General features: G+C 53.2%; 445 protein-coding genes, 5 tRNA genes, 1 other RNA gene and 6 pseudogenes (1 of these 457 running past the window's edge). 215 read left to right on the forward strand and 242 right to left on the reverse strand.

Annotated features, from left to right (window positions below):
• Positions 1–8: 8 nt before the first annotated feature.
• The 4 genes from murA to cobQ all read right to left on the reverse strand — a co-directional run bounded on the left by murA (position 9) and on the right by cobQ (position 6568).
• Positions 9–1301, reverse strand: coding sequence for a UDP-N-acetylglucosamine 1-carboxyvinyltransferase (murA, locus tag MLD66_RS03130; RefSeq protein ID WP_247215478.1), 1293 nt, complete (start codon positions 1299–1301; stop codon positions 9–11).
• 81 nt (positions 1302–1382) lie between these two features.
• The gene (locus MLD66_RS03135; RefSeq protein ID WP_247215479.1) at positions 1383–2945 is read right to left on the reverse strand and encodes an NAD(P)H-quinone oxidoreductase subunit 4; all 1563 of its coding nucleotides are present in this window, start codon (positions 2943–2945) and stop codon (positions 1383–1385) included.
• A gap of 23 nt (positions 2946–2968) precedes the next feature.
• A complete protein-coding gene (locus MLD66_RS03140) occupies positions 2969–4969 on the reverse strand; it encodes an NAD(P)H-quinone oxidoreductase subunit 5 (RefSeq protein WP_247215480.1) in 2001 nt (666 codons plus the stop codon).
• 138 nt (positions 4970–5107) lie between these two features.
• Positions 5108–6568, reverse strand: a complete 1461-nt coding sequence (cobQ, locus tag MLD66_RS03145; RefSeq protein ID WP_247215481.1) for a cobyric acid synthase CobQ — start codon at positions 6566–6568, stop codon at positions 5108–5110.
• 63 nt (positions 6569–6631) lie between these two features.
• Between cobQ and MLD66_RS03150 the strand changes: the two genes are divergently transcribed.
• The 3 genes from MLD66_RS03150 (at position 6632) to MLD66_RS03160 (ending at position 9680) form a co-directional block, all read left to right on the forward strand.
• Positions 6632–8074 carry a DUF2779 domain-containing protein gene (locus MLD66_RS03150; RefSeq protein WP_247215482.1) on the forward strand — a complete coding sequence of 481 codons (1443 nt, stop codon included), beginning with the start codon at positions 6632–6634 and terminating at the stop codon, positions 8072–8074.
• Positions 8075–8130: 56 nt separating this feature from the next.
• Complete coding sequence (locus MLD66_RS03155) at positions 8131–8871, forward strand: HAD family hydrolase (protein ID WP_247215483.1); 741 nt, start codon at positions 8131–8133, stop codon at positions 8869–8871.
• Between the two features lie 113 nt (positions 8872–8984).
• Entirely contained in the window at positions 8985–9680 is a 696-nt protein-coding gene (locus MLD66_RS03160; protein ID WP_247215484.1) for an HAD family hydrolase, read from the forward strand.
• Here MLD66_RS03160 and MLD66_RS03165 read toward each other — a convergent pair.
• Positions 9677–10540: an undecaprenyl-diphosphate phosphatase gene (locus tag MLD66_RS03165; protein WP_247215485.1), complete on the reverse strand. Its 864-nt coding sequence runs from the start codon at positions 10538–10540 to the stop codon at positions 9677–9679. The two genes, MLD66_RS03160 and MLD66_RS03165, sit on opposite strands and share 4 nt — an antisense overlap.
• Before the next feature lie 151 nt (positions 10541–10691).
• On the opposite strand from MLD66_RS03165, the gene MLD66_RS03170 reads away from it, so the two are divergent.
• The gene (locus MLD66_RS03170) at positions 10692–11729 is read left to right on the forward strand and encodes an adenylate/guanylate cyclase domain-containing protein (protein ID WP_247215486.1); all 1038 of its coding nucleotides are present in this window, start codon (positions 10692–10694) and stop codon (positions 11727–11729) included.
• Positions 11726–12619 (forward strand): TIGR04168 family protein, encoded by an 894-nt coding sequence (locus MLD66_RS03175; RefSeq protein ID WP_247215487.1) that lies wholly within the window; start codon positions 11726–11728, stop codon positions 12617–12619. The genes MLD66_RS03170 and MLD66_RS03175 overlap by 4 nt, the downstream gene beginning before the upstream one ends.
• Here MLD66_RS03175 and arsC read toward each other — a convergent pair.
• Both arsC and arsB read right to left on the reverse strand, forming a co-directional pair.
• The gene (arsC, locus tag MLD66_RS03180) at positions 12616–13017 is read right to left on the reverse strand and encodes an arsenate reductase, glutathione/glutaredoxin type (protein WP_339396886.1); all 402 of its coding nucleotides are present in this window, start codon (positions 13015–13017) and stop codon (positions 12616–12618) included. The genes MLD66_RS03175 and arsC overlap by 4 nt on opposite strands.
• A 15-nt stretch (positions 13018–13032) precedes the next feature.
• Positions 13033–14076: an ACR3 family arsenite efflux transporter gene (gene arsB, locus MLD66_RS03185; protein WP_247215488.1), complete on the reverse strand. Its 1044-nt coding sequence runs from the start codon at positions 14074–14076 to the stop codon at positions 13033–13035.
• Positions 14077–14255: 179 nt separating this feature from the next.
• Here arsB and MLD66_RS03190 point away from each other — a divergent pair, with 179 nt between their 5' ends.
• Both MLD66_RS03190 and MLD66_RS03195 read left to right on the forward strand, forming a co-directional pair.
• Positions 14256–14603, forward strand: coding sequence for a metalloregulator ArsR/SmtB family transcription factor (locus tag MLD66_RS03190; RefSeq protein ID WP_247215489.1), 348 nt, complete (start codon positions 14256–14258; stop codon positions 14601–14603).
• Positions 14604–14767: 164 nt separating this feature from the next.
• A complete protein-coding gene (locus tag MLD66_RS03195; RefSeq protein WP_247215490.1) occupies positions 14768–16492 on the forward strand; it encodes an iron uptake porin in 1725 nt (574 codons plus the stop codon).
• Between the two features lie 58 nt (positions 16493–16550).
• Here MLD66_RS03195 and MLD66_RS03200 read toward each other — a convergent pair whose 3' ends face one another.
• Both MLD66_RS03200 and MLD66_RS03205 read right to left on the reverse strand, forming a co-directional pair.
• A complete protein-coding gene (locus MLD66_RS03200; protein WP_247215491.1) occupies positions 16551–17732 on the reverse strand; it encodes an O-antigen ligase family protein in 1182 nt (393 codons plus the stop codon).
• Positions 17717–18454, reverse strand: a complete 738-nt coding sequence (locus MLD66_RS03205) for a hypothetical protein (protein ID WP_247215492.1) — start codon at positions 18452–18454, stop codon at positions 17717–17719. Before MLD66_RS03205 ends, MLD66_RS03200 begins: the two co-directional genes overlap by 16 nt.
• Before the next feature lie 198 nt (positions 18455–18652).
• Between MLD66_RS03205 and MLD66_RS03210 the strand changes: the two genes are divergently transcribed.
• Positions 18653–20479, forward strand: a complete 1827-nt coding sequence (locus tag MLD66_RS03210) for an NAD(P)H-quinone oxidoreductase subunit F (RefSeq protein WP_247215493.1) — start codon at positions 18653–18655, stop codon at positions 20477–20479.
• A gap of 82 nt (positions 20480–20561) precedes the next feature.
• A complete protein-coding gene (locus tag MLD66_RS03215; protein WP_247215494.1) occupies positions 20562–21020 on the forward strand; it encodes a phosphate-starvation-inducible PsiE family protein in 459 nt (152 codons plus the stop codon).
• On the opposite strand, the gene clpB is transcribed toward MLD66_RS03215, so the two are convergent.
• The 4 genes from clpB to MLD66_RS03235 all read right to left on the reverse strand — a co-directional run bounded on the left by clpB (position 20997) and on the right by MLD66_RS03235 (position 26543).
• Positions 20997–23618, reverse strand: coding sequence for an ATP-dependent chaperone ClpB (clpB, locus tag MLD66_RS03220; RefSeq protein ID WP_247215495.1), 2622 nt, complete (start codon positions 23616–23618; stop codon positions 20997–20999). The two genes, MLD66_RS03215 and clpB, sit on opposite strands and share 24 nt — an antisense overlap.
• Positions 23619–23708: 90 nt before the next feature.
• Positions 23709–24632, reverse strand: a complete 924-nt coding sequence (locus MLD66_RS03225; RefSeq protein WP_247215496.1) for an AEC family transporter — start codon at positions 24630–24632, stop codon at positions 23709–23711.
• 51 nt (positions 24633–24683) lie between these two features.
• Entirely contained in the window at positions 24684–25754 is a 1071-nt protein-coding gene (locus tag MLD66_RS03230) for a hypothetical protein (RefSeq protein WP_247215497.1), read from the reverse strand.
• 342 nt (positions 25755–26096) lie between these two features.
• Positions 26097–26543 carry an anti-sigma regulatory factor gene (locus MLD66_RS03235; protein WP_247215498.1) on the reverse strand — a complete coding sequence of 149 codons (447 nt, stop codon included), beginning with the start codon at positions 26541–26543 and terminating at the stop codon, positions 26097–26099.
• 56 nt (positions 26544–26599) lie between these two features.
• On the opposite strand from MLD66_RS03235, the gene MLD66_RS03240 reads away from it, so the two are divergent.
• The 4 genes from MLD66_RS03240 (at position 26600) to MLD66_RS03255 (ending at position 30050) form a co-directional block, all read left to right on the forward strand.
• Positions 26600–27130 carry a response regulator gene (locus MLD66_RS03240; protein ID WP_247215499.1) on the forward strand — a complete coding sequence of 177 codons (531 nt, stop codon included), beginning with the start codon at positions 26600–26602 and terminating at the stop codon, positions 27128–27130.
• Positions 27093–27701, forward strand: coding sequence for a PP2C family protein-serine/threonine phosphatase (locus MLD66_RS03245; protein ID WP_247215500.1), 609 nt, complete (start codon positions 27093–27095; stop codon positions 27699–27701). The genes MLD66_RS03240 and MLD66_RS03245 overlap by 38 nt, the downstream gene beginning before the upstream one ends.
• 250 nt (positions 27702–27951) lie before the next feature.
• On the forward strand, positions 27952–28989 hold the full coding sequence (gene dusB, locus MLD66_RS03250) for a tRNA dihydrouridine synthase DusB (protein WP_247215501.1): 1038 nt from the start codon (positions 27952–27954) through the stop codon (positions 28987–28989).
• The gene (locus MLD66_RS03255) at positions 28980–30050 is read left to right on the forward strand and encodes an AI-2E family transporter (protein ID WP_247215502.1); all 1071 of its coding nucleotides are present in this window, start codon (positions 28980–28982) and stop codon (positions 30048–30050) included. The genes dusB and MLD66_RS03255 overlap by 10 nt, the downstream gene beginning before the upstream one ends.
• On the opposite strand, the gene MLD66_RS03260 is transcribed toward MLD66_RS03255, so the two are convergent.
• Complete coding sequence (locus MLD66_RS03260) at positions 30047–31081, reverse strand: Gfo/Idh/MocA family oxidoreductase (protein ID WP_247215503.1); 1035 nt, start codon at positions 31079–31081, stop codon at positions 30047–30049. The two genes, MLD66_RS03255 and MLD66_RS03260, sit on opposite strands and share 4 nt — an antisense overlap.
• A 587-nt stretch (positions 31082–31668) precedes the next feature.
• On the opposite strand from MLD66_RS03260, the gene MLD66_RS03265 reads away from it, so the two are divergent.
• The gene (locus MLD66_RS03265; RefSeq protein ID WP_247215504.1) at positions 31669–32187 is read left to right on the forward strand and encodes a DUF4330 domain-containing protein; all 519 of its coding nucleotides are present in this window, start codon (positions 31669–31671) and stop codon (positions 32185–32187) included.
• Positions 32184–33233, forward strand: coding sequence for an LOG family protein (locus tag MLD66_RS03270; protein WP_247215505.1), 1050 nt, complete (start codon positions 32184–32186; stop codon positions 33231–33233). The genes MLD66_RS03265 and MLD66_RS03270 overlap by 4 nt, the downstream gene beginning before the upstream one ends.
• A 129-nt stretch (positions 33234–33362) precedes the next feature.
• Here the strand turns inward: MLD66_RS03270 and MLD66_RS03275 are convergent, their stop codons facing one another.
• The 7 genes from MLD66_RS03275 to MLD66_RS03305 all read right to left on the reverse strand — a co-directional run bounded on the left by MLD66_RS03275 (position 33363) and on the right by MLD66_RS03305 (position 41498).
• On the reverse strand, positions 33363–34415 hold the full coding sequence (locus tag MLD66_RS03275) for a hypothetical protein (RefSeq protein WP_247215506.1): 1053 nt from the start codon (positions 34413–34415) through the stop codon (positions 33363–33365).
• 10 nt (positions 34416–34425) lie between these two features.
• Positions 34426–36090: a hypothetical protein gene (locus MLD66_RS03280; RefSeq protein ID WP_247215507.1), complete on the reverse strand. Its 1665-nt coding sequence runs from the start codon at positions 36088–36090 to the stop codon at positions 34426–34428.
• A complete protein-coding gene (locus MLD66_RS03285) occupies positions 36045–37670 on the reverse strand; it encodes an ATP-binding protein (RefSeq protein ID WP_247215508.1) in 1626 nt (541 codons plus the stop codon). The genes MLD66_RS03280 and MLD66_RS03285 overlap by 46 nt, the downstream gene beginning before the upstream one ends.
• A gap of 22 nt (positions 37671–37692) precedes the next feature.
• Entirely contained in the window at positions 37693–38445 is a 753-nt protein-coding gene (locus MLD66_RS03290) for a YaaA family protein (RefSeq protein WP_247215509.1), read from the reverse strand.
• Between the two features lie 293 nt (positions 38446–38738).
• A complete protein-coding gene (locus MLD66_RS03295; protein ID WP_247215510.1) occupies positions 38739–39293 on the reverse strand; it encodes a hypothetical protein in 555 nt (184 codons plus the stop codon).
• Between the two features lie 193 nt (positions 39294–39486).
• Complete coding sequence (locus MLD66_RS03300) at positions 39487–39738, reverse strand: hypothetical protein (RefSeq protein ID WP_247215511.1); 252 nt, start codon at positions 39736–39738, stop codon at positions 39487–39489.
• 59 nt (positions 39739–39797) lie between these two features.
• Complete coding sequence (locus MLD66_RS03305) at positions 39798–41498, reverse strand: protein kinase (RefSeq protein ID WP_247215512.1); 1701 nt, start codon at positions 41496–41498, stop codon at positions 39798–39800.
• Between the two features lie 99 nt (positions 41499–41597).
• Between MLD66_RS03305 and MLD66_RS03310 the strand changes: the two genes are divergently transcribed.
• Entirely contained in the window at positions 41598–41885 is a 288-nt protein-coding gene (locus MLD66_RS03310) for a phycobilisome linker polypeptide (RefSeq protein WP_247215513.1), read from the forward strand.
• Positions 41882–42649 (forward strand): HEAT repeat domain-containing protein, encoded by a 768-nt coding sequence (locus MLD66_RS03315; protein ID WP_247215514.1) that lies wholly within the window; start codon positions 41882–41884, stop codon positions 42647–42649. The genes MLD66_RS03310 and MLD66_RS03315 overlap by 4 nt, the downstream gene beginning before the upstream one ends.
• On the opposite strand, the gene MLD66_RS03320 is transcribed toward MLD66_RS03315, so the two are convergent.
• Together MLD66_RS03320 and glyQ are read right to left on the reverse strand one after the other, a co-directional pair.
• On the reverse strand, positions 42646–43239 hold the full coding sequence (locus MLD66_RS03320; protein ID WP_247215515.1) for a thioredoxin family protein: 594 nt from the start codon (positions 43237–43239) through the stop codon (positions 42646–42648). The two genes, MLD66_RS03315 and MLD66_RS03320, sit on opposite strands and share 4 nt — an antisense overlap.
• A 41-nt stretch (positions 43240–43280) precedes the next feature.
• Positions 43281–44174: a glycine--tRNA ligase subunit alpha gene (glyQ, locus tag MLD66_RS03325; protein WP_247215516.1), complete on the reverse strand. Its 894-nt coding sequence runs from the start codon at positions 44172–44174 to the stop codon at positions 43281–43283.
• A 59-nt stretch (positions 44175–44233) separates the two neighbouring features.
• On the opposite strand from glyQ, the gene MLD66_RS03330 reads away from it, so the two are divergent.
• The gene (locus MLD66_RS03330; protein ID WP_247215517.1) at positions 44234–45553 is read left to right on the forward strand and encodes a four-carbon acid sugar kinase family protein; all 1320 of its coding nucleotides are present in this window, start codon (positions 44234–44236) and stop codon (positions 45551–45553) included.
• On the opposite strand, the gene MLD66_RS03335 is transcribed toward MLD66_RS03330, so the two are convergent.
• Positions 45533–45877, reverse strand: a complete 345-nt coding sequence (locus MLD66_RS03335) for a YbaB/EbfC family nucleoid-associated protein (RefSeq protein ID WP_247215518.1) — start codon at positions 45875–45877, stop codon at positions 45533–45535. The two genes, MLD66_RS03330 and MLD66_RS03335, sit on opposite strands and share 21 nt — an antisense overlap.
• 121 nt (positions 45878–45998) lie before the next feature.
• On the opposite strand from MLD66_RS03335, the gene secA reads away from it, so the two are divergent.
• Positions 45999–48779, forward strand: coding sequence for a preprotein translocase subunit SecA (gene secA / locus MLD66_RS03340; protein WP_247215519.1), 2781 nt, complete (start codon positions 45999–46001; stop codon positions 48777–48779).
• Between the two features lie 266 nt (positions 48780–49045).
• Here secA and MLD66_RS03345 read toward each other — a convergent pair whose 3' ends face one another.
• Positions 49046–49744, reverse strand: a complete 699-nt coding sequence (locus tag MLD66_RS03345; protein WP_339396888.1) for an SDR family oxidoreductase — start codon at positions 49742–49744, stop codon at positions 49046–49048.
• Between the two features lie 82 nt (positions 49745–49826).
• Here MLD66_RS03345 and MLD66_RS03355 point away from each other — a divergent pair, with 82 nt between their 5' ends.
• The gene (locus MLD66_RS03355; RefSeq protein WP_339396890.1) at positions 49827–51023 is read left to right on the forward strand and encodes an anion transporter; all 1197 of its coding nucleotides are present in this window, start codon (positions 49827–49829) and stop codon (positions 51021–51023) included.
• Position 51024: 1 nt separating this feature from the next.
• Here the strand turns inward: MLD66_RS03355 and MLD66_RS03360 are convergent, their stop codons facing one another.
• The 3 genes from MLD66_RS03360 to msrB all read right to left on the reverse strand — a co-directional run bounded on the left by MLD66_RS03360 (position 51025) and on the right by msrB (position 54143).
• Positions 51025–53016: a ribonuclease R family protein gene (locus MLD66_RS03360; RefSeq protein WP_247218946.1), complete on the reverse strand. Its 1992-nt coding sequence runs from the start codon at positions 53014–53016 to the stop codon at positions 51025–51027.
• 62 nt (positions 53017–53078) lie between these two features.
• Positions 53079–53678 (reverse strand): recombination mediator RecR, encoded by a 600-nt coding sequence (gene recR / locus MLD66_RS03365; RefSeq protein WP_247215520.1) that lies wholly within the window; start codon positions 53676–53678, stop codon positions 53079–53081.
• Between the two features lie 39 nt (positions 53679–53717).
• A complete protein-coding gene (gene msrB, locus MLD66_RS03370; RefSeq protein ID WP_247215521.1) occupies positions 53718–54143 on the reverse strand; it encodes a peptide-methionine (R)-S-oxide reductase MsrB in 426 nt (141 codons plus the stop codon).
• Between the two features lie 188 nt (positions 54144–54331).
• Between msrB and guaA the strand changes: the two genes are divergently transcribed.
• Genes guaA through ribD form a run of 7 tightly spaced genes read left to right on the forward strand, consistent with a single transcriptional unit; the run spans position 54332 to position 60706 of the window.
• Positions 54332–55879: a glutamine-hydrolyzing GMP synthase gene (gene guaA / locus MLD66_RS03375; RefSeq protein ID WP_247218949.1), complete on the forward strand. Its 1548-nt coding sequence runs from the start codon at positions 54332–54334 to the stop codon at positions 55877–55879.
• An 18-nt stretch (positions 55880–55897) separates the two neighbouring features.
• Positions 55898–56044 carry a hypothetical protein gene (locus tag MLD66_RS03380; protein ID WP_247215522.1) on the forward strand — a complete coding sequence of 49 codons (147 nt, stop codon included), beginning with the start codon at positions 55898–55900 and terminating at the stop codon, positions 56042–56044.
• Positions 56045–56071: 27 nt separating this feature from the next.
• Positions 56072–56890, forward strand: a complete 819-nt coding sequence (folE, locus tag MLD66_RS03385; protein WP_247215523.1) for a GTP cyclohydrolase I FolE — start codon at positions 56072–56074, stop codon at positions 56888–56890.
• Positions 56891–56929: 39 nt separating this feature from the next.
• Positions 56930–57373 carry a YbjN domain-containing protein gene (locus MLD66_RS03390; protein ID WP_247215524.1) on the forward strand — a complete coding sequence of 148 codons (444 nt, stop codon included), beginning with the start codon at positions 56930–56932 and terminating at the stop codon, positions 57371–57373.
• On the forward strand, positions 57370–59211 hold the full coding sequence (locus MLD66_RS03395; protein WP_247215525.1) for an ABC transporter ATP-binding protein: 1842 nt from the start codon (positions 57370–57372) through the stop codon (positions 59209–59211). Before MLD66_RS03390 ends, MLD66_RS03395 begins: the two co-directional genes overlap by 4 nt.
• Positions 59212–59249: 38 nt before the next feature.
• Positions 59250–59600, forward strand: a complete 351-nt coding sequence (locus MLD66_RS03400; protein WP_247215526.1) for a single-stranded DNA-binding protein — start codon at positions 59250–59252, stop codon at positions 59598–59600.
• Entirely contained in the window at positions 59597–60706 is a 1110-nt protein-coding gene (ribD, locus tag MLD66_RS03405; protein ID WP_247215527.1) for a bifunctional diaminohydroxyphosphoribosylaminopyrimidine deaminase/5-amino-6-(5-phosphoribosylamino)uracil reductase RibD, read from the forward strand. Before MLD66_RS03400 ends, ribD begins: the two co-directional genes overlap by 4 nt.
• A 21-nt stretch (positions 60707–60727) precedes the next feature.
• Here the strand turns inward: ribD and MLD66_RS03410 are convergent, their stop codons facing one another.
• A complete protein-coding gene (locus MLD66_RS03410) occupies positions 60728–64603 on the reverse strand; it encodes a CHAT domain-containing protein (protein WP_247215528.1) in 3876 nt (1291 codons plus the stop codon).
• Between the two features lie 562 nt (positions 64604–65165).
• On the opposite strand from MLD66_RS03410, the gene MLD66_RS03415 reads away from it, so the two are divergent.
• Positions 65166–66317: an aminotransferase class V-fold PLP-dependent enzyme gene (locus MLD66_RS03415; protein WP_247215529.1), complete on the forward strand. Its 1152-nt coding sequence runs from the start codon at positions 65166–65168 to the stop codon at positions 66315–66317.
• Here MLD66_RS03415 and MLD66_RS03420 read toward each other — a convergent pair.
• The 6 genes from MLD66_RS03420 to MLD66_RS03445 all read right to left on the reverse strand — a co-directional run bounded on the left by MLD66_RS03420 (position 66306) and on the right by MLD66_RS03445 (position 69651).
• A complete protein-coding gene (locus MLD66_RS03420) occupies positions 66306–66428 on the reverse strand; it encodes a photosystem II reaction center protein J (protein WP_339396892.1) in 123 nt (40 codons plus the stop codon). The two genes, MLD66_RS03415 and MLD66_RS03420, sit on opposite strands and share 12 nt — an antisense overlap.
• 42 nt (positions 66429–66470) lie before the next feature.
• Complete coding sequence (locus MLD66_RS03425) at positions 66471–66587, reverse strand: photosystem II reaction center protein L (protein ID WP_071453283.1); 117 nt, start codon at positions 66585–66587, stop codon at positions 66471–66473.
• Positions 66588–66600: 13 nt separating this feature from the next.
• Positions 66601–66735: a cytochrome b559 subunit beta gene (gene psbF / locus MLD66_RS03430; RefSeq protein WP_247215530.1), complete on the reverse strand. Its 135-nt coding sequence runs from the start codon at positions 66733–66735 to the stop codon at positions 66601–66603.
• Positions 66732–66998, reverse strand: coding sequence for a cytochrome b559 subunit alpha (psbE, locus tag MLD66_RS03435; RefSeq protein WP_247215531.1), 267 nt, complete (start codon positions 66996–66998; stop codon positions 66732–66734). Before psbE ends, psbF begins: the two co-directional genes overlap by 4 nt.
• Before the next feature lie 65 nt (positions 66999–67063).
• Entirely contained in the window at positions 67064–68065 is a 1002-nt protein-coding gene (holA, locus tag MLD66_RS03440; protein ID WP_247215532.1) for a DNA polymerase III subunit delta, read from the reverse strand.
• 5 nt (positions 68066–68070) lie between these two features.
• A complete protein-coding gene (locus MLD66_RS03445; RefSeq protein ID WP_247215533.1) occupies positions 68071–69651 on the reverse strand; it encodes an FAD-binding oxidoreductase in 1581 nt (526 codons plus the stop codon).
• Between the two features lie 100 nt (positions 69652–69751).
• Here MLD66_RS03445 and MLD66_RS03450 point away from each other — a divergent pair, with 100 nt between their 5' ends.
• Together MLD66_RS03450 and nth are read left to right on the forward strand one after the other, a co-directional pair.
• On the forward strand, positions 69752–69898 hold the full coding sequence (locus MLD66_RS03450; RefSeq protein ID WP_247215534.1) for a hypothetical protein: 147 nt from the start codon (positions 69752–69754) through the stop codon (positions 69896–69898).
• A gap of 72 nt (positions 69899–69970) precedes the next feature.
• Positions 69971–70675 (forward strand): endonuclease III, encoded by a 705-nt coding sequence (nth, locus tag MLD66_RS03455; RefSeq protein ID WP_247215535.1) that lies wholly within the window; start codon positions 69971–69973, stop codon positions 70673–70675.
• 224 nt (positions 70676–70899) lie between these two features.
• Here nth and MLD66_RS03460 read toward each other — a convergent pair whose 3' ends face one another.
• Entirely contained in the window at positions 70900–71571 is a 672-nt protein-coding gene (locus MLD66_RS03460) for a hypothetical protein (RefSeq protein ID WP_247215536.1), read from the reverse strand.
• A gap of 205 nt (positions 71572–71776) precedes the next feature.
• On the reverse strand, positions 71777–72760 hold the full coding sequence (gene hemB, locus MLD66_RS03465; protein WP_247215537.1) for a porphobilinogen synthase: 984 nt from the start codon (positions 72758–72760) through the stop codon (positions 71777–71779).
• Between the two features lie 104 nt (positions 72761–72864).
• On the opposite strand from hemB, the gene MLD66_RS03470 reads away from it, so the two are divergent.
• The 3 genes from MLD66_RS03470 to MLD66_RS03480 all read left to right on the forward strand — a co-directional run bounded on the left by MLD66_RS03470 (position 72865) and on the right by MLD66_RS03480 (position 74674).
• Positions 72865–73512 carry an LON peptidase substrate-binding domain-containing protein gene (locus tag MLD66_RS03470; RefSeq protein WP_247215538.1) on the forward strand — a complete coding sequence of 216 codons (648 nt, stop codon included), beginning with the start codon at positions 72865–72867 and terminating at the stop codon, positions 73510–73512.
• Between the two features lie 248 nt (positions 73513–73760).
• Positions 73761–74363 (forward strand): M15 family metallopeptidase, encoded by a 603-nt coding sequence (locus MLD66_RS03475; RefSeq protein ID WP_247215539.1) that lies wholly within the window; start codon positions 73761–73763, stop codon positions 74361–74363.
• Positions 74364–74485: 122 nt separating this feature from the next.
• A complete protein-coding gene (locus MLD66_RS03480; RefSeq protein WP_247215540.1) occupies positions 74486–74674 on the forward strand; it encodes a 50S ribosomal protein L32 in 189 nt (62 codons plus the stop codon).
• Here MLD66_RS03480 and coaBC read toward each other — a convergent pair.
• Entirely contained in the window at positions 74626–75861 is a 1236-nt protein-coding gene (gene coaBC, locus MLD66_RS03485; RefSeq protein ID WP_247215541.1) for a bifunctional phosphopantothenoylcysteine decarboxylase/phosphopantothenate--cysteine ligase CoaBC, read from the reverse strand. The two genes, MLD66_RS03480 and coaBC, sit on opposite strands and share 49 nt — an antisense overlap.
• Positions 75861–76247: a DCC1-like thiol-disulfide oxidoreductase family protein gene (locus MLD66_RS03490; RefSeq protein ID WP_247215542.1), complete on the reverse strand. Its 387-nt coding sequence runs from the start codon at positions 76245–76247 to the stop codon at positions 75861–75863. Before MLD66_RS03490 ends, coaBC begins: the two co-directional genes overlap by 1 nt.
• A 48-nt stretch (positions 76248–76295) precedes the next feature.
• Here MLD66_RS03490 and aat point away from each other — a divergent pair, with 48 nt between their 5' ends.
• The 6 genes from aat (at position 76296) to MLD66_RS03520 (ending at position 81254) form a co-directional block, all read left to right on the forward strand.
• Positions 76296–76916 carry a leucyl/phenylalanyl-tRNA--protein transferase gene (aat, locus tag MLD66_RS03495; RefSeq protein ID WP_247215543.1) on the forward strand — a complete coding sequence of 207 codons (621 nt, stop codon included), beginning with the start codon at positions 76296–76298 and terminating at the stop codon, positions 76914–76916.
• Between the two features lie 31 nt (positions 76917–76947).
• Positions 76948–77058: a photosystem I reaction center subunit VIII gene (gene psaI, locus MLD66_RS03500; RefSeq protein WP_247215544.1), complete on the forward strand. Its 111-nt coding sequence runs from the start codon at positions 76948–76950 to the stop codon at positions 77056–77058.
• A 42-nt stretch (positions 77059–77100) separates the two neighbouring features.
• Positions 77101–77670, forward strand: a complete 570-nt coding sequence (locus tag MLD66_RS03505; protein WP_247215545.1) for a phycobiliprotein lyase — start codon at positions 77101–77103, stop codon at positions 77668–77670.
• Positions 77671–77793: 123 nt separating this feature from the next.
• The gene (locus tag MLD66_RS03510; RefSeq protein WP_247215546.1) at positions 77794–78732 is read left to right on the forward strand and encodes an NAD(P)-dependent alcohol dehydrogenase; all 939 of its coding nucleotides are present in this window, start codon (positions 77794–77796) and stop codon (positions 78730–78732) included.
• 592 nt (positions 78733–79324) lie between these two features.
• Positions 79325–80581 carry an NAD(P)/FAD-dependent oxidoreductase gene (locus MLD66_RS03515; protein ID WP_247215547.1) on the forward strand — a complete coding sequence of 419 codons (1257 nt, stop codon included), beginning with the start codon at positions 79325–79327 and terminating at the stop codon, positions 80579–80581.
• On the forward strand, positions 80574–81254 hold the full coding sequence (locus tag MLD66_RS03520) for a lysophospholipid acyltransferase family protein (RefSeq protein ID WP_247215548.1): 681 nt from the start codon (positions 80574–80576) through the stop codon (positions 81252–81254). Before MLD66_RS03515 ends, MLD66_RS03520 begins: the two co-directional genes overlap by 8 nt.
• Here the strand turns inward: MLD66_RS03520 and murF are convergent.
• Positions 81210–82535 carry a UDP-N-acetylmuramoyl-tripeptide--D-alanyl-D-alanine ligase gene (murF, locus tag MLD66_RS03525; protein WP_247215549.1) on the reverse strand — a complete coding sequence of 442 codons (1326 nt, stop codon included), beginning with the start codon at positions 82533–82535 and terminating at the stop codon, positions 81210–81212. The two genes, MLD66_RS03520 and murF, sit on opposite strands and share 45 nt — an antisense overlap.
• A gap of 30 nt (positions 82536–82565) precedes the next feature.
• On the reverse strand, positions 82566–82754 hold the full coding sequence (locus tag MLD66_RS03530) for a hypothetical protein (RefSeq protein ID WP_247215550.1): 189 nt from the start codon (positions 82752–82754) through the stop codon (positions 82566–82568).
• A gap of 439 nt (positions 82755–83193) precedes the next feature.
• Here MLD66_RS03530 and MLD66_RS03535 point away from each other — a divergent pair, with 439 nt between their 5' ends.
• Entirely contained in the window at positions 83194–83397 is a 204-nt protein-coding gene (locus MLD66_RS03535) for a DUF2949 domain-containing protein (protein WP_247215551.1), read from the forward strand.
• A gap of 959 nt (positions 83398–84356) precedes the next feature.
• Here the strand turns inward: MLD66_RS03535 and MLD66_RS03540 are convergent.
• The gene (locus MLD66_RS03540; RefSeq protein ID WP_247215552.1) at positions 84357–85646 is read right to left on the reverse strand and encodes a DNA-processing protein DprA; all 1290 of its coding nucleotides are present in this window, start codon (positions 85644–85646) and stop codon (positions 84357–84359) included.
• Positions 85647–87740 carry a RecQ family ATP-dependent DNA helicase gene (locus MLD66_RS03545; RefSeq protein ID WP_247215553.1) on the reverse strand — a complete coding sequence of 698 codons (2094 nt, stop codon included), beginning with the start codon at positions 87738–87740 and terminating at the stop codon, positions 85647–85649. It lies immediately after the preceding gene.
• Positions 87741–87913: 173 nt separating this feature from the next.
• Here MLD66_RS03545 and MLD66_RS03550 point away from each other — a divergent pair, with 173 nt between their 5' ends.
• A complete protein-coding gene (locus tag MLD66_RS03550; RefSeq protein ID WP_247215554.1) occupies positions 87914–88846 on the forward strand; it encodes a class I fructose-bisphosphate aldolase in 933 nt (310 codons plus the stop codon).
• Between the two features lie 20 nt (positions 88847–88866).
• Here MLD66_RS03550 and MLD66_RS03555 read toward each other — a convergent pair whose 3' ends face one another.
• A complete protein-coding gene (locus tag MLD66_RS03555) occupies positions 88867–89214 on the reverse strand; it encodes a hypothetical protein (RefSeq protein ID WP_247215555.1) in 348 nt (115 codons plus the stop codon).
• A 367-nt stretch (positions 89215–89581) separates the two neighbouring features.
• Between MLD66_RS03555 and MLD66_RS03560 the strand changes: the two genes are divergently transcribed.
• Positions 89582–90034, forward strand: coding sequence for a DUF3531 family protein (locus tag MLD66_RS03560; RefSeq protein ID WP_247215556.1), 453 nt, complete (start codon positions 89582–89584; stop codon positions 90032–90034).
• 19 nt (positions 90035–90053) lie between these two features.
• Here MLD66_RS03560 and MLD66_RS03565 read toward each other — a convergent pair whose 3' ends face one another.
• Entirely contained in the window at positions 90054–91133 is a 1080-nt protein-coding gene (locus MLD66_RS03565) for a pentapeptide repeat-containing protein (protein WP_247215557.1), read from the reverse strand.
• 164 nt (positions 91134–91297) lie between these two features.
• Positions 91298–91498 (reverse strand): NAD(P)H dehydrogenase subunit NdhS, encoded by a 201-nt coding sequence (locus MLD66_RS03570; RefSeq protein WP_247215558.1) that lies wholly within the window; start codon positions 91496–91498, stop codon positions 91298–91300.
• A 122-nt stretch (positions 91499–91620) separates the two neighbouring features.
• Here MLD66_RS03570 and cysE point away from each other — a divergent pair, with 122 nt between their 5' ends.
• Complete coding sequence (gene cysE, locus MLD66_RS03575) at positions 91621–92340, forward strand: serine O-acetyltransferase (RefSeq protein ID WP_247215559.1); 720 nt, start codon at positions 91621–91623, stop codon at positions 92338–92340.
• Here the strand turns inward: cysE and MLD66_RS03580 are convergent.
• From MLD66_RS03580 to murJ, 4 genes are all read right to left on the reverse strand, one after another.
• The gene (locus MLD66_RS03580; RefSeq protein WP_247215560.1) at positions 92282–93595 is read right to left on the reverse strand and encodes a cation:dicarboxylase symporter family transporter; all 1314 of its coding nucleotides are present in this window, start codon (positions 93593–93595) and stop codon (positions 92282–92284) included. The genes cysE and MLD66_RS03580 overlap by 59 nt on opposite strands.
• A gap of 38 nt (positions 93596–93633) precedes the next feature.
• Positions 93634–95328 carry a protein kinase gene (locus MLD66_RS03585; protein ID WP_247215561.1) on the reverse strand — a complete coding sequence of 565 codons (1695 nt, stop codon included), beginning with the start codon at positions 95326–95328 and terminating at the stop codon, positions 93634–93636.
• Positions 95329–95581: 253 nt separating this feature from the next.
• Positions 95582–97690: an FkbM family methyltransferase gene (locus MLD66_RS03590; RefSeq protein WP_247215562.1), complete on the reverse strand. Its 2109-nt coding sequence runs from the start codon at positions 97688–97690 to the stop codon at positions 95582–95584.
• A 564-nt stretch (positions 97691–98254) separates the two neighbouring features.
• Positions 98255–99838, reverse strand: coding sequence for a murein biosynthesis integral membrane protein MurJ (murJ, locus tag MLD66_RS03595; protein WP_247215563.1), 1584 nt, complete (start codon positions 99836–99838; stop codon positions 98255–98257).
• A 361-nt stretch (positions 99839–100199) separates the two neighbouring features.
• Here murJ and MLD66_RS03600 point away from each other — a divergent pair, with 361 nt between their 5' ends.
• Positions 100200–100403: a hypothetical protein gene (locus MLD66_RS03600; protein WP_247215564.1), complete on the forward strand. Its 204-nt coding sequence runs from the start codon at positions 100200–100202 to the stop codon at positions 100401–100403.
• A gap of 32 nt (positions 100404–100435) precedes the next feature.
• Here the strand turns inward: MLD66_RS03600 and MLD66_RS03605 are convergent, their stop codons facing one another.
• Both MLD66_RS03605 and MLD66_RS03610 read right to left on the reverse strand, forming a co-directional pair.
• Positions 100436–100780, reverse strand: a complete 345-nt coding sequence (locus tag MLD66_RS03605) for an NAD(P)H-quinone oxidoreductase subunit M (protein ID WP_247215565.1) — start codon at positions 100778–100780, stop codon at positions 100436–100438.
• A gap of 52 nt (positions 100781–100832) precedes the next feature.
• On the reverse strand, positions 100833–101312 hold the full coding sequence (locus MLD66_RS03610) for a hypothetical protein (protein WP_247215566.1): 480 nt from the start codon (positions 101310–101312) through the stop codon (positions 100833–100835).
• Between the two features lie 213 nt (positions 101313–101525).
• Here MLD66_RS03610 and MLD66_RS03615 point away from each other — a divergent pair, with 213 nt between their 5' ends.
• The 3 genes from MLD66_RS03615 to mutL all read left to right on the forward strand — a co-directional run bounded on the left by MLD66_RS03615 (position 101526) and on the right by mutL (position 103784).
• Entirely contained in the window at positions 101526–101741 is a 216-nt protein-coding gene (locus MLD66_RS03615) for a DUF2281 domain-containing protein (protein ID WP_247215567.1), read from the forward strand.
• On the forward strand, positions 101738–102124 hold the full coding sequence (locus MLD66_RS03620) for a type II toxin-antitoxin system VapC family toxin (protein ID WP_247215568.1): 387 nt from the start codon (positions 101738–101740) through the stop codon (positions 102122–102124). Before MLD66_RS03615 ends, MLD66_RS03620 begins: the two co-directional genes overlap by 4 nt.
• Positions 102125–102200: 76 nt before the next feature.
• A complete protein-coding gene (gene mutL, locus MLD66_RS03625; protein WP_247215569.1) occupies positions 102201–103784 on the forward strand; it encodes a DNA mismatch repair endonuclease MutL in 1584 nt (527 codons plus the stop codon).
• On the opposite strand, the gene MLD66_RS03630 is transcribed toward mutL, so the two are convergent.
• The 3 genes from MLD66_RS03630 to MLD66_RS03640 are packed head-to-tail and all read right to left on the reverse strand — an operon-like array spanning position 103781 to position 104760.
• Positions 103781–104146, reverse strand: coding sequence for an STAS domain-containing protein (locus MLD66_RS03630; protein WP_247215570.1), 366 nt, complete (start codon positions 104144–104146; stop codon positions 103781–103783). The genes mutL and MLD66_RS03630 overlap by 4 nt on opposite strands.
• 21 nt (positions 104147–104167) lie before the next feature.
• Positions 104168–104422 carry a hypothetical protein gene (locus MLD66_RS03635; RefSeq protein ID WP_247215571.1) on the reverse strand — a complete coding sequence of 85 codons (255 nt, stop codon included), beginning with the start codon at positions 104420–104422 and terminating at the stop codon, positions 104168–104170.
• A complete protein-coding gene (locus MLD66_RS03640) occupies positions 104419–104760 on the reverse strand; it encodes a DUF4258 domain-containing protein (protein ID WP_247215572.1) in 342 nt (113 codons plus the stop codon). Before MLD66_RS03640 ends, MLD66_RS03635 begins: the two co-directional genes overlap by 4 nt.
• Positions 104761–104828: 68 nt before the next feature.
• Between MLD66_RS03640 and MLD66_RS03645 the strand changes: the two genes are divergently transcribed.
• The 3 genes from MLD66_RS03645 (at position 104829) to MLD66_RS03655 (ending at position 106435) form a co-directional block, all read left to right on the forward strand.
• Positions 104829–105230 (forward strand): NIL domain-containing protein, encoded by a 402-nt coding sequence (locus tag MLD66_RS03645; protein WP_247215573.1) that lies wholly within the window; start codon positions 104829–104831, stop codon positions 105228–105230.
• 190 nt (positions 105231–105420) lie between these two features.
• Positions 105421–105570: a ribbon-helix-helix protein, CopG family gene (locus tag MLD66_RS03650; RefSeq protein ID WP_247215574.1), complete on the forward strand. Its 150-nt coding sequence runs from the start codon at positions 105421–105423 to the stop codon at positions 105568–105570.
• A gap of 55 nt (positions 105571–105625) precedes the next feature.
• The gene (locus MLD66_RS03655; RefSeq protein WP_247218953.1) at positions 105626–106435 is read left to right on the forward strand and encodes a carbon-nitrogen hydrolase family protein; all 810 of its coding nucleotides are present in this window, start codon (positions 105626–105628) and stop codon (positions 106433–106435) included.
• Here MLD66_RS03655 and MLD66_RS03660 read toward each other — a convergent pair.
• From MLD66_RS03660 to MLD66_RS03675, 4 genes are read right to left on the reverse strand one after another with little or no spacing between them, the layout of a single operon-like run.
• Positions 106371–107369, reverse strand: coding sequence for an LdpA C-terminal domain-containing domain (locus tag MLD66_RS03660; protein WP_247215575.1), 999 nt, complete (start codon positions 107367–107369; stop codon positions 106371–106373). The two genes, MLD66_RS03655 and MLD66_RS03660, sit on opposite strands and share 65 nt — an antisense overlap.
• A complete protein-coding gene (locus MLD66_RS03665; RefSeq protein WP_247215576.1) occupies positions 107351–107620 on the reverse strand; it encodes a YciI family protein in 270 nt (89 codons plus the stop codon). Before MLD66_RS03665 ends, MLD66_RS03660 begins: the two co-directional genes overlap by 19 nt.
• Before the next feature lie 7 nt (positions 107621–107627).
• Positions 107628–108143, reverse strand: a complete 516-nt coding sequence (locus MLD66_RS03670; protein ID WP_247215577.1) for a dCTP deaminase — start codon at positions 108141–108143, stop codon at positions 107628–107630.
• Complete coding sequence (locus tag MLD66_RS03675) at positions 108140–109117, reverse strand: hypothetical protein (protein ID WP_247215578.1); 978 nt, start codon at positions 109115–109117, stop codon at positions 108140–108142. Before MLD66_RS03675 ends, MLD66_RS03670 begins: the two co-directional genes overlap by 4 nt.
• A 391-nt stretch (positions 109118–109508) precedes the next feature.
• On the opposite strand from MLD66_RS03675, the gene MLD66_RS03680 reads away from it, so the two are divergent.
• Entirely contained in the window at positions 109509–110651 is a 1143-nt protein-coding gene (locus MLD66_RS03680) for a sulfite exporter TauE/SafE family protein (protein ID WP_247215579.1), read from the forward strand.
• Complete coding sequence (locus MLD66_RS03685; RefSeq protein WP_247215580.1) at positions 110626–111036, forward strand: hypothetical protein; 411 nt, start codon at positions 110626–110628, stop codon at positions 111034–111036. The genes MLD66_RS03680 and MLD66_RS03685 overlap by 26 nt, the downstream gene beginning before the upstream one ends.
• 152 nt (positions 111037–111188) lie before the next feature.
• Here the strand turns inward: MLD66_RS03685 and dnaA are convergent, their stop codons facing one another.
• Positions 111189–112553 carry a chromosomal replication initiator protein DnaA gene (dnaA, locus tag MLD66_RS03690; protein ID WP_247215581.1) on the reverse strand — a complete coding sequence of 455 codons (1365 nt, stop codon included), beginning with the start codon at positions 112551–112553 and terminating at the stop codon, positions 111189–111191.
• Between the two features lie 144 nt (positions 112554–112697).
• Here dnaA and rpmH point away from each other — a divergent pair, with 144 nt between their 5' ends.
• The 7 genes from rpmH (at position 112698) to gmk (ending at position 118093) form a co-directional block, all read left to right on the forward strand.
• Positions 112698–112838 (forward strand): 50S ribosomal protein L34, encoded by a 141-nt coding sequence (gene rpmH, locus MLD66_RS03695; RefSeq protein WP_247215582.1) that lies wholly within the window; start codon positions 112698–112700, stop codon positions 112836–112838.
• Positions 112839–112845: 7 nt separating this feature from the next.
• Positions 112846–113211 (forward strand): ribonuclease P protein component, encoded by a 366-nt coding sequence (rnpA, locus tag MLD66_RS03700; protein WP_247215583.1) that lies wholly within the window; start codon positions 112846–112848, stop codon positions 113209–113211.
• Entirely contained in the window at positions 113183–113581 is a 399-nt protein-coding gene (locus tag MLD66_RS03705) for a PH domain-containing protein (protein WP_247215584.1), read from the forward strand. Before rnpA ends, MLD66_RS03705 begins: the two co-directional genes overlap by 29 nt.
• Positions 113578–116139, forward strand: coding sequence for a leucine--tRNA ligase (leuS, locus tag MLD66_RS03710; protein ID WP_247215585.1), 2562 nt, complete (start codon positions 113578–113580; stop codon positions 116137–116139). The genes MLD66_RS03705 and leuS overlap by 4 nt, the downstream gene beginning before the upstream one ends.
• Positions 116140–116525: 386 nt before the next feature.
• Positions 116526–116915 carry a hypothetical protein gene (locus MLD66_RS03715; RefSeq protein WP_247215586.1) on the forward strand — a complete coding sequence of 130 codons (390 nt, stop codon included), beginning with the start codon at positions 116526–116528 and terminating at the stop codon, positions 116913–116915.
• Positions 116912–117397, forward strand: coding sequence for a CDP-diacylglycerol--glycerol-3-phosphate 3-phosphatidyltransferase (gene pgsA / locus MLD66_RS03720; protein WP_247215587.1), 486 nt, complete (start codon positions 116912–116914; stop codon positions 117395–117397). The genes MLD66_RS03715 and pgsA overlap by 4 nt, the downstream gene beginning before the upstream one ends.
• Positions 117398–117508: 111 nt before the next feature.
• A complete protein-coding gene (gene gmk / locus MLD66_RS03725) occupies positions 117509–118093 on the forward strand; it encodes a guanylate kinase (protein ID WP_247215588.1) in 585 nt (194 codons plus the stop codon).
• 92 nt (positions 118094–118185) lie between these two features.
• On the opposite strand, the gene MLD66_RS03730 is transcribed toward gmk, so the two are convergent.
• Together MLD66_RS03730 and MLD66_RS03735 are read right to left on the reverse strand one after the other, a co-directional pair.
• Complete coding sequence (locus tag MLD66_RS03730) at positions 118186–118593, reverse strand: ParB/Srx family N-terminal domain-containing protein (protein ID WP_247215589.1); 408 nt, start codon at positions 118591–118593, stop codon at positions 118186–118188.
• Between the two features lie 3 nt (positions 118594–118596).
• A complete protein-coding gene (locus MLD66_RS03735) occupies positions 118597–119994 on the reverse strand; it encodes a ParA family protein (RefSeq protein ID WP_247215590.1) in 1398 nt (465 codons plus the stop codon).
• Between the two features lie 164 nt (positions 119995–120158).
• On the opposite strand from MLD66_RS03735, the gene MLD66_RS03740 reads away from it, so the two are divergent.
• Positions 120159–121103, forward strand: coding sequence for an ABC transporter ATP-binding protein (locus tag MLD66_RS03740; protein WP_247215591.1), 945 nt, complete (start codon positions 120159–120161; stop codon positions 121101–121103).
• Positions 121104–121193: 90 nt separating this feature from the next.
• Here the strand turns inward: MLD66_RS03740 and MLD66_RS03745 are convergent, their stop codons facing one another.
• Complete coding sequence (locus tag MLD66_RS03745) at positions 121194–121484, reverse strand: transposase (protein WP_339396898.1); 291 nt, start codon at positions 121482–121484, stop codon at positions 121194–121196.
• A gap of 199 nt (positions 121485–121683) precedes the next feature.
• Here MLD66_RS03745 and hisA point away from each other — a divergent pair, with 199 nt between their 5' ends.
• The 3 genes from hisA to crtR all read left to right on the forward strand — a co-directional run bounded on the left by hisA (position 121684) and on the right by crtR (position 124540).
• Positions 121684–122460, forward strand: coding sequence for a 1-(5-phosphoribosyl)-5-[(5-phosphoribosylamino)methylideneamino]imidazole-4-carboxamide isomerase (gene hisA / locus MLD66_RS03750; RefSeq protein WP_247215593.1), 777 nt, complete (start codon positions 121684–121686; stop codon positions 122458–122460).
• Positions 122453–123466 carry an anthranilate phosphoribosyltransferase gene (gene trpD / locus MLD66_RS03755; protein WP_247215594.1) on the forward strand — a complete coding sequence of 338 codons (1014 nt, stop codon included), beginning with the start codon at positions 122453–122455 and terminating at the stop codon, positions 123464–123466. The genes hisA and trpD overlap by 8 nt, the downstream gene beginning before the upstream one ends.
• A 102-nt stretch (positions 123467–123568) precedes the next feature.
• On the forward strand, positions 123569–124540 hold the full coding sequence (gene crtR / locus MLD66_RS03760; protein ID WP_247215595.1) for a beta-carotene hydroxylase: 972 nt from the start codon (positions 123569–123571) through the stop codon (positions 124538–124540).
• Here the strand turns inward: crtR and tmk are convergent.
• A pseudogene (gene tmk, locus MLD66_RS03765) lies at positions 124527–125075 on the reverse strand (dTMP kinase); the annotation flags it as partial. The gene crtR and the pseudogene tmk overlap by 14 nt on opposite strands.
• 20 nt (positions 125076–125095) lie before the next feature.
• Between tmk and MLD66_RS03770 the strand changes: the two are divergent.
• Positions 125096–125167 (forward strand) — tRNA-Cys (locus MLD66_RS03770).
• 223 nt (positions 125168–125390) lie between these two features.
• Here MLD66_RS03770 and rplS read toward each other — a convergent pair.
• The 3 genes from rplS to MLD66_RS03785 are packed head-to-tail and all read right to left on the reverse strand — an operon-like array spanning position 125391 to position 127306.
• Positions 125391–125744 carry a 50S ribosomal protein L19 gene (rplS, locus tag MLD66_RS03775; protein ID WP_247215596.1) on the reverse strand — a complete coding sequence of 118 codons (354 nt, stop codon included), beginning with the start codon at positions 125742–125744 and terminating at the stop codon, positions 125391–125393.
• Positions 125745–125781: 37 nt separating this feature from the next.
• Positions 125782–126567, reverse strand: a complete 786-nt coding sequence (locus tag MLD66_RS03780; protein WP_247215597.1) for an RNA methyltransferase — start codon at positions 126565–126567, stop codon at positions 125782–125784.
• Between the two features lie 7 nt (positions 126568–126574).
• A complete protein-coding gene (locus MLD66_RS03785; protein WP_247215598.1) occupies positions 126575–127306 on the reverse strand; it encodes a succinate dehydrogenase/fumarate reductase iron-sulfur subunit in 732 nt (243 codons plus the stop codon).
• A gap of 630 nt (positions 127307–127936) precedes the next feature.
• On the opposite strand from MLD66_RS03785, the gene MLD66_RS03790 reads away from it, so the two are divergent.
• From MLD66_RS03790 to MLD66_RS03800, 3 genes and pseudogenes are all read left to right on the forward strand, one after another.
• Entirely contained in the window at positions 127937–128248 is a 312-nt protein-coding gene (locus MLD66_RS03790) for a hypothetical protein (RefSeq protein ID WP_247215599.1), read from the forward strand.
• A 45-nt stretch (positions 128249–128293) separates the two neighbouring features.
• The gene (locus MLD66_RS03795) at positions 128294–129244 is read left to right on the forward strand and encodes a transposase (RefSeq protein WP_247214935.1); all 951 of its coding nucleotides are present in this window, start codon (positions 128294–128296) and stop codon (positions 129242–129244) included.
• Positions 129245–129287: 43 nt separating this feature from the next.
• Positions 129288–129899 (forward strand): annotated as a pseudogene (locus MLD66_RS03800) (aldose epimerase); the annotation flags it as partial.
• Here MLD66_RS03800 and gyrA read toward each other — a convergent pair.
• Complete coding sequence (gyrA, locus tag MLD66_RS03805; RefSeq protein WP_247215601.1) at positions 129896–132376, reverse strand: DNA gyrase subunit A; 2481 nt, start codon at positions 132374–132376, stop codon at positions 129896–129898. The pseudogene MLD66_RS03800 and the gene gyrA overlap by 4 nt on opposite strands.
• Before the next feature lie 376 nt (positions 132377–132752).
• On the opposite strand from gyrA, the gene queG reads away from it, so the two are divergent.
• Positions 132753–133670, forward strand: a complete 918-nt coding sequence (gene queG / locus MLD66_RS03810) for a tRNA epoxyqueuosine(34) reductase QueG (protein ID WP_339396900.1) — start codon at positions 132753–132755, stop codon at positions 133668–133670.
• A gap of 36 nt (positions 133671–133706) precedes the next feature.
• On the opposite strand, the gene MLD66_RS03815 is transcribed toward queG, so the two are convergent.
• Positions 133707–135101 carry a TldD/PmbA family protein gene (locus tag MLD66_RS03815; protein ID WP_247215602.1) on the reverse strand — a complete coding sequence of 465 codons (1395 nt, stop codon included), beginning with the start codon at positions 135099–135101 and terminating at the stop codon, positions 133707–133709.
• A gap of 53 nt (positions 135102–135154) precedes the next feature.
• Here MLD66_RS03815 and MLD66_RS03820 point away from each other — a divergent pair, with 53 nt between their 5' ends.
• Together MLD66_RS03820 and MLD66_RS03825 are read left to right on the forward strand one after the other, a co-directional pair.
• The gene (locus tag MLD66_RS03820) at positions 135155–135592 is read left to right on the forward strand and encodes an Rrf2 family transcriptional regulator (RefSeq protein WP_247215603.1); all 438 of its coding nucleotides are present in this window, start codon (positions 135155–135157) and stop codon (positions 135590–135592) included.
• Positions 135593–135648: 56 nt separating this feature from the next.
• On the forward strand, positions 135649–135837 hold the full coding sequence (locus MLD66_RS03825; protein ID WP_247215604.1) for a hypothetical protein: 189 nt from the start codon (positions 135649–135651) through the stop codon (positions 135835–135837).
• Positions 135838–135996: 159 nt separating this feature from the next.
• Here MLD66_RS03825 and MLD66_RS14470 read toward each other — a convergent pair whose 3' ends face one another.
• The gene (locus MLD66_RS14470) at positions 135997–136128 is read right to left on the reverse strand and encodes a hypothetical protein (RefSeq protein WP_281438403.1); all 132 of its coding nucleotides are present in this window, start codon (positions 136126–136128) and stop codon (positions 135997–135999) included.
• A 64-nt stretch (positions 136129–136192) separates the two neighbouring features.
• Positions 136193–137188, reverse strand: a complete 996-nt coding sequence (locus MLD66_RS03830; protein WP_247215605.1) for a glycosyltransferase — start codon at positions 137186–137188, stop codon at positions 136193–136195.
• A 71-nt stretch (positions 137189–137259) separates the two neighbouring features.
• Here MLD66_RS03830 and MLD66_RS03835 point away from each other — a divergent pair, with 71 nt between their 5' ends.
• Together MLD66_RS03835 and purD are read left to right on the forward strand one after the other, a co-directional pair.
• Positions 137260–137928 carry a class I SAM-dependent methyltransferase gene (locus MLD66_RS03835; protein WP_247215606.1) on the forward strand — a complete coding sequence of 223 codons (669 nt, stop codon included), beginning with the start codon at positions 137260–137262 and terminating at the stop codon, positions 137926–137928.
• Between the two features lie 51 nt (positions 137929–137979).
• On the forward strand, positions 137980–139263 hold the full coding sequence (gene purD, locus MLD66_RS03840) for a phosphoribosylamine--glycine ligase (protein ID WP_247215607.1): 1284 nt from the start codon (positions 137980–137982) through the stop codon (positions 139261–139263).
• 202 nt (positions 139264–139465) lie between these two features.
• On the opposite strand, the pseudogene MLD66_RS03845 reads toward purD, so the two are convergent.
• A pseudogene (locus MLD66_RS03845) lies at positions 139466–139627 on the reverse strand (universal stress protein); the annotation flags it as partial.
• Between the two features lie 94 nt (positions 139628–139721).
• Between MLD66_RS03845 and MLD66_RS03850 the strand changes: the two are divergent.
• Positions 139722–140672: a transposase gene (locus MLD66_RS03850; protein ID WP_247214935.1), complete on the forward strand. Its 951-nt coding sequence runs from the start codon at positions 139722–139724 to the stop codon at positions 140670–140672.
• 15 nt (positions 140673–140687) lie between these two features.
• Here the strand turns inward: MLD66_RS03850 and MLD66_RS03855 are convergent, their stop codons facing one another.
• Positions 140688–140930, reverse strand: a complete 243-nt coding sequence (locus MLD66_RS03855) for a hypothetical protein (protein ID WP_247215608.1) — start codon at positions 140928–140930, stop codon at positions 140688–140690.
• An 86-nt stretch (positions 140931–141016) separates the two neighbouring features.
• On the opposite strand from MLD66_RS03855, the gene MLD66_RS03860 reads away from it, so the two are divergent.
• Both MLD66_RS03860 and MLD66_RS03865 read left to right on the forward strand, forming a co-directional pair.
• Positions 141017–142249, forward strand: a complete 1233-nt coding sequence (locus tag MLD66_RS03860; protein WP_247215609.1) for a phosphoglycerate kinase — start codon at positions 141017–141019, stop codon at positions 142247–142249.
• A gap of 66 nt (positions 142250–142315) precedes the next feature.
• Positions 142316–145147, forward strand: coding sequence for a protein phosphatase 2C domain-containing protein (locus MLD66_RS03865; protein WP_247215610.1), 2832 nt, complete (start codon positions 142316–142318; stop codon positions 145145–145147).
• A 183-nt stretch (positions 145148–145330) separates the two neighbouring features.
• On the opposite strand, the gene murD is transcribed toward MLD66_RS03865, so the two are convergent.
• The 10 genes from murD to gatB all read right to left on the reverse strand — a co-directional run bounded on the left by murD (position 145331) and on the right by gatB (position 157264).
• Complete coding sequence (murD, locus tag MLD66_RS03870; RefSeq protein WP_247215611.1) at positions 145331–146680, reverse strand: UDP-N-acetylmuramoyl-L-alanine--D-glutamate ligase; 1350 nt, start codon at positions 146678–146680, stop codon at positions 145331–145333.
• Positions 146680–148806 carry a glycine--tRNA ligase subunit beta gene (gene glyS / locus MLD66_RS03875; RefSeq protein WP_247215612.1) on the reverse strand — a complete coding sequence of 709 codons (2127 nt, stop codon included), beginning with the start codon at positions 148804–148806 and terminating at the stop codon, positions 146680–146682. Before glyS ends, murD begins: the two co-directional genes overlap by 1 nt.
• Positions 148807–148850: 44 nt before the next feature.
• Positions 148851–149408 carry a hypothetical protein gene (locus MLD66_RS03880; protein WP_247215613.1) on the reverse strand — a complete coding sequence of 186 codons (558 nt, stop codon included), beginning with the start codon at positions 149406–149408 and terminating at the stop codon, positions 148851–148853.
• A gap of 7 nt (positions 149409–149415) precedes the next feature.
• Positions 149416–149730 (reverse strand): hypothetical protein, encoded by a 315-nt coding sequence (locus MLD66_RS03885; RefSeq protein WP_247215614.1) that lies wholly within the window; start codon positions 149728–149730, stop codon positions 149416–149418.
• Between the two features lie 154 nt (positions 149731–149884).
• Positions 149885–151270, reverse strand: coding sequence for a photosystem II reaction center protein CP43 (psbC, locus tag MLD66_RS03890; protein ID WP_247215615.1), 1386 nt, complete (start codon positions 151268–151270; stop codon positions 149885–149887).
• Entirely contained in the window at positions 151254–152309 is a 1056-nt protein-coding gene (gene psbD, locus MLD66_RS03895; RefSeq protein WP_247215616.1) for a photosystem II D2 protein (photosystem q(a) protein), read from the reverse strand. Before psbD ends, psbC begins: the two co-directional genes overlap by 17 nt.
• A gap of 268 nt (positions 152310–152577) precedes the next feature.
• Entirely contained in the window at positions 152578–154140 is a 1563-nt protein-coding gene (locus MLD66_RS03900; RefSeq protein WP_339396902.1) for an ammonium transporter, read from the reverse strand.
• 203 nt (positions 154141–154343) lie between these two features.
• Positions 154344–154793 carry an SsrA-binding protein SmpB gene (smpB, locus tag MLD66_RS03905; protein WP_247215617.1) on the reverse strand — a complete coding sequence of 150 codons (450 nt, stop codon included), beginning with the start codon at positions 154791–154793 and terminating at the stop codon, positions 154344–154346.
• A gap of 477 nt (positions 154794–155270) precedes the next feature.
• Positions 155271–155705 (reverse strand): FHA domain-containing protein, encoded by a 435-nt coding sequence (locus tag MLD66_RS03910; protein WP_247215618.1) that lies wholly within the window; start codon positions 155703–155705, stop codon positions 155271–155273.
• A gap of 80 nt (positions 155706–155785) precedes the next feature.
• Positions 155786–157264 carry an Asp-tRNA(Asn)/Glu-tRNA(Gln) amidotransferase subunit GatB gene (gatB, locus tag MLD66_RS03915; RefSeq protein WP_247215619.1) on the reverse strand — a complete coding sequence of 493 codons (1479 nt, stop codon included), beginning with the start codon at positions 157262–157264 and terminating at the stop codon, positions 155786–155788.
• Positions 157265–157321: 57 nt separating this feature from the next.
• Between gatB and MLD66_RS03920 the strand changes: the two genes are divergently transcribed.
• Positions 157322–157498 (forward strand): hypothetical protein, encoded by a 177-nt coding sequence (locus MLD66_RS03920; protein WP_247215620.1) that lies wholly within the window; start codon positions 157322–157324, stop codon positions 157496–157498.
• A 93-nt stretch (positions 157499–157591) separates the two neighbouring features.
• Positions 157592–158908, forward strand: a pseudogene (locus MLD66_RS03925) (SLC13 family permease); the annotation flags it as partial.
• Positions 158909–158928: 20 nt separating this feature from the next.
• Here the strand turns inward: MLD66_RS03925 and MLD66_RS03930 are convergent.
• From MLD66_RS03930 to MLD66_RS03945, 4 genes are all read right to left on the reverse strand, one after another.
• Positions 158929–159474 (reverse strand): hypothetical protein, encoded by a 546-nt coding sequence (locus MLD66_RS03930; RefSeq protein WP_247215621.1) that lies wholly within the window; start codon positions 159472–159474, stop codon positions 158929–158931.
• Positions 159475–159476: 2 nt separating this feature from the next.
• Positions 159477–160376, reverse strand: coding sequence for a phytoene synthase (locus MLD66_RS03935; RefSeq protein ID WP_247215622.1), 900 nt, complete (start codon positions 160374–160376; stop codon positions 159477–159479).
• Between the two features lie 3 nt (positions 160377–160379).
• Positions 160380–161786, reverse strand: coding sequence for a 15-cis-phytoene desaturase (gene pds / locus MLD66_RS03940; RefSeq protein ID WP_247215623.1), 1407 nt, complete (start codon positions 161784–161786; stop codon positions 160380–160382).
• Between the two features lie 87 nt (positions 161787–161873).
• The gene (locus MLD66_RS03945) at positions 161874–162185 is read right to left on the reverse strand and encodes a hypothetical protein (protein ID WP_247215624.1); all 312 of its coding nucleotides are present in this window, start codon (positions 162183–162185) and stop codon (positions 161874–161876) included.
• A 422-nt stretch (positions 162186–162607) separates the two neighbouring features.
• Here MLD66_RS03945 and thrC point away from each other — a divergent pair, with 422 nt between their 5' ends.
• Positions 162608–163897 (forward strand): threonine synthase, encoded by a 1290-nt coding sequence (thrC, locus tag MLD66_RS03950; protein WP_247215625.1) that lies wholly within the window; start codon positions 162608–162610, stop codon positions 163895–163897.
• 2 nt (positions 163898–163899) lie between these two features.
• Here thrC and MLD66_RS03955 read toward each other — a convergent pair whose 3' ends face one another.
• Genes MLD66_RS03955 through MLD66_RS03965 form a run of 3 tightly spaced genes read right to left on the reverse strand, consistent with a single transcriptional unit; the run spans position 163900 to position 165753 of the window.
• Entirely contained in the window at positions 163900–164337 is a 438-nt protein-coding gene (locus MLD66_RS03955; protein ID WP_247215626.1) for a BLUF domain-containing protein, read from the reverse strand.
• A 49-nt stretch (positions 164338–164386) separates the two neighbouring features.
• Complete coding sequence (locus MLD66_RS03960; RefSeq protein ID WP_247215627.1) at positions 164387–165442, reverse strand: serine/threonine-protein kinase; 1056 nt, start codon at positions 165440–165442, stop codon at positions 164387–164389.
• On the reverse strand, positions 165391–165753 hold the full coding sequence (locus tag MLD66_RS03965; protein WP_247215629.1) for a 4-Cys prefix domain-containing protein: 363 nt from the start codon (positions 165751–165753) through the stop codon (positions 165391–165393). Before MLD66_RS03965 ends, MLD66_RS03960 begins: the two co-directional genes overlap by 52 nt.
• A 154-nt stretch (positions 165754–165907) precedes the next feature.
• On the opposite strand from MLD66_RS03965, the gene MLD66_RS03970 reads away from it, so the two are divergent.
• Positions 165908–166324 (forward strand): hypothetical protein, encoded by a 417-nt coding sequence (locus MLD66_RS03970; protein ID WP_247215631.1) that lies wholly within the window; start codon positions 165908–165910, stop codon positions 166322–166324.
• Here MLD66_RS03970 and fabG read toward each other — a convergent pair.
• From fabG to MLD66_RS04030, 12 genes are all read right to left on the reverse strand, one after another.
• Positions 166321–167058, reverse strand: coding sequence for a 3-oxoacyl-[acyl-carrier-protein] reductase (gene fabG / locus MLD66_RS03975; protein ID WP_247215632.1), 738 nt, complete (start codon positions 167056–167058; stop codon positions 166321–166323). The two genes, MLD66_RS03970 and fabG, sit on opposite strands and share 4 nt — an antisense overlap.
• A 279-nt stretch (positions 167059–167337) precedes the next feature.
• Positions 167338–170739, reverse strand: coding sequence for a DEAD/DEAH box helicase family protein (locus MLD66_RS03980; protein WP_247215633.1), 3402 nt, complete (start codon positions 170737–170739; stop codon positions 167338–167340).
• 64 nt (positions 170740–170803) lie between these two features.
• The gene (locus MLD66_RS03985; protein ID WP_247215634.1) at positions 170804–171445 is read right to left on the reverse strand and encodes a Uma2 family endonuclease; all 642 of its coding nucleotides are present in this window, start codon (positions 171443–171445) and stop codon (positions 170804–170806) included.
• An 8-nt stretch (positions 171446–171453) separates the two neighbouring features.
• The gene (locus tag MLD66_RS03990) at positions 171454–172035 is read right to left on the reverse strand and encodes a Uma2 family endonuclease (RefSeq protein ID WP_247215635.1); all 582 of its coding nucleotides are present in this window, start codon (positions 172033–172035) and stop codon (positions 171454–171456) included.
• A gap of 33 nt (positions 172036–172068) precedes the next feature.
• Positions 172069–172293 (reverse strand): DUF2283 domain-containing protein, encoded by a 225-nt coding sequence (locus MLD66_RS03995; RefSeq protein ID WP_247215636.1) that lies wholly within the window; start codon positions 172291–172293, stop codon positions 172069–172071.
• A complete protein-coding gene (locus MLD66_RS04000) occupies positions 172278–172589 on the reverse strand; it encodes a DUF4258 domain-containing protein (RefSeq protein ID WP_247215637.1) in 312 nt (103 codons plus the stop codon). Before MLD66_RS04000 ends, MLD66_RS03995 begins: the two co-directional genes overlap by 16 nt.
• A gap of 4 nt (positions 172590–172593) precedes the next feature.
• Positions 172594–174645 carry a DNA methyltransferase gene (locus tag MLD66_RS04005; protein WP_247215638.1) on the reverse strand — a complete coding sequence of 684 codons (2052 nt, stop codon included), beginning with the start codon at positions 174643–174645 and terminating at the stop codon, positions 172594–172596.
• A gap of 54 nt (positions 174646–174699) precedes the next feature.
• The gene (locus MLD66_RS04010) at positions 174700–174957 is read right to left on the reverse strand and encodes a DUF4926 domain-containing protein (RefSeq protein ID WP_247215640.1); all 258 of its coding nucleotides are present in this window, start codon (positions 174955–174957) and stop codon (positions 174700–174702) included.
• Between the two features lie 5 nt (positions 174958–174962).
• Positions 174963–175292 (reverse strand): DUF6883 domain-containing protein, encoded by a 330-nt coding sequence (locus MLD66_RS04015; RefSeq protein WP_247215641.1) that lies wholly within the window; start codon positions 175290–175292, stop codon positions 174963–174965.
• Positions 175289–175447 carry a hypothetical protein gene (locus MLD66_RS04020; protein ID WP_247215642.1) on the reverse strand — a complete coding sequence of 53 codons (159 nt, stop codon included), beginning with the start codon at positions 175445–175447 and terminating at the stop codon, positions 175289–175291. The genes MLD66_RS04015 and MLD66_RS04020 overlap by 4 nt, the downstream gene beginning before the upstream one ends.
• An 8-nt stretch (positions 175448–175455) precedes the next feature.
• Positions 175456–176460, reverse strand: a complete 1005-nt coding sequence (locus tag MLD66_RS04025; RefSeq protein ID WP_247215643.1) for a response regulator — start codon at positions 176458–176460, stop codon at positions 175456–175458.
• Positions 176461–176547: 87 nt separating this feature from the next.
• A complete protein-coding gene (locus MLD66_RS04030; RefSeq protein WP_247215644.1) occupies positions 176548–179349 on the reverse strand; it encodes a cation-transporting P-type ATPase in 2802 nt (933 codons plus the stop codon).
• A gap of 71 nt (positions 179350–179420) precedes the next feature.
• On the opposite strand from MLD66_RS04030, the gene MLD66_RS04035 reads away from it, so the two are divergent.
• The 3 genes from MLD66_RS04035 to MLD66_RS04045 all read left to right on the forward strand — a co-directional run bounded on the left by MLD66_RS04035 (position 179421) and on the right by MLD66_RS04045 (position 182292).
• Positions 179421–180668, forward strand: a complete 1248-nt coding sequence (locus MLD66_RS04035; protein WP_247215645.1) for an FGGY-family carbohydrate kinase — start codon at positions 179421–179423, stop codon at positions 180666–180668.
• A 510-nt stretch (positions 180669–181178) separates the two neighbouring features.
• On the forward strand, positions 181179–181796 hold the full coding sequence (locus MLD66_RS04040) for a response regulator transcription factor (RefSeq protein WP_247215646.1): 618 nt from the start codon (positions 181179–181181) through the stop codon (positions 181794–181796).
• Between the two features lie 172 nt (positions 181797–181968).
• Positions 181969–182292: a YggT family protein gene (locus tag MLD66_RS04045; RefSeq protein WP_247215647.1), complete on the forward strand. Its 324-nt coding sequence runs from the start codon at positions 181969–181971 to the stop codon at positions 182290–182292.
• Between the two features lie 14 nt (positions 182293–182306).
• On the opposite strand, the gene MLD66_RS04050 is transcribed toward MLD66_RS04045, so the two are convergent.
• The 5 genes from MLD66_RS04050 to MLD66_RS04070 form a co-directional block, all read right to left on the reverse strand.
• Complete coding sequence (locus tag MLD66_RS04050; protein WP_247215648.1) at positions 182307–182741, reverse strand: nucleoside deaminase; 435 nt, start codon at positions 182739–182741, stop codon at positions 182307–182309.
• A 151-nt stretch (positions 182742–182892) separates the two neighbouring features.
• Entirely contained in the window at positions 182893–183849 is a 957-nt protein-coding gene (locus MLD66_RS04055; RefSeq protein WP_247215650.1) for an FkbM family methyltransferase, read from the reverse strand.
• A gap of 208 nt (positions 183850–184057) precedes the next feature.
• A complete protein-coding gene (gene coaE, locus MLD66_RS04060) occupies positions 184058–184645 on the reverse strand; it encodes a dephospho-CoA kinase (RefSeq protein ID WP_247215651.1) in 588 nt (195 codons plus the stop codon).
• Positions 184646–184873: 228 nt separating this feature from the next.
• Positions 184874–187426, reverse strand: a complete 2553-nt coding sequence (locus MLD66_RS04065) for a response regulator (RefSeq protein ID WP_247215652.1) — start codon at positions 187424–187426, stop codon at positions 184874–184876.
• Positions 187423–189159, reverse strand: a complete 1737-nt coding sequence (locus MLD66_RS04070) for a methyl-accepting chemotaxis protein (protein ID WP_247215653.1) — start codon at positions 189157–189159, stop codon at positions 187423–187425. Before MLD66_RS04070 ends, MLD66_RS04065 begins: the two co-directional genes overlap by 4 nt.
• A gap of 383 nt (positions 189160–189542) precedes the next feature.
• On the opposite strand from MLD66_RS04070, the gene prfB reads away from it, so the two are divergent.
• Positions 189543–190653 (forward strand): peptide chain release factor 2 gene (gene prfB / locus MLD66_RS04075; RefSeq protein WP_247215654.1). Its coding sequence is split into 2 segments (ribosomal slippage): positions 189543–189614 and positions 189616–190653, totalling 1110 coding nucleotides; the frame shifts between segments, so codons are not numbered across the junction.
• Positions 190654–190810: 157 nt separating this feature from the next.
• Here prfB and MLD66_RS04080 read toward each other — a convergent pair.
• On the reverse strand, positions 190811–191593 hold the full coding sequence (locus MLD66_RS04080) for an RDD family protein (protein WP_247215655.1): 783 nt from the start codon (positions 191591–191593) through the stop codon (positions 190811–190813).
• Positions 191590–192486, reverse strand: a complete 897-nt coding sequence (locus MLD66_RS14475; RefSeq protein ID WP_281438405.1) for a hypothetical protein — start codon at positions 192484–192486, stop codon at positions 191590–191592. Before MLD66_RS14475 ends, MLD66_RS04080 begins: the two co-directional genes overlap by 4 nt.
• Positions 192487–192599: 113 nt before the next feature.
• Between MLD66_RS14475 and MLD66_RS04090 the strand changes: the two genes are divergently transcribed.
• Genes MLD66_RS04090 through MLD66_RS04100 form a run of 3 tightly spaced genes read left to right on the forward strand, consistent with a single transcriptional unit; the run spans position 192600 to position 194136 of the window.
• Complete coding sequence (locus tag MLD66_RS04090; RefSeq protein WP_247215656.1) at positions 192600–192953, forward strand: DUF4189 domain-containing protein; 354 nt, start codon at positions 192600–192602, stop codon at positions 192951–192953.
• Positions 192950–193645, forward strand: a complete 696-nt coding sequence (pyrF, locus tag MLD66_RS04095; RefSeq protein ID WP_247215657.1) for an orotidine-5'-phosphate decarboxylase — start codon at positions 192950–192952, stop codon at positions 193643–193645. The genes MLD66_RS04090 and pyrF overlap by 4 nt, the downstream gene beginning before the upstream one ends.
• Positions 193642–194136 carry a cupin domain-containing protein gene (locus MLD66_RS04100; RefSeq protein WP_247215658.1) on the forward strand — a complete coding sequence of 165 codons (495 nt, stop codon included), beginning with the start codon at positions 193642–193644 and terminating at the stop codon, positions 194134–194136. The genes pyrF and MLD66_RS04100 overlap by 4 nt, the downstream gene beginning before the upstream one ends.
• 105 nt (positions 194137–194241) lie before the next feature.
• On the opposite strand, the gene psbA is transcribed toward MLD66_RS04100, so the two are convergent.
• Together psbA and MLD66_RS04110 are read right to left on the reverse strand one after the other, a co-directional pair.
• A complete protein-coding gene (psbA, locus tag MLD66_RS04105; RefSeq protein ID WP_247215659.1) occupies positions 194242–195312 on the reverse strand; it encodes a photosystem II q(b) protein in 1071 nt (356 codons plus the stop codon).
• Positions 195313–195424: 112 nt separating this feature from the next.
• Positions 195425–195769: a histidine triad nucleotide-binding protein gene (locus MLD66_RS04110; RefSeq protein WP_247215660.1), complete on the reverse strand. Its 345-nt coding sequence runs from the start codon at positions 195767–195769 to the stop codon at positions 195425–195427.
• Positions 195770–195888: 119 nt separating this feature from the next.
• On the opposite strand from MLD66_RS04110, the gene argB reads away from it, so the two are divergent.
• Entirely contained in the window at positions 195889–196758 is an 870-nt protein-coding gene (gene argB, locus MLD66_RS04115) for an acetylglutamate kinase (RefSeq protein WP_247215661.1), read from the forward strand.
• Between the two features lie 217 nt (positions 196759–196975).
• On the opposite strand, the gene MLD66_RS04120 is transcribed toward argB, so the two are convergent.
• Positions 196976–197362 carry a DUF4168 domain-containing protein gene (locus MLD66_RS04120; protein ID WP_247215662.1) on the reverse strand — a complete coding sequence of 129 codons (387 nt, stop codon included), beginning with the start codon at positions 197360–197362 and terminating at the stop codon, positions 196976–196978.
• A gap of 143 nt (positions 197363–197505) precedes the next feature.
• Between MLD66_RS04120 and MLD66_RS04125 the strand changes: the two genes are divergently transcribed.
• From MLD66_RS04125 to MLD66_RS04135, 3 genes are all read left to right on the forward strand, one after another.
• A complete protein-coding gene (locus MLD66_RS04125; protein ID WP_247215663.1) occupies positions 197506–197754 on the forward strand; it encodes a hypothetical protein in 249 nt (82 codons plus the stop codon).
• A gap of 32 nt (positions 197755–197786) precedes the next feature.
• The gene (locus tag MLD66_RS04130; RefSeq protein ID WP_247215664.1) at positions 197787–199607 is read left to right on the forward strand and encodes a sodium:proton antiporter; all 1821 of its coding nucleotides are present in this window, start codon (positions 197787–197789) and stop codon (positions 199605–199607) included.
• Positions 199608–199684: 77 nt separating this feature from the next.
• Entirely contained in the window at positions 199685–200056 is a 372-nt protein-coding gene (locus MLD66_RS04135; RefSeq protein WP_247215665.1) for an STAS domain-containing protein, read from the forward strand.
• A gap of 361 nt (positions 200057–200417) precedes the next feature.
• Here the strand turns inward: MLD66_RS04135 and MLD66_RS04140 are convergent, their stop codons facing one another.
• Positions 200418–201185, reverse strand: coding sequence for an ABC transporter permease (locus tag MLD66_RS04140; RefSeq protein ID WP_247215666.1), 768 nt, complete (start codon positions 201183–201185; stop codon positions 200418–200420).
• 2 nt (positions 201186–201187) lie between these two features.
• Positions 201188–202162 carry a 30S ribosomal protein S1 gene (locus MLD66_RS04145; RefSeq protein ID WP_247215667.1) on the reverse strand — a complete coding sequence of 325 codons (975 nt, stop codon included), beginning with the start codon at positions 202160–202162 and terminating at the stop codon, positions 201188–201190.
• Between the two features lie 117 nt (positions 202163–202279).
• Between MLD66_RS04145 and rnpB the strand changes: the two genes are divergently transcribed.
• An RNA gene (rnpB, locus tag MLD66_RS04150) (RNase P RNA component class A) lies at positions 202280–202634 on the forward strand.
• Positions 202635–203046: 412 nt separating this feature from the next.
• Here the strand turns inward: rnpB and ispE are convergent.
• Positions 203047–203952 carry a 4-(cytidine 5'-diphospho)-2-C-methyl-D-erythritol kinase gene (gene ispE / locus MLD66_RS04155; protein ID WP_247215668.1) on the reverse strand — a complete coding sequence of 302 codons (906 nt, stop codon included), beginning with the start codon at positions 203950–203952 and terminating at the stop codon, positions 203047–203049.
• 82 nt (positions 203953–204034) lie between these two features.
• Between ispE and pruA the strand changes: the two genes are divergently transcribed.
• The 6 genes from pruA (at position 204035) to MLD66_RS04185 (ending at position 211728) form a co-directional block, all read left to right on the forward strand.
• On the forward strand, positions 204035–206941 hold the full coding sequence (gene pruA / locus MLD66_RS04160) for an L-glutamate gamma-semialdehyde dehydrogenase (protein WP_247215670.1): 2907 nt from the start codon (positions 204035–204037) through the stop codon (positions 206939–206941).
• The gene (locus MLD66_RS04165; RefSeq protein WP_247215671.1) at positions 206941–207615 is read left to right on the forward strand and encodes an alpha/beta hydrolase; all 675 of its coding nucleotides are present in this window, start codon (positions 206941–206943) and stop codon (positions 207613–207615) included. The genes pruA and MLD66_RS04165 overlap by 1 nt, the downstream gene beginning before the upstream one ends.
• Before the next feature lie 67 nt (positions 207616–207682).
• The gene (locus MLD66_RS04170) at positions 207683–208144 is read left to right on the forward strand and encodes a DUF29 domain-containing protein (RefSeq protein WP_247215672.1); all 462 of its coding nucleotides are present in this window, start codon (positions 207683–207685) and stop codon (positions 208142–208144) included.
• Positions 208145–208333: 189 nt separating this feature from the next.
• Positions 208334–208639 (forward strand): helix-turn-helix domain-containing protein, encoded by a 306-nt coding sequence (locus tag MLD66_RS04175; protein ID WP_247215673.1) that lies wholly within the window; start codon positions 208334–208336, stop codon positions 208637–208639.
• Complete coding sequence (locus tag MLD66_RS04180) at positions 208624–209220, forward strand: IS630 family transposase (RefSeq protein ID WP_247215674.1); 597 nt, start codon at positions 208624–208626, stop codon at positions 209218–209220. Before MLD66_RS04175 ends, MLD66_RS04180 begins: the two co-directional genes overlap by 16 nt.
• 162 nt (positions 209221–209382) lie before the next feature.
• Positions 209383–211728, forward strand: a complete 2346-nt coding sequence (locus MLD66_RS04185; RefSeq protein WP_247215675.1) for an ATP-binding protein — start codon at positions 209383–209385, stop codon at positions 211726–211728.
• A 219-nt stretch (positions 211729–211947) separates the two neighbouring features.
• On the opposite strand, the gene purL is transcribed toward MLD66_RS04185, so the two are convergent.
• A complete protein-coding gene (gene purL / locus MLD66_RS04190; protein ID WP_247215676.1) occupies positions 211948–214215 on the reverse strand; it encodes a phosphoribosylformylglycinamidine synthase subunit PurL in 2268 nt (755 codons plus the stop codon).
• Entirely contained in the window at positions 214212–215816 is a 1605-nt protein-coding gene (locus MLD66_RS04195; RefSeq protein ID WP_247215677.1) for a protein kinase, read from the reverse strand. The genes purL and MLD66_RS04195 overlap by 4 nt, the downstream gene beginning before the upstream one ends.
• 27 nt (positions 215817–215843) lie before the next feature.
• Here MLD66_RS04195 and purC point away from each other — a divergent pair, with 27 nt between their 5' ends.
• The 5 genes from purC to lepB are packed head-to-tail and all read left to right on the forward strand — an operon-like array spanning position 215844 to position 220380.
• Positions 215844–216578 carry a phosphoribosylaminoimidazolesuccinocarboxamide synthase gene (gene purC / locus MLD66_RS04200; RefSeq protein WP_247215678.1) on the forward strand — a complete coding sequence of 245 codons (735 nt, stop codon included), beginning with the start codon at positions 215844–215846 and terminating at the stop codon, positions 216576–216578.
• 42 nt (positions 216579–216620) lie between these two features.
• Positions 216621–218603 carry a BamA/TamA family outer membrane protein gene (locus MLD66_RS04205; RefSeq protein ID WP_281438406.1) on the forward strand — a complete coding sequence of 661 codons (1983 nt, stop codon included), beginning with the start codon at positions 216621–216623 and terminating at the stop codon, positions 218601–218603.
• The gene (gene lpxC / locus MLD66_RS04210; RefSeq protein WP_247215679.1) at positions 218603–219409 is read left to right on the forward strand and encodes a UDP-3-O-acyl-N-acetylglucosamine deacetylase; all 807 of its coding nucleotides are present in this window, start codon (positions 218603–218605) and stop codon (positions 219407–219409) included. Before MLD66_RS04205 ends, lpxC begins: the two co-directional genes overlap by 1 nt.
• Positions 219410–219445: 36 nt before the next feature.
• Positions 219446–219790: a DUF2470 domain-containing protein gene (locus MLD66_RS04215; protein WP_247215680.1), complete on the forward strand. Its 345-nt coding sequence runs from the start codon at positions 219446–219448 to the stop codon at positions 219788–219790.
• The gene (gene lepB, locus MLD66_RS04220) at positions 219790–220380 is read left to right on the forward strand and encodes a signal peptidase I (RefSeq protein ID WP_247215681.1); all 591 of its coding nucleotides are present in this window, start codon (positions 219790–219792) and stop codon (positions 220378–220380) included. Before MLD66_RS04215 ends, lepB begins: the two co-directional genes overlap by 1 nt.
• A gap of 152 nt (positions 220381–220532) precedes the next feature.
• On the opposite strand, the gene MLD66_RS04225 is transcribed toward lepB, so the two are convergent.
• The gene (locus MLD66_RS04225) at positions 220533–220994 is read right to left on the reverse strand and encodes an EVE domain-containing protein (RefSeq protein WP_247215682.1); all 462 of its coding nucleotides are present in this window, start codon (positions 220992–220994) and stop codon (positions 220533–220535) included.
• A 55-nt stretch (positions 220995–221049) separates the two neighbouring features.
• The gene (locus MLD66_RS04230; RefSeq protein WP_247215683.1) at positions 221050–221196 is read right to left on the reverse strand and encodes a hypothetical protein; all 147 of its coding nucleotides are present in this window, start codon (positions 221194–221196) and stop codon (positions 221050–221052) included.
• Here MLD66_RS04230 and lipA point away from each other — a divergent pair.
• From lipA to MLD66_RS04275, 9 genes are all read left to right on the forward strand, one after another.
• Positions 221195–222106: a lipoyl synthase gene (gene lipA / locus MLD66_RS04235; RefSeq protein WP_247215684.1), complete on the forward strand. Its 912-nt coding sequence runs from the start codon at positions 221195–221197 to the stop codon at positions 222104–222106. The two genes, MLD66_RS04230 and lipA, sit on opposite strands and share 2 nt — an antisense overlap.
• A 17-nt stretch (positions 222107–222123) precedes the next feature.
• A complete protein-coding gene (locus MLD66_RS04240) occupies positions 222124–222339 on the forward strand; it encodes a type II toxin-antitoxin system HicB family antitoxin (RefSeq protein WP_247215685.1) in 216 nt (71 codons plus the stop codon).
• 468 nt (positions 222340–222807) lie between these two features.
• Positions 222808–223116: a carbon dioxide-concentrating mechanism protein CcmK gene (locus MLD66_RS04245; protein WP_247215686.1), complete on the forward strand. Its 309-nt coding sequence runs from the start codon at positions 222808–222810 to the stop codon at positions 223114–223116.
• 30 nt (positions 223117–223146) lie between these two features.
• Positions 223147–223488, forward strand: coding sequence for a carbon dioxide-concentrating mechanism protein CcmK (locus MLD66_RS04250; protein ID WP_247215687.1), 342 nt, complete (start codon positions 223147–223149; stop codon positions 223486–223488).
• Positions 223488–223793 carry a EutN/CcmL family microcompartment protein gene (locus MLD66_RS04255; RefSeq protein WP_247215688.1) on the forward strand — a complete coding sequence of 102 codons (306 nt, stop codon included), beginning with the start codon at positions 223488–223490 and terminating at the stop codon, positions 223791–223793. Before MLD66_RS04250 ends, MLD66_RS04255 begins: the two co-directional genes overlap by 1 nt.
• A 41-nt stretch (positions 223794–223834) precedes the next feature.
• Positions 223835–225787 (forward strand): ribulose bisphosphate carboxylase small subunit, encoded by a 1953-nt coding sequence (locus MLD66_RS04260; protein WP_247215689.1) that lies wholly within the window; start codon positions 223835–223837, stop codon positions 225785–225787.
• 1 nt (position 225788) lies between these two features.
• Positions 225789–226310, forward strand: coding sequence for a hypothetical protein (locus MLD66_RS04265; RefSeq protein ID WP_247215690.1), 522 nt, complete (start codon positions 225789–225791; stop codon positions 226308–226310).
• 112 nt (positions 226311–226422) lie between these two features.
• On the forward strand, positions 226423–226734 hold the full coding sequence (locus MLD66_RS04270; RefSeq protein WP_247215692.1) for a hypothetical protein: 312 nt from the start codon (positions 226423–226425) through the stop codon (positions 226732–226734).
• A gap of 2 nt (positions 226735–226736) precedes the next feature.
• Entirely contained in the window at positions 226737–227699 is a 963-nt protein-coding gene (locus MLD66_RS04275) for an L-lactate dehydrogenase (RefSeq protein ID WP_247215693.1), read from the forward strand.
• 17 nt (positions 227700–227716) lie between these two features.
• Here MLD66_RS04275 and MLD66_RS04280 read toward each other — a convergent pair whose 3' ends face one another.
• The 3 genes from MLD66_RS04280 to MLD66_RS04290 all read right to left on the reverse strand — a co-directional run bounded on the left by MLD66_RS04280 (position 227717) and on the right by MLD66_RS04290 (position 230524).
• Positions 227717–228580: a fructosamine kinase family protein gene (locus MLD66_RS04280; RefSeq protein WP_247215694.1), complete on the reverse strand. Its 864-nt coding sequence runs from the start codon at positions 228578–228580 to the stop codon at positions 227717–227719.
• Positions 228577–229599: a thiamine phosphate synthase gene (locus MLD66_RS04285; RefSeq protein WP_247215695.1), complete on the reverse strand. Its 1023-nt coding sequence runs from the start codon at positions 229597–229599 to the stop codon at positions 228577–228579. Before MLD66_RS04285 ends, MLD66_RS04280 begins: the two co-directional genes overlap by 4 nt.
• A gap of 151 nt (positions 229600–229750) precedes the next feature.
• Positions 229751–230524 carry an SAM-dependent chlorinase/fluorinase gene (locus MLD66_RS04290; RefSeq protein ID WP_247215696.1) on the reverse strand — a complete coding sequence of 258 codons (774 nt, stop codon included), beginning with the start codon at positions 230522–230524 and terminating at the stop codon, positions 229751–229753.
• A 111-nt stretch (positions 230525–230635) separates the two neighbouring features.
• On the opposite strand from MLD66_RS04290, the gene MLD66_RS04295 reads away from it, so the two are divergent.
• Complete coding sequence (locus MLD66_RS04295) at positions 230636–230752, forward strand: photosystem II reaction center protein I (protein ID WP_247215697.1); 117 nt, start codon at positions 230636–230638, stop codon at positions 230750–230752.
• A gap of 55 nt (positions 230753–230807) precedes the next feature.
• Positions 230808–232697 carry a DUF3769 domain-containing protein gene (locus tag MLD66_RS04300; RefSeq protein ID WP_247215698.1) on the forward strand — a complete coding sequence of 630 codons (1890 nt, stop codon included), beginning with the start codon at positions 230808–230810 and terminating at the stop codon, positions 232695–232697.
• 8 nt (positions 232698–232705) lie between these two features.
• Here the strand turns inward: MLD66_RS04300 and pyk are convergent, their stop codons facing one another.
• From pyk to MLD66_RS04315, 3 genes are all read right to left on the reverse strand, one after another.
• Positions 232706–234493: a pyruvate kinase gene (gene pyk, locus MLD66_RS04305; RefSeq protein WP_247215699.1), complete on the reverse strand. Its 1788-nt coding sequence runs from the start codon at positions 234491–234493 to the stop codon at positions 232706–232708.
• Positions 234494–234604: 111 nt separating this feature from the next.
• Positions 234605–235489: a carbon-nitrogen hydrolase gene (locus MLD66_RS04310; protein ID WP_247215700.1), complete on the reverse strand. Its 885-nt coding sequence runs from the start codon at positions 235487–235489 to the stop codon at positions 234605–234607.
• A 640-nt stretch (positions 235490–236129) separates the two neighbouring features.
• Entirely contained in the window at positions 236130–236654 is a 525-nt protein-coding gene (locus MLD66_RS04315) for a hypothetical protein (protein WP_247215701.1), read from the reverse strand.
• Positions 236655–236775: 121 nt separating this feature from the next.
• Between MLD66_RS04315 and MLD66_RS04320 the strand changes: the two genes are divergently transcribed.
• A complete protein-coding gene (locus MLD66_RS04320) occupies positions 236776–238038 on the forward strand; it encodes a sugar transferase (RefSeq protein WP_247215702.1) in 1263 nt (420 codons plus the stop codon).
• On the opposite strand, the gene MLD66_RS04325 is transcribed toward MLD66_RS04320, so the two are convergent.
• Positions 238013–239062, reverse strand: coding sequence for a zinc ABC transporter substrate-binding protein (locus tag MLD66_RS04325; RefSeq protein WP_247215703.1), 1050 nt, complete (start codon positions 239060–239062; stop codon positions 238013–238015). The two genes, MLD66_RS04320 and MLD66_RS04325, sit on opposite strands and share 26 nt — an antisense overlap.
• A 34-nt stretch (positions 239063–239096) precedes the next feature.
• Between MLD66_RS04325 and MLD66_RS04330 the strand changes: the two genes are divergently transcribed.
• Complete coding sequence (locus tag MLD66_RS04330) at positions 239097–239891, forward strand: metal ABC transporter ATP-binding protein (RefSeq protein ID WP_281438407.1); 795 nt, start codon at positions 239097–239099, stop codon at positions 239889–239891.
• Positions 239892–240256: 365 nt separating this feature from the next.
• Here MLD66_RS04330 and MLD66_RS04335 read toward each other — a convergent pair whose 3' ends face one another.
• The 3 genes from MLD66_RS04335 to MLD66_RS04345 form a co-directional block, all read right to left on the reverse strand.
• Complete coding sequence (locus tag MLD66_RS04335; RefSeq protein ID WP_247218963.1) at positions 240257–241768, reverse strand: chloride channel protein; 1512 nt, start codon at positions 241766–241768, stop codon at positions 240257–240259.
• Complete coding sequence (locus MLD66_RS04340; protein WP_247215704.1) at positions 241705–241977, reverse strand: hypothetical protein; 273 nt, start codon at positions 241975–241977, stop codon at positions 241705–241707. Before MLD66_RS04340 ends, MLD66_RS04335 begins: the two co-directional genes overlap by 64 nt.
• 62 nt (positions 241978–242039) lie before the next feature.
• Positions 242040–243677: an AarF/UbiB family protein gene (locus MLD66_RS04345; protein WP_247215706.1), complete on the reverse strand. Its 1638-nt coding sequence runs from the start codon at positions 243675–243677 to the stop codon at positions 242040–242042.
• A 159-nt stretch (positions 243678–243836) separates the two neighbouring features.
• Between MLD66_RS04345 and MLD66_RS04350 the strand changes: the two genes are divergently transcribed.
• On the forward strand, positions 243837–244478 hold the full coding sequence (locus tag MLD66_RS04350; RefSeq protein ID WP_247215707.1) for an exopolysaccharide biosynthesis protein: 642 nt from the start codon (positions 243837–243839) through the stop codon (positions 244476–244478).
• Positions 244479–244715: 237 nt separating this feature from the next.
• Here MLD66_RS04350 and MLD66_RS04355 read toward each other — a convergent pair whose 3' ends face one another.
• From MLD66_RS04355 to MLD66_RS04365, 3 genes are all read right to left on the reverse strand, one after another.
• Positions 244716–245813 (reverse strand): serine hydrolase, encoded by a 1098-nt coding sequence (locus MLD66_RS04355; protein WP_247215708.1) that lies wholly within the window; start codon positions 245811–245813, stop codon positions 244716–244718.
• Between the two features lie 271 nt (positions 245814–246084).
• A complete protein-coding gene (locus tag MLD66_RS04360; RefSeq protein WP_247215709.1) occupies positions 246085–246861 on the reverse strand; it encodes an MBL fold metallo-hydrolase in 777 nt (258 codons plus the stop codon).
• 562 nt (positions 246862–247423) lie between these two features.
• On the reverse strand, positions 247424–247867 hold the full coding sequence (locus MLD66_RS04365) for a hypothetical protein (protein WP_247215710.1): 444 nt from the start codon (positions 247865–247867) through the stop codon (positions 247424–247426).
• A 159-nt stretch (positions 247868–248026) separates the two neighbouring features.
• Here MLD66_RS04365 and dxr point away from each other — a divergent pair, with 159 nt between their 5' ends.
• A complete protein-coding gene (dxr, locus tag MLD66_RS04370; RefSeq protein ID WP_247215711.1) occupies positions 248027–249208 on the forward strand; it encodes a 1-deoxy-D-xylulose-5-phosphate reductoisomerase in 1182 nt (393 codons plus the stop codon).
• A 126-nt stretch (positions 249209–249334) separates the two neighbouring features.
• Here dxr and hemW read toward each other — a convergent pair whose 3' ends face one another.
• Both hemW and htpG read right to left on the reverse strand, forming a co-directional pair.
• The gene (gene hemW, locus MLD66_RS04375; protein WP_247215713.1) at positions 249335–250564 is read right to left on the reverse strand and encodes a radical SAM family heme chaperone HemW; all 1230 of its coding nucleotides are present in this window, start codon (positions 250562–250564) and stop codon (positions 249335–249337) included.
• Positions 250565–250591: 27 nt separating this feature from the next.
• Entirely contained in the window at positions 250592–252487 is a 1896-nt protein-coding gene (gene htpG, locus MLD66_RS04380; RefSeq protein ID WP_247215714.1) for a molecular chaperone HtpG, read from the reverse strand.
• A gap of 57 nt (positions 252488–252544) precedes the next feature.
• Here htpG and MLD66_RS04385 point away from each other — a divergent pair, with 57 nt between their 5' ends.
• From MLD66_RS04385 to MLD66_RS04420, 8 genes are all read left to right on the forward strand, one after another.
• Positions 252545–252826 (forward strand): acylphosphatase, encoded by a 282-nt coding sequence (locus MLD66_RS04385; protein ID WP_247215715.1) that lies wholly within the window; start codon positions 252545–252547, stop codon positions 252824–252826.
• 68 nt (positions 252827–252894) lie between these two features.
• Positions 252895–254157 carry a methionine adenosyltransferase gene (gene metK, locus MLD66_RS04390; protein ID WP_247215716.1) on the forward strand — a complete coding sequence of 421 codons (1263 nt, stop codon included), beginning with the start codon at positions 252895–252897 and terminating at the stop codon, positions 254155–254157.
• Between the two features lie 40 nt (positions 254158–254197).
• Positions 254198–254365, forward strand: a complete 168-nt coding sequence (locus tag MLD66_RS04395) for a Uma2 family endonuclease (RefSeq protein ID WP_247215718.1) — start codon at positions 254198–254200, stop codon at positions 254363–254365.
• Positions 254358–254510: a hypothetical protein gene (locus MLD66_RS04400; RefSeq protein WP_247215719.1), complete on the forward strand. Its 153-nt coding sequence runs from the start codon at positions 254358–254360 to the stop codon at positions 254508–254510. Before MLD66_RS04395 ends, MLD66_RS04400 begins: the two co-directional genes overlap by 8 nt.
• A gap of 305 nt (positions 254511–254815) precedes the next feature.
• On the forward strand, positions 254816–255286 hold the full coding sequence (locus MLD66_RS04405) for a cyclic nucleotide-binding domain-containing protein (protein ID WP_247215720.1): 471 nt from the start codon (positions 254816–254818) through the stop codon (positions 255284–255286).
• Complete coding sequence (locus MLD66_RS04410; RefSeq protein ID WP_247215722.1) at positions 255276–256199, forward strand: cation diffusion facilitator family transporter; 924 nt, start codon at positions 255276–255278, stop codon at positions 256197–256199. The genes MLD66_RS04405 and MLD66_RS04410 overlap by 11 nt, the downstream gene beginning before the upstream one ends.
• Positions 256192–256554, forward strand: coding sequence for a hypothetical protein (locus MLD66_RS04415; protein WP_247215723.1), 363 nt, complete (start codon positions 256192–256194; stop codon positions 256552–256554). The genes MLD66_RS04410 and MLD66_RS04415 overlap by 8 nt, the downstream gene beginning before the upstream one ends.
• A gap of 44 nt (positions 256555–256598) precedes the next feature.
• Positions 256599–258794 carry a glycoside hydrolase gene (locus tag MLD66_RS04420; RefSeq protein WP_247215725.1) on the forward strand — a complete coding sequence of 732 codons (2196 nt, stop codon included), beginning with the start codon at positions 256599–256601 and terminating at the stop codon, positions 258792–258794.
• On the opposite strand, the gene MLD66_RS04425 is transcribed toward MLD66_RS04420, so the two are convergent.
• Together MLD66_RS04425 and MLD66_RS04430 are read right to left on the reverse strand one after the other, a co-directional pair.
• Positions 258697–259065: a chlorophyll a/b-binding protein gene (locus MLD66_RS04425; RefSeq protein ID WP_247215727.1), complete on the reverse strand. Its 369-nt coding sequence runs from the start codon at positions 259063–259065 to the stop codon at positions 258697–258699. The genes MLD66_RS04420 and MLD66_RS04425 overlap by 98 nt on opposite strands.
• 440 nt (positions 259066–259505) lie before the next feature.
• A tRNA-Ser gene (locus tag MLD66_RS04430) sits at positions 259506–259590 on the reverse strand.
• 326 nt (positions 259591–259916) lie between these two features.
• Here MLD66_RS04430 and MLD66_RS04435 point away from each other — a divergent pair.
• From MLD66_RS04435 to MLD66_RS04445, 3 genes are all read left to right on the forward strand, one after another.
• Positions 259917–260339, forward strand: a complete 423-nt coding sequence (locus MLD66_RS04435) for an MAPEG family protein (protein ID WP_247215729.1) — start codon at positions 259917–259919, stop codon at positions 260337–260339.
• Between the two features lie 438 nt (positions 260340–260777).
• Positions 260778–261773, forward strand: a complete 996-nt coding sequence (gene hemF / locus MLD66_RS04440; protein WP_247215731.1) for an oxygen-dependent coproporphyrinogen oxidase — start codon at positions 260778–260780, stop codon at positions 261771–261773.
• Positions 261774–261962: 189 nt separating this feature from the next.
• Positions 261963–263093: a DUF1565 domain-containing protein gene (locus MLD66_RS04445; protein ID WP_247215733.1), complete on the forward strand. Its 1131-nt coding sequence runs from the start codon at positions 261963–261965 to the stop codon at positions 263091–263093.
• 12 nt (positions 263094–263105) lie between these two features.
• On the opposite strand, the gene MLD66_RS04450 is transcribed toward MLD66_RS04445, so the two are convergent.
• From MLD66_RS04450 to MLD66_RS04505, 13 genes are all read right to left on the reverse strand, one after another.
• Entirely contained in the window at positions 263106–263825 is a 720-nt protein-coding gene (locus MLD66_RS04450; RefSeq protein WP_247215735.1) for a M15 family metallopeptidase, read from the reverse strand.
• 329 nt (positions 263826–264154) lie between these two features.
• Entirely contained in the window at positions 264155–266182 is a 2028-nt protein-coding gene (gene brxL, locus MLD66_RS04455) for a protease Lon-related BREX system protein BrxL (RefSeq protein WP_247215737.1), read from the reverse strand.
• Positions 266183–266192: 10 nt separating this feature from the next.
• On the reverse strand, positions 266193–268790 hold the full coding sequence (locus tag MLD66_RS04460) for a PglZ domain-containing protein (RefSeq protein ID WP_247215738.1): 2598 nt from the start codon (positions 268788–268790) through the stop codon (positions 266193–266195).
• 2 nt (positions 268791–268792) lie between these two features.
• Entirely contained in the window at positions 268793–269179 is a 387-nt protein-coding gene (locus MLD66_RS04465) for a type II toxin-antitoxin system VapC family toxin (protein WP_247215740.1), read from the reverse strand.
• Positions 269176–269412, reverse strand: a complete 237-nt coding sequence (locus MLD66_RS04470; protein WP_247215741.1) for a type II toxin-antitoxin system prevent-host-death family antitoxin — start codon at positions 269410–269412, stop codon at positions 269176–269178. Before MLD66_RS04470 ends, MLD66_RS04465 begins: the two co-directional genes overlap by 4 nt.
• Before the next feature lie 23 nt (positions 269413–269435).
• Positions 269436–269567: a hypothetical protein gene (locus MLD66_RS14480; protein WP_281438409.1), complete on the reverse strand. Its 132-nt coding sequence runs from the start codon at positions 269565–269567 to the stop codon at positions 269436–269438.
• A gap of 60 nt (positions 269568–269627) precedes the next feature.
• Complete coding sequence (locus MLD66_RS04475) at positions 269628–270017, reverse strand: type II toxin-antitoxin system VapC family toxin (RefSeq protein ID WP_247215742.1); 390 nt, start codon at positions 270015–270017, stop codon at positions 269628–269630.
• Complete coding sequence (locus MLD66_RS04480; protein ID WP_247215743.1) at positions 270017–270250, reverse strand: type II toxin-antitoxin system prevent-host-death family antitoxin; 234 nt, start codon at positions 270248–270250, stop codon at positions 270017–270019. The genes MLD66_RS04475 and MLD66_RS04480 overlap by 1 nt, the downstream gene beginning before the upstream one ends.
• A 21-nt stretch (positions 270251–270271) precedes the next feature.
• The gene (gene pglX / locus MLD66_RS04485) at positions 270272–273970 is read right to left on the reverse strand and encodes a BREX-1 system adenine-specific DNA-methyltransferase PglX (RefSeq protein ID WP_247215744.1); all 3699 of its coding nucleotides are present in this window, start codon (positions 273968–273970) and stop codon (positions 270272–270274) included.
• 156 nt (positions 273971–274126) lie between these two features.
• A complete protein-coding gene (locus MLD66_RS04490) occupies positions 274127–274411 on the reverse strand; it encodes a hypothetical protein (protein WP_247215745.1) in 285 nt (94 codons plus the stop codon).
• A gap of 24 nt (positions 274412–274435) precedes the next feature.
• Positions 274436–278101: a BREX system P-loop protein BrxC gene (brxC, locus tag MLD66_RS04495; RefSeq protein WP_247215746.1), complete on the reverse strand. Its 3666-nt coding sequence runs from the start codon at positions 278099–278101 to the stop codon at positions 274436–274438.
• Between the two features lie 179 nt (positions 278102–278280).
• Positions 278281–278880, reverse strand: a complete 600-nt coding sequence (locus MLD66_RS04500; protein WP_247215747.1) for a BREX protein BrxB domain-containing protein — start codon at positions 278878–278880, stop codon at positions 278281–278283.
• Complete coding sequence (locus MLD66_RS04505; protein WP_247215748.1) at positions 278861–279862, reverse strand: BrxA family protein; 1002 nt, start codon at positions 279860–279862, stop codon at positions 278861–278863. The genes MLD66_RS04500 and MLD66_RS04505 overlap by 20 nt, the downstream gene beginning before the upstream one ends.
• A gap of 186 nt (positions 279863–280048) precedes the next feature.
• On the opposite strand from MLD66_RS04505, the gene MLD66_RS04510 reads away from it, so the two are divergent.
• On the forward strand, positions 280049–280861 hold the full coding sequence (locus tag MLD66_RS04510) for an SDR family oxidoreductase (protein WP_247215749.1): 813 nt from the start codon (positions 280049–280051) through the stop codon (positions 280859–280861).
• Here the strand turns inward: MLD66_RS04510 and obgE are convergent.
• The gene (gene obgE / locus MLD66_RS04515) at positions 280820–281854 is read right to left on the reverse strand and encodes a GTPase ObgE (protein WP_247215750.1); all 1035 of its coding nucleotides are present in this window, start codon (positions 281852–281854) and stop codon (positions 280820–280822) included. The genes MLD66_RS04510 and obgE overlap by 42 nt on opposite strands.
• Positions 281855–281922: 68 nt before the next feature.
• On the opposite strand from obgE, the gene rpsP reads away from it, so the two are divergent.
• Genes rpsP through MLD66_RS04530 form a run of 3 tightly spaced genes read left to right on the forward strand, consistent with a single transcriptional unit; the run spans position 281923 to position 283437 of the window.
• Positions 281923–282183 (forward strand): 30S ribosomal protein S16, encoded by a 261-nt coding sequence (gene rpsP / locus MLD66_RS04520; protein WP_247215751.1) that lies wholly within the window; start codon positions 281923–281925, stop codon positions 282181–282183.
• Positions 282176–282481, forward strand: a complete 306-nt coding sequence (locus MLD66_RS04525) for a KH domain-containing protein (protein ID WP_247215752.1) — start codon at positions 282176–282178, stop codon at positions 282479–282481. Before rpsP ends, MLD66_RS04525 begins: the two co-directional genes overlap by 8 nt.
• 17 nt (positions 282482–282498) lie before the next feature.
• On the forward strand, positions 282499–283437 hold the full coding sequence (locus tag MLD66_RS04530; protein ID WP_247215753.1) for a PhoH family protein: 939 nt from the start codon (positions 282499–282501) through the stop codon (positions 283435–283437).
• 151 nt (positions 283438–283588) lie between these two features.
• On the opposite strand, the pseudogene MLD66_RS14620 reads toward MLD66_RS04530, so the two are convergent.
• The 4 genes and pseudogenes from MLD66_RS14620 to MLD66_RS04550 all read right to left on the reverse strand — a co-directional run.
• Positions 283589–284656: pseudogene (locus MLD66_RS14620) on the reverse strand (OFA family MFS transporter); the annotation flags it as partial.
• 382 nt (positions 284657–285038) lie between these two features.
• Entirely contained in the window at positions 285039–286118 is a 1080-nt protein-coding gene (gene fba / locus MLD66_RS04540; RefSeq protein WP_247215755.1) for a class II fructose-bisphosphate aldolase, read from the reverse strand.
• Between the two features lie 84 nt (positions 286119–286202).
• Positions 286203–286694 (reverse strand): thioredoxin-dependent thiol peroxidase, encoded by a 492-nt coding sequence (bcp, locus tag MLD66_RS04545; protein ID WP_247215756.1) that lies wholly within the window; start codon positions 286692–286694, stop codon positions 286203–286205.
• The gene (locus MLD66_RS04550) at positions 286691–288559 is read right to left on the reverse strand and encodes a family 10 glycosylhydrolase (RefSeq protein ID WP_247215757.1); all 1869 of its coding nucleotides are present in this window, start codon (positions 288557–288559) and stop codon (positions 286691–286693) included. The genes bcp and MLD66_RS04550 overlap by 4 nt, the downstream gene beginning before the upstream one ends.
• A 175-nt stretch (positions 288560–288734) precedes the next feature.
• Here MLD66_RS04550 and MLD66_RS04555 point away from each other — a divergent pair, with 175 nt between their 5' ends.
• The 3 genes from MLD66_RS04555 (at position 288735) to ribBA (ending at position 292330) form a co-directional block, all read left to right on the forward strand.
• On the forward strand, positions 288735–289970 hold the full coding sequence (locus tag MLD66_RS04555; RefSeq protein WP_247215758.1) for an acetate kinase: 1236 nt from the start codon (positions 288735–288737) through the stop codon (positions 289968–289970).
• A 423-nt stretch (positions 289971–290393) separates the two neighbouring features.
• Positions 290394–290582: an NblA/ycf18 family protein gene (locus tag MLD66_RS04560; RefSeq protein WP_247215759.1), complete on the forward strand. Its 189-nt coding sequence runs from the start codon at positions 290394–290396 to the stop codon at positions 290580–290582.
• 113 nt (positions 290583–290695) lie between these two features.
• Positions 290696–292330 carry a bifunctional 3,4-dihydroxy-2-butanone-4-phosphate synthase/GTP cyclohydrolase II gene (gene ribBA, locus MLD66_RS04565; protein ID WP_247215760.1) on the forward strand — a complete coding sequence of 545 codons (1635 nt, stop codon included), beginning with the start codon at positions 290696–290698 and terminating at the stop codon, positions 292328–292330.
• Here ribBA and mnmA read toward each other — a convergent pair.
• Complete coding sequence (mnmA, locus tag MLD66_RS04570) at positions 292305–293372, reverse strand: tRNA 2-thiouridine(34) synthase MnmA (RefSeq protein WP_247215761.1); 1068 nt, start codon at positions 293370–293372, stop codon at positions 292305–292307. The two genes, ribBA and mnmA, sit on opposite strands and share 26 nt — an antisense overlap.
• A 481-nt stretch (positions 293373–293853) precedes the next feature.
• On the opposite strand from mnmA, the gene MLD66_RS04575 reads away from it, so the two are divergent.
• Together MLD66_RS04575 and glgA are read left to right on the forward strand one after the other, a co-directional pair.
• A complete protein-coding gene (locus MLD66_RS04575; RefSeq protein ID WP_247215762.1) occupies positions 293854–295287 on the forward strand; it encodes a DUF4189 domain-containing protein in 1434 nt (477 codons plus the stop codon).
• A 270-nt stretch (positions 295288–295557) separates the two neighbouring features.
• Positions 295558–296991, forward strand: a complete 1434-nt coding sequence (gene glgA / locus MLD66_RS04580) for a glycogen synthase GlgA (protein ID WP_247215763.1) — start codon at positions 295558–295560, stop codon at positions 296989–296991.
• 358 nt (positions 296992–297349) lie between these two features.
• On the opposite strand, the gene petG is transcribed toward glgA, so the two are convergent.
• Positions 297350–297448 (reverse strand): cytochrome b6-f complex subunit V, encoded by a 99-nt coding sequence (gene petG, locus MLD66_RS04585; RefSeq protein ID WP_247215764.1) that lies wholly within the window; start codon positions 297446–297448, stop codon positions 297350–297352.
• A 46-nt stretch (positions 297449–297494) separates the two neighbouring features.
• Between petG and cobS the strand changes: the two genes are divergently transcribed.
• From cobS to MLD66_RS04600, 3 genes are all read left to right on the forward strand, one after another.
• The gene (cobS, locus tag MLD66_RS04590) at positions 297495–298253 is read left to right on the forward strand and encodes an adenosylcobinamide-GDP ribazoletransferase (RefSeq protein WP_247215765.1); all 759 of its coding nucleotides are present in this window, start codon (positions 297495–297497) and stop codon (positions 298251–298253) included.
• Between the two features lie 40 nt (positions 298254–298293).
• Entirely contained in the window at positions 298294–299844 is a 1551-nt protein-coding gene (locus tag MLD66_RS04595; protein WP_247215766.1) for an Hsp70 family protein, read from the forward strand.
• Between the two features lie 75 nt (positions 299845–299919).
• Positions 299920–300189: a hypothetical protein gene (locus MLD66_RS04600; protein WP_247215767.1), complete on the forward strand. Its 270-nt coding sequence runs from the start codon at positions 299920–299922 to the stop codon at positions 300187–300189.
• Here MLD66_RS04600 and MLD66_RS04605 read toward each other — a convergent pair.
• The 6 genes from MLD66_RS04605 to chlG form a co-directional block, all read right to left on the reverse strand.
• Positions 300186–300542, reverse strand: coding sequence for a Nif11-like leader peptide family natural product precursor (locus tag MLD66_RS04605; RefSeq protein WP_247215768.1), 357 nt, complete (start codon positions 300540–300542; stop codon positions 300186–300188). The genes MLD66_RS04600 and MLD66_RS04605 overlap by 4 nt on opposite strands.
• On the reverse strand, positions 300539–300730 hold the full coding sequence (locus MLD66_RS04610; RefSeq protein ID WP_247215769.1) for a hypothetical protein: 192 nt from the start codon (positions 300728–300730) through the stop codon (positions 300539–300541). Before MLD66_RS04610 ends, MLD66_RS04605 begins: the two co-directional genes overlap by 4 nt.
• A gap of 2 nt (positions 300731–300732) precedes the next feature.
• A complete protein-coding gene (gene hrcA / locus MLD66_RS04615) occupies positions 300733–301782 on the reverse strand; it encodes a heat-inducible transcriptional repressor HrcA (RefSeq protein WP_247215770.1) in 1050 nt (349 codons plus the stop codon).
• Positions 301783–302038: 256 nt separating this feature from the next.
• Positions 302039–302407 carry a NirD/YgiW/YdeI family stress tolerance protein gene (locus MLD66_RS04620; protein WP_247215771.1) on the reverse strand — a complete coding sequence of 123 codons (369 nt, stop codon included), beginning with the start codon at positions 302405–302407 and terminating at the stop codon, positions 302039–302041.
• 53 nt (positions 302408–302460) lie between these two features.
• Entirely contained in the window at positions 302461–303066 is a 606-nt protein-coding gene (locus tag MLD66_RS04625) for a pentapeptide repeat-containing protein (protein WP_247215772.1), read from the reverse strand.
• Positions 303067–303104: 38 nt separating this feature from the next.
• Positions 303105–304061, reverse strand: a complete 957-nt coding sequence (gene chlG / locus MLD66_RS04630) for a chlorophyll synthase ChlG (RefSeq protein ID WP_247215773.1) — start codon at positions 304059–304061, stop codon at positions 303105–303107.
• Between the two features lie 499 nt (positions 304062–304560).
• Here chlG and MLD66_RS04635 point away from each other — a divergent pair, with 499 nt between their 5' ends.
• The 3 genes from MLD66_RS04635 (at position 304561) to MLD66_RS04645 (ending at position 307237) form a co-directional block, all read left to right on the forward strand.
• On the forward strand, positions 304561–305325 hold the full coding sequence (locus MLD66_RS04635) for a Uma2 family endonuclease (protein WP_247215774.1): 765 nt from the start codon (positions 304561–304563) through the stop codon (positions 305323–305325).
• A gap of 147 nt (positions 305326–305472) precedes the next feature.
• A complete protein-coding gene (locus MLD66_RS04640; protein ID WP_247215775.1) occupies positions 305473–306258 on the forward strand; it encodes a Uma2 family endonuclease in 786 nt (261 codons plus the stop codon).
• Between the two features lie 151 nt (positions 306259–306409).
• Positions 306410–307237: a Uma2 family endonuclease gene (locus MLD66_RS04645; protein ID WP_247215776.1), complete on the forward strand. Its 828-nt coding sequence runs from the start codon at positions 306410–306412 to the stop codon at positions 307235–307237.
• Between the two features lie 205 nt (positions 307238–307442).
• Here MLD66_RS04645 and MLD66_RS04650 read toward each other — a convergent pair whose 3' ends face one another.
• The 5 genes from MLD66_RS04650 to MLD66_RS04670 all read right to left on the reverse strand — a co-directional run bounded on the left by MLD66_RS04650 (position 307443) and on the right by MLD66_RS04670 (position 311394).
• Positions 307443–308573, reverse strand: coding sequence for an EAL domain-containing protein (locus tag MLD66_RS04650; RefSeq protein WP_247215777.1), 1131 nt, complete (start codon positions 308571–308573; stop codon positions 307443–307445).
• Positions 308574–308893: 320 nt separating this feature from the next.
• Positions 308894–309679, reverse strand: a complete 786-nt coding sequence (gene xth, locus MLD66_RS04655; protein WP_247218965.1) for an exodeoxyribonuclease III — start codon at positions 309677–309679, stop codon at positions 308894–308896.
• Between the two features lie 489 nt (positions 309680–310168).
• Entirely contained in the window at positions 310169–310636 is a 468-nt protein-coding gene (locus MLD66_RS04660; RefSeq protein ID WP_247215778.1) for a photosystem I reaction center subunit XI, read from the reverse strand.
• Between the two features lie 66 nt (positions 310637–310702).
• On the reverse strand, positions 310703–310828 hold the full coding sequence (locus MLD66_RS04665) for a Photosystem I reaction center subunit IX (protein WP_247215779.1): 126 nt from the start codon (positions 310826–310828) through the stop codon (positions 310703–310705).
• A gap of 11 nt (positions 310829–310839) precedes the next feature.
• Positions 310840–311394: a Photosystem I reaction center subunit III gene (locus tag MLD66_RS04670; protein WP_247215780.1), complete on the reverse strand. Its 555-nt coding sequence runs from the start codon at positions 311392–311394 to the stop codon at positions 310840–310842.
• A gap of 143 nt (positions 311395–311537) precedes the next feature.
• On the opposite strand from MLD66_RS04670, the gene MLD66_RS04675 reads away from it, so the two are divergent.
• From MLD66_RS04675 to MLD66_RS04685, 3 genes are all read left to right on the forward strand, one after another.
• On the forward strand, positions 311538–312320 hold the full coding sequence (locus MLD66_RS04675; protein WP_247215781.1) for a tetratricopeptide repeat protein: 783 nt from the start codon (positions 311538–311540) through the stop codon (positions 312318–312320).
• Positions 312317–313246: an NAD(P)H-dependent glycerol-3-phosphate dehydrogenase gene (locus MLD66_RS04680; RefSeq protein WP_247215782.1), complete on the forward strand. Its 930-nt coding sequence runs from the start codon at positions 312317–312319 to the stop codon at positions 313244–313246. The genes MLD66_RS04675 and MLD66_RS04680 overlap by 4 nt, the downstream gene beginning before the upstream one ends.
• A 16-nt stretch (positions 313247–313262) precedes the next feature.
• Positions 313263–313335: transfer RNA gene (locus MLD66_RS04685), tRNA-Ala, on the forward strand.
• A 182-nt stretch (positions 313336–313517) separates the two neighbouring features.
• Here the strand turns inward: MLD66_RS04685 and MLD66_RS04690 are convergent.
• Complete coding sequence (locus tag MLD66_RS04690) at positions 313518–314063, reverse strand: transposase (protein ID WP_281438412.1); 546 nt, start codon at positions 314061–314063, stop codon at positions 313518–313520.
• A 1179-nt stretch (positions 314064–315242) separates the two neighbouring features.
• Here MLD66_RS04690 and MLD66_RS04695 point away from each other — a divergent pair.
• Positions 315243–316862 carry a B12-binding domain-containing radical SAM protein gene (locus tag MLD66_RS04695; protein WP_247215784.1) on the forward strand — a complete coding sequence of 540 codons (1620 nt, stop codon included), beginning with the start codon at positions 315243–315245 and terminating at the stop codon, positions 316860–316862.
• Positions 316863–317038: 176 nt separating this feature from the next.
• Here MLD66_RS04695 and MLD66_RS04700 read toward each other — a convergent pair whose 3' ends face one another.
• Positions 317039–317911, reverse strand: a complete 873-nt coding sequence (locus MLD66_RS04700) for a hypothetical protein (RefSeq protein WP_247215785.1) — start codon at positions 317909–317911, stop codon at positions 317039–317041.
• Between the two features lie 149 nt (positions 317912–318060).
• Here MLD66_RS04700 and fbp point away from each other — a divergent pair, with 149 nt between their 5' ends.
• Positions 318061–319089: a class 1 fructose-bisphosphatase gene (fbp, locus tag MLD66_RS04705; protein ID WP_247218967.1), complete on the forward strand. Its 1029-nt coding sequence runs from the start codon at positions 318061–318063 to the stop codon at positions 319087–319089.
• Positions 319086–319457, forward strand: a complete 372-nt coding sequence (locus MLD66_RS04710) for a metalloregulator ArsR/SmtB family transcription factor (protein ID WP_247215786.1) — start codon at positions 319086–319088, stop codon at positions 319455–319457. Before fbp ends, MLD66_RS04710 begins: the two co-directional genes overlap by 4 nt.
• Before the next feature lie 26 nt (positions 319458–319483).
• Here MLD66_RS04710 and MLD66_RS04715 read toward each other — a convergent pair whose 3' ends face one another.
• The 5 genes from MLD66_RS04715 to MLD66_RS04735 form a co-directional block, all read right to left on the reverse strand.
• A complete protein-coding gene (locus tag MLD66_RS04715; RefSeq protein WP_247215787.1) occupies positions 319484–319810 on the reverse strand; it encodes a type II toxin-antitoxin system PemK/MazF family toxin in 327 nt (108 codons plus the stop codon).
• Between the two features lie 4 nt (positions 319811–319814).
• Positions 319815–320057, reverse strand: coding sequence for an AbrB/MazE/SpoVT family DNA-binding domain-containing protein (locus MLD66_RS04720; protein ID WP_247215788.1), 243 nt, complete (start codon positions 320055–320057; stop codon positions 319815–319817).
• Between the two features lie 112 nt (positions 320058–320169).
• Positions 320170–321669, reverse strand: a complete 1500-nt coding sequence (locus MLD66_RS04725; RefSeq protein WP_247215789.1) for a Gldg family protein — start codon at positions 321667–321669, stop codon at positions 320170–320172.
• 3 nt (positions 321670–321672) lie between these two features.
• The gene (locus MLD66_RS04730) at positions 321673–322473 is read right to left on the reverse strand and encodes an ABC transporter permease (RefSeq protein WP_247215790.1); all 801 of its coding nucleotides are present in this window, start codon (positions 322471–322473) and stop codon (positions 321673–321675) included.
• Between the two features lie 39 nt (positions 322474–322512).
• Positions 322513–323490, reverse strand: coding sequence for an ABC transporter ATP-binding protein (locus tag MLD66_RS04735; protein WP_247215791.1), 978 nt, complete (start codon positions 323488–323490; stop codon positions 322513–322515).
• A gap of 125 nt (positions 323491–323615) precedes the next feature.
• On the opposite strand from MLD66_RS04735, the gene MLD66_RS04740 reads away from it, so the two are divergent.
• On the forward strand, positions 323616–323813 hold the full coding sequence (locus MLD66_RS04740; RefSeq protein ID WP_247215792.1) for a type II toxin-antitoxin system HicB family antitoxin: 198 nt from the start codon (positions 323616–323618) through the stop codon (positions 323811–323813).
• A gap of 38 nt (positions 323814–323851) precedes the next feature.
• On the opposite strand, the gene MLD66_RS04745 is transcribed toward MLD66_RS04740, so the two are convergent.
• Positions 323852–324079: a DUF2283 domain-containing protein gene (locus MLD66_RS04745; RefSeq protein WP_247215793.1), complete on the reverse strand. Its 228-nt coding sequence runs from the start codon at positions 324077–324079 to the stop codon at positions 323852–323854.
• A gap of 601 nt (positions 324080–324680) precedes the next feature.
• Between MLD66_RS04745 and MLD66_RS04750 the strand changes: the two genes are divergently transcribed.
• The 7 genes from MLD66_RS04750 (at position 324681) to MLD66_RS04780 (ending at position 332874) form a co-directional block, all read left to right on the forward strand.
• The gene (locus MLD66_RS04750) at positions 324681–326912 is read left to right on the forward strand and encodes a GAF domain-containing protein (RefSeq protein WP_247215794.1); all 2232 of its coding nucleotides are present in this window, start codon (positions 324681–324683) and stop codon (positions 326910–326912) included.
• A gap of 69 nt (positions 326913–326981) precedes the next feature.
• Positions 326982–327353 carry an FHA domain-containing protein gene (locus tag MLD66_RS04755; protein WP_247215795.1) on the forward strand — a complete coding sequence of 124 codons (372 nt, stop codon included), beginning with the start codon at positions 326982–326984 and terminating at the stop codon, positions 327351–327353.
• 8 nt (positions 327354–327361) lie between these two features.
• The gene (locus MLD66_RS04760; protein ID WP_247215796.1) at positions 327362–328240 is read left to right on the forward strand and encodes a serine/threonine phosphatase; all 879 of its coding nucleotides are present in this window, start codon (positions 327362–327364) and stop codon (positions 328238–328240) included.
• Between the two features lie 57 nt (positions 328241–328297).
• Complete coding sequence (locus tag MLD66_RS04765; protein ID WP_247215797.1) at positions 328298–329596, forward strand: alpha/beta hydrolase; 1299 nt, start codon at positions 328298–328300, stop codon at positions 329594–329596.
• Between the two features lie 41 nt (positions 329597–329637).
• Positions 329638–329985: a DUF3110 domain-containing protein gene (locus MLD66_RS04770; RefSeq protein WP_247215798.1), complete on the forward strand. Its 348-nt coding sequence runs from the start codon at positions 329638–329640 to the stop codon at positions 329983–329985.
• A gap of 11 nt (positions 329986–329996) precedes the next feature.
• Entirely contained in the window at positions 329997–331508 is a 1512-nt protein-coding gene (lysS, locus tag MLD66_RS04775; protein ID WP_247215799.1) for a lysine--tRNA ligase, read from the forward strand.
• Positions 331509–331716: 208 nt separating this feature from the next.
• Positions 331717–332874: a phospholipid carrier-dependent glycosyltransferase gene (locus MLD66_RS04780; protein WP_247215800.1), complete on the forward strand. Its 1158-nt coding sequence runs from the start codon at positions 331717–331719 to the stop codon at positions 332872–332874.
• 134 nt (positions 332875–333008) lie between these two features.
• Here MLD66_RS04780 and MLD66_RS04785 read toward each other — a convergent pair whose 3' ends face one another.
• Together MLD66_RS04785 and MLD66_RS04790 are read right to left on the reverse strand one after the other, a co-directional pair.
• On the reverse strand, positions 333009–334775 hold the full coding sequence (locus MLD66_RS04785) for an aspartate kinase (protein ID WP_247215801.1): 1767 nt from the start codon (positions 334773–334775) through the stop codon (positions 333009–333011).
• Between the two features lie 19 nt (positions 334776–334794).
• A complete protein-coding gene (locus MLD66_RS04790; protein ID WP_247215802.1) occupies positions 334795–335946 on the reverse strand; it encodes a PQQ-dependent sugar dehydrogenase in 1152 nt (383 codons plus the stop codon).
• 553 nt (positions 335947–336499) lie between these two features.
• Here MLD66_RS04790 and MLD66_RS04795 point away from each other — a divergent pair.
• Positions 336500–338866, forward strand: coding sequence for a S8 family serine peptidase (locus tag MLD66_RS04795; RefSeq protein ID WP_247215803.1), 2367 nt, complete (start codon positions 336500–336502; stop codon positions 338864–338866).
• A 524-nt stretch (positions 338867–339390) separates the two neighbouring features.
• Positions 339391–339576, forward strand: coding sequence for a hypothetical protein (locus MLD66_RS04800; protein WP_247215804.1), 186 nt, complete (start codon positions 339391–339393; stop codon positions 339574–339576).
• Between the two features lie 216 nt (positions 339577–339792).
• On the opposite strand, the gene MLD66_RS04805 is transcribed toward MLD66_RS04800, so the two are convergent.
• The 3 genes from MLD66_RS04805 to MLD66_RS04815 are packed head-to-tail and all read right to left on the reverse strand — an operon-like array spanning position 339793 to position 343019.
• Positions 339793–340410 (reverse strand): heme-copper oxidase subunit III, encoded by a 618-nt coding sequence (locus MLD66_RS04805; RefSeq protein WP_247215805.1) that lies wholly within the window; start codon positions 340408–340410, stop codon positions 339793–339795.
• A 20-nt stretch (positions 340411–340430) separates the two neighbouring features.
• Positions 340431–342089 carry a cytochrome c oxidase subunit I gene (ctaD, locus tag MLD66_RS04810; protein WP_247215806.1) on the reverse strand — a complete coding sequence of 553 codons (1659 nt, stop codon included), beginning with the start codon at positions 342087–342089 and terminating at the stop codon, positions 340431–340433.
• Positions 342090–342119: 30 nt separating this feature from the next.
• Positions 342120–343019 carry a cytochrome c oxidase subunit II gene (locus MLD66_RS04815; RefSeq protein ID WP_247215807.1) on the reverse strand — a complete coding sequence of 300 codons (900 nt, stop codon included), beginning with the start codon at positions 343017–343019 and terminating at the stop codon, positions 342120–342122.
• A gap of 274 nt (positions 343020–343293) precedes the next feature.
• On the opposite strand from MLD66_RS04815, the gene patD reads away from it, so the two are divergent.
• Genes patD through fmt form a run of 3 tightly spaced genes read left to right on the forward strand, consistent with a single transcriptional unit; the run spans position 343294 to position 344958 of the window.
• Positions 343294–343623, forward strand: coding sequence for a heterocyst frequency control protein PatD (gene patD / locus MLD66_RS04820; protein ID WP_281438414.1), 330 nt, complete (start codon positions 343294–343296; stop codon positions 343621–343623).
• Positions 343624–343633: 10 nt separating this feature from the next.
• Complete coding sequence (locus tag MLD66_RS04825) at positions 343634–343960, forward strand: hypothetical protein (RefSeq protein ID WP_247215809.1); 327 nt, start codon at positions 343634–343636, stop codon at positions 343958–343960.
• Positions 343957–344958, forward strand: a complete 1002-nt coding sequence (gene fmt, locus MLD66_RS04830; RefSeq protein ID WP_247215810.1) for a methionyl-tRNA formyltransferase — start codon at positions 343957–343959, stop codon at positions 344956–344958. Before MLD66_RS04825 ends, fmt begins: the two co-directional genes overlap by 4 nt.
• Here fmt and MLD66_RS04835 read toward each other — a convergent pair.
• A complete protein-coding gene (locus MLD66_RS04835; protein WP_247215811.1) occupies positions 344955–345257 on the reverse strand; it encodes a ferredoxin in 303 nt (100 codons plus the stop codon). The genes fmt and MLD66_RS04835 overlap by 4 nt on opposite strands.
• Positions 345258–345537: 280 nt before the next feature.
• Positions 345538–346416, reverse strand: coding sequence for an S-methyl-5'-thioadenosine phosphorylase (locus tag MLD66_RS04840; protein WP_247215812.1), 879 nt, complete (start codon positions 346414–346416; stop codon positions 345538–345540).
• A 131-nt stretch (positions 346417–346547) separates the two neighbouring features.
• Between MLD66_RS04840 and MLD66_RS04845 the strand changes: the two genes are divergently transcribed.
• The gene (locus MLD66_RS04845; RefSeq protein ID WP_247215813.1) at positions 346548–346898 is read left to right on the forward strand and encodes a hypothetical protein; all 351 of its coding nucleotides are present in this window, start codon (positions 346548–346550) and stop codon (positions 346896–346898) included.
• Here the strand turns inward: MLD66_RS04845 and MLD66_RS04850 are convergent.
• Both MLD66_RS04850 and MLD66_RS04855 read right to left on the reverse strand, forming a co-directional pair.
• The gene (locus tag MLD66_RS04850) at positions 346895–347527 is read right to left on the reverse strand and encodes a DUF2834 domain-containing protein (RefSeq protein ID WP_247215814.1); all 633 of its coding nucleotides are present in this window, start codon (positions 347525–347527) and stop codon (positions 346895–346897) included. The two genes, MLD66_RS04845 and MLD66_RS04850, sit on opposite strands and share 4 nt — an antisense overlap.
• A 640-nt stretch (positions 347528–348167) precedes the next feature.
• Entirely contained in the window at positions 348168–349151 is a 984-nt protein-coding gene (locus MLD66_RS04855; protein WP_247215815.1) for a methyltransferase domain-containing protein, read from the reverse strand.
• Between the two features lie 97 nt (positions 349152–349248).
• Here MLD66_RS04855 and MLD66_RS04860 point away from each other — a divergent pair, with 97 nt between their 5' ends.
• Positions 349249–350193 (forward strand): aldo/keto reductase, encoded by a 945-nt coding sequence (locus MLD66_RS04860; RefSeq protein ID WP_247215816.1) that lies wholly within the window; start codon positions 349249–349251, stop codon positions 350191–350193.
• 10 nt (positions 350194–350203) lie between these two features.
• Here the strand turns inward: MLD66_RS04860 and MLD66_RS04865 are convergent, their stop codons facing one another.
• Positions 350204–351079, reverse strand: coding sequence for a universal stress protein (locus MLD66_RS04865; RefSeq protein ID WP_339396914.1), 876 nt, complete (start codon positions 351077–351079; stop codon positions 350204–350206).
• A 265-nt stretch (positions 351080–351344) separates the two neighbouring features.
• Complete coding sequence (locus MLD66_RS04875) at positions 351345–352298, reverse strand: MoxR family ATPase (RefSeq protein ID WP_339396916.1); 954 nt, start codon at positions 352296–352298, stop codon at positions 351345–351347.
• Positions 352299–352526: 228 nt separating this feature from the next.
• On the opposite strand from MLD66_RS04875, the gene MLD66_RS04880 reads away from it, so the two are divergent.
• From MLD66_RS04880 to MLD66_RS04895, 4 genes are all read left to right on the forward strand, one after another.
• Positions 352527–353240: a DUF4079 domain-containing protein gene (locus tag MLD66_RS04880; RefSeq protein WP_247215817.1), complete on the forward strand. Its 714-nt coding sequence runs from the start codon at positions 352527–352529 to the stop codon at positions 353238–353240.
• 652 nt (positions 353241–353892) lie between these two features.
• Positions 353893–354528: a Mo-dependent nitrogenase C-terminal domain-containing protein gene (locus MLD66_RS04885; RefSeq protein WP_247215818.1), complete on the forward strand. Its 636-nt coding sequence runs from the start codon at positions 353893–353895 to the stop codon at positions 354526–354528.
• Positions 354529–355383: 855 nt separating this feature from the next.
• On the forward strand, positions 355384–356373 hold the full coding sequence (locus MLD66_RS04890) for a CsgG/HfaB family protein (protein ID WP_247215819.1): 990 nt from the start codon (positions 355384–355386) through the stop codon (positions 356371–356373).
• Positions 356374–356645: 272 nt separating this feature from the next.
• Positions 356646–357935 carry a glucose-1-phosphate adenylyltransferase gene (locus MLD66_RS04895; protein ID WP_247215820.1) on the forward strand — a complete coding sequence of 430 codons (1290 nt, stop codon included), beginning with the start codon at positions 356646–356648 and terminating at the stop codon, positions 357933–357935.
• 181 nt (positions 357936–358116) lie between these two features.
• Here the strand turns inward: MLD66_RS04895 and MLD66_RS04900 are convergent, their stop codons facing one another.
• The 7 genes from MLD66_RS04900 to psaM all read right to left on the reverse strand — a co-directional run bounded on the left by MLD66_RS04900 (position 358117) and on the right by psaM (position 363066).
• Entirely contained in the window at positions 358117–358782 is a 666-nt protein-coding gene (locus MLD66_RS04900; protein ID WP_247215821.1) for a hypothetical protein, read from the reverse strand.
• A 5-nt stretch (positions 358783–358787) separates the two neighbouring features.
• Positions 358788–359795 carry a DNA methyltransferase gene (locus MLD66_RS04905; RefSeq protein WP_247215822.1) on the reverse strand — a complete coding sequence of 336 codons (1008 nt, stop codon included), beginning with the start codon at positions 359793–359795 and terminating at the stop codon, positions 358788–358790.
• 25 nt (positions 359796–359820) lie between these two features.
• Positions 359821–361389: a cyclic nucleotide-binding domain-containing protein gene (locus MLD66_RS04910; RefSeq protein WP_247215823.1), complete on the reverse strand. Its 1569-nt coding sequence runs from the start codon at positions 361387–361389 to the stop codon at positions 359821–359823.
• Entirely contained in the window at positions 361389–361712 is a 324-nt protein-coding gene (locus MLD66_RS04915) for a LapA family protein (protein WP_247215824.1), read from the reverse strand. The genes MLD66_RS04910 and MLD66_RS04915 overlap by 1 nt, the downstream gene beginning before the upstream one ends.
• Before the next feature lie 62 nt (positions 361713–361774).
• Positions 361775–362338, reverse strand: a complete 564-nt coding sequence (locus MLD66_RS04920; RefSeq protein ID WP_247215825.1) for an NUDIX hydrolase — start codon at positions 362336–362338, stop codon at positions 361775–361777.
• A 60-nt stretch (positions 362339–362398) separates the two neighbouring features.
• Complete coding sequence (locus tag MLD66_RS04925; protein ID WP_247215826.1) at positions 362399–362950, reverse strand: glutathione S-transferase family protein; 552 nt, start codon at positions 362948–362950, stop codon at positions 362399–362401.
• A 20-nt stretch (positions 362951–362970) separates the two neighbouring features.
• Entirely contained in the window at positions 362971–363066 is a 96-nt protein-coding gene (gene psaM / locus MLD66_RS04930; RefSeq protein WP_247215827.1) for a photosystem I reaction center subunit XII, read from the reverse strand.
• 101 nt (positions 363067–363167) lie between these two features.
• Between psaM and MLD66_RS04935 the strand changes: the two genes are divergently transcribed.
• From MLD66_RS04935 to dnaB, 4 genes are all read left to right on the forward strand, one after another.
• A complete protein-coding gene (locus MLD66_RS04935; RefSeq protein ID WP_247215828.1) occupies positions 363168–363869 on the forward strand; it encodes a DUF475 domain-containing protein in 702 nt (233 codons plus the stop codon).
• A gap of 143 nt (positions 363870–364012) precedes the next feature.
• A complete protein-coding gene (locus MLD66_RS04940; RefSeq protein ID WP_247215829.1) occupies positions 364013–364975 on the forward strand; it encodes an RsmB/NOP family class I SAM-dependent RNA methyltransferase in 963 nt (320 codons plus the stop codon).
• A gap of 104 nt (positions 364976–365079) precedes the next feature.
• Entirely contained in the window at positions 365080–365556 is a 477-nt protein-coding gene (locus tag MLD66_RS04945) for a TerB family tellurite resistance protein (RefSeq protein ID WP_247215830.1), read from the forward strand.
• 62 nt (positions 365557–365618) lie between these two features.
• Positions 365619–366983 carry a replicative DNA helicase gene (gene dnaB / locus MLD66_RS04950; RefSeq protein WP_247215831.1) on the forward strand — a complete coding sequence of 455 codons (1365 nt, stop codon included), beginning with the start codon at positions 365619–365621 and terminating at the stop codon, positions 366981–366983.
• A 154-nt stretch (positions 366984–367137) separates the two neighbouring features.
• On the opposite strand, the gene MLD66_RS04955 is transcribed toward dnaB, so the two are convergent.
• From MLD66_RS04955 to MLD66_RS04965, 3 genes are read right to left on the reverse strand one after another with little or no spacing between them, the layout of a single operon-like run.
• Positions 367138–370224: an ATP-binding protein gene (locus tag MLD66_RS04955; protein ID WP_247215832.1), complete on the reverse strand. Its 3087-nt coding sequence runs from the start codon at positions 370222–370224 to the stop codon at positions 367138–367140.
• A gap of 3 nt (positions 370225–370227) precedes the next feature.
• The gene (locus MLD66_RS04960; protein WP_247215833.1) at positions 370228–370752 is read right to left on the reverse strand and encodes a response regulator; all 525 of its coding nucleotides are present in this window, start codon (positions 370750–370752) and stop codon (positions 370228–370230) included.
• A 26-nt stretch (positions 370753–370778) separates the two neighbouring features.
• Positions 370779–371045, reverse strand: coding sequence for an RNA-binding protein (locus MLD66_RS04965; protein WP_247215834.1), 267 nt, complete (start codon positions 371043–371045; stop codon positions 370779–370781).
• A 227-nt stretch (positions 371046–371272) separates the two neighbouring features.
• On the opposite strand from MLD66_RS04965, the gene MLD66_RS04970 reads away from it, so the two are divergent.
• Positions 371273–371686, forward strand: coding sequence for a hypothetical protein (locus MLD66_RS04970; RefSeq protein ID WP_247215835.1), 414 nt, complete (start codon positions 371273–371275; stop codon positions 371684–371686).
• Positions 371687–371920: 234 nt separating this feature from the next.
• Here the strand turns inward: MLD66_RS04970 and purF are convergent, their stop codons facing one another.
• The 4 genes from purF to carA form a co-directional block, all read right to left on the reverse strand.
• Entirely contained in the window at positions 371921–373342 is a 1422-nt protein-coding gene (gene purF / locus MLD66_RS04975; protein ID WP_247215836.1) for an amidophosphoribosyltransferase, read from the reverse strand.
• 156 nt (positions 373343–373498) lie between these two features.
• The gene (locus MLD66_RS04980) at positions 373499–374737 is read right to left on the reverse strand and encodes a DUF4912 domain-containing protein (protein ID WP_247215837.1); all 1239 of its coding nucleotides are present in this window, start codon (positions 374735–374737) and stop codon (positions 373499–373501) included.
• Between the two features lie 119 nt (positions 374738–374856).
• A complete protein-coding gene (locus MLD66_RS04985; protein ID WP_247215838.1) occupies positions 374857–376299 on the reverse strand; it encodes an NADP-dependent isocitrate dehydrogenase in 1443 nt (480 codons plus the stop codon).
• A 799-nt stretch (positions 376300–377098) separates the two neighbouring features.
• Positions 377099–378247 carry a glutamine-hydrolyzing carbamoyl-phosphate synthase small subunit gene (carA, locus tag MLD66_RS04990; RefSeq protein WP_247215839.1) on the reverse strand — a complete coding sequence of 383 codons (1149 nt, stop codon included), beginning with the start codon at positions 378245–378247 and terminating at the stop codon, positions 377099–377101.
• Positions 378248–378419: 172 nt separating this feature from the next.
• Between carA and MLD66_RS04995 the strand changes: the two genes are divergently transcribed.
• From MLD66_RS04995 to MLD66_RS05010, 4 genes are all read left to right on the forward strand, one after another.
• Complete coding sequence (locus MLD66_RS04995; RefSeq protein ID WP_247215840.1) at positions 378420–379124, forward strand: cytochrome c biogenesis protein CcdA; 705 nt, start codon at positions 378420–378422, stop codon at positions 379122–379124.
• Positions 379125–379283: 159 nt separating this feature from the next.
• Positions 379284–381089 (forward strand): aspartate--tRNA ligase, encoded by a 1806-nt coding sequence (gene aspS, locus MLD66_RS05000; protein WP_247215841.1) that lies wholly within the window; start codon positions 379284–379286, stop codon positions 381087–381089.
• Entirely contained in the window at positions 381090–381437 is a 348-nt protein-coding gene (locus MLD66_RS05005) for a DUF309 domain-containing protein (protein WP_247215842.1), read from the forward strand.
• A gap of 12 nt (positions 381438–381449) precedes the next feature.
• Positions 381450–381529 (forward strand) — tRNA-Leu (locus MLD66_RS05010).
• 13 nt (positions 381530–381542) lie between these two features.
• Here MLD66_RS05010 and MLD66_RS05015 read toward each other — a convergent pair.
• Both MLD66_RS05015 and MLD66_RS05020 read right to left on the reverse strand, forming a co-directional pair.
• Positions 381543–382367: a hypothetical protein gene (locus MLD66_RS05015; protein WP_247215843.1), complete on the reverse strand. Its 825-nt coding sequence runs from the start codon at positions 382365–382367 to the stop codon at positions 381543–381545.
• Positions 382368–382639: 272 nt separating this feature from the next.
• Complete coding sequence (locus MLD66_RS05020; protein ID WP_247215844.1) at positions 382640–382930, reverse strand: glutaredoxin family protein; 291 nt, start codon at positions 382928–382930, stop codon at positions 382640–382642.
• Here MLD66_RS05020 and MLD66_RS05025 point away from each other — a divergent pair.
• The 3 genes from MLD66_RS05025 (at position 382929) to MLD66_RS05035 (ending at position 385295) form a co-directional block, all read left to right on the forward strand.
• On the forward strand, positions 382929–383306 hold the full coding sequence (locus tag MLD66_RS05025; protein WP_247215845.1) for a DUF1823 family protein: 378 nt from the start codon (positions 382929–382931) through the stop codon (positions 383304–383306). The two genes, MLD66_RS05020 and MLD66_RS05025, sit on opposite strands and share 2 nt — an antisense overlap.
• Positions 383303–384283 carry an aspartate carbamoyltransferase catalytic subunit gene (locus tag MLD66_RS05030; RefSeq protein WP_247215846.1) on the forward strand — a complete coding sequence of 327 codons (981 nt, stop codon included), beginning with the start codon at positions 383303–383305 and terminating at the stop codon, positions 384281–384283. The genes MLD66_RS05025 and MLD66_RS05030 overlap by 4 nt, the downstream gene beginning before the upstream one ends.
• Before the next feature lie 70 nt (positions 384284–384353).
• Complete coding sequence (locus tag MLD66_RS05035) at positions 384354–385295, forward strand: tyrosine-type recombinase/integrase (RefSeq protein ID WP_247215847.1); 942 nt, start codon at positions 384354–384356, stop codon at positions 385293–385295.
• 147 nt (positions 385296–385442) lie between these two features.
• On the opposite strand, the gene lptC is transcribed toward MLD66_RS05035, so the two are convergent.
• From lptC to metG, 3 genes are all read right to left on the reverse strand, one after another.
• Positions 385443–386405, reverse strand: a complete 963-nt coding sequence (lptC, locus tag MLD66_RS05040; RefSeq protein WP_247215848.1) for an LPS export ABC transporter periplasmic protein LptC — start codon at positions 386403–386405, stop codon at positions 385443–385445.
• Positions 386335–386922 (reverse strand): NYN domain-containing protein, encoded by a 588-nt coding sequence (locus MLD66_RS05045; RefSeq protein WP_247215849.1) that lies wholly within the window; start codon positions 386920–386922, stop codon positions 386335–386337. The genes lptC and MLD66_RS05045 overlap by 71 nt, the downstream gene beginning before the upstream one ends.
• Positions 386923–387038: 116 nt before the next feature.
• Positions 387039–388604, reverse strand: a complete 1566-nt coding sequence (metG, locus tag MLD66_RS05050; RefSeq protein WP_247215850.1) for a methionine--tRNA ligase — start codon at positions 388602–388604, stop codon at positions 387039–387041.
• A gap of 122 nt (positions 388605–388726) precedes the next feature.
• Here metG and MLD66_RS05055 point away from each other — a divergent pair, with 122 nt between their 5' ends.
• The 3 genes from MLD66_RS05055 (at position 388727) to MLD66_RS05065 (ending at position 391130) form a co-directional block, all read left to right on the forward strand.
• On the forward strand, positions 388727–389785 hold the full coding sequence (locus MLD66_RS05055; RefSeq protein WP_247215851.1) for a histidine kinase: 1059 nt from the start codon (positions 388727–388729) through the stop codon (positions 389783–389785).
• 65 nt (positions 389786–389850) lie between these two features.
• Positions 389851–389923: transfer RNA gene (locus tag MLD66_RS05060), tRNA-Glu, on the forward strand.
• Positions 389924–390269: 346 nt separating this feature from the next.
• Positions 390270–391130 (forward strand): FTR1 family protein, encoded by an 861-nt coding sequence (locus MLD66_RS05065; RefSeq protein WP_247215852.1) that lies wholly within the window; start codon positions 390270–390272, stop codon positions 391128–391130.
• On the opposite strand, the gene MLD66_RS05070 is transcribed toward MLD66_RS05065, so the two are convergent.
• From MLD66_RS05070 to MLD66_RS05080, 3 genes are read right to left on the reverse strand one after another with little or no spacing between them, the layout of a single operon-like run.
• Complete coding sequence (locus tag MLD66_RS05070; protein WP_247215853.1) at positions 391067–392218, reverse strand: ATP-binding protein; 1152 nt, start codon at positions 392216–392218, stop codon at positions 391067–391069. The genes MLD66_RS05065 and MLD66_RS05070 overlap by 64 nt on opposite strands.
• Positions 392218–392970, reverse strand: a complete 753-nt coding sequence (locus MLD66_RS05075) for a response regulator transcription factor (RefSeq protein WP_247215854.1) — start codon at positions 392968–392970, stop codon at positions 392218–392220. The genes MLD66_RS05070 and MLD66_RS05075 overlap by 1 nt, the downstream gene beginning before the upstream one ends.
• A gap of 53 nt (positions 392971–393023) precedes the next feature.
• Positions 393024–393692: a rhomboid family intramembrane serine protease gene (locus MLD66_RS05080; protein WP_339396918.1), complete on the reverse strand. Its 669-nt coding sequence runs from the start codon at positions 393690–393692 to the stop codon at positions 393024–393026.
• On the opposite strand from MLD66_RS05080, the gene MLD66_RS05085 reads away from it, so the two are divergent.
• Genes MLD66_RS05085 through MLD66_RS05095 form a run of 3 tightly spaced genes read left to right on the forward strand, consistent with a single transcriptional unit; the run spans position 393682 to position 396701 of the window.
• Entirely contained in the window at positions 393682–394377 is a 696-nt protein-coding gene (locus MLD66_RS05085; protein WP_247215855.1) for a class I SAM-dependent methyltransferase, read from the forward strand. The two genes, MLD66_RS05080 and MLD66_RS05085, sit on opposite strands and share 11 nt — an antisense overlap.
• A complete protein-coding gene (larB, locus tag MLD66_RS05090) occupies positions 394322–395065 on the forward strand; it encodes a nickel pincer cofactor biosynthesis protein LarB (protein WP_247215856.1) in 744 nt (247 codons plus the stop codon). The genes MLD66_RS05085 and larB overlap by 56 nt, the downstream gene beginning before the upstream one ends.
• A gap of 46 nt (positions 395066–395111) precedes the next feature.
• A complete protein-coding gene (locus MLD66_RS05095) occupies positions 395112–396701 on the forward strand; it encodes a glucose-6-phosphate isomerase (RefSeq protein ID WP_247215857.1) in 1590 nt (529 codons plus the stop codon).
• Positions 396702–397008: 307 nt separating this feature from the next.
• Here MLD66_RS05095 and MLD66_RS05100 read toward each other — a convergent pair whose 3' ends face one another.
• Positions 397009–397560, reverse strand: a complete 552-nt coding sequence (locus tag MLD66_RS05100; RefSeq protein WP_247215858.1) for a (2Fe-2S) ferredoxin domain-containing protein — start codon at positions 397558–397560, stop codon at positions 397009–397011.
• Positions 397561–397677: 117 nt separating this feature from the next.
• Between MLD66_RS05100 and lipB the strand changes: the two genes are divergently transcribed.
• From lipB to MLD66_RS05120, 4 genes are read left to right on the forward strand one after another with little or no spacing between them, the layout of a single operon-like run.
• Positions 397678–398340: a lipoyl(octanoyl) transferase LipB gene (gene lipB / locus MLD66_RS05105; protein ID WP_247215859.1), complete on the forward strand. Its 663-nt coding sequence runs from the start codon at positions 397678–397680 to the stop codon at positions 398338–398340.
• Between the two features lie 22 nt (positions 398341–398362).
• A complete protein-coding gene (locus MLD66_RS05110; RefSeq protein WP_247215860.1) occupies positions 398363–398611 on the forward strand; it encodes an acyl carrier protein in 249 nt (82 codons plus the stop codon).
• 4 nt (positions 398612–398615) lie between these two features.
• Entirely contained in the window at positions 398616–399863 is a 1248-nt protein-coding gene (gene fabF / locus MLD66_RS05115; RefSeq protein ID WP_247215861.1) for a beta-ketoacyl-ACP synthase II, read from the forward strand.
• Between the two features lies 1 nt (position 399864).
• The gene (locus MLD66_RS05120; RefSeq protein ID WP_247215862.1) at positions 399865–400299 is read left to right on the forward strand and encodes an NUDIX hydrolase; all 435 of its coding nucleotides are present in this window, start codon (positions 399865–399867) and stop codon (positions 400297–400299) included.
• A 396-nt stretch (positions 400300–400695) separates the two neighbouring features.
• Here MLD66_RS05120 and MLD66_RS05125 read toward each other — a convergent pair whose 3' ends face one another.
• Both MLD66_RS05125 and MLD66_RS05130 read right to left on the reverse strand, forming a co-directional pair.
• Complete coding sequence (locus MLD66_RS05125; RefSeq protein WP_247215863.1) at positions 400696–402012, reverse strand: adenylosuccinate synthase; 1317 nt, start codon at positions 402010–402012, stop codon at positions 400696–400698.
• Positions 402013–402070: 58 nt separating this feature from the next.
• Positions 402071–402910 (reverse strand): prohibitin family protein, encoded by an 840-nt coding sequence (locus tag MLD66_RS05130; RefSeq protein ID WP_247215864.1) that lies wholly within the window; start codon positions 402908–402910, stop codon positions 402071–402073.
• Between the two features lie 332 nt (positions 402911–403242).
• On the opposite strand from MLD66_RS05130, the gene pcrA reads away from it, so the two are divergent.
• Positions 403243–405585 carry a DNA helicase PcrA gene (gene pcrA, locus MLD66_RS05135; RefSeq protein ID WP_247215865.1) on the forward strand — a complete coding sequence of 781 codons (2343 nt, stop codon included), beginning with the start codon at positions 403243–403245 and terminating at the stop codon, positions 405583–405585.
• On the opposite strand, the gene MLD66_RS05140 is transcribed toward pcrA, so the two are convergent.
• Positions 405582–406589, reverse strand: coding sequence for a phosphoribulokinase (locus tag MLD66_RS05140; protein WP_247215866.1), 1008 nt, complete (start codon positions 406587–406589; stop codon positions 405582–405584). The two genes, pcrA and MLD66_RS05140, sit on opposite strands and share 4 nt — an antisense overlap.
• Before the next feature lie 387 nt (positions 406590–406976).
• Here MLD66_RS05140 and MLD66_RS05145 point away from each other — a divergent pair, with 387 nt between their 5' ends.
• Entirely contained in the window at positions 406977–408011 is a 1035-nt protein-coding gene (locus MLD66_RS05145; RefSeq protein WP_247215867.1) for a deoxyhypusine synthase, read from the forward strand.
• Here the strand turns inward: MLD66_RS05145 and MLD66_RS05150 are convergent.
• The 6 genes from MLD66_RS05150 to MLD66_RS05175 all read right to left on the reverse strand — a co-directional run bounded on the left by MLD66_RS05150 (position 408008) and on the right by MLD66_RS05175 (position 411747).
• Positions 408008–408724, reverse strand: a complete 717-nt coding sequence (locus MLD66_RS05150; RefSeq protein WP_247215868.1) for a M15 family metallopeptidase — start codon at positions 408722–408724, stop codon at positions 408008–408010. The two genes, MLD66_RS05145 and MLD66_RS05150, sit on opposite strands and share 4 nt — an antisense overlap.
• Before the next feature lie 4 nt (positions 408725–408728).
• Positions 408729–409373 (reverse strand): YqiA/YcfP family alpha/beta fold hydrolase, encoded by a 645-nt coding sequence (locus tag MLD66_RS05155; RefSeq protein WP_247215869.1) that lies wholly within the window; start codon positions 409371–409373, stop codon positions 408729–408731.
• Complete coding sequence (locus MLD66_RS05160; RefSeq protein ID WP_247215870.1) at positions 409373–409849, reverse strand: GNAT family N-acetyltransferase; 477 nt, start codon at positions 409847–409849, stop codon at positions 409373–409375. The genes MLD66_RS05155 and MLD66_RS05160 overlap by 1 nt, the downstream gene beginning before the upstream one ends.
• Positions 409850–409966: 117 nt before the next feature.
• The gene (locus MLD66_RS05165) at positions 409967–410908 is read right to left on the reverse strand and encodes an apocytochrome f (protein WP_247215871.1); all 942 of its coding nucleotides are present in this window, start codon (positions 410906–410908) and stop codon (positions 409967–409969) included.
• A gap of 25 nt (positions 410909–410933) precedes the next feature.
• The gene (gene petC / locus MLD66_RS05170) at positions 410934–411479 is read right to left on the reverse strand and encodes a cytochrome b6-f complex iron-sulfur subunit (protein WP_247215872.1); all 546 of its coding nucleotides are present in this window, start codon (positions 411477–411479) and stop codon (positions 410934–410936) included.
• Between the two features lie 52 nt (positions 411480–411531).
• A complete protein-coding gene (locus MLD66_RS05175) occupies positions 411532–411747 on the reverse strand; it encodes a DUF1049 domain-containing protein (protein ID WP_247215873.1) in 216 nt (71 codons plus the stop codon).
• Between the two features lie 134 nt (positions 411748–411881).
• Between MLD66_RS05175 and MLD66_RS05180 the strand changes: the two genes are divergently transcribed.
• Complete coding sequence (locus MLD66_RS05180; protein WP_247215874.1) at positions 411882–413477, forward strand: DUF3370 domain-containing protein; 1596 nt, start codon at positions 411882–411884, stop codon at positions 413475–413477.
• Between the two features lie 76 nt (positions 413478–413553).
• On the opposite strand, the gene MLD66_RS05185 is transcribed toward MLD66_RS05180, so the two are convergent.
• Positions 413554–414153: a GIY-YIG nuclease family protein gene (locus tag MLD66_RS05185; RefSeq protein WP_247215875.1), complete on the reverse strand. Its 600-nt coding sequence runs from the start codon at positions 414151–414153 to the stop codon at positions 413554–413556.
• Between the two features lie 67 nt (positions 414154–414220).
• Between MLD66_RS05185 and MLD66_RS05190 the strand changes: the two genes are divergently transcribed.
• The 4 genes from MLD66_RS05190 to MLD66_RS05205 are packed head-to-tail and all read left to right on the forward strand — an operon-like array spanning position 414221 to position 418080.
• Complete coding sequence (locus MLD66_RS05190; protein WP_247215876.1) at positions 414221–415315, forward strand: SPFH domain-containing protein; 1095 nt, start codon at positions 414221–414223, stop codon at positions 415313–415315.
• A gap of 22 nt (positions 415316–415337) precedes the next feature.
• Positions 415338–416513: a hypothetical protein gene (locus MLD66_RS05195; protein ID WP_247215877.1), complete on the forward strand. Its 1176-nt coding sequence runs from the start codon at positions 415338–415340 to the stop codon at positions 416511–416513.
• Positions 416514–416531: 18 nt separating this feature from the next.
• Positions 416532–417158 (forward strand): ThaI family type II restriction endonuclease, encoded by a 627-nt coding sequence (locus MLD66_RS05200; RefSeq protein ID WP_247215878.1) that lies wholly within the window; start codon positions 416532–416534, stop codon positions 417156–417158.
• A gap of 4 nt (positions 417159–417162) precedes the next feature.
• Complete coding sequence (locus tag MLD66_RS05205; RefSeq protein WP_247215879.1) at positions 417163–418080, forward strand: site-specific DNA-methyltransferase; 918 nt, start codon at positions 417163–417165, stop codon at positions 418078–418080.
• On the opposite strand, the pseudogene MLD66_RS05210 reads toward MLD66_RS05205, so the two are convergent.
• Positions 418077–418205 (reverse strand): annotated as a pseudogene (locus tag MLD66_RS05210) (ATP-binding protein); the annotation flags it as partial. The gene MLD66_RS05205 and the pseudogene MLD66_RS05210 overlap by 4 nt on opposite strands.
• Positions 418206–418679: 474 nt before the next feature.
• Between MLD66_RS05210 and MLD66_RS05215 the strand changes: the two are divergent.
• From MLD66_RS05215 to tsaD, 4 genes are all read left to right on the forward strand, one after another.
• Positions 418680–418961, forward strand: coding sequence for a Calvin cycle protein CP12 (locus MLD66_RS05215; protein ID WP_247215881.1), 282 nt, complete (start codon positions 418680–418682; stop codon positions 418959–418961).
• A 150-nt stretch (positions 418962–419111) separates the two neighbouring features.
• Positions 419112–420218, forward strand: coding sequence for a sodium-dependent bicarbonate transport family permease (locus MLD66_RS05220; protein WP_247215882.1), 1107 nt, complete (start codon positions 419112–419114; stop codon positions 420216–420218).
• A gap of 52 nt (positions 420219–420270) precedes the next feature.
• Positions 420271–420603, forward strand: a complete 333-nt coding sequence (locus MLD66_RS05225) for a hypothetical protein (RefSeq protein ID WP_247215883.1) — start codon at positions 420271–420273, stop codon at positions 420601–420603.
• A gap of 470 nt (positions 420604–421073) precedes the next feature.
• Positions 421074–422111 (forward strand): tRNA (adenosine(37)-N6)-threonylcarbamoyltransferase complex transferase subunit TsaD, encoded by a 1038-nt coding sequence (gene tsaD, locus MLD66_RS05230; RefSeq protein WP_247215884.1) that lies wholly within the window; start codon positions 421074–421076, stop codon positions 422109–422111.
• On the opposite strand, the gene speA is transcribed toward tsaD, so the two are convergent.
• The gene (gene speA, locus MLD66_RS05235) at positions 422108–424066 is read right to left on the reverse strand and encodes a biosynthetic arginine decarboxylase (protein ID WP_247218981.1); all 1959 of its coding nucleotides are present in this window, start codon (positions 424064–424066) and stop codon (positions 422108–422110) included. The genes tsaD and speA overlap by 4 nt on opposite strands.
• A gap of 91 nt (positions 424067–424157) precedes the next feature.
• Here speA and MLD66_RS05240 point away from each other — a divergent pair, with 91 nt between their 5' ends.
• Genes MLD66_RS05240 through MLD66_RS05260 form a run of 5 tightly spaced genes read left to right on the forward strand, consistent with a single transcriptional unit; the run spans position 424158 to position 427703 of the window.
• The gene (locus MLD66_RS05240) at positions 424158–424931 is read left to right on the forward strand and encodes a nuclear transport factor 2 family protein (RefSeq protein ID WP_247215885.1); all 774 of its coding nucleotides are present in this window, start codon (positions 424158–424160) and stop codon (positions 424929–424931) included.
• Positions 424928–425605 (forward strand): septum site-determining protein MinC, encoded by a 678-nt coding sequence (locus MLD66_RS05245; protein WP_247215886.1) that lies wholly within the window; start codon positions 424928–424930, stop codon positions 425603–425605. The genes MLD66_RS05240 and MLD66_RS05245 overlap by 4 nt, the downstream gene beginning before the upstream one ends.
• 23 nt (positions 425606–425628) lie before the next feature.
• A complete protein-coding gene (gene minD, locus MLD66_RS05250; RefSeq protein ID WP_247215887.1) occupies positions 425629–426426 on the forward strand; it encodes a septum site-determining protein MinD in 798 nt (265 codons plus the stop codon).
• Between the two features lie 26 nt (positions 426427–426452).
• On the forward strand, positions 426453–426722 hold the full coding sequence (gene minE, locus MLD66_RS05255; RefSeq protein WP_247218983.1) for a cell division topological specificity factor MinE: 270 nt from the start codon (positions 426453–426455) through the stop codon (positions 426720–426722).
• A 9-nt stretch (positions 426723–426731) separates the two neighbouring features.
• Positions 426732–427703, forward strand: a complete 972-nt coding sequence (locus MLD66_RS05260; protein WP_247215888.1) for a glycosyltransferase family 2 protein — start codon at positions 426732–426734, stop codon at positions 427701–427703.
• Positions 427704–427761: 58 nt separating this feature from the next.
• Here the strand turns inward: MLD66_RS05260 and modB are convergent, their stop codons facing one another.
• From modB to fdxB, 4 genes are all read right to left on the reverse strand, one after another.
• Complete coding sequence (modB, locus tag MLD66_RS05265; RefSeq protein ID WP_247215889.1) at positions 427762–429564, reverse strand: molybdate ABC transporter permease subunit; 1803 nt, start codon at positions 429562–429564, stop codon at positions 427762–427764.
• On the reverse strand, positions 429564–430355 hold the full coding sequence (gene modA / locus MLD66_RS05270) for a molybdate ABC transporter substrate-binding protein (RefSeq protein WP_247215890.1): 792 nt from the start codon (positions 430353–430355) through the stop codon (positions 429564–429566). Before modA ends, modB begins: the two co-directional genes overlap by 1 nt.
• A gap of 273 nt (positions 430356–430628) precedes the next feature.
• The gene (locus MLD66_RS05275) at positions 430629–431267 is read right to left on the reverse strand and encodes a CBS domain-containing protein (protein ID WP_247215891.1); all 639 of its coding nucleotides are present in this window, start codon (positions 431265–431267) and stop codon (positions 430629–430631) included.
• A 37-nt stretch (positions 431268–431304) separates the two neighbouring features.
• Positions 431305–431598 (reverse strand): ferredoxin III, nif-specific, encoded by a 294-nt coding sequence (fdxB, locus tag MLD66_RS05280; RefSeq protein ID WP_247215892.1) that lies wholly within the window; start codon positions 431596–431598, stop codon positions 431305–431307.
• Between the two features lie 63 nt (positions 431599–431661).
• Here fdxB and MLD66_RS05285 point away from each other — a divergent pair, with 63 nt between their 5' ends.
• Positions 431662–431871: a molybdopterin-binding protein gene (locus MLD66_RS05285; RefSeq protein ID WP_247215893.1), complete on the forward strand. Its 210-nt coding sequence runs from the start codon at positions 431662–431664 to the stop codon at positions 431869–431871.
• A 66-nt stretch (positions 431872–431937) separates the two neighbouring features.
• Here MLD66_RS05285 and MLD66_RS05290 read toward each other — a convergent pair whose 3' ends face one another.
• The 17 genes from MLD66_RS05290 to nifB form a co-directional block, all read right to left on the reverse strand.
• On the reverse strand, positions 431938–432237 hold the full coding sequence (locus MLD66_RS05290) for a 2Fe-2S iron-sulfur cluster-binding protein (RefSeq protein ID WP_247215894.1): 300 nt from the start codon (positions 432235–432237) through the stop codon (positions 431938–431940).
• 11 nt (positions 432238–432248) lie between these two features.
• A complete protein-coding gene (locus MLD66_RS05295) occupies positions 432249–432569 on the reverse strand; it encodes an iron-sulfur cluster assembly accessory protein (protein WP_247215895.1) in 321 nt (106 codons plus the stop codon).
• Between the two features lie 5 nt (positions 432570–432574).
• Complete coding sequence (locus MLD66_RS05300) at positions 432575–433327, reverse strand: HesA/MoeB/ThiF family protein (protein ID WP_247215896.1); 753 nt, start codon at positions 433325–433327, stop codon at positions 432575–432577.
• A gap of 9 nt (positions 433328–433336) precedes the next feature.
• Positions 433337–433648 (reverse strand): nitrogenase-stabilizing/protective protein NifW, encoded by a 312-nt coding sequence (gene nifW, locus MLD66_RS05305; RefSeq protein ID WP_247215897.1) that lies wholly within the window; start codon positions 433646–433648, stop codon positions 433337–433339.
• Complete coding sequence (locus MLD66_RS05310) at positions 433645–433866, reverse strand: CCE_0567 family metalloprotein (RefSeq protein ID WP_247215898.1); 222 nt, start codon at positions 433864–433866, stop codon at positions 433645–433647. Before MLD66_RS05310 ends, nifW begins: the two co-directional genes overlap by 4 nt.
• Before the next feature lie 18 nt (positions 433867–433884).
• A complete protein-coding gene (locus MLD66_RS05315) occupies positions 433885–434331 on the reverse strand; it encodes a NifX-associated nitrogen fixation protein (protein WP_247215899.1) in 447 nt (148 codons plus the stop codon).
• The gene (gene nifX / locus MLD66_RS05320; protein WP_247215900.1) at positions 434328–434729 is read right to left on the reverse strand and encodes a nitrogen fixation protein NifX; all 402 of its coding nucleotides are present in this window, start codon (positions 434727–434729) and stop codon (positions 434328–434330) included. The genes MLD66_RS05315 and nifX overlap by 4 nt, the downstream gene beginning before the upstream one ends.
• 34 nt (positions 434730–434763) lie before the next feature.
• Positions 434764–436041, reverse strand: coding sequence for a nitrogenase iron-molybdenum cofactor biosynthesis protein NifN (gene nifN / locus MLD66_RS05325; RefSeq protein ID WP_247215901.1), 1278 nt, complete (start codon positions 436039–436041; stop codon positions 434764–434766).
• Positions 436031–437401: a nitrogenase iron-molybdenum cofactor biosynthesis protein NifE gene (gene nifE / locus MLD66_RS05330; RefSeq protein ID WP_247215902.1), complete on the reverse strand. Its 1371-nt coding sequence runs from the start codon at positions 437399–437401 to the stop codon at positions 436031–436033. Before nifE ends, nifN begins: the two co-directional genes overlap by 11 nt.
• 13 nt (positions 437402–437414) lie before the next feature.
• Entirely contained in the window at positions 437415–437699 is a 285-nt protein-coding gene (locus MLD66_RS05335; protein WP_247215903.1) for a Mo-dependent nitrogenase C-terminal domain-containing protein, read from the reverse strand.
• A 73-nt stretch (positions 437700–437772) separates the two neighbouring features.
• On the reverse strand, positions 437773–439302 hold the full coding sequence (gene nifK, locus MLD66_RS05340) for a nitrogenase molybdenum-iron protein subunit beta (protein ID WP_247215904.1): 1530 nt from the start codon (positions 439300–439302) through the stop codon (positions 437773–437775).
• Between the two features lie 26 nt (positions 439303–439328).
• On the reverse strand, positions 439329–440780 hold the full coding sequence (nifD, locus tag MLD66_RS05345; RefSeq protein ID WP_247215905.1) for a nitrogenase molybdenum-iron protein alpha chain: 1452 nt from the start codon (positions 440778–440780) through the stop codon (positions 439329–439331).
• A 69-nt stretch (positions 440781–440849) separates the two neighbouring features.
• Positions 440850–441731 carry a nitrogenase iron protein gene (gene nifH / locus MLD66_RS05350; protein ID WP_247218985.1) on the reverse strand — a complete coding sequence of 294 codons (882 nt, stop codon included), beginning with the start codon at positions 441729–441731 and terminating at the stop codon, positions 440850–440852.
• 171 nt (positions 441732–441902) lie between these two features.
• Entirely contained in the window at positions 441903–442730 is an 828-nt protein-coding gene (gene nifU / locus MLD66_RS05355) for a Fe-S cluster assembly protein NifU (protein ID WP_247215906.1), read from the reverse strand.
• A gap of 14 nt (positions 442731–442744) precedes the next feature.
• The gene (gene nifS / locus MLD66_RS05360) at positions 442745–443941 is read right to left on the reverse strand and encodes a cysteine desulfurase NifS (protein WP_247215907.1); all 1197 of its coding nucleotides are present in this window, start codon (positions 443939–443941) and stop codon (positions 442745–442747) included.
• Positions 443938–444207, reverse strand: a complete 270-nt coding sequence (locus tag MLD66_RS05365; protein WP_247215908.1) for a hypothetical protein — start codon at positions 444205–444207, stop codon at positions 443938–443940. The genes nifS and MLD66_RS05365 overlap by 4 nt, the downstream gene beginning before the upstream one ends.
• A complete protein-coding gene (gene nifB, locus MLD66_RS05370) occupies positions 444188–445621 on the reverse strand; it encodes a nitrogenase cofactor biosynthesis protein NifB (RefSeq protein WP_247215909.1) in 1434 nt (477 codons plus the stop codon). Before nifB ends, MLD66_RS05365 begins: the two co-directional genes overlap by 20 nt.
• Positions 445622–446351: 730 nt before the next feature.
• On the opposite strand from nifB, the gene MLD66_RS05375 reads away from it, so the two are divergent.
• The 8 genes from MLD66_RS05375 to MLD66_RS05410 form a co-directional block, all read left to right on the forward strand.
• The gene (locus MLD66_RS05375) at positions 446352–446603 is read left to right on the forward strand and encodes an Asr1405/Asl0597 family protein (RefSeq protein WP_247215910.1); all 252 of its coding nucleotides are present in this window, start codon (positions 446352–446354) and stop codon (positions 446601–446603) included.
• A gap of 145 nt (positions 446604–446748) precedes the next feature.
• On the forward strand, positions 446749–447885 hold the full coding sequence (gene nifV, locus MLD66_RS05380; RefSeq protein WP_247215911.1) for a homocitrate synthase: 1137 nt from the start codon (positions 446749–446751) through the stop codon (positions 447883–447885).
• 1 nt (position 447886) lies between these two features.
• Entirely contained in the window at positions 447887–448186 is a 300-nt protein-coding gene (locus MLD66_RS05385) for a nitrogen fixation protein NifZ (protein WP_247215912.1), read from the forward strand.
• An 83-nt stretch (positions 448187–448269) separates the two neighbouring features.
• Positions 448270–449766, forward strand: a complete 1497-nt coding sequence (locus MLD66_RS05390; protein WP_247215913.1) for a helix-turn-helix transcriptional regulator — start codon at positions 448270–448272, stop codon at positions 449764–449766.
• Positions 449767–450162: 396 nt separating this feature from the next.
• Entirely contained in the window at positions 450163–452391 is a 2229-nt protein-coding gene (pflB, locus tag MLD66_RS05395) for a formate C-acetyltransferase (protein WP_348644349.1), read from the forward strand.
• Complete coding sequence (pflA, locus tag MLD66_RS05400; RefSeq protein WP_247215915.1) at positions 452357–453106, forward strand: pyruvate formate-lyase-activating protein; 750 nt, start codon at positions 452357–452359, stop codon at positions 453104–453106. Before pflB ends, pflA begins: the two co-directional genes overlap by 35 nt.
• Before the next feature lie 78 nt (positions 453107–453184).
• Complete coding sequence (gene adhE / locus MLD66_RS05405) at positions 453185–455839, forward strand: bifunctional acetaldehyde-CoA/alcohol dehydrogenase (RefSeq protein WP_247215916.1); 2655 nt, start codon at positions 453185–453187, stop codon at positions 455837–455839.
• Positions 455840–455863: 24 nt separating this feature from the next.
• Positions 455864–456704, forward strand: partial view of a bifunctional acetate--CoA ligase family protein/GNAT family N-acetyltransferase gene (locus tag MLD66_RS05410; protein WP_247215917.1) — the 5' end (the start) only. The gene runs 1904 nt beyond the window's last position; the window shows 841 of its 2745 coding nt (coding positions 1–841); it begins with the start codon at positions 455864–455866; the stop codon falls past the right edge of the window.

A 456704-nucleotide genomic window follows, 5' to 3' on the forward strand; every position in this document is an offset into this window, starting at 1 on the left:
ATAGAATTTCAAGCCGCCACCCGTACCAAATCCGCCCCCAACCCCCGCAATTTTTCCTCCAACCGTTCATAACCCCGATCCAGATGGTGCAATCCGCTGATCACCGTTTCCCCCTGCGCCGCCAACCCCGCCAACACCAACGCCGCCGAAGCCCGTAAATCCGTCGCCGTCACCGGTGCCCCGGAGAGAAATGGCACCCCCTGGATCACCGCATGGTTGCCCTTCACCCGGATATTCGCCCCCAACCGTTGCAATTCCGCCACATGGCGCAGGCGATTCTCAAACACGGTTTCCGTCACCACACTGCTCCCCTCACTCAGGGTCAATAGAGCCATAAACTGCGCCTGCATATCCGTCGGAAAGCCGGGAAAAGGCAGAGTTTCAATATCCGTGCCCACATACACCCCCGCCCCTGGTTGCACCCGCACCGCATTGGGAGCTTCCACCGTCACCTGAAAACCAATCTCGTTCAATTTGGCAATCACCGGGGTCACATGCTCAGGAATCACCGGCGTAATCCACACCTCCGAACGGGTAATCGCCGCCGCCACCATAAACGTCCCCGCCTCGATCCGGTCAGGAATAATGCTGTACTCGGTACTGTGCAAACGGGGTACCCCCACCACCGTAATCGTTTTGGTGCCCGCCCCCCGGATTTTCGCCCCCATAGTGCGGCAGAAATTCGCCAAATCCACCACCTCCGGCTCCTGGGCGGCATTTTCGATCACCGTTTCCCCCTCCGCCAACGTCGCCGCCATCATCAGGGTTTCCGTCGCCCCCACACTGGGGTAATCCAGATAGATACTTGCCCCTTTCAACTTGCGGGCATAGGCGTGCACCATCCCATGTTCAATCTGCACCACCGCCCCCAGCGCCTGCAACCCCCGCACGTGCAGTTCCACCGGGCGCGCCCCAATCGCACAGCCCCCCGGCATCGGCACCCGCGCCACCCCCAACCGGGCGAGCAGGGGACCAATCACAAAAAAACTCGCCCGCAATTGGCTGACAACCTCGTAGGGCGCCAGCGAACGGTGTAAATGGGTCACATCCAAATCCAACGCCCCCCGGTCATAACGCACCTTCACCCCCAGGGCGGTCAACACCTGCCCCATGCGATGCACATCCACCAAGTTGGGCACATTGCGAATCCGGCATTCCTGGGAACACAGCAACGCCCCCGCCATAATCGCCAGGGCAGAATTTTTCGCCCCATTCACCGCCACTTCCCCCCGCAGAGGCACACCCCCCCGGATACGCAGAACCGCATCCGCCTTGAGCAATTCCCCAACCTGGCTGGTCATATTTTTTACTCCTCAACACCCAATCACAACGGTTTTGCTTCCACCCACCCTGGTCTCATCTTACCCCAAACCGCCATAAAATCAAGGGGTAGGGGGGGATGCGGGTATGGTCAACATACCAACAGGTGGCTGGAGACGGGGCACGGATTGTCGCACCAAGGCAGTGAGCGCAGTGGTCTTGGCATCATAAATACTGGTCACCAAGCGGGGATACAGCCCAATGCCAATGATCGGCACCAGCAGACAGGCGATGATAAACACCTCCCGGGGTTCCGCATCAACCAGTTTTTCATGGCTGACCAGTTCCTCGTTCTCTGGTCCGAAGAAAATTTGCCGCAACATGGACAGCAGATAAATGGGCGTGAGAATCACCCCCACCGCCGCCAACAACAGCACCAACGCCTTAAACGGCAACGTATAGGCATCGCTAGTGGCAAACCCAATAAACACCATCAATTCCGCCACAAACCCACTCATCCCCGGCAGTGCCAAGGAAGCCAGCGAGCAAGCCGTAAACATGGCGAAAATTTTGGGCATTTTTTGCCCCACCCCGCCCATCTCCTCCAGGATCAGGGTGTGGGTACGGTCGTAGGTTGCCCCCACCAGGAAAAACAAACTCGCCCCGATTAACCCATGCGAGACCATTTGCAGTACCGCCCCGCTCAAACCCGTGGTGGTAAAAGAAGCAATCCCCAGCAGGACAAACCCCATGTGGGAAATGGACGAATAGGCAATTTTGCGCTTCAGATTCCGCTGGGCAAAGGAAGTCAGCGCCGCATAGATGATATTCACCACCCCCAAAATCGCCAACACCGGCGCAAACAACGCATGGGCATCCGGGAGCATCCCCATATTCATCCGCACCAGGGCATAGCCCCCCATCTTCAACAAAATCCCCGCCAGCAACATATGCACCGGCGCCGTGGCTTCCCCATGCGCATCCGGCAACCAGGTATGCAGGGGGAAAATGGGCAGTTTCACCGCATAGGCAATCAAAAACGCCGCATAACACCACAACTGCAACGCCAGGGGATAGGACTTGAGTGCCAAATCCCGCATATCAAAACTGATATTTTCCCCATAAAACGCCATCGCCAGTGCCGCCACCAGGATAAACAAAGACCCCACCGCCGTATAGACAATGAACTTATTGGCTACATACTGCCGTTTTTTCCCACCCCAAATCGCCAGCAGGAGATACACCGGGATCAATTCCAACTCCCACACCAGGAAAAACAGCAGAATATCCTGCACCGCAAACACGGCAATCTGCCCGCCGTACATCGCCAGCATCAGAAAATAAAACAGGCGGGGTTTCAAGGTCACCGGCCAAGCCGCCAAAATCGCCAGGGTCGTAATAAACCCGGTCAGCAGTACCAGCGGCATGGACAACCCATCCACCCCCACCGACCAATTCAGACCAATTTGGGGCAACCAGGCATACCGTTCCACCAACTGCAATTCCGCCGAATCCAGGTCATACCCCTGCCAAAACGCATAGGTAATCAGGGCAAAATCCACCAACCCCACGGTCAGGGCATACCACCGCACCGTCCGCCCGTCCTTATCCGGCAGTACCGGGATCAGCAAGGATGCCACCACCGGCAGGAGAATCACCGTCGTCAACCAGGGAAAATCCGCCACGCCCTACCTCCACCAAAGGGTTATCAACTCAAGCCGGACACCAACACCAAACCCAGCACCGCCAACAAAATCACCAGGGCATAGGTCTGCACCCGCCCATTATTCACGTATTTCAACCCCTCCCCCGTCACCAAGGTCACCAAACCGGTCAAATTCACCAGCCCATCAATGATCCGGTAGTCCGTTTCCAGGGCTTGCCGAGCCAACCGGCGCAAAGGCAGGGCAAACCACCGTTCGTACAACTCGTCCAGATACCACTTGTGCAGGGAAAATTCGTACAAAGCTAGGAACCGCTCCGCCAGGGGTTCCACCCCCGTAAACTTGCCCCCATAGCTAACAAACGCCAGGGTGATGCCAATCAACCCAATCCCCACCGACGACCCCGCCATCAGCAGAAACTCGCCCCAATCAAACCCCGCCAACTCCGGCACCACCTGCAACGCCGACCCCGGCTTCTCCAGAAAATGCTCAAAGTAATTGGCAAAGGGCACACCCACCAACCCCACCAGCACCGACGGCACCGCCAGAATGACCAACGGCAAGGTCATAGTCAAGGGGGACTCATGGGGTTCGGAAGCGTGACCGTGGGTATCCGTATGGGCTAACTCCTCCACCTGCATGGCTCCCGGTCCAAAGGCTAAGCCCCGAAATTCCCCACCAAAGGTGAGCAGGTACATCCGAAACATATAAAACGCCGTCATCCCCGCCGTCAGCCAACCCACCAGCCACAAGCCCCAATTCGCCTCAAACGCCACGTGGAGAATTTCATCCTTCGACCAAAATCCCGCAAACGGGGGTATCCCACAAATCGCCAGCGTACCAATTAAAAACGTCGCCGCCGTAATCGGCATATATTTCCGCAGTCCGCCCATATTCCGCATATCCTGCGCCTTAATCGGGTCATGCCCCACCACCGCTTCCATCCCGTGAATCACCGACCCAGAGCCAAGAAACAGCATCGCCTTGAAGTACGCATGGGTCATCAGGTGGAACATCCCCGCCGCCGGAACCGCCACCCCCATCGCCATCACCATGTAGCCCAACTGGGAAATGGTGGAATAGGCTAACCCCTTTTTAATATCATTTTGGGTCAGGGCAATCGTCGCCCCCAAAAACGCCGTAAACGCCCCCGTCCACGCCACCACCTGCAGGGTCACCGGCAAATGTTCGTACACCGGCATCATCCGTGCCAGCAAAAACACCCCCGCCGCCACCATCGTCGCCGCATGGATCAACGCCGAAATCGGGGTCGGACCTTCCATCGCATCCGGCAACCACACGTGCAGAGGCACTTGCGCTGACTTGGCTACTGGTCCCAAAAACACCAAAATCCCAAACCCCGTCGCCACCCACACCGGCAAGGCACCCGTTGCCAGCAATTCCGCCACCCGGTCGGCAATCCCGGTAAATTCCAACTGCCCCGTCGCCCAATAGAACCCCAAAATCCCCAGCAACAAGCCAAAATCCCCTACCCGGTTGACCACAAACGCCTTTTGCGCCGCCTCCCGTGCCGCCACCCGGTCATACCAAAACCCAATCAACAGGTAGGAACACATCCCCACCAATTCCCAAAACACATACACCTGCACCAAATTGGGACTCAGCACCAGCCCCAACATCGAGGCACTGAACAAACTCAAATAGGCAAAAAAGCGGGAATAGCCTCGGTCATGCGCCATGTAACCATCGCTGTAAATCATCACCAGCAACGCCACCGTGGTCACAATCACCAGCATCAAACTGCTCAAGCGGTCCACCACCAACCCCATCTCCAGGTGAAACGGTCCCGCCACCGCCCAGGTGAAATTCCACGTATAGGGGTCATGCCCCAAAACTTGACTCCAGAACAACGCCACCGACAGGGTCAAGGACACCCCCATCAACAGCAAAATCAACACCGCATTCCCCCGCCGCAGGCGACTAGTCCATTCCCCGAAGGTAATCAGCCCGGTGCCCACCAGGGTTGCCCCCAATAAGGGAAGGACGGGAACCAACCAGGCACATTGGTAAAGCACTTGCTCCATAGGTATCCTGCACGCTGGGACAAAACCGTTAACATTGTGCCATAAGTCTAGGGTAGCCTCTGTGCCCAAAGAAACCGTTAGGGCGGCTCACCCAGGGATGCTACAGGGATTTTCTTGAGAATTTTACCCCTGACTCCATTAGGAATCCCTTAAGAATTGCCCCCAGGGAATGCACTCCGCCACCGTTTGGGTGAGTTGTTGCAACATCTGCCGCCGCTGGTGGGGAAAATCCGGCACGTTGAGGGATAAAGGGGCTAATCCCCGCTGGGAACGGAGTTGATTTAACCAAGCTCTACGCCATGCCCCATTTTCCCATATCCCATGCAAATAAGTGCCCCAAATGCGCCCAGTACCATCTACATAGCCCAGATGGGGATCAGTCAATAAGGGGTTAATTTCACCAATAACTTGGGTAAAACCCTGATGAATTTCATAACCCCTAACCATTAAATTGGGTATGGGAGCAACTGATAAAACCTCCCGTTGTTGTGTGATTTTAGCCCCAGTAATCGTGGTTTTGATGGGTAATAGTCCCAGACCTTGCCCCTGGGTCAAATCACTTTCTAAACGATCCGGGTCACACACATCCATTCCTAACATCTGCATCCCGCCACAAATTCCTAAGACCCATCCCCCCTTTTGGTAATAGGTTTTGAGCCGCTCTGCCAAACCTATTTTGTGCAACCAATCTAAATCTAAAAGGGTAGTTTTACTCCCAGGAATCATCACCGCATCCGGGGTACCAAAATCTTGCTCTGAGTGAATGTAATGTACCTGCACGGTCGGCTCGAAAATTAAGGGGTCAAAATCGGTAGAGTTACTCATTTTAGGTAAATGGATAATCCCAATCTGTACATCCGTGTTAGTTTTCTGCCGATTGAGTAAACTCAAGGAATCTTCCGCCGGTAATGCCGATTCCAGCCAAGGGATCACACCCAACACAGAAATTCCGGTGGTATTTTCCAACCAATCTAATCCCGATTGCAGAATAGACAATTGTCCCCGAAATTTATTGATAATCAAACCTTTAATTAATGCCCGTTCCTCTGGTTCCAACAACGCCAACGTGCCAAGGATATGGGCAAACACACCCCCTGGATTTATATCCCCTACCAAAATCGTTTTTGCCTGGAGATATTTAGCGACCCGCATATTGGTTAAATCCCGATGCTTGAGGTTAATTTCCGCTGGCGAACCCGCCCCTTCACACACGATGTAATCGTATTCCCGTTGCAATGCCGCCAATGCCTCAGTGATTGCCTGCCACCCCCGCTCAAAGTAATTTTGGTAATAATCCGCCGCCCGGGTTACGCCCACCGCCCGCCCCCGGATGATGACCTGGGAAGTCATATCTCCTTGGGGTTTCAGCAGGATCGGATTCATCGCAGTCGTCGGAACAATGTCTGCCGCCCATGCCTGCACCGCCTGAGCGTAACCCATTTCGCCCCCATCCGCCGTGACATAGGCATTCAGCGCCATATTTTGCCCCTTGAACGGAGCGACCCGATAGCCCTGTTGCGCCAACCAACCGCACAATGCTGTAACTAACAGGGATTTCCCCGCATTCGACGTACAACCAACCACCATCAAAGCAGGCATAATGGGAACGTATCTTGCGAATTTTCCCCTACCATCATGGAGCATTTAACCAAATCCCGTTACATGAAAGGCGTACAATGCCCCAAATCCCTATGGCTAGATTTTCATGACCCCAGCAAAGCCAGCCCTCCCTCGGATACCCAAAAAAGCCAATTTCAACAGGGAACTGAGGTCGGTATCTTGGGACGCACCTATTTTCCTGGGGGAGTATTAGTCACTGGATTTGGCAACCAAAAATGCCAAGAAAAAACCGCACATTTACTTGCCCAACGGGTGGAATGTTTATTTGAGGCAACCTTCAAATGGGAAGAAATTATCGTTAAATGCGATGTACTCCGTAAAATTAATGCCCAGGACTGGGAAATCATTGAAATTAAATCCAGTACCAAGCCCAAAGATGAGCATATTGAAGATTTAGCGATTCAATGGTATGTGGTTTCCATGAATGGCATTCATTTAACTAAAGCCCAGGTCATGCACATCAATAGTCAAGATTGTTTTTATCCCGATTTGAGCAATTTATTTACCCAGACAGATGTTACCGAACAAGTACAAAAAATTGTTGCCCAAATGCCCCAACGATTACAAACATTTCAGGAATTATTGCGCCAACCTACGGAATTAGAATATCCCATTGGGGATCATTGCACCCAACCCTACACCTGCAATTTTAAGGACTACTGCTGGCGAGAAGTTCCCGAAGTATCTATCTTTCAAATTTCCCGATTAGATAAGAAGAAAAAAGAGGCGTTAATTGCCGAAAAAAACTTTCATATTGAACGGTTATCACCGGATTTTATTAGTACTTTATCCGTACCCCAGCAGACATTCATCCATCGGTATCTTCAGCGGGAAATTTATATCAACCATAACGAGATTAAAAAACTACTCAGTGAGTTGGTTTATCCCCTGTATTTCTTTGATTTTGAAGCGACTAATCCTGCTATTCCTAGATTTAACGCAACCCGTCCTTACCAACGTATTCCCTTCCAATTTAGCTGTCACATTTTAACGGAAACAGGGGAATTGAGCCACTGTGAATACCTGCACACGGATCGGGAAGACCCCCGCCCACCGCTCACCCAAGCCCTCGTGCGTGCCATTGGGGAGCAGGGTTCCATCATTGTTTACAATCAACCCTATGAAAAGTCGGTTTTACGGGAATTAGCGGAATTTATCCCAGAATGTGCACCCCAACTTCACAACATGGTCAACCGCCTGTGGGATCAAATGGTGATTTTTCAACATCATTATCAACACCCGGATTTTTTGGGTTCCATATCCTTGAAAAAAGTTCTACCCGTTCTCATTCCCCATTTGAGCTACAAAGACCTAGCGATTAATCAAGGGGATATGGCAAAAAATCGTTGGGAAGCTGCTATAAACTCTGGGGATTTAATAATTCAGGCGCAAACCTGGCAAGAACTCAGGGAATACTGCTATCAAGACACCTTAGCAATGGTGGAAATTCATCGTCATTTAACCCATCTGATCCAGAACTATTAGGTGCATCCGTGCCATTTCTGGGCTACCCTAAAAGAGAACAAATTTCCCCCCAATTTATGCCAACCATCCTATTCAATGGTATCCCATTTCCCCATATTTCAGCCGTCATCTGGGATAAAGATGGCACCCTGGCGGACACGGTGGAATACTGGCGGGTGGTCGGACATCAGCGGGTACGGCGGTTGGATGCCCAAATTCCGGGGATAGGGGCACCTTTGCAAGCCGCCTTTGGATTGAGCGATGGCACCCTGGCACCAGGGGGACTGCTAGCGGTGGGCAGTCGCTACGAAAATGAAATTGCCGCCGCCGCCTACATCGCTGAACAAGGGTGGGACTGGCGTAGTGCCTTGAAAATGGCGCAGGACGTATTTCGCCAGGTGGAGCAGGAATGCCCGCAGATCAAAACTATCCCCATTCATTTAGGTGCGCGAAAGATTTTAGGGCAAATCGCCCAAGCGGGGTACAAACAGGCAATTCTCTCGGCGGATTTAACCGTCAATGTTCAGGCTTTTGTACAGCACAACGAATTACACGACCTATTGGATTACCACACAGGTATTGATACAGGACCAACGAAACCTGACCCGGAACCTCTGTACAAAGTCTGTACTGCCCTGGGTTTAGAACCTGCTGAGGTGGTGATGGTGGGGGACTCGCCGGTGGATTTGGAAATGGCACGACGGGCAGGTTGTGCTGGAGCCATCGGGGTGAGTTGGGGGTTCCATCCCAGCCAGGGTTTAGCCCCCCTTTCGGACACGGTGATCACCGATTGGAGCCAAATTCAGGTTTTGCCTTAAATGCCTGTGTAGTTATATAGTAACCCCATACGAGGGTGGTGACCCTGCGACCCATTTTTAGAAGTGGTCTTAAGTCCGTGTGTCACGGTTTTCACCCCTAGGGAGGGCAAGCCATGGGAAGGATCACGCTATGCACCGATTTTGATGGCCCGGTGGTGGATGTATCCGAACGTTATTACCAGGTGTACCGTTTTTGCCTACACAAAGTCCAGCAAAATGACCCCGATATAGTTCTAAGAGTGTTAAGCAAGGCAGAATTTTGGGCGATGAAACGAGCCAAGGTATCGGAGGTTGAAATTGGCAGGCAGTCTGGGTTGAACCCCGCCCAAGCCCAGGAATTTAGCCAATGCCGTCGGGCAACGGTGCATACTTTTCCCTATTTTGAGTTTGACCAAATCCTGCCTGGAGTCCGGGAAACCCTCATGGACCTGCGCTCCCAGGGGATAGCACCCCATATCATCACCATGCGCCGCCAGCGGGAACTCACCTTTGCCCTGGCACAATTCCAGTTGAGCGACCTGTTTGCCCCGGATCACCGCCACTGCATTGGGGATGATTTTGTCAAAACCCAAGACCATCTGGACAAACCGGTGTTGATGGCACAAGCCCTGGCGCAGATCGCCCCGGCTGACCCCGTGTGGATGGTGGGGGATACGGAGGCGGATATTATCGCTGCCCAGACCCACGGTATCCCGGTGGTGGCAGTGTTGAGTGGGATTCGGGATGAGGAGCGGTTGCGGGACTACCAGCCGGACGTGATCCAACCGGACTTGGCTGGGGCGGTAGCCTGGATTTTGCGCCATTCCTAACGCCAATAGCCCCAGGCCCAACCGATGATAATGATGACCCCCAAAACGATGCGGTAAATAATAAAAATCCGGGTACTGTGGTGTTGCAGAAATTTCAGCAAAAAATCAATGGCGAGGTAGGAGAAAATAAACGCCGATAGCGTGCCCCAAACCACGCTCACTAAGCTCTCGGTAGTGAATTGAATTTCCGTCACAAATTCCACAATTCCTGCTAAAAATAGGGCGGGGATGCCCAATAAAAAAGAAAACCGAGCCGCCGCCGGTCGGTCGAACCCCAACAGCAACCCCCCGGTCAAGGTCGCCCCCGAACGGGATACCCCCGGAATCAAGGCCACCGCCTGGGCACACCCCACCCAAAACCCATCCTTGACCCGAATGTCCGCCATCCCCCGCGTGCGACTGCCCACCCGTTCCGCCCAGCCCAGCACAATCCCCAGACCAATCAATGCCGCCGCAATCACCAGCAGACTCCGGGGCGGCGAACCCACCGTGTATTTAATCACCCCCCCCGCCAGGAGAAGCGGCAGGGTACCCACCCCAATCCCAAGCAACACCCGGGCTGGGAGCGACTGCCATTGCCGTTTGCGTACTGCCTGGACAAACCCCAACCCCACCTGCTGTAAATCCCGGCGGAAGTACCACAACAACGCCACCAAACTGCCCAACTGAATCACCGCACTAAAGGACACCCCAAAGTCCGGCCAGCCCAAAAAAGCGGGAATAATTCGCAAATGGGCGATGCTACTGATGGGCAAAAACTCCGTGACCCCCTGGATAAAGCCCAGGATGACCGCCTGCCACCAGGAGGGAATGGCTGGGGTACTCGTCAGGAATAGGGGCAAAACTAATTCTGGTTGCATCGGTTATCCCATCTATAACACTGGTGATCGCATCGGTTCCGTTGGGTAGGTAAACGCACCAATTTCCCTTTTTGACCACAATTCAGTAAGATACACTTAAAAATGACCGCCTTTGGAGCGGTATCAATGATCCAATCATTCCCCAGGTGATGTGACGACTTCCGCCGCCTATCTATTGGTAACGACCCCCACCGGCGAGCAGTATATCCCCCTGGTAGGTGGAAATACCTGGAACATTGGTCGGGCAGACCGCAATGGCATTGTACTGGCGGATCGCTGGGTGTCCCGCAACCATGCCATGATCCAGCGGTTGGACACAGGGGAATACTATTTTATTGACTTTGGGAGTCGCAATGGCTCTTTTCTGCGGGGGCGACGGGTGAGCATTCCCATGCCCTTACGGGACGGGGACCAACTGGTGATTGGGGAAACCAAAATGGTCTTCCATGTCCGCAACTCGATCCAGCCCACGACGGTGCCCCCCCAGTCCCCGGAGGTGAAGGAAAGTGCCACAGAGGTGTTGCACGTCCGCTGTCTGATTTCAGTGCTGGTGGTGGATATTCGGGAATTTAGTGTGCTGGCTCGGCAGGTGGATGAAGCCCTGTTGTCCCAGGCGATTGGTTCCTGGTTTCGCCAGGTGGGGGAAATTATCCAACGGTTTGGCTCCCGGGTGGATAAGTACATCGGGGATGCGGTGATGGCGGTCTGGATTCACAACACCCAAGGTCCCTCCCAAAATGATATGTTGCGCCTGCTCCGCACGGTTTGGGCGATTGATAAAACCACGGCGAATTTGCATTACCAACATCCCCTGCCGGGACCCTTGCGGATTGGGGTGGGATTGAATACGGGCTATGCGATGGTGGGCAACAGTGGCAGCGGTGAACGCCCGGAATATACGGCTTTGGGGGATACGGTCAATACCGCCTTTCGCTTGGAATCCGCCACCCGTACCTTGGGTTTGGATGTGGCGTTAGGACAAAGTACATTTCGTTACATCGAGGGGATGGATCAGGTGAAGGACTTTTTTACCCCCCACACCGCCATCCTCAAGGGCTACGAGGAACCCGTGCCCCTGTGGGGAACTTCGTTTAACCATCTGCGCCTGTTTTTGCAACTCCATAACCCGGAAGGGGGCACCCGCAGCGGCACCTTTACCTTCCCCAGCGGTTCCCCTGATGGGTCGTGATCCGGATCGCTGTGGTGGGGGATGTCCACGACCAGTGGCACGCCGGGGATGCCCTCGCCCTGGAGCATTTGGGGGTAGATTTGGTTTTGTTTGTGGGGGATTTTGGCAACGAGTCCCTGGGGGTGGTGCAACAGGTCGCCGCATTGGCATTGCCGAAGGCGGTGGTGCTGGGCAACCACGATGCCTGGTACACGGCTACGGATTGGGGTCGCCGCCAATGTCCCTACGACCGCCAGACCGAAGACCGCTTTCAAGCCCAGTTAGCGGTTTTAGCGGACCTGCACGTGGGCTATGGGGGGCGGGAATTTCCTGATTTGGGCGTAACCGTCGTGGGGGGGCGACCCTGTAGCTGGGGCGGTGGTGAGTGGAAATTGGGGGAATTTTACCAACGGTACTTTGGGGTGGGTAGCTGGGCGGAGTCCCAAGCTCGGATTACCCAAGCCATCCGGCAGTCCCGGTCTCGGCGGGTGATTCTGCTCAATCACAATGGTCCCACAGGGTTGGGCGAGGCACCCCAAGCTCCCTGCGGTCGGGATTGGACACCCGTGGGGGGGGACTACGGCGACCCGGATTTGCGGGGGGCGATCCAGGAGGCGCAACAGGCAGGCATCCCCATTCCCCTGGTGGTCTTTGGGCATATGCACCGCCAACTCCGGGGCAATTTGGGTCAGCGGCAAATGTGCCAAAGGGATGAGACGGGGACAGTGTATTTCAACGCCGCCGTGGTGCCCCGCATCCGTACCGTTGGGGGCGAATCCTGGCACCATTTTGGGCTGGTGGAATTGGGGGCGCAGGGGGTGCTCAGCGTTGCCCAGGTGTGGGTGCATCCCGCGACAGGCAGGGTGGAACCCGAATGGCTCCTGCAACCGACGATGTTAGGGCGCAATTAAGCCGCCAACGTATCAAGCAACTGCACCACCCGTTCTTTCACCTGCTCCCGCACCCGCCGAAACGTGTCCAATTCCCCACCTTCCGGGTCTTCCAACTGCCAATCGGCGAAATAATCCCGGGTCAGCCACTCCGGCGGCAAATTCACCCCACAGCCACACAGGGAAATCACCGCATCAAAATCTTCGGGCTGAAAATCGCTCAGGGGCTTGGACTGCTGCTGGCTAATGTCAATCCCAACTTCCTGCATCACCTGCACCGTCAACGGGTCAACAAAACTCGACTCCAAACCCGCACTCGCCACCTGCACCCGATCTCCTCCCAACGCCCGAGCGAATCCCTCCGCCATCTGGGAACGGCGGGAATTTTTCTTGCACACAAACATGACCCGCTTCATCATCACCCTCCATTGTGTTTACGATGTACTCGGAAAAAACTTGCGGGTGCGATTGGCAAACGCCACCAGGGACAACATCACCGGCACTTCCACCAACACCCCCACCACCGTCGCCAACGCCGCCCCCGAATTGAGACCAAATAAACTGATCGCCACCGCCACCGCCAGTTCAAAGAAATTCGACGTACCGATTAAAGCCGCTGGAGCCGCCACCGCAAAGGGCACCCGCCAGAAATACCCCCAGGCGTAGGCAATGGCAAAAATCCCGTAGCTTTGGATCAGCAAAGGAATCGCAATCAAAACAATCACCAAGGGTTGTGCCACAATCGTCTGCGCCTGAAACCCAAACAACAGCACCACCGTCGCCAATAGCCCCACGATGGAGTATGGCTTGATCTGGGCACAAAATTCCGCAATCGCCACCTCATGCCCCCGGGCATCCAACCGCTTCCGGGTCCCATACCCCGCCGCCAAGGGAATCACCACATAGAGAATTACCGACAGCAAGAGCGTTGTCCAGGGCACCTGCACGTCAGTTACCCCCAGCAACCAGGACACAATCGGCGCAAACGCCACCACCATAATCAGGTCATTAATCGAAACCTGCACCAGGGTATAGTTCGCATCCCCCCGCACCAACTGGCTCCACACAAACACCATTGCCGTACAGGGAGCCGCCCCCAGCAAAATCATCCCGGCAATATATTCTTTTGCCACCTCCGGCGTGACCAACCCGGCAAAAATGTAATTAAAAAATAAAACACCCAGTAATGCCATTGTAAACGGCTTAACCAGCCAATTTACCACCAAAGTAATACACAAACCCTTGGGTTTGCGCCCCACCTCCCGAATCGAAGCAAAATCCACGCTCACCATCATCGGGTAAATCATCACCCAAATCAGCACCGCCACCACAAAATTCACATTGGCGTACTCCAACCGGGCGATCAATTGAAATAAACCCGGCAACGCCAGCCCCAATTTCACCCCGATAATGATGCCCAAAGCCACCCACAGGGATAAATATCGCTCAAACACCCCCAACGGCGAAGCGGATTTCATAGCAAACCTGCAACAACACCTAAACTCTCTGCATCATATCGAATTTCATCTATATTGACAAGATATTGCGAACCCAGGTAGGAACCGGGGAAAAATCAGTACGATGAAATGGAGTTAGATTTAATGAACTTAATGACCTTATCAAAGCCATCGGGATGTTAGAAGTAACCAGAACCAGGATGTCCGCCCCCCCCCTGTGGCAATGCTGTCCCCCTTTGTTGGCGGGGAAATTGACCCCAACCGAAGCGGTCGCCTTGGCGGGAATTTTTCGGGTGTTGGGGGACCCGACCCGCTTGCATTTGCTGAGTTTGATTGCCGCCCAGCCCCAGCAGGAAGTGCCCGCCTGTGCCCTGGTGGAAACCTTGGGTTTGTCCCAACCCACCATCAGCCACCACCTCAAGGTGATGTACGAGGCGGGGTTATTGACCAAACAGCGGCGGGGAACGGCGATTTACTATCGGCTGGTGCCAGAATGTTTGGCGACCCTGCGGGATGTCCTAGCGACAACACCATTGCCCGTGAATTGATGGTGAGTTAATTGACAATAGTTTTTATTTAGCTTAAGGTTTGTTGTAAATTGAGAGATGGGATCAATTGGGGTAATTCCGGGCATCGCCCCCAAGGTTTGACCCGTTGATAATCGGTCTCACTTAGCTTAAGATAAGCTAATCAGGTGTGTGAGGTATGGGAGATGACGGTCATGAAGAGAAATCTTTGCGGGTATGTAATTGGCGGTGCCCTGGTGGCGGGGGTGCTGTGGACGGGGGCGGCTGAGGCGCAAGTGAGCAATTCGCGGGAATCCATCAATCAGGTGCGTCAGTACGGGCGGGATTTGAAAGAAGATAGTGAATTTGGTCAGGTGACATCGGTTTCCGAGTTTGTGGATGTGAAGCCGACGGATTGGGCGTTTTTGGCTCTGCAATCCCTGGTCGAGCGGTACGGGTGTATTGTGGGTTTGCCGACGAATCCCCCCACCTATCAAGGACGGCGAGCCACCACCCGTTATGAATTTGCCGCCGGGTTGAATGCCTGTTTAGACCGGATTAATGAATTGATCGCCGCTTCGGTGGAAAATCTGGTCACCAAAGAGGATATGCGGTTGGTGCAACGGTTGCAGGAGGAATTTGCCGCAGAACTGGCTTTGCTCCGGGGGCGGGTGGATACCTTGGAAGCTCGCACGGCGACTTTGGAAGCGCAACAATTTTCCACGACGACCAAGCTCTCAGGGCAGGTGATTTTGAGCGTACAGGGGGCGTTGGGGGGCAATCAGGCGGTGCCGAAAGGGGTTCCCCAAGGGGCTTTGGGTAATATCCAGGATGCCACGACCCTGGGCTACCGGGTGAATTTGACTTTTAATACCAGCTTTACGGGCAAGGATTTACTGACCACCAATCTGCAAATGGATGATGTGTCCCTGGGGGCGATTCCGGGGAGCAATGCCTTTGCCACGACCGGAACCAACAGTGCCAGCCTGAGCTATGGCTTTTTGAATGCGGCGACGGGGGGCGGGGTGGTGCTGGATACCCTCACCTACGAGTTTCCGGTGCTGGGGGACAAGGGGCGGATCACCATTGCCGGTCTGGGGGGAGCGATTTACGACCAGGTGGATACCTTGAGTCCGTTGGATGACGACGGGCAGGGAGCGATTTCGGCATTCGGGTTACGCAATGCCATTTACAACCAAAATTTGGGGGCGGGGGTCGGAGCCGCTTTCAGTATTGATTTTTTGGATGATAAGCTGAATTTCACCCTGGGTTACTTGGCGAATGGGGGGGCATTTGCCGGTGCCTATGCGCCGACGGGAACGCCGTTTGGGACGGAAGGGTTGTTTGGTTCTTCCTATGTTGCCTATGGGCAGTTGACGGGCTATCCCCTGGAAAATTTGGGGCTGAGTTTGCTCTATGTGCGGGGGTATAGCGACCTGGATTCGGCTCTGCCCTTGAATTTGGGCGGGGGTGTGGGGACTGCCTCGGTGGATGCCTTGACGGCGGTGGCGGCGACCCAGGCGGACAATTTGGGCTTCCAATTCCAGTGGCAACCCCTGCAAAACTTTATCCTAGGGGGATGGTTCGGGGTGACTTGGTTTAACGATGTGGTGGCGGGGCTGAATGCCTCGGGGACGGCGTTGAACTACGCTTTGGTATTTGCCTTCCCGGATGTGGGCACCAAAGGTTCCCAAGCGCAGATTGTGGTAGGTGCGCCCCCTTATTTGAGTAGCAGTCGTGGGTTGGTGGGGAATGGGCTGACCTTTGCGGCGGCGGATGATGTGCCCATTTTGGTCGAGGCTTCCTACCGCTTCAAGTTCACCGAATACCTCTCCATTACCCCCGGTATCATGGCGATTTTTAACCCCGAAGGCAATGCCGCCAATCCAACGGTGTTTGTGGGGGCGATTCGTTCCACGTTTTCCTTCTAGGTTTTCCTGATTGTTCCAGGAATTTTGCCCCAACTCAGGCAGGGGGAATTTTGGGGTTTCATTTCCTATCGCCCTGGGATGGATAGCCATTCCCCGCTAATCCGGTCAGCAACAGCCAAGCCAGCCCATTGATCCGTCCATCAAATAGAGTCACATCCAGGCAATGAAAGCAGGTGACCGCCAAAAATCCCAACCACATCCCCCCGTAGAGCCAATCCTGGGTCTGGCGCCAGTGTCCCCAACCCTGCACCACCACCCGCCCCACCAAAACCGTGAACAGCCCCGTCACCCACACGCCCGTCTCCACCAAGAGCATCACCCAAAAATTGTGCGGATGTCCCACCCAACTATTGGTACTTTGTTGGTATAACGTCGGGAAATAACGGAGTCCCCAACCCCACCAGGGTCGTTGCCCAAACCAATCCCAGGCTAAATGCCACTGCACCGTGCGTAAATCTTCCGCCTGCCCGGAAAGATATTTTGGCAAGCGACCCCACAGTAATTCAGGAATCACCGCCCGCCAGCCCTGCCAATCCAACCCCGCCCCCAGAATACCGATGCCGAGCAGGAGCAGGAGTGCCCCCAGCCGGTAACGCCGGTACAGGAAACTGACCCCGATCCCCAACAGCCAAGTCACCCCCAGCCCATTCAAAGAGCGGGTCAACAGCAAAGCCAGCAGGGTTAACCCGGTTGCCGCCGCCCAGCCCCACCGTCGCCAGGAACCCGGCGCTGACTTCAGGGTCAAGCCCAATTGCACCGGCAGGGTCATCACGCAGTAGGAAGCCATGACATTGGCATCACTAAATACGGAATCCACCCGTCCAGGAATGCGGGGATGCCAATTCAGTTCCAGCCCAAATAACGTCAAAGTGCCCTGCCCGCCCGCCGCCTGCGCTACCCCGATGCCCGCCACCAGCACCCCCATTAGCCCCAGGATCACCGCCCACCGCTCCCGCCGCTCCGAAGTCACTTGGGGACGCACTGCTAGGAAAAAGGCAAAAAAGGGGATAAAATTTCCCAGCCCCAGCAGGGCACCCCCCGGGTCCGGGGATTGCAGGGCACTGATGACCATTAATCCCGTCAGGCAAAGCCACAGCCAGGTTTCCCGTTGCTGGAGCAAAACCTTGCCCCGGCGCACCCACAGGGTCAGCAAGCCCACCGCCCAGACCGCCAACCCCAGTCCCGACCACCAGGGCAAAATCCCCAGCCCTACCTCCAGCCAGCCTATGCGGGTGCCCAAGCCAGGGATTCATCCCGCAGTAAACGAATTTGCGCCAGGGTCAACACCGCCGGGATTACCCGGGCATAATTGGTGGCAATGGTACTCCAACCCAACTCCGCCAAAAACCACCCCCACAACACCGGTCCCAGGAGTGCCGTCGCCCCCCGTACCGCCACCAGCCGTACCCCCTGCGCCAAGGCTGTCCGGGTCAGATGTACCGCCGTTGTATAACCCGCTAATTTGCGGATCAGCACCGCCCGCAGGACAGACCCAACCGCCACCACGCTCCCCTTTTGTAATAACATTTGCAGGGCTTCCCGTTGCCAGGGTCCCGCCAACTCCTGCGCCAGATGGGCTTGCAATTCCCGCTGTTGGTGGGCAGGGAGTTTTTCCCAGGAGCGTTGCAGGACATGGAGAAAAATTTCCGATTCCAGGTCCAGGACACTTAAATCCTCCGTGCAGGGGAGTTTGAGATAACGGCACACCTGCCAGAGAATTTGCTGATAGGTCATCTGCCCCGCCCGCCCCTGTAGAACCGTCATGCCATCGGCGGCTAAAAACCGCAAACGGGCTTCCAGGGTATCCAACCAATCCTGTCTCTCCTGGGCTTGCACCACCGCAGGGGAGGGGGTACACAGGTAATCCAGGGGGTTAAGGCGGCGACCGAACAAAATCCGGGTCAAATCCTCTAGCTCTTCCACCGTTGCCAGTTCCAATACCCTACGCAGGTCATCAGCCATGAGCGAGTGCCAACGATTTGCTAAAAATAGTTTACAAATTATCCTTCATCATACTATCGGTCTGGGGCGTTGGCGACTGGGAACCTGGAAAATTGGCGTTTTAGCCAGCCCCCTTGGCTCTGGTACTTAGCTCCTCGATGTACCGCCGCCAGGAAAATCATGGGACAATAAAAAACCAGCACAATCATTGCACACCCTATGAACCAATGGATTTTGGCTACGGCTTGGTTGATCCCCATCTATGGTTTGCTGGGGGCAATGGTGACTTTGCCCTGGTCGTTGGGGTTGATTCAGCGCACCGGGTCACGCCCAGCCGCTTATTTGAACATTTTGGCTTCGCTTTTGGCGTTTTGGCATGGATGGTGGGCATTAATGATCCAGGGAAATGCGCCGCCCCAGGAACTCACCTTTCATTGGTTGCGGGTAGCGGATTTAGATTTAACCCTAGCTTTGACCCTATCCCCCCAAAGTTTACTGGCATTGACGACCGTAACCATTCTCACCTTATTAGCCCAAGTCTTTGCCTTGGGATATATGGAAAAGGATTGGTCCTTGGCACGTTTTTATGGATTAATGGGATTTTTTGAAGCCGCCTTGGGGGGAATTGCCCTAAGTGATTCGCTGATTTTGAGTTATATGTTATTAGAATTACTCACGTTATCTACCTATTTATTGGTGGGTTTTTGGTATGCCCAACCCCTGGTGGTCACGGCGGCTCGGGATGCGTTTTTAACCAAACGAATTGGGGATGTTTTATTTCTGATGGGGGTGGTGTCCCTATCGAGTTTGGGGGCGGGTTTGACGTTTACAGAAATCAATCAGTGGGCAGGGACGGCGAACCTCTCCCCTGGGGTTTGGGGGTGGTTGGGTTTGGCGTTGATTGCGGGACCGACGGGGAAATGCGCCCAGTTTCCCTTGCATTTGTGGTTGGATGAGGCGATGGAGGGTCCCAATCCGGCTTCGATTTTGCGAAATTCCATCGTGGTATCGGCGGGGGCTTATGTTTTAATCCAATTGGAACCGGTACTCGCCCATTCGCCCATTGCTTTGGAGGCGCTGGTGCTTTTGGGTACGGTGACGGCGGTGGGAACCTCCCTGATGGCAATTGCCCAAATTGATATCAAACGCACCCTCTCCCATTCCACGAGTGCCTATTTGGGATTGGTCTTTGTTTGTGTGGGTTTGCAACAACAGGAATTAGCCTTTCTTTTCCTATTTGCTCATGGGGTAGCTAAAGCCCTTTTATTTATGAGTGCTGGTGCGATTATTTCAATCACTGCCAGTCAAGATATTACGGAAATGGGGGGAATATGGCGACGTTTGCCGGTAACAACGACGAGTTTTGTGGTGGGTGCGTTGGGATTAGTTGGTTTATTTCCGATGGGAATGTTTTGGGTGTTTTGCCGCTGGTTTGCTACTATGCCAGCCTGGGTGTTGGGACTGGTTTTAGTGGTGAATTTTTTCAGCAGTTTGAACCTCACCCGGGTGTTTCGATTGGTCTTTTTAGGGACAACCCAACCCAAAACCCGCCGCACGCCGGAGGTGGCTTGGGCGATGGCAGTACCGATGGTGGCGATGATTGTCATTACGTTGTTAACACCCATATTGCTAAATAGCTGGCAACCGCCGGTGGTTTGGGGGAGTTGGCAACGGGGGGAAGTGATTTTGATGATCACCAGTAGCGGCTTGGGGTGTTGGGTGGGGGCAACCTTGGGGTTACAGCGGCGGGGGCTCCGTTCGACGCAACCCCTGTGGCGGTTTGGGCAGGATTTTTTAGCCTACGATTTTTACATGGAGCGGGTGTATCAGGGGACGGTGGTGCAATGGGTACGGCAAATGTCCCGCCTTACAGACTGGCTAGACCGCTATGTGGTGGACGGTTTGGTGAATTTGGTGGGGGTTTCCACCATTTTCAGTGGGCAATTGCTCAAATACAGTGCCAGCGGTAAATCGCAAATTTATTTATTAACGGTTTTAATCGGGGTATTGGTGGGGGTTGGATTGTTCCTGAATGGTTGGAAATAAATGGCTAGAAATAGGCGGTCCTGGTACTTGTGAAACGAGCGGCTCCCTGGGCTGGTATCATTGCCGCAAGGGGGGTATGGGGATGAAACGATTTTGGCGATGGTTGGCTCATTATTGGCGGGATGAACCTTTTTTGGGCATTATTGGGGGGATTGAATCGGTTATTGCCCGGTTGCTTTCCCTGGCAATGATGCTGGTCATTATTGTCGCTACTGTTGACCTGATTCGGCTGTTAATTAGTGATTTAAGTGCGGAACCCAAAGGTTTTTTTAGTCAGAATTTATTTGCCATATTTGGGGCATTTTTGAATGTTTTGATTGCTTTGGAAATCCTCGAAAATATCACCGCCTATCTACGCAAACACGTATTTCAAGTGGAATTAGTCATTGCCACATCCCTGGTCGCCGTCGCTCGAAAAATTATTATTTTAGACTTGGATAAAACGCCGGGGTTGAGCTTGATTGGGTTGGCGTTGGCGGTTCTGGCTCTCGCCGTAAGTTATTGGATCATCCGCCGGTCAAACCCTCGCCGGGAGGGGTAAATGGGGTTCGGAAAGGGGCGATAAATGCAGTTTTCCCCCCTGCACATCCACCATAATTTGCATGGGGTTCGCTTGATTTTGACTGAGGATAAAATCCGCCAAAGCATTTTCTAATTCCCTTTGGATGGCACGGCGCAGGGGACGGGCACCATAGGCAGGGTCGTAGCCCACTTCGACCAAATACTCTTGAGCCGCTACGCTCACTTCCAACGTCACATTTTGTTCTGCCAGGAGTTGTTGCAATTGGGCGATTTGCAAATTCACAATCTGCCGGAGTTGTTCCCGGTTTAAGCAGTGAAACAGGATAATTTCATCAATGCGATTCAGAAATTCTGGGCGAAATTGGCTGGCGAGGAGTTGGCGAATTTGGGGTTCTAAAAATTCTGGGGTTTCCGTGCCTTCTAAAATCAATTCACTCCCCAAATTGCTGGTCATCACAATAATGGTATTGCGAAAATCCACCACCCGCCCCTGGGAATCCGTCACCCGCCCATCGTCCAAAATTTGCAAAAGCACATTGAAAATATCCGGGTGGGCTTTTTCGATTTCATCTAATAATACCACGGCATAGGGACGACGGCGAATCGCTTCCGATAATTGCCCCCCTTCCTCATAACCCACATACCCCGGCGGTGCCCCCAACAACCGGGAAATGCTCTGTTTTTCCATATATTCCGACATATCTAAGCGCACCAGGGCGTGTTCGCTATCAAATAGGGCTTCGGCAAGGGTGCGGGCCAGTTCCGTTTTGCCGACCCCAGTTGGCCCCAAAAATAGAAACGAACCGATGGGACGGCGGGGGGATTTTAAGCCCGCCCTAGTGCGACGAATCGCCGCCGCAACCGCTTTCACCGCCTGTTCCTGACCAATCACTTTTTGGTGCAAATACTGTTCCAAATGCAGGAGTTTTTGCCGTTCCGATTCCAACAAACGCCGCACCGGAATGCCTGTCCATTTGGCAACAATTTCCGCCACATCCGCTTCCGTGACTTGCTCCCGCAGTAGGGTCGAATTCCGGGCTTGAATTTCCGCCAGGGACGCTTCTTTGTCCTCTAATTCCTGGTGCAGGGATGCCAACCGGCCAAATTTCAACTGTGCCGCCCGATTCAGGTCGTAATTCCGTTCCGCCTGTTCAATTTGTACCCGAATTTGTTCTTCTTCCTGTTTCAGGGCTTTGATCGCCTCTAAAATCTGTTTTTCCCCCTGCCATTGTTGATTCAATTCCGCCTGTTTTGCACTCAGGGTGTTAATTTCCTGGTCAATTTTCCGCAGGCGTTCCTGACTGATGCGATCCCGGTCTTCTAAGAGGGACAATCGCTCCATTTGCAGTTGCATTAACCGGCGGTCTAGGGCTTCTAATTCTTCCGGTTTCGAGGTAATTTCCATCCGCAATTTCGCCGCCGCTTCGTCAATCAGATCAATGGCTTTATCCGGCAAAAATCGCTCCGGTAAATAACGAATGGAAAGTACAACGGCAGAGACCAAGGCCGCATCGGCAATTTTCACGCCGTGATGTACCTCGTAGCGCTCCTTCAAACCCCGCAAAATGGCGACCGTATCGTCTAAACTGGGTTCTTCCACCCGGATGGGCTGGAACCGCCGCTCCAAGGCCGCATCCTTTTCAATGTACTTACGATATTCATCCAAGGTCGTGGCCCCGATACAGCGCAATTCCCCCCGGGCCAGCATGGGTTTGAGCAGATTACTGGCATCCATCGTGCCCTGGGTGGCGCCGGCCCCCACCACCGTATGCAGTTCATCCACAAAGAGAACGATTTGCCCCTCCGCCTGGGTGACTTCCCGCAGAACCGCCTGCAACCGCTTTTCAAAGTCCCCCCGATAGCGGGCACCGGCCACCAAACTGCCCAAGTCCAAAGAAATCAGGCGGCGATTTTTCAGGGATTCCGGCACGTCCCCGTTGACAATCCTCTGCGCCAGACCCTCGGCAATGGCGGTTTTCCCCACCCCCGGTTCGCCGATCAACACCGGATTGTTTTTCGTGCGCCGGGACAAGACCTGCACCACCCGCCGAATTTCCTCATCCCGCCCAATCACCGGGTCAAGTTTCCCCGCCCGAGCCTGCTCGGTCAAATCCCGCCCATAGCGTTCCAGGGCTTGGTAATGGGATTCGGGGCTGGCATCCTGCACCCGTTGGTTGCCCCGGATGGCTTTGATGGCGGTGATCAGTTGCTCGGTGGTCACCCCCAACCCCTGGAGTAACCGACGACCCAGGCGTTCATCCTCGCTCAACCCCAGCAAAAAATGCTCAACGGAAATCAATTCATCATTCCAGGTCAAGCGCTGTGCTTCCGCCCGGTCCAGCAGTAGGTCCAAAAACCGCCCCAGATACAACTGCCCACTCCCCTGATTTACCTGGGGTTGGCGACGGGCAAAGGTATCCAGTTGTTGGGTGCATTGCGCCAGGTCACAGCCCGCCTGTTCCAGCATCTTGGCGGCAAAATCGTTCTGCTCCAGCAGGGCTAACATCAGATGCTCGACTTCCAGTTGTTGTTGCCGGTAGCGCCGGGCGATGTCCTGGGATTTGACGACCGCTTCCCAGGCTTTTTCGGTAAATTTATTCGGGTCAGTGGGTTGCACGGGAACTCGCTCGAAACCTGTCTTAATTTAGTGTACGGGTGGGTTAGCTCAATTTTAACGATTCCCAGTCCCCTGGGCAGAATGGTTAAGTTACCACAGCCCTGCCCCAAACAACACCAACCACAGGGGCAAGGTCACCAGCAACAGCCCCAACCCCAGCCCAATCGCACTCACGGTCAAACCCGGTTCCAGCCCATACGCTTCGGTTAACACCAGCGTTGCCAGGGCAGGGGGCATTCCCGCTTGCAGTACCAGGAGTAACCGCAAACTAGCCGCCAGGGGAAAGAATTGCAACACCAGCCCCACCAACAGAGGCACCACCAGCATTTTGATCCCCAAACTCGCCCACACCGCCTGGAGTTTGCCCCACTGCCGGATTTGCCCCAGCCGCACCCCGGTCAACACCAGGGAAATCACCACCACGCCCCAGGCGAGGGTTTTCAGTCCCCCATTCAGCCAGTCCGGGCGAGCCACTGGGTAAAGGAGCAACGCCAGCAGTGCCGACCAGAGGATAGGATTTCGCACCACCGCCAACCAGGGTCGGGCTGACCGTTCCCCCAACCGAGCCGCCAACCACACCCCCAACCCGTAGGAACCGCTGAGGGTATTCGCCAAATCAAACACCACCGCCCAGGCGAAATAGGTCTGCCCCAGGAGAAACAAACACACCGGATACCCCACATAGCCCGTATTGCCCGCCATCGAGGTGAGAAGAAAACTGCCCTTGCGGGGAGACGACCAATGTTTGCCCCAGCCCGCCAACCAGAGTTCTCCCAGCCCCCATGCCCCACCAAACGCCAGCACCGACACCAACCCCGCCCACCACACGCTCCAGTCCAACTGCACATTCAGGACAAAACCCAAAACACTCACCGGCATCCCCACCCAAAACAAAAACTGCCCCACCCGGTGCAACCACTCCCGATGCACATAGGCACTGATCCCCCACCCCAAACCGATGCAAATGGTCAAGGTGCTGTACAATTTAATGAGCGCGACCAATTCCGCAGGCATGGGCAGGAACATTGCCGGACGCTTTTAGTGTAACGGCCAGTCCCCCAAAACTCAGAATTCCCCAGCGGGCAAAAGATAAACCACCGGAGCGGCCAAATCCTTTGGCAGTTGCCAACTTTGAAATTCCCGGAAGCTCACCCCTTGGGCTTGTAAGGCTTCTACCCCTAATCCATAGCCCAGAAATCGTTGGTCAGTTTCGATCAAAGACTCAATGTTATCAATGGTTTTTTTCAATTTGTTAAAAACCTTATCCCTACCTTTAGTCGTCACACCAAGTAAATTTCTCTCAATATCTGATTGGGGTAAAATAGCAGGGGGTAGCGCATCAATCCAATGACCAATATTGACATCATCATTAGCATCTAAATTTAGGGTGTTGCGTAACATTTCAAAAGTCGTGTTTTCGTCTATATATTTCGCCTGATTCTTCCATTGAAAGATGCGGGTAAGCCGAGTTAAATCTACCTCTGGTGATAATTTGGGATGTAAATAAATAATTGGTTTGTCCGTGAGCAGAATATCAATATATTGACGCAGGCGTTTGTTAATTTCCTGATGCCCAAATTGGAATCGTTGTACGGCTGTCTCTAATTCCTCCAATTCTAAATAACAGCGTGCTTCCATCAGATAGGCAAGATAAAGGGTCTGTAAATAGGCGGCAGTTATCCTCGATTTATAGGGTATTTGTTGATCCACCAAATCAGTATAGATATGTTGCGCTTCCAAAAAACGATTGATCGCCGCCATGGCACTGACCTGCCGATTATCCGACCGTTGCATACTAAAAGCATTTTGCGCCAAGTTAACCGCCGCCCGGAAATTGGCATAAAAACCCAAATCAATTTTATAATTAATACTTTTTAGCTGTGCTTGCATCAATTGCAAGGTTTTTTCTATCTGATTGAGTTTATCAATCACAATCGCAAACCCGACGACTGCCACCCCCACATGGAGTAAGCTGGCCGCTGTCGTCATCCCTAAAAGTGTATTCGCTGGCGTTGCCCCCGTATCCCGCAACCACATGACCACCTGTTTGGTATCCACATCCCGCACCACCCCGCCAATCCGCTCCAAACTGCCATTGCTCAAACCAGCCAAGATGTGGGCAGGCGCCTCAACCATTAAATTTAGGGCAACCATAGGCTTGGAAAAATTGGGGAATTGGCGACAAAACGACACCTGCTCATTCATTTATACTTCAAACAGGGCGATCTACATGGCAATCTCCAAGCATTTGCAAGACAAGTTAACAAGTTAATAAAATAAGGACACTTCTAAAAACGGGTCGCACGCCCTTGGTTCTAGGGAATCTCACTTCTCACTCCTTACTCCTCACTGCTCGTCGCAGGGGCACCGCCCCCGTATTTGGTTCTGGGAAATTTCTATTCGTTAATCAAGTAGGATCGCTATATATCAGCCATTTTAGCGCTCAAAATTATATTAGCGTCGATGTGAAATAGGGGGCTAGGCAGTGGCAACGGCGGTGAGATATTTACGCAAAAAGAGGCAGTTCTGCTGTTGTTCTGAATGGCGTTGGTAGTCCACTTCGTCGGCAAATTTTTGTAAAAAGACCAAGCCCATGCCGCCCTCTGGTTCCGGGTCTTGGAGCGTTTGGTCGAGTTCCTGCAATTTGCGGTTGAGGTCAAACCCAGCCCCCTGGTCCCAAATCCGCATTTCAATCCTGTCCGTAAATACATTGACTTCGACGGTGATGGGTGTGGCGGGGGGCAAATCCCGATGGGCGTGACGCACCGCATTGGTAAAGCCTTCCGTCAAAACCAACTGGCAAAACCACCACACTTCGTAGGTCAAGGGGGGCACATTAAACTGGGCAAACCAATCCAATACCTGGGTTAAGGCATTTATGTCCGAGTTGACCACAATCCGGCTGGTACTCAGGGCAGGAGTCACAAGTTTCCCAGGAAGCGTTTCAAGCGACAGTAAATATTTCGGCTATCGTAGATTATATGGCAAAAGTCCTAGTGATTGACGACGACCCCACGATGCGCTTGGTGTTGCAACGCAATCTCAAGATGCAGGGGCATGAGGTGACGGTGGCGGCGGATGGGGTGCAGGGGTGGCACTTCGCTCAGGAGCTACAGCCAGCGTTGGTGATCTGCGATTGGATGATGCCGGGGATGACGGGTTTGGAGGTGTGTCAACGGGTGCGCCAGTCCCCGGAGTTGGCGACGACCTTTTTTATCCTGCTCACGTCCCGGGATCAGGTGGCGGACCGGGTGCAGGGGTTGGACAGTGGGGCGGATGATTTTTTGGTCAAACCGGTTGATCCTAGTGAATTGCAGGCGCGGGTGCGGGCGGGGTTGCGGTTACACCAGTTGAATCAGGATTTACAAGACCAAAAACAACGCTTGGAACAGGAATTGGCGGAGGCGGAAAGCTATGTGCGCTCCCTGTTGCCTGCCCCCCGGCGGACGGGAGACATTACCACCGAATGGGTGTTTGTGCCTTCGACGGAGTTGGGGGGGGGATTGTTTTGATTACTTTGATGTGGATGAACATCGCTTTGTTTTTTATGTGATTGATGTGGCGGGGCATGGGGTGGGGGCGGCTTTGTTGTCCATTTCGGTGTTGAATTTGTTGCGCTCGGGTTCGGTGGCGGATGTGACCCAACCGGCGGCGGTGTTGGCTTTATTAAACCGGTTTTTCCCGATGGAACAGCACAAGGATAAGTATTTCACCGCTTGGTATGGGGTCTATGACCGTCGGAGTCGCTGTTTGACCTATGCGAGTGCGGGGCATCCGGCGGCGGTGCTGTGGCATGGACAGGGGATCGAGGTCCTGCCGGGACGGGGGTTGGCGGTGGGAATGTTCCCGGAGGTCACCTACCAAACCCAGGAACGGGTGATGCCGCCCGGGGCGAAGGTGTACCTGTTTAGCGATGGGGTCTATGAGATTCCGGTGGAACCCCAGGGGGAATTGTGGGGGCGGGAAGCCCTGCATCAACTGCTGGCGACCGGGATTTCCCCCCAGGCACTCCTCCCGAAAATTCCTCGCCCTGCCGGTGGGTGGCCGGATGACCTGTGTTTGTTGCAGGTTGGTTTTGCCTAGACCTTGCCGGGAGATGGGAAAAGTTATGGGAATTCCCATGTTTACTCCCCCGGTGACTGCCCGATGATACTAGGTGAATTAAAACATTTCTAAAAATGGTTCGCAGGGGCGTAACGGTGTATGGTTCTCGATAGCCTGCGTATTCGAGCGACATAACCGGCAATGGTTGCAAGAGATGCCCTGGTGATAATTATGAATTAAATTGTTAAGTTAAATATCTTAGAATGATGGAATCCAGCCAGCCCCACCTATGACCGAGCTTAGCCCTAGCTTGCGCCTGCGCCTGCAAACTCCCCTGCGGATTGGGGAGGTGGTGGTACACAGCCGGGTGTTCCAGTCCCCTTTGTCGGGGGTGACGGATTTGGTGTTTCGCCGGTTGGTGCGGCGGTTTGCCCCGCATTCGATGCTCTACACGGAGATGGTGAGTGCGACGGGGTTGCATTATATGCGCCAACTGCCCCGGTTGATGGAGTTGGACCCCGGGGAACAGCCGGTGGCGATTCAGTTGTTTGATTGTCGCCCGGATTTTATGGCGGAGGCGGCCCAGCGGGCGGTGGCGGAAGGGGCGGCTTTAGTGGACATTAACATGGGGTGTCCGGTGAATAAAATTACCAAAAATGGGGGGGGGTCGTCCCTCCTGCGACAACCGGAGTTGGCGGCGGCGATTGTGCAAGCGGTGGTGCGGGCGATCCCAGTGCCGGTGACGGTGAAAACCCGGATTGGCTGGAATGACCAGGAAATCAATATCCTGGAGTTTGCCCAAAGGATGGAGGATGCGGGGGCGCAGTTGCTCACGGTGCATGGGCGCACCAGGGCGCAGGGCTACCAGGGGTCGGCACGCTGGGAGTGGATTCGCCGGGTGAAGGAGGTGGTGCGGATTCCGGTGATCGCCAATGGGGATATTTTTTCGGTGCCAGCGGCGGTGGCCTGTCTGGAATTGACGGGGGCGGACGGGGTGATGTGCTCCCGGGGCACCCTGGGTTATCCCTTTTTGGTGGGGGAAATTGACCATTTTCTCCGCACGGGTCAGCAGTTGCCCGCCCCTACGCCGGTTCAGCGGTTGCAATGCGCCCGGGAGCATCTGTTGGCACTCTGGGAGTACAAGGGGGAGATGGGGTTGCGGCAAGCCCGGAAGCATTTGGCCTGGTACGCCCGGGAGTTTCCGGGGGCCGCCCAGTTGCGGCAGGCGGTGGCGCAGTTCCCAACCCTGGCGGAGGGGCTTGCCCTATTGGATCAGGCGATGGAGCGGTTGGCGGTACTGCCCCGGGAGGAACGGTTATGCGCGTAGTGGCGCAGATTTCCCCCTGGTTGACCTGGGGGTTGGCCTTGCCGCTGGTGGTGTTGAATGGCTGGCTGTTGCTGACGGCGGTCAATTACCTGCAACCCTTGGTGAACATTTTGGTCATTGCCACGGTGCTGTCGTTTTTGCTGGATTATCCCATTAAACTCCTGCAATCCTGGGGGATTCGCCGTTCCTGGGCGGTCTTGGGGGTGTTGTTGGTGGCTTTGAGTGGCTTGACGGTGGCGGGCATTACCCTGGTGCCGGTGCTCCTCAAGCAGGGGAATGAACTGGTGGTGCGGCTCCCCAATTGGTTGGCTTCCGGGACGGCGCAGTTGGAGGTGGTGGAGGCTTGGGCGCAGGCGCATCGGGTGAATTTGGATTTGAGCGGTTTGGCGGAACAGTTCACCACCGGGGTGTCCCGACAGTTGAAAACCCTGACGACGCAGGTATTGGGCTTGGCGGTGGATACGGTGGGCTGGGCGGTGGATGTGTTGGTGACACTGGTACTAACACTATACTTAGTTTTATTTGGGGAACGCCTGTGGTCGGGGTTGTTTTCCTGGTTTCCGGCCCATTTGGGGCTGTTGATCCGGGAGTCACTGCATCGCAATTTTTACAACTATTTCCTGGGGCAGGCCACGATTGCGGTGATTTTGGGTACCCTGATGACCCTGGCGTTTGTGCTGTTGCAGGTGCCTTTGGCCTTGTTATTCGGCTTGATTATTGGGGTGGCGAGTCTGGTGCCTTTTGGGGGGGCGGTGGGAATTGTGGTGATTAGTTTATTAATTACGTTGCAAAATGTGTGGCTGGGGTTGAAGGTGTTGGCGACGGCTTTGGTGTTGGGGCAAATGAATGAGCATCTGGTGGCGCCCCGGATTTTGGGGAATGTGGTGGGCTTGAATCCGGTGTGGATCGTGCTGTCTTTGTTGTTGGGGGCAAAATTGGCGGGGCTGTTGGGGTTGTTGATTGCCGTGCCGGTGGCGGGTTCGATCAAAAACGTGGCGGACAGTTTGCGCCAGCCCCGTCCCCCGGAAGCCCAACCCGTGCGGGAACCGGTGGTGGTTTAGGGCAACCGCAGGGATTTTTCCAGCCCCACCAGGTTTTCCTGCCAAGCCTGACTGTCCAGGGCAATCTGTTCAATCCGGGTGGCTAACCGCAGGGCTTTCAGGGCTTGTTCGCCGCCGACGGAGGGTTGATTGCCGCCCCGCACACATTGGACAAAATGTTCCAATTCGGCGTGCAGGGGTTCGATATTGCTGGTGTACACCCGTTCCACCAATTCATCCTGGCGGTAGAGGACTTGCCCCGCTTTTTGGCTGTGGCGATGGATGAGAATTTCGTTGTTCAAAAAATCCGCTTCCGTGAGGGAATTTTTGCCATGAATGGTCAAGCGCCGTACCTTGCGATGGGTGACTTTGCTGGCGGTGAGGGAGGCAATCGCCCCATTGGCAAAATTCAAGGTGGCGGTGACGTAATCCAAATAACCGGAACCGGAGGCATGGGTGCCGCTGGCGGTCAATTTTACCACCGGGGCTGCCGTCAATTCCAACAGCAAATCAATATCGTGGATCATCAAATCCAAGACCACGGACACGTCATTCGCCCGCTGGGAATAGGGGCTGAGGCGATGGGCTTCCAAAGCCAGGATTTCTTCCTGCTGGATCACCTTTTGCAATTCCAAAAAGGCCGGATTAAACCGCTCAATGTGCCCCACCTGCAAAATGCAATCGTATTCGGCGGCGGCATTCACCAGTAATTCCGCTTCGCTGATACTGGCGGCAATCGGTTTTTCCATCAAAATATGCACCCCTTGGCGCATACAGGTCATGCCCACCTCGTAGTGCAAGCGGGTTGGCACCGCCACACACACCGCATCCACGTAGGGGAGCAGTTCCCGGTAATCTTCAAAAAATCGCACCCGATACTTGCTGGCGAGTTCCAAACCCCGCTCCACATTCACATCCGCCACGCCCACCAACTGCACATCCTTGAGAAAACTCAGCACCCGCACATGATGCTGTCCCATGTTTCCCACGCCAATCACCCCCACCTGAATTGGGCGAATGGCACTCACACCAGCATTGGGGAAGGATGGCACCGGCGGTAACTCCTCAAAACACCAAATGCACCGACATCCAGGGTTATCCTAACACATTTCTGTAGGGTACACCGCTGGGCACCCGTGCCGAGGTTTGAGGGGGGCGGTGGGGTTAAGAATCGGGCAATCCCACTTAAATGATGAGTAAAAATTGCACCCTGAGAGAGCCAATATAGCTAGGTAGGTTAAGGTTGTCGCCTTAAAATTCATGGCTACGCCACGCAAGCTATGGGAAACCAATGTGGGGCTACGCCCAGCGACCCATATCATGTCAACCTTTGTATGCTTAGCTATAGTTCCAAGAAATTCCCCTGTTCTAGTTTTAATTAACTTTTTGATTCCCATAAATTGTCTGAGGTTGCTGTATGGGGGCGCAAATCAGTAACGATTAGATCAAGGGCACCTCTGTCAATTTTAAGTTAGCGCTAAGTTAGCGGTCACCGGGGGGCCGCCCCCGCCCTTGGTTCTGGGTAAGATGGGTATGCCACGCAGGCTATGGGTTAGCTCAGATAAATAAAGATGCCCTAAATTTCGATAAATGATCGGATAATAGTAAAACGTGTAAAACCTACCCAAGGGAAACACAGATGGCCTGGATCGATAACAACGGTCGCCTCGGGGGAAAAATCAGTGTGCTTGACCTCGCCGCCTTGGGGGTGGTGCTGTTGGTGGCGGTGGGGATTTTTCTGGTGCCCGGGGGAACCGGGTCGGTGGCACAGGTGGGGCCCAGTCGGGCGGTGGAAATTGACATGATGGTGCGGGGGTTAAGCATTGCCCGCCCCCAGGAGTTGGTACGCCCAGGGGACAAAGCCAGTTTCATCGTGCGGAACCAGCCTTCGGGGAGCTTGACGATTAAAAATCTCACCATTTTTCCGCCCCAAGTGGAGGTGCCCCAGCCGGACGGGTCAGTGAAGTTTGTGGAGGATACCCGTTCCCAAACCCGTTATCTGCGGGACATGATGATCACCCTGACGGGGACGGCGCAGGTGGCGGATGGGGGTGTGGTGGTGGGCAATAGCAAAATTAAGGTGGGGGTGCCGGTGGAACTGGAAGGGGCACAGTACAATTTGCGGGGTTCGGTCATGGATGTGCGGGTGGGGGCATGAACGGCGACCCTAACCTGGATTTTGAGGCGCAACTGCTCGCTTGGTGGCGGGAATTGGGTCAGGTCAAACACGGCAAATGGATGCGGCGGGCTTTGGAGGGGTTGTGGCGGCTTTCCCAGGCGGATTTGGAACGGTTGGACTGGAAAATTATCGCCGGGGCGATCCAGGATATGGAGCAGGGGTTTCGGGTGTTTCAGCCCTACCGCCGGGTGCGGAAAATCGCCCTGTTTGGTTCTGCCCGCTTGAGTCCCCAGTCGCCGGATTATGAATTAGCCCGGCAGTTTGCCCGCTGTATGGGGGAACAGGGGTTTATGGTGATGACCGGGGCGGGGGGCGGCATTATGCAGGCGGGGAATGAGGGGGCTGGTGCCGACCATTCCTTTGGCTTGAATATCCAATTGCCCTTTGAGCAGTCCAGCAATGCCTTTATTAGCGATAGTCCTCGCTTGATTGATTTCAAGTATTTTTTCACCCGCAAGTTGTTTTTCATCCGGGAAACTGATGCGGTGTGTGCGTTTCCAGGGGGGTTTGGCACGCAGGATGAGGTGTTTGAGGCGTTAACCCTATGCCAAAACGGTCGCTGTCCACCCATTCCCATCGTGTTACTGGATCATCCGGGCAGTACCTACTGGCGGGCGTGGGATGCCTATGTGCGGGAGTATTTTTGGCGCACGGATTTGATCAGCCCCCAGGATGTGGAACTTTACACCCTGACCGATTCTGTCGCCGTCGCCTGTGAGACGATTCGCCAGTTTTATCGGGTCTATCACTCCAGCCGCTATGTGCAGGATTATCTGGTTTTGCGACTCCGGCAATGGTTGAGCGATGACGTCGTGGCGCAGTTAAATCGGGAATTTCAGGACATTATTATTACGGGGGAAATTGAGCAGAGGTCGGCGTTCCCGGAGGAATTGGGGGATGATACGGGGGAATTGCCCCGCTTAGCCTTTCGGTTCAATCAACGGGATCACGGGCGACTTTATCAACTAATCCGGCGGGTGAATGAATTAGCCGCCAGCGACAATGACCACCCAGAACGACGTTAGGGAAATTGGGTAATTTGTAAAGAGATTTAAGGGCACCTCTATTTATTATCACCACTGGAAGATTATTTCGCTAAAATGTCCATACTATCGAGAACCAAGACGGGGGCGGTGCCCCTGCGAGCCCTTGTTCTAAACCCAGTTAGGATTGCTATAGTTACTCTGTTCTAGTTCAAGAATTTTATTAATTAGTGGTCTATAGAGTGTATTGTCCAGATGATCTAGAAACCAATTTTCATAATCGCCAGCAACTAGATGTTCTTGAATTAAACGCACTTCTTCTAAAAGAATCCAAAGGTTATGAGTGGCTCGATTACGAAATCCATGTACTAAATTTGCTGTTAACCCATCAATACCATATCGTTTACACGCTGGACATTTGCACTCAGCGAGCATCTCCCATTCCTTAGCGTCAGGTTTTCGACCCCGCCAACTTCCTAGATTAGCAACCATACGATCACCCTTTCCCGGTAATTGTACAATGCCACGTGCAGCCCGATTGCGCCATCCACTAGAATCAACCGAATTGATGCGTAATAATGCCGCAATGTGTAGAGTAATGGTTCCGCCAATCCCAAAAATATGGAGTTTTTTATCTCGAAATTCTTGGCGTATATGTATCAGCTTCTCCAAAATTTTCTGGGGGTGCATTGCTTTCGGAGCTTTAAGCAAGTTAGGCACAATTCCTCCTAATGCAATCACTCCTTTTTCCAGAAGAGACTTATGGGACTTAAAGCGGCTAAGATAATCTTCTAAAAGCGGACTGATATGCACAACAGGTATATAGTTCCCCTGTGAATAACAAATGTTCATATCCATTGTGCGATCAAGACACTTTTGTTGCTCTTCTAGGGTCATTTTAGGTGTGGGAATAAAATCTTGAGGAATGGGAAACCAATCAGGCTGAGCATTCTTGACAAACTCTGTATATTCCTCCACAGGTGTCTCACCCCCATGAGTAATGAAGTAGAAAGCTCCATTATCCAGATAGATTTTGATGTGACTGGGAACACCTAAGTAGTTATGGAGTCCTTGATCCATTGCCTTCCGTCTAAGAGCAGGCTTTTTATGAAAATCGGCATAGGAAATCATAATTGCTGTTAGTTCAGGCAAATAGTATTCAGAATCAGGATTCCAAACATCTGGCTTGAGCGAACTCAGAGTAGTTCCGGCAACTATTTGCACAAGCTTTGCCTCAAGTCAGTTGCGAGAGATAAGATATATAACGAGCCATAATCCGGTCTTCTGTCTGCTCAGTTATGAATTCTCCAAGATTCTTAGAGAAGTTATGTGCTTGAAGTGTTACGCTGGGGATTAAAAACATGACTGGTTCATCTTTTTTGTCAATCATAAATGAATGGTCTTCATCAATATCAGGAGTAGAGTACTGAAGAGAGTAGAAAATCTTTTTCATTATTGATTCAGGTGAACCGAGGGAGTCATGGTAAAAGAAATCATATCGAGGCAAAAGCAGTTCTGGACTTTTGCAGTGTCCCATGAAAAACATATAAAGATGACCAAGGTCACATAATTGACGAAAAGGTTGTATATTAAAACTAGATAAATTTTCATAGTGTGAGAAATAGGAATTCAAATCATTTAGATCGGCTTTTGTATTTAGATTTGCTCTTGTGGTAAATGAGCGACGAATCATACAAGTACAAATTGTTTCCCGCAAATTATCGCTTATAACCGACGGAGAAGAAAGAAGTAGTGTCATTGCTTGCCCGTCATTTAGTGTGTAATTCCCAGCTACCCATCTCTTATCTATGTATTTGCTTATGTACCAATCAACTAGCGCACTATAAACTTTTAGTTGAACACTTTTAGCAACACCGCAATAAATGATTCCAGCATCTCTGGCAGAAGTGAGGCAGTTTATAAGTTCACGAATTGCTTCACGAGTAAATTCTCCTCTTCTGTTAGCAAGGATAAAGTTATCTAAATAAGCATCTTGAGGAAAGAGACTACCATCTCTAAGAATGATATTTGGTGGTTTGTAATCGGGTTTCAAAAGGTATCGGTGATCAAACTTATATTGACCTACATCCATTGCAGAAGCAAGGCATCTTTGATAGTGTTCGGGTTCTAGTTCTTCCTGATAGGAAGGGTCTATTAACATCCATTGTAGTAATTCATCATCAGGTCGAGGATCAAACAAAGCTTCATACTCAGGTTTGCCCTGTTCTACTTTCAAAAGAGTACCGGCAGAATTATTAAGTACAAATGGAACTCGGCGCCTAAAGAAAGGAGCAGGGATAGGTACAGCACTTCGATGTTGGCTGACGTCAGACGATCCAATTAAGGGAACTACACCATTCCATATAGAATCATCTGCAGAAATTAAATTGAGAAAATACTTTCCTACAATATGTTTTTCAAGATGAGCACTAATCGATTCTTTATTGAAAGGGTCAACCCTCCATCCGGTTCCTCCCTGACGGGGATTATGTACTCGTATTTGCTCATAAGTCATACCAAAACCACGGATAGCAACCTGTTCGAGAAGACGTGATAATCGAGGTGCTTTAGTTGAGTCTTGCTCAATAGTACCTTTTAGGTCTGTTAGAAACTCTAAATATAGCTCTCGTGGATCTTTTTCCAGTAGTTGATTCCGAGCTAATTCGATTGTCGTATTCCAAGCCCTTTCAGAATCAACAATCCGACTCATAATATCAATTGTTCTAGTCACTGGATCGTAACTAGCCAAATCTTCACGACTAAAAACTGTAGCAGATTTAATAATTGAGCCAAAATCCAACGATAACTGCTCCGTGTTTTGAGATTCTTGCTGAGGGTTACGTCTTCGAGGCATTATTCCCCACCTTGAGTCTTTAGCTCTTCGATTATTTTTATCCATTTTTCTTGCATTTCCTCAAAAATATTGGGTGTCTTTCCTCCCTCTGAATCCTCCGTATTTCTCTTTCTGATTCTAACTGGTATGGTATGCTTTACGCTTTCATAAGTTCCAGAAAGTAAACAAGTTCCTTGAGGCATTTTAGGTAAAGCACGAAGCATTTCATCTGTTGCATCTGCCTTGACACCCTTAATAGCATCAAGTTGATCTGGCTCTAGTGCAAAGACTAATCTGGTGTTACATTGCCGAATTGTACTTTTATCAATATCCACTGGGCTTTGAGTTAGAAGAACCATACAAATTCCATGATGCCTACCAATCCTCACACCTTCCCTGATGATTTGCTTACACGGACTACTTGTACCTTCTGGGACAAATAAATGTGCTTCATCAATCACCGCTACATAGGGAGGGATATGATTACGAAGACGTAGATTTTGTAGTTCTCGGAGAACTGCGGTTGCTACAGACTGTAATTGTGAAGATGTAAGTTTTTTGCAATTTATAGTGACACATGGATATAAGAATTTTCGCCAATCTGCTACTCCATGTCCAAAAATTTTGAGCTTTGCAAGGGTGCCTAATCTACGCTGTACTGCATCAATTACTCTTGGAATATCCCCTTCCTTAGCAGTTAGTTCTGCGGATACCTCTGGAATTTTAGCTAAAACATCGTCTAGTGTGAATTTAGCCATATCCTCATTGGTCAGTTTAGTTTGAAGTTCACCAAAAGCCTTTGCTACAATGTCACACTGCAAGGGACTTTTTTTCATTGCCTCTGGTAGCAGATCTAAAAGTTCCGATTCGGTTAGTGAAGAAATCCGAATACTAAAATCTTTTCCAGGTTCAACAACTACACCACCTAGTTTTTTAACCAACTCGGAATATTCATCCTGAGTATCAATGAACACAACAGGGAGTTTGTGTTTTTGAACGAGTTCTTCAGTAATAACTCCCATTGCATAACTTTTACCACTACCTGTAGTTCCACAGATAAAAAGATGACGCTGAATTGATTGACGCTTTAGGATAATCTTTGAGATGGTTCCACTAGTGGTTTCACCAATAAATAACCCTTGATTTTCGTCTTGTTCAAGTCCTAATGTCTGGACTATCTCATTAACATCAGCAATAAACACATCAGCACCTGAATTAGGAAGATTCTGAGGTGCCCTTGTTTCTGTTTTTATTTTCTTTTCACCATTTTCAACAAACTCCCGGTTAAAAATCTCTTCAATTAAATCTGCCTCAGCTAAGCGAAAGATTTTTGTGCTGTCTTCTTCTCTCGGATACACCTTTGGTATTTTCAAAGCATCACGTACACCAACGCTTTCGACACTCTCATTTGGATTACATTCATAAGCACTACGAATCCGTCCAATAAGAATAGTTTGCTCATTACGCATAACTGGAATCCGAACAAGTGTTCCAGGCTTTAAATCTTGACCCGCCTTTAACTTAATCCTAACAGTTTCAAACGTTGGGGTCTCCTGATCAGAAATTACCGTGCCAACAACCAGTTGATTGTTGCTATTGGCGACTGTCTTAACTGAGGGATTCTCATCACTAGAAAAACTTTTCATGTTCTATTTCTCCTGTAAACAACTAAATCTGTGCATCTAAAAGAACTGGAATTCCTAGTTCCCTTAATAATTTCTTTGCATTACCCGTGTGGAAGCTACTCACTGGCAATCCAGTAATTTGACTGACCAACCATTTTGGGGCTACTCGCAGATCATCAACCTGCACATACCAAGATTGGTAACGGGTGGCTCTCTCATCCTGGGTGGTGAGCGCCTGTCTGGCAATATCAAGGACTTGCTCTACTGTTAAAGTCACCTCAACGCCTCTAATGCGACCTGTTCCTTTCGTAGAAGCCAAATCCTGCTTGGTCTCCAAACTGGATGCTCCATAAAGCCAATTGTACAGAACCGACAGCTTTCTGCCCATTCCGCCAGTGGCAACTTGGACTGATAAACTATCTGGGATTATAGTTTCATGGTCACAGATTACTTCAAGATACTCTTTTCCTAAGCAAATCAAAAGATTTGTATAAGATTTTCTGTTAAGAATTGTTTCTAGCTCCGTGATAACCTGATGGCGTAATTCATGGACTTGTCCCTTCGTCAGCCTGCGGTCATAGTAGGGTAAGTGGTAGTCAGCAGAGATTAATCCATACTTCGCCGAGAGAATTCTGACATCAACAGATGGGGTTAAATTCTGGTTTAGGTATCGGCGCAATACACGGTAGGCAGGTCCATCGTAGCGTTCGATTGCCGGTAATAGTTGTTCATCAAACTTCTTACGCTGAGAACAATTTAGTAACAATAGTCTCGATAAAGTGCTTTCTGCCAACATATCCAATTAACCAAGAAACTATAGCAATCCTACTTGATTTACATTAGCTTGCGTGCCGTAGGCATACAAAAAGTTTCCAGAACCAAGGACGGGGGCGGTGCCCCTGCGACTCCTGTTCTAAACTCATTTAGGATTGCTATAGTTTCAAATAAGTTTGCGACAGACGAAGTAAAAGGGATAGAGATTCATGGGTCTTTGTGAGTTAGACATATCGAATTTGATGATTTCATTTCCAAAAAATAAGCTCCCCAGTTGCCCAGGGAGCCACGCAAGTTTAGAACTAAAAACCCAATTTAGCCGGGGCAGACGGGAATGTTGTTGGCATTCAACTGCACCTTGCCCGGGTCGCCATTGATTTGGATGGGCACTTCTTCCTTACCCACTTGCCGGAACATCACCCCCCGTTGCTTGGAGCAGGTGCTGATGGTGCTCGCCCACTTTTTCAGCAGGTCGTTGAAGTTCTTCTGGTGGGCAGGGATGTCGTCCAGGTTTTGCACCCCATCCCCAGTGTAATCCCGGAAGGGAGGGATTTTGAACTTGTCACTCACCGGGGTAGCAGAGGTACCACTGACTTTCTTGATGCCAATTTTGAACGGCTCCATGCTCCGCTCGATGGCGAAGGGATGCTCGTAGTAGGAGGGCTTGGGAAACTGAATCGTGGTTGTGGGCTGATTCCACAGGTAGGGCTTGGTAAAGGGAGGCCAAGCTTCAGATTTAGCCGCCGTGGTGGTCATCACCGGGGGTTCGTACAGTTTCGGGGCGGGTTGGGCACTCGCCGGAGCCATTGCCGCCGCCAGCACCGTGCCAGCTACGGACAAGGAAAATAACATTTGGGGACGCATAGCCATAACTCCTCAACAGTTAAACGATTTGATGCGATGAAGCCAAAATCCACCACAAAAATTTGTGGCGAAGTTAACCAAATTTTAGCAGGAAATACCCAGGATTTGGCTAACGGATTCCCAACTTTAACCTGGTGATAACCTGGGGCTGGGAAATTCCTTCTTGAGTGTGGCGAATCTCGTCCCAGAAGTCAAGGCTTTAGAGGGAGCCACCCGTACCGCTGATGCGTGCCGCCCATTGTTTCAGCAAGGTGTTGTAGTTTTTTTGGTGGGCAGGGATGTCGTCCAGGTTTTGCACCCCATCCCCGGTGTAGTCCCGGAAGGGGGGGATTTTGAACTGATCGGTGATGGGGGTATTGCTGGTGGTGACTTTGGCGGGGGTTTGCGCTAGGGCGGGAGCCGTCAGAGCGGTGAGGCATAGGGTGGTCAGCATCCAAAGGTGGGGACGCATGGGGCAACTCCTCAAAAATGGGGTGAAAAGGCTGGGGAATGCCCTATTTTATCCCTGGCTCACCCCTGGATCAAGCGGCGGGCGGTTTCCACCAGCCAACGGCTACTTTGGGCGAGGAGGGAGGGTTCGGGGTCAGGGGGCATGGGGGTGAGGATTTCCGTGTCGGGGGTGTCGGGGATGGACACCTGTTCCAGGGCTTTGAGGACATCGCTGGTTTTGGCGTAGCGTTCCCAGGTCTGTTCGCATACCATCTTGTCAAGTACCTGAGCGAGGTCTGCCGGTACGTCCGGGCGGTGGTCTCGCCAGCGCAGTTGCCCCGTACCGTCCTGGGCTTGCCATTGGCTGGGGGGTAAACCGGTCAGGGCTTGGATGGCGATGATGCCGACGGCGTAGATGTCACTGCTGAACCGGGGGCGACCCGCATATTGCTCGCTGGGGGCATACCCCCGGGTACCGACGGCGATGGTTTCCTGTTTTTGGTTGGCACCCCGGCATTGTTTCACGGAGCCAAAGTCAATCAGGACGAGTTTGCGATCCCGGCGGCGGCGGATGATATTGTCCGGTTTCAAATCCCGATGGATCACCTGATGATGATGCACAAAGGCGAGGATATTGAGAATTTCTTGGATAAGTTGGATCACCCGCTGGGGATGGCAGGGGGCGGTTTGCGCCAGTTCCTCGCTCAGCAGTTGACCGTCAATGTACTCCTGCACCAGGTAAAAATCCTCGTCCTGCTCAAAATACGCCAGCAGGGCAGGGATTTGGTCGTGTTTGCCCAGCACTTCCAGGGTTTCCGCTTCGGCTCGAAACAGACGGCGGGCCACGTCCATGCGGGTGGGGTTGTCCCGGGCGGGTTGGAGTTGTTTGACCACACAGGCGGGGGTGCCGGGGCGTTGCAGGTCTTCGGCTAGGTAGGTGTGCCCAAACCCACCGGTGCCCAGGGTGCGTAAAATCCGATACCGTCCGCCCAAATACCGATCCAAATTCACCCGCAGGCGTTCTTCCTGGAGTTTGTCGGCGTGGGCGCGGGCATTGCTGATCGCCAGGGCGGCTTGGGCGGCAAGTGCCATCAATCGCTTCAGGTGGCTGGCGGTGTACTCCACCGGGGTCTCGCTGGTGACGTTGATCACCCCAAGCACCCCGGCTTTGGTGGTTAGAGGGGCACACATCAGGGCATGGATGGGGATCAAACCGGGCACAAACCGGGCATCTTGGCTGACATCGTTGACAATTTCCGCCCGCCCCGTCTGGAACACATGACCGGCAATCCCCATCCCCGGCGGGAAATAGGTCTGCTCAACCGGGGGACCATAACTGCTGACCACCTCTAAGACCTGCGTATGGGGATTGTAGAGCATCAAACAGCCCTGGGTGCCCCCCAACAGGGCTTGGGTTTCCCCGATCACCAAATCCGCCAGGGCTTGCAAATCCAGGGTGGCGTGCATTTTTTCCGCCAAATCATAGAGCAGATTCACCTCCCGGTAGCGGTCGAGGGTCTCCTGCGCCAGGGTGCGCTTGGCTTGTTCCTGGTTGACAACGTACTGCAACCACCGAGCCAGGAAGGTCGCCTGGGAACCGTACACCCAGCCCAGAATTTCCCCTTCGTTGTGAATTTTTGCCGCCGTGCCGCCAGTTAAGGTGCCTGCGAGGAGATTGCCGCTGGCATCGGTCACACCCCACGCCTGCCCCTGGGTCATTTCCCCCAACAGTGCCGCCAATTCCGGCTGGTGGAGGAGTTTTTTGAGCTTGACCTGCGTCATGGTGCGAACCGGATGCTTAAGCCCATCCTAGGGTAAATTTTATTATGTTTCATTGTTACAAATTGTCATAGTTTCGGCGGGGAGCCACCAGCCCCTAAAATGGGGAAAGCAATTCATACGGGAGCCGCACCAATGTTTTATGGGTCAGCGATTGCCGGAGCTTCTGAAGTCACGGAAGCCAATCAGCGTTTGTTTCGTTATGAAGTGGTGGGGTTGCGCCAAAGTGACCAGAGCGACCGCCGTAATTTTCCCATCCGCAAAAGTGGCAGTGTGTTTCTTACGGTGCCCTACAACCGCATGAATGAAGAAATGCGCCGCATCACCCGTTTGGGCGGCAAAATCGTGCGGATTGAAGCCCTGGGGAGTGCCAACGGTCAGCCGGGGTGACGGTCGAGGAAGCGATTGCCCAACTCCAGTCCCCGGATGTGAGCCAGCGGTACTATGCCGCCTGGTGGTTGGGGCGGTTTCGGGTGAAAGCCGCAGTCCCGGCGTTGCTCCTTGCCTTGCAGGATGAATCGGACCGCACGGCATTGGGGGGCTACCCTCTGCGGCGGAATGCGGCACGTGCCCTGGGGCAGATTGGGGATCCGCAGGCAATTCCGGGGTTGCGCGCCTGTTTGCAGGTGGCGGATTTCCAGTTGCGGGGGGCGGCGGCGACGGCTTTGGGGCTGTTGGGGGCAGTACAGGTGATTCCCGATTTGGTGGCATTGCTGACCGCTACGGGGATTCCTTCAGCTTTGGGTACGGAGGAATTGCCCCAACCCTATCCGGCGATTCTGCTGGCGTTGGGACGCTTAAATGCCCAGTCAGCAATCCCCGCCATTCAACCGTTTCTTGCCCATTCTTTACCCAGAGTGCAGGGGGCGGCTCTCTGTACGATGTATGTACTGACCCAGGACACCCAGTACATTGACCAGTTGTTGCAGGTGATCAACGGGGCGGACACCCGGTTACAGCGGGTGCTGTTGGGGGATTTGGGGGAAACGGGCTATCTGCCAGTAGCGGCGGCGATGGCGCAAACTCAGGCGGAACCCAGTTTTAAGCTGATGGGTCTGCACCGACTGCTCAGTCAATGGTTAAGCACGCAGTCCCAACCGCTTGATTGGCAGGCGCTGGGGTCGGTGTTTGCCCTGATGGATGGGTTGCTTTAGGCGGTTTTGTAATAATCCGGTTCGTTCCCCGGTTTCCATTTGATGTTGCACCCGATGCTCGCCCGTTGGTCGGTGGGGATGGGCTGACCGCTCAGCAGGGCATCAATGGCGGCACGTAGGTCTTTGCCGGTGACGGGAATGGGCGGGTCGCTCTTGGGGCGGCTGTCGTCGAATTGCCCCCGGTACACCAATTTGCGCTCCCGGTCAAACAGGTAAAAATCCGGGGTGCAGGCGGCTTGGTAGGCTTTGGCAACCGCTTGGGTGGCGTCGTAGCACAAAGGAAACGTAAAACCCAATTCTTTCGCCATTTCTTTGAGAGATTCCGGGCTGTCGTCCGGGTATTTTTCCGCATCGTTGGAACTAATCGCCACAATCCCCAAATCTTGATTTTGATAATCCCGTCCCAATTGCGCCAATTGGTCTTGAATGTGTTTCACGTAGGGGCAATGGCGGCAAATAAACATCACCAACAACCCAGTTTTACCCGCAAAGGTATCCAAACTAATCATGTTGCCAGTAACCACATCCGGCAGGTGAAATGCCGGGGCGGGGGTGCCCAAATCAACCATGACTGAGGGGGTGCGTGCCATAATCCCAACTCCTAAACCCGATGGTTTTGCGCTTGCCTTTATTATGCCGGTTCGGGGGACGGGACGCTAGGACGTTGCAAAGGAAACCCTAGGGCTTCCCGCTGTTGTACATACAGTTGGGCGACCTGGCGAGCCAGCTGGCGAATCCGACCAATGTAACGGGTGCGTTCGGTGACAGCAATCACCCCCCGGGCTTCCAGCAAATTAAACGTGTGGGAGCATTTCAAAACGTAATCCAAGGTGGGGGTGACGAGTTTTTGGCTAAGTAATTGTTGGGCTTCTTTTTCGTAGAGGGTGAACAATTGAAATAAAATATGGGGGTCAGCGGCTTGGAAATTGTAGGTGCATTGTTCGATTTCATTTTGCAGATAAATTTCCCCATAAGTTACCTGGTCATTCCAGCGAATATCGGTGATTTTATCCACATTTTGCAGATACATTGCCAGCCGTTCCAACCCATAGGTAATTTCAATGGCGACCGGATGGCAATCCAAACTGCCACACTGCTGAAAGTAGGTAAATTGGGTGATTTCCATGCCGTCTAACCAAACTTCCCAACCCACGCCCCAAGCGCCCAGGGTGGGGGATTCCCAGTTATCTTCCACAAAACGAATGTCGTGTTCTTCGGGGGCAATGCCCAAACAACGCAGGGATTCCAAATAGGTTTCTTGAATGCCCGGTGGTGAAGGTTTAATTAACACCTGATATTGAAAATAATGCTGAAAGCGGTTGGGATTTTCCCCGTAACGCCCATCCCCCGGACGACGACAGGGTTCCACATACGCCACCGCCCAGGGTTCCGCACCCAACGCCCGCAAAAACGTGTGGGGACTCATGGTGCCCGCCCCTTTTTCCACATCGTAGGGCTGGAGAATCACACACCCCTGCGCCGCCCAAAATTGGTGCAATGCCGCCTGTAGTTCCTGAAAATTCACCTGCTCACCCCGTAACCGTCTTGTGTCTATACTGAAGGCTTGAGGGTTCCCGTGACAAGATGACCCACCCGAAATTACTGGTTTTGGATGACGACCCCACCGGCTCCCAGACGGTGCATGGCTGTTTGCTCCTCCTGCGTTGGGATGTGGACACGTTGCGCCTGGCACTGGCGGACGCATCACCCCTATTGTTTATCCTGGGCAATACCCGTGCCCGAACGCCTGCGGAAGCCGCCCAAATTACCCGGGAAATTTGCCAAAATCTCCGGCAGGTGGTGGGGGAAGATTTATTAAAAAATTACCTGGTCATCAGCCGTTCGGATTCCACGTTGCGTGGGCATTATCCCCTAGAAATTGACGTGATCAATCAGGAATTAGGCGGGTTTGATGCCCATTTGCTCATTCCGGCGTTTATCGAAGGGGGCAGAATCACCCGGGACAGTGTGCATTATTTAATTGTGCAGGGAACGCCCGTGCCGGTGGATCAAACGGAATTTGCTAAAGATTCGGTATTCGGGTATCGCTCTGCCTATTTACCGGCTTATGTGGAAGAAAAAACCGGCGGTAAGATTCTGAGTAACAATGTGGTGCGTTTTACTTTGGATAAAATCCGTTCCGGCTGTGATGAATTGTTACTGAGTTTGCACAATAATGCCTGTGGGGTGGTGGATGCGGTGACCCAGGAGGACTTAAATTTATTTGCCCAAGCCCTCTATCGCACCCATGCCCAGGGCAAACGGTTTCTCTTGCGTTCTGCCGCCGGAATTATCAGTGCCTTAGCCCAATTGCCCCCCCAACCCGTCGCCCCGGAATTGATGTCGAATTATGTCCGAGGCACTTTACCCGGCGTGGTGATTGTGGGTTCCCATGTGCAGTTGTCCACCCGGCAGGTTCAGCATTTATTGCAACAGGAATATGTGCGGGGGATTGAATTAGCGATTACCCAATTACTCCAGGGCAAAACCCCTTTAGAAGTGGTCGAAATTGCCGTTGAATTAATTAACCAAACCCTGAATCAAGGTTTAATTCCTGTCATTTATACGCCCCGTGAGGAATTGCAATTTCCTGATACCCAAACCCGCTTAAATTTCGGTCGGCAGGTGGCACAGGTGACCTCCCTATTGGTGCATCATTTGCCCGCAGAAATTGGCTTTCTGGTCAGCAAGGGGGGGATTACATCCAACGAAATTCTCAGTCACGGGTTGGATTTAACTGCCGTGCGCTTACTTGGGCAAATTGCGCCGGGAATTAATGTAATTCGCACCCCCAAGGATCACCCCCAATTCCCCAATTTACCCGTGGTGATCGTACCGGGCAATGTGGGGGACGAGGCAATTTTAACCACGATTGTCCAGCGGTTAAACCCCCGGCAAACCTAAGCCCCCCGTGAGGTCGTCCATTTTTTGCTTCATCGTGGCGGTGGACTCATCGTAAGCCGCCTTGAGTGCCGTAAACACCAATTCCGACAGTTCCCCAGCCCCTTTTTCCAGTGCCGCTGGCGCAATCTCGACCCGCCGGGGTTCCTGGTTGCCGCTCAGCACCACCTTGACCGCCCCTTCGGCTGCTTCCCCGACGATTTCCATGCTGTCCAATTCCTGTTGCATCTGGATGGCGCCCTCTTGCACCTGTTGCGCCTTTTTGATGGCATCGGCAAATTCCTTCATCTTGCCCAGCCCGAACCCGAACCCTTTCCCCTGAGTCATGTGTCCAAATGCCTCCACGTTCAAATGCTTTCAGACTACCACACTCGCCCCCCCAATGCGCCCATCCGCCAGTGCTAGGATAAATAATGCCCATTCCTATCCCTCTGTTGGTCGCACATCCATGTTAAAACTTCTGCTCGGTGACCCCAATCAGCGCCGCATCAACCAGTACAAGCCGCTGGTGGTGGAAATCAACCTGCTGGAAGAGGAGATGCAGAGGCTTTCAGACGAGGAATTGCGGGGGAAAACGGCGGAATTTCGCCAGCGTTTAGACCGGGGGGAAAGCCTAGAGGATTTGCTCCCCGAAGCCTTTGCCGCCGTGCGGGAAGCGGGAAAACGGGTACTGGGACTGCGCCATTTTGACGTGCAGTTGTTGGGGGGGATGGTGCTCCACGAGGGGCAAATCGCCGAGATGAAAACCGGGGAAGGGAAAACCCTGGTGGCGACCCTGCCTGCCTATCTGAATGCCCTCACCGGCAAAGGGGTGCATATCGTGACGGTGAACGATTACCTCGCCCGCCGGGATGCGGAATGGATGGGGCAATTGCATCGGTTCATGGGCTTGAGTGTTGGGTTAATTCAACAGGGGATGGATGCCAGCGAACGGCGCAAAAATTACGCCTGCGATATTACCTACGCCACCAATAGCGAATTGGGGTTTGATTACCTGCGGGACAACATGGCAACCAGTATCGAAGACGTGGTGCAACGGAATTTTCACTACTGCATTATTGACGAGGTGGATTCGATTTTGATTGACGAAGCCCGCACGCCTTTGATTATTTCCGGTCAGGTGGGCGACCCGGAAGAACGGGAAAAGAAATATATCACCGCCGCCCAGGTTGCCGCCCAACTCCAGCGGGATGAACACTACGAAGTGGATGAAAAAAACCGGAATATTCTCCTCTCGGATGAAGGCTTTATCCTGGCGGAAAAAATCCTGGGCGTTACGGATTTATACGACCCGGAAAACCCCTGGGCGCACTATGTCTTCAATGCCATCAAAGCCAAGGAATTATTTATCAAAGATGTGAACTATATCATTCGTAATGATGAGATTGTAATCGTGGATGAATTTACCGGGCGGGTGATGCCAGGGCGACGCTGGAGTGATGGACTGCACCAGGCAATCGAAGCCAAAGAGGGGGTGCCCATTGAACCGGAAACCCAAACCCTCGCCACCATTACCTATCAAAATTTCTTTTTGCTCTACCCGAAATTGGCGGGGATGACCGGCACGGCAAAAACCGAGGAAGCAGAATTTGGCAAGATTTACAAATTAGATGTGACCACCATTCCCACCAACCGCCCCAATGTGCGGAAGGATTTACCGGACGTGGTGTACAAAACGGAGACGGCGAAATGGCTGGCGATTGCGGAGGAATGTGCGGAATTACACGCCCTCGGTCGCCCAGTTTTGGTGGGGACAACCAGTGTAGAAAAATCCGAACTTTTATCTTCATTACTTCAACAGCGGGGGATTCCCCACAATTTGCTCAACGCCAAACCGGAGAATGTGGAGCGGGAGGCGGAGATCGTGGCGCAGGCGGGGCGCAAAGGGGCGGTGACCATTGCCACCAACATGGCGGGGCGGGGGACGGACATCATCCTGGGGGGGAATGCGGAGTACATGGCACGCTTGAAGGTGCGGGAGTATTTTATGCCCCGGTTGGTACTGCCGGAAAGTGAGGATGGGTTGAATGTTTTTGCGTCCCTTTTGGGGCAAAGCCGGGCTGGGGGTGTGGGGTTTGGCACGGGCAAGAAAATCAAAACCTGGAAAGCATCCCCCAACATTTTCCCGACGGAGTTGTCCCCCGAAACAGAGCGGGCGTTGCGGTCAGCGGTGGATTTTGCGGTGCAGGTGTACGGGGAGCAGAGTTTGCCGGAGTTGGTGGCGGAGGATAAAATTGCGATTGCTTCGGAGAAAGCCCCGACGGATGACCCGGTGATTGCCCGGTTACGGGAGGCTTACAATCTGGTACGCCGTGAGTACGAAGTTTATACCAAAGCGGAACATGACGAGGTGGTCAAACTGGGTGGGTTACACGTGATTGGCACGGAGCGGCACGAGTCCCGGCGGGTGGATAACCAACTGCGGGGGCGGGCGGGGCGGCAGGGAGACCCGGGCACCACTCGGTTTTTCCTGAGTTTGGAGGACAATCTCCTGCGGATTTTTGGCGGGGAGCGGGTGGCGGCGTTGATGAATGCCTTCCGGGTGGAGGAGGATATGCCGATTGAGTCGGGGTTGCTCACCCGGTCTCTGGAGGGGGCGCAAAAGAAGGTGGAAACCTATTATTACGACATCCGCAAACAGGTATTTGAATACGACGAGGTGATGAATAACCAACGCAGGGCAATTTATGCAGAACGCAGACGGATTTTGGAGGGGCGAGACCTGCGGGAATTGGTAATTCAATACGCTGAAAAAACCATTGATGATATTATTGCCGCTTACATCAACCCGGATTTACCCGCTGAGGAATGGAATTTAGCTGGAGTGGTGGAAAAAGTCAAACAATTTATTTATTTATTGAGTGATTTAGAGGCGAGTCAATTAGAGGATTTGAGCATTCCAGAAATGCAGGCATTTTTGCACGAACAAGTCCGCATTGCCTATGACCTAAAGGAAGCCCAGGTGGAGCAAATTCGTCCGGGTTTGATGCGGGAAGCGGAACGATTTTTCATCCTGCAACAGGTGGATACCCTTTGGCGGGAGCATTTGCAACAGATGGATGCCCTGCGGGAGTCGGTGGGGTTGCGGGGTTATGGGCAACAAGACCCCTTGATTGAATACAAAATTGAGGGCTATGAATTATTCCAAGATATGATGACCAATATCCGCCGCAATGTGGTGTATGCCCTGTTCCAATTCCAACCCCAGGTGCAACCGGTCGCCAGTTAGTTTTTGTATGAATCTTAGTAATCATTAGGGCACCTCTATAAATTCTTGGTTCTGGGTACTATGGGTATGCCAACGATGAGATTTATGGTTGGCTCCAATAATAGCAGTCCTAAATGAGAATGGAACAGGGGTCGCAGGGCACCGCCCCGTTCTTGGTTCTCAGTAATCTTATGATGCCCAAGAATCTTTTAGCATTGCCGTATAAAAGCAGTTCGTAATTGTTCAGGGATTGCCCACAGGTTTTGCCCAGACTTTGGACAAAAAATTTAGAAAAAGAGATGGCTTTCCGGTTGGATATTGATTTCCATCGGCACGGCGGCAGGTTCACTTTGCAGGGCGTAAAGAATCGCTTGGGCGGCAGTTGCCGGGCGCAACATTTTCGTGCGATCTACTTTGAGAGGAATCTCATCCCAAAAGGGCGTATCCACCCCGCCGAAATAAAATAAAGTAACTTTAATGCTGTAACGGCGCAATTCATCAGCCAAAACTTTGCTCAACCCCACCGCCCCAAATTTGGACGCACAGTACGCCGCCGCCATCGGCATGGTATGTTTGCCCAAAATGCCAATCACATTGCAAATATGACCAGCCCGCTGGGTTTTCATCACCTGTGCCGCCGCCTGTAGGGTGTAAAAATTCCCCTGGAGATTCACCGCCAATTGGGTCGCCAAATCCGCCGGTGTCAGCTTGTCCCAGGGTTTGAGAATCCCAATTCCAGCGGCATTCACCAGTACGTCAATCCGACCAAAGGTAGCCACCGCCTCATTCATCAGGTTTTGCACCTGCGCCGGGTCGGTAATGTCCGTGGGTACTTTTAAGCCACCGGGGGCGGATAGAGTGTCCAACGCCTCTGGATGCCGCCCTGCCAAAACCAACTTTGCCCCCAAGGGATGCAACCGCTCGACCACGGCTCGCCCAATCCCCCCGGTAGCACCCACCACGACAATGACTTTATCCTGCAACATCTGTTACATTTCTTAAAACTCTGTTCACTATAGCAAATCGGGTGAGCGTGTCACAATGGGCGGGGAGTAGGGGGCAAAGCGGGTGCGAACGGGATTGCTGGTGGCGGTGGTGGTGATGACCTATGTGGGGTTGGGGCTGGGGCGTTGGCCGGGGGTGGGGCTGAACCGACCGACGATTGCCTGGGTGGGGGTGGCGGGGGTGGTGGCCTTGGGGGGCATGACGGTGCCGGGGGCGTGGCAGGCGGTGGATGGGCGGACGATGGTGTTTTTGCTGAGCATGATGCTGGTGAATGGGGCGTTGACCGAGGCGGGGGTGTTTGGGTGGCTGTTGCAGGGGTTGGTGCGCCACAGTCGGCATCCCCTGGGGCTACTGCTGGTGGTGACGGGGGGGACGGGGGTGCTGTCGGCGTTTTTGCTGAATGATACCTTGGCTTTGGTGGCAACACCCTTGCTCCTGCGGGTGACCCAAACTTTGGGGGTGAATCCGGTGCCCTACCTGCTGGCCTTGGCGGCGGCAACGAATGTGGGTTCCGTGGCGACCCTGGGCGGCAATCCCCAGAATATTCTGGTGGGGGGGTTGTCTGGGATCAGTTATGGCTGGTTTGCCCAGGTGATGGTGCCGGTCGCAGTGGTGGGGTTGCTGTTGGTGGCGGGCTGGGTGTGGCTGTTGTATCCCGAGGTGCGTTCCCGGCAACGGTTTCCGGCGGTGACCTTGGCGTGGACAACACCGGCGCAGGGGTTGGGGTTCCATCTGCTGGTGACAGGGGGGTTACTGTTGGGGTTGGCGGCGGGGGTGCCCTTGGCGGAAGCGGCGTGGGTGGGGGCGGCGGTACTGCTGTGTCGCCACGGACGGCATCCGGAAACCTTGCTGGCGCAGGTGGATTGGGGACTGCTGGTGTTGTTTGGGGGGTTGTTTGTACTCACCCAGACCACCCGGGATTTGGGAATTCTCCAGCCGTTGGCGGATTTGGCGACCCACCCGTGGGAGTGGCTGGGGGTGACAACCCTACTGTCCAATTTGATTTCCAATGTGCCGACGGTTCTGCTCCTGTCTGCGGTCATCCCAGCGGCGGATACCCAGGGCTGGCTGTTGTTGGCGGCGGGGGCGACCCTGGCGGGGAATTTGACCCTGTTTGGGGCGGTGGCTAATCTGATTACCGTGGAGGCGGCGGGGCGGGCGGGGTATCCCGTCTCCTTTGTCAGCCATCTGCGCCTGGGGGTGCCCGTGACCCTTTCTACCCTGGGAGTGGCTTACCTCTGGATTCGGGCGGTCGGGTAGGTCAGGGGGTCACTTCCCGCAGGTGAATGACATCCCGGTAGGGGTCCACGTGGGTCACTTGCACCTGGAGGTGTTCCCCCAATTTCACGGGTCGTTGCACCCGCATCCCCAATTCCAGCCCCAGTTCCTCTAACAGCACCAGCACCAGGTCCATGTCCTCCCGCAACCAGCGCAGTACCAGGGCGGTCCACACCCCTTGGCCGTGGCGGCGCAGGTATTCCAGACTCCAATAGCGGTTGGTTTGCCGTTCCACCAGACTCGCCTCCTGGGTGGCCGCCGTCACACTCTGGAGAATGCTTTGCAATTCCGCCGCTGCAAAGACCGGGGCTTCCCCCCGCAGGTGCGCCTTGAGTTGCCAATGGGCAAGCAAATCCCCATAGCGGCGAATCGGGGACGTGGCCTGCACATAGGCATCTAGCCCCAAACTGGCATGACGACCAGGGGTAACACTCACCTCGCTTTTGGTCAAACAGCGGCGAATCGCACAGGTGCGCACCGGCCCCCCCGGCAGTTGCAACAATTCCTCCTCCGAGGGCAATTCCGGCTGGGGTTGGGAACGAAAGGGCATGGCTAACCCAGCGTTTTGGGCATAGCGAGCCGTCACCTCCCCCGCCAGGATCATCATTTCCGCCACCATCAACCGGGCTGGGGAAGGCTGTTGCAACCGCACCTCCACCTGGTCATCAGTAACTTTGATGTCCGCCTCCGGCATCTGAATCTGGATTGCTCCTTGGGCTAACCGCCAATGTAACCGCCGTTCCGCCCATTGGGATAGGTGCAGAAGTTCCCGTTCCCGCTCAATTTGCAACTGGAGCAATTCATCCACATCCTCATAGGTGAGGCGGTAGGTGGGGCGCACCCAACTGGCGGTGATCTGAAACTCGGCAATTGCCCCGGACGGCTCTAAAATCACCCCGAAACTGAGGGCACAACAGGTCTGCCCCTGCTGTAAACTCATGGGTCCGGTCGCCAAAACCTCCGGGAACATGGGAATCACCCCGGTGGGCAAATACACGCTCGTACTGCGGCGGCGGGCTTCCTGGTCCAAAATATCCCCTGGGGTCAGCCACCGCCCCGGGTCGGCAATGTGAATCCACAACCGCTCCCGCCCATCGGGCAACAGCTCCCAACTCAACCCGTCATCAATTTCCTTGGTGCTAATATCGTCAATGGTATAGACCTTCAGGGCGGTCAAATCCTTCCGCCAAGGGGCATCCAGGTCGGTGGGCGGGTCTTCAACACGCATGGCAACCGCCTCCAAAACAGCCGGGGGAAAGGTGGTGGGCAGGGAACTGCGCCGCAGTGCCAGGTTTTCGTGGGGATGCCACCAACCCAAATCCACGAGCAATTCATGGGCTCCCGCTGGGGTGACCGGGCGATCCAGATGCGCCAGCAATTCCGCTACGGGACGGGACTCCTGCCCCTCCAGGATAACAAATTGTTCTAGTTGCTCTAGGAGATGCCGTTCTTTCCCAGACCAGGTGACGGTTTCCCCTTGGAGTGCCTGCTGAATTTTGCTGTAAAATGTATTAACTTCTTCTTGCTTTTGCGCCGCCTTTTCCAACTGATGGCGAATGTCTTGCACCTGTTGGGGGGAGCGGGGTTCGTAGTAGTCCCCCTTTTGTTTGAAAAAAATCCGGTCTTGACTCAGCAGGCGGTGGGCGGCGTAGCAAATCGGCGGGTCGGTCTGGTTAAAAATTAATTGCGCCAGTTCCTGGGGGTTGGTGAGCCGGTGGTCGGGGCTGAGCAATTCCCAGGCTAATTCCAGGGCATCCGGGTCCTGGTAGGCACGGGCGGCTTGTTCAAATTCAGGGATATCCTCGGCTAGGTAGGTGCGTCCCGGCACGGCAAAGCTGATCTGGCGGGGATGCAGGCTGTAGTTGCGCCCCTGGGCATCGCTGGCGATCCAGTTTTTTTTGCCATCCGGGCGTTGGATCACCCCCAAGCGGGTGCCGCCGTCGGTCTGAAATTCGATTAAGGTGCCCTTGTCCACGGTGGCGATTTGGTTACTAGCCTCTGGTTGCACAGGTTCTATTTCTATTATGAACCGGGGGGTCACAGTTCCCGGCGACCTTCGAGGGCTTTGGCGAGGGTCAGTTCGTCCGCATACTCCAAATCCCCCCCTACGGGCAGACCGGAGGCGATGCGGGTCACCCGGGTCAAAGGTTGCAACAGCCGCCCCAGGTATAAAATCGTGGTTTCGCCTTCGATGGTGGGGCTGAGGGCGAGAATCACTTCCTTGGGCTGGGTTTCCCCCACCCGTTTGACCAGGGCGTTGATGGTCAGTTGTTCGGGGCCGATGCCGTCCATTGGGGAAATCACCCCCCCCAGCACGTGGTATTTGCCCCGGTATTCCCGGGTTTTTTCCAGGGCAATCACATCCCGGGAGTCGGTGACCACGCAAATGGTCTGGTTGTCCCGCTCTGGGTTGGCGCAAATCTCACAGATGGGTGCCGCCGACAGGTGATAACAGATTTGGCAGTGCCCCACCTGTTGTTTGGCTTCCAACAGGGCGGTCGCCAGGGCGTGGATTTCCTGTTCTGGTTGTTTGACCAAATGGAGTGCCAACCGTTGGGCGGATTTGGGACCAATGCCAGGAAGGCGTTGCAGGCGTTCGATCAACCGGGCGAGGGGACGGGTGTAGGCGGAACTCAAGGAGCAACCCCAGGGCAATCCCTTTATGTTATGGCTATCTTAGCGGCTGATCACCGGGGCGGGTTCCCCTGCTGGGACAAAAATCAAGGCGACCCCATTGATGCAATAGCGTTCGCCGGTGGGACGGGGTCCATCGGGAAATACGTGCCCCAAATGACCGCCGCAGGTGTTGCAGTGGACTTCGACCCGGCGCATCCCGTAGGACAGGTCTTCGCTGGTGCCCACCGCTCCGGGAACTGGGGCATAAAAGCTGGGCCAGCCGGTACCGCTGTTGAACTTAGTATCCGAGGTGAACAGGAGGGTGCCACACCCGGCGCAGTAGTAATTCCCTGGGGCGTAATTTTTGTCCAGGGGGCTACTGCCTGCCCGTTCCGTGCCGTGCTGGCGGAGGATGCGAAATTGCTCCGGTTTCAGGATTTTTTGCCATTCCTCATCGGTGCGGGGCAAAGGGGCGGGGGGTTCCATAGGGGACTCACAGATGGATAGGAGGTCAATCGGTTTCTACCGATTTCTAATATAACGTTACGGACAGGGCAGGCGGTGGGTTGGCGGGCAGTTAGAATTGAAAAAATGAGTTTCCCCTTGCGCCAACCGTGCTTGCCGACCACCCTACGACCCATTCCCCTGCCACGCCGCTGGTGCCCCACCGGCAGATGATCGCCATTCTGGATTTTGGTTCCCAGTATTCGGAATTGATCGCCCGCCGCATCCGGGAAACCCAAGTTTACTCGGAAGTGTTGCCCTACCACACCACCGTCGAGCAGTTGCGGGCTTGGCAACCCCGGGGGATTATCCTCTCCGGGGGCCCCAATTCCGTCTATGACCGGGGGGCGCCCCAGTGTGACCCGGGGATTTGGCAGTTGGGGATTCCCATCCTGGGGGTGTGTTACGGGATGCAGTTGATGGTGCAACAGTTGGGGGGGCGGGTGGTGCGCTCGGCCCTGGGGGAATACGGCAAGGCGGCACTGCACATTGACGACCCGACGGATTTATTGACCAATGTGGAGGACGGCACCACCATGTGGATGAGCCACGGGGACAGTGTGGTGCAACTGCCGGAGGGGTTTGCCATTTTAGCGCATACGGAAAATTGCCCCTGTGCGGCCATTGCCGACCACCAGCACAACTGGTATGGAGTGCAATTTCACCCGGAGGTGGTGCATTCCCAGGGGGGGATGGCGCTGATCCGCAATTTTGTCTATCACATCTGCGGCTGTGAACCCACCTGGACGACGGCGGCCTTTGTGGAGGAAGCCATTAATGAAATCCGGGTGAAAGTCGGGGACAAGCGGGTGCTGCTGGCCCTGTCCGGGGGGGTGGATTCCTCGACCTTGGCGTTTTTGTTGCACCGGGCGATTGGCAATCAACTCACCTGTGTGTTTATTGACCAGGGCTTTATGCGCAAGTTGGAACCGGAGCGACTGGTCAAACTTTTCCATGAGCAATTTCATATCCCGGTGGAGTATGTCAACGCCCGGGAGCGGTTTTTGCAGGCGATCAAGGGGGTGACGGACCCGGAGGAAAAACGGCGGGTGATCGGGCATGAATTTATCCGGGTGTTTGAAAGCGAATCCAAACGTTTGGGCCCGTTTGACTATCTCGCCCAGGGAACCCTCTACCCGGATGTGATCGAATCGGCGGGGGGTGCCCTTGACCCCCAAACCGGGGAGCGGGTGGCGGTGAAAATCAAAAGCCATCACAACGTGGGGGGACTGCCCAAGGATTTGCAATTTAAGCTGATTGAACCCCTGCGCCGTCTGTTCAAGGACGAGGTGCGTAAGGTCGCCCGGGCTTTGAAGCTCCCGGATGAGATCATCCAACGGCAACCCTTTCCGGGACCCGGTTTAGCCATTCGCATCATTGGGGAAGTCACCCCGGAACGGCTGGAAACCCTGCGGGAAGCGGATTGGATCGTCCGGCAGGAAATCAACCGGCATGGCTTGTACAACCAACTGTGGCAGTCCTTTGCGGTGCTCTTGCCCGTGCGTTCCGTGGGGGTGATGGGGGATAAACGCACCTATGCTTACCCGATTGTCCTGCGCTTTGTCACCAGCGAAGATGGGATGACGGCGGATTGGGCACGGGTACCCCACGAGTTTTTGGAACTGGTCGCCAACCGGATTGTCAACGAAGTGCCGGGGGTCAATCGGGTGGTGTATGACATCACCTCCAAACCGCCGGGGACGATTGAGTGGGAATAGGTAGCCGCTCAGGCGGGGATGGGTTATACTGCACTCTTGGTGGTGGCGGTCATGCCCAGGGTGCTGACCCCAAGGGAAATCGCCAGATACCGCTTTGTTTCTGCCCGGTCGTGGGGGTTGCTGGGGGTACGCCAAGGTACCAGTGCGGCGGTAGCTTCCCGATGAGGACGCTGTTCACCTTTACTAAGTTCTATGACTTTGACCCCTCGCTTGATTCATCCGGTTGCCAATGGTCATTTGCCCAAGTTAGCTGATGGGGCTATAGCTGAAGATAATAATTTCGTGATCGTCACCAACCCGAACCCGGAAGTTTATTTAGACAGCGAACCGGTCATCCGCAGTCAAAAGACCGACCCGGAGTTGGGGCAACGGGTGGCGCAATTTTTGATCGCTAAAGGGGTAGCCACACCCCAGGTGGAGACGGGTTTGGATGATACCCAAAAGCGCACGTTGATTGCCCGGCATTTTGCGGAAATTATGCGAATTTTGGGTTTGGATTTGCGGGACGATAGTTTGGCAGATACCCCCCGGCGGGTGGCGCAGATGTACGTGGATGAAATTTTCTATGGTTTGGACTGGCGCAATTTCCCCAAATGCACCACGGTGGACAACAAGATGGGCTATAGCTCGATGGTGGTGGAGCGGAATATCAATGTGCAGAGCAATTGTGAGCATCACTTTGTAATCATTGATGGCCGGGCCCATGTGGCTTATATTCCCAAGGAAAAGGTGTTGGGGCTATCCAAGATCAACCGGGTGGTCGAGTACTTTGCCAAGCGTCCCCAGATTCAGGAGCGGTTGACGGAGCAGATTTTCTATGCCCTGTCCTACATTCTGGAAACGGAGGATATTGCGGTGCTGATCCAGGCGAAGCACTACTGTGTCAAATCCCGGGGGGTGGAGGATGTGAATTCCGATACGGTGACGAGTAAGCTGGGGGGGGTATTTCTCCTGAGTACGGCGACCCGTTCGGAGTTTATGCGGTTGGTGCATGGGGCGGTGATTTCCTAGGGATTTTGGTGTAATCTGCAATTAAAACCAGGTGTGCCTATGGATGCGACATTCCCAGAACCGACCGCTGAAACCAACCTGATGGATGATGTGGAGACGGTGATCAGTTCTTTGGCGGAGGCGGATTCTGCCCAAGTCAGCCATTTGGAACAGGGGTGTGTCTGGCGGTTTCGCTATGGCACGGCGCAAGTTTACGTGCAGATGACCGGGGTGACCCCCGATGATACCTTTACCGTCTGGTCGGCGATTCTGAAGTTGCCGGTACAAAATCCGCTGGAATTGTATCAACAACTGTTGGCATTGAATTGGGCGACGACGATGGAGGCCCGCTTTGCGATTTTGGACCAGGAGGTGGTGGTGGTGGGCACCCGCTCGGTGATGGAATTAGACCCTTCGGAAATCGCCCGTATGATTACGATTGTGGCATCTTTAGCCGACCTATACGACGAGGAGTTGCAGGCGAAATTCCCGGCGGTGGCATGAACCGTTGGCGGCTGCGGATTCACCAACTGCTCGCCCAACCGACCTCCCGTCTGGCGGCGAGTGTTTTGTCCAAGTACCGCCTGCGCCTGCTGGGTACAGTGTTGTTGAATGTGGGCACCGGTTTGCTGGAGGGTTCGACCTACCTCTCGGTGTACCTGGCGTTGAGTGTTTTGGGGGATGAGCAGTTTCGTGTCCCGTTTTTGTGGCGGTGGGTGGGGGACTGGCCCCGTTTGCAGGTGGTGGCGCTGTTGGTGGTGATTGCCCTGGGGTTTCAGGTTCTTCAAAGTGCTTTGAAGTATTTCAGCATCCTGATCACTAGCTATCTGGGCAATCGGATCAGTATGTACGTAAGCCAATTGTTATTTGAGCGGATGTTACATTTTAGTTTTCCCTGTATTAGCCGTTATCGGCACGGGGAGTTGGTGAATTTTTTAGATTTGGGCATCTTGTCCAGTAGCCTGGTTTTAACCAGTAATCGTCTGGTGTTGGCGATGTGCCTGATGGCTTCCTACCTGGCGGTTTTGATTTGGATTTCCCCCTTGGTGTTGTTGTCAACCCTGGTTTTATCGGCGACGTTGATCTGGATGCAACGGCAAATTATCCCTCGGATTCAAAAGGCCGCCTTTTCCCTCACGGGGGAATCTGCCGATGTTAAAAGCCATATGGTCGAGAGCCTCCAGGCCCTGCGGGTGATTTACAGTTTTAATCGCCATGACTACACCCTGGCGCAATTGCGGTATCTGCAACGGAATGTCCTGCGGCTGATTGACCGGCAGGTGGCCTGGAGTACCTTGCCTGACCCGCTTTCCTCGGTTTTGTCCACGACGGTACTTTCCGTGATGCTGTTGGGGGGGCTGTGGGTACTAAGCCAGGGCCGTCCCGTGAATTTGCTTTTGCCCACCTTGGCCACGTTTATTTCGGCCTACAACCGGTTTGCCGCCCAGAGCCAGAATTTGGTGCGGATGTCCACGGAATTGGGGGTGCTGTGCGGTTCCCTGCAGATGTTAAATGGGTTTCTCGACCCCCAGGATAAGGAATTTTTGCGGACGGAGGGCTTGCCGTTTGCGGGCATCCAGCGGGAAATCCGGTTTGACCGGGTGACGTTGCAGTATCCGGGGACGGCGGCACCGGCGGTGGTGGATTTGAGTTTTACCCTCCCGGCGGGGCAGGTGACCGCTTTGGTGGGGGCTTCCGGGGCGGGGAAATCCTCCGTAGCGGACCTGCTGATTGGTCTGTATGAACCCACGGCGGGGCAAATTCTGGTGGATGGGGTGGACCGGCGGGAACTGTCCTTGGCGGACTGGTGGCAGTATCTGGGGGTGGTGAGTCAGGATAATTTTGTGTTCAATGCCACGATTCGGGAAAATATCCGTTTTGGCCGGTTGGAGGCGACGGATGCGGAGGTGGAGCGGGCGGCAGAGGCGGCCTATGCGGCGGAATTTATCGAGCGGTTGCCCGAGGGGTACGATACGGTGGTGGGGGAACGGGGCTACCGGCTTTCCGGGGGACAGCGGCAACGGTTGGCCCTGGCACGGGCGATTTTGCGCCAACCCAAACTGTTAGTACTGGATGAGGCCACCTCGGCTCTGGATTCCCAATCGGAGGCTTTGGTGCAACAGGCTTTGTATGCTTTTCAACAAAACCGCACGGTCCTGGTGATTGCCCACCGGTTGTCCACGATTCGCAATGCCGACCAAATCCTGGTGCTGGAGCAGGGGCGCTTGGTGGAGCAGGGCACCCACGAGGAATTGCTCCGCCGGGGGGGAGCCTATGCCCACTACTGGCAGTTGCAGGTGGCGGGGCAAAAACCGGCTCCGGAGTTAGGGGCGAGGGCGTAAATGCTATTCTGGGGCTAACCCTTCGCTGAGAACCAGTTATGACGTGGGCAATGGTAACGGTCTGTGGTTACGTGGCGGCCAAACCGACGATTCGCCATTTTGAACGGGGCACGGTGCTGTGCAGTTTTCCCCTGTACGTAAGCCGCCGCAAAACGGAAGGGGAGGAGGTTCCCCCCTTGAAATTTCAGGTGGAAATATGGGGCAATCAGGCGGAAACGGCCATGAATTTATTGGATAAGGGGGCACGCACCACCGTCACCGGGCGGCTGGATGAAGACCATTACACGGATAAAGAGGGACAACCGGCCACGGCGTTGAAAATCCGCTTTGCGGAGGTGTTGGATTACGGGGTGAAACCGGCGGAGGAACCGGCACCGGCCAGTCCATGACCGCAGATGAACACTACATGACCCGTTGCCTGGAGTTGGCCCAACAGGCGTGGGGACGTACCAGTCCCAATCCCTTGGTGGGGGCGGTGATTGTCCAAGCCGGGCAGGTGGTGGGGGAGGGGTTCCATCCCCAGGCGGGACAGCCCCATGCGGAGGTGTTTGCTCTGCGGGCGGCGGGGGATCAGGCTCGGGGGGCCACCCTCTATGTGAACTTGGAGCCGTGTAATCACTTTGGCCGTACTCCCCCCTGTACGGAAGCGGTGATCCAAGCCGGGATTCGGCGGGTGGTGGTGGGGATGATTGACCCCGACCCCCGGGTGACAGGGAGCGGGATTGCCCGGTTACGGCAGGCGGGCATTGAGGTGACGGTGGGGGTGTTGGCCGAGGACTGTCAGGCTCTCAACGAAGGGTTTTGCCATCGGGTGCAGACCGGGCGGGCCTTTGGCATTCTCAAGTACGCCATGACCCTAGATGGAAAAATTGCCAGCAGTACGGGGGACAGCCTCTGGATCACGGGGGAGGCGGCCCGGCAATGGGTTTATCGCCTGCGTTCCCGTTGTGATGCGGTGATCACCGGCGGGAATACGGTGCGGCGGGACAATCCGGCCTTGACCACCCACGGGTTAACCCCCCATTCGCCCCTGCGGGTGGTGTTGTCCCACAGCCTGAATTTGCCCTGGGATGCCCAGGTGTGGCAGGGGGATGAACAGCGGCGCACCCTATTGATCACGCCCCGGCGGGCCGAGCGACCAGCGCTATTAGAAAAACTCCAGGCTTTGGGGGTAGAGGTGCTGGAACTAGAACCCTGTACTCCGGCAACGGTGGTGGCAGAACTGACCCAGCGGGGTTGTAATACGGTGCTGTGGGAATGTGGGGGGACTCTGGCGGCCCAGGCGATCCGGGCAGGGGCCGTGCAAAAAATCATGGCGTTTATCGCCCCAAAACTCATTGGGGGTGTCCAGGCACCGACCCCGGTGGGGGACTTGGGCGTGACCCAGATGCAGAGGGCACTGGCATTAACCCGTTGTCACCTGGAACCCATCGGGCAGGATTGGCTCATCCAAGGTTATCTCCCAGCCGAGACCCCACCCTTGGGAATTATCTAAATTACGGCAATCTGAATGACTTTACCAGGGGCTACCGATGAGGGTAAACGCCGCCCAGTAGTAGGGATGGTTCAACACCTGATCCCCCCGCTGGGCAATCGCTGACGGCACCGGAATGCCGCCCCGCACCCCCCGCAGTTCGCCCCCTTTAATCGTGACTTTCCCTCGCAACATGGCAATTTGCGCCTGCCGCAATGCCTCCGCCTTGATGGGTGCCTGCCGCAGATTTTTGTAAAACTCGGTCATCAACGCCAGGGTGCCCTCATCCGACACATACCACAGGGAAGCTAGGGCACTTTTCACCCCCGCCTGCACCGCCAAACCCGCAAACCCCAATTCCGCACTCACATCCCCCACCGACGTCCGACAGGCACTCAGGGTCAACAATTCCACCACATTCGGTTCCCGCAGAGGCAATTGCCGCAGTTGAGGTAAATTCAACCGTTGATTGTTGCCAAATTCAATGTAAGAATCGCTCAATCGTCCCGGGGCAAAATCCGCATGGGTCGCCAAGTGGATGATGGGATAACCGCCCTGCAATCGCTCCTGGGTCAAGCGTTGCACCGTAAATTCCTGATTCAAAAAGGACTGCCCCGGCCATTCCTCCGTAATCACCTTCAATTCCACCGGTACCGCTGGTAAAGGCGCTTGATTGGCAAAGGTATCGGCCCCCATCGCCAACACCCGACTATCCCGCAGGTTGCGGTAACGGGTATCAATCAAATTCACGCTGGGAATCAGAGCCGTGCTGTATTTTTCCACCAAAAACCGCTGGCCATCATGCAGAGCCGCCACGGGCAATAACCGCAAGCCATTGTCCATCGAGAACAGCAGGGTATCAATCCCCTGGGCTTGCAATTCTTTTTCAATGGGCGCAATGAACCACCGGTACAACTGCTGGGCATCTTTTAGGTAAGCATCGCTGGTACGCTGGCGGGGGTCTCTCAAAGCATTCAAAAATCGTTCCACCACCGGCATCAAGTTGGCTCGTTTCGCTTCAGGAATCCCCCGCACCACGGGCTGGACTTTGGCTTCCCGCTGGGCAAATGGCTCGGTGGACGCAACCAAACCTGCTCTAGCCACCCCTGCCCGACTCCCCGGCGGAATAGCGGCAATCGTCAACTGCTGTTCATCCACCACCAAATAAACAATGGCGGTTTTTTTGCCCGTTTCCTTAGCCAAGCGACTGAGCATATTCCCAATCGCTTCGACCGAGTTTAAGTTATTAATGGGGCTGACTCCTAAAAAGCGATCAAATTCCTTGGTAAATAAGGTATCTAGTGGCAAAATTGCCGCAAAATCCCCGCTACCTAATGCTGTTCTGATTTCCCCGCCAAAAGGGACAATACTAGTAGTTCCCTCTTGGGGAGTTTGGATAGTACCGGAATCAATTACAAGGAGACCATCCCCAGAAAAACTTTCCAGGCTACCAGTATTGATATTGCCGCCTGCACCCAAAAAGATACCTTCACTGGTAATATCACCGGTTTGGATATTGCCAAACTCATTAACAATCAGGACAACCCCGGCAAGACTCAATAGTTCAGCGGTATTGATACTACTTGCCTCCCCAAAGGTAGCAATACCAATGCTTCCCAAGAGGGTAGCGATATTACCAGTACGGATATTGCCGGAAGTGCTAACAATGAAAACATCCCCAAGCAAGGTAATGATATCGCCGGTTTGGATATTGCCGAACTCGCTAATAATATTGACATTCCCAAGGGCAGAAGTGATGTTACCAGATTTAACATTACCGGAAGTGCTACCAGTGCTACCGACGAGGACATCCAAAGAAGCAGTAATATCACCGGTTTCAATGTTGCCGGACTCGCTGACAACGCTAACTTTCCCAAGGTCAGAAGTAAGATTACCGGTTACAATATCACTGGCAATGCTCGCAACATTTATATCCCCAAGTTCAGAAGTGAGATTACCAGTTTGGATAGTGCCGGAAGTGCTACCAGTGCTACCGATGAGGACATCCAAGGAAGCAGTTATATCACCGGTTTGAATGTTACCAACCTCGCTCACAACACTGACATTCCCAAGGGCAGAAGTGATGTTACCAGATTTAACATTACCGGAAGTGCTACCAGTGTTACCGACGAGGACATCAAAAGAAGCAGTGATATCACCGGTTTGAATATTACCAACCTCGCTCACAACACTGACATTCCCAAAAGAACTTTGTAAATCACCCGTATTGATGCTACCATCTGAAGTCAAAGCAATGCCTTCGGTTGCGACAATATCGCCTGTAGAGATACCATTTCCTGCCCTGAAAGACACCTCCCCATCGGATAAAGAAATCAAGGCATTGGCATTGATAGTGTTATCCGCAGAGAACGATAGACTGAGACCAGAACCAGAAATTTGATTGCTAATAGTAATATTATTGCCTGCATCTATTGACAAAGTAGTATCGCCAAAAGTTCCAACAATGTCACCGTTAAAAGTAATATCATTGCTCGCCCGAAGTACCACATTATTTGTAGATAATTGAGAAACCAAGGCAGTATTACTAATAAACACGTCCCGTCCTGGTATGGCAAGGAAAAGGATCAGTGGCAATCGATTATCATCAGGCGCACTAAACGCATCAATTAAGGTGATATTTACGGTAATATTGACTGGATCAAGCAGGAGGGTACCTGTCTTGCCCTTAGGTGCCGACGTATCCACATTCCCCGTGAATCTTAAACTTTCTTTCCCCGATACTTCCACCAATCCCCCATCCCCAGCGTTCTGTCCTCCCTTGGCGGTGATCCTGCCCCGAAAATCCGTCCCCTTGTCCGCCCACACAATCACCCTGCCTCCATCTCCAGAGTTAACCGCATCGGCAGTTAATTGAGAATCACGACTCACAAACGTATATTGGGCGTTGGGTTGTGTCCCTTTGCCCTGAAATTCACCCCCGATTAAAATCTCACCGCCCCCGGTAAATCCTGAAGCGTTAATTTCACTGTTTACTAAGGCGATTTGGGTGCCAAAAACGCCCACATTACCCCCCATTTGACTCGCACTCGAAACATCTAACGCCCCAGAAACAATTGTGGTGCCCGTACTTGTAGGAATTTGCACATTAGAACCCGCTACCCTCACCGTGCCATTGCTATTTTGAGTAACCGTGGTTACCCCACCCCCGGTGAGCAATTCCGGCAGACGAGTAGTAGGAATATTTCCCTCCCCATCCATCATTTGGGCGGCTTGTTGGGGGTTAAATTCTAAACTTAATAATTGCCCCGCTTGCGACAACCGCACCAGATTTTCCCCCGGCACGGCGGCTAGAGTGATATTCCCCCCTGGTGCTTGAATTGTGCCCGTATTAATCACTTGACCGGCAATCAAACTCACATTTTGCCCTGGATTAACCGTTAAATTTCCCTCATTGACAATCGCCGCCGGGTCTTTGCGGTCAAAAGCAAACCCAATCGGTTCCCCCGCCAATTTGCTGTAGTCATTCACCCCAACAGCATTAAAACTCCCACCCGGAAACATAATCCGGTCAGCAGTGGTAGCTCTAAACGAAGCGGGCACATTCAAACTCGCCCCTTGCCCAAACACAATCCCCGCCGGGTTCATCAGGTACAAATTGCTATTGCCGCCCGTGACTTTGATCAGCCCGTTAATCACCGACACTTCGCCGCCCGTCACCCGTGCCAGAATGTTGCGGATCGCCGGGTTAGACAGGAAATGGGCAATCTGCGCCTGACTCAAGCCAAATTTGGCAAAACTGTGAAAGAGATTCGCCCCCGCCCTCGTGCCGCCCGTGATGTCAAACTGCTGACCATTCACCGTTACTTGCGTCCCCAGCCCGTTGGGAACAACCTGCGCCTGAGCAGGACAGGCAAAAGCCAGACACACCATCCATAACGACCAACGCCAGCGCAACATTTGCATCGTTTTGTTTCCTAAATTAAATATAATTTAGTACATCTTTTAATCCTACCCTAATTGTAGGGTGAAGTTACGGAAACACAAGAAATTTTAATTTACCAAGGAGCAAATTGCTGTTTGAAGAAAGGGCACCTCTATAAATTCAAAGTTAGCGGTCGCAGCGCCCTTGGTTCTGAATAATATGGGTATGCCAACGATGAAATTTATGGCTATGTCACGCAGGCTATGGGTTGGCTCCAATAAATAGAGATGCCCTTAATTCACTAATGATTGGCATAGGACATAATTTTAACAAACCCCTCTCTGTGAAAGGATTTTGAGTGTTGATTACAGTACAACATCAGGAGCCTATTAATTTTTGTACTTACACGGTAGATTTGGAAACCCCATTTTCTCCTTGGCGATTATCAATAATGCAGGTGTTATTCTCAATAGCTATGAATTAATAGATGCGTCTATCATCATTTACTTAAGACTCTCCCATATCCAACCCCTCCGTGTGTCACCTTCGATATTATCTGAACAACAGGTTATAGTCAAAAAGATTCATTAAAAACCTATGAAGAAACCGATGGATATTGACCCCCAGCGCAGTTATTTCCTGGCGTTGCAGGACAAAATATACCTCAATTTTGGCGGTCAAGGCACCCTGCCAACCCCGGCGATCACCGCCATGCAGTCAGCCTACCTGGAAGGTCAAAAATACGGGCCCTTTAGCCGCCGTGCCCTGGATTGGGTAGCAGAGCAAGAGCATTTGACCCGCACCGCCTTGGCAGAAACCTTAAACGTTGCCACAACGGACATTACCCTCACCCAGTCCACGACCCAGGGCTGTGCCATTGTCCTCTGGGGCTGGTCTTGGCAACCGGGAGACCATCTCCTGCTCAGCGATGGGGAACATCCAGGGGTGGTGGCAAATGTGGCGCAATTGGCACGAAAGTTCGGCGTGACCTGGAGTACCTGCCCCCTGAGTTATTGTACTGATAATAGCGTGACAATTTTAGAACAATTTATCCAGCCCACTACCCGGATGCTGGTGTTGAGCCATATCCTTTGGCACACGGGGGAAGTGCTGCCCCTGGCGGAGATTGGGGCATTTTGTGCCGCCCACAATATCAAATTATTGGTAGATGGGGCGCAATCCCTGGGGGTATTGCCCCTAGATTTAACTGGGGTGGATTTTTACGCCGCCACCGGGCACAAATGGCTCTGTGGCCCGGCAGGGTTAGGGGTTTTGTATATTCACCCGCAGTACCGGGAGTCCCTGCAACCCACCCACTGCGGCTGGCGGGGCTTACAGGGATTTACGGATGGGCAACCCCAGTGGTCAGCGGACGGACAACGGCACGAAATTGCTACCACCGCCTGGGAATTGGGGGTGGGACTGCGGGCTAGTTTAACCCTGCACCAGTCCTGGGGTACAGCCAGTCAACGGTACGAGCGTTTGATCCACACCGCTGGGGCACTGTGGACGGAACTGGGGACGATCCCACACCTCACCCGCCTTCTGCCTTACCCGCCCTCCAGTGGGCTGGTCAGTTTTCGGAGCGCAGACCATGACCCGGAAACCCTTGCCCAAACGTTGGAACAGCGGGGAATCTGCGTGCGAGCGGTTGCCGCTGGGGCTTGTGTGCGGGCTTCTGTCCATTACCTCACCACCACCCAGGAAGTCCAGCAACTCGCCCAGGTTTTGCGGGAACTAGAGGGATGAACCCACCCCCACGTAGGAACCCCAGAAAAAGAGGGCGACCACTGCCAGTACCCCCATACCGGCGACCGTACCCACCAACCACAGGGGAATGCGACCGGAAGACATACGCATTGTTTACCTCCTTGCTAATGAATTGAAACCCGGAAGGCGTACCTAATTGAAAAAATAACTGGAGAATAAAATTGCCAGCACAAAAATCAACAACAATCCCAAGAATAGGGACGTGCGATTCAGTTCAACCGGCTGGGTATTGGGGTTTTTGTCAGCCATGATGTCAACACTCCTAACGGCGAATAAACTGCATGGCGGCAATGGCCCCCAAAAAGAAAATGGTCGGCACCGCCAGCGTATGTACCGCTAACCAGCGCACCGTAAAAATGGGGTAGGACACCGGCTCATCTGAGCGATTGGTGGTCATGGGTTTTCTCCTAAACTTTGTTGAAATGCGTCAATTTGTTGCCGGGCTTGATACCGTTCGGACACCACCGGTGGCTTGTCCTGCACCGGGCTGAAATAGGTGTCGGGACGGGGGGTACCAAACACGTCGTAGGCTAAACCGGTACTAACAAACAACCAACCCGCAATGAACAGGGCGGGAATGGTAATGCTGTGGATCACCCAATAACGGACGCTGGTGATGATGTCCGCAAACGGGCGTTCCCCCGTACTACCTGATGCCATAGAACTGACCTCCTCTCAAGGATTTAACGTCACTGCCCATACTCATCTTAAGTTCTATTGTAATTTTATTGTGCCGGGAAACCGACCCGACTGTACAGACCACACAGCAAAATAATTTGGGTCGTCAAGGTGACCCCTGCCGGTGCGCCCCGCTTGATCCCCACCTCCATCTCGAATAGTAGTGCTAGGGTTTGCGTCAAAGCGGCTAGGGAAAGGGAACGGACTTCTTTTTCTAAAAAATAAATCCGTTTGGGGTTGCCCAGGTTGGTCATGGCTGTCACTGTTTCGGCGGTCACCTGTTTATCTACGTGCATCAATTTCACCCACAACCAAAGGCGAAACTGGCTCACCAAGGTCGCCGTAATCCGCAAGGGCGGTTCGTTCATCGTTAGTAAATTGTCCAGCAATCTTAAGGCTATATCCGTCTGTCCCTGACGAATGGCTTGGGCAAGTGCCAAACTGGTCTGGGTGGTGGCGGGCACCAGGGGTTGAATTTCCTTGGCACTCAGGGGGCGGCGGTCATGGGGGCGGAGCAGGCTAATTTTTTGCAATTCCTGCGCCAGCCGGTAACGGTCATTGCCCACCGCTTCCACCAGATAATCCACCGCATCCCCTTGCAGCGGGACATCCCAAGTTTGCGCCGTATCCCGCACCATCTCTGCCAGAGCATCCGTTTTCCAGGGGGGAATGGGGTTAAATTCCCGCACGGTTCCCTGTTGATTGAATAATTGTCCCAACTTGGATTTAGCGGGTAATTTGTTGATCCCAGTAAATAACACCGTCGAATTGTCGGGTAACTGAGGAACCAAATCGAGCAAGGTTTGTACCAATTCGTCAGGACATTTTGTGCCCAGGGGGGCATCGGTGATCCAGGTCAACCGTCCCCCACTGCCGAAGGGTAACGTGCGACTTTCTGCCAGGGCATTTTGGATCATTTCCAGGGAATCCCCTGCCACTTTTTGGTAATTAAAACTTTGCCAATCGGGGTCAACCACCTGCTTGATTAATTGCTGGGCGGCTTGTTTGATTTGATGGTCATCTTCCCCCCAAAAGTAATAAATTGGCATGGGCGTTAGCGATGATAATCGTGACCACTGCCATAATAGTATTGCTCAAAACGGCGCATTTGCTCATAATTGGATGCAGATGGGGGCGATTTTTGTGCCAGCCAGGAATAAAGCACCAACATCCCATAGTGCCCTGTCCAATTGAACAATGAATTTACCCCCACATGACTCATCACCTGGGCAATGAGACCAGGATTGCGGCGCATCATTCCGACTAGGGTTTGGGTTAAACCGGGCAATTGGATCACATCTTGTAAAAAGGGTTTGAGGACGTGATCCCCCGCCTGCGCCATTACCGCAAACGCCGTTGCCAAAACCTCATTCACAAAGTTAGGAGGCAAATCCCGATCCAAAGGCACCCGCATCACCTGTTGAAATAACCAAGTTAAAGACAAATTGGGCTGATAGGGTTGTAATAAACTTAAACTTTGCCGGTCCAGGGCATCCGCTTTTAAGGCAGAATCAATCCCGGTCAAAAGCCTGGGCAAATGCCGCAATAAGGTTCCAAATCCCCCAAAACTCAGGGGGGACTGCATTCCACTGCTATCTCCCACCGGCAAAATCCGTGCCCAGCGACTGCCCAGGGGACTGTGGCGATAACTGGGAAAAAAACCAAATAGCAATCGTTGCCAGGATAACTGCCCTAAATCCACCCCTTGATAGGCAGGTAAATGTTCTAAATATGCCTCAAATAACTCAGTCAAACTGGGGCGTTGGGGATGGACATCCACATAGGTAAATAAATAGACAGTGCGACCATCCTGGGCGGGAAATGCCTCCCAAAAATATTGACAATGATTAATAATCGGTGTAGTTGTCACAATCAAATCCCCATATTCTCGCTGAGGGAACCCCTGGGCACATCCACCGACCACCAAACAGATACCGTCAGGAATTTGTCCCCGCCGGGCTAATTTGGTTAACGGAGAAAAGTGTCCCATCATATCAATTAAAAGACGACTTTTATGGGTCAATTCTCCCGCCTGAATTTCCACGCCATCCCCCTTGATTTTAATGCTTTTGAGCGGTTGATATTCACCGACATATCCCCCATTTTGGATAAATTTATTTTTGAGTAAATCTAATAACAAATCCGGGCGTACTCCCAGGTTTAATACATCCTCGACCTCCCAGGTTTGACTTTGATAAAATCGAATCCGACCAGGGTTATATGCTGTCACAATTACCGTTGCCAATTCAGCGGGGGTGAGTAGCTCTAAATCCAGCAACATATCCAGTTCCGCCCGGGAAATATTCCATTCCTGCCGCCGCCCGTACAGAGCACCCCGCTCCAGTACCGCCACCCGATAGCCCTTGTGACGCAAACCCCAACCCAGCAAAATCCCCAGCGTACCGCCAGCGATGACCACATCCCAGTCCGTCTGTCCACACAGTTCGGTGGTCGCCAATACCGGTATTTCCCCCGCCTGTCCTTCTGCCCAAGTGCCCCGCCCCGCTCCCCCAACGGCGACAAAAGGCATCGGTTGTTGATGTTTCAGCGCCGACCATGCCCGGTCTGCCCGTTGCAACTCCGACCAAGGGTTACCTGGCACGGTTTGAAATAGGTCAATCAGGTTGCAGGACATCGGTAAGTATAAGGAACTATAGCCATCCTACCCCGTACTTGGTGCTGGGAAATTTCTGTTCATTAATCGAGTAGAATTGTTTAGCACTACAAATGGTGTGATGGAAGGCATTAACAATCAAATTAAATTAATGGGCACCTCGATCAATGCAAAGTTAGCAGTCGCAGGGGCACTCCCCGCCCTTGGTTCTGGAGAATTTCTGTATGACTACGGTACGCAAGCTAACGCTAATCAAATAGAATTTTAACCAGATTCTCTAATGAGAGCCAAGGGAACGCAAAATCGCTATACTAAAAACCAGAGTGGTAAATTTAAGAATATGGCAATTATCCGTCGCATCGCCGTTCGTAAACAACGAGCCAATGAAGTATTAGTCCGTCTCAAACGCCGTTATCCTGATGCTACCTGCACGTTAAATTATCAAACACCGGTGCAATTACTGGTGGCAACCATCCTTTCTGCCCAATGTACTGATGAACGGGTCAATCAGGTCACACCCGCTTTATTTGCCCGTTTCCCAGATGCGGCAACCCTAGCGGCGGCGGATTTAGAAGAGTTAGAAAATTTGATTAAATCTACCGGTTTTTATCGCAACAAAGCCCGCCATATTCAGGGAGCCTGCCGCAAAATTATGAGTGAATTTGGGGGGAAAGTACCCAAGGAAATGTCTCAATTGCTCACTTTGCCGGGGGTGGCCCGGAAAACCGCCAATGTGGTGCTTGCCCATGCCTATGGGATTAATGCCGGAGTGACCGTAGATACCCATGTCAAGCGGGTTTCCCACCGCCTGGGGCTGACGGAACACACCGATCCGATTCGCATTGAGCGGGATTTGATTGAATTGCTCCCCCAACCCGATTGGGAAAATTGGTCCATTCGTCTGATTTATCATGGGCGAGAGACCTGCACCGCCCGTAATCCCCGCTGTGATGAATGCTTTTTGGGGGATTTGTGTCCTTCCCGAGATAGTATTGTGGCTATTAGTCAAGTTAGCAATAAAATTAGTAATAAAAAGGGTGGCTAAATACCTCGATTTGGGCGCTGGTAAACATTTTTCAATTAGAACTTTTGCCCCACTTTCCAATTAGATAAGATAAATTCATTACTATCAATTCAAGGGCACCTCTATTGATTGCTACCACTGGAAGATTGTTTCGCCAAAATGCCGATATTAATGGCTACGCCACGCAGGCTATCAAGAACCATAAACGGGAGCTACGCCCCTGCGACCGATTTTTAGAAGTGTCCTCAAGAGAGCCAGTTCTTATCAATTTCCAGAACCATAGGCATCCGCAGAAAATCCGCTAAAGTGTAGCCTAAATTCTCAAGATCAGCTAACTGTTTGCTACTTAATTCTGATTGAGATAATTCCCTAATGGAACCACACTCAATTGAACGGTCTATTTGGAAATAATTATTATTTTGTGGGGAATCACTGGCTATTACTAAAGAATGGAAATACTTTCTATCAGTATCGCTCGCATAGGAATCAACCCGTATGCAAACCCGAGAATACATAGATAGATTTCTGTTTTTGACAGAACCCTGCCGGTTTAATAACCTAGAAAAACGAGATTGGATAAGGTGTATTAACATTCCTCTTTCTAAATCAAAAATCAACTCATCTTTAACTATCGCATTTAGCCAGGATAGAATAAAGCCAATCATCAAAAAAATTAACCAAAAGATAGGTAATAACACGGTCTCAGGTATAGCTAAAGGCTCACCATTCAGGAAAGTGGATTCAATAAATTGGCTTAACCGAGCAAGGTAAATGTCAGGGAAGTTTCCACCACCAAGGACAAAAGAAAATGCGAGTAAAACCCAGAGAAGAACGAAACAGTATATGGGAAGGCGGGCAATAAGCTCAGCGATCCCATGATTGCGAACAATCTTAGCCTGAAACGGACTGATTTGCACCCATTTTGTTGTTCCTCTTATAGCCATAATAATCCTTTAACTTGGGAGTATTCTTTGGGAATTTTTTTCTAAATTAATCTCTTTCCCGTGATGCGTCAAGTGATTTTTATGACTCGGCAAAAGCTGGTAGAAATGGGCAATAAAAATGGATGCACCTTAAGCGCACCCCCTCATTACTACCCAGAAATTCCCCTAAGAATGATGCCTAATTATCGCTCAACCAGCGTGCCGCATCCACCGCATGATAGGTCAAAATCACATCGGCACCCGCCCGTTTCATGGCAGTTAGAGTTTCCAAAACAATTTTTTTCTCATCAATCCAACCATTTTGCGCCGCCGCTTTTACCATCGCATATTCCCCAGACACATTGTAGGCGGCTACCGGTACATCGGTGTGCATTTTCACTTGATAGATGACATCCATATAGGCCAAAGCAGGTTTCACCATCACTATGTCTGCCCCCTCTTGAATATCTAGCTCAATTTCCTTGAGGGCTTCACGGCTGTTGGCGGGGTTCATTTGGTAGGTTTTTTTGTCCCCAAATTTCGGCGCCGAATCCAAGGCATCCCGGAACGGCCCGTAGTAGGCAGAAGCATATTTGGCAGAATAGGCTAAAATTCCCACTTCCGTGTAACCCGCCGCATCCAAAGCCGCCCGGATTGCCCCCACCCGACCATCCATCATGTCCGAAGGAGCGACAAAATCTGTCCCCGCCTGCGCCTGAGAAACCGCCATTTTCACCAAAACATCCACCGTTTCATCATTCAAAATACGCCCCTGGGCATCTACTAATCCATCATGGCCGTGGGTAGTAAAGGGATCAAGCGCCACATCCGTAAAAATTAAAATATCCGGTACTAAGGACTTAATGGCCTTGACCGTGCGTTGTACCAAACCATCGGGGTTAAAACTTTCGCTCCCTTGGTCATCTTTTTTATGTTCAGGAATCACTGGAAATAGGGCGATCCCCGGAATACCCAATTCGGCAATCGTTTTAATTTCCACCAACAGTCGGTCCAGGGCATAGCGAAAACAACCGGGCATCGAGGGAATGGGCACCGGTTCCCCCTCCCCTTCCATGACAAACATGGGGTAAATCAAATCATTCACACTCAAAACCGTTTCCTGCACCAGACGACGGATGGCAGGGCTGTAACGTAAACGCCGGGGACGATGGGTTAACTGCATAGGAGCCACAATCACGCAACGGGACAACCAATATACTCTACTGCTTCCCACAGGTGCGCTACAGTAGTCAAAGAACGCTTAATACCCCGTAACAGAATCCGCTCATGTCTAGCCTGCGTGAGTTACCCGTATTCCCCCTGCCGGAGGTCGTCCTGTTCCCCGGTTCCCCCCTGCCTCTGCACATTTTCGAGTACCGCTATCGGATGATGATGGCCTCGGTTTTGGAGACGGATAAACGCTTTGGGGTGCTGATGTGGAATCCCCAGGAGGGGCGGCCCGCCAGCGTCGGTTGTTGTGCGGAAATTTTGCGCTACGAACGGCTCCCGGATGGACGCATGATGATTCTTACCCTGGGACAACAGCGGTTTCAGGTGTTGAATTACGTCCGGGAAAAACCGTTTCGGGTGGCACTGGTGGAATGGATTGAGGATGCCTCCCCCACGGAAGATGTGCAATCCCTGGCACGGGAAGTGAAGGAACTTCTGCAGGATGTGGTGCAATTATCCGCCAAACTCACCGACCAGGAGGTGGATTTACCCGAAAAATATCCCACCCTGCCCCGGGAATTTTCCTACTGGGTCGCCAGCAATTTTCAAGGGGCACCCCTGGAGCAACAAGCCCTTTTGGAAATGCAGGATACGGCGGGTCGTCTGCGGCGGGAATCGGAAATTTTGGCATCCACCCGTAGCCATCTGGCCGCCCGGACTGCCCTCAAGGAGGCTTTCAAAGACCAGGCGGAACCCAACTTTTAATGGGCTTGCCACTGCGGTTGGTCAGAGTCAACCCTTTATGTATTGATAAATCTGCGGTTACAATGACAAACAGTTGCGGCTATGGATAACCAATTAATTTTGATATGCACCGCTGGCGTTCTTGGTATTGGTTCGGTTTAGGAGTTTTAATTTCAGTAATTATTGTTATCTCATCGGTTTATGCCCTGGCTGATTGGACAAAAAACCAACAACCTGCAAAAGTACCCCTTGCCAATACACCCGCACCGATGACCATCCCCACGCCAACGCCTGCTCCTACCATTTCCCAACCCATGTCCACCCCCCTCGGCACAAAATACGGTCATTTCCCCTACACAGAAATCAGCCAGAATCGGCTCATCGTGGTTGCCAGTTATGGACAAAAAGAATATCAGCGTTATGTGGAAATGGAACGGGAGGCGGGTTTGGCTTTATTTCGCTTGATGAATGCGGCACGGGATCGGGGACTGTGGATCATCCCCATTTCCGGTTTTCGGACAGTGGATTATCAAGCGGATTTATTCCGTCGTCAGGTGCAAAAGCAAGGGTCAGAAATTACTGCCGCCCGCATTAGCGCACCCCCCGGTTATAGCGAACATCACACGGGTTTGGCGATTGATTTGGGGAATGGATTTGCCGCTGGGGAAGGGAAACCCGATATTACCGAACAATTTGGCAAAACCCAAGCCTATGAATGGTTACAAAAAAATGCCCAGACCTACGGTTTTGAACTGTCCTATCCCCCCAACAATTCCCAAGGCGTGATGTATGAACCCTGGCACTGGCGATATGTGGGTTCGGACTACGCTCGGCAGGTTTTTGCCCAAGCCCGCAGTGGCCCCAAAGGTTAAATAAGGCTTAACCGTGTCGTGCAAGGATGATTTTGGGTTGGGGGCAGGCAATGAGTGCCGATTGTTTTAGCACCAGTTCTATAACGTGATATGATAAAAAACGCTGTCAATTGAATACCCCCATGGCCGTTCCTAAGAAGAAAACGTCCAAAGCCCGCAGTAGTCGGCGCAAAGCGGTTTGGAAGCGGGAAGCCCTCTTTTCTGCCCGCAAAGCCCTGTCTCTGGCCAAGTCCATCCTGACCGGTCGTTCTCGCAGTTTCTACTACCCACCCGCCGACGAGGGGGACGAGGGGGGCGAGACGGAAACATAGAAATCCCGGCACGCATCGAGAATTTGGTGCGCCAGGGTTAATTTCGGCAGAAGCGGCCAATCCCGCCGTTGCCCGAGCCGATCCAGCCAAATGCCCCGGTTGGTAATACTCCCAAAGCCCGCTCCTGGCTCATCTACTGGGTTGGCGACGATGGCATCCAGGTTTTTATGCTGTAATTTTTCCCAGGCGGGGGAAGTGATGTCCCCGGTTTGGGCGGCGAACCCGACCAGCAGTTGGTGGGGTTGTTTACTGGTTCCCAACGCCCGCAAAATATCCGGCACCGGTTGCAAGGGCAAACAGTCCGGCAAATCCTTTTTACGCAGTTTTTCCGGGTGGTAGTGCCGGGGTTGCACATCCCCCACCGCCGCCGCCATCAAACACCAGTCCTGGGCAGGAAAGCTCGCCACCACCGCCTGGTACATTTCTGCTCCACTGGTCACCGCCACCACCCGGTCTAAAGCGGGCAGAGACCCCCCCAAGGGAGCGTGGATCAAGGTCACTTCAGCGCCCCGATGGTTGGCCGCCTGGGCCAGAGCCAGCCCCATCGCTCCCGTAGCCGGATTGCCCAAAAACCGCACCGGGTCAAGATGTTCCCGGGTTCCCCCCGCTGTGACCAGGATTTTATAGCCCGCCAAATCCCTCTTGCCGCCGGTGATGAGGAGCGAATGCACCCAGGGATGAATTTCCTCCGGCTGAGCCATGCGCCCCGGCCCCACCGCATCACAGGCCAGCAAACCCGACCGGATACCCACACTGTGAAATTGCGACCAAGATTGGATTTTTTGGTAATTATCTTGAACCGATTGTTTCTGCCACATGGTGGTATTCATCGCCGGAGCAACCAGGACGGGGGCGGTACTGGCTAAGAGGGTATTGGTGAGTAGGTCATCCGCTTGTCCGTGGGCAATTTTGGCGAGTAAATCCGCCGTCAGAGGGGCAACCAGGATCACTTCTGCCCATTCCCCCAATTCGATGTGCAGGGGTCGTCCCGTGGCCTGCCAAAAATCCCCGTCCGTATAGGCGGGCTGGCGGCTCAGGGTACTGACGGTGAGGGGGGTGATAAACCGCTCGGCCATCTGCGTCACAATCACCCGCACCTGATGGTTTTCCTGCACCCACCGGGAAATCAATTCACAAATTTTATAGGCGGCAATGCCCCCGCCAATCCCCACCAAAATCCGACCCATCAGGGGCCCGTCACCCGATAAATGTCTGCCCTGGCTCCGAACCATTCGTAGCGATGATCCCGGATTTGGGCATAGCAGGCATCCCCCCAGGCTTTCAGACCGTCCAGGCCCCGGTAGGTGTCCACCCAGGGTGCCAACCCCGGCAGTAAGCTCACCAACTGTTCCACGGCGGCACTGCCCTGCCAACGCTGGTCAGGCTCATCCATGTTAATCACCATCATCCCCTGGGCGCAGGTGTCGGGGGTAATGCCCCAGGCGGCTAACGCCGTTTCATCCTGCATCGGTAGGTAGGTAAATAAACGGCCTTGGTCCAGGGCATGAACCGCCTGCACACCCGTACTACACAGGTTGCACTGGCCATCGTAAATAATGAGGTACTGGGGCATCGCTCTGCCATAAATTTATCCTTAATGTAACCTAATGGAACGCAGTCCATGACCGACTTTGACCTGGATTTGGTCATGCGGGGCTACCGCCAGGGCTATTTCCTGATGGCGGATCAGCAGACCGGCTCCTTGCGCTGGTACCGGAGTCGTGAACGGGCGTTGATCCCCCTCGATGACCGCTTCCATTGCCCCCGCTCCCTCCGGCGTAAATTCCGTCAGTTCACCGTCCGCCTGAACCAGGACTTTGCAGGGGTGGTGGCCGGTTGTGCCGACCGACAGGAAACCTGGATTTCCGAAGAATTACAACATTTATACAAAGAATTGCACCAAGCCGGTCATGCCCACAGTTGGGAAACCTGGCAGGATGGGGTCTTGGCGGGGGGTATTTTGGGCATCGTCATTGGCAAAGCCTTCATCGGCGAATCCATGTTCCATCGGGTGACGGATGCCTCCAAAGTCGCCCTGGTGACCCTGGTGCAACACCTGCGCCAGCAGGAATTTCAGTTGTTTGATGCCCAGTTGATGAACCCCCATCTGGCTCGCTTTGGCGCCTATTCCATCAGCGACCGGGAATATCGGCGGTTACTCGCTCAGGCGGTACGGCAAGTTCCAGACCATGACAAAAGATTACACAGACGTTCCAGGGGGGAACCGAATGTTTTACAGTAGCTAGGAAATTCTTGTCATTTTGGAGTGCATTATGGCGGCGGCGTTTCTCCCGAGCATTTTGGTGCCCCTGGTGGGTTTGGTGTTACCGGCGGTGGCGATGGCATTTCTGTTCGTTTACATCGAAAAGGACGAAATCGCCTAATTCCCCTGTTAAGATAAAAAAGTTGCTGTTTGTTCATCCCCGATGGATGCCAAGGATTTTTTTGCCCGCAGTGCAGGTCAATGGCATTCCCAACGGGTGACCCATCATTTGGCCTTTCGGCAAACGGAAATGGGTCGCTCGCTCATTTCGGTCACGTCCCTGCCCTTGGATGATCCCGGCGTGAATGCCGTCTGTACGTTGTACCAATATTCCTGGGAGCAGGCGCATGGAGCGTCCCGGGTGACCTGGCAGGGGGTGATGGGTTGGGACAAGGAAGGGGAACAGCAAAATGGCAGTACAGTGATGGTACTTATTCCCACGGGTGAGCGGACGGGGAAACTCCTCCGGGAGGTCGGTTATGCGGAGAAAAGCCCGGTGGCCGGTTCCTACGAGATGGATGAAACGGGTGCCATGACCCTAGTCACGGAATATGAAACCCTACGCTCCCAGGAACGGCTTTGGTTTGAGGGAGAAACCATCCGTCTGCGTACCAGCACCCTCGGTTATGGGTTTGGGGGCATGAGCATGGCTACCTTTGCCGTGGAAACCCGGGCGGAATTGACCCCTCCCGCTGACATCAAGGGCACACCCCCGACCATTTTGGGTTGGTAACGCACTTTAGCCGATTGGTTCTGATGTGACCCGTTCGGTGGCGTCAATTGCAATTGATAAAACTATCTGTAAGGAAAATTAATGAAAGCAATTGTATGTACAGAGTATGGTTCTCCTGAGGTGATGCAACTGCAAGAAGTAGAGAAGCCAACGCCCAAAGCCAATGAAATACTGATTAAAATATATGCCACCACTGTCACCTCAGCAGACCGACGCATCCGCAAAGCTGACTCATTTCCAGTGCGATTTTTCTACGGTTTTCCCAGACCTAAAAAAAATACCATTTTGGGGTCGGAATTAGCCGGAGAAATTGAAGCGGTTGGCAAAAATGTCAAACAATTCAAAGTAGGTGATCCGGTCTTTGCCGGTGCCGGAATTGGTCTTGGTGCCAATGCGGAATACATTTGTTTGCCGGAAACGGGTGCGGTTGCCATCAAACCGACCAATATGACCTATGAGGAAGCGGCGGCTATTCCTTTTGGGGCAACAACTTCCCTATTTTTCCTGAGAGACAAGGGCAAGATTCAGAGGGGGCAGGAGGTTTTGATTTATGGGGCTTCTGGGGCATTGGGGATGGCTGCCGTCCAGCTTGCCAAGTTCTTTGGAGCACAGGTAACGGGGGTGTGTCGCACAGCGAAATTGGACTTGGTGAAATCTCTGGGAGCTGATAGCGTAATTGACTATACGCAAGAGGATTTTACTCAAAACGGTAAGACCTACGATATTATTTTTGACACCAGCGGTAAAAGCCCATTTGCAGGTTGCCTAAAGTCTCTGAAACCGGATGGACGTTATCTGAGGGCAGTTCATATTAATCTCTTGCCAATCCTGCGGGGGCTGTGGACGTCCATGACCAGCCGTAAGCAAGTCATGGGTGGGGTAGCAATCGAACGTCAAGAGGATTTGCTATTCCTCAAAGAGTTAATTGAGGCGGGGAAAATCAGGTCGGTCATCGATAGATGTTACCCATTAGAGCAGACTGCCGAGGCGCACCGGTATGTTGAACAAGGAGGAAAAAAAGGCAATGTCGTTATCACTGTGGGGCAACAAAATAAAGGCTAATCAAATTAAATGAAAATCCTAATTGAATTTAGAACAAAGGTCGTCGGGGCACCTTCTCCGTACTTGGTTTTAGAGAATTTTGGTATGCCTGCAACAGGCAAACTAGCCTTAATCAATTAGGGTTACTATAGCTAAACATACAAAGGTTGACATGATATGGGTCGCTGGGCGTAGCCCCGCATTGGTTTCCCAGAATCTTAAGGCGACAACCTTAACCTACCTAGCTATATAATTTCTGTAGCAATCCTAAATGAGAATGGAACAGGGGTCGCAGGGGCACCGCCCCCGTCCTTGGTTCTGGAAAATTTCTGTTTGTTAATCAAGTAACGTTGCTATAGATATAGCAATCCTAAATGAGAATAGAATAGGGGTCGCAGGGGCACCGCCCCCGTCCTTGGTTCTAGGAAATTTCTGTTTGTTAATCAAGTAACGTTACTATAGATATTAGTGTCCTGAAACGTGCTATTTTTAACTTGGTAGTGATCAGGAATCTGCCTGTATCCCCAGTCATCACAAAATGAAATTTTTGCTGGCAATGGTTACCATTTGATGAATAGGATGAACATCAACAACGGTGGCTAACGAGTGACCCATGTCAGAAATGCACATTGCCGTTGTCGGTGGGGGAGCCGCCGGTTTTTTTGGAGCAATTCAGGCCGCCCGCCAATTTCCCCAGCTCCGCATCACAATTTTGGAAGCCCTACCCCAACCCCTGACCAAGGTACGCATCTCCGGCGGCGGACGGTGCAATGTCACCCACCACTGCTTTGACCCACTCCTGCTGAGCCAACACTACCCCAGGGGCGGCCAGGTGCTCCGGGGACTGTTGACCCGCTTTCAACCCCGGGATGTGCTGGACTGGTTTGCCCAAGAAGGGGTGACGCTCAAAACTGAACCCGATGGTCGCATTTTTCCCTGTAGTGATGATAGCAGTACGATTACCACAGCGTTGGTGCGGGCGGCACAGCGGGCACATATCACCATCCAAAATCAGCATAAAATCCATACCATTCGCCGCCAAGGGGACGGGTTTCACCTGGAATGGGCGGGGGGCGGTCTGGTCTGTGACCGGGTTTTGCTGGCGACGGGCAGTAGTCCTTCGGGTTATGCCATTGCCACTCAGTTGGGACATCGGTTAATCCCACCGGTACCGGCGCTGTTCACCCTGCACATTCCTGACCCGGCATTGTGGGCATTGGCGGGGGTGAGTTTGCCCCAGGTGCGTTTGAAATGGCTGGGGGAGGGATTGCCCCGGCTGGCGCAAAAACATCGGGAACAGCAGGGAGCTTTGCTGATCACCCATTGGGGCCTCAGCGGCCCGGTGGTACTGCGGTTGTCCTCATGGTTGGCTCGTTTTCTCCACGCTTGTCAATACCAAGGGCAACTCCAGGTGCATTGGTTACCGGCGTGGGGGCGGCAAAAATTGTATGAACAGTGTCAGTTATTACGCACCCAAGTGGCGGCGAAAACCCTGGGGAATTATCGTCCGGTGCGGGAACTGCCCCAGCGGTTGTGGCATTATTTACTCGCCTGCGCCCACATTCCCCAGGAACGCCGGTGGGGGGAACTCTCCGGGCGGGAGTTGGAACAATTGTTATTACAAATGACGGCGAAGGTGTATCCGGTCACGGGCAAAGGCATTTTCAAAGAGGAATTTGTCACCTGTGGCGGGGTGCCTTGGGGGGAGGTGGATAGCCGCACCCTGCACAGCCGGGTCTGTCCGGGGCTGTACTTGGCGGGGGAGGTGCTGGACATGGACGGGCTGACGGGGGGATTCAATCTCCAGGCGGCGTGGACCACCGGTTGGATTGCCGGGCAGGCGTTGGGAGCCAGGAATGAAGATGACTAAACCCGCACCCGATGCCCCGCATTTATCCCCTTGGCTGACGGGAGCCGCCTATTACTTGGGTAAATATCTTATATTTCCTTTGTACTTTGGGAAAATCACGATTACCGGGCAGGAGCAGATTCCCTCGGCAGGGTCCTTATTGGTCACGCCCACCCATCGTTCTCGCTGGGATGCGGTGTTGGTGCCCCACAGCGTGGGCTGGCTGGTGTCCGGGCGGCATCTCTATTTCATGGTGGCGGCGGAGGAGGTGCGGGGGTTCCAGGGCTGGTGGATTCGGCGGTTGGGGGGATTTCCGGTGCAACGGGAGCAACCGGGACGGGAGGCGTTGACCCAGGCGATCACCCTGCTCAGCCGGGGGGATAGTTTGGTGATGTTCCCGGAGGGCAAAATTTCCCGGGAGGGGACGCTCTTACCTCTGAAACCGGGGCCGGTGCATCTGGCGTTGCAGGCGGTGCAACACAACCCGGAATTAGTTTTACATATTTTGCCTGTATATCTAAAGTACAGCCATCCCTACCAACCCTGGCGTACCCAGGTGGTGATCCAAATTGGTGCCCCTTTGCGGGTATTGCCCCCCATGAACCAATCCCTGCGCCAGGCGACTTTGGCGTTAACTGAACGGCTCCGGTCATCCCTGCTGGCCTTGGGTGAGGGACTGCACCACCCGCTCTAACCCCAGGGAATGGGAGGCTTTGACCAACACCCGATCCCCCGGTTGCAGGTAGGTTTGTAAATGGTGAATCATTGCCTCCCGGTCGGGCAAAATCTCGGTGGGCACTGGCTTAGCCGCCGTCGCCAGGGGGTAGATTTCCGGGTCATCGAGTAGTATTAAATAATCATAATGTAATTCGCTAATTAACCGTCCGACCTGAGCATGGAGCGAGACGGAATGTTCCCCCAATTCCCGCATGGCACCCAATACGGCGATGTGGCGTTGTCCGGGGGTTTGTTTCAGGGTGTGCAAGGTGGCGCAAACGGCTTCCGGGCTGGCGTTGTAGGTTTCGTCGAGCAGGAGAATATCCGGGGCAGTTTGCCACCAGCGACTCCGCCCCGCCGGTACATCCAGGGACAGGGGTTGGGTCGGCCAGGGCACACCCAGGGTTTGGGCGACGACCAGGGCTGCCAAAAAATTCAGGGCATTGTGGGCGCCAGGCAGGGGCAACGGGGCACGCCAATCCCCCACGATTAACTCAGACTCTGTGACCTGTGCCTGCATATGCCCCTGGTGCCACCCATAGGTGCAGGTCGCCCCCTCCCAAACCGCCCTTGCTGTATGATGTAATAACTCATTCTCCCGCCAGTAAATGGCTGTGCCCTGGGGGTCGAGATGGGCAAAGAGTTCACATTTCGCCTGGGCAATCGCTTCCCGGGAACCCAAGCGACCAATGTGCGCTGTGCCGACGGTGGTAATCACCCCCACATTGGGCTGGGCGATTTGCGCCAGGCGGGCAATTTCCCCCCGTCCCCGCATCCCCATTTCCAGCACCACATAGTTGTATGCCCGGCTCAGTTGCAACAGGGTTTTCGGCACCCCGATGTCGTTGTTTTCGTTGGCGGCGGTTTTCAGCACCCGCCCCTGGGTGGACAGCACCGCAGCAATCAATTCCTTAGTGGTGGTTTTCCCCGCCGAGCCAGTGACGGCAATGACGGGGATGGTAAATCGCCGACGCCACCAGGTTGCCAGGGTTTGGTAAGCCGTGAGCGTATCGGGAACGAGCAACAGCGGCATCTCCGGGGAAAAAAGCTCTTGCTTGTGGACAATGGCCGCCACCGCCCCTTGAGCCAACGCCTGGGGGATAAATTCATGGCCATCCCACCGTTCCCCTGGCAAGGCGACAAAGACTTCCCCCGCCTGTACCTGTCGGCTATCGGTGGTGATCCCCGCAACCACACCCGTCAGCGGTTGGCTAGGGGTCGCCCCCAGGATGGCAATCAATTGCTCCAGCCGCAACAAAGGGCATTTCCTCAATGGTTCATCCTGATTTTACAGGTCTTCTTCCGCTTGCGTGCGATAAACCCGCACCAATTCGTGAATGGCAAAGTTCAGGACTTCCACCAGGGATTCCGGCGGCAGGAGGTCACAAATGTGCAGGATTTGCTCCATCACCGCCTCCCGATTGATGGGGGGTGGGTTCTGTTGACCCGGCGCTAACGGCTCACTCACAGGATTCATCGGGGGAAGCAAAAATGCCAAAAATCACAAAAACGGCAATAGTCGCAGGTAAGGAATAGAACTGCGTTCATGATGCTTGACTCCACTGTGGTAATTGCGGAGAAAATCAATGCTCCGTATTTTTACCCTAGAAGTTGTCACCCACTGCAGGGTCAAGGCCCGATAGCATAAAATATTTTTATAAAAATTTCCGCATATTTACGGATGAAATTTTTGAGTTACTTATGGGTAAATCGCTCTACCCAGCACCTATAGCAATTTTTATGAGAATTATTACGGATACCAGCCAAGGGTTCCTCCCCTCCCCGGGCAGTCTCTCTCAGAAACTTTACAAAAATTATTGATCATTCCGTGAAATTAGGTTAAGCTATCGGGACAAGGTCAAAAAAATTGAGCTATTGTGTGCAGAATTACGCAGTTTATCTGAGGGGGAACGTTGATGTTGTTGGGGCGAGATCCACGGTTAATCCGGTTTTTACAAGAGGAATTGGCGGTATCGGCGGCTTCGATTGAGATGGCGATGCGGCGGGAGGATTCGGGGCAGGGGCCACTGCCGATGGTGCTATGGCGTTATGGGTTGATTAGTTTAGACCAATTGGATCAGGTGTTTGCTTGGTTGGATACCGTAGATGCGGTGAATTAGGGTGGTATGCCCCCGCCTGAGGGTTTGGACATGGGATGGATGGTGCCCAGTTCTATCTTTTGACCTGCGCCAAAAATTCTTTCACCAAATTTTCTTGTTCAGATGCTGATAGCTTAGGATTAGGGTTGGAAAAAAGAGAGTTTCAAGGGCACTTCTAAAAATCGGTCGCAGGGTGGGATTTATGGTTGGTTCAAATAAATAGAAGTTCCCTTTAATCTTCTACAATTTTAGATTGGCGATATAGCAATCCTAAATGAAAATGGAACAGGGGTCGCAGGGGCACCGCCCCCGCATTTGGTTTTGGGAAATTTTTATTTGTAAATCAAGTAGGATTGCTATAGAGGTGCCCTGTAATAAAATTGTAATAATAAACAATTACTTGGATAGCACTATCTCCCACCCGATTAGGGGACAAATGTCCAGGAGAACCTTGTCCACCCTGCCCCCAGGGATAACCCCTGTAGAACCCATTTGAGATTTCAAGGAGGAGATGCGAGACGTTGCAACATACAGTCTTTTAGGTAGTTATGGGATACAGCTAAAATTCCGCTTGCCGTAGGTTGATCACGTTGGGCTTTTAGAATAATCAAGGTTTTTTTGTATCCCTTAATTTATAAATAGACTGTATCCAAGCATCTTTGTTATTGATTAATCCTTCTTCTTTTGCAAATTGGTTTGCCAAATGTTGCTACTGTACCCCATAATAGAAGAAAAGACTGTACCAGGGGGCGAGTGGCAATGTGGATTTTGACGAATTTGGGGACGTGGTGGGCAGTTATGACGTGTGGCAGGTGACACCGGAGGGCAAAATTAAAGTGATTGACCGGGTGACACCTTAAAACATCTCCGAAAATACAGGTTATTTGGCTCAAATGCCCATACTCATTCGAGAACCAGAAACCGGGGGCTAGGTTCCTGCGACCCATTTTTGGAAGTGCCCATTAGCCAGTGTCAAAGCCCTAATTAAGGCTGATTAGATGCAACTGTTTATTCTCCCGATTTAATACATACTTTGTACTTTTCTTTATCACCAGCTTTTCCTGTATGGCTTTCTTTAGCCAAATTCGCACCTGACCCACCCCAACATCTAACAGTTCAGCAAGTTCTTTATCTCCTTGCGGTTCACGTAAATGATGTAGAAGTAAAGGTAACACAGCTTCATAAGCATTTTTAGGCAACTTTGATGTCAGTTCCTTTTCTTGAGGGTTAGCATTATTTGACTGAATTTCTAATTGATTTTTTTTGTTTATATCTAATTGTTTTGAAGTGCTTGTTTGAGTTCCTGTCGTGTGGATTTGTTTCTGTTCTTCTAGCAAATCTAGTAGGCTACGATTCCATGGTTGGAACGGGAAAGGTATCGCTCCTAATTTAACGAGCTGATAATTTCCCTGGGGCACATTTCCTTCTAATCGAACCCAAACAAAAATTCTGTTTTCTCTCTTTAATTCTTCCTTGGCTCCAGCCCAGGTTCCACCTTTTTCGTAAGAGGAATTTACAACCAGAGCATGATCAGCTAGGGCATACACATATTTATTCCGGTTCATTGCATTTCCCACATTAAATCCCACAGAGGGATCATAGGGTGAGATTAAGACAACTCGACCTTCACGAAGTCCCTGACGATACTTCATTGATACCGCCGCTTTGCTCAAACTATCTGCTAAAACTCCAACCGATGTACCTCCAACAGAAATAGCCGCTAGCATAGCAGTCTCGTCAACGCCACGTGCGCCGCCCGATACGATTTGTATTCCTTGTTCAGCACACTTTTCAGCGATGCGTTGGGTATATCCAAGCCCCTCATCATCGATGTCGCGAGAACCAACTACGGCTAACCCCCCTGCCGATAGTAAATCTCGATTTCCTACACCATATAGAATTGGGGGAGCTAAGTGCTTTAATTTCTGCTTCAACCTTTGTGGATAAGTTTCATCACTACGACTTAGTATCCACAAACCCTTACTTGTCCAGTTTTCCACAGCAACTGCTAGCATAGCTCCTCGCTCCAAAAGCCGAACTATTCTTTGGGGGTTGAGGTCTCCATTGATCTGATGGAAAACCCAGTTTTTCCCTTCTGTCGTCAGTAAATCGGCAGGGCGCAGATTATCTTGGTGTAATTTTCGTGCTAAAGCATTGTACTCACTAAGACTCAGGGGCATCGGTTCAACTTGACGGGATTCACCAAATCCTGCACATAGAAGCAGAATTGCTTGGGTGTCAGGTTGTAAGATATGCGTAAGTACTGCCATCTATTCTCCCTGACTCAGCGAATTGAGGGCTAAAGCTAATGGAAATACTTTACCACTGCCTGCCTGACGCAACAGAGCGGTGATCACTGTAAATGTCCAGCGAGAATCTACCATATCGTCAATCAAGAAGACAGAGCCTGCCATTCCTCGCCAAGGACTAACCGTAAATGCGCCATCTAGGTTCTTAGCTTGTTGAGTGCTATTCTTCATCTCTTTTTGTGGACGGTTTTGTTTGATTTTCTTAACACAGGGAACAAAAGGAATGTTTAATTTACGAGCTAAACGGTCGGCAAAGCTGGGCACTAGTTCAGGACGGGTGAGGGAAGGGACACAAGTTACCCATGTGGGAAAGGGATTGGGTTGCCAACGCTGAATTAAATCGTACACGGCATCCACCAGTTCGTCACTAAAGTAATTATCTTGGTACTTGCCTTGTTTGACCAGATTTCCCCAACCTGCATCACCCCAAATTGATAATGCGCGACCAGTCTCAGCTCGTAAATTTTGAGGGATATTCCCTCTCCATGCGTAAGTTAAAAGTCCACCAGTAATCCACTGTTTGCGTGGCTCAATAATCTGGTCTGTTCTGCGGAGAAAAAGGACTGCCTCTTGGGCTTTGGCTGAAGAGTAGGTTTCTGGAATGAGAGCTTTTCCCAAACAAACAGCACAGCGTCCACATTCTTTTGTAGTGTTGTCGTCCAACTCTTGGGCTAAAAACATCATCAGACAGCTATTTGTATTGAGATAATCCAACATACGAGCTTGTTCATGCTTTCTGATAGCAGTAAGCTGAGCAATTTTAGCGTGATTTACTTGGTAGTTAATTGGTGTGGAATACCAGCGACTCCCAATTTTTGCAACTGGAGAGGGTTCTTCGACGGATAATAATTTTAGGACTTTTTCAATTTGTCCCCTAGAAAGATTTAATTTTTCCTCTATTCCAGCAATGGATAAACCGTCTTCTTGATTGAGAACAGCCAGGATTTCTAGGACATGGCGCTCTGGGGGAAAAGCGGATTCAATAAAATAATTGGTGATTTCTTCATCTTCATCGCCACTTAGTAAGATGCCATAAGCCTGCGAAACTGCTCTGCCTGCCCGTCCTACTTGTTGGTAGTAATGAACCACTGAGCCTGGACGCTGATAGTGAATTACAAATCCAAGGTCAGGTTTATCAAAACCCATTCCTAGGGCAGAGGTTGCCACTAAAGCCTTGATTTCATTATTTAGTAGCCTTTCCTCCAAAACTATACGCTGTTCAGGTTCAAGTTGCCCAGAATAGGCTTCGGCATCAATTTTTTGTGTTCTTAACCACTCTGCAACCTGTTCTGCATCTCTAATTGTCAGAGTATAAATGATTCCACTGCCCGGCAAATTGGGAAGGTGCTCGGCTAACCATGCCAATCTCTCTGCCTGACTGGGTAAATATATGTTTTGCAGGGATAAGCTCTGCCTCGTTAGCGTTCCCCTAACTACACGCAGTTTTGTACCAAGCTGAGCACATATATCATTTATGACTCGATCGTTTGCTGTTGCTGTTGTTGCCAGCACGGAAATCGTTGGAGGTAAGGCTTGCAGGATGCGTACAATTCGCCGGTAGTCGGGACGAAAATCATGCCCCCAATCAGAAATGCAATGAGCCTCGTCAACTACAAAAAATCCAATTCTCGCGGATAGAGGTAATAAAATCTGCTCGCGAAACTCGTCGTTTGCCAGACGCTCTGGTGAAATCAGAAGTATATCAATCTGATCAGATAGCAGTTGTTTTTGGATAATTTCCCATTCTGATTGATTGCTGGAGTTGATAGTTCCCGCTCGCAGTCCGATTCGTTCAGCGGCAGAAATTTGATTGCGCATTAAAGCGAGGAGGGGAGATATGATTAGGGTTGCTCCCATACCTCGATCGCGAAGAAGGCGGGTAGTTAAAAAATATACGAGACTCTTTCCCCATCCGGTTCTTTGTACGACTAATAAACGAGTGCTTGGATTTAATAAATGCTCGATCGCTTCCCATTGCCCGTCCCGAAAGTTTGCTACTGGATTATCCAGTGCAGTACGGAGTAGTTGCAGAGCAGTAGCTTGCAGGTCAGGCATGGTTTTGTTAGTTCTTAGAGCGTATTTTTCTGAATTATAAATTAATTTACGCTAATTCAATCTAACCTGATTCGCAAACAAATGTCCGGGAGAACCAAACAGGAGAACCTTGTCCACCCTGCCCCCAGGGATAACCCCTATAATCAAACCAGATTCCTGTGGGGCAAATGCTCATGCAACCACGCATCAAAGAAATTCTCAGTTGGTATGGCAGTGACAACCCTGGCACCCTGACGAATCTGGCTCGTTTACTCAATCACGGGCGGCTCGCAGGCACGGGCAAACTGGTGATCCTGCCGGTGGATCAGGGGTTTGAGCATGGCCCGGCGCGCAGTTTTGCCAGCAATCCCCCCGCCTACGACCCCCATTACCACTTTGAATTGGCGATTGCCTCCGGGTGTAATGCCTATGCCGCTCCCCTGGGTTTTTTAGAGGCGGGTGCCAGGGACTTTGCCGGGGAAATCCCCCTAATTCTCAAGGTGAATGACCACGATGTGCTGTTGGATGAAGCCGACCCCACCCAAGCGTTGACCGGGAGCGTCCAGGATGCCCTGCGGTTGGGCTGTGTGGGCATTGGGTTTACGATTTATCCCGGCTCTGCCCGCCGCTTGGAAATGTACCAACAAATCCGTGCCTACGCCGAAGAGGCCAAGCGCAACGGTTTGGTCGTGGTCATCTGGTCCTATGCCCGGGGGTCGGGGCTGAGTCGGACGGGGGAAACGGCGATTGATGTGGTTGGCTATGCGGCGCAGATTGCCGCCCAATTGGGAGCACACATTATCAAAGTCAAGTTGCCAAGTGAACATATCGAACAGGCGGCGGCACGGCAGGTCTATGAAAAAATGCAAATTCCGATTGCCACCCTCAGCGACCGAGTACGCCATGTGGTGCAATGTACCTTTAACGGGCGTAGAATTGTGATCTTTTCCGGGGGAGCCACTGCCACCGATGCCGTGGTACTCGATGAAATCCGTGCCATTCAAGCCGGGGGCGGGTTTGGTTCAATTATTGGGCGCAATTCATTCCAGCGTCCCCGGGCCGAGGCACTCAAACTTTTAGAGCAAATTATGGAAATTTACCAAGGCAAAATTCATCCATCTAAATAACCTTAAATCTGCCATCTCCACTAATATCCTTCCAGGGCAATATAGAGTTTTTTAGGGGCTTCCTCGAAGTAGTCAAACAGGTGGGGGCAAAGGTTAAATTCATGGTCTTCGTATTCCGAACAAACATATCTTGACCAGCCGCCATCCGACAGGATTAAATCCGCCGTAATGGTTACTTCCCCCGGTGGGTAGTCTTCGGTGTCCACCAGGATGCGCTCCAAAGTGTGCCAGTTTTGATCAGCCATAATGGCATCAATCAACTCACTCGTGCCCAGGACAAAAGGTTCATCTAAAACCCCCAGTTCATAGTCGCTGTACACCCAGGCATACGGGGTGCGGCGTAGATTGGTAATCGTGACGTAGGACATAGTTTCATGCCAGATTGAGAAGGGTGGATAACGGTTTGATATGTGAAGTAATCGTAAACCCATAGCAATAGTGTAGCAAGCTCACCTGGATGGTGGGTAAAAATTTTATACTTAGAAAGATAAAAGATACCTATAGCAATCCCACTTGATTTGCAAATAAAAAGTTTCCAGAACCAAGGACGGGGGCGGTGCCCCTGCGACCCCTGTTCTATTTGATTTAGGATTGCCATATATGATCTAATTTGGATAAAAATAATTGACAATTTGCTAATTAGAAGGATGCAGTATCTCTAGGTGTATAATTTCAGTTGAGATAGCATTTCCGGTTCCGAGTCCATAGGTCTGTCTGTCGTTTAAGGTTACCTGCATGAATATCCAATTCCGGGAAGTGGATACGTTCAACCTGTGGATATGGGTGGAATTTCCCCAGCCACCTACCCAGGAGCAAAAGGAGTACTTGCAAGAGATTTTTAGCTCTTGGTTTCTCCTCGGAAAGTTGGGGGGATTTAATGCGGAAAATTTACAGGTTCACGACCAGGGCTATGACCTGAATTTTTTTCCCTATGATGCCCAAATTAGCGATGAGGCATTTTTAGCAGTGATGCACAATATGGGGGAAGTGGAATATCAAGATGGTTGGGCACGCTGTTGGTTTGATCTAGGCACCAGCGATGGGATTGCCCTGGATATTTTATTAAATGTATTGCGCCAATTTAACCGGGAATATGTGCCCCTAAAAACTGTGATCGTTGGTGGGGTCAACCCCGATTGGCCGGTGGATCATTTCGAGCCGGAATCGCCGTTGCAGGGGCAATTTTGAACCCGATTGGTAACCCACCTTAGGGGTTTTGAGTACGACCAACCATTTTATCCAAACCCACGGTGCCGTTCAGGTTCGTGCCCCCCATAATCGCCTGCCGCACCTGCGCTCCCGTCAGGTCAGCCCCCGCGAGGTTCGCCCCGGTCAGATTGGTGTCGGTTAGATTTACCACACTCAAATTACTCCCACTCAAATTGGCGTTTTGCAACCGGGAACGGGAAATATTCGCGCCCCGCAAATCACTATTACTCAAATCCGCTTCCACCAAATTCGTCGAAGGTAAATTCGCCGTGACTAAACTGACTTTTTTCAACTTAGCCCCCTCCAAATTCGCCTGGGACAAATTCACCCGATCCAATCGGGAGGCGGTCAAATCTACCTTAGTTAAATCCGCTTGACTTAAATCCGCTTCCCGCAGGTTTGCGCCCCCCAATTTCGCCCCCGCTAAGTCCGCCCGACTCAAGCGCACCCGGGGTAAGGTCGCCCCGACCAAACTTGCTCCCCGCAATTTCACCCCTTCCATCCGGGCATCGGTCAAATCCGCTTGGTCTAAATTTGCGCCATTCAAAACCGCATTTTGCATCCGCACTTGGGACAAATTTACCCCGGTCAACACGGAACCGGTTAAATCGGCTCCCGTTAAATTGACATCTGCTAAATTGGCTTTTTCTAGGTTCACCAAACTGAGGGAAGCCTGCCGCAAATTGGCTTCGCTGAAATCCGTATGGGATAACTGGGCACCGTTCAAATTGGCTCGCTCTAAATTGGCACGGATGAAAATACTTTTGCTCAGGTTAGCATTTCCCAAATCCGCCTGTTTCAAATTGGCATTTCCGAAATTTGCTTCGCTAATATCCGCATTAAATAACTTGGCTCCCTCTAAATTTACCCCCTGCAAATTCGCCCCTTTGAGGTTGGCATTCCCCAAATTCGCCCCCGGGAGTACCATCCCCCGCAGGTCTGCCCCGGATAAATCACACTTGGGACACTGATTGGTGCTGGCTAATTGCTGTAGGTGTTCTGGATTGGCGGCTAGGGCTGGATACACACCCATCACTGCCGCTGTAACTAAGATAACTCCCCACCCGGTTCTTCTCATACGCTTATCTCCTGCCTAACCAAATGCTAACCATTACCAGACAATTTGCCTGCCATTATACTGCATCATGCCAGTTTTTGTTAGGTCATTTGCATTGAATTATGGGCATTCCCTGGGGATAACCGGCTGGTGGGTCGCTCCATCACGACCTCAAGGGATGAATTTTATTTTGTGGTTGCATCCGCTAGGGCCAAATCCTCTAACCGGAAGGTCACCAATTTATCCCAATTGCCCCCCTCAAACAACACGGCGGCACGGCCATCGGTGAGCCGTTGCACTTGCCCTTGGAATCCGTAATACATATCCCCGGGGTTGACCACCCGCACGGGGGAACCGGGTAAAATGGGCGAGGGATTTTGACTCATGGGGCAACCTCTTAAATATTTCTACCTATGACTGTAGCCAAAACCATCACGGGTCACAAGGGGGACGAGACAGAAATTGCTTATGATCTTATGATGGATAAAAGTGATAGGGATAATCTGGGATGCGGGTATTGGAAACCTTGGTTGCCGACTTTCGGATTATTTTTGAACGGGACCCAGCGGCTCGCAACCCCCTGGAGGTGATGCTGTGTTACCCTGGCTGGCACGCCGTTGTCCTGTACCGTTTGGCGCACGCCCTCTACCAATGGCGACTGCCCCTGATTCCCCGCCTCATTTCCCATATCGCCCGCTTCCTGACTGGGATTGAGATTCATCCGGGGGCGCAAATTGGGCGGGGCTTTTTCATTGACCACGGCATGGGCGTGGTGATTGGGGAAACCACGGTGATTGGGGATTATTGTCTGCTTTACCAGGGAGTCACCTTGGGGGGTACCGGCAAGGAAAAGGGGAAACGTCACCCCACCCTGGGGGATCACGTGATTGTGGGGGCGGGAGCCAAGGTGTTGGGGAATATCACCCTGGGGAACCATGTGCGGGTGGGGGCGGGTTCGGTCGTCCTGCGCCCCGTGCCTTCCCACTGTACGGTGGTGGGGATTCCCGGTCGTCTGATTTGCAGAGATGCCACGGTTGAACCCCTAGAGCATGGCCGCCTGCCGGATTCGGAAGCCCAGGCCATTCGGGTATTGGTGGACCGGATTGACGAATTGGAACGGCAAGTCCTCGCCCTGCGCCAGGGTCAAGCGGCCCCGGAACCCACGCCCGTCACGGTGGCGGAACAACAACGGGTGATTGGGGAATTTCTGGATGGGGCGGGGATTTAGCCACCAGCGCCGTAGCGACCATTCCCCCGTGTACCGTCACCAAGGCCCGAAAGGGATTCACCAGCGGGTCAACGGCAATCAGCAAGGCCAGCACCCCATCCAGGGGTAAACCCAGGGGTTGCAGGACAATGCCCACGGAAGCCAGGGTCGCCACCCCCACCGCCCCCGCCGTGGCCACGCCCCCCAGCACCGCCCCCAACAGCAGAACCAACCAGGCTGGCCACGCCAAATTCTGTTGGTACAACTGCGCCGTGAACACACTCACCAGGGCAAAGTAGGCCACCACCCCGAACCGACAGACCGTAATCGCCAGGGGTGCCATCAGATTCACCTGTTGACGGTCAAACCCCAGATTGCCCAAGCCCTGAATCGCCGCCGGGAGCGAAGCCAAACTATTACTGGTCGTCCAGGCTAAGACCGCCGCTGAACCCTGTTCCTGCCACACCTGCCGCAGGGGACAACCGGAACGCCCCAGGATCACCCCCGTCCCGGCGATAAAGAACCCCACCAACAACAACACCGCTGTCAGGACAAACCGCAAAACCGCCAACACCGGCCCCACCCCCGTCCCGGCCACCTGGGGGGCGATCAGACAAAAAATCCCCAGGGGCAACATCAGGGTAATCCCCCGGATCAGGGCATTAAAGGTTTCGTAAATCCCTTCCAAACCCCGCAAGACCCGGCTGGTGGCCCCATTATTCAGCATCCCTAGGGTAATCCCCAACAGCACCGCAAAGGTGACCACCTGCAACGCATTGGCCTGGGTGAGGGCGGCAAAGATATTATCGGGAAACAACGCCCGCACAAATTGCACCAGGAGCGAGGGGGGCGGCGGGGTCGCCGGGGCCTGCAAGGTTAACTCCACATCCACCCCCGTATTTTGGATATAACGCCCCAGGGTCGCCAACACCTCGGGATTGCGAATCACCCCCGGCTGAACCAGGGCCCCGGTCACCACACTCACGCCACTTACCCCCACCAGCCCCAGCCCAAACACCAGCAATAACCGCCGCAAAAATTGCCCCATCCCCTGATTGCTGGCCAGACGGCTGACACTCATGGTCACGGCGGCCAAGAGGATGGGTAACACGCATAATTTCAACAACGCCAGGTACACCTCCCCCAACACCTGTACCCTGATTGCCAGTCCGGGCACCCAGACCCCCACCCCAATCCCCAAACCCACCCCCAGCATCACCGGCAGGGGGGAATGCCACCAGCGCCCCCAACGTTCCCCAGGATTTTTAGCCGCCATATCCACCCCTATCCTTCCTCCAGCGTACCGCCAGCCGGTTACAGAAAATCCGTATTCCGGGGTGGCGGCCCAAACAGGGTATTCAGGCGTTTTAAGGCCAAACGAGCCGACTGAAACCGCTTGCGCCAATCCACATCCAGCAGGTGGCTCAAAACCTCAGTCAGTTCCGGGCTACAGGTGACCTGCCCCTGCCAGTCCAATTGGTTGGTATTGGGAATTTTGGGCAAAACTTGCGGGGATTGCCCGGTCAGGGCTTCCACGGCGATCACGCCAAGCGAATACAGGTCACTGGTCAGGTTGGGCTGTCCCCAGCACTGTTCCGGTGCCATATACCCAGGGGTACCGACGGCCACGGTGGCACTGGCGGGTTTCTGGTGGAGTTGTCCCGACAGGGATGAGGGTAAAACCTTCACCGCCCCAAAATCAATCAACACCAACTTGCGGTCCGTGGCCCGGCGAATCACATTATCCGGCTTAATATCCCGGTGAATCACCTTGTGGCTTTGGACAAAATCCAGAATTGTTAATAACTCCCACAGCAACCACACCACATCCAGTTCCGCCCAAGGCCGGTCTAAGCCGAATTCCTGGCTCAGGGCTTGCCCCTCAATAAAATCCTGAATGATATAAAATTCCTCCTCCCCCTCCAGATAGGCCAACAGCAGGGGAATCTGGTCGTGGCGACCCAACCGTTCCAAAGTGGCCGCCTCCGTGGCAAACAACCGGCGGGCGGTGGTCAATATCTTGGGGTCATGGCTATCCAGGCGGAGCCGCTTAATCACACACTTGGGTTCCCCCGGTCGCTGGGTATCCCGCCCCAGATAGGTTTCGCAAAAGCCGCCAGTGGCTAAACTCCGTTCCCGCAGATACCGGTTGCCGAGCAATTCCTGACGTTTGGGGGAGGGGAGGGGCTGGCTTTGCGATTCCCCCACCAGCAGTAACCCCGGTACCCCCGCCGACGGGGGCAGACAGCGGACACTAAAGCGACAGGGATGCCATTGGGAATTTTTCCCCTGCAAACGCCCGGACAGGGTGGGGGCGGGCGTGGGATTTTGTAATAACACTTGTGTGGACACATCCAAAAATATCTGCCGGTCTTCGGGATGGAGCAAACTCAAAAAATCTTGCCCCAGCACCTCCGGGAGACTTTTTTCCAACAGACGGGCGAGCGGCGGATTTTGGTAATAAACCACCCCTTCAGGACTGAGGACCACCACCAATTCCATCACCAGCGACTCCAACACCTGGGTCAGGTGCAGTTCCGGGGGGATTTGCGCCATCGCCTGGGGGGGCATGGGTAGCACCGCCATCGTTTCCTCCTCCGGGGTCGTGACCAGGTTGACCTGCGCCATGAGTTCGGGGGGCAAATTGGGCGTGCGCCGAAACTGAATCACCCCCCGGGGTTCCAGGTCAAACTGACAGCCCAGACTAATTTCTCCCGATTCTCCCAGGGGCATTTCCTCCCCCCGCAGATGGACCACCTGCTGGGTATCCCCCAGGCGCACAAACGTCCCATTCCGACTGTCATCCCGCAGATAAAAATGCTGATGCCGGTACTCAATGCGGGCATGGTTGCGGGAGGCATAGCCGTTATCCACCACCAGGTCACTGGCGGGGTTGCGTCCCAAAAATGCCACCGGTCGCATGGTACCCAGCCACAATTCCTGGGTATTGCCGTGTAAATGTAAATACATGGGTTCTGGGTCAACCGCCGCTGGGGGAAGAGGGGACATGGAGGGCATTTCACCCAAGGGATTGTTCTTAATTTAGCGGAAATTGCCGGGGATGATGCCGGTGGAGATTCAGCATAGATAGTTAGTTCCCACACATTTATCTAGCAATCTCACAGGATGTGTTAATAATAAATCTCAAGAATCAAGACAACGGAATGCTTGCAGTACAGGGAGGAAAATGCCCCTAAAACCTATTTTAGAGGTGTTCTAATCAAACTTGCGGCCCGAGTATTTGAACAAGTAGAGAAGGATATTACTTCAGTTCTTCTATTCCCAATATCCCTTTGGGTGATAAATCCCTTCTGACATAACATAGATTACCTCTGTGGGCACATATTATTGACCCTTCCCACAATAAATACTTCGGTGCCAATAATTGATCAATTAGTCGGCGATCCTCTTCAGAATGAAATTCTAAGTAGATTACTTTAATTTCAAAATTACAGTTCATGATACTTCTCAAAATCTCGACTTCACAGCCTTCAGTATCTACTTTAAGGATGTCAATATATTTTATATTATTTTCCAACAAGAATGTGTCTGCTTGTTTGAGTTCGATGGTAATGTATCGAGAAGCAAGAGAATTTGCATGGATAGAACTATGTACAGAACTCTCGCCTGTATAAAATTTTTTGCTCACATTATCACTATACAAACCGATGGGGAAAGTATAACAATTTCTGAGTTTACGGGCGTTGTCTTGGAGTAGCAGAAAGGCAAATGGATCAGGTTCAAAACAATATATCCTAGCGTGAGGATAGTTGACTCGAAAGTGAGTGGCAGATAAACCGATATTGGCACCAATATCAACAACTACACTAACATCATCAATAAAATCCAAAATCGGATAACAACCATTATTGATCTCATTGATGACATATTCTGAAGCACCATCAGAAACATAAGTTATACTATAATAATTCCCTTGTTTGGTAGGCCAATTTAAATTTTTGAGACTAGCTGTTTTTTCTAAACTTGAATAAATGATCCGATGGTTTTCATCTAAGCAAATTGGAAATTTTGACTGCACCGGGACTGAATTACTACTAAATATGTACGCATCCCATTTTGAATTAGTACTAATATCCAAATCGTCAATCCAGTGAATTTGTGAACTTACGCCCGCATTTTCAATCATTGTGAGTTTTTCTTCGGTTTGCTTATGTACATAAATCACGGCTCTGGAAAGATCAACGAAATCAATAGCAAAAATAATAGGACAATCTTCAGCAACTAAAATATGAATCTTATCTTGAAGTCGGTGTAATTCTTGAATCTGTTGATAGATTTCCAGGCGAACTTCTAGCAGTTCTGCATATTGTTTGCTTATTTCAAAGCGAGGGTCATGATCTGTCAAAAAAAAGCTAGAGGCATTACTTTCAAATATCCATCTATATAAGTCATTAATTCTATAATTGGGATGCAAATATTCATAAAATTTAGTATAGGCATTTTGTGCCATAGAGATAGTTTCTTCTGGATGACTAAGATACCAGAAAATTTTCTCTATTAACTCCTCCTTACAAGAGTAAACATCACAATCTTGTCTCGGCTTAAGAAGCCTATCAAACCCAGACTGAGGTGAAATTTTATCTGTGAGTAGAAAACCCCCAGCAGAAACGACTTCCAAATTGCGGAGATTCAAGTCGCCATTGAGACTACAGTTTAAGGAAATCAAAGAACTCGCATAGATTTTGGCAGATGCACTTCTATCATAAGTTCCTACTTCAAACACTAAAGACGATTCTTTTGTTACATCGTTAACCGCATCAATGATATGTCCTCGATAGGGATGTAAATAAGGATTACCACAAATGAATACTGCTTTGTTCTCCCGTTCTCTGATAAATTCATGCGAAAATGTAGTCATTGTAATCAAAGGAAACCATCCTATATTATCAAAACCACAGGCATAGAACCAGTGCATATGTTGCCTACAATAAGGAAAACAAATATAGTCATACTTTTCCAAGTGTAGATAGGTTAGAATATCGCTAATAGATTTGGAATAACCATGATGAGTATCTAAAACGATAGCTACAGTCGGGCATTGAAAGGCTTCAAGATTATAGGGCAGATTAAGCTGCCATCCAGAAATTGTAACCACAATCAAATCAAAGCCATGCCTATCAACAATATTTTTTTGAACAAACTCATAAATGTCATAGGGTTCTCCCACGGGGGTGAAAGCATCTACATTTATTGTATTTATAAATTTAGGTATATTTTCGTCAATTTTAACCTGTTGGGTACAAAGCGTAACTTGATTTTTAGAAAACCTAATTGGTGCTACCTGATTTGGATTAGACTCCCAGCTTAATAATATTTTTAACTCACTTGTCAATAATTTAGGCTCTAACATGGTAGGTAACAATAATTTCTTTACGCATCAAAGTATAGATTAAAAACGCCTAAGGATATTTTAATTTATGCAAAACGTTAGTTTCCGAAAGAAAACTTTACATTTTGAAAGAAAACTTTACATTTTGAAGAACCGAGAAAGATTGATAATTTAATTTACTTCTAGAAATTAGGTTCTCACCCCCATCTATTCATTAATCTTTTTAGCCACAAGTGTTGAATCCTGCAACAAACTTTACATATTGAGGCGTGGAACGACCCGATTGAGCCAATGGACAAAATTCCACTCCTGCCGTATTAAAATTTGTATATATCATAACTTATCTACTAATTTACTTCCATACATCCGTGGAACTTTTAACAGTTGCAATATCAAATAAACTATTAAAATTACATAAGGGCATCTCTATTTATTGCCACCACGGGAAGATTACTTCGTTAAAATGCCCATATTAATGGCTACGCCCCTGCGACCCATTTTTAGAAGTGCCCTTCAGTTAATTCAGAATCAGCAGTCACAAAAGCCATCCCTGTACCTGGTGGTTGATTTGGGATACGGTAATCATCAGCGCCGCCCGGGCCAACGGGACAGGATTTTATCGGTTAATAAAACGGTTTCGGGAATTTGACACATCAGAATTGCCCCCGCAAACACCAATAAACCCGCACTGCCCGCCACCACTAACCCCAGAAACGTTCCCAAAACCGCCTCCCCCCAGTGCCACAAGCCCCAGGCGACCGCCCCTGCCAACCCACTAGCCAGCATAATTTGTACCAACACCCCCAACCAACTGCGCCAGGGCAACCCCTGTAATTTGTAATGCAATAAGATCAACAAACCGATAAACGTGACCAGATTTACCCCCGCCGTCGCCAGCGCCAACCCCGGTGCCCCCATTTCCCGTACCAATAACCAATTCAGCCCCGCATTCAAGCCAATCCCCAGCACACTCAACCGAAACGGCGTATCCCCGTCCCCCAGGGCATAAAACACCCGCACCAGCACATCCCGCCCCAGATAAACGAACATTCCCACCCCATAGGCGGCTAAAATTTCCCCCACCAACTGGGAAGCCTCCCCATCAAAGGCATAGCGTTCATACACCAGCCGTACAATTGGCAAAGCCAGCACCGCCAACAAAACCCCCAAAGGGAGCATCACCAGAGCCACCAATACCAAACTTTGGCGAATCCGTTGGGTCAACTCCGGCCAATCCTCGGGGTCAGCCAACCGGGAAAACAAGGGCAAATAGGGCACCAAAATCATATTGGACAAAATCCCCAGGGGAGCCTGCACCAGCAAATTGGCATAACCCAATGCCGCCGCCGCCTGCGGCAGATAGGACGCAAATTGCAAATCCACATACACATTGATATGCAACATCCCCGAAGCAAAGGTCGCAGGTAATAACACATTCAGTACAGATTGCACCCCTGGATGTCGCCAATTCCAGCGCAACCGCCCCCAATAAATTCCCATTTTTGCTTGAGGTCGCAACTGCACCAACCACTGCGCCACCCCCCCGCACAGGATACTCCCCGCCAACACCTGCCCCCCCAACAGGCTAAACTCTGTCTGCCAGAGCCGATTCCCCAGCCAGAGCCACGCCCCCCCCAACCCCAGCAGTACACTCACACTCGAAAAAATCGGACTAATGGACGGCAACCAATACTGATCCCGTGCCGTCAACACCCCAAACCCAATGCCAATCCAGCCCGCCAGCACCGCCAAGGGAGCCAGGATTTGCAACTGCGCCACCGCAATCGTTTGGGTAATTTGCCCCGTCTCACTTTGATTCAACCCCGGAGCTACCAACTGAATCAGCGGCTCAGCCCCCACCACCATCCCCACACTCAGCACCACCAAAAACACCGTCACCCAGGTCAACACCGTTTCCACGATCACCGCCGCTTCCCGTTCCTCATACTTGCTCACCACGCTGACAATGGCACTGTGGAACGGTCCATTGATCCCTCCCAAAAGAATTAACAGAAACCCTGGAATCACATAGGCATAACTGTAGGCATCCGCCACCACCCCCACTCCAAATGCCGCCGCAATCGCCTGTTCCCGAAATAGTCCTAGAATTTTACTCAAAATCGTCGCCACCGCCACCAACCCGGCAATTCGAGCCAAGGAACGAGTCATCAGGACACCTCTATAAATTTCATTTTGGGAATGCCAAAATTCTGATAGCTTGCGTGGCACAGCCATAGAACCAAATGCGGGGGTTGCCCCCCTGCGACCGCTAATTGTAATTGGGAATTGACACAGACTTCCATGCGTTCTACCCAGTCAATATACCTAGCCTACCCCACCCCGGTTCCCAGATTTTTATTGCCCCATTCATCCCTAAAAATATCCTTTTGTAACAGCTTTTTGTAACAGAGTTTAAGAAATATCCCATTTGAATGAACCCACCTAAATAAACGCAAAATTAGCGACAAATACGCCCCCAGAACCCCAAATTTTGGGCTAAATAAAAAATACTGCCAATGGGGAGGGAGCCATGCTCAACCAATTAACCCATGCCTTACGCAACCGGGATATGGGAGCCGCCACCGCCATTCTCCACAAAATGCAACAGGTCATGACCCCCCGACAGATGATGCACCATGTCCTCGTCGCCGCCGAACGACTCGCCTGGGATGAGGGGGATGCCCAAGTCGCCCGGTGGTTGCTGAGTAATCCGGCTCAACGGTGGTACCGTTAAATCTCGGGCAAATTCACTGGGTAATGAACCCGCTAATTCCCCTGAGCCATGTCCAACCGGGGTCGCCCCATGCTGTAATTCAACACCCGGCTATTGAGGTTGTAAGAAATTTCCCCTTTTTGCAACATCCCCCGGATCAGGTGTTCCAGGTCAGAACCAATCCGGCGCAGGGTATAATCCGTCAAATCTGCTCCCTGGTAGGCTTTGACCAATTCGGCGAATTTCTCATGCACCCGTGCCAAAGCCGCTTCCGTCCAGTTGAATTCGTTGTCCGGGTCCACATCCACAGTCAGTTCCGTGTCACTGGGGACGAGGGCACCGTCTTGCACCGTAGCGGCAAAAATCCGAATGTGACGGGTGGTACTTTTGAGCAACATGAGCAGTTTCTCCAGGATTTGTTCCTATTGTAAAGCACCTCCATCCCCGTCGTTAGGAACCTGGCGGTAAGGTTTGACTGAGGGTGAATAAAATCTCCAGAGCCGCCCGGGCATCTTCCCGTGCCGTTGCATTTTGGGGACTAATTTTGCTGGTGAATAAGCAGTTTTGGGGCACCGTCAACACCGGCTTCATCTCACTGTTGGTAATTTTGAAATTCTCATAGGTTAAATAGCGGGTTTCCAACACCATCCCCCGGGCGGGTCCAGCCATCAAACACATCGGGCCACCCGGTTCCCCAACCTGAATCCCCCCCGATAGGCTGTCATAGCTAAAACTGCGCCGCAAACGCTCCAAACGCTGGGCGAGTTCGGGTTTGATGGGGACATTTTGCCCGTCAATCGTGAGAAAAAATTGGTCATCTACCGAACTGGTATTGGGGTCAATATCCGTGCCATAAAACCGAATGTCCCGCACCACTTGGTCATCGGACTGGAGCTTGAGTTTTAGGAGTTCTACGGGAGTTTTTGCCATCGCTATCTGGGGAATCAAGGTCAGAAAAATTGCAAGTGCATATTTGAACATTAGAGGGCTGGTTTTTGGGATTACTTTCCTAAGAGACGACTACGAGTACTTCCTGGTTCCTGTAAAATAGAATTAAAGACCTGACGCAAGTTATTTCGTCCCTGGGTCTGTCCCGCATTCCCCGCTCGCCCTCCTATATTTTACGATTTCCCCTCCTTAATCATGCTACCCGAAACCCTCTTGACCCAACTCCAATCCCTGCCTCCAAAACAAATACAGGTAGTGATTGACTTTGTGGAATTTTTGCATCAAAAATATGGCATATCCACAAATCAAGAGAAATTACCACGAACCCTGGGATTATATCAAGGTATGGGTTGGATCAGCGAAGACTTTGATGCGCCACTTCCCGACGAATTCTGGCTAGGAGGGGCATGAAACTATTGCTTGATACCCATGTTTTGATCTGGAGTGTCCTTGAACCCGACCGATTATCTCAGCGAGTGATTGACTTATTTATAGATAGAAATAATGAAATATTTTTCAGCCTGGTGAGTATCTGGGAAATGCAAATTAAAATTCAGCTTGGCAAGTTGAACTTTACCGTGCCACTCTCGGAAATTATTACCAGTCAGCAACACGCTAATGATTTGCAACTGTTAGCCATTACTACCACGCATATCTACGCCTTGGCACATTTACCTAACCACCATCGTGACCCCTTCGACCGCCTGCTGGTTGCTCAAGCCATGACGGAACAAATGCCCTTGCTGAGTGCGGATGCTCGGTTCAATGGCTATCCTGTGACCCGGTGGTGGTAGGTGGAAGAATACCACTAAAATTACCCCTAAAATCATTATTCCCAGGCATCTTGGACGAGTATTCCTGGTGACGCCCATGACCCTCCACCGCCTCGCCCCGGAACTCATTGAACGGATGGCCGCTGGGGAAGTGATTGATTCCCTGGGGGCTGTGGTGCGGGAACTGGTGGAAAATGCCCTGGATGCCCAGGCCACCCACCTGCACCTGCGGGTGGAACCGGATGGGGTACGGCTGGCGGACAATGGGGTGGGAATGACCCCGGAAATGCTTACCCTGGCGGCCACCGCCCACACCACCAGCAAAATTCAGCATCCCCAGGACTTGCATCACATCCAGACCCTCGGGTTTCGGGGGCAAGCCCTCTACAGTCTGGCGCAATTGGCGGATTTGACCATTGCCAGCCGGTGTCCTTCTGCGCCCCAGGGTTGGCAGGTACGGTATGATGCCCAGGGGCAGGCGCACCCCCCCCAACCCGTTCCCCTCGCTCCCGGTACGGTAGTGACGGTACAGCGGCTGTTTGCGAATTGGCCGCACCGCCAGGCGGGTTTACCCAGTTGGCCCCAACAACTGCGCCAGATTCAGCTGTGGATTCAGCAAATGGCCCTGTGTCATCCCCAGGTCACTTGGCAAGTGGAATTTCCCGGCAAAACCTGGCACCTCTGGCCGGGTACCCTGCGGGAGCGTTTGACCCAAATCCTGCCCCAGGTGGCGGACTCCCAGTGGCAAATCGGTCAGGAGGAACACCTCACCCTGGCGTTTGCCCTGCCGGATCAGCACCACCGCCCCCGCCCCGACCGGATTTGGCTGGCCGTCAATGGCCGCTGTGTGGAATGGCCCGAAGTGCATACCGCCATCCTCCAGCATTTTCAACGGCTCCTGCCCCGGGGACGCTTTCCCCTCTTCTTTGCCCATTTCCATCTGCCGCCCTCAGTCGTGGACTGGCACCGCCACCCCGCCAAAACCCAACTGTACATCAAAAATTTAGAACATTGGCAAGCGAAATTACTGCATTTGTGCGAGCAAAGTATGAGCATTGCCCCCCCCAGCAAAACCGATTACCCCCGGGTGCAAAAACTGATGCAGGTGGCAGAAACCACCGCCCGCTACCACGCCCGCCCTACCCTCAAAGCCTTAGCGCAAATCCATCGCACCTATATCCTGGCGGAACACCCGGCGGGGTTGTGGCTGGTGGAACAACACATCGCCCATGAGCGGGTTTTGTATGAACAATTACAGTCCCAATGGCAGGGGATCACCCTAGACAGCCCGGTGATTTTGCCCCCCCTCAGCCCACAGCAAGTGGAGCGTTTGACCCAGTACGGATTGCCCCCCGAACCCTTTGGCCCCCAGCAATGGGCGGTGCGCCAGATTCCCCAGGTGTTGCGGGAACGTCCGGCGGAATGGGCCGATGCCCTGGTGGAACTGAGTCACTGCACCGACCGGGAACAGGCCACCGTGAATTTAGCCTGCCGCAGTGCGATTCGCAACGGCACGGACTTAACCCTCCCCCAGATGCAAACCCTGCTGGCGCAATGGCAGGCCACCCAAGCCCCCCGCACCTGCCCCCACGGGCGACCCATTTGCCTCACCCTGGCGGAAACCCAACTGGCACGGTTTTTCCGGCGGCATTGGGTCATTGGCAAAAGCTACGGGATTTAGGAACGCCCCACGTTCTTAGCAAAATCCTCCTGATCCACATACACCATCAGTACTTTGTCCAAAGAAGTCATCCGCAACAGTTGCAGGATCATATGGCGGGGCGCAATCAACCCCATCTGTCCCCCCAGCCCCCGCACGTGCTTATGGCAGGCCACCAACGCCCCCAACCCCGCACTATCCAAAAATTCTACCCGGGAGAGGTCAATCCCCAAATAGCAGGGCTGACCCTGCACCACCGCCTCGTACTGTTGCCGAAAACGGGTCGCCTGGGTACTGTCTAGGCGGGTGATGGGCAAAGTAATGGTCGTCGGTGGTTGTCCGTAACTTTCCTCCGTTGCCGGGGTCAGGATGAAAAGTTCCATAGGAAAATTTGGGGGAAGTGATTACTCAGATAAATTATCACAGGCCACTGGTTCAAAACGATACACCGGGGTGGACATCATTCGGTCAGGGGGTTGACCCTCTACAATTAACCGTTGCAAGTGGGTCACCGTCTCCGGGGCAAACAGCACTTCGCCGGTTTCCTCATCCACCCGTGCCGGGACATTTTCAAAGATGTAAAACATTCCATTCAATGCCAGTGAATAAGTAACCCGTTGATCTGTCAGGTTTTCTTGACTGTAGTGCTTGCCAGTCATGGGATTCTCCTTATGGTAAAGTCTTGATTCCATCGCTGAGGATCGGGTTGGTAAAGTGTAATTATTTTAATCAATGGGCGGCTCGAATAGCTAGATTGCATATGAATAGGTCTCCCCCGTAAAGTCAAACCACAAATCAGACAACTGGAACCATATTTATCGTCTGGGTAATCTTCAATGATGCGACCTTGGGCAATGGCTTCTTTAATCTCCTCAACTTGGATGTAACGAAGGATAGCTTGATCAACGGCGTGTTTAGAAAATTCAAATGCATTCCTGGCAAATTTTTCCCGAATCAGCCGCATTTCCTGGATCAACCTTTCTGAATCCATAGGCATCAGGGCTAGCTTTGAATTCTCAACGGTTATACTAATTTTAAGCGTTCCATTGCGGTACCCATCCTAAGATGAAACAACGGGTCACCCTCACCTTTCCCCGCCAGATGGTACAAATCCCCATCACCTACCGCCTGGCCAAGGACTTTAATATCGCCGCCAACATCATTCGGGCCCAGGTCGCCCCCAACCAAGTGGGGAAATTGGTGGTGGAATTAGCCGGGGACATGGATCAACTGGCGGCGGCGCTGGAATGGTTGGCCGATAGCGGCATCGAGGTCGCCCACAGTAGCCGGGAAATCCTGATTGATACGGAACGCTGTATCGACTGTGGCCTCTGCACCGGGATTTGCCCCACCCAAGCCCTCACCCTGGACCGGGAATTTCGGCTCCATTTCACCCGCACCCGCTGTATTGTCTGTGAGCAATGTATTCCCACCTGCCCAGTCGTTGCCATTACCACCAACTTCTAAAATCCGGGCCCCAAGTGCCAGCGTTTGTACCAACTTCGTTCTTGTCAAGTCCTTGCCAATCCCAGCGAAAGGTTGTTTAATAACTGATTAAGGTACTTAGATGCCAGAACGACACTGTCGCTTCTTCCAGAATTAAGCTCCCCTACAAGATCGGTACATTTTCTTAGTCACTTAATCGTTACTTGCGACTATGCCTAGAACCAAACCCCCTTCGGATCGTGTACTGACCATTCGTTTACCCAACGAGGAGCTTCTCAAACTGGAAAGCTACTGCGCCGCCAAAGGTCGCACCAAGACCGATGTCCTGCGGGAACTGATTCGCAAACTCCGCAACAACTGACCCGCACCCCGATGCTCCGGTTCCCTGTCACGCCCCCTGCGCTCCCCTGCCGATGATCCATTCCTACTTGGCGGCGGCGGTTCAGATGACCAGCGGTTCAGATGTGGAAAAAAATCTGGCCCAGGTGACTGAGTGGGTGGATTTGGCTTGCCACCGGGGCGCTACCCTGGTCGGTTTGCCGGAAAATTTCGCCTTCATGGGGGACGAACGGGAAAAGGTTGCCCAGGCGGCCCACATTGCCCAGGCGGCGGAGCAATGCCTGCGTACCCTCGCCCAACGGTTTCAAGTCACCCTACTGGCGGGGGGAATGCCCGTGCCGGTGGATGGGGAGCGGGTGGTGAACCGGGCGCTGGTGATTAGCCCTGATGGGCACATCCAAGTCCGTTATGACAAAGTCCATCTATTTGATGTCAATCTCCCGGACGGCAACACCTACCAGGAATCCCGCACGGTGCTGGCGGGGCTGACCCTACCGCCGGTCTATTCCCAGCCGGAATTGGGGCAGATTGGCTTGTCCATCTGCTACGACGTGCGTTTTCCCGAACTGTATCGCCATCTGGCCAAAATCGGGGCGGAAATTCTCTTTATCCCGGCGGCGTTTACGGCCTACACGGGCAAGGATCACTGGCAAGTCCTCCTGCAAGCCCGGGCGATTGAAAATACCTGTTATGTCTTGGCACCGGCGCAGGTGGGGTGGCACTATCCCCGGCGGCAAACCCACGGCCACGCCATGATTATTGACCCCTGGGGGGTGGTGCTGGCGGATGCGGGGGATCAACCAGGGCTGGCAATTGCGGAAATCAACCCGGAACGGTTGGCGCAAGTCCGGCGGCAAATGCCCAGTCTCCAGCATCGGGTTTTTTAGGGGCAATCAGTTCCTGAGCAGTCCGCACAGCGGCGGCTAAAACGTCTGCGTTGTCTAAATTTTGTAAATACGGTTGCAGTAATTTCCGGGCGTAACTGCCGTAGGCCACCCCATGCACAGGCAGGTTTAATTTTTGTACTAAAGGCCAAGTTGCCTGATTGGTGCCCCCCGCCAATTGGACAAACCCCGGCGGCCCCTGATCCAGAATTTTTTGCGCCAGCCGTATGGTTGCCCAGGTGGTGCCTGCCCCAATATCCCCACTCATGGGACGGCCATCCGCTTGCCAGATCAATGCACAGGGCAAAGGTGTAATAATTTTATACAAATTCCATAAGTACGGAATCACCTGTGGATGGTCGGGACAACTAATTGCTAAAACCTGTAACCGGTGCACCCAGGGCTGAAGTTCCCGCCACAGGTGGGCAAAACTGGTTTCATGCCCGGTTTGGGTGTGGATTTCCAGGGCGGCAATCGGTTGGTGGTGCAGTAATTCAATCACGGCGGCGGGACGGTGGACGTAGGTGCGGGCGGTGATGTACTGGTAGGGGCAAATTTCCAAACAACGCCCACAGCCATAGCAACGGGCCGCATCCACCCCAGCGGTGCTAATCGCCGCTACCGGGCATACCCGTTCACAGGGGCGGGGGCAATCCGGGGGGCACACCTGCGGGTCAAAATGGGCCTTGCGGAAGTGGGGGTCCGTATCGTCGTTCAAACTCACCATCAACAAGGGGGGTGGGGTTCCTGCCCGTTGAATGCCTCGCCCAGCCGCCGCCACCACCGCCGGGTCCGCACACACATCAATGCAGTTCACCCCCGCCAGGGTAAAGACCCAACTCAGGGGTTCGATGCTGGCTGTGTCCTGATAGCTGGCACCGCAGATGAGTTTCGACCAGGAACCTGCTTTCAGTGCCCTTAGATGGCCTGAATCCACGGAATGACCTCGTAATCCGTCCAAATCCCGTTTTGCCAGTAGGGGTCCTGTTCGATCAAGGTTTGCACCTGGGTCGCATCCGCCGCCTCATAAATGCCAAAAAACCGCCGCAAATCTTGGGTGGGGCCAATGGTGACCAGCACCCCCTGGGCTTTTTGTTGCGCCAAACCCGCCAAGTGCGCCTCCCGATATGGTGCCCGTTTGGTTGCCACTTCGTCGCAATAGTGGCCGGTCACGATAAACTTGGCCATCGCCCCCTTACCCTTTGGAACCCTGCGCCTGTCGGTCAAAATTATACCGCCCCGTCTCCCCGTAATGACGTTGGGGCACATTCGACAAACGGTGCAAAATCACCTGGGCAATTTTCAACCCCGGATAAATCCCCAACCGCCGGAACCGGGTCGTATTCCGTAGCGCCATCGTCAGATGGGAACCCTGCCACCCTGGGTCCAACCATAATGCTAGGGCTAAATCAAACCCTTCCCGCGCCCGGGAGGACTTGAGCCGCACCTCGCCAGCGGTAAATAGGGGGATGTGAAACACCTCCAAAGAAGCCACCAAAAGCCAGGTTTGGGGTGCCAAAATGTAGGGCTGGTTAATATCATAATTACTTAAATCCAGTGGTATTTGTTCCCCGTCCTCCTGCTCAATTAAACCGGACGTACCGATGCGAATATCTAAAGAAGCTGGATTAATCAAACTGGGGTCAAAAGGAGCAACCAAGGGTGGGTTTGCTTGACAGAGTTGATTCAGTTCGTGGTCGGTAAGAATCATAGATTTTGCTCTGATGAATTAAGTGAATACAGGGGGGAACTACCATCTTCAATCATCGCCCGATAGCTATAAAACCCCCGGAAATTGCGGGTAAATACCGGCGCAGTTTGTCCTGGGATCAAAGCATAGCAGGGAATTTTGGGGGGAGCGATAAAATACTCACTGACTGCCATTGCGCTATGTTCCAAAGGCCCCATGTGCCCATCCTGTAATAGTTGGTTATGCAGTCGCACATCCTCTTGCACATCCCGTTTGCCGTCATGGGTGGCGTAGGATAACCGGGCACATCTCGCCGTCGCCACTTGTAATTGTTCTGATAAAGATAAACCAGGCGGCATTTGATCCCCAAAGGGAATATGCCATTCCCCTGGTTTTAATTCTTCAGGAATAGATTGATCAATCTTACTTTTAATCGCAATTGCCCAGGTTCTAAATTCAGGGCGACAGGGTTTATCCGTTCGCAGGTGAAAGAAATTGTCCCACTCGGTCGCCGTGATGAGAATGGGAATCCGCATAAACGGTTTAAGCAAGTCGTTGACGTGTTGTTTATGCACCCCTTGCTCTGCCAATTTACGAGCCAATTTGATATTTTGCTCTAAGGCAGACATCCAAATGGTTTCATTGGTTTGCTGAAAAGCCGGGTCGTCAATTTCTATCCCCTGCATCCCCTTTTGATGTTGACTGAATTGGGGGATAAATGGGTCATCTAAAATGCGCTGAATCACTCGCTCCACCGGAATTGCCCGTGATGAACCACTGGAACGGCTGGTGACTTCCGTGAAGGGGTTGGTATCCCCTAGCACCTCCACCATCCCCCCCTGGCGCAACAGCCGATGGGTTGCTAATTCTTGTAACAGCGTGTAAGGGAAGCGGGTCAATAGCACCGTCACCATCCGGTCGCCCGTGGCTTGGTTGCGGGAATCGGCTTTAATTTTTATGTCGCCGGGGTCGGTCATGGCTTGGCAACCGTTCATTCACCTGGCAGTGCCATTCCTTGTGATTGTAACAAGGTTATTCCTGGGGGGAAAGGGCTTGACCTCTCCCACAATGCAATTATTTTTTATTTGTTCTTGATTAGGTAGTGCTATCTAAGTAATTGTTGATTATTACAATATAGCAGTCCTAAATGAGAATGGAACAGGGGTCGCAGGGGCACCGCCCCCGTACTTGGTTCTAGGGAATTTGTGTTGATTAATCGAATGGGATGGCTCTATTGAGAAAGCCAGGGGTCGCAGGGCACCGCCCCGTCTTGGTTCTCGATAACCTTGTGATTGCCACATCCCATGACACGAATAAAAGTGTACTGGGCTGGTTGCCACCCCAAAAAGTGTCCTATGGTGTGGATCAGCCAGTTGAGGTTTGCCCGTGCCAAGTGGGGCGGAGGTGGGGTTAATTTTTGCCCTGGGATTTTTGGGAAGTTTCGGTCACTGCGCCGGGATGTGTGGGCCACTGGTGTTGGGCGTGGCTTGGGGGCAAAAACATCTGACCTGGGGGCAACGGTGGCGGCAACAGGTGGGATTGCATCTGGGACGGGTGTTGACCTACGCCGGGGTGGGGGCACTCTTGGGGCAGGCGGGTTCCCTATTGGTCGCCGGGGGGCAACTGGCGGGGGTGGGCAGTGGGGTGCGCCAGGGGGTGACGGTGGCGGTGGGGTTGCTGTTGATCTGGAGCGGTTGGCGTTCCCAGGTGCCGAACTGGTTGCGCTGGGGCTGGCATCCCCGGGGAAATCCCCCTCAAAATCCGGTGCTTTTGGGTGTGTTGTGGGGGCTGATTCCCTGCGGTTTTTTGTATGTGGCGCAATTGCAGGCGGTGGCGACCCTCAATCCCTGGGCGGGGGCGGTCTTGCTGGGGGCATTTGGGTTGGGAACCGTGCCGGTGTTGTTGGGGCTGGGGCTGTGGTTGAGCCGGGTGGGGACGGAGCGGGGGCAACAACTGAGCCGTTGGGCGGGGCGCTTGACCGTTCTGATGGGGGTATTGATGCTCCTGCGGACAGACAGCATGGTGGACATCACTGGCTATGGCAGTTTGCTCCTGCTGGGGCTGGCATTGCTGGCACGACCTCTGCAACGGCTGTGGGGGGGATTGCGTCCCCTGCGGCGGCACTTGGGGGTGGGGGCGTTTGTCCTGGCGGGGCTTCATACCCTGCACATGGTGGAACACAGTTTTCAGTGGGATTTGCTGGGAATTTTCTTTTTGCCACCGCTGCCATTTTGGGGCATCATACTCGGTACTCTCGGACTGGGACTGATGGTGCCCTTGGCTGTGACCAGTACGGATGGCTGGGTACGCCGGTTGGGCAAGCGTTGGCACCAATTACATCGTTGGGCGATAGGGATATGGTTCCTGGTGGGGGCGCATATTGGCTTACTCATGGGGGCACGGTGGGGAATCCTCGGCAATGTCACGTTTATTTTGGGGATAATTTTGGTAATCCTTCTGCGACAATCCTGGTGGTGGCGGTGGTGGGGGCGAGAGGCGTGGTATGAACCGGCTGATGTTGGGTATTAGCGTTGCACTGGGGTTGGGCGTTCCGGTTTTTGCCCACACGGTACAGCGGGCTGGGAATGTGGCAGTACTGTGGCACGTGGCACCCAACCACAACCCCCGGGCGGGACAACCTGCGCAGGTTTGGGTCGCACTCACTCGCCGGGGTGGGCAACCGATTTTTAACCGGGAAGTCGCCTGCACCTTGCAAATACGCCAGGAACCCCAGGGCACCCTGCTGGTGACCACCCGTTTACAGGGGATCAATGTGGAACGCTATCGGGACACCCCTGCGGCTACGGTGACCTTTCCCCAACCGGGTCGTTACCAATTGGGCTTGGCGTGTCAACCCAAAACCGCCGATTTGAAACCCTTTTCCTTCACCTATGGGGTAACGGTGGGGCGGTAATGATAAGGCACCTCATATTTATTTGCACCCATTGAAATTGAAGGTTATTGGGCAAGAATGCCTATACCAATGGTTATGCCACGCAGGCTATCAAGAACCATACACCGCAGGTGCCTTTTTGACAGCGCCCCATCCTTAGAAGTGCCCATCATTTAACTGCCCAAATCTTGCGCTGAACGGTGAATCCGGTCTTTGATTTGCGCTAATAATTGGGCAAATTTGGGGTCACTATCCCGTCTTTGGGCAATCTTTTCACAGGCATACAGCACCGTGGTATGGTCTTTGCCCCCAAAAAATTGACCGATCTGGGGCAGGCTCAAACTGGTGTACTGCCGCACTAAGTACATGGCTACTTGCCGGGGAAAACTCACCTGGCGACGGCGGGTGCTGAACATCAAATCTTGAGCAGACACCTCAAAGGCAGCAGCCACCATATCCACTACCAATTCTGGGGTGGTTTTGGTCATCTGCACTGGCGAATTGAGTAAATCCGCCACATTTTCCACCGTGATCGCCGCCCCGGAAATAGCGGTGTACGCCAGGGTGCGAATCAAAGCGCCTTCCAATTCCCGAATGTTGGACGTGTAACGGGTGGCAATGTAGGTGATCACCTCCACCGGCAAATACACATTTTCCTGCTCCGCTTTTTTTTGCAAAATCGCCATGCGGGTCTCCAAATCCGGGGCTTGAATATCGGCAATGAGCCCCATCGAAAACCGGGAACAGAGGCGTTCTTGCAAGCGGGGAATGCAGGCCGGGGGGCGGTCGGAGGCAATCACCACCTGTTTACCCGCCTCGTGCAGGGCATTAAACGTATGGAAAAATTCCTCCTGGGTATATTCTTTCCCTTCAATGAATTGAATATCATCCACCAAGAGCAAATCCGCCGCCCGATATTTCTCCCGAAACTGTTGCATATTATCCCGGCGAATCGCCTCAATTAAATCATTAGTAAATTGCTCCGTGGAAACGTAAAACACCCGTGCCTCCCGATTAATCTCCAGCCGGTAATGCCCAATCGCCTGCATCAGATGGGTTTTGCCCAAGCCCACCCCACCGCACAAAAACAGGGGGTTAAACTCCCGCCCCGGGGATTCCGCTACCGCTAGCGCCGCCGCATGAGCCATCCGGTTGGTTGCCCCCACCACAAACCGGCCAAAGGTGTACTTGCTATTGAGGGTCAAACTGGTCGGTTCCACGTCCTTCGACACGTCCCGATAGGGCACCAGCGGGGCAGGGGTGGCGGTCGTCGCCGGGATCATGTCGTTTTCCAGGCTGTCAATCTCCACCTCCAGCGGTTCCCCCCACACTTCCGCCACCACCCCACTAATCGTGTTCAGGTAGGACTTGACCAGCCAGTTGCGGGCGAAGAGATTGGGAGCCAGCAGGCGCAAACGCTTCTCTGTCAGGGCATCCGGGCGGATGGTCTTGATCCAGGTTTCAAACGTAGGGCGGCTCAGACGGAGTTGGAGTTGCTCCAAGACCGTCTGCCACCGTGTTTCCAGGGATTCGGTCACGGCAGGTATCGGCGTTGAGTGAGGTTTGATAGGGATCAGGCTACCCCATTTTTCCCCGGCTGAATAGCCCCCCTTCCCCTTGACTTGGTTAAGCTTTGTGTGGTATTTTTGAGGGTCTTGTGAACTCTCGTAACGGTACCCCCTATGACCAAGCGCACCTTGGAAGGCACCAACCGCAAACGCCTGCGCCGTTCTGGTTTTCGGGCACGGATGGCGACTCCCGGCGGACGGCGAGTCCTGCAAGCCCGGCGGGCTAAGGGACGCAAGCGGTTAGCCCTGGTCTAGGGTGGGGTTGCCCCGGTGCTACCGTCTGCGGGGACATCGGGTTTTTGCCGCACTTTACCAGCATCACCGGCAGGTACGGGGGCAGTTTTTTCGCCTGCGCTATCGTCCGCATCCAGAGGGTACGGGGTTAGAGGTAGCGGTGGTGGTCAGTAGCAAGGTGAGCAAAAAAGCAGTACAACGCAACCGACTCAAACGGCAAATCCGGGCGGCGCTCCGGCAGTTGCTCCCGGCTTGTACCCCCGCTTGGCAAATGGTGGTCACGGCGCAACCCCAGGCATTGACGGGACAGTATGCGGATTTTCTGCGAGAATTAGAACAGCTTTTGCAACAGGCGGGCATCATTCATGGGCATTCGGGAAGAGGTGATTTTTGAGGGCGGCCCCCATCGGGGGGATTTAATTTTGAATTTGCTTTTGGGCGTGACCCTGATCTGGTTGCCCTTGACGATTGGGGCCATCACCCGTGCCCTCTGGGTGCGCTACCGGATTACCAACCGGCGGGTGACCGTCACCGGGGGCTGGCTGGGGCGGACCCGCTCGGATGTGATCTACAGTGAAATGACCCAGGTGGTCACGATTCCCAGGGGTTTTGGCCTGTGGGGGGACATGGTGATCACGCTCAAGGATGGGAATCGCCTGGAATTGCGCTCTTTGCCCCGGTTTCGGGAATTAGCGAGTTACATTACCGACCGGCTCGACCCCCAGGCCCGCAAAGCCAGTGGCCCCATTGGACAGGCAACATGACCAGCCCCCGTTATCAACCGGCGGAATTAGAACCCCGTTGGCAAAACGTCTGGCGGGAACGAAATCTGTATAAAACCAGTACAAATAGTGAACAACCCAAGTACTATGCCCTGTCTATGTTTCCGTATCCATCGGGAAATTTACACATGGGTCATGTGCGGAATTATACGATTACGGATGTGATCGCCCGGGTGCGGCGGATGCAGGGGTATCGGGTACTGCACCCGATGGGTTGGGATGCCTTTGGGTTGCCAGCGGAAAATGCGGCCATTGACCGGGGGATTCACCCTGCCCGCTGGACGGAGCGCAACATCGCCAATATGCGGCGGCAATTGCAGTCCTTGGGGCTGAGTTACGATTGGGAGCGGGAGTTTGCCAGTTGTCACCCGGAGTACTACCGCTGGACCCAATGGTTGTTTTTGCAGATGTGGCAGATGGGTTTGGCGTACCAAAAATCCGCCCAGGTGAATTGGGACCCGGTGGATCAGACGGTGTTGGCGAATGAACAGGTGGACAGCGAGGGGCGTTCCTGGCGGTCGGGGGCGAAGGTGCAGCAAAAATTGCTCAAACAATGGTTTTTACGGATTACCCATTATGCGGAAGAACTCCTCCGGGATTTGGACACCTTGACCGGCTGGCCCGAACGGGTGAAAACCATGCAAGCCAACTGGATTGGGCGTTCCACCGGGGCGTACCTGGAATTTCCGGTGGTGGGGCGTGGGGAAAAAATTGGGGTGTTTACCACCCGACCGGATACGGTTTTTGGGGTTTCCTACCTAGTGCTGGCACCGGAACATCCCTTGGTGGGGACGTTAACCGCTCCTGCCCAGCAGGCACAGGTGCAGGAATTTTGCCAGCAGTTGGCGCACCTATCCGCTGAAGAACGTACTGCCAATGACCAGCCCAAGCGGGGGGTGCCCTTGGGAACCCAGGCGGTCAACCCATTCACCCAACAGCCGGTGCCGATTTGGATCGCCGATTATGTCCTCTATGAATATGGCACGGGGGCGGTGATGGGGGTACCCGCCCACGATGAGCGGGATTTTGCCTTTGCCCAGCAGTACCATTTACCCATAACCCAGGTGATTTTACCCCCCGGCGTTGTCGAGATAACGCCCTTACAACAGGCATACACGGAGCCGGGAATCCTGGTTCATTCTGGGGAATTTGATGGTTTGGATTCCCTAACTGCCAAGGAAAAAATCACCCAAGCGGCGCAGGAACGGGGTTGGGGGGAAGAGCGGGTGCAGTACCGGTTGCGGGATTGGTTAATTTCCCGTCAGCGGTATTGGGGGGTACCGATTCCCATGATTCACTGTGACCACTGCGGGGTTGTGCCCGTGCCGGAGGCGGATTTACCCGTCCTACTGCCGGAAAACGTGACCTTGACGGGCAGGGGTTTATCCCCCCTAGCGCAATTGACCGAGTGGGTGCAGGTGCCCTGTCCCCAATGTGGTCGTCCGGCTCGCCGGGAAACGGATACGATGGACACGTTTATTGACTCATCCTGGTATTTTTTGCGGTTTGCCGATGCTCAGAATTCCCAAGCCATTTTTGCATCCGAAAAAGTGAATGATTGGCTCCCGGTGGATCAATATGTGGGGGGCATTGAACACGCTATTTTACATTTACTTTACTCCCGTTTTATCACTAAGGTATTGCGGGATCGGGGATTGATCAATTTTGGGGAACCATTTCAACGATTACTCACCCAGGGAATGGTGCAGGGATTGACCTACAAAACCGTGCAAACGGGCAAATACCTAACTTCAGAACAAGTGATTTATAAAAACGGCGAATGTCGTGATAAAGAAACCAACGAACCCGTAGCGATATTCTATGAAAAAATGTCTAAGTCCAAATACAATGGCGTTGATCCCGAACAGGTTTTGGCTAAATACGGTGCCGACACCGCCCGGATGTTTATTCTCTTCAAAGCCCCCCCGGAGAAGGATTTAGAATGGGATGATGCGGATGTGGAAGGGCAATTTCGGTTTTTACAGCGGGTGTGGCGGTTGGTACAAAACTACCGAGAACATCCCCCCAAAAGGGTTGCAGAATCCCCCCCCAATGAACGCAATTTACGGCGGGTCATTCATCAAACGATTCAGGCGGTTACGGCGGATACGACGGGAGAATACCAGTTCAATACTGCCATCGCCAGTCTGATGAAACTCACCAATGAATTGACCGATTACCAGGGGGATAATTCGGGAATTTTTGATGAAGGCATCCGGGTATTACTGACGCTTTTAGCTCCTTTTGCGCCCCATATCACCGAAGAATTGTGGCATCAATTGGGGCATGAGGATTCGATTCATCGTCAGGCATGGCCGCAGGTGGATCAGCAGGCTTTAGTGGTGGATGAAATTACCCTAGTGATTCAGATCATGGGTAAAACCCGGGGAACCATTATTGCACCCAGCCAAGCGGATCAAGCCACCTTAGAGCAATTAGCAAAAAATTCTGATGTCGGTCAACGGTACTTACAGGGACAAACCATCAAAAAAGTGATTTACGTCCCCGGCAAGCTCCTTAATTTTGTGTTGGCATCCTAAGGGGGAACCTGTACTTATTGATTTTTGGGTAGTGCTATCTTTGCCCGTGAGGTAAAGTTTTTTGGGAATTGCCCCCTAATTTGCCTAGGGAGTTAGACCGCCCACCCTTGGCAACCTATCGTGTCATTTGTAATTATTTTATAATAATAAAAAATTACTTGGATAGCACTACCAATAAATAGAGGTGCCCTAAAGATAATTATCTGCATACAGTCTTTTAAGTAGTGATTGGACACAGCTAAACCCCACTTGCCGTAGGTCAATTATGCTGATAACTTCCGTGTAAAGCCATGCCTTTAGAATAACCAAGCATTCCTGTATTTCGTTACCGACCGGAATCCCCATGACGTAGCATGAAGGAGTAACATTCATTTTTATCCCCCATCATGTTCGGGCAGTTCCAACAAAGCGCACTTCGGATTGAACTGCGAGCGACCAGGAACCAAATTCGTCAGGCATTGGTGGAACCGGTTGCGCTCCGGCAATGGTGGTTTCCCGGTTGGCCGACCGAGGAGCAGGGCGTTTTATTCCCCGGTAAGACGGTGGAACTCTGGTTAGGGGTACTGCCCATTCATGCCCAAGTGCGGGAGTTGGGTCTGGATTATCTGCGCTGGCAGTTCAGCCGGGGTGTAGATGGGCTACAAACCTGGTATTGGGGTGAGGGTTGGGTGCAGGTGCAGATGGAGGCAGTTTCCGTTTTACCCTTGGGGGTGGCGCAAATGGTGCAGTTGTGGCAATTACGCAGTTATCTGCAAAAGTTGCATTCCCCCCGATGACTCTGGCTTCCTGGCTGACCTTGAGCCGGCTGCTGGTCATTCCCGGCATTTTTGTGGCTATTGCACAGTCCGAACGCTACTGGGCGGCGGGATGGTTTTTGCTGGGTGCCTTGACCGATTGGCTGGATGGCTACGTTGCCCGTCGGTTCAACCAGGTAACTGACCTGGGCAAATGGCTGGACCCCCTGGTGGATAAATTGCTGGTTTTGGCTCCCCTGCTGGCTCTGGTGGAGGTGGGGGAGGTGCCGGGCTGGTTGGTCTTTCTACTGTTGGCACGGGAATTGGGGATTACAGCGTGGCGGGCGCAGTTACCCCAGATGGCAGGGGCGAATGTTTGGGGTAAACTCAAAACCGTGACTCAGGTGGGTGCCGTTGTCGGTTTAATCCTCTGGCCGGGTTGGCAAATGCAGGTTTTCTTGGTCGGAGCAGTGGTTATCAGCTGGATGTCGGGAATCATTTACCTACGGTCTGGGCAAAAATAATGTGGAGCAGTTTGTGATGGTCGTGGCACCCAATTTGAGCCAACATCATTCAACCAAAAATTATGGCGCAACCCTGCCTATTCCCTGTGCCAAAAAGTTTGGGAAAAAATCATGAATGAAGGGCGACTAATCGTACTCACTGGACCAAGTGGTGTGGGCAAAGGCACCCTACTCAAACATTTGTGCCAACGTCATCCCGACTTACAAGTTTCGGTTTCTCTGACCACCCGTGCCCCCCGCCCTGGGGAAATTCCTGGTCAGTCCTATATCTTTGTCAACCGGGAGGAATTTCAAGCCGCCATCCAAGCCAATGAACTCTTAGAATGGGCGGAATACGCAGGCAATTACTACGGCACACCCCGGCGGCCGGTGGAGCAGGCATTACAAGCAGGCAAGTTGGTAATTTTAGAAATTGAAGTGGTGGGTGCCCGTCAAATTCGCCAAAATTTTCCCCAAGCCCATTTAATATTCATTGCTCCGCCAACTTGGGAAACCTTGGAACAGCGATTGCGACAACGGGGACAGGACTCGGAAAGTGCTATGCAAAAACGGTTAGCGAGAGCCAAGGAGGAATTGCAAGCCGCCCCCGAATTTGATGTGCAAGTGGTCAATGATGACCTTGAACAAGCCATTCACGCATTAGAAGTACACCTCGGGTTAAGGGATAGGCAAAACATCAACAATTCTGAATTTTAGGTTATATAGCAATCCTAATTGATTAATGAATAAAAATTCCCCAGAACCAAGGACGGGGGCGGTGCCCCTGCGACCTATTTTTAGAGATGCCCTTATGACAAAAGTTGTAATAACTCTGCCCTCTTCAGTTTTGAATAGCCTTTGATACCCTGGGATTTGGCTAATTCCTTGAGTTGTGCCACTGATAGCGAATCTAAGTCAGTAATCCCTGGATCAATGATAGAGGTTTTTTCGCCTAATTCCATCAAAATTTGATTTTTTTCTGATGATGAAATAATCAAACACCAAGTGAAGTCAAGTTTTGCGGCTTTAGCTGCTTGCCAAATTAAATCATGGGCAATGACTTGGTATTCATTCTCTTTTACTTCAATAATGATAACAGGGTGCAAGTTTTTTCCTGTCTTTTGCATGATCTCAGATAAGGCTTTAACCTGGGCTGGTTTACCCTTGGAAGTTCCCTTAATCAGGTGGGTTGGTATCTTTTTGAGATGAGGTTCCATAGTTCAAAGAGGGGGGTAAATGATAGGGCGAGGAGTAAATAAAATTTCATCAACCAAGTCTATGTAGTATTTAGCTCCTGAACATTTTGGATCAGAAACAACAGGAAAGTTCTTAATACTAGCAATTGCAATCGAATCATGGTTGAAAATTTCATTTTTGCAAGGACAAAGATTATAGGCAGTTGTGATATGATTAATGTGGTTTTTTATCCGTGTATGACCGCTACCAGTCACTGCTTTAGTAAATAGGATACCTAAGTTCAAGGGCAATCCAAAACGTTTAGATTGTAATTGGGCAATCGCACGATTTACTCCTTTAGCGTGTACCAAGGATTGTTCCCCATAATCAACGGGAGTCAGAGTGGCATCACAAATGGTTAGTAGCCATTCAATAATGATATTTACTTGGGGTGGAAGATCAACCAGGATATAATCATAATATTCACGCAGAATGCCAAATACTCGGAACATGAATTCACGAGGATTGCTAAAATTGGTGTGACCTTGATTGATAAAATTCTTGAGTTTATTCGGTTCATGAGATAAAAGGGAAATGGAATAGGTTTGAGTGCTACCACTAATCCGAAAAATTTTCTTCTGAATACTATCTCTAAGAGTTTGTGATATTTCGTGAAGCGGCTTCTGTAAAGAGATTTCGTTAAAAATGTCTTCTAACCAGTTTATATCTTGATGATTCAGCCCTAAACCTCTGGTTAAGTCCCCCTGAGCGTCTAGGTCAATCAGTAGTACATTTTTGCCCCTTTTTGCTAATTCTGCACCGATGTTGATGTTATTGGTTGTTTTGGCTACACCACCTTTTTGGTTCCAAATTAAGAAAAACAACCCTTTTTTGGGAGATTCTAATTTCGATTTGAGATCGGTTATAAAAGTATTAATACTTTTGTGGGTTGCTTTGAACCTTTGAATTTCACCTAAAGGAAAAATGAGACCATCATGTCTCTGCCAAAACTGATAAAAATCTGGATTGATAACTAATCCGTAGGTTGCTAATTTTTCGGGCTGTACTTTATCTATGCTTAGGTATTGAATAATCCCATTATTACTAGCACTACCTTTATAGAGAGGTGCGCCTACGGCTTCTTTATATAATTGATTTTGATAGCATTGACTGATAAAATTTGTATCAGACAGTTTATGAAGTGAAGAATCCCGTTTTTTAACTTCCACAACTAAAATTGGTTGGTCATTATTATATATCAGAAAATCAGGTTTGATGGGGGTTGTGCTATAACCTATATTAGGATTCTTATTGTACTTAAAATGTGGAAGTTTGAGAAATTTAGGATTGAAAACTTGAACTAAAAATTTCGTCTCAAAATCTGCCTCTGATTCATTGTCAGAGAGTGATTGCCATATGCTGAGGAGGGCGGGTACTGACATTGTTGTTCCGTTAGAAGGTTAGGGTCAAACGACCGGGGGTTACACTGCCATCCTAACTCCTAACCCCAAGATTGTCGAGGAATCGGGTTTTCCCATTTGCCAAAGCCATGAGCGGTGGTTTATGGTAAATTCTGTAACCTTTTACCCCCTGCGGTTTTGCCCCAATGGCACCCCCAACCCTTGCCCTGCAAACTGAAAACCTGACGAAAACCTACCGTACTGGCTTTTGGTTACGGCAAAAAGTTACTTCCTTAAATCAGGTTTCTTTGACGGTTTATGGGGGGGAAACCTTTGGCTTACTTGGTCCAAATGGTGCAGGGAAAACAACGTTTATGAAATTGGTTTTGGGGATTATTCGACCAACGGCGGGGGGGGGATTGGTGTTAGGACGACCCCTGGGGGATCGGTTGATTAAAGCTCGAATTGGTTATTTACCAGAAAATCCCTATCTATATGAATCGCTTACGGGTTGGGAATGTTTAGAATTGATGTCCACCCTACATCAAGTGCCCCGTTCGGTGCAAAAACAACGATTGCCCCAACTCCTAGATTTAGTGGGATTGGCACAACAAGCCGCCCGTAAAAAAACCTTGCGCCGCTACTCGAAAGGGATGTTACAGCGGATCGGTTTGGCGCAATCTTTGGTCAATGACCCGGATCTAGTCCTATTGGATGAACCGATGTCAGGGCTAGACCCCCTGGGACGTTATCAAGTACGGGAGATTATTTTGCAGTTGAAATCCCAAGGGAAAACCATATTTTTTAACAGTCATATTCTCTCGGATGTGGAACATTTGTGCGACCGGGTGGCGGTACTGGCACGGGGGGAATTGCTGGCGGTGGGCACCTTAGATGAGTTGTTGGGAAGCGGGCAAACCTATCAGGTGCAGGGACGGGGCGGTACGGCGGATACCCTTGCCCAATGGATTGATCATTTGGAGTATCAAGGCGGATTTTGGCAGGGGCAATTACGCATTAGTTTGCCAGAATTTGTGCAGAATTTAACCAACAGTGGAGCAGAATTACTCCATCTCAATTTAGAGCGGCAATCCCTAGAGGAATTTTTTGTGCAACAACTGCGACAACGGGGTTATACCCAAAGTATTTAATTAATAAGGGCACCCCTATTTATCGGTACCCATTCAAGGTTATCTGGCTCGAAGTTTAAGGCGCTCCTGTCCTTGAGGTGATAAGTTTCTCTAATCAGAGAATCCAGCCAAAGTTCTCGCCCGGAAGTTGTCAAAACTTAAAAAACCATAGGCTTGCCTCTTTATTAATTTAATTCGATTATTAATTCCTTCCATAACACCACTCGTAGTTTTATTAATAAAATAATTGCAAATTTCTAAGAGATGAGTACGGATTGTTTGGACAAATTTTCCATAAATAGACTGGGCTTTTAGGAGCCATTGTTTGAACTTTTCTTTACCCTCTTGAACCGTTGTACTTAACTCATAGATATTCCTGAACTCTTCTTTCAATGGTGTCAATAATTTGGGGTAAATCGGAATAGTTCATTCCTGGAGACCAATTTTTGGGATCAAAGAAGTAGGCATCATGCAAAATGGTAGCAACCTGTTGCGTTGAATTCATTATTTCCAACAAATATCTGTTTAGATTATACCTTGAGCAACAGCGATGATTATTAGGTTACAATTCAGCCCAGAACCCATTCAACGAAACTAAGGTATGGATGTCATTCCAGCGATTGATTTGCTCGATGGGCAGTGTGTCCGCCTGGTTCAAGGGGATTATGCCCGGTCGGAGATTTTCAGCAGTGACCCGGTGCAAATGGCGCAGGCGTGGGTCAATCATGGGGCAACCCGTTTGCATTTGGTGGATTTGAATGGGGCGAAAACTGGCACGCCCTATCATCTGGAGGTGATTCGCCGGATTATCCAAACGGTGGGGATTCCGGTGCAGGTGGGGGGCGGCATTCGGGAGTTACAGACGGTGGCGCAGTTGGTGGACCTGGGGGCGGACCGGGTGATTGTGGGGACGGTGGCGGTGAAACAACCAGAACTGTGTCAGCAGTGGTGCGCCGCATTTCCCGATAAAATCTGGGTGAGTGTGGACGCCCGGGGGGGGCAAGTGGCGGTGGCGGGCTGGCAGGAACCGACGGGAGTGCGGATGGATGACCTGGTGCAGGACTGGGTGGACTGGGGGGTGGCGGGGTTGATTTACACGGATATTGAGCGGGATGGCACCCTGACCGGGCCGGATATGGACGGGCTGAGGGGCTTGTTGGCGCAGGTGTCGGTGCCGGTGTTGGCGTCTGGGGGGGTCGGCTCGATGACCGATGTACTGTCTTTGTTAGCCTTGGAACCCCTGGGGCTGGCGGGGGTGATCATTGGCAAGGCGCTGTACACCGGGGATATTGACCTACGACACGCATTGCAGGCGGTGGGGCCGGGACGGTGGCAGGATGTCCCCCCGGCGGATGGACTGGGTACGATCTATGCCTGAGGGAACTGCCCTGCTCCAGCAATTACTTAACCGGGAACCCCTCACGGATGACCAGGCGACCGCCTTGATGGGGGCGTGGTTGCGGGAGGAATGGCCGCCCGCATTGGCTGGGGGAATTTTGGTGGCCCTGCAGGCCAAGGGGGTGACGGCGGGGGAATTGGCGGCAATGGCTCAGGTGGTGCAGGCGCAGGCGGTGGGTGCGGATTTAACAGAGATACCTCCCTGTTTGGATACCTGTGGCACGGGGGGGGATGGGGCGGGCACGTTCAATATTTCAACGGCGGTGGCGTTGGTGGCGGCGGCGGCGGGGGTGCCGGTGGCCAAACATGGGAATCGTTCTGCCTCCAGTCGGGTGGGGTCGGCGGATGTGCTGGAAGCCCTGGGGTTGCGCCTCCAGCCGGGGGTGGAACGGGCGGTGGCCATGCTCCGGGAGGTGGGGATTACGTTTCTGTTTGCGCCGGGGTGGCATCCGGCCCTGAAGGCGGTGGCGGGTCTGCGGCAAACATTGAAAATTCGCACCGTGTTTAACCTGATTGGCCCGCTGGTGAATCCCTTGCACCCCCAGTACCAGGTGTTGGGGGTCTATCGGGCGGAACTTCTGCCGGTGATGGCCGAGGCACTAGGGCGGTTGGGACGCAGGCGGGCGGTGGTGCTGCATGGGCGGGAGGGGCTGGATGAGGCTGGTTTGGGGGATAGCACGGATATGATTTGGGTCGGAAACGGAAGGCAGACCCTTGACCCGCAGACTTGGGGCTTGACCCCTGCGCCGGTGACCGCCCTGGTGGGGGGGGATGTGGGAGAAAACGCCGCCATTTTACAAAATGTCCTGCAAGGCCGGGGTACCCCTGCCCAACGGGATGTGGTGGCCCTCAACAGTGGCATTGCCCTCTGGACGGCAGAGCGGGTGGACAGTATCGGCGCCGGGATCGCCCTCGCCCAGGACATTCTCGCCAGTGGGGCCGCCTGGGATAAATTGCAAAAATTGGTACAGGTGAGCCAAGCCTGAGCGGGACAGGGAAATTAACAAAACTTTACTTTGCTTCTCATTCTGTCGTATAGTGAACAATGGGGTAGTAATAACCCTGTTGTTTTGGAGGAGTGGAGATTCATGGTTGCGACCCCGGTGTTGCGCCTACCGCCGAAGGAATTTCTCGTTGCGCCCCCAACCCTGGTAAATCCGACGGTCGGGATATTTGCCCTGTCGGTGGGGTTGTTGGTGACGAGTGCGTTGGGATATTGGTGTTGGGGGTGGTGGGCACCGGTCTGTTTTACGTTTAACGTGTTGGCACTGCACTTGGCGGGCACGGTGATCCACGATGCGTCCCACCAGGCGGCCCACCGCAATCCTTGGGTCAATGCGGCCTTGGGTCATGTGAGTGCGCTGATTTTGGGGTTTACGTTTCCGGTATTTACCCGGGTGCATATTCAGCACCATGCCCATGTGAATGACCCGGAAAATGACCCGGATCATTTTGTCTCCACCGGGGGCCCCTTGTGGTTGATTGCCGCCCGGTTTTTTTATCATGAAATTTATTTTTTTCAACGCCGTTTGTGGCAAAACAATGATTTGTGGGCATGGGGCATCAGCCGTTTGATTGTGGCTGGGGTGATTGGGCTGGCCTGCGCCTACGGTTTTTTGGGGTATATCATGAATTTTTGGTTTTCCCCGGCGTTAGTCGTCGGTTTAGCCCTCGGTTTGTTTTTTGATTATTTGCCCCACCGTCCATTTCGGGAGCAAGGCCGTTGGACCAATGCCCGGGTCTATCCCAGCCGGATTTGGAACTGGTTGATTTTGGGGCAAAACTATCACCTCATTCACCACCTATGGCCTTCGATTCCCTGGTATCATTACCAGCGGGTTTATTACCTAATGCAACCGACGTTGACGGCGCATGGTTCGCCCCAAACCCTGGGTTTACTGGAACCCAAGAGTTTTTTAGGATTCATTTACGACCTATTTATTGGCATCCGCTGGCACCGAAAAAACGCCCTGACACCGCCAGAGAAATCTGCTGAAACACCTGTTCAACCGGCAATTCCGCCGCAATCCGCACCATACGTTCCGGGTACTGACCGTTGAGATGCTGATACCCTTGGCGCACCCGCTCGTGAAACGCCAGGGATTCCCGTTCCATTTGGTCTAAGGCTCCCCGTCCCTTCGCCCGGGCTAACCCCACCGCCACCGGCACATCCAGCCATAGGGTCAAATCCGGGGTTAATCCTTCCGTAGCCACCTGATTCATTTGCTCAATCAGGGTCACCTCTACGCCCCGTCCCCAGCCCTGGTAGGCGATGGTGGAATCCGTGTAGCGGTCACAGAGGACAATTTTATTACTTTGCAAAGCGGGTTTAAGAACGTCCGTCACATGGCTGGCTCGGTCAGCGGCGTAGAGCAAAAGTTCCGTGCGGTGGGGGAGCTGGTGGTGTAACAGGAGTTGGCGCAGGGATTGTCCCAGCGGTGTCCCCCCCGGCTCATGGGTGATCAAAACACCGTAGCCTTTTTGGGTCAACCAATCGGCGAGTAAGCGGGTTTGGGTGGTTTTGCCCGCACCTTCAATGCCTTCCAGGGAAATAAACCAACCGGTCATGCACACCATCAGGACAGAGTCCATCATGCTAATATATCCGAATGGGTGGCGGCATAGCCAAGTGGTAAGGCAGAGGTCTGCAAAACCTTTATCCCCCAGTTCGAATCTGGGTGCCGCCTTTATCCTCCCGGTACAACCCCAAATTATTAAAGGGAACCTCTATTTATTGGAACCAATCATCAATCCCATCGTGGGAATGCCCATCTTACCCAGAACCAAGGGCACTGCGACCGCTAACTTTTATATTATTTACACCCATTGAAGTTTATTTCGCTGGAATGCCTATACTCATGGCTACGCCTCTGCGACTCATTTTCAGAAGTACCCGTTAGTTAAATTCAACTAATTAAACCGTTGCTTCAAGCGGGTTGCTTTACCCACCCGTTGCCGCAGGTAGTACAGTTTTGCCCGTCGTACCACGGAGCGGCGCAGGATTTGAATGTTGGCAATGCGGGGAGAATGGAGCAAAAACACCCGTTCGACCCCCACCCCTTGAAAGGTTTTGCGTACCGTAATACTCAAATTCACCCCCGTGCCCCGGCGGGCGATCACCACCCCTTCGTAGGGCTGTACCCGCTCCTTGCCCCCTTCCTGGATCACCACCCCAACTTTGACAATATCGCCGATTTCCACCTGGGGTAGGTCGGTCTTGAGGTACTCAGCTTCCAAAGACCGAATGATGGCTTGGGCGTTCATGGTTACCACTCAATTTGTGACGATCCCCAATTATAGTTTAAGGTTTTGAATTTGTCCAGTTTTGCCGCACCGCCTCGTACAGACATACCGCCGCCGCCACCGCCACATTCAGGGATTCCACCCCAACCGCCTGGGGAATCTGCACCACCCGATCCGCCTGCGCCAACCATGACTCTGGCAACCCTTGCCCCTCATTTCCCAGTAACAGCAGGCTGGGGTGTGTCCAATCCACCTGCCAGTAGAGACAAGCCCCTTGAGCGTGGGTGGCAATGATTTGGACTTGATTTTGTCGGTATTGTTTCATTACATCCAAGGGGTCAGGGCAAACCCAAGGGGGGCAACGGAACCACTGACCCGCCGCCGAGCGCAACAGTTTGGGATGGTAGGGGTCCACGCTGTCGTCGGTCAAGAGCAGGTGTTTGACCCCCACGGCGGCTCCGGTGCGAATCAACGTGCCCACATTGCCCGGGTCTTGCAGGCGATACCCCAAAAGATTGAACCGCCCCGGGGCTGGTACTGCACCGCCCTGAGGGATAGGAGCAACCCCCACCACCCCATCGGGATGCACCGTGGTCGCCAAAACCGCCATCACCGGGTCACTCACGGGTTGGGCAACGGCAGGGGCAAATTGGCTGGCGAGATGGGGATAGCGTCCTGCCCAGGTTTCCGTATAGCAAATGTGCTGAAGTTTAACCCCCTGCTCCCAGGCGGACTGGAGCAAATGCGTCCCTTCCAGGAGAAACTGCCCCGCTTCCCGGCGACCCTTCGGGGTGTGTAACTGCCGGATATGGCGAACCAGGGGATGGCGACGGCTGGTAATCACCCAAAAACTACCACCAGGACTGCCAATACTGGCGGCGCAACCGAGCAATCACCGTCAGGGGAATATTTTGAGGACAGACAGCGGCACATTCCCCGTGATTTGAGCAATGCCCCAAGCCCTCCGCATCCATCTGCGCCGTCATGGCTCGTACCCGCTGTCCCGCTTCCGGCTGTCCCTGGGGCAGTAAACTCAAGTGGGTAATCTTGGCACCCACAAACAGCGCCGCCGAGCCATTCGGACAGGCCGCCACACACGCCCCACAACCGATACAGGTCGCCGCATCAAACGCCTGGGTCGCCGTCTTGGGGGGAATGGCAATCGTGTTGGCTTCCGGCGCACTCCCCACATTGACGCTAATGTAGCCGCCCTGCGCCATGATCCGGTCCAAGGCACTGCGGTCCACCACCAAATCCCGCACCAGGGGAAACCCCGGCAAGGGTTCCAGGGTTAAAGTTTGCCCATTCTGAAACCGCCGCAGATAGACCTGACAGGTCGTCACCCCCGCCTGCCCGTGGGGGATGCCATTCACCAACAAGCCACAACTGCCACAAATCCCCTCCCGGCAATCGCTATCAAACGCCACCGGCTCTGCCCCGGCTTGCATCAGCTTTTCGTTCAATTCATCCAGCAGTTCCAGCAATGACCAGCCCGGAGATACGCCAGCCATCGGATAGGTCACGAACTGCCCCGGTCGTTCCGCCTGGGGTTGCCGCCAAATTTTTAATGTGAAATTAAGCATGGTTCCCCGTCAAAATCCGTTTAATTGATGCCAAAATTTTCATACCAAAACAGGATGCAAACGTAAATGGTATTCTAACTAAAAACTATAACAATTTTAGATGATCTATGGAACCAAGTGATATGACTACACCACGCAGGCGGTGAAAACCAGGACGGGGCGGTGCCCTGCGACCCATTTTTGAAATGCCCTAAAAACGATAGCAGTCCTATTTGCTTAGCGAACCAAAATGTTCCAGAACCAAAAACGGGGCGGTGCCCTGCGACCCATTTTGAGAAATGCCCTAAAAACGATAGCAGTCCTATTTGCTTAGCTAACCGAAATGTTCCAGAACCAAAAACGGGGCGGTGCCCTGCGACCCTCTGTTTTTTAAGCGTAAAGTTTCCCTCAAAATTCCAGTGTGATTGCCATATAATGGCTATGCAACAATTTAATTTCCCCCGATGGTACTAGCGGTGAAACCCTTGGGTAGTACCCGCTTAACAAACAACAATTTCGCAGAGCCATGCCCTGTGACTGTTGCTGCTCCTTCGATAAACCTTTTCCCTGGCAATTCCGGTGAAATTCCCATCGGGAGCGACCATTTCTGATAGGCTAAGCTCAAGACAGTCAGCGTTGGGGGGAACAGGGATGTTCAGGGTAAACCAGGAATCACGGCAGTATGAGACTTATATTTTAGAAGACTCGGATAGCCAAAACCGGGTGGAAATTGTCCCAGAACGGGGCGGCATCGTCACCCAATGGCAGGTGCAGGGGCGGGAACTTTTGTACCTAGATCACGAGCGGTTCACCCACCCTGAGTTGACCGTGCGGGGGGGAATTCCCATCTTGTTTCCCATCTGTGGCAACCTGCCCGGGGATACCTACACCCACAATGGACAGCAATATACCCTCAAACCAGTAGTGTTGAATGTTAACGAAAGGGTGGAAAAGGGAGACTAAAAATGGTATTTTAGATTGGTAGAAACCACGAGTAACAGTATTTTTATGAGACGACAAATTCAGGGACTTATCAAGCCCTTGCTGAACCTTCTTCCCAAAAACGACTATCCAGTCTTGGATACTCGCTTGTTTGTACTCATATGGATGCACTTCATTTTAGATGCAAGAGTCGCCACCATGCGGGGCTTATTCTTCCTCTTGAATCATCTCAATTTTAAAGTTGACATATCAACGTTTTCTAAGGCGTGTAAACATCGTAGCACCGAGCCGTTTCAAGTGATCCTAAGAGAACTGCAAAAACGGCTTAAACATCATCAAGGTGAATTTAAGCACTTATTCCCATTAGATTCTACCATTATCACCCTGACCAGCAAATTATTCTGGCACTACAAGCAGGTAAAATTGACGCTTGGCCTGGATATAAATGAGGGCAATATCGGTGACGAATCAATTATATTTGGAAAGACTAATGACCATAAAATTGGGCATCTTGTGATTGGGACGATACCTGAGAATGCCGTTGGTATCATGGATAGGGGTTTTGCTTCCTGGAAATTAATGGACGAAATGTGTAAACGAAATACATTGTTTATTGTGCGGATTAGAAATAATATGAAGTTGCAACCTGACAATCCGGATATTCGGGTAATTCAATTTTTTAATGAAGAGGAAAACACAGAATATAGGCTAGCGACTAACGTGACTTCGATGACGGATGAAGAGATTTGTTCAGCCTATCGTTTGCGCTGGCGAATTGAGTTGCTTTGGAAGGCACTAAAGATGCACTTGAAATTGGATAGAATCATTACCAAGAATGAGAATGGTGTGCGGCTACAGATTTATGCCGTATTGATTGGTTATCTAATTTTAAGATTGCTGGAGATAGGTCACAATAAGACCTATGAATTGATTGACAAGTTGCGATATTTACAAATAGAAATAGGCCGACACTGTAGCTTCATGGAACTCGTAGGGGTAGAGCCGCTCGTAGGATAACCCTGACCCCTTATGTTAAGTTTTATTACGGACATTCAACACTACTGCCCTCAAACAACATGGGTTTGCCCGCAATTTACCCTGGCAAGTGGTGGAACAGACAACCGATAGCCGTGCCGCCCTAACCGTGGAATTGACTGATAATGAAACCACCCACGCCCAGTATCCCTTTGCGTTTCAGGTGCGGTTCACCTATGAATTGGCGGGGCATACCCTGACCATCCACGCCCAAGTCACCAACCGTAGTGCCGAACCCCTGCCCTTTGCCTTGGGTTTTCACCCCTACTTTGCCATCCCCGCCACCGCCAAAAACCAGCTAAACATTGACCTCCCTGCCACCACCCTCTGGGATCACCAAACCCGCACCAGCCAGCCGTTTACGGGTTTTGATTTTACCCAACCGGAGATTGACATTGCCTTTCGCCCCCTCACCGGCCAGGTGGCAACCGTTACCCAGGAGCATGGCACCTTGACCTTGGAGTACGACCCCCCGTTTACCACCCTGGTGTTTTGGACGGTGGCGGGCAAGGATTTTTACTGCCTGGAACCCTGGACTGCCCCCCGGTACGCCCTCACCGCTGGGGATGACCTGACCCGCCTCGCCCCCGGTGATACCTGGACGGCTGGGGTACGGTTCACTGCGGCAATCGGTTAACTCGCCTCTTCCTCCTCATCCCCTAAATTCGGGGGCACAGCGGCTACCGCGGCAATCGCATCGTCCGCATCCAACCGTTGCAGGCGCACCCCCGTCGCCATGCGGGACTGCTGGGAAATATCCCGTGCCGCTTGTCGGATGATCACCCCCCGCTGTGTGACCAGCAGAATCTCCTCATCCGCACCAATCAGCCCCAGCCCCGCCACCGCATCCCCCTGTTTGCGGAATTTGGTGGACGTAATCCCCATCCCACTCCGGTTTTGGATACGGAACTCCGACGCAGGTACCCGTTTCCCATAGCCATTCATGGTCACCACCAACACATCCCGCTCATCCTCCGGGGAAATCATGTCCATCCCCACCAGCACATCCCCAGGTCGCAGTTCCATCGCCCGCACCCCCCGGGTCGCCCGCCCCAAGGGACGCAGTTGCTTGTGATCCACCGCAAACCGAATCGCCATCCCCCCCCGGGAACCAATCAAAATACTATCCGTCGCTTTTGCCAACCGCACCCAACCCAGGTGGTCCCCCTCCTCCAAACTAATCGCAATTAAGCCATTGGCGCGAATATTACTAAAGGCAGAAAGGGCAGTCTTTTTGATAAATCCCCCCCGGGTCAACATCACAATAAATTCATCCTCACGAAAGGCACTGACGGGTAAAATTGAAGTGATTTTTTCTTCTAACGTGATGGGTAATAATTGCACCAAAGGAATGCCCCTCGCAGTGCGAGATGCCACCGGGATTTGATAGGCACGCAGGGCATAAACCACCCCCCGGTCGCTGAAAAATAAAATATGGTCATGGGTCTGGGCGGAACAAAATAAAGCCACCACATCATCCGGTTTCATCGTGGTTCCTGCCTTGCCCCGGGTCGCCCGACTTTGACGGCTAAAGGTATCCACCGCCATCCGTTTAATATACCCCTGTGCCGTGACCAAAATGATGCAGGGTTCATTAGCAATCAAATCAATATCGTGTAAATTTCCTGAGGAACTGGCAATAATTGCCGTGCGGCGGGGGGTCGCAAACGTAGCTTTCAGTTCCTGCAATTCCTGCACAATCAGTTCTAACCGCCGTTCCCGCCGTGCCAAAATATCCGACAGGTCAGCGATTTTAGCAGTCAATTCGGCGTGTTCTTGGTGGACTTTTTCACTTTCTAAAGCGGTCAAACGGCGAATTTGCATATCCAAAATGGCATTGGCTTGGTTCACCGTCAATTCATAAACCGTGATCAGGTTTTGCCGTGCCACGTCCGTATTTTCCGCCTGGCGAATCAGGGCAATGATACTGTCAATATTTCCCAAAGCCACCAACAACCCCTGGACAATTTCATCCCGCTCCCGTGCCTTGCGGAGATAATACTGGGTGCGTCTCTGGATGGTTTCTTCCCGAAATTCCAAAAACACTTCTAAACAGCGTCGCAGGGTCAATAACTCCGGTTCCCGATTGACCAGAGCTAACATATTCGCCCCAAAATTTACTTGCAAAGGGGTTTGTTTGTAGAGGTTATTCAACACCACTTGGGGCAGGGCATCCCGCTTTAATTCAATCACCACCCGCATCCCGTCCCGGTCACTTTCATCCCGGACATCGCTGATCCCCTCAATGATCTTGTCATTGACCAATTCGGCAATCCGTTCAATCAGAGCCGCTTTATTCACCTGAAAAGGCAATTGGGTAACGATAATCGCTTCTTTTTCCGTCCGCCCCGGCGCACTCACGGTTTCAATCTGGGCAATTCCCCGCAGGGTAATCGAACCCCGCCCGGTTTCATACATTTCCCGAATGCCATCATTGCCCAAAATCTGCCCGCCGGTGGGAAAATCGGGACCGGGAATATGGCGTTGTAATTCCGCATTGCTGATCTGCGGGTTTTGGATCAGGGCAATCAGACCATCCACCAACTCCCCTAGGTTGTGGGGGGGAATGTTGGTCGCCATGCCCACCGCAATCCCCGCCGAGCCATTCAGCAATAACTGGGGCAAGCGTGCCGGTAAAACCGTGGGTTCCTGCTCAGAGCCATCGAAGTTGGGGATAAAATCCACCGTTTCGGCATCAATGTCCATCAGCAGGGCTTCCCGGCTCAACGCCCGCAGACGGCATTCCGTGTAACGCATCGCCGCCGGGGGGTCATCGTCCACCGAACCAAAATTGCCATGCCCGTCAATCAGGGTCTCCCGCATGGAAAAGTCCTGCGCCATGCGTACCAGGGCATCGTACACGGACTGATCCCCGTGGGGATGGTATTTCCCCAGGACTTCCCCCACCACCCGGGCGCATTTTTTGTAGGGGGCGTTGGGCTGTAACCCCAGGTCGTGCATGGCGTAGAGAATCCGCCGGTGAACTGGTTTCAGTCCATCCCGGGCATCTGGCAACGCCCGCCCCACAATTACGCTCATGGCGTATTCCAAATAGGAACGGGACATTTCATTGCCCAAATCCGTGGGAATAATCCGCTCTTGTAGGGTACTCATGGGGGTTTGCCTAGTATTTGGATTGACGGTGTTGACTGTTCTGTACCAATTTTAACCTGAATGCGTTTGTAATAACGAAATCTCCAGTTCATTAGCTATGCAAATCCCTCGATAATCATGGGGAGAAAAATTATTTTGTTGAAATAAAGATATATATAGCAATCCTAAATGAGAATAAAATAGGGGTCGCAGGGGCACCGCCCCCGTACTTGGTTCTAGGGAATTTCTGTTCACTAAATCAAATTAGGACTGCTATATATACCCTCTTCTGGCTTCAATAAAAGATCAACACGACCTAGATTAACCGCATAGATTAACGATTAAAATTAAAATACATACGCCTTGGCGATGATCCCAGAACACCGATAGGACGTTTGTGTTGTCTGCCCAGGATGTGAAAGCCTATGCCCGCCGTTTGGGGTTCCATCGGGTGGGGATTGCCAGCGTTGCCCCTGCCCCGACTTCCCATTTGAGGGCGTGGTTGGCGGCGGGGTATCACGCAGATATGAACTGGTTGAACGATGAGCGACGCAACGAGGTTGAGCGGGTTTTGCCGGGGGTGCGCTCGGTGATTGCGGTGGCTTTGAACTACTACTCGCCGGGGGAACAACCCAGGGTCGGGAAAATCGCCCGCTACGCCTGGGGACGGGATTACCACCGGGTCGTGGGGCGGCGGTTAAAAGCCTTGGCTAATTGGTTGCACCAACAAGCCCCCGATTGCCAAACCCGCACCTATGTGGACACCGGGCCGGTAGAAGACAAACTCTGGGCGGAATGGGCGGGGCTGGGTTGGGTGGGAAAAAATAGCAATCTGATTACCCGGCAGTACGGCTCCTGGGTGGTGCTGGGGGAAATTTTAACGACCCTGGAATTAACCCCCGATGCCCCCCACACGGAACATTGCGGCACCTGCACCCGCTGTTTGTCTGCCTGTCCGACCGGGGCAATTGTGCGCCCTTTTGTGGTGGATAGCCGCCGTTGTATCGCTTATCACACGATTGAAAACCGGCAGGAGACGTTACCAGCGGAGATTGCCGCCAATTTGCAGGGCTGGTTGGCTGGGTGTGACATTTGCCAGGAGGTGTGCCCCTGGAACCAACGGTTTGCCCAACCCACCGATATTGCTGAATTTGCGCCCCGTTTGCCCCCTTTGTCCTTGCGGGCGTGGGCGGAAGTGGATGGGGAAACCTGGGATCGGAGTTTGCGGGGGTCGGCTCTGCGGCGGATTAAACCGTTCATGTGGCGGCGCAACGCCCAAGCCCTACTGGCGCATGGTTCCCATGATTCCCAATGATAGGGAGATTGAACCGCACCCCCATCCCAGCGGACATTACCGTCCACCGATCACCACGTTTTTGATCCGCACATGGGGACCGCCGACGCTGACCGGTAGGGGAGATTGACCCGCCTTGCCACAGCCGCCGTTGCGGTAAACCGTGTCCTTGCCCACCGCCTCAATATCCTTCAAGGTCTGAAATACATTGCCGCTCAGGGTCACATCGCTGACCGGTTCAGCCAATTGCCCGTTGCGGATCATGTAGCCCTCGGCGGCGGCAAAGGTAAAAAGTTCCCCGTTGGTCTGACCACCCAGCATCCGCACGCAGTACACCCCCAGGTCAATGTCCTGCATCATATCCGCCACATCCTGCGTCCCTGGCTCAATTCCCGTATTGGTCATCCGCACGATGGGAGCGTAGGTCGCCGACAATGCCCGGGCGTTACCCGTCGGTTGCTCCGCCATTTTGCCCGCCGTTTCCCGGGAATGGAGCCGTTGGGTCAGTACCCCATCTTTGATTAAATACTTCCGTTGTCCTGGCACCCCCTCATCGTCATAGACCAGGGAACCGGGCAACCCCGGCAGGGTGGCATCATCCACCACATTCAACTCAGGAATCGCAACCTGCCGCCCCAACTGCAACAACTCCTGCATCCGGGGATTTTCATAGACAAAATCCGCCTCGGACAAATGCCCAAACGCCTCATGGATAAAGACTCCCGCCAGGTAGGGGTCAAGAATCACCGTGTACTGCCCGCCCTTGACCGGTTGCGCTTCCAATTGCCGTACCGCCCGCTGCGCCGCCCCCAACACTTGGTCTTCGATACCCACCAGTACATTGTAATCCGAACGGGAATGCACCGATTCATAGCCTTGACGCACGACCATCTCCGCTCCCCGGGCTACCACCCCGAACATTCCCGACACATCCAACCGCTCCTGCGCCAAAAGGGTGCCGGTGGAAGTCGCCAAATAGGTAATGCCAAACCGTTCCCGGTAGCCCACACTGGTGGTTTGGATGCGGGAATCGTATTGCAAAAGCAGGTTATTGTAATGATTGAGTAATTCCCGTTTTTCGCTCAGGGGTACCGTGCGGGGGTCTGTGGCGATGGAAGCAGTCACATAGTCCACCACCGGCGTTACGTCAGCTAGTTGGGTGACTTCCTGACCGATTAAACGCGCCTGAGCCACCGCATCCTGCACCCGTTCGGACAATTCACTCAAGCCGTTGAAGGTCACAAAACTCCAGCCCCCCCGGTAGCAGGCACGAATGCCCCCCGCCAGGGACAACCCCCGATCCACCGCATCGAAGCGGGTGCCCCGAAAGCCCAACCGCAGGGATTCGCTTTGCTCCAGGCGAATTTCCAGGTAGTCCACCCCCTGGGCATGGCGATGAATCACGTCCTGCAATTGGTCTTGAATCCGGGTCGGGGTGATGGTGGCGGTCATAATAATAATGTGTAGATTGGGCAATCTTTCCTAGTTTAGCGTGTCCATTCCCTATGTTTCGTCTTTCCACCCGTAGCCAATACAGCCTCAAAGCCATGCTGGATTTAAGTCTAGCTGGGGGGAATCGGGCGGTTTCCGGGCGTACCATTGCCCAGCGGCAGGGGATTCCGGCGCCTTTTTTGGAAAAAATCCTGCTGGACTTGCGTCGGGCGGGTTTGGTTGTCTCCCACCGGGGGGCACAGGGGGGGTATCGCTTGGCACGACCGCCGGAGTTGATCCGGGTGTCAGAGATTTTTTTAGCGGTGGGGGAATCCCTCACCTACCCGGAACCCCAGCCCCAACAGGCGACGGATTGGGTGACCCGTACCCTTTGGCGACGGCTAAGCGGGTTGTGTGAACAAGCCTTACAAAGTCTGACGTTGGCGGATTTGTATTACGATGTGCGGAGCCGGATGGCGACCGATGCGGAGGCATTTCATTTTATTGTTTAGATTGTTTAGTTAGCACCCTAAGATAATGAAATGCAATGAGTTTGGGGGGATTAAGCATGACCAAAATTGAAGAACTAGAGCGGGCAGTCATCTCTTTAACCGCTGAGGAATATCGCAAGTTTCGTCAATGGTTCCTGGAGCATGACTGGGCAGAGTGGGATCAGCAGATTGAGAACGATGCTAGAACCGGGAAACTCGACTTCCTAAACCAGGAAGCATTAGAGGCGAAACAGCAGGGGAAATAACCCATACGCACTGACCCTATCAAGGTTAAGCGAACAAAAATTTGGCAGAACTCCATACGGGGGAAATGCCCCTGCAACTCCATATTCTCAATTAGCAGAAATACCCTCGACTGGAACCAGTGAATAATTCTGTTCCTAATTCAATAGGAATCCCTGCACTTAATAAGCGTATTTCAACGCCAAATATACTAACGCCGCCACACCCCCCAGGATCAACAAAGCTCCCGTCAGCACCATCACCGGATTATCGGCTTCATCAAACCGCATCGAACCCCGGTTCATATCATTCATACGCACCTCTGCCAACATCCCTATTAGTCATATAAATAGCGAAAAATTTTCTGTTTAGCCCCAATCATTTGGATTTTTTTAAGAGTTGTGTTACCTTGCGACCCCACTTTTGTAGCCGCTGATACCCGATCCCCCAACCAGTCAGCGGGCGAATGTCCCCCTTGTGTGCCGATTGATAATCAAAAAATTCATCCAATGCCCGCCAAATGATTTGTAATTTTTGTCGTACCTGGAGGGGACGATATGCCTGCAAAAAGTCTAAATTCACAGGCGGTGTCGGCGTATTGAGAACCCGCAGAATTTTATTCACATCATAGCCCGAATCATAACAGCCAATTTGCTCACAATTAAACCCTGGGTCAAGATAGTCCGCCAGACCGCCATTGACACTCGAAAAAACCCGACAGCCGCACGCCATCGCTTCCAAAGGTTGTAGCCCAAACCCCTCACTCACCCCCTGTACCGCCCAATAGTGCGCCGAATCGTACAGATAAACCCGACTGCGATTGAATAAATCCGCCAGACTGGGCACGAAATAATCCACCACCTCCACCCGCACATCTTTTTCCAATTTGGGAGCCAAAACTTTGAGTAAATAAGGGGAAGATTTCCGTGCCATGATCAACACATCAATATCCCGATCTTCTCCCCGGTTAACAAATTCATCACTAATCACATTTGGTAAATAATAAATCGGTGCATGGGGAGCCTTTTGCCCCCAATAACCCATGCTATTGCGGCTGACAGTTACAATCGGCACCCCCGGGGGAATGGCAAACCCGTAACCCGTGCTGTGGGCGTGATAAACCACCGGATAATTTCGCAATTGGGCAAGCAATTTGGGCACATGAAACCCCCAACTCACCACAAAAATTCCTTCAGTCTGGGGACGGCGGATCACATCCGCTAAAAATAAATGCTCCGGTTCCCGTTGCCGATAGGTGACTAAAGTGGCAGAACCCAGGGATTGAGCCAATTCCAGCACTTTTAATTCTGCCCAAAGCCCCCCACAGTGGTAGGATTTCGTCGTGCCCGGTACCAAAAAATACAGTTGCCGCATCCCCTCCCCCGCCGCTGTTTTCCCAGTGTACGCAAAACTGTCATCATAGGAATAATTCTCTTGCCCTGCCCATGTCCCCCCAAACCCTGAACCTGACCCCCGACCTGTACCATTACCTGCAACGCCATTCCCTGCGGGAACCCGACCTATTGCGCCAGTTGCGCTACGAAACCCAGACCATGCCGGGGGCACAGATGCAAATTTCCCCGGAACAGGGTCAGTTTATGGCGTTTTTGGTGCAGTTGATGGGGGCACACCGTACCCTGGAAATCGGCGTGTTTACCGGCTATAGCAGTTTGGCGGTGGCACTGGCTCTGCCTCCTACCGGGCAGATGGTGGCTTGTGACATTAACCCAGATACTACTCAAGTCGCTCGCCGCTACTGGGAAAAAGCCGGGGTTGCCCACAAAATTGACCTGCGGTTGGCTCCGGCAAAAGATACCCTGAATACCCTAATTGCCCAGGGGGAAGCCAATCACTACGATTTCGCTTTTATTGATGCGGACAAGGAAAATTACTGGATTTATTACGAACAATGTCTGCAATTGGTACGCCCCGGTGGTTTAATTATGGTAGATAACGTCTTGTGGGGAGGAGCAGTGATAGATGCAACGGTTCAAGATCGGTCAACCCAAGCTATACGAGAGTTTAACCAGAAACTTTATCAGGACGAACGCATTACATTGGTCATGCTCCCTTTGGCGGATGGGGTGACCTTGGCGTGGAAACGACCTGATTAGTGATGTAATAAATTGGTATTAAATTAGTATGTACATCTGGGAGTCTTGTCTGTGAAGGTGATGGTGGTGGGTGGGGGTGGACGGGAACACGCCCTGGCTTGGAAGTTGGCGCAATCCCCGCAAGTAACGAAGGTGTTTTGTGTGCCGGGCAATGGCGGTACTGCCACCCTACCCAAGGCGGTGAATATGCCCATGTTGCCGGTGGATGTGGAGGGGATTACCCGGTTTGCTCTGGTGCAGGGGGTGGGGCTGGTGGTGATTGGACCGGAAACTCCTTTGGCGTTGGGCATGGCAGATCAGATGCGGGCGCAGGGGTTGCGGGTGTTGGGACCGGGGCAGGCGGGGGCGCAGTTGGAAGCCAGCAAGGTGTGGGCAAAAGCCTTCATGCAGGCGGAGGGGATTCCCACGGCTCCGGCGCAAGTTTTTCGGGAGTTGGCTCCGGCTCAAAGTTATATTGAGCAACAGCCCCTGCCAGTGGTGGTGAAGGTGGATGGACTGGCGGCGGGGAAGGGGGTGACGGTGGCGCAAACCCACGCCGAGGCGATTCAGGCGGTGCAGGCGGCTTTGACGGGGCAATTTGGGCAAGCGGGACAGCAGGTGTTGGTGGAAACATTTTTGACCGGGGAAGAGCTTTCCCTGCTGGCTTTGACGGATGGGGAAACCCTCTACCCGCTTTTGCCCGCCCAGGACTATAAACGCTTGGGGGCGGGGGATACGGGACCAAACACGGGGGGGATGGGTGCCTGTGCGCCGGTGCCCTGGGTGACGGAGGAATTGTTACAGCGGGTGGAGCGGGAAATTTTTACGCCGCTTTTGGCTGGGTTGAAACGGCGGGGGATTGACTATCGGGGGGTGATTTATGCCGGATTGATGGTGACGCCCCAGGGTGACCCGTTGGTAGTGGAGTTTAATTGCCGCTTTGGTGACCCGGAAACCCAGGTGATTTTGCCCCTGTTGGATTCCTGCTTGTTGGAGTTGGCGTTAGCCTGTGCGGAGGGACGGTTGGGGGAAGTGCCGCCGCCGGTGTGGCGACCTGGATATGCGGCAACGGTGGTGATGGCTTCCGGGGGTTATCCGGGGGAATGGGTCAAGGGTTATCCGGTGCGGGGGCTGGATTTGGCGGAGGCGACGGGGGCATTGGTGTTTCACGGGGGTACCCGCCGGGAGCGCAACCAAACCTTTACCGATGGGGGACGGGTGTTGAACATCACCGGCTATGGTGCCACGTTGGACGAGGCGCTGGAGCAAAGTTATTTGGGGGTGAAGCAGGTAGATTTCACCGATTGCTACTATCGGGAAGATATTGGTTGGCGACTGAAAAACCGTCAGGAATAGGATACCTTGGGGAAAGTTTTATCTTTTATCTCATTGTTGAATATCGCTATGAGAAAAAAGGGTTGCAGGGCACCGCCCCGTCCTGGTTCTAGGGAATCTCACTTCTCGCTTCTCACTCCTTACTCCTCACTGCTCGTCGCAGGGCACCGCCCCGCCTTGGTTTTTCGTAACCTTATGATTCACAACCGATGGGGTGATGATTTTAGGGAATGACGAGGACAGGACAGGGTGCCAAATTAATCACCCGAATGCTGACACTTTCCGCCATCCCCTCTTCGGTTAACCCCGTGCCCCGACAACCGACAATCAGCAAATCCACATTCAATTCATCCGCCACATCGCAAATGGTAAAAGCGGGTTGCCCCACCCCAGTAGTGTTGAATGTTAACGAAAGGGTGGAAAAGGGAGACTAAAAATGGTATTTTAGATTGGTAGAAACCACGAGTAACAGTATTTTTATGAGACGACAAATTCAGGGACTTATCAAGCCCTTGCTGAACCTTCTTCCCAAAAACGACTATCCAGTCTTGGATACTCGCTTGTTTGTACTCATATGGATGCACTTCATTTTAGATGCAAGAGTCGCCACCATGCGGGGCTTATTCTTCCTCTTGAATCATCTCAATTTTAAAGTTGACATATCAACGTTTTCTAAGGCGTGTAAACATCGTAGCACCGAGCCGTTTCAAGTGATCCTAAGAGAACTGCAAAAACGGCTTAAACATCATCAAGGTGAATTTAAGCACTTATTCCCATTAGATTCTACCATTATCACCCTGACCAGCAAATTATTCTGGCACTACAAGCAGGTAAAATTGACGCTTGGCCTGGATATAAATGAGGGCAATATCGGTGACGAATCAATTATATTTGGAAAGACTAATGACCATAAAATTGGGCATCTTGTGATTGGGACGATACCTGAGAATGCCGTTGGTATCATGGATAGGGGTTTTGCTTCCTGGAAATTAATGGACGAAATGTGTAAACGAAATACATTGTTTATTGTGCGGATTAGAAATAATATGAAGTTGCAACCTGACAATCCGGATATTCGGGTAATTCAATTTTTTAATGAAGAGGAAAACACAGAATATAGGCTAGCGACTAACGTGACTTCGATGACGGATGAAGAGATTTGTTCAGCCTATCGTTTGCGCTGGCGAATTGAGTTGCTTTGGAAGGCACTAAAGATGCACTTGAAATTGGATAGAATCATTACCAAGAATGAGAATGGTGTGCGGCTACAGATTTATGCCGTATTGATTGGTTATCTAATTTTAAGATTGCTGGAGATAGGTCACAATAAGACCTATGAATTGATTGACAAGTTGCGATATTTACAAATAGAAATAGGCCGACACTGTAGCTTCATGGAACTCGTAGGGGTAGAGCCGCTCGTAGGATAACCCTGACCCCTTATGTTAAGTTTTATTACGGACATTCAACACTACTGGCCCCACCCGTACCAAATGGGTGACATTCATCCCTTGTGTCTCTAGGGTGGTTTGGACTGCATTCAGCCAGGTTGCCGCCGGGCCGGCCTCCGGTTCGGTAGGAACCACCACCAACAGGGTCAAACTCGCCCCGCAAAATTTCACCAGCGCCAGGGCAACTTCTTGGGGGTCTTGGTTTTGGTCAAGAGCCAACAGGACTTTGTGAAACATAGGGGTATGGGTGGCCTTTCGCCAGTACAATGGAGTACGGATATGGATACATCAATAATTATTCCAGATTTTGGTGGAGGTACCCTGTGGCAAAAAAATCGGTGGCCAGTCTGACGGCCCAGGACCTGGAAGGCAAACGGGTGCTGGTGCGGGTGGATTTTAATGTGCCTTTGGACAAGGAACAGCAGATTACCGATGATACCCGGGTGCGGGCGGCTCTGCCAACGATCAATTATTTGCGGGAACGGGGGGCACGGGTGGTGCTGTGTAGCCATCTGGGGCGACCCTTCAAAAAGGATAAAACCACTGGCGAGGTGAAATTAGTTAAAGAGGGGAATAGCCTGGCGCCCGTGGCGGCTCGGTTGGGAGAGTTATTGGGGACGCCGGTGCAGTTTGTCCCGGATTGCATTGGGGAGGTGGCCACCCAAATGGTGCAGGGTTTGCAGAATGGGCAGGTGGCCCTGCTGGAAAATGTGCGTTTTTATGCAGAAGAGGAAGCCAACGACCCGGAATTTGCCAAAAAATTAGCGAGTTTGGCCGATCTCTACGTGAATGATGCCTTTGGGACGGCGCACCGGGCCCACGCCTCCACCGAAGGAGTGACCCGTTATCTCAAGCCCGCAGTGGCAGGGTTTTTGATTGAGAAAGAATTGCAGTATCTCCAGGGGGCGATTGACCAGCCCCGCAGGCCTTTGGCGGCGATTATCGGTGGTTCCAAGGTGTCCAGTAAAATTGGCGTGATCGAGGCGCTTTTGGACAAGGTGGACAAGCTGATCCTGGGCGGAGGGATGATTTTCACCTTTTACCAGGCTCAGGGGTTGAGCGTCGGCAAATCCCTGGTGGAAACGGACAAGCTGGATTTGGCCCAGAGCCTCCTGGCCAAGGCGAGGGAGCGGGGGGTGGAATTGGTACTGCCGACGGATGTGGTGGTGGCGGACAAATTTGCCCCGGATGCCCAAGCCCAGACCGTGCCGGTGACGGCGATTCCCGAGGAATGGATGGGGTTGGATATTGGCCCTGCCGCCATTGCCCAGATTCAGCAAGCCCTCCAGGGGTGTCAGACGGTGATCTGGAATGGGCCGATGGGGGTGTTTGAATTTGACCAGTTTGCCGTGGGGACCCGGGCGGTGGCGACAACCTTGGCGGACTTGACCGACCAGGGCTGTACCACGATCATTGGCGGGGGGGACTCGGTGGCCGCCGTGGAGCAGGCGGGGTTGGGGGAACGGATGAGCCATATTTCCACCGGGGGGGGTGCCAGTTTGGAACTCCTGGAGGGGAAAATCTTGCCTGGGATTGCCGCCCTGGAAAACGCATAGGCTAAAATCGGAAGGCAAGACTGGTATGATGCCCCCCGCGCACCCCCCTGAGCCAAGGCAGGATGGATGGACAACATCGAATGTTCCAATCCCAATTGCTATAGCCTGAATCCTGAGACCAACCGGTTTTGTCAGGTCTGTGGTGCGCCCTTGGAGTTTGTGTTTCTGTGGGTGACCGGCGACCCGTTGGTGGGGGTGGAATTGGAACGTCCCTACCAGGAACGGTATCGCCTGCGGGGGCCAAATTTACTGCTAGATTTGCAACCGGGTCGTCAGCCGGTGAGTTTGGATACGATTCCGGTGGAGGCGCAACCCTACCTGCGGTTGTTTCCGTTCCGGCTCCATTTGCCCCAAGTGCAGGCGGTGATCCCGGTGGGGGGACAACCCCGGTTGGTCTTGAGCCAAGTCCCCCTGCTCCCGGAGGAGTACGGCACCCGCATCCCCCCCCTCAAACCCGTGCAATCTTTTGGGAAAGCCTGGGCGGAAGCGACGGGGTTTCGCCAGTTGAGTTGGCTGTGGCAAATTGCCCGTCTGTGGCCGATCCTGAGCTACCAACAGGTGGCGGGGAGTTTACTCCGACCCCAGCTTTTACGGGTGGAAGGGCCGGTGTTCCGCCTGCGGGAATTGGTGCAGGATGGGGAACAGACGACCCTGGCTCAGTTGGGGGAGTTTTTATCCCGTCTGGTGCCCACCACCCAACCGGCGGTGCGGGGCTTGGTCAAGCAGGTGTGCGAGGGGATGATCCAACAGCAAATCACCAGCGGGGAAGAACTGGCGCAACAGTTGGACCGGGGGTTGGATGAGTTTCGTCATACCTGGAATGGGCAGGTGAGTGTGGTGGCCTTGACCGACCCCGGCCCGACCCGTCGCCGCAATGAGGATGCGTGCTATCCGGCTCCCCACCAGGGTTCCCGCCTGAGCGGTACCGATGGACTGCCCTTTGCGATTGTCTGTGATGGCATCGGCGGCCATGAGGGGGGGGATATGGCCTCCAACCTGGCGATTGAAACCATCAGCCAGCAACTCAATCCCCGGGTGTTGGCCAAGGTGGATACCAAGGTGGTGACCGAGGAATTGGCCATGATTGTCTGCAATGCCAACGACCGGATTACCCAGGTGAATAACCAACAGCAACGCCAGGAGCGGCAACGCATGGGCACCACCCTGACCATGACCCTCCTGCGGGATTACGAAGTGTTTTTGGCTAATGTGGGGGACAGTCGCATTTACTGGGTCACCCGTTATGGCTGTTATCAAGTCACCACGGATGATGATGTGGCCTCCCGGGAGGTGCGGTTGGGGTATAGCCTCTACCCCCAGGCCTTGAAACAACCGGCGGCGGGAGCTTTGGTGCAGGCGTTGGGGATCAATTCCTCGGGTCTGCTTCACCCCACCATCCAGCGGTTTCCTTTGGATGAGGACAGTGTCTTTTTGCTCTGTTCCGATGGGTTAAGCGACAACAATTTGGTGGATCAGTATTGGCAGTTGGAACTGTTGCCCGTCCTCACGGGGGAGGTGGATTTACCCACGGCCACCCAACGGTTGATTGACCTGGCGAACCAAAAAAATGGCCACGATAACGTGACGGTGGTGCTGATTCATTACCAGGTGGCTCCTGCCAAAACTGCCCCGGTGAATGGCCGTCCCCTGTCTGTACCAGAGCCATCCCCTACCCAAGGCCAGCGGGGAGCGATTCCCCCACCCCCGGAACCAATCACCAAAGGCCGCCGGGGAGCCGTTCCCAGTCCCGCTGAACCAATCACCCAAGGTCGGCGGGGAGCGATTCCCCCACCCTCAATTCCCCCTTTGCGGAGCCAAACCGCCCTGCCGCCATCTAGCGCCCGCCCCAAACCCCTGCCCTTGGCCCTGCTCCTGGTGGGATTGGTGGTTGGCTTATTGACCCTGGCCGCCGGGGGTTGGTTGTGGTGGCAGGAAAACCGCCAGCGGGATAACCCCCTTTTCTTGGTCAGTAGTCCTACACCCCCGGATTTTCAACCCACCCTGACGCTTCCCAAATTTAATGGTTATGTGAATACCCTCGCCATCAATGCCCAGGGCAATCAATTGGCGATTGGGAGCGAAGATGGCAGTATCAGTCTCTGGCAACTGCCGGGGGGGCAATCCCAGGGATTTTTGCGCCGGAGTGGGGTCTCCGTCATGGGGGTCACGTTTATCCGCAATGGGCAACAATTGGCGAGCTTTGACCGGAGCAGTCTGGAACTGTGGGGGGTCAACGATGGTCGGCGCATTGGGGAACTGGTCGGGCCGAGGGGGGTGGTGACGGCCATGGCGACCAATGGTACCGGGCAATTTCTGGCCGTGGGGGATGCCAACGGGGAGGTCTATCTATGGGATTTGAACCTAGCCGGTGCCCCGAGTTTTCGCCAGCAACTCCCGGAATTGGGCAAAATTGATGCCCTTGCCCTCAGCCCCGATGGGACGCTTTTAGCCGCCGCCAGCCAGGGTCAACAGGTGGTGGAACTCTGGGATGTGCCCAACCGCACCCGCAAATTCACCCTTACCCGCCCGGATTTGCGTCACGGCATCTGGTCCCTCAGCTTTCGCCCCGATGGGCAGGTATTAGCCAGCGGCGGTGGGGATGGCAAGGTGTCCCTGTGGAACCCCGGCAGTGGGGCGTGGTTGAAAACCCTCCAGGCACCGGGGATTGTTTACAGCCTGGTCTTTAGCCCCGACAATGCCCTGCTGTTTAGCGGCACCGGCACGACTTCCCCTGATAGCCGGGTGATCACCGTCTGGAACCCCGCCAAGGGCACGGCACTGCAAGTCCTCAAGAACCATCAGGAGGCGGTCAAAGCCCTCGCCATCACCCCCAACGGTCGTCTGCTGGTTTCCGGGGGGTTGGACAACCAGGCGATCCTTTGGCAAAGCCCTCAGTAAACTTCAAGGGCACTTCTCAAATTAGCACCTGCGGTGTATGGTTCTCCATAGTATGGGTATTCCAGCGAGATAACCCTTTTGTAATGCAAATAAATAGAGGTGCCTTTAACTTATGAACAGAGGGTACACAAGCGAATCAATCACTGCACTCTAACCGTTACCGAATACTACTGGTGGGTGTAATTACCTGGTTACTTGGTTATGAAATAACTGGCGAAAGTGATCCCCCCGGGCTTCAAAATTGGGGTACTGGTCAAAACTGGCGCAGGCAGGGGAGAGCAAAATCACTTTGGCACCCGTTTCTTGCGCTAATTGTTGCGCCGCCGGTATGGCTTCAGCTAAATTTTCTACCCTCAAAAAAGGGGTATAGTTAACACTCATTAATCGTTGGGCAAAACTCTCTGCCGCCGCCCCGAATAATACTACCCCAACCGCTCGCTTTTGAATGGTCTGCAACCAGTGCCAATCGTCGCCAATTTTCGCTTGCCCCCCTGCCAGTAAAATAGTCGGCTCAGTCATACTGGCTAAACCTACTTGAGCGGCATCATAATTGGTGGCTTTGCTGTCATTAATATAAGTGATTCCCTGATGCATCCCCAGTACTTCTAAACGGTGGGGCACCCCAGGAAATTGACGCATCGCCTGGGTGATGATTTCGGGAGGAATTTTCAAGACATGAGCAACGGCAATGGCTAGGAGTAAATTTTGGCGATTATGATTCCCCGGCATCGGGAAATTTTCTAAGCTAAAAATAGCCCTATCTTCAACCATCACTTGCCCATCTTGCACATAAATACCAGGTTTTTCAGAGGGGGGTAACGCATCATATCCTTGGGTGCTTGTCCAAATTATATCCGCCCACCGTTGAGCAAAATTTGCCCGTAGATAGGGGTCATCCCCATTCAGAATTTTGATCTGGGATTGAGATAATAAATGGGCTTTAATTCGACAATAATTTTCCAGGGTATAATGACGATCCAAATGGTCGGGTGTAAACGTTGTCCATACCCCAATGTGTGGGGCAATTTGCGGAGATGATTCAATCTGAAAACTGCTGATTTCCGCCACAATCCAGTCCACCTCTTGCCCCACCAAATCACAGGCAGGTGTGCCGATATTGCCACAGGCCGGTGCCCGATAACCCGCCTCCTGCAAAATGGCGGCAACGAGGCTGGTCGTTGTGGTTTTACCATTGGTGCCGGTGATCCCCACCCACGGATAAGTACAAAGACTGCGCCAGGCTAGTCCCATTTCTCCGACCACATCAATCCCCTGTGCCCGCAGTTGTTGCAAAATCGGCACATCCCAAGGCACCCCCGGACTGACCACCACCAACTCCGGCGGGGGTTCCGGCGGGGCAAAGGGTTGTCCAAGATGGATGGTCATCCCCAGGGCTTCCAAATTGGCTTTTTGCTGGGTTAATGACAGAGAAATGGAACTATCTTGTACTGCAACCTGCCACCCCTGCCGGTGGAGCAAATGAGCCGCCGCCAACCCCGATTTCCCTAACCCCAAAACCAATGCCTGACCCATCAGCTTTTCACAATTTGCGAGAAATCCGCCAGCACTAGGGCACTGTTGCGAATTAAGCCCAGTAAATTCAGGCGATTTTGGCGAATGGCAGGGTTTTCATCCATGACTAAAACGCTTTCGGAACCATCAAAAAATCGTTCTAAAATTGGCGCAATTTCCTGGAGTTTTTCAATTAAACCGTCATAGTCGCCCGTGCATTTAGTGGCTTGAGTTTGGGTGAGTAATTGATTCACCGCTTGATAGAGTTCCCGCTCAATGGGTGCCTGTAACCATTGGGGTTCAATGAGCTTTTCGGCACTTAATTCTGAGGTGGATAGGGTGCCTTGATAGGCCAAACGAGTAGCACGATTCACCGTGGCATAGATGGTTTGCAAAATCCCATTCGCTCGTAAATTCATTAACTTTTCAGCCCGGTCAAATAAATCTTGGACATTGGTCAAAATTCGTTCCGTAACTTCTGGATTTTCTGAACCCAAGAGTGCATTAATTAAATCATAGTCTAGCCCTTTTTCCTGCAAAATTGTATGTAACCTTTGGGTGACTAAGCTATACCAATGACGTTGCAGTTCTACATCATTGAATTGGGGAAAATCCTCCCTTAAAATAGCTACCATTTCTTGAAATAACTGTTGTAAATTCAGGGGATAGGTGGGATAAATCGCCGCCGTGATCATTAGGATATTGCGTACCGCCCGCCGGAGGGCAAAGGGGTCTGAGGAACCCGTAGGAATTAACCCCACCGCCAAAATTCCCACCACCGTATCCAACCGATCCACAAGCGCAACCCATTGTCCGTTCAAGGTCGTTGGTACATCCTGATAATGCTCACGAATCCCTTGTGCCACCACCGGTGATTCTCCGGTTTTTAGGGCATAATCCCCCCCCATGATGCCCTGCAATTCGCTGAATTCCCCCACCATTTGCGTGACCAAATCGGCTTTGCACAAATGGGCTGTGCGGAGAATCTGTTGAATTTCCTCGCTTGGATAATCGGTAACCGCTAAAATTTTGGTCAACAGTTTTTCAATGCGGTGGACTTTCGCCAGCACCGAACCCAATTGTTCCTGAAAGGTCACATTTGCTAATTGGGGGACATAGGCAGCTAAGGGTTGGCGTAAATCTGTTTCATAGAAAAATTGGGCATCCGCCAAACGAGCCTTGAGTACCCGTTCATTCCCCCGCCGAATCGTCGCTTCATACTGGGCATGACCATTACTAATGGTGACAAAATTGGGTAACAATTCCCCTTGGGCATTTAATACGGGAAAATACCGCTGGTGTTGGGTCATCACGGTGGTAATGACGGGGGCAGGCAGATGCAAATAGAGCGGGTCAAAGGTTCCCAAAATCCCACTTGGCCATTCCACCAATTGGGTGACTTCTGTTAATAAATTGGTGGGACTTGCCGCCTGACTGTGGGGGGGCACGACCCGCTGGAGTTCCTGCTGAATTTTGGCTTGCCGGATGGGCACATCGGGTTCCACCCCCGCCTGCCGCAGACAATCTAAGTACATCCCTGCTTGGGGAATGGTGACTGGCTCAGGATGCAACACCCGATGGCCGTAGCTGATTCGGTCGCCATGCAACTGTTCGGAACCGTTCGTCAAGGTCACGGGCACCACCTGTTCCCCCCAAAGTGCTAGCAACCAACGGATGGGGCGGCTAAATTTCACGGGGCCATCCCCCCAACGCATGAACCGACGACCCGTCAACCCCTGCCACCATTGGGGAATCAGTTCCGCCAAGACCTGGGGGGCAGGACGACCACCAATGGTTTGGACGAGGTACACAAATTCACCCTTGGGGGTCTCGCGCCGTTCCACCTGGCTAAGTTCCGCCTGACGGGAACGCAAAAATCCCAACAGCGCTGGGGTCGGTTCGCCGTCTCGATAGGCCGCTTGCACGGCAGGGCCTTTCACTTCGACCCGTTGTTCGGGCTGATGGTCGGGTACGCCGGTCAACTGTACCGCCAACCGCCGGGGGGTGCCGTAGTAAGCAATCCCTTGGGGCACCAAATCCACCGCCGCCAAGGTGCTGGGGATGGTTTCCTGCCACTGCGCTAAGGCTCCGGTAATAAAATCGGCGGGCAGTTCTTCCGTGCCCAATTCCCAAATAAAATCCGTCATGGTGTGCCCTGAACCCGCCTCCTAGTGTACCCCAGGATGGGTTCCTAATCCCCCAACAGCCGCTCTATCCAAGTGACGACCCCGGAGAGTTTCCGCACCGCTTTTTGCTTGATCTGCTGAAAGCGTTGGTGCCGTTGCCACGCCTGCCAATCCCGTTCGTAGGCTTCCCCCTGCCGCTGGAGGGTTTGCCACAGGTGCCACAGAACCAATAACCCGAGGGGAGTCCCCACGAATAGGGGTACATAATAGGGCCAAGCCAGCCCCCGGCTCGTCCAAATCACCACCCGTCCATCCCAAACCCAATCCAAAAGCAGAAACGGGATGGTCACCAAAACCGTAATGACGCTGGAACGAACCCAATGTGCCCGCCAGACCTGCCACCGCCACTGGTGAAATGCCTGCCGCTGGTGCTGTAAATCCTGTGCCTGGCGCCATGCCTGCTCCGCCTCGGCCAGATCCGTTGGCGAAATCCCCAACTCCTGAGCAATTTCCTGCAACTGCGCCTGGGTCAAGGTATCGGTTGATTCCCCCTGTTGCATCTGCCGGGCAATCGCCCATTGTAAAATCCCTTGGACTTCCTCAGGACGATAGGTGGGTTGCATGGAAGGGTTAAGGAACGGGTTTGACCTCTACTGTGGTGGCCGGGGTGTTCAGCATCTGCCGCTGTTTCGCCCGAAACGCCTCCGCCGCCCGGGAAATTCCCCCTTGGCTATCTTCCAGAAACTCGGAAGCACTGCGGGTGTTGGCCTTAAACGCGGCATTGTTGATAAATTCCAGCATATTAATCGCCGCCGAGGTGGGTTCCGCCGCTGGTCCCTGGTATTCATCCTGCCGCCGGGGGGTGAGTAAATTACTGGCCTGCGCCAGCACTGGAGTAGCCATCGCCAAGGTCAACCCCAAGGTTAACGCAATTTTTAATAACATCCCCATACCTCCCACCAAAAAATCAAATTACAAAGTTTATACGGAGTCGCTGTAGCTACGGTTGCATAATTTTATTTTATAACATGGGTTGCCTCAAAAAACCAAACCCCCAGGATCACTCCCAGGGGTTTAGCATCGGTTTGGGAGTAAATCCCTAGTCCAAATTGGGCATGGACAACACCGGCTCAGCCTTGCGGTCAATGCCTTTTTCAAAGCCCGCCACCGCCGCCCGGGCCCGCCCCGCATGCCACAGGTGCCCGATCAACAGGAAGAAGCCCAGGATGAAGTGGGAAGCGGCCAACCACGCCCGGGGAGACACATAGTTCACCGAGTTGATTTCCGTCGCCACCCCGCCTACCGAGTTGATCGAACCCAAGGGCGCATGGGTCATGTACTCCGCCGCCCGGCGTTCTTGCCAGGGTTGGATGTCATTTTTCAACTTGTTCAAATCCAAGCCATTTGGCCCCCGCAACGGCTCCAACCAGGGCCCCCGGAAATCCCAGAAGCGCATGGTTTCCCCACCGAAGATGATTTCCCCGGAAGGCGAACGCATTAGGTATTTCCCCAGACCCGTCGGCCCTTGGGCAGAACCGATGTTGGCCCCCAGCTTTTGGTCCCGGATCAGGAAGGTCATCGCCTGCGCCTGGGAGGCTTCCGGCCCGGTCGGCCCGTAAAATTCGCTGGGATACACCGTGTTGTTGTACCACACCGTAAAGGAAGCGATAAAGCCCATCAGGGACAACGCCCCCAAACTGTAGGACAAATAGGCTTCCCCAGACCAAATCAGGGCGCGCCGTGCCCAGCCAAACGGGGTGGTGAGAATGTGCCAAATGCCCCCGAAGATGCAGATAAACCCGACCCAGATATGGCCGCCAATCACATCCTCCATGTTGTCCACCCCGGCGATGGAACCGGCACCGCCAAAGGGCGAATTCAGCACATAACCAAAGATCACCCTGGGGTCAATGGTGGGGTTGGTAATCACCCGCACATCGCCGCCCCCCGGGGCCCAAGTGTCGTACACCCCACCCAGGAACATGGCCTTCACCACCAACAGGAGCGCCCCCAACCCCAACAGGATCAGGTGAATCCCCAAGATGGTGGTCATTTTGTTCTTATCCCGCCAGTCGTAGCCGAAAAACGGGAAGGACTGCTCCAGGGTATCCGGGCCAATCAGGGCGTGGAACAAACCGCCAAAGCCCAACACCGCCGACGAAATCAGGTGCAGTACCCCGGTCACAAAATAGGGGTTAATATCCACCACCTCCCCGCCCGGGCCAACCCCGTACCCCAGGGTCGCCAAGTGGGGCAGGAGAATCAACCCCTGTTCATACATGGGCTGGTTGGGGTTAAAATGCGCCACCTCGAACAGGGTCATCGCCCCCGTCCAAAACACGATCAGCCCCGCATGGGCCACGTGCGCCCCCAACAGCTTACCGGACAACTCAATCAGGCGGGCATTGCCAGACCACCAAGCATAACCGGTGGAATCCTGATCCCGACCGCCAACCACTAAACCAGGGTTATAGAGCGTTTCCACGGGGCAAAACCTCCTCGGGGAAGACAAAGTTTTCGTGGGGTTGATCCATCGTCGCCATCCAAGCCCGGATGCCTTCGTTCAGCAGAATGTTCTTGGTATAGAAGGTTTCAAACTCCGGGTCCTCCGCCGCCCGCAGTTCCTGGGACACAAAGTCATAGGCCCGCAGGTTCAACGCCAGACCCACCACACCGATGGAGGACATCCACAGCCCCGTCACCGGCACAAACAACATAAAGAAGTGCAACCAGCGCTTGTTGCTAAAAGCAATCCCAAAAATCTGGGACCAGAACCGGTTGGCGGTCACCATCGAGTAGGTTTCCTCGGATTGGGTCGGCTCAAACGCCCGGAAGGTGTTGGCCGCATCCCCATCCTGGTACAGGGTGTTTTCCACGGTCGCCCCGTGAATGGCGCACAGCAATGCCCCACCCAGGATGCCCGCCACGCCCATCATGTGGAAGGGGTTGAGCGTCCAGTTGTGGAACCCTTGGAAAAACAGAATAAAGCGGAAAATCGCCGCCACCCCAAAACTCGGGGCGAAAAACCAACTAGACTGCCCCAAGGGGTACAGCAAAAATACCGACACGAACACCGCAATCGGGCCGGTGAACGCAATCGCATTGTACGGGCGCACCCCCACCAGCCGGGCAATCTCCAACTGGCGCAGGCAGAAGCCAATCAAGCCAAACGCCCCGTGCAGAGCCACAAACGTCCACAGACCGCCAATTTGGCACCAGCGCGTGAAATCCCAGTTGGCTTCCGGTCCCCACAAAAACAGCAGGGAATGGCCAAAGGCATCCGCCGGGGTGGACACCGCCACCGTCAAAAAGTTCGCCCCTTCCAGGTAGGAAGAAGCCAGACCGTGGGTGTACCAAGAAGTGACAAAGGTCGTGCCGGTCAGCCAACCCCCCAAGGCCAAATAGGCGCAGGGGAACAGCAACAGCCCCGACCAGCCCACGAACACGAAACGATCCCGTTTCAGCCAGTCATCGAGGGCATCAAATATGCCCCGCTCCTGGGTGCGTCCAATTGCAATGGTCATCGTTGTTCTCCAAACAGAGATTAAAAATGTAGGACAAAACCGTTCCGAAAAGCATCCCACAGTTACAACTGTACCTCTGCAACAGAGTCAGCGCACCTATAAGGAAAATTCACGTTTCTTTACGGTTTGTCTTAATTATAGGGGTAACCACCGGGAATGTGGGGTTTACCGCCCCAAAATCCTTAACATTTCCCCAGCCTCCGGCCCTAACACGCCATGAAAAAGGAGGCATCCCCGCAGGGACACCCCCCTTAAGCGCATTCAGCGTTTACAGTTCCTCTTTCACGAAGCCAGCGTAGGCTTCCATGGCGTGTTCCCCAATATCCAACCCCTTGAGTTCTTCTTCCGGGGGCACGCGCAGACCAAACACCGCTTTGAGGACCAGCCAGACGACGGCACTGGCCACCACCACCCAGCCGCCGACGATGATCACCCCCAGGAATTGCGCCCAGAGTTGCCCAATCCCCCCACCGAGGAACAGACCCGCCTCCGGACCCGCACTGTAAATCCCGCCACTATCTTTCGGTCCATCGGCAAACAGACCCACCGCCAGGGTGCCCCAAATCCCACAGACCAGGTGGACGGAGACCGCCCCCACCGGGTCGTCAATTTTGATCTTGTCAAAGAAGGACACCGAAAACACCACGATAACCCCAGCAATCAGACCAATGATAATGGCAGAAACCTGGCTGACAAACGCACAACCCGCCGTGATCCCCACCAGCCCCGCCAGAATCCCATTGATAATCATGGATAAATCTGGCTTGCCAAACAAACTCCAAGCGGTCACCGTAGCGGCAATCGCCCCCGCCGAAGCGGCCAAGTTGGTGGTCAGGGCAATATGCCCAATCGCCCCCGGGTCCGCGGCCATGGTGGAACCAGGGTTAAACCCAAACCACCCCAACCACAGGATCAAACACCCCAGGGTGGCAAACCCCAAATTGTGCCCCGGAATCGCATTGATGCCGCTCTCGGTGTACTTACCAATCCGGGGCCCCAGGAACGCCGCCCCCATCAGCGCCGCCCAGCCCCCCACGGAATGCACCACCGTCGAACCGGCAAAATCCCAAAATCCCAAACCGGCGAGGAATCCACCGCCCCAGACCCAGTGACCGCCAATCGAGTACACAAAACCCACCAACAGGAAACTGAAAAACAAAAAGTCAATAAACTTAATCCGCTCCGCCACCGCCCCAGAGACAATCGTCGCCGCCGTCCCCGCAAACGCCACCTGGAACAAAAACTTCACCGACAGGGGCACCCCCGTCCAATTCAGGGACTCGAATACCCCTTTGTAGGCATCCTCGGTCGCTGGACTGTTATCCGCCCCCGCCAGGAAGAACCCTTCCATCCCCATGAAGGAATTGCCATTCCCAAACATGAGCGCGAAGCCAAAAATCCAAAACGAAATGGTACTAATGGCAAACACAATCAGGTTTTTCGACAGGATATTCACCGCATTTTTTTGCCGACAAAACCCCGCCTCCACCATCGCAAACCCGGCATTCATAAAAATCACCAGGAAGGCGGCAACCAGCACCCAGACCGTATCCACCGCCACCTTCACCCCAGCGGCTTGCTCCGTCACCGTCGTAATACTTTCCTTGATGACCGTGACATCAATTTCGGGGCTGGGCATCGGCGTTGGGCTAGGGGTCGGGGTTTGTGCCGCCGCCATCGTGCCCCAAGCAACCATCCCCAAAATCATCAACGGCACGTACAAATACCCCAACAGTGCCAGCCAAGCGTGGGGAATCTTAAATTCAGTAAAACGCAACTTCCGTGGGCTGAGACGGAAGCGACGACGGGGTTTCATACGCACAATAGGCATGGGTGACACTCCTCCAAAAAAAACAATTCCGGTTTTTCCAGCGATGCCAATTTCGCCAAATCTTGAGCGAAGTATCCCAAGAATTGACCAAATGCCACACCGGAACACCGGCTTGCGTCATCACGTCATCTCTCTATTAGGGGATAGAACCCCAAGCGCAATTTGTATCATAGGTAACTATTTTCCCAATCTGCACAAAAAACCTAGTCCCTCTGCTTCACCGCCCGTTCCATCTCCCGTTTTTCTTGGCGTTCCTTGAGGGTTTGGCGTTTATCGTGGAGCTTTTTCCCCCGCCCTAGTCCCAGCAAGACCTTTACCCAGTCCCCCTTGAAGTACATTTTCAGGGGCACCAGGGACAGACCTTTTTGCTCCACTTTCCCGATGAGTTTCCGTAATTCCGCCCGATGCATGAGCAATTTGCGGGTACGCCGGGGGTCGTGATTAAAATAATTGCTGGCGGTTTCGTGGGGGGAGATATGCACATTCAGCAAGTACAGTTCCCCATTTTTGAACCGGGCAAACCCATCCCGTAAATTGACTTTCCCCGCCCGCACCGATTTCACTTCTGTCCCCTTCAGTTCAATGCCACACTCGAAGGTTTCCAGAATCTCATACAGATGGCGGGCTTCCCGATTTTCGCTGACGGATTTCACAAGGTTACTAACATCATAATATGGGAACTTTTATTATAGCATGGGCAAATTTTAACGATTGATGGGAGATTGAAACTAGGGACGACCTGTAGCAATTCGATTCGATTAATAAACAATTAAAATTAAGAAACAAAAATTTTCCAGAACCAAATACGGGGGCGGTGCCCTGCGACGAACAGTGAGGAGTAAGGAATGAGAAGCGAGAAGTGAGATTCCCTAGAACCAAGGCGGGGGGTGCCCCTGCGACCTATTTTTAGAAGTGCCCTCAATTCAGTTGGGATTTCGATAGACCAATCATGAGCAATTTTCTTTGAAAAAAACGTGATTCACGGGATATTTAATTAATATTAAATCACAGCATGGCTAGGGACTGGGATTACTCGCTAGATTACTAAAAATTGATCATTCTGAAATATCCAAATCATGGAGAGACGAAGCTGAAACCCATATTCTAAATTAAAATAATAAAAGCATTCCCTAGAACATTTGGGTTTCTTCAGTGTTCACCATTTCGGATTTGATACTGCGAAAATCAATGGTTTCTGTGTGTTTTTTGAACTCCGCTTCCGTCATGATCGTAATCGAGTACTGGGCTTCCACATCCCCAAAACTGATAATATCCCCGTGTTTGAGTTCGCCGGTGGACCATTCCTTACCGTTCACCCGGGTGCCATTAGCACTGCGATTGCCCTTGCTGTCCCCATCCATCAACCGGTAGCGATAGCCCTTGGTTTCCGGGTTGGGCAAACGGAGCAAAATCGCATGACGGCGGGAAACGGTTTTAGAATTCAGTACAATGGCATTACTAGGGTCTCGCCCCAAGGAGTAGGTGGCGGCTTCGAGGGCAATGGCACGGGAACCCTCATCATCCTGGATGACCAACAGGTGCCGTTCTTGGGGTGTATCGCTCATAGGAATACCTGTGGCGGAGTGGGAATGGGTAAAAAAATCCTACATTATTATTGATGATACGGCACCGGGGGACAGTTGGATTAGGGTGCCAATTTTTGTTTTAGCAATTCGTTGGTGCGCTGGGGGTCGGCACGTCCGCCGGTCTTTTGCATCACTTTGCCCACAAAAAAGCCAAACAATTTGGTTTTTCCGCCCCGGTACTGGCTGAGTTCCTGGGGGTGGTCAGCAAAAACTTCGTCAATCCATTGCCCGATCAATTCCGGGTCGGAGACTTGGGTTAAGCCCCTGGACTCGACCAAGGCTTGGGGAGAACCGCCGTTGGTTAATAATTCGGGGAGCAATTCCTTGGCAATTTTGCCGCTGATGGTGCCCGCTTGGATCAAGCCAATCAATTCAGCCAAGTCACTGGGACGGCAGGCTAAGCTACGGATGTCCTGTTTTTGGGTTTTTAACCAGGCGGTGATGTCCCCTGTAATCCAGTTGCTCGCCAGTTTAGGGTCGGCACCGCAGGCAACCGTTGCTTCAAAATACTCAGCCATTGCCCGTTCATCGGTCAGCACCCGGCTATCGTAGGGGGATAAGCCCAATACCTCCTGGTAACGGTGGCGTTTACTGTGGGGTAATTCCGGTAGTTGTGACCGCCAATGCTCAATTTGATCCGGCGTGAGTTGGATTGGGGGTAAATCCGGCTCCGGGAAATAGCGGTAATCGCTCGCCCCTTCCTTCGTCCGCATACTCACCGTGCGCTGGCTGGCTTCGTCCCACAGGCGGGTTTCCTGCACCAACCGTTCCCCATTTTCCAGGGCGGTAATGTGTCGTTTGGCTTCGTAGTCAATCGCCCGCTGGATGGCATTAAATGAATTCATATTTTTAATTTCTACCTTCGTCCCAAAGCGGGTTTCCCCCACCGGACGCACGGAGATATTGACATCACAACGTAGGGAACCTTCCTGCATATTGCCATCACAGACCCCCAGGTAGCGGACAATCCGGCGCAGTTCCTGGGCGTATTCGGCGGCTTCCGCACCGGAGCGCAAATCGGGACCGCTGACAATTTCACAGAGGGGCACCCCTGCCCGGTTGAAATCCACGAGGGAATAGTCCGACCCGGACAGCCGTTCCGCCCCGGCGTGTACCAATTTCCCCGCATCCTCCTCCATGTGCAGGCGTTGGATGGTGACCCGCTTGCGATAAAATTTGCCCTGTTCATCCGCCAATTCAATTTCCACCCAACCATCGGTGGCAATGGGCAAATCGTATTGGGAAATTTGGTAATTTTTGGGTAAATCAGGGTAAAAATACTGTTTCCGGTCAAATTTACTATAGGGGGCAATGGTGCAATTCAACGCCAAACCCGTTTGTACCGCAAACGCTAAAACCTGCTCATTTAACACCGGCAAAACCCCTGGATGCCCCAGACAGATGGGACACACTTGGGTATTGGGGGGGGCACCAAAGGCGGTACTACAGCCGCAGAAAATTTTGGTAGCGGTGCCCAATTGGCAGTGAATTTCCAAGCCAATGATGGTTTCGTAGCGGGTGGTGATGCTGGCGGTCATCGGAGTTGCAGGTGCAGACCCCTACTATTTTATAATTCCGGGGGCAAAGCGGACAGGGTGATCGCCTGGGGGCTGTGGCGTTGGGGGGAGGCGGTTTTGGGAACGTTTCTGGGGTTAGTGGTGGCGGGCAGTGCAGGTTTATTAGTATTTGCGGGGGTAATTATGATGTGTCCCATTCCCGAAACCGTTTTATTGACGGATAAACTTTTTTCCCGCTGGTCGGGGCGGCGTTGAAAATTTCTAACCCATACGCTAAAATCACTTCAATCTGATGGCTCCAGGGACTTTTCTCTGGTTTTTTTTACGCCATCTTTTTTAGGAGTTCCTATGGCAACCTGGCAAGAGTTCGTGGCTTCCGGCATTTTTTTGGGTGTCATTATCCTGTTGATGACGGAATGGGTACATCTGGTGATTGCCGCCTTTACGGGAGCGATGTTCTTGGTTTTTTTGAATGTTTTAACCCTAGGAGAAGCGATTAGTTATATTGGCAAAAGTTATGGCACGTTGGCTTTGTTTTTTGGGGTGATGGTGTTGGTACGCTCGTTTGAACCCACGAAAGTTTTTGATTATTTAGCGGCACAAATTGTCCTGCTGGGTAAGGGAAAAGGGCGTAATTTACTGCTGGGAGTGGTGGGGATTACAACTCCCATTTGTGCGGTATTACCCAATGCGACGACGGTGATGTTATTAGCACCTTTATTGCCGCCCCTAGCGCAGGATATTGGGGTGGATTTTGTACCTTTATTGATTCTGATGGTATTTATCGCCAATTCTGCGGGTTTATTAACCCTTGTGGGTGATCCGGCGACCTACATTGTGGGGGATGCGATTAACCTCAGTTTTACGGATTATCTCCTGCGTTTGAGTCTGGGGGGTGCGGTGGCAATTGGGACGGTGGTGGTGATGTTACCTTTTTTATTCCCCACCATTTGGCGTAAACAATTGGATAGTTTGGATGCATTACCCCATCCCAAAATCAACCATCCCCGCATTTTATTGGTGGGCATTCTAATTGTAATTTTTGTGTTGACGATGTTTGTGGTGGGAGAGTCCTTACCCCAGAGAATTTCCCCGGCGGCGGTGGCACTGATGGGGGCGGCGTTGGCCTTATTCCTCAGCCATCATAGTGGTATTGATAACATAAATAACATTCTCCGGGATGTGGATTGGGGGACGTTGATTTTTTTTATGAGTATTTTCGTGTTGATTGGTGGCTTGGAAAAGACCGGGGTAATTTCGGGTTTGTCCGGGATATTGAGCGTTATTTTAGGCAAAAATATTTTGCTTGGTTGCATCGTTTTGATCTTTTTTGTGGGATTGATTTCCAGTGTGGTGCCCAACATTCCTTTGGTAGTAGCAATGGTGCCTTTGATCAAGCAATATGTGGTGAATGTGGGTTTGGTTTCGGCTGATGTATTGCAACCCGGTTTTGAAGGACAATTGCCCGATGCGGTTTTGCCTTTATTTTATGCGATGATGTACGGGGCGACCCTGGGGGGAAATGGCACTTTGGTGGGGGCTTCATCTAATATTGTGGCGGCGGGGATTGCTGAACAACATGGGGGCAGAATTTCTTTTCGTACTTTTTTACGCTACGGTTTTCCCGTCATGATGGCGCAGTTGATAGTAATTACAGTGTATGTGGTGGTGCGGTTTTTCCTGTTTTATGAATTAGACAGCAACCAGGGTGCTAAAATCCGTTGCATGGCTTGTTTTTGTTCCGCATCGTAGCCCCACCGGTCGAGAAACTCGCTATAGTGCCCCGGTTCCCCCCCGGCATTGCGAAATAATTCCTGGGCTTTGGTGGCAATTTGGGGCAAATTTAACCGCTGAATTAACCTCTGGGTGCGCCGTTGTACCCGGTCAGAACCCTGCGCCAGAACTTCATCCTGATTGCGCCGGTGGGTGATGCCCATAGCCGTGGACATGACCAGATTTTTTACCAATAATTCACTGACAATTTCCGGGGAACTTCCCAACGCCTGGATCAGGAATTCATCCGGTTGGTCTGCTATATCATTTTCTAGGGTTAAATAGGTCACAAAAAAGCCCCGTGCCCCATTTTCACTCTGCACCAATGCCTGTACCCCCTGGGCAAATTGTTGGGCGTTAATTTCTTGGTTCAGGCGGGCGGAAATTAAATTTTGGGTTTGCTCAATCGCCTGTTCAAAAGTGAGGGACTCAGGCAGGGTCACCGGAATTTGCACCATGATTATACTCCCCAAAAGGAACGCCATAAAGCCCAGGGTAATTTCACCAATTTACCGGGCAAAGACACATATGCCCGCCGGTTAAATACATCATAGTCATTCTGTTCAATTTGATCCAAAATCTGCCGGTAATTCATCAGCGCTGTCCACACCGGCCACCGGGCATCCGCAGACAGTTGATTGACCCCCGGTTCCGCTTCGGTGAAATAGGCTCTCGCCCGTTGAATTTGAAACCGCATCAACCGCCGCCACGCCGAATTGATCACCCCATTTTGCAACTCCTTCACCGTGTAACTATAGGCGGTCAAATCCGCAATGGGTAAATAAATCCGCCCCCGTTGCAAATCTTCGCCCACGTCCCGCAGAATGTTGGTCAGTTGGTTGGCAATCCCCAGGGCCACCGCCGCCCGCCGTACCGCCACCGAATCTTGCCGTGCCCCCATAATCGCCAGGGACATTAGCCCCACCGTGCCCGCCACCCGGTAGCAGTAGGTTTCCAGTTCCGCAAAGGTTTCGTAACGGCATTGGCACAAATCCATCCTCTGCCCGGCAATCATGTCCCGAAAGGGCTGGATTTCCAAGGGGAAGTTCCGGGTAGCCGCATACAGAGCCAGGTCATAAATATCCTGGGGATGCCCCGCAAAGGTTTTTTCCAATTGGGTTTCCCAGTCCTGCAAGGTTCCTAATGATGTACTGTCGCATTGGGGCCCATCCACCAGTTCATCCGTGCGCCGACACCAGGCATAGACCGCCCAGACCGCCCGCCGTTTCGCCGGAGCCATCAGCAGGGTACCCAGGTAAAAGGTTTTCGCATATTCCGCTGTCACCCGCTCGCATTCCGCATAGGCTTGCGCCACCGCCTCGGGCTGAAGTTCCACGGGAAGGGAAAACGTCACCGCCATGATTTAACGTACTGCCACGGGAACCTGCGCCATTTGGGAACCATAGGCCGCCACCGCCTGCGCCGCTAGTTTACCAGAAAGCACCGCCCCTTCCATACTCCCCAGGTAGCGTTGCATGGTGTAACTGCCCGCCAAAAAGAAATTGCGAATCGGGGTCACCTGGCTGGGACGGTACTGCTGGCGACCGGGAATGGCTTGGTACACCGAACGGGGGGTTTTGACAATCTTGTATTTGCGTAACCGAGCCGGATTCTCCCCGGTTAAATGTTGGGGAAATAATTTTTGTAACTCCTGCATGGTCACCTCTAAAATTTCCGCCTCGGAACGGTCAATCCAATCCTTTGCCGGGGCTAAAACCAATTCCAACATGGAGCGGTTCGGGTCGCTGTATTCCTTACAGGTGTTGCTCATATCCGCATACACACTCAACACCGGCGACCGGGAAAAAAGTAAATGATCCACATCGCTGAGTTTGCGGTCAAACCACAGGTGAATGTTGATCACCGGCACCCCTTCCAGCCCTTCGAGTTTTTGGAAAAACGGTAGGGATTTCCACGCTGGCGGTAAGAGAACCTTGAGGGGATCAACGGAGAGGGCAGATACATAGGCATCCGCTTTGACCATGTAATCCGGTTGCCCATCCAACCCCCGGATCACCATCCCCGCCACCGTTTGATCCGGGTTTAATACATATTCTTTTAGGGGGGATAATAGATGCACTTCTCCCCCCCGCTCGGTGATGTAATCCACGATGGGCTGACACAAACGCTCGGTGGGCGAACCATCCAAAAAGGCAATTTTTGACCCATACCGTTCCTGCAAAAAACGATTGAGAGCCGTCAAAGGAATCGTCGCCGACACCTGATCCGGGTCAAGAAACGTTAATGCCTTGGAAGCCGCCACAAAAATATCACTATTTACCCGCTCATCAATCCCCTGTTTTTGCAACCACTCCAGCAGGGTATATTTATCCATAGCTTCCACATACTTTTGCCCCCGCAACATCGCCGGGGTCAACCCGATGGCAAACCGCAATTTCTGCTCCCAGGTGAGCATATCGTTGTTGCGTAAAATGGCGGCGATGATGTTAAACGGGGTGGGAATATCCGGCACATCAAATCGGGACAAAACCCCCGGCTTTTCCGGTTGATTAAAAATTAACGTATGCTGTTTCCACTGCAAGCGGTCGCTGATCCCCAGTTCCGCCATCAACTGCAACATATTGGGATAGGCACCAAAAAAAGCGTGTAGCCCGGTTTCATACCAATCCCCCTCCTCGTCCCGCCAGGCCGCCACTAGCCCCCCCAACACCTCCCGGCTCTCATAAATTAAAGGCTGATGCCCCGCATCCACCAAATACTTGCCACAGGCCAAACCTGCCAAACCCCCGCCCGCAATCGCTACCCGCATACTCCGTCCCTAAGCCTTTACTGCCCCCTAGTATAAACAAAGAACTCAACGTGTAACAATTCCGTAATGTTACGTCCTGGGGAACCCCTAGGCACTTTGGGGGTGGGATGGTGCCGACACAGACCGGAGTAGCCTCGGTTTCGCAGTGAGGATGGATGGCTCAAAAATCTCAGCGATTACGGCATCGAACCAAGGCACCGCCTCCGGCATACAAACGCTACAGTATTCCCGATTGCTCTGGACAATCCTGAGAATCGTTGACCCAATGGGCAAATTGGACTGCACACAGGCTTGGATCAAATGGTGCAACTCGGCTTCCAACGCCCCCCGGTTGCGCCACCGCACGGCATCAATAATCGGTGAAGAATACCGAGCGCATTGATCAGACGTAATGTTCATCCCCTTTGACCCTCCGAATCCCTCTGAAAGTTCCTTAAGGATTTTTTTATGATCCCTGCACTTTTGATCCTGGCAAACTTCCTAAGGAACCTGAAGAAAATCTCAGAGTTTGCCAACATTTTTTAATTTTTTCTTAATCTAACTTTAACGTAGCAATCCCATCTAATTTATGTGAATAACAAAAAAATTATGCATATGCAGAACTAGGGCGGGGCAGTTTCCTAGGCCCTTTGACTTTTTAAGCATAAAATTTCTACTCATAATCCAGGTGCGATCACCCTATCAGCCCCAACAAGGTCAATCCCCCTGGTGCCATGCGGGTCAGGTTTAATCCCGACTAAATAAGTCGGATATGATTTGACGGGTCTGCGGGGCTTTGTTACGATGGGCACAATCTCTCAGTTTCCCCAGGAAGGAAGGCGATGGTGGCTACCCCGACTCAGACCGCAACGTTCTCCCATTTGCAGTGCAAGGAATGTGGGGCGCAGTACCCCTTGCGGGCGATGCACGTCTGTGAGTTGTGCTTTGGACCGTTGGAGGTGAAGTACGATTTGGGGGCGATTCGCAGGCAAGTGACCCGGGAGAGCATTGAGCGGGGCCCCCATTCCATCTGGCGGTATCGGGCGTTTTTACCCGTAGAAAGCGAGCAACCCATTGATTTGGGCACGGGCATGACTCCCCTCATTCGGGCGGAACGGCTGGGTCGCCGGTTGGGGCTACGCAATCTCTGGATCAAAAATGATGCGGTGAATATGCCCACCCTGAGCTTCAAAGACCGGGTGGTGTCGGTGGCGTTGACCCGGGCGAAGGAGTTGGGCTTTACGACGGTGGGGTGTGCCAGCACGGGGAATTTAGCCAATTCCACGGCGGCGATTGCAGCCCATGCGGGGTTGGAATGTTGCGTGTTTATCCCGGCGGATTTGGAGGCGGGGAAAATCCTGGGGACGTTGATCTATCGCCCGACGGTGATGGCGGTGAAAGGGAACTATGACCAGGTGAACCGCCTGTGTTCCGAGGTCGCCAACAGCCAGGGCTGGGGGTTTGTGAATATCAACCTGCGTCCCTACTATTCCGAGGGTTCCAAGACCCTGGGGTTTGAGGTGGCGGAGCAGTTGGGCTGGCAATTGCCGGATTGCATCGTGGCACCTTTGGCGAGCGGTTCCCTGTTTACAAAAATTTACAAAGGGTTTCAGGAGTTGGTGCAGGTGGGGTTGGTGGCGGACAAGCCGGTGCAGTGTCACGGTGCCCAAGCCCAGGGGTGTGCGCCCATTGCCCAGGCGTTTGCGGCAGGGCGGGATTTTATTGCCCCGGTGAAGCCCCATACCATTGCCAAGTCCATTGCCATTGGCAACCCCGCCGATGGGGTCTATGCCCTGGATTTAGCCCGCCAAACCGGGGGGCAAATTGCCGCCGTGAGTGACCCGGAAATTATCGCTGGCATTCAGCTTTTGGCGGAAACGGAAGGGATTTTCACGGAAACGGCGGGGGGAACCACCGTAGCGGTATTACAAAAACTCGCCGAGGCGGGTCACATTGACCCGGATGCCCTGACGGTGGTGTATATCACGGGCAATGGTTTGAAAACCCAGGAGGCGGTGCAGGGGGCGATTGGGGAACCCTTGACGATTGAGCCCCAGTTGAGCAGTTTTGCCCGGGCGTGGGAGCGTTCCCAGACCCTAGAGCGGTTGGAGTGGCAGGAAGTGCTGGTGTAGGGTCAAACCTTCAGCCCACTACGGGCGGGGTCGATCTCGATCATAAATTGCAGGCATTGCGCCGGGGTCATGGTTTCCGGGGCAAAATGAATTTCCCCAGAATATTTCAGGTAAAGGCGGCGCATTTTTTCCGGGCTGTCCTCGTCAATTTGCACCAATTTCATGGACCATTGGATAAATTCCCGCTGGAGGACGGGGTCAAAGGCGACCAATTCGGCACTGTGGTGGCGGGGGTCTTGTAGGATGCGGTGGTAGGTATGGCTAATGGCTTGACGACTGCCCTCTAAAATTTGCAAAAAAATGCCATTGCCAAAGCAGAGCAACCCGGTTAACCCCACATGGCTGTTGTTGACCTCGGACTTTGCCATGATGTCCCGCAAATCGCTGTAGCCCAACCCCGGCACCGCCCGACTAATATAAATCATCCGATACAAGCCCATAACCCACTCCGATGACAACCCCTCTTTAGGATAAGCAATTTGGGGGCGTTCAGCGCAGGGCTTGGCGCAACCATTGGGTCAGGGTAAGGATGCCCACCGTGACCAACCCCAGGATCACCGACCCCAAGCCCAGGCGGAACCACGCCCCAGGCACCAACCACGCCAACAGGATAAAATTCATCACCCACAGCCCCGCCAACCAGGGAATTTGCAACCAGGTGCGCCCCCAAAACCACACCCACCCCCCCAGGAGCAAACCAAACAGGATACTGATCCCCACCGGTGCGCCCAGTTTGACCACCGCCGCCATCACCCACAACCCCATCACCGCCGCAATCAAAAAAATTTGTCCCAGAACCACTTCCAGGGCAGGGCGAGCTTGGGGCACGGGCAGGGGACGGACCACCGGCACAATCGGGGCCGGCTGGAGGGGTGCCGAAGGGGGGCGCAGGGGTTTGGAATTGGGGGGCAATTGCACCCGCCGGGGGAGTTGTTGCAACTGCTCCAGCACCTCCGCCGCACTGGTAAACCGCTCCTGTACCACCAAGCGCACCATCCGATCCAAAATCTGGGTGAGGTGGGGACTCAGGTGCACCTTGTCCCGCCATTGCCACGTCCCCATGTAGGCATCGTACAAATCCTCCGGCGGCAACCCGGTCAACAGCCGCAAACAGGTCACCCCCAGTCCGTACAAATCCGTGGAGGGGTACACTTCCCCGCCGTGATATTGCTCCGGGGCGGCATAGCCCGTCGTCCCCACCGTTGTCCATTTAGATGTGGCAAACAAATCCCGCACCGCCCCAAAATCCAACAGATAAATTTTGCCCTGGCGATGGCGCATGATATTCGCCGGTTTAATATCCCGATGGATGATATTGCGCCCGTGGACAAATTGCAAAATCGGCAGGAGGGCTTTGAGTAACTCGATAATTTTGGTTTCATCGAAGGGACCCAAGCGTTGCAATTCATGTTCCAAATCCTCCCCGTCAATATATTCCTGCACCAAGTAAAAATGCTCTTGGGTTTCGTGGGGATAGCTGATTTTGGGCACCGTTAAGGGGAAATAGGCATACAAATCCGGGATAGCAGGGTGGTCATTCCCCACTTTTGTAACACCGTCGCTTCCCGGGCAAACAACCGCCGTGCCATCGCTATTTCTTCCGCATTCATCCCATCCGGGCGAAAGTGTTTGACCACGCAATGTTCCATGTTGGGCAGGTAGCGGTCAATGGCGAGAAACGTCGCCCCAAACCCCCCCCGTCCCAAGGGTTTAACCGGTACATAAGCCCCCGCCAAAATCAAGGGCATCTGGCAGGCACGGCAGTGGATTTGCTCAATACTGCGGAGTTGCTCCTCATCAATGTCCACCCGATTCAGCGGGGCAGGACAACCAGGGCGGGTACAATATAAATCCATGCCAGAGGAGCCAAACGCTCAACTAAAATAACATTCGGAATGCTCAGGATAGAACCCGATTACCTGTATTTTAATCGGATTTCTCTTCCCCTACCTGGAACCGCCGCCAACCCGGGCACGTCAAGGATTTCCTGACCATTACTGCCTACTGCCCATGAAACGCCGCCCCCTTCCCACCCTGTCCCTGATCGGATGCCTTTGGTTAGGATTGAGCCTCATGCCGACCGCCCAGGCGATTCCCCGCACCTATGCGCCGGTGGACATTACCCCCTTTCGCAACGAGAGCGACCCCAACCCCCTACTGCTGGCGATTCGCACCTTTGGGCAACGGGAAGGAGCCTTTCCCGAAGGGCTGCGCTCGGAAAGTGTGACCGTTAACTACATCACCCCCGGGCGGGCGGTGGTGGAACTGACCGTCAATGGGCTGGCGGATGACTCGGTGGCGGCACGACGGTTTCGCCTGGAAATGCGTTTGCGGCAAGACCGGTGGGTGTTAGTAGCCGCTGGTCGTCAACACCAATGCCGTCGGGGTACCCATCCCCGCCTATGGACAGGACAGGTGTGCCCCTAACCCATCACCAAGCCCCCATCAATGTGAAATACCTGACCAGTGATATAAGCCGCCGCCGGATGCCGTCCCAAAAAGCCGACCAAACCCGCCACTTCCGCCGCCTCCCCATAGCGTCCCAAGGGAATCAATTTGAGTAATTCCTCTTGTTTGAGTTGAGCGGTCATCTCGGTGGCAATAAATCCAGGCGCAACCGCATTCACCGTAATTCCCCGGGAGGCATATTCCTTGGCAACGGTGCGGGTCAGACCAATCACCCCCGCTTTCGCCGCACTGTAATTGGCTTGCCCCGGATTGCCCATGACTCCGGCGATGGAGGTGATATTAATAATCCGTCCTGATTTTTGCTTCATCATGATTTTCAGGGCGGCACGGGTGCAGTAAAATACCCCATCTAAATTCAAATTCATGACCTCCCGCCAATCCTCATCCTTCATGCGAATCATCAGCCCATCCCGGGTAATACCGGCATTATTCACCAGCACATCCACCCGCCCCCACTGCGCCATCACCTGCTGAAAGAGGGTTTCCACTTGCGCCGCTTGGGAGACATCCGCCTGTAGGAGCAGGGCTGACCCACCCAATGCCTGAATTTCCTCAGCAACCTTCTGGGCGGCCTCGGCGGAACGGCTGTAATTCACCCCAATCCGGGCGTTGGTGGCGGCAAATTCCAGGGCAATGGCTCGCCCAATACCCCGGGAGGCACCGGTAATGATCACTACGGGAGATGCGGTCATAGGTACTTAAGTTGCAATTTAGCCTATTGATTATCCCACAGGACTTCGCCGCTATGGAAATCAGCGGGAATCATCAGGTTACGAAAAGAACCAGGACGGGGTGATAATCTACGACCCCTATGCTAATGACCTAGGGCAAGTGGGGTTCAAACGGTATCCCATAACTACCTATAACGGCTGAACTCACCCGCCGTCACTAACTTTGGATAATACGTACGAGTAATTTAGTATAAGGTCGGGTGCAGTGATTTGTTATCTCGTTTGGCAATTACATTTCGTTTATTTTCCAATCATCTGCAATGCCTCGATCCAAATTTTGAGTTCTTGCTCAACCAAGTTTTTATCCGTCAACTCCTGTTCCTGGTGGGCGATGTAGGTATTCCGAAAATCATTGATGCGAGTGACGGTTTCTAGCAGTTTGCGTCCGCCCTGAAAACGTAACTGAGTTTGCAAGGCTTCAAACACACCACCGATTTTCGTCGTGTCATTCAGCGCGTAGTCTAAACACGATCGTAGCAAGCCAATCAGTGATAGCCCGTTATTAAACACCAGCGTCCGTTTCAGGTTTTGGGCCAGTTTGCGGTAGTAGTCCTCTGATTTATAGTCCACATTGCCTAGATAGGGAGCAAACCAGGCTTTTTGCTCTTCTACTGTGATAGGCATTTGGGGTTGCAGTCGCCGCACTAAGAAGCCTTTTGCCACTTCATCAATCGAACCCAACAGGGCAGTAAAGACAGGGGCATAATTCATACCTGCTTTGTTCTCGAAGAACCGATAGAGCATGATGGCTTGATCGGCAGCACGGCGATAGCGAGAAGGCAGCGCATTGAGAATGGCTGGGTCAATCAGGCTATCCACCGTAGCACCTTCTTCGTCCGATTGCCCCAAGTTTACAAATAGCGGTAAATCTTGGAATTCCTCGGATTGGAGCAGGTTTTGCAGGGCGGGGGCACAGGCAGAGGCGAGTTCGGCAATGGTATCGCCTGTCATGCGCTCAAACACGCCTTGGGGAATGTAGAGATAGTGCCATTGGGCTATTTCTGTAGAAGCTGACTTGCACCAAGCGATTGCGGCTTTAGCCTTCAAGGGAACATCCCGATCTTCCCGCCCTTTGGTTTCCACCAGGTAGTAGTGACCATCAATCGTGCGGATGAAGAAATCGGGGGTGTAGAAGGCAAGTCTGTCTCCATTGGCCAGATAATCAATCCGCAAGCACTGGGGGCCAGCATTTTTGGCAAAGGCAACGACATCGGGGGCGCGATCGCAAAACTTGGCTACGGCCACTTCTAGTTCCCGGTTGCAGGGGACGAGGTTAAACAGGGTCTTGGCCGCTTCCAGGGCGGGGCGGCGTTCGCTGAGGGTAACTTGAAAGGGTTTCCAGGCGTTGAGCGATTTGGGTGGTTCAACCATCAGCCGTTCTTCGGTGGTAATGGTACGGCTACGAATCAGGGGCACAAACACCGCCCGCAGGTGTTCGCCCACATCGGAATCAGCTAACCGAGCCACGAGAGCCGGATCAAATAGAGTGGTTTTTTGCTCAAATAAAACTTCTTCCAGAAAAGTCTGGATCAAGGGAGCGAGGATGGGATGCAGTCCCCGCAGTTTGCAAATCGTTTCCAGTTGCTTGACGTAGTAGGAAACTGCGCCAATCCCCGATGCCAATAGCGGTAGATTGAGTTGCAGTTTCTCCACCACTTCACCTGTAAACAGGTGTCGTCCTTCGTACTGAATTTCGTTGTTGCCCTGTTTGCCTAGCGGCAACGGTTTATAGGGCTTAAACGCTGTTTTTACATCCTGAATCGTCAAGCCTTCCAGCTTGGGCACAATCCGAAAGCCCGCAGACAGGGTGGGAAGCTGGATATTCAGTGCATTCACATCCTTGTGGGCTTCATCAGGGAAGATAGAAATCGTGGTGGCAGGGACGCGATCTAGTTCCACAATTTCCAGTGGCAAGCCTTCCTGAGCCAGTTCGTGCTGATAAAGGCTGGCAAAGGCGGGATGTTCTACCACCGTCACCAGTTCGTTGGCTTGACCGGGGGGAGTCATGCGACGCAAGCCCCGCCCCAGAGTTTGTTCTGGCAAAATGTTGGCTTTAGAACTGTAGGGACGCAGGGGCACGATCGTCGTCACGTTGCGCACGTCCCAGCCTTCCCGCAGCATCAGCACCGAGACAATGCAGAAATAGGGACTGGCGTTGCTATCCAGTTCCCGGCTGAGTTTTCGCAATGCCTTCAGGTCATCGTCGCTGATGGCTTTTTCGTCTTCGACAAATTCATACCGCGCCTCTTTGCCCCGTCCGACTTTTTTGAGCTTGCCCTTGAGGTTGGTGTGCAGGTTGATCGTTTTGCCGTTGAGTTGCTCAAACAGGGGGTCGGTGTTGAGGCGTTGGGTAATCTGGTCGGCAGCTTCGGTGTCATCGCACATGATGAACAGGAGGGGCTTTTTGCTGCTGGCTTGCCATTCCTCCAGACTTTTTTTCCAGCGCTCGTAGCCCAGGAGCAAATGTTGTTCCCAGCGATAGGCGGCGTTATCAGTTGCTTGCTCCACCAGTTTGTGGCTGGCTTGCCCAATGATCGGAGTTTTGACAATTCCGGCATCCACCGCTTCCCCCAGGGGCGTATCGCAGACAATGTGTTTGAACAGTTGCCCTTTGTTGTCTTTGGGAGTGGCGGAAAAATCCAGTTGTGCCACCAGTTTGCAACCGCTGCGAGACAGGATGGTTTCGTGCAGGGTGCGGATCGCTTCGTTCCAGGCAGAGCCGGGGTCCCAAACGTGGTGGGCTTCGTCGTTGAGGATCATGACGCGGCGGTGGGCGGTGATGCGATCGCGCAGGGCGGCTCCCGTATCCAGTGCTTTGGTTTTTGATACTACAGGCCCCATCCAATCGTAGGTATCCTGCTCAGCTTTCTTTTTGCGTTTGGCGGTATCGTAGAGGCGATGGATATTGGTGAGGTAGAGCGTGCCACCCGTAGCGGCTCCGCTAGCTTCGTCTTGCAGTATTACCGACAAGTTCCAGTCGCCGCGCCATTCGGGAGGAATCAGGGGGTCTTCGTCAAACACGCGCCCGTTGCCAAAGTCGTCTTTGAGGCGTTCGTACACCGTCAGGTTGGGGGCAATCACCACAAAATGCCGCGCCATTTCTGAATCGGATTCCCGCAGGGCGTGGAAATAGCTCCAGACGATGCACAGGCTCATGACTTTGGTTTTGCCTGCCCCCGTTGCCAGTTTGAAGGCATAGCGGCTCCAGGCATCTTCGTCTTCGGTGATGCCCAATGCCTGCACTTCGGCATTTGCGCCGCCAAATTCAGCAATGAGTTGCGACAAACACTCGATGCGCCGCACTTCTTTGAGGTAAATCAGGGTTTCTACCGCTTCCCGCTGGCAGAAGTAGTAACGAAATTCAAACTCTTCCCCATCGGGCGTGGTTTGGCGATGGGCGCGGTTAAACCAGTGGTTGAGGAGTTGAATCGTGGTGTCGCTGGCTCCGATGTAGAAGGCTTCTCGCCATTCCCGCACCGCTGCCCGCAGGTTATTCACCACCTCGATCGGCGAAGCTCTGCGTCCTTGCCTGACCACAGCGGGGTCGCCGGATTTCTCTGCCCGCACGCGGTGGGCGTTGGGTTCTTGCCAGGGGGCAAACAGGGGTTCAAGGATGGTGGGGTTGAGAGTGGAGGAAGTCATGGATTGGGGCATACCGAGGCTTTACATGGGTAGCGATCGCGGCATCAAAGAAGTTAGCTCAACATTAGCCGATCCATTCTTGGCACTGTTGGCGCAAGTTGCGGAGTGCAACACCTGTGCCTTGCTCAGCGGCGGCAGCGAACACTTGAGCGATGAGTTCAGGCAGATTTACCCCTGGGAAATAGCGACTGCGGGGTTGCAGTTCATAGGTTTCCCCTTGCAGGGCATACATCTTTAGATTGCTATTTTTGAATAACCAGACTTCAGAAACACCGTAGGGGGCATAATCTTCCGCAGCGGTATAGGTGGTCACATCAATTTCAATCACCAGATCCGGGGGCGGATCGCTCTGCCAATCGATGCGGTCTTTGCCGACGGCTGCCTGCCAGTTGTCGATGTAGAAACAGTAGTCAGGTTCAATGCCCCCTACTTCAGGAATATCCATGGTGATGGGGGTAAAGGCTTCGTAGTTGCGATTTTCGCTATCGAGGAGGATTTCCACAATTCTGGCTAGAAGATGGGCTTCGCGCCCGTGGCGGGGTAGGGGACTCATCAGCAAAATTTCTCCGTCGCGATACTTAATGCGGGGGAGGGAGCCATCGCCGCGACTATCGCGTAGGGTGCAGTAGTCTTGCCAGGTTCCGGGCATTCGCATGACGCTACCGGGGGGAAGATGGATTTTTTCACGAGAGATGACCGCATACATAAGCCAACCTAGAATGAGAGCTTTTGAAACAGTTCGGCAACGGGTAGCGTGAATCCGGGAATCACCTCTTCGCCATCGAGGGAATCAACAGACTTTAGCAGACGATCCGGTTCTTGGGCAGACCGATAAACCAAGATATAGTGTTCGCTGGGGTGAATAATCCAGACCAGACGGGTGCCATTCTCAAAGTATTCCACCAGCTTGTCGTGAATCTCTTCTACGGTGTTGCCAGGAGACAGCACTTCAATCGCCAAATCCGGCGCACCATCCAGAAATCCCGTAGGCAGTTCGGTCATGCCTTGCAGGCGTTCTTTGGCAAAGAAGGAGATATCGGGCGATCGCCGATTTCCACTCTTCATTTTGAAGGCAGTGCTGGAATCAAAGATGGCTCCAAGCTTGTGGGTACGGATATAAGCTCCAAGCAGGATTATGATTGTGCTACAAACATAGCCATGCAGTGCCCCTGAACTTCCCATATCAACTAATTCTCCATTCACAATTTCATAGTGATGACCGTCCTTGGGCAGTGCCATAAACTCTTCATCTGTCCAAACCTTTTTTTCTGTTTTCAACTCAGTTGCGATGGACATGAATGACCTCCTTATTCAATTGATGCTGATCTTCTAAGCCGCACTTCCTTTTCCTGATAACAGCTCCGCAATCAATGGTTTTGACTTAGCAAGTTGACTCACTGCCATAATGGAGAAGCCGAGAAGGTTGCCCTCCAAATCTACCCGTTCCATAACGGCATCGTTTTCTGTTTCCCGCATATAACCGGGAGCATCCGAGAAAATAACCTCTAGAAAGTCAGCTTCCGGATCAAACCAAACTTTTACTCGCTCTGCCATAGGGTTTCTCCTTTTTTGGGTTTATCAGTGAAATAGGCGGTGACAATAAAAGCATCATCGGGGAGATATTTCACCACCACACAAAGCCATTTATCTCCAATCGCCGTTTGGGTATAGAACCGATAAAGCAGTGCCACGCTTTCATCACTGCGAGATTGACGTACCAGTTTTGGCTGCTTCAGAGTGTCAACGATTTGAGCCTCCATGCCGACCATTTCAGGGTGACCGAGAATATGTGCTAACCGTTCTTCGGTCAAACGTACTTCTCGGTTCTGATAGTCGAGCAGGATGGGCACCAGGCTACACCTCCACCTCTACGGTAATCGAGGTGTCGCAGCCGAAGGTGTCTACTACCTTGACGCAAGCAGTGTATTTGCCAGGTTGATGATAAGTATAACCGGCATCGCTGATGGTTTTGAGGGAGCGGTCTTTGCGGGTACGGTAGTCTTGCCAGTCGTGGGTGAAGGGCTTGCCCGGTTGCCAGTTGAAATCCACTGCCCAGAAATCAATAAAATCAAAGCCGCTTTTAATAGCTCGTTCCTTGATCGCTTCCAGTTCTTTGGTGGGCACTTCGGCAAGAGATGGGATGAACTGAGTGAGTTTGATGTCCACCGTTTTGCCTTTTTCACTGGTGCGATAAACGGGTTCAGCCACTAGAACTGCCACTTCCAAAAATGGCGGCGGCGACTTGCGATTCTTCTCCATAATTTCGCGGGGAATCTGCACCAGCTTCAGCTTTACGCCCAACTCTTGCACTAGGGCATTCACGGTCAAGTGCAAGTCCATCTCAAATTCCCAGGCGAGACAATAGCACTCCCGCCCGCCCGCAGAGGCAACCGCTTGGGCAACCTGTTTGGCTTCCTCACGGGTAAAGATGGAGTCAATACCATCCACATGGCAAAATGCCCCGGCTTTGCGCCCATGCAACAGGGGTGAGGGGGGATGGGTGAGGATTTCGGCTTTGAAGAACTCCAGAATCACCCGCCGATGTTCTTCATCGGCTCCCTGCAAGCGGTCTTTTTGCCACCACTGCCGCTCGTAGCGACCGAGGTTATAGACATCAAAGGCGCGATAGGGTTTGCCCTCACTGTGCAGTTTGCGCTGTAGCTCAATCAGCCGCTTGCGCGACGTGTGGATGGCAAACCGCCCCAAGTCGCACATGATCCACCTGCGCCCCAACCGCTCCGCCACCGCCCCGGTGGTGCCACTGCCACAAAAGAAATCAGCGACGAGATCGCCCTCGTTGGAAGCTAAAGCAATAATTCGTTCAAGTAATGCCTCTGGCTTCTGAGTGTCATAACCTGTTTTCTCAAAAGATTGAGGTTGTACGGTATTTATGTCCAACCATAAATCTTGAAGTGGAATCCCTTGCATCTCATCCAAATATCTCTTTTGGCGAGGCACTGTTCCAGGCTTTGTTTGAACAATTCGACCTTGTTCATAAAGATCTTTCATTCTCTCTTGGCTAAATCGCCAGAATCGGGTGATGCCAAGAAATTCATAATATGGGTTGCCTTTTGTAGCACCTCCAGGAGCGGTAATATCTCCTAATTGATAACGTCTATTAGTCTCTGGTTCTACAAACTTATAAAAAGACTCAGCATATTCCTTTGAGTAGGGAGTATATTGCATATTCCAAGTGAAACTCTCAGACTTGGAATACAGAAAAATAACATCATGAATACGCCCAAGATGTTGCGAACCTTGACCAATATCACTATGGGCTGTTTGTCGTTTCCAAATAATTTGATTTAGGAATTGAGTATTACCAAAAACATCATCAAGTAATGCTTTGACTTGATGAGACACAAACCAACCAATATGAACAAAAATCAAACCTTTATCGTTCAGTAATTCTCTAGCAAGGACGAGTCGTTCATAAATCATTTGCAGAAAAGAATCAGTACCTTTCCCCCAAATGTCACGGTAAGCAACCATTTCTAACGTTGATTGCTCCTTCGCTAAAGTTTCATTCTCTTCGCCAATAGGAACATCTAAGGTAAAATCCGCGCCGACATCAAACGGTGGGTCGATATAAATCAGGTCAATCTTGCCCTTAAACTCTTGCAACAGGGAAGCCATCACCAGCTTGTTGTCGCCCCAGATCAGCCGATTGCGAAAATCATCCACGCGGGGATTCTGCTGTTCAAATAATTCCAACTGCCCCGTTGCCGCTGCTGCCCGTCGGGGTTCATCAATGCTTTCAATCTTCTGCATGGGCATGGCACACCCGGCAATATCCACCTCGCGGCGGTTGCCATACTCGTCATACTTGCCCTCCCAGATCAGTTCCGTCCGCATTTGGGAGAGGGGGTGGGGGTTGTGGGGACCGTAGGTGGGTTGCTGGGTCATGAACAAAAGGTTTGTAGTTATGACTTGGGTCGTTGCTGATAAGTGAACGAACGATTAGCTGGCTAGGCTCAATTCATAGTGTAGAGCCAGAACTTCATCGGGTTGAAGCACAGCCATTGCGTACTCACGTCCTTGCAAATCGGCAAATTCCACTAAATAACGGGGAATGTCACCGGGATATACCTCAACAATGGTGCCTACCTGACCGATCGGTAGCTGTTGAATGGATTGGTATTCGGGTTCAACTAAGGTGAGGCGATCACGATCAATTGGCTTTATGTTGGCAACGGTATCAAGGGTTGTTAGCGTCATAATCCTTACCTGATAAACGCAGAAACTAGGCGGGGGTTGGGTTGGGCTGAGGTGATTTCCCAGAGAGTACGAAGAATGACGGATTTTCGATCGGGAATTGCCCAGTCAATCTTGTAGAGTTGACCAAACTCGGTGCTGTTTTGTTGAATCACCTCTCCTTCAATGGCTGCTTTCGCAATCAATTCTCGCAAATCATTGGCATTCTCCGCTGTGATTCCCAGTGCTGAAGCAAAGACCTTGGTTTTAGGTTTACCGGATGCATGATCTGGATTCAGACAGTAACCCGTCAGTTTTTCCATCGGAATCATGGCAAATTCTCCATTCGGTAGCTTCATAGACTCGCCACACGCATCGAAAAACACGCACCCACATCAAAGGTTGGGTCAATATCAATCAGGTCAATCTTGCCCTTAAACTCCTGCAACAGCTTAAAATTAAAATTATCAAAAAACGGTATCTTGAGCGTCAGTCCTGGTTGACGAGCGTACATCTTGAAATTCACATCCCTGGTTCATAGCCCAACAGGAGTAATTGATTCGTACCCAAGGTTTGCGCCTTACTCAACACTTCCTGTACCTGGTGCAACAGTTGCTCTGGGTCTAGGTCATGTTCCTTGGTCACTACCACGCCGCCCAAACTGACCGTCACTGGAATGGACAATTCACTGCTCAAACTCACCGGATGGTCGCTGATGCCCTGGCGCAGGGTGTGCCCAAACTCGTAAGCCCGTTGGGGGGATAACCCCAGGGTCACACAGGCAAACTGATTGACCGCCGCCCGATACACCAGACTCCCCGGCAGACCCCGGCTCTGTAAACGCCGTGCCACCACCGTCACCACCTGGCGCAATATTTCCGAACTATACTGTTGCTCCAATTCCGGCCAGCGATCCACCGCCAGCAACCAAAAACTCAAATAGCGGTAGTACAAGACATAGTTCTCATCCACCGCCGCCGGGGGACGTTCCCCCACCTGATGCAATAGTCCCGGCAGGGCAGAGGTCAAAGCCCGCTGGTTCAACACCCCGGTTTCCTCGTCCAAAAGCGACATGGATGCGAGTAAATTGTTCTGATCCTTGAGCCGTTGATTAGCCGCCATCAGGGAACGGGTCAACTGCCGCACCCGTAGTGCCGCCCGAATCCGTGCCCGCAATTCCTCCGCATTGATCGGTTTGCTGATAAATTCATCCGCCCCCGTATCCAGCCCCAGAATCCGGTCTGAAGTATCTTCCCGGGCGGTGAGCATCAAAAAGTAAATATGTTGCAAACTGGGGTCGGATTTGACCCGCCGACAGAGTTCAATCCCTGATAAACCCGGCATGGACCAATCACTGATGATCAAATCCGGGGGAGACTGACAAATAGCCGCCCAAGCCGCCTCCCCATTCGCCGCCGTTTCCAAAAGATAACCCCCATCCTCCAAGTACTGGGCGATCAGTTCCCGCACCACCATGCTGTCATCAATGACCAGAATCTGAACCGGGTCGGTGGGATCAAAAGTCATGGCATCAACTCCTTGGGGCACCATCCCTGCGCCTTTTTCAGTACCATAGTCGCACACCCACGGGCAGAAGTCACCTGATTCAGTAGGTTACCCCTCTGTTTCCTGCCCCGGCCAGAGCCGCCGGATCACTAGCTTTTCCAATTCTACCCAGACAAACACGAGGGAACTAAACGCTACACAAATGAGCAATTCCTGCGGCGTGAGGTAATACACCTGGAAAAATTCCCGCAAAGGCGGCAAATACACAATCGCCACCTGCGCCAGGGTCATCAGCCCCACCGCCCACCAAATCCAGGGGTTGCTCCGGGGGTTCAGTTCCACCAACAAACGGCTATCGGAACGCACCGCCAAAGCATGACCCATCTGGGACAAACACAGGGTCGTAAACACCATGGTCTGCCACCGTTGGGGGTCTAAACCCGCCGGGCTGTAGTTTTGGGTGTAACCATAAGCCCAGACCATCAGGGCAATCGTCACCAGGGACAAAACAATCCCCACCCGCACCATGTAGGCTCCTAAACCCCGGGCGAAAATACTCTCTTGCGGGTCTTTGGGGGGTTGTTGCATCACCACCGCCCGCCCTGGTTCCACCGCCAACGCCAGTGCCGGAATGCCATCGGTCGCCAAGTTCATCCAGAGAATCTGCAAAGGGGACAAGGGCGTACCCCCCAACCCAATCAGGGGTGCCGTGGCAATGGTAATGACCTCCCCGATATTGCTCCCCAAAATATAGCGAATAAAGCGGCGGATATTCCCATATACCACCCGGCCTTCCTCCACCGCCGCCACAATCGTGGCAAAGTTATCATCCAGCAAAATCATATCGCTAGCTTCTTTGCTCACGTCCGTCCCCGTGATCCCCATCGCCACCCCAATATCCGCCTGTTTCAACGCCGGGGCATCATTCACCCCATCCCCGGTCATGGACACCACCTGGTTATTTTTTTGCAGGGCTTGGACAATGTGCAGTTTATGTTCCGGGGACACCCGGGCGTACACCGCCACCCGCCCCACCCGTGCCGTCAATTCCTCCGGCGTGAGTTGTTCCAATTCCCGTCCCGTCAGGACTTCCTCCCCCGGGCGCAGGATGCCCAAATCCTTGGCAATCGTACAGGCGGTGAGTTGATGGTCGCCGGTGATCATCACCACCCGAATCCCCGCCGTATGACAGCGTGCCACCGCCAGTTTCGCCTCGGGACGGGGGGCATCCAACATCCCCACCAACCCCAGCCAAATCAACCCCTGCTCCAAATCCGGGGCAGTCGGATGGGGGGGCAAGGCATCCAAAGGCCGGTACGCCAACCCCAGCACCCGCAACCCTTGGCTGGCGAGGGTATTGTTTTGCTCCACAATCACCCGCCGCTGGTCGGGGGTCAGTTCCTGCACCTGCCCCTGGCTCTGCACCCGGTCGCAACATTCCAGGGTCAACTCCGGCGAGCCTTTGCAAAACAGCAAAAAATCCCCCCGCAATAGTGAGTAAATCTTTTGGTCATCCGCCCGCACCACCACGCTCATCCGTTTGCGCTCCGAGGAAAAGGGAAATTCCGCCACCCGCGCTAAAGGATGGGTCGCCGCCGTCACCCCCGCCTTCGCCGCTAGAGGTAGGAGTGCCCCTTCCGTTGGGTCGCCCAAAATCACCCATTCCCCCCGCTCCTCCTGCCAAGTGGCATCATTACAAAGCAGTCCCGCCAGCAATAGCCCCATCACATCCGGGCAGGACTGGGGGACAAAGGGTTGCTCCCCCTGGCGAAATTCCCCCGCCGGTTGGTAGCCCGTGCCCGTGACCTGCAAAAACCCCAATTCCGGCAGTGCCACCGCCTGCGCCACCATTTTGTTTTGGGTCAATGTCCCCGTCTTATCCGAACAGACCACCGTCACCGACCCCAGGGTTTCCACAGCGGGCAAGCGGCGGATCAGGGCGTGCCGTTGCATCATCCGACGGGTACCCAGCGCCAGGGTAATCGTCACCACCGCCGGTAAACCTTCCGGAACCACCGCCACCGCCATACTCAGGGACACCTCCACCAGCGCACCGAACATCTGGGGGTCATAGAGGGTGCCAGCGGTCACCACCAGCGCTACCAAAATCAAGGAACCGGTCACCAACACCTTGCCCAGTTGATCCATCCGCCGTTGCAGGGGTGTTGGTTCCACCTCAACCGCTTGAATGGCGGCGGCAATTTTGCCCAATTGCGTACCCATGCCGGTTTGGGTCACCACCAGCGTCCCCCGCCCCTGCACCACCTCCGTACCCATGAACCCTAGGTTCACCCGGTCACCCAACTCCGTATCCACCGGCAGTACCACATCCGCCTGTTTTGTTACCGGTAGAGCTTCCCCAGTCAAAGCCGCCTCCCGCACCTGAAGATTCGCCGTCACCAACCAACGCCCGTCCGCTGGGAGTTTGTTCCCCGCCTCCACCAACACCACATCCCCTGGCACCAAATCGGGAGCATTCACCTCTTGAATTTGCCCCGCCCGTACCACCCGCACCCGGGAGGAGGACATTTTTTTCAAAGCGGTCAACGCCTGTTCCGCCTTCATTTCCTGCACATAGCCCAGCAGACCGTTCAAAATCACGATGCTTAAAATCGCCACCGTGTCCTTGGGAAAAATAAACCGCTGTTCCTGAATGGCTTGAATTGCATCAGTAATGGCGGAAACCACTGCCACCGCAATCAGCAACAACAGCATCACATTTTTGAACTGATCCAGCAGAATTTGCCAACGACTCCGGCGGTGGGTTTCCTGCAATTCGTTCGCCCCGTAATGCGCCAAACGTTCTGCCACCTGTGCCGAATTTAGCCCATCGGTACTGGTTTCCAGATGCTTACAGGTCGCTTCAATGGATAAACTGTGCCAGTCGGGGGGGGGTGATGGGAGAACCATGCAAATTTTTGGGAAACCTTCTCTTATCCTAGAGGTTAGATTGGCGGTTGCACAGCGTCCGGGGGTAGAGGATGGGGTTGAGTTTGGGGTTGGATTTTGGCACCTCGGCACTCAAGGGTATCGTGATTGACCCCCAAGGGCAGACCCAATACCAGCAACGCCTGCCTTTGGCTGACCCCACCTCCCCCCAGCAATGGCAGGCAGGTCTGTGGCAATTACTCGGTGCTATTCCTGCAAACGTATGTAATCACATTCACCACATCGGCATTGCCGGGACATCGGGAACGGTTTTGCTTACGGATAATACCGGTCAGCCCGTTGCGCCAGTGCTCATGTATAACGACCATCAGGGCGGTTTTTTGCTCCCAGAACTCAAACATTATGCGCCCGAAAATCACTTAGTTTGCAGTGCCACATCTAGTTTAGTCAAACTCTTTTGGTATCATCATCAAGGCATAAATTTACGAGATAAATATCTCTTGCATCAGGCGGATTGGTTGGGATTTTTATTGCATGGAAAATTAGGAATTAGTGATGAACATAACGCCCTGAAATTGGGTTACGACCCAGGGAGTAGAACGTATCCAAATTGGTTTCAGAATTTACCCTTTGCCGTGCATTTGCCCCAGGTATTAATCCCCGGCACCCCGGTAAGCAGGATTCAACCGTCCATTGCCCAACAGTTCCATTTACCCCCCGATTGTCAAATTCATGCGGGAACCACCGATAGCATTGCCGCTTTTCTCGCCAGTGGTGCCCAACGGATCGGGGATGGGGTGACTTCCCTCGGTTCGACTTTGGTGTTGAAATTACTCAGCGACCAGCGCATTGATGACCCACGCACCGGAGTTTACAGCCATCGCCTGGGCAATTTATGGCTGGTGGGGGGAGCCTCCAATACGGGCGGTGCCGTGTTACAGCATTTTTTCACGAAAGAAGAATTATTGCATTTCAGTGCCCAAATTGACCCCAATATTCCCTTAGATTTAGATTACTATCCCCTCTTAAAACCGGGGGAGCGATTCCCGATTAATGATCTCAATTTAGCTCCCCGACTCGACCCCCGCCCCGAAAATCCGGTGCAATTTTTACACGCCTTATTGACGGCAATGGCACGCATTGAAGCCCAGGGTTATCAGGTATTACAAAATCTCGGTGCGCCTCCATTACAACGGGTATTCACCAGCGGCGGTGGCAGTAGTAATTCCACATGGCAAACCATTCGCCAACAGATTTTAGGGGTACCGGTATGCGTTTCCGCCCAACAGGAAGCGGCTTGGGGAGTGGCTCGTCTGGCGCAGAGCGATGGCGTGGCGTAGTCCTACTCAGGTAAGATTTCTATGGGTGAATCACTAGATCAATGAAAACTATAGCAATCCTAAATGAGAATGGAACAGGGGTCGCAGGGGCACCGCCTCCGTACTTGGTTCTGGAAACTTTGTGTATGCCTACGGCACGCAAGCTAATGTAAATCAAGTAGGATTGCTATACAATGGGACTTTAGCCTGGGACTGTTGACTTTCTCAGTATGAAATTTTACTCACAATTCAAGTGTGATTTCTGTATGTCTGAATAGCTATATGCCTAAATATTTGTCTGCTAATTTAGTAGAATTACTATAAAGTATGTGAACATTTACCCACCCATTGAGTGAGATCGGTGTCTCAGTTGCCCTTGATATATAAGTATTTTTTATAAATATCTTCGTTCGCATCTTGACATCCTTGAATAATACCCAATACAGTAGGATTACTTAGATGATTAATCAAATACCATTTAAGTTATTGATTTAGCATTACTCTAATGCTTAGCATCTCAAGGAAATTTCGATGACGACTGAGCCTCCCACGATAATCCTGATTGATGATGACACCCAACTGCGCTTCCTCACCAAGGAATACTTAGAACTGGAGGGAGGATACCAGGTTTTGACGGCGGGAAACGGGCAAGAGGGTTGGGAATTATTAAGCCAAGTGCATCCGAGTTTGATTGTTTGTGATGTAATGATGCCCATGATGGATGGCTACGAGTTTGTCCAAAAACTGCGCCAAAATCCCCGTTTACGCTCCGTGCCTTTGATTTTTCTGTCTGCCAAGGGGGATGTGGGTGACCGGATTACCGGGCTAAATGCCGGGGGTGATGTGTACTTGGTCAAACCTTTTGAACCGGAGGAATTGTTGGCGCAAATTCGTGCCTCCCTAGCTCGGCTGGGACTAGGGGCGGGGGCGGAACCCTTGGCACAACTCCCCCCAGACACCTATCTCACTCCTACGGAACGGCGGGTTTTGCGGCTGGTGGCACAGGGGATGACCAATCAGCAGGTGGCGGATGAATTGAAGGTATCCCGGCGCACGGTCGAAAGCCATGTCAGCAATATGTTGAATAAAATCGGTCTCAGTAACCGCACGGAATTGACCCGTTGGGCGATGAATTATCTGGGGGTTTGAAAATCACAGCAATTTGATTAAAATTCCCTGAGAGAATCTATAAAATTTTCTAATATATATGGGCATCTCTAAAAATAGGTCGCAGGGGTGTACCTGCGGTTCTTCTGAATGTTGATGTCCCAATGGTTTAGGATGGCTGTATAGATGTGCTGATGTAGGTTGAGGAATGAGGATGAATGTCACGGCTTTAACTCATTTAGGGTTTTGGACGACCTGGGTGATGACCCCGATATTTGCCTTGATGATTTTGGCATTTGTGCTACGCATTGTCCTCACTTGGTATCCGCAAGCTCCGGTTAAACGATTCCCTTTGGTGTTAATTTATCTGCCGACGGAACCGTTTTTGGCAGTAACCCGCCGTCTGGTGCCGCCCCTGGGAGGTGTGGATATGACCCCGGTAATTTGGGTCGCCATTTTTAGTTTATTGAGGGAAATTTTATTGGGTCAACAGGGGATTTTTACCCTTTTGCTTCAGGCTCCCGAACGCCTCGGTTGATGACCCCCAACTCCCTACAATTGACCAATATCTTCATACCAAAGTTCGGGCTTCTGCTCAATAAATTCCCGCATCATCATTTGACATTCGGGTAAGTCTAGGTCAATCACTTCTACCCCATGCTGTTCCATAAATTCCCTCGCCCCCTGGAAGGTTTGGGATTCCCCCACCAATACCCGTTTAATGCCAAATTGCACCACCGCTCCGGCGCACAGATAACAGGGCATGAGGGTGGAGTACAAGGTCGTTCCCCGATAGGAACCAATCCGACCCGCCCGCCGCAGACAATCAATTTCCGCATGGGTAATCGGGTCCCCATCCTGCACCCGCCGATTATGACCTGCTGCAATAATTTCATTATCCTTAACCAGCACGGAACCGATGGGAATCCCCCCCTCCGCTAACCCTTGGCGTGCCTGGTCAATGGCGGCTTGCATAAATCTGTCCATTTTGATGCCATTTTTTCGTGAATATACTAATCCTACATGAATTTGGAACAGGAGTCGCACCCTTGGTTCTGGGTAATATGGGTATGCCAACGATGCGATTTATGGCTACGCCACGCAGGCTATGGTTTGGCTCAAATACATAGAGATGCCCTTAATTCTTACTCTGCAAATAACTAATCAGTGGTAATTTTGACTGTGAATCCTCCGGGATACGGGCACAGATCGCTTCTAACATCAATTTTTGTAACTGCCAGTCATGGACTTTGATGAGATACAGCAATAATTCCGCCGCATAGTCGCAATAACCGAGCACATCTAGGATGCAGGCGAGTTTGAAAATAGATTCAGGAGTGCGCCATAGTTCTGGGGTTTCCGGGGCAAGCACATCTCGAATGTACACCGCATCCCCCCAAAGTTTTTGTCCCTGATAGTAGGGGGGGCTAGTCATTGGTAATTCCCGCCGTGCCACCCCAGGGTGGAGACCCAGTTGCATCAACGTAAACCCTTGGGCACGCATAAAGGTATCAAAATCAGCAAACAGGGGTTGCCCGACGTACAGGGGGGAAAAAATCACTTCCGACTCGACTACCAAAAGGCTGTGGTTCAGTAACTGTTGTGCCCCCCGCAGGACATCCAAATCTGCCCCTTGCACATCGGTTCTTAAAAAATCAATGCCCCCTACCCCCTGCTCTTGACAAAAAGTATCGAGGGTGGTGGTTTCCACCTCCACGGTAAAATCCAATGCCATCACCTCATGTAACCAACTGAAGCGATTCAAATAGGGTTCATTGGGGGGATAGAGGGAAGAACACATCGGTTCCCGCGTGACATAGAGGGTTTTGGTGCCGCAGGTGTCACTGAGTGCCAAGGGGAGATGCTGTTCTGTCCAGTTAATGTGCTGTTCCGCAAGGAGGGCATTGGCGGCTTCACAGGCATCCGGGTCAGCATCAAAGCCATAAATCGTTAAATTGGGGGCAAAGATCGACCAGCCCCGACGACCAAAATCATCTTGGTGGGAAATTTTCCGAGAACCCACATTGGCGACAGTCATGGAGCGATCCTCAAAGTAACCGTGCGCTTTGAGTAGGGGGGTAAAAACCAGGGACATGAGGAATACCAGATGAGGTCACAGCCCAATTGTGGCATTATTTCCGACAACCGGGACATAGGAATACAAGTATATTATTCGTGCGCCTGTCTCCCTCATCAACTGCTCAACCTCTTCGTTTGACGTTAGCTGGCGGGCTGTAGGCATACAGAAATTTTCCAGAACCAAGAACGGAAGCGGTGCGGGACAATCTATTTTTAGAAGTGCCTTATAGCAATTCTCTCATAAAAAAATCAATTTGCTGATAGAGATGGGGCAATGTCCCGGAATTGTCCAAAAGTTTGTCCGCCCATAACATTTTTAGAGCTAGGGGCAATTGGGCATTAATCCGGTCGTAACACTGCCTTTGAGTCCAAGAATTGCGAACCATTAACCGCTGATATTGTTGCCCCGTTGTACACCAAACCACCCACACCTGCTGGACTAAATCCGTCATTTCTGCCTCAAATAACAGAGGAATGCTAAATACCACTAGCGCATCCGTAGTGTTAAATTGCTGGTATATTTTTTCGTACTGTTGCCGTACCAGGGGATGAATGAGTTGCTCTAGCCACCGCCGTTCTGAAGTGTTGCTAAATACTTGATTTCCTAACCATGCCCGGTTCAATTGTCCATCGGGGGTCAATACCGCAGTTCCATAGCGTTCACAAATGGCAGTAAAAGCAGGTTGTCCTGGTAAAACCGCATGGCGGGCGTAGGTATCCGCATCGTAGGTTTTGAGGTTGTATTGACTTTCTAAATAGGTAGTGACGGTGGATTTACCTGTGGCAATTCCCCCGGTGAGACCAATAATCATGCTGGATGGGAAATTAGATTATTTGTAGCTATTATTTGCCATAATATAGTAATCCTAAATAAGAATGGCACAGGGGTCGCAGGGGAGTGCCCCCGCCCTTGTCACGATGGGATTTTTGTTTGGTTCAAATAATATAGAGGTTCCCTGTCAGTAAATTATCAAAATTATCCGCATACATTACCCAACCGATCCTACCAGCCCAAGCAGGTTATGGGGTTGCCCAGTTCCCTAGTTACGCAGGGGGAGAGGCGGTTCAGCCGTGGCGGTTTTGGTGAGCAATGCCGCCACAACGGTGAGCAATTCCCCCGGTACGATGGGTTTCACCAGGTAATGGCTGGCTCCCAAACTCAGGGCTTTTTGGCGGTGGCGGTCGCCGGTTCGGGAGGTGAGCATGACCACAGGGAGGGCGTAATGGCGGTCGTGGGTGCGGATGCGTTGCAGGAGACCAAACCCGTTCAACCGGGGCATTTCAATATCGGAAATCACCAGTCCCACCCGGTGGGTGGCTTGGCTGAGCCATTCCCAAGCCTCTTGCCCGTCCCGACCGCTGTGTACCTGGTAGCCACTGCGCTGGAGCAACCGTTCCAACAACTGCCGGGTCGCCACGGAATCCTCCGCAATGAGAATGTAGGGGGTGGGGTCGGCAACCGTGACCGGCACGGGGGGGACGCTGGTTTGGGTGAGTAAAGGAGCCAGTTCCCCCGGAATCAGCACGGGCACCACTTCCCCGGTTCCCAAAATCGTACAACCCGCTACATAGGGCGGCAAGGGCACGGTTTCATCCAAGGATTTGAGGATCAACTGCCGCTCCCCCACCAACTGACTCACGGTGTAAACGGCGGGTTGGGTTTGCCCCAGCACTAACCCCACCGGTTCCGGTTCCGGGGAGGGGGGACGACGGTAGGGTAAGCATTGCACCAGGGACACGACGGGTAATTCCTGCCCCCGCCAGGTCAGGGTTGGGGTGCCAGGGGGAATGGCGAGAATATCCAGCACCGCCGTAGCGGGAATCCCCAGGGTACGCTGACGACTGCGGCACAACAGCAGGGGCAGGAGGGTCAACCCCCGGGGCAAACGCAGGGTAAAGGTCGTCCCCTGTCCGGGTTGGGTGTCCACCAGGATCACGCCCCGCAATTGCTGGATTTGGGTACGCACAATGTCCAAACCCACCCCCCGCCCGGAGAGGTCGCTCACCTGAGCCGCCGTGGAAAAACCGGGGCGAAAAATCAAATCCAGTAGCTCTTCCCGCCGCATCTGCCCCCAGGGACGGGTACACCAGCCCAGTTGGACTGCCCGCTGATAAACCCGGCGCAGGTCAATGCCCCGCCCATCGTCCTGGAGCGTAATCACCACCTGGTTTTCCTGGGTTTCTGCCCGCAGGTGAATGGTGGCGGTGGCGGACTTTTCTAGGGCGGTGCGCTCGGCTGGGGATTCAATCCCGTGGTCAAAGGCGTTATTCACCAGGTGGGTCAGGGGGGTACGCAACCGTTCCAACAGCACCTGGTCCACCAGCACGTCCTCCCCGCTGATTTTCAGTTCCACCCGCTTATGGTATTGCTGATTCAGGCGGCGCAGTTGGGGCAAAAATCCCTGGGCGAGGTGGCGGAAGGGCACCAGACGGGACTGGGTGATTTGTTGATACAAACGGTCCAATTCCTGGCGCACTTGGGTCAGTTCTTCCCCCAATTCCCGCACGGTCAATTCCAGGTCAGCCCGGATTTCCTGGGTCCGCAGGAGGGTTTCTTCCAGGGTTTGCAGTTGGGAATGCCCCTGGCTGTACTGATCCAATTCCAGGCTGTCAAATTCACCGCTGAGGGTGGGTTGGGTCAAATTCACCGCCAGTTGGTCGTAGAGGGTTTGCAGGGCTTCCCGCAGGGGTTGGGACTGGCTGACCAGAGTGTTGAGAGTGCGGCTGGTCTGGAGGAGGGTTTCCTGGTGCAGGGTCAGGCGTTCGTGGCGGATGAGCAGTTCCCCCACCGTATTCGCCAGGGTTTCCAACCGCTCCAGGGGCAAACGGACGGTGGTCAAGGGTTGGTCGGGGGACGGCGGTTCCGGTTCCGGGGGCGCAGGGTGCAAATAAGCCGACCGTTGTTGCCGAATTTGCGCCAAAGTCGCCTCAATCTGAGGAATTGACGCTTCCGTAGGGGGTTGGGTCGCCAAGGGTTGCACCGCCGCCACCAGCCAGGGCAAGTCCAAGGTTTCCCCCAACAGGGTGCAGGCATCCACCAACTGTTGTACTACGGCAGTCACCTCCGGGTGGGGTTGTGCCAGGGCTTGGGCGGTTGCCGTTAAGCAGGCTTCCAAATCCTCATTGAGGGCGGTCGCCACGATATTTGAGGGGGCAGCGGTTGGGGTGGGTGCCAATGCCTGGGAAGGGGACAGGGTAACGCTGGCGAGGGCGGCCAGCACCTCCGGGTTGGCGGTGACCTGGTCCTGATGTTCCGCCTGGGCGAGCAGGGCGGCTAATTCGTCAATGCCCCGGGCCAATACCGGCCAAACCGGGTCCTGGGCGGGGGGGGTATGCTGACTCAAGGCTTCCAACAGGTCCTCCAACCGGTGCGCCAGTTGGCTAATGTCCGTGAGTTGGGACAGACCCGCCCCCCCTTTGAGCGAGTGCGCCGCCCGCATCATCGCCGTCATGTCCACCGCCTGTCCCTGTTGCTGGTGCTGGATGCCTTCCACCAGGGTGCGGATGTATTCCGGGGCATCTTCGGTCAGGAAGCACTGACGTACCTCCCGGAGAATGTTTTGGTACGACTCCGTTTGGGTATCGAAATTCATGGGTTCAGCCGGAACCGGGCCACAGAGGTTTGCAGGTTCGCCACCACCGCCAACAAATCCTCCAGGGAATGGGCAACCGTCTGGGATTCGGAAGCCGTCCGGGTGGCAATGGCATTTACCTCCTCCATCCGCTGGTTGACCGCTTGGGAAGCCTCCCGCTGGGCGTGGGTTTGCCGGGCAATTTCCTGCAAAAGCTGGTCAATGTCCTGGCTCAACTGGGCCAGTCCTTGGAGGGTCTCCCGAGTGGATTGGACGAGTTGGGTACTGGCCACCACCTCACTGGTGCCGGTTTCCATCGCCTGGAGCACATCCCCCGTCCCCTCCTGGATGTTGGTCACCCGCTGTTCAATTTCCCGGGTCGCCTCCGTCACCTGTTGCGCCAGACGGCGTACCTCATCCGCCACCACCCGAAACCCCTGCCCATGTTCCCCCGCCCGGGTCGCTTCAATCGAGGCATTAAAAGCGAGCAAATTGGTTTTTTCCGAAATAGCGGAGATAATCCCCACGATCTGGGAAATTTCCTGGGAGGCTTCCGCCAGCCGTTTCACCTTTTTGGCGGTCATGGCCACCGTTGCCCGCAAGCCTTCAATGCTGGCCACCGTTTGGTTGATTTTCCCATCCCCCGCCTGCGCCGTTAACCGGGCGGAGTGGGCTACCTCGGCGGCCTGTTGGGCCAACTCCGTCACCTGGGCAATGGACTGGTTCATCGCCGCCACCGTCTCCAGGGAAGCCTGCACCTGTTCCCGCTGGGTTTGGGCGGCTGTGGTCAGATGGGTAATGGATGCCGCCCCCGCCTGCGCCACCTGTTGCACCTGGTTGGCGACCCCCTGCACCTGCAAAACCAACTGGCGCAAACTGGCAATCGTGGCATTAAAGGCATCGGCAATTGACCCCACCGCCCCCGGTGTCATCGGTGCCTGCACGGTCAAGTCCCCCCGCTGGGCCCCCTCGATTTCCAACAGCAGGTTAATCACTTCCTGTTGCAATTGCTCCTTGTCCTGCCGTTGCCGGGCCAGTTCCGCCGCCTGGGCTTGGCTCCGTTCCGCCAGGGTTTGCTCCGCCCGCTGGGCTTGTTGTTGCCATTGCGCCACCGCCTGGGTCAACCGCTCCACCTCATTCGCCACCTCATCGGCGGGTTCCTCCCCGGTCAATCGCTTCAGGGGCACCACCACCTCCCGCCAAAACCACCCCAGGATGAACAAGTTCAGCAAAAATAAAAGACTGGCAAAGGTCACTTGGCTGGTGCGGGTCTGGGTCACCGCCGGGGTCTGGTTGGCAGGGGGTGTCACTGCCGGGGGAAGCCACGCCAGAATCGTCACTACCTGCACCACCACCACCAGCCCAAATTTCCACCCCACCGACCGCTGGTGCAACCATCGCCAGGGAGATTCCTGGGGCACGCTCATTTCCGCATCAATAACCCCACTCTCCCCAGGGGGTGACGCATCGGCAACCACCAACGCCAGTGCTCCCGTATTTTGCAACGCCGCCAAGGCTTTTTCCGCAATCGCCCCATAGGTGCCCTCCGTATCCAACTGGAGGACTTGTTGGTACAATTGCGCCGCTTGGGTCACTTCCCCCGCCTGCTCCAGGGTATTGGCTTGGAGAATTTTGGACATCAGGTCAACTTCCCGTAGCCCGCCACTGTCCGGGGGGGTCACGACCGGGCGACCCCGATACATCATCACGGGTTGGCTTGAGGAAGGGGTAGGGTCATGGGTGGGGACAGCCATTGGACAAACCTATGAACCGTGGTTATTTAACATAAAATTCTCTTTGTCTATCATGGTGCATAGGCTAGGGACAAAATGTCCATAGTGATCATTTGGCGATACTATCGTAGTTTCAGATGATTTATGGGAACCTCTATTTATTTGAACCAATCACAAATCCCATCGTGGGAATGCCCATAGTACCCAGAACCAAGGGCGGGGGTGCCCCCTGCGACCGTTAACTTTGAATTGATAGAGGTGCCCTCTGCAACTTTTAATTCTATTCTCATTTAGGATTGCTACAGATGGCTACCCCACACAAGCTATCCAAATGGGTTTCCGAGTGATATATTAATTTAATTATCCGACCTAAATTTATTTTTACCCACATCTTGTCCACACCGATGGAACTGAGCGACCTCAAACGCCAAGTGGATCAACTCAACACCCGCCTGGGTCATGCCCAGGACTATCTTTGACCCGGAGGCTTTGACCGCCCAACTCCGGGATTTGCAACAAGTGGCGGGGCAACCGGATTTTTGGGACGACCCCCAACGGGCGCAGACCACCCTCCAAACCCTCAATGACACCAAAGCCAGCCTAGAGCAATTACACCGCTGGCGCAGGCACATCGAGGACTGTCAGGCGATTGTGGAATTACTCGCAACCGCACCGGATGCCGCCCTGGAGCAGGAAGCGGTGCAGGTCTTAACCACCCTAGACCAAGAACTCAATCGCTGGGAATTGGAGCGGTTACTGTCCCAACCCTACGATGCCCAGGGGGCGGTACTCACCATCAATGCCGGAGCGGGGGGCACGGATGCCCAGGATTGGGCGGAAATGTTATTGCGAATGTACACCCGTTGGGGCGAACGCCAGGGCTACAAGGTGCGCCTGACCGACCTATCGGAGGGGGAAGAAGCGGGGATCAAGTCCGCCACCTTAGAAATCGAGGGACGTTACGCCTACGGGTATCTGCGGGGGGAAAAGGGCACCCACCGGCTGGTTCGCATTTCTCCCTTCAATGCCAACGGCAAACGGCAGACCAGTTTTGCGGGCGTGGAAGTGATGCCCATGCTGGCGGAGCAAATGGTGGAGGAGGTCGAAATTCCCGAAACCGACCTGGAAATTACCACGTCCCGGGCGGGGGGCAAAGGCGGGCAAAACGTCAATAAAGTGGAAACAGCGGTGCGGATTGTGCATCTGCCCACCGGGTTGGCGGTGCGGTGTACCCAGGAACGCTCCCAGTTGCAAAACAAACAGAAGGCACTGGCTCTATTAAAAGCTAAATTATTAGTCATTTTGCAGGAACAACGGTTGCAGGAAATCGCCCAAATTCGTGGGGATGCGGTAGCCGCCACCTGGGGCAATCAAATTCGCAACTATGTCTTCGATCCCTACCAATTAGTTAAAGACGTGCGTACCAAAGCAGAAACTCCCGACATTGATGCGGTTTTAGCGGGAGATTTAGATTTATTTATCCAAAGTTATCTGCGTCAGGAACCCCAACTTTAATAGGCATCGGGAATATGATTATTTAGGGCACTTCTAAAAATAGGTCGCAGGGGCACCGCCCCCGTCTGTGGTTCTCAATAATATGGTTATCTCAACGAAATAATCTGCCAGTGGTGACAATACATAGAGGTGCCCTTCAATCAATCAAAAATTCAATTCACAATACCGACCTTTGTTGATATGCCCAGTACAAAGCGTGGAGAAAGTGATCCGGTTCAGCCCCATGATCCCAAGTGTGCAATCGCTCTTGAAATTGCTGGGCAAGTCTCTGTGCCAACTGTTGCCGCATGGCGGGACGAAATCGCCCACATCGCTGGACGTATTCCCGCAAAATCACAAATTCTTCAGGGGCAAGTTGGCTGGCAATCGGCAGTAAATCCTGCCCCACTTCCTCGACCCCCGCTGGCCATTGGATGCTTTGGGTTTGCGCCACCGCTTCCTGAATCACTACGGTGCCAGCGACAAAATCCCCCAACCGTTTTTCCCGTTGCCCAAAAATCACAAAATAGGCGCCAATCAGGAGTAAATCATCCACAATTCGCAGTAATGTCCGTAGGGTCGCCTGTTGCAAACCCACCGGTCGGCCATCGTCACAAATCACCCGAATATGCGCCAGTTTTTTCCCCGGCGTTTGCCCTTGCCATAGGGTTTCAAAGAACACAAAATAGCCCGTATAAATTAAAAAAGCTGTCAAAAAACTCAACGCCGCCAACCAAAGCAACGCCCCGCCCATATCCCCATTTTCGTCAGCAAAATTATCTAAAAATCCACTTACCACAATCGCATAAATTAAAATCGCTTCCCCTAATAAAGCCAATCCTAAACAGACGTAATCCACCACCAAGGCATACACCCGATTCCCCGGCCCGGCTAACACTAATTCCAGTTCCGTATGCTCTGGCGTGGCAATTTTCAGACTGCGCCAAAATGGTTTGGTCATAGGTCATGGGAGGGTAAGAGCAGACCCCAACCTTCCCGTTGACATTGGGATTCGTGATATAGGGCCGCTAAAACCGCCTGCCAATAGGGGGCAAACACCGCTCCCACCAGTAGGGCAGGCATCACAAAAGCAAGTAGTAGGGGCACAAAAAAAGCAACACCCGCCACCGCTGGTTCCTCCACAATTGCCCCCAAAATAATCGTGATAATGGTACCAATTAAGGTGGCAAAAAAGAGCAATATCATCTGTACCATATTCATCACCATTTGCACCGGAAATTGGAACGGCAGAAGCAATAAACCGCCGATGAAGGTTACCAATTGAATCTTCACCACCGACCCCTGGGTGAGTTGCCAACTGCGGGGTAAACTGCGGAGTGGCCCAACCCCCGCTTCCATTACCAACGGCAGGGGATACAACAGCCAGCGAAAGACTAACCACGTCCAGCCCACCAGCACCCCCACCGCCACCCCCAACACCCAAAGCCCAAACCCGAGACCCATCCAAGGGTTTTCCCAAGCCCCCTGCCGTTCCCACCACAGCGCCAGCGGTACCGTCAACAACAGCCCCACCCCCCCCATGACCCCCAGCATCAGGGCAGAAACCAGACCATACAACATCCCCGCCCCCAACAGCCCCCACTTTTTTTGGTCCGCAACGGTGACCGCCTGTTCGGGAGTTTCCGGTACCCCCCGCAATTGTTGCACCACCAACCGGGACAAGGCACCCATCAAAGCACTGTATTTTGCCCAACCGTACACCGGCACCAACACCCAGGCATAGGCCCGGAGGGACAACCACAGATACCGCCAAAAGTGCCAGCGATAGACCTGCAAACTGAAGGTCAAAATATTACCGACATTGAGCGGCGGGGAACCCACCCGGAGTACCATAATGTTACCGGAATGTTACTGACGAAAAACCTAGCCTTATTGTATCTGTCCTGGTTCAGGAACCTCAGGTTTTTCCCACCCGTCCTGCTGGTATATCGTTCGCCTCAACACCTATGTTCCGCCGCCGTTGGTTTTGGATCGTGCTCCCCCTGAGCCTCTGGTGCCTGCCCGCCCACGCCCAAGAAGCCTTTGGGGCCATTGCCCTGAGTAAACAAAGCAGTCGGTTTGGCTATAGCTACGACTGGCAAAGTCCATCCCAAGCCAGCCAAAAGGCACTCCAGGAATGCGGTAGCGCTGACTGTCGGGTGGTTTTGACCTTCAATCGGGGCTGTGGCGCAGTGGCGGAAGGGGTGAACCGCAGTGGATTGGGCACCGGCAAAACCCGCAATTTAGCCGAACAGGCCGCCCTGCAACTCTGTAATGACCCGAGTTGTAAAATTACCGTCTGGGCCTGCAATTCCCGATGAAGCCGACCAGCTTAGCTGACCGGATCATGGTGGCTTTGGATGTGCCGGATGCGGACACGGCCCTGACCTGGGTGGAACGCCTGCCTGGGGTGCAGTGGTGGAAAGTGGGATTGGAATTGTTTACCGCCGCTGGCCCCCCCATCCTCACCCAACTCAAACGGCGGGGAAAATCCATTTTTTTGGACCTGAAGTACCACGACATTCCCCAAACCATGACCCGAGCCTGTCAGGTGGCCATGGAACACGGGGTGGATTTTTTGACCCTGCACGCCACGGCCGGTTCCCTCGCACTTGCCCAAGCCCAAGCGACGGTCGCCCCCAGTTCCCTGCGCCTGTTAGCGGTGACGCTGTTGACCAGCACGGGCAGGGAGCAATTTACCCAGGAATTTGCCAGCCGTTTGGATATGGATGCCTACATCCAGCACTGGGCAGCGGTGGCCCACCGGGCGGGGTTGGCGGGGGTGATTTGTTCCCCCTGGGAAGTTGCCAGTTTGAAAAAAAAACTGGGCGCAGATTTTTTGTGCGTTTGCCCCGGTATCCGTTGGCAGGCAGGTAGCGATGACCAACAACGCACCTGTACCCCCCAAACTGCCTTGGCCGCCGGAGCGGATTATCTGGTCATTGGCCGCCCGATTTTGCAGGCTCCCAACCCGGAGCAGGTGTGGCAAGAACTCATGGAACTGACCCTATGAACCCCCAGGAGGTGATTAGCCGCTGGCAACTGCAACCTCACCCGGAAGGCGGCTACTACCGGGAACTTTACCGCTCTCCCCTCAAGGTTTCCCTGGGACAAGATGTATGTCAAGATTATCAAGATTCATACAATGCCTGTACACATATCTACTGGGTACTGAGCCAAGGGGATTTTTCTGCCTGGCATCGGGTGCGGCAGGGGGATGAAATTTGGCATTGGTACGGGGGTGACGCTCTGGAATTGCACACCCTGGAGCCGGAACGACAGCCACAACATCACTGCCAAGTTTTGAGCGGAGAACAACCCTGTGCAGTGGTACCAGCGGGGGTATGGCAGGCGGCTCGCTTGGTCGCCGGGGGCGAGTGGGTCTGGTGCGGCTGTACGGTGAGTCCAGGATTTAGCTTCAGCCGGTTTGACCTGGGGGAACGGGCGCAGTTAATCCAAGCCTTTCCTGACCATCGGGAACTGATTGGGCAACTGACCCGCTAATCGGTTTACCGCTAGTTTCAAGGCAAAAAAAACACCCCCAGGGTTGGGGGCATTTTAAGTTTTTAATCTTGCAAATTTTGATCTCTACCTGAGATGGCTGGAGAATTAGCCATTGATGGCAGGAGCAACCACCGGCTCACCAGCGGCCAAATCCAAGGGGAAGTTGTGGGCATTGCGCTCGTGCATCACTTCCATACCCAGGTTCGCCCGGTTGATCACATCCGCCCAGGTGTTGATTACCCGGCCTTGGCTGTCAACCACAGACTGGTTGAAGTTGAACCCGTTCAGGTTGAAGGCCATGGTGCTCACGCCCAAGGAGGTGAACCAAATCCCCACCACCGGCCAAGCAGCCAGGAAGAAGTGCAGAGACCGGCTGTTGTTGAAGCTGGCGTATTGGAAGATCAAGCGGCCAAAGTAGCCGTGGGCGGCCACAATGTTGTAGGTCTCTTCTTCTTGACCAAACTTGTAGCCATAGTTTTGGGACTCGTTTTCAGAGGTTTCCCGGATCAAGGAAGAAGTCACCAAGGAACCGTGCATGGCGGAGAACAAGCTACCACCGAACACACCGGCCACACCCAACATATGGAAGGGGTGCATCAGGATGTTGTGCTCAGCTTGGAACACCAGCATGAAGTTGAAGGTACCAGAAATACCCAGGGGCATCCCGTCAGAGAAAGAACCTTGCCCGATGGGGTAAATCAGGAACACCGCGGTCGCCGCCGCCACGGGGGCAGAGTAGGCCACGCAAATCCAAGGACGCATCCCCAAACGGTAGGACAGTTCCCACTCCCGACCCATGTAGCAGAACACACCAATCAAGAAGTGCAGAACCACCAATTGGTAAGGGCCACCATTGTACAGCCACTCATCCAAGGAAGCGGCTTCCCAAATCGGGTAGAAGTGCATCCCAATCGCATTGGAGGAAGGCACCACCGCCCCGGTGATGATGTTGTTGCCGTACAGCAAAGAACCGGCCACAGGCTCACGAATCCCGTCGATGTCCACCGGGGGAGCCGCAATGAAGGCAATAATGAAGCAGGTGGTGGCAGTCAGCAGGGTGGGGATCATCAACACGCCGAACCAGCCGATGTACAGGCGGTTGTCGGTGCTGGTCACCCACTGGCAGAACTGTTCCCACAGGCTGACGCTAGAACGACGTTCCAGAGTTGCAGTCATGGTCGTATAAGTCCAATAAACAACAGTTGGTAGGGATTACTCCCTGAAGGTATATTAGCCGATTGATGGGGTTTTGTGAAGGACTGTTACAAGTTTTTTATATTTATTTTTTCTAGCCGGGAGGCCAGCCCATGTCCCGTCCCCCCAAAACGTGCAGGTGGAGGTGATAGACGGTTTGACCACCTTGGGGACCGTCGTTGATCACCAGGCGGTAGCCCTGGGTCAGGTGGTGCGTTTGGGCAACCCGTTGGGCGGTCAGGAGCAAATGTCCCAGCAGGGTTTGGTGTTCGGGCTGGGCTTGGGAAAGGCGGGGGATGGGTGCCTTGGGGATCACCAATAAATGCACTGGGGCTTGGGGGTGGATGTCCTGGATCACCATACATAGGTCATCCTCATGGACAATGGTGGCGGGGATTTCCCGACGGATGATCCGACCAAAGATGGTATCACTACTCATAAATGAGAACGGGAGATAAATGAGAAAACGAGTGTTCCGTAACCAGCAACCCATTTTTAGTTTCCCAGAATCCGGTATGCTAAATCCGAAACTTTGTTAAAGATTTTTGCCCACGAACCATGCTGACTAACCAAGACCGGGTGCAGGTACTCAGCGAAGCCCTGCCCTACATCCAAAAATTTGCCGGACGCACCATCGTCATCAAGTACGGCGGGGCGGCCATGAAGGAAGAATCCCTTAAACAACAGGTGATCAGCGATGTGGTGTTCATGTCCTGCGTCGGCTTGCGACCGATTTTGGTGCATGGGGGCGGCCCGGAGATTAATACCTGGTTGGATAAATTAGGCATTGCCCCCCAGTTCAAAAACGGCCTGCGGGTGACCGATGCGGCCACGATGGCGGTGGTGGAAATGGTATTGGTCGGTCGGGTCAATAAGGAAATTGTGCGGTTGATCAACCAAGCCGGGGGTAAGGCGGTGGGCATCGCTGGCACGGATGGGAATCTGATCCAAGCCCGCCCGGAAGGTTCGGACGATATGGGCTTTGTGGGCGAGGTGAAAAATGTGCAAACTGATTTACTCGAAACCCTGATCCAAGGGGGCTATATCCCGGTGGTGTCCAGTGTGGCCGCTGATGAAACGGGGCAGGCTTTTAATATTAATGCGGATACGGTGGCGGGGGAATTGGCGGCGGCCTTGGGGGCAGAGAAATTAATTTTACTCACCGATACGGCGGGCATTTTACATGACCCTAAAGATATAAAGACGTTGTATCATTTCTTAAACATTCAACAGGCACGGCAACTGATTGAGCAGGGCATTATCACTGGCGGCATGATCCCCAAGGTGAATTGTTGTGTCCGTTCCCTGGCGCAGGGGGTGAAGGCGGCGCATATTTTGGATGGTCGTTTGCCCCACTCCCTATTGTTGGAAATTTTCACCGATACGGGGATTGGTTCGATGATTGTGGCTTCGGGGATGGGAACTTAGAGGGTTAATGGGGTCTCAACCGTACAGCCTTTTAAGGGGTTACGGGATAGGGCTGTAAACCCACCGGCTCTCAGCTTCATTGGAACCAAATTCTGGAAAGGGCGGGGGCGCCCCCTGCGACCGCTAACTTTGAATTGATTGATAGAGGTGCCCTTATTTATTTGTGATATTTGTGAACAGGAGTACACCTGGATAACCATAGATTTGGGGATGGGCTTCAAAATCCTTTGCGTTGCCGGAGCATGGCATCTTGGATGCGTTTGCTGAGGGTGGGGTCCTGTTGGGCTTGGGTGGTGATCAGATTAAATTCCTGGATGGTTAAACCCCTCTGCTCGACCAGCCGTTGGGATTTTTCAAAGTAGCGATTGCAGACGGTTTGGACGGGGGCGGGGAGGTTGCGTTCACCACAGAGGTTGCCGTTGGTGTTAATGGTGCCCAGTAACCGGCGGGCTTCTTCCAGGTGGGCTTGGCGGATGGGTTCCAATTCCAGCACGATCTGGGCGTACCGTTGAATCCGGTCCTCGCTTAAGGGGGTTTGTCCCCAAACCGGACGGCTCAGGCAAAGGAGGCAGAACAGCAGGGGCAGGGTCAAACGGCTGAGCATGGGGCAGGACGGCTCCAGGTAATGCAACGTAATGTCTGGATGTTCTCTTCCTATATGAAGTGTTGGGGGAGGGAAGGTTCCGGGTGTTGCGCTGGGGATGATTGTGGAGTAGGCTTTTGAGTAACTGTTATTTAGCCTAACCTATGCCCAGGGTTGCTGACGAATATTTGGTGCATTTGCTCCTGGAGGGGGGTCACCGGGAAGAGGTGCGTTTTGGCTCGATCCAGGAGTTCCAAAAGTGGTACCAAGGGGAGTTGATGGCACAAAGTTCGTCGAATGATTTGGTGAATGTGCCGGTGCGGGGTCTGCAGGGGGAGTTTTTGGTGCTCCGTCCGGCGCGGTTGGTGGCCATTCGGGTGGAGCCGGTGTTTTTATCCAGCATTGAACGCTAGGCGGTTGCCCCGGGTTGGGGGGTGAAACGGGTATGACCGATTCTTTGTCCCTCACCCTACAGATTGTTTTGGCGGTGGTTGCGGGGATTGGGGCGCAGGTGCTGGCGGATGTGCTCCGGGTGCCGAGCATTATTTTTTTATTACTGTTTGGGATCGTTTTAGGTTCGGATGTGCTGGGTTGGTTGCAACCCCAATCCCTGGGGACGGGGCTGGAGGTGGTGATTTCCCTGTGTGTGGCGTTGATTTTGTTTGAGGGGGGGTTGAATCTTTCCCTGCGGGAGTTGGGGCAGGTGTCGGGGACGATTCAGAATTTGGTGACGGTGGGGGCGTTGATTACCCTGGTGGGGGGCGGGGTGGCGGCGCATTTTTTGGGGGAGTTTCCCTGGCCGTTGGCGTTTTTGTATGGGTCGTTGGTGACGGTGACGGGGCCAACGGTGATTGGGCCGTTGTTGCGGCAGGTGAAGGTGGACCGCCGGGTGAGTGCCCTGTTGGAGGGGGAGGGGGTGTTGATTGACCCGGTGGGGGCGATTTTGGCGGTGGTGGTGTTGAACATTGTCCTGACGGGGGATACGGGCTGGACGGAGATTGTCCTGGGGTTGGGGACTCGGCTGGGGCTGGGGATCGGGATTGGGGCGGCGGGGGGCTGGCTGTTGAGTTGGCTGTTTCGGGAGGAGAGTGTCCCGAGTCAGGATTTGAAAAATTTGGCGGTGTTGGCGGGCTTGTGGGGGTTGTATGGGCTGGCGCAGTGGGTGCAGAGTGAGTCGGGGTTGATGGCGGCGGCGGTGGCGGGGATTGTCCTGCAATTGACTGCCCCGGAACAACGGTTATTACGCCGGTTTAAGGGGCAATTGACCACCCTGGCGGTGTCTATGTTGTTTATTTTGTTAGCCGCCGATTTGTCCCTGGCGAGTTTGGGGATGTTGGGGTGGGGGGGGTTGTGGACGGTGGTGGTGCTGATGCTGGTGGTGCGCCCGCTGAATATCCTGGTTTCGACCTGGAATAGTGACCTGAATTGGCGGCAAAAGGCATTTTTGGCGTGGATTGCGCCTCGGGGGATTGTTTCGGCTTCTGTGGCGTCCCTGTTCTCGATTGTGTTGACCGCCCGGGGGTTGAACGGGGGGGATTCGGTGAAGGGGCTGGTGTTTTTGACCATCATTCTCACGGTGGTGGTGCCGGGGGTGACGGCGCAGGCGGTGGCGCAACTGTTGGGGGTGCGTTCGGAGGCGACGAATGGGGCGGTGATTGTGGGGAGTAATCCCCTGGGGCGACTGCTGGCTCGGTTATTTCAGGAGCATGGGGAGCCGGTGGTGTTGATTGATACCAACCGGGAGGACTGTCGGGCAGCGGAACGGGAAAATCTGCGGGCGATTCCGGGGAGTGCCCTGGACCCGGAGGTGCTGGCGGAGGCGGGGATGGGAAGCATGGGCACATTCCTGGCGTTGACCAAAAATGCGGAGGTGAATCTGGTGTTGGCGCAACGGGTGGCGGAGGAATTTTATCCCCCCCGGGTGGTGGCGGTATTGCCGGAGGAACAACGGTCGAACCATTCCCAGGTGCGGTGTGCGTTTCATCCCCGGTTGGTACTGCGGGACTGGAATGAAGCCCTGGAACGGGGGCAGGTGCGGTTGGCGGAAACTCGCCTGGGGGAAACGGCAGGGGCACTGGATGACCCTCATGTCCTGCCCTTATTGCGCCAGCGACATCATTTTTTGGAAGTGGTGACGACGGATATGGCGTACCAAGCGGGGGATCGGTTGATTTATTTGGCTCCCCAGCCCCCCCCGGACAGCGAAACGGAACCGGAACCCGTCGAAGCGGGGGATGTGGTTCAGGGGTTGTTGGGGTTGGGGTAAGGGTGTAAAAAGATAAAAAATACCCTAAAATTCTCAAATTCAAAAAATTAAAACCCCATTTGGAGTATCCTCAAACTATGGAACGTATTTTATTCACCCCAATTACCAAGGAACGATTTGGTTCCCCTCCCCAAACGGTGGAAATTCCCCTGACCCGGTTGGATACGGCGACGGCGGAAACCTTCAAACAGCAGTGCTTGGATTTGGTGGCGGGTCAACCGCAGATGGTGGGGATCAATCTGAGTACCGTGGATTTTATGGACAGTCGGGGGTTGGGGGCATTGGTGAGTTGTAGTAAACAGATTCAAGCCCTGGGCGGCAAAACCTTTTTGGTGGCTCCCCAACCGCAGATTTTGGTACTTTTGGAAACCGTAGCTATCCACCGTTTTATTCCCATTTACACCAAGCGGGAGCATTTTGAACAGGGTTTGGAGCCGGATGCGTTTTAATTAGTTCAGTTGGTTAATTTACAGCGATTTTATATGATTTAGGATAAAAAAATTGCTGAGAATCAAGTACAGGGGGGGATGTCCCTCTGCGAGTGCTAACTTGGAATTGATAGAGGTGCCCATAACATTGCCATAGACTGTATAGTTATTTCGCAAATAGATGCGACACTTTTTAGGCACTGGTAATCGCTCTATCCCCTTCTAGGAAAGGGGTTGTAGGTAAAAGTGAATGTCGCAAACTTGTTTGAAATTACTATAATTTGTGAATTAGAAAAGCGAGGGTCGCAGGGCATCGCCCCGCCCTGGGTTCTCAGTAGCTTGATGATTCACACAGATTGTAATTCTCTCTGAAATCGCCCTATTAATCCTGTTGGTGGGAAAACTGATAGGCACCAATCGCCGCCAATCCCATCGCTATCCCCAGCAAAACCACCGGCGCATACCAGGGAAACGCCCCCCCCAACGCCACCGCCCGTAACCCCACACTGGCATAGGTCAAAGGAATGGCATACACCACCACCTTGAGCAACCCCGGCACCGTACTGGGGTCAAAAAACGTACCCCCCAAAAACGACATCGGCACAATCAAAAAATTATTGTACAAACCCACCGTTTCCAAAGAAGCCACACTCAACCCCACAATCACCCCCAAACCCGCAAACACCAGGCAATTTAGGCACACCACCAGCAAAAATAACGGGTGCAAAAACCCCCCGACCTTCCCTGTAAACATCACACTGATCAGGATGATTGCCAGCGCCGTCAACAAGCCCCGCACCACCCCCGCCAACACCTTTCCCAAATAGACCCCCAAGGGATGCACCGGTGCCAGCAACAATTCCTCAAAAGTTTTATTAAACAACCGGTCCCCACAGATGGAAAACGTGGTACCCGCAAAACTAATAATCATCGAAGACAGCGCCACCATCCCCGGCAGGATAAATTCTAAATAGGAATTCCCCAAGGGCGGTCTGCTCAGAGAACTCCCCAAGCCAAACCCAAACGCCAGGATATAGATGAGCGGCGAGACCAAACCGGAGGCGAAGACCTGGGGCAAACGCACCCGCAAATCCAGCCATTCCCCCCAGAAAACCGTCAGCCCATCCCCCCAAATCTGCGCCAGGTTCATCCCTAGACCGCCGCCGGTGCCAAATCCTCCTCCTCCGTTGCCGCCACCACTGCCGACGCTTCCCCCTCCTCCGGCAGACCCGCCAACTTAGCGGCTTGTTTTTCCCGCCACCGTTGCGCCATCTCCTCAGCTTTCTCAAACACCAGGTTCCGATCCCGCACCATATCCCCCGGTTCCGGCTCCAACTGCTTGGTGGACAGGGAAATCCGCCCCCGGTCCGCATCCAGGTCAATGATCATCACCTTCAGTTCGTCCCCAACGGAGAAGACATTGTGGGGCGTTTCGATGTGGTCGTGGGAAATTTCCGAAATATGCAGTAAGCCACTCACCCCGCCAATATCAATAAAGGCACCGTAGGGCTTGATCCCCCGCACCGTCCCCGTCACCACCTCGCCGGTTTCCAGCTTATTCATCTGCCGTTCCACCAGCGCCCGCCGATGGCTCAACACCAGCCGGTTGCGCTCCTCATCCACCTCCAAAAACTTCAAGGGCAACTCCTGCCCCATCAGATCCTCCTTGGCATGGCGGGTACTGATATGGGAACCCGGAATAAACCCCCGCAGACCCTCAATCCGCACCAACGCCCCACCCCGGTTGATGGCAAACACCACCGCCCGCACCGTCGCATCTTCCCTTTGCAACTGGCGCACCCGCTCCCAGGAACGCATATACTCAATCCGCCGGATCGAGAGGGTCAACTGCCCTTCCTCATTCTCCTCCGACAGGATAAAAAATTCCCGCATCTCATCCGTTTGCAGGATTTCCTCCGGGTTGTCCACCCGATTAATGGACATCTCCTGCAAGGGAATAAACGCCGCCGTTTTGGCACCAATATCAATCAATGCCCCCTTGGGTTCCAGGGCAAACACCGTTCCCGGCACCACATCCCCCGGACTGAACCGGTAATCATACCGATCCAATAGAGCCGCAAACTCTTCGTGGGTAAACCCCACCCCCGCCTTCTGTTGACTACCCAAAGGTACTGAACCTCCTAGAATCTGCTGAATGAGATAAACCAACCCTATTAGGGACAGACAATGATTATATCCCATTTTCTGCGGGTCTGCCAAACCCTTTGTTAAAATCTGACATGGGAGAGTAGGTGTGGCGATTGCGGGTGCATGGCATCTGAGGAAAGTCCGGGCTCTCGAAAGACCAAACCTGCTGGGTAACGCCCAGGACAGGCGACTGTGCGGAAAGTGCCACAGAAACATACCGCCGATGGCTGGCTTTTGTCAGTACAGGTAAGGGTGCAAAGGTGCGGTAAGAGCGCACCAGCAGTATCGAGAGGTACTGGCTCGGTAAACCCCAGGTGAGAGCAAGGTGGAGGGACAAGGGTTGGTCTTTTTCCCGTCCCGTGCCCAGGAACCGCTAGAGGTGGCGGGCAACCGTCATCCCAGATAGATAATCGCCCTCGAACAGAACCCGGCTTACGGCCTAGTCTCCCCAGTTTTTCATAACCCTAGGCATCCTCAAGGATTGATGAATAAACGATGCGGACAATTACGGTGGTCGTTAATAAGCACTCTTAAGGGCACCTCTATTTATTTTATTGGTTCTTTGCACCCATTACAGGTTATCTATAGCGATCCTACTTGATTAGTGAACAGAGATTCCCCAGAACCAAGGACGGGGGCGGTGCCCCTGCGACGAGAAGTGAGGAGTAAGGAGTGAGAAGCGAGAAGTGAGATTCCCTAGAACCAAATGCGGGGCGATGCCCTGCGACCCATTTTTAGAAGTGCCCTTAATTCAATTAGAAATTAGCAAATGGAAATTCTCCAGAACCAAGGACGGGGGCGGTGCCCCTGCGACCCCGATTCTATTGTCATTTAATATTACTAGATTACTGAACTGCAAGGAATTATTGAATCATCGCTACACCCCAAGGGCAAAACTCCGTCACCCAAAAATCCACCTCAGGATAATCTATTCTTAACTGCTCGACCGCTGGCTGGGCGAGGGTGGCATCAGAATATAAGGCAAACACCGTTGGGCCGGAACCAGAAAGTAAACTCCCCAAAGCTCCCTGATCCAAAAATCCCTGTTTCAGTTGGGCAATTTCCGGGTGCGCTGGCAGTACCACTTTTTCAAAATCATTGTGCAAATGGGCGGCAATTTCTGCTAACGAATGACTGGCTAAGACCTGCACAAAATGATCCGATTCCTGGGCAGAAGCCTCGGCAAACGTATGGCGAAAAGTTTCACTATAAGTCCGATAGGCCCAAGGGGTGGAAATGCTTAAATTCACAAATTTCGCCAACACTACCGCCCCACCCGTCACTGGGGGTAAGGGTTCCAAAATATCCCCCCGCCCCGTGCCCAAGGCCGTGCCCCCCTGCACACAAAACGGCATATCCGACCCCAACTGGGCGGCGAACCCCTGCAATTCCGGCACAGTCAACCCCAAACCCCACAGATGGTTTAACCCCACCAACACGGCGGCCCCATTGCTTGACCCCCCCGCCAACCCAGCGGCCACCGGAATCTGTTTCTCAATGTGGATGTGGACACCCGTGGCCTGTTTGGGAAAGGCTTCCGCCAAAAGATGGGCGGCTTTGAGGGCAAGATTCGTCCCATCCGTCGGTACCTGGGGATGGTCGCAGGTAATGCTCATGTCTTTACGGGACTGGGTGGTTAGGTGCAACGTATCCCGCAGATTCACACTTTGTAACACCATCGCCACCTCGTGGTAGCCATCCCCCCGCAGGCCGAGAATCCGCAGGTAGAGGTTAATTTTCGCCGCCGCCGCCAGGGTACATTGGGACATCCGCAGGCATCCAAAGGTTGACCATAGTCCATTGTGGCCTAACTTTACGCTTTACACTAGGAATACGCATTGCTCATCACCCATGTCCCTGGAAGCACGCACCCAAACCCTTGGTCAAGCCCTGCTGGCCGCCACCCGTCCCGGTCGTTCCCTCTTGGCGCAGATGCGGGAACAGTTGCAGTGGGACGAAAAGCTGTTGGCTTGGGCGATGGAACATCCAGGGTTACGCACTCAGTTATTCCGCCTGATTGACACCTTGCCCGCTTTGACTGGATCGGGGGAAATCAGCCGCCATATGCAGGAATACCTCGACCAACCAGAGGTGGAACTGCCGGAGCTATTGAAACATCTCATCCACTTCACCGGGCGGGAATCCCTAGCCGCCAAAACCGCCGCCCAGACCCTGACCACCGCCGTCAGCACCCTAGCCCGTAAGTACATTGTCGGTGAAAATTTTGCCCAAGTCCGCCACACCCTCGAGCGCATTCGTCGGCAGGGCATGACCTTTACCCTGGACATTTTGGGGGAAGCGGTCCTCAGCGAAACCGAAGCCCAGGGCTATTTGCAGAAGTACCTAGACCTGATGACCCAACTGGCTGGGGTGGATTGGGGATGCGTGCCCCAGGTGTCGGTGAAACTTTCGGCCTTTTACTCCCAGTTCGACCCCCTGGCGGAACGAACCACCCGTATCCGGGTCACCCAAGCGGTCACCCAACTGTTGCGTAAAGCCGGGGAATTGGGGGTGGCGGTTCATTTCGACATGGAGCAATATAAGTACAAAAACCTTACCCTTGCCATTCTCCAAGAGGTCTTGCTCGCCGATGAATTTCGCAGTCGGACGGATGTGGGGCTGACGGTGCAGGCGTATTTACAGGAGAGTGAAGCGGATGTGCGGGAACTTGTGGACTGGGTGAAATCCCGGGGCTATCCGGTGACGGTGCGGTTGGTCAAAGGAGCCTATTGGGACCAAGAGGTGATTTGGGCACAACAAAAACACTGGCCTTTGCCGGTTTATCGGCGGAAAAGTTCCACGGATGCCAATTACGAAAAACTCACCCGGTTGCTGTTAGAAAATCATCGGTATCTTTACCCGGCGATTGGCAGTCACAATGTGCGCTCCCAAGCCCATGCCCTAGCGGTTGCGGAAGCCCTAGCGGTGCCCCTCTCTGCCTGGGAATCCCAAGTTTTGTACGGCATGGCGGCTCCCCTAGCGAAAGCATTGGTAGAACGGGGATACCAGGTGCGGATGTACTGTCCCTATGGCGAATTACTGCCGGGGATGAGCTATTTGATTCGGCGGTTGTTGGAAAATACGGCGAATACTTCTTTTTTACGACAACGGTTGGAAAAAACGGATGAATCAGCACTGCTGGCGCCCCCGGCATGGGCAGAACCGACCACACCCTTACCGCAAATTGAATCGTTTGTCGGCACTCCCGATACCAATTTTGCGGAACCTGGTAAGCCGGAGCAATTTCTGGCGGCCATCACCCAGGTCAAATCCCAATTGGGGCAAACGTATGTGCTTCCCCATTGTTCCACCGAACGGCTGTTGGATTCCGTGAATCCAAGTAACCCAACGGAAGTGATTGGGCGGGTGGGTTTGGCTGATGCGACTTCTGTGCAACAAGCTATAGATTTAGCCCAAAAAGCGCAACCCGTGTGGCGGCAAACGCCCTGGCAGCAACGGATGGATTTACTCCTCAAAATTGCCGATAGGTTGGCGGCGCAACGCCCGGAATGGGTGGCGTGGATGGCCTTAGAAGTGGGGAAACCGATCCGGGAAGCGGATGCGGAAGTTTCCGAGGCGATTGATTTTTGTCGCTATTACGCCCAGATGGCCGAGCAATTGGAACGGGGGCACAACTACGACGTGTGGGGGGAAACCAACCGTTATCGCTATCAACCGAAAGGAATTGGGGTGGTGATTGCTCCTTGGAATTATCCCCTGGCGATTTCGGTGGGAATGGTGACGGCGGCGTTGGTCACGGGCAATTGTGTGCTGTATAAACCGGCGGAACAGTCGTCGGTGATTGGGTGCAAAATCAGTCAATTCATTACCGATTTAATCGCCGATTTGGGGCTACCGGCGGGGGTATTTCAGGGGTTGCCCGGTTGGGGGGAAGAAATTGGCCCCCTGTTGGTCACCCATCCGGCGGTGCATTTCATCACGTTTACGGGTTCCCGGCAGGTGGGGTGTCAGATTTATGCCCAGGCGGCGCAACTGGTGCCGGGACAAACGCACCTGAAGCGGGTGGTGGCGGAATTGGGGGGCAAAAATGCGATCATCGTGGATGCCAGTGCGGATTTGGACCAGGCGGTGCAGGGGGTGGTGCAGTCGGCGTTTGGCTATGCGGGGCAAAAATGTTCTGCCTGCTCCCGGGTGATTGTGCTGGAGTCTATTATTCAGCCATTTGTGGAACGGCTGTGGGCGGCGACGGCATCTCTGGTGATTGGGGCGGCGACCGACCCGGCGACGACGGTGGGGCCGGTGATTGATGCGGTAGCTCAGGAGCGTTTGCAGACGGCGATTGCCCAGGCGAAACAGCGGCTGACCCTGGTGGGGGAACGTCCCGCCCCGGCGATGGGTTACTTTGTTGGGCCGACGATTTTTACCGATGTGCCCCCCGATGACCCCCTGGCGCAGGAGGAATGGTTCGGGCCAGTGTTGGCGGTACTGCGGGTGGCGGATTTTGACCAGGCGGTGCAGGTGGCGAATGGCACGGACTATGCCTTAACCGGGGGGCTGTATTCCCGCACCCCTAGCCACATCCAGCGGGCGGCGGAGGAATTGGCTTGCGGTAATCTGTACATCAACCGGGGGATCACCGGGGCGTTGGTGGGACGGCAACCCTTTGGCGGGTTCAAGCTCAGCGGCGTAGGTTCCAAAGCGGGCGGCCCCGACTATCTCCTGCAATTTGTGGACCCCAAGGTGGTCACGGAAAACATTCAACGCCAGGGGTTTGCGCCGGTGGCGGAGGAGTTGTAATGCCCCCAGCGGTGCTACTGCCCGGTTATTTGGCGGGAGCGGCTCCCTACCAGGGGTTGGTGCAGGCGGCTCAGGCGTTGGGGGTGCGGATGCAGGTGGTGCCCCTGCGCTGGTGGGATTGGTTGCCCACCCTGGGCGGTCGGTCGGTTACCCCGATTTTAGAGCGGTTAGACCAAACGATTCAGCAAGTACAAAAGCAGTACCCCGGTGCCAAAATCACCCTGATTGGGCATTCGGCGGGGGGGTGGATCAGCCGGATTTATTTGGGGCAAACGCCCTATGATGGGCGGGTTTGGGAGGGAGTGCGGTGGGTGGATCGTTTGGTTACCTTGGGCACGCCCCACACCAGTCAGGAACGTTGGACACGCCGCAATCTGGACTTTGTCAATACGACCTACCCCGGTGCCTACCACCCGGAAATTGAGTACATTTGCATTGCGGGGCAGGCGGTGCAAGGGCGCAGGGGGACGCTGGCCTACGAGAGTTATCGTTTGACCTGCGGGCAAGGGGACGTGTGGGGGGACGGGATTACACCGGTAGTGGCGGCCCATCTATCCGGGGCGGAAAATATCACTCTGCCCTCGGTCTGGCATTCCCCCCGTTCGCCTGGTCTGTGGTATGGTTCGCCGGAGATTCTCCCCCAGTGGTTGCCCATCCCCACGGCGAGGCTTTAAACCTAATGTTTGGGTAAAATGTTAATAAAACCGAAGCAGGCTAGAAATATATCTAGGAGCCTAGTTTATGACTATTTCTCTCTATGAAACTGATTTCAATCTCTGGTGTGAAGAAACCCTGACAAAACTGAAGGAACGGGATTTTGAGGGTCTTGATATTGGAAATTTAATTGAGGAAATCGCCTCTTTGGCAAGTAGGGATCGGCGAGAACTCCAGAGCCGTTTGGGAGTATTAATCGAACACCTACTGAAGCGTAAATATGTGGATAGTCAATATGATTTTCGGGGTTGGGAACTAACCATGAGAGAACAATTATATCAGCTGAAAATATTGCTTAAACAATCCCCGAGTCTCAAAGGCTACCTAATCGAAGTTTTACCAGAATCCTATCAGTTTGCAATTTCTCAAGTCCAAACTAGCTATCCCCATGTAAACTTCCCAAAAGAGTTTAACCTGGCCATTGATGCAGATGCTTTCCTAAAATGTGTGGAGCGGGATTTAGTGGCTTTTCAATTCAATGGCACTTAAAATCACCAAATCACCTTACGGGCACCTCTACAAATTCAAAGTTAGCGGTCGCCCTTGGTTCTGGGTAATATGGGTATGCCAGCGATGAGATTTATGGTTAGCTCAAATATATCAAATATATAGTATCAAATATATAGTCAAACAGGGTAAGGTTGTCCTATTATAGAATAGATATTTTGGAGAAAAGCGATGGCAAGACCATACAGTTACGATTTGCGTCAAAAAGCAGTCGAAGCGGTCTTAAATGGGGCAAAACTAGTTGAGGTTAGTGAGTTATTTGGTATGAGCAGAAGACCCCTACAAAGATGGTTAAAAATGTGGTCAGAAAGTGGTGATTATCGCCCGAAACAGAACTATCAAAAAGGTCATAGTGCTAAGATCACTGATTTGGAGGAATTTCGCCAATTTGTAGAAGCAAATCAATCAAGGGTTGACGCAAAAAGAAATGGGAGTCATTCTCGGGGTAAGTCATACAACCGTTGGTCAAGCCCTTAAAAAAATCAACTTTACCCGTAAAAAAAACATACTCTTATAAAGAACAAAACGAAGAAGAGCGACAACAATTTATCAAGATGATGAAAGAGGAAAAGAATGAAGATTTAGTCTATGTTGACCAGTCTGGGATGGATAATCGAGATATTTATGAATATGGTTGGGGGCTAAAAGGACAAAGAATATATGGTCAACGACCTGGCAAAAAGAGAGAGAGAATAAGCATGATGAGTGGTTATCATTTAGGGAAATTGGTTGCACCATTTACTTGGATTGGTAGTTGTAATTTGCAAGTATTGATTGCCTGGTTAACAGAGATGTTGTTGCCAACAATTGGAGCAGGGAAGAAAATTGTTTTAGATAATGCAAGTTTTCATCGTTGCCAACTGGTTAGGAAGGTTGTGGAAGCCGCTGGGTGCGAATTGATATATCTACCGAAATACTCTCCCGATTTAAATCCGATTGAGCATCAATGGCATAGAATCAAGCAAAGAGTTAGAAAAACCATGACATCTACAACCCAAAATCTTCATGATCTTATAGATTCAGTCATCTGCTCTATATGCCAACCTTTGCCTGCTTAGCTATATCATGTCAAAAAGTGTCTGTTTTGTCAATAGATGTAAATTCTGCTTATTAATATATACATAACATATATTGATAATGTTGTTCGTAATACAAACATTATTGGAAATGATCTGTTATTTTGAATGAAGCAGATATACCCATAAAAAGCAAACAGCTTTATGCACGAAACCCAAGTTCAGGACATCGGTGAGATTGCCAATTCGCTAACAGAATTTGATCACCCACTCATTGTGGCGGATAGGGAAGGGCGCTGGCTGTGGGTGAATGAGGCGACTGCCCATTTGTTGGGGCGACCTGTGGCGGAGTTGGTGGGGCAATGTGGGGTAACGCTTTTACCGGGATGGCCGCAGGAATATCCCCCCCACACCCTGTTTAAAACCACCTATCAGCATCCTGACGGTAGTACCCGTTCCTTGGCGGTGGAATCAGTGGGTATGTCCATCGTGCCATCGTTGAATGTCTTTATCCTGTATCCCTTGCCTTCCACAGGCTACCTCAAGGAGATGAGTAGCCGCACGCTGTTTAACCTACTGCCAGTGGGGGTGGTGATCACTGATGTGAATGGGGTGGCAGTGGAAGCAAATCCGGCGGCAATGGCACTGTTGGGGTTGAGCGACCCTACCGACTACCAACTGGGGCGCAACCAATGGCAGGTATGGGATGTCCAGGGCAATCCCATTCCCCCAGAGGCTCTGCCTGCGGTGCGGGCATGGCGGGAACATCGGGTGTTGCGGAACCACATCCAAAAAATCAAAACCCCTAATGGCATCGTACGTTGGTTATCCGTGAGTGCTACGCCCCTATCTACGGGTGGGGTAATGGTCACTTATGCGGATATAACGGAACAAAAACGGCTGGAGCAACGTCTGCACCACAAAATGAACCAGGAACACATCCTTAGAAAGGTCGTGCAGGTAATGGACACTTCCCTGGAATTAGGGAAGATTTTTCAAGTGGCGGCGAAAACCATCAGCGCCACCCTGAAGCTGGAAACGTTTATCGTCCAATATTTGCCCGAAGCCAAATGCTGGCAACCGAAAGTTCATGCCCTACCTAACGGCGACTTGGTACCCCCAGGGGCTAACATCCCGGAGCAAAACAATCCCATCTCTGAACAACTTAAGCAAAAGCAAATTGTCCAGGTGGAGGATGCCAAAACCCTCGATGACCCGATTAACCGAGGGATTGCTGAGCGGTATCCAGGGGCATGGCTGGTAGTTCCGCTCATTCATGGGAAAAACGTATGGGGCAGTCTGGCGTTCATCCGTCCCCCGTCCCCTTGGCATGAGGAAGAGGTCACTTTGGCGCAACGACTGAGCAAACAACTGGCGATTGCCATTCACCGGGCAGAAATGCACGAACAGTTGCAGGCTTCCCAACGGCATCTGAGTTTCATGTTGGCTAACTGTCCAGCTAGTATCATTCATTGGCAGTTATTACCGGGCGAACATTGCGTTTGGGAGTACCTTTCCCCCCACACGGAAACCCTCTTAGGTTATCCTGTCCAGACGTTGTATGAGCGACCTGACCGCTGGCAACAGCAGATTTTCCCGGAGGATTGGCAGAGTGAAGTCCTACCCGCCTGGCGCAAATTGCTGGACGGAGAACCGCAGGTGGGGATTTACTATCGCTACCACCATCCCACAGGTGAGGTACGGTGGTTGCATGAGGCGATCACGGTGCAATGTCGTTTTAACGCCACCCATCTGTCGTTGATTTCGGTGATCGTGGATGTGACTGACCAGAAGTTTGCCGAACTGCAAATCGGGGAATTGGCGCGCCTCAACCGGCTCAAGGATGATTTTGTCAGTACGGTGTCCCACGAACTACGCACCCCGCTGACCAATATCCGAATGGCGACCAAGATGCTGGAGTTGGCACTAAAACGTCAAGATTTACTCCCCGCAGACCCCGAAGCGCCTTTGGTGAAATACCTAACCATTCTCAAACAGGAAACCCAACGGGAAATTGACCTGGTGAATGACCTGCTGGATTTGGCACGCCTCGAGGCTAATGCTGCCTGTCCGGTGGGGGAGCCAGTGGATTTGCGGGTATCCCTGCCCTCCTTGGTCACGCCGTTTCAGGAGCGAGCCAGCCAACAGGAACAAACCCTGCATTTGGAATTGGTGGAACCCCTGCCGCCGGTTTGGGTGGAAACAACCGCCTGGACACGGATCATCAACGAATTACTCACCAATGCCTGTAAGTACACCCCGCCGGGGGAAAAAATTCTTGTACAAGCTTTTGCCGCCGAGGAGACCGTGCAGGTACGGGTCATCAACACCGGGGTGGAAATTCCCCCCACCGAACACCAGCGCATTTTTGAGAAGTTTTACCGCATCCCCCAGCACGACCGTTGGCAACACGGGGGCACGGGCTTGGGCTTGGCTTTAGTGAAAAGTCTGGTGGAACGACTGGGCGGGCAGATCACCGTCACCAGCGAGGCGGGACAAACCTGTTTTACCCTCACCCTGCGTCCGGCTAACCAACCCCAGACAGTTTAGATCGGGTGAGAATTCCATATCTCAAGCTCGATCTGATGATCTGTGTGTGAGGCTAATCTCTCTTGAGCAAGTTTTATGTACTTCGGGTCAATTTCATAACCCACATTTCAAAGCCGCAAAAGTGTCGCATTCTAAAATAGAACAGGGGTCGCAGGGGCACCACCCCCGTATTTGGTTCTGCGGAATTTCCGTTCGTTAATCAAGTAGGATTGCTATATATCATGCAGGCGAGGGGGTCTGAGCTTCCAAACGGCGAGGGAAACAATTAGCCCAAGCCTGGCGCATAGCCGCAACGGGCAGGTTCACAATCGGGTCATGGGCAGTCTGAATCACCAGAGCATCGCCGCCGGTCATCCCCCAAAACCCCCAGGCTCCCGGCAATTCTTCCGTAAGATAGCTTTCCCAAACCGAACGGTACTCCGGGGCAACCGTCACCCAAATCCGACTGCCACCCTCTGCAAAAAGAAATTCATCCCAACGGGTTTCTAGCGGTACATTGATAGTAATCTGTACACCACAATCCCCAGCAATTGCCATTTCTGCTAAAGCAATCAAAACACCCCCGTCGCTGACATCGTGCGCCGCCTGCACCCAGCCCTGGGCAATCCCCGTGCGGCAGATGCGTTGTACCCGTTGTTCCTGCGCCAAATCCACCGCTGGCGGACGACCCGTGACCAACCCATGAATGGCAACCAGGTATTCCGACCCACCCAACCCCACCATCGGGGAATCTTGCCCCCAGGGGATACCTAATAAGTACAAACATTGTCCTACTTGCCACTGCATCGTACAGCGACGACGAATATCCGCCACCCGCCCGACCATGCCAACCACCGGGGTGGGATAAATCGCCTGCCCTTGGGTTTCGTTGTACAGGGAAACATTGCCGCCGGTGACGGGAGTGCCCAGTGCCCGACAGGCTGTCGCCAAACCCCGACAAGCCATCGCCAATTGCCAGTAAATTTCCGGCTTTTCCGGACTGCCAAAGTTGAGGTTGTCCGTCACCGCCAGGGGTTCTGCCCCCACACAACTGAGATTTCGGGCGGCTTCCGCCACCATCGCCATTGCCCCCCGCTCCGGGTCGAGCCAGACCCAACGACCATTCCCATCCATCGTGGCGGCTACCCCCAAATGCCCCCGCACCCGCACCACAGCGGCATCCGCCATCCCCGGCAGAATTGCGGTATTGTTTTGCACCTGCTGGTCGTACTGGCGATAAATCCAACGCTTGCTTCCCAGGTTGGGCTGGTCGAACAACGTTAGGACAATATCATTCCAACTGCGCCCCAAAATACCCGCTGGTGTAGCGGGTGGCAGGGCTTCCGGTTGCCATTGCCAGTGGGTTTGGACGGCGAGGGGCGGCTCCGGCAAAATTTCCCGCTCATAGATGGGCGTATGCTCCGTCAAGGCTGGGGCGGGAATCTGCGCCACCACCTGCTGTTTGTAAATGATTTGGACTTCCGGTTCGGCAATCACTTCCCCAGCGATGACCGCCTCCAAGCCCCAGCGGTGAAAAATTGGCAAAACCTCCGCTTCCCGTCCCCGTGCCACCACCAACAGCATCCGTTCCTGGGACTCAGAAAGCATAAATTCCAGGGGGTGCATCCCGGTTTCCCGCACCGGAATCGCATCCAAATCCAGGCGTATCCCGACCCCCCCCTTCGCCGCCATTTCCGAGGTGGCACAGGTCAACCCGGCGGCTCCCATGTCCTGACAGGCGACCACAGCCCCGGTGGCAAAAGCTGTCAAACAGGCTTCGATCAGGCATTTTTCCAAAAAGGGGTCGCCCACCTGCACCGCCGGACGTTGCGCTTGGGTATCCTCCGCCAATTCCGCACTGGCAAAACTGGCACCCCCAATGCCGTCCCGCCCGGTCGTCGCCCCCACATACACCACCGGATTGCCGACCCCCCGTGCCGCCGAGGGCATCACCTGCGGGGTGGACAGAACCCCCAACGCCATGACATTCACCAAAGGGTTGCCATTGTACACCGGGTCGCAGTACACCTCCCCCCCCACCGTCGGCACACCCACGCAATTCCCGTAGTGGCTGATCCCGGCGACAACGCCAGTGAGCAATGCCCGGTTACGGGGCACATTCAGGTCGCCAAAGCGCAGGGAATTCAACAGGGCAATCGGTCGTGCCCCCAGGGTGAAAATGTCCCGCAAAATGCCGCCTACCCCCGTCGCCGCCCCCTGAAACGGCTCCACCGCCGAAGGATGGTTGTGGGATTCCACCTTGAATGCCAGGTACACCCCGCCCAGGTCAACCACGCCCGCATTTTCCCCCGGACCCACCACCACCTGCGCCCCCTGGGTCGGCAATTGTCGCAGGAAGGGTTTGGAATTTTTGTAACAACAATGTTCAGACCACATCACCCCAAACATCCCCAGTTCCAGACGGTTGGGGGGACGGTGCAATTGCTCACAAATCCAGGCGTACTCCTGGGGGGTCAGTCCGGTGCGTGCCAAATCCGGGGGGGTCATGGGGTTTCTTTCTTATAGACTTTGCCCCGGTAGGTGTAGGACTTGCCCTCCTTGCCCTCTTGGGTCTCCTTGGCATCCTTGCCCTCCGGCGGGGGTTGCCCCTCAGCCCGGGTACTGGGATTCATCATCCCCGCTTCATAGGTGCGCCCCCGGTAGTGGAACCGCATCCCCGTTGCCCCGGACAATTCCACCGATTGCGCCACCCGCTCCACCGGCTGGTACACCTGTCCCCGATAGGTGCGTAATTGTGCCACTGATTGTGGTTCATGCAACGTCACTACATCATCTTGATAAAAACGGTACAAAAAATAGCCATCCCGGAAGGCTTGGTCATCGGCAACGTGGTGAATGATGTTGCGTGCCACCAGGGTTTGCCCCAGTTGAATCGCCTGTTGCCGCCCGACCCCCAGGTTTTTCATCAACCAGGTCACCAATTCGGAACCCACAAAACAGCGGGGATAAACCCGCAAAAGATAGCGGCGGTCGCGAATGTCCAATCCCCCTTCCCCCCGCAGCCGTTGCAGTAATTCATCCCCGTCCAGGGTGGGGAGACCCGTATCGCCCCCCGTTGGTGCCATCAGGGCTTCCAAGTCATTCAGCACCGCATCCGCATCCGGGTACCGTTCATCCAAAGCGGGCAGTAGCATCCGGTCAATGATCTGCGCCAACCCATCGCTCACGGTGGTCAAGGAACGCCATTGCCAGCAGTGGCGACCGGGGTCAATCAGTTTTTGCGGGGGGCAACCGGTCAACAACACCGCACAGGTGGCTCCCAGGGCATAAACATCCGAAGCGGGCACCGCCTGCAACCCGTAGGTTTGTTCCGGGGGGGAATAAATCGGGCTACCGATATTGGTCAGGTCAACCTGGGTGTTGGGCGAATGTACCGCCTGCTTCACCGCCCCAAAATCCAGGAGATACAACGTGCCGTTTTCGTGGCACATGATATTCGCCGGTTTAATATCCCGATGCACCACATTATGCCGGTGAATAAACGACAAAACCCCTAGCAGGGAGCGCAAAATTTCGGTGACTTCCGTTTCGTTGAGCCGCCCCTGCCGCCGCACCACCTTATCTAAATCTTCCCCCGGAATGTACTCCTGCACCAAATAAAAATATTCCTCCTCCTGCGCCCCATTGGTTGACGGCACACTCAAATCAAAAGAAGCAAATAAATAGGGAATTTGCGGGTGGGTGCCCAGGGCTTCCAGCACCTCCGCTTCCCGGTGAAATAATCTCTGCGCCGTTTCCAGGTCGGTATTGTCAAATTTCGCCGTCCGCAATTGCTTCACCACACAGAGCCGTTGCGCTGGCGTGAATAGGTCTTTCGCCAAATAGGTGCGACCAAATCCCCCCTGGGCAAGCAGTTTTTGGGGTAAATAACGACCCAACAGCACCAGGGGCATCCCACAAGCGGCACAGGTAAGATGCAACAGTTGATTGCGCTCCACCGTCTCCAGGCGATTTTGGGGTTGACTACAGGTGGGGCGGGTGCAATAGGCATCCATAGGGAGCAGGGGGATACGGCAGTAATTATAGTTATGGTCTATTGTACCGGTTCCTTCCGATTTGCGCTGATTTGCCGGGTCAAACCGAGCCATAATAATCTTAAAAACCCGTGCACAATGATGCCCAATTCCCCAATTGCCCCTGGCACCCCCTACGAAGGCAAAGCCAAAATTCTCACTCCCACCGCCACCCCGGGAATTTGGCAAATATTTTTCAAAGACGATGCCACCGCCTTCAATGCCCAAAAACGGGGGGAAATTCGGGGCAAGGGGGAAATCAACTGCACCATTAGCAGTCATTTGTTCCAGTTTTTAGAACATCAGGGCATCCCCACCCATTTTGTCCGGCAAACGGCTCCCAATTGTATGGAAGTCCACGCCCTCACAATGTTTGCCCTAGAAGTCGTGGTGCGGAACCGGGCGGCAGGCAGTCTCTGTCGGGAAACCGGCTTACCCCTGGGGCTGGAACTCGCTCCCCCTCTGGTGGAATTTTATTACAAAAACGATGCCCTAGGCGACCCCTTGCTCACCCCCGACCGCCTGCGTTTGCTGAATTTGGCAACCCCACAGCAGGTGCAAACCCTGACGGAGATGGCGCAACAGATTAACGGGCATCTGTGTCGGTTTTTTGCGGAATGCGGTATCCTGCTGATAGACTTCAAGCTGGAGTTTGGCTGGAATGACCACGGACAGGTGATTCTGGCGGATGAGATCAGCCCCGATACCTGTCGGCTGTGGTTGGCGGGGGAATCGGACCCGGTACAGCGGGTGGTGGATAAGGATCGCTTTCGCCATGACCTGGGTGGAGTAGAATCAGCCTACCAACTGGTCTTGGAACGGGTGCTCCGGCGGTAATGCCGTCCTGACGGTTCATGCTCCTTCGATGTGTGGTGTGATATGCGCTCCTGGGTTGTAACGGCGGGTTTGACAATGGCGGTGGTTCAGACTCCCGCCGCTTGGGCAGAGATGGTGCCGGAGGTAATGCCATCCCCGGTTCCCGAACGGACGGTGGGGGTTTCCCAGCACCCGGAGGCGGTGGAGATGGTACGGCTGTTGACCAGTCCCTCGAGGCAATCCCCGGTTTTGGGGCGGGTGGCCCAGGCGACTCCCCCGGAATCCCCAGCCCCGGAGCCGGAACCCCGGGTATTGGTGGCGGAGGTTTTGGTGGAAGGGGCGGCGGACGGGCAGTTATTGGATGCGGTGTATGGGGCGATTCGTACCCGCCCTGGGTTTACCACCACCCGGAGCCAACTGCAGCGGGACATTGATGCGGTATTTGCCACCGGCTGGTTCCAGAATGTGCAGGCGACGCCGGAGGACACGCCCCTGGGGGTGCGGATTCGCTTTGTGGTGCAACCCAACCCGGTGTTAAAACAGGTGAATTTGGTGGGGATTAAAGTCCTGCCCCAGGAGGTGGCGGATGAGGTGTTTACCCCCTTGTACGGGGAGGTGTTGAATTTCCGCAGTTTGCAACAGGGGATTCAGCGGGTCAACGAATGGTACAAGCAAAATAATTATCCCCTGGGGCAGGTGGTGGGGAGTCCCAAGGTGGGGCCCGATGGGGTGGTGACCCTGGAGGTGGCGGAAGGGGTGATTGCGGATATTAAAATCAATTACCTCAATGCTAAGGACGAGCAGGTGAAGGGCAAAACCAAGCCCTATATCATTCTGCGGGAGTTGCAACAGCGACCCGGGGATGTATTCAACGAGAAAAAGGCGCAGGCGGATTTGCAAACCCTGTTTGGGCTGGGGATTTTTGAGGATGTGAAGCTGAACCTGGAACCGGCGGAAGACCCCCGCAAGGCAGTGGTGGTTTTAACCATTGTGGAAGCCCGCACCGGGTCGATCAACTTTGGGGCAGGGTACAGCACCGCAACGGGCATTTTTGGGACGGTGGGATATACGGAGCGGAACTTCGGGGGGCGCCGCCAAACCCTGACCGCCAATATCCAGGGGGGGGAACGGGATATTTTGTTTGATGTGAATTTCCGGGACCCCTGGCTGGCGTTTGACCCCGGGCGCACGTCATTGTCGGTGAGCGTGTTCAATCGGTTGGCGTTTTCCTATATCTTCAGCGGCGGGGAACAGAAGGTGGATTTGCCGAATGGGGATTCTCCTCGCATCAACCGGTTGGGGGCGATCATTGACTTTAGTCGCCCCTTTCCGGGGAATTGGCGGGGGACAGCGGGGATCAGCTACCAGCGGGTGTCCATTTTGGATGCGAGCAACCGGGTTTCGCCGGTGGATGAATTTGGCAACCAACTCGCCGCCAGCCCGACGGGGATTGATGACCTGTTGCAGGTGAATGTGGGGGTCGCCAAGGACCAGCGGGACAATCCGGGAGACCCAACCCGGGGGTGGCTGTTCCGGGCGGGGTATAGTCAGGCTCTGCCGGTGGGGTCGGGGAACATCTCCCAGAGCCGGTTCCGGGTGGGCTACAGCCATTACATCCCGGCGAAATTGTTGCGCTTCCAACGGGATAAGGTAGAGGTGTTTGCCTTTAATGTGCAGGCGGGGACGATTTTGGGGAAGATGGCTCCCTACGAGGCGTTTAGTTTGGGGGGGGCGGATTCGGTGCGGGGCTGGGGCGAAGGGGAAGTGGGCACAGGTCGCAGTTTCTTCCAGGCAACGGCGGAGTACCGGTTCCCCATTTTTAGCGTGGTGCGGGGGGCGTTGTTTGTGGATTACGGTACCACGTTGGGAAGTCAAGGGGAGGTGCCCGGCGATCCGGGCGGGATTCGCAAAAAACCGGGGCAGGGTTTGGGCTACGGGATAGGGGTGCGGATTGTCACCCCCCTGCTGGGCAATCTGCGGGTGGATTTTGGTTGGAATGACCTTGGCGGCAATCAGATTACCTTTGGGGTGGGTGAACGGTTCTAATGGGGGAACGACTGACCCTGAGTGGTGTAGGGCTACATACGGGGCAAACCACCACGGTTACCTTAGAACGGTCTAACCCCGGTAGTGGACGGGTTTTTTATGTGGAGGATCAGCCCATTCCTGCCCTGGTCAGTCATGTCCAACCGAGTAGCTTGTGTACGACATTAGTACAAAATAATCATAAAATTCATACGGTAGAACACTTGTTGGCGGCGTTGGTGGGGTTGGGCATCCCGGATGTGGCGATCCATGTGACGGGGGGGGAAGTGCCCCTGTTGGATGGTTCGGCGTTGCCCTGGGTGGAGTTGTTGCGGGGCTGGGGGGCGGGACAACCGTTGGTGCAGGGGGCGATTACGGAGCCGGTGGTGGTGCAGGAGGGGGAACGTTTTGTCTGTGCGCTACCCGCTGAGGAATTGACCTTCACCTATGGGATTGATTTCCCGGATTACCCGGCGATTGGTCGTCAGTGGTTGACCTGGGTGCCGGGGCGGGAGGATTTTGGCACGGTCATTGCCCCTGCCCGTACCTTTGGCTTGGCGGATCAGATTGCCCAGTTGCAAGCCCAGGGGTTGATCCAGGGGGGCAGTTTGGCGAATGCCCTGGTGTGTGACCGGGAGCGGGGGTGGCTGAATCCCCCTTTGCGGTTTGCGGATGAGCCGGTGCGCCACAAGCTGTTGGATTTTTTGGGGGATTTGGGATTGCTGGGGGCGTTACCCCGGGGGCATTTTTTGGCGTATAAGGCGGGGCATCGCCTGCATACCCAGTTGGCGGCACAGTTACCCCTTTCCCCGAGCAGGACGGTATGATGATTAATATGTATGTAATTAAGTTGTCCCATCCCCATGACCGATAGCTTGCCTGAACCAGCCCTATCCCCGGATCAAAGTACAGAACTGCCCCCGGCGAATCGTTTTCCCGCTGAAGTGAGTGCCCGGATTTGTCGCCACATGAACCAAGACCACAGCGATGCGGTATTGCTTTATGCCCAGGGGTTGGCGGGGTTGCGGACGGCGACGGCGGCTCAGATGGAAGCGATTGACTGCGAGGGGATGGATTTGGTGGTTTGGGCGGGGGAGGAGCAAACGGCGATTCGGATTGAATTTCAGTCCCCCCTGGGTGGCTCACAGGATGCCCACCGCCATCTGGTTGACCTGGTGCAACAGGCACGGCACCAATTGACCGACTGATGAAGTTTGGGCATGGGTGGACGACGGGGTGGGGCAATACCCTGTTAACCCTACTGTTGGCGGTAGTGCTGGCGGCGGTCATTCGCTGGGCAGTGGCGGAACCCCGGTACATTCCCTCTGGCTCCATGTTGCCTACCCTACAACTGGGGGATCGGTTGGTGGTGGAAAAAATTTCCCACTATTGGCGGGACTGGCAGAGGGGGGATATTGTGGTGTTTGCGCCGCCTCCGGCTTTGGTGAGTCTGGGATATGATCCGGACAATGTACTCATTAAACGGGTGGTCGCCCTACCGGGGGAAACGGTGGAGGTGAAAGAGGGGCGGGTGTGGGTGAATGGGGCACCCTTGGCGGAACCCTACGGGGCAACCCCGGCGGAATACACTTGGGGACCAGCGGTGGTGCCACCCGGTTGTGTTTTTGTGTTGGGGGACAACCGCAATGCCAGCAATGATTCCCATGTGTGGGGCTTTTTGGATGAACGGCTGATCCTGGGGCGGGCGTGGGTGCGGTTTTGGCCGTGGCCGGTGCGGCGGTATGCGGCGAGGGAGGAAGTGATGCTTTTGGGGATGGGGACACCCCCGTTTGGGTAAGGTGGCAATTGATATAGCAATCCTACTTGATTAACAAACAGAAATTCTCCAGAACCAAGTACGGGGGCGGTGCCCTTGCGACCCCTATCTCATTCTCATTTAGGATCGCTATATATCTGGATGCAGAAACACCAAAATCTAATGGGCAATTTCTACACATTCAAACCAGTTTTATCCGCTATATCCAGGGCAATGCTGAGGGGTACAGGGAGAACCGATAAACGATTTCCTGGTCGAATCACCAGGAATTCATCGGGTTTGTAATGTTGGCGCAAATCCGCCAGAGTCAAAGGGGCAACACAGGTTTGCAGATAACCCACTTCCACCGTCCACCAGCGCGGTTGATCCCGGGAAGATTTGGGGTCATAATAGGAGCTATTGGGGTCAAATTGGGTGGGGTCAACTAAGTTAATTTGCGTAATTTCCATCAAACCAAAAATACCTGGTGGGTCTGCATTGGAATGGTAGAAAAATGCCCGTTCTCCCAAACGCATCTGTTGCAAAAAATTGCGGGCTTGATAATTGCGTACCCCATCCCAAATCGTGCGCCCATCCCGTTTGAGGTCGTCAATGCTGTACACATTGGGTTCGGATTTCATTAACCAATAAGCCATCGCCGCTCTAGGGCATCTCTATTTATTTGAGCCAACTATAGCAATCCTACTTGATTTACAAACAGAAATGCTCCAGAACCAAGGACGGGGGCGGTGCCCCTGCGACCGCTAACTTTGCATTGATGGAGGTGCCCTCCCGTAAAATTACCTCCCGTGTGCCATAGGGTTCCCGCTTCCCCAAATTTGTTACAATCAAACCCATGACCCAATCCCCACCCTCTCCCCGCAAACCCGATTGGCTCCGGGTAAAATTAGGTCAAGGACCCGTGTTTGGTCAGGTCAAACATTTATTACGGGATTTGCAGTTAAATACAGTCTGCGAAGAAGCCTCCTGCCCGAATATTGGGGAATGTTTCAGCCAGGGTACCGCCACTTTTTTGATCCTGGGACCTGCCTGCACCCGGGCGTGCCCCTACTGCGATATTGATTTTGTGAAAAAACCCCCGGCACTCGACCCGGAAGAACCCCGGCGACTAGCCGAAGCCGTCAAACGCTTAAATCTGCACCACGTCGTCATTACTTCCGTCAACCGGGATGACCTGCCCGATGGGGGTGCGGAACAATTTGTCAAATGTATTCACAGTGTCAGAACCCTGTGCCCGCAAACCACCATTGAAGTCCTGATCCCCGACCTGTGCGGCAATTGGGAAGCCTTGCAAATGATTATCCGTGCCCAGCCCGATGTCCTGAATCACAATACGGAAACCGTGCCCCGTTTGTACCGCCGGGTGCGTCCCCAAGGGGAATACAACCGCAGTTTATTGTTATTACGCAAGACCCGGGAATTGCGCCCCCAAATTTACACCAAATCCGGCTTGATGGTGGGCTTGGGGGAAACCTGGGAAGAGGTGGTGCAGGTGATGCAGGATTTACGGCAGGTGGACTGCGACATCCTTACCCTGGGGCAGTATTTGCAACCCAGCCCCAAGCATTTGCCCGTTGCCCGCTATGTCCCCCCGCCGGAATTTGACCAGTGGCGCGCGGTGGGAGAAGGGATGGGCTTTTTGCAGGTGGTGGCGTCCCCCTTGACCCGCAGTTCCTACCATGCGGCGGAAGTCAAAAACTTGATGCGCCGTTATCCCCGCCCGGCTCCCTCTAGTTCAGCCAGTTAAATACGGGGTGAAGCAAGATGACGAGAGCCTTTAACGTGATTATCGAACGGGATGCCGAAGGTTACTTTGTCGCCAGTGTCCCTGAATTGCGGGGCTGTCATACCCAAGCGAAATCCTTGGATACCTTGATGGAACGTATTCGGGAAGCCATTGAGTTGTGCCTAGAAGTGGAAGGTGAAACGCTCTCACCTCAGGAATTTATCGGCGTTCAACGCATTTGGGTTGACGGATGACCAGACTGCCGCGCATCAAGGGGCAAGAACTGATTGGTGCGTTGCGTCAGGCTGGTTTTGCAGTGATTCGTGTCAAGGGTAGCCATCACTTTTGGCAACATGCCGACGGACGCTGTACGATTGTTCCCGTTCATCGGACTTTTGGGAGAGTAGGCTCTTTTTCCCAGATATGTCACGCCCACTTCCCTCCCGCCAACCCAGCCAGCTAAGTACGTCATAAGCAAGAGTAAGCATTTGTGCCCAGACAATCGGGAATCATTAGCCAAACTAATCCCACCTATGCTAAACATTCATGGGTGGATGATTGCCAAGGGGGACACCGAAGATTTATGCTGAAAACTGAAGTAAGCTAAGTTCGCTATCCCCGTCCCTATCAGGGTTTGAGCGAGTAGCCATTCTTATGATTGACAAACATTTTTTGTCAATTGTAACTCGATTTTTACGTTATGCAACAAAGGAGTCACGTTCATGCCGATTGCAGTGGGAATGATTGAAACCAAGGGGTTTCCGGCGGTGGTGGAAGCCGCGGATGCGATGGTAAAGGCAGCCAGGGTCACCTTGGTGGGTTACGAGAAGATTGGAAGCGGGCGGGTGACGGTGATCGTCCGGGGGGATGTGTCCGAGGTGCAAGCGTCCGTGTCCGCGGGGATTGAGTCCGCCAAGCGGGTCGCCGGGGGGGAAGTCCTGTCCCATCACATCATTGCCCGTCCCCACGAAAATTTGGAGTACGTTCTGCCCATCCGTTATACCCCGGAAGTGGAACAGTTTCGGGTTTAGTTAACCACGGTACATTAGGAGTAGGAAGTAATGGCAATTGCAGTAGGAATGATTGAAACCCTGGGGTTTCCGGCGGTGGTGGAAGCCGCCGATGCGATGGTGAAAGCGGCGCGGGTCACCCTGGTGGGCTACGAGAAGATCGGCAGTGGTCGGGTGACGGTGACGGTGCGGGGGGATGTGTCCGAGGTGCAAGCGTCGGTCGCCGCCGGGATTGAGTCCGTCAAGCGGGTGGCGGGGGGGCAGATGTTGTCCCACCACATTATTGCCCGTCCCCACGAAAACCTGGAATATGTCCTGCCCATCCGTTATACGGAGCAGGTGCAACAGTTCCGGGAAGATGCCACGAATATCCGTCCTTACCTGCGTCCCTAATGCAGATTGGGCGGGTGGCAGGTACGGTGGTCAGCACCCAAAAAGAACCCACGCTCCAGGGGGTGAAATTCCTCCTGGTGCAATTGGTGGACCTCCAGGGGCAACTCACTTCCGGGTATCAGGTCGCCGCCGACCGGGTGGGCGCCGGGGTCGATGAGTGGGTGCTGGTGACCGAAGGGAGTTCGGCTCGGAAAATTGACCGGGGCGAGGCTCTGCCGGTGGATGCCGCCGTGATTGGCATCATTGATACGGTGACAGTTGCAGGACAATTGCTGTACAGCAAGCGGGCGCAGGCTCGCAGTTAAAACCAGCGTTGAGTTTACTGATGTTGCGTTGAGGCATGGTTATGGTAGTGCGTAGTGCGGCGGCTCCCCCCACCCCTTGGTCAAAGACCTTGGCGGAACCGCAGATTGACCCGACGGCTTTTGTCCATTCGTTCTCCAACATCATTGGGGATGTGCGGATTGGGGCGGAGGTGTTGGTGGCACCGGGGACTTCGATTCGTGCGGATGAGGGGAGTCCGTTTTACATTGGGGCGGGGAGCAATGTGCAGGATGGGGTGATCATCCACGGTCTGGAGCAGGGACGGGTGACGGGGGATGATGGGCAAGCCTATTCCGTGTGGATTGGCGAGGACAGTTCGATTACCCACGGGGTGTTGGTGCATGGACCGGCGTATGTGGGCAAAAATTGTTTCATCGGCTTTCGTTCCACCATCTTCAACGCCCGGGTGAATGATGGCTGTATCGTGATGATGCACTGCCTGATCCAGGATGTGGAAATTCCGGCGGGGCGGTATGTGGCTTCCGGGAGCGTCATCACCACCCAACAGCAGGCGGATCGGCTCCCACCGGTGCGTGCGGAGGATGTGGCGTTTGCCCAGCACGTGGTGGGGATCAATGATGCCCTGCGGGCGGGGTATCGCTGTGCCGCCAATATTGAATGTATTGCGCCCTTAAAACAAGGATTATCTATGGGTCATGGCAGTAATGGTTATGGGGGACGCACCCGGTTGGCTCCCCAGGTGGTGGCGCAGGTGCAACAGTGGTTGAGCCAGGGGTATCGGATTGGCACGGAACACGCGGACGAACGGCGGTTTAAGACCAGTTCCTGGCGCAGTTGCAGTCCGATTGCGGCGACCCATCTGCCGGAGGTGATCCAGGCGCTGGAAGCCTGTTTACAAGAACATGAGGGGGAATATGTGCGGTTGTTGGGGATTGACCCCAAGGGGAAAAGACGGGTGGGAGAGCAGGTGATTCAACGCCCGGGGGATAGGCTCACCGCCGCCCCCTCCCATTCGTTTACGGCATCTACGCCTTCATCTACGTCCTCTGCGGCTCCCGTCACGCCCAAAGCCCAGGTGACCAACAGTTCCCTGGCTCCCGACCTCACCCAGCAGGTGCGGCAATGGTTGGGGCAGGGGTATCGCATTGGGGCGGAAGTGGCTGACCCCCGGCGGTTCAAGACCAGTTCCTGGGTGAGTGCGAGTTTGCCCGCCTCCCGCAATGAATACGAGGTGGTGGCGGCGATTGAAGCCCTTTTGAGTGAATCCAGGGGAGATTATGTGCGCTTGATTGCCATTGACCCGAAATCGAAACGCCGGGTGAGTGAACAGATTATCCAGCGTCCCCAGGGGAGTCCCACCCCTACGACCACCCGGACGACGACCTTTGCCGCCAGTACCACCCTGTCTTCTGGGGCGAACCCTGCGGTTGGGACGATGGGGCAACAGGTGCGCCAATGGCTGATGCAGGGCTATCGGATTGGGGCGGAGGTGGCGGATCCCCGGCGGTTTAAGACCAGTTCCTGGCTGAGTGTGAGTTTGCCCAGCAGTAGCCACGAGGGGGAAATCACGGCAGCGATTGAGAACCTCCTGCGGGAATCGCCGGGGGATTACGTGCGCTTGATTGCCATTGACCCGAAATCCAAACGGCGGGTGAGTGAACAGATTATCCAGCGTCCCCAGGGGGCAACCCCACCGACTCCGGCACCGGCAAGTAGTCCCACGGTGAACCCGACGGCAACGGCTCCCGCCAGTGGGTTAGATGGGGCAGTGGTCGCCAAGGTGCGGCAGTTGCTCGCCCAGGGGTATCGGGTGGGGGCGGAACACGCCGATGTGCGCCGGTTCAAGACCGGTTCCTGGTTGGGGTGTGCCCTACCCGCCAGCCAGCGGGAGGGGGAGGTTTTATCCGCCCTCGCCACTGTCCTCCGGGACTACCAGGGGGAATACGTGCGCCTGCTGGGCATTGACCCCAAGGCGAAACGCCGGGTACTTGAACATATCATCCAGAAGCCCTAACGTGCTGACCATTCCCGCCCCGGTTCAGACCAGTCCCCATTTCCAGGGGGAGGTACACCTTGACCCCCAGGCGGTGGTGGCTCCAGGGGTTTGCCTCATTGCCAATCCGGGCAGTCGGATTCAGATCGGGGCAGGGGTGTGTTTGGGAATGGGCACGATCCTCCACGCCCACGGGGAAGGGATTGTGCTGGAAACGGGCGTGATTGTCGGGGCGGGGGTGTTGCTGATCGGCACGGTGCGGGTGGGGGCGCAAAGCTGTATTGGTTCTGCCAGTACGGTGTATAACACCACCATTGCCCCTGGTCAGGTGATTGCTCCTGGCTCCCTGCTGGGGGAAACCGGGCGGGCAACCTTGGAGGAGGCGGGCACACCAGCGGTTCCCGAACCACCGGCACCCCCCCCCCAACCAACCGAGGAAACCATTGTGGTGGAAACCGCCCAGGCAACGCAACCTCAGCCCACGGTGGTGGGGTTACAGTACTTCAACCAACTGCGGGTCACCCTGCGCACTAGGGGGGGCTGATGATTGCGATTGATTGCGCTCTTTGGCAGGATATAACAATTTTTGGTAGAAATTGGGGGGTGACTGCTTCGTTCTGTTAACTTTTTAGATACGAGTTTTTGAGGCGACTGCTGTGGATAAAATTAATCGCTATCGGTTCGTGTGTACCTTGACCTTTGGGGACATCTACGGTCAGGTGATTGCCTGGTTGGTGGTCATTTTTCTGAGTCTGGCGGTGTCCCTGTCGTTTTTGTCAACCAGTCCTGTTTTTGCCCTCGCCGCTGTGGGCTTAATTTTGGTGCTGTCCCTGCCCTTTTTGTTGTTTGCCTTTGTCACGACTTTGTTTAGCCATGTGGAGATGTATGCCGTCGAATCTGCCCTACAAACCCAGCGGGGACGGACGACCAAGGAAACCCCGGCGGCTCCCACCGAGGTGACGGCTTAGGCATGGCGGGGGGTTTGCTGATTCCCCACGGGCGAGGGTCGGTAACCCAGGGTTGGCGCAAAGTGGTGATTGTGGGCACGGGTCAGGTGGGGGTAGCCTGTGCTTTGACGATGGCGGTGCGGCAACGGGCGGATGAATTGGTGTTGATTGATGCGGATGGTCTGCGGGCGGAAGGGGAAGCCCTGGACTTGCAGCACGGTCTGCCCTTTGGGGAACCCCTGCGGGTGCGCTCGGGCGGCTATGGGGATGCGGTCGGTGCCCAGGTGGTGGTGATTACGGCGGGGGCACGGCGGGGAGCGGATGAAAGCCGTTTGGTTTTGCTGAAAAAAAATGCGGACATCCTGCGGGCGATTGTTGGGGAATTAACGTCCGTCTGTAGCGAGGCGGTCTGGGTGGTGGTGAGCAACCCGGTGGATGTGATGAGCTACTGCGCCTGGAAATGGTCGGGACTGCCCAAGGAGCGGGTGGTGGGTTCGGGCACGTTGTTAGATATGGCGCGCTGGCAAGGGATTTTGGCGCAGAACTTGGGGGTGGCGGCGAGCAGTATTCAGGCGCCGGTGCTGGGCGAACATGGGGACAAGGCGGTGCCCCTGTGGAGTCGGGTGACGGTGGGGGGTGCCCCCTGGGAGATTCCCACCTCGGAACGGGAGGCGTTGTGGAACCAAGTTTTGCGGGCGGGGCAGGAAGTAATTCGGCGCAAAGGCAATACTTCGTCTGGCATTGCCCTGGCGGTGGATCATCTGGTGGGGGCAATTTTAGGGCATCAGGAGCGGGTTTTGCCGGTCAGTTGTCTGGCGCAGGGCTATTACGGTTTGGGGGAAGTTTATCTGAGTTTGTTAACCGTGGTGAACCGGCAAGGGGTCAGTCGGGTGGTGAATCTCCCTTTGAATGAGCAGGAATACCAGGGGTTACAGGCGGCGGCGCAGGTGCTCCAGCAGGCTCAGGCTGAGCTTAGTGAGTCTTAGGTTAATCTGGGTTAATTTCAGCGCATAATCTCAGCCATCATCCGTTCTGCCTGTTGCCAATAAGACCCGCCGAATAAATTGAAATGATTCAAAATATGATAGAGATTATAGATAATTTTACGCTCAGCATACCCATCGGCGAGTGCCCATTCCGATTGATAGCCTCGATAAAATTCCGGGGAAAATCCACCGAATAGTTCACTCATCGCCACATCTACTTCCCGATGTCCATAGTAAACCGCCGGGTCAAACATCACCGGTTCACCCGCCGACGTAAAAGCCACATTGCCACCCCATAAATCCCCATGCACCAAAACCGGTTCCACCTTGGTTAAATTCAATACCTGACGCACTCGGTTCAATAGCTTTTCCGTATGGGGGAAATGTCCCCCCCGCCGTCGGGCTAACTGCAATTGATACCCCAAACGACACTTACAAAAAAAATCCGCCCAATCAGAATGCCAATCATTTTTTTGTGGCGTAGCACCGATATAATTATCCCGCTCCCAGCCAAACTGTTGCCCTACACTTTGACGGTGCATTTGCGCCAATTGTTGCCCCATGAGATACCAATTTCCCCGTTGGGCTAAGGTTAAAAACTCCAAAATCAGATAGGCTTGCCCATCAACGGTTCCCCACCCAATGACCTGGGGAATTTTCAGACAATTCACTGCCCCGAGCGCCTGCAAACCCAGGGCTTCGGTGATGAATAAATCCAGTTGGGATTCCCGATTAATTTTGATGAAAAATTGCCGTTCCCCATCGCTGACAACTTGATTTTCATGGATACAACCTCCCCCGCGACTGCCCTGGGGTGTACCCGCAAAAGGTTGACCAGTTATTTGTGAAATCCGTTGGTTAATTTCCCGCCAAAAATTCATGATTTTGGTTGCAATTGTTCTAAAAATTTTTGGGTAATCAGACCGGGATGTTCAGCCGTCATAATCGCTCGGACGACCGCAATCCGTTTAACTCCCGCTTGTAACACTGTTGCACAATTATCCAAATCAATGCCCCCAATGGCAAACCAGGGCTTCTGCCAAGTGCGAGCAACGTGCGCCACATAATCCCAGCCCGCCGGAGGTTTCCCCGCCTTGGTCGGCGTCGCATAGATGGGTCCAACCCCCACATAGTCCGCACCGCCGCTGATGGCTCGTTCTAGTTCATCGGGATTAGTGGTTGAACAGCCAATAAGGCGCTGATGTCCGAGTAGTTTGCGGGCGATGGGTAAGGGCATATCCTGTTGACCCAAATGCACCCCATCCGCATTCACCGCCAGGGCAATATCCACCCGGTCATTGACAATAAATAGGGCATTATATTCATGGCACAAAGCACAGAGTTTCTCGGCAATTTCATAACGATAATTGTCCGTTTGTTCCTTGTCTCGGTATTGCACCAGGTTCAAACCTGATTGCAAAGCAGATTCGACAACAGTAAATAGATTGGGACAGGGGGAAGTAATTAAATATAAGTAGGCTTGTGCTAATTTTTGCTGGCGTGGGTGGGCAAGTAAATTACTTTCTAGCTGATAAATTTGGTAGCGCAATTGTTTCATCGTTTGGGATAGATTTTCATCTAGTAATTTCCCATATTCTTCTAATACCCGCAGGGCTTCTTGAATCCGACAAAAATTCGCCCGTAATACGGATTGAATGTTATCTCGCCGGGTCTCTTGGGGATGGCTTAAGGATGTACCCACATCCCCATCCGTATTGCGCGCTGTCCGAAATTCAGGACGATGCCAACGAGCCAGTTCCTGCCGATAGTTTTTGCATAATTCCGCCGTATGGGACTGGTTCAAACCGAAGCGACACCATTCCTCAATCACCCGCAACCCTTCCCTGGCTCGGTCAAGATTGGCATCTAAAATCCGCTGGGTAATTTCTAAATCATACATGAGGCTACCTCTATTTTTATTGGTAAAGAAAATTATCTCTCTAATGTGCCAATCGCTTAGATAACCTAACCATTGTTACTAAAAGACGGGAATTACATCCATGCGACCAGATATTTTGCATTACTAGAATTACTCTTCAGGAATAATTTAATCAGCAAATGAGCAACACTTCATCCCCAATTTTAGCACCTAAACGTCTCGCCGCATGACCCTGATGACAAGCGATTTCCACATAGCCATGACTGCCCACTAACGCCACCAATTCCCCCACCGGCACCGCCCCGTAATGCGTCCCCCAAGGGATGGTGATGTCCCGCCATTGGACGTGCGGCAGAGGGTTCAGCGGCACTTGGCTCGCCGGAATGGTACTGATCAAATTCCCAAAACGGTCAATGTATTGGATATGCCCCCGCCAACCGGTGGGTGTTGCAATGGGTCGCACCAATTGCCCCGTGACCAGGGTTTGGGGGTCGAGGGGTGCCCCGATTTCCCCCAGCGGGATGCCCCGACTCAAATGTGCCGCCACCGGCGCAAAAATGTCCCGCCCATGAAACGTCTGGCTCGGCTGGGGCGTTCGCCAATAGGTCGGGTTATTTAATTCAACCACTGCCTGCACCTGGGGGAATAGGGGCTGTAACACCCCATTATCCGGCGCAACATAGGTGCCTGTCGGGGTCTGGAGGGCAATCGGTCGCCGGGTTCCCCCCACCCCAGGGTCAACAATGACAACGTAGATCGTGCCTGGGGGAAAGTAGGGTGTCGCCTGCGTCAACAAAAACTGTGCCGCCGCCCATTCGTAGGGGGGGAGGTCATGGCTGAGGTCAATCATCTGGGCTTGGGGCGCAATACCCAAAATCACCCCCTTGACCACGCCCACATAATGGTCTTGTCCGCCAAAATCCGTGAGTAACACAATCGCTGGCATGGGTCACCGCCGGAGCAAGCAACGGGGCAAACTAACGGGGCAAACTAATTGTGCCAAAATCGGTACGTCGAGAATGTTAAGATACACTCGTTCACACCCGGTTTTAATCCTATGTTGGCTCTGAAATACACCGTTTATGCGACCGTTGCCTTTTTTGGGCTGTTGTTTGTGTTTGGGTTACTGTCTTCTGACCCGTCCCGCAATCCCAAGCGTCGTGATTTGGAGTAACGTCCGGCTGTTGGTGATCTAAACCCAATTCGGGTGGTGTGAGGTTCGCTATCTAATGCCATATTTTGCCCCCATTCCCCCGGGAACCACGTCCCAGGCGGTTGCCCTGCAGGATGTCCGTCCCGCTTCCACTCAGGACATTGACTATACATCTTTGCCCGCTTGGGAACGGATTGTGCAGGCGATTGACCCGAAAGGGCGGGTGGAGGTGGATGCGAACCGGCAGACCTTTAATGAGCAGACCCAGGTGTTTACCGCTACGGGGAATGTGGTCATGCGCTACCGGGGGGCGGTGCTGGAGGCGGATGAAATTGAAGTTAACCTAATTACCCGTAAGGCTACCGCTACGGGGGAAGAGGTGGTCTTAACCCGGGGCGAGCAGGTACTGCGGGGGAAACGCCTGGATTACGACCTGGATGCGGAAAGTGGGGTCTTTTACCAGGTGCGGGGGGGAGTGCGGCTCCAAGAGGCGGATCGGGATACCAATTTGATAGATGCCCCCATTCTCGTTGACCCAGGGGCACCCCCGCGGGTGGTATTACCGCAAACGGCAGTGGAACGTCCGGGGCGCGGGTTGCAACGGTTTACAGCCGATGAATTGACGTTTGACTCCAAAGGGGGGGGGACGGCGACTAATCTCCGCATCACCAACGACCCCTTTGACCCGCCGGAGTTGGAGCTACAGTCCCGTAAGGCGATCCTGACCCGTTTACCCAATGGGGATAGCGAGATTCGTGCCCAGGGAGGTCAGCTAGCCTTTGACCGGCGGATTGCTGTGCCGCTCCTGCGGGATCGGGTGGTGATTTCTCGGCGACGGCGGGACCCTTTACCTGTGGAATTGGGCTACGACCAGCGGGATTTGGGGGGGGTGTTTCTCAGCCGGACGTTTGATGTGGTGGATGAGCGAAATATTACGTTTCAAATCACCCCGATTTTGCTATTACAACGCACGATTGAGCAGGGATTTGACCCGGTTGGCAATAATTTTGCCCTTGGTTCCCGGTTGGTAGCGGATGTGGCACGAGATACCACCCTAAGAATGGATGCCCTGCTCAGCCGCCTGGATTTTTTGGATACGGATCAACGACTGCGTGCCCGTCTGCGGTTAGAACATCGTTGGTTCCGTGAGAATAGCGTGGTGGCTGATACGGTGTACCGCCAGCGGGTTTTTAATGGTTCTTTGGGGTTTGAAAATGTGCAATTTGCCACCGGGGTATCCCTATTATCCACCGAGCCAATCAAACTCAATAAAACTGGAACCACGCAATTGCAATATGTACTGGGGGGACGATACATTGAAAGTAATGGTATTACCCCCCAAAACCAAGTCGGACTTTTGCGTTTAGGACGGTTTCAACTCGCCGGACTTTTGACCCATAGCATCACCCTCTGGCAAGGGAAAGCCCTACCCCCGACGGCTACCCAAGGGTTACGGTTTAGCCCGGTGCCGATCACGCCTTATTTGAACTTTAATGTGGGTCTTTCAAGTACCAATAATTTATATACCAATGGGGACAGCCAGATTGTTTTGGGTGGATATGTGGGATTCAGTGGTCAATTTGGCAATTTTGCTAAGAATTTTTTTGATTACACGGCGGTAAATGTGGTTTATGCGCCGGGTTTTGTATTGACGGGACTTTCGCCCTTTTTCTTTGACCGGCGGGTGGATCAACAGGTGATGTTTTTTTCCATCAAGCAACAACTTTTTGGTCCCCTGCGGGCGACAGCCAGTATCGTCCTGAGTTTGGACAATGGGGGAGCGCAAATTGTGGATGCCACCTACGGTTTGGAATACAGCCGTCGCACCTATGGGGTGTCCGTATTTTTTAATCCGGAGCGGGCACAGGGTGGTGTCCTCTTCCGTTTGAATGAATTTAACTGGACGGGGAATCCCGAACCCCTGTTGGAACGGGAGCAAATTACCCCAAGTTTGGATGTGCAGTAACGCCCCGCCTAGCCCATGTCCCCCACCCGCAGTGCCCCCGCATAGACCAGCCCCCGGGGTACATCCAGGGTGACAATCGCCCCATCCCGGATTAACTGGGTGGCATTTTTGATCCCCACGATCACCGGCACCCCCAACCGCAGACCAATCACCGCAGCATGGCTGGTCAAACTCTCATCCTCGGTAATGATTCCCGCCGCCCGCCGCATCGGTTCCACCAACTGCACATCGGTTTGATGCGCCACCAAAATTTCCCCACTGGCAAAGTCCGCCAGCCGTTCCCCTGGGCGCAATACCCGGGCCCGCCCGCTCACCAACCCCTGGCCGACCCCCACCCCCTGGGCCAGCAGGGCACTCACCATCCCCACCTTGATCAAGTCGGTGGAACCCGGCACCCCCGGCAAGGTACCCGCCGTCATCACCACCAAATCCCCCTCCTTCAGCCAGCCCCGCTCCTGCGCCATGGCCATCGCCACCTGAAAGGTTTGCCCCGCCGTCGGCAATTCCAACACCAACAGGGGCCGCACCCCCCACACCAGTTGTAACTGCCGTGCCACCTCCACATGGGGCGTGACCGCCACAATCGCCGTGCGAGGCCGGAACTTGGACACATTGCGCGCCGTTGCCCCGGTCTTGGTCAGGGTCAAAATCGCCCCGGCGGACAATTCACTCGCCACATCACTCACCGCTTTACTGATGGCATTGGCAATCGCCTGCCCCCCAGATTGGAACGGCCGGGAATACACCCCCTGCATCCCCGGTTGCAGACATTCCTGCTCCATGTGGCGGGCAATTTTATCCAGGGTTTCCACCGCCAACACCGGATATTTCCCCGTCGCCGTTTCATTGGAAAGCATCACCGCATCCGTACCATCCAAAATCGCATTCGCCACATCAGAAACCTCCGCTCGGGTCGGTCGGGGAGAGGTCGCCATGCTGTCCAACATCTGGGTCGCCGTAATCACCGGAATTCCCAAGCGATTCGCCGTGGCAATCAACCGCTTTTGCAATAGGGGCACCTCCTGGGCGGGCATCTCCACCCCCAAATCCCCCCGGGCCACCATCACCCCATCGCACACGGACAGCACCGCCTCCATCTGGGCAATCGCCTCATGTTTTTCGATTTTGGCCACCACCGGCACCCGGTAGCCATTTTGCGCCATCAATTCCTTCAATTCCAGCACATCTTCGGGATTCCGCACAAAACTCAAGGCCACCCAATCCATCCCCTGTTCCAAGCCAAACAGCAAATCCTCCCGGTCTTTGTCCGTCAGGGCTTTCACCGACAGGGATACCCCAGGAAAATTGACCCCCTTGTTATTGGACAACACACCGCCTACCGTCACCCGACAATGCAGTTCCCCGGAACCTTCATCCACCCGCTCCACCCGCATTTCCACCCGGCCATCATCCAGGAGAATGGTTGCCCCCACCGGCACCTCCTGCGCCAACCGGTCATAACTGACAAACCCCCGCTCCTGGGTACAGGCAATCGGCTCACTGGTGAGAATATAGGGGTCGCCCGTCTGCACCACCACACTGCCCGCCGGAAATTTCCCCAGCCGAATTTTGGGCCCTTGCAAATCCTGCAAAATCCCCACCGGGCGGTTCAATTCAAACGCCAACTGGCGAATCATCCGCACATGGCGCTGGTGGTCACTGTGACTGCCGTGGGAAAAATTCAGCCGAAACGTATTCACCCCCGCCACAATCATCGCCCGCAAAATTTCCGGGGTATTACAGGCCGGCCCCACCGTCGCCACAATTTTGGTTCGCCGAAAGGGAGTTCCCATCATGCCCAACCCTGCGCCACTGGCACGCAATAGATAGATACGATCTGTGATTGTAAACGGGGAATTACCCCGATGCGGGATTTCTCCCCAAGAATTTCGGGATTGGTGGGGCGATCAGGGGTCAATAAACCGCTGGGTCAAATTCTGATAACTGTCAATGCGCCGGTCCCGCCAAAAGGGCCACCCCTGGCGTTGGGGTTCAATGGTGCTTAAATCCAAGGTTGCCGTCAGTACCGCCGCCTCGTCCACTGGCGCCCGCACCAGCACCTGCCCATCCGGCCCCGATACAAAACTCTGCCCCCAAAACTCAATCCCCCCTGCCGCCCCAGGGGTAGGCTCCCAACCCGCCCGATTCACCGCCACCACAAAACACCCATTGGCAATCGCATGGCTCCGTTGGATAATTTCCCACGCCTCCCATTGGGCTTGCCCCCGCTCCTGCTTCTCCCAGGGATGCCAACCAATTGCCGTCGGATAAAACAAAATCTGCGCCCCCCGCAGAGCCGTCAACCGGGCCGCCTCCGGGAACCACTGATCCCAGCACACCAAGGTGCCCACCCGTCCATAGGTACTGCGAAATACCTGATAACCCAGATCGCCGGGGGTAAAATAAAATTTTTCGTAATACAGGGGGTCATCGGGGATGTGCATCTTGCGGTATTTGCCCAAATAACCCGTGCGCCCATCCAACACCACCGCCGTATTGTGGTAAATGCCCTCCGCCCGCTTTTCAAACAAACTGGCAATAATCACAATATCCAATTCCGTCGCCAGCTTTTGTAATAATTCTGTACTGTGACCAGGGATGGGTTCCGCCAGGGCAAAGGCAGAATAATCCTCCGTCTGACAAAAATAGGGCGTGCGAAATAATTCCGGCAGACAGACGATCTGTGCCCCTTGGCTGGCCGCTTGCCGAATACCCGCCACAGCCCGTTGGTCATTCACTTGGGGGTCGGGGTCGCACACCATTTGCACCAAACCCACCGTGACCTGTCCCATAAAAATCAAATAAATCAAATAAATCAAACTTGTTAGTCACTATAGCAATCTTCGAGGATTGATGGGAATCATAATCATAACGGGGCGATGCCCTGCGACCCCTTTTCTCATAGCGATAACTAGGATGGCTCTAATGGGAACCTCTATTGATTTGAACCAATCATCAATCCCATCCTGGGAATGCCCATATTAGCCAGAACCAAGGGCGGGGGTGCTCCCCTGCGACCGCTAACTTTGATGGAAATAACGATGGGAATCATAATCATAACGGGGCGATGCCCTGCGACCCCTTTTCTCATAGCGATAACTAGGATGGCTCTAATGGGAACCTCTATTGATTTGCACCAATCATCAATCCCATCCTGGGAATGCCCATATTACCCAGAACCAAGGGCACTGCGACCGCTAACTTTGAATTGATAGAGGTGCCCTAGAGTTATAGCAATCCTACTTGATTAGTGAACAGAGACTTCCTAGAACCAAGGACGGGGGCAGTGCCCCTGCGACCCCTATTCTATTCTCATTTAAGACTGCTATATTCTCAGAGGAGTTCTCAGGCATCCCCTGCCCATAAAAAAAATCCGTAACCCCTAGGGAGTCACGGAAGCAATTACTTAGGTATTAAATTGATCCAGTGGGTTTAACCGGGGCACACCGGTTTTTTGTTGGCATTCAGGAAAATTTTGCCCGCTTGACCGTTGACTTTGATGGGTACTTTGGTGTCTTCCCCCACCACCCGGAACATATTGGGACGATCCGCCAAACAACCCTGGATTCGGCTAATCCAGGCGGCTAAGGCTTGGTTGTATTGCTTTTGGTGTGCGGGAATATCATCCAGGTTTTGCACCCCATCACCGGTGTAATCCCGGAAGGGAGCAATGGTAAATTTATCTGTCAGAACGCTGTTGGTGCGAATGTTGGTATTTTGGTTCACTCCCAGGATAAACGTTCCAGATTCATAGTTCAGATAGGCGGGGTACATATAGGGAGCTTCCGGCGGGAAGGAAATGGGAATGCCACCCCCCGGCATCATGAAACTCGGCCATACTTCCCCTTCTTCGGTCACGGTTTCCAATTTGGGATTTGCCTGGGCCGTATTCACACCCAAAACCAGAGCGGCAACGGTAGCCAGGGATACAGAAAACCAACCTTTGATGTGCATCATCATTCACTCCTCAAACGAACAAGAAATTCATTAGATTGAACCTAATTTTTATTACCATAACGGTTTACTTGGAAATTTACAACTGCTGGCCCAGGTTTTGGGGATAATAGGGAGGCGGTGGATGGGGATGATGGCGCCCATGACGGCGGTAACGTGGCGGGAACAGGTGGCACGGCGGTGGGGGGGCTGGCGTACCCTCGCCTATGGGTTGGGGCTGGGGGGAATTCTCTTGCTGGCGGCGCAGGCGACTTGGGGGGAATGGCAGTTTTGGCGGAATGGGAACTGGTTGCGGTTGGCGGTGGCGGTGGCGGGAACCTACGGGGCGGCGCTGGTGCTGGAAACCCGGGTGGGGCGGTTCCCAGGGGTGCATCGTTCTCGGGTGGTGCTGGTGAGTGTGAGTTTGTGTTTTTTGGGCTTATTGGGGGTGGTGAGCCTGACCCGTTGGTACTATTCCCGCACGTTTTTGGGGGTGAGTTACGGGCTGACGCTCCTGTGGCAATGGCTGTTGGCGGGGTGGGGGCGACGTTTGTGCCTGGGGCTGGTGCCGGGGACGTTGGCGCAGGCGATTTATCCGTTGCCGGGGGTGCATTGGTATTGGTTGAGCGAAAATAGCCCGGTTGGGAATTTGGATGGGGTGGTGGTGGATTTGCATGAGACCTTGTCCCCGGAGTGGATGCGGTTTTTGGCGGATTGTCGCCTGCGGGGTCTGCCGGTCTATCATGCGGCGGCGGTTTGGGAGGGGATGACGGGGCGGGTCTCCCTGGCGCATTTGGGGGAAGGGCTACTGCCGATGCCCCCCGATCCGGCTTATCTGTTGCTCAAGCGGGTGGGGGAAACCGGGTTGATCCTGCTGGCTGTGCCCCTGTTGGTGCCCTTGGCGGGGCTGGTGGCTTTGGCGGTGTGGTGGGATTCCCCAGGACCGGTGTTGTTTTGGCAGGAACGGATGGGGCAGGGGGGCAAACCCTTTTGGATGGTCAAGTTTCGCAGTATGCGGGTAGAACCGGCGGGGGCGCAGTTTGCTCGGGCGGGGGATCACCGGCTGACCCGGGTGGGCAAGTGGATTCGCCGCTTCCGGTTGGATGAATTGCCCCAGTTGTGGCACGTCTTGCGGGGGGAAATGAGTTTGATTGGTCCCCGCCCGGAACAGGTACCCTTCGCCCGGGAGTTTAGCCAGCGCATTCCCTACTATATGTGCCGCCATCTGGTCAAACCGGGGATCACGGGTTGGGCGCAGGTGAACCAGGGCTACGCCGCCGGGGTGCAGGAAACCCGCCTGAAGCTGGAATACGACCTGTACTATGTGAAATATCTGTCCCTGTGGTTGGACGGGTTGATCCTTGCCAAAACTATCAAAACGGTCATGACCGGGTTTGGTTCCCGTTAAAGGGGGTGCAGGTGCCGCCCAAGCCGTCCACGATGGTGCAGGTGTTGCTGATCAGCATTTTTTGCACCGTTTCTCCACCACTCCCCGGTGCGCCCAGACCGTCGGCAAACAGGGGTTTCTCAGAAATTTTCACGCCAGCTTCTTTGGCTACCGTATTGATTAACTTAGGATTGACGCTCACCTCGGCAAAAATCGTGGGCACCTGGGCTTGACGAATTTCCTTAGTGAGGGTAGCAAGGCGGCTGGCGCTGGGCTGTTCCTGGGTGCTGATCCCCTGGAGGGCGCCGGTCAATTGCAACCCATAGGCTTGGGCGAGGTACCCCAGGGCTGCGTGGGTGGTCACCAGTTTGCGGTTTTTCGGGGGAATGGTTTGGAATTGTTGCCCCATCCAGGTGTCCAGTTGTTGCAGTTCCCCGACCAGGGTTTGGGTATTTTTGGCAAAAACCTGGGCTTGGGCGGGATAGACCTGTGCCAGCTTGTCGCCGATGACTTTTGCCATGTTCGCTACGTTGGCACCCGTGTGAAAGACATGGGGGTCGGGCACCAGTTCCGCTTTTTTGTCCCCGTGACTGTGGTCGTGGTCATGATCATGGTCGTGGTCGTGATCCCCGGCGTTTGCCCCGTGGTCATGGTCGTGTTCTCCCATCAGGGGTTTGGGAACGGCTAATTCCCCGACTGCCACCCGCACAACGCTGGGGGGAGCCGCCTTAATCAACTTTTCCACCTGGGGTTCAAAGTCATAGCCGTTGTAAAACACCACCTGGGCGGTTTCCAGGGCTTGCCGGTTGGCGGGGGTGGGCTGGTAGGTGTGGGCATCCACTCCGGCGGGCACCAAACAGGTCAAATGCACCCGTTCGGCGGCAATCTGGCGGGTCAGGTCGCAAATCACGGAGGAGGTCGCCACCACCTTGGGCGCATCGGCGGCAGGGGTCGGGGCAACCTCGGCGGACGGTCGGGAAGTGACCCCACAGCCCACGGCGAGTAACGTCAAGGGCAAAAACCAACGGTGCGGCATCGTTACCATGTCCAGCATTGCTCCAGCATGAAGGTGTTATAGAATGATAATCGTTTTTCTCAGCAATGAGAATCATTCTCGCCGGGGTGACGGGGGGGTAGCCATTCTTGGGTCGTTCATGTTGGTGGTAGAGTCCTTGGCGGCGGGTTATCCGGGGCGCCCGGTGTTGGCGGGGGTGAGCTTTGCGGTAGCGGCTGGGGAGATGGTGGGGCTGGTGGGACCCAACGGTGCGGGGAAAAGTACCCTGCTGAAAGCCCTGTTGGGGTTATTGCCCCAGGTGAGCGGGCGGGTGTGGTTGGGGGGCAAGCCCTTGGCGCAGCAACGGCAACGGGTGGCGTACATTCCCCAGCGTTCCCAGATTGATTGGGATTATCCGATTACGGTGGAGCAGGTGGTGCGCTTGGGGTGTGGGGGACGGCGGGAACCCCAGGTTTTGGCGGCTCTGGAACGTTTGGGCTTATGGGGGCTACAGCGGCGGCGCATTGGTTCTTTGTCCGGGGGGCAACAACAACGGGTGTTTCTCGCCCGTGCCCTAGTGCAAAAGGCGGATGTATTTTGTTTGGATGAACCGTTGACGGGGGTGGATGTCCAGGCGGAACGAATTATCCTTGAAGTATTAAATGAACTGCGGCAACAGGGAGCGATCATTTTGGTCAGTACCCATCATTGGGGGGAATTTCTCCAGCAGATGAACCGGGTGATGTTACTCAATCAACGGGTGATTGCGGTGGGAACGCCCCAGGAAGTGATGACCCCGGAATTACTCCGTCATGCCTACTCGGTGAATGAACACGGCTTCAGCTATGAAAGAAAACCAACCTCATCCTGGCATTGTTAGCGTGAAAACGGTGTCAGCAAACTTTCATTTATCGGCACTTCTAAAAATAAAATTAGGTCAAAAAATTAAGCCACATAAAGTACAGTCTGTTCATCAATTAAGGGAACCTCTATTGATTTGAACCAAACAAAAATCCCATCCTGGAAATGCCCCTATTACCTAGAACCAAGGGCGGGGGTGCCCCCTGCGACCGCTAACTTGGAATTGATAGAGGTGCCCAGGAAATAGAGTGATTACAAATATCTAAAAAGTGTTGCATTACAAATCGAAATAGCTATAGCGTTAATCACGGATTGCCATATCAGATTTTTGGGTGGTTTTTGCCGTTACCCGGTTGTTTCTAAAATGTACTAAACTGGGCTTTTTTAAGTGGTAACCGTAGCCGGGTCATCGCTCATTACACTGTGGGCTAACACCCGTTGGGTGAGGGCGAGTTTTTGGATGGTTTCAATCCGCTCTTTTTCCAACAGACCAAGCACCTGGGGATTCGCCCCCCGACTCACCACCGGCAGTTGACACAAACCCCGGGTGAGCATCCGTTGCCGCGCCTGTTCCAGACTTTGATCCGGATAAACGGTCTGCAATTCCTGGGTACACCATTCCCCCACCGGCACGGAATACCAGAGTACCCCGTGGGTGCGTAAGGCCCGCTGGATGTCCTGGGGGGTCAACAACCCGATGAGCTCCTGTTGCCCATTGACCACCAACGCAGTATGTTGTTGCCGTTCCATCAACATTTGCGCCACCTTCCCCAAACTCCGCTCCGGCGGTACCACCAACGGCGGTGGGATCATGGCATCGGCCACCCGCAAATCCCCCATAAACCGCTGTTCCTCCCGGTCTAAGGAATGCAACCCAATCGGGGCACCGTGGGGATAAACCTGATCCAACAGCCAAATGCTCAATCCCACCGCGGCCATCGCCGGGAGAATGATTAAGTAATTGCGGGTCAATTCAAACAGCAGGAGAATCGCCGTCAAGGGGGCACGGGTACTACAGGCCAGCAGGGCGGCCATCCCCACCATGGCATAGGCGGGCGGATCGGCAATCGTCACCACCCCGGCCAACCCCTTGCCCACCACCTGCCCGTAGGCGGAACCCAAGGCCGCTCCCAAAAACAAGGCCGGGGCAAACAGCCCCCCCACCCAGCCCGTGGCATAGCTGACCACCGTTAACCCCAACTTGACCGGAATCAGGGTGAGCAGTAGCCCCCAGGAAAATTCCACATTTTGGAGCATGGCCTCGATGGTTTCGTACCCCACCCCCAGGGTTTGGGGCAGTACCAGCGCCAGTAGCCCAATCACCGCCCCGCCCACCGCCGGTTGACTCCAACTCGGCCACCCCCGGAGCACGCCCGGTTTCCACCCTTCCACCGCCGCCGTATAGACCACCGCTAGTCCGCTCGCCAACACCCCCAGCCCCAAATACAAGGGCAATTCCCAGGCACTCCGCACCTCATAGGGGGGCAAACTAAAGGCCGGTTGGGCCCCTAGCCCCGCCTGCGCCACCCACCCCCCCACCACCGCCGCCAGCAGGACAATCGGCACCGCCGACCCGGTGAACGTCGTCCCCAACACCACCTCAAAGGCAAAAAACGCCCCGGCAATGGGCGCATTAAACCCCGCCGCCAACCCCGCCGCCGCCCCCGCCGCCTGCAAGACCAAACTGCGTTCCTGGGACACCCGCAACCCCTGGGCTAAGGTCCGCCCCCAATGCACCCCCACATCCACGCTCGGCCCTTCCGGCCCCAGGGAAGCCCCCATCCCCAACGACAGAGCCGCCAACCCCAACCGCCCCAGGGCATAGCGGCTACTCAGCACCGGCCACCGTTGCAGGAACGACCCCAGCCCCCACCAACAGACCCCCAGCCAGGGCACCAACGCCAAACTCCAGGCACCCCAGCCCCCACCCAGCCCATGAGGGTTTCAAACGCCCCCTGATGCACCCAGCCAATCAACCAGCGAAACGCCACCACACATAGCCCCGTCCCCCCCCCCAGCAGTGCCGCCAAGGTCAGTACCAAAACCTCCGGGGACAGGGACACCCGTTCCCACCAATTTTGCCCCCGTGTTGGGCTACCAGCCATCTTCTGCGTCAATCCCAGCTATTCCTAGTCTAGGCGGTTTCCCCAACGGTCACACGCTCCCTTTAACGCAGGCGATTGGGGCGCAAAATCCGAAACAACAGCCAAAACCCCAGGGTCATCGCCCCCACCAAAAGTATCCCCGCCCCCAAAAACACCTGGATATTCGCCTGCCCCCGGTCAAAAATGATCGCCGCCCCGATGATAAACGCCCCCACCACCACACTGTAGGAGAGCCGACTGGAGGCCGTATCCAACGCCCGCTGGAGCAATTCCACATCCGGGATATGCACCTGCCAGCGCAGATTTTCCGAATTCACCCGCTGGAGCAACAATTCCACCTGCCGGGGCGAATCCAAAGACAGGGAACGCAAATCCAACGCCGTCTGCCAGAGGGTCGGCACCCCATCCGTGCCCAAAAACTGCTGTTGCAACAACCGCCCCATCAACGGGCGCATTTCCCCCACCAAATCAAACTGGGGGTCCAATTCCCGGCCGATACTTTCTAAATAAGCCAAGGTGCGCGCCAAAATCCCCATACTCCCCGGGAGCCGCACCCGGTTTTGCCGTGCCGTTTCCAAAATATCGCTGAGTAACTGCCCAAAATTCACCTGCCCCAGACTGCGGGGATAATACCGGCGCAACAACCGCCCAAAATCCTGCTCCAACCGATTCAGGTCATTGGGGCGGGGGGACTCGGACAATTCCAAGGTCAACTGCACACAGCGGCGGGGTTCCAAAAGCACCAAGGCCAAGAGCAATTCCGTGATCAACCCCTGGGTGCGGGGGTCAAAACTGGCCACATTGCCAAAGTCCAACAGCGCCACCTGCCCGTCCTGGAGGTAGAAAAAATTCCCCGGATGCGGGTCCGCATGGAATAGCCCATCCAGGCAAATCTGCTGAAAAAACGCCCGCAGTAACATCCGGGCAATGGCAGGCCCCTCGGTTTGCGCCGTCGTGCGATACCCCGCCAGCAAGGGAAGGCCCTCCAGCCATTCCAGCACCAACAACCGGGAGGTACTGAATTCCCCATAGACTTTAGGCACCCGCAACGCCCGCACCTCCGGCCAGGGGGACTGTTGCAAATTCGCCCCAATCGTCCGGGTAAACTGCGCCTCCTGGGTAAAATCCAACTCCTGCAACAGCACCGCACTAAATTCCTCCACCAGGGTCACCAGATTCAAACTCTGCCCCCACTCCGTCTGCTCCGCCAACGCCGCCAGGGAACGCAGGAGGGTCACATCCTGGTCAATCACCGTGGCAATCCCCGGCCGTTGCACCTTCAAGGCCACCGGGGTGCCATCCGTCAGGGTCGCGCGGTAGGTCTGGCCAATCGAACCAGCGGCCACCGGTTGGGGATTCACATGGGCAAACACCGTCCCATAGGGTTGGGGCAATTCCCGGCGAATCATCACCTCCATTTCCCCCCAATCCACCGCCGGTACCTTACTTTGCAGGGCACTCAACGCCTGGGTGTAGCGCAGGGGCAGAATATCCGCCCGGGTACTCAGCAATTGCCCCAATTTCACATACACCGGCCCCAATTCCACCAAAATCTGCCGCAAGACCGTCGGCGGTGGCAGTTCCGGCTCCCCCACCTTTTTCCCCAGCAACAACTGCCGCATAAATTTCCAGCCATTCCGCAGGAGAATTTCCGCAATTTCCCCTTGGCGTTCGGTCGTCCGGGCAAAACCAGAGAGCATGATGGTTTCCGCAACAGCCAGTTAAAAGGCACATGACCCGGTTTTCAGTGTAACAGGTCGCCTCACGGGCTAAAGAATGGCCATGGCATACGGGTTCCCCACCGGCAGGGTCACGCCCCTTTTGCCCTTAAAATAGCCATCAGTATCGGTTAGAAATTCATGCCCCGCTTGTCTGTAAAATTGCAGGACTGGCTCGCCCAGGCAGAACCCCCGGAAGCCGTCACCCTGCGGGACATTCTCCAACTCACCGGCGAGAGTTCCTGGGGGATGATGTTGGTGCTTTTGTCCTTTCCTTCCGCCTTGCCCTTGCCCGCCCCAGGTTATTCCACCCCCTTTGGTTTACTCATTATGCTGGTGGCGGGTCAATGGTTGACCGGAGCGGCGATTCCCTGGTTGCCGGAGCGGTTTTTGCGAGGCCGACTCTCCTGGGCACAATTTCGCCAATTGGTGCAGGCGGGTATTCCTTGGTTACAACGGCTGGAGCGACTGACCCGCCCCCGCTGGCTGGGGGTGACCAAACGGGGCCATTGGCTGTTGGGCTGGCTGGTGGGTTTGATGGGGTTATCCATGGCGATTCCCATCCCTGGTACCAATACGATCCCGGCGATGGGGGTGTTTTTGATTGGATTTGGTTTAATTGAAACCGATGGGATGATTTGCCTGGCGGGCGCACTGGTTGCGCTGATTGGGGGGACTTTAACCGTGTCGATTCTCACCGCTTTGTGGTTCGGTGGAACGAATTTCTTGGAGTGGCTGAAAATGCAACTAAAAACCCGATTGGGTGGGGGAATGTCTGGTTAAAAATGCCTTTTTTGCCTGGTAAAGTGACACAGACCTAAGGACGGAACCCCTGCTCATTGAGGAGGGCAAGATTGTTGCTGTTGCGTGGAATACATTTTTACTGGGCGGGGAGTAGGACGGAAAAAAACCAGCCCATTGGGCTGGCCCTGACTGCTGTGTTGAGAGGAGAAAAGATCAAGAACCCCTGACCTTCGCTCTGTAAACAAATGTAAAGCGATGGGGACACAAATGCAAGTCTTAGGGGTGGAAGCGGTTCATAGCCTGCCAACTCAAGCGGCTCAATGCTGGCAGGAACTGGTCATCGGCACTGTAGGCGGGGTCGTCCCCAAAGACCACCAGGATATAGGCCAAGCGGCCATCCGTGCGGGTGATGATTACCCCATCGTGGCGGGTGGTGCTGGTCTGACCTTCCTTGCCCATCACTGTAGCATCGGGGGGGAGGTTTGCCCCCAAAAAACCCGCTAAGTCGGCGGGTCGTTCGATCAGGGTTTGAATTTCTTGACTGACCCTTGGGGAGACCGCCTGCAAGGTATAAATTTCGTAGAGTAAACGGGCGGTTTGCCAGGTGGTGAGTTGGTTCCGGCTGGGTTGCGCTACGCCCCCCCGCAGTTGCAATTCCCGCCCTTGGGGTTCCTCTTGTCCGAGGCTATAGATGGGAAAATTTTTATGTTTGAGATTCAAATACCCATACCCTGCCCCCCGGAAAAAGTGGTTGAGCCGCTCCCGGTCTTGCCGCCACTGCGCTAGTAATGCCGGGGATAACTCTGCCCCGGATTCCGTACCAGTAATGGCATCCACCACTGCACTGGCCGCATCGTTGCTGGATTGTTGCATCATCGCCCTGAGGTCAATCTGCCCTTTTGGCGAGATCAGCCCCGCCTGTTGATAGGCCAAAAACGTGGTCAACCAAAATAATTTCACCACGCTGGCGGGATAGCGAAATTCCTGTTGCTGATAACCGGCAATCTGGGGGCGATCCGGCTGGGTGACATCCATGAGGGTGATGGACAAAGCCGGTAGGGGTAAACCCTGCTGTTGTACCCAGTCCACCATCTGATTCACGGTCGCCTGCAACTGGGGATTGTAGGTGGTCGGGGGTGCAGTACGGACATTGTAAATTAGTTGTCCTGGGGGAATGACCGTGCTGGGTTCCAGGGGATTGCTTGTATTAGCCGTTGGGGTGGGGTCGGTCGGAATCAGGGTCGGTTGCCCCCAGCGCAGGGCCAGCCAGCCTCCCGCCAAGAACCCCCCACTCCCCGCACCGATGGATAAAAGCAAACCCAACCAAGGCCAACTCCATTTCCATCCACCATGCTTGCGCCCGATCACATCCACCTCACACCGGGTTCACATGAGTATTTAGTATATCCATTCAGGGGAATATAGCCATCCTAATTGATTCACGTTAATTCCCCAGAACCAAGGATGGGGGTGTTCCAAATTCATGTGGGATTATCATCTATCCATTGGGGAGAATATCGCCATCTTGATTGATTCACGTTAATTCCCCAGAACCAAGGACGGGGGCGGTGTCCCTGCGACCCCTATTTCAAATTTAATTGGATTTGTTATCGGTTCCCATCAACCCTGAACTAGGTTGGGGACTCTAACAGGGCAAACCCGTTTCCAAGGGCAAGGTCACCGCCTGTTGGGGGGGCAATTCCATCACCCGGGTAGGCAATCCCGCCTGCGTCAACTGCTGTTGAAACGCCGCTATATCCCCCTTCGCCTGCACCAGTGACAACAGCAACCCACTGGCTTCGTAATCCCCCATCGCCGTTGAGAGCATCACCTGGGGACGCAATTTCTGCGCCAACTCCAAAGCCACCCGATTCCCCCGGATGATCGGCCCCACCAGCGGCAAGGTCAAATCCATCACCGGCGCAATCACCACATCCACCTGGTTCACCAACCGCATAATCCCCTGGTGATAGCCATGCGGTTCATAGTACAAGGTCTGCCCAGTCCGGTGTTCCCGCAAAAGATAGCCATTTTCCACCTGGGTCGGCCCCAGCGGCGCTCCCGGCACCGCTTGGATAGTGATGTGTTCCCCTAACGTGGTGGTTTGCCCATGCGCCAACGCCGTCACCTGCTGGTAGCCCAACCGCCGCACCACCTGGGCGGCACTGGGACTGGCAATCACCGGAATCCCCCGGTCGAAACGGCTCAGGGTCAGCGGGTGGCAGTGGTCTTCTAACCCCTGCGTAATCACAATCGCATCTAAATGGCTGGGTAATTCCCCAATGGGTTGCCGCCGTTCCGCCTTGAATAACCAATCCAATTTGCCAAAGACCAGCGGCCCCACCAACCAAGGGTCAAATAACAACCGCAACCCCCCCCACTCCACCAACCAGGTGTTCGCCTCAAACCAGGTAACCTGCATGACCCTGCCCCCGTGATAGTTTTCATGATAACTTTATATAATTTAACATTTTGACTGGGGATTGACCTGGATGCGGGGCAACCACTGGGCATTATGCAGGGAGTGTTAGTACAAAACTGGGGATTTACGAATTTGTGTAAAGAATCTCTCTATGTATATGTATATAGCAATCCTACTTGATTAACAAACAGCAATTCTCTAGAACCAAGGACGGGGGCGGTGCCCCTGCGACCCCGATTCTATTCTCATTTAGGACTACTATAGCTAAGCAGGCAAAGGTTGACATATAGAGCAGATGACTGAATCTATAAGATCATGAAGATTTTGGGTTGTAGATGTCAATGTACAAATATCGAGAATCGCCTAAGGTGAGAGCCTGTCAAGCATTGATGAGATTAGATTATTGACGAGATTAAATTTATAAATAAAGTTGTAGCTATAGCAATCCTGAATGAATTTAGAATATGGGTCGCAGGGGCACCTTCCCCATCATTGGTTCCGAGGAATTTCTATTCATTAAATGGGTGGGTTGATGATATGACAATTACCGGGATAATCAGGGTTAAATTTCCTCAAAACGAGCGTTGATATTAATCGTATTGGGAGCCAGCATGGTGCCCTGATACACCAGCACCACCGTTTTACCAGGGATGGTCGGTTTCATGGCAAGATTAGGCGGCAGGTCAAACACCACGCTAAAGCCCCACTGACCGCTGGTAGTATTCACTTTACGCTCCACATAACCCTTGCTGGTTAAAGAACTTTGAAAAAATTTCAGGGCTGATTCGGGCCCCATTTTCGCCTGATAGTTGATGGATTTTTGCTGATAAGCATTAGCCGCAAACAGAGAACTAACAGCAGTACTAGTTTCCTTGGGGCGGGGCATTTTACTCAATAACGCCTCAGCACTGGTCTGTGCCACCACCAAAGCGGCGGGTGCGAAACCGAGTAAAGCCGTCGTCACAATCACACTGCGGGCAAAAGGCATGGTACGCTCTCCAGGCATGGGCTACATCATCATACCAAACAGACATCCGCCCTGCTTCGATCTGTTCTGAAGGAAAATTTCGTAATTTTTTAATCATCACCTTGGCGGTGGGGAACAGCGGTGGTATGGTTAAAGGGGGATCGAGTTCATCTAGCCGGGTTATTGAGGGGCAAATCGGTGAAACAAATTACGATTTTGGGGGCGACGGGTTCGATTGGCACCCAGACTTTGGAAATTGTGACCCAATACCCAGAGAAATTTCGGGTGGTGGGATTAACCGCCGGTCGGAATATCCCCCTATTCGCCCAACAAATTCGCCAGTTTCAACCAGAAATTGTCGCAATCCAAGATGAGGATTTAATTCCTGAATTACGGCTGGCAATTAGTGAAATGCAACCTCAACCGGAGATTCTTGTGGGTGCCGAGGGAATTGCCACTGTGGCAGGGTATGGAAATGCGGAAATTGTCGTCACCGGCATTGTCGGCTGTGCGGGTTTATTGCCCACGATTGCGGCGATTCGGGCGGGGAAAAATATCGCTTTAGCCAATAAAGAAACCCTGATTGCGGGGGGGCCAGTGATCTTACCCTTACTATCAAAATATGGGGTGAAATTGCTACCCGCTGATTCAGAACATTCGGCAATTTTTCAATGTCTGCAAGGGGTGCCGGCAGGGGGCTTAAAACGCATTATTCTCACTGCATCGGGGGGAGCTTTTCGGGATTGGCCGGTGGAACAAATGGCAAACGTTACCGTTGCCGATGCCCTCAAGCATCCCAATTGGAGTATGGGGCAAAAAATTACCATTGATTCTGCAACTTTAATGAATAAGGGTTTGGAAGTGATCGAAGCCCATTATCTATTTGGGTTGGATTATGACCACATTAATATCGTGATTCACCCGCAAAGTATTATTCATTCTTTAATTGAATTGCAGGATACGTCCGTGTTAGCGCAGTTAGGTTGGCCGGATATGCGTTTGCCCCTATTGTATAGTTTGTCCTGGCCAGAGCGGTGGCCAACGCCTTGGAAATCCTTAGATTTAGTGAGCATTGGCAGTTTAACTTTTCGGGAACCGGATCATCACAAATATCCCTGTATGAATTTGGCCTATGCGGCGGGCCGGGCGGGGGGTGCCATGCCAGCGGTTTTAAATGCGGCAAATGAGCAGGCGGTGAGTTTATTTTTAGCGGAAAAAATCACCTTTGCCGATATTCCCCGTTTGATTGAATCAACCTGTGCTCATTATGACTCCATGAACTGTGCGAACCCTGAGCTAGATCAAATTTTAGCCGCAGACCGTTGGGCGAGAGAAATGGTACTTGCATCCTATGCCCCATCCCGTGTATTGGTTGTTTAGTTATTTAAGGGAACCTCTATTTATGTGAACCACTCATCAATCCCATCCTGGGAATGCCCATATTCCCCAGAACCAAGGGCGGAGGTGCGCCCTGCGACCGCTAACTTGGAATTTATAAAAGTGCCCTTAATCTAAAATCGTGATGTTTTCTAATTCTAATAAAAGGTTAGCTAACACGATATTGGACATCAGAAATCCCTGGGGTGGAATGAGAAACCATTGGTTACGTTTTTTCCCTACCCATCCCTCCGCTTGAAACCGGCTTAATTGACGCACAATTAAATTCTCAACTAAGGTTTTGGTACCGGCAGGAAATTTCTTGAGTAATTGGGTTAAATTAATTCCTTCCCGCAGGCGCAACCCTAACATCAAATTCTCAATTAACTGTTCTTTAGTACTGAGGGGATAATCCAGCATTTCAATGCTTCCGAAAATCGCCTGTTCTTCCACCCATTTGTAATAGGCTTTAAGTTGTTTAGGACGTTGAAAGCGCACTTGGTCAAAATAACTCGTTGCCCCCAAACCAAAACCGTAATAGGGTTGATTGTGCCAATAGGCTAAATTATGACGGCATTGGTAATCGGGCTGGGCATAGTTGGAAATTTCGTAGTGGTGATAACCGTGCTTTTCTAAAAATTCATGGGCGAAACAGTACATTTTAGCGGTCAATTCATCCCCAGGTAACGCTGGAGAATCTTCCGGGTAGTCGCGATAGAAACGGGTTTTGGGTTCTAGGGTTAAATCATAGACAGAAATATGTTTGGGCTGGGCTGTTATCGCTTTTTGTAAACTCAATTCCCACTGTTCTAAAGTTTGTCCCGGCAAGCCTTGAATTAAATCTAAACTCCAATTTTCCCAACCACAGGCTTTAATCTGCTGAATTGCCGTTTCTATATCTTCAACCCTATGGGTGCGTCCACTCACCTGCAGTAATTCTGGGATGAAACTTTGCACCCCCAAACTCAAACGATTTACCCCTAGTTTTTGATACTCTTCCAGATAGTGAATGCCAGGTGTACCGGGGTCCGCTTCCAAGGAAATTTCTATATCTTCCGCAAAGCCAAATTGTTCTCGCAAATCCTGTAAAATTTGCCCTAATTCCGCCGGGGTGAGTAATGATGGTGTCCCACCACCAAAAAAGACTGAAGTTAAGGGTTGTCTGCGACCAGGGGTGAGTTTAATTTCCCAGCGCAAGGCTTCTAAATACTTAGACCGATGCCGGGAATTGGGCTTATCATCCACCACTACCGGGAAATCACAGTAATGGCATTTCTGTTGACAAAAAGGGATATGCACATACGCCGCCTTGGGAGCCAGAGCCGCCCGTTTTTTGTAATAGCTTGGGGGCAGAAACATGGCAGTACTCCTGGGTATCTGGCAGGATTAAATTGTTCCCGGTGTGGTTAGGCGAGTGAGGACGAAGCTGGCTCGGTCTAAAAAGCTCTTCATGCTTTCCGGGTCAAATCCTTTTTGTGCCATCAAAGCTAAATCGTAGATATGTTGGCATAGGTTTTTCATCAATTCCTGCCGAGGAGAATCCCCTGATGACTGCACAATAATTCCTCCTTGGGAAAGGCTGACTAAATTTTCCACTAGGGGATGCGCCATGTTCACCACGAGGGTATGTTCTTCAGGAAATTCGGCTTTTTGTTGCTGTAATAAGGCGGTCATATCCCGCAACCGGCGCAGGGCTTCGGGTAATAAAATCATCGCTGGGGGTGCCGACCCACTCAAGGATTCCGTGCGAATGGTAACTTTGGGTTTATCCAAGTATTGCTTAAAGAGTTCCTGCACCAATTCGGAACGGGTTTTGTTGGTTTTGGGGTCAATAAGTTCCGCAGATTTATTCGCATCAATTAAGCTCGCATCCAAATCTGCATCCACCCGTGTGAATTTGACATCGGTGTATTCCCGCTCCAGATAGCTAATAAAATGGGTGTCAATAAAACTATCTAGGAACAGTACTTCTAACCCTTGATTTTGGTGCAGGGCAATGTAGGTGGCTTGGGCGACCTCATCGGTGGCATAAAAAACCCGATTGGCATGGCGGTCTTTTGCCCGTTCTAAATAGTCCTGCAAAGTGGTGTAATGGAACTTCTGATCCCCTGCCCCTGGGGAAGATAATTCTGCCGTAGTGCGATAGATGATAATATCCTGCACCTGTTTTTTGAACTTTTCATCATTCAGGCAACCGTATTTCACAAACAAACTTAAATCCCCCCAAATTTTCGTATATTGGGCAAAATCATTTTGGTACAATTCCTGCAAGCGGTCGCCCACTTTTTTGGCAATAAAATCCCCAATCCGCCGCACGGTGCGATCCATTTGTAGGGCACTGCGGGACACATTTAAGGGAATATCCGGGCTGTCGATTACCCCCCGCATCGGTAACAAAAATCGGGGAATGATTTCTTCGCAATGGTCACTCACATAAACTTGATTGCAAAAGAGTTTGATCTGACTGCGGGTGACGTCAATATCCGGTTGTAGTTTCGGGAAGTATAAAATCCCATTCAATAAAAAGGGATAATCCGTTTGCAGATGCACCCAGAGTAACGGTTCCTCTTGAAATGGATACAGGTAGCGATAAAATTCCAGGTAATCTTCAGCGGTTAAATTGCTTGCGGACTCCCGCCAGATGGCTTTTTGGCGATTGATGACTTCCCCGTCCAATTTAATCGGTACGGGCATAAAATCACAGTATTTTTTCACCAGTTGGCGAATCCGATTGGGGTCTAAATACTCCTCTTCCCCTTCCAAAAGGGTTAAAATCACCGTCGTGCCCCGCTCAGAACGCTCAGAAGATGCCAGGGAAAATTCCGGGGAACCACTGCACGTCCAATGCACCGCTTCCGCATCTTTTTTATACGACAGGGTATCAATTTCCACCTGTTGCGCCACCATAAACGCAGAATAAAACCCCAAGCCGAAATGTCCGATTAAGGGTTGGTCACCACCTTGGTATTTTTGGATAAATTCTTCGGCGCTAGAAAAAGCCACCTGATTAATATATTTTTTCACCTCATCGCCGGTCATGCCAATGCCATTATCCGTGATACTTAGGGTGCGTTTTTCTTTATCAATGGTAATGTTAATCTCCGGTTGAAAATCCCCTAATTCCGTTTCGCCTGCATAGCCGACCATTTTTAACTTTTGGATCGCATCTACCCCGTTGGAAACCAATTCCCGAAAAAATACCTCATGGTCAGAATACAGGGACTTTTTGATGATGGGAAAAATGTTTTGAGTGTGAATGGTAATGGTTCCTTGTTCCAACATGGTTAAGCACCTGTTATCGTGGCAATGAGTCAATCTTTATTCTATTTTACGCAGTTGATGTCATCTCCGGCAGGGGCGGTACAGGTGTGGATTTCCGGACGGGTGCAGGGGGTGGGCTATCGGGCGGCGACCCGGCGGCAGGCGTTGGCGTTGGGTGTCAAGGGTTGGGTGAAAAATTTACCGGATGGACGGGTAACGGCGGTGTTTGCGGGTGAACCAGTGGCAGTGCAGAAAATGGTGGATTGGTGCCATCGGGGTCCGGCTCTGGCACAGGTGACCCAGGTGGTGGTGGAACCCTGTAACGCCATTCCTGATGAGGGTTTTACCATTATCTCCTAGCTCATCCATTGCCGCTGGGGGGTGGATTCTGGTAGCCTAGATGACTAAATTACCGATGGAGTGAAGCCTTGCCACGCCGTTACCTATTTACCTCCGAATCCGTCACCGAAGGTCACCCGGATAAAATCTGTGACCAGATTTCGGACACGATTGTGGATGAATTGCTCACCCAAGACCCCCTGAGCCGGATTGCCGCTGAGGTGGTGGTGAAAAATAATGACCTGTTTATCCTGGGGGAAGTGAAAACCCAGGCGGTGGTGAATGAGGACTATTATCGGGATTTGGTGAAACGCAAAATTACGGAAATTGGCTACACCAACCCGGACTACGGTTTTTGTAGTGACGAATGCCGGGTGCAGGTGTTTTTGGATGTGCAATCCCCGGAAATTGCCCAGGGGGTGAATCTGGCGTTGGAACATCGCAGTGATGGGAGCGTTGACCCCTTGGACCAAACCGGGGCGGGGGACCAGGGACTCATGTTCGGTTTTGCCTGTGATGAAACGCCGGAATTGATGCCTTTACCCATTGCTTTGGCGCATCGCCTCGCCCGCCAACTGGCTCAGGTTCGCAAACAGGGCACCCTCCCCTACCTACGCCCGGACGGCAAAACCCAGGTGACGGTCATCTATGAGGATTTTCAGCCGGTGGGAATTGACACCATTTTGATTTCCACCCAGCATGACCCCACGATTGGTCATTACACCAGCAATGAGGAGGTGCAGGGGAAGATCAAAAGCGACCTGTGGGAAGCGGTGGTTTTGCCCGTGTTTGGGGATGACCTGGTGCGCCCGGATGGGAATACCAAATTTTTGGTCAATCCGACCGGCAAATTCGTCACCGGCGGTCCCTGTGGGGATTCGGGCTTGACGGGGCGGAAAATCATTGTGGATACCTACGGGGGCTATGCCCGGCATGGGGGGGGCGCCTTTTCCGGTAAGGACCCCACCAAGGTGGATCGCTCGGCGGCCTATGGCTGTCGGTTTGCGGCAAAAAATATCGTGAAGGCGGGGTTGGCGAGCCGCTGTGAGGTACAGTTGAGCTATGCGATTGGCAAGGCACGTCCCGTGAGTATTCTGGTGGAAACCTTTGGCACCAGTCGGGTACCGGAGAATGTCCTGCTGGATTTGATCCAAAAGTATGTGGAACTGCGTCCAGAGGGGTTAATTCAGCAATTTAACCTGCGGCATCTGCCAAAAGAGCGGGGCGGGCGGTTTTATCAAGATGTGGCGAGCTATGGACATTTTGGTCGCCTGGATTTGGATTTGCCCTGGGAATATACCCAGTTGAGTAACCAATTTCGGGATTTAGCCCTTTCGGCAACGGTGTCGTAGATCGGGGCAAATTGATCGCAATTGCATCCCAAAGTTCATCATGGCACTGGCGGTTGCACCCCTTAGTTTTGAGGAATTTCTTGCCCACTATGGGCAGGACAACCGCTATGAACTGATTGATGGTGAGGTTTTTGATGGGGAACCTACGGGTGCCCATGAGGAAGTGGTTGCGTGGCTGACCCGCAAAGTCTGTGGGGCACATGGGTAAGCCCAAACAACCGACGCTTTCGATTGGTACTTTGGTCAGGGGCGAGTATGAAATTCAGCAATTTCGGGATAATCAAGTCATTCATTCCCCCACCTTTCCTGCCTGGTGCATGACCGCCGCTGAACTCTTGGGAATCCAACCCTGAGCATGAATCATTCTCGTTGAGAAGGTATAGTAAGCCTAAATGAATTGAGAACACGGGTCGTAGGGACACCGCCCCCGTCCTTGGTTCTGGGGAATTTTTCTTCGTTAATCAGGTAGGATTGCTATGGTTCCAAAAACAGGTTGTCGCAATCTGACCTTGATCATTCACTACTCCTGTGGTTAAAATTGGTGAACCCTAGTATTGGCTAGAAACCAGGTTATCGGTTAGGATTAAGATGCAATTTTTCGGTCAGCCTAAGTGTAACGTGTAATTAGCCACCATACAGGGAGCCGCTGGAAGGGATGATGACCACAGATGCTGCAAATTCTTCCGCCTTGAGCTTGACCGACCGCCTGATGTTTTTGCGGGATGTGCCCATTTTTCGGGGCATCAACAATTACGATTTCCTGCGGGATTTGGCGGTGGAGATGGTGGAATTGCACTTCCAACCGGGGGAAACCATTTTTGAGCGGGGGGATATTGGGCAGTTGCTTTATATCCTTTCCCAGGGGCAAGTGAAAATCCATATCGGCGAGGTGGAATTGGCTCGGCTGGAGGCGGGTGCCTATTTCGGGGAAATGTCTTTGTTTGACAGCGACCCCCGTTCCGCTTCGGTGACCGCCATGACCCCCTGTACCTGTCTGTGTTTGTCCCAGCCCCAGATGCAGGAGGCGATTTTGAATAACCCTGCCATTGCCCTGAATGTGATCCAAAATCTCTGCCAACGGATTCGCCGCCTCAACCAGTTGGTCAGCGTGGGCGCCTATGCCGGTTAGCCGTCGGGGGCAGATTCGGCGGGTACTGTTAACGGTTCTGTGGTACAACTTATTCGTGTTGGGGATCAAGGTAACGGTGGGTTTGGGGACGGGTTCCCTGGCGGTATTGGCGGATGCCCTGCACAGTTTGACGGATAGCTTGAGTAATCTGCTAGGGCTGTTGGTAAACCACTGGGCGAAGCCGGAACCGGATCGGCAGCATCCCTACGGGCATCAGAAATTTGAAGCGATTGCGGCACTGGGCATTGCCGTATTTCTGGGCATTACCTGTTTTGAGGTACTGCGTCAGGCGGTGGAACGGTTGGTGGGGCAGACCCCGCCGCCCCAGGTGGGAGGGCTGGAATTGGGGTTGCTGGTGTTGGTGTTGCTGGTGAATGGGGGGGTGGCTCAGTATGAACAACGGCAGGGCAAAGTCCTCGATAGTCCGATTCTGTTGGCGGATGCCGCCGATACTCTCAGCGATGTGTGGATCAATCTCACGGTGCTGGCGGGTTTGCTGGGGGTGATGGCTGGGTGGACGTGGCTGGATGCCGCTCTGGCGATTCCGGTGGGGTTGCTGGTCTTTCACAGCGGTTGGCAGATTTTGACCACCAATTTGCCCTGGCTGGTGGATGCGATGGCGATTGCCCCGGAAGCGATTGCCCAGGTCGCCCAACAGGTGCCTGGAGTGGTGGAATGCCATTCCATTACCTCCCGGGGGGTGGTGGGACGGCAGGTGTTTATGGAATTGCATTTAGTGGTGACGGCTACGGATTTGGTCACCGCCCACGATTTGAGCGAACAGGTGGAAGCGTTATTACAAAAGCACTATGGTCCGGCGGGGATTACCATTCACATTGAACCAAAGGAAATTTGCCATTCACCCAAATCAGTTGATACATTAGAGTCAAACCGAGGGAATGATCATGCCTAATACGCCGGAAATGTGGTTGCAACAGGGATTTCGCGTGGCTTTGGGATTTGCCGGTACCCTAGTGGAATTGGTGCAGGATGAGCAAAAACGCCAAACCCAACTGCACCAGTGGCAACAGGACATGGAGCAATTAATCCAGGAATTAGTGGTCAAGGGGGAAAAAACGGAGGCGGAAGCCCGGGAATTTGTGGAGCGGCTGTTCAACCGTACCAGTCCCCCGCCCGCCTCTCCCCCCCCACCGGTGGAAGTGGAGGTGACCAGTGCCCCCGCCGAAGCCGCCGCTGAATTGCAGGAATTAACCCAGGAACTCTCCTCCCTGCGGGAAACCTTGGAGCAGTCCCGCCCCGGCGAATAACCCCCAAAACTGGTACAGTGGGGGTAAACTGTGGGGGGAAACCGATGCCGCATCCGCTGTACATTGCCTTTATTTGGCACCAACATCAACCCCTGTATAAAAGCCCGTTGACCGGGGAATACCGAATGCCCTGGGTGCGACTGCACGGCACGAAAGATTACCTGGATTTACTGCTGTACCTCACCCGCTATCCCCAGTTTCACCACACGATTAATTTGGTGCCGTCCCTGCTGGTGCAGATCGAGGACTACGCCCAGGGGCGGGCGATGGACTCCTACCTCCAGGTGAGCCTGAAACCGGCGGCAGAGCTGAGCGAGTGGGAACGGAATTTTGTGGTGACCAGTTTTTTTGATGCCCACCACCGCACCATGATTGACCCCTATCCGGGGTATCGGCGTCTGTACGAACAACAGCAGAACCAGGGGCGGGCTTGGTGTTTGGAGCATTGGTCACTCCAGGATTTTGACGACCTGCTCATGTGGCACAACCTCACCTGGTTAGACCCCCTGTTCCATGACCGTCCCCAGGTGCAGTCCTGGTGGGAAAAGGGCGGCAATTTCACGGTGGCGGACCGGCAAGCCCTGTGGGCACTCCAGCGGGAGATTTTGGGGCAGATTATCCCGGAACATCGGCGCTGGCAGGAAGCGGGGGTGATTGAACTGACCACTAGCCCCTACAGCCATCCGATTTTGCCCCTGCTGTGGGATACGGAGAGCGCCCGGGTGGCGGTTCCCAAGATTGCCCTCCCCCATCGCTTTCAATGGCCCCAGGATGTCGCTTGGCAGTTGCAAAAGGGTTGGGAACATTATCAACGGTACTTTGGCAAGACACCCCAAGGGTTGTGGCCGTCGGAGCAGTCGGTCAGCCCGCCAATTTTAGAGCCGATTGCCAAACAGGGGTTTCGCTGGCTCTGTAGCGATGAGGGGGTGTTGGCGGCGAGTGTCAGGCAACCGATTCGGCGGGATACCCAGGGGCAGGTGGTGGATGCGGATGTATTATATCGTCCCTACAAAATGCAAACATCAGCGGGGGAACTCGCCTTGGTGTTTCGGGATCATCGCCTCTCGGATTTGATCGGGTTTTCCTACAGTCATCTCCCGGCGGAGACGGCGGTGGCGGATTTGGTCACCCGGTTGGGGCTGATTTACGAGCGGGCGCAGGTGGAAACCACCCCGGCGGACCCCTGGTTGGTGACGATTGCGTTGGATGGGGAAAATTGCTGGGAGTATTATCCGGGGGATGGGGGGGAATTTTTGCAAAGGTTGTTTGCCACCCTCAGCCGGGATCAGCGGTTCCGGGGGGTGACGGTTTCCGAATTTCTAGGGGAATTTCCCCCGCAAGTGACCCTGACTGACTTGCACAGTGGTTCCTGGATTGAGGCAAGTTTTACCACCTGGATCGGCGACCCGGTGAAAAATCGGGCGTGGGACTGGCTGGGGCGGGCACGGGCGGCGGTGGCACGGGCGGAAAACCCGGCAGAGGTGGTGTGGGAAGCCCTGTTGGCGGCTGAGGGTTCCGACTGGTTTTGGTGGTTTGGGGCGGGGCACAGTTCCCGCTTGGACCCGGTGTTTGATGCCCTGTTTCGGGAGCATCTCCAGGCGATTTACCAGGGGTTGGGGCAAACGCCGCCGCCGGAGTTGGATTATCCGCTGGAACCCCAGCATTTTCAGGGGGATTACCCGCCGGAGGGGTTGATTCAGCCGGTGATTGATGGGCGGGGAGATGAACAGGATTGGTTCCGCGCTGGGTTGGTGCGGGTGGGGACAGCCCGGGCAACCATGCACCAGAGTCACCCGATCCGGACAATCCGCTACGGCACGGACCACCTGCATTTCTACCTACGGGTGGATTTTCGCCAGGGGTTCATTCCGGGCAAAGAGGGCTTTTCGAGTTTGCATTTGCTGTGGTTTTATCCGGGGCAGGTGGGGCATACCAGCCCGATGCCCCTGACCGATGTGCCGGATGTGGCACCCTGTAACTACCGATTTCGCCATCACCTGGGGATTCAGTTGGCGGAACGGTTTTGCTGGTTGATGACCGCCGCGGCAGGGGACAGGTGGTGCCCCCAACCCACCCGCAGTCAAGTGGCATTGGATACCTGTCTGGAGGTGGCTGTCCCCTGGGATGAACTCCCGGTTGCCCCTAATTGGTCGGTGTCCCTGCTGTTGGTACTGGGGCAGGCGGGGCGGTTTCGGGGCTATCTGCCGGAGCAGGGGTTGCTGAATTTTGCGATTCCGTGAGTGCCAGCCGTTGCGCCATCCCCACGGCGTAGTAGCCCAGCATCGAAGCCACGGTCAACCCCACCAGAAACAGCACCACCAGTAAACCAGCACCCCGCCCGACAATTCCCATCTGGGCTAACTGACCTTTGCCGGTGGTCACTTCCCCAACCACCAGACAGATGATGCCGATCATGGCTAACCGCCCATTCCACAGTTCGGCAAAATGGGTAAACCCAAACGTGCCCGCCCCGGTGGGGTTAACGTTAATATTCTCCATCAAGCGTTTCATACCATCACCTCGTTTAACCTATTTTTTCAATTATCCCACAATTGTTACATTTTGTTAAGAATCGTTGGACAAACTTAGCCAGCGGGCGACGGGTGGGAGGGTCATCCCTTCGTTCCCAGGGAAATATGGGTTATAGCCATCCGACTTGATTAACAAACAGCAATTCTCCAGAACCAAGGACGGGGGCGGTGCTCCTGCGACGAGCAGTGAGGAGTAAGGAGTGAGAAGCGAGAAGTGAGATTCCCTAGAACCAGAACGGGGCGGTGCCCTGCGACCCATGTTCTCAATTCAGTGAGGATGGCTCCATTTCCCCAAAGCCCTGATTCTCGAAGCTGTCTTGTGAAACCTTGCGGATGTTAGTGAATCTTGAGGTTATGGTTAAAAGTGTTGATTTATGAGAGTTTTGAGCGGTTATGGTACGGCGTGGGAAACTAAGGGTACGGAGAGAGTGGGATTCGAACCCACGGTGAGTTGCCCCACACAGCATTTCCAGTGCTGCGCCTTCGACCACTCGGCCATCTCTCCCCAAGCGGCAAGACCCTATTGTACTCCCTAAAACCCTCGGCTTACCACACCAATCCCCAACCAAATCACTGAACGCACCGGGTCACGGCACACATGGGGCTGTGTAAGTGCAAAAATTCGTCAATAGAGATGTTCTAAAAATTAGGTTATGCTCGCTACCTGATTGATGGGCACCTCTATCAATTCAAAGTTAATGGTCGCAGGGGGGCACCCCCGCCCTTGGTTCTGGGTAACATGGGTATGCCAACAGATGTTTGGTTGGCGCAAATCAATAGAGATACCCTTATGATAAGGATAATGCAGTTGTTTTAATTCTTATCCTAACGATGTCCCTACCAATTTCACCCCAACAGGTTTTGTATTGGGGGATTGCGATTGCCGCCGGATTGATTTACCTCCCCTACCTACTGGTAGCCTATGGACGGGTCACGAGCGGATTTGACCCCAATGCCCCCCGGGCGATTTTTGACAAATTACCCCCCTACGCTCAACGGGCAACCTGGGCGCACCAAAACGCCTTTGAAAGTTTTACCCTATTTGCCCCAGCGGCAATTTTGGTGGTTTTTGCCCAAGCCGCTTCCCCTTATACTAATGCGGTGGTAATCACCTATTTGCTCACCCGCTTGGCCCATAGTTTGTTTTACATTATCAAGATATTTCCATTACGGGGGTTGGCCTGGATCGTCAGTTTGGGTTGTATTGCCAGTCTCTATGGAACGGCGATAACTAAAATCAGCCTCACGCCTTGACCGATGAAGCCTGCGCCTGCCAGTTAGGGGAAAAAGGTGAAATTCACCAAATTGGTTGAGCAGGTCACCCACGCACATACCCAAAGCTGGTTCTGAGGCGAATCATCCGGTTGCCAATTAGTTTTTATCCCCCGATTCTGTCAGAAAAACTGCCGTGAATACGACCAAAAAAATTTCAGTCATCAGGGTTAGGAATGGTGGTTCCGAATGCACGGTTTCCGTGTCGTGAAATCATCTTTATTGCCATCAATTTTTGAGATTTTTATAGAGGTGCCCTATGGCGATATTGCTGGTTATTAGCAACAAAAAATCCGACTGCTCAACCGCATAAGCGCCGGGATTCCACTTCTTCCTAGCCTTCGCAACGATTCTTAGTGATGGGAGTGGTGCAGAGGTTGTTAAATTAGAAATTGGTGTTTATTGGAAGCTACGACTATCATGCCTATTCCCGGATTGCCACCTACGGATTCCCGCCTGCGGGTCAGCACTTTTTTACAACAAATCCAGGAGGATATTTGTCGGGAATTGCAGGCCACCGACGGTAAGGGCACCTTCAGGGAAGACCGGTGGGAACGTCCAGAAGGGGGTGGGGGTCGCTCCCGGGTGTTGGAGGGGGGTGCGCTGTTGGAACGGGGCGGGGTGAATTTCTCGGAAGTGTGGGGCAAACAATTGCCGCCTGCGATTATCGAGCAACGCCCGGAGGCCAAAGGCCATGAATTTTATGCGACGGGCACGTCCCTAGTATTGCATCCCCGTAATCCCTATGTCCCAACTGTACATTTGAATTATCGTTATTTTGAAGCGGGGCCGGTGTGGTGGTTTGGCGGCGGGGCGGATTTAACCCCTTACTATCCCTTTCGGGAGGATGCGGTGCATTTTCACCAAACCCATAAAACGGCTCTGGATGCCCATCACCCGGAATATTATCCGGTATTCAAACGCTGGTGTGATGAGTATTTTTATCTCAAACATCGCCAGGAAATGCGAGGAATTGGGGGCATTTTTTTGGATTATCAAGATGGGGTAGGTTTGATTTATCGGGGGAACAATTCCCAGGGAAATGCGGCTATTTACAGCAACAAAATTGGCGAGTTGCCGCCCCGGAGTTGGGAGGATATTTTTGCCATGATCCAAAGTTGTGCCCAGGCGTTTTTACCGGCTTATCTGCCGATTGTTGAACGGCGGCGGGGCATCCTTTATGGGGAACGGGAACGGCAATTTCAACTCTATCGCCGGGGACGGTATGTGGAGTTTAATTTAATCTACGACCGGGGGACAATTTTTGGGTTGCAAACCAATGGGCGCACTGAATCTATTTTGATGTCCATGCCGCCCTTGTGTCGTTGGGAATACTGCTATACCCCGGAACCGGGTAGCCCGGAAGCCGCCCTGACGGAGGAGTTTCTCAAACCCCAGGATTGGCTGGCTGGGTGAAGGGTCAGGTCATGGGATTGTTCCAGGAAAAAAGGGGGGCAACCCTGGAGAGAGCCGGACATAAAACCCCAAAATTCCTGGAACATTGATCCCTGATTTGCCATCACTAGCGGTAGGTCTCTTTTACAATAACGATGACAGCCCTGTTTGGGGTGAATCGTCATCCCCGTCCCCGTGAGGAGTCAATCCATGCGTTCTATTTACCGAGTCATTGCCCCGTTTGCCATTGCTGTACCCTTACTTGGGGCTGGCACCGTCACCGCAAATCCGGCTGGGAATAAATTGGCTGTGCCCTCACCTCCCCCAGCCACAACGAAACCCAACCCTGCCCCCGCCACAGCTAAGCCCACCCAAACGACGGTACAACCCACCGCCAAACCCGCCAGTCCCTCCCCGGCGGCGGCCATCCCGAAGGTGGAAATGCCTGCCCCCACCCCCACAGCGGTCAATGTCCAACGGGTGCTGTATGTCAACCCCACCAGTGGCCAGGACACCCACAACGGGCAAACCGCCCAAACCGCCTTCCGCACCATCACCCAGGCTCTGAAATTCGCCGAAGGGGGCACCTTGATCCAACTGGCTCCAGGGAAATACAGTGCCGAATCGGGGGAGCAATTTCCCCTGGCCCTGAAACCCGGCGTGATCCTGCGGGGGAACGAGTCCACCCGGGGAGAAGGAATTTTGATTGAAGGGGGCGGACGGTTTGTCAGCCGGATTTTTGCCCGCCAAAATGCCACCATCCTGGCCGGCGAAACCACCCACATCCTGGGGGTCACCGTCACCAACCGCAACATCCGGGGCACGGCCATCTGGGTCGAATCCACCAACCCCTACATCCGCAATTGCACCTTTACCAACAACCACCGGGAAGGGGTGTTTGTCACCGGGGAAGGGGCGCCCCGCATCGAAGATAACCTGTTTATCCGCAACGGCGGCAACGGGGTTTCCCTCACCAAGGCTTCCAAAGGGGAGGTGCGGCGGAATGTCTTTATCCAAACTGGCTTTGGGTTAGCCATCGGCGGCGTTGCTTCCCCCATCGTGGCGGACAATCGCATCGAAAATAACGTGGATGGCATGGTGATCAGCGATGTGGCTCGACCCGTCCTGCGGGGGAACCGGATCGCCTTCAACCAGCGCACGGGGATTATCGTGATTTCCAATGCCCAGCCGGATTTGGGTACCCCTGCCAGCCCCGGCAACAATACCTTTCAAAGCAACGGCAATCATGACCTGCAGAACGCCACCAAAAACATCACCCTCACCAGCATTGGCAACCGCCTGGATGCCACCAAGGTGAACGGGCCAGTGCAATTGCAGTGAAGTTAAGAAAAGTTAAGACCCTGACCTAGCTCGATAAAACAATTCCAAACTGGCGGGGGTGCCCACAAACCGCCAATGCCAGGGTTCATAGCTAATCCCTTGGGGGTTGTTGCGGGGGAAGGACAACTCAAAGTGAAATTGCGCCGCCCGTTTCTGCAACCAAGCAAAAGCCGCCGTTTCCTCAAAGCTCTCGTGAATATGGGTGCCCGGTTGTTTCCCATCCCCCACATCCAGGGCATAACCCGTATGGTGTTCGCTGTAACCCGGCGGGGCACTGACCTTGGCGCGTTCCGCCACCTGTTGCCCCCGTTCTGCCTTCACCCCGTAAAACAATTCCTCCTGCTGTTGCCGGGAGCGAAACCCGGACAGGGGCACCAAAATCACCCCCTCCGCCCGGGCGGCAGACTGCATGGCGAGAAAGGCTTGAGCCGCATCCCGGTGCAATTGGACCCGCCCATCCGCTGTGACCGCCTGCAAATCCTGGGCTGGGGCTTCAGGATACGGTAAATGTCCTAACAAATCCACAGATGTAATGGTCGGGGCAGGCTTGGGTTCAGAAGCTACAGGCGTTGAAGCGGGAGTAAGCCACCACCAAGCTACTCCAGTCACAGCCACCACCGGAATCCCCAGCCATGCCCACCGCCAGGGAGAAGGGACCAAGTGCGGACGGGGGGAGGATTGCCGCCGGGCTTCGGGAATCTCATCAATGGGATACAAACGCTCCTCCTGCATTCACAACGCCAATTGCACCAAACATCAACTATAGCAATCCTACTTGATTAGTGTTAGCTTGCGTGCCGTAGGCATACAGAGATTCCCCGGAACCAAGGACGGGGGCGGTGCCCCTGCGACCCCTGTTCCATTCTCATTTAGGACTGCTATATTTTTAATGGAAATTTATAGATATTTCAAGTATTTTCTATCGTTAATCCTATCGCAATCCCATGCAATTCACGAACAGAAATTTGCCAAAACTAAGGACAGGGGGTACCCCTGCAACTTATGTTCTCAATTCAGTTAGGATCACCATAATCTATCGGAAATGACCACAACAACGCCCATCAATTTATCCCCAGTGCCTTCATCGCCGCTGTCATTGGGTCGGAGAAGAATATAGGGTCAACCCGCTCGATGATCTCGCCCGATACTTCCAGAAAGTTTCGCTTGTTTTCGAGGGGAATAAGTGCCCGCCGTGCTCCGTTATCCATGCTGACCTGCAACGGCTCGGCTAATGAGCGAACAGCTTTGATATTTCCTTGAATGCTCAGGTCGCCGAGGATCACCAAACCAGGCAATACCGACTGCCGCTGGATAGCGGAATAGATGGCGACCACCAAGGCGATCCCAGATTCACAAGGAACGTGGTTACTGAGTAAGTCAATCGCCTCGACATGAAAATCTGTTGTGTCGAATTGTTGAGCAATCCCCATCTTCACTTTTTGGCTTTGGAGATAGGCGAAGGCTCGTTGCAGGGATTCCTTCATCGCCCCTTCCACACCCCCTGCCACCTTCAGTTTGCCAGTGCCGGGTGAACAGCCCACTTCCAGACGATAAAGACCCACTTTACCCTGGTCATCCACCGAGGCGGTATAAACCGATCCAGGGGCAAGGGGGTCAGCGGCAATCATATCCCGCCCCCCCTGTTCGGGTACCCCGACAAACCGTTCTTCCCTGGTGGTGTTGTCAATAAAAGAGAACGAGGTTTGGTGGTACTCGAAGGAACCCATCTTTTTCAGCTGTTCCTTGACCCGGCGACGGCCTTCCAAGGCCAGTTCGGTAAGCTCAGCCAGTTCATCCCTGGACAACTCACCGTGGGGATAGACCAGCTTCACCAGCCCAGAAACCGACTTGCGGACAGCCTTCACATCACGGGCATTGAGATGGGAGCCAAGGGAGAAATGCCGGTCGAGCATCTCGGTGAAGTTATGCTTGCGCAGTATCCGCAGTGCCTCAGCCAAATAATCCACGACGAAGCCGTAGTGGTCGGTGAAAAATTCAACCCGCATCTTCGGGATTTCCCAGCCGGGAATGTAAAAGTGAATGCGATCCAGGAATGCCATGTCCTCACGGATCACGTCGGGCAGTGGCATGAATAAATGGGAGGAGCGCACCATGACCTCCACCGGCTGGTTGGTATTGCCGAACATGGCAATGGATGCCATACCAGACAGGGAATCCTTCCCCCGGGCAAAGGTGCCAGACTCACAGTAGGTTTTCAGGGTCGTTACCACCTCTTTCGGCATCTTTTGCAGGTCAGCCACCTCATCAAACGCCACCGCATCCCAAATCCCAACTAGCCCTATTTTGTTGGTAGCCATGTTGTAAAAAAGATTGGCTACGGTTGTCGGGCCGGTGAGCAAGATGGTGTAGGGTGAAAGCTCCTGATAGCCATAACTCTTACCTGTGCCACGGGGGCCAAGCTCCACCAGATTGTAATTCCGTTCGCAGAGGGGTACCAGTCGCACCAGAAGTAGCAATTTAACCCGTCGCTCAAAATGAGATGGCTCTATGCCAATGGTGCGGAGCAGTAGGTCAATCCACTCCTCGGTGGTAAATTCCCGGCGACAATCACAGTATTCTTCCAAGTCGAACTTAGCCAGTTGAATTGGCTTGAGGCTTTCGATCCAAAAAGGACTGCGTTTTCCTTTTTGTTCTTCATCGTACTGGTGCCGCAAATCTACTTGTGCCCAAATGCCGCCCATTAACAAACGGTCGTAGTCCCGCAGGAAGTGTTCGGGAATGTGAACGTACCGATGCCCGAAGTTCTTTAATTCCGCCCAGTATTTGTCATCGTCGGAAACGTAGCGCACCTGCACCTTGTCAATGAGGGTGTGCTTCCCCTTGTCCTTTACCAGCGACTGGGCTTTGTTGGCTTCCCCAGGGGTGACAAAATTCGAGGAGAGGGTATTGTTAACCACTTTCAGCCCCGCATCAATCGCCACAGGGTCATCGGTAGCACAATACTTGCCTAACAGGTATTCGAGAACAAAGACTGGGACATTTGCTCCCACTTTCACCTTGCGAACCAAATCTTTGCGGACGACTTTACCCGCAAATACGGTTGCCGCTTTTCGATCCAGTTCAGACATGGTAGGTTCCTCAGATCGAAATGGCAACGGGGAGGGTCAGAGGCGGAGCTAGTTCTACCCCGGTAATGGCATCCAGCAGATATACCCGCACCGTCTGTTGGGAAATTTCCTCCGACAGCATTACGGTAACAGTATTTGGCTCGATGCGTCTGGGATCATGTTCAGCAAGTTTCAGCCTCACTTCGCCGGTGGCATCCTCAAATCCGTAAGAGGCACTCACTGGCTGGGAGACACACTTTTTATTAGCTCGCACTTCGATCCGCACCGTCGGTGGCTTCAATCCAAATAGGTCAATCTGCTCCTGGTTGCCGCTAATCTGTATGGAAAAAAACCGGGTGGTCAGTTTGGGGGTTCCTGGCGTTAGTGTCCACCGAATGCTGGTCGTTGTTGCTTTTGGTTGTGCCCTTGAGTGCATGACCAGTACAGGCACGATCAGCTCTTGGGGAGACAAGCCGCCGTGAAAATAAGCGCGACCACCCCCTTTCGATTTGAAAACGGCGAATGTCCAGGGGGTGGCAATGTCATATTCACTCTCTACGCCTAGGGAGGTCAGGGAGGTTCGCAGGTAAGTGGATTCCGAATTGCCGCCGATGCCCACCCACACTCGGCGATGCAGGTCTGCTACTTGTCCACCGGGGGCTTCAATTTTCATATCCTCCCCGACTTCATCGGCAAACAAGTGACCGTGATCCGCAACCAGCACGATGGTTTTAATGCCGTGATCCGCCAAGATGCGCACACCCCGGCGCAGATGCCCCAGCACACCGTCAATTTGCAGTCGGGCTTGAGCGAGGTTGTCGGTCTCGCCCAGCTCATCAATTTCCTGGGATGTGATCAGGATTAGCTGGTGGTTCTGGATCCCGTCTTTGACCTTTTTGCTGGGCTTGGGGAGGAGGTCTTCGAGTTTGGCATCAAAGACTGCAACCCCTGCATGGTTCTTCAGGAACGCTACCCGGTCGTTGCGATTTCTCATGACCTGACCGGCGATCTCCACGCCCAGTTTGCCACCCCCAACCCCGACCACCTTGGCTGACTCGTGGGCTTTGGGGAGTAATGCCGCCATGCCAATCTCGGTGATTGTGGGGATCATGGCGAGGGCGGGCTGACATGCGAGCGGGAAGTCGTTTGCCAAGAGGCGGGACAACTCACGCGCCATTTCAAACCGCAGGGCATCCACCCAAACATAGGCAACCTTGCCTTCGCTCAAATGGGGCTTGACCTGTTTCTCAAAGATGTTTTGTTGCCGTAGTAAACCCTCGATGGGATGCTTGGCTTTGGCAAATTGGGTGATGAAATGTTTGGCTAGTTCACTGCCGACCTGGGTGTACCGCTGTTCAGCCTTGGTGATCAGCTTTTCCAGTGCCTGATGATCGTCCCCAGGGGCAAACTCGAACTGATACTTGCGGCTTTCCAGGTGGCGGTGATGGGTGTCGAGTAGGCACCAAGGTTGGTCATCCTCGGCGTAGGCTTTGACGAGTTCGAGAACGGTGGTGGGGGCTTTTTTGAGTGCTTTTGCGACTCGGTCGGCTGAGAGTAAGACCTCGGCGGCGGATGCCACCAGTGCCCAGCGGGCTTGAATCTGTGACTCCACATCTGCCCAGAAGCGGGCGCGTCGTTGCTTGACTAGGTGAAGCCTTTCCGGGGTGACTTGCTTGAGAAGCTCTGTTTCGAGATGCACCAGCAAGGTTTTTTCGACGCACAGGAAGGTTTCATTCTCCTGGAGGGGATCCACGGGCAGGTCAAGCCGACTGAGACCAAGCTCCTGTTCGGTTCTGTTGGCGATGGTAATGTAACTGTCTCGATGTTCGCGGCTATTTCGCCATGAACGGGCAAGCCGGACACAGGCATCAACACCAGCCGGGCTGTGGGCAATGGCAACCGATGCTAATGGGGAAGGCACCTGTTCTTTGAGAGCGGCGCATAGGTCAGTGAGGAGAATGTGTCGCCCCAACTTGACTCGCCAGTGTGACAAGGTTTCAGCGGTAGGAAGCTGAATCTCGAAGCCCATTTCGAGCAGACGTTGGAGTTCGGTCTTCGCTCCTTTTTTGGCAATCTCCTGGTCATGCCGGTCATCGTGGAGAAAGGCTAAGGCGACTTCCTGGGGGGTGGCGGTGCCGAAGATCAGGGTGAGTACCCCAGTGGCAAGGTCTTTGCCTTTGTCGGCGAGGGCGTTGAGGTCTGCCAGGGACAATTTCCCCGCTTCCACTTGCCGCTCGATTTCACCCACTTGCTCCTCGCTCAAAATCGGCTTGAGGGCGTTGCGAGCCACGACAGATAAGCGGGTGTTGCAGGCGGGGGGTTGTTGCCGGGGTTGCATTACTACTCCGGCGGCATCCAGTTCGATCAGGGCGGCGTGGGTCTTTTCCCGTGGGAGGGGGACGTAAACGACCAAGCGAGGCGGTTGCCGGTCGTTCATGAGGTGGTCAATGTCTTTGCGCAATTGGAAGAAACTCCCCTCATAACGAGCCACGGTGGTGTTGGGGAGGGTGAGTGTTTCTGCAATGGAGCCGTAGGCTTGCTCCGGGTCATACCAGACCACCAGCCCTTTGTCCTCGACCTGCTTGGCAATCAGTTGGGTCAGATAGGCGGTGACCACAGCCATACTCATCCCTACCAATACCTCGTGATTTTGTAAGCGTCCAGTGCCGGGTCATTGCTAATGATTGGAATTCCTTCGGTAAGTGCCTGGGCGACCAGCAAACGGTCGAAGGGGTCTTTGTGGTGAAAGGGCAACCCGATCACCCTCGCCGTGTGCATCGGATCGATCGGAAGGATGATAAACCCGTATTTGTTCATACACGCTTCGATGAAGTCTTCATAGGGCTGATGTAGATTTAGCTTGCCAATGCTGACCTTAATGGCAATCTCCCAATACGTCGCTGGGCTGATGAAAATCTCGTTGGCTGGATCCAAAATCAATGCCCTAGCCGTCTCGCTGAGTTGCGGGTCGCCCAGCGTGTACCAAAGGAGCGTGTGGGAATCGAGAAGGTGCCTCACGGCATATACTCCGCAAAGTCCTTGAGATGCTCATCATCGTCCGCCACGATGGTGATCATGCCCTTGCACAGCCCAGGTGGTGGGCGCAGACCAGCTATCGGTTTCGGCGATTCGCTCACCAGCTTCGCCACGGGTCGATCGTTCTCTGTGATCACCAATTCTTCACCGGGATTTAGCCGATGAATAAGATCGGGCAGTTGGGCTTGGGCTTCTTGGATGGTGACGGTTGTCATAATTGGGTGCGCTCTTATAGTCATTATTTTACCAACCCCTTTTCCCGTAACTGTTTGCCAATGGATGACCACTCGTATTTGCCCGCCAGGAGTTCTTCCCAGTATTTTTTGGCATCCTTCCAGGGGACGAGTTCCCAGAGGGGGGCGATATTCAAGACAACAGATCTTAGTTTTTCTGTGTCAGAGATTCGGTGACCACAGCCATTGGTAAACACTCAGCTCCAGATTCGGTTAACACCATAGGGATCGAAGATGTGATCGGCACTGACCAGCGGGATGTCTTCGACGAGTGCCTGAGCCGCCAGCAGGCGGTCGAACGGATCCCGATGATGGAACAGCAACCTGGTCTGCCGCTCGGCGTGGTCGAGGGTGATTGGTAGCACTGTCAAGACAAGGTCGGCGATTGCCTTGTCCATCCACGGGCGGTAGGGCATGGATAACGGAAGGGTGCCTTTGCCGAACTTAATGGCGATTTCCCAGATGGTCGCCGCACTGAGGAGGCGTTCCATATCAGGGTTCGCTATGATTGCCATCGCTCCTGGCGGAATCTGTGAGGGATCCTCCGCCGCCCAGATCAAGGTATGGGTGTCAAGGAGCAACCGCATTATGTATACTCCTCGAACTCCTCAAGGGGGTCGTCGAAGTGCTCCATCGAAAGGACGGTTCCCTTCAAGGTGCCGAATTTTGGGGCTTTTCGAGCCTCGGCGGTTGAGGCGGTAGGTACCAATCGAGCCACCGGCTGGTTGTTTTCAGTAATCACCAACTCTTCACCGGGATTTAGCTGATGAATAAGATCGGGCAGTTGGGCTTGAGCTTCTTGAATCGTAATGCTCGCCATGTTGAGTGCTCCTTATTATTGTCATTTTACCAACCCCTTTTCCCGTAATTGTTTGCTGATGGATGACCACTCGTATTTGCCCGCTAATAGTTCCTCCCAGTATTTTTTGGCTTCTTTCCAGGGGACGAGTTCCCAGAGGGGGGCAATGGTTAGTGCTACGCCGTCGTTGATGTCCGGGTCGAGGTGCAAATTGGCTGCTCGCCGTAACCGTTCTTCCAAGTCCCGCAGATCGGACAACAATTCTTCCTGTTTCTCGATTGCTTTGGCGAGGCGTTTGGCTTCTTTGCCGCTGGTGCCCGCTGTGTTTTTCTGGGTGCGGAGGGAATCGAGCAAGCTGGTTTGTAGGCGAATTTCTGGCTCGACGGCGTTGAGCAATACTTTGAACAGGGTGTCCCGGTCGTATTGCCGGGCGTGTAGCCAGACGGCGAAATTTTTCTTGGGGGATTGCAACAGCCAGTAGATGGGTCGCTTGCGGTATTGTTGCAGGTGCCGCTTGAAAAAAGGTTCTCCCAGGTCGTTGGCGAGTCGTTCGCTCAGATTCCCTGAACCGCAGGCGGTGGCGGTGGTCACTACCTCGGTAGCGGCGGTTTCTCCCAAGCGGGTTTCCAACTGATTGAGTACCTGCTCAGCCAGTTTGTGCCGTGACCAGAAGGCTCCCTGTGCAAAGACTTTCATCACGGCAAAGCTAATCCAGGCGTGCGCCAACCCTGTGCGGTCTGTGGGAATGCTGATGGACTCTTCCTCGTTTTCTAAGGACTCCGTCCCGCTAACGCGAACGGTGGGGGGGTCGTCGTCTTCGGTTGCGGGTGGGCTTTCGGCTAATTCGGTTTCAATGGCGGCACGGTCTTGGTCGCTAATGCCGTAGAGCCGATAGACTTCTTCGTCAATCTGCCGTTCGATCTCGGCGAGTTGGGTGTGGCGTTGGGCAACCTGTTCCAGTCCATCCGACCAGGGGGGCGGGGCGACAAAATCCCAGGTGGTCTCATCTTCGGCACTGTCCTGTTTGGCAAGGGCAATGGCTTGCTCGACCAGGGCTTCTAGTTCGGGGCTGGATTGATCGGGAATGGGTAATCGTTCCAGGTCGCCGACTTGTGTATTTACGGTCGGGTTAATGAGCCACAGTAGATATTGGAATACAGAAGAATTCAGTACAGCAAGCAATTGCATTGGATTTTGTGGGAATAGACCTGATGTTGCGTCTGCAAAAATAAACCCTTCAGGGGATAATCTCGCTGTAAATCTTCCACTCGTTACTTTAGGACACGTCACGCCGCGGCGGAAGTAGTAGTCGGGGTTCTTAGCGACCCATTCCCATTTGCCATCCAAATACGGATAACGCTCACAAATCCAGTTTTTGATCTCCGCACCATCATTTTCCCAGTTGACGACATATTCCTGGTTGCCATACCAGCGTTGGAACGAGCCGCCCTTCATATAGGGGAACCAGCGTTTTTGGGTCTGCCGGGCTTCTTCGGCGTTTTGGCAACCAAAAGCGATGTGGGATGCGCCAACTTCCCACCAGTAACGCAGGAAACGGAAATTATCGGCAGTGGCTAAACCTTGCCGGGGTTGTGCTACATCTCCCAGTTTCGGCAGGGTCTGGAAGAGGCGGCGCAGTCCGGGTGGGATCCAATACACCCAGGGGCTACCGGGGATGGCGGCAAAGTCTTTTTGGGCATAGCGGCAGATGATCGGGTCGGTGTCGAGGTGGCACAGTGCTTGCTCAAACCGTCGGCGTTTGCTCTCGGCATCGGGTTCCTTCACCAACCGGAAATAGGTGCCAATACTCTCCTGTCGCCGCTGGGCGTTGGGTTCCTTGCGAAGGACAATCAGCGTCGTATTCACCTTCTCACCGGAGACTTCATCGAAAGCACGGGGACCAACGTGACCGATTACTTCATTCACGGATTGTTCACCAAGCCAATTACGCAACTTCTCGTAACTGGAGATGAACATGAACGATTGCTGTGTGATCATACCGAGTCGTCCGCTGTTTCTGAGCAAGTCAATCCCCCGGAGAATAAAAGCCGCATAGAGATCACCCTTTCCCGTCGGGTACAACTTAGCAATGGCTTCTCTCATAACCGGATTCATGTTTCGTGCCGTCATATACGGCGGATTCGTCACGACCACATCGTAGGTTTGACCTAGCAATTCCAGCAGTCTCAACCCCTGCACGGTCTCCTGAGCAAAATAGGTCTGGTTGTATCCCCGCTCCGTTTCGGCTTTGGCAAAGGCATCGAGGGCTTGGCTGACTTGCTCTTCGAGGGTTTCCCAAAATTTCCCCTGGCTTGCTTCGCTCTCAAATTGTGCCTGGCTCCAGCCAAAAATGTCCGGTTGTCGCCCTTCTTTCTCGTAACGCTGACGCTCCACCTCGATCAACTGACGGATGCGCTTTTCCAGGGGCAATAGCGAGCCAAGATGTTCGGAGAGTTGGAGTTCCTCTTGCAAGGCTTGGAGAATCCGACCGTAAATGGGGCGTTGGTTCAAGCCAGCCGACTGGAGAAAAGCCCCCAACCGTTCCCCATTGAGCATATGCACATTGGCACAGGCTAAGCGTGATTGGCTGAGCGACCGCCGGGGTGCCAGCACCTTCGCCTTCAGGTACAACGCCAAGGCACTGATCTGGACGGCACGGGGATCAATGTCAATGCCATGTAGGTTGTGGGCGAGAATTGCGGCAGGGATTTCCTCCAGGGAAGCGACGGGGGGCGTTTCACGCCAACCGGGTTGACCGGCTCGCTCGCATTCCTCCCGATACATTTCCACAAAGAGATCAAAGGCGACCAAGCCAAAGTGCATGGTTCCGCAAGCCGGATCGAGCAGGCGAATGGAACGGATAGTGCGGACTGGACTACTTCTGGGTGCAACCTGGCGTGGGATGTAGTAGTGCAATTGCTCGGCAAGGGGGGAGTCAGGGTGCATCTCCAGCCAAAGCGTCCCCAGGGTGTTGTGAACAAGAAAGCGAACCATCCAATAAGGCGTGAAAATCTGCGTGGCGGCTGGGATGTCGTGAGGGGTGACTTTTTGCTTTTTCTTGTACAACTTCTCAAACACTTCGTCTTTTTCAGCTTCGACAAAAAACTGATACACCCAACCCAATGTTTCCTCACTGCCCGGTTGCCATGCCTCGGCGAGGTCGGGGGTGTTGAGCGTTTCGGCAAGTTGCTTGAGAGCAGTGGCAGGGGGAGCGAGTCGGGTAGCCAGATTATCGGGGTCAAACAACACCCGGATTTCCGCCGCTAATTCCCCACAACGTGCCAACAGGAAGCGATGATAGGCGGCACTGCGATACTCCCCACCCCGCTCGTAATCTGCCAGATCAGCCTCCCGTCCAGTCTGCGTGACCCAGTGCTTGAAGCCATTGGAGTCTTCCCAACGTCCGATGGTTTCCCGGATCAGCTTGCGAGTCTCCAGCATTTTGAACGCAACGAAGCGGTTCAGCCAAGTAAAGGCGACTTCCCGCACCAGTTGCCGGTAAGCATCCACTTTGCTGATTCCCTGGGACTCAAGCAAATCAAAATGTTCCAACACCTGCAACCGCACGGATCGCTCTTCCTCGCTCAAGTGCGCCACCGAAGCCGTCCGATCTGCTATCAATGAGTTTCCTTTGAGAAAAATGGTGAACCGCCCTTCCAGCCGTTGCGCCACCGCCTCTTCCAACCACCGGCGGGATTGGGTGACGACGTTGCGGAGCTTGTTGCGAATTTCTGGGTGCATGGGGCTACCAAAGTCTGTTCAATCCGTAACAATCGAACGTCCCATCAGCGGATACAAGGCACAGTCCCTCGACCAGGGCGGTTGCGGCAATGAGACGGTCGAACGGATCACGGTGGTATAGCGGCATTGTCGAGAGGGGTTCGATATGAGCCGATTCTAGCGGTAATAAATGGATGTCTTCTCTAAATAATCCCGCATATCTTCAAGAGGTTCCTTGAAGTCGTCGGGTACAGTGAACTGCCCCTCATAACGACCTGCTTTGGGAATGCCCGTGACCGGGGGGCGTGGTCGTGGTGGACTGGCTTGCACAAGCGACCAAGGAATGATCTGGGCAACCGGACGCTCATTCTCGGTGATGGTCACCACTTCATCCGGCGCAAGACAGTGGATCAATTCAGCGAGGGTGTTCTGAGCTTCGTTGAGTGAAACAGTTTTTGCCATCTGCTTTCTCCAACTTTGCAAAATTTACTCCAAAATAACAATCGCTCCTTCATCAATACACTTCTGAAGGGAATCCCGAATCCGGTCAAGTACCTGGTCGAGTTCCGCCTGCGTCTGAATGGGACGACTGAAAAATTCTGATACTTTTATCTTTCGCACCGGGGCTTTCTTCTCTCTACCGATGGAGAGTTCCTGCAACTTGACCAGCACCGACGATTTCAACCCCTCCACAGCCGCAAGGTCGGATTCCATTTCTGTGAGGCTGGATGTGCCCAGGGATTGCCCTTCTGTCACAGCCTGTTTGTCCTCTTCCGTGCCCACGCGACTCTGCAAGGGGGACAACAGGGATTGAGCCAGACTGGGGTTCGCGGCTGCCACAGGTGCCCACTCAGGACGGTTTTGAATTTCGTCAATGGCTGACTCGTAAGCCTGTTTGCGACGGTCGAAAAGCTCACAGTAGGCGGTTTGGTACGCCTCCAGCACCTGTTTGGTGTAGGCAACAATGTTGTCCCACGCATCGAGAAACTGCTCTGAAACGAGCAGGGCTTTGAGTTCTTCAACCCTAGTGTGAAGTTCGGGGGAGGGGGCATGAGCCGACAGCCGTTGCCACACTTGCTCGGTTGCCTGACGGGCTTGCCGGAGAATGGCGATAGCCTCCTGGTTCAGGAACTCCCGCAGTTTACGCACCTTGTCCCGTGTTGCTCCGAACTCTCTGCCGCTCTCGGTCAGAATGCGAACGCAATCATCAGAAGCGGAGGACTGAATCCCCATCAAGGTTTGCTGGTACTCCGAAAGCATGGGCAACACCGGCAGGCGATGGGCTTCGGCAAGGGCTTTGAGGGGATAGAGCTTTGCCAGTTCCTCGGCGGCAACTTTCTGAAAGGCGGTGGCAATGGCTCCTTCCTCCACATCCACCTCTTCCCCGGTCAGGTTCTCCAGTTGCTGTACAGCTTGGGTAAGGGTTTTGAGACCAACCGATTGGCGGGGCGAGAACAGCGACGAGCGAAATGCTGAAATGTTGGTAAATGGGGTGCGGGAAGCGGGGTCTTGGTAGTTGTGAAAACGGTTGCTTTGATAAGTAACTTCAATCTCGCCCGCCCGGAATAGGGTAGCCAGAATCAGCCGTAGCATATCCCGTTCCCAGCCGTAGGGCGTGCCGCTGAAACGTTTTTCCAGTGCCTTGCCCATGCAGGTGTCTCTGTTGCCATAACTGAATTCGCTCTTGAGGTAGTCCAGCACTTCTTTGGCAACGGGGGCGGTGGTGCAGATGATATTTTTCGCACCGTCCTTGACGACCAGCCCTAACCCTTGCTCCCCGGCGTAGAAGACGTTGGGCAGGGCTTTCAGGTCGGCGGCTTTGAGAATCTGCTCAGCTTCATCCCCTTTAAGCGGACGAGAACCCATTGGCAACTTGGGGTAGAGGTCAGGCACCACTTGCCCGAAGAGCTTTTTGAGGATTTCGCCCAAACTTTTTCCCAAGGCAGAAGCATCCTTCTGCACACCCCGGAACATACCCGTGCCACTCTCTAAGGCTTCGGTGAGCTTGTCCCGCAGGCGAATTTCATAGCCGTTTTTTAAGTTTTTCTCGTCTTGCAGGCAGGTGGCTTCGTCGGGGCTGATTTTTTGTTGGGCACTCAACTGGTTGTATTTGTCCACCATTTTGCAGGAAGCATAAAGTTGATGGACAAGTTCATCAATCTCTGGAGTCAGGCAGAAGAGCCAATACAAATCATTTTCGTGGGATTTTTGCTGGCTTTCGGTGCGGATTTCCTCAAGGCGTTGGGTGAGTTCATCGGCATCGTCCGAAACACATAAAGTCAGGGGCAATTCCCCTTCATCTCCAATGCTGGTGCCGTCAACATTAATGCCGATACGAAACGAGCGATTTTGATAGCGGAAGGTCTTGAACTCCGGATCATTAAAGAGCTGCTGCAGGGCAGTACGGATAAGTTCCCTTTCTTCACGGGGCTTGGGATCGAGATACCCGCTGCGTTCGTTGGTCCAGCTCTTTTCTTGAGCAGTCTGGAGCTTCCAGCCTTCCTCAGTGTTGCGAATGAATTTGGCGGACTCCAGTCGCTTCACGGCGGCTTGCACTTCCTTGAGGGGGGCAGCCTTACCAACTTCATCCACGAGCATGGCGGCAATGTTGACTTCAGTGCGGGGCAGGTCACGAATGAACTCCAGGAGACAGATGACTTTAGCGACCTGCAAAGCCCAGCCCTGATCGTCGGGATCGGTCTTGAATCGCTCCGAGATTTCGTAAATGTCCGTACGTTTCTCGTTGGAAAGATTGCCCTCCACCAACTCGAACACCTTGTCGAGGGTCACCAATGCCCCAATCGGCTTGTTGGCAAAAGCGGTGCGCTCGGACACGAGCATCTCGTAGGCTTGTTTGATGATTGTGCGGTTACTGCCGCCGTAATGCCGGGGGGCGCCAGGTTGCAACCGGATACCTGACATGATGCCGATGCACAGGTCAATGTAGTGGGGGGGATAGGGATAGAATTGCACGAAATCCGCCTCGGTAATCTCCGTGCGGTGGGTGGGGCGTTCCAAACGCAGAGCGGCGTTTAGTTGTCCTTCGTTTTTCTTGAACAAATCCCGTAGGAGTGCTTCAGCTTCGGGCTGCTTCGCCAGGACACGCTTGGTGGCGACTTCCCGAATGTCGGACGGGGCAAGGTCAACCCGGTAACGGAACCGGTCTTGGAGTTTGGCTAACTCTACCCTTTTAGAGTCAATGGCGGCGACTACTTCATCGAGCTTTTCCTGGGATGTGACCACAATCCAGCAGGGAGCAATGATCTTTCTCGCCTTGAGCAAGTTTTTGCCAACCTTGCCAAACTCCTCAATGGTCGCCCGCAGGTCTTCAATTTTGTCACCGCTCCGAGCCACGTGCTGACCCACTTCGTCAATGATAAATACAAGTGCTTTCCCCTTGCGCCTCCGTCCCCACAGCTCAAAGCAACGCTCGACTATCTTCCGAACACTCAATGCCGTATCTTGATGGCGTAAATTATGACGCCAGAATTCCGGAGTCGGGTAAGCCTTTGGTTCCATCCGATGCAAAATAGTACTGGCATAAGAAATCTTGTGGGATCCGGATCGGCTAATTTTCCAGTCTTTCTGTAGATACTCACGGCAAATGCGCTCGAATTCTTCCAGTTTCCCCTCTCCCTCTAACGTGATTTCCAGTTCAGCAATGTCAAAGTCTTCGGCATAATCCAGTTCACGCAAAAGGGCTGTATACATCAGTTCGGCAGTTCTTTGCGTTACTTTTCGGGTATCCGTTTCCTTGGCGATCTCAAAAAGAATGACTTCCGTGGGGATCCGTTGGATGTAGTTTTTCAAAAGCGGTTCAAGGCGAGGATCAGCAACTTGAGCCACAAACAAATCGGTAAATTTCTTGCCAAGGATAGTGCGGTTCTCCAAGGCGTAGCCGAGGTTTTTGGCGAATGAGCTTTTGCCAGAACCAAAGAAGCCAGACACCCAAACGCCAATACTTTCGTGGGGATCGGCGGGTGCTTCGGCGATGGCTTTGAGTAAATCGTGGTACTGCTCACGAATACTGTCTGTAGCGACGTATTCCGAGATTTCGGCATAAACGGAATGCTCATCCGCTTGATCGACTTGGATGACCTCCTCGATCTTGCGGCTCAGGTCACGGGTTAATAGGTCGCTAATGGTGTTCATGTGGGTGTCCTTGTTTAATAAAAAATATTAAAGGGCACCTCTGTAAATTAACAATTAGCAGTCGCAGGGGGGCACCCCCCGCCCTTGGTTCTCCAGAATATCTGACTGCCAGCGAGATAACTTTTTGCTGGTACGAATAAATAGAGGTGCCCTAAACTCATTTGATTATGGGATTGATTTCAGCCGTAGATTTTGACCCGGTAATTGCCCAGAGCGTCTCGGTCTTTTAATTCCATGAAGCGTAGCCCTGTCGTGCCTTCGATGGAGCCGGGATAGCACAGGATGGTGGGTACCTTTGTCTTGCCGTGCAATTTGTCGAGCAACAGGGACACCTGAAAAATGCCCGGTGACATCGCTGCCACCCGAGTTAAAAAGACCACGGAGTTTTCCGGGTTGATCCCTGCGAGCCGGTCAGCCAGAAAGTCCCAGAGCGGTACCCAGACCTTGTTGGACAGATAGGTGGTGACTTGCCGCTGTGCCTCCAGGTATCCTCGCTCTTTTTCTAGGGCGACCACAGCCTCAAAGCCCTCATCCTCATCCTGTTGGCTAACCTTTGCCAATGCCCCCCAGAGCAACTCTGACATCGGGATCATGTGAACTATCTTACCGATGGCTTCCAGGCGAGTGGCGAGTAATTTTGTGTCTTGACGAAGTTCCCATTCATCAGTAGGGTTGTGGCGCAGGATGGCAAACGGCAAATCATGGTACACGCTGATGCGTGGCGGGTCTGCCTTCAGATCGCTTTCGAGCAGAGCCATCCTATCTTTGAGCGAGGACATTGGCGTACTCCTCAAGGGTGTTGGCAGGAAAGGTTAACCGGGTAACACTTCCAGCGGCATGATATTCAAGCAGTTCGCGCTGGTGGGCTTCAAACAGGAATCGCTCAACCCCCTCCCTCGCCAGAAAAAATAACTTCCAGTCCGGTAGCTCCAGCAGTTTGGCTCCCGATGGTTGATGTTGCTTAAGGTAAAAAACGATGTAGGCGAAGGCTTCTGTGGGCAGAAACGGCGGGGCAATTTTTTTATTTACCGTCCCTTGCAGGATGCCGAAATCCCGTAGCGTTGCCAGAATGCTGCGGACAACTCGCAAAAGCGTCGTTTCCGACCAGTTTTTTGTAAGCTTGCCATGCACAAGTTTTTCGAGAGAACCCTGAAACTTCTGCACGTCAATGTCCACCAGCCCCCGTTCCTGCATGGGTACCACAATCTCAGTCACAGCATCATGGAGCAAGGGATCCGCACAGGTTGCGTGGAAGTAAAGGATACGTTCCAAAGCGACGGCAGGAAACTTTCTCCGCACGAGTGACACCAAAGCCTTCGTGACACACTCCTCGGCGAGATACCGCTGGCGGAAGATGGCTAAGACGTCCTCAACTCGGGAACGGGAAGCCTTGCCAAACAAGTTGTCCCGTCGCATACGTTCCATGTTCTCAGCAATGGAGGCATTGGTATCCCAGTGGAGGAGAAACGTTTTTGTATCTCCAAGTAGCGCTCCTGCCTTGATAATCTTGGACGAGTATGCAAGGGCAGACCAATGCCGCTTTTCAGTGGTCGCTTGCTTGCCTTGCCCCTTACTCACTGTCGGTGACATCATCAGCATTGCACTCTCGCTTGTCCGTTGGCGCCCCTCATACTTTAACAATGTGGATGTTCCATGCTTTCCATGTTCTATAGCAATCTTAAATGAGAATGAAAATGAAATAGTGCTGGCTTTTGTGCCACCCATGCCCCTGGCTCTTGTGAATATTTGTTCACCAATCAATTAGGGGCACCTCTTTCAAAGTTAGCGGTCACAGGAGCACCCCCGCCCTTGGTTCTGGGTAATATAGCAGTCCTAAATGAGAATGGAATAGGAGTCGCAGGGGCACCGCTCCCGTCCTTGGTTCTGGGGAATTTCTGTTGCGTAATAGTTTGGGATTGCTATAGTTAAAAAGCCCTATTCCCATCCATGACCAAACGCTCCATGCAATTTACCTATGCGGATAAAACTGCCCTAGTCACGGGAGCCTCCACAGGCATCGGTGCAGTTTTTGCCCAAGAATTGGCACAACGGGGGTGTTCCCTAATCCTCACCGCCCGCTCCCAAGACCGGTTAAATCTCCTGGCACATCAATTACAACAGCAGTATAAAATTAATACATGGGTTATCCCAGCGGATTTACAACAGCCCGCCGCTGTGGCGGATTTGATCCAAGCGATTCAGGGGCAGGCGCAACCGGTGGATATTTTGGTGAATAATGCCGGATTTAGTACCCAGGGTGCATTTCACACGATTGATCCAGAGCAGGAAGCGGCTTTGATTCAAGTGAATGTGGCGGCCTTGGTGGCGTTGACCCACGCTTTTTTGCCGGGGATGGTGGAACGGCGTTCTGGCTTGGTGGTGAATGTCGCCTCGGTGTTGGGATTTTACCCGCTCCCCTATCAGGCGGTGTACTCTGCAAGTAAAGCGTTTGTCCGGTCATTGACTGAAGCACTCTGGGCGGAATACCAGGGTTCCGGGGTGCAGTTTTTTGCCCTCTGTCCTGGCCCGACGGCGACGGAGTTTTTTCAGCGGATGGGGAAAGACCTACGGATGCAGAAAATGTCCCCCGAAGCGGTGGTGCGCTTTGCCTTTCGGGCGATGGAACGGGGGGCACCTTGGGGGATTCCGGGCTGGCAAAATCGTTTGCTGAGTGGGTGGTTACCGGCTATGACCCCCCGCCCGTGGCTCCTCAAGCAGTTAGCCCAAGTCAGCCGCCGCCTCTACGACATCAGCGGTTAAGGACAACTTTTGCCACACCTGCTGGAGCATTGCCGTTATCCCCACACCGGTGACAGCGGAGATCAAACACACGGGATTGTAGTTTGACAAAATCTGGACAATGTCCTGAAGGGTATCCCCAGGGGGCAGGGCATCAATTTTGTTCAACACGATCAATTCCGGGCGTTCCGTGAGGGGCTGACCCAACTGGGGCGTGTACTGCGCCAATTCATTCCGAATCGTGTGGTAATCCCCCACCGGGTCGGGGGCGGTGCTGTCCAGCAGATGGATTAACAGGCGGGTGCGTTCGATGTGGCGCAAAAAGTCAAACCCCAAGCCCACCCCCCTATGGGCACCGGCAATCAACCCCGGAATGTCGGCAAAAACCGTACCGTCCCCCTGGGGATTGGCCACGACCCCCAGATTGGGTACCAGGGTGGTGAAGGGGTAGTCGGCAATTTTCGGTTTGGCGGCGGAAATGCGGCTGATTAGGGTGGATTTGCCCGCATTGGGTAGCCCGACGATGCCCACCTCGGCCAGGAGTTTCAATTCCAGGCGCAGGCGGCGAAATTCCCCCGGCAGTCCCGGCAGTGCGTAATCCGGTGCCCGGTTGTGGTTGCTCAAAAAATGGCGGTTGCCCAAGCCCCCTTTGCCCCCCTGGGCGACCACCACGGTTTGCCCCGGTGTGACCACATCGGCGACCAATTCCCCCGTGTCCGCATCCGTAATTAACGTACCGCAGGGAATGGGAATCACCCGGTCTTGGCCACTGGCACCGGTGCAGTTATTCGGCCCCCCCCGTTGACCATCCTCCGCTTGAAAATGCCGTTGGTAGCGAAAATCCAGCAGGGTACTGCGCCCCGTTTGCGCCTGTACCAGCACATCCCCCCCTTTGCCGCCATTGCCCCCGGCAGGCCCCCCGGCGGGCACATACTTCTCCCGACGAAACGCCACAATGCCATCCCCCCCTTTGCCGCCCTGGACGGTGATTTCCGCCTGGTCAATGAACTGCATGGTACTATCGAGTTAGTTCGTGGTAAAATTCATATCCTAGTGGAAATTTTAAGGGAATGGATTGATTCATGGTCAAACTACGGCTAAAGCGCTACGGGCGTAAGGGTCAGGTCTCCTACCGGATTGTGGTGACTCCGGCTCTGTCCCGGCGGGATGGGCGGGCGTTGGAGGAGGTGGGTTTTTACAACCCCCGCTTGAGTGACCCGGCCCAACAGACCCGCTTGAATGTCCCGGCCATTCTCAAGTGGCTGAAGCAGGGGGCGCAACCAACCCCCACGGTACGGAGTATTTTGGCGAAGGCGCAGATTTTTGATCAACTCCATGCCTGATTACGAAGGACTGATTCGGTACTTACTCACCCCCATGTTGAGCCACCCGGAGGCATTGCGGTTACACCGGGAGGTGTTGGCGGGGGGCGTTTGGATACGGGTCGCATTGGCGGAATCAGACCGGGGACGGGTGCTGGGGCGGGGGGGGCGCACCCTGCAGGCGATTCGCACCGTCACCCAGGCGGCGGCGGAATGGGCGGGGCAAACCTGCTATTTGGATATTTACGGCTTGAATAATGCGACGGCAGAGCGGGGGGAACGGACGCCCGCCCGACCGCGACGGGGAGGTAGCCGCTGAATCCCCCGGAACGGGTTTTGGTCTTACCCTTGCCGAATCGGGCGAGTGCGTTGGCACTGGCGGGGGTGGGGGAGGTGAATTTGCGGCAATTAACCCAGGCGACGGGGGTACAGGCGGTACTGCGGGGGCAGGAATTGCACCTGGTGGGGCAGGAATCCCAGGTCAATCAATGTATGCAGGTGGTGGATGCCCTTGCCCATCTCTGGCGCCGGGGACAGCCGGTGACGGCGGCGGATATTGACACGGTGCTGTCGGCTCCTGACCCGGAATTGGTTACCCAGATGCACCGGGATGTGTTGGCGCACACGCGTCGGGGGGAGGAAATCTGTGCCCGCACGTTTGGTCAATGGCAGTACATTCAGGCCATTCGCACCCACGAAATTACCTTTGGCATTGGGCCAGCGGGGACGGGCAAAACCTATCTGGCCGCCGTGTTGGCGGTGCAAGCCCTCCAGAACCAGGAATGTGAGCGGTTGATCCTGACCCGACCGGCGGTGGAAGCGGGGGAAAAATTGGGGTTTTTGCCGGGGGATTTGCAACAAAAAATCAGTCCGTATTTACGACCGCTGTACGATGCCCTGTACGATTTACTCGACCCGGTGCGGATTCCCCAGTTGCTGGAGCGGGGGGTGGTCGAGGTGGCACCTCTAGCGTATATGCGGGGGCGGACATTGAACCGGGCATTTATTATTCTGGATGAGGCGCAAAACACCACGCCGGGGCAGATGAAAATGCTGTTAACCCGCCTGGGGTTTGGTTCTCGGATGGTGATTACCGGCGATACGACCCAGGTGGATTTGGACCGGCGGCAGGATTCGGGGTTGACGGTGGCGGCGCAGGTCTTGAAAGGAGTGCCGGGGATTGGCTTTTGTCACCTGACGGCGGCGGATGTGGTGCGTCATCCCCTGGTGCAACGGATCGTGACTGCCTATGAACAGTACGAACAGTCGGGGTGATAGCGCTGTATTTCTTGGTTAATCTAAGGAACTGCTGAGGAACGACCAAGAGCGAACTGTAGCGTATCAGGGGATAAATTGCTTTCCCCACTCTGTAACATAACCCACAATTACTTGGATAGGATTACCCCTTTTCACAGGGGATTTTAGATCAATCATTCACCGATGGATGTACGACTTCCCGTTTGAGTAAAAAATGTGCAACAACAATGCCCACTATGGCTAACAAAGCCATCGGGTAAAACACATAAACGTATGTGCCAAAAAAATCCCGCACCCGACCAACCACCAGGGTTCCCACTAATGCCCCAACCCCATAAGCTGTAAAAATAATGCCATAGTTTTGGGCATATTGATCGGGGTTAAAAAAACGCAGGGTGATGGTCGGAGCCATTGCCAGCCAACCCCCCAGACAAAACCAAAATAGGCAGAAGGCGATAAGATAAGTGGTGATTTGACCGGCGGTTGCCTTCATCATTAAAATGCAGGCGATCAAGGTCAAAACGTAGGATAAAATCGCAATATGGTGGGGCTTGAATCGGTCCGCTAAATAGCCAAATAAGGGGCGGCTGATGCCATTAAAAAGTGCAAACAGAGAAACACTATTCGCCGCTAAAGTGGCATTGATTTGAATGATTTCTTCACCCACTGGACTGGAAATGCCAATGGCACTCAAGCCCAACATGGTGCCGATGGTGTAACAAATCCACAGCCCATAAAACGAGCGGCTTTGCCACAGGTTCTTGGGGTAGTGAGCGGTCAGGCTGGCTGGGGAAGGGGGAGTATGGTGGAGCGGATGCCAGCCCTGGGGGGGAAATTTCATCGTCAGTGCCGCCGCAATAATCACAACCATGAGGACAATCCCAAATAGCCGCAACGTCGGTCGCACCGTGTAGAGATTGATCAGTTGGTTCGCCAAGGGAGCTGTCACCAGTGGGGAAAGCCCAAATCCGACTACAGTTAACCCCACCGCCAAGCCCTTCTGCTCCGGGAACCAACGGGAGACCACCGCCATCGGCACCCCGTAGGCAATGCCAATCCCCATCCCCCCCATCACCCCATAGGTCAGCACCAGGGTACCAATGTGGGTTGCGAAACTGGATAGGAGGTAGCCCACACCGACAATGACACCACCAATAATGGTGACAACCCGGGGACCTAAACGGGGAATGTAAAAACCGGCAACCGGCATCAAAGCGGCGTAAAAGACCAAGACAAGGGTGTAAGGAAGGAGGCTTTCGGTGGCATTATAGTAATTTCAAATAAGTTTGCAACATTCGCCTTTACCTACAAACCCTGTCTTAGAAGGGGATAGAGCAATTGCAAATACCTAAAAAGTGTTGCACTTTCTTGTGAAATGACTATAATTCCTAGTTCCCGCTCTAAAGGGGTTCTAAAAATACTCCAGGAATAAACGCTCCCCAAACAGAGCAGAATGAGCATCCCCAAGGGAATTAAAAACCATCTGCCCTGTTGGGCGGGTCTGCCCAGAATTGTGATCGGTTGTTGCGTCATGTTTTGTTGCTTAATCGGCGGCTCAGGGTAAGCACAAAAAACCCCTCTCCGGGGGAAAGGGGTTCATCACACAAATCAAAGGAATTTTACGCAGACACCAAACTCCGGGTGACGGCTTTCAGTTCCCCTTTGGCGTATTTCACAGCGTATTCTTCGCAGGTCATTTGCTTGATTTTGCTGGCATTACCCGCCGTCCAGAACTGTTGGTAACGGTCGGCACACACCTTTTGCATATATTTGATCGAGGGCTTCAGGAAATGGCGGGGGTCAAATTCCTTGGCATCCTTCGCCAGGGCTTCCCGCACGGCGGCGGTAATCGCCAACCGGTTGTCCGTGTCAATGTTCACCTTGCGAACCCCGTTTTTGATCCCCCGTTGGATTTCTTCCACCGGCACCCCGTAGGTTTCCGGGATGGTGCCACCGTAGGCGTTGATCAGGTCGAGCAATTCCTTGGGCACCGAGGAGGAACCGTGCATGACCAAATGGGTGTTGGGCAGACGGCGGTGCAGTTCCTCAATCCGGTCCATCCGCAGGACTTCCCCTTCCGGTTTGCGGCTGAATTTGTATGCCCCGTGACTGGTACCAATCGCCACCGCCAGGGCATCCAGGTCAGTTTTTTCCACAAAATCCACCGCCTGATCCGGGTCGGTCAAGAGTTGGTCGTGGGACAGCACCCCTTCGGCACCGTGACCGTCTTCCGCTTCCCCCATGCCGGTTTCCAGGGAACCCAAACAGCCCAGTTCCCCTTCCACGCTCACCCCCAACCCGTGGGCGACTTTCACCACCTCGGCGGTGACGGCGACGTTGTACTCATAGCTAGCGGGGGTTTTGGCATCCTCCAGCAGGGAACCATCCATCATCACGCTGGTAAACCCGTTGCGGATGGCGGAATAGCAGGTGGCGGGGCTGTTGCCGTGGTCCTGGTGCATGGCGACGGGAATGTGGGGGTAGGTTTCCACGGCGGCTAAAATCAAATGGCGCAGGAAGTTTTCCCCGGCGTATTTGCGGGCACCCCGGGAGGCTTGTAAAATCACCGGGCTGTCGGTTTCGTGGGCGGCCTGCATGATCGCCTGGATTTGCTCCATGTTGTTTACGTTAAAGGCGGGAATGCCGTAGTCATGCTCAGCGGCGTGATCCAGCAACAGCCGCATGGGAACCAGTGCCATAATGTCCTCCTGATGTTTGGTGCATACCGATGGTCTTTACATTATTTTTAACATCTTCTGCCCCCACTGGGGAAATTTCCTTTTTCAGGGGGTTGGATGTTGTAATTGAGCAAGGTCGGTTAAAACCTGCTGGGCGTGGGTTTCCGGTTTCACTTGGCGGTAGATTTGGGCGATTTTGCCCTGGGGATCAAGGATAAAGGTATGGCGAAATACGCCCTCGTAGGTTTTGCCCATGAATTTTTTGGGGCCATAACTGCCATAGGCACGGGCGACCTGTCCCTCCGTGTCCGCCAGGAGTAAAAATGGTAAATTGTACTTACGGATGAATTTTTCATGACTGGCGACGGAATCGGTACTGATGCCCAGGATGACCGCCTGCGCCTGTTGAAATTGGCTATGGGCATCCCGAAACCCGCAGGCTTCCTTGGTACAGCCGGGGGTGTTGTCCCGGGGATAGAAGTACAGCACCACCCATTGCCCCTGGAATTGCGCTAAGTTAACATTTTGCCCGTCGCTACTGGGGAGGGTGAACGGGGGTGCCGGTTGGCCGATGGCTACTGCCGGGAGGTCGTTCATGGCCGTTCGGAGATGGGATTGGGGGTGAGCATTGGGCGGGGACGGGGGAGGCTGGGCAGGGGTTGACTGAGGGCAGTGGCGGGAAGGCGGAGGTGTACCCGAGCGCCGTACAAAAGTAATTCCTCCAGGGTTTGCAAACGGGCGCGCCAGGTGGTCGTGCGGGTGAGGGTCTGCCAGGGTTGGGGGTACTGCCAGTGGTTCAAATCCGCGTCCAAATCCTTCAGGGCACTGCGGGCGGTGTGCCAATGGTCTGCGCTGGGGGTGTGCGCCAGTTGGGTGAGCGCCGCCCTCACCTGGGGTAGGGTTTGGGGGTTGGGGATGGTCAACTGTCCCTGTTGGCTTAAAAACTGCCATTCCCGTTCCTGGGCTTGGTAGCGGTGTAGGGCGTTGAGAAAGGGTTGCCGGTGGGGGAGGGGCACCGCCGGTTGTTGCAATCGGGGTTCCAAGTCCCCGTTGAGATGGGACATGGCGAACAGGGCATAACCGGGCCCCAGGCTACTGTTGCGGGTGGCTTGCACCTGGTCTAAAACGGCGGTGGGGGTCGTCCGCATCAGGGAAATCCCCGGTAAAAACAGCACGGGAGCCGATACGGGCAGAGCCGGTTTGAACAAATCCTGCAACCCCTGGGTATCCTCAGCGTAGGACATCAGCACCACCATATCCACTGCTCCGGTCACCGCCCAGGTTTCCCAATCCTGTTGCAGGCGATAGAGGCGCGAGGGACGGGAATAGGCAAACACGGCCGTAGATAAAACCAACTCCGGGCGGTGTTGTTTCACACGTTGGTTCACCGTCGTGACAAAATCCGTCACCTGCTGGGTGCGCCACGCCGTCCAGTCCTGCCATGCCGGTTGGTTGGGGGTCAGGGTCAGGGGGTCTATGCCAGTCAGTTGTTGATAAATTTGCCGGGAAGCCGCCCCGTAGCCGTAATGCACCCCGCCGCTTTGGAAGGGATAGCGGATGTAGTCCAGGTGGAGGCCATCCACGTCATAGCGGGTAACAATCTCCTCAAACAACCGCAGGAGGTATTCCCGTGCCTGGGGGTGGGCATGGTCCAAAAACGGCTTGTCCTGGCGGGGGGGAATCACATTGCCCCGGTTGTCCCGGTTCGCCCACTCCGGGTACGCCGTCAGCACCGGCCCTAGGTAGTTGGCAGGCTGTCCCAACAGGGCATTGTGCCGTTGATTGCCCACCGCAAACACCCACACCCAGGGATGCAGTTCCATCTGCCGTTCCTTCGCCAATTTCACCGCCACTGCCAAAGGGTCCCAACCCCGGGTCAAAGGATTCTGGGCTGGTGCCACCCGACTGGGGTAGATGGGATAACCCGCATTCACCGTCTCAAAAAAAACTAGATTCACCCCCGCCGCCCGCAGACGGTCAAAAATCGGCAGTAGCCCCGCCTCCGAACCCGCTTTCACAATCGTTTCCCGGTCCAGCCAGATCGCCCGTACCTCCGGTTTGGTCTGCGCCGCCAGTGCCGGATAGTTTTGCCAGAGCAGAGCCTGCGCCTGTAACCACTGACTCCGTGCCCATTCTCCCTGCCCCTGGGCGATCCAGCCGTCTAGGTGTCCGAGCACCGACTCCGCAAACGCAATCGCCTGCACCGTTCCCGCCACCGGTTGCTCCTGTTTTTGCATCTGCGCCAGGGTGACAATCGCCTGCACCCGTTCCACCAGTTCCCCTAACTGTTGCTTCATACGACGTAATTGAAACGTATTGACAGACCGGGGAATCGGACGGGCGGGCAGAATAAAATTCATCGGGTCTTGGGATTCCAAGGGGAGACCCCCATCCTGGGCAAGTGCCAAAGGCGACCAGGTCAAAGTAGTACCAGCGATGATCAAACTGAGGAGCCGTCGCACGGGAAATCACCCCACAATATGCAAACCTTTTGTGATTGTACGGTGTGCCTTGGGGGCAAGGCAAATCCCCTGTGGCATATTGACAGCTTTGATAGACTAAAAACGGAAACTTTTTGTTTACAGAATAACTAACGAGGAAAAATAATCCCATCCCATTTCTGGCAGGTAAAAATCTATGGAATGTCTTTACATTTTGGTCTTAAATGCCGGTTCCAGTAGTCAAAAAAGCTGTCTTTACCAATTACCTTTTGACCGCTTACCGGAGCATCCCCCAACCCCCTTATGGCAAGCCCATATTGACTGGGGAAAAATTCCGGGGCAGGCGGCGATCAAAATTAAAACAAAATCGCAGACTCACACCCAGGAAATACCACTTACCTCCCGCCCAGAAGTCATGCGGTCAGTGCTTCATACCCTCATCTCCGGGGAATTAGCGGTGATCGAAAATTTCTCACAAATTAGCATCGCCGGACATCGGATTGTGCATGGGGGAACCAAATATCATTTACCCACCCTGATCACCCCAGCAGTGAAACAGGATATTACGGATTTAATTCCCCTTGCTCCTGCCCATCATCCCGCCCATTTAGAGGGAATTACAGTTCTGCAAGAATTGCTCCCGAATTGCCACCAAGTGGCGGTTTTTGATACGGCTTTTCACCATGATTTACCCCTGTACGCCCAAGTGTATCCCATCCCCTATGAATGGTATGAAAAAGGGATTCGCCGTTATGGATTTCACGGGATTAATCATGAATACTGCGCCCAACGCACAGCCCAACTTTTAGGGCAACCATTGCAGGAATTAAAATTAGTTTGTTGTCACTTAGGAAATGGGGCTTCCCTGTGTGCGATTGCCGAAGGAAAAAGTGTGGATACCACGATGGGATTTACCCCCTTGGAAGGGTTGATGATGGGTAGTCGTTCGGGTTCCATTGACCCTGGCATTATCCTGCATTGGTTGCGCCGTGAATCCCTGAATGGGGAGCAAATCAATCATCTTTTGAACCAAGAATCTGGATTAAAAGGAGTATCACAACTCACGGGGGATATGCGGCAGATTTTAGAAGCCAGATCGCAGGGACATCCGGGGGCAACCTTAGCCTTTGATGTGTACATTCATCGGTTAACCCAATGTGTGGGGGCAATGGTGGCGAGTTTGGGCGGTTGTGATGCCCTAATTTTCACCGGTGGGGTGGGGGAAAATGCAACACCCGTGCGGGCTGAATTGTGTAACAAATTACGGTTTTTAGGCGTGGATTGTGACCCGGAAAAGAATCAAAAGCGGGGTGAGGATCGGGATATTAGCACCCCCAATTCGGCGATCCGGATTTTCGTGATTGCCGCTGAAGAAGATTGGGCGATTGCTCAAACCTGTTGGCGGTTGATGATGAATCACAAAGTCTCTTGAAATAATCCCAATTAAAGGTTATGGGCTTGCATAAAAATTATAGATTTTCTCGGTGGTCATCACCCGATGTAATCCTTACTATCGCAGTCCTCAATGAGAATGGAACAGGGGTTGCAGAGGGACATCCCCGCCCTTGGTTCTGGGGAATTTTTGTTTGTCAGGCGAACGGGCTTGAGATGACCTAGCCCGAAACCCCGTTCCTTCCTTGGCAATTGTCAACAACCTGGGGGGATTCTCAATAGCTGTGAAGGATAGCCGGTAAATGGTTTGCTGTGAACAGTTCTCCCCCTGGTACTACTGGTAAATACCATCTAACCCGGTTTCGGACTCCTCACCTGGCACTCTGTCAAGAAATCGTTTATATTTCTTAACTAAGTGTCATAATTAGTTACCGGCACAGTTCGTTACCCAGAGGAGGTACAGATGGATCAGCCGATTGAGTTGTCCTTAGAGCAGGAGTTTAGTCTCCGTTCGTTTGAAACCCAAGTGCAGCAGATGAGTCGGGAGCAAGCCCAGGAGTTTCTGGTCAAGCTTTACCACCAGATGTTGCTCAAGGAGAAGATGTACCAACATTTTCTCAAGTTTCAGTGGGGCTTAGAGCCTGGGGTTTAACATGGGTTGCCGCGGTTTCCTGTCGGGTTCCCCAGAGGGGGAATGGGGCTGGGAGTCGGCGGAACCTAGCTCAGAATGTTTACAATTGAACATACTGGGTTGCTATTAAATGTGTGTCCGAAGGTAAATTTGCGACGATTACGGAAGCGTTGGCGGCTCTGCGGGCGGGTAAAGTTATTGTTGTAGTGGATGACGAACAGCGGGAGAACGAGGGGGATTTGATCTGCGCCGCCCAGTTTGCCACCCCCAGCGTGATCAATTTTATGGCGGTGGAGGCACGGGGGTTAATCTGTCTGGCGTTGACGGGGGAGCGGCTGGATGAATTGCAGTTGCCCCTGATGGTGAGCAACAACACGGACAGCAATCAGACGGCGTTTACGGTGAGCATTGATGCGTCGTCGGCGTTGGGAGTGACGACGGGGATTTCGGCGGAAGACCGGGCACGCACGATTCAGGCGGTACTGGACCCGAAAACCCGCCCGGAGGATTTGCGGCGACCGGGGCACGTGTTTCCGATTCGGGCGAAAGCGGGGGGAGTCCTGGAGCGGGCAGGGCATACGGAGGCGGCGGTGGATTTGGCGAGATTGGCGGGGTTGCTCCCGGCGGGGGTGATCTGCGAAATCCAAAACCCGGATGGTTCGATGGCGCGCCTGCCGGATTTGTTTGCCTATGCCCGCAAGCACAATTTATTAATCATTAGCATTGCGGATTTGATCCAGTATCGGTTGCACCATGAGCGGTTTGTGGTGCGGCAGACGGTGGCGGAGTTGCCGACGGAATTTGGGCATTTTCACATCTATGGCTATCGCAACCAGCGGGACGGGTCGGAGCACGTGGCGATTGTCAAGGGCGACCCCAGCCAATTTGCCCAACAGCCGGTGCTGGTGCGGGTGCATTCGGAATGTCTGACCGGGGATGCGCTGGGTTCCTTGCGCTGTGATTGTCGGCGGCAGTTGCAATCGGCACTCAAGATGATTGAATACGCCGGGCAGGGGGTGGTGGTGTACCTGCGCCAGGAGGGGCGGGGGATTGGGTTGCTCAACAAACTCAAAGCCTATGCGTTGCAGGATCAGGGGTTTGACACGGTGGAAGCCAATGAAAAATTGGGGTTTCCGGCGGATTTACGCAACTATGGGGTGGGGGCGCAAATTCTCCACGATTTGGGGGTGAGCCAGATTCGTCTGATTACCAACAACCCCCGGAAAATTGCCGGACTGCGGGGCTATGGGCTAACGGTGGTGGAGCGGGTGCCCCTGATGGTGGAAATCAATCATTACAATTTGGACTATCTCACCACCAAGGCGGACAAACTGGGGCATTTGTTACTCCAAACCTATTTGCTCACCCTGGCACTGCACTGGCGACAGCCCCCCGACCCTACGGAACGTTACACCTACCTGGAAAAACTGCGGCATCTGGCGGCACGTAACGACCTCCATGTGCGGGAAGTGAACCGTCCGGTAGCACGAGCCGTATTTGACCAGGCAGAATTGATTGTGCATTTGGGGTTTGACCAGCCGGGACTCGCCCCCCCGGATTGGTACCAGCAGGCGGAACACCCCTATACCCAGGCGATGAAAACCGTTTTGGCACAAGTATCCCACTGGTCGGGGCTGGCGGCGCTGGAATTTCTGCTGGCTACGGGCACCGACCCGCTGTTAAACCTGCAGGTGCAGTTGGACCGCCGTCCCTACCCCACGGACGCACCCCTCACCACCCAGGTCATTTATCGCTGGGGGTTTGAATAATCCCACCGCCGAGCAGGACATCGTTCTGATAAAATACAGCGGCTTGCCCCGGTGTAACGCCAAATTGGGGCGTGGCAAACGTGACCTGTACCCGGTCTGTATCGGTAGGAATCACCCAGCAATCCACCGCCAGGGCTTGGTAACGGATTTGCACCTGGGCGGGAATGGGCGTGGTGGGCGGAGCCATGCTCACCCAATTCAGACGGTCAACCTGGCATCCCGCTGACAGGGCTTCCTCCCGGGAACCGACAATCACCCGGTTATGCGCCGCATCCAACGCCAGGACGTACAGGGGTTCGGGGGCGGCAATCCCCAGCCCTCGCCGTTGCCCCACCGTGTAATGATGGATGCCCGTGTGCTGTCCCAACACCTGCCCTTGCCGGTTGACAATCTCCCCCGGTTGGGTGGGCAAATAGCGGTCCAAAAACGCCTGCATCGAGCCGTGCGCTTCCACCAGACACAAATCCTGACTTTCCGGTTTGGTCGCCGTCGCCAGCCCATAGCGAGCCGCCAGTTCCCGGGTTTGGGTTTTGGTGTATTCCCCCAGGGGAAATAGGGTCGCCGCCAACAGGTCTTGGGTCAGGGTGTAGAGAAAATAGGACTGGTCTTTAGTGCGATCCACCGCCCGGCGCAGTTCGTAGCGTTCGGTCACAGGGTTATAGGTAATGCGGGCGTAATGACCCGTCGCAATTTGGTCAATGCCCCAGGTGGTTTGAGCGTACTGCAACATCGGGGCAAACTTCACCCAGCGGTTGCACTGGGAGCAGGGCAGGGGGGTAATGCCTTGACCATAGCCCGCCACCAGGTAATCCATGATGTGTCCCCGGAAGACCTCCCGCATATCCACCACGTGATGGGGAATGTTAAGTTGTTCACAAATCCGGGCGGCATCCACCATCCCCTCGCTACAGCACTGCCCCTTCCCCGGCATCAACCAAAGGGTCACGCCGATCACCTCATACCCCTGTGCCACCAAACAAGCCGCCGCTGTGGAGCTATCCACCCCCCCCGACAGACCGACCACCACCCGTTTTCCTGCCATGTACCCTGATCCCCGCCCCGCAATCGCTCAATGAAACGTGATCAATTTTCAGCCACATGAGAATCTCGCCATTGATCATTATGACAAATCATGACCAAGCGGTACCTGGATCGTTTTTGGGCAATTGCATGGGAATTGTGAGCGAAACTTTGCTACTTGGGCACCTCTATTTATTTGAAACAATCGAAGGTTATCTCGCTGAAATGCTGATACCATCGAAAACCAAAGGCGGGGGATACCCCCTGCGACCTAATTTTTAGAAGTGCCCTACTTAAAATCCTATGCTTAGAAAGTTAATGCTTAAAAAAGTCAGGGATCACCGAGTACCGCTCTGGTTTTGCCGCATTGCTGTTGGCAGTCAGCGATAGATGGTTTCGAGAGAATACCGATGTTACACCCCTACGCTCCTAAGATGGGTGATGCCACCCCCCGCAAACCGCTGGGCTTTACCATACACTGATAGTATTTCAGGGTCTTGACCGTGACCGATACCACCCTAGCCGGACGCTATCACATTCTCAAACCCCTGGGCAGTGGCGGGTTCGGGCATACCTTTTTGGCTGAGGATTTGTTTTTACCCGGTCATCCCCGCTGTGTGGTCAAACAACTCCAGCCCCAGTCCACCAATTCCCAAGTCATGGAGGTGGCACGGCGGTTATTCAACCGGGAGGCGGAAGTGCTGTACCAACTGGGTTCGACGGTCAACCGCATTCCCCGCCTGCTGGCGCACTTTGAGCAGGACAAGGATTTTTACCTGGTGCAGGAATTTGTGGAGGGGCACGACCTCAGCCACGAACTCACCCCTGGCAAAAAATACCCGGAGGTTTGGGTCAAACAACTGCTTTTGGATGTGTTGGAAGTCCTCAGCCAGGTACATCAGCGCAACATTGTCCACCGGGATATTAAACCCGCCAACCTCATGCGCCGCCAATCCGACCAGCACATTGTCCTGATTGATTTCGGGGCGGTGAAGGAAGTGGGTACCCTGATCGCTGATGGGAAAGGGGAAACCGCCATCGGCACCCAGATTGGCACCCGGGGTTATATGCCCATCGAACAATTTCGGGGACAACCCCGCCTGAGTAGCGACGTGTATGCGGTGGGGGTGGTGGCGATTCAAGCCCTGACCGGTTTACCCCCCAGCCAAATGGAGGACTACGATACGGGGGAATTGAAGTGGCAACCCTACGCCCAAATCAGTCCCGGCTTGCAAACGGTATTGGCAAAAATGGTACACCCGGACTGGCGGCAACGGTATCCCAGTGCGGTGGAAGCCCTGCGAGCCGTTCAGGAACTCTCCACCGCCGCTACCGCCCCAGCCACCCAACCCATGACCCCTAAAGGGGTTGCCCCGACCGTTGCCCTGACTGAACCCGCTCCCCGACCCAGCCCCGTTGCCACCCCGACCCGTTCCTCGGGGATTCCCTGGATTGTCTGGCTATTTGGCGGCATGGGATTTGTGGGACTCGCCTTTGTGGGATTGATTTTTTTCGTAGCACTCACCGATACGAGTACGGATACCCCATCCCCATCGGAACCCCAGGCATCCCCCAGCCCCACCACCCAAAACAACCAACCCCCCCGCCCCACCTCACCCGCAAACACGGGGGATTTATTCGGTGCCATTGCCTACAACAGTGAGGACGGTACCTATGGGTATGGGTACAATTTTCCCGACCGTGCCAGTGCGGAAGCTCGGGCGATCCAGGAATGCGAACGGGCGTCCCAGGGCAAAACCTGTGAAGTGTTGGTCTGGTTCCGGAATGCCTGCGGTGCCCTTGCCAAGGATGGGCGCAATAATGCGGGCAGTGGTTGGGGGGAAACCCGGGAACTCGCCCAAAAAGAAGCGGTCGCCTCCTGTCGCAGTATCGGGGGGGCGGATTGTGCGGTGGTGGAAACCATCTGTGCCCAATAACCCGGGCAACTGCCGTATCAATTCCGTATATCGCAATCCTACTTGATTAAGGACGGGGCGGTGCCCTGCGACGAGCAGTGAGGAGTAAGGAGTGAGAAGCGAGAAGTGAGATTCCCTAGAACCAGGACGGGGCGGTGCCCCTGCAACCACTTTTGTAAACTCAATGAGGATGGCTATGGAAATAGTGAATTAATAATATAACTATGAGGGGAACTGCCTGAACGTGTCCCCCTATGTGTATGATAGGTACGCAACCTGCGAGAATAGCCCATGCGAATTTTATTTGTGGCTGCCGAAGCCCATCCCATTGCGAAAGTGGGTGGTATGGCGGATGTGGTGGGGGTGTTACCCAAAGTCCTAAAGAAATTGGGGCATGATGTGCGGGTCTTTTTGCCCTACTATGGGTTTCTGCCGGAAAAATTGCCCATCCCCAGCACCCCCATCTGGCAGGGGTATGCCATGTTTCAGTATTTTCAAGTGTACGAAACCCGCTTGCCCGATAGCGATGTCCCCCTGTACCTATTCGGTCATCCCGCCTTTTTACCCAAACGCATCTACTACGGGGAGGACGAGGACTGGCGGTTTACCCTATTTGCCAACGGTGCCGCCGAATTTGCCTGGAACTATTGGAAACCCAATATCATCCACTGCCATGATTGGCACACGGGCATGATCCCGGTCTGGATGCACCAATCCCCGGACATTACCACCGTCTTTACCATTCATAATCTGGCGTACCAAGGTCCCTGGCGGTGGAAATTGGAGGGCATGACCTGGTGTCCCTGGTATATGCAAGGGCACAATGTGATGGCGGCTGCGGTGCAATTTGCCGACAAAGTAAATACGGTTTCCCCGAATTATGCCCGACAAATTCGTTTGCCGGAATATGGGGAAAATTTGGATGGTCTATTGCGCTTTTTAGGGGACAAGGTGACGGGGATTTTGAATGGCATTGACCCGGAGATTTTCAACCCGGAAACCGACCCCCACATCCGCCAAAATTATAACGCAGACACCCTGGATTTGCGGATAGCCAATAAGCTGGCTTTGCAGGAGGAGGTAGGTTTAGAAATAGACCGCAATAAATTTTTGGTGGGGATGGTAACCCGCTTGGTGGAGCAGAAAGGTCTGGATTTACTCCTGCAAATTTTAGACCGGTTTCTCGCCTACACGGACACCCAATTTGTGATTATGGGTACCGGGGAACGGTATTACGAAACCCAGCTATGGCAGGTGGCTTCCCGTTATCCGGGGCGGGTATCGGCGCAGATTTTATTCAACGACCCCCTAGCCCGCCGGTTGTATGCGGGGAGTGATGCGTTTGTCATGCCCTCCCGTTTTGAACCCTGTGGGATCAGCCAGATGATTGCCCTGCGGTATGGTTCGGTGCCGGTTGTGCGGCGTACGGGCGGCTTGGTGGATACGGTGTTTCACCACGACCCGGTGGCTGGCACGGGCAATGGCTATTGTTTTGACCGCTACGAACCCCTGGACTTTTATACCTGCCTGGTGCGGGCGTGGGAGGGATACCACTATCGGCGGGAATGGCAAGCCCTGCAAAAACGGGGGATGGCGGCACAGTACACCTGGGAACAGTCCGCCCGGGAATACCATGCGCTGTACAATTCCATCTACGGTTTGCCCCCCACCCACGGTCTGCCGGAGACAGCGACGGAACGGGAACCGGTGGCGGTTTCAGGATAAAACGGGCATATCTGGGAAAAGGTTGCTCCCCCGAAACCCCAGGGGGATGGATGTTCCCAGGCGTTTTTGTGAATATTAATTAATGAATTAATGGGCACTTCCAAAGATAGGTCACAGGAGCAGTGCCCCCGTCATTGCTTCTGGGAAATTTCTGTTTGTTAATCAATGGCACCTCTATCAATTCAAAGTTAACGGTCACAGGGCACCGCCCCGCCCTTGGTTCTGGGTAATACGGGCATTCCCACGATGAGATTGATGATTGGTTCAAATAAATAGAGGTTCCCTCAAATTAGGATGGCACTCTAACCACGGAATTACCCATATCTAAGCGTAATCCAATGGGATGGCGTTAGAAAAATTAATTGCGTTTGTACTGCATATAAGCCGCCATGAACAAGCCTGCCAGCGTCACCGGCACCAATCCCAAAACAATACTGAGCACCAAGGGTTCAACCATGTTTTTAACCTGTTAGGGTGAAAGCGTTCAGGATAATTTTAGCGCAATGGGTGGGCTGTGGCGGCGGTTTTGGGGAGCGGTGGCGTTCTACACGGTTCTGCCAGTGCCGCCGGGGGCAGAGGTGCGGCAGGTGGCGGTATGGGCACCCTTGATTGGCGTGCTGTTGGGGTGTTTATTATTTCTGGCGGATTGGTTGCTGGCGCCCATGCCCCTTTTGCCCCGCAGTGGCTTGCTGGTGGCGTTGGGGGTGGCGTTGACCGGCGGACTGCACCTGGACGGGGTGATGGATACGGCGGATGGACTGAGTGTGACTGACCCCGAACGGCGGTTAACCGTTATGCAGGACAGCCGCACGGGAGCCTATGGGGTCATGGCGGGTTGTCTGGTCATTGTCCTCAAAATGATGGCTCTGGCGAGTTTGCCGACCGACCGGTTTTGGCTGTTGACCGGGGGGATGGGGTGGGGACGGTGGGGACAGGTGACAGCCATTAGTTTTTATCCCTATCTGCGCCCGGAAGGGAAGGGCAAGATTCACCATCGGGAGCCGCTCCGGTGGCAATGGGTGCCAGGGTTGGTGCTTTTACTGGGGTGGGCGGGGCTGTGGGGGGGCATAACCGGTCAATTCACCTTGCCCCTGGCGCTCACGGGCTGGGGATGCGGCTTGGCGGTGACCGTCGGCTTTGCCCTGCATCGCCGGTTGGGGGGGCACACGGGGGATACCTACGGGGCGGTGGTGGAATGGGTGGAAACCCTCTGTTGGTGCGCCATGACCCGCTGGTTTCCTGGTGGTTCCCCTTTATCATAAAGGGTTAGGTCTGAATGCAAACCTTTCTTGATCCAAAAACATGGACTACGCCATTGATTTTGGGAGTAGCAATACGGTGATTGCCCGCCGTTCTCCCGTGACGGGTCAGCCGGAAACGGTGGCGTTGGCGGGGTTATCCCAAGCGGACGGGTTGATCCCCACCTTAGCCTGTTGGGTACATCCGGAGCAAAGGGAATTATGCTGTGGTCAAGAGGTGCGGGAATATATGCAAAAAAAATCCCCACAAACCCCCATTTTTCACCACTTCAAACGGCAATTATTACAACCCCCAACCCCAGAGGATTCCCAGATTAAACAGGTGGGAGAATTGTTTTTACAACGGTTACTCCGGGGCATCGAACAACAAAATTATTCCCTGGATACGTTGGTATTAACGGCACCCGTAGATGCGTTTGAATCCTACCGGCAATGGTTGGTGGCGGTGGCGCAGGCATGGCATTTTCAGGAAATTCGCCTATTAGATGAACCGACGGCGGCGGCGATTGGCTATGGGGTGGCGGCCAGTGAAATTGTATTGGTCATGGACTTTGGGGGCGGTACGCTGGATTTGGCATTAGTGCAACTGCAACGACCGGGCACCAAAACCCATCTCGGCTGGATTCTCCGCTCCGGGAAACGGCAATTTACCGGGGCGCAACCAACCCGGCAAGCTCAAATCCTGGCAAAAGTCGGGCTGAATCTGGGGGGAGCCGATATTGACCAGTGGATTTTTGCCTATTTATTGCAAAAACAGGGTTTCACATCCGGGGAGCAGGTGCCCCTCACCCTACAGATTGCTGAAGCCCTGAAAATTCAACTTTCCACCCAACCCCAAGCCAATCAATTGTATTTTAACCCGCACAGTCACTGCACCCAAAATTGGTTTTTAGAACGCACAGAACTGGATCAAATTCTGCGAGACTATGGTTTTTTTACCCAGTTGGATGGGGCAATGCAAAATTTACTAGAGCAGGCGCAGGTGCAGGGCTACCGTCCGCAAGATGTGGATGCGGTGTTACTCATTGGCGGCACCAGTCAAATGCCCGCTATTCATCAGTGGTTGCAGGGCTATTTTCCCAGGGAAAAAATTCAGCAAAACCGTTCCCTCACCGCTGTCGCCTATGGTGCCTTGGGGGTGAATTTAGCGGTCAAAATTGAGGATTTTTTGTATCACAGTTACGGTCTGCGCTACTGGGATAAACGGCGGCAGGCACACCATTGGCACGAACTCATTCCCGCCGGTCACCCCTACCCCAGCCCGGAACCGGTGGAATTGACCCTGGGGGCTTCCCAACCGGCGCAAACGGCACTGGAATTGGTCTTGGGGGAATTGAGCTACCCCACCGGACAAGGGGCGGTTTACTTCCACAATGGGCGGCTCGTCCTACGCCCCCAACCCCTGACCACCCCCCAGGTGCAGATGCTCAAGGAACGACTGCTCCTCCCCCTCGACCCCCCCGGGCAACCGGGACAGGACCGCCTCCATCTGGCCTTCACCGTCAACCGCCAGCGCCAACTCTGCCTCACCGCCCGAGACCTGCTCACCGGCCAGGTCATCTGGCCCAACCAACCCCTGCTCACCCTCGCCTGAAAAAAACTTGACAGTTTTGTAAAGAGTTTGTTACATTTATTTACATAAGGTTAAATTCCCAATGGAGACCCAGTTATGCGGACAGATTTTGAATTTCGTAACCCAGCGTTGTTAGGCCCGGTCGTCTTTCGTCCTAGCTTCAATCAGTTTGAGACGATCACGGCCACCCAAGCCTGGTCCTTGTTTTTTACCGCCAGCCAGGAAGACAACGCCCTGGGCTACAACCCGGAAATTGGCCGCTTTTTGAATGGGGCTTTGTTCGCCCTGGTCTTTTTCGGTGGGGCTTGGACGTTGCTGTTCAAAAACTCCTATTTAGTCTGGCAATTGCTCCAGCAGTTGGGCTAATTCGGCACCAAAAAGCGGAATAACCGCACCAGGAGCGGGTGGGGATTGGCGGCGGCAAACACCAAGCCGGTTACCCGCCCCCCTGCTTCCTCCGTCCACAGGCTCATGGTCTGTTCAGTGCGGCATTCCTGCAATAATTGCTCAATCGTCATCTGGGAGCGGTCAGGGGGGGGTTCTGCCATTCCCAAAGCCACTTGGACTTCGGCGGGGGTGACGCTCAAACCTACTTCCGTCGCCAGGGTAACGACCATGTGCACCAGGGCATCCGGGTCGGTGGCCTCCCGAAACCGTTCCTGTTGCGCCGGGTCTTGCATCACCTGTTCCAGAAAAGCCTGGATTTCTGCGGGAGTCATGGGGTCAAGCTCAGGGGTGATAGGATTAAAAATCCCACGAAATGGGTCATTCGCCAACCCATTTCCAGGGCAGGGGCGGGTTGCATCGGTCCCCGGCTGTCCAAAACCAGGGTGAGCAGTAAATAGATCACCCCCAACAAAATTGCCACCGCTCCCGTCAGAATCGCCGTAATTTTGCCCCGTTCCATCCCTAGGTTCCCCCAAGGGATTGGGACACATAGGCGGCTCCCGCCCGCACCAGGGCGATCATCCGCCCATAGGGCATCCGTTTGGGACCCAGGATCGCCACCGCCCCCACCGGCACCCCATCTTGGGAGTACATGGTGGATACCAAACTACAGGTGTGCATGGGTTCCAGGGGATTTTCCTGACCGATAATCACCCGCACTGGCGCCGTTTCATGCCAGAGCAGTGCCCCCAGGCGTTCTTGCTCCGTCTCCAAAACCTGCATTACTGGTTGAACCTGTCCCGACTGCTGAAACTCGGGTTGTCGCAGGGCCGCCGCCAGCCCACTAATCACCAGGGGCGTTGGGGTAGTGGGTCGTCCCCAATCCCGCAACTGTTGGGTCAAAGGAGGCATGAGCGTCCGCAACCAGTCCCCGTAGGAGGCAAATTCCCGTTCCAATGCCGCCCAATCCAGGTTGATAATCTCCCGCAAGGCCCGCCCCTGCAAGTGGTAGTTCAAAAATTGTCCCACCATTTCTAAGGCTGATTCCACCTCCACCTGCGCCGGGGGGGACCAATCCAATAGGGTGGACTCCACCCGTTCCCCTTCCAAAACCACCATCAAGGCCACCCGTTCCCCCACCGCCACCAGGCGCAAATGCCGCAATCGGGCACTGCGGGTTTGAGGACGGGTCACCAAAATAATCGAACCACTCAGTTGGGAAAGCAGTTGGGCCGCCTGCCGCAACACCCCCTCCAAATGCTCAACCCCAGTGGGCAAGGGGGGTTCAACCAAAGGCGGGCTGACCGGTTCGCCCCGATGCAGTAACCAATCCACATACCGCCGGTATCCCAAATCCGAGGGAATCCGTCCCGCCGAGGGATGGGGTTGGTAAAGCAAACCCGCCTGTTCCAAGCGTCCCATGGTTTGCCGAATCGTGGCCGGGCTGGCGGGAATTTGATACTTGGTCATCAGGGTACGGGAACCCACCGGCTCCCCCGTCGCCACATAGTGTTCCACCGTGGCCTGTAGTACCTGTTGCTGACGTGCCGTTAATTCCCCAGTTTGCCCCATGCCCCTGAAAATCCCAGCCTTAAAAAGATTTTATGAATTATTTATATGATGCCCAATCCCTGGCAACTCGGCAAGTTGAGACAAGCATACGCAAGTTTATAGCGCACCAGGAGCTTGGGGTCATGCTCAGGGCGTGGTGCCAGGTTTGCTTTAGTAGGTAAAGAAAAGGGACAGACAGTTGGGTAGCGGAAACAGCTCACCCAGGTTACTGGGCTAAGATGGGAACGTCACCCCAAAATCCCTAACCAATTGCCAACTAACGAAATCTGCGCCGTGAACCCGACCAAGGGGGGGGACCAAATGGCTCACGAATTTGCATCACATCACCATTACTGCGGGTAATCGTGAAGGCATCCAGTTCGTCCCCATCATATTCCCCCACCACCGTAACCCGCTCGCCGGGGGTGAAATTCAGTTGGTGATACCAGCGGGGGCCAGCGTCCACAATGATTTGCCCAGTCCCATCATCCAAAACAAAGTCATTGCCAACCACACTACGGATAACGCCTGAGACGGTAATCCCACGGTTCTTTTGGAGTTCACGAAGGGGAACTTGCGCCTGAATGCCCGGAACACCTACGACCGTTACTGCCGAGAGGATAATCGCCAACATGAGCGATTTCATAAAAAAATATTCCTGTGACCAATATGTGACAAATTTTAACATAACGCTTATTTTTATTTGAGCCGTTCCATCAGTTGACTCACGGGATTGAATCCGGGTGGAAACTGGGTCGAGTCGCTGTAATTCGCCCCCACCAAATCCGCTTGAGCCAGTTGGGTATCGGTTAAATTTGCCCCAAACAGTACCGCCTGCCGGAGGTCGGTCTTCGTCAAATTCGCCCCCGTTAGCTGTGCCCGGAAGAGATTAGCCTGTCGCAGATTGGCTGTTGCCAGATTCGCCCCGCTCAAATCCGCCTCCCCCAAATTGGCACCTTCTAAATTGGCACCTTCCAAATTGGCATTGCGGAGATTCACCCTGCGTAAATCCGCCCCCGCCAGCGTCACCCCACTCAAATTGGCTCCCCGGAAATCCGTGCCCGTGAGGATTGCCTTCGCAAACGTTTGCCCCGATAAATTCGCTCCTTGCAGTTGACAGTTGCTACACCGGCTGGTGGTTTGCAGTTTTTGTAAATCTTTGGTATGACTACAAGCCGTCACAGCCAGGGCGAAACCCAGCACCATTGACCCCACCCCCCGGCGCAGACCGATTAATTCACCCATGACCTGACCAACCACATCAATGAGCCGTTTAGAAGTAATTAATGCGATGGCGAAACTCACCCCTATCCTAGGGCGTTCTCGACCCTTTGCCTAGGGGGTCAGACCCGTCCCAACGCCAATCCCACCACCAACATTCCCAGGACAAAAAAGGGCTGGGCACTGGCTTGGTATTTCACATCATTTGCCAGGGGGTCACGCAAAAAATACATATCTTGAAACGTGATTTGGGGAATCACCAACAGCAATAAAATGGTGGCATAAAGCTGTTGACCAATGGTGATCAAATAAACCGCCACCCCGATTTGGAATAAATCAATCATGCCCGCACTAATCCAAGCCGCCCTTTGCACCCCAAATTGCACCGGTAGGGAGGCCAAACCCAACTCCCGATCCCCTTCAATACTCTTAAAATCATTCACCACCGCAATCCCCAACCCCGCCAAACTATAGAACAAAGTGAGAATCACAATGGTTGGATTCAAGGTGCCAAATAGGGCATGACCCGCACACCAGGGCAGGGCAATATAACTCGCCCCCAAAGCGTAATTTCCCAGCCAGCCATTTTGTTTCAATTTCAACGGTGGGGCTGAGTAAATAAACGCCAAAAATGTCCCAATAACCGCAATCGTGGTAATCACCGGCCAGGACTGCCCCGACCAAATATCTAAAAATAAAGCCAACCCCAGACCCGCCAGCAACAACAACCAAATTTGGGCGATCACTTGCCCCAGGGGAATCGCCCCAGAGGGAATCGGTCGGTAGGGTTCATTAATCGCATCAATGTCCCGGTCATAAAAATCATTCAACGTCTGGGTATAACCAGTCATCAACGGCCCCGACAGCAACATACAGGTCAAAACTTTCAAAATATCCTCCCACCGCCATTGAAATCCCCCCGAGGACGCACTGCCACACAAGACCCCCCAAATCAGGGGAATCCAGGTAATGGGTTTCATCAATTGCAACCGCAAGCGCCACTTAGGTACGTTTTGCACCTGCGCCCCCTTCATCCCCAGCATTTGCCGCACCTGGGCTTGGCTTTCTGCTTCACTCATGGCCGAATTGAGATAGGATAACCCATCAATTATAGGACAGTTTTATCGAATATCTTGAATATCCTCGGGAATCGCTGAAGGACACCGGTATGGCTTGATACTCTAGCAATCTCAAATTACTTGTGAAATGAGCAAATGCTTCCAGTGATATATAGCAATCCTAAATGAAAATAGAATAGGGGTCGCAGGGGCACCGCCCCCGTCCTTGGTTCTGGAGAATTCTTGTTTGTTAATCAAGTAGGATCGCTATATTAAGAATTCCACTTAATTAACCAGTAAAAATTCTAGGACACCTCTATCAATTCAAAGTTAGCAGTCGCAGGGGGCACCTCCGCCCTTGGTTCTAGGTAATATGGGCATTCCCACGATGGGATTTATAATTGGTTCAAATAAATAGAAGTTCCCTCTACAGAATCAAGTAGGGAGACAACACCAATTCTAAAATTAGTTAAGATTGCTATCATTAAGAGAGCAAGGTAACCCCTGTGGGAGTTCAGCCATGACGATTGCAACGGCTCACCCCAACCTCACCCTCCCCGACCACACGCAGTTACCGGAGAGCGATGGCACCTTTGTGAAAAATTTTCAGGAACACCCCCAGAGTTTGCTCTTGACGGATTCCATTTATCCAGTTTTGGACAGTCTGCACCCGGATGGACAGTATGCGATTGGGCAGGATTGCGGCATCTATTGGCGGCTGGTAGAACCACCGGAGCGGGGAGCGGAAGCCCCAGACTGGTTTTATGTCCCCCATGTGCCCCCCTTGTTGGACGGCAAACGACGGCGTTCCTATGTGCTGTGGCAGGAAGTGGTTGCCCCCTTGATTGTGATTGAATTTGTGTCTGGGGATGGCACGGCGGAGCGGGATACAGCCCCCCCTTGGGAGCGGGAAAACGGTAAACCGGGCAAATTTTGGGTGTACGAGCAGGCGATTCGGGTGCCATTTTACGCCATTTATGAAGTGGACAAAGCCTCGGTTGAGGTGTACGAATTGGTGGGGAATCGTTACCAGCGGTGTGAGCCAAACCAGCGGGGGCATTTTCCCATTGAGCCGTTGGGTGTGGAGCTAGGGATTTGGCAGGGCACCTATTTGCATCAGGCATTGCCCTGGTTACGGTGGTGGGATCAGGACGGGAATTTATTGCTCACTGGGGACGAACGGGCGGAGCAGGAAAAGCATCGGGCGGAGCAAGAAAAACAACGGGCAGAACGTTTGGCGGCGAAGCTGAGAGACTTGGGGGTTGACCCGGATGAGTACTCGTGACGCACCCCTCAATTACTACAACGTTAACTGGCGTGCCAGAGGCATACAAAAATTCTGCAGAATCAAGTAGGGAGACAACACCGATTCTAAAATTAGTTAAGCTTGCTATCGTTAAGAGATCAAGGTAACCCCTGTGGGAGTTCAGCCATGACGATTGCAACGGCTCACCCCAACCTCACCCTCCCCGACCACACGCAGTTACCGGAGAGCGATGGTACCTTTGTGAAAAATTTTCAGGAACACCCCCAGAGTTTGCTCTTGACGGATTCCATTTATCCGGTTTTGGACAGTCTGCACCCGGATGGACAGTATGCGATTGGGCAAGATTGCGGTATCTATTGGCGGCTGGTAGAACCGCCGGAGCGGGGAGCGGAAGCCCCAGACTGGTTTTATGTCCCCCATGTGCCCCCCCTGTTGGACGGGAAGCGGCGGCGTTCCTATGTGCTGTGGCAGGAGGTGGTTGCCCCCTTGATTGTGATTGAATTTGTGTCTGGGGATGGCACGGCGGAGCGGGATACAGCCCCCCCTTGGGAGCGGGAAAACGGTAAACCGGGCAAATTTTGGGTGTACGAGCAGGCGATTCGGGTGCCATTTTACGCCATTTATGAAGTGGACAAAGCCTCGGTTGAGGTGTACGAATTGGTGGGGAATCGTTACCAGCGGTGTGAGCCAAACCAGCGGGGGCATTTTCCCATTGAGCCGTTGGGTGTGGAGCTAGGGATTTGGCAGGGCACCTATTTGCATCAGGCATTGCCCTGGTTGCGTTGGTGGGATCAGGACGGGAATTTATTGCTCACTGGCGACGAACGGGCAGAACAGGAAAAACAACGGGCAGAGCAGGAAAAACAACGGGCAGAACAGGAAAAGCATCGGGCAGAACGTTTGGCGGCGAAGCTGAGAGACTTGGGGGTTGACCCGGATGAGTACTCGTGACGCACCCCTCAATTACTACAACGTTAACTGGCGTGCCAGAGGCATACAAAAATTCTGCAGAATCAAGTAGGGAGACAACACCGATTCTAAAATTAGTTAAGCTTGCTATCGTTAATTAACAGATCAAGGTAACCCCTGTGGGAGTTCAGCCATGACGATTGCAACGGCTCACCCCAATCTCACCCTCCCCGACCACACGCAGTTACCGGAGAGCGATGGTACCTTTGTGAAAAATTTTCAGGAACACCCCCAAAGTTTGCTCTTGACGGATTCCATTTATCCGGTTTTGGACAGTCTGCACCCGGATGGACGCTATGCGATTGGGCAAGATTGCGGTATCTATTGGCGGCTGGTAGAACCGCCGGAGCGGGGAGCGGAAGCCCCAGACTGGTTTTATGTTCCCCATGTGCCCCCCCTGTTGGACGGTAAACGGCGGCGTTCCTATGTGCTGTGGCAGGAGGTGGTTGCCCCCTTGATTGTGATTGAATTTGTGTCTGGGGATGGCACGGCGGAGCGGGATACAGCCCCCCCTTGGGAGCGGGAAAACGGTAAACCGGGTAAATTTTGGGTGTACGAGCAGGCGATTCGGGTGCCATTTTACGCCATTTATGAAGTGGACAAAGCCTCGGTTGAGGTGTACGAATTGGTGGGGAATCGTTACCAGCGGTGTGAGCCAAACCAACGGGGGCATTTTCCCATTGAGCCGTTGGGTGTGGAGCTAGGGATTTGGCAGGGCACCTATTTGCATCAGTCATTGCCCTGGTTACGGTGGTGGGATCAGGATGGGAATTTATTGCTCACTGGGGACGAACGGGCAGAACAAGAAAAACAACGGGCAGAACAGGAAAAGCACCGGGCGGAGCAGGAAAAACAACGGGCAGAACAGGAAAAGCATCGGGTGGAGCAGGAAAAACAACGGGCAGAACGTTTGGCGGCGAAGCTGAGAGACCTGGGGGTTGACCCGGATGAGTACTCGTGACGCACCCCTAACTTGCGGCTAGGAACTTGAATTGAGCATAACAATGCGGAGAGGCGCACCCCCCATAACGAGAGCAATCTCACTGGATTAACGTTAACTGGCGTGCCAGAGGGATACAAAAATTCTGCAGAACCAAAGACTAGGGCGGTACCCCTGCGACCTCTATTCTATGCTCATTTAGGATTGCCACCAGTCAATGCACTCTCTAAATCACCGATGTCGTCTGGGCGAGGAATGCCAATACCTGAGCTGCGGGTAATGGGCGGGCAAACAGATACCCCTGGGCCAGGGGACAGCCCAACCGTTTCAGCCAGAGCCTCTGCATCTCCGTTTCCACCCCCTCCGCCACCACCGTCAGCCCCAAACTGGCACCCAAATTCACCATTGCCGCCACAATCGCCTGCGCCCGTGGCCCCATTCCCAGCAAAAACGAGCGGTCAATTTTCAGATATTGGATTGCCAAATCGTGCAGTCGCCCCAGGGAAGAATAACCCGTGCCAAAATCGTCTAATCCCACCAACACCCCCAATTCCCGCAGGTGAGACAGGGTATCATGCACGGCGGCCAACGGCCCCACCAACACCCCCTCCGTAATCTCCAAAACCAACTGCTGAGGTTGTAACCCGGTGGCCTGCAACCCATCCGCCACATCCGAGACAAACCCCGGGTCGGTCAACTGTAGTGGTGATACATTGACGTGCATTTGTAAGCATAGCCAATCTGGCAACCGAGTCTGCCACTGAGCCAATTGGTGCAACGCCCGCCGCAATATCCACCGCCCCAGGGGCACCATCAACCCACTGGACTCCGCCAAAGGGATAAACTCCCCCGGCCCCAACAGCCCCCCAATCGGATGTTGCCAGCGCACCAAAGCTTCAAACCCCACCGTTGCCCCCGTCACCACATCCACCACCGGCTGGTAATGGAGGACAAACTCCTGCCGCATCAAGCCCAAATTGAGGTCGTACGTATATCCCTGCACCTGGGTTACCTCCTCGTCAAAAGGCACCTCCTGGTCAATGGTTGTGACCGTAATCACCACCGCCCGCACCCCCGGATTGGTCAATTCATTCAGGAAGGTCAACCCTAGCCCCCCCTCCCGGACACGCAGAGCGCACCGCCCCGAGACACTGACCCCCGGTTCCTCGAGCACCTGATACCAAACCGCCTGCATCTCCGCAAAATCCCTTGGGTGGACGTAATCCCACCAGTGATGCCCCAACAGCTCTGACCCTTCCCGTCCCAGCAGGGGTTGCCAACTGCCCCGAGTGCCAATCACTACCCCAGCCTGATTTACCAGTAATACCGGTTCCTTGGGAGCTAAATGAGAGATCATAAAAAGAGGGTTATATATGTGAAAGGAGCATGAAATTAGGAGCTAATTCAAGATTTAGTCCCGAAAAAGCCCTAGACGTTTTAGCCATTAAATGATTTACGTTAGTTAATAAGATAACAGACCTGAGATCAGGAATAATCCGTAAAAATGCTCAAAAAACCTGCCCCGCTGTCTCCGTAAAAACTCGTTGATTTAAACAAAAATTAATCTTTAGAGAACAATGTGATACTTTCGTTATGACAAAACCTAGTAACCCATAGGGCAGTCATCATGGTTAGGGATTGAGATCAGGTTCAACCTGCACCAACCCCATCCGCCATCTAGGGAACGAGTTCCAAAACCACCGGGGTATGATCACTGGGTTGTGCCCAACTGCGGGGTTCCCGGTCAATCCAACAGTTCTTGACCCCAGGACACAAGGAAGCACTAACCAAAATATGGTCAATCCGCCAGCCCTGGTTACGGCGAAATGCACCCGCCCGGTAGTCCCACCAGGTAAATTGCCCCGCCTCCTGGGAACATAACCGCAACCCATCATGGAAATTCAGGCTTAAAAAATTCGCAAATGCCTGCCGTTCCGGGGGGGAAGCCATAATATGTTCCGCTTTATTTTCTGGGTCATAAATATCCAAATCCGTTGGGGCAATGTTCCAATCCCCACAGACGCACACCGGCAAATTTAGGGATGCAAAATGACTTAAATACTGATGCAATGCCCGCAACCAACGTAATTTGTAATCATACTTCTCACTGCCCACACTTTGCCCATTGGGAACATAGATATTAATGATTTCTATGCCGTTAATTTGAGCGTGGATCAGTCGTTTTTGGGCATCCAAATCCCCAACCGCTTCTGCCCCTAAAACCGGCGTAAACCCAATCGAAATTGAAGTGGGTATGATTTTACTCAAAATAGCGACCCCATTGTAGGATTTCTGCCCCGCAACGGCACAGGTGTAACCAGGGAAACTATCCTGGGGAAATTGCTCATCCACTACTTTCGTTTCCTGCAAACATAAAATATCTACGGGATTCTTTTGTAACCACTGTTGAATATGCCCTAAACGAGTCCGAATTGAATTCACATTCCAAGTGGCAATTTGCATCATTCATTTAACCAAAACCCCTCCGTAGTATAGCACCGCATCCAGGCGATTTGACCAAGACTAAAATCCCCCCACCCATGCCCCTGACGGTATTGATTATTGATTAAATTACCCCGTGTTAAAGAACCTATCCCATGTCTGGGAAATGGTTTACCCTGTGCCCCGCACATGGGCATCCCTAAAAATAGGTCGCAGGGGTGTAGCCCCCGTCTGTGGTTCTCAATAATATTGACATTTCAGCGAAATAATCTGCCAATGCTGACAATACAGGGCACCTCTATAAAATTCAAAGTTAGCGGTCGCAAGCGCCCTTGGTTCTGGGTAATATGGGCATTCCCACGATGGGATTGATGATTGGTTCAAATAAATAGAGGTTCCCTTACATAGAGATGCCCAAATGTCTAATTTTTGAGGAGAAAAGCAGTCAAATGAAAAGGAGCCAGAAAAACCCTCCTAGCTCCCCCATTTTTGCCCATCAGAATGATGGAATTAATTAAACAAATTGCCGCCAATCCCTTGCAAAACGGGCAAGAAAAACAGCAGGACACCGGCAAACATCACCCCACCAGCGCCCCCAATCAGAAAACTGCCGGTAAAGCTACTCCAGCCCTCGGCGGTTTGCAATTGATCCGTTGCGCCCGGGTTCGGCTTATCAAAGGAAACACTGCCGTATAGGGACAAACAAACGGTCAAAATCAATACCAACCCCAAAGCGGCTAATACACCCGCAACCAGGGCATATTCCGAATCCCGCAGGGGCCCCAGTTTATAAAAAGGCCCCACCAACAAATACCCGTGCGCCATGCCCACCTCCAAACCCCGCCGGGAGGGTTCCAAGCCGGGACGATAGGCTGGCAAATTATTCACTAAAACCATCCCCAAACCCGCACTCACCGGGGTTTCCAGATGGCCGAGTTGGGCATCCCCCCGCCAGGGGCGTACAAAATCTTCACTCATGGACATCACCTCTTAACAATTGGAACGTTTGGGACGTGTATCAATGGAACGACAACCTAAAAAAGCCTAAAAAGGCAAAGCCAAAGCATCGGGATAAAACCGATTGACTTCAATCAAAATACCGGCAATGAGGAACATCCAAACGGTCAACAATACCGGCGCAAACGAGAGATACTTCAAAAAATCCTGCATGGGGGTTACTCCTAACGGGGGGATACGGGAATTTCGTTGTCTTTAACGGTCAATTGCCCAGTGGTCAATTCACGGAACGCCATCAAGGGCCAGCTAAAGCCGGACAGCATACAGCGAATCGCCAGGGGCACATCAATGATAATTTCTTTTTCCGTCGGGTCTTTTTCCGTCCGCACCGCAATCAGATAGGCACGTCCCACCCAACCAATCCAACCGGCGATGTACAAAAACAACACCCCCGGCAGGGTAAATTCAGCGGCATGGGACCAACGACCATCCGCAATCAAATGGGGTAAGCCATCTTCTCCACACAGCAACCCCTGGTCGGCATACCGGTTAAAACGAGCCTGGGTCTGGGCAATCCGCCGCTCCACCGCCGCCGCCTGGGGACTTCCCGCCGCATACAAAGACAATCGGGCTTCCTGGGTCGCCACCTCACTCTTCAAACGTTGTTGAAACGCCGCCGACTCCCGACAAGGGGTTAAGCCCGCCACGTCCGCCTGAGCCGCCGGTGTCCAGGTACACCACAGGGCCAGCGCCAAGACCAAAGCCAGGACTTTTGCCATATCCATTTCCTCTCATCACGGATAAAATGTCCAATTGGTGGGAGAATCCACATTCCCCACATCGGCATTCACTATATCGTGACCTGCGCCCTTCCCCCCGCCGTCGCAATGTTCTGTAAACTTGTAACACAATGTAACTTTTTATGACGCAGTTCAACAAAAAATTCCCCTGGTGGGTGCTGGTGCTGGTCTGGGTGGCGGGGTGTCAATGGGGTTTATTGCCCTCCAGCGGTCTTTCTAAGGCCCAGCAAGCCCAGCGGGATCAATTAAACCGGCAAGGGGTGGAAAAAGCCCACGCCAAGGACTACACCGGGGCGATTGACCTGTTGACCCAGGCGATTGAGCGATTTCCCCAGGATGCGGAGCTTTATTACAATCGGGGTTCCGTGTACAGTGACATGGGCAAACCCAACGAGGCGATTCAGGATTTTACCCAGGCGATCCAACTCAACCCCAAGCTGGTCAGTGCCTACAACAACCGGGGCATCACCTACGCCCGGGGGAATAATTACGCCCAAGCGATTGCCGATTTTAGCCAAGCCCTGCGGATTGACCCCAATTTTACCGATGCCTATATCAACCGGGCCAAGGCGCACCGACTCCAGGGCAATTATCAGGCATCCCTCGCCGATTGTAATGCAATTTTACAGAAACAACCGGACTTGGCACAGGGGTATTACCAGCGGGGAAGTACCTGGCTGGCGATGAAAGATTACCGCAAAGCGATTGAAGATTTAAACCAGGCTCTGCGTTATGACCCGCAATTAGCACCAGCCTACGCTCAAAAAGGGGTGGCCCATCGGGCGTTGGGGGAACGGCAGGCCGCCATCGAAGCGTGGGAGCAGGCGGCACAGTTATTCAAAAAACAGGGGGACACAGACGGGTTGAACCAAGTCAGTCGTTTAATGCAACAGATGATCCGATGACCCCAGAGGTGGTGGCGGTGTTGGGGGGTGGGATGTGGGGTTCCCTACTGGCGGAACTGATCCGGCGCAACGGCTATCCGGTGCAGGTGTGGTCCCGACGGCAGGGTGGGGATATGCAGGCGGTGGTGCAACCCGCTACAGTGGTGGTGGTGGCGGTATCTGTGGCTGGGGTTTTACCGGTCATGCAGGGGCTAAAAACCTTGCCCCCCGATGCCATTCTGGTCAGTACCACCAAAGGTTTAATGCCTGGTAGTTGCAGTACGCCTGCCCAAATGTGGCAAAGGGCATTTCCTGAGCATGGGGTGGTGGCCCTTTCCGGCCCCAACCTAGCGGCAGAGATTGCCCAGGGCTTACCAGCGGCAACGGTGGCGGCCAGTGTGCGGGTGGAGGCGGCGCAACGGGTACAGCGGGTGTTGGCCTCGGAGCGGTTCCGGGTTTACACCAATGATGACCCCCTGGGCACGGAGTTGGGGGGAGCGTTGAAAAATGTGATGGCGATTGCCGCCGGAGTGTGTGACGGTCTCCATTTGGGGGCGAATGCCAAGGCCAGTTTAATTACCCGGGCCCTGGCGGAAATGGTGCGGGTGGCGGTGGCGTTGGGTGCCCATGCTCATACGTTGTATGGACTTTCGGGACTGGGGGATTTGCTGGCGACCTGCAATAGTCCCCTCAGCCGCAATTATCGCCTCGGCTATGGGTTGGCCCAGGGGCAGAGCTTGGCAGAAATTTTGCAGGAACTCCAAACCACGGTGGAGGGGGTGAATACCACGCACGTATTGGTGCAGTTGGCGGATCAACGGGGGATTCGGGTGCCAATTGCCCAGCAGGTGTACCAATTGCTCGAACAGCGGGTCACTCCCCAGCAGGCGGTGGTTGAACTTATGGGGCGAGATTTGAAAGCAGAGTTTCATCCAAACCCGCTATGATAAAAAATGCCCATTCGGGGAATTAGCTCAGTTGGTAGAGCGCTGCGATCGCACCGCAGAGGTCAGGAGTTCGAATCTCCTATTCTCCATATCCTTAGCTTCCCATGCAGTACCATAACCGCCCAAAACCCCGATAAATACACGGTTTCAGACATATAGCAATCCTATTTGATTAACGAAGAGAAATTCCCCAGAACCAACGATGGAGGTGCCCCTGCGACTCATGTTCTAAATTCATTCAGATTTACTATAGAACCTGTTTGCAATCATTTTAAGCGATTCTACGTAGGATTAAGCGTATGGCACAAATTCTGATTTTTGTTTGACTTGTCTTGATTAAGCCTTCACAGTTTTTCCATAATACTCTGCATTGATTTATCCACGCATTGGTTCTTTCTACTATCCATCGCTTCGCAATCACCACAAATCCTTGCTTCTGTGGATTCTCTTTCTTCGATTTGGCTTTCTGTTCCGGTGTAATTTTTTTTGATATCTCAATGATTATCTTATTCCGCAAAAGTGGTTCCATTTTTTCTATCTCTTCTTCTAAATATCTTTTTTGATAGCCGTTATCTAGTAAAATTGTTACCTCTTGAGGCAGTTCTAAAAAGAATTGTTTATGCTCTCTTATTATTTCTAATAATCCATGATTGTCGCTCAGGCTTGCTTTACTACATAAGATAAAGTAGGGATTCCCTAAAGTATCCACCAATAAATGCCGTTTGATTCCGTTAGTGCATTTATAGTGACAAAATCCTTTCGTTTCAATGCCTGCTGTATCTGTGTTCTTCACACACATAGAGTCCCCTATGAGCAAGCTAGGATATTCTTTTTTTTAATCTCTCTCTTTCAATTTTCTCCAATGCTACCAATACCCTTTCCCAAGTACCATTATTTTGCCATCGCCGAAACTGAGAGTACACAGTCTGCCACTTGGGGAAATCTCGAGGTAAGTCTCGCCATTGACAGCCATTTTTGAGCTGATACATGATGGCATTGACGATGGCATGCCTTGAAACTACATGCTTTTTTGTCTTACTCTTTGGTAGATATTGGTCTAAAATCTCAAATTGTGATGCGCTTAAATTGGTTGTGTATGTCATTGCTCTACCTGTAATTTCTTTCTCCCAGTATAATTGCAAACAGGTTCTATAGCCGTCCTACTTGATTAACGAAGAGAAATTCCCCAGAACCAAATATGGGGGTGCCCCCCTGCGACCCATATTCTAAATTCATTCAGATTTACTATAGCAATCCTACTTGATTAACGAAGAGAAATTCCCCAGAACCAAATATGGGGGTGCCCCCTGCGACCCATATTCTAAATTCATTCAGATTTACTATAGCCGTCCTACTTGATTAACGAAGAGAAATTCCCCAGAATCAAATATGGGGGTGCCCCCCTGCGACCCATGTTCTAAATTCATTCAGATTTACTATAGCCGTCCTACTTGATTAACGAAGAGAAATTCCCCAAAACCAAATACGGGGGTGCCCCCCTGCGACCGCTAACTTTGAATTTCATAGAGGTGCCCTTAATTGATACTTAAAAACTCAAGGGTTGTCGGGCATTGTCCCGGTACTTGGTTCTGTAGAATTTCGGTATGTTTTAGGACACCTCTAAAAATAAGGCGCAGGGGCGTAGCCACCATCCCTGGTTCTCCTGAATATAAGGGTTCCAGCGAGATAATTTTGTATCGTTGTGAATAAATATAAGGTGTCCTTTAACAATAACATTAGAATTATTACTAGAAATTTGATACCTAGAAAGTCGAAGGTCGCAGGGTAATGCCCTGAATTAGTTTTATGAAATTTCTGTTCGTCAATCATCCGGGTTTGCAATGGGGACGTGCTGTTTCGCATATATTATTTTACATTGTATAAACAAATTGAACCCAACCCTAAGACTAAAAATCCCTTAAGAATGGGGCAAGCAACTTGTCAGTGACCCAAAAACCCCATTACACTAAGGGGGCACGTAACGCAGGGATTTCCCATGACCGAAGCCCCCACGATTTCCCGTCGCACGCCCTACCAGCCCCAAAACCGGCGGCGCATCCTGTGCGTGTTTCCCCGCTATAGTCCTTCTTTCGGGACTTTTCACCATGCCTACGAATTGATGCCGGGGGTGAAGGGGTTTATGCCGCCCCAGGGTTTGCTGGTGGTGTCCGCCTATATGCCCGAATCCTGGGAGGTGCGCCTGATTGATGAGAATCTCCGACCGGCTCGGTGGTGGGATTATCGTTGGGCGGATGCGGTGATCATCAGTGGAATGCACATTCAAAAGCCACAGATTTTAGAAATCAATCGCAAAGCCCACCGGCACGGGAAAATTACCGCTCTGGGGGGGCCCTCCGTATCCGGGTGCCCGGAGTATTATCCAGAGGTGGATTTGCTTCATCTGGGGGAATTGGGGGATGCCACCGATGCCATGATTGCCTATTTGGATACCCACACGGAGCGACCGCCACAGCAAATTATTTTTCAAACCAAAGAACGGGTGCCCCTGCATGAATTTCCCATTCCCGCCTACGAAAAACTTCCCCTGCACCAATATTTTATCGGCAGTGTGCAATTTTCGAGCGGTTGTCCCTATCACTGTGAATTTTGCGATATTCCCGCCCTGTATGGCAACAATCCCCGCTTGAAAACCCCTCAACAAATTCTCAAGGAACTGGATACAATTTTGGCGGCGGGCAATCCGGGAGCCATCTATTTTGTGGATGATAATTTTGTCGGCAATCGCAAGGCGGTGATGGAACTTTTACCCCATTTGATCAACTGGCAAAAAGAGCGGGGCTATCCGGTGCAATTCGCCTGTGAAGCTACCTTAAATTTGGCACAAAGTCCGAAAATTTTAGCCATGATGCGGGAGGCTTATTTTTGCACCGTATTTTGTGGCATTGAAACCCCAGAACCGGAAGCATTGCACTCGATTTCTAAGGATCACAATCTCAGTTTGCCCATCCTTCAAAGTATCAAAATTCTCAACAGTTATGGTTTGGAAGTGGTCTCAGGAATTATTCTCGGTTTAGATACGGATACACCGATGACCGGGGATCGGATTTTGGAATTTATCCGTTTATCCCAGATTCCCATGCTGACCATTAACCTGCTGTATGCCCTACCCAAAACGCCTTTATGGGAGCGGTTAGACAAGGAGGGGCGATTGGTTTTTGATGAGAACCGGGAATCGAATGTGAATTTCCTATTACCCCATGAACAGGTGGTCGCCATGTGGCGCAAATGTATCACCCAAGCCTACACACCGGAATTTATTTATGAGCGGTTTGCTTACAATTTAGAGCATACCTATCCCAACCGGATTCAGGTGCCCAATAGTCCCGCCCGCACCTCCTGGGCAAATATCATGAAAGGACTGGGATTAATGTTTAATATCCTGCTCAAAGTGGGGGTGTTGAGTGATTACCGAGAGACATTTTGGCGGTTTGCGAAACCCGCTTTTCAAAAAGGTCAAATTGAATATATTATCAGCACCGCTTTGGTCAGCCATCATTTGATTAAATTCGCCCGGGAGTGTGGTCAAGGTCAGGAATCAGCTTCCTTCTATTCTCAAAAAGTGCGCCAACCCGTAGCCGTGACTACTAGTTATTAACCAAAAGCAAAACGTAAGGGCACGTCTAAAAATGGGTCGCAGGGGCGTAGCCCCCGTTTTGGGTTCAGTAGCATTGGTAGAGATGTTAAAATACTCTATTCGTTTACTCATTCATTATTTGAAGTTTCCAAAAGTACTTTCCTCTGATTCATAGCTTCATTCAGCAATGCCGCTTTTTAATAACATAAATTCCGGGTGGCGGCTAAAAAAATCTCAATACTTTTTAACTCGTCATAGGTTTCCTGAATCTGCTGTACCAGGGTTTGAATGGTGTCCCCGTCATTGGCTAACATCGCCTGACTAAGGGTATCAATTTCCGATGCGATGGCGGGATTGGCGGGCTGGTTAGGGGTGGCTTCATTGAAGGCGGGGGTTTGAAACAGATGCCCGATTTCTGCCCACAGGGGAGGAGGAAGGGGCAATTCTTGGGCGGGAGATTCCTGTACCTCCGGTGGGGCAACTTCCGGTTCGCCAAAAAGAAATGCCACGTTAGATGACGGCAATTCTGACTCACCAGTTATGTCTGTATCTGAATAATCTGAATGTGCGCTTAAATCAACTGATTCCTGCGGCGTTGAGTCACTCAAAAAACGTTCCAATTCTCCCCACCCATCCGCAGATTCCTGCACCTCCGGCGGCGCAACTTCCGGTTCGCCAAAGAGAAATGCCACGTTAGATGGCGGCAACTCTGACTCACCAGTTATATCTCTATCTGAATCTGAATGTGCGCTTAGATCAACCGATTCCTGCGGCGTTGAGTCACTCAAAAAACGTTCCAATTCTCCCCACCCATCCGCAGATTCCTGCACCTCCGGCGGCGCAACTTCCGGTTCGCCAAAGAGAAATGCCACGTTAGATGGCGGCAACTCTGACTCACCAGTTATATCTCTATCTGAATCTGAATGTGCGCTTAAATCAACCGATTCCCCAGGTTCGACAAATAAATTCTCCAGTTCGCTGAGGGTCTCAGCAGATTCCGCCCCAGACAACCCACTTGCCCAGTTCAGGAAATCTAAATCCAAATCGTCTGAAAATGGGGATTCCGCCATGATGAGGTGAGGAGAACGTCAAAGGATATAGTTCTAGGATAGCGGATCGGATGCAACCCCAGAAAGCATCTGTATCCCATCTTTAGATTTGCCGGATGTAGCACGCTTCACCCCTAAAATTGAGAGTAAGTCCCATCCAAAGGTAACTGATCATGTTGAACAAAGCGGCTTTACCTGAACTACAACGGGATTGTCTGACCCCATCCCGGCACGTCCTGGAGCAATGTGAAAGTTTTGGTGCCCAAGCCCAGGATTTAAGTGCTTTGATGAGTCGGATTGGTCTGGCGGGAAAACTGATTGCCCGTCGTTTGAGTCGAGCCGGTTTGATGGAAAATGTGCTGGGTTTTGCGGGAAGCACGAACGTTCAAGGGGAAGCGGTCAAAAAAATGGATGTATTTGCCAACCAGGTATTTATCTCCGTTTTTGAAAAAAGTGGGTTGGTCTGTCGGCTGGCTTCGGAGGAAATGGAAAAGCCCTATTATATCCCCGAAAATTGCCCAATTGGTCGTTATACCTTGCTCTATGACCCAATTGATGGTTCCAGCAATATTGATGTGAATTTGAATGTGGGTTCGATTTTTTCAGTACGGGTACAACAGGGGGATGACCGGGAACAAACCGGGGCGGATTTACTCCAAAATGGTCGGCAACAAATTCTGGCGGGTTATATCCTGTATGGTCCGGCGACGGTGCTGGTTTATTCCCTCGGTAAAGGGGTGCATATTTTCACGTTAGACCCCAGTTTGGGCGAGTTTATTTTAGCTCAAGAAAATGTCCGAATGCCCGAACATGGACCAGTTTACAGCACCAATGAGGGTAATTTTTGGCAGTGGGAAGACCCGATTCGGGATTATGTGCGTTATGTACATCGGCACGAAGGTTATACGGCTCGTTATAGTGGGGCATTGGTGGGGGATTTTCACCGGATTTTGTTAGAAGGTGGGGTTTTTCTCTACCCTGGTACCCGCAAAAAACCGGAGGGGAAATTGCGTTTGTTGTATGAAACTGCACCCCTAAGCTTTATTGCTGAACAGGCGGGGGGACGGGCTTCCACCGGTACGCAACCTATACTAGACTTAGTACCAACCTCGCTCCATCAACGCAGTCCCATTATTGTGGGTAGCCCAGAGGATGTGGCGTTGGTCGAATCCTTCATCCAAAACCCCAGGGAATCATGACCCCAGCGGTAAGCTCCCTTCCAGCGGAAGTTTGTAGTACAGCCGATCACCCAGAACCCCCAAGTGTTGCCATTTTAGACCCCGCTACGGCGCAACGGATGGCGCATTGGTTGGGTTTTTTGGCTGACCCGAATCGCCTGAGAATTTTATCCATCCTGGCGGTCAAACCCCATTGTGTCGGGGATTTGGTGAATTTACTCCAGATGAGTCAGTCGGCGGTTTCCCATCAACTGCGGGCATTGCGGGTCATGGGACTGGTGCAGGGGCAAAGGCAGGGCAGACACGTGATTTATCAACTCCACGATGACCATGTATTGACCATTTATGAAACGGTTCTCACCCACCTGCGGGAGTTGGATGAACTGTAGCAATCACATTTGAATTGTGATTAATTTTAGAGTTGCTCACGAATTAAAGTGCTTAACTTCTTGATAACTTCATTGAACTTTTCGGGGAGTAACTTACAACGAAATTCCGCTTTCCTTGCTTGCCAGTCCAGGCTTTTCACCTGGTCAGATAGAATTGCACCTTTGACTGCGAAACCTTCAGGTAGCAAAACCTCAAATGGATACCCTTTGACTTGTGTTGTAATTGGACAAAGCAAGGCTAATCCAACTTTACTATTATATGTTTTCGGAGATAAAACCAAGGCTGGCCTGCGTCCTGCTTGCGGATTGAACATAATCCAAACGATGTCACCGCTGTCGGGAACGTATGCCACAGGTTCACCAAATCTCGTTTCCTACCGCAAAACCTGTGTCAACTTCGGTATGAAGATTGTCTTTAGTGATACCTGCAAGCAATTCATCCAGGGTCCAATGCGGTGCTGAAACCGGTGTAATCATAATTTTGCCTTTGTCAATACTAATTTCGACTAAAGAACCATTCTCTAACTGTGCCTCAACGGCAAAGGCTTTGGGAATGCGTAGGGCAAGGCTGTTACCCCATTTTTGAACTTTTGCGATCATAGGACTACTTTCTATCTGTTTCTACAATAAAGATACACTTTTTTCCTGGACTTTGCAAATGCTGATCGTCATTCCCAACAACTTTGAGAACTGTAATTCAATCCGATCCTTCCTACCTTCTGCGCCACCACACCACTGCCGCCGCCACCAACGCCCCCCCCGGTAAGCCAATCAAAGCCAGCAAAGTCACGGAAGTCGCTAGGGGGGTAGCAATATTCAAGCGGCGATTGGTCGGGTCCTTGGAACGGATCGAGAGGGGCTGGGCTTCGTTCTGTGCCAACCAATTCACGCTATTCAAAAACACATCCCCATTCCGTTGCAAATTAAATAAACCATCGGCGACAAATTCCGAATCCCCAATCACCACCAAACGCCCTTTGCCCTTCTCCACCGCCACTCCAATCGGCAGGGGGCCTTCCCGGTCCTGTTGCGGGTCAAAAAAGGGGTCCTCCTGGGTATTGCTCTCCGCCCAAATCCCCCGCCCGGTCAGAAATAGGGGCACCCCGGTTTTTTCCCCTTCTCCTACCAAATCCACCGCCTGCGCCAGGGGAAACAACGCCAAACTCTGACCAAATTCCTTGGTAATCGGGTGATCCGCATAACGGGTCGTCACCGCCACCCCCCGTCCGGCTCCCTGAATGATTTCCGTATTGGAAACGATAAACCGCCCGTCTAATTTGACCCCCGCCCACTTCAGCAAATCCTGTAACCCCCGGTCATTTTTCGCCGGTTCCAAGGGGTCAAGCAACAACAGTAACCCACCCCCATTGTTCACAAACTGCTCCAACGCCCGAGCTTCCGGGGCTAATAGGGCTTGTTGCGGTCCCGCCACTACCACCACATTCGTATCCTTGGGGATTTGACCCGCTTCCGCCAAATTCAGGGGTTGCACATTAAAGTTGCGGGCTTGCAATGCCTGTTGCGCCTGGGACATACTGCCCCGCTGTCCCGGTTCCAAAGACTTCTCCCCGTGCCCCTGCAAAAACACCACGTTCCCCTGCTTGGACTGGGTGAGCCGTACAATCGCATTACTTAAACTGGACTCAGTCAACGGCTCTCGCAAACGTTCCCGCCGCTTACCGCTTTCTAAATGCACCTCCCCAAACCCCTGCACCCCAAAATCCTGCGCCTTGACCGGATTACTGCGGGGGTCAATCACCTCAAAGCTAAATTTATCCCCCGCCACCTTGCGGTAGTTTTCCAAAAGCTGTCGGGCTGGCGGCGTAATCTGTTGGTCAAAAATAATCACCCGCACTGGTTGCTTGAGGTTTTGCACCAACTTTTGCGATTCCGGGGCTAAGGTAAATCGTTGGTTGGCACTTAGGTCAACTTTGTACGGATATTGTACCGCCAAAAAATTCACCAACCCCAAAATCACCAACACCGCCAGAGTCCGTAGCGCCACATTGCCGCCGACTGCCAACGCCCGCCGGTCCCACAGGGGCAAACGGAACAGGGCATACCCCAGCAACGCCACCCCCGCCCCCAGCAGGAGACCGCCCCAGGGTTGGTTTTTGGGCCCCACCAGAATGATCACCACCCCTGCCGTGACCAGGGCAATTCCCAGCCAAGCGGGCCAATGGTTGCGGACGACCTTCACCAGCGTATTCATCACCTATGACCTCTGGAAGCGCAATCCATCCACCCACTGTACCGTCAAAAATACCCCTAAAATCCCATAACTGAGAAATAAAATGATATTGGTGGTGCTGACTGAACCTTGGATCAAACTGGTGTAATTTTGCAAGAGGGATAAATGGCGAAATATAGCCGCCGGTACCCCACTCAACCGATCCGCCACCGCCTGCAAAATCCACAGCAATAAAATTAAAGCAAAGGTGCCCACCGCCGCCAAAAGGGTACTTTCGGTGGTAGCGGAAATGAATAAACCCAGGGATAAAATTGCCGCCGCCAGCAGTACCAACGCCCCATGCCCCAATAGAATTAACCCAAACGAAAAGGGAGGTTCCGACTGCAACAGGGTCAAACTTTCATAAAACATCACCGGCAGAAGTAGGGTAATAAAAAACGTCAATACCCCCGCCAATTTCCCCACTGTTACCATCGTGGTCGTAATCGGGGAGGTGGCAAGCAATTCCAGGGTGCCCTGTTGCCGTTCCTGGGCAAACAAATTCATGGACAAGAGGGGCAAAATAAACAACGAAAGCGACCCCAACATCCCCAAATAATTTTCCAAAATCACCGCTGGCACATCCACCGGGGGCGCACCCAAACCCGCCTGCCCCTGCAAATCCTGAGCCGCTACATTGGCTTGTACGGCATTAAATAAAATGATGTAAAAAACACCCGCCATAAACCAATACACGGCGGCAATGATGTAATTTAAGGAAGTGGCAAAATAACCCTGCAATTCCTTGCGGTAAATCGCCACAAAATTTGCCCACAGTAAACGCATCACAGCCCCCAGGAAGTCAGGGTTAATCCTACCACAGCTTTAGGAGTCTGCCACTGTTTCGCTGGCAAATGCCTCATCCTCGGGGGTGTCTTCGCTGGTGGTCAACTGCAAAAACACATCCTCCAGGGTCGCCCGGCGGCGGTTCATTTCATAGAGCCTCAACCCCGCCTGCACCACCAGAGCGGTCAATTCTGGTCCCACATCCGTTTCCCCGCTGGTCGTCACCGTCACCACATGATTGTCCCCCTCGCTCTGGGTCTGTACCCCGGCTAAACCCGGAAACTGCGCCAGGGCAGTCTGGAATGGCTCCAGATTTCCGCTCAGCTTCAGTTCGTACTGGGTGCGGTTGTCCGAGCGGTTCACCAACTGGTCAATGGTATCCGTCGCCACCACCCGCCCCTTTTGGATGATCACCACCCGGTTGCAGGTCATGCTCACCTCCGGCAGGATGTGGGTGGAGAGAATTATCGTGTGATCCCCCGCCAGACTTTTGATCAGATTGCGCACTTCGATAATTTGCTTCGGGTCAAGCCCCACCGTCGGTTCATCCAGGATAATCACTGGTGGGTCATGGACAATCGCCTGGGCAATCCCCACCCGTTGGCGAAATCCCTTGGAAAGTTTGCGGATCAGTTGATCCCGGCGTTCGGTCAGCCCACACCGTTCCATCGCCCAGTCCACCCGGCGGGGTCGGTCTCCCGCACTCACCCCTTTGATGCTGGCGACAAAATGCAAATACCCCTGCACGGTCATTTCCCGATAGAGGGGCGGGGTTTCCGGCAGATAGCCGATCCGCTGGCGCACCGCTAGGGAGTCCTCCAGCACATCAAAACCGGCAATTTTCGCCGTGCCCTCACTGGGGGGCATATAGCCCGTGAGCATCCGCATGGTGGTGGTTTTGCCCGCCCCATTGGGTCCCAAAAACCCCAGGATTTCCCCGGCATCTACGCTGAAATTCAGGTCGTTGACCGCCAGGGTGGAACCGTAACGCTTGGTCAAATGCTCAACGGTGATCATAAGGCGATGCTGTCCTGGAAACCGGTTGATTGGCTCTATTATTCCATAGGTGATCCCTCAACAGTATGGTTCTTGAGTAGCATGGGGATAGACCAAAGCGCCAATGACATCCAATTTAGAGCGTTATGAACCGTTTACTGTTTCCTGTAGTGATTGAAAAGGACGAAGAAGGTTACTTTGCCTCCTGTCCGACCCTACAGGGTTGCTACACCCAAGGGGATTCCTATGAGGAAACTCTGCAAAAAATACAAGATGCAATTCGTTTGCACCTTGAGGATAGAATAGCGAACAGCGACAATTGTGCTGGTGTGCCCCATTTTTAGAGGTACCTAAATATCGAATTTCTAACTCTAGGCTACCCCTAGCTACCCACAACGGGAACGGGTAAAGTTCCTGACTTGATTCGCAAAAAGCTAACCTCGGCAAAGTCACTCCGAAGGCTGGCGTGTTCAACGGTGATCGAGACAATATGCCCCGCATCGTCCAAATCCAGATAAATATCCTCCGATAACTCTCGGGTTTCTGTGGGTGTAACGCTGTTGAACTCAAAGAGAACGGTGTCGGTATCCTCAAAATATTTTATCTTCACTGCTTTTTCTCCTGGTAATTACGGTCAAAAAAAGCATTGTGGACGGTTTGACCATCTGCCAACAAAATAACCCGTAACACTCGATTTAAGTGATATTACTGAGGCATACCCCGCTCCCTGAGCAAACCAGGGGAGTTAAAAAAAAATGACAATCAGTCTCACGTTCCGTATATTTCCTTAAGTATGATCCTCCCCCGAACTTGTAACACGACTGCCAGGTATTAGTAAACCCAATGAATCGAGGAGCGGCAACAGGGGATGGTAGCTAGTGAAAACCGAGGGGTCATGTCCCCATTACCGTAGTTTTACTGAGGCTTCCCGGTGATCCCAATCACCCTAAAATCGTCATTTGCTTTATAAGTTATGGTTATATTTACCACTCTTAATTTACGCTGTGTTAAGCTAATAGAAAAAGTTACGAAGATACCACGAAATGATGATACTTTACATGACCCCAAAACCAGCCTTATTAACGTAAAATTAACTTATCGTTAATTCTTGATTAACCAATGGGTTTGAATTAATGTATGTTTCGCCACCACCCCTCCGTAAATATACCAGTTGCCAGGTCAGCTAGTTAAAAAAAGTTAAGGGAAAAACGATGATGTTTACCTCCTGCGAACCGACGGCGAACCCCCTACCCCAGGACTTGCTCGCCAGTATTTTGGAGAGTGTGGGGGATGGCGTGATCGTCACCGATGGGGATGGGCGGGTGATCGGCATGAACCGGATGGCGGTACAGTTGACCGGCGTACCCCTACAAATGGCGCAAGGGCAGATGTTGCCCCAAGTGTTGCAGCTTGCACACCCGCAGTACAATAACCTGCTTGCGGAACTGATGCAGAGGGTGTTTCGGGAGGGGGTGAGTACGGGACTGCCCCGGGATACCCAACTGGTGCGCCCGGATGGGTTGGACTATCTTTCGGCGACCTTGGCTCCCCTGGGGGGCGGACACCGGGGCTTGGTGGTCACCTTTCGGGAGATCAATCGCCATCGGCAGTTGGAGGATTCCCTGCGGGAGCAAGCCCAGCGGGAACATCTGGTGCGGCAGGTTGCCAGTCGGATTCATCGCTCCTTGGATTTGGGGACGATTTTGCAGACGGCAGTAGCGGAAATTCGCCTGTGTTTGCAGGTGGAACGGGTGTTTGTCTGTCGGTTTTTGCGGGAGGACTGGGGGGAAGTGGTGCATGAATCCGTCGCCCCCCTGAGTACTTCCCTGCTGGGGGAACAGTGGTTGTTTGGGGATGGGGCGGAAATGCGTTCCTTGCGCCGAGGGGAGGTGGTGGGGATTGCCGACCTGCACCAGGATTTTCGGGAGTCGGACTGGTTGGGGCATTTGCAACGGGTGCCCTTGGGGGCGGCTCTGGTAACGCCGATTTTCCAGGGGGAACGGTTGTGGGGGCTGTTGGTGGTGACGGATACCCGGCGGGGGCGGGCGTGGCTGGCGGGGGAGCGGCAATTGGTAGAGCAGTTGGCGTTGCAGTTGGGAATTGCCATTGACCAGGCGCAGTTGGTGCAACAACTCCGTACCCTCAACAGCACCCTGGAGATGCAGGTGCAAGAACGGACGGCGGAATTGCGGCAGGCACTGAATGCGGCGCAGGTGCTTTACACGGTCACGGAACAGGTGCGCCGGAGTTTGGATGAGCGGCAAATTTTTATCACGGCTCTGGACTGTCTGGGGCAAACCCTGGGGGCGGATTACTGTTGGGTCGCCCTGTACGATGAGGCGCAAATGCAGGCGATGATTGCCTATGAATATTTGCCCAATCCCAACTTGCCCAGCACAGTCGGCACGCAGATCGATTTGGGGCATCACCGGGAACTGTACCAACGGCTGCTGGACGGGGAGGTGTGGCATTATCCACCCGTAGAACTCCTGCCGCCCGTCTATGCCCAGTTTCGGGGGGCGGGGGGGCAGATGGTGCTGGCACCGATCATGGATGACCAGGGGGTGATCGGGGAATTGGGGGTGGCGTTGGCACGTCCCCAGCAGGGGGTGTCGGTGGATTTGGTGCCCCAGGTGGCGAATCAATGCGCCATTGCCATCCGTCAAGCCCGTTTGTACCAGCAGTCCCGGGCGCAGGTGGTGGAATTGGAACGACTGCACCGGCTCAAGGATGATTTTTTGAGTACGGTTTCCCATGAATTACGTACCCCCCTGTCCAATATGAAATTGGCTCTCAAGATGTTTGGTTTGACCCTCCGCAAGGGGAATATCAATGCCACCAAGCAGGCGAAATTATTGCAATATCTGGAAATTTTGGAGCAGGAATACGAACGGGAAGCCCAGTTGATCCAGGATTTGTTGCACCTGCGCCAGTTGGATACCACCCAAGGACCTTTGCCCCAGGTGACCTTGGATGTCCAGCAGTGGTTGCCGGGGGTGGTACAACGATTTACATCCCAGGCGGAGCAAAAGGGGTTGCACCTGACCTATACCCTCGACCCGGAACTGCCCCAGGTGGCGGTGCATCTCTTCAGCCTGGAGCGGGTGATCACCGAACTGCTCACCAATGCCCTGAAATATACGCCCCTAGACGGCACGATCCATCTGGCGACCCAGAAATTGCCCGACCATTGGCAGATACAGGTGACCAACACGGGGGTAGAAATTCCGCCGCCGGAGTTGGAACGGATTTTTGAACGGTTTTACCGGGTGCCCCGGAGCGACCCCTGGGAACACGGCGGGATGGGTTTGGGATTGGCACTGGTACGGCGATTGGTGGCGCATTTGGGGGGGACGATTACTGCCAGCAGCGGTCAAGGACAGACCCAATTTCAGGTGATTTTTCCCCTAGCGGGGGCAGATCATTCTCTCCCACCGGGCTAAACTGGGAAACGATGGATTAAGATTGAAGAATATAGCTTGTGTCCTAGACAGCCTTAACCGTCATTACCCATGTCTCAACCGCCCCAACCCGATTCGGTGACCCAGGTGCAAACGCATCAGCCCCGATTGGTGCATGTACGGACGGGTACCATTGTGCAGATTCCCCAGCACCGGAATGTTCTCTTGGTAGGCAAACCCAACGACCATTTGCCCCCGGATATTAACGTGGCGGGTTTTCCCGATGCCGATGTGGTGTCCCGCATCCATGCCCGGTTGGTGGTGCAGGATAACCAGGTGGCGATTGAGGATATGGGCAGTACCAACGGCACCTATGTGAATGGGCAACGGTTGCGCCCTGGGGAACGGTGTGCTTTGCGCCCCGGCGATTGGATTGCGCTCGGTAAGGAAGACAAGGTAACCTTTTTGCTACAGCAGGATTGAATACCCCCATGGAAACCACTCGTCCCGCATCTGATGCCTTACCCACCCAAGCCCCCCTGCGGCTGGTCAATCTGGAGGTGGCGGGTCTGACCGATGTCGGTTGCCAACGGGAGTACAACCAGGATTATTTCTACGCCCATACGACGATGCACCGTCGCCTGAGTCCCCAAGGGGAACTGGTGCAGGGGAAAGGCTTGTATGTGCTTTGTGATGGCATGGGTGGTCATGCGGGGGGGGATGAGGCGAGTCAATTGGCGACCCACAAATTGGCGACCTATTTGCTGGAGCATTGGACGGAGGGGGAATTGCCGGGACCGGAGGTGATCCAGGCGGGGGTGGGGGTAGCCAACCAGGCGATTTATTTACGCAACGAGGAGGAGTACCGCCGGGGCAAGGGGCGGATGGGCACGACCCTGGTGGTGGCGTTGGTGCAGGACAATCAGGTGGCGGTGACCCATGTGGGGGACAGTCGGATTTATCGGATTACCCAGTCGGAGGGGCTGAAGCAAATCACGGTGGATCACGAGGTGGGGCAGTGGGAGATTCAGCGGGGGACGGACCCAACCATTGCCTACAGTCGCCCGGATGCCTACCAACTCACCCAAGCCCTGGGACCCCGTCACGAGCAGACCTTGGAAGTGGACGTGAACTACTTCACGGTGGCGGAGGATACGATTCTCCTGCTGTGTTCCGATGGGTTGTCGGACAACGGTTTGGTGGAAAGCCATTGGCAACAGTATGTGCGACCCCTGCTTTTGCCTCAGACGGGGGTGATCCATCTCCAGGCGGCGGCTCGGCAGTTGATTGACCTGGGGAATGAGTTAAACGGTCACGACAATATCACGGTGGTTTTGGTAAAAATCCAGGTGCATCAGCCCCGGTTGTAACCCTTGGGTACGGGGATGTGTTAGATAATGGGGTTAGCAGGGGTAATCACGCTGGCTATGTCCCCGATTTTAGTCATTCATGTCAGTGAATTGGAAGCCCAGGGGGTCAACTATCACCAGGGCAATTACTTTACGTTTCAGAACCGCCAACTCCGCAAGGGGCAATCCTTTCGGGCAACCATGCGTCCCCAGGCGGTCGCCTTTGCCGAGCAGTACCAACAGGCGGGGAGTTTTTGCATCCTCGTTGAGCAGGACGGGGTGTTGACCCTCTGCCGGGAGGAATTGGCGACGCTCGTCCATCGCCCCCCGGTTCCCAACCGACCCACTGCCCCCCAGGAACTTGCAGAGATTAACGAGACTAAAGTTAAAGAAGATATTAACAAAGAAGAGGATATTCGGGAAATCGAAGCGGTTAAGCCCCCAGCGGAACCCGCCGCCCCCAAAGTACGCCTCAATTTTCTCTTTGCTCCCAAATCCAGTTCAGCGGCGTTACCGGAGCCCTACCGCCATTTACCCAGGGAGGATCAGGGGTTAGCCCAGTTACTCATCCAGGTGCGGCAGAATTTCACCAAGCAAAAGGCGCGCGCCAGTGGTCTCACCTGGGAGTATTGGACGGGGGGGAGCGGGCAAACCGGGGTTTTGTTCCTACCGGGCACGGTACAGCGGGGGGATATGTGGTTCGCCTATCTGCACCATTGGCAGGGGGATTTTCGCCTGCTTGCCCCCACCTATCCAGCGGCGAGTACCATAGACCAACTGGTGGAAGGGATACGGCAGATATTGAAGCAAGAGCAACTGCGGCGGGTGCATCTGCTGGGGCAATCCCTGGGGGGCATGGTGGCTTTGGCTTTATTACGCAAATATCCGGTGCTGGTGGACAAGGTGGTGCTGTCCCACACAGGGGTGGGCGTGCCGGAGAGCGACCGGGTCAGCAAAGCCCGCCAGACCGAGCGGCAATTGCAAGGGATGCCCCATCAGCAAATCACCAGCCTCGCCTACCAGAGCATTGTCACCAAACATTTGAGCGGCGTACCCCATGAACCCTTTTGGCGAGCCTACTTCCAAGAAACCCTCACCCGGCGCACCAGTAAAATCGAATTTATTAGCCTGAACTGCCGGGTAGTGGCGGATTTTTTCCAAAATTACCGTTTCCAGACCGCCAGCCTCAACGACCCACCCCGCCCCGTTTTGATTCTCAATACGGATAACGACCACACCTTTGACCCCGCCGAGCAAGCCGCCTTGCAGACCCTATTTCCCGAGGCGCAAACCCTCACCTGCACCGGCACTGGGCATTACAGTGTGCTGGTGGCGAGTGAGACGGTCATGCCCCAGTTGGCGGAATTTTTGCACTGAACCTTTACAATAGAATTTGGGTAACGCAAGGGAACATACCGATGGGCGTTTATGTTTTGATTTACAATTCGGGTAGCGACCATGAGGGCATTCACAGCCTTAAATTGAACGGGGAAGACACCATTTTACTGTTTGAAGATGAGGATGATGCGGTGCGGTTTGCCACCCTGTTAGAAGCCCAGGATTTTCCCGTACCCACGGTGGAGCGGATTGACGTAGAGGAAATGCGTTTGTTTTGCCAACAAAATGGGTTTCACTGTCAAGTTGTCCCCCAGGGAGCCTTGGTGATCCCCCCCCCAGCGAACCTGACCGAAACGGATTGGCAACCGGAAACCCCGGCGGGGGATGGGCTGGATGAAATTCGCCGCCGTTTAGAACGGTTGTTGTAAAGGAACGGGGGATGTCACGGCACACCGGGGACGAACTGCGCCAACAACGGCTGGATAAGGCGCACCAATGGCGGCAGGCGGGGATCAACCCCTATCCCTACCGTTACCAGCGCACCCACAGTACAGCAGAATTACAAAAGCAGTATGAAAGCCTGGAAGCGGGAGCCGAAGTTGCGGAAAAAGTCCGGGTGGCGGGACGGGTGATGGCACGGCGGGTGTTTGGCAAGTTAGCTTTTTTTACCATCCAGGACGAGCAGGGCAGTATCCAATTTTATTTAGAAAAACAACGCATTCAAGACCACATGGGGGAGGGTGCTTTTGAACGGTTGAAAAATGGCACCGATGCGGGGGATATTTTAGGGGCAGAAGGGACGATTAAGCGCACGGAAAAAGGGGAATTGTCCGTGTATGTTACCACCTATGAACTGTTAACCAAATCCCTCTTGCCCTTGCCGGACAAATGGCATGGACTTACGGATGTGGAAAAACGCTATCGCCAGCGGTATGTGGATTTAATTGTCAACCCGGAGGTGCGGGATATTTTTCGCAAACGGGCGCAGTTAATTCAACTCACCCGCCGCTATTTGGATGAACGGGGATTTTTAGAAATGGAAACCCCGGTGTTGCAACCGGAAGCGGGGGGAGCGGATGCCCGTCCGTTTATCACCCATCACAACGCTTTAGAAATTGATTTATATCTGCGGATTGCTACGGAATTGCATCTGAAGCGGTTAGTGGTTGGGGGGTTTGAACGGGTGTATGAATTGGGGCGGATTTTTCGGAATGAGGGGGTTTCCACCCGCCACAACCCGGAATTTACCTCGATTGAACTCTACCAAGCCTACGCTGATTACACGAATATGATGCAGTTAACGGAGGATTTAATCACGACCGTTACCCAGGAATTATTGGGCAGTTTACGCATCACGTATCAGGGTCAGGAAATTAATTTATCCCCCCCTTGGCAGCGGGTGACAATGGGGGATTTGGTGCGGGAAAAAACGGGTTGGGATTTTGGGGAATTTAGAGAATTAGCTGACCTATCCTCAGCCCAAAAAGCGGCGCAGGCGTGTGGTCTGCAAAATGCTCAGGAATATGACAGTGTGGGGCGGTTACTCAATGCGTTATTTGAGGAATTTTGTGAAGCATCCCTGGTACAACCCACCTTTGTTTTAGATTTTCCTGTGGAAATTTCACCTCTGGCTAAAAAACATCGTACCCAGCCGGGTTTGGTGGAGCGGTTTGAACTGTACATAGCGGGGCGAGAATTGGCGAATAGTTTTTCAGAATTGACTGACCCAATCGATCAGCGGGAACGGTTGGAGCAACAAGCCGCCCGTAAAGCCGCTGGGGATGCGGAAGCGCAGGGGGTGGATGAGGATTTTCTCACGGCTCTGGAGTATGGTCTGCCCCCCACTGGCGGGATGGGTCTGGGGATTGACCGCTGGGTGATGCTGGTGACGGATGCGGCGAGTATTCGGGAGGTGATTCCCTTCCCTTTACTCAAGCCGGAACATTCTTAAAAATATCTGTTTTATCCCTATTGCCAATGCGTTTTTCACCCTTGGGTAATGGTTATAAATTAGAGTCGCAGGGTATGAGTATAGGTTGGGTTGTTGTTAATTTTAGGGATTATAAACTTATTCACAAATTCATCTCTAAATTTATCCTAAATAGTCAGCCTGGGGTTGCATGAGCAATATCTTTTCTGTTTGGGAAAAATGCCCTCGAATGTTTGGGTATTGGGGGCTATGGGGGCTGGTATGGGGGATCAGTTTTGGGTTGCGGTTTTGGGGTTTAGGACGGTTTGAGGAACTGGTGTTTGATGAGGTGTATTTTGCTAAATTTGCCTGGAATTATCTGCAAAATATACCTTTTTTCGATGGGCATCCCCCTCTGGGAAAATATATCATTGCATTGGGTATTAAACTCACAGGTTTTTATCCCTGGGGCTATCGCTGGCTGAATGCCTTGGTGGGGTCTTTTATCCCTGTTTTAGCCGGGTTAGTCACCTATGAATTAAACCGCAGGAAATGGCTGGCTTTGATTGCTGGTTACTTGGTGGCAACGGATGGCTTATTGCTGGTGGAATCCCGCTATGCTTTAATTAATGTCCATTTAATCGCTCTCGGTCTATTGGGGCAATGGCTGGTCTTGCGGCGCAGTGGGTGGGGTGGGGTATGTTTGGGCGCAAGTGTCGCGGTAAAATGGAATGGGTTAGCCTATTGGTTGGGTGGGGTTTTGGCGGCATGGAAATTGCGTTGGCGGGGATGGACAATACTTATTAGTTTAACCCTTGTACCTTTATTGGTTTATATACTCGTTTGGTTGCCCCATTTAGCCCAAAATCCGGGGATGGATTTATTCACACTCCATCGGCAAATTTTGGGGGTGCATACCCGCTTAGGTGCCGGGTCAGATGTGCATCCCTATTGCTCAACCTGGTGGTCATGGCCGTTGATGTTGCGTCCCATGAGTTATTACTACCAAAATCAGGACGGTTGGATTACTTCGGTTCAGGCGATGGGGAATCCTTTTTTGTGGTGGTTGGTTTTGGTCGCTGTGTTGGCAAGTTTACCGCAATTCATTCGTAGAAATTGCCCCTGGGTCTTGCAATTTGCCCTGGGTAATTATTTGATGAATCTCCTGCCTTGGGCATTGGTTAAACGGTGTATTTTTATCTACCATTATTTACCGGCGTTGGTGTTTGGCTGTATTGCCCTAGCGTGGTGGGTCGAAACCCTCTGGCAAACCGGCGAGCGAAAACTGGCAATTGTTGCCCTGATGGTACCAGGGGTGGGGTTGGGATTTTGGTTGCCAATCTATTTGGGCTTGCCCCTGCGTCTCCCCTTTTGGCAATGGCGGTTTTGGTTTCCCAGTTGGATTTGAGCCTTTAATTATTTTTTATTAATTTAGGGCTAATTTAAGGCACCTCTATAAACTCAAACCCGCCCTTGGTTACGGGTAATAGGGGCATTCCCACGATGGGATTTTTGTTTGGCTCAAATCAATAGAGATGCCCTTTAATCAGCCTGGGGTTGCGCCAGGTCAAATCCTTGATGAATCTCTTGGAGTGCCTTTTTCCCCAGCGCCCGGGGCACCAAACAGCTAATTTTAATCTCCGACGTGGCAATCATCTGGATATTGATGCCCGCCTGCCCCAAACTGGCAAACATCCGGGCCGCTACCCCCGGTTGGCGCACCATGCCACTGCCCACCACGCTGACCTTGGCAATCTCCCGGTCAATGGTGAGGGTGCCACAGGCGAGTTTTGCCAGCGCCGTCTCGAGGGCATCACAAGCCAGGGCGACATCATCCTGGTGGATGGTAAAGGCAATATCCCGGGTGGGTCGCCCCTCCACCCAAGTCACCCGCTCCGATTGGATAATCATATCCACGCTCACCCGTGCCTGCGCCAAGGACAGGAATAAACAAGCCGCTGTCCCCGGTCGGTCCGGCACCCGTTGAATCGCCAGTCGGGCTTGCTGGTCATCCAACGCCGCCCCCCGCACCGGCATCATTCCCCCAAACCCCGGTGGAGTCGGTAATACCGGCACCTTAAAACTACTACTCAACACCCGTACTGCCTGGGTCGCCTGCGCCAAATCCACCAGACAACTGACTTTAATTTCCGACGTGGAAATCAGGTCAATATTGATGCCCGCTTCCCCCAGGGCACTAAACATCGCCGCCGCTACCCCCGGTCGCCCCACCATGCCCGCCCCCACAATGCTCACCTTCGCCATCGCCGCCGAGACGGTGCAGGTCACCCCTTCCCCCCAAGTGGGCATTAAATCTCGCACCAGCCGCTCGGTTTGGGTCACGGCATCCCGATGTACGGTAAAGGCAATGTCATTCGTTTCCCCCGCCTGAATGGACTGGATAATCAAATCCACATTCACCCCCGCCTGCGCCAACGCTCCAAATAACTGAGCCGCCATCCCCGGTCGGTCCGGCACATTGCATAGGGCTAATTTCGCCTGCTGGTCATCCAATTCCACCCCGTCCACCAGGCGGGACACTTCCAAATCCCGGTGGGGCATGACCCGGCGCTCAGGGGTCAACAGGCGAGTCCCGGGTGCCGTTGTCCAACTGGAACGCACCACCACCGGTACGCCAAAATTCCGGGCAATCTCCACCGCCCGGGGGTGCAGGACCTTCGCCCCCAAACTCGCCAGTTCCAACATTTCCTCACAGGTCACCTGCGTCAACACCTGCGCCTCAGGAACAATGCGGGGGTCAGTGGTGAGAATCCCCGGCACATCCGTATAAATTTCACAGACCTCTGCCCCCAGTGCCGCCGCCAGTGCCACCGCTGAGGTATCCGACCCTCCCCGCCCCAGGGTGGTAATTTCCAAGGTACGGGTGCTACTGATCCCTTGAAACCCCGCTACTACTACGACTTTCCCCAGTTCCAACTCTTGGGTAATCCGGTCGGTGGGAATGTGCAGAATCCGTGCCCGCCCGTGGTCCGCCTCCGTGATCACCCCAATTTGGGTGCCGGTCAGGGAAATCGCCGGTTGTCCCAGGGCATCCAAAGCCATCGCCACCAGGGCAATACTCACCTGCTCCCCAGTGGACAGCAACATATCCAATTCCCGTGCCGGGGGGTTCGGGCTAACGGCTTTGGCTAAACCCACCAATTCATCCGTCGTGCGTCCCATCGCCGAGACCACCACCACCACCCCATGCCCCTGTTCCACCGTTGCCACAATGCGCTGAGCCACCGCCTGGATGCGCTCGATGGTAGCGACAGAGGTGCCGCCATATTTCTGGACAATCAATCCCATAGTTTTCTAGGGTACGGCATTAGGGGGCGGGTTCAATACGCAAAAGTTGTCCCTTGGGGGTATCGGTCAAGACATAAATCAACCCATCCGGCCCCACCCGCACATCCCGCACCCGGGCACCGATGGGAATTTTACCCACTTCCTTCACCTCTCCCTGGGGGTTCACCTGGAACCGATGCACCGCTTGGGAAATCAACCCCCCCGCCAGCAGTTGCCCCTGCCATTGGGGAAATTTAGCCCCCCGATACACCGCCAACCCAGAGGGAGCCACGGTTTCCGACCACACCCACACCGGGTCAACCATCCCCGGCAAGGAGCGGTGGGGAGAAATCTCCGGCCCAAAATACTCCCGGCTATGGGTCACGGCAGGCCAGCCATAATTTTGCCCCGCTTGCAGGCGATTCACCTCATCCCCGCCCCGGGCACCATGTTCCGTTGCCCACACCTGCCCCGTCTGGCTATCCACCGCCAACCCCTGGATATTCCGGTGCCCCCAACTCCACACCTCCGGCAGTGCCTTGGCCCCCAAAGGATTATCCCTGGGAACCGTGCCATCAGCGTTGATCCGTAACACCTTCCCCAAATGACTGCGGGGATTTTGGGCTTGCAGGCGAATCAATTGTCCCGCCAATTCCGTAGGGGGATTGCCCCCATCCCCAATACTTACGAGCAATGTTTCATCGGGCAACCAAGCCAAGCGAGAACCAAAATGCTGGGTTCCTGATTTACTCTGGCTCACCCGCAGGATTTCCCGCCGGTCGGTGAATCCCTGCCCATCCCAGGTCAGCCGTGCCACCACCGTGCGGTTCGCCTCCCTTGTCCCCTCGGCATAGGTGAGATACACCCAAGGTTTGGCTGGAAACCGGGGATGCAGGCTAATGTCTAACAACCCCCCCTGTCCCGCCGCCAATACCTGGGGTACCCCCGCTACAGGTTCGGTTTGCAGTACACCTGAGCGCACCCGCCGCACTCGCCCTGGGCGTTCGGTGATCAGCATCTCCCCATTGGGCAACCAAGCCATGCCCCAGGGGTGTTCCAGCCCAGCCAGCACCGGCACCACCCGGTAACGGACTTCCCGCACCACCAGGGGGGCATTGCCTTGAGAGGGTAAACCGTGACAACTGGCGACCAAACTACCAGTGAGGAGTAAACCCCACAGCCAGGTTTTCATCGCTTTTGCTCCGGTGACTGCATCAACACCTGTGCCACCCTTGGGGTACTGTTGGGTAATCCTACCGTTTGCCTCGCTTGCCCCATCTGCGCCAATTGTTCTCAGAGGTCGGTCAACTCCGTAACTAATCTAGCCAACTCTGTGGAAGTTAACACCAATTGGAGTTTCACTACTCTAAATAAGATTTTTATATAGCAATCCTACTTGATTGGTGAACAGAGATTTCCCAGAACCAAGGACGGGGGCGGTGCCCCTGCGACCCCTATTCTATTCTCATTTACGATTGCTATAGCACCATTGCCATTCTAAAATTTTTTTCTTAGTGATCTTTATCACAGGTTATTCCTAAAGCCAATCACTTACTATAAAAATAAAGGGCTTTAGATTAGGTTTAGTAGGTTTTTCCCCCGCCCCCCAAGACGCAGTTCCAAAAAGGAGTAAATCGGTTATGTTATCCACCTCACACAATGCAGTTTTACCCTTAGAACCACATACGGACAGCGTTAACATCCATAGTTTTAATGCAATCGCTGGGTTGTCAAATGGTGATTTATTGAGTCCTGTTCAAACTCACCTACAAGCCATTGCCAGTAGTGATGATTTCTTTGCCCGAGTTCTTGGAGAAAAAGCCAATTCTCCCGCAATCCAGGCGATTCATTCCCAATGGGCAGTTGGTGATTTCTCTACCTTTCCCAAGCTCCAAGTTGTAGAGGCTTTTAGTACCTATAGTGAGACCACCCAAACAATTTATCTCTCTGATGCGCTCCTGACTAATGGGGCAGATGACGGTACATTTGGGGCGACGGGGGTTTTGATTGAGGAGACGTTCGCCTGGTCAAATCGTTTGGTCGGTGCAGATACCGCTGGGGATGAAGTGGGGCATCAAGAACAAGAAATTCTCTGGTGGGACGAACCGCCTATTTCTGTGGCGTTTGTTAGCGATTGGGCTGGCAATAGCTTTGAGACCGCCCGTGGTATTACCCTGGGTTCGACCCCCACGACCTTTACGGATTGGGTGGGCAGTACAGATACCTTTGATTTCTATCGTTTTAGCCTCAACCAGCCCAGTATGGTGAATTTCACCCTCAATGGGTTGACAGCAGATGCGGACCTCTGGCTATACGATCACCAAGGGAATGTCATTCAGGGTTCGTGGAACTGGGGAACCATTCCTGAAAGTATTTCCCAGTCTTTGGGGGCAGGCACCTACTTCCTCCTGGTGAACCAATACAGTGGTTCCACCTTCTACAACCTCACCGCTGTGGCGACGAACCCTGATTTAGCTGGGAATAGCTTTGTGAACCCCCGTGATATTACCCTGGGCTTTACCCCCACGACCTTTACGGATTGGGTGGGCAGTACGGATACCTATGATTTCTACCGTTTTAGCCTCCATGAACAGAGCCTGGTCAATTTCACCCTCAATGGGTTGACGGCAGATGCGGACCTCTGGCTGTTTGATTACCAAGGGAATGTCATTCAGGCTTCATGGAACCGGGGAACGACCCCCGAAAGTATGTTCCGGTCTTTGGACGCAGGCACCTACTTCCTCCTGGTGAATCAAGCCATTGGTGACACTTTCTACAATCTCACCGCTGTGGCGACGAACCCCGATTTAGCTGGGAATACCCTCGATACAGCCCGGAATATTACGCTAGGTGCTATCCCCACCACCTTTACCGATTGGGTGGGCAGTACGGACACAAACGACTACTATCGGTTCACGTTGCCGACCACCAGCACGATTAATCTCTCCCTCACGGGCTTGAGTGCAGACGCAGACCTGCAATTACTCAGCAGTACCGGTTCGGTGATTCAAAATTCTTGGAATTGGGGCACACAAGATGAAGGTATCACCAGCCAGTTGAGTGCAGGCACCTATTTCATCAGGGTTTACCCCTATGGAAATGCCAACACCTATTACAACCTCAATGTTGCCGCTACCGAGCTGATTCCACCCCCTCCCACCACTGGGTTTAACGCCACCTACGGCTATGGTTTGGTCAACGCTGGGGCGGCTGTTGCTAGAGCCATTGGGCAAACGTTCCCCTTCCCAGATGTGCCTAATTTAGGGGGCAATAACTGGGGCAATGACCTGGTGAATGCTCCAGAAGTATGGGCACAGGGCTATACAGGCAACGGGGTGGTGGTGGCAGTGCTGGATACGGGCGTGGATTACAACCATGCTGACTTGAATGACAACATTTGGCGTAATCCTGGGGAAATTGCCGGTAATGGCATCGACGACGACGGCAATGGTTACATTGATGATGTCCACGGTTGGGATTTTATCAACAACGACAACAATCCCTTAGACAGAAATGGGCATGGCACCCATGTCGCCGGGACGATTGCCGCTGAAAATAATGGCTTTGGGGTAACCGGAGTGGCGTACAATGCTCGGATTATGCCAGTACAGGTGCTGGGTGATAATGGCTTTGGAAGTAACCGTGCTATTGCCAATGGGATTCGTTACGCTGCCAACAATGGTGCCCAGGTCATCAACCTCAGTTTAGGTTCAGACCTCCCTTCGCCAGAGATTTACTCAGCGATCCAATACGCTACCAGCCTTGGTGCGGTCGTGGTGATGGCGGCGGGCAATGACGGTGATCCTCGACCGGACTATCCAGCTTTCTACGCCACTGACTTTGGTCTATCCGTGGGCGCTGTGGACATGAACCGGAACCTTGCTTGGTTCTCCAACCGGGCTGGCACGAACAGCGCTATGCGTCATGTGGTTGCCCCAGGGGTGAGCATTGTCAGTACGGCGCCGAACGACAGATACGCTAGTTACAATGGCACTTCCATGGCAACGCCTCACGTTGCTGGTGTGGTTGCCCTGATGCTGAGTGCTAATCCGAACCTGACCCCTGCGCAAGTCCGGGACATGATCACAAGCTCAGCGGTACCGTTGGTTTAACTTTACGTTTTGCGGGGTGGGATTACCTCACCCCTTGCTCTTCCTTCACTCGGTACGATATTACCAACCATTCCCCAATGAACTGGATGACTCCCTTACAGATTGGCACCTGTGGACTGCTCCTCAGCGGCTTAGTGTCCGTTCCCGGCATCCCTTATGATTCCACACCAATCACAGAACCAGCTTCTATGGTTTCTCCTGACCCATTACCCCCAACGGCATCTATGGAATTACCCCCGCCCATGCCCTTTGTTGGCGAACAACGCTACACTGCCCAACCCCAGGGAATTGTGGGTGTTGTTCTCTCTTGGCGTGGTGACTTAATGCCCCGGATTCTCCCAGAAAATGAACCTGTCACCACTGACTCAAAAATCACCCCCGTTGCGACGAGGATTTGGATTTTTACTGGGAAAGTTCGACCCTCCCCTATGAAGAATTGGCCGCAAGAATTTGCTCCTGCACCCATCTCTCCACACTTGCCTTTGTCAGAGGCAGTAAAACTTCCCAATCGCCTGGGTTGGGTCATGAGTGATAAAGACGGACGCTTTCAAGTGGGACTGCCTGTCGGAGAATACACCCTCTTGGCAGAATACGGGGACGATTTATACTTAAACCTTTTTGCGGGAGATGGAAACTTTGCGACAGTGCAGGTGCAACCGCAACAAATCACCGCTGTGGAACTACGCAACACGGAAAATGCAACGTTTTAGACCTGGGAAACAATATTAGGACACCTCTATAAATTCTCTATAAATTAAAGTTAGCGTTCGCAGGGGGCACCCCCCGTCCTTAGTTCTGGGGAATATGGGTATGCCAACGATAAGATTTATGGCTACACCACGCAGGCTATGGTTGGCTCAAATAAATAGAGATACCCAAAAATTACCCCCTTCCCAGGGTTAGGAATAGTTTTGAGACAGGAGTTATTAATTCACCAAAGCCAGGACATAAATCAACACAAATAATACAATCCAAATAATATCCACAAAATGCCAATAAATTTCCGCCATTTCTACGCCAACGTGTTTCTCCGCCGTGTAATGACCAGGCAGGCGGGAACGCCACAACACTCCCAAAATCAGCAAAATGCCAACGAACACATGGAGACCATGAAACCCAGTCATAATGTAGAAACAATTGGCAAAAACATTGGTGGTTAACCCATAGCCTAAAGTAGCGTATTCATAGGCTTGCCCCCCCAAAAAAATTGCTCCCATCAGAGCCGTCACCCAATACCACTTTTGCAAACCAGCCACATTGCCCTTTTTGATCGCCACATCCCCGTAATGGATGACAAAGCTACTGGAAACCAGAATCACCGTATTAATCGCCGGGAGAAGTAACTCCACCTCAGTCTCTTCCGGCGGCCACTGGGGAAATTCCCCCCGAAAAATGAGAAATACGGCGAACAATGCCCCAAACATTAGGGATTCGGAAACGAGGAAGGTTAACAACCCAAACATCCGAAAATCATGATGTTCATGGTCATCAACAGGGAGTTCTTCCTGAATGGCTAGCTCCGGTGGCGTGGGTGCAGTTGTCATGGCAATTACCTGGTTAAAAATTAAGAATGAGTCGCAGTGGCTGGGGACGTATCGTGACCGTTCATCCCGTAGTCGTAGGGACCGTGGGTCAACACCGGCAGACGATGCCAGTTTTCAATGATCGGTGGGGAAGCCGTCGTCCATTCCAAGGTCAACGCCCGCCAGGGATTACCACTGGCTTTTTCGCCCCAACCCCAACTCCAAATCACATTCACCAAAAAGGGAATCACGGAGAAGGCTAGGACAAACGCCCCAATCGTACAAATTTGGTTAATCTGGGTAAATTGTGGGTCGTACATCGCTACCCGGCGGGGCATCCCCTGGGTTCCCAAAACGTGCATCGGTAAAAAGGTCAAATTTGCCCCAATTAAAGTCAACAGAAAATGCACTTTGCCCAGGGGTTCATTGAGCATTCTGCCGGTCATTTTGGGGAACCAATGGTAAATCCCCGCATATAAACCAAACACCGAACCCCCAAATAAAACGTAGTGGAAATGCGCCACCACATAGTAGGTATCGTGCATGTGAATATCCACCGGTGCCGTGCCCAGGGTGACCCCACTCAAGCCCCCCACCACAAACATGATCAATAAACCAATGGCAAACAACATAGCACTGGTGTAGCGGATTTTTCCACCCCATAACGTCGCCGTCCAACTAAAGATTTTCACCCCCGTTGGCACCGCCACAATCAACGTTGAAACCGTGAAAAACATCCGCATCCAGGGGGGTGTGCCGCTGGTAAACATATGGTGTACCCACACGAATAAACCAATGAGACAAATTACCATACTCGAACCCACAATGGCTTTATAACCAAAAATGGGTTTGCGGGCGTGGACGGGAATCACCTCCGACATGATGCCAAAAATCGGCAAAATCATTAAATACACCGCCGGGTGGGAATAAAACCAGAATAAATGCTGGTAAATGATCACATTACCCCCCGCATCGGGTTTGAAAAATGAGGTGCCAAAATTAATATCAAACAGCAGTAAAAGCAATCCAATGGCTAATACCGGCGTGGACAACAAAGCCAACAGGGAAGTTGCCATCATCGCCCAGCAAAATAGGGGCATTTTATCCCAAGGCATACTGGGCACCCGCATTTTTACCATCGTGACCACAAAATTCACCGAACCCAAAATCGAGGAAGTCCCCGCCAAAATGATGCTCAAGCACCACATGGATTGGGCGGTATTAGCAGTAATCAAACTCAGGGGCGGATAGGATGTCCAACCCGCCTGCGCTCCCCCAAAAAAGAAGCTCCCCACGAGCAACAAACCCGCCGGGGGTAACATCCAAAATGCCAGGGCATTCAAGCGAGGAAATGCCATATCCCGTGCCCCGATCATCAAAGGCACTAAAAAATTTCCAAACCCCCCAATTGCCGCTGGGACAATCCAGCCAAAAATCATGATTGTACCGTGATTGGTCAAGAGGGCATTGTATAAATTGGGGTCAATCACATCCGCATCCGGGGTGTACAATTCGGTACGCATTACCACCGCCATCAATCCACCCAGCAAATAGAACACAAATGAGAATACTAAATACTGAATCCCAATGACTTTATGATCCACGTTGAACGTGAAATAGTCATACCATTTCCAAGCCGTGGGATGGTGCCCAATCGCCTGGGGTAATTCACCGGAAACGGGAAGTTGTGCCTGTGCCATAAACGGTTTTCCTCGTAAATAATGGGTTAACTAATCCTCAGAATTAACTGCTACCGCCCTAGATAAATCGGGGTTTTGGGCAAATTGATTTTCTTTCAACCACTGGTCGTATTCCTCCTGAGTATGAACGTACACCCGAGTACGCATCGCACCGTGATACCCACCGCACAATTCCGCACAAACCACCGGGTAATCCCCCACTTTCGTAGCGGTAAACCGCAGTTCCGTATCATGACCGGGGATCGCATCCTGCTTCAGGCGAAATTGGGGCACCCAAAAAGAATGAATCACATCGGCGGCTTTGATGTTCAACTGTACACTTTTATTCACCGGAATGTGTAATTCCCCTGCCGTTATCCCCTCAGGATAGTTAAAAATCCAAGCGTATTGCATCCCGGTAACAGTCACGGTTACATCCGGTTTTCCCGCCCCTCCCAATCCATATTCCGCCTGAAATTCGGGAGTATTTTCCGCCATATCATCACTAACCAGTTGGGTTTTCATTTCATGATTTTTCATCTCATGGTGCTGATGATGGCTCATTAATAGATGATTGCCACCACCGCCAGCGGCAAACCCACCCATTTCCGTGAATACTTCCACGCTGTAAATTCCCAGGACAATGACAATCACCGCCGGAATCAGCGTCCAGTAGGCTTCCAGGGCAAAATCCCCCTCCAAGGGCACCCCATCCTCCTCATCGCCGGGGCGTTGCCGGAATTGAATCGCAAAGAAAATAATCGTGCCCGCCACCAACAAAAACAGGGCGACGGCAATCATAAACATGAGGTTAAAAAAGTTGTCCACCAGCGGAGCTTGCACCGAGGCTTGCTCTGGGAAGAATCTGCTATGGCTCCCCGCCCACAGGGCAATCAGGGTCACGACAACCCCTACAGTGAGTGTCCAAATCGAAGCTGGCAATTGTTTCATCGGTAAAATCCAGAGTACGCCCGGACATTACCGTTTGTAGCACAGGAGTTGGCGGGGGCTGGGAGAATCTCTAGGTAATTTTAAGGTTGTGCTGGCAAGGGGGCGCTCGTCCTCGCAACCAAGGCAATTTCCAGGGAATCGCCCACATCCGGTAATCAATGGCTACAAGTGGCTAAAAAGTACCATCTCTTCCTTGGTTATGCTCAAAACTTATTCAGCAATCGGGTAGGATGCTTAATGGGTGCCTTAAAAGTTTCTATCATGTCATTCCCTTATGCCCCTACCTCCCATTTATCAGCAGCTTAGGCAATTTTTGACTTCCTTTGAGCAAGAATCAACCATGACTGAGCATAAAACGCCAGTGACAGGAATTGAAAAACAAATTGAAAACTTTATTGCTGAAATTCCACGGACATTTGATGACATGGAACCCCTTGCCCGCTCGTTGGGGGTAGAAATTCATAAGCAATTTCATCTACTAAAAAATGACTTACTTTTTTGGCATACTGCCCGCCAGATGGAAACCAAAACCCAACGGTGGCGAACGATTCAACAACGCCTTACTACCATAAATGTGTATATGCAACAATTATTTAATCTGTGAACCTTGACCCATGAATCCTCCCCCGCTCCTGCTCAAAATTGCCCTGAGTTTGCTTGTCGTTGCTATTTGTTATGGGGCGGGCTTGACGATTCCCCTCACCCTCGCCTGGGTGCTGTTGGGTGCTGAACCTGAGCGTCAAGTGGTACTCGAACGGGTGATGCGGGTGGGCGAAATTCTCCTGGTGTTTGGATTGAGTAGCCTGGGGATTTGGCAAATTTTCAGCAATCATTTATGGTTGGGGGTGGGCATTGCCCTGGCTTCTTGGCTGGTAGCCTTAATTTATTTAATCTTTTCAGATGTGCTGGTGAGCGTGATTCTATTTTTACAAGGGCAATGATGCGAGTCGTTTTCTTTGGTACCCCGGATTTTGCCGTACCCACCTTAGCCGCCCTGTTAAGCCAACCGGAATTTGACGTTTTAGGGGTCGTTACCCAACCGGATCAACCCCAGGGAAGGGGGCAAAAAATCCAACCCTCCCCGGTGAAACTTTTGGCGCAACAATACCATCTTCCCCTATGGCAACCGCCACGATTGCGCCGAGATTTAGAAACCCAACAGGCATTAAATGAATTAAATGCGGATGTATTTGTGGTCGTCGCCTACGGGCAAATTTTACCCCCAGCCGTATTAAGGATGCCCCGGTGGGGTTGTGTGAATGGGCATGGTTCCCTATTGCCGAAATATCGGGGGGCGGCACCCATTCAATGGGCATTAGTCAACGGCGAAACCCATACCGGAATTACCATCATGCTGATGGATGCGGGGATGGATACGGGACCAATGTTGGCTCAGGAAACAGTAGCTATTGATTTATTTACTTCCCTACCGGAATTGTGGCAAGAATTAGCCCAATTAACTGCTGAATTGTTAGTAAAAACCTTGCCCAAATTACCAGAACTCACGCCCATTCCCCAGGATGAAACCCAAGCCACCTATGCACCCTTGATTCAACCAGAAAATTATTTTTTAGATTGGCAGAAATCGGCATTAAAATTGCACAACCAAGTGCGGGGATTTTATCCCAATTGCTATAGTTTATTACGGGGACAGCGGGTGAAAATTTTAGAAACAATTCCCCTCATGCCGGAACTTTTACCCCAGGTGCAGAGCCAATTTCCCGAATTAACCTTACCTACCCTACCCCAAGGGATGCCTGCGGGGACGTTTACCGCCGTGATCAAAAAATTCGGTCCCGTAGTGGCGACTCAGGATGGAAGCCTGATCCTCAAAACTGTCCAGCCTCCGGGCAAACGAGCCATGTCCGGCGGGGATTGGTGGAATGGGATGCGTTTAGAAATCGGGGAGAAGTGGGATACTCCTCCCCAGGGCATTTAGTACAGATTTTCTTCCTGGTGGGTCATGATGGTGCAGTCGCCGGTGGGATAAGCCACGCAGGTCAGCACATACCCTTGGCTAATCTGGTCATCATCCAGGAAGGACTGGTCGGACTGGTCGGGAGCCGCCCCATCCACCAACTTACCGGCACAGGTGGAACAGGCACCCGCTCGACAGGAGTAGGGCAAGTCTAACCCCGCACTTTCGGCGGCGTCCAGGATGTACTCATCGTCGGGGCAGTCAATCACGGTATCAATCCCTTGATCCGCATTGATCAGGCGCACCTTGTAAGTAGCCATAGGAGATTCTCCTCAGAATGGATTAGGAACACGGATTTGTCCCATTCATCACCATAAAACGGATAAGGCAGATTGTCCGCACTGAATTGGATTTGTAATCAAAACCGGATTTGTCTCCAGGTTTTCTTATAGGTGCCCCCGAATTGGGTAACGATGGCTACAATTTAACACCTCAAATCCGCTGGTGAGTCGTTCAGGTGCCGTTCCCGGTTACCCATGAGCACCAAGCCCCAGGGGACGTGCCGTTCATCCGAGCAATTTCTGAGAGATTTAGGGAAATTTAGAGATAGGGAGCTAAAATCGGGCGCAATTTCTCAAGGGTCGCTGGCGGTACTTTATCCAAAGGGGTCATGATCGCATTTTTTAACGCCCGGTGTGCCTTGGATTGGGGGGGATGCGCCGCAATTTTTGCCACCGCTGTTTGAATCACCGCCTGGGCATTCGTAACATTTTTGCGTAAATTATTCACCACCATGTCCACCGAAACGCTGGCGTGCTCCGGGTGCCAACAGTCATAGTCCGTCGCCAGAGCCAAGGTCGCATAGGCAATTTCCGCCTCCCGTGCCAGTTTCGCTTCCGGCAAGTTGGTCATGCCGATCACCGTCGCCCCCCAACTCCGATACAATTCCGACTCGGCGCGGGTGGAAAAGGCGGGACCTTCCATACACACATAGGTGCCCCGGGGATGCAGGGTGACATCGGGTAAATTCAACTCACGAATGGCATCAATCACCACCTGAGCCAGGGCAGGGCACACGGGCTGTTCAAAGGTAATATGGGCGACAATTCCTTCCCCAAAAAAGGTGGAAATGCGATTGCGGGTGCGGTCAATGAACTGATCCACCACGACTAAATCCAGGGGTTTCACCTCAGCTTGCAAAGAACCCACCGCCGACACGGAAATAATGTATTGCACCCCCAGGGTTTTCAGGGCATAGATATTCGCCCGGGCGGGTAATTCCGTCGGCAAAAGATGGTGATGCCGCCCATGCCGTGCCAAAAACGCCACCGGTACCCCCGCCAATTGCCCCACCAACAAGGCATCCGACGGATTGCCAAACGGAGTAGAAATTGTGTATTCCTGAACATCGGTTAAGGCAGGCATCTGATACAAACCACTGCCGCCAATCACCCCAATTTTCACCGCTGGCAGTGCCATCACCCTATCCCCTGACCATTGGGTTCTAATGTATCACCCCGCCCTAAGTTTGGGGAACAACCCCATCCCTTCCCCCGTCTCAAAATGCAAGATAACGCTCACAGGTTTTTAGGATTGAGAATATGGGATTGATGTTGCTACCAGTGTTGCTGGGGCTGGTTTTGGCTGTGCCTGCCCTGAGTCCAGAATTAGTACAATCGCCTAACGGTGAAGCCCTGCTTTTAGTGCCAGAGCAGTTGGCATTGACTCCCGAACAGCAGACCCGTCTGGAGGAAATTCAGACCCAAGCCGCAATCCAAGCCAGCCAAATCCTCACCCCTGCCCAGCAAGAGCAATGGACCAGCCTTTGGCACAACACCCAACCCCTCGACCTCACCCAAGAGCAAAAAAAACAAATGACCGTGCTACGGATGCAGGTGTTGGGGCAAATGCACCAGGTGCTCACCCCCGCCCAACGGCAACAATGGCAGGCGCAACGCTAATCCGGCAAGCGGGGACGCAGGATTAGGTACAGAGCCGCTCCCACCATCGGCAGTGCCGACACCAGGGCAAACCAGGGGGTATGATTCACCCGCCGTCGGGTCATGTCATCCCCCAGCACCAGGGGAAACAGCACACTCAACAGGAGAAAATCCAAACTCATCACATGGATAAACCGGCTGGTCTGAAACGCCTGCCACCACTCCCCCCAACTCCCCTGGGAGAGACCATAGCCCATGAACCCCAGGGTCAGCCCCAACCAAACCACCCCCAGCACCCGACTATTCCACAGCCGTAGCCCCCAGGACACCGAACCACGCCATTCGGGAAACGGGCGACGCAGAGCCAAGTAGGGGAGCAGGGCAAAAGCACCCAGGGCAAAGGAACCGGCGACAAACGGCCAGGCGGGAATTTTCTGCCCTCGTCCATCGGTGAGCAAAACAGCGGCATAAATCCCCGGCCAGACCCCCATCAAATTAAAGAGGGCGACAATCAGCGGATTTACCCCCGCCACGTCAAAGCGAATTAAGCGTTGAATCAAATCCCAGGTTTCCGGCTGATCCGGGGGTGCCAATAGAAAAGCATACCCCACAAAACCCAACCAAATGACCCAGAGCAGAGCAGTTTTCATAGTGCAAAAGACGGTAATTTAGCCCTAATTTAGCTCAATTTTAACCCATAGCAGTTAGGATAAAATTTACGATATTTTAGAGCCAATTTATTAGGGCACCTCTATCAATTCAAAGTTAGCGGTCGCAACTCCCTTGGTTCTGGGTAATATGGGCATTCCCACGATGGGATTGATGATTGGTTCAAATAAATAAATAGAGGTTCCCATTGGTGGTTCCAGATGGGGATATTTGGATTTGTAAAATAACAATCTGTTAGCCGCTTTCTAAGCATTTCACTAACCATTCTGTGAGCCACTTTTTGATCTGTTCCAACCTATATTCGTTTCACAAGAAAATGCAACACTTTGAGGCACTGGCAATCACTGTATCCCCTTTTAGGACAGGGTTTGCAGGTAAAGGTGAATGTCGCAAACTTGTTTGAAATTACTATAGCGGTCGCAGGGGCACTGCCCCCGTATTTGGTTCTGGAGAACTTCTGTTCACTAATCAAATAGGACTGCTATAGCTACGTCACGCTAAGTACAAAAATCACTTAATAAATTCATAAAGTTGCCCTGATTATTTACATAGATCGCCTGAGATGTTGGGTTCAGTTCTGTGGTAATTCTAGGCTCTCTTAGCCCATCTGTACCCTTATAGCTAAATATCATTGCCATTCAATTCCGATGAACCCGCTCGCACCGCCCGAAACATCCCAAAGCGGCATAACCCGGTGCCAAAAGCCAATCGCATCAGTAAAAACGTAGGCACTTCCCGCAAGGATTTCACCAAACCCACCACCCCAAACCGGATCAATCCCCCTGGGCGCACCACTCCCTGCCAAATCGAATCCAGCCAGGAAGGTAGGGTTGGTTCCGTCCAATCCGCCGTGACCACCCGACCCTCGACCCACCCGGTCGCCTCCAAAGCCTCGGCGAATCCTTCAATACTGGCAAATGCCGGATGTGCCCATTGGTCCAACAACTGCCGCATCACCCATTTTTCCCAAGGACGCAAGGGTTTTTGACGGTCATCCCGTTGGTTCCAGTCCGCCACCACCAAAATTCCCCCCGGTTTCAGCACCCGCAACAATTCCCGGGCAAATTGCGCCTTATCCGGCATATGGGGTCCCGCTTCGATGGACCAGACCACATCAAAACTGCCATCGGGAAAGGACAACGCCAGGGCATCCTCCACCTGAAACCGCACGGGTAACCCAGGGGGGGTCAACGCCTGTGCCCGCCGTACCTGCTGGGGACTGATGGTAATCCCGGTCACATGGAACCCGTAATCCTGCGCCAAAATCCGACTACTGCCCCCAATGCCGCACCCCACATCCAACACCGTGGTTCCCGGCGGCAGCTGGTCTAAACCACCCCAGCGCACCATTTCATGGACAAAATCCACCTTGGCTTGGCGAAAATCCTTCCGGCGAGGGGGAAAACCATAGTGCCCCAGGTGAATATGCTCCCCCCAATAAAATTCCAGAATGCCATCTTGGGTCCACGTGTCGTAGGCAGTCGCCACCGAAGCCGCCGTTTGATACCGGCGGGGAAATAGCAAATACAACGCCAACCCCAGCAGTAACGCCGCCCCCACCAACCCCAAAATTAGCCCCAAAATCTGCCCAAGCGGTGTAGCCATCGTGCATCCCAAGATGTACCCATGTTCCTATTGTGACGCAGTTTCGTTACAAATTGTTATACTTGGCGGCAGAGGGCGTATAACAAAGGATGTTTTTATGGAAGGGAGTACCCAGACCCGCTATCGCTTGGGGCAGACCGATGTGCAGGTGAGTCCGGTGGGCATTGGCACTTGGGCGTGGGGGGATCAGCTATTTTGGGGCTACGGCAAGCAGTACAATGACCAGGATTTGCAAGCGGCTTACCGGGCGAGCATCGAGGGGGGAATTACCTTTTTTGACACGGCGGAAGTGTATGGGTTGGGGCGGTCAGAGCAATTATTGGGGCAATTTGTGCGGGAGATGGGTCGCTCGGCGGTGATTGCTACTAAATTTATGCCCCTGCCCTGGCGATTTTGGCCCCAAACCCTGGTGGATGCCCTGCGCGCCAGCATTCAACGTTTGGGGGTGAATCAGGTGGATTTGTACCAAATTCATTGGCCGGTGCATTTCCCCGTGTCCCTCGCCAGTTGGATGCACGCCCTGGCGGATGCGGTGGAATTGGGGTTGACCCGCACGGTGGGGGTTTCCAACTATTCCCTCGCCCAGATGCAGGAAGCCCAGCGGGTGTTGGCGGACCGGGGCATTCCCCTCGCCAGCAACCAGGTGGAGTATAGCTTGATTTGCCGCACCCCGGAGCGCAACGGTTTGTTAAGTCGTTGTCAGGAATTGGGCATTACCTTGATTGCCTACAGTCCTTTGGGCATGGGGCTTTTGACCGGCAAATATACGGTGGACAACCCGCCGCCCAGTGCCCGGGGGTTACGCTTCCATCGGGAACGGCTACTGCAGGTACAACCTTTGCAGGGGTTGCTCCAGGAAATCGGGCAACGCTACGGCAAAACCCCGGCGCAGGTGGCATTAAATTGGGTGATGTGCAAGGGTGCCCTGCCCATTCCCGGTGCTAAAAATGCCCGCCAAGCCCAAGAAAACGCCGGAGCAATGGGGTGGCAACTCACGCCTGATGAAGTCCAAGCCCTGGATCAAGCCAGCCCCAACTGGTAGGGGTTCAAAGTCACTTATCCGGGCTGGAAAAGAGAATCAAGGGATAGGGAATGCGGCGCAACAATTCCCCGCCCAGGGAAGGGGAAATATCCCACAGTTTGGTCATGTGGGCCTCGGTGAGGGTCACGGCACTGATGTCCAACATCTGCGCCAGGGTCATACAGGCTTCCACCGGGTTGCCCGTCCGCACATGGGTATAGACCTGGGGAATGTGGGGGGACAACTGCGCCGCCACCGCCTGCAATTCCTGTTCCGCCCGTCGGATTTCCTGGGGGTCAGGGTCAAAATCCCGGCGAATTGGGTCTTCCACCACCCACACCAGATGACAACATTCCACCCGGGGCACGGGGGTTTTTTGCACCTGCGCCAACACACTCTCCAATAAATGTTGGGACTCCGGGCGACCCCGATAGGGCAACATCAAATGGTAAAACAGATGGCGGCACCGCAAATCCAACTCCTCCGCCGTCAACACCTGCACCAACTGGGGACGGATCACCATCAGGGGAATCTCACACTTACGCATGATATTGAGCGCATCACTCCCCACAAACTTTTCCGCCAGGGCATTGCGCTGTTGGGTGCCCACGAGGATCAAATCCGCTTCCACCTCCTGCGCCGCCTGCACCACCACTTCCGCCGGTTTCCCCGAACGAATCACCCGTTGCGCCTGCACCCCACCCGTGTCTGTGGGCAAGGTTAACGTGGCTGATGCCGCCGCCAGTGCCTCCGTATCCTCCCGTACCCGCACCCCCACATCCCGGTAGGGCACCCCATGCACAAAGGTCACCGCCTCCACCCCCCCCGCCCCCAAAGCTGGGAGAAAATGGCTGAATCGGTACAAGCCATCCCGCAAATCTGTGGCAATAACCAATCGCTTGAACACCCTACACCCCCACTGGCGTCAACCCGCTGTGATTGACTACGCCTGGCTGTGAGCAGTTTAACATACCTGTAGGGACAGTGCTTGCGACTATTCCCATGTTTATTCCTAATGCCCTGGATGCATCCTGATTAATTATTGTAAAGCACGAAATACCGGGATAATATGCCTGCAACTCTTAATTTTTTAAGCATAATTTTTAAGCATAAAATTCCCGATCATCACTTAGGTGAAATTGCCCTATATGCTGAGCGGTGGTCATCACTTTTTACCTGGGCACCGGCACCTGTGCCAATATATTTTGAATCACCGTATCCACTTTTAGCCCCTCCAATTGGGCTTCCGGGCGCAATAATAACCGATGGCGCAGGAGGGGTAACGCCACCGATTTCACATCATCCGGGGTGACAAATTCCCGTCCTTGGATCGCCGCCTGTGCCCGACTGCTGGCTAACCACACCACCGCCGCCCGGGGGGAAGCTCCCAGGGAAACGTCCGGGTGTTGACGGGTGCGTTGAACCAAATGCAAGAGATAATCCACAAGGTTATCACTCACCACAATTTGGCTTAAAATTTGACGGCATTCTAACAGTTCCTGCACCGTTGTCAGGGGATGGAGTAAGGCTAAATGTGCCGGTTTCCCCAGCCCGGAAAACTCACTTTTCAGCATCTTTTTTTCACTTTCTAAATCAGGATAATCCACAACTAATTTGAATAAAAAGCGGTCTAATTGGGCTTCGGGCAGGGGATAGGTGCCTTCAAATTCCAGGGAGTTTTGCGTGGCAATGACCCAAAAAAAATCCGATAGGGGGCGGGTTTGACCGTCTAAAGTCACCTGTTGTTCCTGCATGGCTTCGAGTAAAGCGGCTTGGGTTTTGGGGGGCGTGCGATTGATTTCATCCGCCAGTAAAATCTGGGTAAAAATCGGTCCCGGTTGAAAAGTAAACCGAGCGACGTTGGCATCAAAAATACTGGTACCCAAAATATCCGCAGGTAAAATATCCGGGGTCAGTTGGATGCGCTGAAAATCCGCCTGAATCAAGCGAGCCAAGGTGCGAACCAACAGGGTTTTGCCCGTCCCCGGCACCCCTTCAATAATCAGATGCCCCCCCGCCAGACCTGCCACCAGCAATTGCTCCACCAGTGCCGTTTGCCCAACAATCACCTGATTGAGCGCATGCCGCAGGCGAGAAAACACCGTCATTACCCTTGTCGCATCCATGTTTGCCCCCAGGTGTAGTCCCCATTGCCAATCCTAGGGCAAAATGCTCCAGACCCCATGCTTTGGGGTTGTGGGTCCCATTTACCTATAGCTCCGGCGGGATCAAGCGGGTTCAATCCGGCAATAAGCCATCTGCCCAGCACCAGGATTGATATTGATAAAATACATTTGAACCAAAGCGATGCCCACTGCGTATTCTGGATAAGTATTCATTCCCCCGCCCGCCCTATGAAATTAACGGACTTCTTACGGCTGATTCACCCGACCCTAACGGTGATTGTGGTTTTTCCTTTGATTGGCATGGTCAGCAATTTGGCTTGGCAAACCATGCAACGTCGCCGCCAAACTAAGGACGGGGGCAAAAGTAAAATTCCCCCGATGGTGGGTCCAGAACACGCAAAATTGGGACGCTGGCTCACGGGTTCGGTAGTGGGTTCGGTGCTGATTGGAGTGATGATCCCAATTACCAAAAATATCCTCAAGAAAAATGTTTGGAGTACCAATCCCACTCAAGTCGTTTTAATTGGGTTATTCCTGGTGGGAACCATTGCGGCTTTGATTGCCCTTTATTACGCTCAAAAAAAGGTTTGGCGGGCGGTTTTTGCCACCCTCACTGGCGTGGGTTTAGTCGTTTTGGGTGCCCAAGATGGGGTATGGCGACGGGGTTTTGAATGGTGGGTTTCCCATTACTATTACGGCATCACGGCGGCTTTGTTAATGGTGTTTTCCCTGGCGATTTTACCAGATATTTATCAAGACCGTACTCACACCTGGCGGAAGGTACATATTGCCCTCAATACGCTTGCCCTATTATTATTCATCGGTCAGGGATTTACCGGCACCCGGGATTTGCTAGAAATTCCTTTGAGTTGGCAGGAACCCGCTGTTTATTCCTGTGATTTTGTTAATCTCACCTGTCCCCAAGGTCAACCCCAGCCTTGACTTCTTTTTTACCAATTGAGGTGATTTTGGTGAGAGCGTAACGGATTGGTGGATGATGATCATCACCGCCGCAAAATAGGCGTGAATGGTATTTTATTGAACATCTACTAACATTTGTGTTCTCTCCATCTCCACCGGCAAAACCTGCTGGGCGGTCTTAAGTAAAACGGAAAAAAAAAGTAATTACGGATAGCTTAAACATTCATCAAGCTGATAGCTTACAGGACAAAACCATATAGCAATCCTCAACCATTAAGCAACAAAAATTCGCCAGAACCAAGAACGGGGGCTACGCCCCTGCGACCCCTGTTCCATTCTCAGTTAGGATTGCTATAGCATTATATTTGGCAATTTTACTCAATTAACGTACAGAAATTTTGCAGAAATGTAAGTATGGGGGCATTGCCCTTGCAACCCCTATTTACGGGTAATTATTAAAACATCTTTTTCATGAATCCTCACTGTTTCGTAAATTTTTTGGCAAATTTGCCATCCTACTCCCTAGTCATAGGAAAACCATAATTCCCTGGGGATGTAAGTCAATAAAAGTGCCCTGATAGGTAGCCTGGATTGCGGGGAATGTGGTATCGTAAGATTTACAAGTGCGTTCTTTATATCCATCACAACTTCAACCCATTTTCCCGTAACTGCTATGAGTGATAATGCCGTTGTTGATTTGGGACACAGTGACCTCTGGCTCCGAGGCTTATTAACCGTGGCCTGGGCGGATGGAAATTATACGGATGAGGAAAAAACCTTGGTTAAGGATTTATTAGGCAATAATGAAATAGATAATTTTGAACCCCTGAAACCCCAGGAATTGGCAGATATATTTAGCCCGGATGACCCGAAAATTGATGATTTTTTACGAACTGCCGTGATGGTGGCGATTGCCGATGGTACCTATTCGGAATCGGAAGACCAATTACTACAGGAATTTTGCCAAACGCTGGGGCGTTCTAGTGATATTTTGTCGGGTTTGAAAGCAACATTAGTGAAACGGGAAGGGGAACAATGCGTTCCCAGTGAAGAAGCACACCATGACCTCCTTGATCCCGTGCGAACATGGCTCGATCAAATGCAAATTCATGACCCCAAGGTTGCCCGTTTTCTCTGTCGAATGATTCCAGCGCAATGCCCTTTTGAGCGGGATGTGGTTTTATTCGGTCGCAAAATCGTTCACATTCCCCCCATGTGCAAACTGAATCCCCTTTATGAACAATTGGTCGGCTTGCGATTTCGGGCCCTTTCCTATCTGGCAGAGCAGGGAGAAGACGTACCCAACTGATGCTTATCTTATTGACGCAATAAAACCGGCAAATTAGAAACAGTTCTATAGCGATCCTACTTGATTTACATTAGGGCACCTATATTTAATTTATTGTCACCACTGGCAGATTATTTCGCTGAGATACCCATATTATTGAGAACCACAGACGGGGGCTACGCCCCTGCAACCTATTTTTAGAGATGCCCATTAGCGGCATTGCTGTCCAAGTAATTGTTTATTATTACAATATTATTGCAATCAACACCATGCCTTCCCAAGAGAGTGGATACCATTCCAGACGGTAGGCTCTCTAACGTCTAGGGAGTAAATTCCTGCAAAGCTTTATCTGATGGATATTTGAGCAATATCTAACCCTACATTCACCCGTCACGCTTCTCCCTAGAGAAGTAAAGCCACCTATCGCCACAGAGTCCTTGGTACCATTTCTTAAGCATTACAAAGAGAGCGTTACCTGCCTTATGTATATAGCAGTCCTAAATGAGAATGGAACAGGGGTCGCAGGGCACCGCCCCGTACTTGGTTCTGGAAAATTTTTGTATGCCTACGGCACGCAAGCTAATGTAAATCAAGTAGGATTGCTATATCTGATAGTGGTATTGATGCTCGCAATATGGCTATGGCTACGTTAACGTTCCCAACACTAGGGGCATGATCGTCTCAGTGACCTTGACAGTTGCTCCCTGGAACTTTCAAATACCCTATCAACAAGCGTTTCATCTCCCCTCGTTAAAATGTATTCCTTTATACGGTTTTAGCCACAAACTCGGCAGAGCCAAATGGGAACTTGACATAATTTTTTGTGTGTTGTATTTTTTTTTCATGTCCTAGGATTTATGAATGTGAGGTAAAACAATGTTCAAGATCAGAAGCTATTCATCTGCAATTGGCGGAATCATTTTATTCCTAGGTATTTTATACAATCCAAATATTCGAGCCTGGGCGCAAGGGGTTGGTATAGAGCAGATTCAGGTACAGACAAAGAGGCGGGTAGCTGTATTAGATTTTGATTTTGCAAGTACAGGGGTAACTGGTTTAGGATTGTCAGGCTCGGTAGGACCAGCAAAGGCTATCAGTGATCTTTTAACCAATCGGCTTGTACAGAATGGAACCTATATTGTAATTGAACGGAGTAGAATTAACCAAATTTTAGCAGAACAAAATCTGGGTTCATCGGGTCGAATTGAACTAGCAACAGCCGCCCAAGTGGGACGTTTACTTGGAGCAGATGTAGTAGTTATTGGAACAATTACTCAGTTTGGTGTGCAGGAATCAAAATCGGCCACAAACTACGGAATCTTTAATATTGTCAATGTGACACAGAGACAACAGGCAGATGTCAAACTTACCGCTCGAATTGTCAGTACAAGTACTGCAGAAATTTTGGGTGTTGCTGAGGGGGTGGGAACGGTGGAGCATACCAGCGGTGGGACAATGGTAGGACAAATCGGCAGTGTAAATGTTACAGATGCGCGGGACAAAATTCTGAATGAGGCGGCAGAGCAAGCGATTAGTCAGGTGGTTGAAAAAATTGCTCAACAAGAATCTGTTATTGCCGCACTACCAATTTTATTACCGGACGTGGTTGCTATTGTTGCAGATGTAACTCTAAAGCAAGTTATCGTCAATAAAGGCGCAAAAGATGGTCTCAAACCAGGAATGATACTCTCTGTAGAGCGGGTTGTACGAGAGGTTAAAGACCCACAGACGGGTAAAGTCTTAACCAGAAGTACCCAACCTATAGGACGAATACAGTTAACCAAAGTAGAGGCTAACTCGGCAACTGGACAAATTCTGGCTGGTCAAGGGCTGAAAATCGGCGATCTTGCCAAACCAACGCAGTAAATTGTTTCGCCCTTATTAGTATAGCCAAACACACAGAGGTTGACCTAAATCTGGGTCACAGGGCACCGCCCCGCCCTGGTTTTTAGGGTATTTTGTAACGACAAAGTTACCCTGTTTAGCTATATCTCATAAGAACCCTATAGGGATGAGATATTGGGGGTGAATCTATTAGATAAATATGAAATATGTTATAACACTGGAATAGGTGCTCTTGTCAGGGGTGCCATCTCGGGGGACACTGGTACTGACAACCGCAAGGGGAGGCGAAAACCATGAAGCGGGTTCTAGGGGTGATTTTGGGCGGTGGTGCCGGGACGCGGCTCTATCCTTTGACCAAACTACGGGCGAAGCCAGCGGTGCCCCTAGCCGGTAAGTATCGTTTAATTGATATTCCGGTCAGCAATTGCATCAATTCGGAAATTCACAAAATTTATGTTCTCACCCAGTTCAATTCCGCTTCCTTGAACCGGCATATCAACCGTGCCTATGCGTTTTCCGGGTTTGTGGATGGGTTCGTGGAAGTCCTCGCCGCCCAGCAGACCCCCGACAATCCGGGCTGGTTCCAGGGGACAGCGGATGCGGTGCGTCAGTACCTCTGGTTGTTTTCCACCTGGGATGTGGATCAATACCTGATCCTGTCCGGGGATCACCTGTACCGCATGGACTATCGGGATTTTATTGCCCATCACCAGCAGACCGGGGCGGATATTACCCTGTCGGTGATTCCGGTGGAGGAAAAACCAGCTTCCGCCTTTGGCTTGATGAAAATTGATGAGACGGGGCGTGTGGTTGCGTTTCGGGAAAAACCCAAGGGAGAGGCGTTGCGGGAAATGCGGGTGGATACCAGGGTGTTGGGGTTGTCCCCGGAGGAAGCCCAGCGCAAACCTTACATCGCCTCGATGGGGATTTATGTCTTCAACAAAGACATTTTGTGCAAACTTTTGCAGGAGGATACCCAGCGCACGGATTTTGGGAAAGAGGTGATTCCGGCGGCGATTAAGGACTATAAAATTCAGGTTTATTTATTCAATGACTATTGGGAAGATATTGGGACGATTGAGTCATTTTATGAGGCAAATTTAGCTTTAACCAAACAGCCCAAGCCCCCCTTTAGTTTCTACGATGAAACCGCTCCGATTTACACCCGTCCCCGCTATTTACCGCCGTCGAAACTCTTGGATTGTGAGATTAGTGAGTCCCTGATCAGCGATGGCTGTATTTTGAAAAATTGTCGGGTACGGCATTCAGTTTTGGGGGTGCGCTCCCGGATTCAGGCGGGCTGTGTGATTGAGGATACTTTGCTCATGGGGTCGGATTTTTATGAACCCTATGAACAGCGATTTGCGGAACCGAGCCAAAATCATATCCCCTTAGGAATTGGGGAAAATACGGTGATCCGCCGCTCAATTGTGGATAAAAATGCCCGGATTGGTAAGGATGTGCAAATTATTAACAAAGATTGGGTGCAGGAAGCGGATCGGGAAACCTTGGGGTTCTATATCCGCAGTGGGATTGTGGTGGTGATCAAAAACGCCACGATTCCCGATGGTACGATTATTTAACGATTATTTAGATTTTTAAGGCACCTCTATACCGCTATAAATTCAAAGTTAGCGGTCGCAGGGGGGCACCCCCCGCCCTTGGTTCTGGGGAATATGGGCATTTTAGCGAAACAATCTGGCAGTGGTGACAATACATAGAGGTGCCCTTTATTACTTTATTATTTGTAAACAATGATGTTGATTATATTTCAGGTTTTTTTTCCCAGTATTCTTTGATGCGTTTGAAGTAATCAATCCGCTTTTGAATTTTCTCAATTTCTTTTGGGTAAAACTCACTCATCACGTCGCACAACTCAAGCATCCACCTTTTTCGTGAATAGCCCTCATTAATGTTGATTATATTCGCATTCGCTATCTGAATCTGTCCCCATCCAAGTGCCCCAATTGTCAAACAGTCCCACCCCAAAAACTCGATGGGGATAAAATGTACTTGTTTTGCCCCTACCCTTGTCTGATCAATTTCATATTGGACAATCAGTATAATAAAGTAATTCTTGTTATCTTCATAAAATCGTGCTAACCTCTCTACCGAGGTCAAGTTTGGCATATTGAATTTTGTATCGAGTCTATGCGTTTTTACATCCACGACATAGTAAAAGTCATCCTTATCAGTGAATGCTAGATCAGCCATTGCTCTACGTGCAAATGTGGCTGAATACTCAGCACAAAGGTCACCAAGAAGTGATTGGAACTGCTCCGATAATATCGCTTGAATTGCGTCACCGACGGCTCTTGTACTTCCAGCAGTACGTTCAGATATAAAATCTGGCTGAGAATTGACCAGGTTCATGATTGCTTGTTCTACTCTCTTATAATTACCTGCGTAGAATAATTGGCTCTTTTCCATTAGGTTTACCTTTCAACTTCTGGGCTGAAGAGTGGCAAGTTACTTGGTTCTTTTTTTCCCGTTAGTGTATGCTTTTGGTAAGTATTGCGCTCCCAAAAAACACCATCAGAATAACCTTGTATGGATTTGTCATATTCTACTATGGCAAGTCGCTTCTCGGTGAGGCAACAATAAGTTAAATCAATCTCAACACCAACATATTTTCTTCCAAATTTTTTGGCTACGACAGAAGTTGTGCCGGAACCCAGGAATGGGTCAAAAACTAAATCTCCAGGACTGGAACTTGCGAGGATAATTTTAGCCAGGAGTTTTTCTGGTTTTTGCGTTGGGTGGTCGGTGTTTTCTGGCATTGACCAAAATGGCACTGTCAAGTCAGTCCAAATGTTTGATGGGTAAGTCAGGCGAAAGTTACCATTCTCGGTTCTTTCCCAGTCTTTTGGATTTCCGTTTGGGTCAGTGTACGGGGCAATCACGCGACGTTTGATTTTCACTGCCTCGACATTAAAGAAGTACTTGTCTGAAACAGTGCAAAACCAAATATCTTCAGAACAATTTTTCCAATTCATTTTTGCTCCTCTGCCTTTCTCCCGTTCCCAAGTTATACGATTGCGGACAATAAGATATTTTTGTGCCACAAGATGAACCGCCGAAGATGATTGCCAATCAGCACATATATATATTGATGCTGTAGGTTTTAGTATTCTCAATAACCTGGGAAACCAAGACTCAAACCATTCCGTATATTCATCGAGTGGACGCTGTTGAAAGTGAGTTTTGTTAAATGATTTTGTCAAATTATAGGGTGGATCAATAAATAGAAGATCGACAAAAGCATCTGGTAGCCAATCGAGTATTTCAAACAAATCTTGGTTGATTGTCCTATTCTCAATGTCTTTGGGCTGAGTATATCCTGAAAGCCTGAACAAATTCTTTGAATACCAACTTATTTCATCGGCAGAAACGGTAATCGTTCTGTTTCTTGGTGCTCGTAGTTTCTTGTCATCTTGACTCATTGAAATTCTGCTAATCACAAGATTTTCAACAAGGGGTATAGTCTCTACCCAAACGTTCAGCGACCAGGCGAGACAGATTTAGCAAAACCTTGGCGGCGACTTGGGGGTGATGCTGCATCAACTGCTCCATCGCACTGCGGCTCAAGATGACGGCTTGGGTGGGGCTGAGGGCAATCACATCGGCAGTCCGGCGGGCACCGGTGATGAACGCCATTTCCCCGACGATACGCCCAGGACCCAGGAGGGCGATGGTATTCCCCTGGGGGGTGCGGACTTCCACCAAGCCGGTTTGGATAACGTATAAATCCTGTCCCAGGTCGTGGGCTTGGATCAGGGGTTCCCCCGGTTGGTAGGTGGCGCAGGTGCCGGTTTGCAGGACGATGGCGGAATCTTCAGCGGATAAGCCCTCTAAAAATACGACCGTGCCGCTAGCCGGTTCCCATTGGGCGCTCAGGCATCCCCACAGGGCTTTGAGGAGCCATTCGGCAACCCCGACGGAGGTGAGGGTTTGGGGGGTGGGGGTTTGGGCTTGCAGTTCGGTGACCTGGGCTTGGGCTTGCTGGAGCCGGTCGGCGAGGGTGTCGAGCAGTTCCTTTTGCAGGGTGTAGGTGGCTTGCCAACGGAAGTAGTCCTGGCTGGTTTGTTGCCAGAGGCGCTGGTGTTGTGCCAATTCCTGGGTGAGTTCCTGGGCGGTTTGTTCCTCAAGCGTGAGACGGGCTGACAGGGCTTGCAGGTCGGCTTGTTCCTGTTGCAGATGGTTTTTTTGCTGTTCGTAAAGGCTTTGGGTGCGTTGCCAGTGGCTCTGGATTTGGCTCTGAAACCAGTCCCAGGCGGGGGGTGGGTGACCGCTTTGACAAAGGAGGCTCAATTCCTGGCAGAGTTGATGCCAGCGGAGTTGTTCGTTTTGGTACACCTGTTGGTGGTGGGCGAGATTGCGGAGGTGTTGCTCCGAGGGCTGGGGGGCTGGGTGGTGCAGGGTACGCAGGTGCTCAATGTGGGTTTGCAGTTGGCTGGCTTGCTCTTTGATCTGGTGCAATAGAGGCTCCAAGAGCGGGGCGGGCGCAGGGGTTTCCCCGCAGGGAGCAAAAGTTTGGGCAAGGATGTACTGGACAAGGTACTGCTGGGACTGGAGCAGGTACTCCTGGTCTTGGATGTGCGCTGACAAAAAACGCACCAGGGCCCGGCGGCTATTTAATTCCCCCTGAAGCTGGGCGAGGGTGGTTTGGTGTTGTTGCCACGCCTGCTGGGTCTGCGCCAACTGTGCCGTTTGGGTTTGGTAATGGCGGTATCGCTCTTCCAACCAGGTGGCTCGGTCCTGGAGTTGTTGCCGCTGTTGCGCCACCAGGGAGGTCTGCAAATTCAGCAAGGTTTGCAAATGCGCCAGGGAATGGGTGGCACTGGGAAACCCCACCGGCAGGTATCTGTCCTGCTCTACCCACACCAAACTGCCCGGGGTGATCTCCGGGGGCAAGGGGTCAGCCGGAAATATGGGGGGCAAGGCAACCGCTACCCAACCGGTGTTATCCGCCTGGGCAAGGGGCTGGATGACCAACCCACTCTCACTGGCGCTGACCAACCCCAAATACCTGTCCATCAACGGACGGTTTCCTCCACCGGGCTGGGCAGGGAGGGTTGTTGGCGGTATTGTTCAATATCTTTTTCCAGGGCGGCAATTTTCTGATCCCGCCGCCACAGTTCCCGCCGGGCGATCAACCACCGCTGTAACTGGTTCCAAATCCCAAAGAGCCAGGCTAAAGTCGCCCCCACCCCCATCGCCAGGATCAATTCCACCGCCAAGGGATAGTTGACCGTGTAGGAACCGACCAGATGTACGGTGGCAGGTTCCATATTCTGCAAACTAAATAAAACCAGTGCCAAACAGAAGGCAAAGATCAAAGCGGCGTTAATCTGCACCATAAGCCCCACCTCGTAGGTTAACGATTATAGGGTATCAGGGTTCCTGCCAGCCCCCCCAGTTCTCAAACTTCCTTAAAATCTGTCCCCCCCAAAAACCGCCGGGCTAGGAAAAAACTGGCGATGGTTTTGGCATCCACCCCCTCCCCCCGGTCAATGGCGGCTTGCAATTCCAAGGGGGAGAGCAAAACCACCCGGATGTCCTCATCCGCATCCCGCTGGGGTTGGTGCGCCAAGGGAGCCAAATCCGTTGCCAAATAGGCATAGATCACCTCGTCGGAATAGCCGGGAGCCAGGAAAAATTCCCCCAGGGAACGCCAGGTATGCGCCCGATAGCCGGTTTCCTCCTGCAATTCCCGCTGGATGGTGGTCAAGGGGTCTTCCCCCGCCTCCAGGGTACCCGCCGGAAATTCGAGTAACCGTCCCTGGGCGGCGAACCGATACTGATGCACCAGCACCAATTGCCCCTCTGGTGTCACGGGCACGGCGAGGGCACCGCCGGGATGGCGCACACAGTCCCATTCCCCCTCCGCACCGTTGGGCAGGCGCAGGCGATTGACCTCATAGCGAAATTTGCGCCCCTGTACCCAAAGCCGCTTCTGCAAAAGTTCCGGGGATTCATTGCCCATTGCGGGGGAGTCCTTTGGTGATGTTTGATAATTGGCTAATGGGAAGATTTTAGCCCTAACCTAGCCCGCCATCGCCTTTTGGAATGCCGGTCGCCCGCTACACCGCTGTAAATACGCCCCAATCGCCGGGTAGGGACTGACATCCAAGCCAAACATCTGCACCGCAAAGCCCAAAATAGAACCCAACGCCACATCCGCCACCGTCAATTCTGAACCGGTGATGTACTCCCGGTCGCTGAGAATTTGTTGCAAGGGGGGCAAAAGTTTAGCCATTTCCTGTTCCCGTTTTTCCCCCTGCGCCAGGGCTTGCACCAGGGTGGAATTGCTAAACAGAACCCACTGGTAGATGTGCCCCCGTTGCCCGACCTCCCCAGGCAGTTGTCCGTACTTATCCGCTAAGTACAACAGGATTGCCCCGGACTCCCACACCACCGTCTCCCCATCCACCAGCGCCGGTACCTTGCCCATCGGATTGATGGCTAAATAATCTGCCTGCCGGTGTTCCCCAGCCGCCATATCTAACCGGACAAATTCGTAGGGGATGTGCAGTTCCTCCAGGTACCAGGCGACAATCATGGCCCGGGAACGACTGCCCCCGTAAAGTTTGAGCATCGTGTTGAGTACAATTACAGCTATTTATACAAAGCCAAGCCTAACCGCACCGCCATCGCCAAGGGCAATAACGCCACCACCATCGCCACAAACACCTGGGTATCGGACAGTTCCATCGGGGCATCCTCCACAACAACTTTGCCTATAATACTGTGCCGGAAACCGTCGCCCTCTGCACCAATCTGTTACATTATGAAATACTGTGCCCCCCAAATCCATGCTTGACCAACTGATCGAACTACCCCAACAATTTGGACTGCAAACCCTGATTACCATTGGGATTTTGGTTTTACTCGAAGCAGTACTTTCTGCTGATAATGCCATTGCATTAGCCGCCATTGTCCAGGGACTTCATGACCCCAAAATGGAGCAACAGGCTTTGAACTGGGGGTTGAGTGTCGCTTTTATTTTGCGAATTTTATTGATTTTAACCGCCACCTGGGTCTTAAAATTTCCCCTGGTCTCGATTGCGGGGGGATTGTATTTACTCTGGTTAGCGGTCAACTATGTGCGAACCCGGGGTAAAGAGGCAGGGGATGAGGAATTCAAAAAGCTCACCCCGGCGGAGTCCATTTGGCAGGTGGTGCCCACCTTGGCTTTAACGGATTTGGCGTTTTCTTTAGATAGTATTACCACAGCCATTGCAGTGGCGGAACAAACCTGGCTTGTCCTGTTGGGTGGGGTAATCGGGATTATTGCCCTGAGATTTTTAGCGGGTTTATTTATCCGTTGGTTGGAAATTTATACCCATCTTCAGGATGCGGGTTATGCCACGGTGGTTTTGGTGGGGATGCGGTTACTTCTGAAAGCCACTCGCCCCGAATGGATCCCCCCGGAATGGGTGACCACCAGTGTGATTTTAATGCTCTTTGTGTGGGGATTTTCTAAGCGAAATCCTGAGGCTCCCCGCTCTTCCTAAATCCTGAATGAGTCTATCGCAATCCTACTTAATTTACATGAGCTTGCGGGCCGTAGGCATACAAAAATTTTCCAGAACCCAATACGGGGGCGGTGTTATTCCATGCTCATTTAGGATGGCTATAGTTCAGAAACACTCTATTCATGGTCACGGCTACCCCAGTCCCTCGGTTTTTGGCAAAACTAGCGGCACAACTCTGGACGGACAACCCCCAAGTGCAAAATGACTTTATAAACGCATTACAAAATCCATCCCCCCTGGCTGCGGCGATTCTCTGGTGCCGTGAGCGCCCGGAACCTCACCCTTTTCCCGTCTTAGCTCCCTATGCTTGGCAACCGGACTGGGTGGACTGCTTACCCCCCGATACCCATCCCGGTCGGCACCCATACCATGCCCAGGGGTACTACTATTGTCTGGACATTTCCTCCGTATTTGCCGGGGCAGTATTGGGGGCGATTGCCATCCCTGAGCCAGTGGTGGTGGATGTCTGTGCCGCTCCGGGGGGCAAGGCACTCTTGGCGTGGCGGTATCTCCAGCCCCAGGTGTTGTTGGTCAATGAGCCGATTGGCAAGCGGTTGGGGATGTTGGTCAGCAATCTGCGCCGGTGTCGGGTGGCGGGGGTGGTTGTGCGCCAGGACAGTCAACACCTCGCCCAACATTTAGGGCAAACCGCCGATGTGGTGGTGGTGGATGCGCCCTGCTCCGGTCAATCCCTGCTGGCAAAAGGGGCAAAAAATCCCGGTTGTTTCCACCCCCGTACCATTGCCACCAATGCCAAGCGCCAACGACGGATTCTGGCGAATGCGGTGCAATTGGTCAAACCGGGGGGCTATTTAGCCTACATGACCTGCACCTACAGTCCCCAGGAGAATGAGGAAAATTGCCGGTGGTTGTCGGCAAACTTTCCCCACTTGCAGGCGGTGGCGGTGCCGCTTTTGACCCCCATGCAATCCCATTTGGCGGCGTTTCCCTGTTATCGCCTGTGGCCACAAACGGGTGCCGGGGCGGGGGCATTTACCTGTCTTTGGCGAAAGGATACCGAGGGAACCGGGGCGGAACTTCCCTGGGATTGGCTCGAGCAGGTGGCGGTTACGCGTCTGGCATAGCCGTTGGTGCGCCTCACCCATTTCATCACAAATTTGATCAAAACGTCAGGAATGTTCCGGGATTGTGGTAGCGTCCAAATGAACCCCCTCGATGGATGGTTTTTATGAGTGCGACCCCCAGCATTTCCCCCCGGCAGATGAACCTCCTGCGGGTGGTGGCGGCCATGTCCTGGAGCGATGGGGAGCTTTCTCCCGAGGAAAGTACCCTGATCCTCGACCGATTTTCCCAATTATTTGCCCAGGATGAGCCACAACAGGCGCAACTTCGTCAGGAATTGCAGGATTACGTCACCCAGAATATTCCCCTGGAGGAACTTGTCCCCAAACTCCAGAGTGACACGGAAAAATTCCTGGTTTTGCAATTGGGTTATGCGGTCATCCAAGCCAGTAGCCGTGCCCCCGGCGAACCCCTGGTGAATGAGGATGAAAAAGCCGCCTATAGGAAATTAATTTCCCTTTTGCAGATTCCCCCGGAGCAAGTCGCCGCCCTGGAAGCGGAAATGGATGCCCAACTCCAGCACCAAAATGTGGTGGATGCGGTGGTGGGTCAGGTGAACCAATACCTTCAGGGTCATGCTTAAATTTGGGTTGACCCCAGGAGATTCATCCGTTGGTTACAATGGGGGCAAATCACGGCTCTGCTATGCTTTCGGATGCGCCCAACCGTCCTCGTAATGCGGAATTAGGTTTTTCACCCCATCAATTGCCCCCGCAAAATGTGGCGGCGGAGGAGGCGATCCTGGGGGGGATTTTGCTTGACCCGGAAGCCCTGAGTCGGATTACCCATCTCCTCAAACCGGAATTTTTTTACATCCAGTCCCACCAGGATATTTATCGGGCGGCTCTGAGTTTGCAGATGCAGGGGAAACCCACGGATATGACCGCCGTTGCTACCTGGTTGCAGGATCAGGGGTTGTTGGAAAAGGTGGGGGGATCGGCGAAATTGGTGCAGTTGGTGGAGCAGGTGGTCAGTGCGGTGAACATTGACCAATATGCCGCCCTGGTTGCGGATAAATATCTGCGTCGGCAGTTGATTCAGGCGGGGCAGGACATTCTCCGCTTGGGCTATGAAACCAGTTTGCCCATCGAGCAGGTGTTGGATCAGGCGGAACAGCATATTTTTGCCATCTGTCAAAGCCAGCCCCGGCAGGAACTGGTGTCCACCGCCGAAATGGTCAGCACCATCTGGCAGGAAATCGAGCAACGTTCTGAGGATATGTTGCCGCCGGGGATTACCAGCGGGTTCTACGACCTGGATGCCCTTACCCAAGGGTTTCAACGTTCGGATTTGATCATTGTGGCGGGTCGTCCTTCGATGGGGAAAACCTCATTTTGTCTGAATATCGCCCGCAACATTGCCGCCACCCACCGTCTGCCGGTTGCCCTATTTAGCCTGGAAATGTCCAAGGAACAGTTGGTGTACCGCCTGTTGGCGAGCGAAGCCCGCATTGAGAGCACCCGTCTGCGTACCGGGCGCATTGCCGAGCAGGAATGGCCGAACCTGAACCAAGCCATCAGCAATTTGGCGCAATTACCCATCTTTATTGATGATTCCGCCAGTGCCACCTTGATGGAAATTCGCTCCAAAAGTCGGCGTTTGCAGGCAGAACAGGGGAGTTTGGGGTTGGTTTTAATTGATTACCTGCAACTGATGGACAGTGGCACCAACAGCGACAACCGGGTGCTGGAATTGTCCCGCATGACCCGGGGCTTAAAAACCCTCGCCCGGGAATTGCAAGTGCCGGTGATCGTCCTGTCCCAGTTGAGCCGGGGGGTGGAACATCGCACCAACAAACGCCCGATGCTCTCGGATTTGCGGGAAAGTGGCAGTATCGAACAGGATGCGGACGTGGTGATCATGCTCTACCGGGATGAATATTACAACCCGGACACCCCCGAACGGGGCGTATCGGAAGTGATCATTGCCAAACACCGGAATGGGCCAACCGGGGTGGCCAAAATGTTATTTGATTCAAGTTTCACCCAGTTCCGCAATATGAAACATTAGGTGTTGAAAGACATAGGTGTGTATTAACTGTGAGCAAAAATCTTATACTTAGCAGGGCACCTCTCTCAATTCAAAGTTAGCGGTCGCAGGGCACCGCCTCGTACTTGGTTCTACAGATATCTAAGATGGCTATGGCAATCACATTAACCTGAAATTAAGCAATCAAGGGTTCGATCAGGGCAATGAGTGGCTCAATTTGCACCTGTTTGACCATACGTTGCAGGGTGGTGGCTAACTCCCCATTATCTGCACTAATTTGGCTGATCAGTTGATTCATTTTGCGGTTATTGAGACTAATGGCGGCACGATGAAATTCCCGTAACCAATCCTTGGGTAACACCTGCAAATCCGCCTGGGTTAAGGCTGGGGAAGTTGGCGATGCGGTTGCCGTTTGAGAACGGTCGGTTTCGTAGATAAATTTTAATCCTAAAAATTGCTCTAATTTAGCAAAAATAGTAGCTTCTCGGTAGGGTTTCATCACAAAATCATCAAATCCTGACGCTAAAGCATGGCGTTTTTCTTCCTCAAAGACACTGGCAGAAAGGGCAATGATAATAGGTTTAGGAATTTCGGAAGCGTGGGATCGAATATACTTGGTGGCTTCCATACCGTTCATTACTGGCATTTGTAAATCCATCCAGATCAGATGGGGTTGCCAGGCTTGCCAGATTTCAATCGCTTCTTGACCGTTGGTGGCTTCCCGGGAACTTAACCCCACCGACGCTAATAAGGCTTTTAAGACTTGCCGATTTTCTAACTTATCATCCACGATGAGTAGGCGATATTCGGGTTGCCCTGGTGCGACAGATTTAACTGTTTTCGGGGTTGATGCCGCCACCGATTCAATACTACTTAATTCGGCTTGAATGGTGAAACTAAAAGTAGTACCTACGCCCTTTTCACTGGTGACGGTAATATCCCCACCCATCAGCTGGACAAACTGACGGGAAATGGCTAATCCTAAACCCGTGCCTTCGCTGACTTTTTTGCTGGTATCAGTTTGCACAAAGGCTTGAAATAATTGCCCCAATTCCTCAGGGGTCATGCCCACGCCGGTATCCGTTACGGCAAATTGGAGGGTACAATTTCGCTCCGTGCGTCCTAAGGGTTTTACCACCACAGAAACCCCACCTTCTTTGGTAAATTTGATGGCATTGCCAATCAGATTGATTAACACCTGCCGCAGTTTATTTTCATCGGTTTGGATGGCTTGGGGCAGGTCGGGACTGAGTTCAAAAATTAAGCGCAAATTTTTCGCCTGCGCCCGCACATTCAACATATCCTGAATAGTTTTGAGCATCTGGTGTAAATCGAAACTGGAGGGTTGGAGGACGAGTTTACCCGCCTCGATTTTCGCCATATCTAAAACGTCATTGATTAAATTTAATAAATGCTCCCCACTGCGGTTGATGGTGCCGACGGTTTCCCGTTGTTTTTCGGTAAGGTGGGGGTCACGGTTGAGGATTTGGCTAAACCCAATGATCGCATTTAAGGGGGTGCGTAATTCATGGCTCATATTCGCCAGAAAAGTACTTTTGGCACGGTTGGCACTTTCCGCTTTTTGGCGAGCTTCTTCGAGTTGCTGTTCAAAGTCTTTGCGTTGGGTAATGTCAAAAATGACCCCATCCCGATAACGGATTTCGCCGGTGTCGTCCTGCGCCCCCTGTCCCCGTTCATTGACCCAACCGATTTGACCATCCGCCCGCTGAATCCGATATTCAATTTCGTAAGTATGATTTTTCACCCGACTGTTCAAAATGGCAGTTAACACCATGTCTTGATCTTCTGGCAAAATCAAATCCCAATACTGCCGCTCTCCCTGAAGAAATTCCCGGGCGGGATAACCGGTAATCCGCTCAATCGGGTCCGAAAGATAAATGAAATCATAGCCGTCCATGCGTTGGGAACGAAATACCATCCCCGGAATGTTGCTGGTGAGGGTGCGAAACTGCCGCTCACTCGCCTGTACCTGTTGGGTGCGCTGTGCCACCCGGTCTTCCAGTTCCCGGTTCAGGGTTTCCAGTTGGGTGAAGGAATCCGCCAGTTGCTGGGACATTTGGTTAAAACTGTGGGCGAGTTGCGCCAACTCCCAAATCCCCCCCACCGCTACCTGCCGTCCCCGCTCCCCCCGGGCGATGGCTTGGGTGGCTTGCACCAATGCCTGCACCGGTTGGCTAAATTGACGGCTCAGAAAAAACCCCACCCCCAGGGCAATGACCAGGGTTACCCCGCACCAAAAGGCGGTCAGGGTATTGCCTGCGTAAATCTGTTCCAGGAAATCCCGCTCGGGCACCACCAGCACCAGCAACCAATCCAATCCCCTGGGGTCCTGGTAGGGCACCGCATGGAGAAAATGGGCTGACCCACCCAAATCCACCCGCACTGGCTCCGGCGTGGGTCGCTTGCCCTGGGGTTGCCCGGCTAACCAACGGGCGGCTTGCCGAATCAGGGGATGGGGACTCTCCGTTGCCTTCAGCCGCTCCCGATTCTGTAGTAAGCTCACCTCATCGCCAGTGGAATCCGCCACCACCAAGCCCGCCGGATCGATGATAAATGCTTCCCCGCTCCGACCAATCCTGAGACTGCTGAGAAATTCACTCAAACGGGTGAGTTCCACATCGGCTCCCGTTGCCCCCAACACCTTCCCCTGGGGGGTTTTCACCACCTGCGCCGCCGTAATCGCCAACCGCCCCGTGCTAAAGGAGACGTACACATCCGACCAAACCGGACTGTCCTGGGTCAGGGCTTTTTGATACCAGGGACGGGTGCGGCTATCAAAACGTTGGGCAGGAGCGGGAACCTGGTGTTGCATCCCCCGTTGCCCTTGGTTATTGAGGGTAAACTCCAGCCCGGTATTGAAATACAACCGCAGGCTATTGTCCTCTAAACGCCGACGCACGCCGATAAACCGACCATCGGTGGCTGAGCCAAAATAAATAACCCGCAGTTGGGGTTGCAGGGTCATCTGTCGCCACAGATAGAGTTCCCCTTTGGGAGGTTGGGTTTGGATGAGATTCTGGCGGGCTAAATCCGCATTGAACGCCACCAGCTTGGGGGCAAAGTCCAAAAAATCATCCAATTCCCTGCGTACCCGCTCGGCAATCTCGGTTTGCAACCCCTGCGCCACCACCTGCACCGACTGTTGACCATTGCGAAAGGATAAATAGCCGACCAGCCCCGTCGCCAAGGTGGTCACCACCACAAACGGCACCGTCACCACCCACCGCAGTCGCCAAGCCATAACCTAAACCGAAGCGGGATCGACCCCGTAGTAGCCCAGTACTTCTTCCAGGCGTTTGACCCGCTGGCGCAACTGCCGCACCTCCCGTTCCCGCTCTTCCAACGCCCGCCCCCGGTCTTCGAGGATTCGTTGCAGGAGGGCATTTTGCAAATGGGCTTCCACCCGTGCCACCACCTCCGCCGCCTGAAACGGCTTGGGAATGTAATCCACCCCGCCGGTTTCAAAAGCCCGTACCTTGTCCTGGGCATCATCCAACGCACTGATAAATAGCACCGGAATCCCCCAGGTGCTGGAATCAGATTTCAATTTGGCGCACACCTCATAGCCATCCATCCCCGGCATCATAATATCCAGGAGGATCAAATCCGGGGGTTCCGCCGCCACCGCCCGTAGAGCCATCGCCCCGTCAATCGCCCGCCGCACCTCGTAACCATGCCCCGTGAGCAAGTCATCCAGGACATCCAGATTCTCCAGGGTGTCATCCACCACCAAGATCGTCCCCCGGGAGAGTGATTCTGCTGATTCCATCTCTCCCTCCCCAGCTAAGTTTGAACCTAAAATCCACCCCGACGGTTGTCATCCCGAGGGCGAGCCTTATTCACCCGCAACTGCCGCCCCATCCATTCCGCCCCATCCAGAGCGGTAATCGCCTTGTCCTCCGCCTCATCCTCCGCCATTTCCACAAAGGCAAAGCCCCGCATTCGTCCCGTTTCCCGATCCATCGGCAGGGTGATCCGTTTCACCGACCCGTATTCCGAAAAAACTTCCTTCAAGTCCTGCTCAGTCGCTTTGAAGGACAAATTGCCCACATAGATGGTCATAACCTGAACCTGATAAAAATGCCCACTGCCATGACGGAATCGGCTAAGACCAAATCCCATTCACACCTAGGGCGGAACCATGTTTATCATAACCGTTGCTGTCAATTCTGTCAGGCGGTAATCAAGAAACATTTATTTATATTTATTTACATTTGTTCATGTTTATTCATGTTTTGTCCGCCATCCTCGCCCTGATAGGATAGGGACAGTGATTTTGGACGGTATTCATGGCTGAGGCATCGCCGATCCCCCTGTATCCGGGGAGTACGCTGATGGGGGAATATCCCAGTGGGGACGGGATTGACCAGGTTTATGGTACCCCTGACCTCCTGCCCAAGGTTGTGGATTTTTACACCAAACATCTGGGGCAACCCCAGGAACTCGATGCCCGGGGGCTGAATTTAACCGAAAATACCATCATGCCCCAACTGGCGCAAATCTCCTGGGTACGAACCTGCCTGCACCAACAGAAGGTGGTCTATCATCGGGTGGGACTAACGCCCGTGATCCCGCAAAAGCAAACTGCGGTGATGGGAGCCAATCAGGACAAAATCCCGGTGGAGGTGGGGAAAACTGGCTACAAAACCCTAATTTGCATTGGACGCAAACAAATGCCCCAAGCGACCCCTGCCAAGCCCTAGTATTTTTTTCATAGCAATCTTAAATGAGAATGGCACAGGGGTTCCGTCGTGGGTTTTGTAGAGTTTTTGTGCGTTATCGTAGTTTCAAATAAGTTTGCAACATTCGCCTTTACCTACAACCTCTGTCCTAAAAGGGGATAGAGCAATTGCAAATACCTAAAAAATTTGCATTCTAAATTGAAATGACTATAATCAGGCAAGTAGGATGGCTGGATTCCTACGGACTGCCCAAGGTTAGGTAACGTGTTCTAACATCAATTTCGACCGTTTGAGCGTATCCGGCGGGGAAATGGGATAATCCCCGGTAAAGCAAGCAGAACAGAACTTTTGGGGTGCTTCCCCGGTGGCGGCTAACATCCCCGCCCAACTCAGGTAGGCGAGGGAATCCACCTCCAAATGCTGGCTAATTTCGCTCACCGACAGGCGGGCGGCGATCAGTTGATCCTGATTGTCCGTGTCAATCCCATAAAAGCAGGGATGGGTCACCGGGGGGGACGAAATCCGCATATGCACCTCCCGCACCCCCGCCTCCCGCAACGCCCGCACCAACTTGCGACTCGTAGTGCCCCGCACAATGGAATCATCCACCACCACCACCCGTTGGGATTGGAGCACATCCCGCAGGGGGTTGAGCTTCATGCGAATGCCCGTTTCCCGCATGGTCTGGGTGGGTTGGATAAAGGTGCGCCCCACATAGCGGTTTTTGATCAACCCCTCGGCGTAGGGAATGCCACTGGCTTGGGCAAACCCAATGGCGGCGGGCACCCCCGAATCCGGCACCGCAATCACCAAATCCGCCGATACCGGGGCTTCCTGTGCCAAAACTTCCCCCAACCGGCGGCGATAGCTGTACAAACTACCCCCTTCCATCACACTATCCGGGCGGGCGAAATAAATCATTTCAAATACACACAATTTCCGTTGCGCCCGCTGCCACTGCCCACAGGTGAACCCCTCCGGCGTGATCCAGACCCATTCCCCCGGCTCCACCTCCCGCAGATAATCCGCCCCGATAATATCCAACGCACAGGTTTCCGAAGCCAACACCAAACCCCGTTCCCCCAAAGTTCCCAACACCAAAGGACGCACCCCGTAGCTATCCCGCAGTCCCAAAATCCCCGCTGGTGTGCCAATCACCAGACTAAACGCCCCCTGACATTGGTGCGCCATCTGCACCGCCCCCGTCACCCAGTCCGCCCCCCCGTCCACCGCCTGCGCCAGCAACTGCGCCATGATCTCCGAATCCGTGGTGGAATAGAGGGGATACCGTTCCGGCGATAACTGCTGACGTAATTCTAATGTATTAACAAGATTGCCATTATGCGCCAGCGCCAATTCCCCCAAACGGGAAGACACCACCACCGGCTGGGCATTTACCACCCGACTGCTCCCGGTTGTGGAATAGCGGTTGTGCCCCACCGCCCACTGCCCCGGCAATTCCCGCAAAATTTCCTCCCGAAACACCTGGGACACCAGCCCCATATGCTTGTAACAATGCACCCGCCCCTGGTCAAAAGTGGCAATCCCCGCCGATTCCTGACCCCGGTGTTGCAGGGCGTACAGACCAAAATAGGCTAATTTCGCGACCTCCTGCCCTGGGGCATAGACCCCAAACACACCACAGGCTTCTTCCGGCTTGTCAGGACGAATGTTCATGGGGTGACCCGCATAGGTTTAACCTAATCTTAACAATGAACCGTACCCACCCCTAGGGTATCGTCAGAAATTTTCCTTGGCGACCCTATCCCCAAAAGCATACCCCCCGATAGGCACCGAGGGGCATGGGTTTTTATGGTTTTGGCAGGGATGAACTTAACCGAGCAACCATTCTTCCACCGCTTCTTCCCGGGTGTTGGTGCGCCGTGCCAGGGTACGCCGGTCAAAGGTCATGTGGATTTCCCGGTTTTGCTCCCCATCGGCGGCGACCGCAAAGATCGGGAAGTCCAGGTTGCCATCCGGGAAGCTCATCTGGAAGCGGAAGGTACCATCGGGATTCAACTTGATCCGCCGTCCCCCCACGGTCACGGTGGCATCCGGTTCCGTTGCCCCGTAAACGATCAATTCCGCATCCGCCACCAACCAGAATTTCCGGGGACGAATCGGCGGCATGGAAGCGGCAAAGCCAATCCCCGACATCCCCACAGCGGACATGGTCGGAATCGCCCAGCGCCCAATCCCAGACGGGAACACATAGGAACTGATGGCAAACTCCGCACTACTGACGATGGAACCGGGGACGTGTTGCATGGAGCCATACAGGGAACCAGCCACCCGCATTGATTCCGCCCCCGCCGCCAATTGCATGATTTCATCGTAAATGGGGGCATCCGTCGCTGGAACCTGCCGCTCACTGGGGGGCACCAACTGGAAGAATGTCCGACCCCGCAGGTCTTCGTTAAAATCCACCGTTATAAAGTGGTCTTCGACCCAATCCGAGGGATACACCGGGGGAATCCGCACCGGTGCCGAACGAGCCAAGCTCAACCACCGCCCATCGGCACAACGGTAGCCAATTTCCACCACATAATCCCGGTCACTCACCGGAATGGGCAAGTACCACTCCCGTGCCAACTCATCACAGGCGTACTCCTGCACACTGTGGGGCGCCTGCACCGCCAGATTGATCCCCGTGGCATCGTACAACCGCAGGGCAAGCTGTTGTCCTCCCTGACGCCGCCGCTCCTCCCGTACCTCGTTGGGAATATCCCAATAGGCATAAGCCCACTGGGGGTCACGGGGCATGAGAACGATCCGGGTTTCCCCATAGCCGCCCGGTAAATCCGGCAATCCTTGATCCACATCCTTCAAAGCGGTCGCTACGCTGGTCTGCGCCGGTTCAGTCAATGCTTCTTTCACAGTGTCCACGGTGGTTTGCGCCTCCTGCATCATGGGGGAATAGTGGGAATAGGTGGTCTGGAGTTCAGCCGCCCGAATGGCAGTCACTAAATAGGACTTACGCATCCGGCTGTATCGGGAAATGCCCAGTTCACTGGCCCGACGGCGCAGTTCCCGCAGGGTCATCTCCTCAAGCGGCGTAGGTTCTTGGGTCATAGGTTTAGAACCCGGTACCGGGATCGCAACGTTAACTACAAATTTAGGCACAAATCCCCAGGGGATCAAGCCGCTCCACCCCCCATTTTCCCCGTTTTTCCCTAAAAATCGCTTAAATATCAAGATTTTTTGACATTTTCCATCTGGCGGACAATCGCTTGGGCGAACCCGGAGCAGGAGAGGGGCGGTTCCACCGGGGGTTCCATGAGGCGGGCGAGGTCGTAGGTGACTTGGCGTTGGGCAATGGCGTTACCCAGGGCGGTTTGCACCAGGTCAGCCGCCTCCTGCCAGCCCAAAAATTCCAACAGCATCACCCCCGACAGGATCAGGGAGCCTGGATTCACCCGGTCCTTGCCAGCGTGTTTGGGAGCCGTGCCGTGGGTCGCCTCAAAAATAGCGCAGGTATCGCCGATATTGGCTCCGGGTCCCATCCCCAACCCGCCCACAATGGCGGCGGCGGCATCGGAAAGGTAATCCCCATTCAGGTTCATGGTAGCCAGAATCGAATACTCCTGGGGACGGGTTTGGATTTGCTGAAAAATACTGTCGGCAATCCGGTCATTGACCATGACTTTAGTGCGCCATTGCCCCTGCCCGTGGGTGTCCCCAATCTGGGCGACAACCTGTTGGACTTCGGCAACAATCACCGCCTGTTTGGCGGGGGGCAAACTGTCGTAACCCGGTTCAATCAAGCGGGCATTTTCCTCTGGGGTAAGGTCGGGATTTTTTTCTAAGTTTTCTAAAATCCAAGACTCCCGCTCCGTCACGCATTCCTGGCGAAATTCATTTTGCACCAATTCATAACCCCAGTCCCGAAAGGCTCCTTCCGTGTATTTCATAATATTGCCCTTGTGAACCAACGTCACCAATTGTTTGGCTGGGGGCAGGCGCAAAGCGTGTTGAATCGCCCGGCGAATTAATCGTTGGGAACCGGTTTTACTAATCGGTTTAATGCCGATGCCGCTATCCAGAGGAATTTTTTTTCCCTGATGTTCCGGGGTATGGGGAATGAATTGTTCATTTAATAATTGAATCAGTTTTTGCGCCGGTTCCGTTTCCGCCCGCCATTCAATGCCTAGGTAAATATCCTCCGTATTTTCCCGATAAATAATCACATCCAATTGTTCCGGGTGACGGTGGGGCGAAGGGGTGCCAGGGTAATAGCGGCAGGGACGGATACAGGCGTACAGGTCAAAAATCTGGCGCAGAGCCACATTCAAGGAACGAATGCCCCCCCCGACCGGCGTGGTCAAAGGACCTTTGATGGCGACCCCATACTCCCGAATCGCCGTGAGGGTATCCTGGGGCAGGTACTGATATTCGCCATACACTTCACAGGCTTCATCCCCGGCATAGACCTTGAACCAATGGATTTTGCGGGCAGAACCGTAGCACAATTGCACCGCAGTGTCCAATACCAACTGGGTGGCAGGCCAAATATCCACCCCTGTGCCATCCCCCCGCAGGTAGGGAATGATTGGGTCATCGGGGACTTGGGGTATACCCCCGGCGGTGAAGGTGATCCGGGTGCCCTGGGTTGGGGGGCTAATTTTGGCGTACATGGATGCTGGAACAATGGGTTGGTTGCCTATATTACCATGAAGACATCTCCGAGAATAATTGCTTTGGGAACTATAGCAATCCTATTTACTTTAATTCAATTAGAAATTAGCAAATGGAAATTTCCCAGAACCAAATGCGGGGCGGTGCCCTGCGACGAGAAGTGAGGAGTAAGGAGTGAGAAACGAGAAGTGAGATTCCCAAGAACCAAATGCGGGAAGGTGCCCCTGCGACGAGAAGTGAGGAGTAAGGAGTGAGAAGCGAGAAGTGAGATTTCCTAGAACCAAATGCGGGGCGGTGCCCTGCGACCCATTTTTAGAAGTACCCTTAATTCAATTAGAAATTAACGAATGGAAATTCCCAGAACCAATGATGGGGAAGGTGCCCCTGTGACGAGAAGTGAGGAGTAAGGAGTGAGAAGCGAGAAGTGAGATTTCCTAGAACCAAATGCGGGGCGATGCCCTGCGACCCATTTTTAGAAGTATAGTCATTCTGTTTTATAATGCGACACTTTTTAGGTATTGGCAATCGCTCTATTCCTTTCCGGGAGAGGGTTTGTAAGTAAAGGCGAATGTTGCAAATTTGTTTGAAATGACTATACCCTTAATTCAATTAGAAATTAACGAATGGAAATTCTCCAGAACCAATGATGGGGAAGGTGCCCCTGCGACGAGAAGTGAGAAGTGAGGAGTGAGATTCCCTAGAACCAAATGCGGGGCGGTGCCCCTGCGACCTATATTCTAAATTTATTTAGGATTGCTATATCTTTCTCACGCTTTAGAGTCATTATCTAACGCCAATTTAACCCCGCCGTCTCTGCCGATACTGTTGCATCTGTTCCACAAATTGGGCGAAAAAATAATCCGCATCGTGCGGCCCAGGGCTGGCTTCCGGGTGATATTGCACCGAAAAAATCGGCAATTCCTGATGACGCACCCCGGCTACTGTCTGGTCATTCAGATTCCAATCGGTAATCTGTAATTCCGGTGCCAGGGTATCTTTGTCCAGGGCAAAACCGTGATTTTGGCTACTGATGGCAACCTGGTTCCCTAAGCCCGCCGGGTGGTTCAACCCGTGATGTCCAAACTTGAGTTTGAAGGTCTGGCTTCCCATGGCCAACCCCAGGATTTGATGCCCCAGGCAAATGCCGAATAGGGGTCGCCCAGTTTTCAGCAGGGCTTGGGTCGTGGCAATCCCCTCCCGGACGGCGGCGGGGTCCCCTGGACCATTGGATAAAAAAATACCATCCGGGTCGTAGGCGAGAATCTCCGTAGCTGGGGTCGTCGCTGGCACCACCACCACCCGACAGCCGTAACTTGCCAGTCGTCGTAGTATATTGTGCTTAATGCCAAAGTCAACAGCCACCACCAGCAAAGGTTCCGGCGGGGGGGACACCGGGGCAAATTCCCACATGGGCGCTGTGGGGGTACACCACTCGTAAACCCTAGAGGTACTCACCCGGGGCACCAGGTTTAACCCCTCCATGCTGGGAGCCTGCGCCACCACTTCCAAAAGTTCCTGGGGGTCGAGGATTTCCGTGGAAATTGCCCCATTCATCGCCCCTTGTTCTCGCAGACGACGGGTCAACAACCGGGTATCCACGCCACTGATCCCCACCACCCGCCACTGTTCCAGATAGTCCACCAGGGATGCCTGCGCCCGCCAACTGCTGGGTTGGGTACAGCCATGCCGGACGATCAGCCCCTGCACCTGCACCCGCTCCGATTCCACATCTTCGGCGTTCACCCCCGTATTCCCCAACTCCGGGTAGGTAAACAGGACGATTTGTCCACAATAGCTGGGGTCGGTGAGAACCTCCTGATAGCCGGTCATCCCCGTATTAAAGACCACTTCCCCGACGGTGGTGCCCTTCGCCCCATAGCGATACCCCCGCAGTGCCGTTCCATCCGCTAAAACCAACAGAGCCGGGGCAGTCGTCTGCAAACCCATGTTGACTTCTCAAGGTAATTTCAGGTGGATCATACCACCGGTCATCTGGTAAGGATAGTTACGGCGAAACATCAACCACCCCCGGACGTTCCTCGAACCCATTGGCATTCCCTGAGATGGTTGCCTGTGACCATTTATTGTTACAGTTTATGTAGATTATGAGCATTTGACTGTGATCAACCTGGCGGACACGCTGTATTTTTGGGAGCAATGGGCGAACCAATGGGTGACCCAGGAGTTGCAACACCTGACTCCGGTGAGTTTGGGGCTGGTGCTGGGAGCCGGGGTGGTGACGAGTTTGAACCCCTGTGTTTTGTCCCTTTTACCCGTGACCGTGGCTTGTTTGGGGGCGGAGCAGGGGGGTGGGTGGCGGCGAGCCAGTTGGTTTACCCTGGGGCTGGCCACCACGTTAACGGCGTTGGGGATGGGGGCGGCACTCCTGGGGCGGGTTTACGGGCAATGGGGGAGTGGTTTGTCCCTGTTGGTGGCGGGGGTGGCGATTTGGATGGGGTTGGTACTGCTGGAAGTCCTGCCCTTGCCGATGTGGGCGGTGCCGAGTGGGACGGGCTGGGGACAGGGCGGTTGGCGTTCCTACGGCTTGGGTCTGACCTTTGGACTGGGGGCTTCCCCCTGTAGTACGCCGGTTTTGGCGAGTTTACTGGCGTGGGTGGCGAGTACGGGCAATGTCCTGCTGGGGTTTGGGCTGTTGTTGGCTTATACCTTGGGTTACACGTTGCCCATCTGGGTGGCGGGTACCTTTACGGCAACGGTGCGGCAATGGCTCCGCCTCCGCCCGATTTCCCGCTGGTTTCCCCTGATCAGTGGGGTAATTTTGCTGGTCTTTGGAGTTTATACACTGTTAGCACAAGTGATCTAAGCGCAAATCAAATGTGAATGTCATTGTTACAGAACGTCAACAGGGCAACACCCGCTGAACGCACATTTTCCAGAACTTCCGCTGGGTAGCCCTATGTCCTCATGATCCAGCGTTTCACCTGCGAGTTACCATAGGAAAGCGATTCCAAGGGGAAAATCCGTGCGTAGTCATTGGTGTGGTCAGATTAGCTCAGCCGAGGTGGGGCAAGCGGTGCAACTATGCGGCTGGGTCGAGTATTACCGGGATCATGGCGGGGTAATTTTCTTTGACCTGCGGGATTATACCGGGCGGGTGCAGATTGTCAGTGACCCGGAACGCACGCCCGCATCCTACCCGGTGGCGCAACAATTGCGGTTGGAATCGGTGGTGCAGATTGCTGGTACGGTCAGCCAGCGACCAACGGGTTCGGAAAATCCCCGTTTACCCACCGGTGCCCTGGAAATCTATGCGACTGAATTGGTGGTTTTGAACCCCGTGACCCGTCCCTTGCCATTTTTGCCCTCCGGGGGCGATCCGGTGCGGGAAGAATTGCGTTTGAAATATCGTTACTTGACCATTCGTGGGGATAAATTGCAACAGAATCTCCGCCTACGGCATCAAGTGGTGCAATCCATTCGCCGTTATTTGGAAGACCGGCTGGGTTTTTTGGAAGTGGAAACCCCCATGCTCACCCGTTCTACCCCCGAAGGCGCGCGGGATTATCTGGTTCCCTCTCGTATTTATCCAGGGCAGTGGTATGCGTTGCCCCAATCCCCCCAGCTATTTAAGCAACTTTTAATGGTCGGTGGTTGCGACCGTTACTATCAGATTGTTCGCTGTTTTCGGGATGAGGATTTACGGGCGGATCGGCAACCGGAATTTACCCAATTGGACGTGGAATTGAGTTTTACTTCCATCCCAGAAATGTTGCGAATTAACGAGGAATTGGTCTGCCATGTTTTTTATAAAATTAAGGGGATAGAATTAACCGCACCGTTTCCCCGTTTAACCTATCAGCAAGCGATGGAATGGTATGGCACCGACCGCCCCGACACCCGGTTTGATTTGAAATTAGTCAATGTTTCCGATGTATTAGCAGACTCAGGATTTCGTGTCTTTCGGGAAGCAGTCCAAAATGGGGGTTTGGTGAAAATTTTACCCGTTCCCGGTGGCAATGAAAAAATTTCCAATGTGCGGATCAAACCTGGCGGTGATTTATTTAAGTTGGTCACGGAAGCGGGGGGCAAAGGTCTCGCCTATATTCGGGTGCGGGAGGGATTTGAACTCGATACGATTGGGGCAATTAAGGAGCATTTAACCGAGGCGCAAAAACAAGCCATTTTAGAACGCACCCATGCCCAACCCGGCGATTTATTACTCTTTGGGGCGGGGCCTGCCCATTTGGTGAATAAATCCCTGGATCATTTGCGGCAGTACCTGGGAAGAGAATTAGATTTGATTGATCCCCAAGCGGTTTCCCTTTTGTGGGTAGTGGATTTTCCCCTCGTGGAATGGAACCCAGAACAACAACGTTACGAAGCATTGCACCATCCTTTTACTGCCCCGCACCCGGACGATCTAGGGCATTTGGAAACCGCTAGAGCCTTAGCCTACGATTTGGTGTGGAATGGCACGGAAATTGGGGGCGGCAGTTTACGGAATTACCAACGTTCTACCCAGGAAAAAATCTTTAATTTGATTGGTTTATCCCCTGCTGAGTATGAAGAGAAATTTGGCTTTTTATTAGAAGCCCTGGAGTATGGCGCACCACCGCACGGGGGAATTGCCTATGGTTTGGATCGGTGGGTCATGCTGTTAGCCGGGGAAGATTCGATCCGAGAAGTGATGGCTTTTCCCAAGACCCAACAGGCACGGGATTTACTCACGGATGCGCCAGCGGCAGTTTTGCCAGAACAATTAAAAGAACTCCATGTGCGTATGGCTTCGCCACGCAAGCTATCGGAATTGCCAAAACCTCATGAATAAATGAATCCTTATCCCCCCGAATTTTTACAGGCGATTGACCAATTCAACCAGGGGGAATACTACGCCTGCCATGACACCCTGGAAGCCCTGTGGATGGAAGCGCTGGAGCCGGAACGCACGCTTTATCAGGGGTTATTGCAAATGGCGGTGGCGGGTTATCACCTGGGCAATGGCAATCAGCGGGGTGCCATTTTACTGCTGGGGGAGGGGTTGAGCCGTCTGCGCCGTTGTCAGGAATTGCCGCCTGGGTGGGATTTTGAGAGATTAATTCAGCAAGGGCAAAGTCTATTGGCTCATCTACAAGCGCAACATTCCTGCGAATTTAACCTACGTTTGTTGCCCCTATAATAAAAGATGCCTGCGGACGTGGCGGAATTGGTAGACGCGCTGGATTTAGGTTCCAGTCCTTACGGGTCAGAGTTCGAGTCTCTGCGTCCGCATGATCACATGGGGTTAAGGTGGCGGGAGCAATTCTTCAGCGCGGACAAATTCTTTGAGTGCCTGAATATCGGGATCAAACCGCCAATAGTCTTCAACTTCTTGACGATTGCCGCTGGATTTTAGCCGATAACTTTTATCCCCAATGCCGGTAGTGTTGAGGACAACCGTATAAAACGTGTCATTGTCACTGTCCGTTTCTTCTTTCAACTGTAGGGAAACTTGGTCTAAAAAAAGGGATTGCTTGAGGACAGTAAGTATAAAATATTTAATCAATAGAAGATTGTTATCGGTTTTACTCAAAATAATTCGTTCTCGATAGGGGGTACCAAGAAAAAACATGAGATTAAAAAAGTTCACTACAATAAAAAATATCGCTCCTAAAATATTACGATAATTATTCAAGTTAAGTTGATAGGTGGTTCTTTCGGATTTGAGGAATGTTTCCAAGGAATTTTTGACCTGGTTTGTATAATCAGAACTCCGCTCCCAATCCGTGACCCGCACTGTTTTAGAATTGTTGAGCACCAAACCTACTTGATAAATGGGATACTGACTGGCATCACTATAACCAATTGCTTCAGCTACAAACGCTCGCTGGACACCGCTCACTTTCTGGATTTGCCGGAATGCCCCCCAAAATAGACTGTCTGTAATTTGGCAATTAGTCAGGGTGGGTTCAATCTTTTCACAGCGAATGGAGCGGGTTTGGGCAATAATCCCCCCGCCTATCCAAAGCCATAAAAGACTAAAAAAAATAAATACAATCCATTGCCACAGCAAACCCAGAGAAAGCGTCTCCGCCACCAACCGCTCGCCATCGTAATGGATAATCTTCATATTTTTTTACTCCATCATACCACCGCCAATAATACCCTAGATTTTAACCGAATTTTTGGGCATGGTAATTGTAGCGCACCCCTATAGTACTCCATATTAAGGGCATCTCTAAAAATAGGTCGTACCCCGTCTCTGGTTCTCGATAGCCTGCGTGGTGTAGCCATTAATATAGGCATTTCAGGGAGATAATCTTGCAGTAGTGCTAATAAATAATATAGAGGTACCCTTAAATTGATTTTTGTACTTGGCGTTATGAATTAGTTAAAGATGCCCTATGTTCCTTGGGCAACTGCATTCATTGCTAACCAATTTGCCAGATACTGACGGCATTGTTGCGCCGATAAACGGGGGGACAAACGGGGCAAGGGAATTTCCTGCTCTCCCCGCACCAGGGTCAGCACGGGAATTTCGTACTGATATTTCTGCCACCATTGGGCATCGGTGGTGATGTCCCGCTCCGTTAGGGTGAAGCATCCCGGCGCAATCTCGGTTAATTTTTCCCGTAGTCCCGCACACAGGTGACAACCGGGTTTACCATAAAGCACGAGGTGGGGCAGGGTCATGATGTTGCCAATGGGTAATACAACCAAATTAACCGATGCGCTTTTGTGGGAGATTCTCCAGGAACGGCTCCCGGCGGATGAGGTGAATCAATTGGTCTGGGAGTATTTGGGGTACGAGTATGACCCCAGCCAGCAGACTTGGCGCACGGAGCGGGTGGCTTCCCCCTGGCGGGAGCGATTTCCCACCCCCCCTGATTTTATCCGGGATCGCTCGGCGATTGTCCAACTCACCCGCAGTATTCCCCCGGCGGCGAAACAATTACTCAAACAAGAATTAGGGTTCCCCGGCTACCAGGTGTCGGAACTCACCCCGGAGCGCACCCGCCGTGCCACGATTGTGAATTGGTTGTTGGGGATTCGCCGCACACACCCATGACCAGCCCCCAATGGCAACGACGGCATTTACTCTCCCTACAGGATTTGGCACCTTGGGAGTATGAAATTATCCTGCAAACCACTGCCAGTTTTGTGGAGGTGCTGAGCCGCCCCACGCCCAAGGTTCCCACTTTGCAAGGACGGGTGGTTGCCCTGCTGTTTTTTGAATCTTCGACCCGCACCCGCAACAGCTTTGAACTCGCCGCCAAACGCCTCTCCGCCGATACCCTGAACTTTTCCCCCGGCACCTCCGCCCTGAATAAGGGGGAAACCATTTTGGATACCGCCAAAACCCTGCTGGCGATGAATACCAATCTGATGGTCATCCGCCACCAGTACAGCGGTGTGCCCCACCAAATCGCCCAGGAGTGTGACCGCCTGGGTACGGGGGTGGGGGTGATCAACGCCGGGGATGGGCAACATGAACATCCGACCCAAGCCCTGCTGGATTTATTTACTTTGTGCAGTCAAAATCATGCAAAACCACCCAGTTTAGCCAGTTTGCGGGGGTGCAAAATTGCCATTGTTGGGGATATTCGCCACTCCCGGGTCGCCCGTTCTAATATCTACAGCCTGCGTGCCGCTGGCGCAGAGGTGCATCTGGCGGGACCCCCCACTTTGGTTACTAAGGAATGGCAAGCCCTGGGCGTACAGGTGCATTGGGACTTGGCTCCCGCTTTACAATCGGCTCATTTTGTCATGGCATTGCGCTTACAAACGGAACGGATGGAGCAACATTTTTTGCCCAGCCTGCGGGAGTACCACCGGGAATATGGCTTGACCCGGGAACGGCTCTCTTTGTGCCAACCGGGGGTGAAAATTCTCCATCCTGGTCCGGCGAATCGGGGGGTGGAACTGACTTCCGATGTCATGGATGACCCGGAGTTGAGCCTGGTGTCCCAACAGGTGAGCAATGGGGTGGCGGTACGCATGGCGGTTTTGTATCTCCTGAGTCGGGCGAAACTGACTGGTTCGTAGTAGGAAGGGCGGGGCTATCCTGGGTTATACATTTGCGATACAATGCCCCGTAAATGTTGGCGGTGGCGTGATGACAAGTTCCCTGGCTCCCATCACCACAGACCCATCCCTGAGCGGTCAAACCCATCCGGTTTTGATTTATCTTGCCCGTCTGAGTCCCGGTTCCCGGCGCACCCTGTCTGAGGCGTTGGAATTGCTTGCCCGGTGGAGTAGCCAAGGTCGGTTGGGACTTTGGGAATTTCCCTGGTGGGAGTTGCGGTATCCCCACACGGCGGCGTTGCGCTCCCGGTTGGCGACCCAGTATGCCCCGGCGACGGTCAACAAACAACTGGCGGCTTTGCGGGGGGTTCTGCGGGAATGCTGGCGGTTGGGACTGCTGACGGCAGAGGACTACCACCGCACCATTGATCTGCCCACGGTCAAGGGGCAACGGTTATTGCGGGGTCGGGTGTTGAGTGAGGATGAAGTCAATAAATTGTTAGCCGTTTGTCAACGGGAACATAGCCCTGCTGGCTGTCGGGATGCGACCTTGGTGGGACTATTGGCGGGTTCGGGACTGCGGCGGGCGGAGGTAGTGGCATTACAAATGCAGGACTATGAACCGACGGAACGTCGTCTGCGGGTGCGGGCTGGCAAAGGGAATAAGGACCGGCTGGTGTATGTGGCACCGGGGGCGGATGTGTGGTTAGAACGGTGGTTGCGGTTGCGGGGCACCCAAAGCGGGGCACTCCTCTGTCCGGTAAATCGCTGGGGGCAGGTGGTGGTGCGGGCGTTGACCGAACAGGCGGTGTTGCACATTCTCACCAAACGGGGGCGACAGGCGGGGATTGCGGCTTTTAGTCCCCACGATTTGCGCCGCACATTTATTTCCAATTTGTTGGATGCGGGGGTGGATGTGGCGACGGTGCAAAAATTGGCGGGTCATGCCAATGTACAGACTACAGTTCGCTATGACCGGCGGGATGAACGGGCAAAACGGGCGGCGGTGGCTCGGTTACAGATTCGTTTTTAATGTGGCGATCATATTTGAATTGTGAGTGAATAAAAGTTTAATACTCAAAAAATGAGGGGTCGCAGGGCACCGCCCCGCCCTGGTTCCGGCTAACTTGGCAATTCCCATAGACCGCTTGAGATTGCCATATTTATCTAATCCTTGCGGCTAGGGGACAAATTGGGTAGATGCCCGTTGCACCCGAATCTGACGGGTGGCGAGATTGCCATCAGCACGGCTACCGGTGACCGTCAAGGGGGGGTCATTTTGGCGGTAAAATACATTCCCAACCGCCGTGACCTCCTGGGCAGGAATGCGCCATTCCACCTCTTGCGCCCGCAGTTGTCCCCGCTGGTTGACCGCATCTACCCCCTGGGTGAGCCGCAGGACTTGATTTTGAAAATCCATTTGCCCCCGTCCCGCCTTCACCACCAACTGCTGGGGGGGATGGATGATTTGTACCGGTTGCAGTGCCTGGATGTGCCCCTTTTGCCATTCCCAATCTAGGGCTTCCCCGGTGATATTCAAAGCCGGTTTTTGATTGGTAACTTGGACGTTTTTGCGTAGTGCCAGGTGGTTGTCCCGCAGGCGAATCGTGGCTTCCTGCGCCTTGGCTTGTAGCTTGGGTTGCTGAAATTCCAGATTGCCTTTGAGAATTAATTCCTGTTGCTGGGGTCGCCAGAGCAGGGATTGGGTGGTAATCCGGGTTTTGTCTTGCAGATCAGTGGCAATTAGCCGTCCCTGAATGTCCAAGGTTTCCCCCTGTTCCAAGACCGTCGCCTGCGCCGTTTCCACCCGGTAGCGGGGTTTCCCCCGGTCGTAGATGTTTCCCACCAGTTTTTGCACCTGCACCCGGCGGGTTTTGGGGTCGGCGACCGCCTGCTCTACCTGCAATTTCCAGAGGATTTGACCATTTTTATCCACCTGTTGCAGATTCAAGGATTGAAAGGTGAGTTGCTGGGTCGCTTCCAAATTCGCCTCCGGCTCCAGGGGACGTTCCGCCACCCGACAACCGCTCACAACCAGTCCCAGGCTCAACCCCAGGGCACACCAGCCCCGCCTACTCCCCAGCACCGGGTAAATCCGACACCGGGCGATAGGTTTGGGGGCGATGGGATTTGCGGATTTCATCCCGAATGGACTCCAGGTCAATGTACCGATCCGACACATTGATTAAACTATCACTGGTCATGGAACGCAAGCTGACCACCTCCACCCGTACCCCCCGGTAGCTGACCGCATCCACCGCATAGGCTAAATCCCCATCCCCACTCACCAGAATCGCCGTGTCGTAGGAACCCACCAGGGAGAGCATATCTACGGCAATTTCCACGTCTAAATTTGCCTTTTTTGACCCATCCGGCAACTGCACCAATTCCTTGTAAACCACCCGGTAGCCATTGCGCCGCATCCAGAGTAAAAAACCCTGTTGCTTTTCATTGGTGGGGTCAACACCGGTATAAAAAAAGGCACGCAATAAACGAGAACCCGCCGTCAAGTAACACAATAGCTTGGTATAATCAATTTCAATATTTAACTGGAGAGCGGCATAAAATAAATTGGAACCGTCAATGAAAATCGCCAGTCGCCCCCGGTTTTCCAATACCTGTTGTGGTGTAAATAAGCCCATCGTATCCATGCCAGACATAGGATCATTCCTTGCTAAATGCCAAAATTATGGACTTTTTATTATGGGTTCCCGTGGAGCATTCCACAAGGATCACTCATCATTTTAACCAGGGAATTTTGCACCCCCTGAAAACCTTAGGATTTTATTACTTTTGGTATGCCAATCCGGGCAAAGACGGGTTCCGGTTGTGCCACGGGTTGCCCCACGGGTAATGCCCCCCACCGCCCGTGCCGGTCGTAGTCCGAGGGTGGGTCTTGGTCAAAATCAACTTCGTAGCCCAACTGCTGGTAAATGCGGGTGCTGGTCTGGGGGATCACCGGGCTGAGCAGATAGGCGGCTAACCGCACCGCCTCCAACAACCGATAGAGAACCGCCTCCAAGTCTGCCTGCGCTCCCGTTTTCGCCAACTGCCAGGGGGCTTGCTCATCGATCCATTTATTTGCCCGTTGGGCTAGAGCCAGGGGCAGACCACAGGCTCGGTGGAGGGCAAAGTGCTGATACGCCTCAGCAACCTGCGCCCCCAAATCCTGCCCCAAAAGACGCAAAGGGTCATCCGGGAGGACGTTCACCGGCGGGACTTTCCCATCACAATACTTATGCACCAATTTCAGGGTGCGGTTCAGCAGATTACCCAGATCGTTGGCTAAATCCGCATTCACCGTTTGGATAAATCGCTCCTCGTTAAAATCCCCATCTTTCCCCAGTTCAATTTCTTTCAAAAAATAATAGCGCAGGGCATCACTGCCATATTCTGCCACCAAATAAAAAGGGTCAATGATATTCCCCAGGGATTTGCTCATTTTCTGCCCATCTTTGGTGAGAAATCCGTGGGCAAAAATCCGCTTGGGCAATGGTAATTCCGCCGAGAGTAACATGGCGGGCCAATACACCGCATGGAAGCGCAAAATATCCTTACCAATTAAATGCACATCCACCGGCCACCAGGTTTTCACCGCCTGGGCTAAACTCGGTTCCTCCTCAACCTCTAGCAGGGCGGTTACATATCCCAACAGGGCATCAAACCACACATAAATCACCTGGTTGGGGTCAACGGGCACGGGAAATCCCCAGTCCAAATGCAGGCGAGAAATGGAAAAATCCGCCAACCCCTGGCTGACAAATTTTAATACCTCATTGCGGCGGGTTTCCGGTTGGATAAAATCCGGTTGGGACTGATATAAATCTTCCAGTTGGGCTTGATAGCGGGAGAGGCGAAAAAAGTAATTGGGTTCATCCCGCCATTCCACCTGGAGATGGGGGTGTAGGGGGCAAAACTGACCCGGTAATAATTCCCGTTCATCCTTAAATTCCTCACAGGCGACGCAATACCAACCCTGCTGTTGGTGCAGATAAATATCCCCCCGCTCCCACACCTTTTGAAAAAATTCCCGGACAATCACGCCGTGCCGGGGGTCGGTGGTGCGACTGAACCTCTGCCAACGGATGTTTAACTTCTCCCAAAGTGCCTGAAATTCCCGCACCATCTCATCGCAATGTACTTGCGGGGCGACTCCCCGTTCCTGGGCGGTGCGTTGGATTTTTTGCCCATGCTCATCCGTCCCCGTCACCAAAAGCACCTGATCCCCCCGCAGACGGGCAAACCGAGCGAGGGCATCGGCGGCCATCGTGGTGTAGGCACTGCCGATATGGGGGCGGGCATTCACGTAATACAAGGGGGTGGTCACACTAAACCGAGCCATGCCTACACAATTGGGAAAGAATTAGGAGAGTCGCATTTTTCCATGATAGAAGGATTTTACCTGCCCCCATGCCCCGGTTCATCTCTTATCCTGGTAAATGGGATTGTTATCCTGGATACCCTATGTCCCCCATTCAGGTTTACCTTTTCACCAGCAAGGCCGCCAGCCGGGAACAGATGCGGCAGTTGGCCCAACGGCTTCATACCCTGGGTTGTGGGGAGGAGGCGGTGCAAATGGTGGATGTGAGTGAACAACCCTATTTGGCGGAACGGTTTCGGGTGGTGGTCACCCCGGCGCTGGTCAAGACCAAACCGGAACCCCGGCAGGTGTTGGTGGGGAGCGACCTATTGGATCAACTGGAGTACTGGTGGCCCCGGTGGCAGGCGGAAAAATCCAGTCAACCGGCGAGCGGCAATTCCAGCCCCACCCCTGATGTGGCGACCCTCGAAGAAGAATTAACCCGTGCCAAACTCACCATTCAACAACTGACCGCCCAGGTGCAATTCCGGGACCAGGTTTTGGAACTGCTGGCGCACGACCTACGCAACCCCCTAACGGCGGTGGGCATCGCCCTGGAGACCCTAGAACTCACCCCCGACCGGGCGGATTTAGCCCCGCAACTGCTGCATCAAGCCCGCAATCAGGTGAAAACCCTGGATCGGCTGATCCATAGCATTCTCCAGGTGCGCCGCAACCAACAAAGCGCCCTGCAACTCAACCCCCAAGCCGTACATCTGCGGGAAATGATTGAATTGGTGGCGCAGAGTTTTGCCCCCCAGTTCGCCCACCGGAATCACCACCTGGAACTGGATGTCCCCGAACCCTGTCCGCCCGTATTTGCCGACCCGGATGCCCTGCGGCGGGTGTTGACCAACCTGCTGGACAATGCCTGTAAGTACACCCCCCCCGGCGGTCGGATTCAGATCAGCACCCTGCACAGCACCACCCTCAAGGTACAGGTGACGGTGGCGGACAATGGCCCCGGCATCCCCCCGGAGGATCAGGAGCGGATTTTTGAACCCAGTACCCGCTTGGAACATCAGCACCATGAGGCGGGCTATGGGTTGGGCTTGGCGGTCTGTCGGCAAATTGTCCAGGCGCACTACGGACGGATTTGGGTGGAATCCGCACCGGGGAGGGGCAGTACCTTTCACTTTACCTTGCCCGTGTACCGACCCTAGGGCAGAGGAGCAAATTGACAGATTTCCCCCAAGTTAGCTAAGGTAGTAAATGCGATTGCAATCCTGCCCCCATCGTCTAGTGGACTAGGACACCTCCCTTTCACGGAGGCGACAGGGATTCGAATTCCCTTGGGGGTATCCTAATCAAAATTAAATAGCTCAGCCATCTCCTTGGGGTGGTTAGACGCAGATGGGATGACCCAAAACCCTCTTCTGCATACGCCTGACCCAGTAGGAAATCACCTTACCAAAACGAATTTCATATTAGGAATTGCACTTGGATTGTGAGTAAACTTTTATACTTAATAAAATACTTAAAAAATCAGCGGTCACAGAGTATCACCCCGTACTTGGTTCTATAGAATCTCACTTCTCGTCGCCGGGCACCCCCGCCCTTGGTTCTGCGGATAACCCTATCTCCCAGGAGCAACGTCCACGTGGGATTTAGTTAAGCTGAAAGGGAGGTTTACGCTGTGGTGTCCCTATGGGTCATTGGGCTTTAGCCATTCCCAGTTTTGTGATCACCCTGAGAGAGGGGGTAGAAGCCGCCTTGGTGGTGGGCATTATCCTGACAGTTTTAGGACAAACCCAACGCAAAGACCTGTACCCCTGGGTGGGAGCGGGGGTAGTGGCGGGCGTGGGATTAAGCCTGGCGGGGGGGGGGCTGTTGGTGGTGGGTCTGCACCAATTGACCCAGATGCGCCCCCGGTTGCAGTACGGGGTGGAAGCGGGCTTGGAACTGGTAGCCGCCGGGTTGTTGACCTGGATGTTGCTGTGGATGACCCGGCAGGGACGGGGGATGGCGGGGCTGATCCGGCAACAGGTGTCCGAACAACGGCAGGGTTGGGGCATTGCCCTCCTGGTGCTGGCCGCCGTGGGACGGGAGGGGGTCGAAACGGTGATTTTCATCACTGCCCAGTTCCGCCAGGGGGGACTGCCCTTGTTGGGGGCGTTGGCGGGGGTGTTGGGAGCGGTGCTGGTGGGCTATCTGCTGTTTGGGCTGGGGATGCGGTTGCCCCTGCGAGCATTTTTCCTGGTGATGGGCAGTGGTTTATTGCTGATTGTGGGGGGCTTGTTGGTCAGTGCCCTCCTGCACCTGAGTAAAGCCCTGGCGGAGGCGGGGACGGGGCTGGGAATGCTGGTCTGGGATACCTCCCGGTGGTTGCCGGATGGGGAATGGCCGGGACTCCTACTCAAGGTGCTGTTGGGCTACCGGGATCACCTCTACCTCCTGCAAGTGCTGGTTTATGGCTTGTTTGTGGGTGGGGTCGGGTTTTTGTACTACCGCTCCTTGACGGGTGGTGTATCTTCCCCAGACCAAGGCTCTGCCGTCCAGGGCAGTTGAATGCGTAGCCATGCCCCGCCCCATTGGGGATGGTTGCTCGCCTGCACGTCCCCCCCATGCGCCACGACAATTTGGCGGACGATGGCCAGCCCCAGTCCCGTGCCGCTTTCCTGCCATTGGGCATCCCGTTGCCCTTGGTAAAATCGCTCAAACAGATGGGGCAAGTCGGCGGTGGGAAACCCCGCTCCCTCGTCAATGACATCAATCTCTACCCGCTGGTGAACCGCTTGGGGGGTAATCCGCACATGAATCGTGCCCCCCGGCGGACTATATTTAATGCTGTTGTCCAGCACATTGCAGAACATCCGGTACAGGCGCAGTTCATCCCCCTTCAGCCAGAGACAGGCTGGACCAAGGTAGTCCAGGGTGAGATTTTTGCGTTGGGCGAGGGGTTCCAGAGCCTGCCAAACCGTCTGCACCAGGGCGACCACATCCACCGGGGTGGGGTTGCGAACCGGACTACGTCCCTGCGCCACTTCCAGCCAATTCTGTACCAAATGAATCAGGCGGTCCAATTCCCCCAGCAGGCGGGTGACCCAGGTTTGCAGGGGCGGTTCTAGCCGTTGGTGTAAAGCCTCCGCCACCAATCGCATGGCGGTCAAGGGGGTTTTCAGTTCGTGGGTCAAATCCGTCACCCACCGTTCCCGGGCTTGGCTGAGTTCCACCAGGGTTTGCCGGTTTTCCAAAAACACCACCACCTGCCCCTGGGACAGCCGTTGGGCTGTAGCCCGCAGGGCAATGGGGAGGGGAGCGGATTCCCCCGCCGGTGGATAAAAGGCCCATTCCTCCGTACAGGGAGTGGTGTGACTGCGGGTGCGTTGGATCAGTTGGTCCAGTTCGTAGGAGCGCACCAATTCCAGCAGGAGGCGGGGTTGTTCCGGTTGCCAACGGTGTAAACTCAGCAACTCCCTCGCCGCCGGGTTACACAGGATCAGTTGATTTTCCTCATCCACCACCAGACAACCGCAGGGCAAACCTTGGATCATTTCCGCCCAGGCCAACGACGGGGGAGGCATCCGCCAGCGGCTCAACCCCCACCCCACCGCACCGCCCAGCCCCAGCCCGAGCAACAGCAGGCTCCATTCCATCACCCAAAGCGGTAGCCAAAGCCCCGCACCGTCAGGATGTATTCCGGGTGGCTGGGGTCACGCTCCAGTTTTTGGCGCAACCAGCGGATGTGCACATCTACCGTTTTGCTGTCCCCCACAAAGTCCGACCCCCACACCCGGTCCAGCAAACTTTCCCGGGACCAAACCCGGCGGGGATAGTTCATAAACAGTTCCAGCAGGCGAAATTCCTTGGGGGACAAATTCACCACCTCCCCCCGCACCGTCACCCGGCACTGTTGGGGGTAGCAGTAAATGTCTTTATAATGTAAAACAGTGGGTTGGGGCAGGTAGTTTTGCTTTTGCCGCCGCAGGAGGGCCCGACACCGGGCGATCAATTCCCGGGTACTAAAGGGTTTGATCAGATAATCATCCGCCCCCACCTCCAACCCCAACACCCGGTCGGTTTCGCTCCCCCGGGCACTGAGGATCAAAATCGGCGTGGCATTTCCCTGGCGGCGCAGGAGACGGCACAAATCCAAACCATTCACCTGGGGCAACATCAAATCCAAAACCACCAAATCAAAGGGGGGCAATGCCTGGCTGGGTTCCGTCTGGAGCAATAGCCCTAAGGCCGCCCGCCCATCCGCCACCGCCGTGACACAATAGCCTTCCTCCGTCAGGGAAAGCTGGAGCATTTCCCGAATCAAGTCCTCATCTTCCACCACCAAAATCCGGTTGGCTTCAGTTAATGCCACCGGTGCGGGCGCATCCGTCAGTTCCACGGCCTGCATGGGAAATTGTGGGAAAACACGTGCCCTTCCATCTTACCCCCAATTTCTCTCGATCAATCCCGCCGTTCCGGCCACAGGGGCAACAGCACCGCCCCCGCCAAAAACCCCGCCACATGGGCAAGATAGGCAATCCCCGGCATTCCCGGTTCCGTCGCCGCCGCCCGCAGGGTCTCAAAAACGATCCAGAATCCCAGATAGACCACCGCCGGAATACGAATCACCGTGATAAAAATTACCAAAATCAACAGGGTGTGAATCTGGGCGTGGGGAAACCGCACGATATAGCCCCCCATCACCCCGGCAATCGCCCCGCTGGCACCGATCAGGGGTATGCCGGAATGAGCCGTAACCCCCGCTTGGACAAAGGCGGCCACCGCCCCACACAGCAGGTAAAAGCATAAAAACGGCCCGCGTCCCAACACATCTTCCAAATTATTCCCAAACAGCCAGAGAAACCACATATTCCCCGCCAGATGCCACAGCCCGCCGTGCAGAAATTGGGAACTCACCAGGGTAAACCACTCTCGGTCAAAATGGGTAAACAATTCCCGGGGAATCACCGCCCAGGTTTGGATAAAGGGTTTTAATTCCGCCGCCTCCAATCCCACCTGGTAGAAAAAAACCACCACACATACCGTGATCAGCCCGTAGGTCATCACCGGGGTACGCCCGGTTGGGTTATCGTCGTAAAGGGGAAACATAGGAGTAACGGTGTCTGCCACGATTCGACCAGGGGAAGTATTTGCCCACGCCAGGGACTTTGACCAGGGCATCCGCCGGTTGCTTCCCCATTATGACCAGCTTTTGACCGCCTTGAGTTGGTGTGTGCCCCCGGAGGCGCAGCGGGTGTTGGACTTGGGGTGCGGCACGGGTAATCTCAGCGCCCGTATCCTCGAACGGTTGCCCCAGGTGCAGATCATGGCGATGGACTATTCCCCGGCGATGATCCAGCAGGCACAGGGGAAATTACCCCCAGCGCAAACCACCTTCATCACCGCCGATTTTGGGGCGTGGGCGGTCAACCCCCAGGATTTTCCCCCCATTGAGCCGGTGGATGCCTGCGTGTCCTCCCTGGCGATTCACCACCTGAGCGATGCCATGAAGGGGCAGTTGTTCCGGCAGATTTTTGCCCACCTGCGCCCCGGCGGTTGTTTTTGGAATGCCGACCCGGTGTTGGCACCCCATCCCCACAGTGCCGCCCTGTACCAACGGGTGCGTCAGGAATGTACCCCCAGCGAACTCATCCCGGAACGGGGCATCGTACACACCTGCGGCACCTCCAGCCAAGACCAGTTGGCAACCCTGGCAACCCAATTGGAATTACTCAGAGCCGCCGGATTTGTGGGGGTGGATGGGGTCTGGCAATGGTTTGGCGTGGCAATCTTTGGTGGCTATGTACCCGTCTAATCTGGGGGATTTTGCCCATTTGGACTGGGATCGTGCCGCCCGCACCGGCATTCCTGAAGTGGTGTGGGGGTTGGGGAAAACGCCAGAACAAATTGCTACGATTTTACAGCAAATGTATGAACGCAATGGTCTAGCACTGGCAACCCGGATCAGCCCATCAGTGGCGCAGGTCATTCAAGGTCAAATTCACAACCAATTAAGTAACAGTCCTCTGACCTATGACTCCCTGGGGGAAACCCTGGTGCTGGGTACGCCAACAGTACGCCATGCGGGGTTGGTGGGGGTGATTACGGCGGGGACGGCGGATCAAAAGGTGGCGCAGGAAGCCCTGGTCACCCTGCACTATCTGGGGTTTCAGAGCCAGTCCTTTCGGGATGTGGGGGTGGCGGGAATACAGCGGTTGCTCCAGCGGTGGGCGGAGATACAGCCCTGCGATGTGCTAATTGTGGTGGCGGGGATGGAGGGGGCACTGCCTTCGGTGGTGGCGGGGTTAAGTTCGGTGCCGGTGATTGGCGTGCCGACCAGTATTGGCTACGGGGCGCAGTGGCAGGGATTAGCACCTCTATTAACCATGCTGAATAGCTGTGCGCCGGGGCTGGCGGTGGTGAACATTGACAATGGGTTTGGGGCGGCAGTCCTGGCGGGGAAAATTCTGCGTTTGCTGGCTCGGCGGGGGGAGGGATGTTAAGATGAAGCCGCCTGGGTTGCTTGCTGAATTACTTGGGGGAAGGAACATGGCACCGACACTCTGGCAACGGTATCAGGACTGGTTGTATTACCACAGCGGTTTGGAACTGTATCTGGATGTGAGCCGGGTGGACAGTTTGACGCAGGAACTATATCAAGAACTCCAGCCGCAGTTCATCCGGGCGTTTCAGGATATGGCGGCTTTAGAAAGCGGTAGCATTGCCAACCCGGACGAGCAACGCATGGTGGGGCACTATTGGTTGCGGGACCCGGATTTAGCCCCCACCCCAGAAATTCAGCGGGACATTCGGGAGTCCATTGACCGAGTGGAGCAGTTTGCCCAGCAGGTGCATCGGGGGGAAATCAGGGCAGGGAACGGGGAACCCTTTACGGATGTGGTTTCTGTGGGCATTGGCGGTTCAGCCCTTGGTCCTCAGTTTGTGGCGCAGGCGTTGGCTCCCGTTCAGCCACCCTTGGGAATTCATTTTATTGACAATACCGATCCCGCAGGCATTGACCGGCTGGTGGCAACCTTGGGGAACCGTTTACGCACCAGTGTAATTTTGGTCACGTCCAAATCCGGCGGCACCCCCGAACCCCGCAACGGCATGTGGGAATTACAGCGGGTCTTTCGCCAGCGGGAATGGCTGTTTGCGCCCCAGGCGGTGGCGGTGACCATGCCCGGCAGTGATTTGGATCAAACCGCCCAACAGGAGCGGTGGCTGGCCCGTTTTCCCATGTTTGACTGGGTGGGGGGGCGCACCTCGGAATTGGCGACGGTGGGGCTGGTACCGGCGGCTCTGCAGGGGATTCCCATCCGGGAGATGTTGCGGGGGGCACGGGAAATGGATCAGGCGACCCGCATCGCTGAAGTACGGCAAAATCCGGCGGCACTCCTCGCCTTGGCTTGGTATGCGGCGGGGCAGGGACAGGGGCGCAAAGACATGGTGATCCTGCCCTACAAGGACAGCCTGAGTTTGCTCAGCCGCTATCTGCAACAGTTGGTGATGGAATCCCTGGGCAAGGAAAAGGATTTGGATGGCAAGGTGGTGAATCAGGGCATTGCCGTCTATGGCAACAAGGGTTCCACCGACCAACACGCCTATGTGCAACAGTTGCGGGAGGGGTTGAATAACTTTTTTGCCACCTTTATCGAAGTACTCAAGGATCGAGATGGTGGGGACTGGGAAATCGAACCGGGGATCACCACCGGGGATTACCTCTCCGGCTTTTTGCAGGGCACCCGGCAAGCCTTGTACGAAAACGGTCGGGAATCCATTACCATCACCCTGCGGGAAGTCACCCCCAAAACCGTAGCCGCCTTGATTGCCCTGTACGAACGGGCGGTGGGTTTGTATGCTTCGTTAATCAATATCAATGCCTACCATCAGCCGGGGGTCGAAGCGGGGAAAAAAGCCGCCAGTGCCATCTTGCAACTGCAACGCCAATTGCTGAAAACCCTACGGGAGCATCCCCACGGGTTAACTTTAGAAGAAATAGCACAACAGGTACAGGCACCAGCGGAAGTGGAAACGATTTACAAAATTTTGCGCCATCTCGAAGCCAACCAGCGGGGGGTGGAATTTATCGGTGAAAAGCATAAACTCGCTGGATTGATGGTGCGCCCCCAGGGGTAAAGGACTATTTCCAGTTGCGGTTGGGGGTAGGGCATCTCTAAAAAATAGGTCGCAGGGGCACCACCCCCGTTCTTGGTTCTGGAGAATTTCTGTATGCCTACGGCACGCAAGCTAATGCAAATCAAGTAGGATTGCTAAATCTGCCACTGGCGATAATAAATACAGTCTATTTGTCAATTAAAGGATGCAAAAAGCCTTGATTATTCTAAAATTTCAGCATGATTGACCTACGGTAAGTGGGGTTCAACTGTATCCCATAACTACTTAAAAGACTGTAAATAGAGGTGCCGTTAATTAAAAATGCCCGTTATTTATCCCCACAACCCAGGTGAGGGCTAGTGATTCGCTGTACCTGCACCCGTAATTCAGGCATGAGGGTAGCCACCTGCGCCCGGTGATAATTGTGACCATTAATGCGTACATTGGGGGCGGTTTTGCAGGCTTTCTGGCAACCACTCCCTTCCACAAAAACCCATTCTTCCCAACCCTGCGCGCGCACCATTTCGCTAAGTTCTTGCAATAATTGCACTCCCCCCTGCTTGCGGCAATTGCCCTTTTGGCAGACCTCGACCCGACAAGGCGGATGGGTGGCGGCCATGCTTTGGGCGAGGGTGGGCGGGGAAACCAGGGACTCCGTACCGGAAAACAAAATAATATCCGTAGCTTGCCAACTGTGGTCATGCCAACGTACTGCCACTTTTACGCCCATCCCCACCACCAATTCCCGCATTAGCCCCGCCCGCATATACTTGGGCAATTTCACCTGATACTCCTGGGCCCCATCCTGGATGCGGATAAACTTGAGCTTGCCCTTGCTCGAAGGCCAAAACCCCACAAACACGCCGGTGAAAATTTCCATAATGATATTTATGTGCAATAAACTTACCTTTAGTATAGGGGCAGATGACCCGGGGTCACAAGGGGATCACCAGGATGGTTTACCCTGGGAAACGCCGGGATACGCGACGCCGCTGGGATGGCAAAAATTCAGGTAATTCAGGCGGGATCGGTGCCCTATCCCCACGCCTGGGCATGGCAAAAGGAACAGGTGCAGGAACGGTTGGATCACCCGGAACTCCCGGATGTATTGGCATTATTAGAACATGAGCCGGTCTATACCCTGGGGCAGGGGGCATCTTTAGATTTTCTGCATTTTTCCATCGGTAGGATTGGCATTCCCGTCTATCGCACGGAACGGGGCGGGGAAGTGACCTATCATGGGCCGGGGCAGGTGGTGGGCTATCCGATTTTGCGCCTGAAAAATTACGGGTTGGATGTGCATCAGTATCTGCGTGCTTTAGAGCAAATTATTATCAATGTCCTGGAAAAATATGGTATTCCTGGGGAACGGAAACCCGGCTATACCGGGGTATGGGTGGGGGACCAAAAGGTGGCGGCGCTGGGCATCAAGGTACGGCGGGGGGTGACGATGCACGGGTTTGCCCTGAATGTGTGTACGGATTTAAGGGCTTTTGAGCGGATTGTGCCCTGTGGGATTCGGGGCTATGGGGTGGGAAATGTGGCGCAATTTTGCCCCGATATTGACCTGGCAGGGGTGTGCGAGGGTTTGATCCAGAGCTTTGGGGCAGTTTTGGGCGCAGACATGGAGCAGGGGGGCCCAATTTCGATAAGATGCTAAGGATACCCAATGGAGTTGTGGCATGGATAAGCAGGAAATTCTCACTGAAGTCCAAAAAATTGTGGCGGACACCCTGGATGTGGAATTGGAAAAGGTGACTCCAGAGGCGAGTTTTGCCAATGATTTGGGGGCGGATTCCCTGGCGACGGTGGACTTGGTGATGAAGTTGGAAGAGTCCTTTGATATTGAAATCCCCGACAGTGCCGCCGAGCAGATCACGACGGTACAACAGGCGGTGGACTATATTGCCCAACAGAAGGTAGCGGCGTAGGTTCATGACGAGTCGGGAGCGGGTGGTCGTCACGGGGCTGGGGGCAATTACACCCCTGGGGAATACGGTGGCGGACTATTGGGCGGGTCTGCTGGCGGGTCGCAGTGGCATTGGCCCGGTGACCTTGTTTGATGCCTCCCAACAGGACTGCCGGATTGCCGGGGAGGTGAAAGATTTTGACCCCTGTGCCTATCTGGAGCGGCGGGATGCGAAACGGATGGATCGTTTTGCCCAGTTTGGGGTGTGTGCCAGTTTGCAAGCCCTCCAGGATGCGGGGCTGACCATCACGGCGGCGAATGCCTGTCAGGTGGGGGTGGTGCTGGGGACGGGTGTCGGGGGTCTGCGGATTATGGAGGAGCAGGAGCAGGTATTGCTGACCAAAGGGCCCGGTCGCTGTAGCCCCTTTACCGTGCCGATGATGATTTGTAATATGGCCGCCGGGTTGACCGCCATTCACACGGGTGCCAAGGGCCCCAATTCCTGTCCCGTGACCGCCTGTGCCGCCGGTGCCAACGCCATTGGGGATGCCCTGCGTCTGTTGCAACAGGGGTATGTGCAGGCGATGATTTGTGGGGGCACGGAGGGTGCCATTACCCCCCTGGGGATGGCCGCTTTTGCCGCCTGTAAAGCCATTTCCCTGCGGAATGAGGAACCGACCCGGGCTTCCCGTCCCTTTGACCGTGACCGGGATGGGTTTGTGCTGGGGGAGGGGGCGGGGGTCTTGATTTTGGAAACCCTCAGCCATGCCCAACGGCGGGGTGCCCGGATTTATGCGGAATTGGTGGGGTATGGTTCCACCTGTGATGCTTACCATATCACTGCCCCCACGCCGGACGGGGAGGGAGCGATCCGGGCGATTGAATTGGCTCTCAAGGATGGGCATCTCCGCCCTGACCAGGTGAATTATATCAACGCCCACGGCACCAGCACCCCCGCCAACGATGTGACGGAAACCAAAGCGATCAAAAAAGCCCTGGGGGACCACGCCTACCGGGTTGCCGTGAGTTCCACCAAATCCATGACCGGTCATTTGTTAGGGGGTTCGGGGGGGATTGAAGCGGTGGCGACGGTGTTGGCGGTCTATCACGACCAGGTGCCGCCGACGATTAACCTTGACCATCCCGACCCGGAATGTGACCTGGATTATGTGCCCCATCAGGCTCGTAACCTACCTGTGGAGGTGGCGTTGTCCAATTCCTTTGGTTTTGGGGGTCACAATGTCACCCTAGCGTTTCGGAAATTTCGCACTTAGTATGGGCTGGAGCGAGCGGATTCGGGTGCTGGCTTTGGGGTTAATCCAACGGGACAACCGGGTGTTTTTGTCCCAAGGTTATGACCCGGCTCGCCAACTCACTTTTTACCGAGCGTTGGGGGGTGGGGTGGAGTTTGGGGAACCCAGTGCCCGTGCCCTAGAGCGGGAATTTTGGGAAGAATTGCAGGCGGAACTGCGGGATATTGAATATCTGGGTTGTTTGGAGAATATTTTTACCTACAATGGCAAGCCGGGGCATGAAATTATCCAGCTTTATCGCTGTGGTTTTGTTGACCCGAAATTTTATGAATGTGAATCCCTGCAATTCCAGGAGGGGGAACGGACTAAAATCGCCCGTTGGGTGGCTATAGAACCCCTATTAAATGGGGAATTGATCCTTTATCCAGAGGGATTTAGCCAGTATTTAACCCGCTGATTGACCAAAAATTCTGGTTGGAATAATAAGGGAACCTCTGTTTATTTGAACCAACCATAAATCCCCTTGTGGGAATGCCTATATTACCCAGAACCAAATACGGGGGCGGTACCCCTGCGACCCCTGTTCTCAATTCATTTAGGTTTACTGTAGCAATCTTACTTGCTTGATTAACAACGAAGAGAAATTCCCCAAAGCCAAATACGGGGGCGGTGCCCCTGCGACCCCTGCTCTCAATTCATTTAGGTTTACTGTAGCAATCTTACTTGCTTGATTAACAACGAAGAGAAATTCCCCAAAGCCAAATACGGGGGCGGCGCCCCTGCGACCTATTTTTAGAAGTGCCCTATATTTTTAAGTTTTGTATAAAAAACTCCCGACCTGCGGTTTTTTGGCTCAACTGACCGGCAGTAATGCCCGTTTAGGACCATGAATTGGGTCTTCCACAATAATGGTTTGCTCCCGACCTGCCCCCAGGGAAATGATGGCAATGGGCACTTCCATCATGCTCGCCAAAAAGTGCAAATAGTCCAACGCCGCCTTGGGCAATTCCTCTAAGGAACGGCAATGGCTGGTGGGGGATTGCCAACCGGGGAGGGTCTCATACACGGGCTGACAACGGGCAAACTGACGGCTACTATTGGGAAAATTGCGGGTGCGTTGTCCGTCAATTTCGTAGGCGACACAGACTTTAATTTCTGGCAATTCATCCAGCACATCTAATTTGGTAATCGCCAAACAATCCATGCCATTGATCCGCACCGCATAACGACCAATCACCGCATCAAACCACCCACAACGCCGTTTCCGCCCGGTCGTCGTGCCAAATTCTGCCCCCCGTTCGCACAGATGCTCGCCCACATCCCCATGCAATTCCGTGGGAAAAGGCCCCTCCCCCACCCGGGTCGTGTAGGCTTTCGCCACCCCAATCACCCGGTCAATCATGGTCGGCCCGATCCCCGCCCCCACACAGGCTCCCCCCGCCACCGGGTTGGAAGAAGTGACGTAGGGATAGGTGCCGTGGTCCAAGTCCAGCAAAGTTCCCTGCGCCCCTTCAAATAGGATATTGCGTCGCTTTTGGACTGCTTCCCACAAGACCAGCGTACTGTCCACAATGTGGGGTCGCAGGCGTTGGGCATACGCCAGATATTGCTGAATAATTTCCTCCGCATCCAGGGGCGGGCGGTTATACAGCTTTTCCAATACCACATTTTTCTGGGTAATCGTCCAGGTCAGTTGTTCCCGCAGTCCCTCCGGGTCGAGCAAATCCTGCACCCGAATCCCAGTCCGGTCCGACTTGTCCGCATAAGTAGGGCCAATCCCCCGCCCGGTGGTGCCAATCCGATGCCGACCCCGATATTCCTCCTCCGCTTGGTCAATCAGGCGATGGTAGGGCATGGTCACGTGGGCGGTCTGGGAAATCCAGAGGTTGTCCGTCGGTACCCCCAACTGCTCCAGTTGAGCCATTTCCGCCAGCAATACCTGGGGGTCAATCACCGTGCCACTGCCGATGATGCACTGGGTATCCGGGTAAAGAATCCCGGAAGGAATCAGGTGCAACTTAAACGTCTGCCCCGCCACCACCACCGTATGCCCCGCATTCACCCCCCCCTGGTAGCGCACCACCACGTCCGCCGAGGCACTCAGCAGGTCGGTAATTTTCCCCTTCCCCTCATCGCCCCACTGGGCACCAATCACAATAACGTTGGCCAAGGTCGCAATTGATCAAGAAACCACAAGCTTCTGATTGTAACATAGGGGTTGCTCCCAATCAAGAATTGCCCTTGAAGTCCTTGAGGTTAAATAAAAAGGGTACGCCGGTGGTATTGCCGCCCCCCATGACTAAAACTTGGGGCATTTGGGCACCCCCGGATTTCCAGGCTTCGATGGCTTCTTTTTGCAGTACCAATTCCCCCCCTTGGGCCCGCAGGGTTTCGGCGAGCAACCGCTGGGCTTCCGCTTTCCCCCGGGCCCGGTTAACTTCCGCCTGGGCTTCCTGTTCCGCCGCTTGGGCCACATACACCGCCCGTTGGGCCTGCTGTTCGGCGATTTGTTTTTCTTCCACCGCCCGGGCAAATTCCGGTGAGAAATTCAAATCCACCACACTCGTATCCAGGACGATGATGCCGTATTTTTCCAAGCGACTTTGCAGGGCACTATCAAAATCATTTTTGAGCAATTCCCGCTGGGTAATGGATTCCTCGGCGGTGCGGCGGGCGGCGGCCACCTTGAAGGATTCCTGGGTCTGGGGGGCAATGATTTTCGCCACGATATTGGCTAGGGAACCCTGGGTACGGCGAATTTCCACCACCCGTTGGGGGTCGAGCCGGAAGTTGATGGCAAATCGCCCGGTCAGGTCCTGTAAATCCTTGGTGGCACTTTGCGCCGGGACTTCAAATTTTTGCACCGTCACATCATAGACATCCACCTGGGAAATCAAGGGGGGTTTGAGGTGTATCCCCTCCAAAAGTGCCCCGTCCTGGGATTTGCCCAAAATACTCAGCACTCCCGCTTCCCCGGGGTTGATGATCACATAGGAACTCAACCCCAGAAACAAAACTAGGGCGAGAATCACACCACTGAATAAGTTAGATACATTTGGGGTTTTCACGGGGCAATCCCTCCGCAGATGACGCTCCTATTATTCCCCACCGGGAGCAGGTCAGGCAACCTGTACTGCATTTGACCCGTCGCTTGGGTCACAAACCCATAGGGTTATGTGCAGATAGAACCACTCTCAAATCAGGGCACCTCTGTTGAGGAAAAAGCAGGGGTACTGTAGATACTTGCTTCGTATTTTTTTTATTAAGATGCCTGGGGTTTATTGATTTTTATAGATACTATGCCAATATGATTGAAAACCGACCGAATATGGGGCGAAAATTCACAAATACCTCAGTTATGATGATAAAATACCATGCGACTGTTCCTCACTGACCCCCTATGGACACCCCAAGCCTGCTGTTATCCGGGCTGAATCCGGCACAACGTCAAGCGGTGCAACATTTTTGCGGCCCTCTGCTGGTGGTGGCGGGGGCAGGTTCGGGCAAAACCCGGGCGTTAACCTACCGGATTGCCTATCTATTGGAACATTACCGGGTTGACCCGCAACACATTTTAGCCGTTACGTTTACGAATAAGGCGGCCAAGGAAATAAAAACCCGGATTGAGGATTTACTTGCCCAGCGTTTAGCCAAACAGTCCGGTCAGGAATTTGCCCAGCTATCGGGGGTGGAACAAAATCAATTGCGCTCCCAGATTTATCGCCAGGTGACCCGGCATCTCTGGATGGGGACGTTTCATAGTTTATGTGGTCGCCTCCTGCGTTACGACATTGAAAAATATCAGGATGAACAGGGGCGAAAATGGACGAAAAATTTTACGATTTTGGATGAGGGTGAGGCGCAAACTCTGATCAAGCAGATTACCCAAAAAGATATGAATTTAGATGAGAAACGTTTTGATCCCCGGCAGGTACGTTATACCATTAGTCGCATCAAAAACCAGGGGAAATCCCCCAGCCAATACGAGCGGGAAGAACCGAATTATCGGGGGCGGGTGATTGCGGAAGTGTACAGCCGCTATCAACAGGAACTCGCTAAGAATAATAGCCTGGATTTTGACGATTTACTGCTGGTGCCCGTGCGGTTATTTCAACAGAATGAACAGATTTTAGCCTACTGGCATCAACAGTTTCGCCACATTGCGGTGGATGAATATCAGGATACCAACCATACCCAGTATGAATTAATCCGTTTATTGACCACCAATGGGCAGGCAGTACGGGATATTTCCTGGGAAAACCGTTCCATTTTTGTGGTGGGCGATGCGGATCAATCCATCTATCGCTTCCGGGGCGCAGATTTTACGATTTTAATGAATTTTCAAAACGATTTTGGGGACCGCTTGCCGGATGATGACACCCGCACGATGGTGAAATTAGAACAAAATTATCGCTCGGTTGCCAACATTTTAACAGCCGCCAACCATCTGATTCAACACAACCAGGAACGGATTGATAAAATACTGCGTCCAACCCACGGTGCCGGGGACAAAATCCTCACCTTTGAAGCGACGGATGAGCGGGACGAAGCGGATTATATCCTGCAAAAGTTACGGCATTTACGCCAGAAAAATCCCCACTATTCCTGGCAAAGTTTCGCCATTTTATACCGCACCAATGCCCAGTCCCGTGCCCTGGAAGAAGTGCTGGTGCGGGGGGATATTCCGTATCAGGTGGTGGGGGGATTGCGGTTTTATGACCGGAAAGAAATTAAGGATGCCCTAGCCTATTTACGTCTGTTGGTGAACCCTACGGATAATATCAGTTTAATCCGGGTGATTAATACGCCCAAACGGGGGATTGGTAAAACCACGCTCGACCAGATTGGGCAATGGGCGGAAGAACGTAATCAATCCCTGTGGCAAGTGATTGCCGGGACGGATGCCCTCACCCAATTCAAGGGAAAAACCGCTAAATCCATTCAGGAATTTGTTTACTTAATCGAACATTGGCAACAACAATTGGACAGCAAAACTGCCCCCGAAATTATCCAGGGGATTCTCACCCAGTCGGGCTACCGGCGGGAACTGGAATTGGAAGGCACGGATGAGGCCAACGAACGGTTGCAAAATTTGCAGGAATTGGTGAATGCCGCCATTCAGTACGGGGAGGAGAATGAAGACACCTCACTGATTGGTTTTTTGTCCAATGCCTCCCTGGCTTCGGATTTAGACCAGTTGGAGCAGGGGCCGGACAAGGTGACCCTGATGACCCTCCACGCCTCCAAAGGTTTGGAATTTCCGGTGGTGTTTATGGTGGGCTTGGAGCAGGGGCTGTTCCCCAATTTTCGCTCCCTGAATGACCCGGTGGCGCTTGAGGAGGAACGCCGCCTCTGTTATGTGGGGATTACCCGAGCCAAGGAACGGCTGTTTCTCACCCATGCCACCTCCCGCCGCCTCTACGGCAACCAACGGGAACCGGCGACGGCATCCATGTTTTTGGAGGAATTGCCCCCGGAGGTCGTCCGAGCTGACCGGGCAGGTTCCTGGAGCCTTCCCTCAAACCCAAGGCAAGCGACCCATCCCCGTTCACCGAAACCCTCTTCCCCCCGGCGGACTTGGAGTGTCGGGGATCGCTGTCTGCATCGCAAATTTGGGGTGGGGCAGGTTACCCACGTTTTTGGGCAGGCACCCCGAATTCACCTGGGGATTCGGTTTGAGAACCATCCCACCCCCAAAATGATTGACCCCCAGTTGGTGGAGTTGACCCCCCTGGAGGACTAGACGGTGGCGGCCACCGGGGCGGCTTCCTTGGCGGTGAGATAGTGGTAGGTCTCCCGCATTTTCAGCCCCACCAACACCTGAAACAGCCCAGTACCATTGTTGGAACCCGGATATTCGGGATGCTTGCGGAGCAATTCGGTCATTTCCCCGTAGTGCTGGGTGGAGGTATTGCTCAGGTGTTGCTCGATGTAGATCAATTCTTCCAGCCGGTCAAATTGCCCATCCACTTCGAGTACGGAAACCTGATGGCCGTAGTATTCATCCGGGCCATAGAACAGGCGAATCCCCGGGTAGGAACAGGTGAGTTTGCGGCCGCAGGGAATCCAGGTAATGGTGGAGCCTTCATCGAATAAATAGGCAGGACGAAAACCCGGGCGACCCTCTTTTTGGATCAACCGCACCCGCAGAACCTTCCGCTCCGTATCGTTGGGGATCAATTGGGTGGGTAAAATCTGAATCACCACATCGGCGTACTGTTTTTGCGGGTCAATGTACGCCATGAAATCCGGGCGGCGGGCTTCAATCGAACGGATCACATCCTCGTAGGTATGCCCCCGTTCCGCCATATCCCGTTGGATTTTCCAAGCGATTTTGACCGCATCATCCAGGTCTAAATAGACCCCAAAATCCACCAACTCCCGCACCCGCTCATCATAAAAAGGATGCAATCCCTCAATCACCACAATCCGACTGGGTACGATGGTTTCCGGCGGGTCAATTTCACCAGTTTCGTGGTTATAAATGGGTTTTTCAATGGCTTTACCCGCTTTTAGTGCTTTGATTTGTTCATACATTAAGTCGAAATTGTTCGCCTTGGGGTTGAGTGCCGTGACCCCCGCCGCCTTGCGCTGTTTCCGGTCGAGGCAGTGGTAATCGTCCAGACAAATTACGGTGAGCCACTCGGCTCCAAACAAATCCGTGAGACGGCGCAAAAACGTGGACTTCCCACACCCGGAGTCCCCCGCCACGCCAATGACCACAACCGGTTCTGAATGAGTGGACATGATTGTAGTGAAAATTACTGTTGGGTTGATCTTAACAGAAGGGGGAACGGCTCACAACACCAAATTTACCTACGGGGATCAGGGATTTCCTGGCTGGGAACGATGGATTTGGGAGGGAGTGCCCCCCATTGCCCCCAGGGGAAAGTCTGCTATAGTTTTAATTGTGCGTTACTCGTGCCTTCCTGACATCCCATGCCTGACCCGTGGCGACTAGCCAGCCTCTGGCACCTGGAAACCAAGCTGGAAAAACGGCGGGAATCCGACCCCGGTCTCTTTTGGCATGACCGTTGTGAGGGACCTAGTCCCTGCTAACCCTTCCCGTGGAGGGTGGTTGGCAGTAAAAAGCAGTAAAAAATTGCTCTTCCTTTTGGACTAGGAGGTATGGAGATGGAGCGTCAAGAATTGTTGCAGACGACCGTAGAAGCGATTGACATCAAGCAGTTTGATGTGGTGGGTTTGGTGGAATCCATGGCGCAAACCGCCTTTCAAGCCCGCAATCTGGGGCGAGCCGCCCAAATTTACGACCAGATGATCCAGGACCGGGAATGTAACATCATCCTGTGTTTGGCTGGTTCCCTGTTCAGTGCGGGTTTGAAGAAAGTGGTGTTGGATTTGGTCACCCACAACATGGTGGATGTGATCGTGTCCACCGGTGCCAACATTGTGGATCAGGATTTCTTTGAAGCCCTGGGATTTCGGCATTATGTGGGCGACCCCCTGGCGGATGACGAGGTTCTGCGTCAGCACCAGATTGACCGGATTTACGACACCTACATTGATGAAAATGAACTGCGGGTGTGTGACCATGTGATCGCCCAAATTGCCGATACGTTGGCACCCCGCCCCTATTCGTCCCGGGAGTTTATCCAACACATGGGGGCGTATCTGGAGCGGTATGGCAAGGATGACCAGTCGGTGGTGTTGGCGGCGTACCGGCATCAGGTGCCGATTTTTGTCCCGGCGTTTAGCGACTGCTCGGCGGGGTTTGGGTTGGTCTATCACCAGTGGTATGCGCCGGATCGCCATGTGACGATTGATTCGGTGCGGGATTTCCGGGAGTTGACCCAGTGCAAGCTGGCAAGTCCCTACACCGGGCTGGTGATGGTCGGCGGCGGCGTACCCAAGAACTTTGCCCAGGATACGGTGGTGGCGGCGGAATTGTTGGGTTTTGAAGCCACGATGCACCGCTATGCCATTCAGATCACGGTGGCGGATGAGCGGGATGGGGCACTTTCCGGTTCCACCCTGCGGGAAGCCCATTCCTGGGGCAAGGTGAATATGGCGACGGAACAGATGGTGTTTGCGGAAGCCACGCTTGCCCTGCCCCTGTTGGCGGGGTATGTGTATGGCAAGGGGAATTGGCGCACCCGTCAGCCCCGCAAGCTCGCCCAGTTGTTCCAGCGGCAGTTGGCGGCGGTTTAGGGGTGGTTTAACCAGGGCGGTGGGGAATCTCCGGGGGTTCCCCGCTCCTCGACCCGTCCGTAATGGGCGGTGGACGCACCAGTTACCCATGCCCACAGTTGATCCCCCCAGGAAAAATGCCACCATTCTTCGGGATGACGGACAAAACCGGCGTGTTGCATGACTTGATGGAGTAAATTGCGATGCACGCTGTACTGACTGTCTGGGGGGTAATAATCCGGCAGGGAGCGGGGCGAACATTCATCAATCGGGGCACCCATATCTATTTCCTGCCCACATTCATCCCATAGGGTTAAATCCACGGCGGCACCAGTGCTGTGGGGGGGTGGGGTAGCCGGGTCATCGCTGGGGACTGCCCAAATTTGATACACCTGCGCCCAGCGTGCCTCTGGTGAAAGTTCCGGCTGGGTTTTCAGCAATTCTTGATAGGTATAGTGCACCATAAATGTTTGCACAAAATTAGGACGATAGCCATCAAAGATACACAGCCGCCAACCGGGTTTAATCTGCTGTAAATAATCCTGGGCTTGTAATAATTTTGTTAACACACTTTGCCGGAGGGAGAAAGGGGAATGAGAACCGTAGGGCGCACCGAGTTGGGCGTAGGGGTGGGGCTGGGTTAAACTCACTTGCTCTTCGGGAATCAGCACTAAAGGTTCACCGCATTCCTGAATCGGGAGATAACGGTAGGGTTTGAGTCCAGGAGTCGGCATGAATTTAGGCGGGATTTAGTTCTAAAAAAGTGCAAATTTCCTGCCAGATAGCGGGTAAATCCCGTTTCAAACTATGGTCATCCGCTACCGGTACCAAGCGCACCCAAGGGCGGGTTTGGGCATAGGTTTCACTCACGGCAATCGGCACCACATCATCCAAGTTCCCATGAATAATCAGGGTAGGTACGGGGCGGGCTAATTTCCCATCATCATAGGAGCGTAAATCCACTAAAAAATCGTAGTGCAAGGGTAATTCTTTGCCTGCGCCGTAGTGATAAACCAGCAGGGTGCCCTGGTTTTGCCATTGTTCAATTTGCTCAGGGGTCATTTTTTCCTGCCAATACTTGAGCATCCCAAAGGCAGGCGCCAGGAGAATCATATGGCTAATTTGGGGATGGTTTTCTGCCAATAAAGCGGCGGTTAAGCCCCCAAAACTGGAGCCAATTAAAACCGTGCGGGTGGGGGGTAAAATGCTTTCAATTTGTTGAATTTGCCGGGTGAGGGTGAGGTGGGTAAAATCCCCCTGGTTCAAATCGGGAACCTGAATCGGAATACCTAAATCCGTAAATTTTTGCTGAAAAAATCGGGCTTTCCCCGAATTGGGGCTGGAGGCAAATCCATGAATGTAGATGACCGCAAATTCAGCCATTAGGACGTAGGCAGGGCGGGAGAATTGGGGGCTTCCATTAACCGTTCCAATTCAGGCAAGGGCAAGGCGGGTTGGCGGTTAAATAAAACCATCGTGGTGGTGAGATTTTCCGTGAATCCCAACCGTTCGTAAAACCCCTGTTGACTGCTGGTCATCAGATACACCCGTTCCACTTGGTTAATGCTGGGATGGGCGAGGAGGGTGGTCACTAGGGTGCGCCCCAACCCCTGCCCCCGGTACTCCGGGTGAATCACCACGTCCCAAAGCACCGCCCGATAGACCCGGTCGGAGGTGGCGCGGGCAAAGCCAATCAACCGTTCCCCGTCCCAAGCGGTCACCACCGGCTCACTGTGCTGAATGGCGGTCTCCAGGTCGCTGAGGGTACGTTGGCTCGCCCAAAACGCCCCAATGGCGAGTAAATGTTGCACCTGGGAGACATCTACTTTGTGCCGGTCGGTGCTGAAGGTAATGGTCATGGAGGTGAGTCGTTGACTTTGCGAAGATTAATTCAACCCTGATCGAGCATAACAGAAAAATCTTTGAGTACAAAAAAAGGGGGATGGCTCCCCCCACCGATATGCTTGGGTGACTCCCTAAAATTCCATCTGCGCCTGTACCTTTTCCCATTGGCGTTTTTTCAGCACCAGCATCACCTGGGCAAAGGCGACCGTTGCCAAAAATGCCATCAACCACTTCAACCGGGTGGGGCTTTGCAGGACAATTTCCCCTTCTGCTTGCCCGAAGCCGCCCACGTTGGGATTGTTCGTCAAGGGCGCATCAGCACTCACCGTATCCCCGACCGCCACAATCAGGCTCGGTCCCGGCGGGATGGTTTCCTCCACAGGCGCACCGGTTTCCGGCTGAATCGTCACCCGATAGCCGCCCCCTTCCTGGGGAGTAATGGCGGTAATCTGTCCCGCCACTGGGGTGGTATAGACCGTGTTATTGCTCTTCTCGCCGGTCGGGTAAACCTGTCCCCGTCCCCGATTGCCGCCCAGGTACACCGGATACTTGAAGAAATGCACATTCTTGTTGGTCGCCGGGTCGGGGGAGAGGATGGGAAACACAATTTCCTGGTACTGGTCCCCCGGCAAAGGCCCCACCAGCAGGATATTGTCCTTATCTTCGCTGTAGGGTTGGTAATAAATGCCTTCAATCTTTTCCTTCATTTCCGGCGGGATGCGGTCCTCCGGTGCCAGGGTAAACCCCTCCGGCAAAATCACCACCGCCCCCACATTCAACGGTCCAGTACTGCCATCCGCATACACCTGTGGCACGCTGGTATCGTAGGGAATCTTCACCTTCGCCTCAAAGACCTGGTTGGGTAAAACCGCCTGGGGCAATTCCAACCGCACCGGTTTCTGGGCGAGATGGCAGTTGGCGCAGACGATCCGCCCGGTAGCTTCCCGGGGATTTTCATAAGCCTGTTGCGCCCAGAAAGGATAGGCATGGGCAGGGGCGGGGGTCAAAGCCCACAGGAGCCATATCCCCAAAACCATTACTGCCAGCCGAGTTAAAGAAAAATTGGGTTTCATAGTGTGATGATGACCTAAAAAAGGGTTAAGTCCACCAGGGCTTTTGCCCCGTGCGAAAATCCGTCTCCGTCCAGGTGGTAAAGAGTACCTTGTCGTCCTCCGTGACCTGGGCTTTCACCAACGCCAGGGACAAGGGGGCAGGGCCACGCACCACTTTCCCGGTTTTGTCGTACTGGGAACCATGACAGGGGCAAATGAATTTGTTTTCGCTGGCATTCCAGGGCACCACGCAACCCAGGTGGGTACAGACCGCATTCAAACCGTATTCAGCAATTTGGGCATCTTCCGTGACGATAATATAAGTCGGGTCACCCTTGGGGCCTTGGGCCAGGGAACGGTCGCCGGGGGGATGGGTTTTCAGGTATTCATCCACCTTGATGTCATTTCCCAGGGCGTCCTTGGCAATGATGCCGCCCCCGGCTGAACCCCCGGAACCCGCCGGGATAAAAAAGCTGACAAAGGGATAAAGGGCGGCCAAGGCGGTGGCCGTCAATCCCCCGGTCATTAACAAATTCATGAATTGGCGGCGACCCATATCGGGTACATCGGCACTGCTAGAGACGGAAGCCATGGCAGGAATCCTGAGAAGGTACGTTATATTTGGACACACGCATCTTAGTCTATCACCTGGGGAACCGCCATCGCCGTTGTCCCATCCACAATACCGCCCCAGTCACCAGTCCCAGGGCAAACCCCAGGGTCAACACCCAGCCAAAGGGGAGGGGAATGGATTGCCAAAACAACCAGCGCAGGTTGACCAAAGTAGCATTTTGTACAGAGAATAAGGCGGTAAATAACAGTCCCAAAGCCAATAAAATCGAGATAACAATAGCAACCACGATTTGCGAATCCTTCGGAGGTGCCGGGAATTTTTAGGGATAATTTTGACTTGAAATCCTGGGAACAGACAGATTATAGCTTTATTATAATCATGGCTCGCTCCTAACCTTCGCTACCCTATCCCATGCTGTTTATGTTGCCAATCCTTGCCCAGGCTACCCCAGCGCCGCCCCCGACCCCAGCGGCCCGGCGGACGATTTTCAGCCCCCAACCGGTACGGCCTTTGCCGGGGGTATTGGATGGTGTGCTGATGTTCAACAGCAACAGCCCGGAGGTGGTGCAACAGGAAGGGATTTTACTGTCCACCTTTCCCCCCCAGGGCAAACGCACTCCCCAAGCCCACCTAAATCTGCGGTTGTCGGGGCAGTTTACCCTGTTTGCCCACCATATCTTCCGCACCAACGACCCGGAGAATACGCCGACGTTGTTTTTGGGGTTCATTTTGTACAACCCTACCCAGGAGTACGTACGACTGAATGTGACCCAGGCGGCGAGTTTTTTGAGTACGCCAGAGGCACCGTTTGTGAATTTGCCCTCCTACCTGGACAATGCCCGGGGCTATGTGTTTTCCGGGCCAGGGAGTCGGGCGATGAATGTGGTCTTGCGGGGGGGACGGCAGAGAAATTGGCCGCCAAATCTCGTGTTGGCGCCGGGGGAGTACCGCTTGTTGGCAAATTTACCCATCCCTGCTCCCCGCTTACCCCGCACCGTGACCTCCCGTTTGCCCGTACCGCCGGAAATCAATCTGGCGCAGGGGATGGTGCTGGCTCTGCAAAATCCCACCCTGGCTCCAGGGGAGATGGAGGTGGTGCCGGAACCGAACCTTTATCCGTCTTCCAATGGTCGCTCTACCTTTGCCCGGTTGACCAGCGATGGACCGGTGTATGTGGCGAGTCTGGCTCGGTATGCCAGCCGTACTTGGGATGGTCGGGAACAAGTGCCCACCCTCCAGGACTGGGTGCAGGTGTTGGAACAGGGCACCTTGGCGGGACCCCGGGATATTCCCCCCACACCCCTCCATGCCAGTAATGCGGTGCGATTTTTCTATGGTCGGGTGGCGGGGGTGGCACAAGGCTCCCAGTGGTCAGCCCGGTTGACGGATGAGGCGGCGGGGATTGCTTCGGATCAACCCCAGCTGTTGACCATTCCCCCCCAGGGGCAGGCGTTTTCCTACGGGTTGAGTACCCTGAACCGGGGCACCTTCGGCACAGGGCAAATCCAGAGTGCCCCCCTGTTGGTACGTTATCCTGACACCGCCTATCTGGCGCATGGGAATTATGGGGTGCATTACGACCTGCAAATGCCGCTGTACAACCCCAGCAATTTCCCGCAGACGGTGGCGATTTCCCTCCAGTCCCCCCTCAAGGACGATGCCAATCGGGGCGGTCTGCAATTTCTGGAACCGCCAGAACCCCGGGTCTTTTTCCGGGGCACGATTCGCCTGCGCTATCCGGCGGAAGATGGCTCCCCCCAAGTCCGTTATGTCCATGTGGTCAAGTATCGGGGGCAACAGGGGGAACCCTTGGTGACGTTAAATTTAGCCCCCAAGGAGCAACGGCTGGTGGAGGTGGATTATCTTTACCCCCCCGATGCCACGCCGCCCCAGGTGTTGACGGTGCAGACCCTCAGCCCCAGCGTGACCCAAACGCCCCCCAAACCCAGCAACCCGGAACCTCGACCCTTGACCCAGGTTCCAGCGGCTACCCCAACAACCCTCAAACCTCGCTAAAGCCACCTGTCAGAACCCGTCCGAGCGAAATGGGGTTACGGCAACACCTCATCCGTAAGAGCGGGGCAAGCGTTGATCAAATCTCTGCCACCCGGTAGTGAATCCGCCAAGGGGCACCCCATTGGTTCCAGGTTTCTTTATTAAACGGGGGCAACCAATGCTGAATCAAGGTTTGTTCCAACCGTTGGCGAGGACGGGTCGCCCGGGGCACCTGCCAATCAAAAACCCACTGGATTTGGGTGTCCAATTGATAGCGGCGATGGTCGTCTAAATAGTAACTTAAATAGGTTTTGCAATCGTGATGCCCCTGCCACCGCTGGCGCAAATTCACCGTTTCGCCGATGTATAAAATCAACGGGGCGGCTTGGTCAATCACAAAATAAATACAGGGTTCATTTTGGGAAAATTCCCCCGGTACCCGAAAAAATTCCCCCCCCTGGGGCGTTAGGGAAAAAGGGTTGCGTAACGGGGATGGGCTGGAAGTAGCAAATAAATCCGTTTGGTGGCAGAGCCTGGGGGTTTGCCCCTGTTGGTAGGCAATGATTTTTTGTTTCCATTGGCGCAACCGTTCCCCATCCCAAGCGACGGGGGGTTGACCGGTAATGTAAATCCCCGGAACCGTCATGGCTCGCCATTGTTGGCGGTTGAACAAGCTAATTTGCTCTGCTTCAGCCATCCTGACCCCAGCCTTGACTTTGTGATATATTAAAGCAAACCGTGAGCCACCGGGACTGGGGGAAATTATGGTGTTGCTGATAGGGAATATCTTTCGGGGTCAATTTATTGATGTCATCGAGTGGTTGGACAATACCAATACCACGATGGTCTATCGTTTTGAACGGTTTAATAATGAAATCAAACAGGGGGCAAAATTAATCGTCCGCCCGGGGCAGATGGCGGTATTTGTGAATGAAGGTCAGGTGGCGGATGTGTTCCAAGAGGGGACGTATGAACTCTACACCCGCAACTTGCCGATTTTAAGCACCCTGAAAGCCTGGTCTTACGGGTTTAATTCCCCGTTTAAGGCGGAAGTGTATTTCTTCAGCACCCGGAATTTTACCAACTTGAAATGGGGTACCCAAAACCCAATCACCCTGCGGGATGCGGACTTTGGACCGGTGCGGGTGCGGGCATTTGGCTCCTACGCCATGAAAGTAAAAAACCCCCAGAATATGTTGCAACAGTTGGTGAGTACGGACGGGTTGTTCCAGGTGGATGAAATCAGCAACCAAATCCGCAATGAAATTGTCTCGAGTTTCGCTTCCTGGGTGGGCAGAAGCAAAATTCCGGTGTTGGATTTGGCGGCGCAGTACCGGGATTTGGGGACAAAAATTCGCACGGAAATTCAACCGGATATTGACCGGTTTGGGTTGGAATTGACCCAGCTTTTGATCGAAAACATTTCCCTGCCGCCGGAGGTGGAAGCGGTACTGGATAAGCGCACCTCGATGGGGATTTTGGGGAATATGAACCAATACACCCAATTCCAGGCGGCGAATGCCATCGAAGCGGCGGCGAATAATCCCCGGGGTGCTAATCCGGCGATGGATTGGGGGATGGGGATGGCGATGGCTCAGCAGTTAGCCAACAATCTGGGGCAAGCCAATAACCAACCGAGTCCGGCGACTCCCCCCCCGCCCCCCGGTGCGGAGTTATGGCATTTCTCCCGGAATGGGCAAACCTTTGGTCCTTTCCCGGTGGAACAGTTGCTCCAGCAGGGTTTGACCGCCGATACCTATGTGTGGAAAGCGGGGATGACCGCCTGGGTGAAAGTGGCAGAAGTGCCGGGATTAGCCAGCCGTTTGAGTACGATGCCCCCGCCGCCGCCGCCAGCGTAACCGTTGCCATTCAGCAAAATCCATGACTGCACCCCGGTCAGAGACCCCCGTCTATCACACCTGTCCCCAGTGCGGGGCGAAGGGGCTGGAATTTTCTCCCCAATTGCAGAAGTTGCAATGTACCTACTGTGGTTGGCAGGGGGAGGTGCCCAGCACGGAAGGGGAGATTCAGGAGCAATCCTACGAGGCGTTTTTGCGGAAGGCGGACAGCCAGCAGGTGACCCTGACGGCGCAGGAAATCAAATGTCCGGGCTGTGGGGCGGTGACCACCTTTGACCCCCAAAATGTGGCGGATGTGTGTGCGTTTTGTGGCACCCATTTGAATGTGCAACCCCAAACGAGCAACCCGATCCTTGCCCCCCAGGCGGTACAGCCCTTTGTCGCCAGTCGCCAGCAGACCTTTGCCCAGCTTTTGCAGTGGTTGGGTAAGAATTGGTTTGCCCCCAATGACCTGAAAAAATTGGCGCAACCGGAAAATCTCCAGGGGATGTATTTGCCCTTTTGGACGTTTGACAGCCATACCCGCAGTTTTTATCGGGGCGAACGGGGGGAATACTACTACGAAACGGAAACCTATCGGGATGACGAGGGGAATTTGCAAACCCGTGAGGTGCGCCATACCCGTTGGTACAGTGCCCAGGGCTGGGTGGAGCGGTTTTTTGATGATGTGTTGGTGCCTGCGACCCGTTCGGTGCCGACCCGCCGTCTGGAACAATTGGTGCATTTGGGCTATTCTCCGGCGGGCTTGAAGAGCTATGCCACCAGTTTTTTGAGCGGCTATCGGGTGGAACGCTACCAAGTACCCCTGCGGGAAGCCTTTGCCCAGGCGCAACAGAAAATGGATGCGGTGATCCGGGAGGATGTGCGGCAGGATATTGGCGGGGATGAACAACGGATTGAGAGTATCAAAACCCAGTACAATGCCGTTACGTTTAAGCATATTCTCCTGCCCGTGTGGATGTTTAGTTATCGCTATCGGGGCAAGTCCTATCAGGTGCTCGCCTGCGGAGTGACGGGCAGAATGTTGGGGGATTACCCGCTGAGTATCTGGAAGGTGGTTTTAGCGGTGCTTTTGGGGTTAATCGTGGCTGGGATTGGGTTATGGGCGTTCATCGAATCAGAAAAGGAATCCCCACCGGAACCGCCCCGCCAGGAACAAAGTTGGGCAACAAATATACGGGTATCTGCGGGTATCTGAAGGATGTATGATTGACCCATGAAAATTGCTGAACTATTCACTGACACTAAAATAGTGGTCAGGATACAAGAGAGATTGCCATCATTATTCCATCTTGCGGAACTGGAAAGTTCTCGCGGTGGAAATGTAGGGATGGAAGTTGGTTCAATTAGGGAAAAAATTGTCATTGCATTATTGATCTACAAGTTTGGCGAGCATAACGTTGAAACTGACATCCCAACCACTCAACCAGATGTAGATGTGAAAGTGTTCAATGAGCCAATCTCAGTAAAGACAATCACAGGAAAAAGTTTGAATGGGGTCAAACTTATTTGGACAGTTGATGAAAAAAAGGCTTCGGAGTTCAGCCAAAGCTATGCTCCAAGCTCTGATATGCTCCTGGTACAGGTGAACTGGAATAATTCGGGCTGGTTTTACTTATTCCCGAAATCTGTTCAAGTTGAAATCTTCAATCAAGTTGGATCACAAACTTATATTAAACTTCCGAAACCAGGCACTAATCCACGTGGAGTTGAAATTGCGGGAGAAGCTCTTCGTCTCCTTGCCAACCATCCAAAAAGTCTCAAAATTCCAATAAATTGGCTACGGGAAACGATTGACTATAATCCCTACGAACGATGGTTAGAATTGTGGCAAAAGGATTGACTATATGAGTAAAAGTTCAAAAACAAGTAAATTTGGTACCACGGCTCGCATCAGTCATGATTCCTCTGAATATTACAGTTCTAGGCTCTATGCGGAGTTATCACAAGATAATGGTGATCCCCCCGTTCCTGATCAGGTTTTCCCATCAGAGTATGAAAACACGATCCTATTAGGAACTTCTGAGAATATGCAAGAACTCCCGGATAACTCTGTCCACCTGATGATTACTTCACCCCCGTACAACGTAACTAAAGAGTATGATGAAAATCTGACCCTCAAAGAATATCTCCAGTTACTGAGAAAGGTCTTTACTGAAACCTATCGTGTGCTGGTGCATGGTGGTAGGGCTTGTGTCAATGTAGCCAATTTAGGACGCAAGCCATATATTCCCCTATCGGACTATATTTCGCAGATGATGCTTGAGATCGGTTTTCAGATGCGCGGGGAAATCATTTGGTATAAAGGCGCCGGGGCTGGTGTTTCTATGGCTTGGGGAAGTTGGTGCTCTGGGACTAATCCTGTTCTTCGGGATACCCATGAGTATATTCTTGTTTTTTCAAAGGGTTCATTTTCCCGTAAGAAGTCCGAGGGGAAGGTGGATACAATCACTCGTGATCAATTTATGGAATGGACAAAATCTGTATGGATCATGAATCCAGAATCGGCTAAAAAAGTTGGTCACCCTGCGCCATTTCCTGTTGCGCTACCCTACAGGCTGATTCAGTTATATACCTTCACGGAAGACATCGTTTTAGACCCTTTTATGGGTAGTGGTTCTACTGCCATAGCGGCTTGGAAATCAGGCAGAAAATATGTGGGTTACGAAATTGACCCAAACTACATAAAACTTGCTCAAGAGCGGTTAGCCGCACACACAGATCATCAGATCGAGCTTGAGATATGGAATTCTCACCCGACCTAAGCCGTCTGGAGTTGGGTAGCCGGACGCAGAGTGAGGGTAAAACAAGTTTGCCCATCTCCACTGGTGACGGTGATCTGCCCGCCCAGTCGTTCCACCAGACTTTTCACTAAAGCCAAGCCCAAGCCCGTGCCCCCGTACTGTCAATTGATAGAGGTATCCATTTGTTTCGATAAAATGCGAATGGCATAGGGGTCGCAGGGGCACCGCCCCCGTAAAAGAAGCACCTGCGGTGTATGGTTCTGGAGAATTTTTGTTTGCAAATCAAGTGGGATTGCTATATCCCTCAATTTGTGAACAGGCTGTATAGTAATTTCAAACAAGTTTGCGACATTCGCCTTTACCTGCAAACCCTCTCCCGGAAAGGAATAAAGCGATTGCCAATACCTAAAAAGTGTCGCATTCTAAAACAGAATGACTATAATTGATAGAGGTATCCATTTGTTTCGATAATGGGATATGTAAGTAACCCTTATGAATATGGGGTGATATTCGTTTAGATAATAGAATACAGAAGAAACTCCTATGGAAAATGGGTTGATATTTACTGGGATTCTGTCTAATTTGAAGACAGGTAAATCACTCCTATGAGGTACGCTAAAATGTCGCAACTTTTAACCGCCCTAAATGTTGTTGATTCATGTCCCACTCAAGCAGTTAACCACGATGTTTCTCTGCAAAATCGTCTCCGGGCTGCCTTGGAACACGCCCGCCGTGTGACCAGTATGTATGGGGAAGATCACATTGAAATTGCCCTCGCTTGGGAGATGGTGGCAGAACTGGAAAAAGCGCAACGACGTCAGACCCAACCCCGGCTGAGCAATTTTGAGTTGTATTGTTTGATGAATCCCGATGCTCCCGAATGTCGCATTTATGATTTGTAGGGATTTTAATTCCTGATCTGATGCGGTCGGAAGCTAATTTTTTCCTATGAGCCTGAGGGTTGCCTGCGACTTCTAGCCTAATGGCTCATATTTTATACCCATTGCAGGTTTTTGCCAATATATTCCTCATTGAAAGGGAAGGAGGTAGGTGTGGATTTCTGGTCTTCGTTTTTAGCGGATTTTGTTAAGCAGTTGCAGTCCCCGACGCTCAGCTTTTTGATTGGTGGGATGGTGATTGCCGCCCTTGGCAGTCAGTTGGTGATTCCCGAGGCAATTTGTCAGATCATTGTCTTTATGTTGCTGATTAAAATCGGTCTGACCGGTGGTATGGCTATCCGTAATTCCAATCTGACCGAGATGGTTTTGCCGATGGCATTTGCCATAGTGTTGGGCATTCTGATTGTCTTTATTGCCCGCTATACCTTGGCGCGATTGCCCCGGGTCAAAGTTGTGGATGCGCTGGCGACGGGGGGATTATTTGGGGCGGTGAGTGGCTCGACGATGGCGGCGGCCTTGGCCACGTTGGAGGAACAAAAAATTCCCTTTGAGGCCTGGGCGGGGGCGCTCTATCCGTTTATGGACATTCCCGCTTTGGTGACGGCGATTGTGGTGGCTAATATTTATCTCAACCAAAAGAAACGGCAGGCTACATCGGAGGAATATTTCAGCAGGGAGCCGGTGGCGGCAGGGGATTATCCCAGTACCCGGCGGGAGTATCTCAGCAAACAGCGGGGGCCGGTCGCGCATCGGGTGGAAATTTGGCCAATTATCAAGGAAAGTCTCCAGGGGCCTGCCCTATCAGCCATGTTGCTCGGCATTGCCCTGGGTCTGTTTGCTCAGCCGGAGAGTGTTTATAAGAATTTTTACGATCCCCTGTTCCGGGGTCTGCTTTCGATTCTGATGTTGGTGATGGGGATGGAGGCCTGGTCACGGGTGGGAGAATTGCGGAAGGTGGCCCAATGGTATGTGGTGTACAGTGTACTGGCACCGTTTGTGCATGGCTCCATTGCCTTTGCCCTGGGGATGGTGGCTCACTACCTGACGGGGTTCAGCCTGGGTGGGGTCGTGGTGCTGGCGGTGATTGCGGCTTCCAGTTCGGACATCTCTGGTCCACCGACTCTGCGGGCGGGGATTCCATCGGCCAATCCCTCGGCGTACATCGGGGCTTCCACAGCCATTGGCACACCCGTTGCTATCAGCTTGTGTATCCCGTTTTTCCTGGGGCTGGCGCAGTCCTTGGGTGCAGGAGCAAATTAGTGTTGGGAAAATCGTACACACTCTGTAAGCATTTTGTAAGGAGGTAACTTACATGGCTAAGCCAGCCAAAAAGCTCGTCATCATCACGGAAAAAATTCTGCTGAAGAAAATCGCCCATATCATCGAGGAGTCTGGGGCAAGCGGCTACACGGTTCTGGAAACCGGCGGGAAGGGCAGTCGCAATGTGCGTTCTTCGGGGCAACCCAACGTTTCCGACACCCACGGCAATATCAAATTTGAGGTACTGACCCCGGATCGGGAGATGGCTGAGAAGATTGCCGATGAGGTTGGCATCAATTTTTTCCTCAATTACGCAGGCATGATCTACATTTCCGATGCGGAGGTGCTGTATGGGCACAGTTTCTGTGGACCAGAAGGCTGTTGAACTAGCATCAACACCTCACTAATGATGATCAGAACCGGGTGATCCCCGGTTTTTTTTTAGTGCTATAGGAATCCTAACTGAATTGAGAACAAGGGTCGCAGTAGGTTCGTTAATTGAATAAGAGCGCCCTACAATAGGACTTTATGGGAACCCCTATTTATTTGCACCAATCATCAATCCCATCCTGGGAATGCCTGTATTACTCAGAACCAGAGGCGGGGGTGCCCCCTGCGACCGCTAATTTTGAATTTATAGAAGTACCCTTATAATAACTTTATAATAAATAAATTGAGGGCGCCTCTATTTATTACTATCAGTGGAAGATTATTTCGCTAAAGTGCTCATATTAATGGCTACGCCACGCAGGCTATCGAGAACCAAGACGGGGGCTACGCCCCTGCGACCCATTTTTAGCAGTGCCCTTGATGCTCAACCCCTAATAAAAACTTGGAGAAATTTACATCAATTTTATGACTACCATATTAGCCATTGAAACCAGTTGCGATGAAACGGCGGTAGCGGTCGTACAAAACCGGTGCGTTTTAGCGGAGGCGGTGGCTTCCCAAATTGCTCAGCATCAGGTCTATGGCGGCGTGGTGCCGGAACTTGCGTCTCGCCAACATTTGGAAGGGATTAACCTCCTCCTCCAGCAGGTGCAAAAGCAAACCGGGCTATCCTGGGGGGACGTGGATGGCATTGCCGTTACCTGTGCGCCGGGGTTGGTGGGTGCCTTGAATATCGGGCTGGCCGCCGCCAAGACATTAGCAGTACTTTATCAACGCCCCCTCGTGGGGATTCATCACCTGGAAGGTCACATTTGCGCCGCTTATTTGACCGAACCTACACTGGAACCGCCGTTTTTGTGCCTGTTGGTATCGGGGGGACACACCAGTTTGGTGGCAGTGCGGGACGGACAGACCTATGACCCCCTGGGGCAAACCCGGGACGATGCGGTGGGGGAAGCCTTTGATAAGGTGGCTCGCCTGCTGGGGCTAGGGTATCCCGGTGGCCCGTTGATTGACCGGCTGGCCCAAACCGGAAATCCGCATACTTTTGCATTACCCGAAGGTAAAATTTCCCTGCCGGGGGGGGGCTACCATCCCTACGACATGAGCTTTAGCGGTCTCAAAACCGCCGTGCGTCGTTTGGTCGAACAACTGCCCTCACCCCTACCGGTAGCGGATGTGGCGGCGAGTTTTCAGTACACTGTGGTGCAAGCCCTGACCCGCCGGGCGATTCGCTGTGCCTTGGCAGAGGGGTTGACTACCCTGGTCGTGGCTGGGGGGGTGGCAGCCAATCGGGAATTGCGGCAAACCATGACCACCACTGCGGCTCAGCACGGTATCCGGGTGATTATCCCGCCCATGAAGTACTGCACGGATAATGCCGCCATGATTGGCTGTGCTGGGGTATTGCGCCTCACCCAAGGACACCATTCCCCGTTGCACCTCACCAGTCAGTCCCGCCTGTCCCTCACGGAAATTAGTACTTTGTACGTTAAAGACTAGGAATAGCTGGGGTCGCTCAGGTAGGTGTAGCGGTTCAGGCTGTGTTCGTAGTGGGCAAGCAGGCGTTGGGCTTCATCCAGGGTAATGCGATTGGCTTGCAAAGCGGCTTCACTTTGACGGCGCAGATGTTCAAGCAAATCCTCCGCATCGTACTGCACATAGCCTAACACTTCCCGGAGGGTGTCGCCCTTGACGACGTGTTCGATGTGATAGCCAGCGGGGGACAACCGAATATGCACCGCATTGGTATCCCCAAACAGGTTGTGCAAATTGCCCATAATTTCCTGATAGGCTCCCCCCAAAAACAGCCCCAAGTAGTAGGGTTGCCCCGGTTGATAGGAGTGCAATTCCAGGAGGGATTTCACATCCCGCAGGTCAATAAAACGATTGATTTTGCCATCACTATCGCAGGTTAAATCCGCTAAAGTACCCCGGCAAGTGGGTTTTTCATTCAGGCGATGGATGGGCATGATCGGAAAGAGTTGGTCAATTGCCCAGGTATCCGGTGCGGATTGAAAAACGGAAAGATTTACATAATAGATGGAAGCCATGATATTGGGCAGGTCTTCGAGGTCGTCGGGAACGTAGTCCTGTTGTTGGGTAATATCCAGAATTTTTTGACAACATCCCCAATATAAGCGTTCCGCATCCGCCCGCTCCCGCAGGGTTAAATAACCCAAATTAAATAAGCTAATTGCCTCGTCCTTGAATTGGGTGGCATCGTGGTAGGCTTCCTGATAGTTATCCGGGCGGATTGTGCTGTAGGTTTCGTACAAATTCCGCAGGACGATATGGGCTGATTCCGGGGGGCTAGGTGGGACATCCCGTGGCACTTCCCCGGTTCCCAACACATCGAAAATCAACACGGATTGATGCGCTGTTAATGCCCGCCCACTTTCACTGATTAAGGTCGGGACAGGCAGGTTTTTCTGCATACAGGCATCTTTGATGGCAGCCACCACATCGTTGGCATAGTTCTGCATGGTGTAATTCACGGAGGCATAAAAATTGGTTTTGGAGCCGTCGTAATCTACCCCCAAACCCCCCCCCACATCCAGATAGCCCATCGGCGCACCCAAAGCCATTAATTCTGTGTAAATTTGCCCCGCTTCCTTGAGGGCATCCTTCAGCACCCCAATTGCGGAAATTTGCGAACCAATATGGAAATGCAACAGCCGTAAACAGTCCAGTAAATTAACTGCCTGGAGGCGTTCAACGGTTTGCAAAATTTCCGGTACGGTCAAGCCAAATTTCGCCCGTTCCCCGGCGGAATCTCCCCAACGTCCCACCCCTTTGGTACTGAGTTTTGCCCGCACGCCCACCACCGGACGAATGCCGAGGTTTTGACTGGCTTGGATCACCAATTCCAGTTCCGCCAATTGCTCCAAAACGATGATGGTTTCATGCCCCAACCGGCGGCTCAAAATCGCTGTTTCGATATACTCCCGGTCTTTGTAACCATTACAAATCAAAAGTGGTGCCGCCTGCGGTTGTCCCGTCGGCAGGGTGGATAGGGCAATTAGTAATTCCGGTTTGGAACCCGCTTCTAACCCAAAATGATAGGGTTGACCAAACTGCACCAGGGCTTCGACCAAATGCCGTTGTTGATTACATTTAACCGGAAATACACCCCGATAAACGCCTTCGTAATTGTAGCGGGCAATGGCTTTAGCAAAACAGGCATTTAGCCGTTCAATCCGATTCTGTAAAATGTCGGGAAAACGAATCAGTAAAGGTAGCTGGATATTCCGTCGCTGCAAGGATTGCACCAATTCAAATAAGTCTAGGGAACCGCCCCGTTCTCCCATCGGCGAAACCGTAACCCGACCGGCGGCATTAATCGAAAAATAGGGTTCGCCCCAGCCCTTGATCCGGTACAATTCCTCGCTATCTTCAATCCCCCAAGATGATGCGGGTGCGGTTGCCGGAACCATCAAACCTGCCTGTGTGGTCATGAATGCCTGTGCCCCCAATGCGGCTAACATCACAAATCTTACCGGTTCGCCGCTAAAATGGGGGGAACGGGTTGCAATGGGCGGAACAGGCATGCGTAAGTATTCCTACTGGTTTTTGGGGTGTGCCCTGGGGGTCGTTCTATGGGGTTGGGCGAGGGCAGGGCAGGCGTTACCGCCGGAATCCGCACCGGAAGCGGTGAAAACCTTTGTCCGTCAGTTGGATGAGGCGATGAATCAACGCAACCCGGATTCTGTACTAAATTTATACAGCAATAATTTTAGCCACGGGGACGGCTACAACCGAGAAGTTATCGCCAAATCCCTCGCTCGACTGTGGCAGAGATTTCCCAATTTGACCTACCGCACCGAGTTGACCAACTGGCAACCCCAGGGGCAGGGTTTTGTGGTGGAGTTGCAGACCCGCATCCAGGGCACGGAGACGCAAAAGGGACGGCAGTTTAATTTAGCCAGTATTTTGAAAACCCGGCAAACCCTGAGCCAGGGGCAAATCCAACGACAGGAAATTCTCAGCGAGCAGACCCAGCTAACTTCTGGGAAGGAGCCACCCCAGGTAACGGTGAATGCGCCGGAGGTGGTGGCACCGGGGCAACGGTTTGATTTTGATGTGATCGTCCAGGAACCACTTCAGGATGAGCAGGTGTTGGGGACGGCGATGACGATGGCGGTGAACCCGGAGCAATTGCTGGAAAATCCCCGCTTGAGTCTGGAGGTGCTGTCCTCTGGCGGTCTGTTCAAAACCGGGCAAGCCCCCAACACCCCCGGCAGTCAGTGGTTGTCGGCGGTTCTGGTGCGCCAGGGGGGGATTACAGTGGTCACCCGCCGCCTACGGGTCGCTACGCCATGACCTGTCCATTGGTGCAACCGGGCACCCTGGGGTTGGAGGTGACCTTACCCCCGGATTTGGATTGGACACACCTGCAAGATGTACTGCAACAGTATTTTCAACTCACCGAGTCCTGGTGGTCACCGGCAAGCCCAGTCCGGCTGGTGGCGGGAACACGGGTTCTGAGTACGGAGCAGTTGGCATGGTTAGCAGAATTATTACAAAAGCATGATTTAGTGCTTGTAAATGTGCAAACCGAGGTGCGGGCAACGGCGGTGGCAGGGGCAATGGCGGGGTATTCGGTGGCGCAGGGGGAGTTACCTGCCCAGGCAGAACCATTAGGGGCACCCGCTTTGTATCTCAACCATGCGGTGCGCTCAGGGGTGGAGGTACGCCATCCGGGGACGGTGGTGGTGGTGGGGGACGTGAACCCGGGGGGTTGTATCGTGGCAGACGGCGATATTCTGGTGTGGGGGCGGTTGCGGGGGGTCGCCCATGCGGGGGCGGGGGGCAATTCTCAACGGTTGATCATGGCGTTGGAGATGGCGGCTACCCAATTACGCATCGGTCGTTTGGTCGCCCGTACCCCGGCGCATCTGGCGTTTTACCCGGAGGTCGCCTGTGTGCAGGGGGATGCCATTGTCCTCCATCCGGCTCGGGATTTTGGCAGAACGACCCCTGGGGGAGTATTCTGATAGGCAAGCATAGCGGGTCAGGCATGGGACGGATTGTGGTCATTACTTCGGGCAAGGGGGGTGTGGGCAAAACCACCACCACGGCGAATTTGGGCATGGCGTTGACCCGGTTGGGGCGGACGGTTGCCCTGATGGATGCGGATTTTGGTCTCCGCAATTTGGATTTACTGTTGGGGCTGGAAAACCGGGTGGTGTACACGGCGTTGGAGGTGTTGGCGGGGGACTGTCGCCTGGAGCAAGCCCTGGTGCGGGACAAACGGCAACCGGGTTTGGCACTGTTACCGGCGGCACAAAATCGTAATAAAGATGCCATTACGCCGGAGCAAATGAAGCAGTTGGCAAACCTGCTGGCGGAAAAATTTGATTATGTGCTGATTGACTGCCCCGCCGGGATTGAATCCGGGTTCAAAAATGCCATTGCCCCGGCGCAGGAAGCCCTGTTGGTGACCACCCCGGAAATTGCCGCCGTGCGGGATGCGGACCGAGTCGTGGGGCTGTTGGAAGCGCATGGGATTCGCAAAATTGCCCTGATTGTCAACCGCATTCGCCCCCAGATGGTGCAGGCAAATAACATGATGTCGGTGTCGGATGTGCAGGAGATTTTGGCAATTCCTTTGGCGGGGCTGGTGCCCGATGATGAACGGGTGATCATTTCCACCAATCGGGGGGAACCCTTGGTGCTGGAGGCGAATTTATCCCTGCCGGGGATCGCTTTTCATAATATTGCCCGCCGGTTGGAGGGGGAAAAAGTACCGCTTCTCGACCTCGATGCCCCTTACAATACCCTTATGGGTCGTTTGCGCCGTTTCTTTAGCCGGTAATATGGGGTGATATGTCGGTACTGACTGTGATTCAAGAATTTTTAGAGCGTTTATTTCCCCGTTCCGGTGGTAGTCGCCAGGATGTGAAACGGCGTTTGCAATTGGTGCTTGCCCATGACCGGGCAGATTTAACGCCAGAAATGTTGGAAAAGATGCGCCAAGAAATCGTGGAAGTGATCTCCCGTTATGTGGAATTTGATGCGGAAGGGATGGAATTTTCTTTAGAAATGGATGAACGGGTCACCGCCTTAATCGCCAATGTCCCGATCCGGCGGGTGCGTAATGAAGTGCTGTAGTTGTTCCTCATGATCCGTTATTCCCTGCTGGTGCCGGTTTACAATGAAGCGCAAAATTTACCCCAACTGTATCAGCGGCTCCAACCCATCATGGATAGCTTAGATGGAACCACAGAATTGGTTTTGGTCAATGATGGGAGCCGGGATGAATCTTTAGAATTAATGCGGGAATTGCATCAGAAAGACCGGCGGGTTTGTTATATCAATTTAGCACGGAATTTTGGGCATCAAATTGCGGTGAGTGCGGGATTACAGTTTGTGCGGGGAGAGGCGGTGATAATTTTAGACGCAGATTTGCAAGACCCACCCGAATTGATCCCCGATATGATTGCCCTGTGGAAGCAGGATTATCAGGTGGTTTATGGTCAAAGAATCAAACGCAAAGAAAATTGGTTTAAGCGGTTTTGTGCCTATGGTTTTTATCGGGTGTTGGGGTATCTAGCAAGTGTGGACATTCCCCGGGATACGGGGGATTTTTGTCTTTTAGACCGGCGGGTGGTGGATGTGTTAAATGCCATGCCGGAACGGAACCGTTATGTGCGGGGATTGCGGGCGTGGGTAGGGTTTCGGCAAACACCAATTTTCTATCACCGTCCACCCCGATATGCTGGTGAACCAAAGTACACCTTCCGCAAAAGTTTGTCTCTAGCAATTAATGCTTTGGTTTCTTTTTCCCGGGTGCCTTTACGTTTGGCAACATACTTAGGTTTTTTAGCTGGATTGCTGGCTTTGATCATGTCTATTTTAGTAATTTACTGGCGATTTTTTGCCCCCGATTCTCCCCTCACGGGTTATTCATTGATTATTTTAACCATTTTATTTTTAAGTGCCGCTCAACTGATTACTATTGGCATTCTTGGGGAATATATTGGTCTGATTTATGAAGAAGTGAAAGCCCGTCCTTTATTTACAGTTTCAGAAGTGTGTGGTTTTGAATCTCAGGAAGTTGCACCATTAGCAAATGAATCCATACGGGTATGAGGCGATTCAGTTAAAAATTCACAAACCAGATTCCTCAACGCAGGAATAATACTAACCTCTAAGATTTGAGCAATAATAACCTGTTACCTGGCAAACTCACCGCCCAAGGGAACGGAGATTCTTTCTGGAGTTGCCATTTCTCTTTGAATAGTTCCGCTTGCAGATGGTAATCGTGGCTACCAGTGGGCGGTTCATGGAGTTTGAGATAGAGGGTCATGCGGTGGGGGGTTTCATTGGTCCATGCCACCCAGGCGGGGAACGTATTGGGTTGGTCGAGGTTATTCCCAAAGGTGAGGTGATGGGCACGGATGCCAATGTGCGTGTATTCAGGGGTGATTGGTTCGGCAATATGCAGGCTACACTGCCAGTCATGGGCGTAAACCGTATGGGCGTTGATGACCTCGATGGCAGAAAAATTTTTACACCCCGTGAGTTGGGCAATGGTCAGGGTACGAGGGTGAGCAAACACGGTGCGCTTGTGATCGCAGGCAATCACTTTTCCCCCAGACATCACCATTAACCTGTCGCAGACCCGATAGAGTTCCTCAAGGTTGTGACTCACAAAGAGGGTACAGCCGCCGTAGTTCGCCAGGGTCTGGATCAACTGCTGTTCCATCTGATGGCGTAGGTGGGTGTCCAGAGCCGAAAACGGTTCATCCAGCAAAAGAGCTTCAGGTTCCGTTGCCAATGCCCGTGCCAGAGCGACCCTTTGTTGCTGTCCCCCCGATAGCTGATGGGGATAGCGGTTCCCCAATCCCGATAGTTGAAAAGCCTCTAGGTAGTGGTGGATGCGTCGCCTGCGCTCCCGTGTGTCCAGGTGTTGGAGTCCAAAACCGATATTTTGGCTGACGGTCAGGTGCGGGAACAGGGCGTAGTGTTGAAAGACCAAACTGACCTTGCGCCGATGGCTAGGGACATGGATGCCCTTTTCCGAGTCAAACAAAGTGCGACCATTGAGGACAATGCGCCCGCAAGTGGGAGTCTCTACCCCAGCAATACACTTGAGGGTCATGCTTTTGCCCGAACCCGACCCCCCCAAAATTCCCAAACGCTCGGACTCCGCCTGAAAAGCCAATTGCAGGGAAAAATCGCCCAGGCGCTTGTGTATGTCCACCTCCAGCCCCGTCCCCTTGACCTTGGCAATGGGAACAGCCGGGTTTGCCCCTGCATACCGAGGTTGCGCCCTAGGAAACTTTTGGGGATGCCCTAGCCATAGATTCACCAAGGCAATCGCCCCAAAGGACAGCCCCATCATTGCCCCTGTCCAGAGCCACGCCTCCGCCACCGCCCCCGCCTCCACCGCGAAGTAAATCGCCATCGGCATCGTCTGGGTTTCCCCCCGAATGTTGCCCGCCAGCATGAGGGTCGCCCCAAATTCCCCCAGTGCCCTGGCAAAAGACAGCACTGTGCCCGCCGCCACCCCCGGCATGGACAAGGGCAAAAGAATCTGCCAAAAGGTACGCCAAGGGTTAGCTCCCAGGGTTTGGGCGACCGCCAACAGGCTGTGATCCACCTGCTCAAATGCTCCCAAAACGGTTTTGTACATCAAAGGGAACGCCACCACCGCCCCTGCGATCACCCCCCCGTACCAAGTAAACACCACCGAAAAATTAAACTGCGCCAGCCAATGCCCCAGCCAGCCATTTTTGCCAAAGAGCACCAACAGGATAAACCCCACCACCGTCGGCGGCAGTACCAAGGGAGCTAAAAAAATTCCCTCCAGCAAAGATTTCCAGCGCCCTCGATAGCCCAACATGGCATAAGCCGTGCCCAGTCCTAAAAAAAAGACCACAACGGTTGCCACCCCGGCGATTCTCAGGGAAATCCAAAAGGGCGAAAAGTCCAGACTACCCCAGTTCATCAACGCACCATGCCAAAACCGTACTTGCTGAAGACAGGGCGGGCGCGGGGGCTACTGAGAAACGCCACATAGGCTTGGGCGGACTTTTGCTCACGACTGGTGGACACCACCCCAATGGGATAGACAATCGGCGCATGGGAGTCCTTGGGGGCGACTGCCACCTGCCTGACCCGTTCGCTAATTTTGGCATCGGTCATAAACACAATCCCCGCATCGGCGTTACCGCTCTCCACCGTCGCCAGCACATTGCGGGCGGTATTGCCCAGCACCAGTTTGGGACGCAGTTGTTCCCAAATGCCCAGGGATCGCAATACTTCCTCAGCATATTGTCCTACAGGAACAGATCGAGGTTCTCCCATAGCAAGGCGCTTCACCTCATTTTCAGTCAATTGGCGAAAATCGGTCAGCTTCAGGGAAGAATTGCGGGGAACCACCAAAGCCAGTTGATTGCTCACCAGACTGCGGCGGGTTTCCGGGAGAATCAGACCCTTGGCTTGCAGGGCATCCATCTGTTTACTGGCACCGGAGATAAACACATCAATGGGCGCACCCCGCTCGATCTGCTGTTGCAAGGCACCGGGGGCAGTAAAACTGTACTTCACCGTGATCCCGGGATGGGCTGATTGAAAAAGGGGCGTGAGTTCTTTTAGGGCATCTTGCAAGCTACTGGCTGACCCCACCAGCAGGGTGACAGGTTCGGCGACCGCCCCACTGGGTAGAGCCAACTTCAGGGCAATGGTCAGGGCGAATGCCAAAAACAAGCAAAGTAATGGACGGAACTTTAAGGTCATAGTTACCAAAGATGATTATAGGGATAAGGTTTCACGATTCAGGGAACCCTTTGGTAGCTTACATAGCAAAATTCATTAATTTTCTCTAAGGGATTTATCCCAGTGAGAATTGCCCCAAAAATCCCTATTTAATTCCTCCCAAATCGGAACAGTTTGGGTGAATGTTAGGTTAACCAATCATGGTTTTTTCCTGTTTGAACATTGGGGAAAAATCGGGGCAGGGCTAAAACATTGCTGTTAGAGACACCAGCCCCTTTCTCCTCAACCTCATGCCTAATCCACTGGGGTAGAAACCGCCAGGTCGTGATGACGCACCCGCAGGATTTCAGGATGTTCCAAACAGTATTGTTGGAACGCAGTCATTTCCACAGGCGAGGTGTTTTCCAAGTAGGCGGCTTCGGCTTGCAGGTCTTCGACAAGTGCCCACGCCTTCACACAGGCATCACTATCAAACCCTTCAGCACTGCAAATAGAACGGGCATTGGCAATCGCCTGGGTCAGATTTCTAGCTAAGACCGAGGATTTGGGATTCTCCAGATAATCGCCCCGGTTGAGAATGTTGGTCAACGTCACCATCCCCAGCAGACTGCCTTGAATCACCGGCGCAACCCGGATGCCCGTATTCGCAAATAGGCGAGCCACATATTCCACTCCTAAATCGGGATTGACCGTGATGCAGGGTTTGGTCATGATTTCATGAATCCGCATCTTGTTGGGGTCTTTCCCATAAGCCACCACCTTGTAAACAATGTCGGTTTGGGTAATAATCCCATAGGCATCATCGGGGTCCCGGACATCCACAATCAAAGCCCCCAGCCCCTTCAGACGCATCAATTTAATCGCCTCAGCAACGGGAGCAGAACCTTTGACCAAGGGTACATCGGTGGTCATAATGTCAATGGCGCGTAACATGGTTGTTCTCCTTTTTGTAAAGATTGGCTAGGGTTGATTAATTCAACGATTGGGGCGCATGGGTGTAGCAATTTTTGGGACAAATACGGGAGCAAGCCTGACAACCAACACACAGTTCAGGGTGGATAATGGTCATCACTTTGCGTTCGCTTTCTTCCTCATCTTCATCCACAAATTCAAATTCATCATTCACCGCCTGTAAATGCAGAACATTTCTGCCACAGACTTTCAAACAGCGACCACAACCCAAACAGCGGGTGATGTCAATGTTTTGCACAAATTTGGGAACCCAGGTGGTGCCCCCTTGGGTCAATGCAGTTAAGTAAGCCATGATACAGTCCTCATCTGAATTAAGTGTTAGGGTACACAGGTCATTTCAATTCCAAGAACAAACATGAAACTGAGTGCACGCAATGTGTTCAAAGGCAATGTGAAAAAATTGGTAACCGGGATGGTTTCCACTGAAGTTACCTTAGAAATTGCCCCTGACCTAGAGATTACTGCTATCATCAGCAAAGCCTCGGCGGAAGGGTTGGGACTGGCTGAGGGCAAATCAGCTTACGCCCTAGTCAAAGCCTCAGATGTGCTGATCGCCGTGGATTAGGGGGATAGCGGGGGTAATGGCTACCCATTTCTGCCTGGTTCGCAAGGAAGACCATAGTCATTGTCCTCAAACGAGATAGGCTTCTTGGTGGGTGCGAAAGGTGCAATCGGAGCGGGGATAGGCAACACACAACAGCACAAATCCCTTTTCGATTTGCTCCTCATCCAAAAAGTTTTGATCGGATTGATCCACTTCCCCTTCGACGATTTTGGCAACGCAACTCGAGCAGGAACCGGCACGGCAGGAAAAAGGTAAATCAATTCCCTGGTCTTCAGCGGCATCCAGGATGTAAGTATCTTCATCCACAGGAAAAGTGACATCAAGGTTGCGTTTTTTGTTAATCAGGTGGACTTGGTAGGTGGTCATGGTTTTTACCTCTAGGAACTGGGACAAGTTTCTGGGGAAAAGGATTTGCCGCAACTACAACTGTCAGGATGCTGGAAGGTGAATCCACTGTTAATCAATCCCTCCACATAGTCCATCACCACCGCTTCTAAATAGGGCAGACTTTGGCGGTCAATGTAGATGGGCAAATCCGGGAAGGACTGCAAAACGTCATCCGGGTTGGCTTGATGAATGATTTTCAGGTCATAGGTGAAGCCTTTACAACCGCCGGGTAAGGCTTTGATGCGAAAGGCACGACCGGGTTGGGGCAAAAGAGAACGCAATTTGTTTTGAGCGTTGGCAGTGATTTGCATAGTCCTTACTCCTGAAAAAGATGGCTACAAACTGGACATTGGGGCTCCCGAAAGGTGCGTAGTTTTTGAAAATGGAGTGCGTTTAAATTCATCACGAATAGTTCTCCCAAAAGGGTAGGAGCAATGCCGGTGATGAACTTAATCACCTCCAGGGCAGTCAGACACGCCAAAGTGCCAGAAACCGCCCCTAGCACCCCAAAACCACGCCGATCCCAAGGGGGAAATTCGGGATAGAGACAACGCAGACAGGGAGTTTTTCCAGGTACGATTGTGGTCAGGTAGGCGGACATTTCATCCATCGCTGATTCCACGAAGGGTTTGCCCTGTTCTACGCAGGTTTGATTGAGTAAAGAGCGCTCCTCAAAGTTGTGGGCGCAACTGACCGCTAAATCACACTTTTCTATCAGCGACACCCGATTTTTTTCGGTCAAATACTCAGGAACCGCCTCAATCACCACATCGGGATTGATGGATTGCAAGGTATTTTTTGCCTGCCAAACCCTGGGTTTGCCTACCCAATCGTGGGTCATCAGCACTTGGCGATTCATGTCATCGAGGCGCAAATTCCCACCCCGCACCAAAATTAGTTTGCCGATCCCCGCCACCGCCAAATAGAGGGCGACGGTTCCCCCCAACCCACCCACTCCCGTAATCAAGACCGTGGATTGCTTGAGGGCAATCTGGGCTGACTCGCCAAAGTTGGGCAGTTGCATCTGGCGGCGATAGCGTTCCAGTTCCTGGGGGGATAGGGCGACCATCTGCGTTCCTCACTCTTCCTTGATTTCTGACACCAGCACCACATTGGGCTTGGCATCTTGGAAGACCTTGAACAGTTTCTGCTCTGGGGCGGAAGAGGACAAAAACAGTTCATAGGCGGCTTGCAATGCCTCACGATAGCGGTCGAGTCTTGTCTGGGGATCAAGAGTTTCTTGGTCAATTTCTGCCTTCAGTTGGGAGAATTTTTGCAGGATGTGCAAGCGATTCACATTCACTACCTTGGGATCGTAGGGCAGTGCCAGAAATTGAAAGAAATCCTCGGCATTGGTGAGTTTGTTGAATTCCTCTAGGGTGCCTGTCATGGTGTGCGCTCCAATTTTGCAAGCTGTTTTTTGAGGCAATCAATCTGGTGGAAAATCTCATAGGTTTGACTTGCCACCGTCATCAATTGCTCGTAGTTGGTCGGCAATCCCTCTGCGAGGTCATGTAAGTCCATCTTCATCTGTCCCGCTTTGCTATTCAGGCGACGAATTTGGCTTTTTAACTCCTCTACGCTGAGGTTTTCTACGGTTTGCGTCATGGCGTTTTCCCCCATCCTTTAGGCTTCAGCAACTTCGGGAAACTTTTGAATGAGGTCAACACCGGATCGCACGGCTTTTTCTCCCTCCTGTGCCAACTGCTCTAGGCTGGTAAAACCGAAGCGTTGGGCATCGCGCAGGGTGCGGGTAACCGCGAGGAGTTTGCCGCTAAAAACTAATGCCCAACCAAACCCTTCCTCATTCACATTGATAACAACCTGCATCAATTTGCCGGTTTGCCGTTCAATTTCCCTGGCAATTGCCCCATAGAAGTAGGTGATTCTGCCTTTGGTAACCGGATCAACCGGGGTATCTACGGGGATTTTGCGCTTCTCTTCTTTGCTGAGAATGTAGGGTTTGAGCAGTAGTTCATCACTCCAACTGCGATAAACGCCATAGGGGTCTTGGGCACGAATTTGAGAAACTAATGCCTGTACAAAAGTCGAATTGGTAACATCGGTAATCATAGGTCTTCCTCCGTAAATTGGGGTTTGAGTCCCAGGGCTTTGCGTAACCAAGGGGGTGGGCTGGTCTTTAGGGTGCTGACCAAACGATCCAGCAGGGCGGTAATGCTGTCCTCCTCCGATTGGGATTTGATGGGCGTGATGCCTTGATTGATCAAACGGGCGGCGGCACTACCCCCGATCGCTGAAACATAGACAATTTTGCAGTCCTGACAACTTTGCAGAAATTCCAATTTTGGCACCAATTTATCCTCGTTACCATCTTCCGCACTCTGGGGGAAGGAATGGTGTTCTACTAAGGCGTATCCTTGCGGCGAAACCTCATAGACGGATAGGGTTTCTGCCCAACCAAAATGGGCATTGATGTGTTCGCCGTCCATCGTAGCAAAAGCAACTTTCATGGTGGTTCTCCTAAGCAAAATGACACAATCAAATTCAATGGGTCTCCGCTTCAATGAGCAAATTCCCAAGGTCAAACAACAACTGGGTGGTTCCCCGATAACCCACATAGGAACGCAATCCATTGCCTAAGCGGTCAAAGATGGGAAAACCTAAACGCAACAGGGGAATTCCCAAGGTTTTGGCAATGCCAGCCCCCCGAGAATTGGTAATCAGTAAATCCGCTCCCTGGGCATGGGTTTCCAGGTCATGCAGATCACCGATAATCACTTGCTCACAGGGCAGTTTTTCTAACTGTGGGGAACGGGTGGGGGAAACCGCCACCTGGATCATCGCTCCCATACTCACGAGAAACTGACTGATGCCATAGAGCAAATCTGGTTCCAAAGCGAGGGCAATGCGTTTGCCGCCTAGGTAGAAATGGGTATCCAGCATGGCATCCAACAATTGCCTTCTTTGCCAGGGATACTGGGCAGGTACACCACAGCCGCTCCATTCCATCAGGCACTGAATTAGGCAATCGCTTGCCTCCAAACCCGTTACAGTTGGGAATAGTTTGTAGGGCACTTGGAAGCGTTCCTGCCAAATTTTGCCCGCCTGTCGCATGGATTCCCCGATCGCCAGCACAAACGCCGATCGCCCCGATACCTGCAATTCCTCCAGCGTTACCCCGCCCGTGGAAACTCCCTGATAGCTATCCGCCAGATGCCCATCCATAGAAGTAGAAAGGTCTGGGATGGCGATGGGAAGCAAGTGGAAATCCCGCACCAACTGCTTCAGGTCAGCCACTTCCCCAGGGGTCAAATCTGAGCCAATCAGCAGGGTAACTTGTCGGGTGTGCAGTGCGCCCTCTTGGGGAATGGTTTTGACGATCGCTTCCACCGCGCGGCTGTAGCCATCACTCAGGGAGCCATAGAAGTCTGGTGTATTGGCATAGACTACAGGAATGGGAAGCTCGCAGGTGCGTAAAATCCCCGCTACATCTTCTCCCCTAGCTTCCGAAAGCGCAGTGGAACATAACCCAATCAGTTTAGGGTGAGACTGTTCAATCAGCACCTTGAGACTCTGTTTGATATTGTCCTCACCCCCCAAAATCGTGGACACCTCCGACAGGGCGGTGGTCGCCAAGGGAATTGCCTCCCGGTAGTGGCGTACTAACATTACCTTGGCAAAGGCAGTACAGCCTTGGGAACCATGGAATAGGGGAATGGCTCCCTTAATTCCTAAGAAGGCTAACGCCGCTCCCAGCGGTTGGCTCAGCTTGAGGGGCTTAACCGCTACGGGTTTGGAAGTGACCATTACCTTATTCATCATCCACCTCCCATGGTGCTGGCTGGCGAATTTGCGCCCAGATGGGGCTATAGAGGGCATTAGTCAATTCTTGGGCGAGGGTAATCATTCCCTCATAACCTGCGTAGCCCTTATGCCGCTCTTGATTAATGTCTAGGAAAGGAATGCGCGCTTTCAGGGCAGTGTACTGGTTCCTGCCGCCAGCGATCAGCATATCTGCCTTGGTACGCCGAATGACTTCCAATAACTCCTTAGCTCCACCTCCCTCGATCGTGATGCCATCCGTCCCCAGTAACTCCTTAATGCGGGCTTTATCCTCTGCTGTGCTTTTTTTGGTACTGGTGGCAACCACCTTGATCCCCAAGTCCTGAGCGGCTGAGATCACCGACCAACTCTTCACTCCACCCGTATAGAGCACTATTTTTTTGCCCGCCAATTGGGCACGGTAGGGAGCGAGGGCTTGGTCTAACTTCTGTGTTTCCTCAGCAATGAGGGCTTCTACTTTAGCAGTGAGTTCGGGGTCTTGGAAATGCTGGGCAATTTGCCGCAGACATTGATTCATATCAGAAATGCCATAGAAGGAACATTCTATGAAAGGAATGCCATAGCGTTCTTGCATCTTGCGGGCGACATTTAGAAGAGCCTTAGAACAAATCACCAAATTGAGGTGGGCATGGTGGGCATAGGTAATTTCCTGATAACGGGCATCCCCAGTCATTTTTGCTAATACCTGAATCCCCAGCCGTTCAAAGAGAGATAGAACATTCCACATCTCGCCAGCGATGTTGTATTCGCCAATCAAATTAATAACAAACTTGCCCAAGGTAGGTGGTTCTCCCGTGCCGATGACATAATCGAGGAGCGCTTCCCCTGCCAAGCGATTGCCCAGATTTTTACTCCCCACAAACCCCGGTGCCATTACAGGAATGACAGGCAGATTGAGTTTTTCCCGTGCCGTTTTGCACACCGCTTCCACATCCTCCCCTGTCAGAGCTGGCACACAGGTGCAATAGACAAAAATGCCAGCGGGCTGATAGTTCTGAGCAATGTATTTGATGGATTGATAGAGGCGTTTTTCGCCCCCCATGATGATGTCCTGTTCACTCAGATCGGTGGTAAACCCCGTTTGGAACAGGTTGGAACCAGAGGACAAACTGCCTCGCCCGCCCCAAGAGTTTCCCGCACAGGCGATGGGACCATGTACCAAATGGGCGCAGTCCGTAATTGGCACAAGGGTAATGCTGGCACCGTCAAAAGCGCATCCCCCCTGGGCTGAACCAGGTTTTGCCTGTTGGGAACAACTGCGGTTCTTTTTGTCCCCGTGGTGGTGATTGTGTCCACAGGCAGGTTCCGTAAGTAATTGATTGATTTTGGCTTGTAACATCTCGACCCTCCTCCTATGGCTCTAAATAGGGAGTTACATCTATCTCCAACGCCGTGAGATAATCGAGGGCACGCAGACGCAGAGCTACCACCTCGTTATAGAGAGGATTGAGTTGGCACAGGGGCGGGATGTGAATCTTTTTACCTGCTACATAGAAGGTGCGCTCAAAGGGGCAACGGCTGGGGATCAACCGACAAATCCAGTGGGCGGTGCGGGAATTGGTCACCTGTATCCCATTGAGGGCTTGCCGCAAAGGATAGAGCCAATCTTTGGGAGTCTCAAAAACCAGGGTGTGCATAGGGTTCCCTCCAAGGGGTGTGGTGGTTAATCCCCATTCCCTTGTTCAGAGTTTGGGGATAACCAGTGAGTAATTAACGGATCAAATCAAAGGAAATGTCCGTTTTCGCAGGGATGATGGTCTGGCGATCCAGCTCATCTAAGACCGTATTCACGATCCAGTTGAGCAGGTTAATCGCTCCCTGATACCCCAGCGTGGGGTAGCGGTGTAGGTGATGGCGATCAAACAGGGGATAGCCAATCCGCACCAAGGGAGTTTTGGTATCTCGCCAGAGGTATTTGCCGTAGGAATTGCCGATGAGCAGGTCAACGGGTTCCGTAAACATTAGGGATCGCAAATGCCACAGGTCTTTCCCGCCCCAGACAGTAGCTTCCTTGCCGTTGGGATAGCTGTCCAGCAATGCCTTAGCTTCCGCTTCAAAGGTGGTATTGCTGTTGGTGACCACGATGTGTACGGGTTCCATGCCCATTTCCAGGGTGAAAGCCAGTAGCCCCAACACCAAATCCGGATCGCCGTAGATGGCAAAGCGCTTGCCGTGCAACCAGGCTTGGGAATCGGTCATGGCATCCACCGCCCGTCCCCGTTCAATTTCCAACTGGCGGGGAATGGGTTTGCCCGTGAGTTCCGAGAGCTTCATCAAAAAGGCATCCGTGCCCCGAATCCCAAAGGGACGCAGAACTTGGGTGGGTTGTCCCCAATCGGTTTGAATGAACGCTCTGGTCTTCTCAGTGGAATAGGCTTGCAGGGAAATCGTCCCTTCGGCATTCACCGCATCCCGGGCTTCCGCCAGGGTGGTCTTGCCGTTGTACATCACAAATTCCCCTTCATTGGGCGAATCGAAGGAGTCGGAATTGTCCGCCAAGATGGTGTGGGGAATGTCCATCAGGTTGAGGATGCGATCCAGTTCCCGATTGTTGGTGACATAGGTGTCAAAACCGGGGATGAAATTCCATTTGCCATTGGAACCCGTCTTTTCTCCCCCCAACTCGGTGAGAATCCCCTTGAGCATATTGTCGTAGCCCGTGATGTGGGAGCCGACAAAGCTGGGGGTGTGGGCATAGGGCACCGGGAACTCTTTGGGAATCGCCCCCTCATTTTTGGCAGTTGTGATGAATGCCCCCAAGTCATCCCCAATCACTTCCGCCATGCAGGTGGTGCACAGGGCGATCATGGTGGGTTTGTAGAGGGTGTAGGAATTCGCCAACCCCTCGATCATGTTCTTCAAGCCCCCAAAGACAGCGGCATCTTCGGTCATGGAAGAGGAAACCGCCGAGAAGGGTTCCTTGAAGTGGCGGGTGAGGTGGGTGCGGAAGTACGCCACACAGCCCTGGGAACCATGCACAAAGGGTAATGTCCCCTCAAACCCAGCGGCAGCAAAGATAGCGCCAAGGGGTTGGCAGGCTTTGGCGGGGTTGACGGTGAGGGCTTCCCGGGCGAAGTTCTTTTCCCGATAGTCCCAGCTTTTTGTCCATTCCGCCACCCGTTGGACTTCCTCAGGGCTGTGGCAATTTTCAAACTCCCGCTTGCGAGCAAACAACTCCTGATACTCCGGCTGGTGAAACAGGCGGGCGTGATCGTTAATCTTTTCGACATTTTGAGACATGACAGTTCTCCTGCTAAATGGGGTGATTAGGCGGTCTTCCAAGGGGCATTGACCAATCCCCAGGTGGGACTATTGAGCGCCAAGTCCATGTCTCTGGCGAAAATGGCAAAACCATCGTAGCCGTGGTACGGACCGGAATAATCCCAAGAGTGCATCTGCCGGAAGGGAAGCGCCATCTTTTGGAAGACATACTTCTCTTTGATGCCAGCGGCGATCAGGTCGGGCTTCAGCTTGCGGGCAAATTCCTCAAATTCGTAGGCGGTCACATCGTCGTAGATCAGCGTGCCGGGGTCGGTATAGTGGGTCGTGCGCTGGTAATCGTCCCCGTGCCCAAACTCGTACCCGGTGCCGATCACTTCCATCCCCAAATCCCGGAAGGCGGGAATCACGTGGCGGGGACGCAAGCCACCCACCATCAGCATCACCCGTTTGCCCTCCAAGCGAGGACGATATTTGGCAATCACCGCATCGGTCTGGGGCTGGTACTTGGCAATCACCTCTTCTGCCTTGGCTTGAATGGTCTCGTCAAAACGAGAGGCGATCTCCCGCAGGGAACGGGCAATCTCGGTAGGACCAAAGAAGTTGTACTCCAGCCAGGGGATGCCGTATTTTTCCTCCATGTGGCGGCAGAGGTAGTTCATCGAGCGATAGCAGTGGATCAGATTGATTTTTGCCCGATGGCTGAGCATCACCTCATGGAGGGTGCCGTCCCCAGAGAATTGGGAAATCACCCGCAGACCGATCTCTTCCAAGAGAATCCGGGAAGACCAGGCATCCCCCCCGATGTTGTAATCCCCGATCACGCTGACATCATAGGGAGAAGGGGTGAAACCGAGTTCTTCGTTGGGAATTTTCTCCGATTTGGAAAACACCCAGTCCCGCACCGTGTCATTAGCAATGTGGTGCCCGAGGGATTGGGAAACGCCCCGGAAGCCTTCGCACCGTACAGGCACAACGGGCTTGCCGATCTGTTTGCTCTTTTTCTTGGCGACCGCTTCAATGTCATCGCCGATCAGACCGATGGGGCATTCGGATTCGATGGTGACCCCTTGACTGAGGGGAAACAGGGTTTCCAGTTCGTCAATGAGTTTAGCCAGCTTTTTGTCGCCCCCGAAAACAATATCCCGCTCTTGGAAGTCGCTGGTAAACTGCATGGTGCCGAAGGTATCTACCCCCGTCGTACCGATGTAGTAGTTGCGGCGACCCGACCAGGAGTAGTAACCGCACCCCACTGGACCGTGGCTCAGGTGAATCATGTCTTTGACGGGACCCCAGACCACCCCTTTGGCACCGGCGTAGGCACAGCCCCTAGTGGTCATTACCCCAGGCACGGATTTGATGTTGGATTTCACGCCGCAGTCGGATTTGCCTTCTTCGGTGACATTCAGGTGCTTTTCCCGCTTTTTGCGCGACTTTTCAGGATATGCCTCGAGCACCTCCTTGATAATTTGTCGCTTTTCGTCTTGAGTGTATGTCATGGTATTGTCCTCTTGGTAGTGGGTGGTTCAACCCCTCCCCAAGGCGGGAAGGGGCTGAGATTGGGTTAGTTAGACATTGACCAGTTGCTTGCCTTGGTCTTGGGCAATCGCCTTTTGGTATTCCTCTTCGCCGCCGAGGATGCCGTATTCCACCAGCAGTTCTTCCAACTCGTCCATCGAAATGGGCGTGGGCACACTGAGGTTTTTGTTGTCAATGATCTTGCGGGCAAGCTGACGGTATTCCTCCGCCTGTTGGCTGTCGGGGGCGTACTCAATCACGGTCATGCGGCGCAGTTCGGCGTGTTGCACGATGTTGTCCCGGGGGACAAAGTGAATCATCTGGGTATTGAGCCGTTTGGCGAGGGTTTCGATCAATTCCAATTCCCGGTCCACCTTGCGGCTGTTGCAGATCAAGCCACCGAGGCGCACCCCACCGGAATGGGCGTATTTGAGAATCCCCCGGGCGATATTGTTGGCGGCATACATCGCCATCATTTCCCCAGAAACCACGATGTAGATTTCCTGGGCTTTCCCTTCCCGAATCGGCATGGCAAACCCACCGCAGACCACATCCCCCAACACGTCGTAGGAGACAAAATCAATGTCTTCGTAGGCACCGTTTTCTTCCAGGAAGTTGATGGCGGTGATGATCCCCCGACCAGCGCAACCCACCCCCGGTTCGGGTCCACCGGACTCCACGCATTTAACGCCCCGATAGCCGGTCAGCAAAACTTCCGAGAGTTCCAAGTCCTCCACCGTACCCCGCTCAGCCGCCAAGTGCAAAATGGTGGTTTGGGCTTTGCTGTGGAGCATCAGGCGGGTGGAGTCGGCTTTGGGGTCGCATCCCACGATCATCACCCGTTGTCCCAGTTCCGCCATACCGGCAATCGCATTTTGGGAGGTGGTGGATTTACCGATCCCGCCCTTGCCGTAGAAAGCAATCTGTCTGATTTGGTCCGTCATGGTCTTTCTCCTAAAAAATCCAAAGTGAGCAAAATGTGAAACCAACTAATGAATGTTGCCGATGGTCTGAAGGGGGGATAAATTCGCCGGGGGCGAGCGTTCCCCTGGGCTTGAGCATGAAGTGGGTAACATAAAACCTCCGTCAGAAGTGAATCAAAACTAAACCGCTTCTACCGTGAGAGAAGCCAAGACCTCCTGCCGCAACCGCTCTTCGATGAGACCTTTCAGGGTGTCTAAACTACTGGCGCAACTGCCACAGGCACCCTTGAGAATCACCAAAACCCGGTCATTTTCCACATCAAACAACTCCACATCACCGCCATCCGCCTGTAGGTAGGGACGCAGGCTCTCCAGGGTGGTTTGAATTTTGTTGATCTTTTGCAGATTGGTCATCCCGGCGGGGAAATGGCAACTCGCCAAAATGTCATCAATGACACTCAAACAGGAACCACAACCCCCCCCTGCCTTGACATAGCTCATCACCTGTTCAGCGGTGGTCAGGCGATTTTCCTTGATCACCTTGCGGAGGCGTTCCCCGCTCACCCCAAAACAGGTACAGACCAAACTGCCTTCATCCTCCTCATGTTCGGGAAGCGCAATGCCCCGATAGTTATAAATGGCTTTTTCCAATGCTTCCTGCCCCATCACCGAACAGTGCATTTTCTGCTCCGGCAAACCTCCTAAATAATTGGCAATATCCCGGTTGGTAATGGCGAGGGCTTCATCCAGGGTCAAACCTTTCACCATTTCCGTCAAGGCGGACGAAGAGGCAATGGCACTGGTACAGCCGAAGGTTTGGAATTTGGCATCCACGATTTTGTCAGAGGCAATCTCAATTTTGAGGTGCAATCTCAGCGCATCCCCGCAGGCGATACTGCCCACTTCCCCACGGGATACCGCATATTCGGGTTCGCCCTGGTCTTCAATCACGCCCTGATTGCGGGGATGGTAAAACAGCTCTAAGACCTTTTCGCTATAGTTCCACATGGTTGTTTCACCTCCTATTTGGGGACAACAGCTTGAGTGCGTTCTTCGATCCAGCCCTGATCCGCCGCATTAAAAGGAGAAAGGGCACGGAGTTGCGCCACGATTCCCGGCAGTACGGCGAGCAACTGCTCCACTTCCGCTTCGGTCGTGTAGCGGGAGAGACTGAAGCGAATGGAACCATGCAAAACGCTGTAGGGAAGCCCCATCGCCCGCAGGACATGGGAAGGTTCTAAAGAATCAGAGGTGCAAGCGGAACCCGAGGACGCACAAATGCCCTCCCGATCCAGCAGGAGGAGGATCGCTTCTCCCTCGATGTACTTGAAGCCAATGTTGGTGGTATTGGGCAAACGGGGACTGCCCTGACCGTTGACCACCGTATCGGGAATCGTCCGCAGGACTGAAGCTTCTAGGTGATCCCGTAGAGCTTGAACCGATTGCATTTGTGCCAGATGCTGTTGTGCCAATAGTGCTGCCTGCCCCAGCCCCACAATCCCCGCCACGTTTTCGGTGCCGCCCCTGCGGTTGCGTTCCTGGTGCCCACCGATGAGCAGGGGACGAAAGCGTACCCCCCGTCGGACGAATAGGGCACCCACCCCCTTGGGCGCATGGAATTTATGCCCCGATAGGGTGAGAAAATCAATAGTACTGTTTTGCAGATGGATGGGAATTTTCCCCACCGCTTGCACCGCATCCACATGGAATAAAGCTCCGTAGGACTTGACTAAAGCACCGATTTGCTCCACCGGGAAAATCACCCCCGTTTCGTTGTTGGCATACATGGTGGAAACGACCGCCGTATCCCCCGTCAAAGCCGCCTCCAATTCCATCAAGTCCAACATTCCTCGGCTATCCACCGAGAGGTAGGTCACCCGGTAGCCCTGTTTTTCCAGGGTCTTGCAGAGATTGAGAACGCAGGCGTGTTCCACTTGGGTGGTGATGATGTGCTTGCGGTCGGGGAAGGTTGCCAACGCCGAACGAATCGCCGCATTATTCCCTTCCGTGCCACAACTGGTGAAAATGATTTCCGAAGGGAGTGCCCCAATCAGGTCTGCCAACTGTTCCCGGGCGGTTTGGACTGCCTTTGCCACCTGTCCACCAAAGCGGTGCATACTGGAAGGATTGCCATAAAACTCGGTCAAATAGGGCAACATGGCGGCTAAAACCCGCTCATCCACCTGGGTGGTGGCGTTGTTATCTAAGTAAATGGTCATGCCCGACCTCCTTTTTGGTGCAAGCGATGGACAAGTTGGTTGTAGTGGGTGAACCATTCCCGCCAGTAGGTGTTGAAATCCTCCAACTGGTAGGGGGAATTGTTGACAAAAATGCCGCCGCAGGGATATTCCTTCAAGCTGTGACAGCGGTCGCATAACTTGGCATCGAGTTGATAGTGGTGGTTACGGTATTGAATCGCCCCCCGGGGACACCGGGCACGGCACTCCGCCCAACTCATGTATTGATTAGTGGCTGTGTAGGGCATGATCCACCTCCATTTGGGTGCGCATAAACTGGGTGTAAAACTTGCGGGCGACGGTTTCAATTACGTCGTAATCTTCAAAGGGTTCAATCCCGCTCTTTCTTAATTTTTCCTGGGGACAACTGCCAATTTTGGAACAGAGCACACCCCGACAATCACTAATCGTTTGGATGATATTTTCCAAAGTTGCCTCTTCCCCATAACCGCTTTGGCAATAGTGATCGATCTTGCGATGGCTGACGAAGTTGACCGTATTCCCATCCACTTCATAGATGAGAAATTCCTTCGCATGACCGAAGTGTTGATTGACCAAGCCACCGCCTTTGCTGGCAACGGCAACCAAAATTTTGGGAGTGGGTTTGACATTTTTGCCCTGAAGTTTGGCTTTTTGTTCTGCCAATTCCATTTTTCGGAGTTCGATGCGGGTATGCGCCAACCGCCGCTGTTCCGTATCGTATTCGGGTTGCATGGTCATGAATTTCTCTTTGGTGAATTCCTGGGAGCGGTCTTCCCCTAATAAACCCACCGCATCCGCCCGACACTGGCGACAATGGCGCATCATTTTCATATTGCCCGCGCACCTATCCTGCAATTCCTTCAGTTCCTTGGGGGTGGGTCCCCGCTGTCCATTTAGCCCAAAATAAGTGCCATGTTCTGGTGCGGAAATCAGGGGCATAATGTTATGCAAAAATGCGCCCCGCTCCCGAATCACCCGATTCACTTCCACCAAATGCTGGTCATTAATGCCGGGAATCATCACCGAATTCACCTTGCAGAGAATGTCCGCTTCCTGGAGTGCCTGCAAACCTTCCTGTTGCCGTTCGAGGAGGATTTTCACCCCTTCGATGCCCTTAATCCGCTTTCTCTGCCAGCGAATCCAAGGATAAATGCGAGCGCCAATTTCTGGGTCAACGGTGTTAATCGTGATCGTCACATGGTCAATGTTCAGTTCCTTGATTTTGTCCACATAGTCCGGCAAATTTAAGCCATTCGTAGAAAGGCAGAGTTTAATATCCGGGGCTTTTTCGGCAATCCGAGCAAAGGTTTCAAAGGTCTGTTTGGGATTTGCCAAGGGATCGCCAGGACCCGCAATGCCCACCACCGTCATCTGCGGAATTTTGCCCGCAATCACCAGTACCTTATGGGCGGCTTCCTCTGGGGTCAGGGTTTCGCTCACCACACCAGGGCGGCTCTCATTGGCACAGTCATATTTGCGATTGCAATAATTGCACTGAATGTTACACGCCGGGGCGACGGCAACGTGCATCCGGGCGTAATGGTGGTGCGCCTCCTCGCTATAACAGGGATGCTTGGCAATACGCTCCTTGATACGTTCATCCCGACTGGCGAGGGTATCGCCGAGATTTTGTTGGGTACATCCGCAATTTTTAGCGGCATTAGCAGGGGGGGGAGTCATGGATAGAGTGCCTGTACGAATCGATTGCACTCGTTATAACACCGCCCCCTTTTGCCGACGGACATCCCCCTGGAAATAACTTGATTAAACCTATTAAAAATGTACTCAGCCCTCCAATCCCTATGCCCCGGGGACATTGATTTTTCTTTTGCCCTAGAGAACGGGTATATTTCCAGGCAGAGTCAGGATATATCTGCGGATTTTTGAGATTAAATGCACTCAGCCAAACCCTTGGCTGGCAAGGATTTCAGGGATAAATCGCCACCGTTTATCAGTGTACTCACCCCCACCTAATCCACTGGTTAAACCCTCCACTGACTTCTGTATAAATAGTAACATAATCCCCGCAAATGGTTACATAAGATACCAAAAATAATGTTAAATTTCTTCTCTGTCGGGCATCTGGTAGTCAATAATACAAATTAGGGTGAGTACAGCCTATTCACCGGCACATTTCCCCGTTGATACGGATGGGGATGAACGTTGCGTTGAGTACACATATTCCTACTTCGGCAACCGGAAATCCATAGAAAACTGCGGAAAACACCCGTACCTGCCCCTGGGATGAGGGGGAGTGCGGGCGAGAACATGGCTTCGGATGGGAGTTTGGGGGATTGGTGCCCCAGATGAGTACATTGCAATAAATCCAATAAAACGATTGGGACTTGGTGCCGGAGCTTAATGCGAGACACTTGCTATAACCAAGCCATCCCATTACGGAGTTTGATTCATGCCAGAGTATGTCTTGACCGACCGCATTGATTCCCTACCCATTGGGGAGCGGTGGAATGTGCGTTTGCGTTTGGAAGAACTAGCGATTAGTTGCGAATGCCGGAAAGATGGTTTGCTGGATATTCACATCAAGAATGCCGACGAAGCATTGTTAGTCCGCATGATTCTTTTGCGGCACCAGACCGCCCGCCCGCAACATTTGGCGTGGTTAGAACGATGTTGGCATTTATCCCCTGTTTCAGGAGTCTAAAACCATGACCACCGTTACTTTTTTGGTAATTTACCTGTTGATTTTTTGGTTGTTTCTCAAAGGCATGTTTGGGAATCAACTCAAATGATTGACCCTCAATTGCTAGGCATCATGCCTTGGTTAATCATCTCGTTTGTGATCAATCATGATTGACCCAATTATCATCAACGATACCACCCTAAGAGATGGGGAACAGACCGCTGGGGTTGCTTTTAATGTGCGGGAAAAATTAGCCATTGCCCGTCTATTAGACCAAATTGGCATTCCCGAATTAGAGGTAGGCATTCCCATCATGGGGGGCGAGGAGGCGGAAGCGATCAAAGCCCTGGTGCAAGCGGGATTAAACGCCCGGTTACTCGGCTGGAATCGCTGTAAAATTTCCGACCTGGAAGCCTCCCTTGCCTGTGGGCTGCAACGGGTGCATATTTCCGTGCCCGTATCGGATGTGCAAATTGCCGTCAAATTTCACAGCAACCGCTGGGCGATGCTTGCCCAACTGAAAAAATGCATCGAGTTTGCCAAAGCCCACGGGCTGTTTGTGGCGGTCGGGGGGGAGGATAGTTCCCGGGCAGACCCGGCGTTTCTCCTGGACGTTGCCCGCTATAGCCAAGCCTGGGGAGCGGAGCGATTTCGCTTCTGTGATACGGTGGGGAGACTTGACCCCTTTGCCACCTACGCACAGATTGAACAATTGACCAGCGCCCTGGAGATTCCGGTGGAAATGCACACCCACAATGACCTGGGAATGGCGGTGGCGAATGCGTTGGCAGGCATCAGAGCCGGGGCGCGCTCGGTGAATACCACGGTGAATGGGTTAGGAGAACGGGCGGGGAATGCGGCACTAGAGGAAGTCGTGATCGCCCTCAAGGAACTCTATGGCATCAAATTACCCATCCGCACGGAGCGTTTTTGGGAACTCTCCCAGGTGGTTGCTCAAGCCGCCAATTGCCCGCCCCCGTTGTGCAAACCCGTGGTGGGTGAAAACACCTTTTCCCACGAATCGGGGATTCATACCCACGGTCTTTTGGTGAATGCCTGCACCTACGAACCCTACCCCCCCGAAGCGGTTGGGCGGCAACGCCGGTTTGTGATTGGCAAACATTCGGGTACCCATTTAATCATTTATCTCCTGCAACAGGAGGGCATCCAGGTTACTCCCCCGCAAGCCCGGGCGATTTTAGCCATCGTGCGCCGTCGGGCTACGGAATCCAAACGGGGGTTATCCCTAGCGGAGTTAGTGGAAATTAGTCAACACATTCGTCAAACCCTGGAGGCATCCTAAAATGAGCCGTTCAGAAATGGAACTCGATGCACCCCCAGTTTTTGAAATTGGTGAGAAAGTCCAACTGACCAAAACCATCCGCAATGACGGCACTTTTTCTGGTCGGGAACTGCGGGATATTCTGGCTCGCAAAGGCGACGTGGGCTATGTTGTGGCGATTGGTACCTTTTTACAATCCTTCTACATCTACAGCGTGCATTTCATTGAGTTGGGGATTGTGGTGGGGTGTCGTGCCTCTGAATTGGCATCCCTAGCCGGGGAAAAAAGTCACACTGGATACCAAAATCCAGAAAAGTCTTAAAAAATAGTAAATATGCTTACTAGATGACAGAAAATTATGGGTTCAGGCGATTAGAGTCTAAACTACTTTAACCGTAACCAATAATGGCTGACCCGAATGTGAATTGCGGGATTTGCCCCGTCCAAACCTTCAGGACACAGGAGGCGGAGGGGTATGTAATACCAGAACCGATTACCCTTTCACCGGTGGATTCAGCTTGCCAACAGGTATCTTCCTGTCTGAGTCATTGGTTCACCGTTCCCCAAGGTAAACCCGCCTCAATTGACTATCCCCAAGCCAATATCACGCTCTATCAAAATGGGAAAAATCAGCCCTTTGCCTCCTGTTTGGTGATTTGGCAAGCCTGTCATGTGATGACCCAAAGACCATACCAGCACTGGCAACCCGCCGGGGAATTCATGACCTATGAATATGAAAGCCGAGCCGGTCGGTTGATTTATCGCCTGCCACGTCAGGGAGCAAAAAATCGGGATATGCGGGTGGTTTTGATCCATTTATTCCTAGCCGCCTGTGCCACCCAAAAAGCCCGTCCTTGGGAAGAAGAAATTGTGATTAATGACCGGATTATTGCTGAATTTTTGGGGCTAAATCAGCGCAAGGATATGAATCGGGTGAAAAAATTGCTTTTAATTGAATCTTTGGTCAGACAAGCCTGCGAATTAGAAGTGGAAATCCATTGGCAGGCAAAAGGCAGGATCAAGGCATTTCATCTACCTGCGGAACCCCTCTGGTTTGCCCGCCCCACCTACCATCTCACCACCACCGAAGACGGTTCCCATTATCTGAGTGGTTTATCGTTCCGAGTGTTAGCAGGTCGTTGGTCAACCTATTTTTTGAATCCCCAACAGGCACGGAGCAAAACCGCCTATTACCAATACGGGTGTCTGCCCATGTCTTTGCCCCCCAAAATCATGTATCTCTGGCAACGGCATGAGGGGGCGGTGGTGATGTTACTGCATTTCCTATTTCGGTTACGAGTTGGGCAAGACCGCAGTGCCAAAATTGCTACCCTATTAAAACTCATCTATGGGGAAGAATCTCTGCAAATTGCTTGGTATAAATCCGACGTGCGGCGCAAGTTAATGACCAGCTTTGAAGCCGATTTAGAACAGCTATTTTACTACGGCATCAAGCCCCTATTTGAGAACAGTACCTATCCTGAGTTCATTCAACCCTGGTGGGTAAGTGCCCAGAATTTACCGGATGATCCAGAGGAAGCACTGAACTACTGGACAGAAGTAGCTCAGGCAGAAAAAGCCATGATCAACTCGAAGCAAAAATGGTCCCAACTCTTAAATGCGGCGATTACCATTCGGGAATTTCCCGAGGATTGGCAAGCGGAAACCCCTAAAAAGGAAATAAAATCCAAAACCAGCCGTAAAGCCACCGCAGTTCATTCGCTCACGGGAGCCATGATCAAACAAGCCAGACTCCGGCAAGGCATTAGTCAAAGACAGCTTTCTACCCTGTTGCATAAAAGTCAAAGCTGGATTCGTGATATTGAATCGGGGAGATATAAAATCAAACCCAAAGATGTACAACTTCTTGCTTCCGTGCTGGTGGATTTACCCCATCCATAATATTGATAATTTGTAACATTACCCTAAGCCATATTGAGAACACGGGTTACAGGGGCACCCCCGCCCTTGGTTCTGGGTAATATGGGTATGCCAACGCTGAGATTTATGGCTACGCCACGCAGGCGATAGGTTGGCTCAAATCATATAGAGATGCCCTGTCGTGAAAATAAAAGGCAATTATTAGAAACGTTCACAAAATTTCACGATAAAATCCTAAAAAAAATCTAACAGAATTATAAAATTCCCGTATAAGGTTGGTGCAGGGGTTAATAATAGGAACAGGGGAATATTACGATGTCCCCAAAGGAAGGGAAACCTATGGGCAAAGAAGGCTTGGAAGCAGGATTTTTGACAGACAATAATTTGGCAGAACTTCCCTCCAAGGAGGGGGGGAAATTGAGAGCAGAGTGGCAAGGATTTCAGCCAAATGTATGGAATGAAAGGGTTGATGTCCGGGACTTCATTCAAACCAACTACACTCCTTACACGGGGGATGGTGCCTTTTTAACAGGACCAACCGATCGGACGGCAAGGCTTTGGGCACAGGTCAAGGAACTCATGCGCCAAGAACGGGAAAAAGGGGTGCTGGATGCGGATACGGCGGTTCCTTCTAGCATCACTGCCCATGCCCCTGGCTACATCGATCGGGAATTGGAACAGGTGGTCGGACTGCAAACGGATAAGCCCCTCAAACGTGCCATCATGCCCTTTGGCGGAATTCGCATGGTCAAAAGTGCCCTGGAGGCATACGGTTATCAGCTTGATCCCCAAACGGAGGCGGTCTTCACCAAGTACCGCAAAACCCATAACGACGGGGTGTTTGATGCCTACACGACGGAAATGCGCAACTGTCGCCGATCGGGGATTATCACCGGTCTGCCCGATGCCTATGGACGGGGACGGATCATCGGGGACTATCGCCGGGTGGCACTCTATGGCACGGAGTTTTTGATCAAGGACAAGCAGGAGCAACTGCGCTCCCTGGAAGGCAATGTCATGGATGAGCCGACCATTCGCCTGCGGGAGGAACTTTCTGAACAAATTAAAGCCCTGAAAGAATTGCAACAGATGGCACAGAGTTACGGGTTTGACATCAGCAAGCCGGCGGCGAATGCCAGGGAAGCCTTCCAGTGGCTCTATTTTGGCTATTTGGCGGCGGTGAAAGAACAAAACGGAGCCGCCATGTCCTTGGGTCGGGTGTCCACGTTCCTCGATATTTATTGCGAACGGGATTTGGCACTAGGGCTGATCACCGAAGCGGAAATCCAGGAGTTGGTGGATCATTTTGTGATGAAGCTCCGTATGGTGCGGTTCCTGAGAACGCCCGATTACAACGAACTGTTTTCCGGCGATCCCACTTGGGTTACAGAAGCGATCGGGGGTGTGGGAGAAGATGGCAGACCCCTGGTGACCAAAAATAGTTTCCGGTTTTTGCAGACCCTCTACAATCTGGGACCCGCCCCGGAACCCAATTTGACAGTGTTGTGGTCAGAACAATTACCCGACAACTTCAAACGTTTCTGCGCCCAAACTTCCGTTGATACCAGTTCCATCCAATACGAGAATGACGACCTGATGCGTCCCTACTTCGGGGATGACTACGGCATTGCCTGCTGTGTGTCGGCGATGCGGATCGGTAAGCAGATGCAGTTTTTTGGTGCCAGGGTAAACTTAGCAAAAGCACTGCTCTACGCGATCAACGGCGGCAGGGATGAAAAGTCGGGGGATCAGGTTGCTCCCGTGATGAATCCAATTACCGACGCAGTGCTGGATTTTGAGGTGGTGAAAGCCCGATTTGCAGAGGTCATAGCCTGGTTAGCCCGCACCTATGTGAATACCCTCAATGTGATTCACTATATGCACGACAAGTACTGCTATGAGCGCATTGAGATGGCACTCCACGATCGGGATGTGTATCGCACGATGGCGTGTGGGATTGCGGGGCTGTCGGTGGTGGCTGATTCCCTGTCTGCGATTAAGTACGCCCAGGTGCAACCCATTCGGGACGACCGGGGTTTAGCCATTGACTTCAAGATCGAGGGCAGTTATCCCACCTACGGCAACAACGACGACCGGGCGGATGAACTGGCAGTCTGGGTGGTGCAGACCATGATGAATGCCCTTAGGCAACAAAAGACCTACCGAGATGCAGTGCCGACCCAATCGGTGTTGACCATTACTTCCAATGTGGTCTATGGCAAAAAGACGGGCACGACCCCCGATGGACGCAAAGCCGGTCAACCCTTTGCCCCCGGTGCCAACCCCATGCACGGGCGGGACTGTTGCGGTGCGCTGGCTTCTTTGGCTTCTGTTGCGAAGTTGCCCTACCAGGACAGCTTGGACGGCATTTCCAATACGTTCTCCATCGTGCCCAAGGCGTTAGGGCGCACGGGAGCCGAACAGGTGAGCAACTTGGTGAATATGCTGGACGGCTATTTCCACGACGGCGGGCATCACTTGAACGTCAATGTACTGCAACGGGAAACCCTCCTGGATGCGATGGAACATCCGGAACAGTATCCCCAACTCACCATCCGGGTATCGGGTTATGCGGTCAACTTTGTCAAACTTACCCGTGAGCAACAGTTAGATGTCATCAGCCGCACCTTCCACGACCGGTGTTAAGGGCAAAATCCATTCCTTTGAGAGCATGGGGACGGTGGATGGTCCCGGTATCCGCTTTGTGGTGTTTACCCAGGGCTGTCCCCTCCGATGCCTCTACTGCCACAATCCCGACTGTCGGACGATCTATGGCGGCAGGGAAATCACCGCAGGGGAAGTGCTTGCCGAAATCCAAAAGTACCGTTCCTACCTGAGGGGCGGCGGGGTGACGGTGAGTGGCGGCGAACCCCTGATGCAACCGGAATTTGTTTCCGCCATCTTTCAAGGTTGCCACGAGTTGGGACTCCATACCGCCCTGGATACCTCTGGCTATTGCCCCGTTGAAGTTGCCCAGCCCGTTTTGGATCATACGGATTTGGTGCTGTTGGATATTAAATCCTTTGATCCCCAAATTTATCAGCGGGTGACCCATGTTTCCCTGGAGCCAACCCTGGCGATGGCAAGGCATTTGAACCGGATTCATAAACCTACCTGGATTCGGTTTGTGTTGGTGCCCGGTCTGACCGATGCGCCCCATAACATTGAGGGATTGGCGGATTTTGTGGCGACCCTTGACAATGTGGAGCGGGTGGAGGTCTTGCCCTTTCATAAAATGGGGGAATACAAATGGGAACAGTTGGGTTTGAACTATTTATTAAAAGATACGCCCGAACCGGAGGAATCCTTAATCAACCAAACCAAAGCCACTTTCCGATCACGAGGACTATTTACCCCTTGATCCCAATCAGAAGCTGAAGTTTCCTAGCAGAAAAGTAAAAACGTTTGTAGCCTAAAGATAGGCAAAGGAGGAACTGAGATGCGCGTCACTGATGAAGCAACCTTAAATGAATTGATTGCCAGAGTCAAAGTTGCTCAGGAAGCGTTCGCCACCTTTTCCCAGGCGCAGGTTGACCGGATTTTCCAGCAGGCGGCAATTGCGGCGAATGAAGCCCGTATTCCCCTGGCGAAAATGGCGGTGGCAGAAACCGGTATGGGCATTGTGGAAGACAAGGTGATCAAAAATCACTTTGCCTCGGAGATGATCTACAACAAATACAAAAATGAAAAAACCTGCGGGGTGATCGAAGAAGACAAACATTTTGGCATTCAGAAAATTGCCGAACCCGTTGGCATTTTGGCGGGCATTGTCCCTACGACCAATCCTACTTCTACGGCTATTTTTAAGGCATTGTTAGCCATCAAAACCCGCAATGCCATTATTTTTTCCCCCCACCCCAGAGCCAAAGCCTGCACGATTGAAGCCGCCCGCATTGTCCTCAAAGCCGCCGTTGCCGCCGGTGCTCCCGATCCGATCATCGGCTGGATTGATGAACCCACCGTGCCCCTGTCCCAAGCCCTCATGCAACACCCAGACATTAAACTGATCCTGGCGACGGGGGGACCTGCAATGGTCAAAGCCGCCTACTCCTCCGGGCATCCCTCCTTGGGGGTAGGGGCAGGCAATACCCCCGCCCTGATTGATGTGAGTGCCGATATACCGATGGCGGTCAGTTCCATTCTGCTGAGCAAAACCTTTGACAATGGCACGATTTGTGCTTCGGAACAGGCGGTGATCGTGGTGGAAGATATTTATGAATCAGTGAAACAGGAATTTGTCCGGCGGGGTGCCTACATTCTCTCCCCCGAAGAAGTGGCGAAAGTGCGGCAAATTATTCTCCAGGACGGCAGATTGAATCCGGCGATTGTGGGACAACCGGTGGAGCACATTGCCCAGTTGGCGGGCTTTACGGTGCCCCAGGGGACTCGGTTGTTAATTGGCGAAGTGACCGAAGTCGGGGAACATGAACCCTTTTCCTATGAGAAACTATCGCCGATTTTAGCCATGTATCGGGTACCCAATTTCCGAGCCGGGGTAGAAATTGCCGCCCAGTTGGTGAATTTTGGCGGTAAGGGACATACGGCGGTGCTCTACACCGACCCTGCGAACCGGGATGACCTCGCCTATTTTGAACACCATGTCGCCGCCAGTCGGGTGTTATTAAATACGCCTTCTTCCCAGGGGGCAATTGGGGATTTGTATAACTTCAAACTTGACCCTTCCCTCACTTTGGGTTGCGGCACTTGGGGCGGTAATTCTATCTCGGAAAACGTGGCTCCCCACCATCTGCTGAATATCAAAACCGTGACGGAACGGCGGGAAAATATGCTGTGGTTCCGGGTGCCCCCCAAAATTTATTTCAAGTTTGGGTGTCTGCCGGTGGCATTGCAGGAATTGCAGGGGAAAAAACGGGCATTTCTGGTTACCGACAAGCCCCTATTTGATATGGGAATGCTCAAGGAAGTGGAGGACATTTTGGAAGACCTGGGGATCGAGTTTCAAACCTTCTATGAAGTGGAACCCGACCCGACCCTGACGACGGTGGAAAAAGGTTTAGCCCGGTGTCGCAGTTTTAACCCCGATGTGATCATTGCCTTTGGCGGCGGTTCACCGATGGATGCGGCGAAGGTGATCTGGCTGATGTATGAACATCCTGAGGTGGAATTTTCCGGGGTTGCCATGCGGTTTATGGACATCCGCAAGCGGGTCTATGCCCTGCCCACCCTGGGACAAAAGGCGATTTTGGTGGCGATTCCCACCACTTCCGGTACGGGGTCAGAAGTCACGCCCTTTGCCGTTGTGACCGATGATAAAACCGGCATCAAATATCCCCTGGCGGATTACGCCCTCACCCCCAATATGGCAATCGTTGACCCGGAATTGGTGATGAATATGCCCAAGAAACTCACTGCCTACGGGGGGATTGATGCCCTTACCCATGCCATTGAAGCCTACGTTTCCATCTTGGCGACGGAATTTACCGAGGGCTTGGCACGGGAGGCGATTCAACTGTTATTTGAATATCTACCCAGGGCGTACAAATTGGGAGCCAAAGACCCCGTTGCCAGGGAAAAAGTCCACTATGCCGCCACGATTGCGGGGATGGCGTTTGCCAATGCCTTTTTAGGGATTTGTCACTCTTTGGCACACAAACTCGGCTCCACCTTCCATGTGCCGCACGGTTTAGCCAATGCCCTGATGATCTCCCATGTGATCCGCTACAACGCCACCGATGCCCCCTTCAAGCAGGCGATTTTCCCCCAATACACCTATCCCCACGCCAAGCAACGCTATGCGGAAATTGCCGACTTTCTCCACCTGGGCGGGCGCACGGAGGAGGATAAGGTCGAGCGGTTGATCCATGCCATTGAAAACCTCAAACAGGAACTCGATATTCCCCTTTCCATTAAGGAAGCACTCCCGGATCGGGAACGGGAATTTTATGAAAGCGTGGAAAAAATGGCAGAGCAAGCCTTTGACGACCAATGCACGGGGGCAAATCCCCGTTATCCCCTGATGCGGGACCTGAAGGAGCTGTACATCCTCTCCTACCAAGGGTGCCGCCTGGAGAGTGCCCTCTACCATCAAGCGGATAACTGGGACAACTTGGCGGTCACCACCACCGATGGTTAATTGGTTCATTTAAGGAGAACCCCGATGCAGTCCGCCACCCTTGCCCCTGGAAACGAAGCCATTTCTGACGTTTGGCGCACCCCCTACCGCTATCCCCTGGAGGTTTTTTTCCATCCCCAAACCATCGCCGTGATTGGGGCAACGGAACGCCCTGGCAGTGTCGGACGCACCTTGCTGAGTAATCTGATTGCCACGCCCTTTGGGGGAACCGTGTTTCCCATCAATCCCAAGCGTCCGAGTGTGTTGGGGATTAAAGCCTATCCCACCATTCACGATGTCCCCGACCGGGTTGATCTGGCGGTGGTGGTCACGCCTGCGCCGACAGTACCGGGGGTGATTGCCGAATGTGCCCAGGCGGGGGTGAAGGGAGCAATCGTGATCTCGGCGGGCTTTCGGGAAATTGGCGCAGAGGGAATGGCGCTGGAGCAGGAAATCTTAGCAAATGCGGGTCAAATGCGGATTATCGGACCCAACTGCCTGGGGGTGATGAACCCGGTCACCGGCTTAAATGCCACCTTTGCCAGCACCATTGCCCGCCCTGGAAGTGTGGGGTTTATTTCCCAGAGTGGGGCGCTGTGTACTTCGATTTTGGACTGGAGTTTTCAGGAAAATGTCGGGTTTAGCGCCTTTATCTCCATCGGCTCCATGCTGGATGTGAGTTGGGGGGATTTGATCTACTACTTAGGAGATGACCCCCACACCAAAAGCATTGTCATTTATATGGAATCCATCGGCGATGCCCGTTCCTTTCTCTCGGCGGCTCGGGAGGTGGCGTTGACCAAACCGATCATTGTGCTGAAGGCAGGGCGTACCGCAGCGGCGGCGCAAGCCTCTACTTCTCACACGGGAGCTTTGGCGGGGAGCG

It is taken from the genome of Synechococcus sp. C9, assembly GCF_022984075.1.
GTDB lineage: Bacteria > Cyanobacteriota > Cyanobacteriia > Gloeomargaritales > Gloeomargaritaceae > Gloeomargarita.

Excerpts from the sequence above, each read along its gene's own strand:
- murA (WP_247215478.1), bottom strand. The coding sequence starts at position 1,301 with ATGACCAGCCAGGTTGGGGAATTGCTCAAGGCGGATGCGGTTCTGCGT.
- MLD66_RS03140 (WP_247215480.1), bottom strand. The coding sequence starts at position 4,969 with ATGGAGCAAGTGCTTTACCAATGTGCCTGGTTGGTTCCCGTCCTTCCC.
- cobQ (WP_247215481.1), bottom strand. The coding sequence starts at position 6,568 with ATGCCTGCTTTGATGGTGGTTGGTTGTACGTCGAATGCGGGGAAATCC.
- MLD66_RS03150 (WP_247215482.1), top strand. The coding sequence starts at position 6,632 with ATGAAAGGCGTACAATGCCCCAAATCCCTATGGCTAGATTTTCATGAC.
- MLD66_RS03155 (WP_247215483.1), top strand. The coding sequence starts at position 8,131 with ATGCCAACCATCCTATTCAATGGTATCCCATTTCCCCATATTTCAGCC.
- MLD66_RS03160 (WP_247215484.1), top strand. The coding sequence starts at position 8,985 with ATGGGAAGGATCACGCTATGCACCGATTTTGATGGCCCGGTGGTGGAT.
- MLD66_RS03165 (WP_247215485.1), bottom strand. The coding sequence starts at position 10,540 with ATGCAACCAGAATTAGTTTTGCCCCTATTCCTGACGAGTACCCCAGCC.
- arsC (WP_339396886.1), bottom strand. The coding sequence starts at position 13,017 with ATGATGAAGCGGGTCATGTTTGTGTGCAAGAAAAATTCCCGCCGTTCC.
- arsB (WP_247215488.1), bottom strand. The coding sequence starts at position 14,076 with ATGAAATCCGCTTCGCCGTTGGGGGTGTTTGAGCGATATTTATCCCTG.
- MLD66_RS03190 (WP_247215489.1), top strand. The coding sequence starts at position 14,256 with ATGTCCGCCCCCCCCCTGTGGCAATGCTGTCCCCCTTTGTTGGCGGGG.
- MLD66_RS03195 (WP_247215490.1), top strand. The coding sequence starts at position 14,768 with ATGACGGTCATGAAGAGAAATCTTTGCGGGTATGTAATTGGCGGTGCC.
- MLD66_RS03205 (WP_247215492.1), bottom strand. The coding sequence starts at position 18,454 with ATGGCTGATGACCTGCGTAGGGTATTGGAACTGGCAACGGTGGAAGAG.
- MLD66_RS03210 (WP_247215493.1), top strand. The coding sequence starts at position 18,653 with ATGAACCAATGGATTTTGGCTACGGCTTGGTTGATCCCCATCTATGGT.
- MLD66_RS03215 (WP_247215494.1), top strand. The coding sequence starts at position 20,562 with ATGAAACGATTTTGGCGATGGTTGGCTCATTATTGGCGGGATGAACCT.
- MLD66_RS03225 (WP_247215496.1), bottom strand. The coding sequence starts at position 24,632 with ATGCCTGCGGAATTGGTCGCGCTCATTAAATTGTACAGCACCTTGACC.
- MLD66_RS03230 (WP_247215497.1), bottom strand. The coding sequence starts at position 25,754 with ATGGTTGAGGCGCCTGCCCACATCTTGGCTGGTTTGAGCAATGGCAGT.
- MLD66_RS03240 (WP_247215499.1), top strand. The coding sequence starts at position 26,600 with ATGGCAAAAGTCCTAGTGATTGACGACGACCCCACGATGCGCTTGGTG.
- dusB (WP_247215501.1), top strand. The coding sequence starts at position 27,952 with ATGACCGAGCTTAGCCCTAGCTTGCGCCTGCGCCTGCAAACTCCCCTG.
- MLD66_RS03255 (WP_247215502.1), top strand. The coding sequence starts at position 28,980 with ATGCGCGTAGTGGCGCAGATTTCCCCCTGGTTGACCTGGGGGTTGGCC.
- MLD66_RS03265 (WP_247215504.1), top strand. The coding sequence starts at position 31,669 with ATGGCCTGGATCGATAACAACGGTCGCCTCGGGGGAAAAATCAGTGTG.
- MLD66_RS03270 (WP_247215505.1), top strand. The coding sequence starts at position 32,184 with ATGAACGGCGACCCTAACCTGGATTTTGAGGCGCAACTGCTCGCTTGG.
- MLD66_RS03280 (WP_247215507.1), bottom strand. The coding sequence starts at position 36,090 with ATGGATAAAAATAATCGAAGAGCTAAAGACTCAAGGTGGGGAATAATG.
- MLD66_RS03285 (WP_247215508.1), bottom strand. The coding sequence starts at position 37,670 with ATGAAAAGTTTTTCTAGTGATGAGAATCCCTCAGTTAAGACAGTCGCC.
- MLD66_RS03290 (WP_247215509.1), bottom strand. The coding sequence starts at position 38,445 with ATGTTGGCAGAAAGCACTTTATCGAGACTATTGTTACTAAATTGTTCT.
- MLD66_RS03295 (WP_247215510.1), bottom strand. The coding sequence starts at position 39,293 with ATGGCTATGCGTCCCCAAATGTTATTTTCCTTGTCCGTAGCTGGCACG.
- MLD66_RS03300 (WP_247215511.1), bottom strand. The coding sequence starts at position 39,738 with ATGCGTCCCCACCTTTGGATGCTGACCACCCTATGCCTCACCGCTCTG.
- MLD66_RS03305 (WP_247215512.1), bottom strand. The coding sequence starts at position 41,498 with ATGACGCAGGTCAAGCTCAAAAAACTCCTCCACCAGCCGGAATTGGCG.
- MLD66_RS03310 (WP_247215513.1), top strand. The coding sequence starts at position 41,598 with ATGGGGAAAGCAATTCATACGGGAGCCGCACCAATGTTTTATGGGTCA.
- MLD66_RS03320 (WP_247215515.1), bottom strand. The coding sequence starts at position 43,239 with ATGGCACGCACCCCCTCAGTCATGGTTGATTTGGGCACCCCCGCCCCG.
- MLD66_RS03330 (WP_247215517.1), top strand. The coding sequence starts at position 44,234 with ATGACCCACCCGAAATTACTGGTTTTGGATGACGACCCCACCGGCTCC.
- MLD66_RS03335 (WP_247215518.1), bottom strand. The coding sequence starts at position 45,877 with ATGACTCAGGGGAAAGGGTTCGGGTTCGGGCTGGGCAAGATGAAGGAA.
- secA (WP_247215519.1), top strand. The coding sequence starts at position 45,999 with ATGTTAAAACTTCTGCTCGGTGACCCCAATCAGCGCCGCATCAACCAG.
- MLD66_RS03345 (WP_339396888.1), bottom strand. The coding sequence starts at position 49,744 with ATGTTGCAGGATAAAGTCATTGTCGTGGTGGGTGCTACCGGGGGGATT.
- msrB (WP_247215521.1), bottom strand. The coding sequence starts at position 54,143 with ATGGAACCCCCCGCCCCTTTGCCCCGCACCGATGAGGAATGGCAAAAA.
- guaA (WP_247218949.1), top strand. The coding sequence starts at position 54,332 with ATGATCGCCATTCTGGATTTTGGTTCCCAGTATTCGGAATTGATCGCC.
- MLD66_RS03380 (WP_247215522.1), top strand. The coding sequence starts at position 55,898 with ATGGGTTATACTGCACTCTTGGTGGTGGCGGTCATGCCCAGGGTGCTG.
- folE (WP_247215523.1), top strand. The coding sequence starts at position 56,072 with ATGACTTTGACCCCTCGCTTGATTCATCCGGTTGCCAATGGTCATTTG.
- MLD66_RS03390 (WP_247215524.1), top strand. The coding sequence starts at position 56,930 with ATGGATGCGACATTCCCAGAACCGACCGCTGAAACCAACCTGATGGAT.
- MLD66_RS03395 (WP_247215525.1), top strand. The coding sequence starts at position 57,370 with ATGAACCGTTGGCGGCTGCGGATTCACCAACTGCTCGCCCAACCGACC.
- MLD66_RS03400 (WP_247215526.1), top strand. The coding sequence starts at position 59,250 with ATGACGTGGGCAATGGTAACGGTCTGTGGTTACGTGGCGGCCAAACCG.
- ribD (WP_247215527.1), top strand. The coding sequence starts at position 59,597 with ATGACCGCAGATGAACACTACATGACCCGTTGCCTGGAGTTGGCCCAA.
- MLD66_RS03410 (WP_247215528.1), bottom strand. The coding sequence starts at position 64,603 with ATGTTGCGCTGGCGTTGGTCGTTATGGATGGTGTGTCTGGCTTTTGCC.
- MLD66_RS03415 (WP_247215529.1), top strand. The coding sequence starts at position 65,166 with ATGAAGAAACCGATGGATATTGACCCCCAGCGCAGTTATTTCCTGGCG.
- MLD66_RS03420 (WP_339396892.1), bottom strand. The coding sequence starts at position 66,428 with ATGCGTATGTCTTCCGGTCGCATTCCCCTGTGGTTGGTGGGTACGGTC.
- MLD66_RS03425 (WP_071453283.1), bottom strand. The coding sequence starts at position 66,587 with ATGGCTGACAAAAACCCCAATACCCAGCCGGTTGAACTGAATCGCACG.
- psbF (WP_247215530.1), bottom strand. The coding sequence starts at position 66,735 with ATGACCACCAATCGCTCAGATGAGCCGGTGTCCTACCCCATTTTTACG.
- psbE (WP_247215531.1), bottom strand. The coding sequence starts at position 66,998 with ATGGCATCAGGTAGTACGGGGGAACGCCCGTTTGCGGACATCATCACC.
- holA (WP_247215532.1), bottom strand. The coding sequence starts at position 68,065 with ATGCCAATTTATTACTTTTGGGGGGAAGATGACCATCAAATCAAACAA.
- MLD66_RS03445 (WP_247215533.1), bottom strand. The coding sequence starts at position 69,651 with ATGTCCTGCAACCTGATTGACCTATTTCAAACCGTGCCAGGTAACCCT.
- MLD66_RS03450 (WP_247215534.1), top strand. The coding sequence starts at position 69,752 with ATGGAAGGCATTAACAATCAAATTAAATTAATGGGCACCTCGATCAAT.
- nth (WP_247215535.1), top strand. The coding sequence starts at position 69,971 with ATGGCAATTATCCGTCGCATCGCCGTTCGTAAACAACGAGCCAATGAA.
- hemB (WP_247215537.1), bottom strand. The coding sequence starts at position 72,760 with ATGCAGTTAACCCATCGTCCCCGGCGTTTACGTTACAGCCCTGCCATC.
- MLD66_RS03470 (WP_247215538.1), top strand. The coding sequence starts at position 72,865 with ATGTCTAGCCTGCGTGAGTTACCCGTATTCCCCCTGCCGGAGGTCGTC.
- MLD66_RS03475 (WP_247215539.1), top strand. The coding sequence starts at position 73,761 with ATGACCATCCCCACGCCAACGCCTGCTCCTACCATTTCCCAACCCATG.
- MLD66_RS03480 (WP_247215540.1), top strand. The coding sequence starts at position 74,486 with ATGGCCGTTCCTAAGAAGAAAACGTCCAAAGCCCGCAGTAGTCGGCGC.
- coaBC (WP_247215541.1), bottom strand. The coding sequence starts at position 75,861 with ATGGGTCGGATTTTGGTGGGGATTGGCGGGGGCATTGCCGCCTATAAA.
- MLD66_RS03490 (WP_247215542.1), bottom strand. The coding sequence starts at position 76,247 with ATGCCCCAGTACCTCATTATTTACGATGGCCAGTGCAACCTGTGTAGT.
- aat (WP_247215543.1), top strand. The coding sequence starts at position 76,296 with ATGACCGACTTTGACCTGGATTTGGTCATGCGGGGCTACCGCCAGGGC.
- psaI (WP_247215544.1), top strand. The coding sequence starts at position 76,948 with ATGGCGGCGGCGTTTCTCCCGAGCATTTTGGTGCCCCTGGTGGGTTTG.
- MLD66_RS03505 (WP_247215545.1), top strand. The coding sequence starts at position 77,101 with ATGGATGCCAAGGATTTTTTTGCCCGCAGTGCAGGTCAATGGCATTCC.
- MLD66_RS03510 (WP_247215546.1), top strand. The coding sequence starts at position 77,794 with ATGCAACTGCAAGAAGTAGAGAAGCCAACGCCCAAAGCCAATGAAATA.
- MLD66_RS03515 (WP_247215547.1), top strand. The coding sequence starts at position 79,325 with ATGTCAGAAATGCACATTGCCGTTGTCGGTGGGGGAGCCGCCGGTTTT.
- MLD66_RS03520 (WP_247215548.1), top strand. The coding sequence starts at position 80,574 with ATGACTAAACCCGCACCCGATGCCCCGCATTTATCCCCTTGGCTGACG.
- MLD66_RS03530 (WP_247215550.1), bottom strand. The coding sequence starts at position 82,754 with ATGAATCCTGTGAGTGAGCCGTTAGCGCCGGGTCAACAGAACCCACCC.
- MLD66_RS03535 (WP_247215551.1), top strand. The coding sequence starts at position 83,194 with ATGTTGTTGGGGCGAGATCCACGGTTAATCCGGTTTTTACAAGAGGAA.
- MLD66_RS03540 (WP_247215552.1), bottom strand. The coding sequence starts at position 85,646 with ATGGCAGTACTTACGCATATCTTACAACCTGACACCCAAGCAATTCTG.
- MLD66_RS03545 (WP_247215553.1), bottom strand. The coding sequence starts at position 87,740 with ATGCCTGACCTGCAAGCTACTGCTCTGCAACTACTCCGTACTGCACTG.
- MLD66_RS03550 (WP_247215554.1), top strand. The coding sequence starts at position 87,914 with ATGCAACCACGCATCAAAGAAATTCTCAGTTGGTATGGCAGTGACAAC.
- MLD66_RS03555 (WP_247215555.1), bottom strand. The coding sequence starts at position 89,214 with ATGTCCTACGTCACGATTACCAATCTACGCCGCACCCCGTATGCCTGG.
- MLD66_RS03560 (WP_247215556.1), top strand. The coding sequence starts at position 89,582 with ATGAATATCCAATTCCGGGAAGTGGATACGTTCAACCTGTGGATATGG.
- MLD66_RS03565 (WP_247215557.1), bottom strand. The coding sequence starts at position 91,133 with ATGAGAAGAACCGGGTGGGGAGTTATCTTAGTTACAGCGGCAGTGATG.
- MLD66_RS03570 (WP_247215558.1), bottom strand. The coding sequence starts at position 91,498 with ATGAGTCAAAATCCCTCGCCCATTTTACCCGGTTCCCCCGTGCGGGTG.
- cysE (WP_247215559.1), top strand. The coding sequence starts at position 91,621 with ATGCGGGTATTGGAAACCTTGGTTGCCGACTTTCGGATTATTTTTGAA.
- MLD66_RS03580 (WP_247215560.1), bottom strand. The coding sequence starts at position 93,595 with ATGGCGGCTAAAAATCCTGGGGAACGTTGGGGGCGCTGGTGGCATTCC.
- MLD66_RS03585 (WP_247215561.1), bottom strand. The coding sequence starts at position 95,328 with ATGTCCCCTCTTCCCCCAGCGGCGGTTGACCCAGAACCCATGTATTTA.
- MLD66_RS03590 (WP_247215562.1), bottom strand. The coding sequence starts at position 97,690 with ATGTTAGAGCCTAAATTATTGACAAGTGAGTTAAAAATATTATTAAGC.
- murJ (WP_247215563.1), bottom strand. The coding sequence starts at position 99,838 with ATGACTCGTTCCTTGGCTCGAATTGCCGGGTTGGTGGCGGTGGCGACG.
- MLD66_RS03600 (WP_247215564.1), top strand. The coding sequence starts at position 100,200 with ATGCTCAACCAATTAACCCATGCCTTACGCAACCGGGATATGGGAGCC.
- MLD66_RS03605 (WP_247215565.1), bottom strand. The coding sequence starts at position 100,780 with ATGTTGCTCAAAAGTACCACCCGTCACATTCGGATTTTTGCCGCTACG.
- MLD66_RS03610 (WP_247215566.1), bottom strand. The coding sequence starts at position 101,312 with ATGGCAAAAACTCCCGTAGAACTCCTAAAACTCAAGCTCCAGTCCGAT.
- MLD66_RS03615 (WP_247215567.1), top strand. The coding sequence starts at position 101,526 with ATGCTACCCGAAACCCTCTTGACCCAACTCCAATCCCTGCCTCCAAAA.
- MLD66_RS03620 (WP_247215568.1), top strand. The coding sequence starts at position 101,738 with ATGAAACTATTGCTTGATACCCATGTTTTGATCTGGAGTGTCCTTGAA.
- mutL (WP_247215569.1), top strand. The coding sequence starts at position 102,201 with ATGACCCTCCACCGCCTCGCCCCGGAACTCATTGAACGGATGGCCGCT.
- MLD66_RS03630 (WP_247215570.1), bottom strand. The coding sequence starts at position 104,146 with ATGGAACTTTTCATCCTGACCCCGGCAACGGAGGAAAGTTACGGACAA.
- MLD66_RS03635 (WP_247215571.1), bottom strand. The coding sequence starts at position 104,422 with ATGACTGGCAAGCACTACAGTCAAGAAAACCTGACAGATCAACGGGTT.
- MLD66_RS03640 (WP_247215572.1), bottom strand. The coding sequence starts at position 104,760 with ATGCCTATGGATTCAGAAAGGTTGATCCAGGAAATGCGGCTGATTCGG.
- MLD66_RS03645 (WP_247215573.1), top strand. The coding sequence starts at position 104,829 with ATGAAACAACGGGTCACCCTCACCTTTCCCCGCCAGATGGTACAAATC.
- MLD66_RS03650 (WP_247215574.1), top strand. The coding sequence starts at position 105,421 with ATGCCTAGAACCAAACCCCCTTCGGATCGTGTACTGACCATTCGTTTA.
- MLD66_RS03665 (WP_247215576.1), bottom strand. The coding sequence starts at position 107,620 with ATGGCCAAGTTTATCGTGACCGGCCACTATTGCGACGAAGTGGCAACC.
- MLD66_RS03670 (WP_247215577.1), bottom strand. The coding sequence starts at position 108,143 with ATGATTCTTACCGACCACGAACTGAATCAACTCTGTCAAGCAAACCCA.
- MLD66_RS03675 (WP_247215578.1), bottom strand. The coding sequence starts at position 109,117 with ATGAACGGTTGCCAAGCCATGACCGACCCCGGCGACATAAAAATTAAA.
- MLD66_RS03685 (WP_247215580.1), top strand. The coding sequence starts at position 110,626 with ATGAACCGGCTGATGTTGGGTATTAGCGTTGCACTGGGGTTGGGCGTT.
- rpmH (WP_247215582.1), top strand. The coding sequence starts at position 112,698 with ATGACCAAGCGCACCTTGGAAGGCACCAACCGCAAACGCCTGCGCCGT.
- MLD66_RS03705 (WP_247215584.1), top strand. The coding sequence starts at position 113,183 with ATGGGCATTCGGGAAGAGGTGATTTTTGAGGGCGGCCCCCATCGGGGG.
- leuS (WP_247215585.1), top strand. The coding sequence starts at position 113,578 with ATGACCAGCCCCCGTTATCAACCGGCGGAATTAGAACCCCGTTGGCAA.
- MLD66_RS03715 (WP_247215586.1), top strand. The coding sequence starts at position 116,526 with ATGTTCGGGCAGTTCCAACAAAGCGCACTTCGGATTGAACTGCGAGCG.
- pgsA (WP_247215587.1), top strand. The coding sequence starts at position 116,912 with ATGACTCTGGCTTCCTGGCTGACCTTGAGCCGGCTGCTGGTCATTCCC.
- gmk (WP_247215588.1), top strand. The coding sequence starts at position 117,509 with ATGAATGAAGGGCGACTAATCGTACTCACTGGACCAAGTGGTGTGGGC.
- MLD66_RS03730 (WP_247215589.1), bottom strand. The coding sequence starts at position 118,593 with ATGGAACCTCATCTCAAAAAGATACCAACCCACCTGATTAAGGGAACT.
- MLD66_RS03735 (WP_247215590.1), bottom strand. The coding sequence starts at position 119,994 with ATGTCAGTACCCGCCCTCCTCAGCATATGGCAATCACTCTCTGACAAT.
- MLD66_RS03740 (WP_247215591.1), top strand. The coding sequence starts at position 120,159 with ATGGCACCCCCAACCCTTGCCCTGCAAACTGAAAACCTGACGAAAACC.
- hisA (WP_247215593.1), top strand. The coding sequence starts at position 121,684 with ATGGATGTCATTCCAGCGATTGATTTGCTCGATGGGCAGTGTGTCCGC.
- trpD (WP_247215594.1), top strand. The coding sequence starts at position 122,453 with ATGCCTGAGGGAACTGCCCTGCTCCAGCAATTACTTAACCGGGAACCC.
- crtR (WP_247215595.1), top strand. The coding sequence starts at position 123,569 with ATGGTTGCGACCCCGGTGTTGCGCCTACCGCCGAAGGAATTTCTCGTT.
- rplS (WP_247215596.1), bottom strand. The coding sequence starts at position 125,744 with ATGAACGCCCAAGCCATCATTCGGTCTTTGGAAGCTGAGTACCTCAAG.
- MLD66_RS03785 (WP_247215598.1), bottom strand. The coding sequence starts at position 127,306 with ATGCTTAATTTCACATTAAAAATTTGGCGGCAACCCCAGGCGGAACGA.
- MLD66_RS03790 (WP_247215599.1), top strand. The coding sequence starts at position 127,937 with ATGTTCAGGGTAAACCAGGAATCACGGCAGTATGAGACTTATATTTTA.
- MLD66_RS03795 (WP_247214935.1), top strand. The coding sequence starts at position 128,294 with ATGAGACGACAAATTCAGGGACTTATCAAGCCCTTGCTGAACCTTCTT.
- gyrA (WP_247215601.1), bottom strand. The coding sequence starts at position 132,376 with ATGAGTACCCTACAAGAGCGGATTATTCCCACGGATTTGGGCAATGAA.
- MLD66_RS03815 (WP_247215602.1), bottom strand. The coding sequence starts at position 135,101 with ATGACCGCCACCATCACCCCGACCCGGATTCAAGACCAATTGCAGGAC.
- MLD66_RS03820 (WP_247215603.1), top strand. The coding sequence starts at position 135,155 with ATGTTTCGTCTTTCCACCCGTAGCCAATACAGCCTCAAAGCCATGCTG.
- MLD66_RS03825 (WP_247215604.1), top strand. The coding sequence starts at position 135,649 with ATGACCAAAATTGAAGAACTAGAGCGGGCAGTCATCTCTTTAACCGCT.
- MLD66_RS14470 (WP_281438403.1), bottom strand. The coding sequence starts at position 136,128 with ATGAATGATATGAACCGGGGTTCGATGCGGTTTGATGAAGCCGATAAT.
- MLD66_RS03830 (WP_247215605.1), bottom strand. The coding sequence starts at position 137,188 with ATGCGGCAACTGTATTTTTTGGTACCGGGCACGACGAAATCCTACCAC.
- MLD66_RS03835 (WP_247215606.1), top strand. The coding sequence starts at position 137,260 with ATGTCCCCCCAAACCCTGAACCTGACCCCCGACCTGTACCATTACCTG.
- MLD66_RS03850 (WP_247214935.1), top strand. The coding sequence starts at position 139,722 with ATGAGACGACAAATTCAGGGACTTATCAAGCCCTTGCTGAACCTTCTT.
- MLD66_RS03855 (WP_247215608.1), bottom strand. The coding sequence starts at position 140,930 with ATGTTTCACAAAGTCCTGTTGGCTCTTGACCAAAACCAAGACCCCCAA.
- MLD66_RS03865 (WP_247215610.1), top strand. The coding sequence starts at position 142,316 with ATGGACAACATCGAATGTTCCAATCCCAATTGCTATAGCCTGAATCCT.
- murD (WP_247215611.1), bottom strand. The coding sequence starts at position 146,680 with ATGGGTCAGGCATTGGTTTTGGGGTTAGGGAAATCGGGGTTGGCGGCG.
- glyS (WP_247215612.1), bottom strand. The coding sequence starts at position 148,806 with ATGACGGATTTTATTTGGGAATTGGGCACGGAAGAACTGCCCGCCGAT.
- MLD66_RS03880 (WP_247215613.1), bottom strand. The coding sequence starts at position 149,408 with ATGCAACCCACCTATCGTCCTGAGGAAGTCCAAGGGATTTTACAATGG.
- MLD66_RS03885 (WP_247215614.1), bottom strand. The coding sequence starts at position 149,730 with ATGTTATTAAAAATTGCGTTAACCTTGGGGTTGACCTTGGCGATGGCT.
- psbD (WP_247215616.1), bottom strand. The coding sequence starts at position 152,309 with ATGACCATTGCAATTGGACGCACCCAGGAGCGGGGCATATTTGATGCC.
- MLD66_RS03900 (WP_339396902.1), bottom strand. The coding sequence starts at position 154,140 with ATGCCTATTGTGCGTATGAAACCCCGTCGTCGCTTCCGTCTCAGCCCA.
- MLD66_RS03910 (WP_247215618.1), bottom strand. The coding sequence starts at position 155,705 with ATGAGCGATACACCCCAAGAACGGCACCTGTTGGTCATCCAGGATGAT.
- gatB (WP_247215619.1), bottom strand. The coding sequence starts at position 157,264 with ATGACCGCCAGCATCACCACCCGCTACGAAACCATCATTGGCTTGGAA.
- MLD66_RS03930 (WP_247215621.1), bottom strand. The coding sequence starts at position 159,474 with ATGGTGCAAATTCCGGTGACCCTGCCTGAGTCCCTCACTTTTGAACAG.
- MLD66_RS03935 (WP_247215622.1), bottom strand. The coding sequence starts at position 160,376 with ATGGCGGTGACGTTTTCCCTTCCCGTGGAACTTCAGCCCGAGGCGGTG.
- pds (WP_247215623.1), bottom strand. The coding sequence starts at position 161,786 with ATGCGGGTAGCGATTGCGGGCGGGGGTTTGGCAGGTTTGGCCTGTGGC.
- MLD66_RS03945 (WP_247215624.1), bottom strand. The coding sequence starts at position 162,185 with ATGAACATTACGTCTGATCAATGCGCTCGGTATTCTTCACCGATTATT.
- thrC (WP_247215625.1), top strand. The coding sequence starts at position 162,608 with ATGGTGGCTACCCCGACTCAGACCGCAACGTTCTCCCATTTGCAGTGC.
- MLD66_RS03955 (WP_247215626.1), bottom strand. The coding sequence starts at position 164,337 with ATGGGCTTGTATCGGATGATTTATATTAGTCGGGCGGTGCCGGGGTTG.
- MLD66_RS03965 (WP_247215629.1), bottom strand. The coding sequence starts at position 165,753 with ATGGATTTATATTGTACCCGCCCTGGTTGTCCTGCCCCGCTGAATCGG.
- MLD66_RS03970 (WP_247215631.1), top strand. The coding sequence starts at position 165,908 with ATGAAACGCCGCCCCCTTCCCACCCTGTCCCTGATCGGATGCCTTTGG.
- fabG (WP_247215632.1), bottom strand. The coding sequence starts at position 167,058 with ATGACCGCATCTCCCGTAGTGATCATTACCGGTGCCTCCCGGGGTATT.
- MLD66_RS03980 (WP_247215633.1), bottom strand. The coding sequence starts at position 170,739 with ATGACTTCCTCCACTCTCAACCCCACCATCCTTGAACCCCTGTTTGCC.
- MLD66_RS03985 (WP_247215634.1), bottom strand. The coding sequence starts at position 171,445 with ATGTATGCGGTCATCTCTCGTGAAAAAATCCATCTTCCCCCCGGTAGC.
- MLD66_RS03990 (WP_247215635.1), bottom strand. The coding sequence starts at position 172,035 with ATGTCCATCGCAACTGAGTTGAAAACAGAAAAAAAGGTTTGGACAGAT.
- MLD66_RS03995 (WP_247215636.1), bottom strand. The coding sequence starts at position 172,293 with ATGGCAGAGCGAGTAAAAGTTTGGTTTGATCCGGAAGCTGACTTTCTA.
- MLD66_RS04005 (WP_247215638.1), bottom strand. The coding sequence starts at position 174,645 with ATGACCCAGCAACCCACCTACGGTCCCCACAACCCCCACCCCCTCTCC.
- MLD66_RS04010 (WP_247215640.1), bottom strand. The coding sequence starts at position 174,957 with ATGACGCTAACAACCCTTGATACCGTTGCCAACATAAAGCCAATTGAT.
- MLD66_RS04015 (WP_247215641.1), bottom strand. The coding sequence starts at position 175,292 with ATGAAGCTACCGAATGGAGAATTTGCCATGATTCCGATGGAAAAACTG.
- MLD66_RS04020 (WP_247215642.1), bottom strand. The coding sequence starts at position 175,447 with ATGTACGCTCGTCAACCAGGACTGACGCTCAAGATACCGTTTTTTGAT.
- MLD66_RS04025 (WP_247215643.1), bottom strand. The coding sequence starts at position 176,460 with ATGACTTTTGATCCCACCGACCCGGTTCAGATTCTGGTCATTGATGAC.
- MLD66_RS04030 (WP_247215644.1), bottom strand. The coding sequence starts at position 179,349 with ATGGTTCTCCCATCACCCCCCCCCGACTGGCACAGTTTATCCATTGAA.
- MLD66_RS04035 (WP_247215645.1), top strand. The coding sequence starts at position 179,421 with ATGGGGTTGAGTTTGGGGTTGGATTTTGGCACCTCGGCACTCAAGGGT.
- MLD66_RS04040 (WP_247215646.1), top strand. The coding sequence starts at position 181,179 with ATGACGACTGAGCCTCCCACGATAATCCTGATTGATGATGACACCCAA.
- MLD66_RS04045 (WP_247215647.1), top strand. The coding sequence starts at position 181,969 with ATGAATGTCACGGCTTTAACTCATTTAGGGTTTTGGACGACCTGGGTG.
- MLD66_RS04050 (WP_247215648.1), bottom strand. The coding sequence starts at position 182,741 with ATGGACAGATTTATGCAAGCCGCCATTGACCAGGCACGCCAAGGGTTA.
- MLD66_RS04055 (WP_247215650.1), bottom strand. The coding sequence starts at position 183,849 with ATGTCCCTGGTTTTTACCCCCCTACTCAAAGCGCACGGTTACTTTGAG.
- coaE (WP_247215651.1), bottom strand. The coding sequence starts at position 184,645 with ATGATTATTGGTCTCACCGGGGGAATTGCCACAGGTAAATCCACCGTC.
- MLD66_RS04065 (WP_247215652.1), bottom strand. The coding sequence starts at position 187,426 with ATGAATTTCGATACCCAAACGGAGTCGTACCAAAACATTCTCCGGGAG.
- MLD66_RS04070 (WP_247215653.1), bottom strand. The coding sequence starts at position 189,159 with ATGGCTGTCCCCACCCATGACCCTACCCCTTCCTCAAGCCAACCCGTG.
- MLD66_RS04080 (WP_247215655.1), bottom strand. The coding sequence starts at position 191,593 with ATGACCAAACCATTTTGGCGCAGTCTGAAAATTGCCACGCCAGAGCAT.
- MLD66_RS14475 (WP_281438405.1), bottom strand. The coding sequence starts at position 192,486 with ATGGTACTCCGGGTGGGTTCCCCGCCGCTCAATGTCGGTAATATTTTG.
- MLD66_RS04090 (WP_247215656.1), top strand. The coding sequence starts at position 192,600 with ATGTTCCGCCGCCGTTGGTTTTGGATCGTGCTCCCCCTGAGCCTCTGG.
- pyrF (WP_247215657.1), top strand. The coding sequence starts at position 192,950 with ATGAAGCCGACCAGCTTAGCTGACCGGATCATGGTGGCTTTGGATGTG.
- MLD66_RS04100 (WP_247215658.1), top strand. The coding sequence starts at position 193,642 with ATGAACCCCCAGGAGGTGATTAGCCGCTGGCAACTGCAACCTCACCCG.
- psbA (WP_247215659.1), bottom strand. The coding sequence starts at position 195,312 with ATGACTGCAACTCTGGAACGTCGTTCTAGCGTCAGCCTGTGGGAACAG.
- MLD66_RS04110 (WP_247215660.1), bottom strand. The coding sequence starts at position 195,769 with ATGAGTAGTGATACCATCTTTGGTCGGATCATCCGTCGGGAAATCCCC.
- argB (WP_247215661.1), top strand. The coding sequence starts at position 195,889 with ATGCTGACTAACCAAGACCGGGTGCAGGTACTCAGCGAAGCCCTGCCC.
- MLD66_RS04120 (WP_247215662.1), bottom strand. The coding sequence starts at position 197,362 with ATGCTCAGCCGTTTGACCCTGCCCCTGCTGTTCTGCCTCCTTTGCCTG.
- MLD66_RS04125 (WP_247215663.1), top strand. The coding sequence starts at position 197,506 with ATGCCCAGGGTTGCTGACGAATATTTGGTGCATTTGCTCCTGGAGGGG.
- MLD66_RS04130 (WP_247215664.1), top strand. The coding sequence starts at position 197,787 with ATGACCGATTCTTTGTCCCTCACCCTACAGATTGTTTTGGCGGTGGTT.
- MLD66_RS04135 (WP_247215665.1), top strand. The coding sequence starts at position 199,685 with ATGGAACGTATTTTATTCACCCCAATTACCAAGGAACGATTTGGTTCC.
- MLD66_RS04140 (WP_247215666.1), bottom strand. The coding sequence starts at position 201,185 with ATGAACCTGGCGCAGATTTGGGGGGATGGGCTGACGGTTTTCTGGGGG.
- ispE (WP_247215668.1), bottom strand. The coding sequence starts at position 203,952 with ATGTCCCAATGTACCCTGGCGGCGGCGGCGAAAATTAACCTCTACCTG.
- pruA (WP_247215670.1), top strand. The coding sequence starts at position 204,035 with ATGTCCCTGGAAGCACGCACCCAAACCCTTGGTCAAGCCCTGCTGGCC.
- MLD66_RS04165 (WP_247215671.1), top strand. The coding sequence starts at position 206,941 with ATGCCCCCAGCGGTGCTACTGCCCGGTTATTTGGCGGGAGCGGCTCCC.
- MLD66_RS04170 (WP_247215672.1), top strand. The coding sequence starts at position 207,683 with ATGACTATTTCTCTCTATGAAACTGATTTCAATCTCTGGTGTGAAGAA.
- MLD66_RS04175 (WP_247215673.1), top strand. The coding sequence starts at position 208,334 with ATGGCAAGACCATACAGTTACGATTTGCGTCAAAAAGCAGTCGAAGCG.
- MLD66_RS04185 (WP_247215675.1), top strand. The coding sequence starts at position 209,383 with ATGCACGAAACCCAAGTTCAGGACATCGGTGAGATTGCCAATTCGCTA.
- purL (WP_247215676.1), bottom strand. The coding sequence starts at position 214,215 with ATGACCCCCCCGGATTTGGCACGCACCGGACTGACCCCCCAGGAGTAC.
- MLD66_RS04195 (WP_247215677.1), bottom strand. The coding sequence starts at position 215,816 with ATGGCTCGGTTTGACCCGGCAAATCAGCGCAAATCGGAAGGAACCGGT.
- purC (WP_247215678.1), top strand. The coding sequence starts at position 215,844 with ATGCCCAATTCCCCAATTGCCCCTGGCACCCCCTACGAAGGCAAAGCC.
- MLD66_RS04205 (WP_281438406.1), top strand. The coding sequence starts at position 216,621 with ATGCGCTCCTGGGTTGTAACGGCGGGTTTGACAATGGCGGTGGTTCAG.
- lpxC (WP_247215679.1), top strand. The coding sequence starts at position 218,603 with ATGGGGGAACGACTGACCCTGAGTGGTGTAGGGCTACATACGGGGCAA.
- MLD66_RS04215 (WP_247215680.1), top strand. The coding sequence starts at position 219,446 with ATGACCGATAGCTTGCCTGAACCAGCCCTATCCCCGGATCAAAGTACA.
- lepB (WP_247215681.1), top strand. The coding sequence starts at position 219,790 with ATGAAGTTTGGGCATGGGTGGACGACGGGGTGGGGCAATACCCTGTTA.
- MLD66_RS04225 (WP_247215682.1), bottom strand. The coding sequence starts at position 220,994 with ATGGCTTATTGGTTAATGAAATCCGAACCCAATGTGTACAGCATTGAC.
- lipA (WP_247215684.1), top strand. The coding sequence starts at position 221,195 with ATGACCCAATCCCCACCCTCTCCCCGCAAACCCGATTGGCTCCGGGTA.
- MLD66_RS04230 (WP_247215683.1), bottom strand. The coding sequence starts at position 221,196 with ATGGGTTTGATTGTAACAAATTTGGGGAAGCGGGAACCCTATGGCACA.
- MLD66_RS04240 (WP_247215685.1), top strand. The coding sequence starts at position 222,124 with ATGACGAGAGCCTTTAACGTGATTATCGAACGGGATGCCGAAGGTTAC.
- MLD66_RS04245 (WP_247215686.1), top strand. The coding sequence starts at position 222,808 with ATGCCGATTGCAGTGGGAATGATTGAAACCAAGGGGTTTCCGGCGGTG.
- MLD66_RS04250 (WP_247215687.1), top strand. The coding sequence starts at position 223,147 with ATGGCAATTGCAGTAGGAATGATTGAAACCCTGGGGTTTCCGGCGGTG.
- MLD66_RS04255 (WP_247215688.1), top strand. The coding sequence starts at position 223,488 with ATGCAGATTGGGCGGGTGGCAGGTACGGTGGTCAGCACCCAAAAAGAA.
- MLD66_RS04260 (WP_247215689.1), top strand. The coding sequence starts at position 223,835 with ATGGTAGTGCGTAGTGCGGCGGCTCCCCCCACCCCTTGGTCAAAGACC.
- MLD66_RS04275 (WP_247215693.1), top strand. The coding sequence starts at position 226,737 with ATGGCGGGGGGTTTGCTGATTCCCCACGGGCGAGGGTCGGTAACCCAG.
- MLD66_RS04280 (WP_247215694.1), bottom strand. The coding sequence starts at position 228,580 with ATGAATTTTTGGCGGGAAATTAACCAACGGATTTCACAAATAACTGGT.
- MLD66_RS04285 (WP_247215695.1), bottom strand. The coding sequence starts at position 229,599 with ATGTATGATTTAGAAATTACCCAGCGGATTTTAGATGCCAATCTTGAC.
- MLD66_RS04290 (WP_247215696.1), bottom strand. The coding sequence starts at position 230,524 with ATGCCAGCGATTGTGTTACTCACGGATTTTGGCGGACAAGACCATTAT.
- MLD66_RS04295 (WP_247215697.1), top strand. The coding sequence starts at position 230,636 with ATGTTGGCTCTGAAATACACCGTTTATGCGACCGTTGCCTTTTTTGGG.
- MLD66_RS04300 (WP_247215698.1), top strand. The coding sequence starts at position 230,808 with ATGCCATATTTTGCCCCCATTCCCCCGGGAACCACGTCCCAGGCGGTT.
- pyk (WP_247215699.1), bottom strand. The coding sequence starts at position 234,493 with ATGATGGGAACTCCCTTTCGGCGAACCAAAATTGTGGCGACGGTGGGG.
- MLD66_RS04310 (WP_247215700.1), bottom strand. The coding sequence starts at position 235,489 with ATGGGACAGGTCACGGTGGGTTTGGTGCAAATGGTGTGCGACCCCGAC.
- MLD66_RS04315 (WP_247215701.1), bottom strand. The coding sequence starts at position 236,654 with ATGATGCACATCAAAGGTTGGTTTTCTGTATCCCTGGCTACCGTTGCC.
- MLD66_RS04320 (WP_247215702.1), top strand. The coding sequence starts at position 236,776 with ATGGGGATGATGGCGCCCATGACGGCGGTAACGTGGCGGGAACAGGTG.
- MLD66_RS04325 (WP_247215703.1), bottom strand. The coding sequence starts at position 239,062 with ATGGTAACGATGCCGCACCGTTGGTTTTTGCCCTTGACGTTACTCGCC.
- MLD66_RS04330 (WP_281438407.1), top strand. The coding sequence starts at position 239,097 with ATGATAATCGTTTTTCTCAGCAATGAGAATCATTCTCGCCGGGGTGAC.
- MLD66_RS04340 (WP_247215704.1), bottom strand. The coding sequence starts at position 241,977 with ATGGCTGGTAGCCCAACACGGGGGCAAAATTGGTGGGAACGGGTGTCC.
- MLD66_RS04345 (WP_247215706.1), bottom strand. The coding sequence starts at position 243,677 with ATGCTCTCTGGTTTTGCCCGGACGACCGAACGCCAAGGGGAAATTGCG.
- MLD66_RS04350 (WP_247215707.1), top strand. The coding sequence starts at position 243,837 with ATGCCCCGCTTGTCTGTAAAATTGCAGGACTGGCTCGCCCAGGCAGAA.
- MLD66_RS04360 (WP_247215709.1), bottom strand. The coding sequence starts at position 246,861 with ATGCAGGTTACCTGGTTTGAGGCGAACACCTGGTTGGTGGAGTGGGGG.
- MLD66_RS04365 (WP_247215710.1), bottom strand. The coding sequence starts at position 247,867 with ATGCCTGGAGAGCGTACCATGCCTTTTGCCCGCAGTGTGATTGTGACG.
- hemW (WP_247215713.1), bottom strand. The coding sequence starts at position 250,564 with ATGTTTCTGCCCCCAAGCTATTACAAAAAACGGGCGGCTCTGGCTCCC.
- htpG (WP_247215714.1), bottom strand. The coding sequence starts at position 252,487 with ATGTTGGAACAAGGAACCATTACCATTCACACTCAAAACATTTTTCCC.
- MLD66_RS04385 (WP_247215715.1), top strand. The coding sequence starts at position 252,545 with ATGTCATCTCCGGCAGGGGCGGTACAGGTGTGGATTTCCGGACGGGTG.
- MLD66_RS04395 (WP_247215718.1), top strand. The coding sequence starts at position 254,198 with ATGGCACTGGCGGTTGCACCCCTTAGTTTTGAGGAATTTCTTGCCCAC.
- MLD66_RS04400 (WP_247215719.1), top strand. The coding sequence starts at position 254,358 with ATGGGTAAGCCCAAACAACCGACGCTTTCGATTGGTACTTTGGTCAGG.
- MLD66_RS04405 (WP_247215720.1), top strand. The coding sequence starts at position 254,816 with ATGACCACAGATGCTGCAAATTCTTCCGCCTTGAGCTTGACCGACCGC.
- MLD66_RS04410 (WP_247215722.1), top strand. The coding sequence starts at position 255,276 with ATGCCGGTTAGCCGTCGGGGGCAGATTCGGCGGGTACTGTTAACGGTT.
- MLD66_RS04415 (WP_247215723.1), top strand. The coding sequence starts at position 256,192 with ATGCCTAATACGCCGGAAATGTGGTTGCAACAGGGATTTCGCGTGGCT.
- MLD66_RS04420 (WP_247215725.1), top strand. The coding sequence starts at position 256,599 with ATGCCGCATCCGCTGTACATTGCCTTTATTTGGCACCAACATCAACCC.
- MLD66_RS04425 (WP_247215727.1), bottom strand. The coding sequence starts at position 259,065 with ATGAAACGCTTGATGGAGAATATTAACGTTAACCCCACCGGGGCGGGC.
- MLD66_RS04435 (WP_247215729.1), top strand. The coding sequence starts at position 259,917 with ATGTCCCTACCAATTTCACCCCAACAGGTTTTGTATTGGGGGATTGCG.
- hemF (WP_247215731.1), top strand. The coding sequence starts at position 260,778 with ATGCCTATTCCCGGATTGCCACCTACGGATTCCCGCCTGCGGGTCAGC.
- MLD66_RS04445 (WP_247215733.1), top strand. The coding sequence starts at position 261,963 with ATGCGTTCTATTTACCGAGTCATTGCCCCGTTTGCCATTGCTGTACCC.
- MLD66_RS04450 (WP_247215735.1), bottom strand. The coding sequence starts at position 263,825 with ATGCAGGAGGAGCGTTTGTATCCCATTGATGAGATTCCCGAAGCCCGG.
- brxL (WP_247215737.1), bottom strand. The coding sequence starts at position 266,182 with ATGTCTGAACTGGATCGAAAAGCGGCAACCGTATTTGCGGGTAAAGTC.
- MLD66_RS04460 (WP_247215738.1), bottom strand. The coding sequence starts at position 268,790 with ATGAGTATGGCTGTGGTCACCGCCTATCTGACCCAACTGATTGCCAAG.
- MLD66_RS04470 (WP_247215741.1), bottom strand. The coding sequence starts at position 269,412 with ATGACAACCGTCACCATCCAAGAAGCCCAAGCCCAACTGCCCGATCTT.
- MLD66_RS04475 (WP_247215742.1), bottom strand. The coding sequence starts at position 270,017 with ATGCGGTTGCTCCTTGACACCCATACCTTGATCTGGGCGGCGGAGGAT.
- MLD66_RS04480 (WP_247215743.1), bottom strand. The coding sequence starts at position 270,250 with ATGGCGAGCATTACGATTCAAGAAGCTCAAGCCCAACTGCCCGATCTT.
- pglX (WP_247215744.1), bottom strand. The coding sequence starts at position 273,970 with ATGCACCCAGAAATTCGCAACAAGCTCCGCAACGTCGTCACCCAATCC.
- MLD66_RS04490 (WP_247215745.1), bottom strand. The coding sequence starts at position 274,411 with ATGGCAAAAACTGTTTCACTCAACGAAGCTCAGAACACCCTCGCTGAA.
- brxC (WP_247215746.1), bottom strand. The coding sequence starts at position 278,101 with ATGAACACCATTAGCGACCTATTAACCCGTGACCTGAGCCGCAAGATC.
- MLD66_RS04500 (WP_247215747.1), bottom strand. The coding sequence starts at position 278,880 with ATGTCCTCGCTCAAAGATAGGATGGCTCTGCTCGAAAGCGATCTGAAG.
- MLD66_RS04510 (WP_247215749.1), top strand. The coding sequence starts at position 280,049 with ATGACCAAACGCTCCATGCAATTTACCTATGCGGATAAAACTGCCCTA.
- obgE (WP_247215750.1), bottom strand. The coding sequence starts at position 281,854 with ATGCAGTTCATTGACCAGGCGGAAATCACCGTCCAGGGCGGCAAAGGG.
- rpsP (WP_247215751.1), top strand. The coding sequence starts at position 281,923 with ATGGTCAAACTACGGCTAAAGCGCTACGGGCGTAAGGGTCAGGTCTCC.
- MLD66_RS04525 (WP_247215752.1), top strand. The coding sequence starts at position 282,176 with ATGCCTGATTACGAAGGACTGATTCGGTACTTACTCACCCCCATGTTG.
- fba (WP_247215755.1), bottom strand. The coding sequence starts at position 286,118 with ATGGCACTGGTTCCCATGCGGCTGTTGCTGGATCACGCCGCTGAGCAT.
- bcp (WP_247215756.1), bottom strand. The coding sequence starts at position 286,694 with ATGAACGACCTCCCGGCAGTAGCCATCGGCCAACCGGCACCCCCGTTC.
- MLD66_RS04555 (WP_247215758.1), top strand. The coding sequence starts at position 288,735 with ATGGAATGTCTTTACATTTTGGTCTTAAATGCCGGTTCCAGTAGTCAA.
- MLD66_RS04560 (WP_247215759.1), top strand. The coding sequence starts at position 290,394 with ATGGATCAGCCGATTGAGTTGTCCTTAGAGCAGGAGTTTAGTCTCCGT.
- mnmA (WP_247215761.1), bottom strand. The coding sequence starts at position 293,372 with ATGGCAGGAAAACGGGTGGTGGTCGGTCTGTCGGGGGGGGTGGATAGC.
- glgA (WP_247215763.1), top strand. The coding sequence starts at position 295,558 with ATGCGAATTTTATTTGTGGCTGCCGAAGCCCATCCCATTGCGAAAGTG.
- petG (WP_247215764.1), bottom strand. The coding sequence starts at position 297,448 with ATGGTTGAACCCTTGGTGCTCAGTATTGTTTTGGGATTGGTGCCGGTG.
- cobS (WP_247215765.1), top strand. The coding sequence starts at position 297,495 with ATGGGTGGGCTGTGGCGGCGGTTTTGGGGAGCGGTGGCGTTCTACACG.
- MLD66_RS04595 (WP_247215766.1), top strand. The coding sequence starts at position 298,294 with ATGGACTACGCCATTGATTTTGGGAGTAGCAATACGGTGATTGCCCGC.
- MLD66_RS04600 (WP_247215767.1), top strand. The coding sequence starts at position 299,920 with ATGCGGACAGATTTTGAATTTCGTAACCCAGCGTTGTTAGGCCCGGTC.
- MLD66_RS04605 (WP_247215768.1), bottom strand. The coding sequence starts at position 300,542 with ATGACTCCCGCAGAAATCCAGGCTTTTCTGGAACAGGTGATGCAAGAC.
- MLD66_RS04610 (WP_247215769.1), bottom strand. The coding sequence starts at position 300,730 with ATGGAACGGGGCAAAATTACGGCGATTCTGACGGGAGCGGTGGCAATT.
- hrcA (WP_247215770.1), bottom strand. The coding sequence starts at position 301,782 with ATGGGGCAAACTGGGGAATTAACGGCACGTCAGCAACAGGTACTACAG.
- MLD66_RS04620 (WP_247215771.1), bottom strand. The coding sequence starts at position 302,407 with ATGAAATCGCTCATGTTGGCGATTATCCTCTCGGCAGTAACGGTCGTA.
- chlG (WP_247215773.1), bottom strand. The coding sequence starts at position 304,061 with ATGAGTGAAGCAGAAAGCCAAGCCCAGGTGCGGCAAATGCTGGGGATG.
- MLD66_RS04635 (WP_247215774.1), top strand. The coding sequence starts at position 304,561 with ATGACGATTGCAACGGCTCACCCCAACCTCACCCTCCCCGACCACACG.
- MLD66_RS04640 (WP_247215775.1), top strand. The coding sequence starts at position 305,473 with ATGACGATTGCAACGGCTCACCCCAACCTCACCCTCCCCGACCACACG.
- MLD66_RS04645 (WP_247215776.1), top strand. The coding sequence starts at position 306,410 with ATGACGATTGCAACGGCTCACCCCAATCTCACCCTCCCCGACCACACG.
- MLD66_RS04650 (WP_247215777.1), bottom strand. The coding sequence starts at position 308,573 with ATGATCTCTCATTTAGCTCCCAAGGAACCGGTATTACTGGTAAATCAG.
- xth (WP_247218965.1), bottom strand. The coding sequence starts at position 309,679 with ATGCAAATTGCCACTTGGAATGTGAATTCAATTCGGACTCGTTTAGGG.
- MLD66_RS04660 (WP_247215778.1), bottom strand. The coding sequence starts at position 310,636 with ATGAGTGAAGATTTTGTACGCCCCTGGCGGGGGGATGCCCAACTCGGC.
- MLD66_RS04665 (WP_247215779.1), bottom strand. The coding sequence starts at position 310,828 with ATGCAGGATTTTTTGAAGTATCTCTCGTTTGCGCCGGTATTGTTGACC.
- MLD66_RS04670 (WP_247215780.1), bottom strand. The coding sequence starts at position 311,394 with ATGGCAAAAGTCCTGGCTTTGGTCTTGGCGCTGGCCCTGTGGTGTACC.
- MLD66_RS04675 (WP_247215781.1), top strand. The coding sequence starts at position 311,538 with ATGACGCAGTTCAACAAAAAATTCCCCTGGTGGGTGCTGGTGCTGGTC.
- MLD66_RS04680 (WP_247215782.1), top strand. The coding sequence starts at position 312,317 with ATGACCCCAGAGGTGGTGGCGGTGTTGGGGGGTGGGATGTGGGGTTCC.
- MLD66_RS04695 (WP_247215784.1), top strand. The coding sequence starts at position 315,243 with ATGACCGAAGCCCCCACGATTTCCCGTCGCACGCCCTACCAGCCCCAA.
- MLD66_RS04700 (WP_247215785.1), bottom strand. The coding sequence starts at position 317,911 with ATGGCGGAATCCCCATTTTCAGACGATTTGGATTTAGATTTCCTGAAC.
- MLD66_RS04710 (WP_247215786.1), top strand. The coding sequence starts at position 319,086 with ATGACCCCAGCGGTAAGCTCCCTTCCAGCGGAAGTTTGTAGTACAGCC.
- MLD66_RS04720 (WP_247215788.1), bottom strand. The coding sequence starts at position 320,057 with ATGATCGCAAAAGTTCAAAAATGGGGTAACAGCCTTGCCCTACGCATT.
- MLD66_RS04725 (WP_247215789.1), bottom strand. The coding sequence starts at position 321,669 with ATGAATACGCTGGTGAAGGTCGTCCGCAACCATTGGCCCGCTTGGCTG.
- MLD66_RS04730 (WP_247215790.1), bottom strand. The coding sequence starts at position 322,473 with ATGCGTTTACTGTGGGCAAATTTTGTGGCGATTTACCGCAAGGAATTG.
- MLD66_RS04735 (WP_247215791.1), bottom strand. The coding sequence starts at position 323,490 with ATGATCACCGTTGAGCATTTGACCAAGCGTTACGGTTCCACCCTGGCG.
- MLD66_RS04740 (WP_247215792.1), top strand. The coding sequence starts at position 323,616 with ATGAACCGTTTACTGTTTCCTGTAGTGATTGAAAAGGACGAAGAAGGT.
- MLD66_RS04750 (WP_247215794.1), top strand. The coding sequence starts at position 324,681 with ATGATGTTTACCTCCTGCGAACCGACGGCGAACCCCCTACCCCAGGAC.
- MLD66_RS04755 (WP_247215795.1), top strand. The coding sequence starts at position 326,982 with ATGTCTCAACCGCCCCAACCCGATTCGGTGACCCAGGTGCAAACGCAT.
- MLD66_RS04760 (WP_247215796.1), top strand. The coding sequence starts at position 327,362 with ATGGAAACCACTCGTCCCGCATCTGATGCCTTACCCACCCAAGCCCCC.
- MLD66_RS04765 (WP_247215797.1), top strand. The coding sequence starts at position 328,298 with ATGTCCCCGATTTTAGTCATTCATGTCAGTGAATTGGAAGCCCAGGGG.
- MLD66_RS04770 (WP_247215798.1), top strand. The coding sequence starts at position 329,638 with ATGGGCGTTTATGTTTTGATTTACAATTCGGGTAGCGACCATGAGGGC.
- lysS (WP_247215799.1), top strand. The coding sequence starts at position 329,997 with ATGTCACGGCACACCGGGGACGAACTGCGCCAACAACGGCTGGATAAG.
- MLD66_RS04780 (WP_247215800.1), top strand. The coding sequence starts at position 331,717 with ATGTTTGGGTATTGGGGGCTATGGGGGCTGGTATGGGGGATCAGTTTT.
- MLD66_RS04785 (WP_247215801.1), bottom strand. The coding sequence starts at position 334,775 with ATGGGATTGATTGTCCAGAAATATGGCGGCACCTCTGTCGCTACCATC.
- MLD66_RS04790 (WP_247215802.1), bottom strand. The coding sequence starts at position 335,946 with ATGAAAACCTGGCTGTGGGGTTTACTCCTCACTGGTAGTTTGGTCGCC.
- MLD66_RS04800 (WP_247215804.1), top strand. The coding sequence starts at position 339,391 with ATGAGTGATAAAGACGGACGCTTTCAAGTGGGACTGCCTGTCGGAGAA.
- MLD66_RS04805 (WP_247215805.1), bottom strand. The coding sequence starts at position 340,410 with ATGACAACTGCACCCACGCCACCGGAGCTAGCCATTCAGGAAGAACTC.
- ctaD (WP_247215806.1), bottom strand. The coding sequence starts at position 342,089 with ATGGCACAGGCACAACTTCCCGTTTCCGGTGAATTACCCCAGGCGATT.
- MLD66_RS04815 (WP_247215807.1), bottom strand. The coding sequence starts at position 343,019 with ATGAAACAATTGCCAGCTTCGATTTGGACACTCACTGTAGGGGTTGTC.
- patD (WP_281438414.1), top strand. The coding sequence starts at position 343,294 with ATGCCCCTACCTCCCATTTATCAGCAGCTTAGGCAATTTTTGACTTCC.
- MLD66_RS04825 (WP_247215809.1), top strand. The coding sequence starts at position 343,634 with ATGAATCCTCCCCCGCTCCTGCTCAAAATTGCCCTGAGTTTGCTTGTC.
- fmt (WP_247215810.1), top strand. The coding sequence starts at position 343,957 with ATGATGCGAGTCGTTTTCTTTGGTACCCCGGATTTTGCCGTACCCACC.
- MLD66_RS04835 (WP_247215811.1), bottom strand. The coding sequence starts at position 345,257 with ATGGCTACTTACAAGGTGCGCCTGATCAATGCGGATCAAGGGATTGAT.
- MLD66_RS04840 (WP_247215812.1), bottom strand. The coding sequence starts at position 346,416 with ATGGCACTGCCAGCGGTGAAAATTGGGGTGATTGGCGGCAGTGGTTTG.
- MLD66_RS04845 (WP_247215813.1), top strand. The coding sequence starts at position 346,548 with ATGTTGCTACCAGTGTTGCTGGGGCTGGTTTTGGCTGTGCCTGCCCTG.
- MLD66_RS04850 (WP_247215814.1), bottom strand. The coding sequence starts at position 347,527 with ATGAAAACTGCTCTGCTCTGGGTCATTTGGTTGGGTTTTGTGGGGTAT.
- MLD66_RS04855 (WP_247215815.1), bottom strand. The coding sequence starts at position 349,151 with ATGGCTACACCGCTTGGGCAGATTTTGGGGCTAATTTTGGGGTTGGTG.
- MLD66_RS04860 (WP_247215816.1), top strand. The coding sequence starts at position 349,249 with ATGGAAGGGAGTACCCAGACCCGCTATCGCTTGGGGCAGACCGATGTG.
- MLD66_RS04875 (WP_339396916.1), bottom strand. The coding sequence starts at position 352,298 with ATGGATGCGACAAGGGTAATGACGGTGTTTTCTCGCCTGCGGCATGCG.
- MLD66_RS04880 (WP_247215817.1), top strand. The coding sequence starts at position 352,527 with ATGAAATTAACGGACTTCTTACGGCTGATTCACCCGACCCTAACGGTG.
- MLD66_RS04885 (WP_247215818.1), top strand. The coding sequence starts at position 353,893 with ATGAGTGATAATGCCGTTGTTGATTTGGGACACAGTGACCTCTGGCTC.
- MLD66_RS04890 (WP_247215819.1), top strand. The coding sequence starts at position 355,384 with ATGTTCAAGATCAGAAGCTATTCATCTGCAATTGGCGGAATCATTTTA.
- MLD66_RS04895 (WP_247215820.1), top strand. The coding sequence starts at position 356,646 with ATGAAGCGGGTTCTAGGGGTGATTTTGGGCGGTGGTGCCGGGACGCGG.
- MLD66_RS04900 (WP_247215821.1), bottom strand. The coding sequence starts at position 358,782 with ATGGAAAAGAGCCAATTATTCTACGCAGGTAATTATAAGAGAGTAGAA.
- MLD66_RS04905 (WP_247215822.1), bottom strand. The coding sequence starts at position 359,795 with ATGAGTCAAGATGACAAGAAACTACGAGCACCAAGAAACAGAACGATT.
- MLD66_RS04910 (WP_247215823.1), bottom strand. The coding sequence starts at position 361,389 with ATGGACAGGTATTTGGGGTTGGTCAGCGCCAGTGAGAGTGGGTTGGTC.
- MLD66_RS04915 (WP_247215824.1), bottom strand. The coding sequence starts at position 361,712 with ATGGTGCAGATTAACGCCGCTTTGATCTTTGCCTTCTGTTTGGCACTG.
- MLD66_RS04920 (WP_247215825.1), bottom strand. The coding sequence starts at position 362,338 with ATGGGCAATGAATCCCCGGAACTTTTGCAGAAGCGGCTTTGGGTACAG.
- MLD66_RS04925 (WP_247215826.1), bottom strand. The coding sequence starts at position 362,950 with ATGCTCAAACTTTACGGGGGCAGTCGTTCCCGGGCCATGATTGTCGCC.
- psaM (WP_247215827.1), bottom strand. The coding sequence starts at position 363,066 with ATGGAACTGTCCGATACCCAGGTGTTTGTGGCGATGGTGGTGGCGTTA.
- MLD66_RS04935 (WP_247215828.1), top strand. The coding sequence starts at position 363,168 with ATGCTTGACCAACTGATCGAACTACCCCAACAATTTGGACTGCAAACC.
- MLD66_RS04940 (WP_247215829.1), top strand. The coding sequence starts at position 364,013 with ATGGTCACGGCTACCCCAGTCCCTCGGTTTTTGGCAAAACTAGCGGCA.
- MLD66_RS04945 (WP_247215830.1), top strand. The coding sequence starts at position 365,080 with ATGAGTGCGACCCCCAGCATTTCCCCCCGGCAGATGAACCTCCTGCGG.
- dnaB (WP_247215831.1), top strand. The coding sequence starts at position 365,619 with ATGCTTTCGGATGCGCCCAACCGTCCTCGTAATGCGGAATTAGGTTTT.
- MLD66_RS04955 (WP_247215832.1), bottom strand. The coding sequence starts at position 370,224 with ATGGCTTGGCGACTGCGGTGGGTGGTGACGGTGCCGTTTGTGGTGGTG.
- MLD66_RS04960 (WP_247215833.1), bottom strand. The coding sequence starts at position 370,752 with ATGGAATCAGCAGAATCACTCTCCCGGGGGACGATCTTGGTGGTGGAT.
- MLD66_RS04965 (WP_247215834.1), bottom strand. The coding sequence starts at position 371,045 with ATGACCATCTATGTGGGCAATTTGTCCTTCAAAGCGACTGAGCAGGAC.
- MLD66_RS04970 (WP_247215835.1), top strand. The coding sequence starts at position 371,273 with ATGGCTGAGGCATCGCCGATCCCCCTGTATCCGGGGAGTACGCTGATG.
- purF (WP_247215836.1), bottom strand. The coding sequence starts at position 373,342 with ATGAACATTCGTCCTGACAAGCCGGAAGAAGCCTGTGGTGTGTTTGGG.
- MLD66_RS04980 (WP_247215837.1), bottom strand. The coding sequence starts at position 374,737 with ATGACCCAAGAACCTACGCCGCTTGAGGAGATGACCCTGCGGGAACTG.
- MLD66_RS04985 (WP_247215838.1), bottom strand. The coding sequence starts at position 376,299 with ATGTACGCCAAAATTAGCCCCCCAACCCAGGGCACCCGGATCACCTTC.
- carA (WP_247215839.1), bottom strand. The coding sequence starts at position 378,247 with ATGGGTTTGCAGACGACTGCCCCGGCTCTGTTGGTTTTAGCGGATGGA.
- MLD66_RS05005 (WP_247215842.1), top strand. The coding sequence starts at position 381,090 with ATGAATCCTTATCCCCCCGAATTTTTACAGGCGATTGACCAATTCAAC.
- MLD66_RS05015 (WP_247215843.1), bottom strand. The coding sequence starts at position 382,367 with ATGAAGATTATCCATTACGATGGCGAGCGGTTGGTGGCGGAGACGCTT.
- MLD66_RS05025 (WP_247215845.1), top strand. The coding sequence starts at position 382,929 with ATGATGTTGCCAATGGGTAATACAACCAAATTAACCGATGCGCTTTTG.
- MLD66_RS05020 (WP_247215844.1), bottom strand. The coding sequence starts at position 382,930 with ATGACCCTGCCCCACCTCGTGCTTTATGGTAAACCCGGTTGTCACCTG.
- MLD66_RS05030 (WP_247215846.1), top strand. The coding sequence starts at position 383,303 with ATGACCAGCCCCCAATGGCAACGACGGCATTTACTCTCCCTACAGGAT.
- MLD66_RS05035 (WP_247215847.1), top strand. The coding sequence starts at position 384,354 with ATGACAAGTTCCCTGGCTCCCATCACCACAGACCCATCCCTGAGCGGT.
- lptC (WP_247215848.1), bottom strand. The coding sequence starts at position 386,405 with ATGAAATCCGCAAATCCCATCGCCCCCAAACCTATCGCCCGGTGTCGG.
- MLD66_RS05045 (WP_247215849.1), bottom strand. The coding sequence starts at position 386,922 with ATGTCTGGCATGGATACGATGGGCTTATTTACACCACAACAGGTATTG.
- metG (WP_247215850.1), bottom strand. The coding sequence starts at position 388,604 with ATGGCTCGGTTTAGTGTGACCACCCCCTTGTATTACGTGAATGCCCGC.
- MLD66_RS05055 (WP_247215851.1), top strand. The coding sequence starts at position 388,727 with ATGTCCCCCATTCAGGTTTACCTTTTCACCAGCAAGGCCGCCAGCCGG.
- MLD66_RS05065 (WP_247215852.1), top strand. The coding sequence starts at position 390,270 with ATGGGTCATTGGGCTTTAGCCATTCCCAGTTTTGTGATCACCCTGAGA.
- MLD66_RS05070 (WP_247215853.1), bottom strand. The coding sequence starts at position 392,218 with ATGGAATGGAGCCTGCTGTTGCTCGGGCTGGGGCTGGGCGGTGCGGTG.
- MLD66_RS05075 (WP_247215854.1), bottom strand. The coding sequence starts at position 392,970 with ATGCAGGCCGTGGAACTGACGGATGCGCCCGCACCGGTGGCATTAACT.
- larB (WP_247215856.1), top strand. The coding sequence starts at position 394,322 with ATGGGGTCTGGCAATGGTTTGGCGTGGCAATCTTTGGTGGCTATGTAC.
- MLD66_RS05095 (WP_247215857.1), top strand. The coding sequence starts at position 395,112 with ATGGCACCGACACTCTGGCAACGGTATCAGGACTGGTTGTATTACCAC.
- MLD66_RS05100 (WP_247215858.1), bottom strand. The coding sequence starts at position 397,560 with ATGGAAATTTTCACCGGCGTGTTTGTGGGGTTTTGGCCTTCGAGCAAG.
- lipB (WP_247215859.1), top strand. The coding sequence starts at position 397,678 with ATGGCAAAAATTCAGGTAATTCAGGCGGGATCGGTGCCCTATCCCCAC.
- MLD66_RS05110 (WP_247215860.1), top strand. The coding sequence starts at position 398,363 with ATGGATAAGCAGGAAATTCTCACTGAAGTCCAAAAAATTGTGGCGGAC.
- fabF (WP_247215861.1), top strand. The coding sequence starts at position 398,616 with ATGACGAGTCGGGAGCGGGTGGTCGTCACGGGGCTGGGGGCAATTACA.
- MLD66_RS05120 (WP_247215862.1), top strand. The coding sequence starts at position 399,865 with ATGGGCTGGAGCGAGCGGATTCGGGTGCTGGCTTTGGGGTTAATCCAA.
- pcrA (WP_247215865.1), top strand. The coding sequence starts at position 403,243 with ATGGACACCCCAAGCCTGCTGTTATCCGGGCTGAATCCGGCACAACGT.
- MLD66_RS05140 (WP_247215866.1), bottom strand. The coding sequence starts at position 406,589 with ATGTCCACTCATTCAGAACCGGTTGTGGTCATTGGCGTGGCGGGGGAC.
- MLD66_RS05145 (WP_247215867.1), top strand. The coding sequence starts at position 406,977 with ATGGAGCGTCAAGAATTGTTGCAGACGACCGTAGAAGCGATTGACATC.
- MLD66_RS05150 (WP_247215868.1), bottom strand. The coding sequence starts at position 408,724 with ATGCCGACTCCTGGACTCAAACCCTACCGTTATCTCCCGATTCAGGAA.
- MLD66_RS05155 (WP_247215869.1), bottom strand. The coding sequence starts at position 409,373 with ATGGCTGAATTTGCGGTCATCTACATTCATGGATTTGCCTCCAGCCCC.
- MLD66_RS05160 (WP_247215870.1), bottom strand. The coding sequence starts at position 409,849 with ATGACCATTACCTTCAGCACCGACCGGCACAAAGTAGATGTCTCCCAG.
- MLD66_RS05165 (WP_247215871.1), bottom strand. The coding sequence starts at position 410,908 with ATGAAACCCAATTTTTCTTTAACTCGGCTGGCAGTAATGGTTTTGGGG.
- petC (WP_247215872.1), bottom strand. The coding sequence starts at position 411,479 with ATGGCTTCCGTCTCTAGCAGTGCCGATGTACCCGATATGGGTCGCCGC.
- MLD66_RS05180 (WP_247215874.1), top strand. The coding sequence starts at position 411,882 with ATGTTGCCAATCCTTGCCCAGGCTACCCCAGCGCCGCCCCCGACCCCA.
- MLD66_RS05185 (WP_247215875.1), bottom strand. The coding sequence starts at position 414,153 with ATGGCTGAAGCAGAGCAAATTAGCTTGTTCAACCGCCAACAATGGCGA.
- MLD66_RS05190 (WP_247215876.1), top strand. The coding sequence starts at position 414,221 with ATGGTGTTGCTGATAGGGAATATCTTTCGGGGTCAATTTATTGATGTC.
- MLD66_RS05195 (WP_247215877.1), top strand. The coding sequence starts at position 415,338 with ATGACTGCACCCCGGTCAGAGACCCCCGTCTATCACACCTGTCCCCAG.
- MLD66_RS05200 (WP_247215878.1), top strand. The coding sequence starts at position 416,532 with ATGAAAATTGCTGAACTATTCACTGACACTAAAATAGTGGTCAGGATA.
- MLD66_RS05205 (WP_247215879.1), top strand. The coding sequence starts at position 417,163 with ATGAGTAAAAGTTCAAAAACAAGTAAATTTGGTACCACGGCTCGCATC.
- MLD66_RS05215 (WP_247215881.1), top strand. The coding sequence starts at position 418,680 with ATGTCGCAACTTTTAACCGCCCTAAATGTTGTTGATTCATGTCCCACT.
- MLD66_RS05225 (WP_247215883.1), top strand. The coding sequence starts at position 420,271 with ATGGCTAAGCCAGCCAAAAAGCTCGTCATCATCACGGAAAAAATTCTG.
- tsaD (WP_247215884.1), top strand. The coding sequence starts at position 421,074 with ATGACTACCATATTAGCCATTGAAACCAGTTGCGATGAAACGGCGGTA.
- speA (WP_247218981.1), bottom strand. The coding sequence starts at position 424,066 with ATGACCACACAGGCAGGTTTGATGGTTCCGGCAACCGCACCCGCATCA.
- MLD66_RS05240 (WP_247215885.1), top strand. The coding sequence starts at position 424,158 with ATGCGTAAGTATTCCTACTGGTTTTTGGGGTGTGCCCTGGGGGTCGTT.
- MLD66_RS05245 (WP_247215886.1), top strand. The coding sequence starts at position 424,928 with ATGACCTGTCCATTGGTGCAACCGGGCACCCTGGGGTTGGAGGTGACC.
- minD (WP_247215887.1), top strand. The coding sequence starts at position 425,629 with ATGGGACGGATTGTGGTCATTACTTCGGGCAAGGGGGGTGTGGGCAAA.
- MLD66_RS05260 (WP_247215888.1), top strand. The coding sequence starts at position 426,732 with ATGATCCGTTATTCCCTGCTGGTGCCGGTTTACAATGAAGCGCAAAAT.
- modB (WP_247215889.1), bottom strand. The coding sequence starts at position 429,564 with ATGAACTGGGGTAGTCTGGACTTTTCGCCCTTTTGGATTTCCCTGAGA.
- modA (WP_247215890.1), bottom strand. The coding sequence starts at position 430,355 with ATGACCTTAAAGTTCCGTCCATTACTTTGCTTGTTTTTGGCATTCGCC.
- MLD66_RS05275 (WP_247215891.1), bottom strand. The coding sequence starts at position 431,267 with ATGTTACGCGCCATTGACATTATGACCACCGATGTACCCTTGGTCAAA.
- fdxB (WP_247215892.1), bottom strand. The coding sequence starts at position 431,598 with ATGGCTTACTTAACTGCATTGACCCAAGGGGGCACCACCTGGGTTCCC.
- MLD66_RS05285 (WP_247215893.1), top strand. The coding sequence starts at position 431,662 with ATGAAACTGAGTGCACGCAATGTGTTCAAAGGCAATGTGAAAAAATTG.
- MLD66_RS05290 (WP_247215894.1), bottom strand. The coding sequence starts at position 432,237 with ATGACCACCTACCAAGTCCACCTGATTAACAAAAAACGCAACCTTGAT.
- MLD66_RS05295 (WP_247215895.1), bottom strand. The coding sequence starts at position 432,569 with ATGCAAATCACTGCCAACGCTCAAAACAAATTGCGTTCTCTTTTGCCC.
- MLD66_RS05300 (WP_247215896.1), bottom strand. The coding sequence starts at position 433,327 with ATGGTCGCCCTATCCCCCCAGGAACTGGAACGCTATCGCCGCCAGATG.
- nifW (WP_247215897.1), bottom strand. The coding sequence starts at position 433,648 with ATGACAGGCACCCTAGAGGAATTCAACAAACTCACCAATGCCGAGGAT.
- MLD66_RS05310 (WP_247215898.1), bottom strand. The coding sequence starts at position 433,866 with ATGACGCAAACCGTAGAAAACCTCAGCGTAGAGGAGTTAAAAAGCCAA.
- MLD66_RS05315 (WP_247215899.1), bottom strand. The coding sequence starts at position 434,331 with ATGATTACCGATGTTACCAATTCGACTTTTGTACAGGCATTAGTTTCT.
- nifX (WP_247215900.1), bottom strand. The coding sequence starts at position 434,729 with ATGAAAGTTGCTTTTGCTACGATGGACGGCGAACACATCAATGCCCAT.
- nifN (WP_247215901.1), bottom strand. The coding sequence starts at position 436,041 with ATGATGAATAAGGTAATGGTCACTTCCAAACCCGTAGCGGTTAAGCCC.
- nifE (WP_247215902.1), bottom strand. The coding sequence starts at position 437,401 with ATGTTACAAGCCAAAATCAATCAATTACTTACGGAACCTGCCTGTGGA.
- MLD66_RS05335 (WP_247215903.1), bottom strand. The coding sequence starts at position 437,699 with ATGCACACCCTGGTTTTTGAGACTCCCAAAGATTGGCTCTATCCTTTG.
- nifK (WP_247215904.1), bottom strand. The coding sequence starts at position 439,302 with ATGTCTCAAAATGTCGAAAAGATTAACGATCACGCCCGCCTGTTTCAC.
- nifD (WP_247215905.1), bottom strand. The coding sequence starts at position 440,780 with ATGACATACACTCAAGACGAAAAGCGACAAATTATCAAGGAGGTGCTC.
- nifU (WP_247215906.1), bottom strand. The coding sequence starts at position 442,730 with ATGTGGAACTATAGCGAAAAGGTCTTAGAGCTGTTTTACCATCCCCGC.
- nifS (WP_247215907.1), bottom strand. The coding sequence starts at position 443,941 with ATGACCATTTACTTAGATAACAACGCCACCACCCAGGTGGATGAGCGG.
- MLD66_RS05365 (WP_247215908.1), bottom strand. The coding sequence starts at position 444,207 with ATGCCCTACACAGCCACTAATCAATACATGAGTTGGGCGGAGTGCCGT.
- nifB (WP_247215909.1), bottom strand. The coding sequence starts at position 445,621 with ATGACTCCCCCCCCTGCTAATGCCGCTAAAAATTGCGGATGTACCCAA.
- MLD66_RS05375 (WP_247215910.1), top strand. The coding sequence starts at position 446,352 with ATGCCAGAGTATGTCTTGACCGACCGCATTGATTCCCTACCCATTGGG.
- nifV (WP_247215911.1), top strand. The coding sequence starts at position 446,749 with ATGATTGACCCAATTATCATCAACGATACCACCCTAAGAGATGGGGAA.
- MLD66_RS05385 (WP_247215912.1), top strand. The coding sequence starts at position 447,887 with ATGAGCCGTTCAGAAATGGAACTCGATGCACCCCCAGTTTTTGAAATT.
- MLD66_RS05390 (WP_247215913.1), top strand. The coding sequence starts at position 448,270 with ATGGCTGACCCGAATGTGAATTGCGGGATTTGCCCCGTCCAAACCTTC.
- pflA (WP_247215915.1), top strand. The coding sequence starts at position 452,357 with ATGTCATCAGCCGCACCTTCCACGACCGGTGTTAAGGGCAAAATCCAT.
- adhE (WP_247215916.1), top strand. The coding sequence starts at position 453,185 with ATGCGCGTCACTGATGAAGCAACCTTAAATGAATTGATTGCCAGAGTC.